Here is a 461373-nt window from a genome sequence, read left to right as displayed (position 1 = left end):
ACGACATGGGCGTCGGGTGACCGCCACGGTGGGCGTCCACCACCAGGAGGTGGACAGTGTTGCTGCCCACGTCCAGAACTCCTAAGCGCACGGGTCAACGTTAGTGCACGAGGCCGGCGCCCCACGTGCGGACCGCGCTCTTCGTCGAGGCGGCACCTGCTCGGCGTCCCGCCCCGGCGCACTGGGGTTACCGTTGTATCCGTGACCGCCGTTTCGCCGTCCGCGCCCCGAATCACCCCCGCTCCCGAGGTCGAACTCGACTTCCCGCGCGAGTGGTACGAATTCGTCGACCCGATGGACCCCGAACACCTCATCCGCGCCGACCTCACCTGGTTGCTGTCGCATTGGACGTGTGTGTTCGGCACCCCGGCCTGCCAGGGCATCCTGCCCGGACGCGAGACCGACGGCTGTTGCAGCCACGGCGCCTACCTGTCCGACAAGGACGACCGCAAGCGTCTCGCCAAGGCCGTGAAGATGCTGACCCCCGAGGACTGGCAGTTCTACGAGAAGGGGTCCGGCAAGAACCCCCTCGGCCCGAAGGGCTACCTGGAAGAGGGCGACCTCGACGACGAGCCGGCGCTCAAGACCCGGATCCACAAGGGCGCCTGCATCTTCCTCAATCGCCCCGGTTTCGCCGGCGGTGTCGGCTGCGCCCTGCACTCGATGGCGCTGCGGAAGGGACTCGAGCCGCTGACGGTCAAGCCCGACGTCTGCTGGCAGCTCCCGGTCCGCCGCGAGCAGGAGTGGGTGGAACGACCGGACGGAACCGAGGTGCTCGTCACCACGATCACCGAGTTCGACCGGCGCGGCTGGGGCGAGGGCGGGCACGACCTCAAGTGGTACTGCTCGGGCTCGCCCGACGCCCACATCGGCGCCAAGCAGGTGTGGGAGTCGTACGCGCCGGAGCTCACCGAGCTGATCGGCGCGGAGGCCTACGAGGAACTCGCGGCCGTCTGCCGACGCCGGAAGGGCTTGGGACTCATCGCCGTCCACCCGGCGACGCAGGCCGCGACCGAACGTCGCGAGACCGACGTCAAGTACGAGCTGCAGCCGCCGGAGTAGCGGCGCCCGCACTCACTCCTCGAACTTGTACCCGAGCCCGCGCACCGTGACGAGGAACCGCGGGCTGCCCGGGTCGGGTTCGATCTTCGATCGCAGGCGCTTGACGTGGACGTCGAGCGTCTTGGTGTCGCCGACGTAGTCCGCACCCCACACCCGGTCGATGAGCTGCCCACGGGTGAGCACGCGCCCGGCGTTGCGCAGCAGGTACTCGAGGAGATCGAACTCCTTGAGCGGCAACGTGATCGACTCGCCGTCGACCGTCACCGTGTGCCGGTCGACGTCCATCCGGACCGGTCCCGCCTCCAGCACGTGGCCGTCGCGATCGTCGTCGGCCGGGTCGCCACCGCGGCGCAGCACCGCACGGATACGGGCGATCAGCTCACGCGCCGAATACGGCTTGGTCACGTAGTCGTCGGCGCCGAGCTCGAGGCCGACGACCTTGTCGATCTCGGTGTCGCGGGCGGTCACCATGATCACCGGGACGTTCGACCTCGCGCGCAGCGACTTGCAGATCTCCGTCCCCGACATGCCCGGGAGCATCAGGTCGAGCAGGACGATGTCGGGGCCGATCCGCTCGAACGCCGACAACGCCTGTGCGCCGTCGGCGATGATGCTCGCCTCGAATCCCTCCTTGCGCAGGAGGAAGGCCAACGGGTCGGCCAGCGATTCCTCGTCCTCGACGATCAGCACGTGCGTCAACTGTTCATGTCCTCCGGTGTGCGTGTCCGGCGCGGTGTCCGGTCTTTCGATCTGATGATGGTCTTCGGGTCACAGGGCATCCGGTGCCGCCGTTGCTCGGGCCGCAGCCGTTCGGGACGGGCTGACGTGGGCGGGGTCCTCCGGGATGTAGAGCGTGAAGGTCGACCCCGTGCCGGGTTCGCTCCACAGCTTGACGGTGCCGTCGTGGTTGGCGACCACGTGTTTGACGATCGCGAGACCCAGACCGGTGCCGCCGGTCATCCGCGACCGCGCCTTGTCGATGCGGAAGAACCGCTCGAAGACCCGCTCCTGATCGGCCTTCGCGATCCCGACACCGCGGTCGGTGACCGCGATCGCCACCATCGGGCGGCCGTTCTCGATCGCCAGGCGCCGGGTGACCGAGACGACGGTGTGGGCGGGCGAGTAGGCGATGGCGTTGGAGACCAGGTTGTTCAGGGCGGTGAGCAGCAGCGCCCGGTCGCCGCGGACGGCCTTGCGGATCGGTTTGTCGGATTTCAACTCGATCGCGGCGGCCTCGGCTGCCAGGCCGGCGGCGTCGAGCGCGTCGTCGATGAGCGCGTCGACGTCGACGCGGGTGAACTCGGGGGTGTCCCCGCCCTGCAGTCGCGAGAGTTCGAGCAATTCGGTGACCAGTTTGCCCATGCGCTGGGTCTCGGTCACCACCCGCGAGCCGAAGTGCCGGACCGATTCGACGTCGTCGGCGGACTCGAGGAGCGCCTCGGCGAGCAGGCCGATCGCCCCGACCGGGGTCTTGAGTTCGTGGGACACGTTCGCCACGAAGTCGCGCCTGGTCTCCTCGAGCCGCTTGTGCTGGGTGTCGTCGAGCCCGTAGACCACCGCGTAGCGCTCGCCGTCCTGCGCGACGATCTTCGCCTGGCATCGCACGTGCTCGACGGTGGGCCGCGGCGTGCGGCCGGTCGAGACGAAGCCGAGGGTCGAGGTCGGCGGGGTGAACTCGAAGTCGAGGTCGGCATCGGTGTCGAGGACGTCCTTGACCGCCTCCCACACGGTGTCGGCGAGCAGCATCTCGCGGACCAGTCCGAGTTCGACGGCACGGTGGTTGAACAGGACGACGTCGCGGAACTCGTCGACGACGGCGACCGCGGTGGCCGAGTTGCGGACGATCAGGCTCAGTAGGCCCGCCTTGGTCATGCGACCGTCCGGTGTCGTGGCGACGACGTCGGAATCGCGGAGTTCGGCTCCCTCGAGGACGGCGCGCGGCGCCGGGGCCGGATCGGCCGCGCGGGGTGGGAGTCCGGCGTCGCCGGAACCGGAGGAACCGTCCGCACGACGGCCCCGGGACAGGATCGAATCCAGCCGGCGGGGCCACCGATGGCCGTCGAGGCGCCGTCCGATCATCACACCCAGCAGGAGGGCGGTGACGAAGGCGATCGTCGCGGCCGAGATTGCGGCGGTCACGAACCCCAGCTTACGGCGCGGTGAGAACTGCGAACACTTTCCGCACAGCTGTTCGCCGGCTGTTCACGAACCGTTCGCCGACGGTCACCCGCGGTTCACCGCGGTGCCGACGCGTAGGTGTGGACCCGGCTCACTGCGGCACCGGAACCGCCATGTCGGCGTACTCCGGATGCTTGTCGATGAACCTCTGGACATACGAGCACACCGGGACGACCTGCTTGCCGCTGGCGCGGATGTCGTCGAGAACCGCCTTCACCAGTTGCGCCGCGTAGCCGTGCCCGCTGAAGCGCTCGTGGACGACGGTGTGCGTCAGGACCACCTGATAGGGCTCGGAGACATAGTCGACGTAGCCGACCACCTCCTCGTCGCCCGACGGATCGGTGATGAGGACCGCCTCATACCTCTCCTGAGCAGGTGAATGATCGATCCGAAGAGTGCCCACATCCGCCATGCGTCCAATGTAGCGCGCATCACACCTGGTACGCCATGGTCGGGACAGGACTCGTACCCGCAGCCGACGATCGACTGCGGGTACGGGTGCGAGGTGTCTACTTCTTGAGGCCCTGCGCGGCGACGGCGGCGGCACCGGCCGCGGCGGCCTCGGGATCGAGGTAGGTGCCGCCCGGGTTGAGCGGCTTGAGGTTCTCGTCGAGGTCGTAGCGCAGCGGGTTCCCGGTCGGGATGTTCAGGCCGGCGATGTCCTCGTCGGAGATTCCGTCGAGGTGCTTGACCAGAGCGCGCAGCGAGTTGCCATGCGCGGCGACCAGCACGGTCTTGCCGGCCTCGAGGTCGGCGGCGATGACCTCGGTGAAGTACGGGACCAGGCGCGCGACGACGTCCTTGAGGCACTCGGTCAGCGGCACCTGGTCGAGGTCTGCGTAACGAGGGTCGCCGACCTGACTGTACTCGGCGTCGGCCTCGATGGGCGGCGGCGGGGTGTCGTAGCTACGACGCCACAGCATGAACTGCTCCTGGCCGTACTTCTCGAGGGTGTCGGCCTTGTTGAGACCCTGCAGGGCGCCGTAGTGGCGCTCGTTGAGGCGCCAGTCCCGCTTCACCGGAATCCAGTGCCGGTCCGCGGTGTCGAGCGCGATCTGCGCGGTCGAGATCGCGCGACGCAGCAGCGAGGTGTAGAGGATGTCGGGCAGCAGGTCGTGCTCGACGAGCAGCTCGCCGGCCCGGACCGCCTCGGCCTTGCCCTTGTCGGTGAGCGCCACGTCCACCCAACCGGTGAACTGGTTGGACGCATTCCATTCGCTCTCGCCGTGACGCATCAGGATGAGGGTGCCGTTGCTCATGGGCGATAGTTTCGCACAAACCCGAAATGCACCACCGCCCGTGGTCCCACCGGCGCCGCCGCCCGCCCTTGCCGACCGGCCCGGGGACACCGTGTGCGGGGCCGGGCTAGCTTTGTCGCATGGCCAGCACGAACGCCGGGGAGACCGGCGCGGACACCGAGCGGCAACCGGAACTCAAGCGGGTACTCGGCTGGAAGCTCCTGCTGCTCTTCATCGTCGGCGACATCCTGGGCACGGGCATCTACGCGCTGACCGGCCAGGTGGCCGGAGAGGTCGGGGGCGCCGCCTGGGTCCCGTTCCTGGTGGCCTTCGCCGTCGCCACGCTGACCGCCTTCTCCTACCTCGAGCTGGTGACCAAGTATCCGCAGGCCGCCGGGGCAGCGCTGTACGTGCACAAGGCCTTCGGCGTCCACTTCGTCACGTTCATGGTGCTGTTCACGGTGATGAGTTCGGGCATCACGTCCTCGACCACCGCGTCGCGCGCCTTCGCGGTGAACATGCTCACCGCGTTCGGCGGCGGGGACTCCCCCGATCCGACGAGCCCGGTCCTGTTCGCGGTGGCCGCCGCGTTCCTGCTCGTGGTCATGCTCATCAACTTCCGCGGCGTCGCCGAGGGCGTCGGCACCAACGTGGTGCTGACCCTCGTCGAGCTGTCCGGACTGTTGCTGGTGCTGTTCATCGGCTACTGGTTCATCATCGGCGGCAACGCCGCCCACTGGGACGCGGTCGTCATCTTCGAGAGCCCGGACGACAAGAACGCCTTCATCGCCGTCACCGCGGCGACGTCGCTGGCGTTCTTCGCGCTCGTGGGATTCGAGGACTCGGTCAACATGGCCGAGGAGTGCAAGGACCCCGTGCGCATCTTCCCCAAGGTGATGCTGAGCGGCCTCGCGATCACCGCCGCCATCTACGTGCTCATCGCGATCTGCGCGGTCGCGATCGTGCCGGTCGGCATGCTCGCCGAGAGCGAGACCCCGCTCGTCGACGTCGTGCAGACCGCGGCCCCGGATTTCCCGATGTCGGATCTGCTGCCGTGGATCTCGATGTTCGCGGTCGCCAACACCGCGCTGATCAACATGATGATGGCCAGCCGGCTGATCTACGGGATGGCCAAACGCGGTGTGCTGCCGCGATTCCTCGCCTATGTGCACCCGAAGCGGCGCACCCCGGTGGTGGCGATCGTCTTCACCACCGCCGTCGCCCTGCTGCTCCTGACCTATGTCAGCCACGACCCGGACAGCTCGATCGTCGGACTGCTCGGCGGCACCACCGCGCTCTTGCTCCTCGTGGTGTTCACCGTCGTCAACGTGGCGGTGCTCGTCCTCCGCAAGGACCGGGTCGAGCACGATCACTTCCGGACCTCGACCCCGGTGGCCGTGCTCGGAGCGATCACCTGCGGTTACCTGACGCTGCCGTTCACCGGCCGGGACCCCGACCAGTACGAGGTCGCCGGCGGGCTCCTGCTCGTCGGCGTCGTCCTGTGGGCCCTCACCCACTGGTGGCGCAGGCGATCCGGCGAGCACGCGATCAGCTACGACGAGGTCCCGCCGCACCAGATCTGACCGCACCGGGTCCGGCCCGAACACCACAGCGCCCCCCAACACAGCAGCGGCCCCCAACACCACAGCGGCGCCGGAGATCTCCGGCGCCGCTGTCGTTTCCGCTTCGCTTGCGTCAGGCCCTACTTGCGGAGGTCCTTGCGGAGGATCTTTCCCGATGCCGACTTCGGGATGGCGTCGATGAACTCGACCGCGCGGACCTTCTTGTACGGGGCGACCTTCGACGCCACGAACTCGATCACCTCATCAGCGGTCAGCTCCGCATCGGGCTGGCGCACCACGAACGCCTTCGGGATCTCCTCCCCCTCCTCGTCGACAGCTCCCACCACCGCCGCGTCGGCGATCTTGTCGTGCGTGAGCAGCAACGCCTCGAGCTCGGCCGGCGGCACCTGATAGCCCTTGTACTTGATCAGCTCCTTGAGCCGATCCACGATGTACACGCACCCGGTCGGATCGACCTGCGCCAGGTCACCGGTGTGCAGGAACCCGTCGGCGTCGATGGTGTCGGCGGTGGCCTGCTCGTTGTTCAGATACCCCAACATCACGTTCGGGCCCTTCACCCACAGCTCACCCGGCTCCGACAACCCCTCCTGCGGCAACGGCATGTCCTCACCCGTGGCCGGGTCGACGATCTTGTTCACCGTGTTCGGCACCGGCCACCCGGTCGACGACAACGGCGGGTCCTCGCGCCCCAGCATCGCCTGGGTGTCGAACGGGATGATGTGGGACACCGGCGACAACTCGCTCATGCCGTAGCCCTGCAGCATGTGCAGATTCAGTCGCTTGGCCACCGCCTGACCCAACTCGTCATCCAACGGGGCCGCGCCCGACATCATCGTGTGCAGCGACGAGAGGTCGTAGTTGTCGACGATCGGATGCTTGGCCAACGCCACCGCCACCGGTGGGGCGATGTAGGCCATCGTGACCTTGTAATTCTGGATGTTCTCCAGGAACTCCACCAGATCGAACCGCGGCATCACCACCAGCGACCCGCGATTGAGCAGGGCCGCGTTCAGCAGCACCGTCATGCCGTAGATGTGGAAGAACGGCAACACCGCGATCACCACGTCGTCGGGTGTCATGCCCTGCAGCGGGCGGATCTGGGCGACATTGGCGACCAGGTTGCGGTGCGAGAGCGCCACACCCTTCGGGTTGCCGGTGGTGCCCGAGCTGTAGGGCAGCACCGCCACATGCGTGGCCGGGTCGAACGACACCTCCGGCGCCGGAAGATTCGGCGCCAGCAAGTCGATCGCGTTGGGGTGCCCGGACTTCTCGAGGCCCTCGCCGTCGAGGATCACCAACGCGTCGGCGGCCAGGCCGACCTCGTCGGCGGCGGCCTTGGCCTGCTCGGCCAGCGGCGAGACCGTCACCAGCATCTTCGCGCCCGAATCCCGCAACTGCTTGGCGATCTCGTTCGCGGTGAACAACGCGTTGATCGTCGTCGCCGTCGCCCCGGCCCGCAAGATGCCGTGGAACACCGTCGCGAACGCCGGAACGTTCGGCGACAGGATGCCCACCACGTCACCGACCCCGATCCCGCGTGCCGCCAACGCACCCGCCGCCGCGTCGATCTGCCCCACCAACTGCCCATACGTCGTGATCGCACCCGACTTCGGATCGACCAGCGCCGTCCGCTCGCGATCGGCATCGGTCAGCGACGAGAACAGGAACTCGTAGACGCTCACGTCAGGGATCTCGACGTCGGGGAACGGACTCGTGAAGCTCATTGCACCTCCAGTGGTGTGATTACGCCGCACATCGTATCAACAGACATTGACACAATGTGACCTGGACCTCTTGTGCGTCCCATCCTTCACGAATCCGGCGTCCGGCGGTGGCCATTTGGCAGCCCGGCCGTCCCGAACGACGGCACGCGGCATCGGAGGCCGTCGATGCCGAACAGGCCCGACGGCGATCGGCTCGGCCGACGCCGGACCGGCCGGCGGCGTCTCGGTCGCGACCCCCTCAGAACTCCGAGCCGCCCTCATCACTCGCGGCCTGCGCCCCGTCCACCACGGATTCGCCTGGGACATAACGCCCTTCGAGCGGCTCGCCGGGTTCCGGGAGCGACTCCTTGTCGATGAGGTGCTCGAAGGCCAGCAGGTTGCGCAACGACTCGCCACGCGCGACGCGCCAGGCCCACTCGCGCTGGATCGAGGTGAGGAAGCCGAGTTCGAGCAGGGTGTTGAAATCGCCGTCGGCCGCCTCGAGCACCTGGCCGAGGATGCGGTCGATCTCGGCGCGCGTCAGGGCGTCGGGCGAGATCCGCCCGACCAGATAGATGTCTCCGGTGTTGTCGATCGTGTACGCCACCCCGTACAGACGGCGGTTGCGCTTGAGCAGGTACTTGTAGACCGCCTCGAAGTTCTCGTCGGGACGGCGGCACACGAAGGCCTCGATCCGGACGCCCTGGTCACTGGCCGTCAGGAGCACGGTCGTCTTGAGCTTGTACTCGCCGGGGAGCTCGAGGACGATGTGGTCGACCTCGGCACCGCCTCCGCTCTTGCGGGAGAACTCGATCCCACTGTCGGTCAGTGCCTTCTCGAGCAGTTCGACGACCTCGTTGCGACTCACGGCATCCTCTCTCGATGTTCGATCCCCGGGTCGGCACCGATGTGCCGGCCCGATCAGACGGTCACCCGGTTACGACGCCGACGCCAGCGTCGGCGCACGCGCGCCCCGCCCTGCGTCGGCTCCCGACCGGCGGACTCGTTCTGCGCGGCGAAGGACCGCATGGCGTGGCGGTAGCTCTCGATCAACCCGTCGACGGTGTGCTCCCAGGAGAACCTCTCGGCGTGGGCGCGGGCGTTGCGGCCGAGTTCGGCCAGCCGATCCGGTTGCCCGAGAAGCTTTTCCAGGGCATTCGTCCAGTCCCCGACATCGTGGCCGTCGACCAGCACACCGGTGCGCCCGTCGTCGACCGCGACGGCGAGCCCTCCGACGTTTGCGGCGATGACCGGCGTCCCGCACGCCTGCGCCTCGATCGCCACCAGCCCGAAGCTCTCCGAATGGCTCGGCACCGCGACGACATCCGACGCCCGGTAGACCTGCGCCAGCCGATCCGAGGGCTGCGGCGGAAGGAAGGTGACCGAGTCGGCGATCCCGAGTTCGGCCACCTGGTCCATCAGGGCGGTCGGCCGCTCCAGCCCCGACCCCGACGGGCCTCCGACGATGAGCAGGCGCAGGCGGTGACCATCCCGGATGAGCGGGGCGGCGGCGGCGACCAGCAGGTCCGGCGCCTTCAGCGGCTGGATGCGTCCGACGAAGGTCACGATCGTCTCGTCGGGGTCGATACCCAGTGCGGCGCGCGCCTGTTCCACCGATCCCGGGGTGTAGCAGTCGAGATCGGCCCCGGGCGTCACGACGTCGATGCGGGCGGGGTCGGCGTCGTACATCGAGATCAGTTCCGCCGCCTCGGTCTCGGTGTTGGCGACCAGGCGGTCGGCCTCCCCGACGACCTGCTGCTCGCCGATCACTCGGAGCTGGGGTTCGGCGGTGTCACCGGCGGCGAGCGCGGCGTTCTTGACCGCGGCGAGGGTGTGGGCGGTGTGCACCAGCGGCACGCCCCACCGGTCGCGGGCAAGCCAGCCGACCTGGCCCGACAGCCAGTAGTGCGAGTGGATGATGTCGTAGTACCCCGGGGCCTGCGCGGCCTCGGCGCGGAGCACCCCGGCGGTGAAGGCGCACAACTGCGCGGGCAGGTCGCGCTTGTCGAGCCCCTCGAACGGCCCGGCGACCACGTGACGGACGGTCACCCCCGGCGCCGCCGCAACAGCCGGGGCATCGGCCGAGGATGTCGCCCGGGTGAAGATCTCGACCTCGATCCCGCGACGCGCGAGCCGCACCGCGGTCTGCCACACGTAGACGTTCAATCCGCCCGCGTCGCCGGTGCCCGGCTGCGCCAACGGCGAGGTGTGCACGGAGATCAACGCGACACGCCGCGGCATCGGGCTGGAGGTCATGCCCTCCACCTTAGAGAAGCTGCGACACCTGCGGCGCACAGCACCGGCGCGGACCGCCCGCGCACCGCTCATCGCGAAGACGAGACAGAGATCACCGATGCGCTTCGCACCGGCCCGGACGATCCCCTACACTGTTTTCGGTAACGATTGTCATTTGCGTAAAGGGTGTCCATGAGGAGAACGCTGCTGGCGGCCGCCGGTGCACTGTCCACAGCCGCACTGGCCCTGGCCGGATGCTCCGGAGAGTCGGGAACCGGTGACGGCACGCCGACCGTGGTCACCTCCACCAACGTGTGGGGCGCGGTGGCATCCGCGGTCGCCGGGGACAAGGCCCGGGTCACCGCGATCTACACCAGCACCGAGGGCGACCCCCACGAGTTCGAGCCGTCGGCCGCCGACACCGCGCAGATCGCCGACGCCGACGTGCTGGTCGTCAACGGCGGGCACTACGACGCCTACATGGAGCAGGCCGCGCGCAACTCCGACGCCACCGTCATCGACGCCTACGCGCTGCTCACCGGCGACGAGCACGGCACGCACGAGGACGGATCGCACGACCACGACCACGACCACTCGGCCCACGAGCACCCGGCCGACGGACAGAACGAGCACGTCTTCTACGACCTCCCCGTCGTCGCGGAGGTCGCCGACGAGATCGCCGACGCACTCGCCGAGCAGGACCCGGCCAACGCCGAGACCTACCGGGAGAACGCGAAGACATTCACCACCGGCATCGACGGCCTGCGCGCCGAACTGGCCGCCATCCGCAAGGCGCACGACGGCACGAAGGTCGCCCAGACCGAGCCGCTCGCGGGGTACCTGCTGACCGAGGCCGGGCTCGTCGACGCCGCGCCGGCCGGGTTCACCCAGGCCGTGGAGGAGGGCCAGTCGCCGTCGGCGGCCGACCGCGCCGCGATGCAGGACCTGCTCGCCGACCGCGGGGTGAAGGCGCTGATCTACAACGTCCAGGCCATCGACCCGGTGACCGAGGCGATGCTCGGCGTCGCGAAGAAGGCCGGCGTGCCCGTCGTCGACTTCACCGAGACCCTGCCCGACGGCGTCACCGATTACCTCACCTGGCAACGCGACCAGATCGGCGAACTGTCGGCCGCACTCGCCTCCGGCGGAGCCCGGTGACCCCCGGTCCCGTGTCGGCGCAACGCGGCGGCCGGCCGGTCGTCACGTTCTCCGGGGCCCGCCTGGCGTTCGGGGATCGCGTGCTCTGGGACGGCCTCGACCTCGCCATCGAACCCGGCGAGTTCGTCGCGGTGCTCGGCCCCAACGGATCGGGCAAGACGTCGTTCCTGCGCGTCCTGCTCGGCCAGTACGCGCTGCGCAGCGGCACGGTCGAGACCACCGAGGCCGTCGGCTACATCCCTCAGCAGCACGCCGACGACGCCGATCCGATGGCCATCCGCGGGCGCGACCTCGTCGGCTTCGGCGTGGACGGCAACCGCTGGGGTCTGGGTCTGCGTGGCCGCGCCCGGCGCCGGGAGCTGGTCGATCGCGCGCTCGACGCGGTGGACGCGCGGCACTACGCCGACGCACCTCTGGGCGTGCTCTCCGGCGGAGAACAGCAACGGCTGCGGGTGGCGCAGGCCGTGGTGAGCGAGCCCGACCTCCTGCTGTGCGACGAGCCGCTCGCGAGCCTCGACCCCACCAATCAGCACGTCGTCGTCGACCTCATCGACCGCCGGCGGCGCGAGGCCGGCACCGCCGTCGTGTTCGTCACCCACGAGATCAACCCGATCCTCCCCTACGTGGACCGGGTGCTCTACCTCGTGGGGGGCCGGTTCCGCATCGGCACCCCCGAGCAGGTCATGACCACCGAGACCCTCAGCGAGCTCTACGGCAGCGACGTCGAGGTGCTGCGGGTGAACGGCCGGCTGGTGGTGATCGGCGGCGAGGACGCCCACCACTGCGTCGCGCCCGAGACGCCGGGGAGCCGCCCCGCATGAGCGCCACGACGACCCTGGCCGCCGAACGCAGCTTCAGCGACCTGTGGGACTTCTCCACGACCGCCGACCTGCTCGGCTACGACTTCGTGCAGCACGCCCTGCTGGCGATGGCCCTCCTCGGCCTGGTGGGCGGGCTGCTCGGCCCGCTCATCGTCGCCCGGCAGATGTCGTTCGCCGTGCACGGCGCGAGCGAGCTCTCGGTGACCGGTGCGGCCGCGGCGCTGCTCGCCGGGTTCAGCGTGAACCTCGGCGGCGTCATCGGCGCGGTCGTCGCGGCGGCCGTCTTCGGCTGGATGGGCAACAAGGCGCGCGAACGCGATTCGGTCATCGGCGTGGTGATGGCCTTCGGGCTCGGCATCGGTGTGCTGTTCCTCGCGCTCTACGGGCGGATCGGCACGGGCTTCGCCCTGCTCACCGGCCAAGTCGTCAGCGTGGGCGTGCAGGGACTGGTGGCTATCGCGATCACCGCGGCGATCGTCGTGGCGGTCCTCGCCGTCATCTACCGGCCGCTGCTGTTCGCCTCCACCGACCCGCGGGTCGCACAGGCGCGCGGCGTGCCCGTGCGCACCCTGTCGGTGGTCTTCGCGATCGTCATGGGCCTCGCCTGCGCCCAGGGGGTGCAGATCATCGGCGCCCTGCTGGTGATGTCGCTGTTGATCACCCCCGGCGCGGCCGCGGCGCGGATCACCGCCAACCCGGTGCGTGCGCTGGTGCTGTCGGTGGTGTTCGCCGAGGTCGCCGCGATCGGCGGGCTGCTCCTGTCGCTGGCCCCCAAGCTGCCGGTATCGGTGTTCGTCACGATCATCTCGTTCGTGATCTACGTGGCGTGCCGGATCGTCGGCTCGCGCCGCGTGTACCGCACCCGCTGAGCCGGTCTCCCGACGCGCTCGGCGACGCTCAGTACTCCTCGGCGAAGCCGGGGTTGCACCGCGCGGAGATCATCTCCTGCTCGGTGACCACCGGACGCCCGGGCTCGAGGTTCCAGCTCGCCTTCTCTGGATCGACGATCCGCGCGAACCGCCAGTGGCAGTCGAACTGCGCCTGCATCCCCGGCGTGTCCGCGCCCGGCTCGAGAGCCAGTACCTCCTGCCAGGCCGTGGCCATCCCGGCCGGGTCGTCGGTGTGGCGCCCGGACGTGGTCGGGAACACCGACAGGCTCGGGCCCACCGCGGTGTCGGTCCACTCCACGTGATCGATATAGGGCGGGCGATAGACGACCGTCGGACTCGGTGACCCGTCGCGCGTTGCCCGTCGGGTCGTCGACGCGTCGACCGACCCCGCCCGGGACGACGTCGCGGGGGCGGTGGTCTCGACGGCTGTCGACGAGTGGGCCCCCGTCGCCTCCGGTCCCCCGCCGGGCGTCGAACCGCACCCACCGGCCACGACGACCGTCAGGCCGATGCCGACGAGCACGGCACCGGTTCTCGCCATCGGACTCCGCCTGGGTCTTCCCGCCATGCCCGCCACCCTAGGCAATCCGGGTCGAAGGTCCAGACATGGCCACGAATCCGCGCCGAGTCCGTGGACGGAGGGGCTTTCGTCGAGCCCCGTGTCTGACCCGCGAGTGATCTCCCATCCCGTGATCCACCGCAACCCGGGGCCGACGACGGACCCGGCAGCCGACCGGGCGAGGTCCCGAGCGGTTGCCGTCCTCGTGACCACCGTCGCCCTGGCCGTCGTCGTGCTGCTCGGAATGACGAGTTGCTCGCCGGAGATACCGGCCGCCGAATCCGAGACGCCCGGTCCCCGGGTCCAGGCGACCCCGACCGGTCTCATGCTCGACGACAGCCCGTGGTGGCCGATCGGGCTCAACGCGTACCAACCGGGAACCGACTGGTCGGTCAACGAGGGATGCGGCGCCGAGGTCGATCTCGACGCCTACTTCGCTGCGCTGCCGCCCCGTTCGCTCACCCGTTTCAACCTCTACTCGTCGTTCGTGGTCGACAAGAACACGGGGATGCTCGACTTCGGGCCGCTCGGCCGTGTCTTCCAGGCGGCGGCGCGCCACGAGCAACTGGTCCTCCCCGTGTTGACCGGCGTGTCGGGAGTCTGTGAGGACGACGAGTTCAAGGACTACGACTTCTACGCCGGAGAGTGGGAGACCCGCGCCCTGACGCACGGCCTGACCTTCGCCGACCGGGTCGAGACGGCGGTCACCCGCTGGCGCGAGGAGCGGACAGTCGCGGGTTGGGAGCTCGTCGGCGAGCCGGAGGCCAGCAAGTGCGGCGCCTCGTGCGAGTGGGTGGACCGCACGTGCCCGCACGACGCCACCCCCGTGCTCCGCAGGTTCTTCGATCGCGCCGGCGCGCACCTGCGACAGTTCGACCCCGAACGGCCGATCTTCGCCGGCCTGGTCGGCGGCGACCAGTGCGGCCTGGCGGGCGACGGATACGCACAGGTGAGCCGCTCCACCGGGATCGACGTCCTCGACTACCACGCCTACGAGAGCGTGGGCGATCCCGACGGCGGACCCCGGGGCAGCAACCTGCGCGCCCGCATCGAGCAGGCACGAGAACTCGGCAAACCCCTGGTGGTCAACGAGATCGGCATCGAGGCGGGCTCATGCCTGTCGGTGACGGAGCGGGCACGCCGGTTCGACGCCGCCATCACCCGGCAGCGCGAGGCCGGGACAGCGGGCGCCCTGCTGTGGTCGTATGTGCCCGACCCGCGGCACCAGGACTGCACCTACGACATCGGCCCGTCGGATCCGGCGTGGAAGATGCTGCACGAGAGCGCTTCCCGGTTCAGCGGGTGACCCCGACCGGTATCGCCGCCTACCGCACGATCTCGTACACCCGCCAGTCCGGCTGGTCGACGCCCTGGTTCCGGGCCTCGAGGACCAGCGCGCCTATCTGGGCGCCGTTGTCGTACATCGTCGGATAACGCTGGTTGATCGCGTCCGACGCGCCGCGCCCCTCGTTCGGGACGGTCAGGAAGTACTTCACCCCGCCGCCGGCCGGGTTCTCGAGCAGCGCGGTGAAGTCCCGGTCCGACGGGATGACGAACTGCTTCGGCCGCGCGGACTGGACCACCACGGCGAATCCGTAGACCGTGTCGGTCAGCACCGAACCGTCGGGAGGTCGAGCGAGTCCAGGTACTCGGCGAGCGCCCGCTCGGTGGAGAAGGTGCGCACGACGCGTTGCTCGTCCAGGTACTTCGGATCGACGGAGTCCGGCTGCGGGTCTACGACCGACGCGAGCGCGAACTCCTGCGGCGCGTACTTGGGCGATGTCATCCCCTCGGCGGTCACCGGCAGCGCCACGAGACTCGCGATCACCGCCAGGGTCGCGGCGAGCCGGTAGCGGAGGGCCGATGGGTGCGGGAGGGTCCCGGGGATGTCCGCGTGGGCGCCCAGGCGCCGCACCGGTATGGGCGCCCGCCGCGGCACCGACAACAGGGCGAGGATCGCGGCGAGGACGGTCACCGTCATGTAGAAGCGCAGGAAGCCGAACGCCGATCCGCGGGCGTAGGTGAGCACCTGGAACGCCAGCACGGCCACGATCATCAGGCACGGCGCCAGCGGGGCCAGCCGGTGCCTGCGTGCCCGGTACGCGATGACGACGAGCGCGAGCAGCGGCAACAGCGGAGCCAGGATCAGCATCTCCATCGCGGAGAACCCCAACGCCTCGGAGGTCGCCGACGAGCCCGACCCGCCCGACTGCGCGATGATGGCCGCGTTGCCGTACTCGGACGTGAACTGCGCGAACGCGTCTCCGGTGATCAGCCAGCCCGTCGCCGCCCAGACGACGAACGCGAGCGCGGCCGGCGCGACGACGATGGTGACGTCGACGAGGGCCCGCGGAATCCGCTTGCGGGGGTCACGCCGCCGGTACGTGATCCATCCGACGACGGCCCCGGCGGCCAACGCCGCCGCGCCGCCGTCGTAGCGGGTGAGGTATGACAGCGCCAGCGCGATGCCCGCGACGACGAGCTCGTGCACGTCGTCGGTGGACACCCACCGGATCAGACGACGCGCTGCCCAGGCGAGGAAGAACAGGTACCGCCGCGACCCGTGTCCGTCCGAACCACCGATTCCCCGTCACGTCGCCGCGCCACCCGTCCGTCACTCAGACGATTCAGAACCCTGACTTGCCATCGTCAAACCTAGACCATCCCGAGATGTCCCCTGACCGATGGACACGGTGCTGATGTTCCCGGTCACGAAATTGCGGGGCGTCCGTCCGACAGATTTCGATTCTCCAACGATCCCTCCGGCCGGCAGGCGACTCTGCGACCATTGCGGCGACACACATCTGCACATCTGCGTCGAGGGAGCGTCATGCGACCGGTACTCGTGGGCGAGGAGGTCGACGGCGGCGTCTACGTGAAGGTCGCCGGGTCGACGATCTGGCATTTCTGCGGCGGCGACCCACAGGGCGTCCCGACCGTGCTGCTGCACGGCCTGTTCGCCTCGGCCGCGACATGGGGCGCGCAGGTGACCGACTTCGTCGACGCGGGGTTGCGCGTCTACCTGCCCGAACGCCCCGGGCACGGGCACAGCCCGGACGTGCCCGGCGAGTACACGTTCGCGACGATCCTCGAGCGGACCGTCGACTACCTGGAGACCGTGGTCGGGACCCGCGCCAACCTGGTCGGCTGGGCCGACGGCGCTGTCGTCGCGCTGCTCGTCGCACGGGAGCGACCCGACCTGGTCAACCGCGTGGTGTACGTCAACGGCTACCTGAACAGCAGCGGCCGGCACACCGACGAGTTCGTCGAGCTCGTGCTGCGCCGAAACCCCGAGACCATCGACTACCTGCGCCAGCACCACGACGCGACCTCGCCCGACGGGCCCGAGCACTTCGGCGTCGTCTTCGACAAGACACTGCGCATGATCACCACCGAGCCCGAGTACCCGGTCCGCGATTTCGCCGGCGTCGAAGCGCCGACCCTGGTGGTCATGGCCGATCGCGGCATCGTGCGGGTGGAACACGCCCTGGAGATCGTCCGGGCCCTGCCGAAGGCGCGGTTCGCGGTGCTGCCCGGGACGCATATCATGCCGGTGGAGTCGCCGGAGCTGTTCAATCCGCTGGTGCTGAACTTCCTCGCGGCGGACCCGCCGACCGAGTGGCTGCCCGGCTGAGGCCCGCCTGCTGCGGGCCGGTCACGAGCCGGCGGGAGCGTGCACCCGGTACCAGGCCTGGCGTCGCAGGGTGTCCGGGTCGGCGACGACGTGGTCGGGATCGTCGATGACCAGCACCTTGCGGTCGGCGGTCGTGTAGACCGGCCATCCGAGACCCGGGTCGCCGTTGCGGGCGACGTTGCCCCAGCGGGCCTGGACGTTTTCGGTGACGCGCCGCGTCCCGGGCCAGTCCGCGACGGCCAGGCCGGCACCCAGCGGGGCCCGGTAGGCGCCGAACACGGTGAACAGCTCGGTGGCGTGCGTGGCCCCGAACCCGGTGGCCTCCAACACCTTCGTGCGGTAGTCGTAGCGGTACACGTACGTCGGCGCGACCCTGCTGTGGCCGTCGGCGAAGGCGGTCATCGGGGCCCAGAAGATGGAGTCGCCGGCCAGTCGGATGCGGTCGCGGTCGCCGTTGTCGTAGTGCGCCGCGATCTCCCTGCGGACCTCCTCGTCCTCGACGCGCATCAGGGTTCGCTCGGCGTCGGGCAGCACCTTCCAGAGCTTGGCGAAGAGGTTCGCCTCGTCCTTGTTGCTGCCGATGACGAGCGGCACCGGGATCGTCAGTCCCCCGGTCGCCGCGTCGAGGGGCGACCGCGGCAGCACCTCGCCGTCGACGACGGGTGCGAACGGGATCGCCCCGCCGGAGGCGTGCATGGCGAACCGCATCAGCTTGTTTCCGGCGTCGAGCAGCCGGGCGGGGTTCGGGTCGGTGAGCAGACGCTGCGCCTCGGCCGGGTCGACGGGTTCCTCGTCGCGCTCCATCCGGGTGTGCCGGCGCTGCGGGTCGCGCAGGATGCGCACGAACTCGTCGGCGTAGACGGTCGCGTCGGACTGCTCGACGATCAGTTCCGGCGCCGGGCTCTGGGCGATCGCCTGATGGAACAGGCCGGTGGCCGCGGGTGCGGACAGCAGGGCGAGGACCGACGTCCCGCCGGCGCTCTCCCCGAACACGGTCACGTTGTCGGGGTCGCCGCCGAACGCGGCGATGTTCTCCTTGACCCACTGCAGCGCGGCGATCTGGTCGAGCAGGCCGACGTTGGCGTCGAACGGCCGGTCCTCGGTGGCGAACTGCGAGAGGTCGAGGAAGCCGAACGGGCCGAACCGGTACTGGACGGTGACCACGACGACGTCCTGCGCGCGGGCGAGGAACGCGCCGTCGTAGAGCGGGGTCGCGGCGGTGCCGAGGATGAAGGCGCCGCCGTGGATGAACACCATCACCGGGCGAGGCCGGCTCGAGGCCACCTCCGGGGAGAACACGTTGAGGGTCAGGCAGTCCTCGCTCATGGGCGCGAACTTGCCCGGGGCCACCGCGGTGAAGCGCTTCTCCTGGATCGCGGCCTTCGCGATCCTCGTGCAGTCGCGGACGCCCGGCCAGTCGTGGGCGGGTTGCGGGGCCCGGAAGCGACGGTGTGCGACCGGCGGTGCGGCGAACGGTATCCCCCGCCAGCTGATCGTCCCGCGACGCAGCCGCTTCCCCCGGGCGCCACCGACGACGCCGTTGACCGTGGTGACCTTGGTGTCGAGCAGTGCCATACCCACACCGTAGACGAATCGGGCGAATCGTCCGGCCGCTCGCGACATCCACGGATCGCGCGTACCGCCGCCACTGCAGGGGCCGTCGCGGCCGGACCTAGAATGTGAGCCATGACCGCCGACCGGGCGCACGCCGTCATCGACCTCAACGCCGACCTCGGCGAGGGCGTCGGCGACGACGAGTCGATGCTGACGATCGTGACCTCCGCCAACGTGGCCTGCGGCTTCCACGCCGGGACGCCGGCCGAGTTGCTGGCGACCTGCCGGGCCGCGGTCGAGAAGGGCGTGCGCATCGGGGCGCAGGTGTCCTATCCGGACCGCGCGGGCTTCGGCCGCCGGTTCATGGAGATGACCTCGCACGACCTGATCGCCGACCTCGTCTACCAGATCGGCGCGCTCGAGGCGATCGCGAAGTCGGTCGGCGGCACCGTGTCCTACGTGAAACCGCATGGGGCACTGTACAACACGGTGGTCCACCACGAGCAGCAGGCGACCGCGGTGATCACCGCGATCCGCGACGTGGACCCCGGGCTGGCGGTGATGGGGCTGCCGAACTCGGAGGTCCTCGCCCGGGCCGAACGCGCCGGCCTGCCGATCATCGTCGAGGCCTTCGCCGACCGCGCCTACACCCCGGAGGGCATTCTCGTCCCGCGCACCCAACCCGGTGCGGTCCTGTCCGACAGCGACGAGATCGCCCGTCGCGTGGTCGATCTCGCGACGTCGGGCAGGCTGCGCGCGATCGACGGCTCGGTCATCGACGTCTCCGCCGACTCCATCTGCCTGCACGGCGACACCCCGGGCGCCGTCGAACACGCCCGGGCCGTCCGCGAGGCGCTCGCCGCGGCCGGTGTCGTGCTGGAGCCCTCGGCGCCCGGAAAGCGCTGAGCCGCAGCGCCTCCGCGTGACCTACCGCTGCCGACGCTGGCGGGCGAACTCGGCGAGCACCACACCCGCGGCCACCGATGCGTTGAGGCTCTCGACCTCGCCGGCCATCGGGATCGACAGGATCGAGTCGCAGTTCTCGCGGACCAGGCGGGAGAGGCCCTTGCCCTCCGAGCCGACGACGATCACGGTCGGGCCGGTGCCGTCGTAGTCGTCGAGGGACACGTCCCCGTCGGCGTCGAGGCCGACGAGCTGGGCGCCCGTCTCGGCCCACTCCTTGAGCGTGCGGTTGAGGTTGGTGGCCCGCGCGACCGGAAGACGTGCCGCCGCCCCGGCGCTCGTGCGCCACGCGACCGCGGTCACGCTCGCGCTGCGCCGCGCGGGGATCACCACGCCGTGCCCGCCGAAGGCCGCCACCGAGCGGATCACCGCGCCGAGATTGCGCGGGTCGGTGATGTTGTCGAGCGCCACCAGGAGCGGCGGCGTGCCGCTGGCCTGGGCGTCGGCCATCAGGTCGTCGGGGTGGGCGTACTCGTACTCCGGGACCTGCAGTGCGATGCCCTGGTGCATGCCGTTGGTCGAGATGCGGTCGAGTTCGGGCTTGGCGACCTCGAGGATCGAGATCCCCTGGTCGGCGGCGAGCTTGACGGCCTCGGCGATCCGCTCGTCGGGCTCGGTGCTGGCCACCAGATAGAGCGCCGTCGCGGGCACCTCGGCGCGCAGGCATTCGACGACGGGATTGCGTCCGAGGACGTACTCGGGGCCGTCCTCTTTGGCCCGCGGACGGGTGGTCTTCGCCTTGGATGCGGCCTTGGCCCGCTTGTGCGCGGGATGGTACGGACGGTCGACCGCCTTGGGGGTCGCCCCGCGCCCCTCGAGGCCGCGCCGGCGCTGGCCGCCGGAGCCGACGACCTGACCCTTCTTGGTCCCGGACTTGCGTACCGCGCCGCGGCGCTTGGAATTACCTGCCATCAGGCCTCACCCTTCAATGCCCACTGTGCACCGTCCGGGGTGTCGGTCACCTCGATACCGGCCTCGGCCAGGCGGTCGCGCACCGCGTCGGCGGTGGCCCAGTCCTTGGCCGCGCGCGCCTCGGCGCGCCGTTGCAGTTCCGCGCGCACCAGCACGTCGAGCGCCGCGGTCGCGGCCGACTCGTCGCCGGCGGTCGCCCACTGCGCGTCGAGCGGGTCGACGCCGAGGATGCCCATCATCGCGCGCACGCTCGACGCCGCGGCCAGCGCGGCCGCGCCGTCACCGCCCTCGAGCGCGGTGTTGCCCTCGCGGACGACGTTGTGCACGACGGCCAGCGCGGCCGGCACACCGAGGTCGTCGTCGAGCGCCTCGCCGAAGGCCGGGTCGATCTCGCCGACAGCCACCTCGCCCACCCGCGAGGAGACGCGCTGCAGGAACGACTCGACGCGCCGGTAGCCGGCGGCGGCCTCGGTGAGCGCGCCCGGGGAGTACTCGAGCATCGAACGGTAGTGGGCGCTGCCGAGGTAGTAGCGCAGTTCCACGGCACGGACGCGTTCGAGCATCGCGGGGATCGACACCACGTTGCCGAGCGACTTGCTCATCTTCTCGCCACCCATGGTGACCCAGCCGTTGTGCAGCCAGTAGCGCGCGAACGCGTCGCCCGCGCCGTGCGCCTGCGCGATCTCGTTCTCGTGGTGCGGGAAGACCAGATCCATGCCGCCGCAATGGATGTCGAACTCGGCGCCGAGGAGGCTGGTCGCCATCGCCGAGCACTCGAGGTGCCAGCCGGGCCGTCCGCGGCCCCACGGGGTGGGCCAGGATGGCTCGCCGGGCTTGGCGGCCTTCCACAGCGTGAAGTCGCGGTGGTCGCGCTTGCCGGTGCCGGCGCTCTCGCCCTGGTGCACGTCCTCGAGCTTGTGCCCGGAGAGCGCGCCGTAGTCGGGCAGGCTGCGCACGTCGAAGTAGACGTTCCCGTCGGCGGTGTAGGCGTGGCCCCGCTCGATCAGGCGCTCCATGTACTCGACCATCTGCGTGACGAAGCCGGTGGCCCGCGGCTCGCCGGACGGCGGCAGCACGCCGAGCGCGCGATAGGCGTCGTCGAAGGCCCGCTCGTGGGTCGCGGCCCACTCCCACCAGGGACGGCCGGCCTCGGCGGCCTTGCGGAGGATCTTGTCGTCGATGTCGGTCACGTTGCGGACGAACAAGACGTCGAGGCCCTTGTGGGCCAGCCAGCGACGGAGGATGTCGAAGGCGATGCCGCTGCGGACGTGTCCGATGTGGGGAACCCCCTGCACCGTGGCGCCACAGAGGTACACCGTCGCCTGGCCTGGGCGCAGCGGCACGAAGTCGCGCACCTCTCGGGAGCTGGTGTCATACAGGCGCAGGGTCACGACCGGCCATCCTACCGGACCGGGATCCGACGACCGCCCACACGAGGCACGCCCTCGGCGGCTCCGTCCGGCCCAGGCGACCTCACGGGCCGCCGGCGGAACCGCCCGCGCGCAGAACCGACCCGACCAGGGCGGTCATCTCGTCGAGGGTCCCGGCGAGCACCTGCACGGCACGCTCGGTGTCCGGGTAGCGGACGCGGACGTGGATGCCGTCCTCGTCGCGCCAGAACCACCACTGCGCGGTGTCGGTCGGCTTCTGGCACGACACCTGCCGGACCGTCACCTCGCCCGCGGGCGCCGGCACCCGCGTGTAGTCGACGTAGGACATCATGAAGACGTCGTTGCGGCTCGGCCGCAGGCGGTCTCCGTAGGCCGCGAAGACCGGCGTCAGCCCGATCCCGGCCAGCGGCAGGGCGTTCGCGAGGCGGTCGGTGTTGCGGGTCATGGCGGGCGCGAGGTCGCCGTCCGACCAGATCAGCAGCGGAGCATTGCCCACCGACCAGCAGACACACCCCGGTCCCGCCCCGGTGCCGGCCGGGACCACCGTCGCCACCTCCCGCGGGCCGCCGACGGCCCGGATCGCCTTGCCCGCGCAGCTGAGCAGCGCCGGGTAGGTGCGGGCGCCGACCCCGCGGACCGTCGCGGAGAACCGCGTCGCGTCCTCCGCCGACAGCAGGGTCCGGACCATCGTGCCCACCGGGAGCGCGGCACCGGTGGCCACGCCGAGGTCGAGCGGGAACTCCGGCACACGCCAGCCGGCGGCCGCCAGGAACCTCCCCCAGTCGGCGACGCGGGGATCGTCGGGCGGTACCGAAGCCTCCACCTCCGCCATCCGGCGTAGGGCATCGAGTCCCGACTCGGCGGGCGGCAGTCCGCGTCCGGCCGTCAGCTCGCAGATCTCCCACGTCAGCAGAGACAACGAGCGTGCGTCGACGTAGCAGTGGTCGAAGGCGCAGATCAGGGTCGTGCTGTCGGGCCGGATGACAGCGGCCAGGAAGTGCGGCAGCGGCCCGAACGGGTCGCAAGTCTCGCTGATCTCGCGCGCGAGCCGGGCCCCGAGGTCCCGTGCGTCGCGGTCTGGGCACGCCTCGTGCACGCCGGCCTCGACGGCGGCCGCGGGGTGGAGCAGGCGGGCGAAACCGGAGTCGGGCGTGCGCACGTAGTGGCCGCGCAGCACGTCATGACGGCCGACGACCTCGCCGACGACCGCTCCGAGCCGGTCCGGGTCGAGCGACTCCGGAAAGTCCAGCGTCAGCGCCATCCAGCCGGGCTGGCCGGCGGCCACCGCGGCGAGGTGGAATCGTTCGCTCTCCGAGATCGGGGTGCTCGTCCCCTCCGCCTCACCGACCGGAACCGGACGCCACCGAACGAGGTCGCCGGGCTCGACCTCCCACGATTCCGAACTCGAGAGCTTCATCGCCGCGCGTCGGGTCCCGCCGCCGACGCGCGGGCAACGTCGGTGGTGAGCACAGCGGCGGGTGAAATCCTCACGCGACGCTCACAGGTCGTCAAGGAGTGCGGTGGCGACGGCGGCGATGCCCTCGCCGCGGCCGGTCATGCCGAGGCCGTCGGTCGTGGTCGCCGACACCGAGACGGGACCGCCGAGCGCCGCCGACAGGACGTCCTGGGCCTCGGCGCGACGCGGACCGATCTTGGGACGGTTGCCGATGACCTGGACCGCGGCGTTCACCACACGGAGGTTCTCGGCAGCGATCAGCTCGGCGACGTGCCGGAGCATGGCGACGCCGGAGACGCCCTCCCATTCCGGCCGGCCGGTCCCGAAGACCGAGCCGACGTCGCCGAGACCGGCGGCCGAGAGGACGGCGTCACACAGGGCGTGGGCGCCGACGTCACCGTCGGAATGGCCTTCGCATCCGGCCTCGCCCGGGAAGTGCAGACCGACCATCCAGCACTCCGCGGACTCGTCGACCCGGTGGGCGTCGGTTCCGATGCCGACCCTCATCGCCGCTCCCCTGCCTCGGCGCTCTCCGACACGACGTCGCGGATGATCTTCAGGTCCCACGGGGTGGTGATCTTCATGGCGAGGGGGTCTCCAGGGACGACATGGACGTCGATGCCGCAGCGCTCGGCCAGGCCGGCGTCGTCGGTGGCGAGACCGGAGTCGTCGGCGTGGGCGCGCAGCAGCGCCTCCCGGGTGAATCCCTGAGGCGTCTGGACGGCGCGCAGCGGTTCTCGATCGACGGTGCGCTCGACGCGTTCGAGGCCCTCGTCGGAGGCGACGACCTGCTTGAGCGTGTCGGCCACGGGGAGGCCGGGGACGACCGCGGGGTGTCCGGAGGCGACCGCCTCGACGACCCGGGTGAAGACGTGCGCAGGCGTGAGTGGCCGCGCCGCGTCGTGGACGAGGAGGATGTCGGCGGCGTCGGCCGCGGCGATCCCGGCACGCACCGATTCCGACCGATGAGCGCCACCGGGCACGATCGTGACGTCCGGCAACAGCTCACGCGCACGGTCGACGAGGTCGGCCGGCACCACGACGACGATCGACGCATCCAGGGATTCCGGGATGTTGTCGACGCATCGTTCGATGATCGTCCGGCCGCACACGTCGACGAACGCCTTCGGCACCGGCTCGCCGAGTCGGGTGCCCGACCCGGCGGCCGGGATGATGACGCAGACTCCTGCGCCGGAACTCTCCGGCGTGGTGGTCACTGTGTGTTCTTTCCTGATCCAGGCGGACCCGATCAGGAGGCGGCGGCGAGAACCTCGTCGAGAATGCTGGCAGCCTTCTCGTCGTCGGTGTTCTGCGCGAGCGACAGCTCGTCGACGAGGACGCGACGGGCGCGGGTCAGCATGCGCTTCTCACCGGCCGAGAGTCCGCGGTCCTGCTCACGGCGCCAGAGATCGCGGACGATCTCCGCAACCTTGATGATGTCGCCGGAGATCAGCTTCTCCTGGTTCGCCTTGAACCGCCGCGCCCAGTTGGTCGGCTCTTCGGTGTGCGGGGCCCGCAGCACCTGGAACACCTGATCGAGACCCTCTTGCCCGACCACGTCGCGGACGCCCACATATTCCAACTTCGAGGAGGGAATCTGAACGGTCATGTCACCGTCGGCAACCTTGAGAACAAGGTATTCGATCTGCTCACCCTTGATGGTCCGGGTCACGATGTCCTCGACCCGAGCAGCACCGTGATGGGGGTAAACGACGGTGTCGCCAACTTTGAAATTCAATGTTCCTTGCCCCTTTCGAGTGATCCCAGTCTAGCACGGGCGTTCCGAGTGCCCCACCCAACGGTGCAGGTCACGGCGGTGAACCGGTTGCAGCACACGCTCTTCCGAGGTGGGCGGGGGTTCCGTAGCAGCGTGTCGCGGGTCACGCAAACCGGGCCGCGGGACAGGGCCCGCGGCGGACTCCCGCGGCACCCCGCCGAGGCGCCACGCGGTGCCGAATCGGGACCCCGGCGGACTTTTCCGCTCCGCGCCCACTACGCTGCGTAGTGCAGGGTTTCGCGCGCTGCAATTCGACTTCGTATGACCTGGGAGGATCGGGTGTCAGTGCTTCCATCATCCGCACGGCGGTCGGCGGTCCGGCCATCGCGTCTGGCCACCGCCGTTGCCACGATCGGCATCGCCGTCGCCCTGGGCACCACCGGTTGCGGTGCGGGGCAAGTCTCGCAGACCGCAAACCAGCTGCCCGCGGTGAACGGCGCGAACGTGAACATCGACGCACTGCAGCTGCGTGACGTGCAGATCCTCTACCCCGAGAAGGACGCCCCGACCGTGTTCGGCAACGGCGGGCCCTTCGAGGTCGCGTTCGTCATCGCCAACAGCGACCAGGTCGACTCCTACCGCCTCAAGTCGATCAAGCCGGAGAAGGGCACGATCGAGTTCACCGAGGGCGCCGACGCCGAAGCCCGCGTGATCGCGCCGGGCCAGGCCCTGCGCGGCGGCACCCCGGTCGGCGCGGCCCCGGCCGAGCAGAAGATCACCGCCGAGCTCACCGACGCTGGCAAGACCGTCGCCGCGGGCCTCACCACCAAGCTGACCTTCGCCTTCGAGAAGAAGGAGAACGGCAAGTGGGTCGACGCCGGTGAGGTCACCGTCGTCACCCCGGTCGACGCCGGCGCCAAGCTCGCGCGTCAGGACGTCCCGCGCAACGCGGAGCCGACGTTCTACAACCAGGAGCACGGCGAGGGCGGCCACGGCTCGGAGGGCCACAGCCCCGACGACGGCCACGACCACAGCGGGGACGAGCACGGCGAGGGCGGCGGCCACTGACCGACACCCCACGAAGACCGAGGACGAGGTCCGGCATCTGCCGGGCCTCGTCCTCTTTTCGCCGGACGGTCCGCGCCGTACCCGCCCGTGTCGGCCCGGTTCGATCCTGTCGGTGCCGACGCCTACTCTGACCGGGTGGCCAGAGCCAGATCGACATACCGCTGCACGGGCTGCGGCCATCAGGTCGCCAAATGGGTCGGACGCTGCCCCGAATGCAGCGAGTGGGGCACGATCGACGAGGTCGCGGCCATCCCGGCGTCGGCATCGTCACGCGCGACGGCCGCCGTCGCCCCGTCGAGCCCCGCGCTGCGCATCACCGAGGTCGACGCCGAGTCCACCGCCGCCGTCCCGACGGGGATCGGCGAGCTCGACCGCGTGCTCGGCCGGGGCGTCGTCCCCGGATCGGTCATCCTCCTCGCGGGCGAACCCGGCGTCGGCAAGTCGACGCTGCTGCTCGAGACCGTCAAGCACTGGGCCGCGAAGGACCGCGTCGCGCTGTACATCACCGGCGAGGAGTCGGCCGGGCAGGTCCGCATGCGCGCCGAACGCACCGGCGCGGTGCACCCGAACGTCTATCTGGCCGCCGAGACCGACCTCGCGACGATCCTCGGCCATGTGGACTCGGTACGGCCGTCGCTGATGATCGTCGACTCGGTGCAGACCGTGGTCGCCACCGGAACCGACGGCGTGACCGGCGGCGTCACCCAGATCCGCGCGGTGACCACCGCGCTGGTGTCGCTGGCGAAGAACCGGGGCATCGCGGTCATCCTGGTCGGCCACGTCACCAAGGAGGGCTCGGTCGCCGGGCCCCGTTCCCTCGAGCACCTCGTGGACGTGGTGCTGGCGTTCGAGGGCGACAAGCACTCCACGCTGCGCATGGTGCGCGGGGTGAAGAACCGCTTCGGCGCCGCCGACGAGGTCGGCTGCTTCGAGCAACGCGACGACGGCATCCACCAGGTGCCCGATCCGTCGGGAATCTTTCTGCACCAGCGTGATTCGGATGTCAGCGGCAGCGTCACGCTGGTGACCATGGACGGCAAGCGCGCACTCGTCGGCGAGATCCAGGCACTGGCCAACTCCACCGAGATGAACATCCCGCGCCGCGCGGTGTCCGGTCTCGACATGAACCGGGTCTCGATGGTCCTCGCGGTGCTGCAGGCGCGCGCCGGACGCAGAGAGATCGCCAAGTCGGAGGTGTACCTGTCCACCGTGGGCGGCATGAAGGTCACCGAGCCGGCCGCCGACCTCGCGATCGCGCTCGCCGTCTACTCCACGCTCACCAACAAGCCCATCCCGCAGTCCACGGTGGTCGTCGGCGAGGTCGGCCTCGGCGGTGAGATCCGGCGGGTGTCGGGGGTCGCGCGGCGCCTGGCGGAGGCGAAGCGGCTCGGCTTCCGGGAGGCGATCATCCCGGCCGCGACCGACGAGGTCCTGCCGAAGGGCATCCGGGTCCTCCGGGTCGCCACCCTCGGCGACGCAGTGCATCTACGGGACTCGACGCCGATCGACGCCCCCTTCTGAGGGGCGCCGCGACCGGGGTCGGCCGAGCGGAGGGCACCCGGCCGCGAGTCGAGGATCGCTCAGAGCTGGGGCTTGCCCGCCTTGAACTCGTCGGCCCTGGCGCTGCGCTCGACGTGCTCGGCGAAATGCTTGCGCGCGTCGATGGTCACGAAGATGCCGTGGGCGCGGGCCACCGGCGTGGTCGGATCACCAAGGTGCGCAACGCCTTCGGTGTAGATCTTGCGCCCCTGCTTGCCGAGGATCTCCGCGCGCAGGTGTAGCGTCTCGCCGACCGGGATGGGTCGCATGAAGTCGACCTGGAGATGCACCGTGACCGCCGCCGGGCCGATCAGGCGCGGCGTCATCCCCATGACGTCGTCGAAGGCGCTGCAGAGGATGCCGCCGTGGATCACGCCGGGCCCGCCCTCCATCCAATGCTCGACGGGCATCTCTGCGACGACGCTGAAACCCTCACCCGCGAACATCTCGAGGTGCAGGCCCCGCGGCGACTGCTCGCCGCATCCGAAGCACACCATGTTGTGCGGGCGCATCGGCTCCCCGGGGCGGGACGTCTTCGGGTGGCGCACGAGCTCGTCGAGCTCCTCGGGCACCACGAAACTGCTGCTCTTCACACCCCGGTACCCTAGTCACCGTTGTGCCGACCGGCGCCGCGGGGCGTCGTCCTCCGGACACGCTCCGGTTGCCAGAAGGGAAGACATGGTCACCGAGGCGATGAAGTCCGACCTCATGCGCGAGACGCTGGCGCGCGTCGCGCCGGGCACGCCGCTGCGCGACGGGCTCGAGCGCATCCTGCGCGGCGGCACCGGCGCGCTCATCGTGCTCGGCCATGACTCCGACGTGGAGAAGATCTGCGACGGCGGCTTCCATCTCGACGTCGAGTTCGCCCCCACCCGACTGCGGGAGCTGGCGAAGATGGACGGAGCAGTCGTGCTGTCCACCGACGGCAAGCGGATCGTGCGCGCGAACGTCCAACTGGTCCCCGATCCGTCGATCCCGACCGAGGAGTCCGGCACCCGCCACCGCAACGCCGAGCGCACCGCCATCCAGACCGGGCACCCGGTCATCTCGGTGAGCGCGTCGATGTCCATCGTCAGCGTCTACGTGGACGGCGTCCGGCGCGTCGTCGAGAGCCCCGACCCGATCCTGTCACGCGCGAACGTCGCCCTGGCGACGCTCGAGCGCTACAAGGTCCGCCTCGACGAGGTGATCGCGGCGCTCTCGCGGGCCGAGATCGAGGACTACGTGCTGCTGCGCGATGCGATGACCGCCGCCCAGCGCATGGAGATGGTCCGTCGCGTGTCGGTCGAGATCGAGGAGTATGTCCTGGAGCTCGGCACCAACGGCCGCCAGGTCAGCCTCCAGCTCGAGGAGCTCATCAGCGACAACGACACGATGCGCGAGCTCCTCGTCCGCGATTACTACGCCAGCCCCGAGCCGGCGACCACCGAGGACGTGCGCCAGGCACTCGAGGCGATCGAGGAGCTCAGCGACGCCGACCTCCTCGACCTCACCCAGCTGGCCGGAGCCTTCGGATACCCGACGACGATCGAGGCGCAGGACACCGCGATGAGCCCGCGCGGCTACCGGCTGCTCGCCCGCATCTCGCGGCTGCAGTTCGCCCACGTGGACCGGCTCGTCCGCAGCTTCGGAACGCTCCAGGCGCTGCTGGCCAGCACGTCGGCGGACCTGCAGGCCGTCGAGGGCATCGGCAGCATCTGGGCGCGCCACATCCGCGAGGGGCTGTCACGGCTCGCCGAGACCAGCATCGAGCGGTACGACTAGAACCGTCCGTCCCGGACACCGCACCGCTTTTCTGCACCCGCAGGGCACGGCAGCACCGTCGGCAGGACGTCCCCGGGCCGAGGTGACCGACCCGGGAACACCGGGGATCAGGGCTGCTCGGCGGGCGCCACGAAGTTGAACGTGATCGGGAACGACTCGCGCTCGCCCATCTTGCCGATGGCCGAGTAGGAGCCGGGCGGCACCTGGGTGCGCGGACGCTCACAACCCGGGCTGCTGGTGGTGCCCGACCAGGTGATCGTGTCCTTCACCTGCTGAGCAGGCTTGAGGACCACGTTGTCGACCGTGTTGATCGGGGAACAGTCGCGCGCCGACCACAGGGTGCGCGCACCGTCGAGGGTCCGCACGATCACGTTCTGGGCGGCCTTGCCCACGTCGCGCGTGCACTCCGAGAGACCGGCGTTGGTGGTGACGATGGTGAAGACCGGCTGCTGGCCGACCGTGTAGGTCGGCTTGTCGGTGTAGAGCACCACCGAGATCGCCTGGTCCGGGCACAGGTTGGGCCCGGGCGGGCCGCCTGCGGCGCCGGCCGGGTCCGCCGACTGCGGCGGGACCGGGGTGGAGGCTGGTGCTCCGCCGGGCGCTCCCCCACCTGCGGGCGCACCTCCGCCGGACCCTCCTGCACCGGCGCCGCCGGCGGGCGGTTCGGACTCGGGCGCGGGTTCCGACGACGGGGCGGCGCTGGTCGACGCCGACGCGGTGGACGCGGTGTTCTGCGGTTCCTCACCGCCGTTGCCGGTGAGCCAGACGATCAGCGCGACGACCAGCCCCACGATGACCACGGCGCCACCCGCGGCGACGATGCGGCGTCGCCAGTAGATCTCGGGTGGCAGTGGGCCCTGGGGTTCGATCACGAACACAACGCTAACGGCCGGATCTTGACTTCCGGTTGATCACGACACGGCGTGTCGCGCCGGAAAACCACCTCCGAGCAGGCAAAGTCTAGAGTTCGCCTTCAGGTTTGGCCGCCCGGCCCAGGCTCAGGCGCTCTGCACCCGGACGCTCGCCGACGGCTTCTCGCCGATGTCGCCGTAGACCGACTCGAGATTGACCCGGCCGTCGCTGAGCTTGTAGGTCAGCCCCACGATGGCGAGCTTGCCGGTGGCGATGCGGTCGGCGACGATCCGGCTGCGCTGCATGAGCAGGCGGCCGGTCTCGACCACGTGGCGCGCCTCGAACTCGTCCACCCGCGACAGGCCCTCGCTGCGGCCGGCGAGGATCGACGGCGCCACGCGCTCGACGACGTCGCGGATGTACCCGCCCGGGATCTGCAGCTCGTCGAGGGCGTCGAGGGTGGCCTTCACCGCGCCGCAGCTGTCGTGGCCGAGCAGCACGATGAGCGGGACCTCGAGCACCTCGACGGCGTACTCGAGCGAACCGAGCACGGCGGAGTCGATCACGTGTCCCGCGGTCCGGACGACGAACATGTCGCCGAGACCCTGGTCGAAGATGATCTCGGCGGCCAGGCGGGAGTCCGCGCAGCCGAACAACACCACATGGGGGTGCTGCCCCCGACGAGGCGCTCGCGGTCCTCGATACCCTGGCTGGGATGTTGGGACTCGCCCGTGACGAATCGCTCGTTGCCGTCACGCAGAACGCGCCAGGCCTGGCGGGGTGTCATACCGATCATGCTCAATAGTGTGCCACCAGCCACTTTGCTCGGTTGGTTCGATACCCATGAACGCGATCTGCCGTGGCGTGATCCGTCGTGCACCGCGTGGCACATCCTCATCAGCGAGATCATGCTGCAGCAGACCCCGGTGTCCCGGGTCCTGGAGCCGTGGCGCGCCTGGGTGGAGCGCTGGCCGGTCCCCTCGGCGATGGCCGCCTCGACTCCGGGCGAGGTCGTGCGCGCCTGGGGCAAGCTCGGATACCCGCGCCGCGCGCTGCGCCTGCACGAATGTGCCAAGGTCCTCGCGAGCGAACACGCCGACCGGGTGCCCGACGACGTCGAGACGATGCTGACGCTGCCCGGGATCGGGGACTACACCGCCCGCGCGGTGGCGTGCTTCGCCTACGGCCGAGCGGTTCCCGTCGTCGACACCAATGTCCGACGAGTGATCGCGCGGGCCGTGCACGGCCGCGAGCATCCGGGCAATCCCTCCCGGCGCGATCTCGCCGACGCCGAGGCTCTGCTGCCGAGACGCCCCGACGGCGGGTACGCCGAGACCGCGCCCCGGTTCTCCGCGGCCCTGATGGAGCTGGGCGCACTGGTCTGCACGGCACGAAACCCCAAGTGCGACAACTGCCCGCTGACCGAGTGCACGTGGGTCCGCCTGGGCCGGCCCGCTCATCTGGGGCCGCCGCGACGCACCCAGAAGTTCGCCGGCACCGACCGCCAGGTCCGCGGGTTGCTGCTCGACGTCCTGCGCGGCTCGACCGGCGCGGTCGAGCGAGAGAAGCTCGACGTCGTGTGGACGAAGGACACCGCGCAGCGCGATCGCGCCCTCGATTCGCTGCTCGTCGACGGCCTCGTCGAGCTCACCTCCGACGGCCGATACTGTCTCGCCGGCGAGGCCTGAGACCTCGCGTCCCGGCGCACCGGCGACGCCGGTGAGTCATTCGATCATTCGGGTATGGGCTCCCGCCGGTCGACGATCGTTGCTAATGTCCCCGTCCATGAGCCAGCCGCCGTATCCTCCTGTCCCTCCGTCGGACCCGGACCAGCCGGGCGACCAATCCGGCCAGCAGCCGCCCCAGTACGGGCAGCAGCCAGATCTCAACAAGCCGTCGACCCCGCCGCCCTACGGCCAGCAGCCTCCCCAGTACGGTCAGCAGCCGCCGCAGTACGGTCAGCAGCCCGGATATGGTCAGCCGCAATACGGTCAGGCACCGCCCCCGCCGCCTCCCGGCAACCCGCAGTACGGCGCCCCGCAGTACGGTGGATACCCCGGCGGAGCCGTTCCGCCCGGCGCCGCCGGCACCAAGGTCGACGTGGGCGAGGCGTTCTCCTGGGCGTTCAACAAGTTCAAGAACAACGTCGGCGCGATGATCCTGCCCGGCCTGGTGGTCTTCGTCCTCGCGCTCGTCGTGGGCGCGCTGGCCATCTGGGGCGTCGCGCTCTTCGGCAGCACCGAAACCGTGTATCTCAGCAATGGCGTCACTGTGGAGGAGACCACCCTCGGCGCCGGCGGGCTGTTCCTGATGATCGTGCTGTACATCGTGCTGATCCTCGGCCTCCTGTACGTGCAGGCGTCGATCACCTCCGGCGCGGTCCGCGTCGCCAACGGCGAACCCGTCACCGCGGCGTCGTTTCTGACCCCGATCCGCTTCGGTGCCGTCGTGGGCACCGCGATCCTCGTCGCCCTGGCCACCGGCATCGGCTACGTGCTCTGCATCATCCCGGGCCTCCTCGCCCTGTTCTTCCTGATGTTCTCGGTGGTCGCGACCATCGACAAGGGACTCTCGCCAATCGACGCGATGAAGGCGTCCTTCGAGCTCACCAAGTCGAAGGTCGGCGATTCGATCATCACGCTGCTGGTGACCTACGTGATCAATCTCGTCGGCGCTCTCGTCTGCTACGTCGGACTGATCGTGTCGGCCCCGGTCGCCCAGCTGTTCCTGGTGCACTGCTGGCGCCGCCTCAACGGAGCACCCATCGCTCCGGCCGACCCGAACTGACACCACCGGCAAATCCACTCGGGGCGCACACGATCCGTCGTGTGCGCCCCGAATCATGTTGGCCGGTGGCCCGGTCCGTTCAGATCTCCAGACCAGAGAGGAACGCCTCCACCGCGCCGCGGTAGACGTGCGGCGCATCGTCGTGGACGAGGTGCCCGGCACCGGCGACGTGCAGGTACTGGGCATTCTCGTTGAGCGCGCACATCTTTCGCATCTGCCCGGGCGGGGCGACGGTGTACTCGGCCTCGATGACCAGCGTCGGCACCGAGACCGCCTCCCACTGCTCCCAGAAATGGCGGGTGCCCCACTCCTCGGCGATCGCCGACCACACCGGGATTCGCCCGTGGAGCCGCCCGTCGTCGAAGGCCTCGTAGAAGTACCGGCCGGCGACCGGACCGAACATCTCGACCGCCTCATCCACGGAATCGAATCGCTCAGGCCAGGATTCGAACCACGGCGTCCAGTTCGCGGTTGTGCGCCCGCGGAAATCGGGGGCCATGTCCTCGACCACGAGCGCCGCGACGAGTTCGGGATATGCGGCGGCCGTGCACCATCCGTGCAGCGCCCCCATCGAGTGCCCGATGAGGATCGCCGGCCCCTGGTCGATCCAGGTGAGGATCTCGGCGAGATCGGCGACGAACCGCTCGGTGCACAGCTCGGCCGGATCGTCGGGCTCCGGGAAGTCCGCGCCCATGTGGAACGCCGCGTCGTAGGTGAAGACCCGCCCGTAGCGTCGCAGCCACGGGACCTGGCGTCGCCAGGTGCGCCCGCGGCCCATCAGACCGTGCAGCAGCACGATCGGTCGGACAGGCAGCCCGCTCGGCGGCGCTCCTCGGTTGTCGTCGGTGATCACCGGGCCGCCGTGGTCACGCAGCCCGATCTCGCCGATCGCCTGGGTCTCGACCATGGGGTGTCACTGTAGCGGCCGGCAACGACCGGGCCCCGCAATGCCGTGCCGACTCCCGGCCCGACCGCCCTCCCAGCGCATAAGGTGGACTCATGGCTGTCGTGAAGATCAACGCAATCACCGTCCCCGAGGGCGCCGGCCCCGAGCTGGAGAAGCGGTTCGCCAACCGCGCCGGCTCGGTCGACGGCTCCAAGGGATTCCTCGGCTTCCAGCTGCTGCGCCCGGTCAAGGGCGACGACCGGTACTTCGTCGTGACCCAGTGGGAGACCGAAGAGGACTTCCAGGCATGGGCGGGCGGGCCGGCCCGGGAGGCACACGCCGGCGAGCGCGCGAAGCCGGTTGCGACGGGCGCCGATCTGCTGGAGTTCGAGGTCGTGCTCGACGCACGCCCCAAGGCCTGACGGACAAGCCCTGAACCCGTCCGTCCCGGCCGGCGAGCAGTTCGTCTCGCCGATGTTCCCGCTCGGCACCGCCGTGCTACCGGGTGGCGAGGTGCCGCTGCGCGTCTTCGAGCCCCGGTACCGGCAGATGGTGGGCGACCTCATGGCGGAGTCCGACGGGCGACCGGTGGTGCGGTTCGGGGTGGTGCTGATCGCCCGCGGTCCCGAGGTCGGCGGCGGAGAGGTGCGATGCGACGCGGGCACCCTGGTGCTCGCCGACGTCACCGATCGGCTGCCCGACGGCAGGGCGCTGCTGGCCGGCACCGGCACCTCCCGTTTCCGGGTCGTCGAATGGCTTCCGGACGACCCCTATCCCCGGGCCCGGATCGAGGTGCTCGCGGAGCCTGCACTGTCCGACGCCCACCTCGAGCGGCTGCACGAGATCGACCGGCGCCTGCGCGTCGTCCTGCGCGGGATCCTCGAGGCGGCGGGCAAGGACGCCGACGCCGTCTTCGCCGCGCTCGACATCGTCGACGCCGATCCCCTGGTGGCCGACGTCTCGCCGATCTACCGCTGGGCCAATCGACTCCGGATCGAGCCCCACGATCAGCAACGCCTTCTCGAGGCCGCCGACCCAGCCGCACAACTGGACGTCCTCGACGACGTCGTGGAGGGCCTGGAAGCACGGGCGGCCTTCGGCGGGAGCTGATCGGCGGCACCCACCCCTGGCGGTGGAGTTAGAACGTGTTCTAGTATTGCGTGTGCCGTAGTTCACACTTGCCTGCCGGCGGCCGAGAATCCGCTGCGTGACCGGGCAAGATCCCGTCCTCCTGAGGAGCACACGCGCAATGACCGAGACCGTGGAGTCCAGCACCGCCACCATCGTCGGCGGTGGCGACCGATCCCAGTTGCTCATCGGCGGCCAGTGGGTCGACCCGCATTCCACCGAGACCCTCGAGGTGTTCTCCCCCGCCACCGGCGAGCGCGTGGGTTCCGTCCCGCATGCCGACGCCGCCGACGTCGACGCCGCGGTCCGCGCCGCCCGTGCCGCCTTCGACTCCGGGGTGTGGAGTTCGACGCCCCCGGCGCAGCGCGCGGACATCATCGCGAAGGTCGCCGACCTGATCGACGAGCGCGGCGACGAGATCACCGCCCTCGTCTCGGCCGAGATGGGCGCACCGCCGAGCGCCATCAGCACCCTGCAGCAGTTGCCCGGAACCGGCGTGCTGCGGGCCTACGCCAACGCCGCCCGCGACTACCAGTGGGAGGAGTACCGGACCGGCCTGTTCGGCACCACCCGCATCACCCGTGAGCCGGTGGGCGTCGTCGGCGCCATCTGCGCCTGGAACGTCCCGCTGTTCATCACCTGCAACAAGATGGGCGCCGCCCTCGCGGCGGGCTGTTCGGTGGTGCTCAAGCCCGCGCCCGAGACCCCGCTGACCGGCAACTACGTCGCCCAGCTGTTCATCGAGGCCGGCGTGCCGCCGGAGGCGATCTCGGTGGTGACCGGCGGCACCGAGACCGGCCAGGCCCTCGTCGCCCACCCGGACGTCGACAAGATCACCTTCACCGGGTCCACCGCCGCGGGCAAGGCGATCGGCGCCGCCTGCGCCGAATCGCTCAAGCGGTGTTCGCTGGAACTCGGCGGCAAGTCCGCGGCGATCGTGCTCGACGACGTCGACATCGCGTCGAACGCCTTCATGCTGACCTTCCTCGGCCTGTTCAACACCGGCCAGGCGTGTGTGGCCCAGACGCGAATCCTGGTGCCGCGCAGCCGTCACGACGAGATCGTCGCGGCCATGGTCGAGGCGGCCAAGACGATGAAGGTCGGACTCCCGTCCGATCCCGAGGCGCAACTCGGCCCGCTGATCTCCGAGAAGCAGCGCCAGCGCGTGGAGGGCTACATCGAGCAGGGTAAGAAGGCCGGTGCCACACCGGTTCTCGAGAGCGAGCGCCCGGCCGACCTCGAGCCCGGCTACTTCCTCACCCCGACGATCTTCACCGGCGTCACCAACGACATGACCATCGCGCAGGAGGAGATCTTCGGCCCGGTCCTGTCGGTGATCGCCTACGACGACGTCGACGAGGCGATCGCCATCGCCAACGACTCCAGCTACGGCCTGGCCGGCAGCGTCTGGACCAGCAACGTCGAGCGCGGTATCGAGATCTCCACCAAGATCCGCACGGGTACCTTCGGGATCAACTGGTACGCAATCGATCCCGAGTCACCGTTCGGCGGCTACAAGAACTCCGGCATCGGCCGCGAGAACGGTCGCGAGGGCCTCGAGTCCTTCCTCGAGCACAAGTCCACCATGCTGCCGATGGGCTACGAGGTGAAGACCGACTGATCTCCCATCTCTCACAGGGGGTACCGGGGCCGGACGCGCTGCGTCCGGCCCCGGTTCTTGTCTGCGTCCCCGGATGGTGTGGCGAGATGGCCTCCGCGGCGGACGGTCTGCGGCGACGCCTCAGCGCGCGGCGGCACCCGCCGGCTCGACGACCTTCGCGTGACCGATCTCGGCCGGCAACTGGTGCGTCACGACGACGACGATCCGGTCCGGGCCGAACAGGTCGTCCTCGGCTCCGAGCAGGCGGCGCAGCAGATGATCGGCGTCGTCGGCCGAGAGGTGCTCGGTCGGCTCGTCGAGCAGGACCACCGGCGCCCGGTGCAGAAGCGCGCGTGCCAGCAGCAGGCGCCTGCGCTCACCGCCGCTGACCGCCTCGGCGCCGCCGGACAGCGTGGTGTCCAGGCCCTCGGGCAGGCGAGCGAGCCAGCCGTCGAGGCCGACGGTCCGCAACGCCTCGCCGATCTCCTCGTCGGTCACGTCCCCGCGCGCGACGCGCAGGTTCTCGCGCACCGACGTGGAGAATATGTGCGCCTCCTCCGCGAAGTAGCAGGCGGCCGCGCGCAACCCGACCTCGGCGCGGGTCGAGACGTCGACGCACCTCACCTCGCCCGCAACCGGTGGGAGCAGTCCCGCCAGGGTCAGCAGCAGGGTCGACTTGCCGACGCCGCTGGGCCCGACGACCGCGAGCCGAGAGCCCGGTCGCAGATCCAGGTCGAGCCCGTCGGCGGGGCCGGCGAGCGCGCGATCCGCACGCCCCCAGCGCAATCCGCTCGTCGTGACCTCGACCGCACCGGGATGCACCGGCACGTCGGCGGTGTCGGCGTCGTCCGCACCCTCCCGGGCGCCGTCGACCAGGGCCATGACCCGCGCCGCGCTCTGCCTGCTCTTCTCCAGCTGCAGGCCCGCCTCGGTGAGCGGCGCGGTCGACTCGAACGCCGACAACGGCAGCAGGATCAGCACGCCCAGGATCATCGGGGTGAGACCTTCACCCGACGCGATGCCGGCCAGCGATCCGGAGACCTGCGACGCGAGGATGATCGCGATGACGCACGCCGCGAGCAGCGACACACCCATCGACAGCGGGGTCGCCGCCGCGGCCGCCGCCTCCATGCGGCGCCCGCGATCGGTGGCCTCCAGATGGCGACGGTCCGCATCGGCCGCCGCCGCCAGGATCTGCGCGCGGCGCCGGGCGACGGTCAGTTCGGCGGCGTGCCACAGGGCGGCGGTCGTGGCCTCCGCGGACTCCGCGCCGGCCTGCGCCCCGTCGTGGATCGTGCGTGCGGCACCGCGCGCGGCCAGCCACGGTGCGACACCGCCGCTGACGATCAGCGCGACCGCCAGCACCGACGCCGCCGGGATCGACACCACCGCCATCACGACGACCGCGGCGAGCGCCGTGGTGGCGCCCACGCCGATCGGGATGAGCCCGCGGATCAGCGCGTTGCCGATCTCGTCGATGTCATCCCCGGTGCGCGTCAACAGCTCTCCGCGACGCAGCGTCACCGAGTAGGCGGGGTTGCCGGTGGCGAGCGCCCGGTAGAGCCGCTCCCGTGCGGTCGACATCGCGCGCAGCGCCAGGTCGTGGGTGGCGAGCCGTTCGAGGTAGCGCAGCAGACCGCGCGAGATGCCCAGGGCGCGGACGGCGGTGATCGCCACCGACAGGTACAGCACCGGGGGCTGCTGCCAGGCGCGGGTGATCAGCCAGGCCGACAGCGCGGCGAGGCCGAGCGCCGACAGGGCACCGCCCACGCCGAGCAGCAGGGCCTTGGCGACGGCGCCCCTGCGGAGCCCCAGCAGGCCCAACGCGCGGATCAACGGGTCGTCACGCACGGCACACCTCCCCCGAAGTCGACGATCTGGTCGGCGAACTCACGCGCGACGTCGCGGTGGGCGACGAGGATGACGGTGTCGCCCGCGCGCGCCCGTTCGCGCAGGACCTCGAGCACCGCCCGCTCCGAGGCCGCGTCGAGGTGGGCGGTCGGCTCGTCGAGCAGCAACAGCGGCGCAGGCGAGGCGAGCACCCGGGTCAGGGCGAGACGCTGACGCTGTCCTGCCGACAGACCCACGCCGCCGGCGCCGAGCCGGGTGTCGAGTCGCGCGGGCAACTCCAGCACCACGCTGTTGAAGCCGCTCGCCACGGCCGCACGCTCGGCGGCCTCGGTGTCGAGCGCACCGAAGAGTTCGAGGTTCTCGCCGACGGTCCCCGGCACGATCACCGGCTGCTGCGGCAGCCAGGCGATCTGCTCGTGGAGGGACTCCGAGTCGGCGTGCAGCACCGGCGTCGAGCCGATCAGGACCGACCCGTCGTCGGGGGTGAGCAGCCCCATGATCGCGGCGAGGGTCGTCGACTTCCCGGAGCCGTTGGGTCCGGTGAACAGCGTGACCGTGCCCGGCTCGATCGTCGCCTGCAAGCACTCCGGAGCCCAGCCGTCGCGGCCGTGCACCCCGAGATCGAGGATGGTGACCGGCGCGCCCGCGACGGTCACGCCTCGTCCGCCTCCGGCGGGCGCCTCCTCCTCGCCTGCGGTGTCGATCAAATCGAACACCTGTTCCGCGGCGGTCAGCCCGTCGGTCGAGTTGTGGAACTGCGCACCCACCCGGCGCAGCGGCAGGTACGCCTCGGGAGCCAGGATGAGCGCGAACACACCCGCATACAGCGACATCTCGCCGAAGACCAGGCGCAGGCCGATGCCGACGGCGACGAGGGCGACGCACAGGGTCGCGAGCAGCTCGAGCACCGCCCCGGACAAGAACGCCACCCGCAACGACGACATGGTGCTGCGCCGGTGCGCCTCGCCGAGTTCGGCGACCTGCGCGGCGGGCGCCTGCGCCCGGTTCAGCGCGCGCAGGGTGGGCAGCCCCGCGATCAGGTCGAGCAGTTGGGCGGTGAGCCGGCTCATCGTCGCCAGCTTGCGAGTGGTCCGGTCCTTGGTCATCAGGCCGACCAGGATCATGAACAGCGGGATGAGCGGCAGCGTGATCAGGATGATCATCGCCGACGGCCAGTCCGCCAGGGCGATCACCACGACCACGGTGGGGGTGATCGCGACCGCCGCCACCATGGCGGGCAGGAATCCCGACAGGTACGGCCCCAGTGCGTCCAACCCGCGGAGCAGCACCGTCGCCGCGTGCTCACGGACCCCGAGGAGCGTCCGTCCGGACGTCCGGCGCGGGTCCGTGAGCACGTCGAGGGCCTCGGCGCGCAGTTCGGCGATCGCCCGCTCCGCCGCGCGGTGGGAGTAGCGGTCGTGGCCGTAGGCCATCACCGCCCGTGCCCCCATCGCGACGGCCAGCTCCACCAGATGCACCCACTGCGAGCCGAACGAGCGCAGCTCCGGTGCGACGATCAGCTCCGAGAGGATGGATGCGGCCATCCACGCGGCGACGATGATCGCGATGACCTCCGCCACCGCGAACACCGCCGTGACCGCCACGTACCGACGCGTGGTCGGCGAGTACCGGAGCAGCCTCGGATCGACCGGGGGCCGGGATCTCACTTGCTCGTCACACGCAGCGACGACAGCCCGTGGGAATCCGGGATCTGCGTGACCGACAGGCGCTTGCGGAACACCCAGTAGCTCCACGCCTGGTAGGCGATCACCACCGGCGTGATGAACACCGCCGCCCACGTCATCACCGTGAGCGTGTAGCTGCTCGACGACGTGTTGTCGATGGTCAGGTTCCACGCCTCGTTCAGCGTCGAGGGCAGCGCGTTCGGGTACAGGACCGCGAACAACGTGGCCACCGTGCCGGCGATGGCGATCGAGGTGAACAAGAAGGCCCAGCCCTCCCGACCGACCTGCGTCGTGGCGACCATGCCGAGGGCGGCGACCGCCGCGATCAGCACCGGGATCCAGGTCCAGCCGTTGCCGTAGGCGAACTGGGTCCACAGCAGGAAGGCCGCCGCGACGACGAGCGTCGGCCACGCCAGGCGCGAGGCGTACCGGGCGGCGTCCTCCTGGAGCACGCCGCTGGTCTTCAGCGCGATGAAGACGGCGCCGTGGGTGAGGAAGGCCAGCAGCGTGGTCGCGCCGCCGAGCAGGGCGTACGGGTTGAGCAGGTTGAAGAACCCGCCGGTGTACTGGGCGTCGGCGTCGATCGGCAGGCCGCGCACGACGTTGGCGAAGGCGACGCCCCACAGGATCGCGGGAATCCACGAGCCGAGGCCGATGCCGACGTCACACCACATCCGCCAGCGCGGGTTGTCGATCTTGCCGCGCCACTCGATCGCGCACACGCGGGTGATCAGGCCGATCAGGATGAGGAACAGCGGCAGGTAGAACGCGGTGAACATCGTGGCGTACCAGCCGCCGAACGCCGCGAACAGCGCACCGCCGGCGGTGAGCAGCCACACCTCGTTGCCGTCCCACACCGGGCCGATGGTGTTGAGCAGCACCCGGCGGCGCTTGTCCGGGTCGGCCTCGGGGTCGTCCGGCGACACCTTGTCGTCGCCGCCGGTGTGGCTGGAGCCGAGGAACGGCATCAGCATGCCGACGCCGAAGTCGAATCCCTCGAGGACGAAGTACCCGACGAACAGAACCGCGATGACCAAGAACCAGAATTCTGGGAGTCCCATGTCAGTCTCCTCCTAGTACGCGAACGAGAGCTGCTTGGGCTCGTCGGATTCGGAATCGGAATCGCCGTCGTCATCGCCCGGCGGCCGCGAGTCGTAGCTCGCCGGCCCCTCGATGACGTACCGCCGCTGCAGCATGAACCAGATGACGCCCAGCGCTCCGTAGATCAGGGTGAAGCCGATGAGTGTGGCCCACAGGACCGGCGGCGTGTGGTTGGACACGCCGTTCTGCACCAGCATGCTGATGCGCAGCGGGTCCAGGTCGTCCTCCCAGTTCGGTGCGACGACCCACGGCTGACGGCCCATCTCGGTGAAGATCCAGCCGGAGCTGTTGGCCAGGAACGGCGTCGGGATCATCAGCAGGGCGATGAAGCCGAACCTGCGGGACTCGACCACCCGCTTGCGCCGGGTCAGCCACAGGCCGCCGAGCGCGACCACGACCGAGCCGAGCGCCCAGGTGATCATGGCGCGGAAGCCCCAGTAGGTGACGAAGAGGTTCGGCGCGAAGTTCTGGTTCGCCGGCACGTTCGGGTTGTCGGCGAAGGCCTCCCGGTACTGCTCCTGCAGGTTCTCCACGCCCTGCAGGGTCGCGTCGAACCGGTGCGTCGCGAGGAACGACAGCATCTTGGGGATCTCGATGACGTGGTCGATGTCGTCGCAGTTGTTCTGCCGGCTGGTCGACAGCACCGAGAAGCCGGGGCCGGTCTGGGTCTCGCAGAGGGACTCCGCCGACGCCATCTTCATCGGCTGCTGCTTGAACATGATCTGGCCCTGGATGTCGCCGGTGACGAACAGCGCGAGGCCCGACACCAGGGTCACCCACAGCGCGAACCGGGTGACCGGGCGCCACAGGTCGCGTGCGTCCTTCTCGAGTGTCTCGGGAGTGGCGTCGATGTGGCTGGGCGAGGTGCTCTCCGGGACGACGCTCGCATCGCCGGTCTCGGTCGCCTCGCGCAGCTTCTTGGCGCGCCACATGTTCCGCGCCATCCACCAGATGCCGATGGCGGCGACGAAGGTGCCCGCGGTCAGGAACGCGCCCGCGATCACGTGCGGGAAGGCCGCCAGCGTCGTGTTGTTGGTGATGACCGCCCAGAAGTCGTCCATCGCCGGCCGGTTACGGGCCTCGTCCCACTTGACGCCGACGGGATGCTGCATCCACGAGTTCGCGGCGATGATGAAGTACGCCGAGGCGTTCACGCCGATGGCCGCCAGCCAGATGGTGGCGAGGTGGACCTTCTTGGGCAGGCGGTCCCAGCCGAAGATCCAGAGCCCCAGGAAGGTCGACTCCAGGAAGAACGCGACGAGCCCCTCCAGCGCCAGCGGCGCGCCGAAGACGTCGGCGACGAACCGGCTGTACTCGCTCCAGTTCATGCCGAACTGGAACTCCTGCACGATGCCGGTCGCGACACCGAGCGCGAAGTTGATGAGGAAGAGTTTGCCGAAGAATCGGGTCGCGCGGAGCCACTGCTCGTTGCCGGTGACGTGCCACACCGTCTGCATCACCGCGACCATCGGCGCGAGGCCGATCGTCAGCGGGACGAAGATGAAGTGATAGACCGTCGTGATCCCGAATTGCCACCTGGAGATGTCCAGAGCATTCATATCTTTTTGCCTCGAATCAGGTCACCGGTTGTCACCGGCAGGTTCCCAATGCACGCGACCTACTACGTCCGGTAGTAAGTCCCAGCGCGACGCTACGCCTGGTCACCTGACCTACTCAAGCGGCAAAGGTCCCGACAATCCCCTGTTCAGGGTGTATTCCCTCTCACCTCGAGCAGTGTGTGACCCAGCCCCGGGAGCAGGCCCGTGTGACCGGGATCAATTCTGTTCGTCGGAGATGGCGCGATTGACCAGTTCGGGAATCATGTCCAGATCTTGCGGTACCGGCATCACATATCTGTTCAGGTGCGTGACCCGGGCGGCGAGGGTGACGCTCGACATCAGCCAGACCGAGTCGGCGGCGACGAGGTCTGCCGGCCGCAACAGGTCGGCCTTGGTCTTCCAGCCCTCGGAGGAGGCGAGATCGAAGACCGCGCGCACGGTGGTCGACTCGAGGATCCCGATCTCCGGCGGCGGGGTCACCAGGGTGTCGCCGTAGACCGCGACCACCGACGAGCGCGGCCCCTCGAGGACCACGCCCTCGCTGCTGACGAAGATGACGTCGTCGTAGCCCTCCGACGCGGCATGCCGCAGCGCGGCCATGTTGGTCGCGTAGCTGAGGGTCTTGGCGCCCAGGAGCTGCCAGGGCGCCCGCGCGGCGAGATCGATCGAGAAGCCGCGGTCGAGTGTGACCACCGAGACCCCGTCGGCCCGTGCGGACGCCACACGCTCGGGGACCGCCTCGACGGTGAGGTATGACGTCGGCGCATAGCCGTCCTCGCGCCCGCGGGTATAGACCAGGCGCAACAGCGCCTCCCCGGCCGTGCCGTGCTCCTGCGTCCACATCGACACCGCGGCGTCGACGGCACGGCGCCACTCGCCCTCGTCGGGTGCCGGGAGTCCCATCGCCGTGGCGCTGCGTCCGAGCCGCTCGAGATGCAGGCGCACGCAGCGGGCGCGTCCGCCGCGCACGAGAAGGGTCTCGAAGATGCCGTCCCCGCGTACCGCCGCGAGGTCGTCGGCGTGGAGGAAGGGGGCATCGGCGTCGTGGCGGGCGCCGTCGAGCGTGACGAGGATCGAATCCGACATGGATACGAGGCTGCCATGGTCGCCGCACCCGCGCTGCGCGCCCCCGCGGACACCCGGACCCGTAGAATCGACCCGTGAGCCGTTCACCCATCCTGACCAGGTATTCCGAGTCCGGGGCGGTGCCCGGCCCCGGAGGTTTCTCCTCCGCCGAGACCCCGTGGCACTTCGGTGATCCCCTCGGCGAGCAGCGTGCGGCGGCGCGCGGGGTGATCGTCGTGGACCGCTCCGACCGCGCGGTCATCGAACTCTCCGGGGACGAGCGGCTGAGCTGGCTGCACACGATCTCCAGCCAGCATGTCGCCGATCTGCCCGACCGCCGCAGCGCGGAGAACCTGTCGCTCGACGCGAACGGACGCGTCGAGGAGCACTTCGTCCTCACCGACGTCGACGGCGTCACCTGGATCGACACGGAGGGCTCCCGCGGCGAGCCGCTGGCCGGCTTCCTGAAGAAGATGGTGTTCTGGGCCAAGGCCGACCCGGTCCTGCGCCCCGACATGCGAGTCCTGACGCTCGTCGGCCCCGCCGCGGTCACCGGGCCGGTCGCCGACCTGCTCGAGATACCGGCCGACGCCGACGTGTACCGCGCCGGCGACCTCCCCGAGACCCATCACGAGGACGAGCCGCTGGGCTTCTGGCGGCGGATGCCGCCGCTGGGCGAGGACCGCGACCTGCCGGTCGTCGACGTCGTCGTGCCCGAGTTCGTCCTGCTCCGGTGGTGGGAGGCGCTGGCCGAGGCGGGTGCGCGCATGGCCGGCAGCTGGGCTCACGAGGCCCTGCGCGTCGCCGCCCGGCGCCCCCGGCTCGGCGTCGACACCGACGAGCGGACCATCCCCCACGAGGTCGACTGGATCGGCGGCCCCGGCGAGGAGGGCGCGGTCCACCTCGACAAGGGCTGCTACCGCGGTCAGGAGACCGTCGCCCGCGTCCACAATCTCGGCAAGGCACCCCGACGCCTGGTGCTGCTCCACCTCGACGGCAGCACCGACCGGCGGCCCGCCACCGGCGACCCGGTCACCGCCGGCGGACGCGCCGTCGGCCGGTTGGGCACGGTCGTCGACCACTACGAGTGGGGTCCCGTGGCGCTCGCACTCGTCAAGCGCAACGTCGGTGCCGACGTCGACCTCGCGGCGGGAGCGGAGGAACCGGTCAGCGCCCGCATCGATCCCGACTCGGTTCGCGAGGACGAACACGTCCAGGCCGGGCGCGCGGCCATCGAGCGCCTGCGGTCCGGCGCCGCGCCCCGGGACGCGTGACCCGGTGGGCACCGGAACCGTGCTGGCCGTCTGCGCGGCCGGCCGGGATGTCGTCCTGAAGGGCATCGGCCCCTCCGCCATCGACAAGCGCGCGCTCTCCGGGCGCGCGGAGGTCGGCGAGCTGGGTCTCGTGGCCGACCATCAGCGCAACCGCAGGCATCACGGCGGTGTCGATCAGGCGGTGTACGCCTACTCCGAGCCGGAGGCGCGCCGCTGGTCGGAAGAGCTCGGGCGTGAGCTTCCTTACGGATGGTTCGGGGAGAACCTCCGGATCGACGGGATCGGCGTCTCCGACGCGCACGTCGGGGAACAGTGGCGGGTCGGCGACGACGGGCTCGTGCTCGAGGTCACGATCCCGCGCGTGCCCTGCCGCACGTTCGCCGAGTGGGCCGGCGAGCCCCGATGGGTCAAACGGTTCATGAACCGCGCCGATTTCGGCGCCTACCTGCGGGTTCTCCGGTCGGGCACGGTCGCCGCCGGCGACACGGTCGAGGTGATCCATCGCCCCGGACACGGCGTGACGGCCCGCCATCTGCTCATCGGGACCGATCCCGACGCCCTTCGCACGCTGCTGGCGGCCGACGATCTCCCGGCCAAGGTGCGGCGCGAGGCCACCCGCATTCTCGCCAGGTCCGCCCCGCTCGACGACGCGGCAGGGCAGGGCGCGGCACACAATCTGTAGAGGCGCGCTAGACTGGCAGCACGACAGAATTACTTCAAGAGAACGGGGCCGCCAAAATGTTTGGCCGCCCCGTCATTGTGCGAGGGGGTCCCGTATGGGCCGCGGCCGGGCAAAGGCAAAGCAGACGAAGGTTGCACGTCAGCTGAAGTACTCCACACCGAACACCGATCTGGAACGTCTGCAGCGAGAGCTGTCCGGGCAGAGCAGCCCGGTTGATCGTCCGGATCCGGTGGACGAGTGGGCAGACGAGGACGAGTGGCGCCGCGCCTGACGCGCACCACTCCGGGCGCCCGTCTCACCACAGGCGCCCGACCTCTTCCCACGACCTCTCCGCTCAAGCGGACCTGCGGCGACGCGGGTTGATCTTCCCGTACGCTCCGGGCGCTCGCGACACCGCGAACGCCCGGAGCGCGTCGGATCACAGCCTGTTCCGACGACGACCGTGACGGCCGTGGGTGGAGGAGTCCTCGGCGGACCTGCCGAGTCGTCTGCACAGAACGAATCCGATCGACGCACTTCGCGATCGACAACACGAAGAGCGGCGGAACCGAACCGGTTCCGCCGCTCTTCGTGTTGTCCTGTGTCGCTGTCCGCTCTGGTCTCTTCGGCGCGTCTGCGGATCAGAACCGCGGGTGCTCGCCGACGAGGGACACGCGGTGTCGGGCCTCGGTACTCTTGGGGTCCGCGGCGCGCTTGATCGTGCCCAGCACCCAGTTGTCGACGTGGCGGGCGGTGAGCACGGCCTGCGCACGATCGGTGTCCTCGGGCGCGACGACCGCGACCATGCCGACACCCATGTTGAAGGTGCGCTCCATCTCGAGCTGCTCGACGCGGCCGCGCTGGGCGATCAGCGCGAAGATCGGCGCCGGGGTCCAGGTGTTGCGCTCCAGCTCGGCAACGAGCCCCTGCGGGATCACGCGCGCCAGGTTCTCCGCCAGACCGCCGCCGGTGATGTGGGCGAAGGTCCGGACGTCGGCCTCGGCGATGAGCGCCAGGCAGTCGCGGGCGTAGATGCGGGTCGGCTCGAGGAGCTCCTCGCCCAGGGTGCGGCCGAACTCCTCCACGTGTCCGCGCAGGTCCATGTGGCCCCACTCGAGCAGGACCTTACGGGCGAGCGAGTAGCCGTTGGAGTGCAGGCCGGACGAGCCCATGGCGATGACGACGTCGCCGGCCCGGACGCGGTCCGGGGTGAGCACGTCGTCGGCCTCGACGACGCCGACAGCGGTCGCCGACAGGTCGTAGTGGTTGTCCTGCATCAGGCCGGGATGCTCGGCGGTCTCACCGCCCAGCAGCGCACATCCGGCGTCGACGCAGCCGTCGGCGATGCCGGCCACGATCTCGGCGACGGTCTCGGGGACCACCTTGCCGACCGCGATGTAGTCCTGCAGGAACAGCGGCTCGGCACCGCAGACGACGAGGTCGTCGACGCACATGGCGACGAGGTCTCGGCCGACGGTGTCGTGCTTGTCGATGGCCTGCGCGATCGCGAGCTTGGTGCCGACGCCGTCGCTCGCCGCGGCGAGCACCGGCTCCCGGTAGTTGCCCTTCAGCGCGAACAGGCCGGAGAAACCACCGAGCCCGCCGAGCACCTCGGGGCGTGACGCCCGCTTGGCGTGCGGGGAGATGAGTTCCACCGCACGCTCACCGGCGTCGATGTCGACCCCGGCCGCCGCATAGGACGCCGGCGGCGTGGAGCCAGTCGTCTCGTCGGCAGCCGCATCCCGCTCGGTCATCTCCGCAAGCACCCCTTGTCGAAAAGTCGTTCTCGGCGTGTTCGCCGACGGATCACACGGTACCGGAGTGCACTTCCCCCGGATTCAGGGACGCATGACTGCGCTGACGTTGTCGTTGGGCTTCGTCAGCGGGTCGACCCCGTCCCCGGCGGCGGCGAGCATCTGCTCGAGCACCGCCTTGCCCAGGGAGCTCTCCTTGGGCAGTTCGATCGGATAGTTGCCGTCGAAGCACGCGGCGCACAGCGACGAGGCGGGCTGCTCGGTCGCCGCGATCATCTCGTCGATGCTGATGTAGCCGAGCGAGTCGGCGCCGATCGCCTGGCGCACCCCTTCGACCATGCCCTCCTCGGACTCCATGCCGTTGGCGATGAGCTCGGCCGGGGAGGCGAAGTCGATGCCGTAGAAGCAGGGCCAGCGCACGGGGCTCGACGCGATGCGGACGTGCACCTCGGCGGCGCCGGCCTCGCGCAGCATCCGGATGAGCGCGCGTTGGGTGTTGCCGCGGACGATCGAGTCGTCGACGACGACGAGGCTCTTGCCGCGGATGACCTCCCGCAACGGGTTGAGCTTGAGCCGGATGCCGAGCTGACGGATGGTCTGCGACGGCTGGATGAAGGTGCGCCCCACGTAGGCGTTCTTCATCAGGCCCTGGCCGTAGGGGATGCCGGATTCCTGGGCGAAGCCCACCGCCGCCGGGACGCCGGACTCGGGCACCGGGATGACCAGGTCGCCCTCGGCGGGATGCTCGCGGGCGAGGCGGCGTCCGATGTCGACGCGGGCCGAATGCACCGACCGTCCGTGGATCACCGAGTCGGGCCGGGCGAGGTAGACGTACTCGAAGACGCAGCCCGCCGGGGTCGGCTCGGCGAAACGCTGCGACCGCACGCCGTCGGCGTCGATGGCGAGCAGCTCGCCGGGCTCGATGTCGCGGACGAAGGACGCGCCGACGATGTCGAGGGCCGCGGTCTCGGAGGCGACGACCCAGCCGCGGTCGAGGCGGCCGAGCGACAGCGGGCGCACCCCGTGCGGGTCGCGCGCCGCATAGAGCGTGTGCTCGTCCATGAAGGTCAGGCAGAAGGCGCCCTTGAGGGTCGGCAGCAGCTCGAGAGCGGCCTGCTCGATCGAACTGTCGGCGGCGCCGTGGGCGAGGAGTGCTCCGACGACGTCGGAGTCCGAGGTGGCCGCGGAGCTCTTGATGCCGATCTCCCGGGCGCGGGCGGCCAGTTCGGCGGTGTTGACGAGGTTTCCGTTGTGTCCGAGGGCCACACCCGTGCCGGCGTCGGTGGTGCGGAAGATCGGCTGGGAGTTCTCCCAGGTGGTCGAGCCGGTGGTGGAGTACCGGCAGTGGCCGACGGCCACGTGTCCGCTCATGGCGCCCAGGGTCTGCTCGTCGAACACCTGGCTGACGAGGCCCAGATCCTTGAACACCACGACCTGGCTGCCGTCGCCGACCGCGATGCCCGCGGCTTCCTGGCCGCGGTGCTGCAGCGCGTAGAGGCCGTAGTAGGTGAGCTTCGCGACGTCCTCGCCCGGCGCCCACACGCCGAATACGCCGCACTCCTCGCGGGGTTCGTTCTCGGATTCGTCCAGCGGGGCCGGCTTCGGCGCACACCCACCGGCGGCGCATCCGCGCGCCTGTGCCGTGGGAGCGAGCAGGTTCACGTTGGTGATCGGACGATCAGTCATCGACTAGCTCCCCTGGGCTGCGAATCGGGTAACACGTAGAAGTGCCGGGAGACAAACGGGAGTTTACGTGGCCGTCGCCTCGCATTGCGAATCTTGCAGCGGCTCGCGGAGGCGAGTAATTCCACGTCACCCCCCATCAGTGACCGATCACACTCATCTCAGGGGCACGAGCGGCAGCAACTCGGCCACCAGCGCGGCCCGATGCCCCGACGCGTCGACCGTGCCGTCGGCGACCGCGTCGTCGAACGACAACCGGCCGGTCACCAGCTCCAGCCAGGCGCGCGGGGTGGTCTCGACGACGTTCGGCGGGGTGCCGCGCGTGTGGCGCGGCCCCTCGATGCACTGCACCGCCACGAACGGCGGGATGCGCACCTCCACCGAGTTGCCGGGGGCGAGTTGTTCGAGTGTCCGCGCGGTCCCGCGGACGGCCGCAGCGAGCTCGGCACGCGACGGCGTGGGCGCCGACGGATCGACGAGCCAGTCGGCGACGGCGAGGACCGCCGCCCGGACCTCCGCGGGATCGACTTTCTTGCGCACAACCACGTCAGACATCTTCGCAACGGGGTTCACGACGCCTGATCTGGGGCAGTATGTGTCCATGGGTGCGGAGGTGGACAAGCAGGAGTTCACGGGCGAGGACCGCGTGCGATTCCGACGACAGGTCAAGCGCGGCACGGACGCCATCGCCCGGATGCTCGCCGACGGCCTCTTCACCGACCACGGCCGGCCGCCGAAGCCGCTGCTCGGCATGGAGGTCGAGCTGAACCTGGTCGACGACATGTTGCGCCCGGCGATGGCCAACGCCACCGTGCTCGACGCGATCGCCGACCCCGACTACCAGACCGAGCTCGGCCAGTTCAACATCGAGATCAACGTCTCGCCGAGGCCGTTCACCACCGACGACACGATCTCCCTCGAGCAGGCCCTGCGTACGTCGCTGAACCGGGCCGAGGAGCGCGCCGCGCGGACCGACAACCATCTCGTGATGATCGGGATGCTCCCCACCCTGAAGTCCGAACACTTCGCCCATCAATGGATCTCGGCCAACCCCCGTTACGACCTGCTGAACCAGCAGATCTTCGCCGCGCGTGGCGAGGACCTCGAGATCGACATCAGCGGCGTCCCGCTCGACGACGACCATCAGAGCGAGCGCCTGCACACCTCGACGGACTCGATCCTGCCCGAGGCGGCCTGCACCTCGCTGCAGCTGCATCTGCGGGTGGCCCCGGAAGACTTTGCGGCCCACTGGAATGCCGCGCAGGCCATCGCGGGCATCCAGGTCGCGCTGGCCGGCAACTCGCCCTTCCTCGCCGAGACCGCGCTCTGGCACGAGAGCCGCATCCCGGTCTTCGAGCAGGCCACCGACACCCGGCCCCTGGAGCTGAAGAACCAGGGGGTGCGTCCCCGGGTGTGGTTCGGCGAGCGCTGGATCAACACCATCTTCGACCTGTTCGAGGAGAACACCCGCTACTTCCCCGCCCTGCTGCCCGTCTCCACCGACGTCGACCCGCTCGCCGAGCTCGACGCCGGCCGCATCCCGACGCTCGACGAGTTGCGGCTGCACAACGGCACCGTCTACCGCTGGAACCGGCCCGTCTACGACATCCACGAGGGGCAGGCGCACCTCCGCGTCGAGAACCGGGTGCTGCCCGCCGGGCCGACGGTGGTCGACACGATGGCCAACGCGGCGTTCTACTACGGCGTGGTCCGCGGCCTCGTCGAAGAGGACCGACCGCTGTGGTCGCAGATGTCGTTCAACGCCGCCGCCGAGAACCTGCAGTCCGGCGCGCATTTCGGCATGGAGTCGCAGCTGTACTGGCCCGACGTCGGCTGGGTGCGTCCGGACGAGCTCGTGCTGCGCCGGTTGTTGACGCTCGCCGAGAAGGGCCTGCAGGGGTACGGCGTCTCCGCCAAGGCCCGCAAGCGGTACCTGTCGGTCATCGAGGGGCGATGCATCACACGGCGCACCGGCTCGGTGTGGCAACGCGAAGCGGTGGCGGCCCGGGAGCGGGCCGGCGAGACGCGGTCGGAGGCGTTGCGCGGCATGCTCGGCGACTACATCACCCTCATGCACGAGGGCGAGCCGGTGCACACGTGGGACGTCTAGGCCGCCGCCACGTCCCCGCCTGACGTGTAGGCCGGGCAGCCGATCCCCGGAGGCCCGGAGACCCGGAGACCCGGAGACCCGGAGACCCGGAGACCCGGAGACCCGGAGGCCAGGAGGCCAGGAGGCCAGGAGGCACCAAACCCATTCCCGGACAACGGCATTCATCGTCCGCCGCCTCGTTCCAGAACCGCGACACCGGCCGGAGTCGCCGATCCGGCGATCCGCCGTCGCGACGCCGGCGACCTCGGTAGACGTCGCGCTCTCGCCGGAGGAGGTGGAACGCCTCGGCTCGATCGCCGGCCGGGTCGCCGGTGTACGGTCTATCCGCCCGGAGCACCTCGGCATCGAGGCGCCCGAACCCGCCTCGGCGAACTGACGTCCACCCGGATCAGGAGCAGCACATGACCGTCCACGAACGCTACGCGGATCCCGCGGCCCGACTCGGCGTCGCCAACGACACCATCGCGCTGCAACTCGCCCATCGCTCGGTGCGGCGGTTCACCGACCGCCCGGTGAGCGATGACGAGCTGTACGCGATCGTGGCCGCCGCGCAGTCCGCGGCCACGTCGTCGAATCTGCAGGCGTGGAGCGTCGTCGCGGTGCGCGACCGCGCCCGCAAGGCGCGGCTCGCCGAACTCGCCGGCGGTCAGGCGTTCATCGACCAGGCGCCGCTGTTCCTGGTCTGGGTGGCCGACCTGTCGCGGGCCCGGCGCCTCGCCGCCCGGGCCGGGGCACGGCTCGACGGAGCCGACTACCTCGAGTCCACGATCCTCGGTTTCGTCGATACCGCGCTGGCCGCACAGAACGCGGTCGTCGCGGCCGAATCACTCGGTCTGGGAACGGTGTTCGTCGGCGCGATCCGCAACCGCCCGCGCGAGGTCGCGGCCGAGCTCGGACTCCCCGATCACGCCGTCGCCACGTTCGGCCTCGCGGTCGGGACGCCCGACCCCACCGAGGACGCCGGCATCAAGCCGCGCCTGCCGCAGGATGTGGTGCTGCACCACGAGCAGTACTCCGACCCCGCCGAGACGGACCGCCTCATCGAGGGTTACGACGCCGCACTGGAGCCTACAACACGCGTCATGGGCTGACGGGCGGCTGGAGCGACCGTGTCGTCGGGCGACTGGCCGGACCGGAATCGCTCAGCGGCCGGGACAAGCTGCGCGACGAGCTCGCCCATCTGGGCTGGCCCTCACGCTGAGCCGGGCGCGAAGCTCAGCCCCGCGCCACGAGCCCCCGCCCGGTGATGAGCGGGAGGTCGAGCGCGGTCACCAGACCCGCATGGGCCTCGACCACGGCCGGAACGGAGTTCACCAGGCGCATCGCGGTCACGATCATGCCCGAGACGTTGTGGTCGCCGTTCTCGCCGTGATGCCCGAACTCGACGGCCATCTCCGGCTCTCCGGAGATCAGGATGCGGTAGCAGCCGTCGCCTGAGTTCGGGCGCGGCCACTGAGGGCACTGGTCGGGATGCGTGCGTGTGTAGTGTTCCAGCACAACCCGATCCACGCCGTTCACCTGGCCGACCACCTCGAAACGCAACGCGGCCATGGTGCCCTCGGGGATCTCCACCGACACGGTCGAGTAATCCCGGTCGGCCGCGACGCGTTCGACCCGCTCGACGAGCGGCTCGTCGAGCGTGACGCCGAGTCCGGCGGCGATCTGCCGCACCACCGATCCCCATCCCATCGACAGGATCCCCGGCGACAGCAACAGCGGAGTGGTGTCCATGGGCTGCCCGAAGCCGAACAGGTCGCGCATCACGACCGGTTGGTAATACGTCGAGTAGTCCGCGATCTCCTGGCAGCGCACCTCGTCGATCCGCTGCGACAGGCTTGTCATCGACAGCGGCAGAACGTCATTGGCGAACCCGGGATCGATGCCGTTGACGTGCAGGCTGGCCCCGCTCGCCGCTCCCGCCTTCTCGATCCGCTCGAGCAGGGAGTCGGGCAGGATGCCGAACGGGAACTGCAGCACCACCGGCCCGCTGGAGACGACGTTGACCCCGTTCTCCACGAACCAGATCAGGTCCTCGATCGACTCCATGACGCGGTCGTCGGTCATCGCGGTGTGCACGATGCAGTCGGGTTTCAGGGCGATCAGCGCATCCCGGTCCGACGTCGCGCGGACACCCAGTTCGCGACCGAGACCGGCGAGCTCTCCGGCGTCTTTTCCGACCTTGTCCGGGTTGGACACCCAGACCCCCACGAGTTCGAGGTCGGGATGGGCGTCGATGCCCGCGATTGCATGCCTGCCGACCGTTCCGGTCGACCACTCGACCACACGTAGCGCCATGCCCCCAAACTAGAACACGTTTCAGGAGCGGACGGCGGGTTCCGCCAGATCGACAGCCGGCGTTCGTGGCAGACTCCGGTGGGTGACCACTGACAAGACCGGTGCACCGACGGCGGTCGCAGACGTCCCGGCCGCACGTCGCTACGAGATCACCGTGTCCGAGCCCGGCACGACGGCCGACGGCGCCGCCACCCTTGCGGGCTTCGCCGAATACCGCGACCGGGACCGGGACGGGGCGCCGACCGAGCGGGTCTTCTTCCACACCGAGGTCGACGAGGCCTTCGGCGGGCGCGGTCTCGCCACGATCCTCGTCCGCGAGGCCCTCGACGACGCCCGCGCCCGCGGCTTGGCGATCATCGGGGTGTGCCCGCTGGTCAAGGCCTTCCTCGGCAAGCATCCCGAATACGCCGACAGCTCCCGGCCCGTCACGCCCGACGTGCTGGCCTGGCTCCGCACGCAGCGAGACTGAATCCCCACCGCCATGTCCGACCCCGCGCCGCCTCCCGCCGACCGCGCCTCCGGCCGACCCTCGAAAGATTCCTCGGCACCGCTTTCCATCGACTTCCGCGGACACCGGACGATGCTCAAGTGGCACCGTGGCCGCCGACGTGCCGACGATCCGCCGTTCACCGCGTCTCGCATCGTCGAGGGCATGCGACTCGGCGCGTCCGTCGAGGTCGACCTGGTCATCCACGCCGACCGCGGGTTCGCGGTGCTGCACGACCGCCGCATCGACCGGGCCACCACCGGCAGCGGCGCCATCGCAGCCCTACCCGCCTCCTACCTCCGCGGGCAGACGCTGCTCGACAACCGGGGACGGCCGACCGGCGAGCGCGTGCTGCTCCTCGAGGACCTCACCGATCTCCTCACCGGCATCGAGATCGCACCCGACGCCCTGCTCCAACTGGATTTCAAGGAGGACGCCGCGGCGCTCGACGACCGCGCCGTCGAGATCTTCGCCGCCGGCGTCGCCCCCTTCGCCTCGCATTACATCCTGTCGTGCGGAGACGCGGCGGCGGTGGAGCGACTGACGTCCGCGACACCGGGAATCCGCGTCGGTTACGACCCATGCCATCGCGGTGCGGCCGATGCGGCCATCCGCTCCGGCGACTACGCGGGATTCGTCGACCGGGCGGTGTCCGCGTCGCCCGATGCGGAGATGATCTATCTGGAGAACCGCCTGATCCTGGCGGCCGACCGCAACGGGGTCGATCTGGTCGGCGCATTCCATGCCCGCGACCGGCGCGTCGACGGCTACACGGTGACCAGGGTGGTGCCCGACACCGTCCGGGAGGTCCGGCGGCTTCTCGAACTCCGCGTCGACCAGATCACGACCGACGACCCGGAGTCCCTCGCCGCACTCGACTTCGAACGGCTCGACGCCGATATCCTGACGGGGAGAACCGATTCGGGATCACGGCTCGTCCGCTGGGTGCGGCGCACGACCGGCCTCGGACCCGGACCGACGACGACCCGTGCCTGAGACGATCCCGACCTGAGACGACCCGGGTCTGAGAAGAGACAGACCGGTGTCGTCTCAGACGTGTAGGGACCAGAACGGCTGCACCGGGATGTTCCGGACGACGAACCACGCGATCACCACGAGGAGCACGGCGACCGCCGACCACCGCAGGTTGTGCCAGCCGCAGATCCGCCGACCGGTCCACAGGCGCAGGCAATAGGTCCCGAAACTCACGAGCAACAGGGCGAGTGCGATGACGCCGACCGCGTTGTAGTGCAACGCAGCCGCCAGATCACCGTGCAGGAGCGAGTAGATCGCCCGCTGCATACCGCACCCCGGGCAGGTGATCCCGAGGAAGAACTTGGTGGGGCACACCGGCAACACCCCGCCCGGCGTGGTCGGGTCGCCGAACCAGATTGCGGCGCAACACATCCCGACACCGGAAAGGACGGCCGCCGGGCCGAGTACCGGATGTGCCGGGAGCGTCGACAGTCGACGGCCGACAGAGGCGATCCGCCCCGGGGGCCCGACACCGGTGCTCACCGCACCCGCGTCGTCTGCTCCGGCTCTCACCGTCCCGACCTCGGCCTCGGTTCGCCCGCCAACCTCAGTACGCCGAGGACGACGCCGCGGCGCCGAACAGGATGACGAAGAAGAGGACATAGACGATGACGAACAGAACCCAGCAGACGACCGAGGCGATCGCACCCCACAGTGCCCACTTCTTGGCATCGTCGGCCGCCTTCTGGGCGCCCGCGAAATCGCCCATCGCCCAGAGCTTGCTGACCGAGGTCGACTTCACGATCGCGACGATGCCCGTCGGCAGGCAGCACAGCACCGTGGACAGGATCGCCCAGACGAGGTTGTTGTTGTTGAGAATCCTGTGTCCTAGACGACGTCGCCGAACAGGCGCGGGAGCGTCGACTCGTGGACCTCGCGCAGTTCGGTCAGCGGCACGGAGAAGTAGTCCTGCACCTCGACCGAATCGCTGCCCTGGTCCACCACGCCGATCCGGGTCCACGGCATGCCGCGGGCGTCGAGCATCGCGACGAAGCGGGATTCCTCGGTGCGCGGCACCGCGACCAGGACGCGGCCGGCCGACTCGGAGAACAGCCAGACGAACGGGTCGGCATCCTCCGGCAGCAGGACCCGGCACCCGGTCTCACCGGCGAGCGCCGACTCGACGACGGCCTGGATGAGACCGCCCTCGCTGAGATCGTGTGCGGCCGAGACCAATCCGTCGCGCGAGGCGGCGGTCAGGATCTCCGCGAGCAGGCGCTCGCGCTCGAGGTCGACCTCCGGCGGGACGCCGCCGAGATGGTCATGGGCCACCTGCGCCCAGATCGAGCCGTCGAACTCGTCGCGGGTCTCGCCGAGCAGGATCAGGGTCTCACCGGGCTCGGTGCCGAAGCCGGTGGGGATCCGTCGGTGCACGTCGTCGATGACGCCGAGCACGCCGACCACCGGCGTCGGCAGGATCGGGGTCGAACCGGTCTGGTTGTAGAAGCTGACGTTGCCGCCGGTGACCGGGATGCCGAGCTGTGCGCAGCCGTCGGCGAGGCCGCGGACCGCCTGCTGGAACTGCCACATGACGGCCGGATCCTCGGGCGAGCCGAAGTTGAGACAGTTGGTGACCGCGCGCGGGGTGGCACCCGACACCGCGACGTTCCGGTAGGCCTCGGCCAGCGCGAGCTGCGCGCCCCGGTACGGGTCGAGGAACGTGTAGCGGCCCGAGGCGTCGGTCGCCAGGGCGATGCCGCGGCCGGTCCGCTCGTCGATGCGGATCATGCCGGAGTCGGCATGCTCGGCGAGGACGGTGTTGCCGCGGACGTAGCGGTCGTACTGCTCGGTGATGAACTTGCGGCTGCACAGGGCCGGGCTGGCGAGCATCTGCAGCAGCGTCTCGCGCAGTTTCTCGGGCGTGCTCGGACGCTGCAGCGGCTCGGTCGTCGACGCGATGACGGTGTCCTGCCACTCGGGCCGCGCCACCGGACGCTCGTACACCGGGCCGTCGTGGGCGACGGTGCGCGGCGGCACGTCGACGACGGTCTCGCCGTGCCAGTCGATGACCAGGCGGTCGCCGTCGGTGACCTCGCCGATGACGGTGGCCAGGACCTCCCATTTACGGCAGACCTCGAGGAAGGCGTCGACGTTCTCGGGTTTGACGACCGCGCACATGCGCTCCTGCGACTCGCTGGAGAGCACCTCGGCCGGAGTCATTCCCTCGGCGCGGGTCGGCACCTTCTCCAGGTCGATGTGCATGCCGCCGTCGCCGGCCGCGGCGAGCTCGCTGGTGGCGCAGGACAGACCCGCGCCGCCGAGGTCCTGGATGCCGACGACGAGGCCCGCCTTGTACAGCTCGAGGCAGCACTCGATGAGCACCTTCTCGGTGAACGGATCGCCGACCTGCACGCTCGGCAGCTTCTTGCGGTTCGGCCCGGAATTGTCGCCGTCGTCGTCGAAGGTCTCCGAGGCGAGCACCGACACGCCGCCGATGCCGTCGAGGCCGGTGCGCGCGCCGAACAGGATGATCTTGTTGCCGGCGCCGGAGGCGAAGGCCAGGTGCAGGTCCTCGACTCGCAGGACGCCCGCACACAACGCGTTGACGAGCGGGTTGCCGGCGTAGCTGGCGTCGAAGACGGTCTCGCCGCCGATGTTGGGCAGGCCCAGGGAGTTGCCGTAGCCGCCGATGCCGCGGACCACGCCGTCGACGACGCGGCGGGTGTCGGGGGCGTCGGCGGCGCCGAAGCGCAGCTGGTCCATGACCGCGACCGGACGCGCGCCCATCGCCATGATGTCGCGGACGATGCCGCCCACGCCCGTCGCCGCGCCCTGGTAGGGCTCGACGTAGCTCGGGTGGTTGTGCGACTCGACCTTGAAGGTGACCGCCCAGCCGTCGCCGATGTCGACGACGCCGGCGTTCTCGCCGATGCCGGCCAGCATCCCGGCGCGCATCTCCTCGGTGGTGGTCTCACCGAAGTAGCGCAGGTGGACCTTGGAGGACTTGTAACTGCAGTGCTCGGACCACATCACCGAGTACATGGCGAGTTCGGCGTCGGTGGGCCGACGGCCGAGGATCTCGCGGATGCGCGTGTACTCGTCGTCCTTGAGACCGAGTTCGCGGAACGGTTGCGGATGGTCCGGGGTCTGGGCAGCGGCTGAGACGGTATCCACCTGGGCACTCACCTTGACCAGTCTAGGCGTGGCCGGGGCGTCGCGACCGACGGGGCGCGGCAGACGGTCTCGGCTGGGGAGATCTGCACCGGGAGACACCGCGGTCTGGCGATAGTCTGTCACCCGAGCTGCACGGGTGCGTCCGGGCGGGCGCTGGGGCCGGGGTGCCGCCCGCGACGAGGCACCGGTGCCGACTTCACACGATCGACGGGGGGACGCGATGGCCGATGTGCGCAAGGCGAGGGCGCTTTTCGAACTGGGCGTGCTGAGCCTCGACATCCCCATCGACGGCCAGGAACCGATCAACAATCCCGCCCAGGCGGCCAAGGCCTTCACCCGGGCCACCGAATGGGATTCCTCCCTGGGCGACGCCTGGATCGGGCGGATGGCATGCGGCGACCGCTCCGACGAGGTGATCCTCGGCCTGTACCGCGCCCGGGGGTCGATCGGAGCCGAGCAGCGCCGTCTGGGCCTGCCGCCGGGCACGCTCGCCGGCCGGTGGGACACCGGCTACTACATCGAATACCCGGCGATGACCGCCGTGGACGCGACCGCCGCCTACGCCGCGAGCCTGATCCGCGGCGCGGACTTCGCCGGCGCCGAGGAGGTGCTCGACGAGATCCCGCCCGCACATCGCCTGCCGATCACCGACTACGTCCGCGCCCTGCTGCATCTCCGCACGCAGCGGTGGCCCGACGTGCTGACGGCCCTCACCCGCTCGGACCGGTGGGGCGACCCCGTCATGCAGGCGGTGGGCGACCTGATGGCCGGCATCGCCTGCGTCCATCTCGGGATGCTCGGAGAGGGGATACGCCGACTGCAGAACGCCGTCGACGGTCCGCTGCCGACCTGCTCGACCGAGGCCATGTACGTCTACGGCATGGCGCTGCGCGCGCAGGGGCACGAGGAGAAGGCCAAGGCGATGTTCGAGCAGGCCTACGCCCGCAACCCCGCGATGACCGCGGCCGTGCAGGCGCTGCAGTCGCCGGGCCTGCAACTCGTCCCGACGACGGCCGAGGAGATCGCCGCCCGCACCGACAGGTGGGACCCGAGGTCGGTGCCCGAACGCGGGACGACCCTCGTGTCCTCCGGCGAGGACACCGGCGACGGCGCCGACGAACTGGTGGGCGAGGCGCAGCGCGAGCTCGCCGAACAGATCGGGCTCGAGTCGGTGAAGCAGCAGGTCGCCAAGCTGCAGTCCGCGGCGATGCTGGCGCGGGTGCGCGCGGATCGGGGCCTGTCCACCACGGCCCGCAGCCTCCATCTGGCGTTCACCGGGCCGCCCGGCACCGGCAAGACGACGGTGGCCCGGATCGTCGCCAAGATCTACTGCGGCCTGGGGTTCATCAAGACCGACAAGGTCGTCGAGGCCTCGCGCCGCGACATGGTCGGCGAACACCTGGGCAGCACGGCGATCAAGACCTCCGCGCTCATCGACTCCGCGATGGACGGCGTGCTGTTCATCGACGAGGCCTACACCCTGATCCAGCAGGGACTCTCCGGCGGCGACGCGTTCGGCCGAGAGGCCGTCGACACGCTGCTGGCGCGCATGGAGGACGACCGCGACCGCCTGGTGGTGATCATCGCCGGGTACGACGGCGAGATCGACCGGTTCCTGGCCTCCAACGACGGCCTGGCGTCGCGGTTCGCCCGCCGGGTGCGGTTCGAGTCCTATACACCCCGGGAGTTGGCGCAGATCGGCGAGTTCATCGCGCGCAGGCGCGATTCCGTGCTCACCCCGGAGGCGGTGGCCGAACTCGAACAGGCCTGCGCCCCGCTCTACCACGACGTTCGCGGCGAGGGCCCGGGCGCCCGGCGCGCCACCGACCTCGCCGGCAACGGCCGCTTCATCCGCAACATCATCGAATCGGCGGAGGAGGAGCGCGAGTACCGGCTGAGCACGACCGGCGATCTCGAATCGCTGACGGCCGACGACCTCATGCGCATCGAGGTCGACGACATCCGCTCGGCGATCTCCGGCGTGCTGTCAGGATTACGACGGTAGACCCGCGTCCCGATCCGCTTCCGTCAGCACAGAACAGAGAGGTTCCGCGCATGCCCACGTCTTCGGCCCGCACCCGTGTCCGTCCCGGCCTGCTCACCTGCTCCGTCGCCGCCGCGCTGTCGGTGACGCTCGCCGGATGCTCGTCCGACGAGACCACCCCCGAGCCGACGACCTCCGCTCCCGCATCGTCGATCTCCTCGCCCGCCCCGGCGTCCTCGGCAGCGTCGACGTCTCGGGCCACGTCCACGAGCGCGGAGCGGTCCGCCGCGACCCCGGAGCCCTCGGCTCCGGGTGCCGGACCCGCCACGAAGACCTCCGCGCCCCGGTCGGCGACGACATCTGCCGGCGCACCGGCGGCCGGCCAGGCCGCGAAGATGAGTTGCCGCGCCTTCCGCGAACTCGACGACGCCGCGCGTGCCGCGGCGGTCACCTCGCTCGGGGTGAAGGACAACGCCGAGCAGGTCGCGATGGTGGTGGCCGTGACCTGCCTGAGCCGACCCGACGACAAGGTCTCCGACGTCGTCGATGAACTGGTGGCCGGACGCTGATACGTTCTCCAGCATGATGAATCGCCCGTGGACGGTGCTGCACGGCCCACTGTTCTCGCGGAGCCGCCCCCTGGACCGCGAACACGCCGCGCCCCGGATCAGCGCCTACATCTACGGCAACATCCTGATCCTGGCCGCGCTCATCCCGCTGCACCTCACCGATGACTTCGTCGGCATCCTCATCGTGCTCGGCACCGCGGCCTCGACCTTCGTCGCCCACGTCTTCGCCGAGGCGGTCGGCCGCCGGGTGCACCAGGGCGCGATCCACCCGACGAAGTCGGAGATCCTGCACCACCTGCGGGATTCGGTGCCGATCCTGTCCTCGGCGTCGGTCCCGTGCCTCATCCTGGCCATGGCCTGGCTCGGCTGGATCGAGCCGCGCACCGCGCAACTGGCCGCGGAGATCGTGATCCTGCTGCGCATCGGCGGAACGGTCTTCGTCATCGACCGCCTCAACAACGAGAGGTCCAGCCGCGCAACGGTGATCGCCTCGGCAGTCGTGACGCTGGTCGCCACCGCGATCGTCGTGATCAAGGTCGTGATGACGCACTGAGTCGTCCTGCCGGCCGTCTTCCTGTGAACCGTCCACGTGGACGGTCCTCGTCCTCGTGGGCGATCCGGACGGCGGATACCGGTGCTCGCGACCGTCGTCGAGCAGCACCACGACGCTCTACGACCTGCTCCGCACCGCGCCCCGGTGACAGCCCGGCCGGGTGACCGACCCCCCCCAGGGCTCGCCGAACCGGTGGACGGGCGGGTCAGCCGCCGGCGCCCCCGCTGGTGACCGTGAGGATCGCCTCGGTCAGCTCCGGACGGCAGATGACCAGGTCGGGCAGGTAGGTGTCGTCGTTGTTGTAGACCAGTTCGGAGCCGTCGATGCGCCCGCACCACAGCCCCTTGGCCCGCGCGACGGCGACCGGCGCGGCCGAGTCCCATTCGTACTGGCCGCCGGCATGCACATAGGCGTCGGCCTCGCCGCGGACCACCGCCATGGCCTTGGCGCCCGCCGAACCCATCGGCAGCACCTCCCCGCCGATGGCGGCGGCGACCTCGTCGGCGAACGCCGGCGGCCGCGAGCCGCTGACCACCACGCGCGGAAGGCCGGTCCGCGGCCGCGATGCGAGCCCCTCGGTGGGCTCGACGGCGGTGTCGTCGTCGACGTAGGTCACCCCGAGCGCGGGCAGCGCGACGGCACCGGCGACGAGCCCGCCCGACGCGGACCAGAGCGCGACGTGCACGGCCCAGTCGGCTCGGCCCCCGCCGTTCTCGTAGGTCCCGTACTCGCGGGTGCCGTCGACCGGATCGACGATCCAGACGCGTTCGGCGGACAGCCGTGTCTTGTCGTCGGCCGACTCCTCCGACAGCACGGCGTCGCCGGGACGCTCCTCTGCCAGTCGCCGCAGCAGGAACTCGTTGGACCGGAGGTCGCCGGCCTTGCCCAGTTCCTTGCCGACCAGACCGCTGGTCTTGCGGATGTCCAGCAGGAGTTCGCCTGCCGCGGTGGCGAGTTCGCCCGCCAGTGCTCGATCGTCGGTCACGCCTGATCCTCTCTGGCCCGGCAGGTGCCGGGGTCGGCCGGGTCCGTGCTCCTACAGCCCCAGGTTACGGATCACCATGTCAGCGACCTCTGCCGGCGCGCCGTCGGCGGGGGTTATGACCAGCTCGGGGTCCTCCGGCCGCTCGTAGGGCGAGTCGATGCCGGTGAACTGGCCGATCTCCCCGCGCCGCGCCCGGCGGTACAGGCCCTTGGGGTCGCGGCGTTCGCATTCCTCGAGCGGGGTGTCGATGAAGATCTCGTAGAACGGCAGGCCGCGCTCGGCGTGGATCTCGCGGGCGCGTCGCCGTTCCTCGGCGAACGGGCTGATCAGCGAGACGATCGCGACCGCGCCCGAGTCGGCGAACAGCGCGGCGACCTCGCTGGTGCGACGGATGTTCTCGCGCCGGTCGTCGTCGGAGAAGCCGAGGTCGGAGTTGAGGCCGTGCCGCAGGTTGTCGCCGTCCATCAGGTAGGCCGGCCGCCCCTCGGCGACGAATCGCCGCTCCAGTTCCACGGCCAGCGACGACTTGCCCGACCCGGACAGGCCGGTCAGCCAGATTGTGGCGCCGCGGTGCGGGCGGTGTTCCCGCGAGACCTTGGAGGCCTGCCAGACGACGTGGCTGTCGTGACTCACCGGGGCCGTGATCATGCCGGCCGCGACCGTCCGGTTGGTCGCCTCGTCGATGAGGATGAAGCTGCCGGTGTCCCGGTTGCGCCGGTAGGAGTCGAACATCACCGGCTCCTGCGTGTGCAGGGTGATCCGACCGATCTCGTTGAGGGACAATCCGTCCGCCTGCTCGTCGCGATGCAGGGTGTTGACGTCGAGTCGGTAGTTCAGCCCGCTGATCTGCGCACGCGTCAACCGGGTGCCGCACAGCATCTGATAGCGGTTGTGCGGACGCAGTTCGGCGTCCTCGGCGAACCAGCACACCATCGCGTCGATGTCGCGGCCGACGTAGGGACGGTTGTTGGGCCGGGCGAGCATGTCTCCGCGCACGATGTCGATCTCGTCGGCGAGCTCGACCGAGACGGCCATCGAGGCGAACGCCTCATCGACCGTTTGGCCCCCGGGGCCCCAGATCGCCGTGATCGTGGTGCTGAATCCGCTTGGCAGGACCACGATCTCATCACCCTTGGTGAACACGCCGCCGGCGACGGTGCCCGCGTACGCGCGATGGTCGAGGCCGTCGCTGCGCTGCGGGCGGATCACGTACTGCACGGGCAGACGCGCGTCGATCAGGTTGCGGTCGGAGGCGATGTAGACGTTCTCCAGATGGCTGAGCAGCGGTCGGCCCTCGTACCACGGCATGGCAGAGGAGGATTCGACGACGTTGTCGCCGCGCAGGGCCGAGATCGGGATGAACGTCACGTCGGCGACGTTGAGTTTCGCCGCGAATTCGACGAATTCGGCACAGATCTCGTCGAAGCGCTCCTGCGACCAGTCCACCAGGTCCATCTTGTTGACGCACACCGTCAGGTGCGGGATGCCGAGCAACGACGACAGGAAGGCGTGCCGACGGGTCTGTTCGAGGACCCCCTTGCGGGCGTCGATGAGGATGATCGCGAGATCCGCGGTCGACGCCCCGGTCACCATGTTGCGGGTGTACTGGGTGTGGCCCGGGGTGTCGGCGATGATGAACTTCCGCTTGGGCGTGGCGAAGTAGCGGTACGCGACGTCGATGGTGATGCCCTGCTCGCGCTCGGCGCGCAGGCCGTCGGTCAACAGGGCGAGGTCAGCGTACTCGTCGCCGCGGGCCGCGCTGGTGCGTTCGATCGCCTCGAGTTGATCGGCGAAGATTGCCTTCGAGTCGTAGAGCAGCCGCCCGATCAGCGTCGACTTGCCGTCGTCGACCGATCCCGCCGTGGCGAGCCGCAACAGTTCGGTGGCACCCCGGTGATCTCCGCCCATCAGAAGTACCCCTCCTTCTTGCGATCCTCCATGCCGGACTCCGAGATCCGGTCGTCGGCGCGCGTCGCGCCGCGCTCGGTCAGCCGGGTGACCTCGATCTCGGCGATCACCTTCGCCACGTCATCGGCGTCCGACACCACGCACCCGGTGCAGGTCGCGTCGCCGACGGTGCGGAACCGCACGGTCTCCACGCGCACCTCCTCCCCCGGAAGCGGCTGCAGGAAACGCGTTTTCGCCAGCAGCATGCCGTCGCGTGGGATGACCTCGCGTTCATGCGCGTAGTAGATCGAGGGCAGCTCGATGTCCTCCTGCGCGATGTACTGCCAGATGTCGAGTTCGGTCCAGTTCGACAGCGGGAAGACGCGGATGTGCTCGCCCTTGTGGTGGCGCCCGTTGTAGAGCCGCCACAGCTCGGGACGCTGGTCACGCGGGTTCCACGCGCCGAATTCGTCGCGGAAGCTGAACACGCGCTCCTTGGCGCGCGCCTTCTCCTCGTCTCGGCGGGCGCCGCCGAACACCGCGTCGAACCGGTTCTCGGCGATCCCGCGCAGAAGCGCGGTGGTCTGCAGGCGGTTGCGGCTCGCCCCGGGACCGGTGGGCTCGACGACCCGCCCGGCGTCGATGTCGTCCTGGACCGAGCTCACGATCAGCCGGACGCCCGTCTTCTCGACGATCCGGTCGCGATAGTCGATGACCTCGTCGAAGTTGTGGCCGGTGTCGACGTGCATCAGCGGGAACGGGATCGGCGCCGGCCAGAACGCCTTGCGCGCGATGTGGAACATCACCACCGAGTCCTTGCCCCCGGAGAAGAGCAGGACCGGACGTTCGAATGTCGCCGCGACCTCGCGGAAGATGTGCACCGACTCGGCCTCGAGCTCCGCGAGGTGCGACAGCTCGTAGCCGTGATGTGTCGGCGGGCGCGCAGGACTTCCGCCCTGGTTCCCGGTGTCGGTCGTGCTGGTCACCGCGCGCAACCCCCTTGACATGTCGAATATTCGACACTAAGTGTTGACAATGTGACACCGACGGTAGGTGACCCCTCGCAGACGCGTCAACCGGCGCGCCCCGCGTCGCCCCCGACCGCCCGCGTGGTCCACATCGTCGAACTCCTGGCCGAGTCGGACCGGCAATCGCTCACCCTTGCCGAGATCGTCCGCCACACCTCGCTCTCGCGCGCCACGGCGCACGCGATCGTCTCGGAACTGACCGCACGCGGATGGCTCAGCCGCGATCCGGGGAGCGGGCGCTACGGCATCGGGCCGGACTTCCTCGCACTGGCCCGCAAGGCGGGTGGCGCCGACCACCTGCAGCGATGGGCCGCAACCGAGACCCGGGCGCTCTGCGATCGCTTCGGCATCCCGTTCTTCGTGGCACGACGCTCCTCGTCGGATGTCCTGACCCTCGCCGCGCACGCCTTCCCGCCGCACCTCACCCCCGGGTCCGAACCCCACCCGTGGCTCCGGGACGGGAGCCGCATCCGGATCCGTCCGCCGATCTGCCGCGAGTTCGTCGCGTTCGATCCCCCCGCCGACCGTGAGGCCTGGGTCGCCCGGGCCTCGGAGTCCTCCCGCACCCGGCTCCGCGTCGTGCTCGACGTGGTCGCCGAGCGCGGCTACTCGATCGAGCGCATGACCGACGACCACGTGGCCGTCATCGAGGCCCTCGGATCGCTCGACACCATGCCCGAGACCCTGCGGAACCGCGTGGGCGACCTGCTCACCGAGCTCTCCGTCGTCGACTACCTTCCCGAGGAGCTCGAATCGGCTGCGGCAGATGGAATCCCGGTTGTCACGATCGGTGCGCCGGTCTTCGGCGAGAACCGGCGGGTGGTCGCGGCCATGGTCGCCTGCCCGAACACGACACTACCCCTGCCCGAGCTGCGCACCCTCGCCGAGGCCACCCGGGCCAGCGCCGCCGCGATCTCGACGCATCTGCCCTGAACCCCTCCTGCGCGTCGGCCGATCGTCCGGGTGCCCGTGTCGGATCCGCCCAACCCGCCACATCGCGGCAGCACAAGCACGACAATGCCGGAGAGTGCCCGATCCGATGTGAGGAGCTCTGCATGACCCGAAACACGACGTTCGCCAGGCTCGCCGCGGTCGCGCTCTCGGTCGCCGCCGCCGCAGGCCTCGGTCTCGCGGGAGCCGGGCACGCCGGCGCCGCCCCCTCCCGGGAATACCCCTTGTCGACGTGCGTCGGGCTGTCCCCCAACGTCGCCGACATCCCGTTCCTGGCCCGACGCGCCATCGTCAGCACCTATGGCGGCAACGCCTACATCGCCACCGACTTCCCGAGCCTCTTTCCCGGCGGCTACCAGTCGACGGCCCGGCTCGACTGGCACAACACCGCCACCAAGAAGCGCGGCAGCAAGGTCAGCAGCACCCGGGTGAACCCGCCCTATCAGGGCGTCCACTACTTCGTGATCCCGCTGAACCAGATCGGCCGGGGCACGGTGAACGTCACCTTCAGCGCGGTCAACCGCAACGCGCTGTGGGCGATCCCGTCCACGAGCTGCACCGGGACCATCCACATCCCCTGAGGCTACCAACCAAGCACTTGCTAGGTTAGGCTCGTGGCATGAGTGATGCCGTGATCCCGCCCGCACTCGGGCCCGACGACCTCGGCCCGGACACCACGCCGGTCGCCTATGAGGTCGGCGGACCCGACTCCGCGGTCGCGTACGTGACGCTGAACCGACCCGAGTACCGCAACGCCCAGAACTCGGTGATGACCTATTCGCTCGACGCCGCCTTCCGCAAGGCCGTCGACGATCCGTCGGTCAAGGTGATCGTGCTGCGCGCCAACGGCAAGCACTTCTCGGCCGGCCACGACATCGGCACCCCCGAACGCGACTTCGACACCTACTACGACAACGTCGCCGTCCTGCACTGGGACCACACCGACAAGACCGGCGCCGACCAGCGTCTCGCCCGCGAGATGGAGGTCTACATGGGGATGTGCCGCCGCTGGCGCGACATCCCCAAGCCGCTGATCGCCCAGGTCCACGGCGCCTGCATCGCCGGCGGCCTGATGCTCGCCTGGATCTGCGACTTCATCGTCGCCTCCGACGACGCTTTCTTCTCCGACCCGGTCGCCCGCATGGGCATCCCCGGTGTCGAGTACTTCGCGCACGCCTACGTGCTCGGCCCGCGCCGAGCCAAGGAGATCCTGTTCACCGGCGAGCGTTTCACCGCCACCCAGGCCGCCGACTGGGGCATGGTCAACCACGTCGTCCCGCGCGACCAGCTGGAGACGAAGGTGAACGAGATCGCCGAGAAGGCCGTGGCGATGCCGATGCAGGGCCTGTTCCTCAGCAAGAAGGCCGTGAACATCTGCGAGGACCAGATGGGCATGCGCAATGCCATGGACTCGGTGTTCGGGTGGCACCACTTCGCGCACTCGGCCAACGCCGAGGCCGGCGGCGACTCGCTCGGCGGCATGGACGCCAAGTCGATGAAGGCCGCCGGTTCGTCCGCCTCGTCGAGCCCCCGGGCAGGTGGCTGACATGGACCTTCTCTTCGACTCCGCAGCAGAGGAGTTCCGCGCCGAGGTCCGCGCCTGGCTCGCCGAACACGTGCCGCGCGAACCGCTCCCGTCCATGGACACCGCGGAGGGCTTCGAGGCCCACCGCGAGTGGGAACGCGAGATGGCCGCAGACCGCATGTCCGTCGTCAGCTGGCCGGAGGAGTTCGGCGGGCGCGACGCGCCCCTGCTCCACTGGGTCATCTTCGAGGAGGAGTACTACCGGTCCGGCGCGCCGGGCCGGGTCAGCCAGAACGGCATCTTCCTGCTCGCGCCCACGCTGTTCGAACACGCCCATCCGGCACAACTCGAGCGCATCATGCCGAGAATGGCGCGCGCCGACGACATCTGGGGACAGGCGTGGAGTGAGCCGGAGGCCGGCAGCGACCTGGCCTCGCTGCGCTCGACCGCCACGCGCACCGACGGCGGCTGGCTGCTCAACGGTCAGAAGACCTGGAGCTCCCGGTCGAGTTTCGCCGACCGCGCCTTCGGCCTGTTCCGCACCGACAAGGAGGCCCAGCGCCACAAGGGGCTGACCTACTTCATGTTCGACCTGCGCGCCGAGGGCGTCACGGTCCGACCGATCGCCCAGCTCGACGGCGAACCCGGCTTCGCGGAGCTGTTCCTGGAGAACGTCTTCGTGCCCGACGACCCGGACAATCCCGGTGAGTCCGGGGTGATCGGCAAGGTCAACGACGGCTGGCGGGTGGCGATGAGCACCGCCGCCAACGAACGCGGCCTCTCGCTGCGTGCCCCCGGCCGCTTCCTGGCCACCACCGACCGGCTGGTCGAACTGTGGCGCGCGCGTCGCGACGAGGTGCCGCCGACCGCCAACGTCGACGCACGCGTGGCCGATGCGTGGATCGGTTCACGCGCCTACGAGCTGTCGACCTGGCAGACCGTGAGCCGCCTGGCCTCCGGCGGACAGCTGGGCATGGAGTCGTCGATCAACAAGGTGTTCTGGTCCCAGTGGGACATCGCGGCCCACGAGACCGCGCTCGACCTGCAAGGACCCGACGCCGAGCTCGACGATTCGTGGATGGACGGCTACCTGTTCTCCCTCTCGGGCCCGATCTATGCGGGCACCAACGAGATCCAACGCAATGTCATCGCCGAGCGCCTGCTCGGCCTTCCCCGCGGAGACCGCTGACCTCATGGACTTCCAACTCTCCGACATCCACACCGACCTGGCCGCGACCGTCGACGCCATGCTCGGCAAGGCCGACATGCCGACCGCGGCGCGCGCCTGGGCGGCCGGTGACCGCACGGCCGTCGCCAAGGTGTACTCGCAGCTCGCCGACGCGGGGATCTGCGGCCTGCTCATCGACGAGTCCCACGGCGGCAGCAGCGCCGGCGCCGTGGAGATGGTGGTCGCCGTCGAACAACTCGGTCGCCACTGCGCACCCGGGCCGATCGTCGAAAGCGTTGCGGTGCTGCCGGTCCTCCTCCGCGACGCGGACGTCAACGGACCGCTCAACGACCTCGCCGAGGGGCGGCTGGCGACGGTGGCGATCGGGCCGCTGCAGCCGCTGGCCGCCGATGTCGAGTCCGCCGACGTCTACGTCGTCGTCGACGGGGTCCTCTCCACCGGCCGGGTCATCAGCACCGAGAAGACCGTCGACCCCACCCGCACGCTGTCGCGGGTCGAGCCGGACCGGGAGCTCGCCACCGGGATCGACACATCCGATGCCGCCGACGCCGGCGCGCTCGCCACTGCCGCGGAACTCCTCGGACTGGGTCAGACGATGATGGACATCGCGAGCGAGTACGCCCGGTCCCGCAAGCAGTTCGGTCGCCCGATCGGGTCCTTCCAGGCGGTCAAGCACCACCTGGCCGATGTCGCCATCGCCCTCGAGATGGCGCGTCCGCTCGTCCATGCGGCCGCCCTCGGGATCGACGGGCAGGTGCCCGAGGGGACCAACGTCTCCCGGGATGTCTCCGCCGCGAAGGTCGCCGCCGCCGACGCCGCGCACCTCTCGGCCCGTCGCGCGCTGCAGGTGCTCGGTGCCATCGGATACACCGCCGAGCACGACCTCTCCCTGTACATCACCAAGACGCGCGCGCTCCTGACCGCCTGGGGTTCGCCCGCCGTCCACCGTCAACGCATCCTGGAGACGCTGTGACCACCGATACCCTCCCGATCTCCGCCGAGGAACGCGAGGCGCTCGCCGAGGCCGTGCGAGACCTGCTGCGCCGTCGTGGCGACACCGCAGCGGTCCGCAAGGAGATGGCCTCCGACGGACGCATCGACCGGGGCCTGTGGCAGACGTTGTGCACCGAGATCGGCGTCGCCGCACTGCCCATTCCCGAGGACGCCGGTGGCGCCGGCGCGTCGTGGGCCGAGTCGGCCGCGGTGCTGGAGGAGCTCGGCGCCGCGCTGAGCCCGGTCCCGTCATTCGGGTCCGCGGTGCTGGCGACCGGCGCCCTGCTGCTCGCCCCCGACTCGGAGCCGTCCGCACGACTGCTCCCCGAACTCGCCACCGGCGAGCGCACGGCCGCGCTCTGCTGGGCCGGGGAACGGGGCTGGGACACACCGGGTGTGCAGGCCGACGCCGGACTGCTCTCGGGGACCGCAGGATTCGTGGTCGACGCGGAGACCGCCGACACCCTGGTGGTGCTGGCGTCGGGCCCCGGCGAGCACATCACGGTGCACGAGGTCGCCGCCGATGCCGACGGGGTGACGATCTCGCCGTTGCCGCTGTTGGACCCGACGCGCAGCCTGTCAACGGTGCGGTTCGACGAGGTGGCCTCGAACGTCATCCCGACGCCGGCGGACCTGGTGTCGCGACTGCGCACGCTGGGCTGGGCCCTGTTGTCGGCCGAGCAGGTCGGCGGCGCACAGCGCGCGCTCGACCTCACCGTCGAGTACACGAAGTCGCGCAAGCAGTTCGGCCGCACGATCGGATCGTTCCAGGCGCTCAAGCACCGGATGGCGGACATGTACGTGCTCGTCGAGACGGCCCGGTCGATCTCGCGTGCCGCGGTGGCCGCGGTCGCCGTGGATGCGCCGGACGCCGCGGACCTGGCGCTCGCGGCACACGTATACTGCTCGGACGCCTACCGGACGATCACCGGTGAGGCCATCCAGCTGCACGGCGGCATCGGCATCACCTGGGAACACGACATCCAGCTCTACTTCAAACGCGCCCAGGCGTCGTCGCAGATGTTCGGCGCGCCCCACCGCGCGGTCGCCGAGGTCGCAGCGCGTCTCCGGTAGCCGGCTCAGGCGTCCGTCCCGCGCGCGCGGGCGATCAGCCGTTCGATGGGATCGGTGAGGAAGAGCAGCAACAGCGGCCAGTTGCCGCTTCTCGGGTCGACCAGCGCGACGATCAACGCGACCGCCAGCGCGATGACGGTCCCCCATCCCCCGGACGTCTTGACCCAGACATCGGTCATCTCGTCGTCGACGAGCAGATCACGATGGTGTTTGCCCCACTGCCCGATACCCACCAGTGCGGCCACCGCGGCCGCGAGGACGCCGATGTAGAGCACGCTGCCCCACTCGACCCGGCTGTCGTCGACGATCGCCGTGGCGAACGGCAGCACCACGATGGTGAGCAGCCAGACGAAGTGGAGGTTGATCAGGACCGAGTCGTAGCTGCGGAAGTACTCCATCGTCCGGTGGTGCTGCCGCCACAGGACCCAGATCACCACGAAGCTCACGAAGAAGCTGGTGATCTCCAGCGAGTGGTCGCTCACCACCTCGGCGACCGAGGTCTCGTCGTCCTCGCGTAGGTCGTTGGCGATGTCCACCAACGGGAGGACCAGGAGGGTGAGCGCGATCGCCACGACGGCGTCCGCGAAGGCGATCAGTCGGCCCAGGCCCTCGGACGAGCGCAGGTTCTCCGGTTCTGCCATGGAGAGAATGTAGATCCGCCACAGGCGGTCCGCGCGGCGATCGAGCCTCCGGGCACCGGATTCTCGAGATCGGGGTCTCCTCGCGCAGTCTCCATTCCCGCAATGTCGCCTACTCCCCGCTCATCGGATCCGATCGGCGGGAAGGAAACCGATCCAGCGTGAAGGGAATCGCCGGACGAGGGAGCTCAGTCTCCGAACGCCTCGGCGACCGTCTTCTCGTCGAGCCCGTAGTCGGACAGCTGGTAGCGGTGCTGCGGCTTGCGGGGTCCGGACCTGCTCTCCTCATCGAGCGCGACCACCGCGGCGCGGGCGGCGTCGGTCATCGGCGTGCCGAGGGCGTCGTAAACGCGCTCGACGGTGCCGAGTGGGTCCGTGCGCAGGTCGTCGAACTCGATGTCGAGGAACTGTGCGGGGTCGTACTTCTGCCGGGCCTGCGAGAACTCGCGCAACCCGCGCGACCACAGCTCGAGCTGGTCGCGTCCGATCTGCTCGCCCACGAACGTCGTCGAGTGGCCGCGGGTCGCGTGGTCGGCGAGGCTGCACATCGACGCGATGATCGTCGACGGGGCGCGGTGGGTCTGGATCACCAGCGCGTCCGGGTAGGCCTCCATCAGCGCGTCGAGCGCGAACAGGTGACTCGGGTTCTTCAGCACCCAGCGCTTGCCGGGGTCGTTGAGCCCGATCAGCTGCAGGTTCTTGCGGTGCCGACGGTATGCCGGCGTCCAGTCCTGCTCCGACAGCCACCGCGAGTAGGTCGGGATGTGTGCCAGCGACTCGTAGGAGATCGACATGACCGACTGCCGCAGCAGCTGCCAGCACTCCTCGACCTCGGCGGCGTCCATGTAGTGCAACCCCATGAACTCGGGGTTCTCGACGTGGTGCTGGGCGAAACCGGCCTGGATCTGCGCGAAGACCGGGTTGTCCTCCCAGGTGTCGCGCGGCGGGCGCGGCTGCGGGAACTCCGCGAGCCACATCTCGACGCCCTGATGGTCCGGGTCGGCCGCCAGGAGACGATGCAGGGCGGTGGTGCCGGTGCGCGGCAGGCCGGTCACGAAGATCGGCCGGGTGATCTCCACGTCGGCGTGCTCCGGGTGCGCCTTCCACGATGCCTCGCTCAGCAGCCGCGCGACGAGCGCACCCTTGAGGAAGTACCGGAACATCTTGCTGCCCAGCTCGGTCAGCCCGGCCTCGTTGCGATACGAGTCGAGCAGGATGCCCAGGGGCTCGAGGTAGTCGGTGTCGCCGAAGTCCTCGAGGCCGGTGGCACGGGTGGCCGAGGCGTGCAGGTCCTCGATGGTCCCGACGTCGGTGCGAGCAGCATTAGTCATGGTATTCACCGCAATTCACGTCCAGGGTGTGGCCGGTGATCGCCCGCGCCATCGGCGAGGCGAGGAACACGACCGCATCGGCGATCTCGTCCGGTTCGGGGAGTCGTTTCAGATCGGACTTCGACGCGGTCTGCTCGTAGACCTGTTCCGACGTGATGCCGTACTTCTTGGCGATCTCGCCGAAGTACCACTTGAGCTGGTCGTCCCAGATGTAGCCGGGTGCAACGGAGTTGACGCGGATGCCCTTGTCTCCCAGTTCGGTGGCGAGGGTCTGCGACATCGCGAGCAGCGCCGACTTGGCGATCTTGTAGCTGCCGTAGCGGGGCTCGGAGTGGCGGATCACCATCGAGTTGATGTTGACGATCGAGCCCTTCGACGCGGCCAGCGCGTCGGTGAACGCCTTGATGACCCTCAGCGTCCCGACGACGGTGACCTCCAGGCTCTGGGTGATCTGATCGAAGTCGGTGCGCCCCAACGGCTTCATGGACGGCAGCGCGAAGGCGTTGTTGACCAGGACGTCGACCCGGCCGAACTCCGCGATCGTGGCCGAGACCAGATTCTCCACCGCGGCCTCGTCGGTGATGTCGGTCGGCACGACGAGACTCGTCCCGCCGGCCGCGCCGACCTCGGCGGCGACCTCCTTCAGCCGCGATTCGGTCCGTGCCGCCAGCACGACCCGCGCGCCCTCGGCGGCCGACCGCAGGCAGATCGACCTGCCCAGACCGGGCCCCACCCCGGACACGACCACGACCTGATCCTCGAGCAGGCCGCTGCCGGGCATCGCGCTCATCCGAGCATCCTCTCCGCGAACGCCCGCTGCCGCGCGGCGATCCGCTGCCGCCAACCGGCCTCGTCGATCTTGTTCTGTTCGTAATAGGGCAGGTGTGCGGCCACCTCGTCGACGGGCACGACGACCGCGGTCGGGCCGAGCTCCGGCCCGATCGGCGAATCCACCCGCTGCCAGCGGAACTGCAGGATGCCCTTGCGCCTGCCGGTCGTCTCGATCCAGTTGGCGACGCCCGGGTCGCGGTGGGAGACCACCATCCGGATGACGCCGTCCGGGTCGACCTGCGCCTGTGCCGAATTGAGGCTCGTCTGGTGATTGACGTAGTCGAGCGAGATGTACCACATGCTCCCGAGCTGGAAACCCTGGTACGGCGCATCCGATTTCGGGATGGAGATGACCATCGCGTCATCGGGACCGAGGTCGTAATGACCGACCGAGGAGAACTGGGTGCTCAGACCGCCCGGGGTCTGCCGCGGCGGGGTGAAGGTGTTCACCGGTTCGTCGAGGTAGAACCACCTGGGGAAGTTGAACCACGTGTTGATGCGGGCGAGCAGCATCTTGCCGGCGGTCGAGTACCGGCGGGCCACCCGCGCGAGGTCGGGCTCGTCCGGCGCGGTGCCGACGGTGTCGACACGCTCGATGGTGATCGACCCCTTGCGTTCGGTCCAGTCCGAGTAGACCTCCCGGACCGCGAGCATCGACGCACCCTCGCCGAGGACGAAGTAGTCGTCCCCGGCGTCGGGGATTGCCGGACCGAAGGTCAGCTCGAACGATCCGTCCTCGGCGATCTGCAACCGCCGGTCGTCGAAGGCGTCCTCGCCGCCGGGAACGGTCGACGGAGTGTAGTCACCGCGCAACACCTGGAAGCTGAGATCGGTTGTGGTGCCACGACGCCCGCGGACGACATAGGTACCGGTCGGCTCGACGTCGGCGTGGTAGTAGAGCGTGTCCGGGTTGTCGAGCCCCATCTTCGTCATCGGCCCGGTCGAGGTGACGAAGTTCGGGTGCGACAAGGACCGCGCCCGCACCAACTGGACGATCGCCGCGATGCTGCCCGCGAGGTAGTCGTACCCCTCCGCGAGATCCTGGTCGGTCTCCGCGAATTCCGCCGAGGCCACGAGCTTCTCGGCCTCCGCGATCGCGTCGGTGAGCGGCGCCGTGATGTCATGCGGTACAGCGGATTCGCGCGGACTCATAGCCAGGTGTCTCCTCCGGTCCAGGTCAGGAAGTGTTCGAGCTCGGCTTGTGCCGGCGTCACCCGCGGATGTTCGGTGGACAGATAGCCACCACGGTAGAACAACAGGGGCCGGTCCTGGAGCACCTCGCCGAGAACCTGCACCCGCCCGATGACGATGTGGTGGTCGCCGCCGTCGGTGACGCGCTCGATGTCGCACTCGACCCAGGTGAGCCCGTGCCGGATCACCGGCAACCCGGCCGGCGACGGGTCCCAGGTGATGTTGCGGAACTTGTCGTCGCCTGGTGCGCCGAACGCGGCGCTGACGTCCTGCTGCCGGTTGGACAGCACGTTGACGACGAATTTCCCCTTGCGCTCGATGGCCTTCCAGCTGCGGGAGGTCTTCATCGGGCAGAAGAGCACCAGTGGCGGGTCGAGCGAGAGCGCGACGAACGACTGGCAGGCGAACCCGACCGGCCGGTCATCGTCGTCGACGGTGGTGATCACCGTGACGCCGGTGCAGAACTGCCCCATCGCGGTACGGAACTGACGAGAATCGAAGTCCTCGGTTCCGTAGGGTGTCTGCGCCATCTCAGTTCTTGAATCCGACGCTGAAGTCGTGCCCCCAGAGACTGACGGCCGTGCTCTCGCGGGCGACCCACTCGTCGTCGTTGACGGTCCGTCCCTCGCAACCGAATTCGACGTCGAACCCACCGGGTGTCTTCATGTAGAACGACAGCATCAGGTCGTTGACGTGCCGGCCGAGCGTGGCCGACATCGGCACCTTCCGGCGCAGGGCGCGGTCGAGACACAGCCCGACGTCGTCGGAGTTCTCCACCTCGACCATGAGGTGGACGATCCCGGTGCTGTTGGGGATCGGCAGGAACGCCAACGAGTGGTGACGCGGGTTGCAGCCGAGGAAGCGCAGCCACGGGACCTCGTCGCCCTCCTCGCGGCCGACGACCTGCGGGGGCAGCCGCATCGAGTCACGCAGCTTGAAGCCGAGGACGTCGCGGTAGAACTCGAGTGCGGCCTTGTCGTCGGTGCAGGTCAGCACCACGTGGCCGAGACCCTGTTCCTCGGTGACGAACCGGTGACCGTACGGGCTGACCACCCGGCGGTGCTCGAGCGCGGCACCGTGGAAGACCTCGAGGGTGTTGCCGGCCGGGTCGGTGAAGGAGATGAGTTCGGCGACGCGGCGGTCGGCGATCTCCTCGTCCTTGCCCTCCCGGTAGACCACGCCCGCACGGGACAGCCGGTCCCGGACCTCCTGCAGGCCCGCGGCGTTCGCGACCTCCCAGCCGGAGCAGGCCAGCCGGTCGTGCTCGGACGGCACGATCACCAGCCGCGCCGGGAAGTCGTCCATCCGGAGGTACAGCGCTCCCTCGGTGAGCCCCTTGCCCTCGACCATGCCGAGGACCTTCAGTCCGAACTCACGCCATGCGGGGACGTCCGTCGCCTCGATCCTCATGTATCCCAATGATCGGATCGGACAGTCACTCATCTCCACGACTCTCCTCGTGTGGTTGTGGTCAGGGGTCTGCGCATCACACCATCGTGTCGCCGATGGGAATCCCGAACTCGCCGTTGCCGAATGCGACGTAGGCGCGCTCGGGGTCATTGGCGGCGTGGACCCGGCCCGCGTGGGCGTCGCGCCAGAAGCGCTGGATCGGGGTGCCGTTCTCGAGCGCGTGGGCGCCCGAGTTCTCGAAGAGCCGGTCGATGGCCGAGATCGCCCGCCCGGTGGCGCGCACCTGGTCGCGTCGTGCGGCGAGGCGCAGCTCCATCGGGATCTCCTCGCCGGCGAGGATCAGGTCGTACTCGGCCTGCAGGTTGCCCGACAGCTGGCGCCATGCGGCGTCGATGTCGCTGGCGGCCTCGGCGATGCGGACCTTGGCGAACGGGTCGTCCTTGGCCTTCTCGCCGGCGTAGGCGGCGCGGACGCGCTTGCCCTGGTGTTCAACGTGGGCCCGGTAGGCGCCGTAGGCCATGCCGACGATCGGGGTCGAGATGGTGCTGGGATGGATGGTGCCCCAGGGCATCTTGTAGACCGGCGCGGTGTTGACCTCCAGGCCGGGGCTCTGGCCCATCGACATCGTGCGCATGCTCAGCGTGCGGTGACGCGGGACGAAGACGTCCTTGACCTCGAGGGTGTTGGACCCGGTGCCGCGCAGGCCGACCACGTTCCACACGTCCTTGATGGTGTAGTCCTCGCGCGGGATCAGGTAGCTCACGAAGTCGACCGGCCGGCCGTCCTTGATGACCGGACCGCCGACGAACGTCCAGTCCGCGATCTCGCAGCCGGACGACCACGCCCAGGACCCGTTGACCTTGTAGCCGCCGTCGACGACCTCGCCCATGCCCATCGGCGCGTAGGACGACGAGATCCGGACGTTGGGGTCCTTGCCCCACACGTCCACCTGCGCCTGCTGGTCGAAGAGGGCGAGGTGCCAGTTGTGGATACCGATGATGCCCGCAACCCAGCCGGTCGAGCCGCATGCGGACGCGATCCTGCGGACCGCCTCGTAGAAGGTCACCGGATCGACCTGGTGGCCGCCCCACTGTTCGGGCTGCATCAGCTTGAAGAAGCCCGCCGTCTCGAGGCTGGACACGGTCTCGTCGGGGATCCGACGCAGATCCTCGGTGGCCTGGGCACGCTGCTCGATCTCCGGGAGCAGCGCGTTGATCTTCTCCAGGACCTGCTCGGCGGCTTCGCTCCGTTGTGCTGGCATCTCGCCTGCTCCTACCTGTCTCTCCTCGGTCGGACCGGCCGACCGCTTACCCATCGGGTTCGAGATTAGAACACGTTCTCATTTCTGTCGAGCACTGGGACTTTGTGCCCATGTACAGGCCCGATCGTCGATCCGGCACACGATCGCCCCGGAAAATTTGAAACGTGTTCTAGTATCGAGGCAGTGGTTCTTTCGCGACACCAGTCACAGACAGGAGAGGGCATATGTCATCTGCACCCGACACGATGAGCCCGAGCACCCCCGGTTCGCGCGGCGACGAGGCGGGCATCCGGGAGATCGACACCGGCGCGCCGCCCACCCGGTTCGCCCGCGGGTGGCACTGCCTCGGCCTGCTGCGGGAGTTCGACGACGGCAAGCCGCACTCGGTGCAGGTCTTCGGCACCAAGTTGGTCGTCTGGATCGACACCAAGGGCGAGCTCAACATCCTCGACGCCTACTGCCGCCACATGGGCGCGGACCTGTCGCAGGGCAAGCTCGACGGCGACAACGTCGCCTGCCCGTTCCACGGTTGGAAGTGGAAGGGCAACGGCCGCTGCGCCGACGTCCCCTATGCCAAGCGCAACCCGAAGCTGGCCAAGACCCGCTCGTGGCCGTCGATGGTCCGCAACGGCCAGGTCTTCGTCTACAACGACCCGGAGGGCGACCCGCCGCCGGAGGAGATCATCATCCCGGCGCTCGACGAGTACGGCTCCGACGAGTGGACCGACTGGACGTGGAACCGCATCGTCATCGAGGGCTCCAACTGCCGCGAGATCATCGACAACGTCGTCGACATGGCGCATTTCTTCTATGTGCACTTCGCGCTGCCGGACTACTTCAAGAACGTCTTCGAGGGCGAGATCGCCGCGCAGTACATGAATTCGCACGGCCGCCCCGACGTCAGTCTCGGCACCAATTACGGCGACAGCCGGCTGGAATCGATCGCGGCGTACTACGGCCCGTCCTACATGCTCAACCCGATGGTCCAGTACTATGGCGGCTACGCGGTCGAGACAATCCTCACCAATTGCCATTACCCGATCGACGAGAACAGCTTCGTCCTCATGTACGGCGTGATGGCGAAGGTGCCCGAGGGACTCACCGCCGAACAGGCATCGAAGATGGCGTACAAGATCAGCAAGGGCGTCGAGGTCGGCTTCCTGCAGGACGTCGAGATCTGGAAGCACAAGACCCGTATCGAGAACCCGCTCCTCGTCGAGGAGGACGGACCGGTCTACCAGCTCCGTCGTTGGTACCAGCAGTTCTACGTCGACAAGGCCGATGTCACCGAGGAGATGACCGGCCGGTTCGAGTACGAGATCGACACCTCCAAGGCCCTCGAGAGCTGGAACGTCGAGATCCAGGAGAACCTGCGCCGCCAGCAGGAGGAGAAGGAGGCCGCCGAGAAGGCCGGCGTCGATTCGACGGAAACAGCGGAGGTCTGACGATGACCCGGGCCGCACCACGGACACGCGGATGGGCCAAGGCGCCGGATTTCAGCAACGATCCGGAGCGTGCGGCCCGGGTACACGCCGCGACGGAACGCGACCGCGAGCACTATCTCCGCGGCGGGATGCGCGAGATCGAGTGCCGCGCCTGTCACGCGTGCGTCCTGGTGAAGAAGACCAGCCCGTCCCACACGACGGTGCAGTGGAACGCCGATGCGCGCCGACGCTGCCACGGCCTCGACCAGATGCGCGCCGCCGGCGACGACGGCAACGGCCCGCTCCTGCCGGGCGCGATGATGCCGACGTGCGTTCGCCTGTCGGCGAGCATCGATCACGCGGTGGCAGAGGGGATCATTCCGGCGGAATCCCCCGAACACGACCCAGACGGCTATTGGTGAACGAGACGAATCGGCGATGATCGTCTGTAGCGATCGTTAATCGCATTAAGAGACATTTGTCCCAAACATCACATCGGTCACGCCTTCATCACACGTCGAAAACCACCGGCGACAGCCGGATGTGAATCCGCCAGTGTTTTCGGCATGTCCGTTTTGCGAACCCGCACAAGGCGGGTCACCTGCGCTGTCGCCCTGTCCGCCGCCTTGTCCGTGGGAGTTCCGTTCATCGGCACGCCGTTCACCGATACCGGGCAGGCCGCTGCTGCCGGCTCGAGCTCCGGTTCGAGCTCGGGCTCCAGTGACACGACCGGATCGGTGCCGATCCACCTCCCCATTCCGACTCCCGAAGGGATCACCGCACTCGGTGCGGCGATGACCCAGATCGGCAAGCCGTACCGCTGGGGCGGAACCGGCCCGCATTCGTGGGACTGCTCCGGTCTGGTCCAATGGGCGTTCTCGGTGGCCGGGGTGAAGCTCCCCCGTACCAGCCAGCAGCAGGCGAAGGTCGGTCACGCGATCCCGTTCTACGCGCTGGCGCCGGGCGACATCATCATCTTCCGGCGCGACGCCGGACACGTCGGGATCTACGCCGGGGCCGGGCGGGTGTTCAACGCCTACGGCACCGGCGTCCCGGTCGGCTTCACCAAGCTCAAGGACTTCGGCTACATCAAGACGATCCGTCGCCTGGGGTGAGTCGCCGCTCCGGCGCTCGCGGCCTGATCATCGACGCGATCGCCGACACGGCGACGACGATCAACCCGGCCGCGACGGCCACGGTCCCGATCAGCCCGTACCCCGGGTCCATCCGCGGCAGCTCGGAATCGAGCGCTCGGGCCACGCGATCGGTGAAGAGGTGGGCCGCCGGATCGGCCAGCACCATGGCCCCGGCCACCAGCGCCACCGCCGACGCCACCCCGATCACACCGATCGCCGCGGGACGGAGGCGCTCCCGCCACCATCCCAGCGCGGCGGCCACCGCGACGACGATGCCGGCGACCAGCACGGTGAGACCGGGACGATCGGTGTTGTCGGCGAAGAAGTAGGCCACGTCCTCGTCGCTCGCCCCCGGCACGGTGACGCGCCCGAGGCCGGTGATGGACGGCTGCACGCCCTCGTCGGTGCTTCCCCACTCCACCTGTGCGAACAGCACCAGGAGGAGTCCACCGGCGAGGGCGGCAGGCCACACCCACCTCCGCAGTCCCTCCGCGAACTCCCGTTGCGTCGTCATGGCATCAAGGTTGCCATCCCGGCCCCTCGGCGATGAGTTTGCGAGACGCTCGATGTCTGCACTGTGACAGCACGTCGACATGACCACCGCACATCGAGAGGGACATGACATGGCCGACTACGCAGCACCATCCGGGGCCCCGATCTGGTTCGACCTGATGAGCAGCGACACCGCGAGGGCAGAACGGTTCTACGGCGAGATCTTCGGCTGGGAGGCCGAGGCGCCCGACGAGGAGATGGGCGGATATCGGAACTTCACCAGGAACGGCCGCCGCGTCGCGGGCCTGAGCCCGGTGATGGAGGGCGCGGGCGCACCGTCGGATGTCTGGTCGGTCTACCTGCACACCGAGGACGCCGAGGCCACCGCGCGGGCCGTCGAGGCGGCCGGTGGCAATGTCGTGTTCCCGCCGATGAAGATCGGCGAGGAGGGCACCATGCTGCTCGTCGCCGACGCCGCAGGAGCGGTCGTCGGCTTCTGGCAACCGGATCGGCACACCGGCTACTCCGAGTACGGCGTCCACGGCACGCCCTACTGGTTCGAGACCCATTCCAAGGACTACGCGAAATCGGTCGACTTCTACCGCGCGGTGCTCGGCGCGCGCATCGAGGAGGTGGGCACCGGCGGCGACCCGGACGCGGTGGGTCCCGACCGTTACGGTCAGATCTTCTTCGGCGAGATGTCCTACGCCGGGATCATGGACGCGGCCTCGATGTACCCGGCCGAGGTGCCGTCCTTCTGGCACGTGTACATCACCGTCGACGACGTCGCGGCGACGGTGCGCCAGGTGGAATCACTGGGCGGGGAGGTCGTCATGCCCGGCGAGCAGACGCCCTACGGCACCCTCGCCACCGTCAAGGACCCGATGGGCGCGCTGATCTGTCTGGGGCATCCGCCGGCCGGTATGTGACAAGCGGCGATCGGTAGAAATCGTTGGCGCACAGCGCCATCGATTTCTACCGAATGCCGCGAATGGGCTACTCGTCTACCGGCGGATAGTCGTCCGAGTCGTCGGAGCCGACCGGGATGGACTGTTCGACGAGGTCGGCGGGGTTCACCTCGAGGCCGGGTGTGGGGACCTCCTCGACGACGGGCGCCTCGGGGTCCAGATCGGACGGTTCGACCGGGATCGTCTGCTCGGCGATGTCCGCATCGTTGGCGGCATCGATGGTCCAGGGTTCCTCGGCTGCCATCACGACTCCTTCGGTGTGACTCCCTCGGTGCCGGGGGTCGGCACCATCGACGGCGAACCCGCCGTCCGGTGTGCCATCGATGGTAGGAGGCACACGGCGGGCGTCAACCGCCTTCCTCTCACCTGCGGGGATCGTCCTCCAGATCGACGCCGTGGGCGCCGGCGGCGAGGAGCCGGTGCGCCTCGGGGTTCCCGTCCAGCGCTCGGCTCGTGCGTCGCGCGACCTTCCAGCCGTCGTCCGTCCGGACGAACCGCCAGTGGTGTGCGGTGGCGCGCAGGACTCGGAAGCCCTTGCCCTCGGCGGCGAGCACGAGCAGCGAGTGGCTGGCGGCGAGGGCCTCGTCACCGTGCAGGTTGACGTGGACCGCGCCCTGCAGGTGGGTGCACCCGCGTCGGATCAACCCCTGATGGGCCTCCGAGCGGACCATCGCGACGATGTCGTCGCGGCCCTGCATGCACAGGCCGTCGACGTCGTAGACGCCGTCGGGCGTCCAGAGGCCGGCGACCGCGTCGGCGTCACCGCTGTCGACGAGGGGGCCGTAGGCGGTGACGAGCCGGGTGATCTCCCGCTCGTCGGCGAGTGTCCGCACGGTCGCCTCGAGCGCGGCGAGTCTCTGCTCGACGGTGTCCACCTCTCACCTCTCCCCGGTCGGTTTCAACCCGGCCAGGTCGGCGAGCCGTCGCAGCTTGTCGACGTGGTCACCGGCCGAGTCCGCGCGGATCGTCACGCCGATGATCGTGGCACCCGCCCGTCGCGTCTTCTCGAGCACGGCGGCGGTGGCCTGTTCGTCGGTGGGATCAAGCGGCCCGGCCGGCAACACCACCTCGAAATCGTCGGGCGGCGACACCGAGTCGAGCATCTCGGCCAACTGCCCGCGCCCCAGGCCGAACGGCACCCATCCGTCGCCGAGTTCGACGGCACGTCTCAGCGACCGCCTGGTTCGCCCGCCCACCCAGATCGGCACGTGCGGCTGCACCGCGTGCGGTTCGACGAGCATCCCGCCGTACCGGTACGCGGAACCCTCATATACGGGCTCGGGCACCGACAACGACGCGCGCAACGCCCGGAGGGCGTCGTCGGCCAGGGCACCGCGACCGGCGAACTCGGCGCCGAGCAACTCGAATTCCTCACGGAGGGAACCGACCCCGACGCCCAGCGTGAGCCGTCCGCCGCTGATGGTGTCGAGGGTGCCGTAGCGCTTGGCGATCTCCAGCGGATGGTGGTAGCCGAGCACCAGAACCTGCGTGACGAACCGGATTCGCCGGGTGCGCGCGGCCAGGAAACCGAAGGTCGACAGCGGGTCCCAGTAGGTGCCGCCGCGTTGTGCGGCGACCCCGGTGGGCACGGCGACGTGTTCGCTGCAGGTCAGGTACTCGAAGCCGAGTTCCTCTGCGGCAACCGCGATGTCGGCCAGTTCGGCGATTCCCGCGCTCGCCTCCCAACCGCCGGCGACGCCGGGCAGCCGGGTGACGATCGGGCTGGTGAGGCCGAGGCGCAGAGAACTCAACGAGCAGCGTCCTCCTTCTGCGGGAACAGCTTCGCCATCGCCTCGTGCTGGGCGAGGATCAGGCCCCGGCGGTCGGGGCCGTTGATCTTCTCGGCGCGCCGCGCGTTGCCGCCGGCGATCCAGACCGGACCGTCGGCGAGGTGCGCGAGCCCCTCCCGTGCGACGTCGTCGGGTTCGTCGGCCTTGAACGCTCCGCCGAAGTTCAGCCCGGCACGTTCCATCGCCGGGGTGCGCGTGACGCCGAGGACGAGTTCGAGGACGTCGACCCCGTGCTCCCTCAGTTCCAGCCACAGCGACTCGGCGAAGACCCGCCCGAAGGCCTTGACCCCGCCGTAGACCGACAGGTGACGACCACCGAGGTAGCCGCTCATCGAGCCGACCAGCAGCAGCCCGCCCCGTCCCCGATCCTTCAACCGGCGGCCGAAGTGCTGGACGAGCGCGAGTTGCGCGGTGATGTTGAGGTCGATGACCTTCTGGAATCCCGCGAGGTCGCCGTCGACGAAGTCGGCGCCGTAGGTGTTGGCCCCGGCGTTGTAGATCAGGAGGCCGACGTCGAGATCCTCGGTCGCCGAGACGATCTCGTCGATCGCCGCCGGCTCGGTCAGGTCGAGCGAGAGGGTCATCGCCTGCACTCCCCTGGCCCGTACCGCCTCCGCGGTCTCCTGCAGGGGTCCCGGCTTGCGGGCGATGAGCACGACGTTGATGCCGGCGTCGGCGAGCTGGTGGGCGAACGACGCACCCACCCCTTCCGAACCGCCGGCGATCACCGCCCACGGGCCGTACCTGCCCGGATCGAACCCCGCCGACTCCCCCGACGTGAGCTCAGACCCCGGCATTCGCGTCTTGCTTCTTCTTCAGCTCGAGCGCGATGTCGATGAGCTGGTCCTCCTGGCCGCCGACCAGCTTGCGGTTGCCGGCCTCGATGAGGATGTCCGCCGCGGAGACGCCGTACCGCTCCGCGTGGCTCTCGGCGTGCTTGAGGAACGAGCTGTAGCAGCCCGCGTAGCCCATCATCATCGACGGACGGTCGACCAGGCACTCGGTCGGCATCGCCGGACGGACGACGTCCTGCGCCGCGTCGGCGATCTTCATGAAGTCGATGCCGGTCTTGATGCCGAGCTTGTCGCACACGCCGACGAGGGCCTCGGTCGGGGTGTTGCCCGCACCGGCGCCGAAGCGGCGGACCGAACCGTCGATCTGCTGGGCGCCCGCGCGGATCGCGTGGATGGAGTTGGCGATCGCGATGTCGAGGTTCTCGTGGCCGTGGAAGCCGATCTGCGCGTCGTCGCCGAGCTCGGCACGCAGCGCCTCCACCCGCAGTGTCACGTCCTCGAGGACGAGGGCGCCCGCGGAGTCGACCACGTAGACGCACTGGCAGCCGGCGTCGGCCATGATGCGGCCCTGCTTGGCGATGACCTCCGGCGGCTGGCTGTGGCTCATCATCAGGAAGCCGACGGTCTCGAGGCCGAGGTCGCGGGCGAGGCCGAAGTGCTGGATCGACACGTCCGCCTCGGTGCAGTGGGTGGCGATGCGGCAGATCTGGCCGCCGTTGTCCTGCGCGGCGCGGATGTCGTCCTTGGTGCCGAGGCCCGGGAGCATGAGGAAGGCGATCTTGGCGCGCTTGGCGGTGTCCGCCGCGGCCGCGATGAGCTGCTGCTCCGGGGTCTTGGAGAAGCCGTAGTTGAACGACGAGCCGCCGAGTCCGTCACCGTGGGTCACCTCGATGACCGGCACGCCGGCCTCGTCGAGGGCGCCGACGATCGCGCGCACCTCTTCCTCGGTGAACTGGTGCCGCTTGTGGTGGCTGCCGTCGCGCAGCGACGAGTCGGTGACGCGGATGTCGAGTTCGTCGGAGAACTTGCGCGCGTTCGCCATCAGCTTCGGGTCGTGCTGCCTGGGGGCGACGTTGGTGCTCATGCGGGGACTCCCAACTTCTTCTTGGCGAGTTCTTCGCCGACCTTGGTGGCGGCGGCGGTCATGATGTCGAGGTTTCCGGCGTAGGGCGGCAGGAAGTCTCCCGCGCCCTCGACCTCCACGAAGATGGACACGCGGGCGAAACCGCCGTTGATGACGCTCGGCGGGTCGAACTGCGGCTCCTGCAGCAGCCGGTAACCCGGCACGTACTCCTGGATCTCCTTCTCCCGCTTGTGGATCGACTCGGCGATCGCGTCGGTGTCGGCATCCTCGGGGATCGCGCAGAAGATGGTGTCGCGCATGATCATCGGCGGGTCGGCCGGGTTCAGGATGATGATGGCCTTGCCGCGGTCGGCACCGCCGATCGTCTCGATGCCCTTCGACGTGGTGCGGGTGAACTCGTCGATGTTCGCGCGGGTGCCCGGACCCGCCGACACGGATGCGACCGATGCGACGATCTCCGCGTACGGAACCGGGACGACCGAACTGACCGCGTGCACCATCGGGATGGTGGCCTGGCCGCCGCACGTGATCATGTTGGTGTTGGGTGCGTCGAGGTGCTCGCGCAGGTTCGCCGGCGGGACCACTGCGGGTCCGACCGCGGCCGGGGTGAGGTCGATGGCGGTGATCCCCGCCGCCTCGTACTTGGGCGCGTACTCGCGGTGTACGTAAGCCGAGGTCGCCTCGAAGATGAGGTCGGGCTTCTCCTGCGAGGCGAGGAGTTCGTCCGCGCCGCCGCTCATGGTGATGAGGCCGTGGTCGGCGGCGCGCTTCATCCCCTCGGAGTCGGGATCGATGCCGACCATCCATCGCGGATCGATGACCTCCGAACGCTCCAGCTTGTACATCAGATCGGTGCCGATGTTGCCCGACCCGATGATCGCCGCGGTCAGCTTTGCCGCCACGTGAACCCTCCTTGTGCTCGTGAAAAGTCTGGTGAATCAGGTGAAATCCAGAGTGACCGAGCCGAGTCCGGCGAACTCGGCCACGAAGTGGTCCCCGGAGGCGATGTCGATGGCCCGCGTCGCGGTGCCCGGGAGGATGACGTCGCCCTTGCGCAGCCGCACCCCGAAGCCGTCGACCTTCCGCGCCAGCCACGACACCGCGTTGAGCGGATGACCCAGCACCGCCGAGGAGTTGCCCTTCGCGACGATCTCGCCGTTGCGGTGCAGCACCGCGTCGATGTCGCCGGTGTCGATCTCGCTGATCGGCACACGCTCCTTGCCGAGGATCCAGCCGCACGACGACGCGTTGTCGGCGATCGTGTCGCACAGCGTGATCTTCCAGTCCTTGATGCGCGAGTCGATGAGCTCGATCGCCGGGACCACCCACTCGACCGCCGCGATGACGTCCTCGTTGGTGCACCCCTCGCCCGGCAGGTCCTCGCCGAGGATGAACCCGACCTCGACCTCGACGCGCGGGAAGCACAGCTTCTTCGCGTCGATCGGGGTGTCCTCGAAGTACTGCATCTCGTCGAGGAGGTGCCCGTAGTCGGGCTCGTCGACCCCCATCATCTTCTGCATCGCCTCGGAGGCGAGGCCGACCTTGTGCCCGGCCACCTTCGCGCCGGCGTCGAGCCGCTTGCGGATGTTGATCAGCTGGATCTCGTAGGCGTCGACCACGTCGAGGTCGGGATGGGAGTCGGTGGGACGGTCGATCGCCGTCGCCGTCTGCTCCGCGTTCCACAGATCTGCGGCGATCTGCTCTCGAACCTGCTGGTCAACCGCCATGGATTCCTCGCCTTCCGAAAGTGAACGTGTTCTAGTTTAGAACAGGTTCCAGTATTGCGACACCGGCTGTCCGCCGACCGGGTCGTCGATCCCCCGTGATTGCACTACGAAGACCCCGCACGCCGGGACGCGCCGTCCGTTCAGCGGGAGCGTCGGTCACACCGCGGCGTCGACGTCGGCCCCCAGGTAGGCGGCCTCGATTCGCGACGGGTCGGCCCGCAGCGCCTCGGCGGAGTCGTCGATGACGACCGAGCCGTGCACCAGCACGCTCGCCCGGTCGGCCACACCGAGCGCGAGATGGACGTGCTGTTCCACCAGCACGACGCTCATCTCGGTCTCACGGCTCAGCCGACGCAGCACCGCGAGGATCTCGTCGACGATCACGGGGGCGAGCCCCATGCTCAGCTCGTCGATGAGGAGGACCTTCGGGCGCTGGACGATCGCGCGCCCGATCGCGAGCATCTGCTGCTCGCCGCCGGAGAGCCGGCCCGCGTCGACGTGCAGGCGCTTCTCCAGTGACGGGAAGTACTCGATCACCTCGTCGACCGCGGCGGCCCGCCGCGACCGCTGCCGGACCGCCAGGCGGAGGTTCTGCACGGTCGGCAACTGGCGGAACAGCGCACGGTCGTCGGGGACCAGCACCATTCCCGCGGTGATGGCCGCGCGCGGGTTGCCGCCGGGAACGGCCACCCAGCCGACCTCGACCTCACCGGCGAACCGGGGCAGCATGCCCGCGAGTGCGAGCAGGAGCGTCGTCTTGCCCGCGCCGTTCGGGCCGAGCAGACACCGGATCTCGCCCGGTTCGACCGACAGGTCGACGTCCCGGACACACGGGCGCTGCTTGACGTAGCCGGTCGTCAGCCCGTCGACCTTCAGCACGCTCACGACATGACCTCCTGTGCTCTCGCGGTGTCGGCATCGGATTCGGCTGCGGCCTCGACCGGCATGCCCAGGTACGCGCGGATCACCGCGTCGTCGTTGCGGATCTCGTCCGGGGTTCCGGTCGCGATGACCTTGCCGAGGTCGAGGACCACGACCCGGTCGCAGATGGTGAGGACCAGATCCATGTCGTGGTCGACCATCAGGATCGAGATGCCCGAGTCGCGCGCCTGCCGCAGGCGTTCGCCGAGCCACTGGCTCTCGCCCGAGTCGAGGCCCGCCGCGGGCTCGTCGAGGAGCGCGATCGCCGGCGAGGCCGCCATCACGCGTGCCACCGACACGAGCTGCCGCCGGCCCTGCGACAGGGTCGCGACCTCGGCGTCGGCCATGTCGTCGAGTCCCACCATGTGCAGGACCTGTTCCACGCGACGGCTCACCGGCACGTCAGACCGCGACCGGCTGGCGCCGACGGTGACGTTCTCCGCCACCGAGAGATCGTCGTAGAGTTCGACGTCCTGGAAGCTTCGGCCCAGGCCGGCCCGGCTGCGCAGGTGGGGTCCGAGCGTGCTGATCGCCTTGCCCTCCAGGGACACCGTGCCCGTCGACGGTGCGAAGCCCGTGATCGCGTCGATCACCGTGGTCTTCCCGGCGCCGTTCGGGCCGATCAGGCCGACGATCTCGCCGGGATACACCTCGAAGGTGACACCCTCGGCCGCGACGACGGCGCCGTAACGGACGCCCACGTTCTCGACGGCCAGCACGGGTGTGCTGCGGTCCCCGGCAGCAACCGGAGCGACCGCCTGCGGGGTCTCCTCCGTCCCGGCGGCCGCCGAACGACGACCGAAGGGCAGTGCAGGCCAAGGGATGTGGGGCAACCGGCTCGCGATGCCGTCCGGGTTGACCATCACCGAGACGATCAACAGCACCCCGCTGAGCAGCGTGTAGTACTCGCCGATGTTCGCGAACCGGTCGAGGACGATGTAGAGCAGGCCGCCGGGTGCCATGATGCCGGCCAGGATGCCGCCGGTGATCGAGGTGATGCCCGCGATGTACATGATCGCGAACAGGCTGATCCCGAGGAAGACGGTGAACGACTCGGCCGTGGCCAGCGATTGCTGGTACCCGAGGAGCGAGCCGCTCAGTCCGGCGATGAAGGCACCGATGGCGAACGCGGCCAGCTTGGTCCGCGAGACGTCGATACCGGTTGCGGCTGCGGAGCGTTCGTTGGCGCGCACGGCGAGCATGTCGGTGCCCAGGGTGCTCCGGCGCAGCCAGGCGACGCCGAGTCCGACCACGACGAGCACGATCAGGCTGAGTATGCCGAAGGCGATGCGGGGATAGTCCTCGCCCGCGCCGATGCCGAGTTCGATCCCGAAGATGCGCGGGGAGTCGATCGGGGAGCCGGAGAAGCCGCCGTTGAAGGACGGGTTGCGGAACCAGAAGGCCTCGCAGAAGACGGCCAGCGCCAGGGTCACGACGGTGAGCGGCAGACCGCGCACGCGCAGCGCCGGCAGGCCCACGACGATGCCCAGCACGGTGGCGCACACCGCCGCGAGGATCGGCGCGAACGGGAACGGTATGCCGAGATGGGTGTTGAGCGACGACAGCGAGTAGGCGCCCACGCCGGCGAGGGTCAGCTGCGCCAGCGACACCTGTCCCGCATAGCCGGTGACGACGACCTGCGACAGCGCCACGACGCCGAAGATGATGCTGGTGATGACCGCGGCCCGGTAGCTGCCGCTGGTGGTCAGGAGGGCGATCACCGCGACCGCCACCGACAGCAGTACCGGCACGGCGATCCGTTCGGGGCGTGGCGCGCGGCCGAGGGCCTGTCGCGTCACGGCCCCGCGGTCGGGCAGCGGCCGCCCCTTGAGGACGAGGAAGCCGAGGATCAGGATCAGCGGAACCGCCTCCGAGAGACCGGTCTGCGGCAGCCAGTCGATGGTGTTCTGCAGATTCGTGGCCTCCGATTGCAGCGCGCCGATGGCGATGCCCGCGATCACGGTCAGCCAGATGGACGAGAAGTTGCCGACCAGGGTGGCGGCGAGCGCCGGGACGATGAACATGGTGTAGGCCACCGGGTTCAGCGAGACCATCGGCGAGATCAGGATGCCGCCCAGGCCGGCCAGCACCGACGACAGCGCCCAGTTGGCGAGCGCGATCCGGTCCGGGGACAGGCCGGTCAGGTAGGCGCCCTTCTCGGACTCCGCGGCGGCCTCGGTGGCGACGCCGAAGCGGGTGTGGCGGAAGGCGATCGTGGTCACGACCGCGAGTCCGATGATGCAGCCCGCCAGCCACAGGCGGTCGGTGGGCGCGACGGTGTCGCCGATCGAGATCGACTTCACCGGGAAGATGGGCTCCACCAAGGGGATCTGCGTGCCGACCCGCTGCGCGATCAGGGCCTGCAGCACGATCATCAGGCCGATCGACGCGACCGCCTTCGCGACCACCGAGGCGTTGCGCATCGGGCGGAAGATCAGCACGTAGCAGAGCATGCCGAGCACCGCCGCCATCGCGAGCGCGATGCCCATGGCCGGGAACACCCCAAGAGGCCCACCGAGGTCGACCGTCTTGGGGAGTCCCGGAATCGGGACCATCAACTCCCCCGTCCTGAGCAGGACATAGGTGTACGCGGTGTAGAGCGCGATGGCGCCGGTCGCGAAGTTCACGACGCCCGAACTCTTGAACGTCATCACGAGCGCGAGCCCGATCGCCGCGTACACCGCCCCGTTGCCGAGTCCGAGTACGAGATAGGAGAGATGATCTGTCATGTCAAATCCTCTGTGCCGCCGGCTTTCTTATGCGGACGGCTTCTGGCCGGCGAGCTTCAGGTCGACCGGGACGCCGTCATCGTTGAGCGGGCCGTAGAGCATCTGCGACGAGCACAGCGACGGCATCTGCGGGAACGCGGTGCCGTTGCAGGTGAACGTGATCCCGCCGCCGGCCGGCATCTCGACGTCCTTGGACGTCTTGAGCGCCTCGGCGATCGAGGCCGCGTTGACCTCGCCCTGGATGTTGTCGGCAGCGCGGACCAGACCCAGCAGGACCTGGTAACCCGACGATCCGGCGCCGGTCACCGACAGCTCGGGAGCGTATTCGGTGATGACGGTGCGGTAGAGAACCGAATCAGGCTGATCCGACAGGTAATCGGTCGCGGTGATGCCGATGTTGCCCTTGATCGCGTCCATGCCGACGACCTTGGTGACGTTCGGGTCCAGGCAGGTCGGGATGAGCAGCTTCTTGACGTCGGGAGCCTGGGTCTGGACCGACTTGAGCACGGAGGCACAGGTCGCCGCGTCGGCGATGACGCTGATGCCGTCCGGCTTCTTCGACAGACCGGCGGTCACCATCGGGCTCGGGTCCGGCACGCCGAGCGGGATCGGCGTGACCTCGAGCTCGACGCCGAGCGCCTGGAAGATCGGCGCGCCCATCTGCGTGACGATCGAGCCCATGCCGCCGCCGTCACTGGCGAAGATGGTGACCTTGCCGAGTCCGGCGTCCTTCGCCGCGGTGGCGGTGGTGGTCAGCGAGCCCGGCAGGCCGGCCGAGAGAGCGGCCACCGCAGGATTGGTGAGCTCGGCCGCCGACACCGCGTTCAGGGTGACGTAGGGGATCTTGGCCCCGGTGACAACCGGTGCGACGACCTCGCCCATCGAGGTGCCGGGCGTGACGACCGCCGCGACCTTCTTCTCGACGAGTTCGTTCGCGCACTTGGTCGCCGAGGTCGGCTCCTCCTGTTGCTTGCACACCACCAGCTCGACCGGACGGCCGGCCAGGCCGCCGGCGTTCTCGTTCACATACTTGACCGCGGCCTCAGCACCCTCGCGGTACTCCGGGATCGACACCGCCGCACCGCCTTCGGGCGAGAGGAAGCCGATCTTGACGGGTTCGCCCTGCGCAGCGTCGCCGGGCAGAGACGTCGTCGACGCCGTCGACCCGCTGCTGTCCGAGGAATCGTCACTGCCACACGCAGTGAGGCCCAGCGTGCCGAACATGGCCACGGCGCTCAGGCCGGCAATGGCTCGTCGATGACGAGTCAGACCACCGAGTTTCATTTCAGGTACTCCTTCACAAGAACCGCGAGGCCAGGTGCCCGGACATCCATCCGACGCATCGAGCCGCCCGCGTGATTCGCATCACCCTTTGGTGCGAGCAGTGAATTATGAGCGGACGCCGAGCGGCCTTGGAGACGACAGTTCCCGGTGACCGGGACATCGGCGCGGGAAGCCGGGTCCGGTGTCCCACGATCCGCGAGTGGAACCCGCCGGCCGACCGGCGGCGGTCCATGCCGCCCCCCTCACCCAGCCCTCGAGGAGATCCCGATGAGCGATGCCACCCCGACCCCGGCCACCCCTACCGCCGCGACCCCACCCGTGACCCCCGTTCCCGATCCGCTCGCGCCGGCACGCCTCGGTCCGATCGAGATGCGGAACCGCATCATCAAGTCCGCGACGTTCGAGGGGGCCACCCCGAACGCCCTCGTCAGCGACCGGCTCGTCGACTTCCACGTCGCGGTCGGCCGCGGCGGCGTCGGCATGACCACGGTCGCCTATCTGGCCGTCGCCCCGGAGGGCCGCACGGAGCGCGACCAGATCTACTGGCGCCCTGAGGCTCTCGCCGGTCTGCAGCATCTGACCGACGCCGTCCACGCCACCGGCGCCAAGGTCTCGGCGCAGATCGGACACGCGGGGCCGGTGGCCAACTCGCGCTCGACCGGGCTGCCGTCGATCGCGCCGTCCGCCCGCCCCAACCCCCTCGCGATGGGCCTCGACCGGGCCGCCACCGACGACGACATCGCCCGGGTGATCGCGGCACACGCCGACGCCGCGCGGTATGCGATCGAGGTCGGCTTCGACGCGGTGGAGATCCACCTGGGCCACAACTACCTGGCCAGCTCGTTCCTCAGTCCGAACATCAACCGGCGCAAGGATTCCTGGGGCGGCTCGCTGGCCAACCGCGCCGAGTTCGCCCGACGGGTCGTCGCCGCCGTCGGCGAGGCGGTCGACGGCCGCATCGCGGTGATCGCGAAGATGAACATGGCCGACGGCGTGCCCGGCGGGCTCTGGCTCGACGAGTCCCTGCAGTTCGCGCAGATGCTCGAGGCAGACGGACATCTCGATGCGCTCGAGCTCACCGGCGGATCGTCGTTGCTGAACCCCATGTACCTGTTCCGCGGCGACGTCCCGGTCCGCGCGATGGCCGAGACCCAGACCGGCATCGTCAAGGTCGGCATGAAGATGTTCGGAAACCTCGTGTTCAAGCACTACCCCTACGAGCGGCTCTACTTCCGCGATCACGCCCGGCAGTTCCGCGACGCCCTCGACATGCCGCTGATACTCCTCGGCGGCATCACCGACCACGACGCGATGACGACCGCCATGCGCGACGGCTTCGAGTACGTCGCGATGGCACGGGCGCTTCTCCGCGAGCCGGACCTGATCAACCGCATCCGGCAGGACCTGGAGACGACCTCGCTGTGCATCCACTGCAATCTCTGCGCAGCGAGCATCTTCACCGGCACCCGCTGCCCACTGGTGGTCGAGCCGCCGAACGCCAAGACCGGGACACGCTGATCACGATTTGGTGATCCGGTTCACATCTCGGCCGGAGTGTGGCATATTCCTAATCGAAATAGCCACGTTCCTAATCGAAATAGGCACGTCAGGCCGTTGCATGAGAACAGGAGTCATCGGCATGTCGATCACCCAGGAGTACGCGGACACCGGCACCTCCAGCACCCCGAGCGCAATCCTCGACCGGTTGACGCTGATCCTGGACGCCTTCGAGGGGCGGGACCGGCTCAGCCTCTCCGAGATCGTCTTGCGGACCGGGCTCCCGCGCTCCTCGGCGCACCGCATGCTGGAGCGGCTCGTCTCCCTGAGGTGGCTCAGCCGCGAGGGGCGCAGCTACAGCCTCGGCATCCGGCTGGTCGAGCTCGGCTCCCTCGCCGTCCATCAGGACCGCGTCCACGCGGCGGCGAGGGACCACCTGCATCACCTGTACCGGACCACGGGCATGGTGGTGCACCTCGCCGTCCTCGACGGCGACGACGTGGTGTACCTGGAGAAGATCGGCGGGCGCCTGTCCGCCCTCGTGCCGACGCGGATCGGAGGACGGCGGGACGCCCGGACCTCGGCGCTCGGCCGCGCGCTGCTCGCCTACAACGGCGTCCGGATCCCCGGCCACGAATCGATCCTGGAGCGCGGGGTCGCCTTCGAGCGCAACGAGTCCGTGAACGGATTCGGTTGTGTCGCCGCGCCGATCGGCCCGGTGGGCGAGTCGACGACCGCGGTCTCGGTGTGCGGCCCGCTGCGCGAGATGCGGTTCGACTCGACCATGATCACCCCGGTCCGCCTCACCGCCGGCGCGATCTGGCGGAGCATGTGCGACGGCACCCGGGTCACGCCCACCCTCCAGCGCCGCAATCTGATGAGGTCGCTGCCCACCGCGACACGCGTGCTCGCCGAAGGATGACGACGGCGGGCCGAGGGTCCGCCGAGGTTCCGTACCGACAGGGGTCCGCCCGACATCCGGGCGGACTCCTGTCCGTTCACACGATTCCGGTCAGCCCTGCTCGGAGTCCTCGGGGACCGAACGCCAGGCCCCCGGGTCACGCGGCACGGGGAGGCCGAGCGGGTCGCGCTCGGCTGACTCCGCGAATCGCGCTGCGGCCGCATCGATCTCGTCAAGCAATTCCTCGGCCAGCCTGATCTCGGCCTCGTAGTAGCGCTTCGCCCACCGCAGGCTCATCTGTGAGAAGGCCCACCCCGGTTCCCCTTCGGAGTGTTCGGCGTGCTGGGCGGCGCGTTCGGCGGCATCCCGGAGGTTGTCGACATGCGCCCGGACGATCCGCTTCAGCTCCTCCGGATCGTGCAGGTGCCCCATGTACAGGCGGAGCATCACACCGTGTTTCAGAACGGGCATGTCGACCTCGTCACGACTCGACCACGACCGCAGCGCCTCGACACCTCGCTCGGTGATCGCGTAGACGCGACGCCCCCGGACCCCGCCGTCGGCAACCTTTCGCGAGGTCACCAGCGAATGTTCCTCGAGCTTCTTCAGCTCGGCGTAGACCTGGCTGACCGAGGGGCTCCAGTAGAAGAACCCGATGCTCCAGTCCGCCCACTTCTTGAGGTCGTTGCCGGTGAGTTCCTCACCGAACGACAGCATGCCGAGTACCGCCCAGCTCGTGGCCGGCAGATTCGGGATCGATTCGGCGCTCACGCGGCGAGACTATCAACGCCCGCGGGTCACCGGCCGGGGGTGGCGATCTCCCGACCACCGGGAATGTCGGAGACCGTTTCCGCCGGTCGGGCGATAGCGTCGTCGACATGACCGACCGAACCATCTTCGTCGTCGATCAGGTCGTCCTCAAGCCCGGTGCCGCACGTGAATTCGTCGCCGCGTACCTGAGCGAATACGCACCTGCGGCCACCCAACGGGGCCTCACCCTCGATCGCATACTCGTGACGCCACCCGTCTGGCTCGACGACGACACCAACACCGTGACCGCGACCTGGTCGGTACCGGGCACCCGGGCCTGGTGGCAGGCCGCGGTCGCCGCCCGCCACGACCCGGCGCCGTCGAAATGGTGGGCGCAGATGGCACCGATGATCGCCGAGCGGACCAGGACGATGGCCGCCGACGCCGCCGACGTGGAAGGGCTGTGCGATGTATGAGGTGACCAGGCTGATCGACGTGTCACCGCTCGACGAGCCGACACTGGACGCCGTCGCCGCGCGCATCGCCGCCGCGGCCGACGCCACGGGCGCGGAGATCGCCCTGGTGTCGCCCACGCTTCCCGGCGTCCGCAACGGGGGTCACCTCGTGGCCCACCTGCAGTTCGACTCGGAGGATCGGTGGATCGGGTCGCGGGCCGCGTTCGACCGCGCGACATCGCAGGAGCCGGTCGTCCGGGTCAACTCCGTCGAGTACCACGGCAGCCCCCACCGGCCCGGTGCCGTGGGCCGGCGCGCGACGGGCAACCCCGGCGCGGTGTACCGCACCCTCCTCCTGCGCGTGGACGATTCGGCCACGACCGACGAGGTGGACCGGTTCGAGCGGGCCCTGCTGCGGATGCCGCGATATGTCGACGCGATCCAGGCATGGCGCCTGAGCCGGGTGGCCGTCGCCGGCGGGGATTCGCGGTGGACGCACGTGTGGGAGCAGGAGTACGCCGACCTCGACGGCCTCCTCGGGCCGTACATGAATCACCCGGTCCACTGGGCGTCGGTCGACCCGTTCTTCGATCCCGAGAACCCGGTGTGCCTGGTGACCGAGCGCGTCTGCCACAGCTTCTGCACCACCGACCGGCCCCTCATCGAGCCGGCCTCCCTCCCGACGGAGTCGGCCCAGGTATGACCCCACCGACGGGGTCGGCCCGGGGTGACCGGTGGGCCGGGCGCGGCCCGGCCCACCGGGGGGGTGCGGGTCAGCGCTGCAGGAACGCGAGAACCACCGATTCCCAGGCCTTCTGCTGCTCGATCATCACCCAGTGCCCGCAGTTGGGGAAGATGTGGATCTCCCCGGAGACCAGCGTCCGCATCGGGATGATCGACATGTCCACGGGACTGACCCGGTCGTCGCGTCCCCAGGTGATGAGTGTCGGGACCGTGAGCTTGCGCAGGTTCGCCCACCCCGGCGCGACGTCCGGGTTGCGCATCGCCGCGCTCATCCGCTCGAGCGCCGCCGAGCCGTACATGGCGCGCGAACTCGCCAGGGTCTCGGGATCGGTGGCCTGTGTCCACCGCTCCTCGATCAGCTCCTCGGTGATCAGCGAGCGGTCGTAGACCATCGAGTGCAGCCACGCGACCAAGGACTCCCGGGTCGGGTTCTCGACGAACTCGGACAGGCGCACGATCCCCTCCGAGGGCGCCGGACCGAACAGGTTGGTCCCGGCACCGCCCACCGTGACGAGCCGGTCGACCCGTTCCGGTTGTGCGAGGGCGAAATCGGTCGCGATGAATCCGCCCATCGAGTTGCCGATGATCCGGACCCGGTCGATGCCGAGACCGTCCAGGAACGCCCGCACGGCGGTCTGCGCCGACATCATCGGGTGAGCGGCCCCGAAGCCGTCGCTCACACCGAACCCGGGCAGTTCCAGGACGAGGGTCCGGAAGTGTTCCGCCAGGGCGGGAACGTTCCCGCGGAAGTTGCGCCAGCCGGTGACCCCCGGCCCGGAACCGTGGAGCAGCAGCAGCGGTTCTCCCTCACCGGCCTCGCGGTAGCGGAGAACTCCGTTCTCCGTGGGCAATTCGAGGAGTGGCGGGATGTTCTGGGTGTTCGTCTCGGTCGTCATCCCTCGAGCGTGCCACCGTCGGCGTGCGACGGCTCCCGGCGTTCCCGTTCACCGGACGCGCGGGTCCCCGCGGCCGCCGACCGGCAGTCAGTGCAGGCGCGGAAGCTGTTCTCCCCGGGGGAGTTCCAGCTTGGTGACGACGAGCTCTCCGTCGCGGACCGCATCGTCGATGGTGGCGCGCAACTGCGCGCATCCGCCCGAGTACGAGCCGAAGCCCTGCTCGTCGCGGGCGGCGGCGATGAAGGGGCATTCGCGGGCGTCGAAGGTCCATTCGATCGAGGTGTGGGCCTCGCTGAACTTCTCCACGCGGACCCCGCGGCCGCATCCCTTGCAGGTGAGCGACGTCATCGTCATCGGCGCACCTCCGCCCGATCGGTGGCGATCCTGCCGTACCCGCCGCGGAAGAACAGGAGCGGATCGCGGTCGAAGGCCTCGAGGTGCCGGACCCGCGCCACGACGATCGTGTGGTCGCCCGCTTCGTGCTCGTCGGCGAGCTCGGCCTCGATCCAGGCGAGGCCGCCGGCCAGGATGGGCGCACCCCCGGGAGAGTGGTCCCAGCTCAGTCCGCGGAACTTGTCCGCCCCCTTGGTCGCGAGCCGGCGACACACGTCTTCCTGGTCCTCGGCGAGGATGTTGATGGAGAAGCGGGGGATCTGCCGGACGAGCGGCCAGGACGTGCTGGCCTTCCCCACGCAGAAGGCGACGAGCGGCGGGTCCAGCGACACCGAGGTGAACGAGTTGGCGGCGAGGCCGACCGGTGCACCGGTGTCGGCATGGATGCCCGTCACGGCGACGACGCCCGTCGCGAAATGTCCGAGCACCCGCCGCATGTGCTGTCCGTCGATGGCGTCGGCCGCCGTCACGCCGATCTCCTCTCCGTCCGGTCGAGCCTGCCCGCGGCGTCGAGTGCCGCGATGTAGCCGTAGACCAGCCCCTGGCCGATGGTCGCCCCGGCGCCGGGATAGGTGGACCCGAACGCGTTGGCGGCGGTGTTGCCGATCGCGTACAGCCCGTCGATGGTGGACCCGTCTTCGCGGAGGACCCGCCCGCGCTCGTCGGCGTTCAGGCCGCCGCACGTCCCGAGGTCACTGAGGACCATGCGAACCGCGTAGAGCGAATCACCCCGCAGGGCGCGAAGGTTGGGATTGGGAGCCACGGTCGGGTCGCCGTAGTAGCGGTCGTAGGCGCTCGCCCCGCGGCCGAAGTCGTGGTCGATGCCCAGGACCGCACCGGCGTTGAAGGACTCGAACGTGGCGGCGAAGGCCTGCTCGTCGACGCCCATCCGACGCGCGAGCTCGCGCGGGTCGCTCGCCTTGACCGCGATGCCGTTGTCGTACCACTCCTGCGGCAGCGGCTGCCGCGGGAACAGGGAGCCGGCGAGCACATAGCTGTTGCGGTACTTCTGGTCGAAGACCAGCCACATGTCGCCGACGGGATCGCCGTTGCGCTCGCGCTCGAGAACCCGCTGGCCGAAGCTCATGTAGTCCATCGCCTCGTTGACGAACCGGCGGCCGGACGAGTCGACGATGAACGACCCCGGCAGCGACCGGTCGGCGAGGAGCACCGCCGGGGCGCCCCCGGGCACCGCGGCCACCGCGGGGAACCACCAGGCCTGGTCCATGGAGGAGACCCCGGCACCCACCTCCTGGCCGATCCGGATGGCATCGCCGGTGTTCGCCGCGCAGCCCAGGCTCGCGTCGTCGAGCAGGGACTCGGACTGGAACTTCCGGCGCATCGCCATGTCGTGGTCGAAGCCGCCGGCCGCGAGCACCACGCCCCGTCGCGCGTTGACCCGGGTCGACACCCCGTCACGCTCCACGACCGCGCCCGTCACCCGACCGCCGTCGGTGACGAGGCCGACGAGCGGCGCGCTCGTCCACACCGGGATGCCGGCGCGGAGCACGCCTGCGAACAACCCGGCGGCCAGCGCCTGCCCGCCGGCGGCGTACTCGCGCTTGACGGCCATCCCGCCGAGACCGATCCCCAGGGCCTTCATCACCCGCCATCCGGACTTGCGGGGAGCCCGTGTCAGCAGGTTGAGCCACTTGTAGTCCGCGCCGGTGATGGGCACCGGCAACGGCGCCTCCATCAGTCCGGGACGCAGGCGGGCACGTTCGGCACCGAGCTGCGCGACGTCGAACGGGACGCACTCGCAGGTCCGGCCCATCGCCGAACCGCCCGGCTTCTCCGGGTGGTAATCGGAGTAGCCGCGCGCCCACATGAACTTCATCGGCGTCGTCCGGGACAGCATCGCGATGGCCGCCGGACCGTGCTCGAGGAACGATGTCCCCCGCTCCTGCGGCGCGCTGCCGTCGACGACCGAACGGATGTACGTCGCGGCGTCGGCCACGGTGTCCCCCGGCTGCAACCGGGCGAGCACCGGGTTGCCCGGCACCCAGAAGGCGCCGCCGGACCGTGCCAGGGAGCCTCCGACGTACTCCGACTTCTCCACGACAAGGGTCGACAGCCCCGCCTCGTGCGCGGCCAGCGCCGCCGCCAGCCCGGTTCCCGACCCGACGACGAGCAGGTCGACGTCGACGTCGGCGCTCGTCGCTGCGCCGGTGAGGTCGTCGTTGCCGGATGCCGTCACGCCTTCTCCCCTGACTTGTTCGCCGGCACGAAGACCATGTCGGCGGGGTCCGGCTCGCGCATCATGGTCCAGTAGTCGACCAGCCGCCACGGGCACGGCACGATGGGCCGGCCCTGGCTGTTGCGGTAGTAGCTGTTCACCTGGCCGCCCGGGTGTGCCCAGACCGTCTCGTCCAGCGCCTCGTCGACCTTCGCGTTGTACTCGTCGAGCGCGTCCTGGCGCACATCCATGGAGGCGTGGTCGTTCTCCAGCAGGTACTGCAGGCACTCGACGATGTAGTGGACCTGCTCCTCGCTGGTGATGTTGTGTCCGGCACCGTGATTCGGCGCCGAGTTCGGGCCGGAGGTCACGAAGAGGTTCGGGAACCCGGACACCTGGACGCCCTTGTACGCACGCGGGTCCTCGCCACCGGACCACACGTCGGCGAGCTTGCGGCCGTCGCGTCCGACGATGTCGATGCGGGTGGTGAACTCGAGCTTGAACCCGGTCGCGAGGATGATGACGTCCGCGGGGACGAACTCACCCGTGGTCAGGTACACGCCCTCCGGCGTGACCCGCTCGAAGGACGCGCGGTGCAGGGCCACGTGTTCGCGCTTGAGCGCCGCGTAGAAGCCCGGGTCCTTGACGATCCGCTTGGCGTAGGGGCGGAAGTCCGGGGTCAGCTTCTCGATGAGATCGGGGCGGTCGCCGAAGCTGTCGTGCAGGTACTTCTGCGCGTTCTTCAGGACCATGTCGTTCTCGCGCGACGCGGAGAAGTGCTCCGCGGCCCACTCCGGGTCGACCCTGGGGAGCCGGTAGAGGTTGTCCGAGGCGAACCAGTACGAACGCAGCCGGAACCACTCGTTGTAGAACGGGAGGTGCTCGAGCGCCCAGCGCTGCCCCTCGGGGACGTCGTGGACCACGGTCCGCTCCGGCACGATCCAGTGCGGGGTCCGCACGACCACGTCGAGGGCCTTCACCTTGTCGACGATGCTGGCGACCACCTGCACCGAGGTGCACCCGGTGCCCAGCACGATGACCCGCTTGCCGGTGAGGTCCAGGTCGGTGTCCCACTCGGCGGTGTGGATCACCCGTCCCGCGAATTCGTCGAGGCCGGGGACGTCGGGGATGTTGGCGGAGTTCAGCATCCCCAGCGCCGAGACGACCGCCTTGGCACGGTGGTGCTCGACCACGCCGGCGGCGTCGCGGGTGACCACGTCCCAGACCTGGTCCTCCTCGGACCAGGACATCTCCAGCACCGAGGTCTGCAGCCGGATGTGCTCACGCAGCCCGTACTTCTCCACGACGTCGAGGAGGTACTGCTGGTACTCCTCGCCCGTCGGGTAGTACCGCGACCAGTGCGGGTTCAGCTCGAACGAGTAAGAGTAATAGTGGCTCGGGGTGTCGACCGCAGCGCCCGGGTAGGTGTTGCGGGTCCAGGTCCCGCCGATCTCGTCGCGGGCCTCGAAGACGGTGTAGTTGAAGCCCGCCTCGCCGAGCTTGATGGCTGCGTTGATGCCGGTCATGCCGGCGCCGATGACGATGACCTCGAAGTCCGTGGGCGGCGTGACGGTGACCGGGACGTGCCGCTCGTCGGTGACGAACCCGGCCTGCTCGAGCAGCAGCGGGATGAACTCCTCGTCCACCTCCTGGGAGGTGGCGACCCGCGCCATCCGCGCGAACAGCTCGGGTGCGGGCACACCGAGCCCCGGCTGCGCGTCGGGGTCCGCGTCGGCGAGCAGTTCGGCCGCGCAGGCGCGGATGTCGGCGATCACGTCCTCCGGGTACTGCCCGGGCGGCAGCGCGCCCGGCACCGGGGCCGCGTAATGCGTGCCGGGACGGGAGTATTCGAGACGGTCCGCGAACTCGTCGAGCAATGTGGTGTCGCCGGTCAGGTGGACCAGCGACATCAGCAGCGGCGCCGGGTCGCACTCGGCGAGGATCTGTCGCAGGCCTTCTGCGGTGAGGACGTCGCCGGCCCCGGCGCTCACGCCCGGTCCACCGGTCATCGTGTCGGTCATCGTCTGCCTTCCGGAAGTGGCACACCCATCCGGGTGAGCATCTCTCGTGGGTCTGAGGGGGGACGCAACTCGGCCAACTGCGCTCCGCGGCGCCGCGCCGCGGCCGAGCAGATCTCGTCGTCGGACTGAATCCAGAAGTGTCCCTGGGCGATCTGTTCGATCATGTGCTCTGCGGCGACGAGCGGGTCCATCCCCTTGGTGACGTTGTCCCGCTGCATCGCGTCGAAGACCGCGTTCGCGGTGGGGTTGGTCGAGGGGGCCTCGCGCTGCGCCGCGAGGAAGATCTCGCTGCGCACCGAGTGCGGGATCACCGCGCTCACCTGGATCGGGGCGTCTGTCAGCGAGAGGTCCTGGTACAGGCATTCGGTCATGGCGAGCACCGCGTGCTTGCTGACGATGTACGGGCTCTGCACGGCGACGCAGTTGAGGCCGCCCACCGAGGAGAGGTTTGCGATGCACGCCGGGGTGCCGGCGTCGATCATCCGCGGCACGAAGGCCTTGAGGCAGTAGAACACCCCGTCGACGTTCACCTGCATCACGCGGTGCCAGCGCGCCTCGTCGATCTCCCACAGCAACCCGGCGGACTCGATGCCGGCGTTGTTGACGAGCAGCTCGACGCTGCCGTGCCGGTCGAACACGGCCGCGGCCAGTGCCTCGACGTCCTCCGACCGACTCACGTCCAGGCCGAACGCCTCGGCGCGGCCGCCGGCCGCCTCGATGTCGCCGGCTACCGACTCGGCCCGCCCGGCGTCGATGTCGGCCACCACGACCGTCATCCCGAGTGACCCCAGATGACGGACCAGGCCCTCGCCGATCCCCGCGGCCGCCCCGGTGACGACCGCGGTGCCCTCCGAAAAGCGCTCTTGCGCAGCACTACCCATGAGATCCGACCTCGCCTTTCGTCTAGAGCCCGGTGGGCCGGATGTTCGGATTGGCCCACGCCGGCGGCTCGAGCGGCGGCAACTCGTCCCGGCCGTCGAGCGTGCGCACGGCCGTCTTCGTCGCCCACGGGTAGTGGAGGCTGAACGCCACCAACCCCGTGCGCTCGGCGGCGGGCTCGGTGCACATCTCCAGGACGGTCTGCGCGAGGTACTCGACCGGCTCGGTCTCGTAGCCCTCCGGCAACAGGGACGCCGCCCCCGGGGTCATGATCGCCGTCGACGGGCCGACCGCGTTCACCGCGATGTTGTCGTCGAGCACCTCGGCGGCGAGCCCCTGCGTGAACCGGTGCTGGGCCGCCTTCGCGGACGCGTAGATCACGTCGCCGGAGGTCTTGTTGTACTCGCGGAACGGCCGGATGGGACTCAGCCCGGTGGACGACCCGATGTTGACGATCCAGCCCGCGCCATTGCGGCGCATGTGCGGTATGGCCTTCTGCGACAGAAAGACCGGAACCTTCAGGTAGTGCTCCAACGTCCGGTCGAAGGTCTCCTCGCTCATCTTCTCGATGCTGCTGTAGTCGGCGAACCCTGCGTTGTTCACGAGGATGTCGATGGTGCCCGCGGCCTCCACGACGGCGTCGACGAGCCCGTCCCGTTCCGCCGGGTTCTCGAGGTCCGCGGGGATGGCGATGGCGCGGCCCCCGGCCTCCTCGATGAGTGCGACGGTCTCGGCGAGCGTTCCGGACAGCTGGTGTGTCTCACCGTCGCGGACGGAGACCGCCGGCGCGCTCGCCGACCGCGCGCTGACCGCGACCGTCGCGCCCTCTGCGGCCAGCCTGCGGGCGATCGCCCGGCCGATGCCCCGGCTGCTGCCGGTGACCAGGGCGACCTTGCCCTCGAGTCGTTGTGTCATGACCACCTCGGTGTCGTCGTTCGGGTTGTCGTCGCTTCGGATGTCGCTCTCACGCGAGGATCTCGGAGGCCATCTGCCAGACCTTCTGCCGGGCAGGAGGCGTCAGCGACAACTGGGGAAAGGTCAAGAAGCCGTGGAACAGACCGTCGAACCGGTGCGCGATGACCCGCACGCCGGCGTCGGACAGTGCGCGCGCGTAGTCCTCGCCGGACGAACACGGCGGATCGAGCTCGGCGGTGGCCACCACGGCCGGGGGAAGGCCGGCCAGCGAGTCCGCGCGCGTCGGGACGACGAGCGGATCGTCCCGGCCGCTCGGCGCGTACTGATCCCAGTACCACCTCATCGCCTTGGCCGAGTTGTAGTAGCCGACGCCGTAGCGGCGATACGACTCGGTGTCGAAATCGTCGTCGATCACCGGGTAGAGCAGGATCTGGGCGCAGAGCGCGGGCCCTCCGCGGTCCCGCGCGGCGATGCTGACCGTCGCGGCGAGGTTGCCCCCGGCGCTGTCGCCGGCGACCGCGATCCGCGCCGGGTCCCCGCCGAGGTCGGCGATGTTGTCCGCCGCCCAGCAGACCGCCCGGTACACGTCCTCCATCGCCGCCGGCGCGGGGTGCTCCGGCGCCAGCCGATAGTCGACCGCGACCACGATCGCGTCGACGGCGTCGGCCATGCTGCGACAGAACTCGTCGTGACTGTCGAGATCGCAGAAGACGAATCCGCCGCCGTGGGCGAACACGATCACCGGCCGGGGTCCGGCGTCGCCCGTGCCGTGCGGCACGTAGACCCGCAGGCCCAGGTCCCCGCCCGGACCGTCGATGGTCAGGTCACGAGCGGTCTTCATGTCCGGCAGGCGTGTCAGGGGCGCCCGCCGGGACACGATGATCTCGCGCAGTTCGGCGGGGTCGTGCGCGGTCACATCCGGGAATCCGGATTCGAGGACCGACAGCATCGCCTCGACATCGGGGTGCAGATCCGTCCGCCGGACGCTCTGCCCGGTTGCATTCTGCTCGGCTGTATTCTGCCCGGCTGCATTCTCTTGGGACAAAACAGAATCCGGTTCACTCATCGCACCAGTCACCCCTCACGAGACCGTGAAGCCCTTGTAGCCGGAGTCGGCGACCTCGTCGATGATCCTGCCGTAGTTGGCGAAACCGCCGATGTAGGGCATGAACACGCGCGGCTTGCCCTCGATGTTGGCGCCCATGTACCACGAGTTGGCCTGCGGGAAGAGCGTCGCAGAGGCCTTCGCGTTGCACTCGGCGACCCACTCGTCGACCGCCTCGGCGTCGGCCTCGATCGACTTCGCGTCGTGCTCACCGAGATAGGAGATGCAGTCGGAGATCCAGTCGACATGCTGCTCGGCGCCGAGGACCATGTTGGCGAGCACGCTCGGACTGCCCGCCCCGGTCACGATGAACATGTTGGGGAAGCCGTGCACCGCGAGGCCGATGTAGGTCCGGGGACCCGCCGACCACTCGTCGACGAGCTTGCGGCCGCCGCGGCCGCGGATGTCGATACGCGACAGCGAACCGGTCATCGCATCGAAACCCGTTGCGTAGACGATCATGTCGAGCTCGTACAGGTGATCGCTGGTGCGCACGCCGGTGTCGGTGATCTCCTCGATCGGCGTCTTACGCAGGTTGACGAGCTTCACGTTGTCGCGGTTGAACGTCTCGAAGTAGCCGCTGTCGGTGACGATCCGCTTGGTCCCGATCGGGTGGTCGGTCGGGATCAGGTCGTCGGCGACCGCCGGGTCCTTGACGATCTCGCGGATCTTGGCCTCGACGTACTCGCGTGCGGTGTCGTTCGCCTCGAGGCTGGTGGTCTGGTCGGGGAACGCCTTGGCGAAGAGGTAGCCGCCGCGCTGCCACCACTCGTCGTAGATGCGCTTGCGCTCGGCCTCGTCGACCTCCAGAGCGCCCTTCGGGTACGGGAAGTTCGGGGTGCCGCCGCCGCTCTCGCGCGAGAGGCGCCGGCGTTCGGCGTAATTGGCCTTGACCTCGGCGATGTATTCCTCGGTCAGCGGCCGGTTCCCGGCGGGGATGGAGTAGTTCGGGGAGCGCTGGAACACCACGAGTTGCTCCGCGGTCTCGGCGATCACCGGGATCGACTGGATGCCCGACGATCCGGTGCCGATCACGCCGACCCGCTTGCCGGCGAAGCTCACCTCGTGGTGCGGCCACTCGCCGGTGTGGTAGCTCTCCCCCTCGAACCGGTCGCGGCCGGGGATGTCGGGCCGGTTGGTCGCCGACAGGACGCCGGTCGCCATGATGAGGAAGCGGGCCGTGGTGGTCACCCCCGTGTCGGTGGTGATCGTCCACGCCGCCGCGTCCTCGTCGTAGACCGTCGAGGTGACCCGGATCAGGAAGTCGAAGTGCTTGCGCAGGTCGAAGCGGTCGGCGACGTGTTCGAGATAGGCCAGGATCTCGCTCTGGGTGGCGAAGCGCTCCGACCAGGTCCACTCCTGCTGCAGGTCGTCGTCGAACGAGTACGAGTAGTCGATGCTCTCCACGTCGCACCGCGCCCCCGGGTACCGGTTGTGGTACCAGGTGCCGCCCACGCCCTCCGCGGACTCGAAGCCTCGGACGTCGAGGCCGTCGGCGCGCAGCCGGTACACCGCGTAGAGCCCGGACAGGCCGGCGCCTATGACGACGGCGTCGTGATCGATATCCCTGGTCGTCACAATGTCACTTCCTCGTTGTCTGCTGCCGCCGAGGCGGCCTCGTTCGTCTGGGCCGCCTCGGCGGCCTCCTTGGCCTGGCGCGCCCACATCCACTCGTGTCCCCAGTAGCTGTCGGCGCTGATCTCCTCGGCGGTGTAGTAGGTCTCGTCGACGGGTTGACCGCCGGTGCCGTACTCGATGTCCCAGCCGCCGGGCACCCGGACGTAGAAGGAGATCATCTTGTCGTTGGTGTGGCGGCCCAGCGTCGACGACACCGGGAAGTCACGCGCCATCACCTGGTCGTATGCCCGGCCGACCGCGTCGAGCTCGTCGACCTCCACCATCACGTGGATCAGGCCGGGATCGCGGCCTTCGAGGCTGGGCATGATCGCCAGGCTGTGATGGCGCCGGTTCACCCCGAGGAAGCGGATTCGCACCGGCGGCGACCCCGGAGGGGAGGGCATCCGGAACGCGCCGCGCGGAATGAATCCCAGTGTCTCGGTGTAGAACCGGTAGGACTCGTCGAAGTTGGTGGTCGGCATCACGACGTGTCCGAGCCCCTGCTGCCCGGTGACGAACCGCTGTCCGTACTTGGTCAGGACCGGACTGTGGTCGAGCACGGGCCCGAAGAAGATCTCCAGCGGCGTGCCGCCCGGGTCCTTCAGCGTGATGCCTCCCTCGACGCGGCGTGCCTCGCACAGCTCGAGCGGCATCGGGGCGTACTCGACGCCGGCGGAGTCGAGTACCGCCGTCAGCCGACGGAGGGCGAGGTGGTCGCGGACCTCCCACCCGACTGCGCTCACCCGGTTGCGGTCGGCGTGCTCGACGGTGATCCGCGACGGCCGCTCGTCCATGCGGAAGTGCAGCGCGTCGGGCTCGGGTCCGGTCCCCGGGGCGAAGCCGAGCACCTCGTATCCGAGCTCGCGCCAGCGATCCATGTCGGTGGCCAGGACGCGTACGTAGCCAAGGCCTTTGATCTCGGTCATGTGGTTGGTGATCCTCTGTTGGTCTCGGGGCCTCGTGGTCGATCGGGCTCAGATCATCACGCGCAGCGGGCCGGCCGGGACCTCGACGCCCAGCGACGCGAGTGCTGCCGCGTGGTAGGTGGTGCTGGTGACGTGGATGGCGTGGTGGATGCCGGCATGGGCGTCACGCCAGAAGCGCTGCAGCGGGTTGTCCATCCGCAGGGCGTTGCCGCCCGAATGGTCGAAGATCTCGTCGGCGGCGCGCACGGCCCGCCACGCCGAGCGGATCTGGTTGCGTCGTGCCGTGGCCCGCGTCTCGAAGTCGATCTCCTTGCCGGCGTCGACGAGGTCGAAGATGCGATCGACGTTGCTCAGCAGCTGTTGGCGGGCCGCGTCGATCTCCGCGGCAGCCTCACCCAGGGAGTGGAGGACATAGGGGTCGTCCTTGATCTTCGTCCCGGCGGCCCCCACCCGCTCCCGCTGGTAGTCGACGCCGGCGGCCAGGACGCCTTCGCAGATGCCGATCGTCGCCGCGGTGATGCCGAGCGGGAACATCGTCGACCAGGGCATCTTGTACAAGGTCTCGGTGACGCCGTATTCCTTGGCGGCGGTGCCGTCGATGACCTCCGCCGACCGCATCACGCGGTACTCCGGGATGAACGAGTCGGTGACCACGATGTCCTTGCTACCGGTGCCCCGGAGGCCGACCACGTCCCAGGAGTCCTCGACGATCTCGTAATCCGCCCGCGGCAGGATCACGTGGAGGCCGGTCGGCGGCATGAGCGGCTTGCCCTCGCTGTCACCGACCATCGCGCCGAGGAAGATCCAGTCGCAGTGGTCGGTGCCCGAGGAGAACTGCCACCGACCGGTCAGGCGGAAGCCGCCCTCGACCGGGATCGCCACGCCGCCCGGCATGTACGGCGAGGCCTGCCAGGTGTCGGTGTCGCCGCCGAGCACCTCGTCCTGGACCTTGGGGTCGGCGAAGGCCAGCTGCCAGGGATGCACGCCGACGATGCCGCCGATCCAGCCCGCCGAGCCGTAGATGCTCGCGGCCTTCATCACCGTCTCGGCGAACTCGCGCGGATGCGCTTCGTAACCGTCGTACTTCTTGCGCTGCAGCAGCCGGATGATCCCGGACCGCCGGAGCTGTTTCGCCACACCGTCGCTCAGGCGCCCGAGCCGCTCGGATTCGTCGGCGCCGGCACGCAATTCGTCCGCACTGTCGATGATGCGGTCGAGGACTTCGTAGGCCATTGGTCTTCTCCTGGGGATAGGTCGTGTTCGATGCCGACGCGTGCGTCGTCGGGCCGGGGCCGAGGTGTCAGGAAGCGGGCTGGTGGGTGTCGAAGGCGGTGCGGCCGGCGGCGAGGTTCGCATCGACCTCGGCCTGCCACGACTTGAGCGCGCGTTCGGTGTCGATCTCGTACTCGAAGCGGTTCACCATGTCCGGGGTCACGTCCTCGACGTCGACGTAGAACTGCTCGTACCAGCGACGGAGCTGGTAGACCGGCCCGTCCTCCTCGCACAGCAGCGGATTGTCGATGCGGGTCTTGTTCTTCCAGATCGCCACATCCTGCTCGAATCCGATCGCGACGCCCTTGGCCACCGTCTGCGCGATCTGCTCGGCCTGTTCGTCCGGCACCCCGGAGGGCTTCTCCACCATGACGCCGTACTGCAGGCGGAACGAGGTGGCCGTGATCGGGTAGTGGCAGTTGATGAGGTAGATGTTCGGGTCGGCGCTGTGGTCGCGACCGCCGCTCCACAGCTTGTCGATCATGTAGGACGGCCCGTAATAGGTGGCGTCCGACTGACTTTCGTAGCTGTAGTTGGTGCTCTGGCTCACGCCGACGGCGTCGGCGCGGGGGCGGGTCCGCATCGCCTGCGAGGCGGTGTGCCCTTCGAAGACGTTCCGGAAGTAGGTGGGCATCCCGTAGTGCACGTAGAAGAAGTGCGCCATGTCGACGACGTTGTCCACGAGCTCGCGGCAGTGCGCGCCGTTGACCTCGATGGAGTTCCACACCCAGTCCGTCCATCCCGGGTCCCCATAGACGGGGATCTCGGGGATGGCCAGCTCGGCCGGGGGCTTGCGGTTCTGCGGATCGTGCCAGACGAAGAGCTGGCCGCTGACGACGGCGGTGTGCCATGCCCGCGTGCGAGCGATCGGCGGGACGCGCTTGGCGTACGGGATGCCGGTGCACTTGCCGTCGCCGCGCCACCGCCAGTCGTGGAAGGGGCACGCGATCGAGTCGCCCTTGATCGTCCCCTGCGCGAGGTTGCCGCCCATGTGGCGGCAATACGCGTCGAGGACGTTCAGCTTGCCGTCCTCGCCTGCGAAGACGACGAGATCGGTGCCGAAGGCGGACACCTGATGCGGCCGGCCGTCGGCAAGGTCTCGGACCAGCCCGAGGCAGTGCCAGCCGCGGGCGAAACGCTCCGGCGGCGTCCCCGCGTCGATGACCCGGACCTCGGCGTTGCTGTCGGTTGTGGAACTCACTGGGCCTCCTGATCGGACATCGGCGACCCGGAGGGGCCGCACCATCGCATGTGATCAGCTTGACAACCATCCGGCCCGGTGTGACGTGCGTCTCCCACCGAATGGGAGGGTCAGTACTCGATCTCCACCCGATCGCTGACCGGCTCGGCCTGACAGGCCAGGATGTAGCCCTCCGCGACGTCCTCGTCGGCAAGGATCTCGTTGTGCGCCATGGTGATCTCGCCCGATCTCAGGACGCAGACGCATGCGCTGCAGGCCCCCTCGCGGCATGAATACGGCGCGTCGAGGCCGGCGCCGAGGAGGGCATCGAGCAGCTTCTGCCCCGACCTCCACCCGACGGTGTGCTGCTCGCCGTCGAGTTCGACGGTGACCTCGCACGCCGCGGTCGCGGCCGCCGAGTCCGGCTCCGGCTGCGACGCCACCGGCTCGAACGGGTTACCGTGCAACGACAGGAACCTCTCCGTGTGCACGCGCTCCGGGCTGAACCCCAGTTCTGCGCACACCCCGACGACCAGGTCCATCAGGGGCGTCGGTCCGCAGACGTAGACCTCCCGGTCGGCCATCGGGCGGAGGATCGCCGCCAACCCCGACCCCGTCGGCAACCCCTGGACCGCTTCCAAAATGTGGACGACCACCAGACGCTCCGCGAATCGTTCTGTGAGAGCGCGAAGTTCGGAGGCGAAGATGACCGATTCCGGGTCCCGGTTCGCGTAGACGAGGAACACCGTCCCGGTTCCCCCGAACAGGATCGACTTCGCGATCGACATCACCGGGGTGATGCCGCTCCCGCCGGCGACCAGGACCACGTCCCCGTCCAGCGATCGAGGCCCGAAGGTTCCACCCGGCGGCAACACCTCGATCAGGTCCCCGGCTGCGACGTTGTCACAGATCCAGTTCGAGCCGTGACCGCCGGACACCCGCTTCACGGTGAACTTCAGGTCGTCGTCCACGTGCGGCGAGCTCGCCAGCGAATAGCACCGGGCACAACCGGTTCCGACGTCCGGGACGCGCACGGTGAGGAACTGCCCGGGAAGGTAGGCGAACTCGGCCACGTCCTGCGGATCGGGCCGCACGACGATCGATCGGGCATCGGCGGTCTCGTCGATGACCTCGACCACCCGGACCCGCCGTGCCCGGGTTCGCTCCCTCGCCGCGGCCGGCGTCGTGACGACGTCGTCCCCGATGATCGTCTCGCTGGTCATGCACGCTCCTCGTCGCCTCGTCGGATGCCGGCGGCCATCCCCCCGCACACGCGCGGGCCCGGCCGACATGTGCGCGAAGGTTAGGGCAGTGAGGCGCCCGCCGAACGACGTCGTTCCGTTGGCCGGGACGAACACCGGGACCCCGGATACGTGGATGCCATCATTCGGGACGAGTCGCGTCGGCGGCTTTGGACGTGACCCCCGGTCACGGGTACGGTGACCCCTGTCACATCGAGGAGGACAGGTGCGGACAACTCACAAGGGCGACACCCCCATTTCCGTGGTGGATCGGGTGTCCACGGTGCTGGAGGCATTCAACGGCTCGGGGCCGATGACGCTGGCCCAGGTGACCGCGCGGACCAGTCTGCCTCGATCATCGGTTCACCGGCTGCTGGAGCAGCTCACCGCGGCGGGGTGGCTCGCGCGCTCACCCGAACAGACCTATGAGCTCGGGGTCAAGGCCTACGAACTCGGCCAGGCCGCGCTCAACCAGAATCGCCTGCTGCGCGGCGCCCGGCCCGTGATGCACGCGTTCGCCCACCGGACCGGGTACACGGTGCAGCTCGGCGTCGTCGATCGGGGTGACTGCGTCTACCTCGCCAAGGTGAACGGTCGCCTGTCGGGCCCCACCCCGACCGCCGTGGGACAGCGCGTGCCCGCCCACCTCACCGCCCTGGGCAAGGCGACGCTCGCCCACGCCGAACCGGGCTCCACGAACGCCGCGCTGCACGTGGCCGACGACGGCTCGCTGGTGCGCCGGACCGCCATGAGCCTCACCGACCCGCAGCTGTTCGCCGACGAGCTCGCGATGATCCGCGATCGCGGCGGCGCGTTCGACCGCGGGGAGGCGTTCGCCGGGATCGGATGCGTCGGGGTGTCGATCGGCCCGCCGGATCACATCTACGGCAACCTGGCGGCGCTGTCCATCTGCGCACCGCTGGGCACCCTCGACCATCGCAAGCTCCTCGGCCCGGTCCGGATCGCCGCGCGCGAGATCTGGGACCGGTGTGTCCAGGCGGATCTCGCGGCGAACTGATCACCCGCACCTTTTCACGGCCGGCGACCCACCGAGTGGGACAAACCGATGCGCACGCTGCTCTCCGCGGAGAAACATCACCTCTGATCCGACCTGTGCGTACGCGGTCGGTGAACGACATCGGCCAATGGAGGAGAGACGGATGAATCGATTCAGCGACCGGCGGGTCGTGGTCACCGGTGCGGCCTCGGGGATCGGCCGGGCGACCGCGCTCCGACTGCTCGCGGAGGGCGCCGACGTGGTCGCGGCCGACATCTCGGCGGAGCAGCTGGGCACCCTGGCGGCGACGGCGGCCGAGAGAGGCCACGGCGAGCAGATCGCCACCCGCGTCGTCGACATCGCGGACGAGGAGTCGGTGAGGTCGGGCGTGGCCTTCGCGACCGATCACCTCGGCGGGCTCGACGTCCTGGTGAACGCGGCGGGCATCCTCCGCAGCGCGCACACCGAGCAGCTCAGCCTGCAGGACTGGGAGCAGGTCATCCGCGTCAACCTGACCGGCACGTTCCTGATGATCCGCGAGAGCCTGCCGGCGCTCATCGCGTCGGGTCGCGGCGTGGTGGTGAACTTCAGTTCCACCTCGGCGAGCTTCGCCCACCCGTACATGGCCGCCTACGCGGCCAGCAAGGGAGGCGTGCAGGCGATGACCCACACCATCGCCCTGGAGTACGCCAAGCACGGCCTGCGCGCGGTGTCGGTCGCGCCGGGCAGCATCTCCTCGGGAATGACGGCTGCGCCCGGACTCCCAGAGGACGCCGACCCGTCCCTGTTCATGAAGATGCAGCCGGTCGTGCGCGTCGAGCACTCCGCGTCCGACGCCGTGCGCATCCCGGGCATGGCGAGTCCCGATCACGTCGCAGGCGTGGTCGCGATGCTGGCCTCGGACGACGGGGCGTTCATCAGCGGCACCGAGGTGCGCGTCGATGGCGGCAGCCACATGTGAACACCGACGGCGGCAGCCACATGTGAATGCCGATGGCGGCAGCCACATGTGAACACCGACGGCGGCAGCCACATGTGAATACCGTTGGCGGCAGCCACATGTGAACACCGACGGCGGCAGCCACGAGTGAATGCCGTTGGCACAGAACAAAAGGCGGCCGGTGGTGGGACGCCCACACCACCGGCCGCCTCGTCTGTTCACCTGTCAGGACGTGGCCGCGGCCCCGGCCTCGACAACCCGGCCGGCCATGTCGGCGACGGCGCGGTACGCCATGACCATTCCCGATCCGAGCGGCGTGCCCGGACCCGGGTAGACCTCGCCGGAAATGGACGCCGTCGAGTTCCCGGCGGCGTACAGGCCGGGAATGGGCTCGCCGTCGTCGGCGCGCACGACCGCCCCGTCGCGGTTGATGACGGCGCCACCCTTGGTCCCGAGGTCGCCGAGCACGAGGCGCACGGCGTGGAAGCGGGTTCCGTCGAGCGGCGCCAGGCACTGCGCGGCAAACTGTGCGCCGAGGAAGAACCGGCCGTACGGGTCCTCGCCGCGGTGGAAGTCCGCGTCGGCGCCCTGTTCGGCGAACCCGTTGAAGCGCTCGACCGTGGCGCCCAGCGCCTGCGGGTCCAGCCCGATGAGCCCGGCCAGTCCGGCCAGGGAGTCTGCGGTGAACCACAGCCCGGCCTCGGTCATCGCCTGACGGTCGGGGGCGGGGGCGCAGATCGCCGGGAGGTCGTCGCCGAAGCGGTTGTCGAAGATGTACCAGAAGCGCTCACCGGTGCCCGCGAGCATCCGCTCGCGCATCGCCCGGCCCATCTGGTCGTACGGGAGCATCTCGTTGGCGAACCGCTCCGCGGTGTCGTCGACGATGATGCCCGCGCGCAGCCCGAGCGTGAACACGGCGTGCCCGTTGGGGAAGAGGGTCGCCGGACACCACCACGACTGGTCGAGCAGGTCGAGCTTCGCCCCGACGCCGCTCAGCATCGTCAACGCGTCCCCCGAGCCGGTCGCCGGGTGCGAAGAGGTCCACTCCCCGGTGGGCATGTGCTGGTACTCGCGACGGAGGTCGTCGTTGCGTTCGAAACCGCCGGCCGCGAGGAGGACGCCGCCGCGGGCCTGCAGGCGCTGCTCGCCGTCCGGACCCGAGACCACCAGACCGGTGACCCGGCCCGACTCGTCGGTGACCAGCGACCGCGCGGCGGTGTTCAGCCGGAGGTCGGCGCGGCCGGACTCGTCGAGTGCCAACACCATTCGCGCGATCCATGCCTGCCCGCCGTCGAGGACCGAGCGGTCCATCTCGATGCCGAACTGGTCGGTCGGGACCATCGGCCGGACGTCGTCGACGCGCGCGCCCAGCTCCTCGGCGGTGATGGCCTTGGCGAAGATGGAGCGTCCGAAGTCCTTTCGCCCGGGTGCGGCGAAGTAGTCGGGGAACGGCCGGTGCTCGAGCGGGATCCCCGCCTCGTTCTCGAGGAACTCGACCACCTCGGGGCCGGTCTCGATGAAGGTCTGCTGCACGTCGGCATCCGTCCGGTCCCCGACCGTGGCCCGGAAGTAGGTCAGCCCCTCCTCCACCGAGTCGTCGACACCGTCGCGGCGCAGGACGTGGTTGCCCGGAAGCCACACGCTCCCTCCGGAATAGGCGGACGTGCCGCCGAAGCGGTCGGTCTTCTCCACCACGCAGACCGTCAGCCCGCGGTGGGTCGCCGCGAGAGCGCCGGCCAGCGCCGCACCACCCGAACCGACGACGACGACGTCGTAGCTGTCATCCCATGTCATAGCCCTGACACTCCGTATCCTTCTGTCGCGTCGCAACGCTGTCGACGCGTGTGTTCTCGCCCGTGTCGCACGGGCCGGTCGTTTCAGCGGGGGTCGGCCGGATCGTCGGTGCGGCCCACCAGTTCCAGCAGGTAGCCGTCGGGGTCGGCGAGCACCCCGATCGTCATCCCGTAGGCGGGATAGTCGGTGGCCGGGGAGACCTCCGATCCGCCGAACTCGCACGCACGACGCATGACCGCCGCCGGGTCCGGGGTGTTCAGCACGAACTTCTGCAGCATGTTCCCATGATCGGAGCGTTCCGTCGCAGATTCCCCGTGCGGCACGATGAGTTCGACGCCGGCGACGCCCGCCCGTACGATCGCCGCCTCGAACGCAGGCGTGGTGAACCTCTTCTCCAGGACGAAACCGCAGCCGCCGGTGTAGAAGTCCAGCGACCTGTCCAGGTCCCCCACCCGGATCGCGCCGAGCGAGAAGGTGACCTCGCCGGCCGTCATCGGGTCTGCGATCCGCCGTTGAAGTCGAGTGTCTGCCCGGTCATCCCGGCCGCCTCGTTCGACGCCAGGTAGGCGCAGAAGGCGCCCACCTCGATCGGGTCTCCCAACCGGCCGATCGGGATCGTCTCGAGGATGGCCTCGATCATCTCGGGAGACATCTTCTCCTCGAGGTTCTTCTGGTGACCGAGCGCCACGATGTTCGCGGTGACGCCGTACCGGCCCGTCTCGGCGGCGAGATGGCGGATGAAGCCCTCGATGCCGCTCTTGCCGGTCGCGTACATCGTCTGGTTGATGTTCTGCCCCGTGCGCGCCGAGCCCGAGGAGATCTGGATGACCCGGCCGAACCCCGTGTCGCACATCGCGTCGATGACCACCTTGATGCAGTTGAGCGCACCGAAGATGTTGAGGTCGATGGGGGCTCGCCAGTCCTCCGGCTCGAGCTCGCGGAACGGGCGGATGACCCGGCCTTCGGCCACGCCCGCGTTGTTCACCAGGATGTCGACGTGGCCGCCGAGTTCGGCCTCCGCCGCGCGGATGCCGTCGCGCGTGGCGTCGAAGTCGGTGACGTCGAAGGGCGCCGCGACCGCACGGTTGCCCTCCTCGACGATCCCGGCCGCCACCTTCTCTGCGCGCTCGGCGTGCAGGTCGTTGACGATGACCGATGCGCCTTGCCGGGCAAGCACTTTCGCGATCCCCTCGCCGACGCTCTGGCCGGCTCCGCTGACGAATGCGATCCGCCCTGTCAGTTCGAACAACTGGTCCTCCTTCTGCCGGCGCCCGCCGCACGGTCGCGTGCCGATCGCCGTCCGCCGCACAGTAGCGCCGAAGCGATCCCCGGCGAGCGGACCCTTCCCACTCAGCGGGTGACCGATCCCCTCCGCGCGGACGTCCCACCCAGCGGTCGAATCGGATACGGCCGCGCATCCGCTCTTGTACGTTCGGCGCATGACCACCGAAGGAACACCCACCCCCTCCGCCGAGGCCGGCGGTCCGGCCATTCTCACCTCGTTCACCGACGGCGTGGCGCGACTGACCCTGAACAACCCCCGGCGCAAGAACGCGATCAACCTCGAGATGGCCGCGGCCATCGAGGAGTTCTGCGATCGGGTCGCCGACGACACGAGCGTCGGCGTGGTCGTCGTCGACGCCGCGGGGCAGTACTTCTGCAGTGGGGCCGACACCCGCGACCTGGCCAGCTCGTCGGCCGACCCGGCCTCGCCGGAGGCGGTCGCGCGGACGTCGGCGGTGTACGGCGCATTCGTCCGTGTCGGAAGCCTGCCCGTACCGACCATCTCCGTCGTGATCGGCGGCGCGGTGGGTGCCGGACTGAACCTGGCCATGGCGACCGACATCATGGTGACCACCCCCGACGCCGTGCTCGACAGCGGCTTCCTGGCACGCAGCATCCACCCCGGCGGAGGCCATCTCTCCCTGCTCGGACGAGCGGTCGGCTGGTCCACCACGATCGCGCTGGCGGCGTGCGGGCAGAGCCTGACCGGCGAGCAGGCCGTGGCGCGCGGGCTCGCCTACGCCGCGGCACCGGCTGAGGAGCTGCCGGCACTCGTCGACGGGCTGACCGGACCGGCCGCCCGCGACCCCGAGCTGACCCGGCGGGTCATGAACAGCGCCCGCCTCGAGCTCGGCCCGCCGGCGGTCAGCTGGGCCTCGGCGCTCGAGATCGAGCGCGGCGTGCAGATGTGGTCGATGTCGCGGAAGGGCAAGCAGGCCTGGTCTTCCCGGGGGCCGGAGCGCAGATGACGGGCACCATCACCGAGACCCGGGCCGTCACCCGCGACGACCTGGAGGCATTGCGCGCCGACGTCCGAGCCTTCCTGCGCGACGAGATCGATCGCGGCGCCTTCGAGCCCGATGTCGACAGCTGGATGACCGGTTTCGACCCGGAGTTCAGCCGGAGGCTCGGCGAGCGCGGTTGGCTCGGGATGACCATCCCGCAGGCCTACGGCGGCCGGGGGCGCACCGCGACGGAGCGGTTCGTGATCACCGAGGAGCTGCTCGCCCACGGGGCCCCGGTGGCCGCGCACTGGATCGCCGACCGGCAGATGGCGCCGGGCATCCTCGCCAACGGCACCGAGGAGCAGAAGCAGCGCTACCTGCCCGGGATCGCGGCCGGGACGTCGTTCTTCGCGATCGGCATGAGCGAGCCGGACGCCGGCTCCGACCTCGCCGCGGTCCGGACCCGCGCCGTCGCGGGCGGCGACTCCTGGACGATCAGCGGCACCAAGGTGTGGACGACGGGTGCGCATCTCGCCCACGCGATGGTGCTGCTCGCGCGCACCGACGGTCGCCCGGAGGACCGGCACGAGGGTCTGTCCCAGCTCGTCATCGACCTCCCCCACCCCGACATCGAGATCCGTCCGCTGGAGAGCATCGACGGGCAGGCCCACTTCAACGAGGTCATCTTCCACGACGCGGTCGTCGACTCGTCGGCTCTGCTGGGCGAGCGCGGAAAGGGATGGTCGCAGGTGATGCGCGAGCTGGCCTTCGAGCGTTCCGGACCCGAGCGCTACCTCAGCACGATGCCGTTGCTGCGCGCCTGGGCCGACGAACTGCGCACGCACGGCGCGACGGAGGAACAGCGCGTGACGCTGGGCACGCTCACCGCGCGCGCCTGGGCGCTGCGGTCGATGTCGCTGCAGGTGGCCGACGAGCTGTCGGCCGGGCGGCGCCCCGATGTCCTGGCCGCCATGGTGAAGGACCTGGGCTCGACGTTCGAGGGCGACCTGGTCGACGCGATCCGCAGCTCCTCGGGAGTCGCGGCACGGCGCTCCGGCGGTTCGCGCATGGAGCGTCTGCTGGCCCAGAGCGTCCTGCACACACCGGCTTTCACGCTGCGCGGCGGCACCAACGAGATCTTGCGCGGGATCGTGGCGCGCGGATTGGGGATTCGATGAGCGAGATGTCGGCGGACCTGGTGTCCGCAGTGCGTTCGATGATCGAGCGGATCGAGATCGACACCCGGACACCGGCCGAGCACACCGACGACGCGCTGTGGGAGGCGCTGCGTGAGTCGGGTTTCACCTCGATCGACGTCCCGGAAGCGGCCGGAGGGCACGGCGGCGACACCGCGGACGCGACGTCCGTGCTCACGACGATCACCGAGAGCGGGGCGCTGGTCCCCTACGCCGAACACGCGATGCTGGCCGCGTGGCTGGCCGGCTCCGCCGGCCACGAACTCCCGGACGCGACCGCGACGATCGCGGTCGCCGACGCGGACCTCGCCCTCGATGCCGACGGCGAGCAGGCGTACGTCACCGGCGTCCTGCGCGACGTCGTCCACGTCTCGGCGGCGTCGGTGGTCGTGGCCCTGGTACCCGGCGACGGCGATCGCCCCGCACAGGTGGCGACGCTCCCGCTCGATCACCCCGGTGTGTCGGTGAGCGCCGGGGCCGACCTCCTCGGGGCGTCGATCGGCGACGTGACGCTCGACCGGGTCCCGGCGATCGGGGTCGCCGAGACCCCCGTCGACGCCGAGCGACTGCGCGAGCGGGGCGCCCTCGTCTACGCGGCGGCGCTCGCCGCCGCGGCGCGCGCAGTGTGCGACCGGACGGTGCAGTACGCATCGGAGCGTGTGCAGTTCGGCCGTCCGCTCACCAAGTTCCAGGCCGTGCAGCAGAGACTCGCGACGCTGGCCGCGCTGGCGACCATGATGGAGGTCGCCTCGTCGCGGGCCGTCGCCGCCGGCGACGGCGACCCGGTCCTCGCGGAGGTCTCGACCGCCGCCGCCAAGGTGGTGACCTCGCTCTACGGCCACGCCGTCGCCGCGGCCGGCCACCAGATCCACGGCGCGATCGGGTTCACCTCCGAGCATTCGCTGGGCCGGTTCACCACCGCGCTGTGGACGTGGCGCGACCGCCACGGCACCGAGCGCGAGTGGGCCTCCGGCCTTGCCGGACGCATCCTGGACGACGGACTCGACCCGTGGGACCTGATCACCGGCACCGTCGACGACGCGACACGACTCCCGGCATCAGCGGAAGGACAGGCACAGTGACCACGACACTCCCCGTGGACGACTCGGCATCGGACGGGCAGCGACGGGTGACGCCCCGGGCGGCGTGGCGCGCCGCCGACGCCGCGGAGGGCAAGGGCGTCCTCACCGGCGTGCGCGTACTCGATCTCAGCCGGGTCCTCGCCGGCCCCTACTGCGCGCAGAGCCTCGCCGACCACGGTGCCGAGGTGATCAAGGTCGAGGCCCCGGCCGGAGACGAAACCCGGGGCTGGGGACCGCCTTTCACCGACGACGGTGCGAGCAGCGCCTACTACCAGAGCCTGAACCACAGCAAGGAGAACATCTGTCTCGACCTGCGATCGGAGGCAGGCCTGGAGATCCTCGCCGATCTCGTCGCCGGCGCCGACGTGGTGATCGAGAACTTCAAGGCGGGCACGATGGCGCGTTGGGGCCTGGACTACGAGACGGTCCTGGCCGAGCGCCATCCGGAGCTCGTCTACTGCCGGATCACCGGTTTCGGCGTCGACGGCCCCATGGGCGGGCTCCCCGGCTACGACGCGGTGTTGCAGTCCTTCGGCGGCCTGATGAGCATCAACGGCTATCCGGACGGGAACCCGCTCCGCGTCGGCGTGCCCATCGTCGATCTCGTCGCCGCCAACCTGGCGGTCAGCGGCATCCTGCTCGCGCTCCTCGAGCGTGAGCGCAGCGGCCGCGGCCAGCTCGTCGACGTGACGCTCCTCGACTCGGTCATCTCGATCCTCCACCCGCACGCGGCCAACTGGATCGCCGACGGGCGGGTCCCCCGGCGGACCGGGGACTTCCACCCCACCGTGGCGCCCTATCAGGTCTTCTCGGCCCGCGACGGCGACTTCTTCGTCAGCGCGGCCAACGACCGCCAGTTCCGCTCACTGGTCGAGACCCTCGGCATGCCCGAACTCGCCGACGACCCGCGCTTCGCCGCCAACAGGGATCGCCACGCGCACCGGGAACTGCTCGCCGAACTCCTCGGCGAACGCATCGCCGAGTACGACCGCGCCGATCTCGCGGCCCGCCTCGAGGCCGTCGGCGTGCCCGCCAGCTCGGTGAACACCGTCGACGAGGCGCTGACCTCCCCGCAGGTCCGTCACCGCGGGCTGTTCATCGAGTCGGAGGACTACCGAGGGGTCGGCGTACCGATCTCGTTGAGCCGATCCGGGCACCGGGAGCCCCGTCCCGCGGTCGCCAAGGGCGCCCACACGCGGGAGGTGCTCGAGGCCATGGGTTACGAGCCGGCCCGGCTGGACGAACTCCGCGACGCCGGGGTCTTCGGCACGGGCTGAACGGAGGTCACCGCATGACACAGCAGGACATCACCACCCCCGACGCGTCACGTGACGGGTCGGCCTGGGATCCCGACGTCGAGGTGATGATCGACCGGATGAGGTCGCTCGACGTGAAGCCGTCGTGGCAGCGCGGCGTCGAGGCCGTGCGGGAGTCGCTCGAGTCGATCGTGCGCCCGCCGGGACCGGAGATGGCCGAGGTCGTCGACGCCGCGGCGGACGGTCCGCACGGACCGATCCCCGTTCGCATCTACCGTCCCGTGCAGGCTCCGGCCACCGGCGCACCGGCGCTGGTCTGGTACCACGGCGGCGGGATGATCATGGGGTCGCTGAACTCGTTCGACCGGCTCGCCCGAGACGTCGCGGCGGCCACCGGCGCCGTCATCGTCAACGTCGACTACCGGCTGGCGCCCGAACACCGCTATCCGGCGGGCAACGACGACGCCTTCGCGGCGCTGGAGTGGACCCACCGCAACGCCGACGACCTCGGGGTCGACCTTCACCGGATCGGGGTGGGGGGCGACAGCGCCGGCGGCGGACTCGCCGCCTCCACCGCGCTGCGCAGCCGGAACACCGACGGCCCTGCGATCGCCCAGCAGGTCATGTTCTATCCGGGCGTCGCCCGGCGTGCCGACACGCCCTCCATGCGCGAGTTCGGCGACAGCGTGTTCCTCACCGCCGAGGACATCGACTGGATGAAGAACATGTACCTCGGTGACGATCCCTCGCGCGACGACGAATACGGCACGCCCGCGATCGCCGAGTCGCTCGCCGGCCTTCCGCCGGCGATCATCGCGATCGGCGCCAACGACCCGCTCCGGGACTCCGTCGAGGCCTACGGGGATCGACTGAGGCAGAGCGGGGTCCAGGTCGCCCAGCTCAGGTATCCGGGTGTGGGGCACGGCTTCGCGATGCAGACCGCCTCGGTCGCGCGAGCACGCCTGGCGATGGCCGAGGTCGGCGCGCTGGTGGCGGCCCGGTTCGCCAACCCGGTCGGCTGACGGCCGCGCATCGGAAGACGATCCACCGAGCGGACCGGCTTCTCCATACGAAAAGACCGGCGCCACACCATGTGTGCGGCGCCGGTCTTGTCGTCGGAGGATCGGTTTCGGCGCCTCAGGCGCGGACCGGGGCGAGCAACTTCTTCAGGGGTACGGAGGTGTCCGCCAGTTCGCCGGGCGACGGGCGCAGACCACGGCCCAACGCCGACCGCAGGACCATGAAGTCGGCCGGCGAGTTGAGGCACTCCGCGGCGATCAGCTCGTCGTCGCGGAAATAGAGCGCGACCCTGCGCCGCGGCCGGTCGGGGTCCTGTCGCACCAGCACCGAGGTGTGGCCGCCCACCAGGCCGACGATCTGCAGCTTCTGATCACCCTGGTCCGACCAGAACCACGGCGGTTGACGCCGCGGTGCCTCGGTGCCGGCGATCACGCTCGCGGCGACCGCGGCCTGCTCGGTGGCGTTGTCCACCGATTCCAGGCGGTACCTGCGACCCGTGGAGGACACGTGCACGGCACAGTCGCCGATGGCGAGGGTCCGCCCGTCCGACGCCAGGCAGCGATCGTCCACCACCACGCCGCCGTCGCACTCGAGCCCGAGTTGCTCGGCCAGCTCGATCCGCGGGTTCGCCCCCACGCCGACGAGAACCGTTGTCGCCGGGATCATCCGGCCGTCGTCGAGGCGGACACCGACGATGCGGTCGTCCGAACCGACCACCGCCTCGGGCACCGCGCCGAGTTCGACCGCGGTGCCCATCGCCCGGTGGGCGGCGAGGAGGGTCTCGGCGGTCGCCGGGCCGACGGCCCGCCCCAACAGCCGGTCGGCGGCCTCGATCACCGTCACGTCGAGCCCGAGCGCGCGGGCGGTCGCCGCCACCTCGAGGCCGATGAACCCGCCGCCGATGACCGCCACGGGTCCCGCCCCGAGCCGGGACAGGAGACCGTGCGCGTCGTCGAGGTCGCGGAGGACCACGACGTCGGGGTGGTCGGCCCCCGACAGATCGAGGGTGCGAGCCCGTGCCCCGGTGGCCAGCACCAACCGGTCGAAGGTCCGCTCGCTCGTGCGGCCGTCGCTCGACAGTTCCAGGGTGTACCCGTCGCCGATGCGTCGCGCAGCGGTCACCTCGGTGTCGAGGACGAGCTCGATCCCGTTGTCCTCGTAGTGCTTGGCGTCCCGCAGCCGAAGCGAGTCCACCGTCGCCTCGCCCTTGAGCAGGGCCTTGGACAGCGGCGGCCGCTGATACGGCAGGTGGGATTCATGCGTGATCAGCGTGATCGCGCCGGTGTACCCCGCGCTGCGCAGGCCGTCGGCCAGCGCCACCGCGGCGTGCGACGCGCCCACCACCCCGACACCGTTGGATGCCGGAGCCTCCGGGATGGAGGCGCCGGGACATTCACCCGCCACGTCAGACCTGTTCGTCCGGGATGACGACGTGGACGTCGACACCCTCGGCGAGGATCAGCTGACAGGACAGTCGCGAGTTGGGTTCACGATCGGATGCCGTGCACTCGAGCATGTCCTCCTCGTCCTCCACCGGCTCCGGGAAATTGCCCATCTCGGCCGGGTCCAGATAGACGTGGCAGGTCGCGCACGACAGCGAACCGCCGCACTGTCCGACGATCCCGGTGACGCCGTTGCGGACGGCCGTCGCCATCACCGAGTCCCCGACCGCGCCGTCGATGATCTTCTCGACGCCGTCGGGCTGGGTGTAGAACACCTTCGGCACGGTTCCTCCTACCAGGTGACGGGGACTTCGACGATCGGCAGCGTCAGGTTGGTCGTGTCGACGACCGCCTCGCCCGCCAGCTTCAGGCCGGGGAGCCGCTTGAACAGCTCCGCCAGGCCGACCTGCATCTCCATGCGCGCCAACGGCGCACCCAGGCAGTGATGCAGGCCGTAGCTCAGCGTCAGGTGCGGGTTGTTCTCACGACGCACGTCGAAGACCTCGCCGTGCTCGAACGCCACGCCGTCGTGATTGACCGCCGCCGGGTCGACCAGGATGGCCTCGCCGGCCGCCACGACCTGTCCGTCGAGTTCGACGTCCTCGGTGGCGACGAACGGCACCAGGCCGCCACCGCCGGCGACGGTGTCGCCGAGGGCGAATCGCCCGTGCCGCAACACCTCTTCGACCGCGGTCGGGGCCACGCCGTCCGGGTCCTGTAGGAAGATCTCGAGCTGGTCGGGATTGCGCAGGAGCGAGAGGACGCCCGAGCAGATGAAGTTGGCGGTGTTGTCGAATCCGGCGATCACCAGGAGCATGGCGATCGGCAGGATCTCGGCGTCGGTGAGGCTGTCGTCCTTGTCACGGGCGTTGGCCAGGTCGCTGATGAGATCCTCGCGGGGCTCCTGGCGGCGGCGCTCGATGAGTTCGAAGATGTAGCCGAAGAGTTCGGTCATGTTGGTCATGACCTCTTCCTCGCTCATGTTCGACGTCGACAGCGTCGCCGAGCTCCACTTCTGGAACTTGTCGCGGTCCTCCGACGGCACGCCGAGGAGATTGCTGATCATCTGGATCGGCAGGGCGACAGCGTATTCGGGCACGAGGTTGATCGGCTCGTCGCCCTTGTCGGCGATCATCGTGTCGATCAACTCGTTGGCGTAGGCCACCGCCGAGTCCCGCATCGCCTTCACGCGCTTGGGAGAGATGGAGCGCTGCAGCAGCTTTCGCAGCTTGGTGTGGTGCGGCGGATCCTCGAACTGCAGGGTCGAGCGGAGGAAGTCCGGGAACTCGACGAAGTACGGCACCACACGCTCGCCCGTGCGGAAGGGCTCTCGGACGAAGCGCGGGTCACCGAGCATCTCCCGCGCGGTCGCGTTGCGATGGATCACCCAGACATCCCCGCCGAACGGCATCGTCATCTTCGACATCGGGCGATCTGCGGCGATCGCCGCGAACCGGGCGGCGGCTTCTCCCGGCGGCACCGCCTCGAACGGGTATTCGGTGCTGACCGTCGTCGGGTCGGCTTCGGTTGTGCTCATGTGTGTACTCCAGTGTCGGGGGCTGTGCAGCGCTACATCGGATGCCGGTCAGGACACCGGCATCTGCGCGGGGGCGACCACCTGCGGGATCGCGTCGCCGGTGATGGCCATGATCTGGTCCCACTTCTCGGCGACCGTCTCGACGGTGAGCGCCGGATCGTGGATCCCCACGGTGTTGACCAGCGCCAGGCGGTTCACGATGCCGCCGGCGACGTTGAACACCTCGCCGGTGGTCTCGCACGAGGGGTGCACGAGGTAGGCGGCGACGGGGGCCACGTGCTCCGGCAGCAGCTGCGTGCGCATGTACTCCATGATCTCCGGCGAGAGCGTGTCGGCGGCCGCCTCGGCCATCCGCGTACCCGCGCCCGGCGCAATGGCATTCACCTTGACGCCCGACTCGAGGCCCTCGAGCGCGAGGTTGCGGGTGAGTCCGAACAACGCGCCCTTGGAGCCGCCGTAGTGCGCCATGCCGGGGTTGCCCAGCATCGCCTGCGAGATGGTGTTGACGACGCGCGGGGCCGGCGACTCGACGAGGTGCGGCCAGGCGGCACGCAGGAGGCGCATCGGGCCGAGGTAGTGCACGTCGAGGTGACGCTGGTATTCCTCGTCGGGAACCTCGCGGAACGGCGCGGTACGCACGATGCCCGCGTTGTTGATCACCGCGTCGAGCTGTCCGAAATCGGAGATCGCGGCGTCCACAAGGGCATTCGCGCCCTCTTCGGTGGTGACGTCGGCGTTCACCGCGACGGCGCGGCCGCCGGCGGAGGTGATCTCCGCGACGACGTCGGCGGCCGGGTCGCCGGACTCGACGCCGGAACCGTCCGTCGTCGCGCCCAGGTCGCCCACCACCACCGATGCGCCGCGCGAGGCGAGCAGCAGTGCGTGCGCGCGGCCGATGCCGCGGCCGGCACCGGTCACGATCACCACGCGGCCGGTGAAGTCGAGTTCTGTGGTCATGTTGTCGTCCTCGGGTCTGGGGTCGGGGTCAGGAGATGTCGTCGGCCGGTGAGCCGCGTCAGGGACGGGTCGTTCCGCCGTGGTGCTTGACGTCGGCGGTCCAGATCGAGCCGAGCGCCTCCCGGGCGGACTTCTCGAAGTCGAAGACCTCGAAGCCCACGGTCATGTAGAGGGTGTTGCGGTCGGGTCCGCCGAGCAGGCAGGCCGAGGCGATGCCCTGCTCCAGCGGCATCGGGACCGCGTCGGTGAGACCGTCCTCGGTGAAGCGGGCGACGTAGCCGCCGCCGGGCAGCGCGGCCCACACGCCGCCCTCGTCGTCGAGTCCGATGCCGTCCGGCATGAACGGGCAGCTCGCGAAGTCGCGCGCGTTCGACAGCGTGCCGTCGGCGGCGCGGTCCATCACGGTGATCTTCTGCGCCATCACCTCGGCCACGAACAGCTTCGACCCGTCGGCGCTGATCGCGATCCCGTTGCCGCACATGAGTTCCGGGACGTCCGCCGGCTTGGTGACCGTCCCGTCCGGCTCCACCACGATCAACGGCGAGGTGATCGGGGTCTCGCCCTGGAAGAGGTCGAAGCCGAGCTGGGTGATGTAGGCGCGCCCGTCGGCGTCGACGACCATGTCGTTGACCGCCTTGATCGCGAATTCCGAGAGGTCGGCGTAGACGCTCAGGTCCTCGGGGCCTCCCCCGCCGTGGACGAGGAGCTTCTGCTCGTGCATCGAGTTCACGATCAGCCGGCCGTCCGGCAGCCAGCCGAAGCCGCCGAGCACGATGGGCACGTCGGTGTCGGCCGCACGGGCATTGGCGTCGACCACGACGGTCGCGTTGCCTTCCGCGTCCAGGGTCTTGAGGGTCCCCGTGTACATGTCGGAGAACCAGAAGACCCCGTCGTGCCAGCGCGGGCACTCCGGCCAGGAGTACCCGGTGGAGATGCTCCGGGCCTCGAAAGTGGGTGCGCCAGCTGCCGAGACGGCGGCCGCCACGGCGTCGACGGGACTGCTCATCGGTGAACCTCCGGAAGGTCGATTGGTGACATGTGTTGTGCGCCAATGCGTCAGCAGCAGGCGCGAGGCTTGAGTGAACTGGGTCACACGGCGTGCACGAGACGTACAGTAGGACGGCCTCCGACGGGGTGGTCGAACCCTTCCCATTCAGTGGACCGCCCTCGGATCAGGCGGGGACGGTCTCCGGGTAGACCTGGGCGAACCATGCGCGCTGGGCCTCGTCGAGGGTGCCGAGTTCCATCGCGCGCCGGCCCCAGGACTTGATCAGCTCGAGGAACGAGGTGACGTCGTAGACGTCCTCCTCGCGGGAGAACTTCCCGTTCCCGGCGTAGGTGAGGACGGTGATGTGGGGCGCCGCGAAGCGGGAGCCGTCACCCGGATCCTTCATGACGTCCTCGAGCGCGGTCACGATGACGCCGTTGACCTCGTCGATGACGTGCCAGCGCTCCGGGAAGGCCACGGTGTGGTCGCCGGGGAACTGCGCCAGCGACGGCTCGGCCCACGCCCAGACCGCGTCCTTGCCCTTGAGCTCGCCGGCCATCTGCTCGACGTAGACGACGTCGTCGGTGAAGAGATCGATGAAGTCCTTCCAGCTTCCCTCGCCGGAACCGGCACGGTTGATCGCGGTGAACCACGACTGGTAGGCGTTCTCGAGTTCTTCACGGGTCCATGTGTTCGTCATGGGCGCCGACGCTATGTGCCGGCACCACCGGTTCGCGGCCCCGAGTTCCGCTGACCGGGAAGAACGCCGCCCCCGCGTCATCGCGAGCGACGCGATCTCCCATTCAGCGGGCGGGGCGCACCCGCGGGACGCGGCCCCGGATGGAGCATGCACGTGCCGCACCGACCTCGCGCACACCAGACCCGCGCCGCTCTCGCTCACCGCACGGCGCGCACGAAGGAGACGACGAATGACGACGACCGCATCCGGAACCGACATCCAGGCCCTGGTGACCGGCTATCTGACGGCCATCTCGACCGGCCGGTCCGCCGACATCGCCGCCCGGTACGCGCCGGACGCCCGGCTCGAGGACCCGGTGGGGTCGGAGCCCAGGGTCGGTCGCGAGCAGATCGAGGAGTTCTACCGCGGACTCGACGGCGTGGACACCTCCGCCGAGCTCATCACCCTCCGCGCGGCGGGGAGCGAGGCGGCCTTCCACTTCCGGGTCACCACGTCACTGCCCGACCGCACGATCGTCATCGAACCGATCGACGTCATGACCTTCGACGAGGACGGGCTCATCACCTCGATGCGGGCGTTCTGGTCTCCGGCCGACGTCGCGGTGACCCAGGGCGACCGGTGAGGGGCCGCCGCTCGCCGGAACCCATGACCTCCCACCCTGGCGGTCCATTTCTGTAACGTGTTCTAATTCAGGGAGTAGAACACGTTACAGCTGCGTCGCACGAAGGGGACCCCATGGCCGGCTCGACCGATCCACAGCAGACCAGCCCAGAGCAGACCGGCACCGCACCGGAGACCTACGACGTCGTCGTCGTGGGCGCGGGCGGCGCCGGCATGAGCGCCGCGATCACCGCGGCCCGCAAGGGCCTGAAGACCGTCCTGATCGAGAAGTCGCCCTACTGGGGCGGCTCGACCTCGCGCTCGGGCGGCGGTGTGTGGATCCCGAACAACTCGGTGCTGCGCCGCGACGGCGTCGTCGACTCGCCGGAGAAGGCCCGCGAGTACGTGCACGCGATCATCGGCGAGCACGCGCCCGCCGACCGCATCGACGCCTACATCGACCGCGGACCCGAGGCGCTCGATTTCCTGATGAAGTACGCGCCCCTCGACCTCGAGTGGGTCAAGGGCTACTCCGACTACTACCCGGAGGCGCCCGGCGGCCGGCTCGAGGGCCGTTCGGTGGAGCCGCGTCCGTTCGACGCGCGCCGCCTCGGCGACGACCTGAAGACCCTGCACCCGCAGTACACCAAGGCGCCGCTGAACATGGTCGTGCTGCAGTCGGACTACCGCTGGCTCAACACCGGCCTGCGCCACTGGCGCGGCCCGCTGCGCATGGCCAAGGTCGGCGGCAGGTTCTTCTGGGCCCGCAGCCGGGGCAAGAAGCTCATCGCGATGGGCGCCGCGCTCGCCGCCGAACTCCTCATCGGGGTCCGCGAGGCCGGCGTGCCGCTGCGCCTGAACACCGGTCTGGTCGACCTGATCACCGAGGACGACCGGGTGGTCGGCGTGATCGCCGAGTCCGACGGCCGCCAGTTCGAGATCCGCGCCCGCCACGGCGTGATCCTGGCCTGCGGCGGCTTCGAGCACAACGCGGAGATGCGCAAGAAATACCAGCGCGAGCCCATCGGCTCCGAGTGGACCACCGGCGCGCCGAGCAACACCGGCGACGGCATCAACGCCGGCCTCAAGGTCGGCGCCGCGGTCTCGCTCATGGACGACGCCTGGTGGGGTCCGACGATCCCGCTGCCGCGCGGCCCCTGGTTCGCGTTGTCGGAGCGTTCGGTTCCGGGCACGTTCATCGTCAACCTGCGCGGCAAGCGCTACATGAACGAGTCGCTGCCCTACGTGGAGGCGGTGCACCACATGTACGGCGGCGAGTTCGGACACGGCGAGGGCCCCGGCGAGAACGTGCCGTCGTGGCTGATCTTCGACCAGCGGTGCCGCAACCGGTATCTGTTCGCCGGGATCAACGCCCGTCAGCCGTTGCCCAAGAAGTGGTTCGACTCGGGTGTGGTCGTCAAGGCCGGCAGCATCCGCGAGCTCGCGGAGAAGATCGGCGTGCCCGCCGACGAACTCGAGGCGACCACCGAGCGCTTCAACGGCTTCGCCCGCTCGGGCGTCGACGAGGACTTCCACCGCGGCGAGAGCGGCTACGACCACTACTACGGCGACATCACCAACAAGCCGAACCCCAGCCTGGGCGAGGTCTCCAAGCCGCCGTTCTACGCGGTGAAGATGGTGCCGGGCGACCTCGGCACCAAGGGCGGCATCAACGCCGACGCCGCCGGCCGCGCACTGCGCGCCGACGGCTCGGTCATCGAGGGCCTCTACGCCGCAGGCAACACCAGCGCCCCGGTGATGGGCCACACCTACGCCGGCCCGGGCGCGACCATCGGACCCGCGATGGTCTTCGGGTACCTCGCCGCCTCCGACATCGCCGAGAAGGCCACCGCCGGCGACGAGAACCGCACGCCGGCCACGACACCGCAGACAGGAGCCTGAGAATGCCGATCGATCCCGCCGTCGCCGTCGGAGCCGAGCTGCCCGAGGTCTCGTTCGAGTGGTCGGCGTCGGATGTCGCGCTCTACCACCTCGCGGTGGGCGCGGCCGCCGACCCGATGGACGCCAGTGGCCTTGCCTACGTGCACGATTCCGACCCCAAGGTGCTGCCGTCGTTCGCGACGGTGGCCGCGTCGTTCCACGCGACCGAGCCGCCCAAGGTCTCCTTCCCGGGCATCGACATCGACCTGGCGAAGGTCGTCCACGGCAGCCAGCGAATCACCGCTCACCGGCCGCTGCCGCCGAGCGGCAAGGCCACCACGCGGACCCGCATCGCCGAGGTCCAGGACAAGGGCTCGGCGGCGGTGATCATCCAGGAGTCGGTGACCACCGACGACTCCGGACAGACCCTGTGGACCGCGCGATCGTCGATCTTCGCCAAGGGCGAGGGCGGATTCGGCGGCGAGCGAGGGCAGTCGGAGAAGGTCGCCTACCCAGAGCGCGAACCCGACCACCGCCTGACGGTGCCGACCCTGCCGAACCAGGCGCTGCTGTACCGCCTCTGCGGCGACCGCAACCCCCTGCACTCGGATCCCGAGTTCGCGAAGCGGGCCGGGTTCCCGCGACCGATCCTGCACGGCCTGTGCACGTACGGATCGGTCTGCCGCGCGATCGTCGACGAGCTGCTCGACGGCGACGTCACCGCGGTGGCCGACTTCTCGGCGAGCTTCGCCGGGGTCGTCTTCCCGGGCGAGACCCTGCAGGTCGACGTGTGGGAGGACGGATCGCGCCTGCTGGCCACCGCGAGCGTCGTGGAACGGGAGGGCGCGAAGGCCCTCGCCAATGTGGTGTGCGCGCGTAGCTGACGCGCCCGCGGCGGCCGCGTTGCGCGGTCACCGGGGGCCAGTACTCTGTCCACGCGGTCCGGCAATCGGGCCGCGTGGACCACTACGTCGCATATCCCCAAGGAGACCGCATGAGCGATTCGCTGACGCCCCTTCTCGCCGACAACCGCAGCGCCCTGGTGACCGACCTGGTCGGTGTCATCGACGCGGAGGTTGCCGACCAGTCGGGACTGAGCGGCGCCGCTGTGAAGACCGCGTACGCCGCGGTCCAGAAGGTGAAGCCGAACGTGGTGCACAGCGCCACGGATGTGCTGGCCGAGGACTTCCTGACGGCCCTGGCGCCGTTCTGGGACTCGAAGCCGGCGGGGGTCTCCTTCGCCGATCACCTCTCGGCCAACGGCGACGCCGCGGCCGAGGCGCTGCTGGCGGTCACCGACGCCCAGGCCGACACCGCACGTCCGGCACTGGCGAAGGCCTACAACTCGCTGCGCGGCAAGGCCAAGAACTATGTGGTCGCCGCCCTGCCGCGAGTGGGCGCAACCATCGAGAAGCACGCCCTCTGACGTGCGCCGGTCGCGTCGTCGGCGATCAGACCGCCGACGACGCGATCACCACGAGTGCCACGACCACGCCGATGAGCGCCGCGAGCATCGACAGCACTCGCCAGACGTGCACGCGGGCCGGTGACATCTCGACACGGTCCGATGTGGTCGGGGTCGCGCCGGTGCCCGACGCAACCGGACTCGACACCGCAGTGGTGGACGCGACGGAATTCGACGCGATGTGGGGTGAGGCCATGACCTGTCACCACTTTCGATTGTCCGGGGCCGACTTCGACCGTTGCGGTCTGCAGTCCAAGGATCGGTTCGATCTGCGATCTCGCACTGGCAGGCGGGATCTGGGCTTCGCCCGGAATTGGTACTGCAGTGACAAATGTGTCACAAGTTACCCCGGATACGAAGTCTCCCGCCGGGCGTGTCGCGACAACGCAACCACGACGAGACGGCCGGCAGGACTGCCTCCCCACGTACTCCTCCCCGAGACCAGGAGCGGATCATGAAACTGCCGAACGGCGTCCGGATGGATTGGCGCTCCGCCTGGTTGGTCCTCATCGCCTGCCTGTCGGTGAGCATGGTGGTCGCCGCGATGGCGGCCCTCAACACGGCGCTGCCGGACATCGCGATCGACACCGGCGCCGACGCCGGCCAGATGACCTGGATCGTGGACGGTTACACCCTCGCGCTCGCCGCGCTGCTGCTCCCCGCGGGCGCGATCGGCGACCGTCTGGGGCGCCGCGAGGTCCTGATCGTCGGGCTCGTGCTGTTCGGCGTCGCGTCGCTGGCCGCGATCTGGGTGAACGGGCCCGAACAACTGATCCTCACGCGCTGCCTGGCCGGTGCGGCCGCCGCGCTGATCATGCCGACGACGTTGTCGCTCATCACCTCCGGCATGCCCGACGGGCAGCGCGCACTCGGCATCAGCATCTGGTCGGCCATCGCCGGCGGCGGCGCGATCGCCGGCTTCCTCGTCACCGGCCTGCTCCTGGAGTTCTTCTCCTGGCACTCGATCTTCATCACCTTCGCCGCCTCGTCGGCGGTGTCGGCGGTTCTCTGCTTCACCATCGGCACGAGCAAGGACAGCGATCCCGGCCGCTTCGACATCCCGGGCAGCCTGTGCTCGGTCCTCGCCGTCACCGGCATCGTCTTCGGCCTGCTCGAGGCCCCCCACCGCGGATGGGACGACGCCCTCGTGCTGATCTGCCTGATCGGCGGAATCCTGCTGGGCGTGTTGTTCGTCGTGGTCGAGCTGCGTTCGGCCTCGCCGCTTTTCGACATCCGCCTGATGCGCAACCGCGCGTTCGGCTCGGGGTCGCTGTCGGTGGCGGTGCAGTTCCTCGCCTCGTTCGGCATGTTCTACCTCGTGCTCCAGCTGCTGCAGCTGGTCTTCGGGTACTCGCCGCTGCAGTCCGCCCTCGCGCTCATGCCGTTCGTCGTCGGGGTCGGCGTCTTCGCGATGCTGTCCAACTGGCTGGCCGTGCGGCTCGACTCGCTGAAGTTCGTGATCGCCGGCGGCGCGCTGTTGTGCGGCATCGGCCTGACCCTTCTCGGCCTCATCCAGGTGGACGGCTACTGGACGCTGGCGGGGATCCTGTCGGTCATCGCCATTGGCATCGGGTTCTCGTCCGCCCCGGCGACCACCGCGATCATGTCCAACACCCCGCTCGACAACCAGGGCGTCGGCTCGGCGGTCAACGACACCGCGCGCGAGATCGGCGCGGCCATCGGCATTGCGATCGCCGGCTCGATGGTGGCCGCCGGGTACAAGGCCCGGATCGGCCCGACCGCCGACCTCGCGCGCGAACAGCTCACCGCCTACGGCCAACAGCAGATCGCGGCCGGCGACGTCGCCGGCGGCGAGGCCACCATCGCGCAGGCACAGCAGGCCGCCACGCACATCGAACGCTCCCTCGCCGAGGCGCGTGTCGTGGTCGACAACCTCTCCGGCCGGTCGCAGGAACTCGCCGACCGGATCGCCGACGGCAGCCAGTCCGCCTTCGACGTCCCGTTCGAGCACGCCTCGCTGATCCTCGGCGGCATCATGCTCGCCAGTGCCGCCGTCCTGTTGTGGCTCACTCCCCGCCGCGTCGTCGAGGGGCCGGTGTACATCGAGCGGTCCTACGTCGAGTCCGACGAGCACGAGTCCGAGGAGTACGAGTCCGACGACGACGGGACCGGTGACGACGGGCACAGCGGCCGCGAGCACGATCTCGACGACACCTCGAGTCGAGGACTGTCCACCCGAGACTGACCTCCCCTGACCGGGCAACCCGCGCACTCGCGCGTAATCTGTCTGCGGTGCTCACCACGGACAGCGTCGCAGGATGCCTCGTCGGCGTCGTCGCGCTCCTCGTGGTCATCGCCGCAACTCTTGCCGCGCAGCGGGTCCCGGCCGTCGCGGTGGCCGCACCGGTCGCCGCGCTCCTCGTCGCCCTCGGCCTGACCGACCTCGATTCCGCGGTCGACGAGGTCCTCGCCATGGCACCGACGATCGGCTTCCTGGCCGCGATGCTGGTGATCGCCGAGGTGTGCGCCCGGGAGGGGGTCTTCCGCTGGGTCGGGTCGGTCCTGGCCGGTTGGAGCCGGTCCTCACCACGCCGCCTGCTCCGCATCGTGTTCGTCGTGGCCGCGGTGACCACCGCGATCCTAAGTCTCGACACGACGATCGTGCTGCTGACCCCGGTCGCGGTGGCCACGGCCCGTCACATCGGCGCCCGGGTCACGCCGATCGCGTTCTCGAGTGCGCACCTGGCCAACACCGCGTCGACGCTGATGCCGGTGTCGAACCTGACCAATCTGCTGGCGTTCTCGGCCACCGGCCTGAGTTTTCTCGGCTTCACCGGGCTGATGCTGGCGCCGTGGGTCGTCGGGATCGCCGTCGAATACCTGATCTTCCGGTGGTTCTTCGCCGACGCGCTGCGGGAGGCGGCACCGTCCGACGTCCCGGCGTCCGGGACGCCTGAAGCCGAACCCGCACCGGTCCATCGACCCGGTCTCCTGCTCGTTGCGCTGGGCCTGCTGCTCGTCGCCTTCGTGATCGCCGAGCCGTTCGGCGTGCCGCTCGCGGCGGTCGCCGGCGTCGGCGCGGTGGTGTTCGCGCTGCCCGGGCTGATCCGTTCGCCGCTGCCGGCGCTCCGCGACGCGGCGGTCGCGGTGAACATCCCGTTCCTCGGCTTCGTCGCGGCGTTGAGCGTCGTGATCCTGCCGGTGCGCAACGGCCCGCTCGGCGACTGGATCGGCCGACTGATCCCGTCGTCGTCCACGCTGCTCGGCATCCTCGTCGTCGCCCTGGTGGCCGCGGCGCTGGCCAACCTGGTCAACAATCTCCCGGCGACGCTGTTGCTGATCCCGCTCGTCGCCCACGACCCGGGCCTCGTCCTGGCGATGCTTCTCGGGGTGAACATCGGGCCGAACCTGGCCTACTTCGGCTCGCTGGCGAACCTGCTGTGGCGCGAGATCATGCACAAGAACACCGCCGCCCCCACGTCACGGGAGTACCTGCGCCTGGGGGCGCTGACGGTTCCCGTGACGCTGGGGGCGGCGGTGTTCGCGTTGTGGGCGGGGTTGTCGGTCGCTCGCTGAGGAGCGGGCCGGTCAGACCGCCGTGCTCTCCTTCGCCGCCTCGGCCTTCGCCCAGCGGTAGTCGGCCTTTCCGGCCGGGGTGCGCTTGACCTCGTCGACGAAGACCACGGTGCGCGGGACCTTGTAGCGGGCCAGGTCGGCCCGGCAGTGTTCCTGGATGTCCTCCAGCGACGGCTCCTCGGCGCCCTCGGCGAGCGCGATCACCGCGGCGACCCGCTGGCCGTACTTCTCGTCGGGCACCGGGACCACCAGGGCGTCGGCGATGGCCGGGTGGGCGTGCAGGACGGCCTCGACCTCCTCGGCGTAGACCTTCTCGCCGCCGGTGTTGATGCACTGGGAACCGCGGCCCAGGAAGACGATCGAGCCGTCGGCCTCGACGGTGCCCATGTCGCCCAGGATCGAGATGCGGGTCCCGTCGGGCAGGGTCGGGAAGGTCTTGGCGGTCTTCTCCGGGTCCTTGTAGTAGCCGAGCGGCACGTTGCCGATGCGGGCGATGTAGCCGACCTCGCCCGAGCCGGGCGCGATCTTGTTGAGCTTCTCGTCGACGACCATCATCTTGTCGGTCGGCGGCACCTTCAGGTGGCCGTTCTCGTCCATCATGATCTCGCCGTCGTTGCCCGACTCCGAGGCGCCGAAGTTGTCGCGCAGCACCAGATCCGGCTTCACCGCGAGCATGCGGTCGCGCACGTGCTGCGACCAGATCGCACCGCCGGAGGTGATGGAGAACATCGACGACAGATCAACCTCGTCCTTGCGCTTCTCCATCTCCTCGACGAGCGGCAGGCCCATGGCGTCGCCGACGATGAGGACGATGTTGACCTTCTCCTTCTCGACCTCGGTGACGATGGCGGCCGGGTCGAAGTCGCGCTGGATCACCAGGCGCCCGCCCAGGGTGAAGAAGGTGAACAGCGAGTATGACGCCGCGCCGTGCATGAGCGGGGCCGCGAGCAGGAAGGCGATCGACGGGAAGTCCTTGACCGCCGTGCCGATCTCCTCGAGGTCCTTGCGCGCCTCGCCGTACGGGTTGCCGCCGGACAGCGGCTTGCGGAAGAAGTCGTCGTGCTGCCACATGACGCCCTTGGGATAACCCGTGGTGCCGCCGGTGTAGAGCAGGTACAGCTCCTCGCCGTTGCGCGGCTCGAAGTCGCGGTGGTCCGGCTTGGCCTCGTAGTCGGAGAACGACACGACCTCGACGAGCCGGCCGCCGGGCAGGTCGGCGACCGCCTGATGCAGCTCGTCGACGATCTCGCCGATCACGAACACCGTCCGGACCGTCGGGACGTCCGCGAGTATCGCGGCGACGCTGCGCTGGTGCTCGGGGAGCTCGACGATGATCGCGCGCGAATCGGAGTTGTCGAAGATGTACTGCAGCTCGGCGTTGGTGTAGCGGTAGTTGACGTTGACCGGCACCGCGCGGATCTTGAGCAGGCCGAGAAGGCTGGTCACGTGCTCGACGCTGTTCTTCAGGAACAGCGCCACGTTGTCGAAGGCGCCGATCCCGTTGTCGGAGAGGAGGTGCGCGACCTGGTTCGAGAGCTTGTCGAGCTCGGCGTAGCTGATCTGGCGACCCTGGTAGCTGAGCGCGATCCGCTCGGGCACCGAATCGGCGACGGTTTCGAAGACGTCGGCGAGGTTGAACTTCATCGTGCGCGCTCCTCGTTTTCAAGAGTGTTCATGGACAGATGTGGCTGGATGGATTCGATGGGGACCGGACGGGCGGACGTGCTCATGCGGTGAGCACCAATCCGCTTGTCGGGACGCCGGTTCCGGCGGTGACGACGACCTTCTCGGCGTCGTCGACCTGGTTGACCGAGTCGCCGCGGATCTGGCGGACCGCCTCGGCGATGCCGTTCATCCCGTGGATGTAGGCCTCGCCGAGCTGTCCGCCGTGGGTGTTCAGCGGGAGCCGTCCGCCCACCTCCAGGGCTCCGGGCTCGCGCACGAAGTCCTTGGCCTCCCCGCGGGCGCAGAAGCCGAGCTCCTCGAGCTGGATGAGGGTGTACGGGGTGAAGTGGTCGTAGAGGATCGCCATGTCCATGTCGTCGGGCCCGAGGCCGGACTGCGACCACAGCTGACGACCGACGAGACCCATCTCGGGCAGCGCCGCCAGCTCCTCCCGGTAGTAGCTGGTCATGATGTACTGGTCGGCCGCCGAACCCGCTGCCGCCGCGGCGATCACCGCGGGCTTGTGCGGCAGGTCCTTGGCCCGCTCGGCCGACGCGATCACCAATGCGACACCGCCGTCGGATTCCTGGCAGCAGTCGAGGAGGTGGAGCGGCTCGGCGATGTAGCGCGAGTTCTGGTGATCCTCCAGCGTGATCGGCTTGCCGTAGAAGAAGGCATCGGGATTGTTGGCCGCATGCTTGCGGTCGACGACGGCGATACGGCCGAAGTCCTCGCTGGTGGCGCCGTAGTCGTGCATGTACCGCTGCGCGATCATCGCGACGAACGCCGCCGGCGTCGACAGTCCGTGCGGATAGCTGAAGGCGTTCTCCGTTCCCGAGGAGTTCTCCTGGTTGGCGACGGCCGAATTCACCTGCCCGAACCGGAGTCCCGACCGCTCGTTGAACGCACGGTAGGCGACCACCACGTCGGCGACCCCGGTCGCGACGGCCATCGCCGCCTGCTGGACGGTGGCGCACGCCGCGCCGCCGCCGTAGTGGATGCGCGAGAAATAGGTCAGCTCCGGGATGCCGACGGCACGCGCGACCGAGATCTCGCTGTTGGTGTCCATCGTGAAGGTGACCAGCCCGTCGACGTCGGCCGGCGTGAGGCCCGCGTCGGCGATGGCCGCCTGCACCGCCTCTGCGGCCAGTCGCAGTTCGCTGCGTCCGGAGTCCTTGGAGAACTCGGTGGCGCCGATGCCGACGATCGCCGCCTGCCCCGAGAGCGTGCCCATCAGCGGCCCTCCCCTTCTGCCGAATCCTGCTCCGTCGAATCGTGCGCGCCGTCGCCGACGGTGAGAGTGACGGTCGAGATCACGTGCTTGCCCAGCGAATTGGTGCCGGTGACCGCGACGGTGACGAGCCCGTCGTCGGCGACCTCGGTGACCTCGCCGGCGAACGTGACCGTGTCGTAGGCGTACCAGGGCACGCCGAGCTTGAGCGCGATCGAGCGGATTCGGGCGTTCGGTCCGGCCCAGTCGGTGACGAACCGTTCGACCAGCCCGGTGTCGGTCAGGATGTTGACGAAGATGTCCTTGGACCCCTTCGCCTGGGCGAGATCGCGATCGTGGTGGACGTCCTGGAAGTCGCGGGTGGCCAGCGCGGTGGCCACGACGAAGGTCGGCGTGGCCTCGATCGTCAACGGCGGCAACGTGGTCCCGACCGCGATCGGTGTTGCGGCGATACCGGTCATCGGTCCGTCCCCTCGCTCGATCCGGCCGGCTCCCACGCGTAGAGCGTCCATGCATCCGTGCCCGCGTCCTCGTCCGCGGGGAAATCGAGGAACGTGACCCGCACCGGCATGCCGATCGACACCTCCTCCGGTTCGACGCCGCGCAGCTCGCCGAGCATCCGCACGCCCTCGTCGAGTTCGACGAGGGCCACGACGAACGGCAGCTGCCGCCCGGGCACCTTGGGTGCCCGGTGGACGACGTAGCTGTAGACCGTCCCGGTTCCGGCCGCGACGACGTAATCGGTCTCGGGGACCGTGCCGTCGGGCTGCCGCGGCTTCCAGGTCGCCGGGACCGGCGGGTGGCGCAGGGCTCCCTCGCCGTCGCGCTGGATGCGCAGCTCGTGGGCCTTGACGCCCTCCCAGAAGAAGGCGGTGTCCCGCGAGACACTCGGCTTGAGCATCCGCGACGGGTCCAGGTCGTCGGGAACCTGCGCACCCTGTTGTGCGACGGCTGTATTCGACTCGCCGCTCTTGGCCGGGGGCCGGAACTTGAGGATGCGGAACCGCATCTCGGCGACCACCTCGTCTGCGCCGTCTTCTCCGACCACGGACCAGACGTTTCGGGTGGTGAAGAACCAACCCTCACCGAGTGCGGTGTTCTTGGGACCGACGACCTCGACGAGCTCGGCCGACAGCGAGACCTCCTCGCCCGGGCGGGTGTAGCGGTGGTAGACGGTGTCGCAGTTGGTCGCGACGACCGAGGTGAACCCGGCCTCGTCGAACAGCTGCGACGCGCGGCCGAGCGGGTCGTCGGCGGTGCGGACGCCGTGGAGCCCGCGCATGGTCCATACCTGCGCCATCGCCGGCGGTGCGACGATCCCGGGGTGCCCGGCCGCGCGTGCGGCCTCCTCGTCGACGTAGATGGGATTGGTGTCCCCCATCGCCTCGACCCAGTTGTTGATCATCGGCTGGTTGATCGGGTCGCGGCCGCGCACGGGCGCGCTGGGACCTGCGTCCATGATCGCCTGTGCCGCAGCGCGGATCGCGTCGTCGTCGGACAGGCCGGTCGTGTCGGGCGCGGTCACCTCGCCCCTCTCCTGCGTGGTGCTCATCGCTTGGCCCTCGGCAGTCCCAGGCCGGCGGTGGCGATCATGTCGCGCATGACCTCGTTGACGCCGCCGCCGAAGGTGATGACGACGTGGCGCTTCTGCTGGACGTCGAGCCAGTCGACGAGGGCAGCGGTCTCGGGATCGGTGAAATCGCCGTAGCGCCCGACGATCTCGTTGGCCATGCGGCACACCGCCTGGATCCGTTCGGTGGCGAACACCTTCGTCGCCGCGGCGTCGGCCATCGAGATCGCCTCCCCGGTGGACGCGACCTGCCAGTTGAGCAGCTCGTTGATGCGGCCGTAGGCGTCGATGGTGGCCAGCGCGCGACGCACGTCGGGCTGCTTGGCGATGACCGTGCCGTCGGGACCCGGGCGCTGTGCCCACGCACGCAGCCGCGCGGCGAGCCCCTCGATGCGGCCGGCCGGTCCGAGCATCACGCGCTCGTGGTTGAGCTGGGTGGTGATCAGCTTCCAGCCGTCGCCTTCCTCGCCCACGCGCATCGACACCGGGACCTTGACGTCGTTGTAGTAGGTGGCATTGACGTGGTGCGCACCGTCGGCGGTGATGATCGGGGTCCAGCTGAACCCGGGATCGGTGGTGTCGACGATGAGGATCGAGATGCCCTTGTGCTTGGGCGCGTCCTTGTCGGTCCGCACGGCCAGCCAGATGTAGTCGGCGTCGTGGCCGCCGGTGGTGAAGATCTTCTGTCCGTTGACGACGTAGTGGTCGCCCTCGCGGACGGCGGTCGTGGTCAGCGACGCGAGATCGGTGCCCGCCGACGGCTCGGTGTAGCCGATCGCGAAGTGGACGTCTCCGGCGAGGATCGCGGGCAGGAACTTCCGCTTCTGCTCCTCGGTGCCGTGAACCTGCAGGGTCGGGCCGACGGTCTGCAGCGTCACCGACGGCAGGGGCACGTCGGCGCGGACCGCCTCGTTGGTGAAGATCTGCTGTTCGATCTCACCGAATCCCTTGCCGCCGAACTCCTTCGGCCAGCCGACGCCGAGCCAGCCGTCGTCGCCCATGCGCTTGATGATCTTGCGGTAGGTGGGGCCATGCCGCTCGGTGAGCATGACCTTCGCCTCCTCGGGACTGACGAGGTCGGCGAAGTACTCGCGGAGTTCGGCGCGCAGCGCCCGCTGTTCTGGTGTCAGGTCGATGAACATCTCTCACCCCTGTCCGGCCGCCGAGGCAGCGGCCTCGGTGATGTCGGCGAGTTCGTCGAGTCGCACGGCCGATCCGCCCACCAGGCGGGCGAGGTCCTTGGCGACGGAGAAGTAGCGGTGCAGCGGGTAGGTGATGTCGACACCGATCCCGCCGTGCAGGTGGGTCATCGTGCGCAGGGTCGGCGGCACCTCCTCCGCCAACCAGTAGGCGGCGATGCCGAGATCCGTTGCGGCGTCGAGCCCCTCGGAAAGCCGCCAGGCCGCGGCGGTGGTGGACAGCTCGATCGAGCGGCCGACGACGTAGATGTCGGCGAGCTGCTGGCCGACCGCCTGGAACAGCGCGATGGGCTTGCCGAACTGCTCGCGGGTGGAGACATGGTCGGCGGTCAGGCGGGTCGCCCCGGCCACCAGGCCGTCGCCGTAGGCGCAGAGGGCCAGTCGGAAGCGGTCCCGCAGCGGTGCGAGGTCGCGGCCGACGACGTCGGCGTCGTCGATCGCGACGTCGTCGAACGTCACCGTGTACTCGCCCCATCCGCTCGAGGTGGGCGTCCGCGTGAGGGTGACGCCCTCGGCGGCCGGATCGACCGCGACGACGCCCGCGTCGGTCGTGACCAGCAGGACCGACGCCCCGTCGGCGTGCAGGACGCCGACCTTGGTGCCGTTGAGGCGTCCGTCGTGGATGCCGGCCTTCGGCGTCGCGGTCAGGGCGTCGCCGTGCTCGCCGATGGCCACCGCAGCCCAGCGGCCGCCGGTGATCTTCTCACCCCACCGCTGCCAGACCTCGGGCTCGGCCTTCGCCAGGACCAGCGCGGCGGCCAGGGTGCCGAGTGCCGGGGTGACGGCCGCGGACCGGCCCATCCGGCGCAACAGCGGCAGCAGTCCGGCCTCGTCGACCTCGTCGCCGTCGGCCGAGGGCGGAAGCGGGAGCACCAGCAGGCCCGATTCGACGAGCGCCTGCCAGGTCTCGGCGTCGAAGCCGCCCGCCTGATCACTCCCCGGCCGGTCGTCGGACCCTCGTTTGCCGAAGGTCGACTCCCAGTCGGGTTGCCGGCGTGCGAACACCTCGTCGGCGACGTCGCGAACCGCGATCGCCGTAGCGTCCAGGGCAAAGTCCACCCTGCGTCTCCTCCATGTGCGGGCAACAGAACTAGAACTTGTTCTAGTTGTATCAGAGTCCAACCGCCAGGGGGTAGAGATTGCGGTTCATCTGCGCTTTTCGCCCAGAACGGACGTTCATCGGCGCGGCAAACCGAGAATGCGTTCAGCCGCGGCGGTCTTGAGGATCTGGGTGGTGCCGCCGGCGATGGACAGGCACCTGTTCTGCAGCACGGCGTCCGAGGCGTCGTTGAGCGTGAGGCCCTGCGCGCCGAGGAGCCGGAACGCCAGATCCGGCACCGCCTGGCGGTGTCGGACACCGATGAGCTTGCGGACGCTCGACAGGGCGCCGGGATCGAGTCCGGCGAGCTGCTGCGTGGCGGTGCGGGCGTCGATGACCCGGCCCACGTGCGCATCCGCGAACTGGCGGCCGAGCGCGGCGCGCTCGTCGTCGGTCAGATCCCGAGTCATCGCCTCCACCTGACGCAGCAACCCCTCCATCTCCTTGCCGAGACCGGACCCGCCCATCGCCACGCGCTCGTTCGCGAGGGTCGTGCGGGCCAGGCGCCAGCCGTTGTCGACCTCGCCGACCACACAGTCGTCGGGAACGAAGACCCCGTCGAGGAACACCTCGTTGAAGTTGGCACGCCCGGTGAGTTCGCGCAGGGGCCGGATGTCGATGCCGGGCGAGGCCATGTCGACCAGGAAGTAGGTGATGCCCTTGTTCTTCGGCGCCTCGGGATTGGTGCGGGCCAGGCAGATCGCCCACTGCGCGTTGTGCGCCTGGGAGGTCCAGATCTTCTGGCCGGACAGCTTCCAGCCGCCGTCCACGCGTACGGCCTTGGTGCGCAGGGCGGCCAGGTCCGAACCCGCCTCGGGTTCGCTGAACAGCTGACACCAGACGATCTCGCCGGCCAGGGTCGGGGCGACGAACCGCTCACGCTGCGCATCGGTGCCGTGGGCCAGGATCGTCGGGATCGCCCACGCGCCGATGACCAGGTCGGGGCGGACGATTCCGGCGCGGTCGAGTTCGACGTCGATGAGCAGCTGCAGCGCGGGGTCGGCGCCGAGACCATAGGGCTTCGGCCAGTGCGGGGTCAGGTAGCCGGTCTCGGCGAGGAGACGGCGGCGGTCCGCCTCGTCGGCCTCGGCGATGCGGCCGACCGTGGCGCGGACCTCGTCGCGCCGGCCCTCCACCTGCGACAGGTCGAGGGAGAACCGGCGGCGGACGCCGCGGAGTCCGAGGGCGGCGAGCGCGGACGCCGCGCTCCGCCCGCCCTCGAGGACCGCCTGCGCGGCGAGCGCGGAGCGCAGGTAGAGGTGGGCGTCGTGCTCGAAGGTGAAGCCGATGCCGCCGAGCACCTGCACGCAGTCCTTGGCCGTGGCCGCCGGCGCCTCGGCGACGACCACGTCCGCGGCGAGCGCGCTGATCGCCAGTTGCTCACGCGCGGAGTCGAGTTCATCGGCAGACGCCTGCAGCACCTCGTCGACGGCGCGCGCCGCGTCCCATGCCACCGCAGTGACCTCCTCGCAGCGGCAGAGCATCTCGGCAGCGATGTGCTTGATCGCCTGGAAGGAACCGATCGGGACCCCGAACTGCGTGCGGACCTTGGCATACTCGACGGCGGTGTCGAGCGCCCAGCGCGTGACGCCGCTCTGATAGGCGGCCAGCGTCGCCGAGAGCAGTCCCTCGACGAGCACGGCGTCGGCAAGCGCGATCAGGTCGTCGGCCCTCACGCCCGAGACCCGCACCCGGGAGACCGACATGGTGCCGTCCAGCGGCGCCTGCGGCACCGCGTCGACCGCACCGGCCCCCGACGGGAGGAGCCACCAGCGCGTGTCGGAGCCGGGGACGTCGAGCGCCAGGAGGATGGCGGCACCGTCGACATGACCGGCGACGATGCCGAGGTCGAGGGTGTCCGACAACTCGGCCGCCGCGGCTCGCGCATGCCCCGCCGCCGGCGTGACCACCGGCACCGCCCCCGCGGCGACCTGCTCCAGGAGCTCTCCCGCCCGCGGGTCGTCGCTGCCGGCGAGCGCGATCGCGGCCGTGACGGTCGGGACGATCGGACCGGGCACCAACTCGGCGCCGCACTGCTCGACCATGGCCGCCACGTCCACGAAGCCCGCGCCGAGCCCACCCGCCGATTCCGGCAGGGCCGCCGCGAAGACCCCGAAGTCCGCCAACTGCCCGAACACCTGGGTCCACTGGTCGCGCGGCTTGTCGATGTCGGAACGGACGAGTTCGGTCACCTTCGCCGCGCGCGCCCAGGACTCGATACTGTGGCATACGGCGATTTGCTCGGAAGACGTGGCGATTGTCACGGGTGATCCTCTGTATGTCGGGTTGTGAGGAATAATTAGAACCTGTTCTAATATGCCATGGGTGGAGGTGATCGGGTAGCCACCCGTGATTCCCCGCCTACCCGGTCGCCGATCACGTGAGGATGTTCGTAAACACATGGCCCGCTCTGCACCAGGCAATGCCGCGGTTGACACGCCCGGTGGTTCCCCGACCCCCGCAGCGTCTCCCGAATCCGGTTCGTCCGCGCAGCGCGAGCGTCGTCGCCGCATCCTCGACGCGACCCTAGCCCTCGCCTCGAAAGGCGGTTACGACGCCGTCCAGATGCGCACCGTCGCCGACAAGGCCGACGTCGCGGTGGGCACGCTCTACCGTTACTTCCCGTCCAAGGTCCACCTGCTGGTGACCGCGCTCGCGCGCGAGTTCGAGCGCGTCGAGTCGAAGGTCGACCGCTCGCAGTTGCGCGGCGACAACGCGATCGACCGACTCCGCCACGTCCTCGACATGATCACGTTCGCGATGCAGCGCGACCCGTTGCTCACCGAGGCGATGACGCGCGCGTTCATGTTCGCCGACGCCTCGGCGACCGCTGAGGTCGACCAGGTCGCGAACATCATCGACCGACTGCTGGCCAACGCCATCGTCGACGAGGGCGAACCGACCGAGGAGGATCTCGCCATCGCGCGCGTGCTCTCGGACGTGTGGATGTCGAACCTCGTCCAGTGGCTCACCCGCCGGGCGTCGGCCACCGACGTCACCAACCGGCTCGAACTGACCGTGCGCCTGCTGCTGAAAGACCGGGTCAAGCAGGACTGAGACTCACGGGCCCGGGATCACCGGCCCGGGGGATCACGCCGACACGTCCCGGACGCGCATGTACGCCTCGACGACCGTCCGGAACACCGGCTTGCCGTCGTCGTTGACGAGCTCACCGGTCGAGGTGACCAGGGCCCGGCCGCGGTCGTCGAACTCGACCGCGTCGACGGTCATCGTCCCGGTGAGGGTGTCCCCGGGACGGACCGGACGCAGGAAGACGGTCTCGGCGAGGCGCTTCCCGGCGATCACCGGCAGCCGGCGCAGCACGCCGTCGACGCAGAGACGCTGATAGACGGCCATGGTGTGGATACCGCTGGCGATGAGCCCGCCATAGGCACGCGCCGCCGCGAGTTCCTTGTCGACGTGGAAGTCCTGGGGGTCCCACGCCCGCGCGAACTCCACGATCTCGGCTTCGGTCACCGTGTGTGAACCCAGCGCGATCACCTGCCCGGGTCGGAGGTCCTCGACCCGGATCCCGTCCTGCCCGGTCACTTCAGATCTGCGGCGATCATCGGCCAGGTGGTCTTGAGGTCGCGTTCCCAGTAACCCCACGAGTGGGTGCCGTCCGGACGGAACAGCACCTTGTGCGGGATCTTCAACGCACGCAGGCGCTGTGCCATCTGCTTGGTGCACTCGTTGACCGCGGCCTCGATGACGCCGCCGAGGACGACCTGGTTGGCCAGCGTCATCGGGTCACCCGCGATGAGCGGCGCCTCGAGCCGGTCGTACCAGCCGGGCAGGCCGGTGCCGCTGGTCATGTAGACCTTGGTGCCGCGCAGCTTCGCGGCGTTGAGGTACGGATCGTTCGCGCGCCAGCCCGCCGAGTTGACCGGGCCCCACATGTTGTCGAGGTCGGCACCACCTCTGTCGGCGACGACCATCCGGATGTACGTCTGCCCCAACGGATCACTCGTCCGGGCACACCCGCTGTAGGCGGCGACGGACTTGTACAGCCGGGGCGCGGCGATCGCGAGATTGAGCACCGACGTGCCGGCCATCGAGATGCCCGCGACGGAGTTCTTGCCGGTGGTGGCGAATTCCTTGTCCACCAGCGGCGGCAACTCCTTGGTGAGGAACGTCTGCCACTTGTTGCGACCGAGCACGGCGTCGTCGCGCTGCCAGTCGGTGTAGTAGGAGAACGCGCCGCCGATCGGGGTCACCACGTTGACGTGCTTGTCGGAGAAGAACTTCGCGTACTGCGTCTTCGCACCCCAGGTGGCGGTGTCCTCGCCGCCGCCCGCGCCGTTCAGCAGATACAGCGTCGGGGCCGGCTTCTTGGTGTTCCGCGGACGCAGGACGTTGACCGGGATCAGCTTGCGCATCGCCCCCGACCAGACGATCAGCGTCGTCTGCTGGGCGGAACCGTGGATGACGGTGTCGATCCGGGCACGATTCGGGTCAGGTGCCGGTGCCGCGAGCGCCGCCGGCGCCCATCCGGTTGTGGCCACGGCGACAGCACACGCGGCGACGATCAGTCGCTTCTTCCACGAACGCACCAACAGCCCCTTTTGTTAACTATTTCCTCAGAGGTAACAAAGGTTACCGAGGACCACGGGCCACCCCAAGCCGAGGCGGACCGTCGTTAGGCGTTCGTGACCAATCGTCTTGCCCGACTCAGCGCGGCTGGAACCGTTGCGCGCCGTCGAGCCGGACGATCTCGCCGTTGATGTAGGTGTTCTCCAAGAGGTGCTGAGCGAGCGCCGCGTACTCGTCGGGCGACCCGAGACGCTTGGGATACGGGACGCCCTGCGCGAACTTCGCGAGCGCATCCTCGCCCATCGACTCCATGATCGGGGTGCGCATGGTGCCGGGTGCGATGGTGTTGAGGCGGACCGCGATCGAACCGAGGTCGCGGGCGCCCGACAGGGTGAGGCCCATGACACCCGCCTTCGCGGCCGCGTATGCGGTCTGCCCGATCTGGCCCTCGTAACCGGCGATCGAGCTGGTCATGACGATCGCACCGCGCTCGCCGTTCTCCTTCGGCTCGCCCGTCGCGAGCTTCGCGGCGGTCAGGCGCAGGACGTTGTAGGTGCCCGTCAGGTACAGGGCGATGGTGTCGACGAAGCCCTTCATCGGATGCGGCGATCCGTCCCGGTTGACCAGTCGCGACGCCACGCCGAACCCGCCGTGGGCGATCACGGCATACCGCAGGGCGCCGAGCCGGCCCGCCTGCGCGAGCGCATCGTTCACCGATTCGTCGTCGAGGACGTCGGTTCGCACGTAGACGACCCGTTCGCCGAGTTCGTCGGCGAGCATCTCGGCCGGATCGTCGGCGACGTCGGCGATGACCACCGACGCACCCGCGGCGTGGAGGCGACGCACGGTCGCCGCACCGAGGCCACCGGCCCCGCCGGTGACGATGGCGACCTCACCCTCAAGCGACATGTGTTCTCCTCAGGTCGATCTCACGTGGACGAGCCGGGCTCAGGCCCCGGTCCACCGCGGCTTGCGCTTCTCCGCGAACGCCTTCGCGCCCTCGAGGGCGTCCTTCGAGGTGAAGACCGGGGCGAGCAGCTCGGCCTGCCGGTCCCACTTCTCGTCGTCGCCCCACGACTCCGACTCGGCGATGATCCGCTTGGTGATGGCGACGGCCAGCGGGCCGTTCCCGGTGATCTTCTCCGCGAGATGGATTGCTCCGCCCAGAGCTCCCCCGTCCTCGGTGAGGATGTTCACCAATCCCCAGCCGGCGGCCTGCTCGGCGGTGAAGTCGTCGCCGGTCAGCGCGAGTTCGAGCGCCTTCTGGTACGGGATCTTCCTCGGCAGCCGCAGCAGCCCGCCGGCACCGGCGACGAGTCCGCGCCTGACCTCGGGAATGCCGAATCTCGCCGACCGAGACGCCACGACGAGATCGGTCGCCAGCACGAGTTCGGTGCCGCCGGCCAGTGCGAATCCCTCGACGGCCGCGATGACGGGTTTACGCGGGGGCTTCTGGGTGAACCCGAGGCCCCGACCCTCGACGGCGACCCGCTCGCCGGCGGCGAAGGCCTTGAGATCCATTCCCGCGCAGAAGTTCCCGCCCGCGCCGGTCAGGATCGCCACCGACAGGTCCGGACTGTCGTCGAGTTCGTCCATCGCGTCGGCAAGCGCCTGACTGACCTCGAGGTTGATCGCGTTGCGCGCCTGCGGACGGTTGATCGTGATGACCAGGATGCGCCCGCGGCGCTCCACCAGAACTGCATCCGACATGTGTCGTCGACCCCTCACCGATGTCGTTCGATCGCGGCGAACAGGAGCACCGATGTATCGGGCGCCGGCCGCTGCTCACGGGTGATGGTAAGCAGAGAGCGCTTCCCGAATGGGGGAAATGAACCAACTGAGTTAAACAAGTGCCGGGCGCCGTTCCGCAGGACCGCCCTCGTGCGCAATCCCTTCCCCACATCGCCCGGAGGGTTCACGGAACACGGGTGGGTGTCCCGGTCAGGCGATCTCGTCGACCAGCCCCCACCGCAATGCCTGCCCCGCGTCGAGCTCGGCCCCGGTGACGAAGAGGTACAGCGCGCGCCAGCGGCCGATACGCCGCGGGACGCTCGCCGTGCCGCCGGCCCCGGGGATGAGACCCATCGAGACCTCGGGCAGGCGGATGCGGGTGTCGGGTGCGGCCACGACGCGCCGCGCGAAGGCGGGGATCTCGATGCCCGCGCCCACGCAGTGGCCGTGCAGCCGGACCTCGACCCGATCGGCGAGCTCGGCCACGAGTCGGCCGGCGCCGCCGCGCGTCCGGATCAGGTGGGCGGTCGTCGCGTCGGGCATGTGGCCGAACTCGTCGAGATCCCCTCCGGCACAGAACGAGCTGCCGGCACCGTCGATGACGACGTGCTCGACGGAGTCGTCGAGCACCGCGATGCGCAGCGCCTCGACGAGTGCGTCGCGCAGCGCCGTCCCGTAGGCGTTGCGACGCTCGGGCCGGTTCAGGGTGATCCGCAGGACCTCTCCCTCACGGGCGAGCAGCACCGGCTCGGTGGCCGGGGGCGGCGGCAGCGGACGCCCCAGGGCACGACGCTCTTCCAGCCAGCTCCCGTACTCGGCCCCGCCCTGCAGCGTCGAGTAGCCGAGGGACTCGACGTCGATGGCGGCCACCGGCCCGAGCGGCTCCGCCACCCGGACGACCTGTGCGGCGACCAGGGAGGCCTGCGGGCATCGGGCGAGAGCGTCGACGAACGCCGTGACGAGCGACTCGACGTCGCCGGCGAGGTCGTCGGCGCCGACGACCGAGCGGTGATCGGCCGTGGGCGCGACGGTCAGGTCGAGTGCCTCGGTCAGTGGACGCAACTCCGCCGCGACCGGCCCGGACGAGATCCCGACCAGGACGGTGTCCGCCGACTGCGCGCGGGCGACCGCGCGGTCGAGGACGTCGACCGGCACCCGCGCGTCGAGATCCACCAGCGTCACCGGGATCGACACCGCGGCCCCGGTCCCGAACAGGTCCCCGCCGCCCCCGATGACCGGGTCGGCGGCGAGGTCGGCGATGGAGATACGTCGAACGTGCATGGCGGTGAACCTCCTGAGCATTGTCGTGCGGACGGTAGCATTTCGACCGTGACCAGCAACGCGTCGTACGACCCGGTACGCGCCTGGGCCGAGAGCGGGGTCCCGCACCTCACCGGACGACCCGACGGCCCTCCTCTCGTCCCGCCCGGTCACGCCGCAGCCCGAGCCCGGGAACTCACCGACTGGATCCGCACGGCGACCTCCGGCTCGGTCGACGTCGACGGCGCGACGATCCTCGCCGAACGCGCGGCGTTCACCGGCCACCGTCGACGGGGGCCGCTGACCCCCGGGGGCGCCGGACGACTCCTACCGGCGGCCGACGGCTGGGTCGCCGTGAGCTGCGCACGTCCCGACGACCCGCTCCTGCTGGGCGCACTGATCGAGCGCGAGGTCGACCACACCACGGTCTGGCCTGCGCTGGCCGATTGGCTACACGAACACACCCGTGCCGAATTCGACGAGCGCGCAACACTGTTGGGCGTGGCCGGGGGCGGCATTCCGGAGAACCGCGCCACGGACGAGATCGAATCCGTCGACGCGCCCCACGCCGACCTGACTCCCCACGGGGACCCCCGGTCGGTGGACGGCCTGCTCGTCGTCGACTTCTCCGCCCTGTGGGCGGGACCGCTGTGCGCCCATCTGCTCGGGCTCGCCGGCGCGCGCGTGGTGAAGGTCGAGACGCCGGCGCGCCCCGACGGTGCCCGCCGAGGCGACGCCGATTTCTACCGCCTCCTGCACGGCGGGCACGAGTCGGTCGTCCTCGACCCCGCGGTGGACCCCGACCGGACCGCTCTGCATCGGCTCGTCGACGCCGCGGACGTCGTCATCGAGGCGTCGCGACCACGCGCGCTGCGTGGATTCGGGCTGAGCAGCGAGGATTTCGTCGCGTCAGGAGGCACCTGGATCTCGATCACCGCCGCCGGACGCGACTTCGACCGGATCGGTTTCGGCGACGACGTCGCCGCCTCGGCCGGACTCGTGGCCCGAGACGACCTCGGCCCGGTGTTCGTCGGGGACGCGATCGCCGACCCGCTCGCCGGACTGACCGCGGCGGCACTGGCCATGTCGAGGCCCGCACACGGTCCCGGCGCACTCTGGGACGTCTCGATGCGGGCGACCGTCGCGGCCACCCTCGACGGGACCGCGACCCGCACGCCGCGTCACGACGGCCGGCGGTGGCTGGTCGACACCGATTCCGCCGCTGTCGAACTCGCACCGCCGCGGCCCCGCGCCGTGACGGGGGATGCACCCGCCCCGGGCCGCGACACCGACGCCGTTCTCGCCGACCTCGGGATCACCCGATGACGGTCGTGTTCCGGCAGGTCGCACTACCCGAGGGCCACCGTGATGTCCTGATCGACGACGGTGTGATCGCCGGGATCGGCGCCGACCTGCCGATCCCGCGTGACGCCGAGGTCATCGATGCCCGGCACGGCGCGCTCATCCCCGGCCTCCACGACCACCACATCCACCTGCACGCGCTGGCCGCGGCCAGGGCCTCGGTGCACTGCGGCCCGCCCCGAGTCACCGATCCCGACGGACTCCGCGCCGCACTCGCGGCCGCCGACGCCGACAGTGCCGGCTGGGTCCGCGGCATCGGGTACGTGGAAACCGTTGCCGGACTCCTCGATTCGTCAGATCTCGACCGCCTCCACGCCCGGCGCCCCGTTCGCGTCCAGCATCGCAGCGGTGCGGTGTGGTTCCTCAACACGATGGCCTCCGAGGCCGCCGGACTTGCGACGGCCGAGCACCCGGGCGTGGAACGGGACCCCTCGGGAACACCCACCGGACGCGTGTGGCGTGCCGACGACTGGCTGCGCTCACGACTCCCCGACACCGGTCCGCCGGATCTGTCGGAGGTCGGCGCCGAACTCGCACGGTACGGCGTCACCGGCGTCACCGACGCCACCCCGGACCTGTCCCCGGCGACGGTCGACGCCCTCGTCGGGGCACACACGCACGACGCGGTGCCGCAGCGGCTCCATCTCCTGGGCGCGCCGACGGGGACGACCGGGCTCCCCGACACGGTGACCGTGGGTCCGCAGAAGATCGTCCTCGCCGACTCCGACCTCCCCGATCTCGCGTGGCTGTGCGATCGGATTCGCCTCGCGCACAACGTCGGTCGCGGCGTCGCCGTGCACAGCGTGACCCGGGAGTCACTGATCCTGTTGCTCGCGGCCCTCGACGAGGCCGGCCCGCATCCCGACGACCGGATCGAACACGGAGCGATCATCGCGCCCGATACCGTCGACGACCTCCGGCAGCGGAACCTGCCGGTCGTCACCCAACCGGGCTTCATCGCCGACCGCGGGAACGACTTCGTCGATCGACTCGACGCCACCGACGTCGGCGACCTCTACCGCTGCCGCTCGCTCGTCGACCACGGGGTGCCCGTCGGACTGTCCAGCGACGCGCCGTACGGCCCGGTGGACCCGTGGGAGGTCGTCGACGCGGCCGCGACGCGGCTCGCGCCGGACGGGCGGACCGTCGGGGCCGACGAGAGGATCGGCCGCACCACGGCTCTCGGGCGATTCCTGACGTCGGCGCAGCAGCCCGGCGGTCCACCGCGCTCGATCCGCGTCGGCGCACCCGCCGACGTCGTCCTCCTCGATCGCGTACTCGACGAAGCCCTCGCCGCGGGATCGGAAGCCGTGCGCTGCACGATGATCCGCGGGCGGGTCGTCTACCGCCGGGTCGGCTGACGGCCGCCGTCAGCCGACCCCGGGCACCGGCACCTGAGCCCCGGTGACCGCGGCGGAGGCGTCGGAGACCAGGAACGCGATCGTCTCGGCGATCGACTCGGGTGACACCCACCCCTTTCGGGACGAGTCCGGCTGGCTCTCGCGGTTGCCCGGGGTGTCGATCACCGAGGGCAGGATGGCGTTGGCCCGGATGCCGTCGTCCTTGTACTCGGCGGCGAGCGCCGAGATGAACGCCCAGACCGCGGCCTTCGACGTGATGTAGCCGGCCGCACCGGAGAACGGCGCGAACGCCGCCTTGGCCGAGACACCGACCACCGAACCGCCGCCCGCCTCGATCAGCTTCGGGATCGCCGCCGCGGACAGGAGATACAGCGGGCGCAGGTTGAGCTGCAGCAGGCGCTCGAACTCACCGATCGGCGTCGCGTGCACCCGCTCCCCCATCGCGAATCCGCCGACGAGGTTGACCGCGGCCCTCACCGGTGCCGACGTGTCGGCCGCGGCGACCGACACGACCTCGGCGACCGACGACTCGTCGAAGAGGTCGGCCTCGAGCGTCACGAGAGCATCCGATTCGGGCAGCCGTGACAGTTCGGACTCGACGACCCACGGCACCACCACGCGCCAGCCGTCGTCGAGCAGCCTCCTCGTCACCGCCGAGCCGAGTCCGCCCGTACCGCCGGACACGATCACCGTCTGCGCCATCGTCTCGACCTTCCCTCACCCGGTGTAGTGGTCGTCGAAATGTCTATATTGATCTCACCGTATGTACCTCAGCAGCCGATGATCCGCCAGGACCCGTCGGCAGCATGAAGGAGATGCCCATGGGCACGGACGTCGCCGAGGACGCTCCCGACTGGTTCCGGACCGCTGTCGCGATCACTCCCGAGCACTCGTCGACCACGGTCGACGGCGCGCGGATCACCTTTCGCAGCTGGGGCGAGCGTGATGCGCCGGGCCTGATCCTCGTCCACGGCGGCGCCGCGCACGCGGGCTGGTGGGATCACATCGCACCGAGATACGCGGGGAGCCGGCGCGTCGTCGCCCTCGACCTCTCCGGTCACGGTGACAGCGACTGGCGTGACACCTACCGGATCGCCACCTGGGCCGACGAGGTGGCCGCGGTCGCCGACGTCGCGGGGGCCGCCGACGACGCCGTCCTCGTCGGGCACAGCCTCGGCGGGCTGGTCGGGATCCGGGCATCGATCGCCCACCCCGACCTGGTCCGGGACCTCGTGCTCGTCGACTCCCGCATCCTCGACGCGGCGGCGCTCGCGGAGATCCAGCGCAACCAGCCGCACGAGGGCATCCCACGCGGAAACAAGACCTACCCGACCCTCGAGGCCGCCCTCGATCGGTTCCGCCTCGTCCCCGACCACGCGAGCCTCGACTACGCACGCGCGTACGTCGCGAGACAGTCGGCGGTCCGCGACGGCGACGGGTGGCGCTGGAAGTTCGACCGTGGCTTCGCCGACGAACTGCGCGATCTCCCGCCCCGGCCGCCGAAGAGCGTCCGGCTCAGCGTCGTCCACGGGGAGCACGGCGTGATGACCCCGGCGATGGTCGAGCAGGTGACGGGCCACCTCGACGAGCCAGCCCGCGTCGTCGAACTCCCCGGTGCCGGTCATCACGTCATGCTCGAGGAGCCGCTCGCCCTGATGGACGTCATCGACGAGGTCCTCGCGGAGCGATCGGCGAGATCGCAGAGCCCGGTCGGTTGAATCGGGCAACTAGTATGGACCGCGATGTCCGACGACCGCGCACCCGAGACGAGCGGGGTCGCCGCATCGCCACCCGCGCCTGACGCCCCTGTCCGGCAGGGCGTGTTCGCCTCCCTCCGCATCCGCAACTACCGCATCTTCTACGTCGGCATGGCCGTGTCGATGACCGGATCGTGGATGCAGGCCACCGCGCAGGCATGGCTGGTGCTGACGCTGAGCGGTTCGGCGTCGGTCCTCGGGCTCATCGTGGCCCTGCAGGCGCTACCCGTCCTGCTGATCGGCCCCTATGCGGGTGTCATCGCCGACCGGGTCGACCGGCGCCGGTTGCTGACGGTCCTGCAGGCGCTGATGGGCGCGCTCGCCGCGACGCTCGCGGTCCTCACGGTCACCGGCGTGGTCGAGGTGTGGCACGTCGCGATCCTTGCGTTGATGCTCGGACTCGGGCACGCCTTCGAACAACCTGCGCGACAGGCGTTCATCCATCAGATCGTCGGCATGTCGCTGATCCGCAACGCGGTGACGCTGAACTCGGTGATGGTCAACGCCGCTCGCGCCGTCGGTCCCGCGGTGGCCGGCGTCGTGCTCACAATCGTCGGGGCCGGTTGGTGTTTCGCCATCAACGCCGTGAGCTTCGTCGCCGTCGTGGTCTCCCTGATCGCACTGGACGGATCGAGGATCGCGCAGGAGACCCCGGTTCCGCGCGCGAAGGGGCAACTCCGGGAGGGCCTGCGCTACGTGCGCGGCAATCCGTCGCTGTGGATTCCGCTGGCCACCATGGCACTCGTGGGCACCCTCGCCTACAACTTTCCCGTCACCCTCACGGCTGCGGCCGACTTCGTCTTCGACGGCGGACCGCAGGCACTCGGGTTCATGACGTCGGCGATGGGCGTGGGCGCGGTCGTCGGCGGCCTCGTCGTCGCCGCCCGCGGAACCATCGGGCTGCGGCCCCTCACGCTCGCCGCCCTGGGCTTCGGCATCACGATCGGCGCCGCGGCCCTCGCCCCCGATCTCCTCACCGCCATCTGCGCGCTCTTCCTCGTCGGCTGGCTCAGCGTGACGTTCATGTCGACCGGGAACGCCACCTTGCAACTCAACTCCGAGCCGCACATGCGCGGTCGGGTGATGGCCCTCTGGTCGGTGGCGTTCATGGGGTCGACGCCCATCGGCGGGCCGCTCATCGGCGCGGTCATCGAGGCCACCAATCCGCGCGTCGGACTCGGCGTCGGGGCGATCGCATGCCTGGTCGCGGCACTGCTGGCGTTTCTCGCGCACCGGCGCAGTCGCGAACGCGCGGCCGCCGGCCTCTGACCGATCCCTCGGGCGACACCGGCGTGGCGACCGGGAGCGACCGCGCCACCGACGACGCTCGAAACGGCCCGGTGACCGGCGATTTTCGACGAATCGACCCCACCGTCTCAGCAGCCCCGCTAGCGTGATCGACGTCACGATCGGAGGGGCGATGACGCCAGAACGATTGGAATCGTCGGGGAAGACGCGGACTCCGCGCAAGACCCGCGCCACAGCACTACGACGCCGGATGCACGCGGCCACCTGTCTCCTCGCCGGCGCGACGCTCGCGTCGACGATGCTGGTCGCTGCCCCCGCGAATGCCGGAAACCACTGGTTCACCGACATCTCGGAGACCGCGGTGCCCAAGGCCGAGTGCGGTCCCGGATCGTTGCCCGAACCGGGACTGCAGGGTGACGTCAGCGCCGAGGACCGCCTGTCGGGTCGCAGCAAGCGCGGCTACCACTGCAACCTGACGAAGCTCGGCAACGTCACCGGCGGCGGCGGTGGCATCGTGTCGGCCTCCTTCGAACACTGCAGCTACACCGGCAGCCTCTTCCCCGGCAACAACTTCATGCCGCAACCCGGCGTCGGGATCGTCTCGGCCAAGGACCCGCGCAAGCCGCGGATCGTCGGCTCGCTCACCGACACCGCGATGCGCGCCGGCACCTGGGAGACGCTGAAGGTCAACAAGAAGCGCAAGCTGCTCGCCGCCACCGGTGTGCCCTTCGTCTGGGGCGCAGGCTTTTTCGCGGTGTACGACATCTCCGACTGCGAGCGCCCCAAGCTCCTCAACGCCCGCGGCGGCGGACTCGCCCACCCGATCCCGTTCACCTCGCACGAGGGCGGGTGGTCGCCCGACGGACGAACGTACTGGGCCTCGGGGATCGCGCCGGGCCATCTCAGCGCCATCGACGTCTCCGACCCCCGCAACCCGCGGGTGATCTGGCAGGGCCTGCACAGCTTCCTCGGCCACGGCTTCGGGATCTCCCCCGACGGCAACCGCATGTACCTGTCGAACATGATGGGGATCACGATCCTCGACATCAGCGCGGTGCAGCGCCGGGACCCCTATCCCCAGGTCCGCCACGTCGCCGCCTACCACTGGCCCGACGGGCAGCTCAATCAGCATTCGATCCCGATCACCCACGGCGGCAAGCCGTATGTGATCACCGCCGACGAGGGCGGCTCGGGCGGCGTGAAGATCTTCGACGTCACCCGCGTCGACAAACCGCGCTACGCAGCCCAACTCAAGCTCGAGATCAACCTGCCCGAGCACCTCGACACCCAGTTCCGCTCCTCCATGGGCGGTTCGCTGTTCGGCAGCAACCCGCACTACTGCGCGGTCGACCGGCCGACCGACCCGACGGCCCTGGCCTGTTCGTGGGAGTCCTCGGGGATCCGGGTCTTCGACATCCGCGATCTCGACCGCATCCGCGAGATCGCCTATTACAACCCTCCGGCGCAGAAGGGCGCCACGGTCCTCACCCGCCCGAACTCGCCCCACGTCGTCGCGTCGATCATCGGCGTGCCGGCCATCGAGTTCCTCAGCCTGGGAATGTCTCTCGCGAACGGGCGCGCGAAGCTGAACGAGATGGTCGGCCCCCGCGCGGGAATGGTGGTCGGCGGTGACGTCTCGACCGACTGGTGCTTCTCACCGCCGGAGTTCCGCGGCAACAAGATCTTCGTGACATGTGGCGACGGCGGCTTCTACGCACTCGAACTCAGCAGCCGCGTGTACACGCCGCCCCCGGATCAGGACTCCTACCTGGGATGACCGATTCGCACCGCCCCGCCTGGCTTCCGCTCGCCGGCCTGGCCTCGCTTGCGGTACTCCTGCTGGCGATCGGCATCGTCGTGGGCTCGGTGTGGCGACCGTTCGCGTCGGATGATGCGGGAGCGACATCGCCGAAGTCGCTGAGCGTCACCGACATCGGTTTCGCGCAGGACATGTCGATGCATCACGATCAGGCGATCCTGATGGCGCGCACCGTCCTCGCCGCACCCGACGTCGACCCGGCCATCCGCGGACTGGCCAACCAGATCCTCGTCGCCCAGTCCGCGGAGAACGGCACCATGCGGGGCTGGCTGCAGCTCTTCGGGATCCCGCAGACCTCCGAGACCCCCATGGCCTGGATGTCGCAGGGTGGGGCCCACGCGCATGACGGCGCGACGCCGGGTTCGCCCCGGGACGCGCCGATGCCGGGCCTCGCGAGCGCCGACGAGATGGGCCGGCTGTCGACCCTCCGGGGAGACGAGGCGGAGACACTGTTCCTGCGGCTGATGATCCGCCACCACCGGGCCGGCATCGAGATGGCCCGGGCCGCCTACAACGACCCGCGTTCGGGCCAGGCGACGAAGCAGTTGGCGCTGAGCATGATCGGCGACCAGGGCAACGAGCTCGGCCAGATGACCATGGCCCTCCGGGAACGCGGCACGGAACCGCTGCCGGAGTAATTCTGAGACCAACCTTTGTGATCCGCCTCATTCGATTTGCCAGCGTCAATATCTGTTGCGTTATCGTTACCCGCCAGTAAGGCCTGGGGGGTTTGAATGAGGAGTTTCTTGGGAAGTCGGCGCGCACTCGTGCGTCTGTCCAGCTGTGTGGCGGTCGCCTCGACCGTGCTGGCCGGCGGGATGTTCGCGGCCACCGCGTCGGCGGCGCCATACGAGGAAACGCCATCCGAGCGAAGGACATTGGCGAAGTTGGATCGGGTGGCGGCGCAGCCGACGCCCAGCGTCGCGAAGCTGAAGGCCGCCAACTCGGACCCGGATGCGCACCTGGTCACCACTCCGCGACCGGATTCGATCCTCAACGAGTCCGTGCTGGAGATGATCAAGACCAGCAGCGTCACCAGCCCGTGGGAGCAGTTCACCGGCCTCCTCGGGTACCGGGACTTCTACAAGGAACCCAAGCTGACCGGCAACGAAGCACCCGGCACGCTGCTCAAGGTCCAGAAGTTCCCGATGCAGTTCGCGACGACGTTCGTCGCCGGGACCAAGCCTGGCGCGATCGACGCGTACATGACCATGTACGTGACCGAGCGTCTCGACGGCTCCAAGAACGTCAGCACCGGCGTCATCATGATCCCGCGGGACGGGATCAAGAACAGCGAACGGAAGCTGATCGCGTATCAGGAGGCCAATGACAGCCTCGGCGCCCGGTGCCACCCATCCACCCAGTGGAGCGGCGGCGTCTTCTCCGAGGCGTCGGCCTGGTCGGCCCTCGGCCCCCTGGCCCAGATGTTCGGCAAGGGCTATGGCGTCGTCATCACCGACATCGGCAACAGCGGGAACCCCGGCCCGAACGGGGTGTCCGAGGTCTTCGCCGGCCGCGTCGCGGGGATGGCGCTGCTCAACGGCCTGCGCGCCGCTTACCAGGTCAAGTCGCTCGGCCTGAACCCGAAGCAACCGGTCGGCTTCTTCGGCATCGCCGGCGGCGGCAACGGCGCCGGCTACGCCGCCGAGTACCAGCCCTGGTACTACCCCGAGCTCAACGTCGGCGCCGTGGTCCTGCAGAACTTCAACGCCGACCAGAAGCAGTTCGTGAACTTCTCCAACGGCTCGATGGCGTCGGCGTTCGGATTCGCCACCATCGTGGGACTCAACGAGTCCTACTCGTCGATGAATCTCGACAAGCACCTCAACGAGCTCGGCCGAGCACAGGCCGCGGCGTGGAAGACGATGTGCCAGACCTACGGCTACTTCGTCTTCGGTTTCGAGCGGTTCGAGCCACTGTTCAAGGGCAACCAGAACCCCGCCGAGATCAAGGACTTCCAGTACGCGTACGCCGACAACATCATGGGCACCGACAAGTACGGTCCGCAGGCGCCGACCCTGATCACCTCCTGCGGCGAGGACGGTTCGTTCATGTCCGTGACACCGGCCGCCGACATGCGCAAGCTGGTCCAGCGCTACCGGGACCTGGGCACCAAGGTCACCTACGTCCCCGCGAAATGCGATGACACCGAACTGATCACGAACACCTACCGGTGGACGACCGACCTCTTCGGCATGCAGACCATCGACTGGATCGACGCGAAGCTGAAAAAAGCCTCGTCCTGACCCGACAGATCTGACGATTCGCGGCCTCCCGACCGGGCAGGCCTGGCCGAACACGCTCTTTTCCCGACGGTATTCACCCGAGAGAGAACCCAGATGATCAATCACACCAACGTTTCCCGACGTCGATTCCTCGCCGGTGCGGCCGCCGCCGGTGTCGCCGCCTCGCTCGCCGCGACCGGCAGCTCCCTGGCCACCGCCACCCCCCGCAACGCCGCCCCGGGGGCGGGCGCTCTCGAGGAATTCCTGGATCTCCCGCTGACCGGTGTCGCCGAGGGCGTCACCCGCGGCGGCGTTCACCCGCGACTCCCGTACGACCTCGGACGCCTCGAGGCACTGGTCTCCCAGGCCCGCGCACGGGGCCTCGCGCCCAAGCGCTACGCGGCGCTGCTCTACCAGTTGCGTCTCGTCCAGTGCACCAAGGAATCCGGGATCGACCTGGCCACCTGGGACCCCGGCACGACACTGGCGCGGTGCAAGCCCAACATGATCAAGTCGTACAACTACTACCGGAACTTCCAGCTGCGTCACGACGAGCTGCAGTGGGCCGGCATGGGCGGCCTGGTCGGCGCCGACTTCGGCTCGGGCATCGAGGATCTGGAGCTCGGCAAGTTCATCTACGAGCTTCCCGGCATCGCGCAGCTCTCCCGCACCATCATCTCCAACGTCGGACTGCGCTACGGAATCGCCGCGCAGAAGGCCCTGCCGTCCGGCCTGCGCGCAGTGGCGACCCACGCCGACAAGATCACCCCGAACGACCTCGGCTGGTTCGTGCGCAAGGTCCTCGTGATGCAGAAGGCCATCTACCAGGACATGATGACCCAGCACCTCACCTACGTGCGCACCGGACTGACGGGCATCCGCGAGATGCACGCCGCGGAGATCATCGACGACCGGACCATGACCGCGTGGGAGGACGTGGCCTCCGGCGACTCGTCTCGCATCGCGCGCGGCAACGCCGACCTGCTCCGCCGCGAACAGGAATACTGCGTCGGCACCCTGTGGGACCAGTGCCGCGGTTACAAGAACGGCGTCGGCGAGGCGCTGACCTACATGACGACGCTCGCGGGCTCCCCGTCCGTCGCCGGCGTCCCGGCTCTTCGTGAGTTCCGGCCGGTCAAGTTCACGACCGACGTCGCGGGCGCCGGCAAGACCGAGGTCCAGCTCGGCATCCCCTCGTGGGACTGGTCGATCTTCAGCGAGCGCTGGACCTTCGTCACCAGCGAGCTGCTGCCGCGGTACACCTACCAGGCCAAGCACGACCGCGCGGCCCTCAACCGCCAGCTCGCCACTCCGTACGAGCAGCTGTGGAACCAGAGCCGACCGCTCTACAACATCCCTCGCATCCTCGCCTCCACGGTGAACGCCACGAAGGTGAAGCCCGCAGGCTGAACAACTGACGCCGGGGCGGCGGATCAGGCGGTCTTGGGGTGCAGCATGAACATCTCCCAAACCTCTTTCTGGTCCGCCGCCCACGGGTCGTAGACGAACGGGGCATGCCGCAACGCCATGCCCGCCTGCCGCGGGGTCCGGTTCGCCTTGAACCCGTTGCAGGACTTGCATGCCGCCACCTGGTTGCCGAACGTGCTGGGCCCGCCCTGGGACACCGGGACGATGTGGTCGACGGTGTCCGCGGGGCCGTCGCAGTAGGCGCAGATCCACTGATCCCGGCGCAGGATCGTCGCATTGGACGCGTAGGAATCCATGGTCTTGCCGGAGAACGGGCGGTAGGCGTTGTGCTTGATCGCCACCACCTTGTGGATCGGCAGCGACACCGTGGGCGAGTGGACGACACGCACCAGGGGTGTGCCCTCGACGTTGCGCGCGACCTCGGTGGTCAGCAGCACCGCGGCGCGGCGCCAGGTGACGCGGGCGAGGATCTGTAAGCCCGCATTCGTGACGAAGATGGTCATGGATGCTCCTCGATGCGTGGGCGGGTGACTGCGCCGACCATCGAGGCTCATGACCTCAGGAACCGGTGGCGCTCGATGTGACCGGCTCGGGTCGGGTCGGATTCAGGAGCCCGCCCCGGCAACCGGGGTCGGCCATCGGCCACTCGCGGACGACCATCGCCATACCCGTCGACATCTGCGCCACCTCCCTTCGAAACTCGTTCTCCTGGCCTGCTGAGGCACACGATAACCGCGGTCGGGGGACCCTGCCACCGTTTATCGTCCGTGTTCGCCGATGTTCACGTGTTCCATACGCGCTGTTCGCGTCGGCTGTCACCGGCGGTCGATCGGACGCCATGAGACGACGACGCCCCCGTCCGCGACTCGCGGACGGGGGCGGGTGAGCACAAGCGGCATGCTCAGAAGATGTCGGGCAGATCCTTCGACACGGTGTTGGGGTAGGTGGCCGGCCGCTTCTCGAGGAACGACATGACGCCCTCGTAGACGTCGCCGGACTGTCCGCGGTAGAAGATGGCCTTCGAGTCGGCGTGGTGGGCATCGAGCGGGCTGGGGGCGCCGGCCATCCGCCACAGGAGCTGGCGGGTCAGTGCCGCCGAGACCGGCGCGCTGTTGGCGGTCATCTCGCGGGCCACCGCGATCGCGGTCTCGAGGACCTTGTCCTTGGGCACCACCTGCTGGACCAGGCCGCGTTCGAGGGCCTCGTCGACCTGGACCATCTTGGCGCCGATGGTCCACTGCAACGCTGTGGGCAGGCCGACGAGGCGCGGCAGGAACCAGCTCGACGCAGCCTCCGGGACGAGGCCGCGGGCGGCGAAGACGAAGCCGAACTTCGCATCCTCCGAAGCGATCCGAACGTCGGCGGGCAACGTCATCGTCACCCCGACCCCGGCCGACGGGCCGTTGATCGCGGCGACGATCGGCTTCAGCGAGGCGAACATGCGCAGGGTCAGCAGGCCCCCCTCGTCCGGTGGAACCTCGTCGCCGGCGACCTCTGACGACGCATCGAAGGTCGACCCGCCGGCCTCGAGGTCTGCGCCGGCGCAGAACGCGCGGCCCTCTCCGGTCAGCACCACGGCACGCACCGAGTCGTCGGCGTCGGTCTCGTCGAGGACCGCGCGGATCTCCGCACCCATCTGAAGGGTGAATGCGTTGAGGCGGTCGGGCCGGTTCAGACGGATGATGACGATCTCGCCGTCCCGCTCGACGGAGATGGTGGGCTGCTCCTGCGCGGCCTTGCGGCCTACCGCTGATGTATCGCTCGTCACAAGTAGCGATGCTATCGAGTCGGGTCATGCAGGTTTCGCGCAGGAGCCGGTTTTCCCGAGCGAGCGTTCCGTCGCTCTAGACGAACCGGAGCCTCCCGTGCGCCGACACGACAGCGGCGGCGCCACCCTCTCGGGTGACGCCGCCGCTCATGTGTCAGACGGACTCCGGTCAGCTCGCGTCCGCGCTGCCGTCGCCGGCCTTGGACAGCTCGACCGGGGCGTCGGGAACCTCACGCGGCTTCTCCGACCCGGTGAAGGTGAACTTGGCGTCCTCGCCGTCGCCTTCGCCGTCCCAGCCCTCGACGTCGACCAGAACGATCTGGCCCGGGGTCAGCTCGCCGAAGAGGATCTTCTCCGACAGCTGGTCCTCGATCTCGCGCTGGATCGTGCGACGCAGCGGACGGGCGCCGAGCACCGGATCGAACCCGCGCTTGGCGAGCAGGCTCTTCGCCTTGTCGGTGAGCTCGATGGCCATGTCCTTGTTCTTCAACTGGGTCTCGACCCGGCCGATCATCAGGTCGACCATCTGGATGATCTCGTCCTGCGTCAGCTGGTGGAAGACGATGACGTCGTCGATGCGGTTGAGGAACTCGGGGCGGAAGTGCTTCTTCAGCTCGTCGTTGACCTTCTGCTTCATCCGCTCGTAGCCGGACTTGGTGTCGTCCTTGGACGAGAAGCCCATGCCCACGGCCTTGGAGATGTCGCCCGTACCGAGGTTCGAGGTGAAGATCAGCACGGTGTTCTTGAAGTCGACCGTGCGACCCTGACCGTCGGTGAGACGGCCGTCCTCGAGGACCTGCAGCAGCGTGTTGTAGATCTCCGAGTGCGCCTTCTCGATCTCGTCGAACAGCACCACCGAGAACGGCTTGCGGCGCACCTTCTCGGTGAGCTGGCCGCCCTCTTCGTAGCCGACGTAGCCGGGAGGCGCACCGAACAGGCGCGACGCGGTGAACCGGTCGTGGAACTCGCCCATGTCGATCTGGATGAGCGCGTCGTCCTCGCCGAACAGGAAGTTCGCCAGCGCCTTGGACAGCTCGGTCTTACCGACGCCGGACGGGCCGGCGAAGATGAACGAGCCCGACGGACGCTTCGGGTCCTTCAGGCCGGCACGGGTGCGGCGGATCGCCTTCGAGACGGCCTTGACCGCGTCCTCCTGGCCGATGATCCGCTTGTGCAGCTCCTCCTCCATGCGGAGCAGACGGGTGGTCTCCTCCTCGGTGAGTTTGAACACCGGGATGCCGGTCCAGTTGCCCAGGACCTCGGCGATCTGCTCGTCGTCGACCTCGGCCACGACGTCCATGTCACCGTTGCGCCACTGCTTCTCGCGCTCGGCGCGCTCGGCAACCAGCTGCTTCTCCTTGTCGCGGAGCGCAGCGGCCTTCTCGAAGTCCTGCGCGTCGATCGCGGACTCCTTCTCCTTGCGCGCCTCGGCGATGCGCTCGTCGAACTCGCGCAGGTCCGGCGGAGCGGTCATCCGGCGGATGCGCATGCGCGCGCCCGCCTCGTCGATGAGGTCGATCGCCTTGTCCGGCAGGAACCGGTCGTTGATGTAGCGATCGGCCAGCGTCGCGGCGGCCACCAGCGCGCCGTCGGTAATCGAGACGCGGTGGTGCGACTCGTAGCGGTCTCGCAGACCCTTGAGGATCTCGATGGTGTGCTCGACCGACGGCTCGCCGACCTGGACCGGCTGGAAGCGGCGCTCGAGCGCGGCGTCCTTCTCGATGTACTTGCGGTACTCGTCGAGGGTCGTCGCACCGATGGTCTGCAGCTCGCCGCGCGCCAGCTTCGGCTTCAGGATGCTCGCGGCGTCGATCGCGCCCTCGGCGGCACCCGCACCGACCAGCGTGTGCAGCTCGTCGATGAACAGGATGATGTCGCCGCGGGTGTTGATCTCCTTGAGCACCTTCTTCAGGCGTTCCTCGAAGTCACCGCGGTAGCGGCTGCCCGCGACCAGCGAACCGAGGTCGAGGGTGTAGAGCTGCTTGTCCTTGAGGGTCTCGGGCACCTTGCCGTTGACGATGGCCTGTGCGAGGCCCTCGACGACGGCGGTCTTGCCGACGCCGGGCTCGCCGATCAGAACGGGGTTGTTCTTGGTGCGGCGGCTCAGCACCTGCATGACCCGCTCGATCTCCTTCTCGCGCCCGATGACCGGGTCGAGCTTGCCCTCGGCGGCGGCGGCGGTGAGGTTGCGACCGAACTGGTCGAGGACCAGCGAGGTCGACGGGGTGCCGGACTCGCTGCTGCGACCGCCGGTGCCCGCTTCCTGCGGCTCCTTGCCCTGGTAGCCGCTCAGCAGCTGGATGACCTGCTGGCGGACACGGTTGAGATCGGCGCCCAGCTTGACGAGAACCTGCGCGGCGACACCCTCACCCTCGCGGATGAGGCCGAGCAGGATGTGCTCGGTGCCGATGTAGTTGTGGCCGAGCTGCAGGGCCTCGCGCAGCGAGAGCTCCAGCACCTTCTTGGCGCGCGGGGTGAACGGGATGTGCCCCGAGGGCGCCTGCTGGCCCTGGCCGATGATCTCCTCGACCTGACTGCGGACACCTTCCAGGGAGATCCCGAGCGACTCGAGAGCCTTGGCGGCCACACCCTCGCCCTCGTGGATGAGGCCGAGGAGGATGTGCTCGGTTCCGATGTAATTGTGGTTGAGCATCCGCGCTTCTTCTTGGGCCAGAACCACAACCCGTCGCGCGCGGTCGGTGAACCGTTCGAACATTGTTCTCCCTCACATTGCTAGCGCCCCGGCCGCCGCGAGAACACCTGTCGTGTCCGGCTCGGACACCCGGTGCGGGTAGGCGACGACCAGCCTGTCTCCACTCTAGAGGTCGCCGTGCGTGCACCTGCAGGTAAACCCTGCTCCGGATGCACGAATCCGCCGCTGCGGCGGGGATGTGCACAGTACAACTGCGCAGGCCGGGGCGGTGTTCCCGGATCAATACGCCGAGAGCGAACGGGCCGGGCGGAAAGGCCGGACGCGGCGAACCGTTCGTCGAACGCCGGATGCGGCCACCGACGCGTTGTCTGCGTCACCATCCGTTTGACTCGGTGCGAAGTGGGGCAAAACGCCCGCGTGGCCCGAAATGCCCCGCTACCGTCGGAATCCATGAGTGACGACGCGAGTCCACTTGACCGCTCCACTCCACACCACCCCGACACCGGTCCCCCGCAGCGCCGGACCGGGTCGGTCAACGTCGCGGTGTTCACCGCGTCGGCCGTCATCGTGCTCGCGTTCGCGATCTGGGCGCTCGCGGCGCCCGGCACCGCCGAGAACGTCATCGGCGAGGTCCGCGACTTCATCACCCGCTGGTTCGGCTGGTGGTACTTCATCCTCGCGACCGCGATCGTGGGCCTCGTCGTGTTCCTCGGCCTGTCCAAGTACGGGCGCTACCGGCTGGGCCCGGAGGAGTCGAGGCCGGAGTACAGCCTCTTCACCTGGACGTCGATGCTCTTCGCCGCCGGCATCGGCATCGACCTCATGTTCTTCTCCGTCGCCGAGCCGGTCACCCACTTCCTGATGCCGCCCACGGGCGACCCGGAGACCAACTCCGCCGCCCGGGAGGCCGTCACGTGGACCGTCTTCCACTACGGCGTCACCGGATGGGCGATGTATGCGCTCATGGGCGGCGCGCTGGCCTACTTCGCCTTCCGCCACAACCTCCCGCTCACGATCCGCGCCGCGCTCTACCCGATCTTCGGCAAGCGCATCGAGGGCCGGTGGGGCGATGCCATCGACGTCGCCGCGGTGCTCGGCACGATCTTCGGCATCGCGACCTCGCTCGGCATCGGCGTGGTGCAGCTCAACTTCGGCCTGAGCGAGATCTTCGGCATCTCCCAGGGCAAGGCGGCCCAGATCGGCCTCATCGTGCTGTCGGTCGTGATCGCGACCGCGTCGGCGATCTCGGGCGTCGACAAGGGCATCCGTCGGCTGTCGGAGATCAACGTCATCCTCGCGATCTTCCTGCTGATCTACATCACGGTGGCCCGAGACGCCGACTTCCTGCTCAACGGTCTGGTCCAGAACGCCGGCGACTACGTGGCCACGTTCGCCGACCGCACCCTGAACACGTTCGCGTGGGATCAGGTCGATCCCTCCCCCGGCAACGACGCGCGCGCCTTCGTCGACGGCTGGACCCTGTTCTTCTGGGCCTGGTGGGTGGCGTGGGCGCCGTTCGTCGGCCTGTTCCTCGCCCGCATCTCCCGCGGGCGGACGCTGCGACAGTTCGTCTTCGGCGTGCTCGTGGTGCCGTTCAGCTTCATCCTGTTGTGGATCTCGATCTTCGGCAACAGCGCCCTCGCGGTGGCCCGGGGCGACAAGGACTTCGCCGAGACCACCGCGTCGGCACCCGAGGCCGGCTTCTACTCGCTTCTTGACCAGTACCCGGGCGCGACGCTGCTCATCGGCGTCGCGACCATCACGGGCCTGCTGTTCTACGTGACGAGCGCCGACTCGGGCTCGCTGGTGATGGGCAACTTCACCAGCAAGCTCGACGGACCGATGACCGACTGCGCCCGGCCGGTGCGCATCTTCTGGTCGGTCGCCATCGGCCTGCTGACCCTGTCGATGCTCTTCGCCGGCGGCGGGGACGGGTCGATCCTGACCTTGCAGGCCGCCACCGTGATCATGGGCCTGCCGTTCTCGTTCGTGCTCGGCATGATCGGGTACTCGCTGCTGAAGGCGGTGCGTACCGAGTCGATGAAACTCGACAGCTTCCGCACGACCCTGCCCAAGGTCATCGCGGTGGGGCGCGGACCCACCGAGCAGAGCAGCTGGCGACAACGCCTCATCGGAACCCTGCGCTTCCCCGGACGCGTGGCCACCCGCAGGTTCCTGACGGCGACGGTGATCCCCGCGATGCACGAGGTGGCCGAGCAGTTCAGCGGCGAGGGGATACCCGCGTCGGTCGACGAGAGCGAGCAGAACGAGGGACTCCCGTCGCCGAGACTCATCGTCGAACTGGCCGATGCCCCGCGGTTCGAGTACTGCGTGTGGCCCGTGTCGGCGCCCACGCCCTCCTTCGCGGTCCGCTCCCAGCGCTCCGACGACCGCTACTTCCGCTGCGAGGTGTACCTCACCGAGGGATCGCAGGGCTATTCGCTGTCGGGGTACACGCGCGAGCAGATCATCGGCGACATCCTCGACCAGTACGAACGTCATCTCGGATACCTGCACCTCCGTGACGCCGCGGCGGACACGCACGACCACTCGCCCGACCCGGTCCCGGCGGACGACGCGGACACCGGATCATCCGCCGCCCCCTCCACCGAGACCGCCGACACCGACCCGGAAGGGGCGCCTGCTCCATGAGTGACACCCTCTACATCGACGGGCAGTGGCGCCCGGCCGCCTCCCGCGAGACACGCGAGATCCGTTGTCCCGCCGACAACTCCGTGGTGGGCGTGGTCGCCGAGGCGTCCGCCGCCGACACCGAGGCGGCGATCGCCGCCGCACGCCGGGCGTTCGACGACGGCAAGTGGAGCTCGACGCCCGCCGCCGAGCGCGGCGATCTGCTCCTCCGGATCGCCGACCGCATCGACGCCCGCCGCGACCAGTTCGTCAACGCCGAGACCCTCGACACCGGCAAACGGCCGTACGAGTCGGACATCGACATGACCGACATCGCCAACTGCTTCCGGTACTTCGGCAAGCTCGCCGCCCAGGACGCGGGACGGGTCGTCGACGCCGGTTCCGCCGACGTGGACTCGCGGATCGTCTACGAGCCGGTCGGCGTCTGCGGACTCATCACCCCGTGGAACTATCCGCTGCTGCAGGCGGCGTGGAAGGTCGCCCCGGCGCTGGCGGCCGGCAACACCTTCGTCCTCAAGCCTGCAGAGCTGACGCCGCACACCTCGATCCTGCTCTTCGAGGTGCTCCACGAACTCGGCCTGCCGGCGGGCGTGGCCAATCTCGTCCTCGGGCCCGGCGCGGACGCCGGCGCGCCGCTGTCCTCGCATCCCGACGTCGACCTCGTGTCGTTCACCGGCGGCCTCGTCACCGGCCGCGTCATCGCCCGCGAGGCGGCCGCGACGGTGAAGAAGGTCGCGCTCGAACTCGGCGGCAAGAACCCCGACGTCGTGTTCGCCGACGTGGGCGTCACCGACGAGTTCTTCGACGCCGCGGTCGACAACGCGCTCAACGCCGCGTTCCTGCACTCCGGGCAGGTCTGCTCCGCCGGCGCGCGGCTCATCGTCGAGGAGTCCCTGCACGACCGGTTCGTCGACGAACTGGTCCGCCGCGCCGAGCAGATCCGGCTCGGGCTGCCATTCGCCGACGGCACCGAAACCGGCCCGCTCATCTCGCAGGCGCACCGCGACAAGGTGCACGCCTACGTCGAGCAGGCGCGCGCCGACGGCGCCGAGATCCGTTGCGGCGGCGCGTTCGCCACCGGCGACCAGGGCTCCGGGAAGCTCGACGACGGGTGGTTCTACCTGCCGACGGTCATCGACCGCGCCGACCGCTCGATGGCGTGCGTGCACGACGAGGCGTTCGGGCCGACCGTCACCGTGGAGACGTTCACGACCGAGGACGAGGCCGTGCGCCTGGCCAACGACACCGTCTACGGGCTCGCCGGGGCGGTGTGGTCGTCCGACGCGGCCCGCGCGCGCCGGATCGCGGGCAGGATTCGCGCGGGCACGGTGTGGGTCAACGACTTCGGGCCCTATCTCCCCCAGGCGGAATGGGGTGGCTTCGGACAGTCCGGCTTCGGCCGCGAGCTCGGCCCGTCCGGCCTCGCGGAGTACCGCGAGGCCAAGCATGTCTACGAGAACCTCCGGCCGGGTGTGACCGGCTGGTTCGAGAACCGGAAGGGGTAGCGGTGACCGAGACCTACGACTACGTGGTCGTCGGCGGCGGTTCGGCGGGCGCGGCGGTGGCGGCGCGGCTGTCGGAGAACCCGTCGGTGACGGTCTGCCTGCTCGAGGCCGGCCCGTCGGATGTCGGCGACGAGGCCATCCTGCGTCTCGACCGGTGGATGGAGCTCCTTGAATCCGGTTACGACTGGGACTATCCCGTCGAACCGCAGGAGAACGGCAACAGCTTCATGCGGCACGCGCGCGCCAAGGTGCTGGGCGGCTGCAGTTCCCACAACAGCTGCATCGCCTTCTGGGCGCCGCGCGAGGACCTCGATTCCTGGGAACGCGATTTCGGCTGCGCGGGCTGGGGTTCGGAGGAGGTGTACCGGCTCTTCACGAAGATCGAGACCAACGACGCCCCGGGCGACCACCACGGTCGCAACGGCCCGGTCCACATCATGACGATCCCGCCCCGCGACCCCTGCGGCGTGGCCGTGCTCGACGCCTGCGAGGCCGTGGGCATCCCGCGCGCCGAGTTCAACAGCGGCACGACGGTGGTCAACGGCGCCAACTTCTTCCAGATCAACCGCCGGCCGGACGGCGTGCGCGCGTCGTCGTCGGTGAGCTACCTGCACCCGAACCTCGACCGGCCCAACCTCACGGTCCGGACCGGGTCGTGGGCCAAGAAGATCGCGGTGGAGAAGGTCGACGGCGACCTACGCGCGGTCGGCGTCGACATCACCGACAACGCCTTCGGCCGGACGACCCGGATCGAGGCACGGCGCGAGGTGATCGTGTCCGCGGGCGCGATCGACTCCCCGAAGCTGCTGATGCTCTCCGGGATCGGCCCGGCCGACCACCTCGTCGAGCACGGCATCGACGTCCTCGTCGACTCCCCCGGCGTCGGCGAGCACCTCCAGGACCATCCCGAGGGCGTGATCGGCTTCGAGACCAAGAAGCCGATGGTGCGGGAGTCGACCCAGTGGTGGGAGGCGGGCATCTTCACCACCGTCGACGACGACCTCGACCGGCCGGACCTGATGATGCACTACGGCAGCGTGCCGTTCGACATGCACACGCTCCGGCAGGGATACCCGACCAGCGATAACACCTTCTGCCTCACGCCGAACGTCACCCACGCCCGCTCCCGCGGCACGGTGCGGCTCCGCTCGTGCGACTTCCGCGACAAGCCCCGCGTCGACCCGAGGTATTTCACCGACTCCGAGGGCTACGACATGCGCATCATGATCGCGGGCCTGCGCAAGGCGCGCGAGATCGCCGCCGCCGCACCGCTGGCCGATTGGGTTGCGCGCGAACTGTATCCGGGTCCGGGGGCGACCACCGACGAGGAACTCGCCGACTACATCCGGCGCACCCACAACACCGTCTACCACCCGGTCGGCACGGTGCGGATGGGACCGCCGGACGACGACATGTCGCCCCTCGACCCCGAGTTGCGCGTCAAGGGCGTCGCGGGTCTCCGGGTCGCCGACGCGTCGGTGTTCCCCGAACACACGACGGTGAATCCGAACATCACCGTGATGCTCGTCGGGGAACGGTGCGCGGAGCTGGTCCGGAGCACCTAGATCCTCGCCCCGGGTCAGGTGGTCGATGCACTGATCAGCGTCGCCGCCGCGATGCTCGCCGCGGAGTCGGCCGGGGCGGGCTGAGGGGTCTCGCTGAAGGGGAATCGGGTCTGGTCATTGATCGCGAATCGTTCGAGTCGCGCCGCGAGATCGTCGAGCCAGCCGTCGGTGTCGATGCCGAGCGTGGTCGCCGCGGTGTACGCCCAGGCCGCCGCGGTGAGCGACTCCCCCTCCAATCCCTCCCTGAAGGATCTCTGCGGATCGGACAACGGCCTCAGCGCGTCCACCAGTGCTTCCATTCCCGCAGCCGAGGCTGCGGTGATCAGCTCGTCGACGAGACCAGGGATCTGTTCGAGATCGCTCGAATACGCGGCCGTGAATGCGGCAGCATCGGCGGCCGACGGTTGCGATCTCGGCGTGATGTCGAGTACCCGTGCGAGTTTCAGCGCTTCGGTCCAGGTGTAGAGGTTGACGTCGAGATCGGCGAAATCGGCGTCGGCGACCCATCGACGCCCCGACTCGAGGACCCGGTCGGGACACCGGAGCCGGCTGTCGACAGCGCACAGACCCGCGAACAGCGCGTCACGGGACGCATCCTCGGGGGCGTCAGCGGTATTGATCTGGTCCTGCACCGCCGCGGTGAGCGCCCGCGGAATCTCGGCCCCGCCATCGTGTAGTGCTGCGGCGTAGGAGAATGTCGACCGAAGTCCACCCGGAGGCGGCGGGATCAACATTCCGTCGGCGTCGATCGCCTGCTCCAGCGGGTCGAGCACCGGCGTCGAGAGTTTCTGCAAATGGCCGGGTTTTCGATCGGCGACCACCACCGCCGCGAGTGCGGACTGAGCGTTGAGCTGTCCGGCCACCTCGACGGCGCAGTCCACCAAGCGATCCGGGTGATAGAACTCCGGATCCGCCATGCGACGAAGCTGGTGGATCGCCATCCAGTGCGAAGCGGCCGTCGGGTCGCTGCAGGTCACCTCATCAGGCAGGGACGGCAATGTTCGGCTGTCGACGTGCACCTCGATTCCCGCGGCACCGAGGGCACGCGCCGCGAGATACCGCTGATAAGGCGTGACGTCGGCGTCGGCGACGATCCCCTGGACATCCGCACGATGCGGTTCCAACACCTGCGTCCCGGAACATCCCAGAACCTGGGCGCTGTACCCGGCCTCACCATCCCGCGTGCGGATCGACTCGACGGCTCTCGCCCTCACGTCGACCGCCATCCTCTGCTGAGCCCGGTCCAGCAGGTCGCCGCTCTCGTCACCGACCGCCATGCAGAGCTGGAAGGCAGACCAGATCGGTTCGATCCTCGCTGTCTGATCAAGCGTCTCCAATAACCGGTCCGACGACACCGTCGGCAACTTCCGTCCGCCGAACCGGAGCGCTGCCCTGCCGTATGCGGTCTGGTAAAGGGTGCCGGCCGGTGAGGTGTCGGGTTTCATCGACGGCACGACCAGCCCGTCTGAGCCCGCCAGGCTCGGATACGCCGCCGCTAGCTGATTCCACGGGTTCGGCCCCTGCGGCGCCGGCGCACCTCCACCACATCCGGCAACGACCATGGTCAGCGCGACAGCACCGGCTGCCACCGCCGCCAGACGTGTACGCGCACTAGTTCCGGACGCCGGCACTCGCATACCCCTTCGCTCCGTTGTGCTCGAACCAGCCTTCCGAGGTGACACTGAAGTACGTCGAGAACATGCCGCAATCGGCGGTTCCGGCCACATCTGAGATGTAGCTATTGGTGTTCGTCCACGTCAGGGACTTGGCGTTCTTGTCGGTTCCTTCGGCCGCGATCGACACCGACCCACCGTTCCCCTTGCCGCCACTGACCTCGACCGACGCCTTGATGCCGTGGGTCTTGGCTGTCGCGACGTTCCGGATCATTCCGACGGGGAGCCGCTGACCATCGCGGTACGTTTTCGCGGAGGTCGCGAAACTGCAGTGCTTGAAGTACAGAGCGCATGCCCATGCATTCGCGTAGATCCTGATGCCGGACAACTTGTCTGCGTAGGAACTCGAATCGGACGTGAAGCCACCGTTCCCGTCGTTGCCGTCAGCGGAGGCCGGGGTCGACAACGAGTGGTCGTTGCGCTGCTTCGGGGCAATCACCACGCTGGACGGTGTGGTGCCCCAGATACGAGGTTGATTCCGGTCGACCCCGTTTACATTGTCTCTGCGGCTCGTCGGTGCAGTCGACCTCGGCCCGCCCGCGACCGTCGGCGCACTCGATGTCGGCCCACCTGACCCTTTCGAGTCAGATGTCGAGGGCTCAGCATCCTTCTCGGGCGTCTTCGTCTCTGGCGTGTCGGCGCCGGGCGACAGCGTCGGCGGCACACCTCCGTCCTGTCCGCCGCCGCACTTGTATGGCACCGGCGGCTTCGGCGCGTCACTCGGCTTCTTGCCGGGATTGGCTGCGGCCCAAGTGTTCTTCCAGGCGTCGTTGTATGCGGCAGTCTCCCGCTTACAGCGCTCGGCCGGGGTCTCGGCGTCCGCAACGCCGATGCCGGCGACCAGCCCGATGCTGGCACCGATCGTCACCACGGCCAATGCCGCTCTCTTGGCGATGTTCACTGTCTGTCTCCCCGTCGATCAGATGCGGCTGGTGGGGCCGTGGTCGTAGTACACGTACACGCCGGTGTCGGTGGTGACCGAGATCTTGGCGAACGGGCGCACCGAGATCGGCCCGAGCGCGTTGGTCACGTTCAGTTCGATACCGGACAGCACGATGTCTGCGGTCGGCTTGGTCAGTGCGATCTCCGCGAGCGTGACGGTGGTGATCTTGCCTGCGCCGACCTCGAACTCAAGGTCCGCGGCCGGGATCACGGTCGCCTCGGCACCGAGTTCACCGCCGATCTCGCCAAGCTTGCCGCCGCCACCGGAACCGGACACGGTGACCTCCGGGGCCACCTTCGCGTTCAGCCCGCCGGAGAGCTTCAACTCGGGCGTGTGCGCGGTGACCTTGACACCGTTGGGCGCAACCGAGACCGGGTAGCCGATCTTGTAGCCGACCTCGACGGTGGCACGCACGGTCTTGCCCTCGATACCGGTCAACGCGGTGTGCACGTTCGACGACAGCAGCGCCTCACCGGAGAACGGCGACGAGTCCAACGCCGGAATCTTCTTCGCCTTGAGCTGGCTGGCGGTCAGCGTGATCGCCAGACCCTCACGGGGTGTTGTAGGTCTTGGCGTCGGCGGCGCCGACGAGTGAGCCGGCGAACGTGGCGAGTGCAAGTACTGCCGCGGCGAGCAGCAGGACGATACGTCGTGTCATGTGGTTTTCCCCCGAGGGTTGTGACTGCGGCAGCGTGGTGCTGCCTCGACCAGTATTTATCCATGATTCAGTATCAGCAACTCGGTGGATGTAGTGTGCCCGGGCCAGACGGTTGACCTCCACACCGGCGGTACGTAGTTTCCAAGGAGAGTGTTCCCAGATACTCAGGCCTACAAGAATCGGATGCCGCCATGGCAACTTCACACCGTGCACTCCCCACCGTCGAACTGCCGTCCGGAACGCCCGATTACGCCACATACGGCCCCGGCGATTCGCAGTACCCGCCGATCCTGTTCGTGCACGGCGCCGTCGTCGACCACCGGATCTGGGAACCGGTCGCGCAACTGCTCGCCGAACACGGATATCGCTCGGTCGTCCCGCTTGGCGCCCACCGAATCCCGTTGGGCCCCAAGGCCGACCTGTCACCGCGCGGGGTGAGCAGGTTGCTGCGGGAGTTCGTCGGGCACTTCGACTTGTCGTCGGCGACGCTCGTGGCCAACGACAGCGGGGGCGCGATCACCCAGTTCGCACTCGATGTGGATCCGGGGTTCGTCAGCGCGCTCGTGTTCACCAACTGCGATGCCTTCGATCTGTTTCCGCCGCAACCGTTTCGGCTGTACTTCGCACTCATGCGCCGACGGCTGCTGCTCAAACCGCTGACCGATGCGATGCGCCTGAAGGTTCTGCGACATTCGCCGCTGGGCGTCGGCCTCCTTCTCCGCGACCCGGATCCCGACCTGAGTGGCGTCGGCCTTCGTGCCACTGCAGACCGACGTCCGGATTCGCGACGACTTCCGGGCGTTCCTGCGGGGAATCCGGCCGGCAGAGCTCGCCGAGGTGACCCCACGGATGTCCGGCGTCGGCATTCCGGTGCGCTTCGTGTGGGGTCGCGACGACCGCTGCTTCACACTGACGCACGGTCGGCGATTCGCCCTGGTCTTCGGCGGGGAGACCACGCCGTTCCTCGAGGTGCCCGACGCCCGGACCTTCGTCTCGCTGGACCAGCCGCAGGTGGTCGCCGACGAGATCGTCGCGGCAACCAGCAGGTCGACACCGTAACCGGGCGCCAGGAAGATCCGTCGTGAAAAAGAATCTGGGAACTGCGTCGGATTCCGGTCATCCCACACGACGATGAGGGTGTGAGCAGCGACGATTCGCGGCCGACCGGGGACTCTACGGGGCCTCCGGCAACTGGAACAGAGGGTTTGCTGGCGGTGTACGACGAGGCACTGCCCGCCGTGTACGGCTATGTCATCCACCGCTGCACGGATCGGCGGATTGCCGAAGACGTCACCTCGGAGACCTTCTTGGCCGCGATGGACTCGGTCCGAAAGCGCAGGGACACCGAACCAACGACGCCCTGGCTGATCGGGATCGCCCGGCACAAACTCGCCGACCACTGGCGACGCGCCCAACGGACACCGGAGCCCATGGAGGAACTCCCGGAGCCCCCGGACGATCCATGGGATGCCGAGGTCGACCGCATGGTCGCCCACCATGTCCTCGGACAACTGTCGCCGGTTCACCGTGCGGTCCTGACCCTGCGCTACGTCGACGATCTCCCCGTCGGCGACTGCGCCGAGATCCTCGGCCGGACGGTCGGCGCCACCGAGGCGCTGCTCACCCGCGCGAAGCGAGCCTTCCGCGCGGCCTATCCACAGACCCACCCCCAGCAAAGCACGAGAGGAGGTCACGCATGAGTACCCGGAACGGCACGCGCTCCAGCGACGCCCGGGACCCGCTGCACGTCCTGCGCGCGGCCGACGCCCCCGGCTTCGACGAGCCGGTGATGCCCGACGCGGCGTTCGCCGCCTCCCTGCGTGACCGTCTCGAACGCGGGGCGACACTACCGCAAGGAGTCATCATGTCCGGCACGGCCACCGACACCGCACCGCGATCCGACGAGACGGTCGTTGAGAGCGACACAACCACGAGCCCGCCCGTCGAACGCCCCGGCGCACTCCCCTACCTCGTGGTCGCCGATCCACGGCGGGCGATCGACTGGTACACCTCCACCCTCGGCGCCGTGTTGCGCGGCGAACCGATCGTCATGGACGACGGCCGCATCGGCCACGCCGAGCTCGAGATGGGCGGCGGGGTCATCTACCTCGCCGCCGAATTCCCGGACCTGGGCCTGCGGGCCCCCGAACCCGGCAAGGTCTCGGTGAGCCTGATGCTCCCCGTGGCCGACACCGACGCCGTCGTCGCAGCCGCCGCCCGCGCCGGAGCCGCGGTCACCCGCGAGCCGTACGAGGCGCACGGAACCCGCACCGGCGTCGTCGTCGACCCGTTCGGCCATCGCTGGATGCTGACCGGTCCGTCCGGGAACAAGGTCGTCGACGCCATCCATCAGGGCGACATCGGCTACATGGCGCTGAGCACGCCGGACGCCGCGCGTGCCCGCAGGTTCTACGCGACGGTGCTCGGCTGGGAATTCGACGCCGACGGCCGCCGGGTCACCAACGCGGGGCACCGGCTCGGCATCCACGAGACCGACGGTCCGCCGACCCTCTTCTGCGCGTACGCCGTTCACGATCTCGAGGCCGCCCATGCGCGGATCGTCGCGGCCGGCGGCCACGGCGAGTTCGGATCGAGTCAGGACGGTCGCCGCGTCGTCGACGCCGTCGACGATCAGGGAGTGCGATTCGCCGTCTATCAGATCGAACCCGGTGACACCCGCCCCGAGCAGCACCCGCGCACCCGGGGTGCGATGACGTACCTGACCGTGCACACACCCGACAGCGCACGTCTCCGCGACTTCTACGGGTCGGTGCTCGACTGGACCTTGCACGCCGGACGCATCGAGGACGGCTGGGAGGTCGACGACGTGCGGCCCCAGGTCGGGATCGCCGGCGGCGCAGACCGGTCCGTGGCGGTGCCCATGTGGGTCACCGACGACGTCGAGGCAGCCGTCGGGCGTGTGCGCGCCGCCGGCGGCACCGTGCTCGACGAGCCGCGCACCGCCCCGTACGGGGTGTCCGCGCGGTGCGCCGACGACCAGGGCGCGGAGTTCTACCTGGGGCAGCTGTTCTGAGGAGCCGCCGTCCTCAGGTCACCAGCAATCCCACGACCAGCACCGCAACCCGTGGTCACGACGGTGAGCATCACCAGCCCATCACGCAGTACGTCCATGAGGCCACTGTGCACCGGCCTCCGGCCGTGAGGGGCCGGATTCGTCATGGTTCACTCTTAGCCATGTCCTCACGCTCCCGCGCCCGGGCCCTCTCCGCGCGTCTGCCGTTCGGCATCGGGACGGTCGTACTCATCTGCTGCGCAGCCATGCTCGCGACCGCCGGTGTGGTGCTGTTCGGAGGCGACCCGAGGGTCGATGACACCGACTACGCATACGGCGAGCTGCGAGACTACGAGCGGCAACCGGAACCGGCCTGGACGATCGTCGGCCACCGGGATCTGCCCGACCACCGCGACGGCGTCCCCATCGAGGTCGCCGACGCCGCCGGGGACAAGTGGCTGATCTCCTACCCGTCCGGCCTCGGCCGCTCCTTCACGCTGATCGAGCGCCGCAACGGCCGTATCCTCTGGGACACCCCGATCAACGCCGGTCAGGGCGATTGCGCGTTCAACGCGGCCGGACAGGTCGGCTGCGCCGTCGAACTCGGCAGCCCGCTCCCCGACGGCTTCTACCTCATCGACGAGACGGGCACCCCGACCCGCACGGCCCGCTACCTCGACACCCGCAAGGTCGTGGGACTGGGCACCAATTTCCTGCGCGTCAACAAGTTCGGACACCAGCTCTCGCTCAACACGCCCGCGGGCCGGACGATCTGGGCCCGCACCTTCGCGGCGCCGGTTGTCGATCTCGAGGTCGCCGGCGACATCGTGATCGTCAAGACCGCCGACGCCAGTCAGTACGTGATCAACCCGGCCACCGGCGACAACCGCCTCGCCTGCGACCAGTGCACCATCGACCTCTACCCCACGGGCATCACCGTCGAGCACCAGCAGTACGGCGAGGAGAAGGTGGACACCCATGCGATCGTCAACGGGCGGGTGAACCCCGAGCCGGTCGCCGAGGCGCCCGGCCTCCAGGTCGAATCCGGCCCGTCGATCCTGCCGGTGCTGACCGCGTCCAACCGGATCTTCGCCGACGGCGGGCAGTACGAGATCCGCGACCCGGCCCGGCGCTCGGCGGTCTGGCGGATCGCCGACCGCGAGCTGTCCAAGTCGGGCGTCATCGCCTGTGGCGCGCTGGTCAACTTCGGCCTGCTCGACGGCTCGCGGACGACCTATGCCCTGTCCGACGGGCGGCACATCGGCAGCGGTCCGCCGCCGGGCCCGACCACGCCGACCCTTGCCAACCCTGCGTGCGTGGGGTCCACGGGCGACACCATGATCCTGCTCAACCAGGGCCAGCTCACCGCATTGCGCCCCGACAACACCGTCGCCTGGGAGCAGCCCATGGGGTCGGGCAGGGTCGATGTCGTGGACGGATATCTCGTTCTCGGCGAGGGTGACACGCTGTCCGTTTTGCGCCCGAACTGACCCCCACTGTGGCGGGACTCACACCCGAGCCCGGTCGGCAGGGCTACCTGCTAGGACAGATGTTGCTACATTTGTCCAGCCCAGCGATGGTCACAGAAAAATAACGCTTTGCTCACGACCGCGTGTACGGTCGGCCCGGTTCCAGAAGCACGAACCACAAGCAGTACACGCGAGGTCGATTTAGTTTTGGGTAAACACTCCAAGCCACGGAAGAACACACGCACCAAGCTGTGGGCCACGGCCCTGCTCCCGGTGGGAGTCCTGGCGGGCGCGGCGACCGCAGGCGCAGAGCTCTCCCAGCCGAGCGCGGCGCCGCAGACCGCCCACTTCGACGAGGGCGCAGTCGACGCCACCGCGGCGCCCCCGGCGCTGACGCCCGCGGCCAACGCACATCCGGTCGCTCCCGAGCCGGCGCCGGCCCCCGCTCCGGTCATCCGCCCGGCCAGCGTGACCTCCGGCGAGGTCCCCGAGACGAACTTCGACGCCTACCAGAACGCGGCCACCAAGATCGCCGAGACCAAGCCTCGCTGCGGCATCGACTGGAAGGTCATCGCCGGCATCGGCAAGGTCGAGTCCCACCATGCCGACCGGGGCAACGTGAACCCCGACGGCGTGCTGCGCAGCGCGATCTTCGGCCCGCTCCTCGACGGATCGCTCGGCGGCAACGAGGTCATCGGCGACACCGACGGCGGCGAGCTCGACGGCGACGCGACCTACGACCGCGCGGTCGGTCCGATGCAGTTCCTGCCGTCGACGTGGAAGGCATACGCCAAGGACGGCAACGGCGACGGCAAGTCCGACCCGCAGAACATCTTCGACGCCGCGCTGACCACCGCGAACTACCTGTGCGACGAAGACCTGGACCTGCGCGATCCCTCGTCGCTGGTCACCGCGATCCTGCGGTACAACAACTCGATGGAGTACGTGAACAACGTCCTCGGGTTCGCCCGCAGCTACTGACCGGACACCGATCCGGCGTCGGGTCCCCGACTACTCCTGCGACAGGAACGCCTGCAGCGCAGCGGAATACATCGGCACATCGGCAGCGCCCATGAGTTCGCGTGCGGAATGCATCGCGAGCTGCGGAGCACCGACGTCGATGGTCGTGAGCCCGGTGCGGGTGGCGGTGATCGGACCGATCGTCGATCCGCAGGGCAGATCCGCGCGATGGACGTAGCGCTGCATCGGAACCCCCGCGGTGTCACATGCGAGCGCGAAGATGGCCTCCCCCACGGCATCTGACGCATACCGCAGGTTCTGGTTCACCTTGAGCACCGGCCCGCCGCCGATCGAGATGTGGTGGCCGGGCTCGTGCCGCTCGGGGTGGTTCGGGTGCGTCGCGTGCGCCATGTCGCCGGACAGGCACACGCTCGCCGCCATCGCCTGGAGGTAGTCGGCGCGAGAACCGCCGCGCGTCAACACGATCCGTTCGCAGACCGACGCCAGGAAGTCCGATGCGGCGCCGCGCTCGGAGCCGCTGCCGACCTCTTCGTGGTCGAAGAGCGCGAGAACGCGGGTGTGCGCCGACGACGCCCCGTCGAGAAGCGCTCGCAACCCGGCGTAGCAGGTGCCCTGATTGTCCAGGCGCGGTGCCGACAGCAGGTTCTCGTCGGCGCCGATCACCGCGGACGGCGCGACGTCGTGGGTCATCAGCTCCCAGCCGAGGAGCGAATCGGGATCGATGCCGGCATATTCGGCGACCCAGGCGAGGACTCCGGGCGCGGAGTCGTTGAGCCCCCATATCCCGTTGACGTGCCGTTGCGGATCGGGCGAGACGCCCTTGCGGTCCTCGGACAGGTGGATCGCCAGCTGCGGCACCCGCAGAACCGGCTCGGTGACGTGGACGAGCGTGCGCGCCACGCCGTCCCCCGACCGGTAGGCCAGGCGCCCGGACAGCCCCAGGTCGCGGTCGAGCCAGGAGTTCAGCCACGCGCCGCCATACGGTTCGAGCGCCACCATCGCCACCCCCGCCGAGATCCGGTCGGGGTGCTGCTTCACGCGGAGATTCGGGCTGTCGGTGTGTCCGCCGACGATGCGGAAGGCCGGTCCGTCACCCGACTCCCAGGCGATGATCGATCCGCCGCGGATGACGTAGAACTTCGACGACGGCGTGCTCACCGCGGCCGGCCACGCCTCGTCCTCGAACAGTCTCGTGTACCCGGCGCTCTCGAGCTCGCGCGCGACCGTCGCGCACACGTGGAACGGCGACGGCGACGCGTCGACGAAGGCGCCGAGGCCGGACGCGGTGGCGCTGGTCGGGATCTTCGGACCGGTCATCGGAGGGTCACACCGAGGCGAGGACCGAGTCGATCACCGAGTAGAAGAGGCCGAGCCCGTCGTCGCTGGGACCGGTGAGGGCCTCCGTGGCGTGCTCGGGATGCGGCATCAGGCCGACGACCCTGCCGTTCTCGCTGCAGATGCCGGCGATGTCGAGAGCCGAGCCGTTGGGGTTGCGCTCCGGGTAGGTGAAGACGATGCGTCCCTCGCCCTCGAGGACCTCGAGCACCTCCTGCGACGCCACGTAGCGTCCCTCGCCCGACTTCAGCGGGATGAGGATCTCGGCGCCGCGCTCGAAGCGGGTCGTCCACGCCGTGGTGTTGTTCTCCACACGCAGCCACTCGTCGCGGCAGATGAAGTGCAGGCCCTCGTTGCGCGTCAGCGCGCCCGGCAACAGCCCGGCCTCGCACAGCACCTGGAAACCGTTGCAGATGCCCAGGACCGGCATGCCCTTGAACGCGGCGTCGACCACCGAGCCCATGACCGGCGCGAAGCGCGCGATGGCGCCTGCGCGGAGGTAGTCACCGTAGGAGAAGCCGCCCGGGACGATGACCGCGTCGACGCCCTTCAGGTCCGCGTCGCCGTGCCACAGGGACACGGGCTCGGCGCCGGCCAGGCGCACCGCGCGCGCGGCGTCGACGTCGTCGAGGGTTCCGGGGAAGGTGATGACACCGATTCGTGCGGTCATGCCCGATTACTCCGCGACCCGGGAGACGTTGTAGTTCTCGATCACGGTGTTGGTCAGCAACTCCTCGGCGATCCGCTCCAGGGTTGCGTCATCGACCGAGTCGTCGACCTCGAGCTCGAAGCGCTTGCCCTGACGGACGTCGACGATCCCGGTGAACCCGAGACGGCCGAGCGCGCCGACGATGGCCTGCCCCTGCGGATCGAGAATCTCGGCCTTGGGCATCACGTCGACCACCACTCGCGCCATGGCACCGCTCCTCAATATCGGATGATCAGTTCTCGCCTGGTCAGCTTACCGGGTGCCCCAAATCGTCACCGCGTACCCCGAACCGGGCGCACAGCGGTCGAAGTCCGGCGTCAGAGCAGGGATTCGATCGCGGAGACGACCGCAGGGTCGGTGGGCTCGGTGCGCGGGCGGAACCGGTTGACGACGCGGCCGTCGGCGTCGACGAGGAACTTCTCGAAGTTCCACTGGATGTCGCCGGCCTCGCCGTCGGCGTCGGGATGCTGCGTCAGCTCGGCGTACAGCGGATGCCGCGCGTCGCCGTTGACGTCGGTCTTCTCCAGGAGGGGGAAGGTCACGCCGTAGGTGGTCGAGCAGAAGGTCGCGATCTCCTCCGGGGTGCCGGGCTCCTGCCCCATGAACTGGTTGCACGGCACGCCGACGACGGTCAGGCCCTTCTCCCCGTAGGTCTTCGCGAGTTGTTCGAGACCCTCGTACTGCGGGGTGAGGCCGCACTTGCTGGCGACATTGACCACCAGCAGCGGACCGGAGAAGTCCTTCAGCGAGAGCTCGGAACCGTCGAGAGCCTTGACCGGGATGTCCTTGATGTTGCCCATGTCACGACACTAGACGCCAAGTCGCCCGAACAGGACACGCGACCTGAGACCGTCGTCACACGGGCGCACGGGGTATGCGCGATCTCACCGGATATTGCGTTCTCGCAATAGTTGCATCGGCCTTAGTATTTTCGTCGTGTCCGAGGAAAACCAGCGCCCGAGCGGCGCCGACCAGTCGATCGAGTCCGCATCCGCGGCACTCGTCGCGTTCCTCGACCGACTCCTCGACCTCGGCCGTCCCGAGACCATGGAGAACCTTGCCGCCACCGACATCACCTTCTCCCAGCTGCGGGTGCTCTGCACGCTCGGCAGCCACGGGGGCCCGATGCCGGTGAACGCCATCGCCGAGCAGGTGCAACTGTCGCTCGCCGCCGCCGGCCGCACGGTCGACAAGCTGGTGTGCGCCGGATTCGTCGACCGGCGCGAGGACCCGGACGACCGTCGCATCAAACGGGTCTCGCTGACCGACGACGGCACTCGCTACCTGGAGACACACCTGGCGCTGCAACACGACACCGTCCGACGGTTCGTGGCCGGACTGCCCGCGGAGATGCGCGACAACCTCTGCGCAGCCCTGCAGCCCATCGTCTACGACTCCGTCGATCACTTCCTCCTCGAGCCCGAACCCGGGCGCAAGGTGTCGTGGCCGCATCGGGCGCCGACGGCCAATCTCCGCGGCCGGTGCCCACGAACACCTTCGGACACCGACGTCCATCCGCATGAAGTAGATCGGGACCGCGCCACCTCTGCGATCTCGAGAGACCGATAGGAAGAACACCGCATGACATCCTCCACCGGAGGCCACCTCCACGAAGGTCCGCCAGACACCAAGCTGGACAAGAACGTCCTGCTGGTCGCCGGTGTGGTCGTGCTCGGCGCGATCATGTCGATCCTCGACGTCACCGTCGTCGGCGTCGCGCAGAACACCTTCCAGCAGGAGTTCAGCACCGACGCCGCGGGCGCCGCCTGGACCGCGACCGGCTACACCCTGGCCCTCGCCGCGGTCATCCCGCTCGCGAGCTGGGCCGCCTCGCGCTTCGGCACCAAGAAGGTCTACCTGTTCTCGCTGGTGCTGTTCACCCTCGGTTCAGCGCTGTGCGCGCTCGCCACCAGCATCGGGATGCTCGTGGCGTTCCGCGTGATCCAGGGTCTCGGCGGCGGCCTGCTCATGCCCATCGGCATGATGATGCTGACCAAGGCGGCCGGCCCCGAGCGCGTGGGCTCGGTCATGGCCGTCCTCGGTATCCCCATGCTGCTCGGCCCCATCTCCGGCCCGATCCTGGGCGGCGTGCTCATCGAGAACCTGAGCTGGCACTGGATCTTCCTGATCAACGTGCCGGTCGGCGTGGTCGCGTTCGTCTACGCCGCCATCGTCCTGCGCGACGACGCCGAGCCCTCGCCGGCGTCGATCGACTGGATCGGCCTGCTGCTGCTGTCCCCGGGTCTCGCGCTGTTCCTGTACGGCATCTCCACCAGCGCCGAGCACCGCACCTTCATGGCGAAGGGCGTGCTGATCCCCGCGATCATCGGCCTGCTGCTGATCGTCGGGTTCGTCGCCCACGCGCTGCGCGCCAAGAAGCCGCTTCTCGACCTGCGCCTGTTCAAGAACAAGACGCTGTCGATCGCGGTCACCACGATGGTGTTGTTCATGGTCGCCTTCTTCGGCGCGGCCCTGCTGTTCCCGCAGTACTTCATCGGCGTGCGCGGCGAGTCGACCCTGACCGCCGGCCTGCTGCTCGCCCCGCAGGGCCTCGGCGCCATGCTGACGATGCCGATCGCCGGCCGCCTCACCGACAAGATGGGCCCGGGCAAGTTCGTGCTGGGCGGCATCGTGCTGATCCTCATCGGCATGTCCACCTTCACCATGCTGGGCGCGAACACCTCGTACTGGCTGATCTGCGGTTCGCTGTTCGTCCAGGGTCTGGGCATGGGCATGACGATGATGCCGATCATGTCGGCGGCGCTGGCCACCCTGTCCAACACCCAGGTGCCCGACGGCTCGACGCTGATGAACGTCATCCAGCAGTCGGCGACCTCGGTCGGCACCGCGGTGATCTCGGTGGTCCTGGCCAGCAGCCTGGCCGCGAAGCCGGAGGCGGGCCTGGCGATCTTCGCCAACACCTCCGACAAGCCGCTGCCCCCGGGCGTCCCGGACCCGCTGCCGGAGTCGTTCTTCGACACCGCCGCCGACGTGTTCTCCAACACCTTCCTGATCTCGGTCGTGCTGATCGCCTGCACCCTGATCCCCGCGTTCTTCCTGCCGCGCAAGAAGATCGCCTCGCCGCTGGTCGAGGAGGACCTCGAACGCGGCCCGATCGTGATGCACTGATCCGGTCCGGCGGAGTCCGTCGATACGAGAAGAGCCCCACCGACCTTCGGGTCGGTGGGGCTCTTCGCTGTGCGGATCAGTTCTCGAGCGCGCCGGACTGCTGCAGGATCCAGGCGATCTCGAAGGCGACCTCTTCCCACTGCTTGTAGCGGCCGCTGACGCCGCCGTGACCGGCCGACATCTCCGTCTTCAGCAGGATCGGATTGCCCGAGGTCGACTTCTCCTGAAGCCGGGCAACCCATTTCGCCGCCTCGACGTAGAGCACGCGGGTGTCGTTGAGCGAGGTGAGCGCCAGGATCGGCGGGTACGGCTTCGCCTCCACGTTCTCGTACGGCGTGTAGGTCTTCATGTACTCGTAGACCTTCGGATCGTGCAGAGGGTCGCCCCACTCGTCCCACTCGATGACCGTCAGCGGCAGCGACGGGTCGAGGATCGAGTTCAGCGCGTCCACGAAGGGCACCGCGGCCAGGATGCCGTTGAACAGCTCCGGCGCGAGGTTGGCGACCGCACCCATGAGCAAGCCGCCCGCCGAACCGCCCTCGGCGACCATCTGCCGCGGGGTGGTCCAGCCGGTCTCCACGAGATACCGTCCGGCCGCGACGAAGTCGGTGAAGGTGTTCTTCTTGTTGAGTTCCTTGCCGTCCTCGTACCAGTACCGCCCCATCTCGCCGCCGCCCCGGACGTGGGCGAGGACGAACACCATGCCGCGGTCGAGCATGGACAGGCGGGCCACCGAGAAGTACGGGTCCGTGCTCGCCTCGTAGGAGCCGTAGCCGTATAGCAGCAACGGCGCCGGCCGGTTCGCGTCGGTCTCCTTGCGCCGCACGATGGACAGCGGGATCCGGGTGCCGTCCTCGGCGGTCGCCCACTCGCGGGACTGGACGTAATCGGCCGGGTCGTACCCGCCGAGCACCGGCTGCCGCTTGAGCAGCGTGCGTTCGCCGGTCGCGACGTCGAGTTCGAACAGCTCGGCCGGTTCGATGAAGCTGCCGTAGCCGATCCGCAGGTTGGGCGCGTTCCACTCCGGGTTGGCCCCGAGACCGGCGGAGACGAGTTCCTGGGTGAACTCCACCTCGCGGAAATCCGATTCGGCGGGGATGCCGTCGATCTGGCGGAGATCGGCGATGGCCAGGCGCGGCAGGGCATCCCGCCGGTACGACAGCACCAGGTAGTCGGCGAAGGCGTCGAGGTCCTCGACGCGACGGGCCGGATCGTGCGCGATCAGCGGGCGACGGTCCGACGGATCACCGACCGGGGCGATGTCGACGGCGAAGTTCTCCGCCTTCTGCCCGTCGACGACCCCGTTGTGCACGATGACGAAGTAGTCCTCGCCGCCGATGACGGCGTGCTCGAGGCTGTACTCGACGCCGTCCACGCGCGGCGCGACACTGCGGAACTCGCCGGTCGGGTTGTCGGCCTCCAGGACGTAGCTCTCCGAAGTGATCTTGGAACCGACGCCGATGACGAGGTACTTGTCGCTGCGGGTGGTCCCCATCCCGACCCAGAAGCGCTCGTCGGGCTCGTGGAATACCTTCACGTCCTCGGTCCCCGCACCCACGTCGTGACGCCACACCGTGTCCGGCCGCCACGCGGCGTCGACGGTCGTGTAGAAGATGTGCTTGGCATCGGCCGACCACACCGCCCCGCCGGAGGTGTCGGTGACCACGTCGTCGAGGAGCTCGCCGGTGCGAAGATCCTTGATGCGCAACGTGTATCGCTCGTCGCCGACGACGTCGGTGCTGTAGGCGAGCCAGTTGCCGTCGTCGCTCACCGTCAGCGCCCCGAGGCTGAAGAAGTCATGGCCCTCCGCCTCGGCATTGCTGTCGAGCAGGATCTCCTCGCCCGGGAGCTCGACGCCGTCGTCGACCTTCGGCGGGGTCCAGTCGTCCTCCGAGCGGATCGGGCAGCGGCACGAGATCGAGTACTGCTTGCCCTCCTGGGTCCGGGCGAAATACCAGAACCGGCCGCGCCGGATGGGCACCGACATGTCGGTTTCCTTGGTGCGGCTCTTGATCTCGTCGAAGATCTGCTTGCGCAGGTCGGCCAGGTGCGCCGTGTGCGCCTCGGTGTAGGCGTTCTGCGCCTCGAGCCAGGCGCGCACCTCCGGATCGTCCTTGTCGCGCAACCATTCGTAGTCGTCGACGAAGGTGTCACCGTGGTGGGTGCGTTCGGTGGGGACCTTCTTGGCGACCGGCGGCTTCATGTCCTGACGCTCGGAGGTCACGCGCCCACCTCCGCATCCGGCCACTCGTCGAAGGACTTCTGCGTGATCCATTCGTAGGCCTCGATGTAACGCGCCCGGGTGCGCTCGACGACGTCGTCGGGCAGAGGCGGCGGCGGGGTGTCGGAGGCCTTGTCCCACCCGGATTCGGGACCGGTGAGCCAATTCCGCACGATCTGCTTGTCGAAGCTCGGCTGCACCTTGCCCGGCTCGTAGGTGGCGGCCTCCCAGTAGCGCGACGAGTCCGGCGTCAGCACCTCGTCGGCGAGCACGAGTTCGCCGTTGTCGCCGAGTCCGAACTCGAACTTGGTGTCGGCGAGGATGATCCCGCGCTCGGCGGCCAGCGCCGCACCGCGGCTGTAGATGTCGAGGGTCGCGGCGCGCAGGGCCTCGGCCCGCTCGGCACCCTCCTGCTCGACGACGCGCTCGAAGCTGATGTTCTCGTCGTGGTCGCCCTGCGCCGCCTTGGTGGCCGGGGTGAAGATCGGCTCGGGCAGCTTGGACGCCTCGGTGAGCCCCGGCGGCAGCGCCACCCCGCACACCGAACCGGTGGCCTGGTAGTCGGCGAGGCCGGAGCCGGTCAGGTAGCCGCGGGCGACGCACTCGACCTGCACCATCGGCAGTCGGCGCACCACCATGGAGCGGCCGACGACCTCGGCGGGGATGCGCTCGTCGGTCGGGCCGCCCGCCAGGTGGTTGGGCACGCCGAGGACGTCGAACCAGAAGAAGCTCATCGCCGTGAGGATCCGGCCCTTGTCGCCGATGGCCGGGCTCAGGATGTGGTCGTAGGCGGAGATCCGGTCGGTGGCGACCAGCAGTAGGGTGTCGGCGTCGATCTCGTAGATCTCGCGGACCTTCCCCGACGCCAGATGCCGGTAGGACTGCAGTTCAGGACGCATGCACACGACCCTAGAGGTTCTGGTCGCGCCGTGGGACGGCAGGGAGGCGTGGCTCGCCCGAGCGTCGTCGCCGGATCTGCGATCCTTGGACCCATGTCGCAGTCCCCCGAGCAACCCGACCACGGCCCGCACATCACGATCACCTACTGCACCCAGTGCAACTGGCTGCTGCGGGCGTCGTGGATGGCCTCGGAACTGCTCAACACCTTCGGCACCGAACTCGGCTCGGTGACGCTGGTCCCGGGCACCGGCGGCGTGTTCCACATCGACGTCGACGGGACCCTGATCTGGGAGCGCAAGCGCGACGGCGGCTTCCCCGACGCGCCCGAGCTCAAGCGGCGGGTGCGCGACATCGCGCTGCCGGACTGGCGGCTCGGGCACGCGGACCGAGGGTCGGAGTAGGCGCCTACAGGATCGGGGCGGGCGTGTAGGCCGCGGCCTCCGGGTACTCGTCGACGATCTGCTGTGCGGCGGCGATGACGTCGGCGACCTGCTGCTCGGCGGCGCCGATGAACACCGACTTGTCGGCGAGCAGCGCGTCGAGCGCGGCACGGTCGAGCGGGATGCGGTCGTCGGCGGCGAGGCGATCGAGCAGGTCGGGTTCGCGACCCTCCTCCCGCATGGCGAGCGCCACGGTGACCGCGTTCTCCTTGATCGCCTCGTGCGCGGTCTCGCGGCCGACACCGGCCTGCACGGCGGCCATCAGGACCTTGGTGGTCGCCAGGAACGGCAGGTAGCGGTCGAGCTCGTTGGCGATGACCGCGGGGTAGGCGCCGAACTCGGCGAGGACCGTCAGGAAGGTCTCCATCAGGCCGTCGATGGCGAAGAAGGCGTCGGGCAGGGCCACGCGGCGAACCACCGAGCAGAAGACGTCGCCCTCGTTCCACTGGGCGCCGGCGAGCTCGGCGGCCATCGAGGCGTAGCCGCGCAGGACGACGGCGAGACCGTTGACGCGCTCGCAGCTGCGGGTGTTCATCTTGTGCGGCATCGCCGAGCTGCCGACCTGGCCGGGCTGGAAGCCCTCGGTGACCAGCTCGTGGCCGGCCATCAGGCGGATGGTGGTGGCCAGGGACGACGGCGCCGCGGCCACCTGGACGAGTGCCGTGAGGACGTCGTGGTCGAGCGAGCGCGGGTAGATCTGTCCGACCGAGGTGAACGTCCGCGCGAAGCCGAGGTGCTCGGCGACACGCGACTCGAGTTCGGCGAGCTTGGTGGCATCGCCGCCGAGGAGGTCCAGCATGTCCTGCGAGGTGCCCATCGGGCCCTTGATGCCGCGCAGCGGGTAGCGGTCGATCAGCTCGCGCAGGCGGGTGAGCGCGATCATCAGCTCGTCGGCCGCCGAGGCGAAGCGCTTGCCCAGGGTCGTGGCCTGCGCGGCGACGTTGTGGCTGCGGCCGGCCATCACCAGCGTCGAGTACTGGGCGGCGCGTTCGACGATGCGTGCCAGGAGTGCGACGCCGTGCGCGTGCACGTGCTCCAGCGAGCGGAGGACCTGCAGCTGCTCCACGTTCTCGGTGAGGTCGCGGCTGGTCATGCCCTTGTGGATCTGCTCGTGGCCGGCGAGGGCGTTGAACTCCTCGATGCGGGCCTTCACGTCGTGCCGGGTCACCCGCTCCCGCTCGGCGATCGACTCCAGGTCGACCTGGTCGACGACGCGTTCGTAGTCGGCAATGGCCTCTTCCGGGACGTCGATGCCCAGGTCGCGCTGCGCCTTCAGCACGGCGATCCACAGTCGCCGCTCGAGCTCGATCTTGGTGGTGGGCGACCACAGCCGAGCGAGGTCGGCAGAGGCGTAGCGGCTGGCCAGGACGTTGGAGATGGCGGGCTTCGACACCCGATCAGTGTAGGTCGCCGACCCTTGTGTTCCCGAATCCCGCCGCTGGTGAGACGCTGGCGAGGATCAGAACGCGATGCACGCGCCGCCTGAGCCGTGGCCCTGGCGCACGCGCACCGGCGTCGGCTTGGACGGCTGGCCGTTCTGCACCGCGACGAGGTATTTGTCCCCGATCCGCCGCGGCACCCACGTCACCGAGGCCAGTGCGCCGGAGGGCAGGTCGCGACCGATGAAGCGGGGCGGCAGGCCGGGCTTGATCTCCCAGAACGTCACCCAGCCCGACGAGTTCACCGGGACGGTCAGCGGATACGTGCAGTTGGTGCCGTAGACGGCCGACGACAGCGGGACGCCCGCGTCGACGGGACCGGAGGGCGCCGCCTGCGCGGCCGGCGCGGCGAGCAGCGTCGCCGTGGTGCCGCCTGCCGCAAGGGCGGCGACGATCCCGGCACACCGCCTGCCCAACCTGCGCACCCCGACCGCACCCCCGGACATCGTCTCCCCTTCCCGTTCTCCTGGACTGACGGCCATCGTGGCATCAACCGCCGGTCCGCGTGGCCGTTTTCACTCTCTGGGCGCGAGGACGTCGACGACGTCGAGCAGGGCGTCGTGCACCGCGTCGACGGGTCGGATCGCGGTCTGCCCGAGAGCCCCCACGATCGCGCCGTCCTCGATGCCGATCAGTTGCGCGACGTGAGCCGGGTCGGCGATGCGACCGGACTTGGACAACACGTCCATGTGGCACGTCGACAGCGATCGCCACCGCCTGGTCACGACCTCCCGCAACTGCGGGTAGCGCGCCGACAGCGCGATCATCTCGTAGCGCGCGGACAGCTGCTTGATCGTGGTGTCCGCGCCGACGAAGACCTCGGCGAGCGCCGTCGCGGTGGCGTTGGTCCCGCGCCGCCGTCGCGGAAGGGCCTTGGCGCGCTCGGTGATTGCGGCCTCGTCGTGTTCGCACACACTCGCCGCGGCCTCGGCCATCAGGTCGTCGAGGGATTCGAAGTAGTACGTCGTCGACGCGAGCGGGAGCTGCGCCCGTTCGGCGACGGCGCGATGACGTACGGCGTCGAATCCGCCCTCGAGCAGCAACTCGCCGGCTGCCTCGATGAGTCGAGACCGCCGTCGCGTCCCCTTGGGGGTCGCCGCTGACGTCATCATGTGGTTCATGCTGCCAAAGGCGTCCGTGGGGCCGTACTGCTTTTGGCCAAAGCCATACACCCGCTGCCGATTTCATACGCGAACAGGTGACACGGCACTCGAGACGCAGAGCCACCTTCTCGAGCGCTCGTGATCCGGACGTCGCGATGTTGTGCACCACGTGCCGAAACCCGGCTTCCCCGGATACCCCTAGGGGTATGATGGGCGCGTATCCGGCCGTCGCGGCCGGCCACGTGCCGACACGAGAGGACGCCATGGAACTCGGATACCGCACCACCCTGCAAACCACCTTCGACGATGCGGTCGCACGGACCAGGGAAGCCCTGGGCGAGGTCGGCTTCGGCGTGCTCACCGAGATCGATGTCACGGCGACCCTGAAGAAGAAGCTCGACGAGGACATGGAGAACTACCTCATCCTCGGAGCCTGCAACCCGCAGTTCGCCCATCGCGCGCTCGGCGTCGATCGGCAGATCGGCCTGCTGTTGCCCTGCAACGTGGTCGTGCGCGACGACCCCGAGCACGAGGGCTCGGTCATCGTCGAGGCGATGAATCCGGACGTGATGGTGGCCGTGACCGACGCACCCGGCCTGCCCGAGGTCGCGGCGGGCGCCGGCGAACTGCTGCGCAACGCGATCGGCTCGCTGACAGTCAAGTAAGAGACAGATTTCTCACAAGTCGGCGCGTCGGCGCATTCGGCATTGCACCCGGGCCCGGGTTCCCCATTACCCTGTTGACTCGATGACCCGCGTCCGTCCCCACCTCCTCGTCTCCGCCGACCGCGATCTCCCGCGTGTGGGTCGACGAGCCGTGCTCGCCGCCGGACTCGGAGCCGCGGCGCTGGGTGTCGCCGCATGCTCGGACTCCTCCTCCGCGACCTCGGTGCAGCCCCGCAACCTCGAGGGCCGGGTCGCCGACGACGAGCTGCCCGTCGATCCGTCACCGCCCCCGGTCACCGGCGGACCGCCGCTCATCACCGGCAGCTTCGAGTCGGCCAGGATGGGCGGCCGCGAGACCCGCTGGGCAGTGGCCCGGCCGAACGGCGTGACCGGCAAGCTGCCCGTGGTGTTGGTCCTGCACGCGCTCAACACCAACGAGAAGACGATCTTCGGGCCGAAGCTCGAGATGCAGACGGTCCTGCAGCAGTACGTCGACGCCGGAAACCCGCCGTTCGCGCTGGCCGCCGCCGACGTGGGCCGCAACTACTACCACCGCCGTCTCGACGGTGCCGACGGCGGCGCGATGATCCTCGACGAGTTCCTGCCGATGCTCGCGAGCAACCCGGAGCTGAACCTGTCCACGGAGCGGTTCGGCCTGTTCGGCTGGTCGATGGGCGGCTACGGAGCACTGCGGCTGGCCTCGCTCGTGGGTGCCCCGCGCGTCGCGGCGGTCGCCGTCAGCTCGCCCGCCCTGTGGGCCGATCCCCGCAACTTCCCGCCGCGCGCGTTCGACGGCCTCGAGGACTATCGGGCCAACTCGCTGTTCGGGGCGCAGCCCTCCTTCGCGAAGATCCCGGTCCTGATCAACATCGGATCGAGCGATCAGTTCTACACCTACACCCGGCAGTGGGCGGCCGGTCTACGGCCGCCCGCCGCATTCGGCACCGCCGCCGGTGGTCACACCAACCGCTACTGGCGCAGCGTGCTGCCGGAGCAGGTCGAGTTCCTCGGGCGGAACCTGGCGGTCTGAGCGAGCGTCTCAGAGGACCGGATACCTGCGACGCCAGTCGGCCAGTTCCAGGAACAGTTCGCGTTCGGCGGCGGCCCTGAGGTCGTCGACCACCTCACGAGGAACTCCGGTCATCCGCGCCCGACTGTTGACCGGGTCGTCGATCCAGTCATCGACCATCGCGTTAGTCCGTGCCTCGACCTCCCGCGCCCGGGCCCCCGGGTCGGTGCACAACCGATGCATCGCGGCGTCCCTCGGGTTCGGATGGCGCGCTGCCTGCCGGACCGCCCACTGCTGTTCGACGAGCGAACCCGTCTCCGGCGGCAACGCCTTCGCGATCTCGGGGTCGGCGACGAGCTCCCGAAGGACCTGGAGGTACTCGCGTGGCAGGGCCGCGATCTCGTCACGCACGACTTATCCACCCCTGCTTGGTGATCACCCCGCCGGAGCGAAGCCTCTCCACCGCACGCTGGTCGGCCAGCTCGTCACGGTGCTCGGGATGCCGGAGATAGTAGTCGAGCAGCCAGTACGTCGCATAGGCCCCGACGTCGCTCTCGTCCGCCTTCACCAGACGCGGGTCCTGACCCACGACCCGGAGCATCAGATGGGCACCGGAATCCTCGCGCGGCTGATCCAGCGTCGCAACGGCTTCCACGGACGACCACGGAACCGACCACCCTCGCCACCGCCCGCGGTACACGATCTCCTGCGGAGGGAGTTGCAGCATCCCCCGCACGGTCGCCCATCCCGCGATCGTCGAAGCGGCGCCGGCGACCGCCAGGGCGACGAACGACACCGGGAGAAACAGATCCTGTCCGTGGCCCATCGGCAACTCGCCCCAGCCCAGCAGGACGCCCGCACCCGCGACGACCAACGTCGCCGACAGGACCGACCACGCCCCGAGCTCGGCGCGGAGAAGCCCACACGACCGGTCGAGATCAAGCGCACCCGCGCCAGAGCGGATGTCCGAGAGCAGCGGTGTCGTCCGGATCTGATTGGTCAGCTTGCGCCCCGTGGCGATCGCGAGCAACACGGCACCGACCGCCAGTCCCACACCCACGAACACACGCAACCAGTCGTCGCGGAGAAGTCCTGAGATCGCCATCCCGATGAAGAAGACCTCGAACAGGGCGACGATCCCGAGTCCGACGACGATCGGGACGAGCCCGGATCGGGGCTGCGCGCCGGGAGGTGGAGGAAAGACCGCATCGGCCGTGTCACCCACAGACCATCTCCCCGACCTTCTTGCCGAGGTATCCGAAGACCCACGAGCCTCCTACACCGGCTGCGGCCGCCGTCAGCGGTCCGCCCGAAGCTCCGGCGAGACCGAGGCCATACCCGCCGACGGCACTGGAGATGCCCGAGAACGCAGCCACGCACTTGTCCTCCGGGGCGGCACTGATGACGTCGTAGGCCGCCATGCCGATGGCCCTCCCGGGACCGGCGAACCTCGCACCGACGTGGACCTTCTGGAGTGCCTTGTCGCTGACCGCCGGGAGCTTGGTGCCTTCTTCCAGTGCCGTGATGGCTCCCCCCCAGAACAGTCGCTTTGGGATGCGAGAAGAGCTCCTCGGCGAGACCGGGCGGAGGGTCCACCTCCACGCCATCCTTCATCACCAGGATCTCGCCCCTGCTGCCCTGGTCGACGGTCGGGGATCACTCGGGCCCGACCTCGATCTTCGACAGGTCGGCGGCGAGCTCGTCGTCCGTGGCCTCGTACACACCGGCTGCCGTCCGTGTCGCGGCGGCGGCCGTTGCGTAGCACGAGGCGAGCGCTCGGATCGGCTCGCGCACCGCATCCGCGGCGGTGCTCGCGTAGAACGCCGTCTCCGAACCGGGTAGGCACGCGGCGACTCGCGCGAAAGCCTCCGACAGCCCGCAGCTGCCGACGGCGGCGCCCGAGCCTTCGGCGATGCCTGCGAATCCACGCAACAGGTCTGGATCGACCTTGACCCCCGACACCCACATCCCCCTTGTTGAAGCGCTCGGTTTCGCCGCACACGCTAACACCGCCGGGGCCGGACGAGACCCACCAGTCCACAGGGGAGAGACGGAACAGAGATGGGCTCAGATCGGCCCGCATCCCTCCCGCCGGCTAGATGCTGATCTGCCCCTCGAGCGCCTTGCGACCGATGTCGGAACGGTAGTGCGAGCCGGGGAGCTTGACCTTCTCGATGCGGGAGTACGCCTGGGCGCGGGCCTCGGCGAGATCAGCGCCGGTCCCGACGACCGCGAGGACGCGGCCGCCCGCGGAGACGATCTGGCCGTCGGCGTTGCGGGCGGTGCCGGCGTGCAGGACGCCCTCGGCCTCGGCCCCGGTGATGACGTCGCCGGTGCGCGGCTTGCCCGGGTAGTTCTCGGCGGCGACGACCACCGTGACCGCGGCGCCGTCCTGCCATTCGAGCGGCGGGAGTTCGGCGAGCTTGCCGGTCGCGGTCGCGTAGAGCGCCTCACCGAGCGGGGACTTCAGCAGGGCGAGCACCGCCTGGGTCTCGGGATCGCCGAACCGGCAGTTGAACTCGACGACGGCCGGGCCGTCCTTGCCGATCGCGAGACCCGCGTACAGCAGGCCCGAGAACGGGATGCCGCGCTTGACCATCTCGGCGGCGACGGGCTTGACGACCTCGTCGACGATGCGCTCGGTCATGCCCTCCGGCAGCCACGGCAGCGGGGTGTAGGCACCCATGCCGCCGGTGTTGGGGCCGGCATCGTTGTCGCCGACGCGCTTGTGATCCTGCGCGGGCAGCAGGGGCACCACCGTCTCGCCGTCGACGAGGCAGAACAGCGAGACCTCGGGGCCGTCGAGGAAGGATTCGAGCAGCACCGGGTGGCCGGATTCGAGGCATTCTGCGGCGTGATCGCGCGCGACGTCGCGGTCGGTGGTGACGACGACGCCCTTGCCCGCGGCGAGACCGTCGTCCTTGACCACCCAGGTCGGGCCGAAACGGTCGAGGGCGGCGTCGAGATGAGCCGGGTTGTCGACGACCTCGGCGTGGGCGGTGCGCACCCCGGCGGCGGCCATGACGTCCTTGGCGAAGGCCTTCGAGCCCTCGATCTGGGCGGCCCTGGCGCTCGGGCCGAAGGTGGCGATCCCGGCCTCGCGCAGGGCGTCGGCGACTCCGGCGACGAGCGGGACCTCGGGACCGATCACGACCAGGTCGGCCCCGATCTTGCGGGCGAGGGCGACCACCGCCTCACCGGAGACGATGTCGACTGCGTGATTCGTGGCGATGGCCGACGTGCCCGCGTTCCCCGGGGCCACATGCAGGTCGGTGACCGACGGATCGTTCTTGAGGCCGATGAGGAGGGCATGTTCGCGGCCGCCCGAGCCGATCACGAGTACGCGCACGCACAAGACTCTAATCGACCGACGGGTGCGCGGCGTGAGGCGGTGAGAGCGACGAACAAGCCGCGCGGCCGCACACCGATGGAGCAGCCGTGTCGGCGCCCGCCACTACATTGGGGCGCATGGCCACCCTCACCCCGGACCAGCTGTCCGCCGCGAACCGCGTGATCACCAGCCTGGCGGGTGAGGGCGCCCGGCTGCGGGAGGATCAACTGCGGGCGGTCACCGCACTCGCCGGCGGCGAGCCCGGCGCACCCGGGGCCCGCGTGCTGGTGGTCCAGGCGACCGGCTGGGGCAAGTCCGCGGTCTACTGGTCGGCGACCGCGATCATCCGGGCGGGCGGGGGCGGTCCGACGCTGATCGTGTCCCCGCTGCTGTCGCTGATGCGCGATCAGGTGGCCGCCGCCGAACGCGGCGGCCTGTCCGCGGCCACCCTGAACTCGTCGAACGTCGAGGAGTGGTCGGCGATCGAGGCACGCCTGGCGTCGGGCGATCTCGACGTGCTGCTGGTGTCCCCGGAGCGGCTGGCCAACCCGGGCTTCGGCCGGCGTGTGCTCGACGCCCTGGCCGGGAATCTCGGACTGCTGGTGATCGACGAGGCGCACGCCGTCTCCGACTGGGGGCACGACTTCCGGCCCGACTACCGGCGCGTCGCCGACGTGCTGCGGTCGGTCAACCCGACCACCCCGGTTCTCGCCACCACGGCAACCGCGAACGCGCGCGTCACCGAGGACGTCGCCGCCCAGCTCGACTCCGGCTCTGACGCGCCCACGCTGGTTCTCCGCGGGCCGCTGGCCCGAAAGTCGCTGCACCTCAACGTCCTCGACGGCCTGTCGCCGGTGCAGCGTTACGGCTGGGTGGCGCAGGCGCTCCCCCACCTGCCCGGTTCGGGCATCGTGTACGTGCTCACCGTCGCCGACGCCGATCGTCTCGTCGAGGCCATCCGCGCCGTCCACGGCGACGAGGTGCCCGTCGCGGCCTACACCGGACAGCTCGACGCCGGCCGGCGCCACGAACTCGAAGACGCACTGCTGCGCAACCAGGTCAAGGCGCTGGTCGCGACATCGGCCCTCGGGATGGGTTATGACAAGCCCGATCTGGGCTTCGTCGTGCACGTCGGCTCGCCGCCGTCACCGGTCTCCTACTACCAGCAGGTCGGACGTGCCGGCCGCGCTCTCGACGACGCGGTGGTGATGCTGTTGGCGTCGCAGACCGACGACCGGATCTGGGAGCACTTCGCGACGGCGACCATCCCCGACCCCGACAAGATGCGCGACCTGCTGGCCGCCTTGGAATCCGCGGGCGAACCGCAGTCGGTGATCCAGCTCGAGGCCGCGACCCGTTTTCGGCGCAGCCGGATCGAGTTGATGCTCAAGCAGCTCGCCGTCGACGGCGTCACCGACCGCACCCCCGACGGCTGGGTCGCCACCGGCGAGCCGTGGACCTACGACGCCGCGCACTACGAGGGTGTCCTCGCCGTCCGCCGGCGCGAGGCCGACATCATGCGCGACTACATCGCCGGGCGCACGTGCCTGATGCGGCTGCTGACCGAGTCGCTCGACGACCCCGAGGCGGCCGATTGCGGCCGTTGCTCGGTGTGTCGCGGCCGCCTCAGCGAGGGCCTTCCCGACGCCGCCGACCCGGAGGTGGTGCGGACGATCACCGCGACCCTGCGTCGCAAGGCGACGACCCTCGACCCCCGGAAGATGTGGCCGGGAGGCGAATTCGGTCGCCACGGCAGGATTCCGGCCGACCTCCTGGCCGAACCCGGCCGGGTCCTCGCCCACGCCGATGCCCCGGAATGGGTCGAGGTGCTCGCCGAGGCCCGCAGGGGTGACGAACACGCCCTCGCCGAGCTCGGCGACGCGGCCGTCGCGACGCTGGCCGCGTGGGTCCGCGAGACCGGGATCCGCGCCGACGTCATCGTGTCCCTGCGGCTGGCCGGCACGAACCTCGCCGAGACCCTCGCCGAGCACCTTCGCACCGTCGGAAAGCGCGGCGGCGGAGCATATCCGGTCCGCCCGGGCGATCCGCCGGCCGATGCGACTGGCGCGGTCGAGGCCGCCTACTGGCGCGACCACCTCGGCGATCCACCCGACGTCGCCGGGCAGAACGTCCTACTGGTGGTCGACGCCAATTCGTCGGGCTGGCCGATCACGCTCGCCGCGGCCGCACTGCGCGAGGCGGGCGCGAATGCGGTTCTGCCGCTGCTGATCCACCGGACGGTCTGAAACACGCGCAAACTCACCCTTTTTGGACAGACCCACCACTCGGGATGGGGGTGGATCTGTCCGAAAGGGGTGGGTTTGCGGAAGGTCAGGCCAGCGCCAGCACCTCGTCGAACCCGTCGACCAGGCACGCGTGGAAGACGTCGACGTCGGCGATGGCGCCCGTGTCCACATCGATCCCGAGTTCACACACGTCGACGTAACCGAGCAGGGTGACGTTGACCGCCGCCCCGATGGTGGGGCCGAACGCGTACTGCGCCAGTATCCGCGCGCCGCCGACGTACACCGGCACCGGGATGCCGGGGACGTCGCTGCACAGGAAGTCCACGTGCCGGAGCACCGCCCCGACATACCAGCGCGGCACGAGGTTCATCGCCGCCGCGATGAGCTGGGTGTGCGGCAGCGATCGCTCGTCCCGGACCCGCGTGGTACGCCGGTGGATCTCCGCGATCCGTTGCGCGGGATCGCTTTCGCCGACCGGCACGTCGAACCTCATCAGGGTGATCCGGTTGCCGCCCGGGTCGTCGTCGGCGGTCCGCAGGTTGATCGGCATGCACAGGTGCAGGTCGCCGACGTCCGCCCCGTGCTTCTCGTGATACCGACGCAGGCCCCCGGCGACGCCGGCGACGAAGGCGTCGTTGAGCGAGCCGCCACCGGCGTGACCGGCCTGCCGCAGCTTCTCCAACGGGACCTCGTGCACGTCGAGGTGCCGGACCGACGAGCGCTCGGTCATCAGCGCGGATCCGGTCTCGTTGACGGGCCGAACGGTCCGATAGACCGAGGCCGCGGTCTCCACGGCGCCCGTCGCGGTGGAGACCGGATGGCGCAGGGCGTCGAAGGCGAGACCGGGAACCGACCTCACCACGTCGGTGACGGTGGCCGTCGCCTGCCGGGCCCCGAACCCGATCGGATCCAGGTACTCACGCCACCACGCACCGCGGGTCTCCGGGTCGACGCCGACCGTGGCGGCCGGCCGGGCCTCCGGCTCCGGGGTGAGATCGAACAGACGCCCCGCGATCTCGACCGCGCCGACCCCGTCGGTGAGTGCGTGGTGGAACCTGCACACCACCGCGGCGCCCCCGTCGGCGAGACCCTCCACCAGCGTCGCCTCCCACAGCGGGCGGGCCCGGTCGAAGTCGTCCATCGCGGCGACCCGCGCCATCTCGAGCACCGTGTCCACGGTGCCCGGGGCGGCGGCGCCGACGCGGCGCATGTGGAAGTCCGGGTCGAAATCGGGGCAGGGTTCCCAGCGCGGCGGCGCCCCGAGCGGCGACTCCACGACGCACTGGCGGAACATCGGCAACTCCGCGCTGATGGCCTCGAACCGGGCTCGCATCGCCTCCCAGTCCGGTGACCGGTCCAGGAGCAGCACCGTGACGACCGTCGACCTCAGACGAGGATCGGACTCCATCGACCAGGTGAATGCGTCGCTGCTGCGCATGTATTCGGTCATGACTGCCTCCCGCCCTGACCGTACCCAGCGCCGCACCGGCCCCCTAGGGCCCAAGTGCCCTCGGTCACATGGTCGAGGGCGGCCCGTGCCGGTCAGTCCGCGACGTGCTCGCCGAAGCCGAGCTCGCGCAGCGCGCTGCGGATCTTCTCGGCGGCCGCGTCGAGATCCTCGGGCTTGGCGTTCTTGTTCGCGTTGGCGAGGTCGAAGGTCTCCAGCGACAGGCCCTGGAAGACGTGGATGTGCACGTGCGGCACCTCGAGGCCGGCGATCAGCAGACCGATGCGCGGCGCGTCGAACGCCTTCTTGACGGCCTTGCCGACCTTCTGCGCCACGCCGCTGAGGTGCGCGAAGAGCTCCGGATCGAGCTGCTCCCAGTGATCGACCTCCTCGCGCGGCACCACCAGCACGTGGCCGGGGGTGACCGGCTCGATGGTGAGGAACGCGACGGCCTGCTCGTCCTTCCAGACGAACCGTCCCGGGAGATCGCCGTTGATGATCATGCTGAAGACCGATGCCATGGCGCCGAGTCTAGTGTTCGCCCCGCGCGCTCCCGTGTTGAGCGCCGGGTTGTCGGGGGTCCATGACATTCTTTTCGGTGTGAGTGGGCAGGAATCATCCCGAGGGGGACGCGCGATCGGATCCGGTGACGTCCTCGCCCGCGCACAGCGCTTTCCCCGTCTGCGGTACATGGGGTCCAAGTACCGGCTGCTGCCCCACCTCGAGCGCGTCTTCGCCGAGATCGGCGGCACGACGGCCGTCGACGCCTTCTCCGGGTCGGGGGTGGTGTCGTATCTGCTGAAGGCACAGGGATTCGAGGTCCTCAGCAACGACTTCCTGCATTTCCCGCACATCATCACCCGCGCCTCGGTGTCGAATTCCAGCGTCCGCCTCGAGCCCGAGCTGATCGAGCAGATCTGCGGGCCGGCGGCCGACGACCGCGACTACATCTCCCGGACCTTCGACGGCCTCTACTTCACCGCCGAGGACCGGGCCTTCCTGGACTCGGCGTGGTCCCACATCGACACCCTCCGCGGCTACCGGCGCGACCTCGCCATCGCGGCACTGGTCCTGTCGGCCGCGCGCAAGCAGCCGCGCGGGGTGTTCACCTTCACCGATTCGACGCGCTATGCCGACGGCCGGCGCGACCTCACCATGTCGCTGCGCGACCACTTCCGGTTACGCGCCGCCGCCGACTACAACGCCACGGTGTTCAGCAACGGCTGCAGCAACCGCAGCGTGCAGGGCGACGTCTTCGACCTCGAACTGCCCTGGTCGGCGCCGCCGGACCTGGTGTATCTCGACCCGCCGTACGCCCCTCCGGCCGACGACAACGACTACATCAAGCGCTATCACTTCCTCGAGGGCCTGTCGGCGTACTGGCGCGGCATGACCATCATGGAGAACACCAAGACCAAGAAGCTGCCGAAGCGCTTCACGCCGTTCGCCTACAAGCGGACCATCGAGGACGCGCTGCTGCGCACCTTCGAGCACTTCGAGGACGCCGGGGCGATCGTGCTGTCCTACTCATCGAACGCCCTGCCCGGCAAGGAGCGGATCGTCGACCTGCTGGGCAAGGTCAAGCCGTCGGTGGAGGTCATCGCCATCGACCACAAGTACAGTTTCGGTACGCACGCCGCGGCCACCCGCCGCGACGTCAGCGAGTACCTATTCATCGGCCGGGACTGACACCACACGCATGAGTGACGCACCAGACTTCGACGACTACGTGAAGTCGTTGGGGCGCTTGACCTCTCACGTCGACCCCACCGCCTCGACACCGGAGGCCGAACGGATAGTCGAGGCCACCGCGCGCCTGGGCGAACTGCTCGACACCGACGTCCCAGGCCTGGCCGCCTGGGTCCGCGACAACCCCAACGACGTCCCGGTCCTCGGACTCGCGGTGGGGCTGTCGCAGGAGAAACTGAAGAACGCGCTCCGCGACCGCTTCGACACCAGCGGCTGGCACGGCCTCGCCCGCACCCAGCCGGTCGACCTGATCACCTGGCTCGACTCCGAGTTCGACCTCGTCCGCATGCTGCGGACCCAGATGGAACGCACCTACACCTTCGCCGACATCCTCGTCGCGCGTGCCGGGACCCGGGCGACGGCCACCCGCGCCGGGGCGTCGGGGCGGCGGATCGAGGACGAGATCGAGGACATCGCACGCGATCTCGGTCTCGAGTACACGACGCGGTCCCGGTTCGCCGGGCGCAACGGCCGCACCGCTCCCGCCGATCTCATCGTCGGTGATCCCGCTTCCGCCGACATAGTCGTCGCGGCAAAGGGGTTCGACTCCACCGGGTCGAAGCTCACCGACGCGGTGCGCGAGATCGAGGAGATGGCCGAGGTCCGCCTGCCGACCCAGCTGGTGCTCGCGGTGATCGACGGGATCGGTTGGAAGTCGCGGCAATCCGACCTCCGCCGCATCCACCAGCTGTGGGTGAACCGTCAGATCGACGGCATGTACACCCTGGTGACGCTCGACCAATTCCGCGCCGACGTCGCCGATTTCGCCCGGCTGCGACGGCTCATCCCCTCCTGAGGGTCACTCGCCCAGCAGGGGCAATCGCACCCAGAACGTCGCCCCCTCGCCGGGCGCGGTGTCGACGCCGACCCGCCCGCCGTGGGCCTCGACCAGCGCGGCGACGATCGACAACCCCAGGCCGCTGCCCCCGCCCGAGCCCCGGTGCCGCGACTCGTCGCCGCGGTAGAACCGCTCGAAGACGTGCGCGGCCTCCTCCGCGGTCAGGCCGTTCCCGGTGTCGGCAACGGTGAGAACCGCCTCCGGACCCTCGGCAGCGCCGTCGTCGACCGCCACGCCGACGGTCACGGACGCCTGCGGCGGGGTGTGGTTGATCGCGTTCGAGATGAGGTTGCGCAAGACCTGCAGGAGTCGCGGCGCGTCACCGGCCACCACCGGTGGGTGGTCGCTCGCGCTCACCTCCAGCCGGATGTCGCGGTCGGGAGCGGCGATGCGCGCGGAGGACACCGCGTCGGTCGCGAGCCCCAGCAGATCCACGGGTGCGGTGTCGAGGGGACGCTGCGCACCGAGCCGGGCGAGCATCAGCAGGTCCTCGACGAGGACGTTCATACGGTTCGCCTCGTCGTTGATACGCCGCATCGCATCCGGGACGTCGGGGACGCCGCCCTGCGAGTAGAGCTCGGCGAAACCCTTGATCGAGGTCAGCGGGGTGCGCAGCTCGTGGCTGGCGTCGGCGATGAAGCGGCGCATCTCCTCCTCGGACGCGCGGGCCTGCCGCTCGGAGGCCGCGGTGGTCGCGAAGGCCTGTTGGATCTGCCCCAGCATGGTGTTCAGGGACTTCGACAGGCTTCCGACCTCGGTGCCCGGCGCGGCCAGCGGCACGCGGCGGTCGAGGTCGCCGGCGGCGATGGCATGCGCGGTCTCCTCGACACGGCGCAACGGCCGCAGACTCGTGCGGACCAGCAGATAACTGAGGACGGCGAGGAGGACGACGACCACGGCGCCGATCGCGAACTGCAGCCAGACCAGGCGGCTGATGGTCGCGTCGATGTCCGACATCGGGGTGGCGACGATCGACGAGCCGAAGCGATTGGATCGCTTGATCGCCCGCCACTGCGGACCGTCCCCGCCCACCGATCCGACGGTGACCGGGCCGACGTCGTCGCCGGTCAGCCCCGACACGTCCGGGGCGTGGTCGAACTGGTTGTAGACGTTGACCGACGCGGCCCCGCCGCCGATCTCCACGATCGACTCCACGTAGTAGGGCGACGGCGGACGGCGTGGTCCGGGCGGATCGGGCCGCGGCTCGGTCATCCGGCCCCGTGGATCGGCCCAGGTGCGGGAGGCGTTCACCAGTCCCTCGTCGGCGCGGGAGATGAGGTCCTGGCGCATCGACGAGGTGACCGCGACCCCGGAGGCCAGCAGCCCGACCACGACGAGCGCGACCGTCAGCGCGACCAGGGAGATCCGGAGCGGAATCCCGCGCCGGCGCACCGGCTCCCGGCCGGGCGCGGCCCCGGGTGGCGTCCGGGCGTCTGGTTTCCCGGCGTCTGGTTCCCGGGCGGGTGTCGTCGTCATCTACTCGCGCGGCTCACGCATCACGTACCCGACGCCCCGGAGGGTGTGGATGAGGGGCTTCTCGCCGTAGTCGAGCTTGCGCCGCAGGTACGAGACGTAGGACTCGACGACGTTCACGTCGCCGCCGAAGTCGTAGTTCCAGACGTGGTCGAGGATGCGGGGCTTGGACAGCACGGTGCCCGCGTTGACCATGAAGTAGCGCAGCAGGGTGAACTCGGTCGGCGACAGCTGGACCGGTCTGCCGGCCTTGAAGACCTCGTGGGTCTCGTCGTCGAGTTCGATGTCGGCGAAGGTGATCTTCGACGACGTCTTCGTCTCCTCGCCGAAGCCGCTGCGGCGCAGGAGCACCTGCAACCGAGCGACGACCTCCTCGAGGCTGAACGGTTTCGTGACGTAGTCGTCGCCGCCGATCGTGAGGCCGTTGACCTTGTCGGCGACCGAGTCGCGCGCCGAGAGAAAGAGCGCCGGGGCCTCGACTCCGTCGGCGCGCAGTCGTCGTAGCAGGCCGAAGCCGTCCATGCCGGGCATCATCACGTCGAGGATCAGGACGTCGGGCTTGCGGGTGCGGCACTTGTCGATGGCGCTCGGGCCGTCGGCCGCGGTGTCCACCTGGTATCCCTGGAATTTCAGCGACACCGACAGCAGTTCGCGGATGTTCTCCTCGTCGTCGACGACGAGGACCTTCGCCCCGCGCGGGGCGTCGTCACGGTCGGGTCCACTCACGCCCACCCACTCTTCCAGACGGCCCCGCGGCCTTCCTGGAAAGTGCCTGGGAGATCCCTGTGAACTCTGACCTGCTGTTATCGCGGGTGAGGCTACGCGTCCGGATCCCCGTACGCCGCGGCAATCGCGTCCGAGTCACGCCAGCGCCCGTAGGTCGGCCCCTGGGGCCAGCCCGCGGGCGAGTCCTGCCACTCCTCCTGCCGCCCCCACGGCAGCACGTCGATCAGCGCGAACGTGTGGGCGAGCTGTTCGACGCCGCGACCCGAGGTGTGCCAGGTCCGGTACACGGTGTCGCCGTCGCGGAGGAAGACGTTGACCGCGAACCCCTCGCCGGGACCGGCACCGACGTCGGCGGAGAAGCCGGTGCCGGCCGAGGAGTACCAGTCCATCCGGTTGCCGACCCGCTTCTTGTAGGCGAGTGCCTCGTCGATCGGTCCGTGCGTGATGATCACGAACCGGGCGTCATAATCGTCGAGGAATTCGAGCCGGTCGAACTGCGCGGTGAAGCCGGTGCAGCCCGAGCACTGCCACTTCTTGCCCGGGAACCACATGTGGTTGTAGACGATGAGCTGCGACCTGCCGTCGAAGACGTCGACGAGCCGAACCGGACCGTCGGGTCCGGTGAGGACGTGGTCGGGCATCTCGACCATCGGCAGCCGGCGTCGCTGCGCGGCGATCGCGTCGAGTTCTCGGGTGGCGGCCTTCTCCCGGCCGCGCAGTTCGGCGAGTGCCGCAGCCCAGCTGTCGTGGTCGACGACGGGTGGGAGTGGAGTGCTCATCACGGGGTCCTCTCGTCGGGTGGTCCACTTCTCTGCAGGGACAGACCGCGAAGGCACCGCCGACTCATCGGCGTTCGCCGACCTCCTTCATGTACGGCGCGGAGTACTGGGTCTTGAATCCGACACCGCCGAGCCACTCCGCGAGCTCGTCGGCCCGGGCGTCGAGGGCCCGGCGCGCAGCCCGCGAGAGCGTCTCGAGGGGATGTACGGCGATCGAGCCGTCATCTCGCCGGTACCAACCGCCCACGATCCGCCCGTCCCACCACGCGGTCTGCCCGGCGTTGCCCACGGTGTCGAAGACGCGGGGTGCGTGGTCGCCGAGGTAGAAGGCGCGTTCCTTGTAGCCCATGATCGTCGGGTCGAGTTCGGGTAGCAGGACCGCGTGCGGTTCGACCGGAGCGTCGTCGTCGGAGTCGCCGGGAAGGTCGTCGGGCAGCACGTGCCCGACGCCGCCGCTCTGCAGCTCGACCTCGACGGTCCCCAGATCGGCCAGTGCGGCGCGAACGGCGGTCTTGGTGGAGCCGAGCCACCAGACCAGGTCGGTCTCTGTACCGGGACCGAAGGTTCGCAGCCAGCGTTCGATCAGCGCCCGGTGCCCGGCGTGCACGTCCGGGACCTCGAGGGTCTCGCCGAGCCAGATGTTCATCGACGTCCACGCGGGCCTCGACAGATGCCAGTCCATGCGGTTGGGCCCGCGCACGATCTCGCCCGAGGCGTCGAGCATGTTGAGCACGCGGGGCCCGAAGTGGCTCGTCCCGCCCCACGACCTGCCCTCGCCGAAGGTGATGGAACCGCTCAGCGCCGGCAGCCTCTCACGCAGTTCGGTCGAGGTGAGGGACTCCCCACCGGCGAGTTCGGCCAGCACCGCCTCGCGGGCGGTGTCGATCCACGCCTCGGGGTCGTCGACGTCGGGGCTGCGACGCAGATCCCGCAGCATGTTCCGCCGCTCCGACGCCGAGACCCGCGGGCCGAGGGCGCCGATGGCCTCGGCCAGGACGTCGCGCGGGAACGCGAACAGGGTCCGGCGCATCGCGAGGTGCTTGACGAGCGTCCGGTCGACGTAGAGGGCGGCGTCGAGATCGTCCCGGGTGAATCCGTCGACGCGCGCCCAGGCGGACAGATAGACGGTCGACGGCGTGGTGGAGTGCAATCCGACCATCGACCGCGCGACCTCGACGACACCCGTCGCTCGCGAGTCCGGCGCCAGACGCGTGCGTCGGGCGAGTCTGGAACGACGCTGCGCGTCGGTGATCCGGGGACGTGGGGCCACCATGAACCGATCGTAGTGAGCAGATCGCGAAGACACGGGAAGTCGGATGCCGGAAACCGGCCGCCCCCCATCGACCCGATTCCCGGCACCCGCCCGGATGCGTGGACGCCGACGACACACAGCCCCCGACGGGCAGTGCCTGAGAACACCTCCGCGTGTCCGGCGACCGACGCATCCGCACGCTCCCGACCCCCGTCAGGAAACGCATCCACAGGACACCGCATCGTCTGTCCGGAATCCAACAGGATCCGGATACGTGCGCGAAATTCCCAGGTAAACGGGGAAATGAACTCTCCGGTCCGGAATCCGGCCGTGCCGTACCCGGGCGACTTCCGGTCGGATGACCTGATCGTCTTTCCGGGTCCGGAGTGTCCATCGCCACCTTTTGCCGCAGGTGCTGGCCACCCCGGGCGGGCGCGAGCATGATGATGCGGTCGATCGAGAAGGTGCGGGGGGACACGATCGGCCGGGTCGCCTCGACGGGCGCCCGGCGGCGAACCCTCCTCGAGGCGTGGAGTCGGGTGGAGTGGATTTCGGTGAAGCGCTCGCGCGCCTGTTCGTCCAAGCCGGTCGCCCCACCCTCCGGGCCGCGTCCGCCCGCGCGAAGGTGTCCGCACAGCGCATCAGCGACTGGCGCAACGGTCGCCACCTGCCGCGCGACTTCGCGACCGTCGAGCCCTTGCTCGTCTGGCTGACCTCCCGCGCGGTCGCAGCCGGCGGCCCCGACGTCCTCACGGTCCCGCAGTGGCGCGAGCTGTGGGAGCAACATCTCTCCCGGGAGACGCCGGAGACGCCGGTGGCGGTACGTCCCACCCGCCCGTATGCGGGCCTGGCCACCCTCACCGCCGACGACAGCGAGCTCTTCTTCGGCCGCGACGACCTCGTCTCCACCCTGGTCGACACGATCCTCGCCACCCGGGACGCACCCGTCCCCGAGTCCCGGCTCATCGTGGTCACCGGGGTCTCCGGCTCCGGCAAGTCGTCGCTGCTGCGCGCCGGTCTCGCCCGCGACCGCCGGCTCACCCCGCCCCGGTACGGCGAGATCACCGCCGACGGGCTCCGAATCGACGCCTCGGTCTGCCGATGCACCGCATCCGGCGCCGACGCCGGGCCACGCGCGTCCACCTGCGACTGCGGTTCCGATCCCGCCGCGGTGATCGTGATCGACCAGTTCGAGAACGTCTTCTCCCACGGCGACGACATGCGGCAGACGACGCTGCGCGCGGTCGAGGATCTCGCCGCCGACACCGTCGTCGTGGTCGGGGTGCGCGCCGACTTCTTCAGCAGGTGCGTCGAGTACCCGTTCCTCGCCCACGCCTGGCAACACCGCTGCGTGATCGTCTCCGAGATGACCCGCACCCAGCTCCGGGAGGTCATCACCGCCCCGGTGAAGCCGGCCGGCGGACGCATCGAGAGCGGTCTGGCCGACGTGATGATCACCGACCTCTACGAGGCGTCGACCGATGGCGATCGTGCCGGGCGGCTCCCGCTGCTCGCTCACGTCCTACAGGCGACGTGGGCGCGACGATCCGGGAACCGGATGACACTGTCCGGCTACCGCGCCACCGGAGGGATAGCCCGCGCCGTCGCCGACACCGCGGAGTCGGCCTGGGAGGCCGTCGCCCCCGAGCACCACGATCTCGCCCGCGCACTCCTGGTCTCGCTCGTCCACGTGGGCCCGGCCGGCATCGCCCTGCGCGTGCCGATGTCGACCGCCACCATCGCCAACCGCTTCCCGCCCGAGGCCTCGACCGTCATCGACGCCTTCGCCCAGGCCCGGCTCCTGACCGTGTCCGCGGACTCGGTCATGTTGATCCACGATGTCGTGCTCACGGCGTGGCCGCGCCTGGCCGAGTGGATCGCCGACGACTCCGACACCCACGTGTGGTGGCAGCAGCTCGACGCGGACACGCAGGCCTGGCTGGACAACGGACGCAGCCGTTCGTTCCTCTACACCGGCCCGCGCCTGGACGACGCGAAGCGGCGCCGGCGGGCGCTCCGCGGCCAGTACGTGCACCTGTTGAGCGCGGAGAACGACGTGTTCCTCGACTCCGCGGTCGCGATGGAACGACGCCGGCGGCTGCTGCAACTCGGCGCCGTCTCCGTGATCGTCGTCCTGGCCATCGCGGCGACGATCACGGCCGCCATCGGCTTCCGACAGGCCCATGACCTGCGCGAGCAGCGCAACTCCGCCGAGCGCCAGGCCCTCCTGTCGACCATCGACACCATGAAACGGTCGAACCCGTCGCTGGCCGCGCGCCTCCTGCTGGTCGCCCATCAGCTCTATCCCGAGGACGCGACGGTGGCCGCGGCCCTGCGCGGGGCTGCGACGAGCCCCCTCGCGACGCAGGTCACGGGCCACACCGGACCGGTCTACGACCTCGCGTTCGACCGGGCCGGCGACCTGCTGGCCTCGGCGAGCGGCGATCGGACCGTCCGCCTCTGGGAGCGCACCGGCGACGTCCCCGGCTACCGGCCCCTGGCGACGCTGACCGGGTTCGGCAACTACGTCACCTCCGCCGGTTTCCACCCCACGCTCCCGCTGCTGGCCGCGAGCAGCGGGGACGGATCGGTGCGTGTCTGGGACGTCTCCGAGCGGACGCGTCCACAGCTGCGGACGACGGTCACCCCTGGTCGCGGGACCGTCTACATGGCGAGATTCTCCGCCGACGGGCGGACGCTCGCCGCGTCGTCGGACGACGGTTCCATCACGGTCTTCGCGGTCGGGCCGGACGGAACCCTGCGACAGACCGCCGAGCTCCGCGGTCACGGCGCCGCCGCGCGCACCCTCTCGTTCAGCCCCGACGGCCGACTGCTCGCGAGCGGGGGCGACGACCGCACGGTACGACTGTGGACGACCGGCGAACAGCCCGTGCCCGTGGGCGAACCGCTGACGGGGTTCCCCAGCATCACCCACGCGGTGTCTTTCGGCCCGGACAGCCGGTCGCTGGCCGTCACCGGGGACAGCCCCAACGCACAGCTGTGGGATGTCTCCGACCCCCGCGCGCCGCGCCCGCTGAGCACGTCGCTGCCCAACGCGACCGCCGGTTCCTGGTCCATCGGCTTCGATGCCACCGGATCGCAGATCGCCTCGGCACGCGCCGACGGCATGGTCCGGGTGTGGAACACCGCCAACCGCGCCGCGCCTACGATGCAGTGGGCCCTGCAGACCTCCGAACAGGGCTCGGTGCGCACCTTCTCCGCCGCCTTCGCGCCGGCCGGCGACCGCGTGGTGTCCGGCCGCTCCGACGGCGCCATCGACGTCTGGTCGCTGCCCGACCGCACGGTTCCCGACCGCGGCGGCACCATCAGCGGCATCGCCACCGACCCGGCGCGGCGCATCCTCACGACGGTCGGCTCCGACACCACCCTCAACGTGTGGACGCTCGACGGCCCGGAGATGACGTTGCGGTCGCGGACCCCGATCCAGCATCGGGTCAACGACCACCCCCGGGTCGCGGTGAACGAGCCCGGAACACTCGCCGCGACGGCCAACAACAACGGCGGGCTCGTCGAACTGTGGGACATCGCCGACCCGGCCGCCCCGCGCGCCGCATCCCGGCTCCCGATCGGCACCCGCTACGCGTTCCCCCTGGCGTTCGCGCCGACCGGGCACGTCCTCGCGACCGGCGACACCGACACCTCCGTCGCGCTGTGGGACACCTCGGACCCGGCGGCACCGCGGCGTATCGGCGGGCCGCTGCGCGGACCGACCGACCTCGTCCGCAGCGCCGCCTTCAGCCCCGACGCCACGCGACTCGCGGTGTCCTCCGACGACAAGCGCGTCTACCTGTACGACCTCGCCGCCGGCGACACCGAGCCGCACGCGGTCATCACCGACGACGCCCCGGTCGCGCAGGTGGCCTTCGCCGACGACGGCGAGGTCCTCGTCCTCGCCGCACGGGCGTTGTCGACGTGGCGGCTGCCCGCATCAGGCGCGGTTGCCGAACCCGAACAGATCACCCGCCACGACGACGTCTTCGCCACCACCCTGGCGATGTCGCCGAGCCGGGTGGCCGTGGGGACCGCCACCCACGAGCTGATCAGCTTCGCGCTCGGCGACGACGGCTCCCTCACCGACCGGGAGCAGGTGGACACGTTGCTCGACGCAACGGACTCGACCACCACCTGGCAACTGCCCGAGCGAATCCCGTCCGACGACGAACTCGTCGCCGGCGGCGACACCACCGGGAACGTGTACGTGCACAGCCTGGACCTACAGGATGCGCGCGAATGGGTGTGCGCGAGCACGTCCCCGATGACCGATGCCCAGCGGGAGGCCTATCTGCCGCATGCCGATCTGCACGGCGACTGCGACGCCGACGTCACCGGAAGCTGAGCGGTTCCTCGCCCCAGGCCTCCCAGAGATCGCCGTCGAGATTCGCCACGACCCGGTCCTGGGCATCGATGCGCAGCACCGGCCGGTGGCCGCTGTCGTAGGTCGGCCAGTCGTCGTCGGCGTCGGGCTCCCTGCCGTGAGCGAAGTCCGTCCACCGGCGGATCATCCGCTGCGACACGGCTTCTCCGTGCTTGCGCCCGCCGAAGAGGAAGGTGATGTCGCGCGGCGTCGCACCGAGATTTCCCCAGACATAGGGCACCTCGGTCGCGTGGGCGGCCCCCAGACCCAGGAGGCGGAACATCCTCGGACACCAGTCGTATCGGTAGACGTAGGTGGGCGCACGATGCGCGTGGGCGTCGGCCAGCCACAGCGTCGGCATCCGGAATGCGACGTCGCGGGCGACACCGAGCCCGGTGACCTTCGGTTTGAGCCCCGAATAGGCCGAGAGGACTTGTGCGCGTTCGGGTAACACGACGTCGGGATACTCCGCGGCCATCGAGGCGAACATCCGCTCGATCTCCTCGGTGGTGATCGGCATGAGCGGGGACTTCATGTACTTGAACAGGTTGGCCTCGTCCCGGTTGGTCCCGATGATCAGCGGAACGGGCAGCGCACGCCCCGCCCGGTAGACGTCGAGGGGGTACTCGGGCAGCAGGTCGCCGTCGACGACCGGCGCGAAGGCGATGGTGCCGGGCCAGTCCGTGGGGACCCGGGCGAACAGGTCGGAGGTGAGCGCGGAACACCGTGCGCCGTCGAGTTTCTCGATGGCCTCGACCGCACGGGCGGGGTCGCCTGCATCGACGCCGAGCGATTCGAGCAGCAGACCCGCGACACGAGCGGCGCGTTCGGTGCCGTACATCGAGGTGACCGGTGAACTCTGGGCGATCGCGCGCCCGAACAGGCCTTCCGCGGCGGGCATCGCCAGCAGGGCGGTCACCAGTCCGGCGCCGGCCGATTCCCCGAAGACGGTGACGCGCCGGGGGTCTCCGCCGAAGCCCGCGATGTGGTCGCGCACCCATCCGAGTGCGGCGAGCACGTCACTGAGTCCGACATTGGACTCGAAGCGCGGGTCGATGGACGACAGGTCGGCGAAACCGTGTAGTCCGAGACGGTAGTTCAGCGTCACGACCACCACGTCGCCGGCGGACGCGAGGTTGGAGCCCTCGTAGAACGGCTGGCTGCCCGATCCCAGGACATAGGCCCCGCCGTGCAACCACACCATCACCGGCAGACCGTCGCCGGAGCCGGACCGCGCCGACGCGCCCGGCGGCGTCCACACGTTGAGGAACAGGCAGTCCTCGTCCATCACGACGTCCGGCCCGAGCCGGACCGCGGGGTTGGGTTCCTGCGGGTTGACCGCCCCGAACGTCCGCGCGTCGACGGTCGCGTCGGGAGATCCGTTGGGCGTGAGCGGGACTGCCCGCCGCCAGCGCAGATCGCCCACCGGCGCCTCGGCGTAGCGGATGCCGCGCCAGATGTCGGCGCGTTCGCCGGCGACACCGCGATAGGTGCCCAGGGCGGTCCGCGCGAGCGGCGCGTCGCGGCGCGTGGCGGAGGCCGGGTTCTTCTCCCCGTCGACGGTCGTGGTGGCGGGTTCGTCGTGCTCCATGCGTCCATCGTGCCGCGCGGCGTCGATCGATGGTGGGCGATCGGTGGTGGGCCACCGGTGGGGGCGTTCGACGAGGAGCCGTCCGTCGGCCTGCGATGGGTACAGTGCAGGCATGGAAATACTACGCAGCGTCGTAATCTTCGTGCACCTCATCGGCTTCGCCGTCACCTTCGGTGCGCTGGTATCGCAGGCGGTCAGCCGCGAGTTCCGATTCACCCGCGTGATGGAGTGGGGCGTGGTGATCTCGTTCGTCACCGGCCTGGCGCTCGCGGCGCCCTGGCCGGAGGGCATCGAGCTCAACTACCCGAAGATCATCATCAAGCTCGTGATCCTGCTCGTGCTGGGCGGCGTCCTGGGCATGGGCAATGCGCGTCAGCGTCGCACCGGCGAACCCGTGCCGCGCGGGTTGTTCTGGGTGGCGTGCGCACTGCCCCTGATCGCGGCGGGCCTCGCGGTCATCTGGTGACCTTCACCGTGCGACCTCGAACCGCTGGACGCACATCCGCGGTTCGGGGCGCACGGTCACCCGGTCGTGGTCGGTGCGCTCGGCGCGGACGCCGAACGCCCCTTTCACCACGACCACCCGGATCGACACCACCAGATCACCGTCCGGTGTCCGTGCGACGACCCGGCCGACCGAGGAATCCCGGACCTCCGAGGTGGCGGCCGACCGCCGGAGCTGCTCGACCAGACCCCGGGCGGACCCGGCCTCGGGCGAGTCCGGACACAACCGGGCCAGCGCGGACTCGACGCGACGGGTGTCGTCGGGCGTGTAGCTGAGCAGGTCGACCAGCGTCGTCCGCGCGAACTCGACGACCTCCGCCTCGTCGACGGGTCGGCCGCCCTCGGTCTGCGCGGCCCGGAGTGCGAGCACGAGCGAGCCGACCACCACACAGTTGAGGGCGACGACACCGGCGACCGCGCCGAGAACTGCGAGCCTGGAGGGAGTGCGGGCGGCTCCTCCGAGCCTCGTCGGGCGTCGGAGTCGTCGAAGTGTCGTCTGCCCGTGCCCCATCTCCGCTTCCCTGAGGACCCAGAGGTCTTCGTCGAGTCCGTCGAGTCCTCGTCGAAAACCGGCCGACGAGCACTCACCGACTGATCGCGAGTGTAGGCGCGCCGACGGGCCGTCGGCGCCGTTCCGGCCGGACAGGCAACCCGTTCTGGCCGACCCGGCAGACAGAGAGGCCAGGTGGAGTACTCATCCCACCCGGCCTTCGTGGAGCCCCCTGTCAGGATTGAACTGACGACCGCTCGCTTACAAGGCGAGTGCTCTACCACTGAGCTAAGGAGGCGTGCGTGCGCGAGTATATCGACCCCGCGCCCGGGTTCTCCAAACGACCATGAACCACCGGTCCGCGGCCCCGCTCGGGCGGTCACGCCGGGACGGCGGCCACCGCCTCGATCTCCACCAACTGCTCGTCGTAGGCGAGGACCGTGACGCCCATCAGGCTGCCGGCCGGCTTGTGCTCGCCGAAGTAGTCGGTCACCACCTCCCACGCGACCACCAGGTCGGCCTGCAGACGCTCGGCGACGAAGACGGTGATCTTGGCGACGTCGGTCAGCGCGGCCCCGGCCTCGGCGAGCGCCGCCTCGAGGTTCACCAGGCACTGCCGCGTCTGTTCGGCGACGTTGCCGGGTGCGACCGTGGCCCCGTCGGAGTCGATCGGCGCCGCACCCGCGGTGAACACCAGGCCGCCGGGCGCGACCGTGGCGCTACGGGTGTGACCGTCTCGGGGACCGTTGATCCGCACTGCTGACATGTGGCGATCGTAGACCGGGCCCGGTCACACGCCGCGAGGCGTGAGGTGCCGGCCATCTGGGTAGCCCCCTGCGAGGATCGAACCCACGGCCGCCCATCGCGAGGCGATCGCCCACCGCCGGCCGGACACCCAGGAAGGGAGACCTGAGTGCGCGAGTTCCTCCGCACCGCGTTGCGGCGGCTCACCGGCACCCGGCAGGCGACGATCGACACGATCGAGCCCGGCAGCATCATGGTGTCGCCGCGCAAACCGATCGAACCGTTCGACGTCGCGGCCATCACCGAGGTCCTCGACCTCGCCACCAAGATCGGTGCGGTGCTGCTCGACTCGGGCACCGGGGCCATCGACACCCAGACCCAGATCAAGTTCGTCGCGGGTGTCTACGGTCTCGAGGACGTCGACGTCGACGTCACCTACAACACCATCGTGGTCAGCGCACGGCGCGGCGCTACCCTGCCGCCGATCACCACCATGGAGCAGGTCTACTACCGCTCGATGGACTTCACCCGGCTCGCGCAGGTGGACCGGCTCGTCCGGCGTATCCGCGACTCCGGCATCAGCCCGTCGACCGCGCACCGCATGGTCGACGAGATCATCACCGCCCCACATCCGTATCCGCACTGGGTCGCGACGGTGGCGTGGGGCGCCATGGCGTCGGCCATCTCGGTCCTCCTCGGCGGCCAGTACCTGGTCGCCGCGCTCGCCTTCCTGACCACCGGGGCCACCGTGACACTCAACCGGAGGCTCAACCGGATCGGCACGCCCGTCTTCTTCCAGCAGTTCGCGGGCGGGTTCATCGCGGTGGTCCCGGCGACCCTGGTCTTCGGCGCGTCCGAACGGCTGGGCGTGGAGATCGCACCGTCGCAGGTCATCGCGGCCGGGATCGTCGTGCTGTTGTCCGGGCTGTCGCTGGTGGGGTCGGTGCAGGACGCCATCACCGGCGCCCCGATCACCGGCGTCGCGAGGTTCTTCGAGCTGCTCCTCATGACGGGCGGGATCATCGCCGGGGTCGGTGTCGCGATCCGGCTGCTCGAGGCCGCCGGCATCTTCCTGCCGACCATCACCACCTCGACGAGTTTCGAGGCCGTCGAACTCCCCGTCCGGGTGGTGGCGGGCGCGGCCGCGGCCTGCGCCTATGCCCTGGCCTCCTATGCGGAGAAACGCGCGCTCGGGGTCGCCTTCCTCGGCGGCCTGATCGGCACGGCGGTCGCGGCGTCGGCGACGTTCACCAGCGTCGGCGACGTCGTCGCGAACGGGCTGGCAGCAGCCTTCGTCGGCCTCGTCGGCGGCCTGCTCGCCCGGCGCGCTCTCACACCGCCGCTGGTCGTCGCGGTCGCCGGCATCACCCCGCTGCTCCCGGGTCTCGCGGTCTACCGCGGCCTGTACGGCATCCTCAGCGAGCAGACGCTCAGCGGTTTCACCTGGATGGCCAACGCCCTGGCGATCGGCTGCGCCCTCGCCGCCGGTGTCACCCTCGGCGAGTTCGTCGCCCGTTCTCTACGCCGGCCGCAGCTCCCGCCGAGGCCGGACTGGATCATCCGACGCCGCATGGCGATGCGGGAACGTCCCCTCCGCGAAAGCCGGAGATGGCCGCCCCCGTCCAACCGGAGGTGGCCGCCGCCACCGCGGCGACAGCCGCAGGACCAACCACCGCGGCGACAGCCGCAGGACCAGTCACCGCGACAACAGCCGCACGACCAGACACCGCGACAACCGCAGGACCCTGCGACCCGGCCGCAGGCGGGAGGACAGTCACCGTGGCGGCAGGACCGGACGCCGCGACCGCGGCCGCAGGACCCGCCGGGCCGGGGGCGGTGGCGGCAGCCGCCGGAGCCACCGGCAGATAGGCGCCCGGACGAGTTCTGACCACTGCCGGAGCACGGGTAGAATGAGAGGTCGGATGTGCCGTCTCGGCCACCCGAGCACGTAACACGACGGCCCCAGGCCGCACGCGACAGACCGCCCGTACGACGAGGGGATCACATGCCCGCGAAGACCACCGACATCGCCGACGAAGAACTGGAACCGGTAGCCGACGAGACCGCCAATTCCGCGCGCCGCGTCGTCGCCGCCTACGCCACCGACGCCGACGAATGCCGGATGCTGCTCGCCATGCTGGGGATCGCTCCGGGCGAGAACGCCTGATCAGGTGGCGCCGCGACCGGTTGAATCCGGGCCCGACCCCGTGACCGACACCGCGAGCGGGGAAAGGCCGCACAGGACTGCTCCGCACGACGGCGCAGAGTTCGTCGTCGTGGCCAACCGGCTGCCCGTCGACAAGGAGGTCCTCCCCGACGGCACGGTCAACTGGAAGCGCAGTCCCGGCGGTCTGGTGACCGCGCTCGAACCGATCCTGCGCGCCAACACCGGCGCCTGGGTCGGCTGGTCGGGTATCCCGGATTCGGATGACAATCCCGACATCGAGGGCATCGACATCCATGCGGTGCCGTTGTCCGCGCAGGAGATAGCCGAGTACTACGAGGGCTTCTCCAACGCCACGTTGTGGCCGCTGTACCACGACGTGATCGTCAAACCCGAGTACCACCGCGAATGGTGGAACACCTACGTCGAGGTGAACCGCAGGTTCGCCGAGGCCGCGTCGAAGGCGGCCGGCGAGGGCGCCATCGTCTGGGTGCAGGACTATCAGCTGCAGCTGGTCCCGAAGATGCTGCGGATGCTGCGGCCCGACGTCAAGATCGGGTTCTTCCTGCACATCCCGTTCCCACCGGTGGAACTGTTCATGCAGATGCCGTGGCGCACCGAGATCGTCGAGGGCCTGCTCGGCGCCGACCTGATCGGATTCCATCTGCCCGGCGGCGCCCAGAACTTCCTCTACCTCGCCCGACGCCTCGCCGGACAGGCCACGAGCAAGGGCACCGTGGGCGTGCGCTCACGGTTCGGCGTGGTGCAGGTCGGTTTCCGCACGGTCCGGGTGGGCGCGTTCCCGATCTCCATCGACTCCGGGGCGCTCGCCGCACTCGCGAAGACCAAGCGGATCCGCGACCGCGCCGCCGAGATCCGGCGCGAGCTCGGCAACCCGAAGACGATCATGCTCGGCGTCGACCGCCTCGACTACACCAAGGGCATCGACGTCCGGCTCAAGGCGATCTCGGAGCTGCTGGCCGAGGGTCGCCTCGACGCCTCCGAGACCGTGATGCTGCAGCTGGCCACCCCCAGCCGCGAACGCGTCGAGAGCTACAAGCAGATGCGGGCCGGCATCGAGCAGCTGGTGGGCAACATCAACGGCAACTACGCCACCGTCGGCCACCCGGTCGTGCAGTACCTGCACCGCCCGGTGCCACGCGAGGAGCTGATCGCCTTCTTCGTCGCCGCCGACGTCATGCTGGTGACCCCGCTGCGCGACGGCATGAACCTCGTGGCCAAGGAGTACGTGGCCTGCCGGACCGACCTCGGCGGAGCCCTGGTGCTCAGTGAGTTCACCGGCGCCGCAGCCGAACTGCGCTCGGCCTACCAGGCCAACCCGTACGACCTCGACGGCGTCAAGGACGCGATCGAGGCCGCGGTGAAGCAGAGCGAACACGAGGGCAGACGCCGGATGCGCGCGTTGCGTCGCCAGGTGCTCGCCCACGACGTCGACAAGTGGGCCCGCAGCTTCCTCGGCACGCTCACCGCGGAGTCGGAGACGGAACTGTCGGCGAATCGCGGTGTCGAGCTGGTGGAGTCGGCCGCACCGGTGACCGAACTGCCCGAGCTCCGGCCGGCAACCGAGAGCGCGGTCCCCGCCGAGTCGCACGACACCGCCGAAAACGAATGAGCGCCACCGGGATCACTCCGGCACTGCGGGAGGCCCTGGCTGCGGCGTCGCGTGCCCGTCGTCTCCTCCTGGCGTCCGATTACGACGGGTGTGTGTCACCGATCGTCTCGCGCCCGGAGGATGCGGTGCCGAACCCGGCGTCGATCGTCGCGCTGGAGAAGGCCGCCGCACTCCCGGACACCGAGGTCGCGGTAGTGTCGGGACGTGAGCTCGCCGTCCTCGCCGACCTGTCCGGACTCACCGCGCCGGTGACGCTCGTCGGCAGCCACGGCAGCGAGTTCGACACCGGTTTCGTGGTCGAGGTGACCGACGCCAAGCGGGCGCTGCTGGCCCGGATCGTCGACGAATTGCGTTCGATCGCAGCCCGTTTCCCGGGTTCGACGGTGGAGACGAAGCCTGCCGCCGCGGTGCTGCACGTCCGCAATGCGGAACCCGCCGACGCCGGAGCCGCTCTCGACGCCGCCCGGTTCGGTCCGGGGTCGTGGGAGGGTGTGCACAGCACCGAGGGCAAGGCCGTTCTCGAACTGGCGGTCATCGAGACCAGCAAGGGCCACGCGCTCGACATCCTGCGGGAGCGGCTCGACTGCGACGTCGTCATCTACCTCGGCGACGACGTGACCGACGAGAAGGCCTTCGCCCATCTGCGTCCCGATGCCGGAGATGTCGGGATCAAGGTCGGCGAGGGCGAGACCGCCGCCGCCCATCGCGTCGCCGACACCGATGACGTGGCCTCGGTGCTCGACTTCGTCGCGACCCGGCGCGCCGACGCCCTCGGCGCCGAAAGCCCTCAGGGTTGAGCGTCTCTCAGCGGATGGCGATACGCGCCGCGCGGTCGTCGTAGGGCAGCTCGCCCCGGACGGTGGCGGTCACCTCGTAGGACCTCAGGGCGATCGATCCGCGGTGGTTGTCGAGGAATGCGGTGTCGGCCGCGTCGCGACCGGTTGCGATCCGGACGAACGACTGTCGCGGCGCGAGACGTGTCGCGTCGACGACCACCCATTCGTCGTCGATGATCGCCTCGGCCACCGCGTGGAAGTCCATGGGCGAACAGCCGGGCGCATAGACCGCGACGAGCCGCGCGGGGATGTTCAGTGCGCGCAGGAGCGCGACCACCAGGTGCGCGTAGTCGCGGCACACGCCGGCACCGGCCAGCAGGGTGTCGGCCGCCCCGTCGATCGGGTCGCTCGCCCCCGGGATGTAGTTGAGCCGGTCCTCGACGAACGCCGCGACCTGGTTGAGCAGTTCGCCTTCGGGCAGCGACGTGTCGAACTGGCCGGCGGCGAACCCGAAGAACTTGTCGCACTCGGCATATCGGCTCGGCCGCAGGTATGTCGACCGATCGGTCGGGCCGACCGGGGCGGGATCGGCCGGGGTGAGCACCTCGGCGGTGTACTCGACCGTCAGAAGGCCGCGGTCGAGCTGCATGCGGTGGATGCGTGACCCGTGTTCGGCGAGGATCTCCTCGGGGGCCACGGTGCGGCCGTCGAGTTCGATCTTCAGCTCTTCCTCCACCTGCAGCCCGGGCAGCTTGGCCACGGTGATCTGCATCTCCAGCTCGGTGGGGTCGTCGATGCTCACCTCGAGTCGAGCGGACACATCGCGGGGCATCGTCATTCCCCCACCGTAGGGGAAGAACGACGGCAGAGCACATCGCCGCCGAGGCCACCGGCCGCCGCCGGATCACCACCTCGACGGTCAGAGCGTCGCGACGGCCGCGATCGGATCGGCGAAGATGACGCTCAGCGCCACCACCACCGCAGCGCTTTCCTGCACGTGCACACCGAATCTCGACGGCGCGATCTCCAGCGGCCGGTCGAGCGTGGTCGACTCGTCGAAGGCCGCCTGCACCGGCGCGAGACCGTGTGGGTGGGCGGCGAAGGCGTCGCCGGCCACAACGATGGTGTCCGGGTTGATGACGTCACGGATGAGCGCGACGGCCTCGCCGAGCACCCGCGCGCGCTCGTCGACGATCTGGGCGGAGTCCGGATCGATGCCGAGACGCTCGGCGGCGGCGAGCGCCGCGTCGTCGCCGATGACGTTCTGCAGCCGGACGCGTGCGTGCCCGGGTGCGAGGACCGGCGCCGACACCGGCAGGTGGGCGATGGTGCCGGCACCGCGCTCGGGCACGTGCACCCGCCCCTCGAGAGTCATTGCCATACCGGCGGTCTCACGTGCGTAGAAGAACAGGCCGGTCCCGCTGGTGTCCCGGGCCCCGGTGAGCAGCAGTTCCGCGGCGGCCATCGCCTCGACGTGCTCGCACACCGACACCGGTGTGGCGAGGTGCTCGGCGAGCGTCGCACCGACCGGGAGCTGGCGCCAGCGGAGGACCTTGTGATCGACCACGCCGGTGTCGGCGTCGACCGCTCCGCCCACCGCGACCCCGCCCCACAGCAGCCGGCGGCCGCTGAAACGCCCGGCGAGCTCGGCGAGCTGCGCGGACAGATCATCGACCGCCTGCTGCTGGTCTCCGGTCGGGGTGAGCACCGTGTGGCTGTAGAGGGTCCGCCCGCCGAGGTCGGCGATGACGAGCACGGTACGGCGGGCCCCGATGTGCATTCCGGCCACGCACAGGGAATCCCGGTCGATGGTCAGCGGGTGCTTGGGCCTGCCAATCGTTTTCGGCGCGGCGAGGTCGGGCCGCTCGACGATCAGGCCGTGCGCGGCCAGGGCGTGGACCTGCCGGTTGATCGTCGCCGCCGACAGCCCTGTCGTCTCGGCGAGCTGGTCCCGGGTCACCGGCCCGCCGACCCGGATCGCATGCAGCACCGCGGCTGCCGGCGTCGACGTCAGTTGCAGCGCCGCCGGGATCACACCCCCTCGCATGCGAAGAATGTAGCAGCGCGACGTTGCCGGACACGGGTCGTCGGGTGGTCGGGCGGTGCGTCGTAAGGTGGGCGCATGAGCCCAGACACCAGCAACGACGCCACCGCACAGAGTCCTGACCAGCGTCCGATCGCCGTCGTCACCGGCGCGAGTTCCGGTATCGGCGCGGCCACCGCCCGGAAGCTGGCCGAGCAGGGGTATCACGTCGTCCTCGGCGCACGACGCCTCGACCGCGTGCAGGAGATCGCCGAGGAGATCGGCGGCACCGGCAGGCAGCTCGACGTCACCGACGACGACTCGGTCGCCGCATTCGTCGACGGACTCGACACGGTGAGCGTCCTGGTGAACAACGCCGGCGGCGCCAAGGGACTCGACCCGGTCGCGAACGCGGATCTCGACGACTGGCGGTGGATGTGGGAGACCAACGTCCTCGGCAGCCTGCGGATGACCAAGGCACTCATCCCGGCGCTCATCGCCTCCGGCGACGGTCTCATCGTGGCCATCACCTCGGTCGCCGCGCTCGAGGCCTACGACAACGGCGCCGGCTACACCTCTGCCAAGCACGCCCAGGCGATCACGCACCGCACGCTCCGCTACGAGCTGCTCGGGAAGCCGGTGCGGCTCACCGAGATCTGCCCCGGCATGGTGGAGACCGAGTTCTCGCTGGTGCGTTTCGACGGCGACGAGAAGCGCGCCGACGCCGTCTACGAGGGTCTGACCCCGCTGACCGCCGAGGATGTCGCCGAGGTGATCGGATTCGTCGCGTCGCGTCCGCCGCACGTGAATCTGGACCAGATCGTGCTCAAGCCCCGCGACCAGGCGTCGGCACGGCGCAACATCAAGACCGGCTAGCCCTAGCGCGGTGCCGGCGCGTCGGAGGTGGGTGCATCGCTGGGCGTCGCCGGCACCGACGAGTCGACGGCCTCCCCCTTGACGGCCGACATGCTCTGCCAGGTCTCCCAGTCGAAGATCCAGTCGAAGATGTCGCCGTCGGCCTCCGACAGCGGGATCCGCGTGCCGGTCACCTCGACCGGGTCGCCGTAGATCGCGGTCCGGAAGTAGCGCTCGGCGTCGGCCTCGGACAGGTTGATGCACCCGTTGGTGACGTTGGCCGCGCCCTGGACGTTGACGGTCTCCGGGTTGGCGTGGATGAACTCGCCGTTGTTGGAGATGCGCACCGCCCAGCGTTCCCGGATGTTGAAGTAGCCCGCCGCCGGGTTGCTCATGAAGAACTCGTCGTACTTCTCGGTGACGACGTGTATGCCCGAGCGGGTGACGTTACGGTCGAGGTCTCCCTCTCCGTAGCTGCACGGCAACGCCATGAGCTCCGCACCGTCACGGATCACGACGATGCGGTGCGACGGCGCGTCGGCCTTCACCACCTGGGCGCGTCCGATCGTGAAATCGCTGGTGACGTCTGCGGCACCGAACGCCCCGCCGCCGTGGTCGAGTCCGTACAGCTTGGCGTCCATGCGCACCTTGGTGCCGGGCGCCCAGTATTCGCGCGGGCGCCAGTGGACCCGGGAGCCGTTGTCCTCGCCGAGCCAGGCCCACGACCCCTCGGTGGGCGGCGTGGTGGTGACGCTCAGCGCCCGCTCGACCGCCTCCTTGTCCTCGACGGTCCCGTTGAACTTGAGGATGATCGGGGCGGCGATGCCGACCTCCTGGCCGTCGCCGATGTTGACCACGACGTTCAGCTGGCTCGCCGGCTCGAGGGTGGTGAAGCGCCCCTCCACCGGAACCACCTTGCCGTCGGTACCGACAGCGGTTCCGCTCCAGGTGTATTCGGTGCCGTAGCCGAGGGGTTCGGCGACCGTGAAGATCGTGCGGTCCTCGGACATGCGGCCGTTGACCACCCGCCCGCGGGGGTTGGTGAGTTTCACGTCCGGATTGAGAGTGCCGTTCTCTGCCTGTACCGACACCTCCGCAACCGGGTTCGGCGGCTCACCGTCGAGCGGCGGGGTGAAGACGAGCCGGACGTTCGGCTCGTCCGGCTTGCCGGCGTCCGAGCCGGAACGGGAGCCGGTACACGCCGCGACGGCGACCCCGAGCACGCCGACCCCGGCGGCGGCGAGCACGGCACGCCGGTTCACCGGTGTCCTGGGAGTCATCACCCGGTCAAGCCTACCGATGAATCGCTCGTCGTTTGCCGGGTGAAGGACCGCGGCGAGTTCCTCCGCGCGGGGCTCGACGGAGGCCCCGCGCCGGTCATCCCCGCCGCTCCCGGAGATACCGTCGATCCATGGCCACCTCCCACCGGCACGACGATCATCCCGAGCACCCACCGCACGAGCACCACCAGCACGAACACCCGACGCACTCCGACCTCGCGGCTGCGCTCGACCTCGACGCCGAACTGGTCGGCGACCATCTCGACGACGCCGCGACGCTCATCGTCGAGGCGCTCGGGGGCCCGCCTGCCCGGATCGTCGACCTGGGGGCGGGCACCGGTAGCGGGACCGAGGCCCTGGCACGCCGCTTCCCGGACGCGACGCTGCTCGCCGTCGACAGCTCACCGGCGATGACGGAGACCATCGACCGACGAGCGCGGGCGGCCGGCCTCACCGACCGGGTGACCACGGTTGTCGCCGATCTCGACCGAGGGCTCCCGCAGATGCGGCGACCCGACGTCATCTGGGCGGCGATGTCACTACACCACATCGCCGATGCCGGTGCACTGCTCCGCTCCGCGGCCACGGCACTGGGTTCCGAGGGCGTGCTCGTGATCGTCGAGATGGCCGGTCTGCCGCGATTCGCTCCGGACGACGACGCCGGATTGCGGGCGCTGGAGGATCGGTGCCACGCCGCCGCGGCGCGTGCCGGATGGGAGGCGCTCGCCGATTGGACCACGACGATCGGCGACGCCGGCCTGGAGATCGCGCGCGACTGCACGATCCGCGTCGAGCGTGCTGACCCCGCCGCACAGGTGTCTCGATACGCCGTGCACTGGTTCTCGCAGTTCCGTCACCGGCTCGACGAGCCCGCAGGGATGCTCTCGCGCGCCGATGTCGAGCTGCTCGATACGCTCATCGACCCGGCGCAGGCCTCGTCGCTGCATCGTCGAACCGACCTGCGACTCGTCGCGGGACGCCGGGTCTGGATCGTGCGGCCGATCAGGGCCGACGGAGGTGTCGAGTAGCCCGCGGCACACCCATCGGCAGGAGCGTCGCCCTGCAGCCCGCCGCCGGGTGCTCTCCCCTACTCCGGAAAGCCCTCCAGCACGGCGGCGGTCGACGAGAGACCCAGTCGTGTGGCGCCGGCCTCGATGAGTTCGGCGGCGGCCTCCGCAGTTCGGATGCCGCCGCTCGCCTTGACGCCGATGTGCGGGCTGACGGCCCCGCGCATGACGCGCACGGCGTCGACGCTCGCGCCGCCGGCGGGGTGGAAGCCGGTGGAGGTCTTCACCATGCCCGCGCCCGCCTGCTCGGCTCGGCGACACACCTCGGCGACCATGTCCGGCCCGCCGCGCTCGAGCAGCACCGCGGACTCGATGATGACCTTGAGCAGGGCCGAATCGCCGATCGCCTCGCGCACCGTGAGGATGTCGGAGAACACCTCGTCGTAGCGCCCGTCGACCGCGGCGCCGACGTCGATGACCATGTCGATCTCCTGAGCGCCGGAGTCCACGGCGAGTCGCGCCTCGGCTGCCTTGACCAGGGAATGGTGCTTGCCCGACGGGAATCCGACGACCACGCAGGTGCGCTGGTCGCCGGTGTCGATCGGCAGCATCGACGGCGACAGGCACACCGCGTACACACCCAGCCGGGCGGCCTCGGCGACGGTGGCCTCCGCATCGGCGCGGGTGGCCTCGGGCTTGAGGAGCGTGTGGTCGATGAGGGCGGCGACGTCTGCACGCCGTAGGTCGGTGTTCGTCACGATGACGAGCTTGGCACACTGACTGTCGTGACCGGCACGCAGACGACCCCCATCACCGACCAGCCCGAGCACCGTTACGTCCTGACGCTCGGATGCCCCGACCGACTGGGCATCGTGGCCCGCATCTCGAGCTTCCTCACCGAGGTCGGCGGCTGGATCACCGAGGCGGCCTACCACTCCGATGCGGACACCGGCTGGTTCTTCACCCGCCAGGCCATCCGCACCGACTCCGTCCCCTACACGGCGGACGAACTACGGGAGCGCTTCGCCACCGAGGTCGCCGATTGGCTCGGCCCGGAGACGGAGTGGAAGCTGACCGATTCGCGCGACACCAAGTCGATCGTGTTGTTGGTCAGCAAGGAGACCCACTGCCTCATCGACCTGTTGGGGCGTGCGCATCGCGGTGAGTTGCCGGCCACCATCAGCGCCGTCATCGGCAACCACGCCGAACTCGAAGATCTCGCGACCCGCTTCGGCATCCCGTTCCATCACGTGCCGTTTGCGCGGGACCGCAGGTCCGAGGCCTTTGCCGAGCTCGCCCGGGTCGTCGACGGCTTCGATCCCGACGCGGTCGTCCTGGCCCGGTTCATGCAGATCCTGCCGCCGAAGCTGTGCGAGGCGTGGGCCGGCCGCGCGATCAACATCCACCACAGCTTCCTGCCGAGCTTCGTCGGCGCCCGCCCGTATCACCAGGCATTCGCGCGCGGTGTGAAGCTGATCGGCGCCACCTGCCACTACGTCACCGCAGACCTCGACGCCGGCCCGATCATCGAACAGGACGTCATCCGCGTCGACCACAGCGATTCCGTTGCCGACATGGTGCGCCAGGGACGCGACATCGAGACCCTGGTCCTGGCCCGGGGACTCCGCTGGCACCTGGAGGACCGGATTCTGGTGCATGGACGTCGAACGGTGATCTTCAACTAGCAAACACCGGCGGGGCCCGGTCACCGAGAATGGTGACCGGGCCCCGCCCGTTTCGACGTGCTCGCCGGATCTCACCGGCGACCGACCGGATGAGTCAGCTCAGGGCCTTCTCGTAGAACGACCACGAACGATGCAACTGGTCCTGCCAGTAACCCCAGGAATGCGTACCCGTCGGCGGCAGGTCGACAGTGGCCGGGATGTTCAACTCCCGCAACCGGTTCACGAGCTGCAGGGTGCACACCATCGTGCTGCCCTCGATGATCCCACCCACTGCGATCTGATCGACCAACTTGTCCTGCTTCTTCACGTAGGCCGGGTTGTCGTACTGTCCGGGCAGGCCCGTCGCATTCGAGATGTACAACTTGGTCCCGCGCAGCTTGTGCGCATTGATCACCGGATCATGCTTACGCCAGCCCGGACCGTTGTACGGCCCCCACATGTTCCGGGCATCACCCTTGCCGCGGACCTCGACCACCAACCGGATGTTGTTCTGGCCGAACGGATCGGCGACGGTCGGGCAGCCGCTGTAGGCACCGACCGCCTTGTACAGACCCGGATGCTCGATGGCCAGATTCAGCACGGAGGTTCCCGACGACGAGATTCCGCCGACCGCATTCTTGCCCGAGGTGTTGTACTTCGCATCGATGACCGGCGGCAACTCCTTGCCCAGGAACGTCGACCACTTGTGGACGCCGAGCACAGGATCGGGCTTCTCCCAATCGGTGTAGTAGCTGAACTGCCCCTGATTCGGGATCACCACATACAGGTTCTTGTTCTTCGTGAAGCGCACGATGTCGGTCTTGTCGAGCCAGTTGGCGCCGTCCTCACCGCCACCGGCACCGTTGAGCAGATACAGCACACCGCGCGGTTTCGACTCATCGGCCGGTTTGATGACCGTCAGCGGGATGTCCTTGTTCATCGCATCCGAGTGCACCACGATGTTGGTCACCCGCGCGGTCGACGACCCCGCATCCACAATATGCGGCTTCGCCGACGCCACACCCGTCGAGCCCATAACCGACGCGACGAGCCCGACACCCAACGCGACGGCGAGCCCGCACCTACGCCAACGGTTCATAACACAATCTCCTTGCAGCTTCACGCACCACCGACTCGTCGGACGAATCGTTACCGCGTGCACGTTACCGCGCTCACACTCACATGCAGACACAGACCGACGAAATCAGACACAGACCAACCACTCCGAGACGCAGAACCGCCTCACGACCAAGTCGCGAGGCGGTTCGGAGGGGATGCTCAGAACAGACTTCACTCGTCGCCGCTCGAGCCCGTGCCCGCGTAGGGGCCACCCTCGAACGAGCCGGTCGTGATCGTATCGAGGAAGGTGTCAAGAAAGCCGTCGTTCGAGCCGTTGCCGCCCTCGGGGGGTGTGAAAGGAAAGCCGCCCATATTCTTCTCCAATGCAGAGGGGATGATGCGAATGGAATCCGCCCGCCGGGTCGATCTGGCGGGTCGATACCGAGAGTATGCTACTTCACCCGCCCTCGGACACCTCAACCTTTGAGCTCGGCACGACTTTTCCGATTACCACCACGAGCTGGGCAGTCGCTTGTCCGGGCCGCAGAGAACCGTCGGCCGGGCAATACCTGAGCATGTGAGTCTTCACTGCATTCGGGCACGCATCCGTGCCGACGACCGGGGCGAGCGTGATATCTGTTGATGATGCAGACGATCCTCGAGAGCGTTGCGGGATCGCGCCACCTGACCGTGGACGACAAAGATTCCACCCTCGACCTCCTCGAAACCTGTTTGCAGGAGGTTCCGGTGTATCGCTGGTTCCTGGGCGAGGGAGCTTCGCCCGAAGCCTATCGGTGGCTGGCACAGGCAATGTTCGAGATGAACATCCATGGACTCCATGGCGTGTTCGATTCGGACGAGCTCATCGCGCTGGTGGCGGTGACCGAGCCGGACGCACCCCCGGTGACGGTCTCGGAGGAACTGAAGGCACTCAACCGTCACTACATGACGTCACTCCACGGCTTCGTCGACAGGTTTCGCGAGTTCGGTCAAGTCTGCGTTGATGCCGCCGTACCCGGCGCCATCGACATCCCCATCAACGCCGTCCACCCCGACCACCGGCGCCGCGGCCTCTCCGTCCGACTCATCGAACCCGTACTCGAATACGCTCGCCGCAGAGGGGTACCGGTCACCGGCAGCACGACACATCCACATATGTCGGCGTTCTACTCCGAGCGGGGCGGATCGATGTACTCGGAGTACAAACTCACCGGAGGTCCCACTCTGTGGATGCATCGATGGGACCCGCCACTCGCCGGCACATCGGACTGATTACGGTTCGCCATATCTGAGCAGACCAGGTTATCGAAAGCAGCCACCAATCGGTGATCTCAGCTCGAAGATGTCCGCGACCGATGCTCACCGGCCCGTTCGCCCGTGGCGCGAAAGCCCCAGCCAAGAAACAGAACCGCCTCACGACCTGGTCGTGAGGCGGTTCGGAGGGGATCAAACGGACAAACGTCAGTCCGCGCCGTTGGAGCCGTCGCCGTCGGCGGAACCCGTCGCCGTGCCGAGAAGAAGCTCGAAGAGCTTGTCGGCGAGCGAGTCCTCGATCGAATCTCCGATATCCGTCTTTGCCATGCTGGTCCTCCGCGGGGTGGGTGAAATTTCAAACAATGAACGTCCGACCCAAACGGTTCGAACGATTCCGCCGGTACGTTACCCCACTTATGGCTTACCCGCCATCAAACCCGGTTCTTGTCATGAGTTTGCAGATCAAACCTCACGATCCGGGCATTCGATACCTAAATCGCGACATTGCATCGCAGGAAAGTTGGACAATCGTCCATATATCATTGCCTATTGTTACATTCCGGCCCGATTTGCGAGGTGCGTTCCACCCGTGTCCGTTGGCGACACTCACCTCGAAACCGACTCCTCACACCACGCCACACCTACGCGCATAGGTACCGCCGGCGGCCAACAGTTCGGTATGGGTACCGCACTCGACGACTCTGCCGTCCTCGAGCACCACGATCTGATCGGCGAGGGCCGCAGTCGCCATTCGGTGGGTGATCACCAGAGTCGTCGTCGACCTGCGCAGCCGATTCAACGCTCGTTGGATCAGCAGTTCCGTCCGGGGATCGGCGGCGCTGGTGGCCTCGTCGAGGATGAGAATCCGCGGAGACGCGGCGATCGCCCGCGCCACCGCCACGAGCTGCTTCTCCCCGGTGCTCAAGTTCTCCGATTCCTGACCGACCACGGTATCGATGCCCTGAGGTAGCGCGGCCACGATCTGTTCCAGGTGGCCGTCTCTCAGTGCTCTCCGGATCGCCTCCTCATCGGCGTTTCCGTACGCGATGTTGTCTCGTACGGCCCCGGTGAAGAGCCACGGATCCTGGGTGACCACAGCCATTCCGGTGCGAACCTCACGGGCACCCAGTGCGGCGATGTCCTCGCCGTCGATCGCGATCGAGCCGGACGTCGGCCGATAGAAGGCCTGAAGCAAGTTTGTCAGCGTCGTCTTCCCCGCCCCTGTCGAACCGACGACCGCGGTCGTCGTACCGGACGGAATCGTGAAACTGACCGAATGCAACACTTCGGCGTCCTGATAGGCGAAGGACACATCGGTGAACACGATCTCCGGCGGCCTTCGGTGGCGCCCACCGGATTCGACACCGCTCGCCGCGAACTCCCTGCCCGAGTCCTCTTCGTCGGCCTCCTCGAGGACCTCTCGAACCTTTCCCGCCGAGACCATCCCCGACTGGATCTTCTGCACGAATCCGGCGAGCGAGCGGACAGCGGAGATCAACTGCTGCGAGAACAGCACCGCCACCTGCGCCGCGCCCAGACTCAGACGCCCGTCGACGACCATCATCCCGCCGAAGACCGCGAGAATGACGAAAACGACCGCGTTGATCGCGGTGAGCAACGGCCCGAGGGTCCCCGCGACCCACTGCGACGAACGCGTCGAGTCGAAAAGCCGGTCGTTGAGCACGTCGAAGCGTTGAAGTGCCACCTGCTCGGCACCGTTCGCCTGCAGCATGCGCCGCGTACTGAGCTCCTCCTCGACATGCCCGGCCAGTGCAGCTGTGGTGGTCCACCGGTCCTCGAGAAGCGGACGTGCACGACGTGCGACCATCGTGGACACGAAGGCCGACACCGGTGCCGCGGCGAGCGCGACCATCGCGAGGAGAGGAGAGATGAGGAAGAGAACCGCGGTCACCACGACCAGCGTGAGCAGGTTGGTGGGAACCGTGATCAAGACGGGCGCGATGACCGTCGCCGCGTTGTCGGTGTGCGCGGTCAGTTTGCTGACGAGAGCGCCCCGCTGCGTCGTCTCGAAGTAGCGCAACGGGAGGCGGTGAACCTTGTCCTCGATGCGTTCACGCAGGTGCGCGATCGACCGTTGCACCCCGACGGTCAAGAGCTGGCCTTGTAGCCCTGTGAAGCCGGCGACGGCGACATAGATCGCCGCCTGGATGACGAGGAGTTGACCGAGCCGACTCCAGTCCAGACCTGACGTCCCGGTCGTGCCTTCGACGATCACGTTGGTGATGGCACCGAAGAGAAGCGGCCCGACCACGCTCCCCACCGCGGCTGCGATCGCCAGGGCAGAGACGGCGAGCGCCCGGCGGCGACTGAACCGAAGCTGCCCCAACATCCAACGAAGCGGTCCCTGCGGGCTCGTACCGTCAGCCACCGGTCACCGCCTGGGCATAGGCGATCTCGCGGTAGATCTCGTTCTCTGCGCGGAGCGTCTGATCGGTGCCCAAAGCCACCAGCCGGCCGGCTTCCAGCACTGCGATCACATCTGCATGACGCACCGATGAAACCCGCTGCGCGGCGATCACGATGGTCGCCTCCGGAGCAGCCCGACGAAGGTTGGTGATGACCTTCTGCTCGGTCTCGACGTCGAGCGCGCTGAACGGGTCGTCGAGCACGTACAACACCGGCCGTCGCAGTACCGCCCGGGCGAGCGCCAGACGCTGGCGCTGTCCGCCGGAGAAATTGCGACCTTCCTGCGCCACCCGCGCCGCAAGCCCGTCGGCCCTTTCCTCCACGAACACTCTGGCCTCGGCCACCTCGAGTGCAGCCCACAGTTCCTCGTCGGTGGCGTCGGGCCGCCCGATCCTGAGATTTTCGGCGATCGTTCCGGTTACCAGAGAAGCACCTTGTCCCACAAAGGCCGACCGGGCACGCAACCATGCCGGATCCAGTGCTGTCACATCGAGATCGTCCCAGCGCACGACACCGTCCACCGGATCGACAAATCGCAACGGCAGTGACAACAGGGTCGACTTGCCGCTCCCGGTGCCGCCCAGCACGCCGGTCACCTTCCCCGGTGCACACATCAACGAGACACTCTCCAGGGCAAGGCCTTCGGCACCAGGAAAGCCGACCGACACGGCGTCGAAGTGCAGGGCCGGTGCCGGCCGCTGCTCCTGGGGTCGCGGATCACCGGGTTCGATCACGTCGGTGTCCAGCACCTCGGTGATCCGGCTCGCACTCGTCACAGCTCGCGGTAGGACACCGGCGACCACCGTGAGAAGCGAGATCGCGAGTAGCAGTTGGGACAGATAACCCACCGACGCCGCGATCTGTCCGATCTGCATCTGCCCACGGTCGACGAGCAGCGCACCCAACGCCGATACGGCGACCGTGGCGAGGTTGGCGACGATGGTGACGACGGGCAGCATCAGCACCTGGATTCGCCCCACATGCAAGGCCGTCCGGGTCAGTTCGTCGTTGTGGACCGCGAATCGAGACATCTCGTGGTCCTCACGACGAAACGTCCTGATGACCACGATGCCGCGGAGTTGTTCTCGCAAGACACGGTTGACGGAGTCGAGCTTCTTCTGAAGGCTTGTCGCCCACGGAATGAGCTTTCGCACGATCGAACCGACCAGCACTGCCAGCAGCAGCCCCGCCACGAGGATCACCGGCGCCAACTGCCACGCCTGGGACAGGGACAGGGCCAGCGCCCCGAGGAGCGTGAGGGGAGCGATCGCCACGACGGTCAGAACGATGAACACGAAGGACTGGATCTGTCCGACGTCGCCAGTCGCGCGGGTGAGGAGGCTGGACAGGCCCACGTCGGCCACCTGGAGGTCGCGCATTCGCCCGATTCTCCGGACCACCCGACGCCGTAGGTCCCGCGCGGCTTTCGCGGAGATGTGCGACGCGGTGTACGTGGCACCGATCGAGAGAAAGAGATTCGCCGAGGCCACGGCGAGCATGACCCATCCCAAGGACTTGATCGTCCTCACGTCACCACTGAGAATTCCGTCATCGATGATTGCAGCATTGAGCGCGGGTTGCAGCAGTGCAGTGAGCACACTGGCCACTTGGAGGAGCACCAACACCGCCACCAATCCGGCGGAATCGGCGAGCGCGAAACGCACCAGTCGCCACAGAGCCCGTGTGCTGCCGCGGATCGACGAACGAGTGGCCGATATCAAGGATGAAACACTCCGAACTGATTCTGAACCGTAAGGACTGGCGGCCCAACCATCCGAGGTCGCGAAGTGGGTGATCTCGAAGGCCATCAGGCGGTCTGGAGTCTACATCCCACCGCCACGGCGACAGCGTGACGAGCCGATTGCCGATCGGGATTCCTTTCCGTCCGTTTCGGATTTTCCTGCGTGATATTTGTTGACCATGCAGACGATCCTCGACGGCGTACCGGGCTGCCGCCACCTCACCGAAGACGACAGAGAGGTCGCACTCGATGTCCTCGAGCGTGGCCTACGGGAGGTGCCGATCTATAGCTGGCTGTTGGGAGCCGATTCCCCGCCCGAGGTCTACCGCTGGTACGGCCGGGTCATTTTCGAGGAGAATCTCCGGTATCTCTATGGCGTGTTCGAGTCCGACGCGCTCATCGCGCTCGCGCTGGTCACCGATCCCGAAAAGCCATCGGCCGCCGAGCCGGTGTCGGACGAGTTGATGATGCTCAACCGGCGGTACGCCACGAGCGTCGACGGCTTCCCCAAACGATTCCATGAGCTCCGCGAGGTGGGCGCCGACGCGGAAGTGCCCGGCGCGATCGACGTCACCCTCGAACTCGTGCTTCCCGAGTATCGACGCCGGGGGATCAGCGCCCGCTTCCTCGACGCGGCGCGGGAGGCGGGGCGGCGCATGGGGGTACCGGTCACCGGTAGCACCACCCACCTCCACATGTCGAAGTTCTACTCCGAGCGGTACGCACCGATCCACGCAGAATTCACCCTCACCGACGGACCGACGGTGTGGGTGCATCGCTGGGACCCGCCCGGCCCTTCCACCGTGGGCTGATCTCGACCGGATGGTCGGGCAGAGGGCCCCGTTCGAACAACAAACCGCCCCGCATCCGACGGATGTGGGGCGGTTTGTAGGGGATCTACGCAGTCCTCAGGACTGCGAGGTGGCCGCGTCGAGCGAGCCGGCAGCGAGCCCGAGGATCACGTCGGTCACGACTTCGGTGAGATCGATTTCGATGCTGCTCATGGGGTCTCCTTCATAGGATCGGTGAGAATTTCGGGGGGATACAGCCGCCTTGTTCTCACCTCGGCGGCTCGGAGCAGAGATTACATATCCATCTCGACGATGTCCCGCGTTCATCAACCCGCCACGTCACGAATATTGATCACCGACAGCGCATTCCAATTCAAATGCGCAGCTCAGGACGCCTCGCGACGTCAGAAAACAAATTTGTCTGGACATTCGTCCAGCTTTCTTTCTTCACTATCGGCGTTGTGGCAACTCGCAATTCACCATCTTGAACAACCTTCGGGCGCCAAGCCTGGTTGCGCGCGCCGCCGGAAGCCCCCTGTGACCACTCACCAGAAAATGAACACCTGTCCCAGTCAAGAGTCCGGAAATATCGGGTTCTTCACGCAAAGTGTTGCGCGCCAGACAATTCGACTCCGATCGATCACACTACGCCGCACCGGCGCGCGTAAACCCCTCCGGCAGCGAGCAGTTCGTCATGTGATCCCACCTCGACGATCTCGCCGGCCTCGAGGACGACGATCTGGTCAGCGAGCGCGGCGGTGGCCATGCGATGGGTGACGACCAGGGTCGTCGTCCCGGTGCGCAACCGATTCAATGCCCGCTGGACGAGCAATTCCGTTCGCGGATCGGCGGAACTGGTGGCCTCGTCGAGAATCAGGATGCGCGGCGACGCCGCGATCGCGCGCGCGACGGTGACGAGCTGCTTCTCGCCGGCACTCAGGTTCTCCGATTCCTGGCCGATCACGGTGTCGAGGCCGTCCGGCAGGGCGGCCACGATCTGATCGAGGTGTCCGTCGTGCACGGCCCGCGCCACCGCGGTCTCGTCTCCGGCGACCCCGTATGCGATGTTCTCCCGGACCGTCCCCGTGAACAGCCAGGGCTCCTGGGTGACGACCGCCATTCCGGTCCGTGCCCGATACGCTCCGAGGTCGGCGACGTCCTCGCCGTCGATCGTGATGGACCCGGTGGTGGGTCGATAGAACGCCTGCAGCAGGTTGGTCAGCGTCGTCTTGCCCGCCCCGGTGGAGCCCACGATGGCGGTGGTGGTCCCGGGCCGCAGTCGCAGGTTCACGCCTTTCAGTACCGGCGCGTCAGCCGAGTAGGCGAAGGACACATCGCGGAAGACAATCTCCGGTGGATTCCGATGCCGGCCCATGTACTCGAATCCCCCGCCTTCCGGACGACTCTGGACCGCGTCGTCGTCGGGCGCCTCCAACACCTCCCGGACCTTCGACGCCGACACCGTTCCCGACTGGATCTTGGTCACGAACCCGGCCAGTTGCCGGACCGCGTTCGTGAGCTGCTCGGCGAAGATGATCGCGACCTGTGCGGCGCCGAGGCTCAGGGTTCCGTCGACCACCATGAGTCCACCGAGCACCGCCAGGATGAGGAACACCACGGCGTTGATCGCGGCGAGCACGGGGGCGAGGGTCCCTGCGGTCCACTGGGCGGAGCGCTCTGATCGGAACAGGCGCTCGTTGAGCGCGTCGAACCTGCGTGCCGCGACCGCCTCCGCGTTGTACCCCTGCAGCATTCGTCTGGCACTCAGGGTCTCCTCGATGTGTCCGGCCAGCGCTGCCGTGGTGGTCCATCGGGTCTCCTGGTGCGGGCGGGACCGACGTGAGATGTAGGACGCGAGTGCCGCCGACACCGGCCCCGCCACGAGCGCGACCAGGGCGAGCACCGGCGACAGGACGAACAGGACCGCCGTCACCACGACCAGCGTCAACGCATTCGTCGGGACGGTGACCAGCACCGGCGCGATCACCGTCGACGCATTGTCGGTGTGGGCGGTCAGCCTGCTGACCAGCGCGCCTCGACTGGTCTGCTCGAAGTAGCGCAGGGGCAGTCGGTGGATCTTGTCCTCGATGCGCGTCCGCAACATCGCCACCGACCGCTGCACGGCCCGGGTCAGGAGTTGCCCCTGCGTGTAGGTGAGCGAGGCGGCCAGCAGATAGACGGCCAACTGGATGCCGAGCAGCGTCCACAACCGCTTCCAGTCCATCACGGCGCCGTCGCCGACGGTCCCGTCGACGATGACGTTGGTGACGGCACCGAACAGCATCGTCGCGAGCACGCCTCCTCCGGTGGCGCCGATCGCGCACAGCGAGATCGTGGCCGCCCGAGCACGCCCGATCCGGAGCTGGGCCATCAACCACCGCAGCGATCCGGCCGCGGTGTCGACACCGGGGGCCGAGGTCGCCGTCGAGTGCCCGGCGTCAGACATCGATCACCGCCTGGGCGTACGCGATCTCGCGGTAGATGGCGTTGTCGGCACGCAGGGTCCGGTCGTCCCCTGTCGCCACGAGGCGGCCGTCCTCGAGGACACCGATCACGTCGGCGTGGCGCACCGACGACACCCGTTGAGCCGCTATCAGTATGGTCGCCTTCGGCTGAAGGTCTCGGAGCCGCCGGATGATCAGCGCCTCGGTGTCGACGTCGAGTGCACTGAACGGGTCGTCGAGGACGTACAGCGACGGCTTGCGCAGGACGGCGCGTGCCAGCGCCAGACGCTGGCGCTGCCCGCCGGAGAAGTTGCGGCCCTCCTGCGCGACGGCCGCCCCGAGTCCGCCGGACCGTTCCCGCACGAAGTCCGCGGCGGCCGCGACCTCGAGCGCCGCCCACAACTCGTCCTCACTCGCGCCGGGACGGCCGATACGCAAGTTGTCCGCGACGGTGCCGGTGATCAGCGCCGTGCCCTGTCCGACGAATGCCGAACGTTCTCGGACCCAGGCCGGCGCCAGGAGACGGATGTCGCGACCGTCCCACGACACGATGCCCGATGACGGATCGGCGAATCGCAACACCGTCGAGAGCAGAGTCGACTTCCCGCTGCCCGTACCACCGATGAGACCCGTCACCGTCCCCGGTTCGCAGATCAACGAGACCGCGTCGACTGCCGGGGCCTCGGCACCGGGAAAGGCGACGGTCACACCATCGAAAACGATCGCGGGCGGTCGCGAGTCGTTCTCGGTACCCGGGTCTCCCGGCGCGAGCGTCTCGGTGTCGAGAACGTCGGTGATGCGTCCGGCACAGGTCACCGCGCGCGGGAGGACGGCGGCGATCGCGGTCAGCATCGAGACGGCCAGCAGGATCTGCGCGAGGTAGCCGATGGTCGCGGTGATCTCCCCGATCTGCATGTGGCCGGCGTCGGCGAACAACGCACCCAGGGCCGACACCGTCACCGAGGTCAGGTTGGACACGATCGTGATCACCGGGAGCATCAGGACATGGATGCGCCCCAGATGCAGCGCGGTCCGGGTCAGCTCGTCGTTCTCGACCGCGAACCGGGCGCGTTCCCGATCTTCCTGCCGGAAGGTCCGGATGACCGGGATACCCCGCAGTTGTTCACGAAGCAGACGGTTGACCCGGTCGAGGCGGCCCTGAAGTCCCGCCGCCCACGGCATCAACCGCCGGATGAACACCGCCACGACGACTGCCAGCAGGCCCCCGGAGACCACTATGACCGGCGCCATCCGCCAGCCCTGTGCGAGGGACAGCGCGAGTGCGCCCACCAGCATCAGGGGAGCCGTCACCACCATGGTGAGCGAGATGAACAGGAAGCCCTGGATCTGCCCCACGTCGTTGGTGGAGCGGGTGAGCAGGCTCGACAGGCCCACCCGCGCCACCTGCGGGTCGGTGAAGGCGGCGACCCTCTCGTCGAGCCGCTTTCTCAGATCCCGCGCGGCAGCCGAGGAGATGTGGGAGGCGAGATAGGTTGCGCCGACGGCCACCCCGAGATTGACCACCGCCACCGCAAGCATCGCCAGGCCGACGAGCTTGATGGTCTCGGTGTCGCCGCGCAACATGCCGTCGTCGATGATCGCGGCGTTCAGCGCCGGTTGCGCCAACGAGGTCAGCACCGCGGCGACCTGGCACACGGCGAAGCCCAGCACGGCTCCTCGACGCGTGCGCAGCGCGCCACCGATCAGCGCGAGCAGTGCCCGCACCTCGCCTCTGCTCAACGAACGACGCTCAGGCACCTCGCTCGTCGAGCGGCTAGTGGTCATTGCGCGAGATCACTCCGAACCATGCGGCGAAACGGACCTGACGACGATCGGCCGCACGGTGAGAACCGCGCAGCCGAATCGACAGATCTGTTTATCACGTCGCCCCGGGCCCCGGAATCGGAAACCGCGTCGAGACGAGCCGGCAAGACGCGGAGCGGGTCTCGCGCGCGGGCGTCGCGCCCCGCTCGATCAGACGCAGCTGCTCTGCTGGTTCTCCCCGGTCATCTCACTCGTCAGCTGCACATCCGACCCGCTGATCGCGAAGTCGAGTCCGGTGTCGGTCACCTTCAGCCGATCGACCTTGACCTCGTCGAAGAACGAGCTGAGTGACGATTCGGTGATCTGATCGACGATCTGCTGGGCGAAGTCCGGCGGGATGCCGAACACCAGCGCGCTGGCCTTCACGACCTCGAAGTCGACCCGGCCCTCAGGGGTGGTGACCGGCTTGATCGTCGCCGACACCGGGACCGCGAAGAACATCACCGGGAATGCGGCCTGCACCTCGAACGTGCCGTTCGTGGCATCGCCGGTGATCTCCTCGACCGTCGCCGCCTGCGGCGCGCCGTTCCCGGTCCCCTGGCCGGCGGCCTGGGCATTCTCCTTGCTGAGTTCGACAATCCGCTCGAAGGGGATGAAGCCATGCCCTTCCAGGCTGCGGATGTCGGTGGTGGTGCCCTCCCCCTTGATTCCGTCGGCGCGCATGTGGAGCCGCATGGCATCGGGCGAGTTGTCGTCCTTGGTGTCGACCTGGACGAACGGCACTCCGCCGGTGCCCTGCAGGATGATCGGCTTTCGGCTCAACGACACCGACGTAGGGACGCCGGTGAGGCCGCTGAACGACTGCTCGAGGCAGTTCGTCACCTTGTTGCGGAGGTAGAGCTCGCTGCCGACCGCGGCGATGACGCCGACGAGGAGCACCGCGACCAGGCTGAAGGCAACGATCTTGCCGGTGCTGCGACGTTTGCGGGGCGAGGTCAGCGCCGGGCCCGTGCCGGTCGGTGCGGGGTCGACCGGGCCGCTCGACGTGTCGGCGAAGGGCTCGTCGCCGGGGCCGAATTCCGTCGTCGGCGTCGGCCCCGGGGCACCGGAGAAGTCGGTGGTGTCGGCCTCCGATGGCGGAACCTTCGAATACGCCTGCGGCGTCGGGGGAATCGGGCCGGTCGGGAACTTCTCGGTCGGGAACGGCTCGGCGTCACCGCCTGCCACCGGGCGCCACTCGTCCCCCTCGGCGGGAGTCCGCGGCGATTCGGGGCTGCTCTGCGGCTCGTCGGGCGCCGCGCCCTCCTCGGGGATCTTGTCGTCGCTCATTGGTTCCGTCCTCGGTCATCGGCCTGATGGAGCGGTTCGCCTGCGGCTGCGGGGTCGTGCTCCCCGCCGCCTGCGGGCAGTTCCCGCTCGTTGGCGAGTACCGCCAGCAGCGTCCGGGCCTTGTCCACCACTCCCAGATCGAGTTCGTGGACGTCGACGCGGACCGCCTCGTCGTATGCGGCGACCACGGTACCGAAGGGGTCTGTGATTTGGCTGTGTCCTATGCCGGTGGGAGCGCCCGAGGAGGCGACGGCCTCGTCGGTGGGCCGGGCCTGGCCGACCGCCGCGACGAAGGTCGTGGAATCCAGGGCCCGGGCCGTCGCCAGGATCTGCCACTGGTGCAGCTTCCCGGGACCCGCGCCCCATGAGGTGGGAACCACGATCAGCTGGGCGCCGCGCCGCGCGAGATGGGTGAACAGCCGTGGGAAGCGGATGTCGTAGCAGGTCGCGACGCCGACGCCCACCCCGTCGACGTCGAACACCAGCGGGCTCGAGCCGGGCGCGACCGTCTTGGACTCGGTGAATCCGAACGCGTCGTAGAGGTGCAGCTTGTCGTAACGCAGGCGGGTTCCATCCGGGCCGGCCACCAGCACGGTGTTGAAGACCCTCCCGTCGTCGGACGGGGTGAACATCCCAGCGACGACGGTCACGCCGGCCGACTCGGCCGCCTCGGAGACCCCGCGTGCCCAGGGGCCGTCGAGGTCCTCGGCCACGGGTTCGAGCGGGACGCCGAACCGGCACATGGCGGCCTCGGGGAACACGACGAGCCGGGCGCCGCGGGATGCGGCATCGGCGGTCGCCGCCCGCACGGTCTCGAGGTTCGCGTCCGGATCGCCGGACGAGCTGATCTGGGCCATTGCCACACGCATGAGGGCAACAGTAGTGGCCGAGCCGGTACGACTCACCTGTGTCGAGGTCAGGGGGCCACCACGTCCCACGGAACGGTCAGCACGTTGTCGCTCAACCGGCGCCGCGGGACCACGCACGCGACTCCGCGATCACGCAGCAGCTCGAGCGCATGGCGCCACCGCACGCGGGGTCCGTAGGGTGCGAGCGGGGCGGCGGTGTCCCAGCACTGGTCTGCCAGTTGCAGCAGGTCGTGGATCCGCTCCCCCGCCACGTTGCGGTGGATGAGCGCCTTGGGCAGGCGCGGAGCCACGTCCGACGGCCGCTCGGAATGGGCCGGCGCCCAGCTGAGGGTCAGGCTGACCGGCCCGTTCGCGTCGAGCAGCACCCACGTACAACGACGGCCGATCTCGTCGCAGGTGCCCTCGACGATCACGCCGTCGGGATCGATGCCGGCCCGCAGCTGCGCCCAGCAGCCGGCGACCTCGGCCTCGTCGTACTGGCGGAGCACGTTGAAGGCGCGGACGACGCGGGGGCGCAGGCCCGCCAGTTCGAATCCGCCGAGGGCGAAGCGCACGCCGTCGCGCGGTTCGACGACCCGGGCGGGGTCGATCTCGAGCCCGACCATCTCGAGGTCGGGTGCGACGCGGCGGAGGCGTCCGGCCATCTCGACGGTGGTGTCGGGGCGGGCGCCGTAGCCGAGGTCTACGACGAGTGGGCGTGCGGCGTCGAGCGCGGTTTTCACGGCGGGTTCGTGCGTCATCCACCGATCCACGCGGCGCAGCCTGTTGATGTTGGTGGTTCCGCGGGTCACGCGGCCGACCGGCCCTCGCCCGGGACCTCGCCCGGCGAGGGCGGCGTTCACAGGTTCTTGTTGATCCAGTCCTTGGCATATTCGGCCTCGGCCCGGAACAGGTCGACCAGGTTGATGAGGATCATCTGCTCGAGCTTGCCGTTGACGAACGGCACGAAGACCTTGGCCTCACTGGTCCGGCGGATCGTGGCGCCCTCCTCGGTCGCGAACAGCTCCTGCCACCCGTTGAGGCTGCCCGGCCCCGCGGGGATCGACGCGCTGTAGGTCCCCTTGGTGTTGTCGGGGTCGAACGGGCCGAGCGTCTCCTCACGGGTGATGACCATGTCCTTCTTCATCACCGTCTGCGCGAGCGGGGGCAGCTGGTCGCGCCCGATCGTCTGCTTGAGGACCACCCGGATGCCGGTCTCGTCGGAGCTGAAGGAGGCGACCTCGCAGTGCGGCGAGATCATCTGGAATCCCGCCATCATGTCTTCCCAGTACTGCCGGATGCTCTGCGCTTCGTAGAGCTTCTCCGCGGGCTGAGGATAGCGAGCGGAGTAGCTGAGACGTCGTGCCATGCGAACCAGGCTACGTCAGCGGATTTTCCGTCTCCCAATCGACGGTGTGACCCCGCTCATGGTCGAGCAGGCCGGAGAGCTCGTCGATCACCGCTTTCTCGATCTTCTTGCCGAACAGCGGGAGGTTCACCGACACCTCCGCGGAGCAGTCGCTGGAGGCGGGGTCACCGCTGGTCACGATGCGTCCCGTGACGTTCACCGGCACCGGCGCGCCCTCGACGGTCGCGTGGATGTCACCCTCGATCCTGCCCTCGACCAGGCGATACGTGTTCTTTCGCGGAATCCGGAGATCGCCGGGCATCACCTTGGTGACGGCGGAGGGGAGATGATCGGCCGGGATGCCCTGGTTCATCTCGACCGAGACCGTGTCACCCTCGATGCTCACCTTCTCGACGTGACCGTGCCCGGAGTTCATCCGCTCGACCAAGTCGTGCCAGTACTGCTCCGTGGTGTAGATCTCCCACAGCCGCTGGGTCGAGAACGGGTAGGACACCGAGTGGGAAAGCTTGCTCGCCATGAGAAGAACGCTACCGCGCGCCGGTTAACGTTTAGAGCGTGACCGACACGCAGGCGCCCCGAAGCGCTCCCCTCGCCGAGCTGACCACCCTGCGGCTGGGCGGACCGGCCCGCGAGATCGTCCGTTGCGCCGACACCCGCGCCATCGTGGACGCCATCTCCGAGCTCGACGCCCGGTCCGAGCCGGTGCTCGTGATCGGCGGCGGCTCCAACCTGGTGATCGGCGACGCCGGGTTCGACGGGACCGCCGTCGTCCTGGCCAGTGACCGCATCGAGTTCGGCACGGACCGGGAGTCCGGTCGCGCCCATGTCGTCGCCGACGCCGGGGTCAACTGGGACACCCTGGTCGCCGCGACGGTCGACGCGGGCTACGGCGGACTCGAGTGCCTCTCCGGCATCCCCGGGGCCGCCGGTGCGACGCCGGTGCAGAATGTCGGCGCCTACGGCGTCGAGGTCGCCGACATCCTTCGCTCGGTCCAGGTTCTCGACCGTCGATCGGGGACGTTGCGCTGGGTCGCTCCCGCCGAGCTCGGGCTCGGCTATCGGACCAGCAACCTCAAGAACCGCGACGATTTCGTCGTCGTGGCCGTGTCCTTCTGGCTCAACGACGACCGCCGGAGCCAACCGATCCGATACCGCGAGCTGGCGTCCACCGTGGGCGTGGAGCCCGGAGAGCGGGTCGACGCGGTGACCGCGCGTGAGGCGGTGCTCGGTCTTCGGCGCAACAAGGGCATGGTCCTGGACCCCGACGACTTCGACACGTGGAGCGCCGGCTCGTTCTTCACCAACCCCATCGTCCACGGCGACGACGCGCCGGCGATCCTCGATCGCATCGCGGCGCGGGTCGGCGAGGACGTCAGCATCCCGACCTACCCGGCGGGACCGCAACCGGGCGAACCGGCAGGGGCACACGCGATCAAGCTGTCGGCGGGCTGGCTCATCGAACGCGCGGGCTTCTCCCGCGGTCACCCGGGACCCGACTCACCGGTGCGCCTGTCGACGAAACACACACTCGCACTGACCAATCGGGGATCGGCGACGACCGAGCAGTTGCTCACGCTGGCCCGACAGGTGCGCGACGGCGTGTTCGACGCCTTCGGCGTGACGTTGAAGCCCGAGCCGGTCTTCGTGAACTGCTCGCTGTAGGGCGGCGAGACCGTCTCGTGCGGCCGACCACTCGCGCCGGAGCGCGGGGTCGGCCGCGAGGAGTCACGGTCAGCCGGCCGGCCGCACGGCCTTCTCGTTGTCCGAGACCTGCTCGACGAGTTCGTCGAGCATCTCGTTGAAGCGCTCGGCGGCCTCGATGCTCGACATGTGACCGACGCCCTCGTAGACGACCATCTCACGCAGAGATCCGTTGCGGCGCAACACTTCCGCCATCTGCTCGGCATGCTTGACCGGAGTGAGCCGGTCCTCGGTGCCGACGACCACCACGGTGGGGACGGTCAGCGCCCGGAGCCCGGCGGTCACGTCGAGCTTGCCCATCGCCGCGCCCCATCCCGCGCGGGCGCGCGGCGGACAGCTGCTGACCATCTCGTCGACGAAGTCGACGTGTGATCGACGGGCGTTCGGGCCGAGGGCCATGTACTGCGCGAAGCGCACCCCGGCGGAGGTCCGGGGGATCGGCATCGGAACCGCGGTGATCGCCTTGGTCGCGAACGGTGCGAACGGCCGGGCGTAGGCGGGCAGATCGACCGGCACCAGCCCGTGGTTCTCCATGACGGCCTTCGCCGCGGTCGACACGAGCACGACCGCCGACACCCGGGTGCCGACCTTCTCCGGGTACTGCGCGGCCCACGACATAAGGGTCATGCCGCCCATGCTGTGGCCCACCAGGATCGCGCGACGGCCCGCCGGGACCGTGGCCTCGAGCACCGCGTCGAGATCCTGTCCCAGCATCGCGACCGTCGGCCGGGCGCGTCCCCGCTCGCTGCGGCCGTGTCCGCGCTGGTCGTAGACGACGACCCGGCGGTCTCCGGCCTCGGCCGTGATCAGGTGGTTGATCTGCGGATACCAGTACGCGGTGTTGCAGGTCCAGCCGTGGACCATGATGAAGATGTCGCCGGTGGGGTCGTCATCGTCGGCGCCGTAGACCTCGACGTTCAGCCCGGTTCCGTCCGGCGTGCGGACCACCCGGCGACGCGGCTCGACCGCCGGCTTCGACAGCAGCTCGTCGGGCCCGTCGTCGACGGCGATGTCGGTCCGCAACGCCTCGCGGACGATCCCGCCGAGGACGGTCCCGATGCCCACAGCGACCGCCCCGACACCGACCGCTGCCGCGATCCCGCCCGCCTTCGCCAACGACTTCGTGTTCACCGGCACTCCTCGCGCTCGGGCGGGACACACGACCCGCCCCTCGGGGGACGCGTCGAGTCAGCGTCCCGTGTCGGTGTTCAATGTACCAACGTCTGTTGTCTCATTATCGGGGTCGGTCTGTCCCGCGGGCCGGCCCCCGCTCTCGACGGGGATCGTCTCGTCGTCGCGGGCGGCGTCGAAGTACGTCGCGGCCTCGCCGATCGCCTTGGAGATCTGCTCGTCGAGAGCCTTCCGGAACGTCGTCTCGACGATGTCGTGCGCCATCGGCCGGACCGTCTGGATGAGGTCGGCCATCTTGCTGACCCCCTTCTCACCGAGGTCGGGCAGGTTCTCGTCGAAGTATTTGTCGGTGATGATCCCGACGAAGCTCTTGGCGACGTCCTCGAGGTCCTCCTGGACGCGCACCCAGCGGTCGAGCAGCAGTTCGAGGTCGACCCCGGCCTTGACCAGAACCTCGGCGCCCTCGAGGAGTTCCGGGTTCTTGATCGCGTAGTGGGTTCCGTCCTTGACCAGCAGGCCCAGCTTCTGGCTGAGCGCGATGGACCGGTCGGTGGCGTTGAGCGTCTTCTTCAGCTCGGCGATGGTGATGGTCGCCGCGCGCTTGAAATTGCGGAACCGGCCGCCCTTGGGCGAGCCGCGCAGGACCTGCTCGACGCGCATGCCGTGGTGGGCGGCGTGCAGGAGCTCGCTGATCGTCGCGAAGGTGTACCCGCGCTCGAGCATGCGGGAGATGAGGTTCAACCGGACCAGGTGCTGGTCGGAGTACCAGCCGGCGCGGCCGCGGATGGTCGGCGGCGGGAGCAACCCGCGGTCCTGGTAGACGCGGATGTTGCGAACGCTGACGCCCGACGCCTCGGCCAGGTCGTTGATCCGATACTCCGCCACCGGGGATCAGGCCCTCTTGCTGAACCAGGACTTGCCCTGGATGTCGTCGACGCGCTTGCGGACATCGACCAGGTACACGAGCATCGCGACCACCCCGACGATGTACAGCAACGACGGGGCCTGGAAGAACCAGATGAACAGCGTCGCAGCGGCCAGGATGGAAACCCAGATCACCTTGCTCTGACGGTCGACCGCAGGGAAGGCGTCCGACCGCTGGATGGCCGCGTGGATCAGACACACGACCGCCGCCACGCCCGCGACCACCGTCAGCGCCCACAGGATGAGATTCTGACCGGCCGCCATCACCGTGAAGAAGTCCACGCCCACACTGTAGTCGCGTGCGTCACGCTTGTATCAAAGCCCCGCGCCGAAGCGCCCCGGACGAGGCGCGGGCGGCGGGCCACCCGAACCACCTCCCGGCCGGCAGACGCGGTGGTCAGTCGGTCTTGGGTGCCGACTTCTTGGCAGGCGACTTCTTCGCCGGGGCCTTCTTCGCGGGCGACTTCTTGGCCGCCGTGCCCGTGGTTCCGGCCGCCTTTGCCGCCATCGTCGTGGCAGTGGTGCGCTTGGCCGGGGCGCTCTTGGCCGGCGACTTCTTGGCGGTGGCCTTCTTCCCGGCGGCCTTCTTCGCGGCCGTCTTCTTTGCAGCGGCCTTGCGTGCCGTCGCGTCGGACGCCGCGGCCTTCGACTCGCTCGCCCTCTTGACCGGGGCCTTCTTCGCCGGGGCCTTCTTGGCGGCCTCCGCGGTGGACTTGGCCGCCGCCTTCCGCGCCGGGGTCCGCTTGGCGGCCGCACGATCGGCGGCAGCCTTCACCGCGGCCGCCTTCTTGGCAGGGGCCTTCTTGGCGGGGGCCTTGGTCGCGGTCTTCTTCGCAGGCGCCGGGGAGGTCGCCGTCTTGGCGGGCGTCTTCGTCCCGGTCGTCGCCGGAGCCTCCTGCGCAGCCGTCTTCTGCGCAGTCGGCCGCTCGGCCGGGGTCTTCTGCGCAGTCGGCCGCTCGGCCGGGGCCTTCCGCGCCGGAGCATTCGGGGCCGGGGCCTTCTGCGCGGTCGACGTCGACTCCGCCGGTACCGCCTTCTTCTCTGCCGGCGCCTCCACGAGCTTCGCGGCGGCGGGCGGCTCGGGTTGGCTGCTGTCAGCGAGACCCGCGAGCCGCAGTGCGCGTTCCCCGACTGCCCGGGTCTGCTCGGAGATGGTCCCGAGCGCCTCTTCGGTCAACCCGACCGCGTCGTTGTAGACCTTCTCCAGCTTGGGCAGGTTCGCCTCGACGACGGGCTGGGACACCAGCTTCCCGACCGCCTCGTCCCGGCGCTCCGACAACGCGGTCAGCAGGCCCGCCGCGACCGCCAGATACGCCTCGGCGACCTTCCGCAGCTCCTCGGCGGAGAACCGGGCACGCAATTCCTCGATCTCCACCGGCAACTCCACCGGAAGGGTCGACAGTTTCGACTTGGCCTCTTCGAAGAGCGCGAGCGCAGTCACGAGGGCCTCGTCGATCTTCGCCTGGGCGTCGTCACGAGAACCCTGGATTCGCGCCTGGGTCTGTTCGACGGTCTCGGCGAGCTTCGCCTGCGTCTGCCCGACGGTCTCGGCAAGCCTCGACTGTGTACTCCCGACAGCCTCGGCAAGCCTCGACTGGGTGCTTTCCACAGTCTCGGCAAGCCTCGACTGGGTGCTTTCCACAGTCTCGGCAAGCCTCGACTGGGCCTGCTCGGTCGCGGCCTCACCACGTTCGCGGACCTCGGCCAGCAACGCGGCCACCTGTCCCACTGCCGCTGTCAACGGGTTATCGCTCATCCAGGTTCTCCTCGGTCGGCTCTCGACTCTGTGTGACGGATCCGGACTCATCAGCGGCTGGGGCTCAGCTACTCATGGCCGTTCGACTCGGTGGCGTTCTCCTTGCGGAAGGACTCGTAGATCTCCAGCAGCATCTGCTTCTGGCGCTCGTTGATCGAGTCATCTGCGATCAGAGCATCCCGGACCGGACTCGCGGGGCGTTCTTCGAGAATTCCGGCGCGCACATACAGCACCTCAGCGGAAACCCGTAGGCCCTTGGCGATCTGGGCGAGGACGTCCGCTGACGGCTTGCGCAGCCCGCGTTCGATCTGGCTGAGGTAGGGATTGCTCACCCCGGCACGCTCGGCGAGCTGCCGGAGGGACACCTTCGCCGCCACCCGCTGCGAGCGGATGAAGGCCCCGATGTCCTGCGCGGCGTTGGTCACCGCGTCCTGAGCCGCGTTGGCCACGGCCTCGACCGCCTCGACGGCTCCCGCGGCGGCATTCGTGTCCCCGGTGGAGGCCTCCGGCCCGGACTCGCCGGACCCGGACCCGCCGTCGACATCTGCGTCGAGGGGGGCCTCGTCCTGCTCGCGCTTCATCACGCTCCGTTCACCAGGGTCATACGCCCGCGGGCCGCCACCGGCGGGTCACCGGCCGAGCCGGTGCCGCCACCTGCGTGTCACCCACGTACTCCCAGTATCGGCGTCGGTGCTAGCACGTGCAAGCACACTGCAAATCCGCGTGCGCCACATCGGCGCTCACCTCGTGCGGGGCGTCTCAGTGGAAGATCAGCACCGAGATCGTGTGGATCGCCAGACCGGCCAGCGCGCCGACCACGGTGCCGTTGATCCGGATGAACTGCAGGTCCTGACCCACCTGGAGCTCGATCTTGCGGCTGGTGTCGTCGGCGTCCCATCCGCGCACGGTGTCGGTGATGACCGAGATGATCTCCTGCGAGTAGTTCACGGCGACATGGTGCGCAACGCGGGCCACCCAGCCGTTCATCTTCTCCTGCAGCGGACGGTCGTCCCGGATCCTGGTGGCCAGCTGGATGATCGAGTCGGCGAGGGTGTTGCGCAAGGTGCTGTTCGGGTCGTCGAGCATCTGCTCGATGACGGCCTTGCCGGTCTTCCACGCGGTCGATGCCGCGCCGGTCACCTCGTCGCGACCGATCAGCTCGGTCTTGATGTTCTCGAACCGGGCGATCATCTCAGGATCGTGCTGCAGGTCGGTGGCGAACTTCTCCACGAATTCGTGCATGGCACGGCGTAGTTCGTGGTCGGGGTTGTTCTGCACCTTGTGGGTGAACTCGACGAGTTCGCGGTGGATCTTGTCGCCGACCAGGACGTTGACGAAGCGCGGTGTCCACTGCGGACCGTCGCGGTCGACGACGCGATCGATGAGGTCCTGGCTGCCGAGGGCCCATTCGTGGGCGCGGTCGCACAGCATCTGGAAGACCGGCTCGAGCCGGTCCTCGGCGATGAGCTGCTCCAGAATCCGGCCGGTCGGTGGCGCCCACTCGGGTTCGGCGGCCCACTTGAGCGCGGCCTGGATCAGCTGCTCGACGTCCTCGTCGCGCAGCATCTCCGAGGCCAGCTGGATCGCGCGGGCCGCCTCGGCGGAGATCCGGGGAGCGTTCTTCGGGTCGGCGACCCATGTCGAGAGCCGGCGGGGCAGGTCGATCTGCTCCGCGCGTCGCACCACGACGTCGGGGGTCATGAAGTTCTCCTCGATGAACCCGCCGAGCTGATCGCCGATGTCGTCCTTCTTCTTGCGGATCAGCGCGGTGTGCGGGATCGGGATGCCCAGCGGATGCCGGAAGAGTGCGGTCACCGCGAACCAGTCGGCGAGCGCGCCGACCATCCCGGCCTCCGACGCCGCCTGCACGAACCCGACCCAGGCGGCCACGTCGTCGCCGTCACGGTGCTCGATGAAGCGGGTGAGCAGGTACACGAGGGCCGCGAAGACGAGGAAGCCGGTCGCGACCGCCTTCATCTTGCGGAGGTCCCGGCGCCGGCGGGCGTCACCGGCGGAGTCCACCCCGAATCCCGGAGAGGACGGCTGCTCTCGGGCGCCGTCCGGATGCTCGGCGACTCCCGGGGTCACTGTCGATGCCATGGCACCAGTGTCACCCATGGACCGACTACTCTGGCTGCGTGATGGTCAACCGCCCGAAACCCGCTGCCGCTGCGCGCGCCGCGATGGCGGCTGCGGCCAACGTGACGCGCGGACTCGAACAGGTGCTGACCACGGTCACCGAACCCGGGAGCAAGCCCGACGGCCGTAAGCAGCGCTGGGAGAAGCACAAGCTCGCACGTCGCACCGAACTCACCGACGGCGTGATCGCCGCGGTCCGCAATCTCGGCGCCGACGTCGGCATGGACGAGATCGCCGCGCACATCGGCGTGTCCAAGACCGTCCTCTACCGGTACTTCACCGACAAGAGCGACCTCGGTGTCGCGACCACCGTGAGGTTCTTCGAGACGACGATCTGGCCGCGACTGACCGAGGCGATCTCCGACGACCTCGACGAGTTCACGCTCACCCGCACGGTCATCGGCGTGTACGTCCACGCCGTCGACAACGAACCGAATCTCTACCGGTTCGCGCTCGCCAGCTCCCCCACGTCCTCCCCTGCCCCGGCCGAGTCGGTACGCCTGGTGTCGCAGCTGGTCATGAGCAGCATGGTGTTGCGCATGGCCGAGCGGGGCTCGGACACCACGGGCGCCGAGCTCTGGGCGAACGCCCTCGTCGGAGGCATCCAGCACGTCGTCGACTGGTGGATGACGACCCGGACGCTCGACGCCGACCAGGTCGTCGACTATCTGACGATGATGGTCTGGAGCGCGGTGGTCGGCGTCACCGCGGTCGAGGGCTCCCGCGAGGCGTTCATGGCCGCGCCGCCCCCACTGCCGGAGCCGGCCTCGGCCGACCCCGGGTCCACCGACGCCCCGTCCGCCGAGGCCCCGTCCACCCAGGCCCCGACCACCGAGAACGCCGGGTCATGACGCGCGTCGCGCTCGTGACCGGCGGCAGCCGGGGTGTCGGTTTCGGCATCGCCCGTGCGCTCGTCGACGACGGTTGGACCACGTATGTGACCTCTCGGCACGGGACCGGCCCCGACGGGGCGCTCCCCCTCGAGTGCGACCACACCGACGATGCCGCGGTGGCAGGCGTCTTCGAGCAGATCACCTCCGCGCAGGGGCGTCTCGACCTGTTGGTCAACAACGCCTGGGCGTCGCCCAAGGGTTTCGGCGGATTCTCGGATCCGTTCTGGAAGCGGCCCGTCGACGACTGGGACACCCTGATCGAGGTCGGACTGCGCGCCCACTACGTCGCCTCGGTGCATGCCGCGCGCGCGATGACCGCACAGGGCAACGGACTGATCGCCAACATCTCGTCATTCGGCTCCCGCGGGCACCTGCACTCGGTGCTCTACGGCATGAGCAAGACGGCCCTCGACAAGATGGCCGCGGACATGGCCGTCGAGCTGAACGGCACCGGCGTCACCGCTGTGTCGTTGTGGCTCGGCCTGATCCGCACCGAACTGCTGCTCTCGCTCGGCGTCGACGAGTTCGCCGGGTTCTCGCTGAAGCGCGCCGAGGACCCGGAGTTCGTAGGCCGCGTGATCTCCCGGCTCGCCGCCGACCCCGCACTGCCCGACCACAACGGACACACGCTCATCACCGCCGAACTCGGAGCGCGGTACGGGATCGTGAACAACGATGGGACGCCGCCGGATTCGCATCGCGCAGCCTTCGGCGGCGGACCGCTCTTCCCTCCCGCAGCCGAGTGACCGCAGTCAGGAGACGACACCCATGAGCCACAGCTGGACCGTTCCCGCATCGTCGGCCCTGCGCGCACGCGCCCTCGGCCCCATCGCGTCCTTCGATCCCGAATCGACCCCGGGCTTCGACGGCGACAAGGATTCCGGCACCGAGCTCCTCGCCGAGCGCGGCCGGGCCCTGGCCGATCTCCAGGAACTGCTGTATGCCAACGGCCGTTCGGGCGATCACCGCTCTGTGTTGCTGGTGTTGCAGGGCATGGACACCGCGGGCAAGGGCGGCATCGTCCGGCACGTCGGCGGTCTCGTCGATCCACAGGGCCTGTCCATCAAGGGATTCGGGAAGCCGACCCCGGAGGAGCTGCAGCACGACTTCCTGTGGCGCATCCACAAGGCCCTACCCGCTGCCGGACGGATCGGCATCTTCGACCGCTCGCACTACGAGGACGTGCTGCCCGTGCGGGTCCACGACCTGGTTCCGCGATCGGAGTGGGAGAAGCGTTACGACATCATCAACCAGTTCGAGTCCGAACTCGTCGCGAGCGGCACCACCGTCATCAAGTGCTGCCTCGTGGTGTCGAAGGACGAACAGAAGAAGCGCCTTGCCGAGCGTCTCGATCGCCCGGACAAGTACTGGAAGTACAACCCCGGCGACATCGACGAGCGCGCCCACTGGGATGACTATCTCGAGGCGTACCAGGCGATCTTCGACCTCACCGACCACGACGCCGCTCCCTGGTACGTCATCCCGGCCAACCGGAAGTGGTTCTCGCGCCTGGCAGTGTGCGAGCTGTTGATCGACGCACTCTCGGGCCTCGAACTCGACTGGCCGAAGGCCGATTTCGACGTGGAGTCGGAGAAGAAGCGGCTGGCGGCCGCGGACTGACTATCGCTTCCGCAGCAACCCGAACGCCAGCAGTCCCACCACCAGTGCCCAGAAGGCGCCGCCGATGCCGGCGAAGGTGACCCCGGCCGCGGCCGTGACGAAGGTCAGTCCGGCGGGTATCCCGAACCCCTCCTGCTCGAAGGCCCCGAGGACGGCCGAGACGAACGTGGCGAGGAGCGCCAGCCCCGCAACGGCTTCGAGCAGTCCGTCGGGGGCGATCGAGGCGACCGCCACGAGCACACCGGACAACGCGGCGAGCACGAGGTAGGTGACACCCGCCGACACACCGGCGATCCAGCGTCTCGACGTGTCGGCGCCGGCCTCCGGCCCCGCGGCGAGTGCCGCCGACAACGCCGCGAGATTGATCGCGTGGCCACCGAACGGGGCGCCGACGACCGTTCCCACACCGGTCACGAACATCGCAGGGCGCCAGGGTGTCTCGTATCCGAACGATTTCAGGACCGCGACGCCGGGCACGTTCTGCGACGCCATCGTCACGACGTAGAGCGGGATCGCGATACCGACGATCGCGGCGGCGTCGACGGTCGGGGTGGTCCACGCCGGCTCGGGCCACCACGCCTGCCCCGCCCAGCCGGCTCCCCCGTCGAGCACCACGTTCACCCCGATCACGACGAACGCGGTGACGAGCGCCGACGGCAGCGCCCATCGGGCGTTCCAGCGCATCGCGATCACCCACACGACGAGGATCGGCACAGTCGAGAACGGCTGGGCCGCAAGTGAGGTCATCGGTGCCAGACACAACGTCAGCAGAACCCCGGCCAGCATCGCCTGTGCGATCGGGGTGGGGATGCGCCCGATGAGCTCACCGAGCGCGGGAACGAGACCCGTGGCCACGATGAGCAGGCCGACGACGAGGAACGCCCCGACGGCCGCGGACCAGCTGCCCTCGTAGGAGTTCGCCATCGAGGCGAGCAGCGCGGCGCCCGGCGTCGACCACGCGAGTGTGATGGGACGCCGCGTCCGCATCGACAGGGCTATCATGCCGATCCCGAACGTGACCGTCAGTGCGAGCAGGCCCGACGCGGCCTGCACGGGCGTCGCTCCCACCGCCCTCAGCCCGGCGATCACCACGACGAACGACGACGTGAACCCGACCAGGGCCGTCACGATCCCGGCAACGATCGGCTCGCTGCGCGTCGACGGCGCGGTGCTGGTCATGCGGAGAGCATAACGGTATCGTTCCGTAAACAGAACACCATCTTCCGCGGACCACCAACCGACTCGCGAGGTGCAATGGCGACAGCCGACGAACGCCGACGCACGGTCGGCGCACGCATCACGGCGTTGCGTGAGCGACGCGGCCTGAGCCTGTCCGGACTCGCCCGCGAGGCAGGCATAGGAAAGGGCTCGTTGTCCGAACTGGAGGCCGGGCAACGCAATCCGACCCTCGACACCCTGTACGCGCTGGCCGGCCCGCTCGGCGTCCCCCTGACGGCCCTGCTCGGCGAGGACACCGGCACCGAGGGCACCAGCCCCCACCTGGCGGCGCGCCTCCTCCACGTCGAGCACCTTCCCGACGGCAGCACCACCGAGGTGTTCTGGCTCCACGTCACCCCCGGCGGCATCCGCGAGTCGCCGCCACACGGCGCCGGCGTCGTCGAACACATCCTCGTCGTCAGCGGCCATCTCGAGGGGGGCCGCGCCGGCGCGGAACTAACCGCCGGCCCCGGCGAGGCACTGCAATGGGTCTCTGACGTGCCGCATACCTACCGCAGCGACGACGGAGCGCTCGGCGTCCTCACGATCCGCTCACCGCGCGATCCCGCGATGGACCCGGGCGAACCCGGAGGCAGTAGCGGTCGCGGATGACGGGCGGTCGCGCGGCGGCCAAACGCGGACACGGGCCACGACTACGACAGCGCCCCCACCGGCAGGTGGGGGCGCTGTACGTTGTCTTCGCTGAGTTCGCTTGCGCGAACGATCAGTTGGTGGTCGCCTTCTTGGCCGGAGCCTTCTTGGCGGGCGACTTCTTGGCCGGGGCCTTCTTCACGGCCGGGACCGACTCCTCCTTGGCCGCGGCGACCTTCTTGGCCGGCGAGGCCTTGGCGGTGCGGGCCTTGGCCTCGACCTCGCCTGCGGCACCGTCGATCTCCTTGGCGACCTCGTCGGCCTGCTCCTTGAGATCCGAGCCCGCTTCGTCGATGGCGATCGCGGCGTCCTCGACCTCTTCGCTCACGCGACCGGCCAGCTTGCCGGCCTTCTCGGTGAGCTCGGCGCCGGCACCCTCGATGGCGACGGCGGCGTCGGCGACCTCATCGCTCACGCGACCGGCCAGCTTGGCGGCGCGCTCGCCCACGAGGCGGGTCTGCGACGAGACGACGCCAAGGGCGTCCTCGGTGAGGTCGACGGCCTCGTTGTAGACCTTCTCGACGCGCGAGAGGTTCTCCTGGACGACCGGCTTCTTGCGCAGGCGCTCGAGGGTGGCCTCGCCGCGCTCGGCCAGGGAGTTGTAGAGCTCGGTGGCCTTCTCCACGTAGGGATCGGCGAGCTTCTTGAGCTCCTCGGCGCTCAGCTTGCCCTTGATCTCCTCGATGTCGGTCGGGACCTCGTCCTGCAGCGACTCGATCTTGCCCTTGACCTCACCCAGACGGCTCTGAGCGGTCTCGGGCAGCTCGGTGATCAGGGTCTTGGCCTCGGCGTAGCGGGCCTGGGCGGCCTCGGCGGCGGTCTCGGTGCGATCGCGCAGTTCGGACAGCTTCTCGGTGACCTGTGCGACGGCGTAGTCACCGGCACCGACCGCGGCGTAGAGGGGTGCGTAGTTACGGGTGGTGGTCACGGGGACTCCTTCTGTTGGTCACCAATCGCGCTGCAGCACATGCGGTCTCGCTATCTCGGCATCATTGCCGGGCGCATGTCGGTCATCCGTCGGTGTTCGTGCCTCAGCGAGGCGGACCATGTCGGCGTTCCGGCTCGCCACCGCGCGAGATTGGGGAACCGCGGCGCCATCGGTATTGGTGTTTCCGTAGTCCAGTATCCACGCCGTGCTAACAAATGCAAGCATTCTGCTAACACTGTGGTTCACGTCACCGCTCGCGCCCGAGGGCGTCCACCTCAGACGTGCGCGGGCACGGCCTTTCCGGCGCCGTTGCGCTCGTATTCGTAGAAGCCCCGTCCGGCCTTCTTGCCGAGACGCCCGGATTCGACCATCTGCGCGAGCAGGGCCGGCGGCGCATAGAGGGACTCGCCGAACTCCTCGTTCATCCGCTCGGCGATCACCTTGATCGTGTCGAGACCCACCATGTCGGCGAGCTTGAGAGGACCCATCGGATGGGCACAGCCCAGGACCATCGCCTTGTCGACGTCCTCGACCGTGGCGAAGCCGCTCTCGACCATCCGGATCGCGGACAGGAGGTAGGGCACGAGGAGGGCGTTGACGACGAACCCGGACCGATCGGCCGAGTAGATCACCTGCTTGCCGAGGACGTCGTGCGCAAAGGACTCGGCACGGGCGGCCACCCCGGGAGCGGTCTCCGGAATGGTGACCAGCTCGACCAGGGGCAGCACGGGCACCGGGTTGAAGAAGTGCAGCCCGATCACGCGGGCCGGGTCGCGGGTCGCGGCGCCCAGCGTGCGAATGGGGATGGAGGAGGTGTTCGACGCGAGGATCGCGGCCGGATCGGCGACGACCTCGTCCAGACGGGTGAAGATCTCGACCTTGACGGCCTCGTCCTCGACGACGGACTCGACGACGAGATCACGGTCGGCGAAATCGCCCAGATCACAGGTGAATCGGAGACGGGCAGCGGCCTGGTCGCGCTCCCTCTCGGTCAGCTTTCCGCTCGAGACGCCGCGATCGAGCGACCCCAGGATCCGCGAGCGGCCGGCGGCGAGGCGGTCTCGCGTGGCCTCGTGGACGAGGACGTCCACCTGCGCACGCGCGCACACCTCGGCGATCCCTGCGCCCATCTGACCGGCACCGACGACGCCCACTCGGGAGATCTTCTGACTGGTCATTGTCGACTCCTGGGGAAGACGCGCGGCACCGGGAAAAGGGTGTGGAGATGAAGAGCCCGGGGTGAGCGGGTCGCGAAGACCCTGCTCACCCCGGGACATCTGTCAGCCACGAATCGAAGTCACACCAAGGTGCGACCGATGTGAGTTCCTAGTGGAACTGGCCCTCCTCGGTCGAGCCCTTGAGGGCTGCGGTCGAGGTGTTCGGGTCGACGGTGGTGGCGATGGTGTCGAAGTAGCCGGCACCGACCTCACGCTGGTGCTTGACGGCGGTGAAGCCACGCTCCTCGGCGGCCTTGAACTCGCGGTTCTGCAGGTCGACGAAGGCGGTCATCTGGTTGCGGGCGTAGCCGTAGGCCAGATCGAACATGCCGTAGTTGAGCGAGTGGAAGCCGGCCAGGGTGATGAACTGGAAGGCGAAGCCCATGGCGCCGAGCTCGTTCTGGAACTTGGCGATGGTGGCGTCGTCGAGGTGCTTGCTCCAGTTGAACGACGGGCTGCAGTTGTAGGCGAGCAGCTGGTCGGGGAACTCGGCCTTGACGGCCTCGGCGAACTTGCGGGCCAGCTCGAGATCCGGGGTGCCGGTCTCCATCCAGATCAGGTCGGCGTACGGAGCGTAGGACTTCGCACGCGCGATGCACGGCTCGATGCCGTTCTTCACGTGGTAGTAGCCCTCGGAGGTGCGCTCACCGGTGATGAACTCGCGGTCGCGCTCGTCCACATCGGAGGTGATGAGGGTCGCGGCCTCGGCGTCGGTGCGCGCGATGACGACGGTGGGGACACCGGCGACGTCGGCGGCCAGGCGAGCCGAGTTCAGGGTGCGGATGTGCTGCTGGGTCGGGATGAGCACCTTGCCACCGAGGTGACCGCACTTCTTCTCCGACGCGAGCTGATCCTCCCAGTGGGTACCGGCGGCACCCGCGGCGATCATGGCCTTCTGCAGCTCGTAGACGTTGAGGGCGCCACCGAATCCGGCCTCGCCGTCGGCGACGATCGGAACGAGCCAGTTGTCGACCGAGGTGTCACCCTCGACGCGGGCGATCTCGTCGGCGCGGAGCAGCGCGTTGTTGATGCGGCGAACGACGTTCGGAACCGAGTTCGCCGGGTACAGCGACTGGTCGGGGTAGGTGTGACCGGCGAGGTTCGCGTCACCGGCGACCTGCCAACCCGAGAGGTACACGGCCTTCAGACCGGCGCGGACCTGCTGCACGGCCTGGTTGCCGGTGAGTGCACCGAGGGCGTTGATGTAGCTGCCGTCACCCTTGGTGACGCCCTCCCACAGGATCTCGGCGCCGCGGCGGGCGAGGGTGTGCTCCTCGACGACCGAGCCCTGGAGCTCGGCGACCTGCTCGGCGGTGTAATCGCGCTTGACGTTCTTCCAGCGGGGGTTGGTGTCCCAGTCCTGCTGGATCTCCGCAGCGGTGCGGGGCTTTCCGACGTTGCTCATTGGCTACTTCGCTTTCGTTGTCCTGCTCGTCCCGCCCGATTCGGATCGGGACGACCGGCCCGGCACGACGCCAAGGCCTGGAGTGCTGACAGACATCCGACCCACCCCGGGAGCAGTTACTCGCGAGTACCGGCAACGGTGTCGGCCGGCTTTGCGAACTCTCGGGGTTGAGTCCGTGGTGCCTGAAGCAAGGGTGCCACACAACAAACCTGCAGGTCCAACACTTGTCAGATGCGAATCCAGGCCATTTTTCGACGCCTGCTTGCAAAGTTTGCAAATCTTGACGTGTGAAAACGCGACCCGCTCCATCAAAAAAGTACGCACGTACTGGGATTTTGCTACCCGACAGTACGTTCGCTCGGTCGAACCGATCTGGCCGGGTCCGGCGGGCACGGTCGACGCGCCGACGGCCGGTAGTGATGACTTTCACACCCCGGACGGGGCGCACGGAGCGGTCGCGAGGCGCCGATCAGGGTTCGACGACGCGCTCGACCGCCGTCGCGAACAGGTCGGTGAAGGCCGCGGAGGTGAGGGGCTCGACGGGGTCCGTGGGCGGCGTGGTCGCCGGCGTCGTCGCGCCCGACACCGTCAGCTGGAGCGTCACCGCTCCCGACGACGGACGGTCGAGCGCCGCGTATCCGGCGTATCCGATCTGGCGACGCACCCCGCCGTCGGGCAGCGTCGTGGTGACCTCCGAGCGGGTCAGGAGCATCTGCTCGGCGGCGCGCAGGCCTCCGGGCAGCTCGGGCGGCGACAGCTCCGTGTACTGCGTGACGACGCTGCTTCCGGCGAGGTTCCCCGTGGTGATCTCGGTGGTGGTGCGGGCGCAGCGGCCGGTCGTGCTCAGACGATCGGCGTCGATGTCCCGGGCCGCGGTGGTGACGAGTTCGACGAGGACCCCGGCGGCCCCGCGCGCGCCGAGGACCGCGGCGTTGTCGGCCGACAGTTCTCGGTTGAGGGCCTCGTCGGCGGTCGGCCGACAGAACTCCGGCGTCACCCGTGTGGTGCGGGCCGCGTCGATGCCCGCCTGGTTCCCCGCGACGAGGTCGTCGACCGACAGCGACTCTGGCGCGAACCCGGGCGGGAGATCCGAGACCGGGAGCACCAGATCGGCGGGCGAACTCGGCGGCGCGACGCCCGCGGGCTCCGAACAGGACGTGATGGCCACGGCCAGCGTCGCGGCCATCACCGCGATCGAACGGCAGCGACGGCCCGTCGATCGGCCCCCGAGTGAACGCACGCGGTCACCGTACCCTGAAGGAAGTCGACATCCCGAAGAAGATCGCCGATCTGACTTCGCCTGTTCTGGAGGTGGCAAGTGAGCAGGAGCTACGTCGGATCCCGCCTGCGGCAGCTGCGGTCCGAGCGCGGACTCTCGCAGGTGGCACTCGCCCAGACACTGGGGATCTCGGCGTCGTATCTCAACCAGATCGAGCACGACGCGCGACCACTCACCGCCTCTGTGCTGCGCCGGATCACCGAGGCGTTCGGCGTCGACGCCGGTTTCTTCGATTCCCAGGACGACATCCGCCTCGTCGCCGAGCTCCGCGAGGTGCTGCTCGACGACGACGTGGAAGCGGGGCCGGGAGCCCAGGACGCCCAGCAGATCAGTGCGATGGTCGCGTCGCATCCGGAGATCGCCCAGGCGATGGTGAACCTGCACCGCCGCTACCGGATCGCCACCGATCAGCTCGCGGCCGCCACCGACGAACGCGGCGACCGCTCGATGCGCGGCACGATCAGCGCGCCGCACGAGGAGGTGCGCGACTACTTCTACCAGCGCCGCAACTACATCCATGAACTCGATGTCGCCGCCGAGGAGATGACCAACCGGATGCGCATGCACTCGGCGGACATCCGGCGCGAGATCATGAACCGCATCGAGAACGTGCACGGCATCTCCATCGTGCGACGCGTCGACCTCGGCGACTACGTGCTGCACCGCTTCAACGCCGAGGAGCGCCGGCTCGAGTTCTCCGCCGCCCTCTCGGCGGGGCAGCGCACCTTCAAGCTCGCCAGCGAGCTCTGCTATCTCGAGTACCACGATCTCCTCGACGAACTCGTCGACCAGGGAAACTTCACCAGCGAGGACGCCCGCTCACTGGCGCTGCTGGGCCTGGCCAACTACTTCGCCGCAGCCGTGGTGCTCCCCTACAGTCAGTTCCACGGCGCCGCAGAGGATTTCCGCTACGACATCGAGCGCCTGTCGGCGTTCTACCAGGTGTCGTTCGAGACGGTCTGCCACCGCCTCTCGACACTGCAGCGCCCCAACCTCCGCGGCATCCCGTGGTCGTTCGTCCGCGTCGACCGCGCCGGGAACATGTCGAAACGACAGTCCGCCACGGGTTTCCACTTCTCGTCCAGCGGCGGCACCTGCCCGCTGTGGAACGTCTACGAGACCTTCGCCTCCCCGGGCAAGATCCTGACGCAGATCGCCGAGATGCCCGACGGCCGCAACTACTTCTGGGTGGCCCGGACCGTCGAGCGCCGCGCGGCACGGTATGGACAGCCGGGCAAGACCTTCGCGATCGGGATGGGGTGCGAACTGCGCCATGCCGGCCGGGTGATCTACTCCGACGGTCTCGAGATCGGACCGCAGGCGCACGTCACCCCGATCGGCGCCGGCTGCCGGGTCTGCGAGCGGACGAACTGCCCGCAGCGCGCCTTCCCCGCCCTCGGCGCCACCCTCCGCGTCAACGAGCACCAGTCGACGGTGTCGCCCTACATGGCGATCACCGAGACAAGGTGAGGCTCAGCGGCAGCCGTTCGGCGCGGGCACGCCGCGCAACCGGGCGTCGAGCCAGTTGACGACCTCCGGGAAGGCGACGAACACGCCGGCCATGTGCTCGGCGGGCACCTCCCGGTAGGTGGCGTTCGCACCGAGCGCGCACTGCTCGCGGTACAGCGCTCGCGCCTGCGTCGCGGGAATCCACCACTCGTAGGTACCGTGGTAGATGAACAGCGGCATCGAGGCCTTGAGTCCGGGCATCGACGTCTCCTCGAAGACGCGCTCGGCGACCGGCGAGTGGAAGGGATCGGGATCGCTCGAGAGCAGCTGCGCGGGCAGGTGCGACAGTCCGAGGACGCCCATGGTGCTGGTGCAGATGTCCTTGAGCCCCGAGGTCGCGAGCCACTTGGCGAGGTTGTTCGAGACACCGAGGATCTCCGGCCTCTCCCGGGCGACCCCGAGGACGGCCGAGAGGAACACGCCCGTCCCGAGGTTCGCGTTCATCGCCCCGGCCAACGACCGGAAATCGGCGGGCACCCCGCCGATCGCGGCACCGACGAGGCGATCGGTCAGGTCGGGAGCGTACGAGGACGCGAGTTTCGCCGCGCCGTTGGTGGCGATGGCACCACCGGAGTAGCCGTGCATGGCGACCGGGCCCTTGCCGAACTCCTTCGGGTCGAGTGCCGCCGCCGCGCGGATCGAGTCGAGGACCACGTGTCCTCCGACGTACGGCTCGGCGTAGGCCAGCCGCGCCCCGGTGTGATCGGGGACGATCACCGCGTAACCGCGCGAGAGTGCCAGCTGGATGTTCGGCGGGAAGATGTCGGTGGAGTTGGTGTCCTTGTTGTACCCGTGCGAGAAGGTGTAGCCCGGTGTGCACGTGTAGCCCAGCGTGACGATCGGGGTGTTGTTCACCAGGATCGGCCGGGACCCGGGACCCTTCCAGGGGGTCTTCGGGACGAACACCGTCGCCGTCCCGTACAGGGGTCCGCCGGTGGCGTCGGTGGTGCGGAACTTGACCTGCTTGGCATAACGCAGCGGAACCGTGACCAGGAAACCCGCCGTCCGGGTCACGTCCCGACTCGCGATGATCTCGCCGGGCCGCTTCTTCGCGAGGTCGGCCGGCCAGCGGTCGAAGAACGGGTCGCCGCTCGGCGACGGCATGATGGCCTCGCGCAGTTCCTGGAGTTCACGGGAGGCACCCGGGATGCGTGACCGCTCCGGGATGCGGGGGAGCTTGCGAACCTGAGGTTCGGGCACGAGCGCGTCGAGGTCACGCGGGAGCTCCGGCGGAACCGCGGTGAGATTCGGCGGCTCGGCGCGGGCCGACCCGGCGTCGACGAGAACCGAACCCGCGACGAGCGACACCGTCAGGAGACACGCGGTGACCGCCGCGCGCATCGCACGAGACATCTGCGTCGTTCTCGACGCCAACCAAACCCTGATGTCGCACACTCCCATGTGACACAGGCGCTCCCCCGACCCGACCATCCCCGTGTGGTCGAACCGATGAGCTTCCTGACGATACGGACCCGCTCATGCTAAGCGGACGTGCGGCGTTCGGCAGAACTCACCGGCCGATTGACGCCGAAGCCCGGTGCGCCCGTCGCCCACCCGTCACATTTTTGTCTCGAACACGTGACCGTTCCCCGCATCCGGATCGGTGAGCACGCACGCGAACCTAAGGTCGGCCCCAGCGGAGCGATGATGCTCGGGCGAGCTGCGGGAGGCGCCGATGGCGAGGATCCGGTCTCGGGAAACCGGAGTGTCCGAACCGCGGGCGCGGACTGCGCGCCTGCTCCGTGCGGCCGGCGCCTGCGTGGTGGCGGCGGTGACGCTGTGCAGTACCGCCGCCGGCGAAGCGCCAGCAGAACCGCCCAACATGATGCCGGTGCCCCCGCCGGTCGCCGAGGCGATCGACTCCGCGGTGGGACCTCCGCCGATCCCGCGCCTCACGACGATCCCGCCGCGGGCGCGGGCCGCGGGCTTCGACCGCCGGACCCAGGAGCTCCGCGAGGCCCTGTTGCCGTCCCCGACGGGCGACCCCTTCTTCGACCGCTGGCCGGCGGACCTCGGCCGGCACCGCCCGGGACACGTGATCGCCGTCCGCGACGTGACCGCGTCCGCGGGGCCGGTGGTCACCCTGCCGCTCCGGTCGGCGACGCTGATCAAGTTCGCCACCACCGACGCGGTCGGCGAACCGATCTACGGCACGGCGACGCTGCTGGTTCCCGACCGGCGCGTCCGCGGGCCGCGCCCGCTGCTCGTCAACAACCTGCCGATCGATTCGCTGGGTGCCGCGTGCACGCCGGGATACACGCTGGCGCACGGTTTCTCCATCGCGACCGGCCCCACGGATCTGATCCCGCCCACGACGCAGATCGCCCTGGACCGGGGACACGCCGTGCTCGTCCCCGACCACCAGGGCCCCCGGATGGCCTACGCCGAACCGATCCTGGCCGGACATGTGGTCCTCGACGCCATCCGCGCGGCCCTGCGCCTTCGTCCGGACCTGTTGCAGCACAGTCGGATCGCCATGACCGGGTACTCCGGCGGCGCGATCGCGACCCACGGCGCGACGAAACTGCTCGGCGAGCACGCACCAGAACTCCGAGAACGCGTCGTCGGCGCCGCCCTCGGCGGGGTGCCCGCCGACTTCCGGATGCTGGTCGGTTCCATGAATGCCAACCTGGCGACCGGCATGTTCCACGCCGCCACGTTCGGGATCGCCCGCGAGCGAACCGAATTGCTGCCCATGCTGAATCGCCCGGCACGGTGGCTGGCGACGTCGCCGCTGAAGAACGTGTGCGTGATCCCCGAGGCGCTCGCGGGCGCGACGTTCCTGCCGATGCAGCTGCTGTCGGTGGATCCGGACCCGTTCCACTCCCCGACCGCCGAGCGGATCTACCGGATCACCGCGATGGCCGATCGCACATCGGTTGTGCCGCTGCTGATCTACCAGGGAACCCATGAGTTCTGGATTCCCGCGGCCGGGGCCCGCGCACTCTATCGCCAGCAGTGCGCGCGAGGCGCCACGGCCGCCTATCGGGAGATCTTCGGCGAACACGTCTCCGGGATGATCCTCGGATTCGGCGTGGCGATGGACTGGCTGGACCGTCGCCTCGCCGGCGTGTCCGCACCGAACGAGTGCAGGCGGTGAGGCCCCAAAACACGATGAGGCCCGGCGCTTTGCGGTTCAGAACACCAGGACGCGCAGGTTTTCCGCGACGCAGGCCGGCTTGGCCTCGCCCTCGATCTCGACGGTGTTGGTGACGACCATGTTCACACCCTTGGGGGTCTCCTCGATCGAGGTGATGACCGCGTTCGAGCGGATACGCGCCCCCACCTTGACCGGGTTCGGGAACCGCACCTTGTTCATGCCGTAGTTGAGCACGAGCCTGGGGCCCTCGATGGTGAAGATGTTGCCCGCCAGCATCGGAAGCAGCGACAGCGTGAGGTAACCGTGGGCGATGGTGGTGCCGAACGGACCCGACTTCGCCCGCTCGGGATCGGTGTGGATCCACTGGTGGTCGCCGGTGGCGTCGGCGAAGGCGTCGATGCGGTCCTGCGTGATCTCCAGCCACTCGCCCGAGCCGAGATCCTCGCCGATCGCCGCCTTGAGTTCCTCGACACTTGTGAACGTCCGTGTGCTGTTCGTCATAGTCGCCGTAGTCTACCGTGGCCCCATGAGCACACCGCGAGTCGCACCCGGGGGTCTGAGGGAGCTCGGTCCGTTCAATTTCGTCTTCGCGCGCGGGGCCGCCCGAGTGATCGGCGTCGAGGATGCGCACATCTTCTCGACACTCGGTCGGGCGAAGGGGCTCTTCCGCGGGTGGCTGCATTTCAGCGGCCGGATGATGCCCTTCGGGTCGCTGCCCCGCAAGGACACCGAGATGGTGATCATCCGGGTCGCCCACCTCCGCGGGTGCGAGTACGAACTCGATCACCACCGGCGCCTGGGCCGTCGCGCCGGGATCACCGACGCCGAGTTCGACCGAATCCTCGAGGGACCGGATGGGGGGTGGGGCGATCGCGAACGCGCCATCCTCCGTGCGGTCGACGAACTCGTCACCGGCAAGGACGTCTCCGACATCGCCTGGGCCGCGCTGTCGAGGCACCTCGACGCGCGGCGGCTCATCGAGTTCACCCTTCTGGTGGGCCAGTACGACAGCCTGGCGACGACGATCCACACCCTGCGCATCCAGCGCGATCGCCACGTCTGACACGACGCCCGGAGAGGATCGCCAATGGAGCCGATCAGCAGGTTGCTGATGCGAAACCCGGTCTTCGCCGGTGTCTACGAACGCATCTGGCGGCCGACGTTCACCCGGTTGTTCAGCCTCGGCGGAAGCGCCACCGAGGATTACGACCGCGCGTTGCGCGCCTGGCTGGCCCGCCCCGGAGAGCGGCTCGTCCTCGACGTGGCCTGCGGGCCGGGCAATTACACCCGTCTGATCGCCGACGGGCTGACCGGGGACGGCCGATGCGTGGGAATCGACTTCTCGCCGGCGATGCTCCGGCAGGCCGTCCGCACCAACGCGACCGGACGGGCAACCTATCTCCGAGCCGATGCCCACGCGATCCCGTTCGCGGACAACACCTTCGACGTGGTCACCTGTCTCGCCGCGCTCTACCTCATCCCCGATCCGCTGTCGGTGATCGACGAGATGGTGCGCGTCGCCCGCCCCGGCGGCGACATCGTGATCTTCACCTCGGTGGCGACCGAGCTGACCTCCCTGCCCGGTGTCCGCTTCGCCGTCGAGGCCGCCACCGGATTCCACATCTTCGACGAGCACGCGGTCGTCGACCGCCTCCGGGCGGCCGGCGCGGTCGACGTCGAGCAGACGATCACCGGCCAAGGCCAGTACGTGTTGGGCGTCGCGCCCGACTCCCGACCGACCCCTTGACGGTTTGCAGTATCGTCTTCCTCGAAATAGGGAGGTTAGGTATGTCTAAGGAAACTTCGGCGGCGGATCAGTTGCCGTTCCACCAGCGCAAGACCGAGGACATGCCCGGTCATTGGCTGCTGGCCCGACTCGGCAAGCGCGTGCTCCGACCGGGTGGACTCGAGCTCACCGAGAGCCTGCTCGACGACGCCGGGATCGACGGGGCCGACGTCCTCGAGATCGCCCCCGGCCTGGGGAAGACCGCGACGGCGATTCTCGAGCGCTCACCGCGCAGTTACGTCGGCGTCGACGACGACCCGAACGCGGTCGAGCTGACCAAGGGCGCCATCGGCGGCCGCGGCCGCGTCTTGCCCGGGGATGCGTCGTCGACCGGACTCGACGACGAGAGCGCCGACGTCGCCATCGGCGAGGCCATGCTGACCATGCAGTCCGACCGCAACAAGGCCAAGATCGTGCAGGAGGCCTTCCGCGTGCTGCGTCCGGGCGGCCGCTACGCCATCCACGAGCTCGCGATCAACCCCGACACCCTCCCCGACGAGGAGAAGACCGAGATCCGCAAGTCGCTCGCCCGGTCGATCAAGGTCAACGCCCGTCCGCTCACCGAGGCCGAGTGGCGCAAGCTCCTCACCGACGCCGGCTTCGAGGTCACCAAGGTCCGCTTCGCCAAGATGGCGCTGCTCGAGCCGCGTCGCGTCATCGCCGACGAGGGACTCGGCGGCGCGCTGAAGTTCGTGGCCAACGTGCTCCGCGACGGCGACGCACGCAAGCGCGTGCTGGCGATGCGTTCGACCTTCACCAAGTACAAGTCGCACATGGCCGCCATCGAGGTCATCGCGACCAAGCCGGGGAAGTCCGCATGAGCGGCGCCACGGTGGTCACCGGCCTGACCGAGGGCACACCCAAGGACGGGGACCGTCCCGACATCTCGGTTCTCTCGCGTAACGACGGCGCGAACGTCATCCGCCTGTCGTTCCGGGCCGGACAGGCCATGCCCGATCATTGCGCCGGGCGTCCGATTCTCGTCATCGGCCAGACCGGCGAGATCGACTTCACCGTCGAGGGCGAGACCACCCGCCTCGAGCACGGGGTCGCAATCCACGTGAACGCCAACGTCCCGCATGCGCTGGAAGCCCGGTCCGATGCGGTGGTGACCCTCGTCGTGTTGGAGAATCCGAACACGAACTGACCACCACGGGTGTGGGCGCGTCGAGAGCGGAGGATCACACATGGCGACCAGGCAGCGCGACAAGATCATCGCCCTGCTCGGCGAGTCCGACGAGCCGATGGTCGCCGCGGACATCTCGACGCGCCTGCACCTGCACGTCACCACGGCCCGGTTCCACCTGGCCAAGCTCGTCGAGGCGGGGCGGGTCGAGACGACGACGGTGCCGACGCCCGGCGTCGGACGGCCTCGTGTCGGTTACCGTCTCGTGCGCCGGCCACCCACCGACGCCCTCCTGGGACATCTGCTGAGCCGCCTCGGGAGCACTCAGGCCGCCCGCGAGAACGCCGGCGCCGAGGCCGGACGCCTGTGGGCCGAGCAACACGCCCGCCCCGTCAGCGCGGACGGCCTGCCCGATCCGGTGACGGTTGCCGCCGAGACGCTTTCCGAGCTCGGTTTCCAGGTGTCGAACATCGTGAGCGCCTTCGGGTCTCATGAGCTGCGCCTGTGCGCGTGCCCACTCCAGGACATCGCGCGGTCGCACCCCGAGGTGGCCCGCGGCGTCGCCCGCGGCGTCATCGAACAGGCGCTGGCGACGAGTTCTCCCGCGCTCATCTCGCAGTACGGCGTCGCCGTGTCGCCGGACCCGGCCGGCGGCGACTGCGAGATCGTCCTGCGGCTGGCCCCACTGCGCCGCGATGCGGGAACCGTCGCGACGCCTCCAAGATGAGGCTTCCTTGAGCACTTTCAGGTGAGGCTTGCCTAAAACAATTTCGAGGATTAGGTTTCTCTCAAAGTCGACGGCGGACCACCACCGCCGAAAACAGGAGGGACCCAACGTCATGCATTCCGTCCGCAGGATGACCATCGCCGTGCTCGCGGCTCTCGTCGCCGTCATCGGGCTCGTCGCGACCACCGGCGGAGCCTCGGCCGCCAAGACCTTCCCGCCGAACTTCAAGGTCACCACCGACCGGCCCACCCTGGCGGACCTCAACGACATCGTCGAGTTCCTGGTGGAGACCCCGGCATCGGATCAGGCGAAGGCCGCCAACGTCGAGGGCGGCATGAACGCGGTGATCGTCCCGAAGACCGTGTACCAGCTGGGCCTCTTCCGCGCCCCGCGCGGCTGGAACGAGGTGACCGGGCCCCTGGTACAGAAGGGCAACAGCGTCACCGCGACCCTGAACAGCGGCTCGGCCGGTCGTCCGACCATCCGGATGACCATCGAGTTCAAGAAGCTCGACGGCAACTGGAAGCTCGCGGCGAACTCGCTGTGCCAGGGCGTCAAGACCGTCGGACTCAACATCTACTGCAACCGCTGACCCGGTGCTCGACATCGACGGCCTGTCTGTCCACATGGGCGGGCAGGCCGTTCTCGACGGGGTGAGCACCCGCGTCGAGAACGGCCAACTCGTCTACCTCCTCGGCCGCAACGGCACCGGCAAGACGACGCTTTTGAAGACCATCTGCGGAATCATGCCGGCCACCTCCGGCCGAATCCTGATCGACGGCAGGCGTTTCCCCGAACTGCCCGCACCTCCACAGGTGATCGGCATGCACCTCGGCACCGACGCCGCCCACCCGGGTCACACCGCACGACGCCACCTGAGCTGGCTGGCGCGCGCCGGCGGCATCCCGGTGTCGCGCGTGGACGAGGTCCTTGAGCTCGTCGATCTCACCGATGTCGCCCGACGCCGGGTCGTCGACTTCTCGCTGGGCATGCGGCAACGCCTCGGCATCGCCGCCGCCCTGCTCGGCGATGCACGCACACTCGTCCTCGACGAGCCGGTGAACGGTCTCGACATCGACGGAATCCGCTGGCTGCGAACGCTTCTCCGCTCGCTCGCGGACGAGGGCCGTAGTCTGCTGATCGCCTCGCATCATCTCGACGAGGTCGCCCGCACCGCAGACCGCGTGGTCGTCCTCGATTCCGGCCGCGTCGCCGCCGACGCGCGGGTCGACGAATTCGTCGGCGCCCACGCCGATCTCGAGGAGGCCTACCTGTCCGCCGTGTCCCGGCCCCGGTCCGCGGGAGTGCCCCGGTGACGACGACGTTGTCCGCCGTCGCCGGTCAGATCGGCCGCGGCACCCGCGCCGAACTCACCCGCGTGGGCGGGGCCCGCAGCATCCTTCTCTACGGACTCGTGCCGGGTGCGGTGTTGCTGCCGCTGGCGATCACGCTCGGCGTCGCCACCGTCGCCGAGCGGTTCGCCTCCATCTCGAGCAGCATCCAGGTCACCTCGGTGACCACCACCAACTCGGTCTACTGGGTCATCACCTTCACCGTGATGATCTGGGCGGTCGTCGCGGCGTATGCGCAGGCGACGGCCGAACGCGGTCCGCTCGGCGAGCTGGCCCGGTATCTGTATCCCCGTCGATGGACGGGCCTGGTGTCGCGCTGGATCGCCTACGGCGTGGGCGCCGCGGTCTGCAGCGCCGCGCTGGTCGCCCTCGTGATGGCGATCCTGCCGTCGTTCTTCCCGAAGGTCTACGCCGGGGTGGACATCGGCTCGGCCGCGGGTGTCCGGTTCCTCGTCGCGGTGCCGGTCTTCGCCGTCTGCGCCGTCGGCATCGGTGTCGGGCTCGCCGCGATCGTCGGCCATCCCGCGGGAACCGTTGTGGGTCTTCTCGGTTGGGCCTACGTCATCGAGAACGCGATCAGTCTCGTCCCGAACGGCTACACGTTGCAGAACTACATGCCGTTCCTCAACGGCACCTATGGCACCGGCCAGGAGCTCGCCTTCATGCCGCCGTGGGGCCCCACCGGAGGCCTGGTGTACTGCGCCGCGATCGCGGTGGTGTTGTTCGCACTCGGTTGCGCCGCGGTGGCGCTGCGGGCGAAGCAGGTTGGTGGCCGGCGACGCTCCGGCGGGCGGCACCGTCAGATCGACCGGTAGTCGCGCACCGACATGCGCGCACCGCGACGTTCGCGCCGGACACCGTACAACTCGATCATCCGTACCACTCGGTTGCGGTGTCCCGCATAGGGTTCGAGGAGCTCGAGCATTCCGTCGTCGTCGACCGCCTGTCCGATGAGGGTGGTGCCGACGAGCGTCGGGATGTGATAGTCGCCGACCGACACGGCATCGGCGTCGCCGATCGCCCGCGACCTGGTCTCCGCCTCGGTCCAGACGCCCACTCCGCGTAGCACCGTCAGTTTGTCGGGGTGGCGTTCGACGTCGAGGGCGGTCGCGCCGCGAATGGTGCGCATGCGCACCGGTTCGATGCCGCTGCGATGCCACTCCCACGACGGGATGTCGGCCCACGCCCGGCGCGGCATCGGGACCCGCATCGTGTCGGGAACCGGGCCCGGGGCGGGTTCCCCGTAGCGGCGCAACAGATACCGCCAGGCACGCCAGGCCTCTGCGCCGACCACCTTCTGCTCCAGGATCGCCGGGACGAGTGCCTCCCAGACCCGTCCGCTGCGGCCGATGCGCAGGCCCTCCGCACGGCGGACCAGACCGGCGACGACCGCATCGCGCACGGGCATCGACTCCGGGGAGTCGGAGGCACCGAGCATGTCGGGCATCATCTCCAGCAGCCAGTCGGCCCCCGGACCCCATGCCCGGCCGAGCACCCGGTCCCCGCTCCGCCGGATCGAGAGTGTGCCGGGACCGTCGGGGGTGTGCACGACGCGCCAGACGGATCCGTCCGTGCCGTAGGCGAACGCGGGGTCGCCACCGCCCCGCCGGTGATGCCCGAGTGTGGCGCGCAGATCCAGGGGCCATGGCAGCGGCCATTCCCGGACCCGTTCGGCAGCGCTCATCTCACCGAGCGTAGCCCCACGACCGCGTGCGGCGGCCGTGCCGATCGGCCCGCGAACGACCGCGAGCCGGTGACCTGATCGGCCACCGGCTCGCGGTGAGTCTCTCCGGCGTCACGCCGGGACCGGCGTCAGAGCGCGTATGCGCCGCGGTTGCTCGCGGCCTTGCCCTCCTTGAGGACCAGCAGGATGTTGGACTGGTCGGCCAGCGAGTCGATGTCGGCGAGCGGATCGCCCTTCACGACCACGACGTCGGCGAGCTTTCCCGCCTCCAGGGTGCCCAGCTTGTCGTCGACGCCACACAGCTCCGCCGAGGTCTTGGTGCCGGCGACGATCGCCTGCAGCGGGGTCATGCCGCCGAACTTCACCAGGCAGCCGAGCTCGCCGAGGGTGGCGCCGTGGTCGGGGACCAGACCGGCGTCGGTGCCCACCGCGACCTTGACGCCCGCCTCGATCGACGCGGCGATCGACTCGTGGGCGAGCTTGTGCCACTTCTCGGACTTCGCGACGGCCTGCGGGGTCGCGGTGTCGGGCTTGAGGGTCTCGATGAGGGTGGGGACCAGGAACTGGCCGCGCTCCACCATCTCCTGACGGAGTTCGTCGGTGAGTGCGTAGCCGTGCTCGATGGAGTGCGCGCCGCCCTGGACCGCGGCCTGGATGCCGAGGAAGCCGATGGCGTGTGCGGCGACCTTGCGACCGCCGTAGTTGTTCGCCTCCTCGACGAGGGCCGCGACGATCTCGGTGCGGGCACCGAGCCAGTCCGGGTCGTCGCTGGGCGAGGAGACGCCGCCACTGGATGCGACCTTGATGACGTCGACGCCGCTGCGCAGCAGCTCGCGGACGGCCTTGCGGGCCTCGTCGACGGTGTCGACCAGCTCACCGCCGATGATGCCGGTGCCGCTGAGCCCGGACGGGATGTGGAAGTCGGCGTGACCGCCGGTCTGGCTGAGCATCTTGTCGGCGACCAGCAGGCGCGGTCCGGCGACGAGGCCGTGGGCCACCGCGTCGCGAACGCCCACGTCGATGCCCATGAGGTCGCGGACGGTGGTGACACCGGCGTCGATGGTGGCCTTGAGCCGGTCGATCAGCTCGAAGTAGCGGTACGACGGCGGGACCATCGCCGCCATGATCGGCGACCCCTTGGTGCCGGGAAGCGACAGATGCACGTGGCAGTCGAAGAATCCGGGCGTGACGGTGTTGCCGCCGACATCGATCTTGACCGGCTTCTTCGATTCGTCGACCTGCGGAGCACCCGAAGCCGCGCCCGCGTAGGCGATCTTGTTGTCTTCGATGACGACGACCGCGTCGGCAATCGCGTCGGCTCCGGTCCCGTCGATCAGACGGGCGTTGTGCAGGATCGTTGTGGTCATAACCTCTGGTTATACCGTGTGCGCATTGTCGACTCGGAACCCTCCCGCGGCATTTCGCCGGTTGATCTGGCTTTTGTCACGAACGACCTGCCGCAAACGGCACGAAATTGATCTGCGGTCCGTTTCGGGCCTCCGCCTAAGTGGAAGTGAGGGATTCGTGCCGATTTTCCTCATGAATCCCGCCCTCCGCGGCGTGGTCACTAGCCTCGATCTTTCGTGAGGTGGCGGTCGTCTGTTGGGTGGCCCGGGTGGGTGGTCTGAGGACCGGATCTCCGGGCGTAGGCCGTGAGAGGTGCCCGACGCGTCGGTGGGCGTCGGGGTTCACGGCCCCGAGGTGGAACGTCCTTTCTGGATCAGAGGTCAGGTTGGCTTGATGTCAGGCAGGTGCGGGAAGTGCTGCGAGTCTTGAGATCCCGTCGAGCAGCAGTCCAACATGTGGTGCGTGGGCGGCAAGCTTCAACCGGGTTCGGCGGGCGTGGCGGCTGATCTTGGCGGCGATCGAGAACACGCGGTGGCGCAGTCGTTTGGGTTCCCACCGGCGAGCGGGATGATCAGCGAAGGCCAGCAGCTGGGTCCAGGCGATCAGCTCGCAAGCGAGCATCACGATGGCACACCAGATGCGGTTCTGATCGAATCCGTGCAACGGAAGATTGGTCAGGCCACAGTCTTTCGCCGTGCGGACCCGGTCCTCGCAGCGTGCGCGTCGCCGGTGACGCAGTTCCAGATCGGCGAGTTGGCCACGAACGGTGTTGGTGGCGAACGCGGTCACCCGCAACCCATCACGATCGGTGAAGCGTAGCTGCGCACCTGGATGCGGGCGCTCCTTGCGCACGATCACTCGCATGCCTTCGGGCCAGCCCGATAGGTCGATCAGCCCGGTCAACTCGGCCACCCACGCCCCGTCGCGCTCGATGCCCTCGGCGTCGTAGGCCGGGGTCCAGGCCTCGGGACTGATCCGGTCGATCGCGGTTGCGGTCGCTTCGGTGAGCCCGAACCCGACCGAGTACGCCAGGCGTCGTCGGGTGAGGTAGTCGACGAACTCGTGGGTGCCGCCGGCCGAGTCGGTGCGCACCAGCACCGACTTGCCAACCCGATAGCCCGCCACGTGCGGTAGCTGCTCGAGTGCGGCGGCGGTGACCGCGATGTGATCGGCAGCGGTATTGGCACCAGCATTACCCGGGCGCAACTCGATCGCTAGGGGTTCGCCGGTGCCGTCGCTGCCGTGATCGACGAACGCACACAGCGGGTGAAAACCGAACCCCCGCTTGTAGGTTGGTGCCGCATCCTGTTTCTCCGAGTGCGCGGTCACCAAAGTGGCGTCGAGGTCGACGATCACCGGGTCAGCGACGTCGGCGTCATGGTCGGGAGCAGTGGCACCGGCTGCTGACCAGCACGCTGCCCGCGCGGCAGCACGCGCGGTCGCAATCGCCGACAGCGCCGCCGGCGCATCATCGGCCAACGTCGAGATCAGGCGCGACACCGTCGGATCAGAGGCGACCTGACCGAACACCGCCGGGTCGGCGCGTAACTGGTTGATGTCGGCCAAACAGTCGCCACCGATCGCGACCGCCACGGCCAGGTCCGAGATGATCTTGCCCGGATCATGAGTCGCCAAAGGTTTGCGCCACGGCGCCAACGCCTCGGATAATCGGCTGGTCAGACCCGTTTTCTCCGCAGCCCGGAGTAACACCGCGGCGCCGGCGTGCGACACGACCCCGGTTCCGGTGCCATCTGCAGACAGCGTGGGGTACGGCGACGTAGACTTGCTCACCTGAATGGTGCTCCTCGATCTGGTCCGATTGATACCTTCGCAAGTTCAATCATCCCAGTTCAGGGCACCATTCTTTATTCACGACACGAATTCAGCGTGAAAGCGCGAGGCTAGGCTCGCCGACGGTGCGCCGATCAGCGCACCGTCGATGAACACGATGAGTGAGGCAGTGACCAAACCATGTGCACACGAGTGATCTGGCCCGACGCCAACGGTTCGGTGCTGGTCGGCAGGAACATGGACTTCCACAAAGACCTGATGACCAACCTGTGGACGCAGCCACGAGGGGTGAGGCGTGACGACGGCGTCAGGGGTGATCTGACCTGGACGTCGAGATTCGGCAGCGTGATCGCGACCGCCTTCGACATCATCTCCGTGGACGGCCTCAACGAAGCGGGGCTCGCCGGTCACGTCCTCTGGCTGGCGGAGTCCGACTACGGCACCTACGACGACTCTCGACCGGCGCTGAGCCAGGCCATCTGGCTGCAGTACTTCCTCGACAACTTCGCCACCGTCGACGAGGCGGTCGCGTGGATCGAGGAGACCGACGTCCAGGTCGTGCAGATGGACGACCCCACAGGCGGCGTGCGACCGACCATCCACCTCGCACTCGACGACGCCACCGGCGACTCGGCGATCATCGAGTACATCGACGGCCGCCCGAGGGTCTACCACGACCGGTCGTACGTCGTGATGACCAATTCGCCGACCTACGACAAGCAGCTCGAGTTGGTCAAGCGGTACCAGGGGCTCGGCGGTGACCAGCCGCTTCCGGGTTCCACCCTCGCGGCCGACCGGTTCGCGCGGGCGTCGTACTACGTGAAGCGGCTCGCCCGGCCCAGCACCCAGGTGGAGGGCATCGCCGCGATGTTCAGCGTCATCCGCAACGCCGCGCAGCCGTTCCGAATCCCGGATCCCGGCAAGCCCGATGCGTCCCAGACCATCTGGCAGACGGTGACGGACCTGACGAACAAGCGCTACGTCTTCGAGTCCACGACCCGGCCCAACATCGTCTGGGTCGATCTCGACAATCTCGACCTCGGTGAGGGCGCTCGCCAACTCAAGCTCGACTTGTGTGGTCGCCTCGCACTCGAGGGCGGGCTCGCGGGCAACGTCGGCGCCTGCTTCGAGGACGCCGGGCCGATGACCTTCCTGTCCTTGCAGATTCTCGAAGAACTGGAGATGGCCGCTGCGGACCAGGGTGGCGGCGACAAGCCCCAGGCGTGACACGCCCCCGGACCGCGCAGACGATTGCGGCCGGTCCGCTCCCGAAGAGGGAACGGACCGGCCGCAGCCGTATGTGTCCTACCGGTCGATCATGTGTCCCGACGCGCGGCTCACAGGTTGATCATGTGCCCGATCGCGCCGTGGCATGCCACCCCGACGCGCGGCTCACAGGTTGATCATGTGCCCGATCGCGCCATGGAACGTCTCCTGGAGCGCTTCCGACATGGTCGGGTGGGTGTGCACGTTGCGCGCCAGTTCCTTGGCGGTCAGGTCCCACTTGTGGGCCAGGGTCATCTCCGGGAGCATCTCGGAGACGTTGTCGCCCACCAGGTGTCCGCCGAGCAGTTCGTCGGTGTCGGCGTTGGTGATGAGCTTGGCGAAGCCGGCGGTCTCGCCGAGTCCCTGGGCCTTGCCGTTCGCGGTGAACGGGAACGTGGTGGCCTTGACGTTGTAACCCTCGTCCTTGGCCTGCTGCTCGGTGAGGCCGAACGACGCGACCTGCGGCTGACAGAAGGTCGCACGCGGCATGAACCGGTAGTCGCCGAGCGTCATGGTCTCCACGCCGGCGATGGTCTCGGCGGCGACGACGCCCTGGGCTTCGGCGACATGGGCGAGCTGCAGCTTGGCGGTGACGTCGCCGATCGCGTAGATGCCGTCGACGTTGGTGCGCATGTAGTCGTCGATGGCGATGGCGCCGCGTTCGGTGAGCTCGACGCCGGTGTTCTCGAGTCCGTAGCCCTCGACGCGCGGCGCGAATCCGACGGACATGAGGACCTTGTCGACGGTGAGCTCGCCGGCCTTGCCCTTGGCGTCCTCGTAGGTGACGGTGACGTTGTCGCCGTTGTCGGTGACGCTCTGGACCTTGGTGGAGGTCAGCAGCTTCACGCCGAGCTTCTTGTACTCCTTGGCGACGGCCTTCGACGAGTCGGCGTCCTCGTTGGGCAGGACGCGGTCGAGGAACTCGATGATGGTGACGTCGACGCCGTAGTTGGCGAGGACGTAGCCGAACTCCATGCCGATGGCGCCGGCGCCGACGATGACGATCGACTCGGGGAGTTCGCGGGTCAGGATCTGGGTCTCGTAGGTGACCACGTTGTCCGAGAGCTCGACGCCCGGCAGCAGCTTGACCGTCGAGCCGGTGTCGATGATGACGTTGTCGAACGTGATCTCACGATCGCCGACCATGATGGTCTTGGCGTCCTTGAAGACGCCGTAACCGTCGATCTCGGTGATCTTGTTCTTCTTCATCAGGAAGTGGACACCCTTGACGATGCCCTCCGAGACCTTGCGGCTGCGGTCGAATGCCGCGCCGAAGTCGAAGGACACATCGCCGCTGATGCCGAAGGTCTTCGCCTGATGGTTGAAGATGTGCGCGAGTTCGGCATTTCGGAGCAACGCCTTGGACGGGATACATCCGACGTTGAGACACACACCGCCCCAGTACTTCTCCTCGATGACGGCGGTTTTCATGCCCAGCTGAGCCGACCGGATCGCGGCTACGTACCCACCTGGACCTGCACCCAATACAACTGTTTCGAAGTGTTCAGCCACGCCATTCACCCTACGTCTCGGCCGTGGGCCGCCGCAGTCCGTCCCACTACTCGGGGGTAACCGGCGCCAGGATTCAATCACTGATTGAATCGTTGTTTGATCTGTGGTTTCATCCACGTGTGACCCAGACCACCGGCGAGCTCCCATCGGGGACCGGTCCGTCGGCGACCCGCGAGGTCCTCCTCGACGTCGCCGAGCGGCTGTTCCTGACCGAGGGCTACGACCGGGTGTCGATACGCGCTATCTGCGCGGCGGCCGACGCCAACCCCGCCGCGGTGCACTATCACTTCGGGACCAAGGACGATCTGACGATCGCGCTCCTGGAATCCCGACTGGCCCCGCGGTGGTCCGATCCGCTGTCGGAGATCGACCCGGGGCGGCATTCGGTGCGGCAGATCGTCGACGTGCTGCTCGCGCCCTTCGTCGAACTCCAGGGCGACCCGACCGGGCACCTGCACCTGCAGCTGCTCTCTCGCTTCGTCCTGACCCGCCCGAAGATCAACTGGACCGCCCGCTGGTTCGGCCTCGACCCGTTCGCCGACATCCTGCTCGACGCGGTCCCCGGCCTGCCGGCGCGAGCCGCCCGACGCCGCTGGGCGCTCGCCTTCCAGCTGATCCTCCTGCGATTCGGGGACAGCGAGCGCCTCGATCCCGCGGCGGTCGAGGCTCTCGCCGGTTTCGTGACCGCCGGACTCTCGGCGCCGCCGGAGCCGTCGTGACGGCCTCCCCGCGTCCCGCGCCTCGGGCAACCGCCCGCCGCCGGTGACAGCGACCGGACCGACCAGACAACCCAGTTCAGCCCAGCCCCAACCGAAAGGAACCCTCGTGGCCAGCCCGACCACCGGACCGTTCAGCCCCGCCCAGATCGGACCGCTCACCCTGCGCAACCGCCTCATCAAGTGCGCGACCTTCGAGGGCATGACGCCCGACGCCCTTGTGACCGACGATCTCATCGAGTTCCATCGCGAGGTCGCCGCCGGCGGCGTCGCGATGTCGACCGTCGCCTACTGCGCCGTCTCCCCCGAGGGACGCACCGACCGCCACCAGATCTGGATGCGCCCCGAGGCCGTGCCCGGCCTGAAGAAGCTCACCGACGCCATCCACGCCGAGGGTGCGCTCGCCGCGGCCCAGCTCGGACACGCCGGTCCCGTCGCCAACGCGGCGTCCAACCGCGCCAAGGCCTGGGCCCCCGGCCGCCTGCCCTCCCCGCTGGGCATGTCGATGTGCCACAAGCCGTCGATGGACGAACTCGCCGAGCTGCGGCAGAAGTTCCGCCGGGCCGCGCGGCTGGCCGTCGACTCCGGCTTCGACGGACTCGAGATCCACTGCGGCCACAACTACCTCATCTCCAGCTTCCTGTCCCCGCTGCTCAACCACCGGCGCGACGAGTACGGCGGCAGCCTGGTCAATCGCGCCCGCCTCGCCCGCGAGGTCCTCGAGACCGTCCGCGACGAGGTCGGCGACGAGGCCGCGATCTGGGTGAAGCTCAACACCTACGACGGCGTCGGCCGCCCCGACATCGAGCGTTCCCCGCAGGCGCGCGCCAAGGGCCCGGCGAAGTTCAGCAGCTTCAACGTCGACGAGGCCTGCCAGGTGGCGCAGCTGTTGGAGTCCGACGGATACATCGACGCCATCGAGCCCACGGCCGGCAGCTCGCTCCTCAACCCGATGTACCTGTTCCACGGCGAGGCGCCGCGCAAGGAGTTCGCCGCCGCCTTCTCCGGCCCGATGAAGTACGGGCTCAAGGCCTTTGCGCCGTTCTTCCTCAAGCGCTACCAGTACCATGACGGCTACCTGCTGCCGTTGGCCCGGGAACTGCGCAAGTCGGTGAAGCTCCCGATGATCCTGCTCGGCGGCATCACCGACCGCGCGTCGATGGACATGGCGCTGGACGAGGGGTTCGAGTTCATGGCGATGGGGCGTGCGATCCTGCGCGAGCCCGATCTGCCGCTCCGCATCGCCGAGGACCCCTCGACGCGATCGCGCTGCGTGCACTGCAACCTGTGCATGCCGACGATCTACTCGTCCACCCGGTGCCCCATCCGGACCGGCGAGGTCCCCGATCCCCTGCCGGCGGCGTCGTCGACCGGCGCGCAGTGATCTGAGCCCGGACACCGCCCGGACGGAGAGGATCGATCCCGTCCGGGCGGTGTCGATTCCGGACCCGATCCGACGCGCCGTGGAGCCGGGTGTCGTGCGATCGGCCCGGATCGGCCCCGACCGCCCTATGGTCGACGGACGAACACGCCGTCGCTGACCTCGTCGTCGTAGTACTCGATGATCATCCTCGGCCCGTCGAAGGTGACCTTGGAGATCGAGCCGAGTTCCGCGTTCTCGTCGTGCAGGTCGAAGGTGAAGGTGTTGCCGTCCCAATGGGTGAGTTCGTGCTTGCGCACTCCCCCGGGCCCCATCTCGAGAATGAGCTTCCCGTCGCGCTCGACGATCGTCGCCGGGCCGTAGACCGCGTTGGCGTAGGTGCCGACGAACGTCGGCAACGGCTGCGGCGGTGCCGGATTCGCGGGCGGCCTCTTGCCGACGAGTTCGCCGGAGGGTTTGCTCATCGCCGCATACGCCCGGGCGTACAGCTCGCGCCAGTCGCTGCGGATCTCCCCGAACTGGACCAGATCCATGTACTCCATGGCCAGGGCGTCGGCGGCCCCGACGGGCGCGGCGTTGGTCAGCACCACGATCGCCGTGTCCGCCGAGGGCAGGATGGAGATCATCGTGCCCGCACCCGATGCGAACGCCCCGGCGTGGCTGAACTGCGTGCGGGCGTCGGAGGTGACGCCGACGTTGAACCCGAAACCGTAGGAGCCGGTCCGGGCGTCGGGGTTCACGGGCGGATTCGAGACCACCTGCGGGGTCATCGCGGGTAGCAGGGCCTCCGGTTCGACGACCTGGTTGCCGTCGTGTCTGCCCTGCGCGAGAAGCATTTTCAGCCAGGTGGCCATGTCGTCCACGTTCGAGCTGACCCCACCGGCCGGCGCCTGCGGGTCGGGCTGACGGGGGATGCCGGACCTGACCCACTCGTCGTCGACCCGGATGTGCCCGACCGCGCGATCGGGGCGCGCGACGAAGTCGGCGTGACGGGAACTCGTGGACGCCATCCCGAGGGGACCGTAGATCAGGTCCCGGGAGAACGTCGGCCAGTCCTTGCCGGCCTTGGCCGCGACCGCCTCCGCCCCGGCGGTCAGCCCGAAGTTGGTGTAGGCGTAGCTGATCCGAAACGGGTCGAGCGGCATGAACCGCATCCGCTGCAGGACCTCGGTCTGCGAGTACCCCATGTCCTCGAGCTTGTCCCCGGCGTGGTCGGGCAGACCCGAACGGTGCGAATACATGTCCCCGACCGTGACGGTGCGGGTGACGTACGGCTCCGACAGCGCGAACCACGGCAGCCCCTCGATGACGGGCATGTCCCACGAGGTGATGTCGTCGCCCACCGCCGCGGCCACCACCGTGGCGCCGACCGGCTTCGACACCGAGGCGAGCTGGAACACCGTTGCGGTGTCGACCTTCTCCCCGGTGGTCACGTCGCGGACACCGAATCCCTTCGCGTACTTGGTCTCCCCGCCCGAGACCACGGCCACCGCCATGCCCGGGATGCCGGTGGACCCCATCAGCGAGGCCACCAGGCCGTCGAGCTGGGCGACGGCCTTGTCCACCGCGTCGGAGGGCAGCGGGGTCGCGTCGACCTCGTTCGGGTTCACCAGCGCCGACGCGCCGGACGGTTCCGAGGCGACCGGGCCCTGCGACGATCCGCTGTCGCAGGCCGCGACCAGGACGACGGCCGTCAGTGCCGCGCATGTCGCGAGCGACAGGCGCCCCCGGTTCGGCGACCTCCGCATCGTGCGGGTGGGGACTGGTTCTCGCCGTGCCGGGGCGGAGGTGGACATGGTTCTCCTGTCGTCGCTGCCGCGACGATACCGCCCGAACACACTGTCCGACCGGGGTTCACGCAGTTCAGCACCGTGACACGGGCCGATCGGGGCACGTCGACCGCCACCCGGCGGCGAGGCCCGGTCTCCTCGGCCCCCTCCGCCGGATCCGCCCGCGTAAGTTGGAGCCATGACCGAGCATGCCGATCCGACCCCTGGCACCGACGATCCCTACATCTGGCTCGAGGACGTCACCGGCGACGAGGCACTGTCCTGGGTCCGTTCCCACAACGAGCCGACGGTCGAGGCGCTCACGTCCTCGGACCGCTTCCGGGAGATGGAGTCGTCGACGCTGGCGATCCTCGACACCGACGACCGCATCCCGTTCGTGCGGCGCCGCGGTGAGTTCCTCTACAACTTCTGGCGGGACGCGAACAACCCGCGCGGACTGTGGCGGCGCACCACCCTGGAGTCCTACACGACGGACTCACCCGAGTGGGAGATCCTCATCGACGTCGACGACCTCGCGCGCGCCGAGGACGAGAACTGGGTGTGGGCCGGGGCGACCGTGCTGCGTCCTGGTTACGACCGCGCGCTGATCTCACTGTCCCGCGGCGGTGCCGACGCAAGCGTCGTCCGCGAGTTCGACATCCCGTCCAGGCAGTGGGTCACCGACGGTTTCGTCCTGCCCGAGAACAAGTCGAGCGTCGGCTGGATCGACCGCGACACGGTCTTCGTCGGGACGGACTTCGGCGAGCAGCCGGACGGGTTCGGCTCGCTGACCGACTCCGGATACCCGCGGGTGGTCAAGCGCTGGTCGCGCGGCACCCCGCTCGAGGACGCGGTGACCGTCTTCGCCGGCGAGAAGGGCGACGTCGCCGTGCACGCCCAGCACGACGACACCCCGGGATACGAGCGCGATTTCGTCAGCAGGTCGACCGACTTCTTCAACTCGCTGCTCTACGAACTGCGCAACGGCGAGCCCGAACTCGTCGACGTGCCCACGGATTCCCACGCCGGGGTGCGGATGTCCTGGCTGACGGTGATGACGAGGTCCGAATGGGAGCTCGAGGGAACCACCTACGCCCCGGGCACGCTCCTGGTGTTCGACTACGACGCCTACCGCGCCGGCGAGCGCGACGCGACGGTGCTCTTCACCCCCGATGCCCACACGAGCATCGTCGACTACGCCTTCACCCGTTCGCATCTCATCATCACGACCCTGCACGACGTCCACACCCGGGTGCAGGTGCGCGAACTCGGCAGCTGGGAGGTCGTCGAGCAGCCGGGCCTGCCCGAACTGGCGACCGTGTCGGTCCTCGACACCGATCCGGACGAGAGCGACGAGGTCTTCTGGATGGCCTCGTCGTTCACCGATCCGCCCAGTCTGCTGCACGGCGACAGCGGCCGCGCTCCCCGCGTCATCAAGCAGAGCCCGGCGTTCTTCGACCCCGAATCGCTGATCGCCGAACAGTTCTTCGCGACCTCCGACGACGGCACGAAGGTCCCCTACTTCGTGATCCGGCGGCGCGACGTGACCAGCGGCCCCACCCTGCTGTACGGCTACGGGGGCTTCGAGAACTCGCTGACGCCGAGCTACCTGTCGGTCTCCGGCGTCAACTGGATCGAGCGCGGCGGCATCTACGTGATCGCCAACATCCGGGGTGGTGGCGAGTACGGTCCGTCGTGGCACACGCAGGCGCAGAAGGCGGGCCGCCACAAGGTGTACGAGGACTTCGCCGCGGTCGCGCGGGCACTCGTCGAACAGGGACTCACCACGCCGGAACAGCTCGGCGCACAGGGTGGGTCCAACGGCGGCCTGCTCATGGGCGTGATGCTCACCCGGTACCCGGAGTTGTTCGGCGCCCTGGTCTGCCAGGTTCCGCTCATCGACATGAAGCGCTACCACCTGCTGCTCGCCGGCGCATCGTGGATGGCCGAGTACGGCGACCCCGACGACCCGGAGGAGTGGGAGTTCATGAAGCCGTTCTCCCCCTACCAGAACATCGACGCCGAGAGGACGTACCCGCCGATCCTGGTCACCACGTCCACCCGCGACGACCGCGTGCATCCCGGTCACGCCCGCAAATTCGTTGCACGCCTGGAGGAAACTGGTCACGAGGTGATGTACTACGAGAACATCGAGGGCGGTCACGGCGGTGCCGCGGACAACAGGCAGGCGGCGTTCAAGTCGGCACTCGCGTTCGAGTTCCTCTGGCGCACACTGACTCCGGGCGAGTAGACGCGCAGCGCCCGCGGCCGGAGGCCGGCCGACAACCGACGACCCGCACGACGAGAACGAGGAAACGATGGGCATCGACTACACCAAACGTCCGAAGAACCAACCGCCGCCGCAGCCTCCCGCGACGACGCCGACCCCCGGCCAGCAACCGCCGGCACAGCCGGTGTCGCTGTCCAAGATCACGCTGACCAAGTCGGCGCCGAGCGTGTCCCTGACCAAGCAGGGCTCGGCCACCGGACAGATCCGGGTCAACCTGAACTGGACGTCGAATTCCAAGGGCGGCGGCCTGTTCCGCAAGGCCCGCGGCATCGACCTCGACCTCGCCTGCCTGTGGGAGTTCACCGACGGCAGCAAGGGCATCGTGCAGGCGCTGGGCAATTCGTTCCGGGCCCCGGTGCAGGGCACCCCGATCATCTACCTCGACGGCGACGACCGCTCGGGGTCCGGCGGCGAGAACATGTACATCGACCTCTCGGCCACCGACCGGATCCGTCGCATCCTGATCTTCGCCTACATCTACGAGGGCACTCCGAACTGGGCGAGCGCCAACGGTGTCGTCACCCTGTATCCGGCGAGCGGACCGCAGATCGAGGTGCGCCTCGACGAGGCCGACCAGTCGGCCATCTCGTGCGCCATCGCGCTGCTGGAGAACCGCGGCGGCGAACTCGTCGTCAACCGCGAGGTCCGCTACATCCGCGGCGCCCAGGACAAGGTCGACCAGGCCTACGGCTGGGGCATGAACTGGCGGGCCGGGCGGAAGTAGGAGCCTGCGACACCGGCCCCCACCTGCGCCGCAGTCGGGGGCCGGTGTCGTGAGATCATCACCTCACGCCCGCGACCGGGACGAACGCGAAAGGAACCCTCACCATGACCGCCTCCGCACTGTCCGGTTTCCTCGCCGGGATCGCCGACGGCTCCCTCGAGGTCATAGACCTCACCACCCCGCTCTCGGCCGAGACCCCCGCCCTGCGGCTGCCCGCCCCCTTCGCGAACCTGATCGACTTCAGCCTCGAAGAGGTCAGCGCCTACAACGAACCCGGACCGTTCTGGCGGCACAACAACATCCACACCGGTGAGCACATCGGCACCCACCTCGACGCCCCGATCCACTGGATCAGCGGCCGCGACGGCGACGACGTGTCGCAGATCCCGGTCGAGCGGCTCATCGGCAAGGCCGCGGTGCTGGATCTGACCGCCAAGGTCGCCGACAACCCCGACTACCTGCTCACCGTCGCCGACGTCGAGGAGTGGGAGTCCGAACACGGCGAGCTGGGTGCCGGCACCTGGCTGCTGCTGCGCACCGGCTGGGAGTCGCGCGGCGGATCGGAGGCCGAGTTCCTCAACGCCGACGAGACCGGGTCGCACACGCCCGGCGTCTCCGTCGAGTGCGCGGAATGGCTGGCCACGAAGCGCGACATCACCGGACTCGGCGTGGAGACGGTCGGCGTCGACGCCGGCCTGGCCGGCGGATTCGATCCCGCCTTCCCGGTGCACTACTTCTTCCTCGGCAACGACAAGTACGGCCTGACGTCTCTGAAGAACCTCGGCCGTCTGCCCGCGACGGGCGCCGCGATCGTGGTCAGCCCGCTGCCGATCGTCGGCGGCACCGGCAGCCCGTCACGGGTGCTGGCCGTCGTCGAACGCTGAGCGCCGTGAGCTCGAACGTCTACGGGCCCACCGTCGCCGACGTCGTCGGCCGGGTCCTCGCCGACCTCGGTGTGGGTCACGCCTTCGGCGTCGTCGGCAGCGGCAACTTCGTGATGACCAACGCCCTGCGCGCCGGTGGCGTCGCCTTCACGGCGGCACGGCACGAGGGCGGCGCGGCGTCGATGGCCGACGCGTACTCCCGGATGTCGGGGCGCGTCGGCCTCCTCACCGTGCATCAGGGATGCGGTCTCACCAACGCGGTCACCGGGATCGGCGAGGCGGCCAAGAGTCGCACCCCGATGATCGTGCTGACCGCCGACGCCCCGGCGGCCGCGCTGCAGTCGAACTTCCGGATCGACCAGGAGGCGCTCGCGCGCAGCGTCGGCGCGGTCGCCGACCGCGTCTACGGGCCCGCCACCGTCGTCGCCGACGTGACGCGGGCCTACCGCACCGCGGTCACGCAGCGCCGCACCGTCGTCCTCAACGTCGCCATCGACGTCGCCGCGATGCCCGCCGAGGTGGTCGGGCCCGTCACCGCGACCTTCGCCCAGCCCCGTCCCCGCCCCGACGCCGCGGCCGTCGAATCGCTCGCCGCGGCTATCCGGTCGGCGCGACGCCCCGTCTTCGTCGCCGGTCGCGGCGCCCGCGAGGCCGGGCCGCAGATCGCGGCACTGGCCGAGGCGAGCGGGGCACTGCCGGCCACGTCGGCCGTCGCCAACGGCCTGTTCGCCGGAGATCCGTTCTCCCTGGGCATTTCGGGTGGCTTCTCCTCACCCACGGTCGCCGAACTCATCTCCGCGGCCGACCTCGTCGTCGGCTGGGGTTGCGCGCTGAACATGTGGACGATGCGGCACGGTCGCCTCATCGGCGAGGACGCCGTCGTGGCGCAGGTCGACGTCGAGGTCGAGGCCATCGGCGCCCATCGCCCCGTCGACGTGGGCGTGGTCGGCGACTGCGCGGCGACCGCCCGCGAGGTGCTCGCCGCTCTCGAACGCGAGCCCCGCGCCCACGAGGGGTATCGCACGCCGGAGGTCGCCCGCCGGATCGCAGAGTCGGCGCGCTGGCAGGACGTGCCGGTCACCGCCGAACCCGCCGACGGTCGCGTCGATCCGCGCGCCCTGACCATCGCGCTGGACGAGATCCTGCCCGCCGACCGCATCCTGTCCATCGATTCGGGCAACTTCATGGGCTACCCGTCGACGCACCTCTCGGTTCCCGACGAGTTCGGCTTCTGCTTCACCCAGGCGTTCCAGTCGATCGGGCTCGGCCTGGGCACCGCGATCGGCGCCGCGATCGCGCGGCCGGACCGGCTCCCCGTTCTCGGCACCGGCGACGGCGGCTTCCTCATGGCCATCGCCGAACTCGAAACGGCGGTGCGCCTGGGCCTCCCACTCGCCGTCATCGTCTACAACGACTCCGCCTACGGCGCCGAGGTGCACCACTTCGGCGACGCCGACATGTCCACGGTGACCTTCCCCGACGTCGACATCGCGGCCATCGCCCGCGGTCACGGCGCTACCGGCGTCACGGTCGCCGGCCTCGACGACCTCGACGAGGTGCAGCGCTGGGTCGATTCGCCACGGGCCACGCGGGGTCCGCTGGTCATCGACGCCAAGATCACCGACGACGGCGGATCCTGGTGGCTCGCGGAGGCCTTCGCCGGCCACTGACCGATCCGACGCCTACCGGCGTCCCGCGGTGAGCAACCGGGCGAGCACGCCGACGACGAACATCGCCACACCGGCACCGCCGACGACCACCGCGACCCGGGTGAGGTCGTCGTACATTCCGTCGATGATCAGACCGGCGACCTTGCGGCCCGACGATTCGGCATCGGCCACCTCCTGCTTGGCGCGGTCGGCGAAGAACAGGCCGATCAGCCACGTCGACGCGCCGGCGATGACGACGCCGAGACCGAGCCAGGCGAACACGGTGCTTTGCCGGCGCGCAAACACCAGTGCCGCGAGGCCCGCGATCACCGCGACCGCCGCCGACACACGGGCCAGCAGGCTGATCTGCTCGCCCGCCCGGGCATAGCTCCCGGCCTCGAGACCCGAAGCGCCGGTGGTCAGGTCGACGACGACCGGTTCGGTGATCGCATTCGGCGTGCCGGCGAGACCGAGAGCCCGGTTGATCATCCCGCTGATATCGAGCTGCATGACCGAAGGGTCGGTACCGGGGGCGGGTTCGGTGAACAGGAAGGCGTGCTGCTGGCCGGCCACGTCGGCGAAGTCGAGACGGAACTGCTCGCTCTCGGTGTACTTCTCCGCCAGCGGACGCACGAGCGGCGCCGCGATCGGGATGTCGGTGCGGGCGGTGGCCTGCGCGGCGATCTCGTCGGCCAGATACTCCTGCACCTCGGGGTTCTCGGCCATCGGTGCGACCATCGACACGAATCCCTGCTGGTCCACGATGCGCAGATCCAGCCAGAGGGACGGCACCGCGAGCACCGCAGCCGCCATCGCGACGAGGGTCAGCAGGGCACTGAGAAAGCTACGCACAGCCACGAGGCTACCGACGCCCCGAGCGGTCCCCTCCTACTCCCCGATGATGTCCCGGGCACGCCCGACGATGAGCGGATCGGGAGTGCCCACGAACTCGTGGTTCTTGCCCTCGTACTCGAACAGGCTCAGCACGTGCCGCATCGCGTTGAGCCGGGCGCGCTTCTTGTCGTTGGACTTCACCACCGTCCACGGGGCGTGATCGGTGTCGGTGGCCGCGAACATCGCCTCCTTCGCCTCGGTGTAGGCGTCCCACTTGTCCAGCGACGCAAGGTCCATCGGCGAGAGCTTCCACTGACGCACGGGGTCGATCTGCCGGATCGCGAAGCGGGTCCGCTGTTCGAGCGGGGTGACGGAGAACCAGAACTTGACGAGGCTGATGCCGTCGTCGACGAGCGTCTTCTCGAACGCCGGCGTCTGCTCCAGGAACAGTCGGTACTGCTCCTCGGTGCAGAATCCCATCACCCGCTCGACGCCCGCCCGGTTGTACCAGGAGCGGTCGAAGAAGACCATCTCGCCGCCGGCCGGGAGGTGCTGCACGTAGCGCTGGTAGTACCACTCGGTGGCCTCGCGCTCACTCGGCTTCTCCAGCGCGACGACGCGCGCACCGCGCGGATTGAGGTGCTCGTTGAACCGCTTGATGGTGCCGCCCTTGCCGGCCGCGTCTCGTCCCTCGAACACCAGCAGATGGCGCTGGCCGGTCTTCTTCGACCACTTCTGCAGCTTGAGGAGTTCGATCTGCAGGCGGCGCTTGGTCACCTCGTACTCGCGGCGGCTCATCCGCTCGTCGTACGGGTAGTCCTCGCGCCACGTGTCGACCACGTTCCGCTGCGGCAGCGTGAGCAGAACCGGGTCGTCGTCATCGTCGTCGTTCACGACGAACTGCGTCGTGTCGCGGAGGTCGACGAGCTTCTGCAACGCCTCGCGTCCGTTCAGCAGGCTGAAGTCCGGGCCGATTTGCGGGTCTACTTCGTGGAGATCGGTCACGCGACCACGATAGAACGGCAGATGTCCGAAACCGGACGCTCCGGTCGACGGCCCCGGCGCGTCCGGCGTGTCGGTCTCAAATCAGAGGGTCGCAGTCCCTGCCGCCCTCGTGTGGCGGCTCAGTTCCGGAAGTCGATGGACCCCGAGTGCAGGCAGGCCTTTCCGGTGGTGGTGTCGACGGCGGCGGCAAAACCGCCGCTGCACTGGGCACCGTCCGGACCGGCGTAGGCCTGACCGCCCCAGCCGCCGATCGACACCGCGGTACCGCCGCGGCGTGCCTGGGCGATGGACAGCGCCTTGGGACCGGTCGTGAACGAGTACGCCGTCCCGCGGCTGTTCGCGCCCGCGAGCGCCGAGGATCCGGGCTGCAGGTTGTACGAGTGCGCGGTACCGCCGTTGTCGGAGACCGCGATCGCGGTGCCGCCGTTGCTCAGGTCCTCGGCGGTGGCGCGGCTGCCCGGCCCGGCCTTGGCGCCGCAGCCGCTCGCGCCCACGATCCGCTCGACCTGATGACCGCCGGACACCGAGCACTGCACGGCCGCCGACGCCGCACCCTCACCGGAGAATCCGGCAAAAGCGACACATCCGATCGCACCGGCGAGAAGAGCCAGTGCACGCACCGCAAATTTATTGATTTTCAAGTGAATTGGCCTCCATTGTGCGATGCCCGGGCAGATGACGATCCCAGCGTACCCGCCGGAACAGGCGGTCACCGGCGGGATCGAGACGAACCCCTACCACCGGATGACATCGCACCCGGGCACCGCGCAGTGGTCAGCCCGCGGCGCGCTTCTCCGCCTCTGCGGTGAGGCCCTTGCGCGCGGTGTCGACGGCGACCTTCTGCGCGCGCTTGACGATGAGACCGGGCAGCTTGATCTTCAGGTCGACGGTGAGCTCGAACTGGACGTGTGCGCCCTTGTCGGTCTCGGTCACGACGTACTTGCCGTGCTGCCGGCTGAGCTGATTGGAGTGCAGCAGATGCCATTCACACGTGGTCTCGGTCCACTCGTACTCGCACTTCTGCTCGTCGGAGATCCCGGCCGCGGTGACGATCATCCGCACTGTCTTCGGGGTGCCGTCCTCGTACTCGTCGAGGATCTCGGCCTCCTTGTGGGGACCGGACCAGTCCGGCAGGGACTCGATGTCCATGAGCACCTCCATGACCACGGAGGCAGGAGCAGCGATGTCGAATTCGGTGTTCGCAGTGACAGCAGCCATGGGGTGAACCTACCGTCCGGCCGCCCCGGGCACACAACCAACCGTCGGCTTCTCCCGAATGCCCTGGCTCCCGGCAGAAACCCCCTTGCCACGCAAGGAAACCGCGCCCGCCGCTCAGCTCTCCCGCTCGACGAGATTCACCGGCCACGCCTCGTCGGGCACGTCCTGCAGGGTGCACGCCTGGTCGACGGCGGTGAACCAGCCGCGGAAGTGCATGATCTCGCCGATCACCGGATTGCGGACGGTCATGTCGCACCGGAAGCGCTCCCGCCGCTCGTCCCAGCCCTCGATGTACTTCATCTGGGCGGTGAACAGCCCCTTCATCCCGATCTGGGGCCCCTTGCCGAGCCAACGCATCGGACCGCTCTCCAGGAGCAGCTCGCCGGTCGGGGTCACCGACGGCTCGATCGGATAGAGGAACTCCGGGCCGTCGCCGAAGTAGTCGACGAGACCGGTCCGTCCCGCCACGAGCAGGGAGTTGAGCTTGCGCGGGCCGGACGTGTACTGGAACGTCCGCAGCACGGCCAGCGACTCCCGCCCCAGCTCGTCGGAATAGCAGTAGTAGCCCTGCGTGAAGGGCACCATCCGACTCGACTTCGAGGGCAGGGCGTTGCGCTTGGCGTAGTGCCACAGCGCCGGCGGCGGGAGCGCCGACGAGACGTAGACCGACTCGTAGATGCCCTGACAGACCTGGGCGACCCCGGAGGTGGAGTCGATGCCGTAACGCCAGGCGACATTCGGGTGGAGGCGGTCGAAGTCGGAGCCCAGCACCTGCCGGAATACCGGCGTCATCCGTCTCACCCCTCCCCGGGATCTCGGCTTCGGTTCTCCTCGGCGCGTCATGCGGCCCGCACCGCCACCGTGAACCTAACGACGCGGGCGTCCGGTGTCCAATGCTTCCGGTGCAGGAGGAGCGGCCACCGCCGCGCGACAGTGCCGATCAGCGCACGGCTACCGCCGCGCGACAGTGCCGATCAGCGCACGGCTACCGCCGCGCGACAGCGGCGTCGCAGAGTGTCGCGAGCTCGTCGATGACCCGGTCGAGGGGTTCGACGCTGCGCTGCGTCTGACAGATCGCGACCGCGCCCTCGATCGCGGCGATCACGAGGTTGGCCAGGGAATCGGCCCGCTCGCTGTCGACGCCGTCGACCACGAGCCGTGCCGTCACGAGATCGGTCCAGCGGCGGAGGATCTCCGCGGCGGCGTCGGCCACCTCGGGTTCCTCCCGCCGCGCGAGTCCGCCGGCCATCACGGGGCAGCCGAACTGATAGTCGGTGTTCACCAGCATCTTCCGCCAGACGCCGCCGATCTCGCGCACCGTCTCGGCCGGGGTCAGCGTGGCCCGGCGGGACAGGCGTTCGGAGATGAAGTCGCCCGCGTAGCGGACGGCCTCGGTCATGAGCTGGGTCTTCCCGCCCGGGAAGTGGTGATAGATCGACCCGCGCGGGGCGGAACTCGCGGCGATCACGTCGCCGATCGACGTCGCGGCGACGCCGTCGCGGCCGATCAGGTCCGCCGCATGCACGATCATCCGCTCGCGCGGACCCCGTTCGCCCGATCCGGAGATGACGGACTCGGCGCCATGCGGAGCCATGCGTCCCCCTTCACGTCTCGACCACGTGTTCTATGCGACTATACATATCCGGCCACGCCCAGGGCCGCGTCGCGGGGATCGGCGACGCGGGACGGCGGACCTCACGGTTCGACACCTCACGGTTCGGCGAGGAAGCGCTCCCTCAGTTTCTCCTGGTCGAGCGGACCGATCCCGAGCGCGGCCTCGAAGTAGTGCTCGATCCCGTCGAACTGCGACCGCATCTCGTCGAACGCGGCGTCGAGATACACCCGGTCCACGCCGAGCACCGGCACGAGCAGTTCGGGGTCGCCTCCCGCGGCGGCGAACCCGTCGAAGATCGGCTTCAGCGCCGGGATCAGTCGTTCGTTGGTGAGCAGGTAGTCGCGGTAGACGTCCTCCTCGTCCACCCCGACCAGGGTGAGGAACGATGCGGCAGCCCAGCCCGTGCGGTCCTTGCCGGTGGTGCAGTGGAACAGCGCCGGCGTGGGCTCGTCGCCGAGGAGGCCCCGGAAGAGCGCGGAGTAGGCGGCGACGCTGCTGGGCAGGGTGATCATCTCGCGGTAGGTGCCTGCGATGAGCTCGCGCGCCTTGCCGCCGGAGAGCGCCTCACCGGCCAGGGCGACCGTCTTCGGGTCGGAGAGCACCGCGCCGATGTTCGCCGGGATCGACATCTGCGCGTCGGCGAGGACGTCGAGGCCGATGTGCGTGGCGCCGGGCAGCTCGGGATCGGGGATCGCCTCGCGCTCGTGCGCCGACCGCAGGTCGTAGAGGGTGCGCAGGCCGAGCCTTTCGAGGGTGGGGACGTCATCGGCCGCCAGCGACGAGAAATCCGTCGACCGGAACAGCTGCCCGGACCGGACGAGCCGGCCGTCGGCCGTCGGCCAGCCTCCGAGGTCGCGCATGTTGGGCAGGCTCGCGATGGGACTAGGCCCGCCGGGACTCACGATCACGCGACCATCGTCGCAGATGGCCCGGTCGGCCACACACCTCACCCGCCGCTCACCGGGACCCGGCGACCACCGGGAAGAGCACCCGCAGGTCCTTGCCCGGCCGCCTCCCCCGAGCGCGCTCGCGAAGCAGCTCGCGCAGGCCGTCGACATCGCCGGCGGCCGCATCCACGTCGATCCCCGACTCGGTCCCGACGCCGACGATCCGGCGGCGGTGGAACTCGTCGTGCTGCTCCGCCGAGGTCGCACGAATGACCCAGAGGTCGGTGTCGTCGAGCAGAACCGGCCGCGGCGCAGGAGACTCCGGCCAGTGGTACGGCAGGTCGTCGGGGGTGGCCGTCGTGTCGAACACCGCCCGGTAGAAGTCCGGGTCCTTGCGGAGCAGGGCGGAGCGGTGGCTGAGATGGAGTCTCTCGTCGCCGAGCCACGGCGGCATCAGGCCGGCGGACGCCAACTCCGACTGGCCACGCCCGACGACCTGTGGCGCGAACTCCGCGATGAGAGGCCCGGTCGCGTCGGCCCGGCCCTCCCGTGTCCACTCCCCGACGCACGCGAGTCCGTAGGAGACGAGCGCGGGCGTGTGTCCACGCCACATGCCGACCGCGGGGTGGTTGGACCATCCGTAGTCGAACAGCTCCAGCGCGCGCAGGATCTGCAGGGTCTCCACGCGCTGCTTGCCGAGACGCGCGGGATCGAGGACCGCCGCGGAACGGGCGAAGTCCGGATACGGCAGGAAGGTCTGCATGCCGTGCGGTTACCCCGAGACGCGCCGGCCCACCCCTGTCGGCCGGCGGGGTCAGCCGCGGACCTTTTCGAGCACCTCCAGGAAGGTCTCCGGCTCCTGCGCGCCCGACACGCCGTACCTGCCGTCGAAGACGTAGAACGGGACTCCGCTGATCCCGTACTCACGGGCCTGCGCGATGTCGGCGGCCACGGCATCGGCGTACGTGCCGGATTCGAGCGCCTCGAGGGTCTCGGCCCGATCCAGCCCGACCTCGGCGGCGAGGTCGGCCAGCTCGGCCGGACGACCCACGTGCCGCCCTTCCTCGAAGTACGCCCGGAACAGCCGCTCGGCCAGTTCGAGCTGCCTGCCTCGGGCCTTGGCATGGTGCAGCGCCTCATGCGCCTTGAGGGTCTTGGTGTGCTGCAGGCTCCCGAAGTCGTAGTCGAGTCCGACCTCGGCGGCGATGCCGCGGACCTGCTCGAGCATGGCCTCCACCCGGTCCGGCGCAAGCCCCTTGTGGCGCACCAGGAAGTCGATCTCGGAACCGGAGAAATCGACCGGGGTGTCCGGGGCGAGTTCGAAGCTGCGGTAGGTCGCCTGCACGTCGTCGCGGCCGTCGAACCGCTCGAGCGCGGCCTCGAAGCGGCGCTTGCCGATGTAGCACCAGGGGCAGGCGATGTCGGACCACACGTCGACCGTGATGGGAGAAGGCATGACCTCATTCAACCGCGTCCCCCGCGGCCGCGTTCCGGACGGCGGTGCCATACCGGCGGACAGCATGCAGAACGACGAAACCGGCCCACTCCCGAAGGAGTGGGCCGGTCCGCTGAGAAAGTCAGAGCCTCGAGGCTCCGAGAGGAGGGGTCGGGCTCAGAAGCCCATGCCGCCCATCTCGTCGCCACCCGGCAGGGCCGGGCCGGCGTTCTTCTCGGGCTTGTCGGCGACGACGGCCTCGGTGGTGAGGAACAGGGCCGCGATCGACGCGGCGTTCTGCAGCGCCGAGCGGGTGACCTTCACCGGGTCGTTGATGCCGGCGGCCAGCAGGTCCTCGTACTCACCGGTGGCGGCGTTGAGGCCGGTGCCGGTGGGCGAGTTCTTGACCTTGTCGGCGACGACGCCGGGCTCGAGGCCGGCGTTGACGGCGATCTGCTTGGCCGGGGCCGAGAGAGCGACGCGGACGATGTTGGCGCCGGTGGCCTCGTCACCCTCGAGGTTCAGGGCGTCGATGGCCGACTCCGACTGCAGCAGGGCGACGCCGCCACCGGCGACGATGCCCTCCTCGACGGCAGCCTTGGCGTTGCGCACGGCGTCCTCGATGCGGTGCTTGCGCTCCTTGAGCTCGACCTCGGTGGCCGCGCCCGCCTTGATGACCGCAACACCGCCGGCCAGCTTGGCCAGGCGCTCCTGCAGCTTCTCGCGGTCGTAGTCGGAGTCGCTGTTCTCGATCTCGGCGCGGATCTGCGCGACGCGACCGGCGATAGCGTCCGGATCACCGGCGCCCTCGACGATGGTGGTCTCGTCCTTGGTGACGACGACCTTGCGAGCGGTACCGAGCAGCTCGAGTCCGGCGCCCTCGAGGGTCAGGCCGACCTCTTCGCTGATGACCTCGCCACCGGTGAGGATGGCGATGTCGGCCAGCATGGCCTTGCGGCGGTCACCGAAGCCCGGGGCCTTGACGGCGACGGACTTGAAGGTGCCCTTGAGCTTGTTGACGACCAGGGTCGACAGGGCCTCGCCCTCGACGTCCTCGGCGATGATCAGCAGCGGCTTGCCGGCCTGGATGACCTTCTCCAGCAGCGGCAGCAGGTCCTTGATGGTCGAGACCTTGCCCGAGACGAGCAGGATGTACGGATCGTCGAGGACGGCTTCCTGACGCTCGGCGTCGGTCACGAAGTAGCCCGAGATGTAGCCCTTGTCGAAGCGCATGCCCTCGGTGAGCTCGAGCTGCAGGCCGAAGGTGTTGGACTCCTCGACCGTGATGACGCCTTCCTTGCCGACCTTGTCCATCGCCTCGGCGATGAGCTCGCCGATCGAGGAGTCGCCGGCCGAGATACCGGCGGTGGCAGCGATCTGCTCCTTGGTCTCGACCTCCTTGGCGCTCTTCAGGAGGGACTCGGTGACGGCCTCGACGGCCTTCTCGATGCCGCGCTTCAGACCCAGCGGGTTGGCGCCGGCAGCGACGTTGCGCAGACCTTCACGGACGAGAGCCTGAGCCAGGACGGTGGCGGTGGTGGTGCCGTCGCCTGCGACGTCGTCGGTCTTCTTGGCGACTTCCTTGACCAGCTCGGCGCCGATCTTCTCGTAGGGATCCTCCAGCTCGATCTCCTTGGCGATGGACACACCATCGTTGGTGATCGTGGGGGCGCCCCACTTCTTCTCCAGAACGACGTTGCGACCCTTGGGCCCCAACGTCACCTTGACAGCGTCGGCGAGGCTGTTGAGGCCCCGCTCGAGACCGCGGCGGGCCTCTTCGTCGAACGCGATTTGCTTGGCCATGGGTAAGTGATCCTCCGAAGGGGGGTGACACTAGGTTCGTATGGCCGGACTCGGTGCCCGCGACGGACGACCGGTGTGTCATCAGGAACCGATCTCACCGTCCCGACCTAGCACTCACAGCTCGCGAGTGCCAACGTCCGTTTTAGCACTCGCCCCTGGAGAGTGCAAGGGCGCGTCGGCCTCCCGGAGGGTCCGCGGAGGCCCCTCGGACAGTGACCCACGTCTGTGACCGGCGCTACTTTGGAAGGCATGTCTCTCGCCTCCAGGGCATTCCGGTTCGGGGTCAACATGCTCGCGGTCGGCGACATCACGTCGTGGCGGGATCGCGTCCGACGAGCCGGGGAACTGGGGTACGACGTCCTGCTGGTTCCCGACCATCTGGGGATTCCGAGTCCGTGGCCTGCGCTGGCCGTCGCCGCGCAGGCGAGCGGACGCCTTCGCGTGGGCACCTTCGTCCTCAACGCGGCCTTCACCAACCCGGCGCTCCTCGCCCGAGACGCCGCGACCGTCGACCAGCTCTCCGACGGCCGCGTCGAGATCGGCATCGGTACCGGTTACGCCCGCGAGGAGTTCGAATCGGCCGGGATCGACTACCTCGCGCCGGGGCGGCGCGTCGACCACCTGGCCGCCACCGTGCAGAAGGCGAGGTCGTTGCTGTCCGATCCGGAGTTCACGCCGAGACCCGTCCAGGCACGCATTCCCCTCCTTCTCGGCGGCAACGGCGACCGCGTGTTGCGGCTGGCGGCCGAGCACGCCGACGTCGTCGGCTACACGGCCGCCCGGACGAGCCGCGACGGCGCGCTCTCCCCGCTGGCCGCCGCCGAGTTCGCCGAGCGGGTCGCCTTCGCACGCGACGCGGCAGGCGAGCGTGCCGACGCCATCGAGTGGAACCTCCTGATGCAGATCGTGGCCGTCACCGACGACCCGGTCGCGGTCGCCGAGGAGCACATCGCCAGGTGGGAGCTGACGATGAGTCCGCAGGAGTTCCTCGACCTCCCGTCGGTCCTCATCGGCCCGGCACCCGACCTCGCCGGTCGGCTCGTCGAGCTCCGCGCGACCACCGGGATCAGTTACATCACGGTTCTCGAACCGGTCTGCGAGCAGTTCGCTCCGGTCATCACGAGGTTGCGGGAGATCGACGGGACGCGGTGAGCCCGGCCCCCGGACACGCCCGCGTCACCCATCAGGGGCCGATCGCCTCGCGGCGACTCGTCTCGCGGGTCATTCATCTCGCCGAACCCGGCTGACTGCTCCCGCCGACACGGATAACGTCGGTCCCGTGGAGTTCCTGCTGATCATCGTCGTGGCGCTGCTCGCCATCATCGCGGTGGTCGTCATCTTCGATCACCTGGGCAAGAGGAAGGCACGGGAAGCCGAGGCGGAGGCCCTGCGCAACCGCACGTACCGGTCGGGCGACCCGTTCTCGTCGGCCGACGACGACTCGGTCTACGGCGACCCGCGTCAACTCAAGCCCGGCGACCTGGTGGAGCTGCGCGGCCAGACCTACGCGGTGCGCGGCACCCTGCGGCTGACCCAGGACGGCTACACCTGGACCGAGAACTTCCTCGACACCGGACTGGGCAGCCGTGCGTGGATCTCGGTGGAGGACGATCCCGATCTCGAGGTCGTGCTCTGGCATGAGCTCCCGAACGTCACCGCGCAACCGGGTCCGGACTCCGTCGAGGTCGACGGCCGCCGGTATCGCTCCGACGAGGCGGGCAACGCCCGGTTCACCTCCGCCGGCACCACCGGCCTCGCGACATCGGGGGTGATGGCCTACCACGACTACGAGTCCGGCGCCGACCGCCTGTCCTTCGAGGACTTCGGCAGCGGCTGGGAGTGCGCACGGGGCGAGCTCCTCTCGCGCGCCGACTACCGCATCTTCCCGTCCGATCCGTCACCCGAGACCCACTAGTCCACGAGGACCGGACCAAGACATGTCGAGACGACCCGGGGGACCCGAGATCTCCGACGACCCCGTCGCCGTCGGCCCCATCGCCACGTTGTCCGTGGCGTACGCCGACACCAGCGCCGCACGTCTGGGATTCTCCCTCGACGCCCCACTGCAGGACCCGCTCGCGGTCCGCGACGCCGAGATCGACGGCATCACCGTGTCGGTGAGGCTGCTCGGCACGAGCCACCAGGTGGTCCTCGACGACGGCGTCCACCGGATCTGCGAGACCGTCGCCTGCCTGCCGGAGGTCGCTTCCGCGGTGCCGGAGTCCTTCCAGCAGACCGGCTACCACTTCACGTCCCGGGTCGAGCAGGCCACGCCGGATCGGTTCGCGACCCTCGTCGAACAGCTCACCGCACTCGTGACCGAACGGTCCGCCGCGGGATTCCCCTGCGTGCTCGGGGTTTTCCCGGGCCATCCGCACGCGGTGACCGCCATCGTCACCGACACATCGCCGGAGGAGATCTCCTGGCGGACGTGGCACGCCTACCCGAACGCGGGCGAGGTCGTGGTCACCGCAAGCCATCTCACGCGCGACCGGGTGGCGGACTCATGAGTCGCCCGTCCTCGACACCCGGCGATGACGCGCGGCGTCGTCTCAACCGGGTCCGCAACATCATCATCGGCGCCATCGTGGTCATCGCGATCCTCGCGCTGATCGGAGCGTGTGGCGCCCGCATCGTCCGGGAGGGCGGGCTCGGGGGCTCGGCGCGGGACTTCATCTCGCAGAACTACCAGCGCAACGCCGCCCTCGACGACGGGGACGTCGACGCCTACCTCGCCGAGGGCACGCCGGCCGAGGTGGCCGAGGACATCCGCGACGCCGAGCGGCCGACCGATCAGCGGACCGGCGCGTCGGCGACCGGTAACATCGCCGGCGCCCAATTCCTGCAATACCCCGACTACCTCGTCGCGTTGTTCCCGTACGCCGCCCACCAGACCCGAGTGATGCTCAGCAAGGACTACCGCTCGGGCTACAACCGCTATCACAGCTACGTCGGCGGTTTCTGGGTTCCCACCCCCGGCTACTCCGGCAGCGGCAGCAGCAACCGGGGCGGCGGCAGCGGCGGAGGCGGCAAATGACCGCCACCGCCTTCACGACGTCCACGTCCACCCGCAACCAACCGAACCCAGGGAGATGACGATGCTCGCTGACCTCACCGAGAACGCCTACGCCGCAGGCGCTTACGCCGGTGTCGGCGTGATCCTGATGATCGTGGCGTTCGCGATCCTCGACCTGCTCACCCCCGGGAAGCTGCGCCACCAGCTGTGGGCGGACCGCAACCGCAACGCGGGAATCCTGGTGTCCTCCAACCTCTTCGCGGTCGCGATCATCGTCACCGCGTCGATCGTCGCGAGCGAGGGCCGGCTGCTGGAAGGACTCACCTACACCGCCGTCTACTCGGCCATCGGCCTCGCGGTGATGGCGGTGACCTTCCTCGTCATCGACGCGCTGACCCCGGGCAGGCTCGGCGAGCTCGTCGTCCACGAGGAGACCCACCCGGCCGTGTGGGTGCAGGCGGTCGCGCACCTCGGGGTCGCGATCATCATCGCCGCCTCGATCCTGTGACACGCCCCTCCCCCACCCCTTCGACACGTCCTGCGATGACCTCCCCGTCATGAGCACCACCGACACCGTCGACGACGCGCCGCCGGGCGATCCGGCGGCCGCCTGGCCCCGCCTGGCCCGATCGGCGCTGCTCGCCGTGGTGTTCGTCTGCGCCGCCTGCGGCCTCGTGTACGAGCTGGCGCTGGTCTCGCTCGGCTCGTTCCTGATCGGCAACACCGCCACGCAGGCGTCGATCGTCCTGTCGCTGATGGTGTTCGCGATGGGAGTCGGGTCCCTCGCCGCGAAACCGCTGCAACCGCGGTCGGTCACGGCCTTCGCCGTCGTCGAGCTGGCCCTGGCCCTCCTCGGCGGCCTGTCGGTGATGGCGCTCTATGCCGCGTTCGCCCATCTGGAGCTCTACACACCCGCCCTGATCGCGGTGGCCTTCGTCCTCGGCCTGCTGATCGGCGCGGAGATCCCGTTGCTCATGGTGTTGCTGCAGCGGATTCGACGCCAAGAGGCCGGGGCCGCGGTGGCGGACATGTTCGCGGTGGACTACATCGGCGCCCTCGTCGGCGGCCTGTGCTTCCCGTTCCTGTTACTGCCGTTGTTCGGTCAGCTCCGCGGCGCCCTGGTCGTCGGCCTGGTCAACGCCGCCGCCGGCTGCTTCCTGGTCTTCGTGATCTTCCGGAAGGCGTTGCGGCGCAGCCACCTCGTGGCGCTGTCGGTGGCGTCGCTCGTGGTGGTGGCGACCCTGATCGCCGCGCTCGTGCTGTCGACCCGGTTCGAGGTCACCGCCCGGCAGGCCCTCTACCGCGACCCGATCGTCGCATCCGCCCGCAGCGCGTACCAGGACATCGTGATCACCGAACGCGGCACCGGCGCCGGTCCCGACACCCGCCTGTACCTCAACGGCGACCTGCAGTTCTCCTCGATCGACGAGCACCGCTACCACGAGGCACTGGTGCATCCGGCCATGGCCGGCGCCCACGCGTCGGTCCTCATCCTCGGCGGCGGGGACGGGCTGGCGTTGCGGGAGGTGCTGCGCTACCCCGGTATCCGTGAGGTCACCCTCGTCGAACTCGATCCGGAGATGATCCGGCTGGCCCGCACCGACGAGCGCCTACGACGCCTCAACAAGGGATCGATGAGCGATCCGCGCGCCGAGATCGTCACCGCCGACGCCTTCGGCTGGCTCCGCCACACCGACCGCCGGTTCGACGTGATCGTCGTCGACATGCCCGATCCCGACGACACGGCCACCGCGAAGCTGTACTCGACCGAGTTCTACGCCATGGTCCGCGCCCACCTCGCCGACGGCGGCCGGGTGGTGGTGCAGGCCGGATCGCCGTACTTCGCCCCGAAGTCGTTCTGGTGCATCGCCTCCACCATGCGCGCCGCCGGCCTCCCGGCCACGCCGTACCACGTCGACGTCCCGGCGTTCGGGGACTGGGGTTTTCACCTGGCGAGCACGCGCGGGCCGGTCAGCCCGGCCGTCGAACCGCCGGAACCGCTGCGCTTCCTGAGCGCCGAGCAGCTCACCGCGGCCACGGTGTTCCCCCTCGATCGCCAACCGCTCGACCTGCCTCCGTCGACTCTGATGGACCCGCGCATCCTCCGCTACGCACAGGGCGAGTGGGCCACGTACTGACGCCGCGAACCGGCCGCGGCTCCCCGTAAGGTCGGATCATGACCGGCCAAGTCGCCATCGTCGGTGCCGTCCTCGCGCTGATCGTCGTCGTCGGCCTGATCGCCCTGATCCGGACCCGGCGGGTGGTCACCACGCCGACCGAGCGTGCGGTGCACTCGACCCTGCACACCGCGTCACTCGCGGCGCGTTCGCTGCGGACCGGACTGTCCGAGGAGTCTGCCCGGGAGGCACTGCCCCACCTCCGCACGCTCACGGCCGCGGAAGCCGTCGCCCTCTTCGACGACGAACCCAGAGAACTCGCGCACGAGCCCGCCGGCGACGACCTCTGGGACCCCGCGCTGCTGAACGCCGCGGCGAATGCGGCGTCGTCGGCCCGCGGCGACCAGCGTCGGGTGCTGGTCACCGATCCGTGCGGGGCGGACTCGCCCGTGCGCGCCCTCATCGCCCAACCTCTCGTCGCCGGCGAGGTCGACGTCGGCGTCCTCGTCGTCGCGACGACCCGACGCCCCGGGCCGGGCATGCTCGGGGCCGTCGCCGAGGTCGCGCGGTACGTGTCGAGCCAGATCGAACTCGCCGAGCTCGACGCCTCCCGGGCCCGTCTCGACCGGGCCGAGGTCCTGGCGTTGCGCGCCCAGATCAGCCCGCACTTCATCTACAACGCGCTCAACACCATCGCCTCGTTCGTGCGCACCGACCCCGACCGCGCCCGCGAGCTCGTCCTCGACTTCGCCGACTTCACCCGTTATTCGTTCCGGGCCAGCGGCGAGTACACAGTGCTCGCCGACGAGTTGCGCAACATCGACCGCTACCTGACCCTCGAGCGCGCGCGGTTCGGCAACTCGCTCGACGTGCGGCTGCACGTGGCGCCGGAGGTCCTCAACGTCGTCGTGCCGTTCCTCGCCCTGCAACCGCTCGTGGAGAACGCCGTCCGGCACGGCCTGGCGCCGAAGGGCGGCGGAACGATCACGATCACCGCGGCCGACGAGGGCACCGACTGCGTCATCACCGTCGAGGACGACGGCGTCGGCATGGACCCGGAATTGCTGCGTTCCGGCGCGATCGACGCGCTGGACCCCGGCGAGGGCGCACACGTCGGGCTCACCAACGTCGACCACCGGCTGCGCGCGGCCTTCGGCAACGACTACGGCCTGGTGGTCGAGACCGCCGTCGGAGCCGGCACGAAGGTCGGCATGCGGGTCCCCAAGTTCCGGGCCGGCATCCACGCGTGACGGCCGGTCCGAGCGGGCCGGCCCCATCGGACGGGCGGCCGGACTAGGTGAAGATCCTCGCCACCGCGAACGTGAGCGCGGCGAACGCCGCGGCCGCGGGGAACGTGGTGATCCAGGCGGCGGCCATGTTCCCGGCCATGCCCCAGCGGACCGCGCTGGTGCGCTTGGTGGAACCGACGCCCATGATCGCCGACGAGATGACGTGCGTCGTCGAGATCGGGGCGCCCATGCCGGCCGACGCGACGTAGAGCACCGACGCCGCGGTCGCCTCGGCGGCGAATCCCTGCGGCGGGTCGAGTTCGATGATCTTGCGGCCGAGGGTGCGCATGATCCGCATGCCGCCGGTGGCGGTGCCGATGGCCAGGACGACCGCGGTGAGCAGGAAGCACCACAGCGGGATGTGGTAGTCGTCCTGGTAGCCCGCGACGACGAGCGCGAGGACGACGATGCCCATGGTCTTCGCCGCGTCCTGCATACCGTGGCCGAAGGCCATCATCGCCGCCGACACCGTCTGCGCGTGGCGGAAGCGGCGGCCCGTGACCGCAGGAGAGGCGTTGCGGAACAGCCACATGATGGCGAGCATCGCCGCGGCGCCGAGCACGAAGCCGGCGAGGGGCGAGACGACCATCGGGATCAGGATCTTCTCGACCACGCCGCTCCAGAGAACGGTCACACCGCCGACGAGCGCTGCGCCGACCATGCCGCCGATCAGCGCGTGCGACGAGGAGGACGGCAGGCCGAACCACCAGGTGATGAGGTTCCAGCCGATTGCTCCCACCAGGGCGCAGCCGACGAGGAGCAACGCGTCGGGACCGACCTTGAGGTCGATGATCCCCGAGCCGACCGTGCTCGCCACCTTGGCGCCGAAGAACGATCCGATCAGGTTCCCGACCGCGGCCATCGCGAGGGCCGCCCGCAGGGTGAGGGCCCGGGTCGACACCGAGGTCGCGATCGCGTTGGCAGAGTCGTGGAAGCCGTTGGTGAACGTGAAGGCCATCGCGAGGCCGATCACCACGAGAAGTCCGAACACAGGAGTGTCACGACTCCTTGAGGACGATGGTCTCGACGATGTTGGCGACCTTCTCGAACGAGTCCGCGGCGTCCTCGAACTCGTCGGCGACGTCCTTGAGCTTCATCACCGTGAGCGCGTCGAGATGGCCGTCGAAGAGGTAGGCGAGGAAGGTCCGGTAGACGTGGTCGGCCCGGTTCTCGAGATCGTTGATCTCGATCCAGTAGCGCTCGAGGTCCTTCATCCCGGCCAGGCGAGGCATCGCGTCGGCGGTCACGCTCGCGCAGGTGTCGAGGATCTCGACCATCTCGCGCAGCTGCCCCGGGAGCTCGGAGACGTTGTAGAGGGCCATGAGGTGGGTCGCGGCCTCGATGTGGTCCATCACGTCGTCGAGGCTGGACCCGAGGACGTAGATGTCGGACCGGTCGAACGGGGTGATGAAGCTCGAGTTGACCGTCCGGAACATCTCATGGGTGATGCGGTCGCAGTCGTGTTCGAGCTCGAGCATGCGTCGTGCCGTCGCCTCGATGTCCGGCTCTGGCTCGAGCAGACCGGTGAGAGCCTTGGTCCCATCCGCCAGGCAGCGCGCCGAGGACGTGAACAACCCGTAGAAGAGATCGTTCCTGGGTTTGAACCGGGAGAACACCGTGTCTTTCTTCCTAACTTCCGTCCAACGCGGCGAGGCGACGCTGTGCACACATCGTCGTGTGCGGCGTCTGCCGTCGGGATGGCCGTGCACAGCGTATCGAGAACCCGGAGGGACGCAGCCATGCGACCGGACTTTTTCTCGAATTCATCCTCCCCTGGCCCCGACATCCACTTCCCGGAGACGGCTCCGGAGCACCTCGCGCAGGGTACGATCCCCCTGTTCACCTGGGTCGCGCAGGGACGCACAGGGAGGTGATGGATGTCCGCGCTGGCAGTGCTCGCGGTAGACGACGAACCGCCTGCCCTCGACGAACTCACCTACCTGCTGTCCCGCCAGGACGATGTCGACGAGGTTCTCGCGGCGAGCGATGCCACCGACGCCCTGCGCGAACTCAACTCCCACCGGGTCGACGCGATCTTCCTCGACATCAACATGCCCGGGTTGTCCGGGCTGGAGCTCGCCGGCGTCCTCGCCAAGTACGCGGACCCGCCGATGATCGTGTTCGTCACCGCCCACGAGGACAAGGCCGTCGACGCCTTCGATGTCGGGGCCGTCGACTATCTGCTCAAGCCGCTCCGCGAGGAACGCCTTGCCCAGGCCCTCTCGCGGGTCCGCGCCGCCCTCGAGGCTCGCACCCGGGCGTCGGCGCCGGCCCCCGCGCCGGAGCCGGCCGATCGCACCGCCCGCGCCGCCGCGTCCGACGACGTCATCCCGGTCGAGATGAGCGGGGTCACCTCGCTGGTGCGCCGGGACACCATCTCCTGGGTGGAGGCGGTCGGCGACTATGCGCGGCTACATGCCGAATCCGGCTCGCACCTCGTGCGGATCCCGCTGTCGACCCTCGAATCACGGTGGCAGGACAAGGGTTTCGCCCGCGTCCACCGCTCGTACCTGGTGTCGCTGCCCATGGTCACCGGGCTGCGGACCTCGGGCGGCCAGACGCTGGTCGCCGTGCGACCACCCGCGACCACGCCTGACGGACGGCCGCCCAGACGATGTCGCAGAACCCGCCACAACGCGAACGGGTGGTGCTCGCCCAGCGCCGCGGGGCGCGGATGGTCCGCACCCGCGTCGAGGTCCAGGAGCAGACCGAGATCGGCGACGCCCTCGTCCGGGGCCTGATGCGCGCCCAACTCGGACTCGGGTTGCGCCTCGGCCTGGGCCTGGTGGTCGTGGTCGTGGCGATCCCGCTGCTGGTCTTCGCGTTCCCGGAGGTCGCGGCCGCGACCGTCTTCGGCATCCGGGTCACGTGGATCGCGCTCGGACTCCTGGCGTACCCGGTCATCTACCTGACGGGCCTGCTGTACGTGCGCCTGGCCGAGAACGCCGAACGCGACTTCATGAGCCTCGTCGACGACGAGGAGTCCGAGGTGGGCGGCGGCCCGTGAACGGCGTCGACGTCCTCACCGCCGTCGCCCTGTTCGCCGCCGCGTTCGCCACGATCGCCGTCGGTGCCTGGGGCGGCCGGTTCTCGCGCACCACCTCCGACTTCCTGGTGGCCTCGCGCGCCGTCGGCCCGCGCTGGAACGCCGCCGCGGTGTCCGGCGAATACCTCTCGGCCGCATCATTTCTCGGCGTCGCCGGCCTGATCGCGAAGTACGGCGCCGATGCGCTGTGGTATCCGGTGGGATTCACCGCCGGATACCTGGGCCTGCTGCTGTTCGTCGCGGCGCCACTGCGCCGGTCCGGGGCCTACACCGTGCCCGACTTCGCGGAGTTCCGGCTCTCGTCGACGGCCGTCCGCAAGACGGCGATGGTCGTGGTGGTCGTGGTCTGCGTGCTCTATCTGATCCCGCAGTTCCAGGGCGCCGGCCTGACGCTCAACATCCTGCTGGGTGTTCCGGTGTGGGTCGGCGGCGTCGCCGTCGGCACCATCGTCATCGTCAACGTGGTCGGCGGCGGGATGCGGTCGATCACCTTCGTCCAGGCGTTCCAGTACTGGCTCAAGCTGACGGCCATCGCGATCCCGACGCTCGTGCTGATCGGGGTGTTCGCCGGCGACCCCCAGCCGGTCGGCGACCCCGCGCCGCCGCGCGTGAGCGCGCCGACCACCGTCGACGTCACCACCGACGTCGTCGTCACCGTGACCGAGCCGAAGGGGGTGCGGATCACCGGAACCCTCGACGGAACCGAGGTCCACGCCCGGGTGCCGACGCCCGGACGGCACGTCATCGAGGCGGACTCGGTCATCGCCCTCGACGCCGGCGCCGCGACCCCCGTCGTGGACGGGGCGCCCGTCGACGGCTCGGACTGGGTCGCGTCGGGCGACGGTTTCGGCGATCGCCATCCGCTGTTCCAGGTGCTGTCCCTGGTGATCGCCACCTTCCTGGGCGTCATGGGGCTGCCACATGTCCTGGTGCGCTTCTACACCAATCCCGACGGCCGCACCGCGCGGCGGACGGCCCTCGCCGCGATCGCTCTGCTGTCCCTGTTCTATCTCTTCCCCGTGCTCCTGGGCGTCTTCTCGCGGCTCTACGTGCCCGAGCTCTTGATCACCGGCGCCTCCGACGCCGCGGTGCTGCTGTTGCCGAGCGCGACCATCGGCGGACCGGCCGGACAGGCCCTGGCGGCCCTCGTCGCCGCGGGCGCGATCGCGGCCTTCCTCGCCACCTCGTCGGGCCTTCTGGTGTCCGTCGCCGGCGCATTGTCCACCGACGTCCTGCGCGGACGGGTCCGCGACTTCCGTGTCGCGGCGGTCGCCGGCGGCGGCATCGCCGTCGCATTGTCGCTCGCGGCCGGGTCGCTCGAGTTGTCCCGGACGGTGGGCCTCGTCTTCGCGGTCGCAGCCTCGACGCTCTGCCCGCTGCTGGTCCTCGGGATCTGGTGGCGCGGACTCACCGCGCCAGGCGCGATCGCCGGGCTGGTCGTCGGCGGCCTCTCGTCCGGCATCGCGACGAGTCTCGCGATCGCCGGCGTCGTCGACGACTCCGTCCTCGACGGATGGCTGTCGGTGGTGGTCGGCTACCCCGCGGCCGTGACCGTGCCGCTCGCCTTCGGGACGATGATCCTCGTGAGCCTCTCGACGCGCAGCCGGCTACCCGGCGACCTCTCACGCACCTTCGCCCGGATGCACGTTCCCGAACGCGTCGGCATGGGCATAGACCGTCTGCCGGGCCGCGCCGACGACGAACCGGGGCGCGACCGGACCGCGGACGGCCCGTCGACGGAGGGCCGGGACCGGCATCCGAGGGGCTGACCGCTCACCGTTCGTCGCGGCGCAGCGACCGTCCGTCGCAGAGACCGCGGGATTCGGCGTGTGACACACGACACCTGATTGTGTGTGACCTGCGCCTCACCCACTCTGTTCTCCGTAGTGCCGTCACATGCGACGCGGCGGCAAACGAATCCCGATGGAGGACACCGTGTCAACCAATCCCACAGTGGCTACACCCGTGCCGACGGGCGAGCAGTTCGTCGAGATGCAGCACAGCCCCCAATTCCAGGAACTCAAGTCCAGGCTGCGCAGGTTCGTGTTCCCGATGACCGCGTTCTTCCTCGTCTGGTACGCGGTCTACGTCCTGCTCGGCGCGTTCGCCGACGGTTTCATGGCGATCAAGGTCTGGGGCGACATCAACGTCGGACTCATCCTCGGCCTGCTGCAGTTCATCACCACCTTCGTGATCACCGGCCTCTACGTGCGCTTCGCGAACCGTCAGCTCGACCCGCGCGCCGAGGCGCTCCGCAACGAGATGGAAGGCGCGACCCTGTGAAGACCCTCGACCTCGCCGCCACCGTCGGCAGTCCCGTAGTCAACATCTCGATCTTCGTCGCCTTCGTCGCGGTGACGATGTACATCGTCATCCGGGCCAGCAAGAACAACAACTCGGCCGCGGACTTCTTCACCGGCGGCCGCGGATTCTCCGGCCCGCAGAACGGCATCGCGATCGCCGGCGACTACCTGTCGGCGGCCAGCTTCCTCGGCATCGCCGGCGCCATCGCGGTCTACGGCTACGACGGATTCCTGTATTCGATCGGCTTCCTCGTCGCCTGGCTCGTGGCCCTGCTGCTCGTCGCCGAACTCCTGCGCAACACAGGCAAGTTCACGATGGCCGACGTGCTCAGCTTCCGGCTCAAGCAGCGCCCCGTCCGGCTGGCCGCCGCCATCTCGACGCTCGCGGTGTCGCTGTTCTACCTGCTCGCCCAGATGGCCGGCGCCGGCGGGCTCGTCGCCCTGCTGCTCGACATCGACAGCCGTCTCGGCCAGTCGATCGTGATCGCCGTCGTCGGCGCCCTGATGATCGTCTACGTCCTCGTCGGCGGCATGAAGGGCACCACCTGGGTGCAGATCATCAAGGCGGTCCTGCTCATCAGCGGCGCGGCCATCATGACCTTCATCGTGCTCGCCAAGTTCGGCATGAACCTCTCCTCGATCCTCGGCTCGGCCCAGGACGCGATCGCCGGTTCCGCAGACGAACAGGTCGCGGCGCGTGACGTTCTCGCCCCCGGCGCCCAGTACGGCGGTTCCCTGGAGTCCAAGATCAACTTCCTGTCGCTGGCCATCGCGCTGGTCCTTGGCACCGCCGGCCTGCCCCACGTCCTGATGCGCTTCTACACGGTCCCGACCGCGAAAGAGGCCCGCAAGTCGGTGGTCTGGGCGATCGCGCTCATCGGCGCCTTCTACCTGTTCACCCTGATCCTCGGCTACGGCGCGGCCGCCCTGGTCGGACCCGACAAGATCCTCGCCGCGGCCGGCGGCCAGAACGCGGCGGCCCCGCTGCTTGCTTTCGAACTCGGCGGTGTGGTGCTCCTCGGGGTCATCTCGGCGGTGGCGTTCGCGACGATCCTCGCGGTGGTCGCCGGTCTCGCCATCACCGCGTCGGCGTCCTTCGCCCACGACATCTACGCGTCGGTCATCAAGCGCAACAAGGTGAGTGAGGACGACCAGGTCCGCGTCTCGCGCTACACCGTTGTCGTGCTGGGCGTCCTCGGCATCGTGCTCGGCATCCTCGCCAACGGGCAGAACATCGCCTTCCTGGTGGCGCTCGCCTTCGCGATCGCCGCGGCGGCCAACCTGCCGACCATCGTGTACTCCCTCTACTGGAAGCGGTTCAACACCCGCGGCGCCCTGTGGAGCATGTACGGCGGCCTGATCTCCACGATCGTCCTGATCGTCTTCTCCCCCGCCGTCTCCGGCTCGGCGTCGTCGATGATCCCGGGCGCCGACTTCGCGTGGTTCCCGCTGGCCAACCCGGGCATCGTCTCGATCCCGCTGGCCTTCGTCCTCGGCATCATCGGCACCCTGACCTCGCCGTCGGACACCGGCGACGTCGAGCGCAGCGCGGAGATGGAGGTCCGTTCCCTCACGGGCATCGGCGCGGAGAAGGCCGTGCAGCACTAGAGGTTTCGACAGATCCACCGCTGTTCGGCAGACCCGCCGCCCGATCGGGTGGCGGGTCTGCCGATGTCTGGTGGGGCGTCCCCGTGAACGGCGAGCACCGACGTCGACGAACTGGCGCTTCCGGACGTGTCTGGGCAGATCCGAGATCCCGGGTCACTGTTCGATCCGCGACGTGCGGTCCAGGCAGACGTCGGAGTGTGACGTCCTCGTCGTCGACTGCGAGAAAACCGTTGGCGTCGAACGTCGTTCAGGCATCCTGGATCCGCGCGAACGGCCGCGCCGCCTCGAGCTCGAACGCCAGCTCCAGCAGCGTCTTCTCGTCGCCCAGGTCGGCGGCGAACTGGATGCCGATCGGGATGCCGTTCGTCGACTGCGCGAGCGGCAGGCTGATGGCCGGGGTGCCTGCGGTGTTGTTGGCGGGAGTGAACGCGACGTAGCGGGTGAGGCGGTCCATCGCCTCGTCGAAATCGACGCCCGGATCGAGGTAGCCGATCTCCGGGGGCGTGTGCCCGAGCGTCGGCGAGAGGATGACGTCGAACTGGTCGTGGAGGCTCCGGAACGCAGCGGTGGCCCGGCGAAGGCCGCGGATCGACGACGGCATCCGGTAGAGATGGCGAAGGCAATGGCGGGACAGGCCGCGGGTCAGTCCGTCGAGCTGCTTGCGGTCGAATCCCTTGTCGAACAACCTCTTTCCGGTGCGGTCCAACGCGAAGGCGAGTAGGGCCCAGTAGTCGATGAACTGCCGGACGTAGGCGCGGTCGACCGGCAGCGGCACCATCTCGGTGCGGTGGCCCAGCGTCTCGACCAGTTCGGCGATGTCGGTCACGGCCTTGTGGGTCTCGCGGTCGAGCAGCTGCCCGGTGAGCGGTTCGGTGACCAGCGCGATCTTCAGGCGCCTGGCCCCCGGTCCCTCCACCAGCCCCACCGGCGGCAGGTCGCCGACCGGCCGGATGCGCTCGGCGTCGGCGATGAATCGCGCGGTGTCGCGCACGGTCCGGCTCACGATCCCGTTGCTCACGAGGTCGATCGGGGCGTCCTTGGTCTCCTTCGCCGGCGCGGTCCGCCCGCGGGTCGGCTTCAGGCCCACGAGTCCGCACGCGGCCGCCGGGATGCGGATGGAGCCGCCGCCGTCGTTGGCGTGCGCGATCGGCAGTGCGCCGGCGGCGACCAGCGCCGCCGAACCGCCCGACGACCCGCCGGCCGAGTAGTCGGTGTCCCATGGGTTGCGCGTGGGCTCGCGGTCGACGAACTCGGTCGTGGCGGTGAGCCCGAACGCGGGCAGCGTCGTCGCGCCGACGATGTTGACACCGGTGGCCAGGAACTGGTCGGTGAACGCCTCGTTCGCCGTCGCCGGGCGGTCCGACACGGCTGCCGATCCGTGCCGGGTCGGCAGACCCGCGTACTCGGTGTTGTTCTTGATGGCCGACGGCACCCCGGCGAACGCACCATGCGGAAAGTCGTTGTCGACGGCGCGCTTTCGCGCACGTTCCCGGTCGTCGAACGCGATCGCGTTCAGTACCGGGTTGACCTTGTCGATCCGCGCCAGTGCCGCCTCGACGGCCTCGTCGGACGAGATCTCGCCCGCCGCGATCCGCTCCGCGATGCCGACGCCGTCCAACTCCCCGAGCGCGTCGTCTGTGAACGCATGAACCCTCTTCATGCCCGGACCATATCGTTACTCGGGCCTACTCGGGGCTGCTGACGGAAAACGCCAGGACGTCGTCCACGAGCTCGGTCGCATACGACTCGTCGACCGGCAACCCGAACACCGCGTGGTGATAGAGCGGGGCGATCACGTGGTCGAGGAGCTGACGCACCGACGGCGTCGACTCGCCGCGGCCCCGCGCCCGGGCGATCATCTCCTCGGCCTGCTCCCGGCGGATCTCCCAGCACGGGCACACCTCGACGACGTCGTCCCGGGCGGACACCATCGCACGCAGATACGCGCGTCGCTTCGGCCGTCCGATGTCGGCGGCGATGATGCGGGCCCACTCGGCGACGTCCCCGCGGAGACCCCCGGTGTCCGGCAGCGGCTCCCCCTGGGTGAGGGCGGCCACCGCCACCTCCCCGAGCAGGGCGTCGATCGACCCCCAGCGACGATAGATGCTGGTGGGGTTCACGCCGGCGAGGTCGGCGACCTGCGGGATCGTCATCGTCTCGCGCTGTCCCGCGCCCACGAGTTGCCCGACCGCGGTGAACACGGCCGATTGCACCCGCGCGCTGCGGCCACCGGGTCGCCTGGAGGCCCCGGGTCGCTTCGGCTCCCCGGAAGCGGGAGTGTCCGCCCGGGCGTTCGCATCACCGGTAGCCATGCGACCATTATTGCAAATCCAATTGCTTTTAGAGTCGGGGCGCACGTATCGTCAGGCTTAATGCAAAGCATTTTGCGTTAAGGAGACGAGATGGCACCGCTGCACCCGCATCGCGCGTTCTGGCTGATCGCCGCGACCTACGTGATGGTGCTGTTCGCCTCGGCTGCACCGTCGCCGCTCTACCCCGTCTACCAGGAACTCTGGGGTTTCTCCGCCCTGACGCTGACCCTGGTGTTCGCCGTCTACGTCGTGACGATGCTGTTGAGCCTGTTGACCGTCGGATCGTTGTCCGACCACATCGGACGTCGCCCGGTCCTCGCCGTCGCGCTGGCCCTCCTGATCGGCAGCATGATCCTGTTCGTGGTCGCCGGCGACGTCGGCACCCTGCTCGCGGCCCGGGCACTTCAGGGCCTGGCGACCGGTGCGGCGATGGGCACGCTGACCGCCACCACCGTCGACCTCCAGCCCACCGCACGACTGGGTTCGATGATCATCGGCGCCGCCCCGGCATTCGGCCTCGCCACCGGCGTCGGCGTCGCCGGGTTGCTCGTCGAATACGCGCCGGCGCCCCGCGTCCTCGTCTACGAGATCATCCTGGGCCTGTTCGCGGCGCTCCTGATCGCCCTGCTCGTCGTCCCCGAGACCCGGGACGCCGCCGGGTTCCGCTCCCGGCGTCACCTGGCAGCGACCATCGCGCCCCGGGCGCGCGTCCCCCGCGAGGTCCGGGGCGTCTTCCTCGCCGCGGTGCCCACGCTCATCGCGACCTGGTCGCTGGGCGGCCTCTACCTCTCGCTCGGATCGTCGGTCGTCGCCAAGGTCTTCGGGGTCGCCAACCACGGCTGGGCCGGCCTCATCCTGTTCTCCTTCTTCGCCAGCGCGACGGTCACGTCCCTGTTCGTGACCGTCCGCACGGCGGCGGCCAAGCAGGCCTACGGCTATCCGACCCTCGCGCTGGGCGTGCTGCTCTCGCTGTCCGGGGTGCTCGCCGAGTCGCTCCCGCTCTACATCCTCGGCTCGATCGTCGCCGGATCCGGCTGGGCGGCGACCTTCCTCAGCGCGATGGACACGATCACCGCGGCGACCCCGCAGGCCCAGCGCGGCCAGGTCTTCTCGTCGGTGTTCGTCGCGAGCTACCTGGCGTTCAGCGTGCCGGCCGTGATCGCGGGGGTCGTGGTGCCGCACATCGGACTCCGCGCCACGGTCATCGGCTACGTCGGCTACGTCCTGGTGGTCGCGGTGATCGGCGCCGTGCTCGCGGTCGCCACGCGTCGCGCGGCGGCCCGTGCGGCGACCTCGCCCTCGGTGCGCGTCGAGGACCGGGAGGCGGCACCCGCCGACCGGTGACCGGCCGGGACCGTCACCGGTCCCGCACGCCCACCATGCGCGTCGCGAGGTCCGCGTAGAACCGTCCCATCTCCTCCGGGGACAGCCCCTTCTCCGGCCGGTACCAGCGCGCGACGTCGATGCCCATCGACAGCATCGCGTTTGTGGTGGCCTGCGCGTCGGCGACATCGAAGTCGCCGGCGGCAATGCCCGCGTCGACGATCGCGCGCACCCGGCGGGTGATCTCTCGACGCAGTTCCATGACCGTGTCGAGGTGCTCGGGCGCCAGCGCGGCCAGTTCGTAGTTCACCACCCGCCCGCCGACGTGCTCGCGCGCGTGATGTCCGGTGAACGCCGAGATCACCGCCCGGAGCCTCTCTGCGGGCGGGGCCGAGGCGTCGTCGACGTCGTCGATCACGTCCAGGATGCGCCGGTGCCCCGCCTCGGAGAGCTCGAACAGCAGCTCCTCCTTGGAGCGGAAGTGCACGTAGACCGCGGCCGAGCTCATCTTCGCGCCGTTGGCGATGTCGCGCGTCGTGGTGGCGTTGAACCCCTTGGCGGCGAAGGCCTCGAGCGCGGCCGCGAGAAGTCGCTGACGTGCCGCCGCCGATTTCGACGACGTCCCGGTCGACGAGACCACACCTCACCCCTGTCCGCTGCGATGGTTGTCGCCCGCCGTGAGCCGATTGACACAGCACATCGGGCGGGGCATAGTGCAACATATCACTAAGCAAGCGCTTAGTCAGCGGGCGGTCGACCGGGAAATCCCACGTCACATCGCCTGCGACCGGTGTCGCCGAACACCCGGCAACCCTCGACAGGAGTAGAAGAACCCATGCAGCTGAAGTTCAGTCCGGAGGAAGAGGCGTTCCGCGAGGAACTGCGCAGCATCTTCGCGAAGGTCCCCGAGGACCTGCGCAAGCGCAACGAAGAGGGGAAGCTCAACTACCCCGACGACATCATCACCTCGGCGCGCATCCTCAACGAGCACGGCGTGCATGTTCCGAACTGGCCGGTCGAGTGGGGCGGCAAGGACTGGACCCCGATCCAGTTCCACATCTACCGCGAGGAGATGAACCTGGCGTTCGTGCCCGAGCCGCTGCCGTTCAACGCCGGCATGATCGGCCCCGTGATCGCCCAGTTCGGCTCGCAGGAGATGAAGGAACGCTTCCTGCCGAAGACCGCCAACCTCGACATCTGGTGGTGCCAGGGATTCTCCGAGCCCGAGGCCGGCTCCGACCTCGCCTCCCTCAAGACCCGCGCGGTCCGCGACGGCGACCACTACGTCATCAACGGCCAGAAGACCTGGACCACGCTCGGCCAGTTCGCCGACTGGATCTTCCTGCTCGCCCGCACCAACCCGGACGTCAAGAAGCAGGCCGGCATCAGCATGTTCCTGATCCCGATGGACACCCCGGGCATCGAGCTGCGTCCGATCCAGCTGATCGACGGCAGCTACGAGGTCAACGAGGTCTTCTTCAACGACGTCAAGGTGCCCGCCGAGAACATGGTCGGCGAGGAGAACAGCGGCTGGACCCAGGCCAAGTTCCTGCTGGGCAACGAGCGCAGCGGCATCGCCCGCGTCGGCTACACCAAGACCAACCTCGCCCGCGCAAAGCGTCTCGCCGCGCAGACCAAGACCGCTCACGGCACCCTGCTCGACGACCCGCTGTTCGCCGCCCGGCTCGCCGAGGTGGAGAACGAGCTGCTGGCCCTCGAGGTCACCCAGCTGCGCGTGGCCGCGTCGTCGGCCGACGGCAAGCCGAACCCGGCGTCGTCGCTGCTGAAGCTCAAGGGCAGCCAGCTGCAGCAGGCCGCCAAGGAGCTCCTCGCCGACATCGCCGGCCCGGATTCGCTCCCGGTCGCCGAGGTCGCCGCCGACGCCCCGAACGGCAGCGCCCGGGTGTCGGCACCCGAGTGGGCCCAGCTGGCCGCGCCGGAATACCTCAACTACCGCAAGGTCTCGATCTACGGCGGCTCCTCGGAGGTCCAGCGCCAGATCATCGACAAGGCCGTCCTCGGCCTCTGATCCCCTGATCTGTCGAGCCCGCTGACCACCCGAAACATCACAGAGCAAGGACAACAATGGATTTCGAGCTTTCCGAAGAGCAGGGGATGCTGCGCGACACCGTGCGCGAGGTCCTCACCAAGAACTACGACGTCGAGACCCTGCGCAAGGTGACCGACACCGATCTCGGCTGGAGCGAAAAGGTGTGGAACTCGCTGGCCGAGATCGGCATCCTCGGCCTCACCTTCCCCGAGTCCGAGGGCGGCATGGACGCCGGCCCGGTGGAGTTCACCAGCGTCATGACCGAGCTCGGCCGCGCCCTGGCGCCGGAGCCGTACCTCGACTCGGTCCTCGTGCCGGGTTCGCTCCTCGGCATCGCCGACGACGCCACCCGCGCCGAGCTGCGCCAGGGCCTCGCCTCCGGCGAACTGCTGATGGCGTTTGCGCACAACGAGCCCGGTGACCGCTGGCCGGTCGCCGCGGTGGCCACCACCGCGACCGCCGACGGCGTGCTCAACGGCACCAAGACGCTTGTCGGACACGGCGACTGCGCGCACAAGCTGATCGTGTCGGCCCGCGTCGGCGACGAGATCGGGCTGTTCCTGATCGACGCCGACGCCGCCGGAGTCAACCGCACCGCGTACCGCACGCACGACCGTCGTCGCGGCGCCGAGATCACCTTCACCGACGCCAAGGCCACCCGCCTGGGCTCCGGCGACGCCTCGCAGGTCATCGCCGACACCGAGGTCGGCATCCAGACCGCCCTGTGCGCCGAGGCGCTCGGCATCATGGAGCGCAGCCTCGAGCTGACCGTCGAATACCTGAAGTCGCGCAAGCAGTTCGGCGTTCCGCTGGCCACCTTCCAGGCGCTCACCCACCGCGCTGCCGACATGTACGTGCAGCTCGAGCTCGCCCGCAGCCTCGACCTGTACGCGATCTCGGCGCTCGCCGACGGCATCGCCGACCCGACCATCGCGTCGCGGGCCAAGCTGCAGACCTGCCGCTCGGCACGTCACATCGGCCAGGAGGCCATCCAGATGCACGGCGGCATCGGCATGACCGCCGAGTACCCGATCGCCCACTACGTGAGCCGGCTGACCGCCATCAGCCACACCCTTGGCGACGCGGACGCCCACGTCGCCAAGCTGGCGAAGGATCTCGGCTCCTACGACATGATCAAGGTCGGCTGACACCTCGACCCCCGGGGACCACGGGCCGCGAGGTCCGGGCGAGCGCTTCTCGCCCGGACCTTCGCGGCCCGCCCCTTTTTTTCTCAGGAGCACGGGCGCCGAATCCCGGCTCCTCCCACCCCTGTGCCCCGCCCACCGATACTGTTTTCTCCGACACCGTCGGCGAGCGAGAGGGATTCGGATGGAACTGTTGCGTGACAACCTGGCCGCGGGGGCGTCGTTCAGCCTGGTCGGCATCGCCCTTCTCGTGCTCGGATTCGTCGCCCTCGATCTGGTGACCCCGGGGAAGCTGCGTCAGCTCGTCTGGATCGAGCACAACCGCAACGCGGTCATCCTGACCACGTCCATGGTCATCGGCCTGTCGATCGTGCTGGTCTGCTCGGTCATCGACACCGAGCTCCTCGTCCTGTGGCGCGCGCTCCTGCACACCGTCGCCTACGTCGTCCTGGCCATCGCGGTGATGATGTGGTCGTTCGTGCTCATCGACTGGCTCACCCCCGGCAAGCTGGGCACGCTGCTGCTGGAGGAGAACGACGAGCACCCCGCCGGCTGGATCACCGCCGCGGTCTTCGTCGGCGTCGGCGCGGTCATCGGCATCACCCTGCTGGTCTGAGCTCGCCCCAAGCCGCATCCCGCGGACGGCAGACACTTATTGACGGTCCGCCAACAACCTATTGACGGTGCGCCAACAAGCCCATACTGTTGGCGACCATGACCGCAGCACTCATCGAAGAGTCCATCGAGATCGACGCCACCCCGGAGCAGGTCTGGTCGGTGATCTCCGATCTCGAGCGCATGGGCGAGTGGAGCCCGCAGTGCAAGAAGATGATCATCCGCGGCGGCACCGTCGGGTTGGGGACCAGGACCATCAACATCAACCGCCGGGGCCCGCTGGTGTGGCCCACGACCTCGAAGGTCGTGCGGTTCGAACCGAACAGGGAGATCGCGTTCCGCGTCGCCGAGAACCACACCGTGTGGAGCTACACCATCACGCCGGGCGACTCGGGTGTCACCCTCACCGAACGTCGCGAGGTCAACGGATCGACCACCAAGATCTCGTCGATCCTCGTCGACAAGCTCTTCGGCGGCGTCGAGTCCTTCGAGACCGAGCTCAAGCTCGGGATGGCCGAGACCCTCGGCAAGATCAAGCGCGCCGCCGAGAAGCGTCTCGACCGCATCTGATCCGACGCGAACCGCCGACCCTCCCCGGTCAGTTCCCGCTGAGTTTCTCCATCAGCTCGGGGAGGTCGGCGACCGAGTCGATGACGTGGTCCGGGTAGGGCCCGAACTCGTCTCGCTGCAACGCCTCCAGCGCCTCCTCGCGGAACTTCCCGGTTCGCACCAGCACACCGATGAGCGCCGACGCCTGGGCGCCCAGGACGTCGTTGTGCATGTCGTCGCCGACCATCACCACCTGGTTGGGCTCGAGACCCAGCAGGTCGGTGGCGGCGCGGAACCCCAGGGGCGACGGCTTTCCGATCGCCTTGATCTTGCGGCCCGACGCCTTCTCCAGACCCTCGAGATAGACCCCGGTGTCGATCGAGAGCCCCTCTGCCGTCGACCAGGTCATCGACCGGTGCATGGCGATCACCGGGATGCCGTCGAGGAGCAACTCGAGCACCTTCGACAGCGCGGCGTGGGTGAACACCGGGCCGGCGCCGCCGAGCACGACCACCTCGGCCTCCGACGGCTCGTCGGTGAGCTCGACGCCGGTCATGTCCTCGGCGATCCTGCCCTGGTTGAGAACCCACACCCGCTTGCCCGGGAACTGCGCCGCGACGTACTCGGCGGTGAGCGCGGCCGCGGTCAGGATCTCGTCCGGGTCGACCTCGAAACCGCAGCCGCGGAGCAACTCGGCGATCTCGTTGCGCGAGCGGGAGGTGGTGTTGGTCAAGAACATCCGCGGATACCCGCGGTCGGCGAGTCGGGAGACGGCCTCCACCGCACCGGGCAGAGCCTTCCACGAGGTGACCAGCACCCCGTCGATGTCCAGCAACAGACCCAATCCCATGGCATGAATGTAGTCCGCGGGTCGGGGCGACGCAGGACGGGCACGCTCACCCGTCGCACGCCCGCGGCGGGTCGCCGCCGGGGAGGCGAACCGCGTCGCCGACCCCACCTGGCATGCTGAGCGCATGCGTACCGTTGCAGAGCACCAGGCCGTCGTCGCGGCGCTGTTCGACGCTCCTCAGCCCGTCCGCCTGTCGACGCCCGAGGCGCTCGGGTGCGCCACCCTCGCCGACGTCGACGCCCCGCTGTCGCTGCCCGGCTTCGACAACTCCGCGATGGACGGATTCGCCGTCCTCGCGGCCGATCTCGCCTCCGCGAGCCCCGAGCGACCGGTGACCCTCCCGGTCGCCGAGGACATCCCGGCCGGCCGCACCGACCCGCTCGCCCTGGCCCCCGGCACGGCGCACCGGATCATGACCGGCGCCCCCCTTCCCGCAGGCGCCGACGCGGTGGTTCCCGTCGAGCTGACCGACGCCGTGGTCGGTCCGGGCGAGGCCGCACCGCAGGTCACGTTCACCGCGCCGATCGACGCCGGCAAGCACATCCGCCGCGCCGGCTCCGACATCTCCGCCGGATCGCGCGCCCTGCCGGCCGGCACCGTGATCGGCGCACCCCAGATCGGCCTGCTCGCCGCTCTCGGCGTCACCGAGGTGACCGTCGGCAGTCGGCTTCGCGTGGTGGTGCTGTCCACCGGGTCGGAGCTCGTCGAACCCGGGAAGCCGTTGCGGCACGGGCAGATCTACGAATCCAACGGCGCCATGCTCACCGCCGCGGTGACCGAGGCCGGGGCACTCGGGCGCCACGTGCACTTCGTGCCCGACGACATCGCGGGCTTCCTGTCCCGGCTCGACGAGGTCGCCGACGACGCCGACCTCATCATCACCTCCGGCGGGGTCAGCGCCGGCGCGTTCGAGGTCGTGAAGGAAGGCCTCTCCTCGACCGGGACGGTCGAGTTCGTGAAGGTCGCGATGCAGCCGGGCATGCCGCAGGGCTGCGGGCACTACCGGGGCGTCCCGATCATCACGCTGCCCGGCAACCCGGTCAGCGCACTGGTCTCCTTCGAGGTGTTCATCCGACCCGCGCTGCGCGCCGCGATGGGGCTCGACCCGAACCGGCGCTCGGTCACCGCGCGACTCGGCGGCGACATCCGCTCGCCGCGGGGCAAGCGACAGTTCCTCCGCGGAGTCCTGCGGTCCGAGTCCGCCGGCGACACCGTCGTCGACCCGATCGGGCCGCCGGCGTCGCACCATCTGCGGTACCTCGCCGAGGCGGAGGTCCTCATCGACGTGCCGGCCGACGTCGACGAACTGCCCGCCGGATCGTCGGTGGACGTACACGTGCTGCGCTGAGCTCTAAGCTGGACGCGTGCCGCATCCGCCCTGGATGCGCCAGACCCGCCCAACGGCCCGGACCGGGCCCCACAGGAGGTAGATCGTGGCCAGACGTCCGCGTCCGGACGACCCCGCCGACACCGGTCGTGTCGCACATTTCCTCGACCTGGCCCGCGAGACCATCCCGCCGATCCACCCGGCCGGCATCCCGTTCGTCGCCGCCCCGGCGGCCGTCGCCCTGCTCGGTCGGCGGCATCGCTGGATCGCCCGCCCCGCGGCCCTGACGGCCGGTGCATGCGCGGCCTTCTTCCGGCATCCGTCACGGGTCCCGCCGACCGAGCCCGGCGTCGTGGTCGCCCCCGCCGACGGCACGATCGCACTGGTCGACAAGGCCGTCCCGCCCGCCGAGTCCGGGCTGGGGACCGACCCGCTCCCCCGCGTCTCGACCTTCCTGTCGATCTTCGACGTCCACGTGCAACGGGTACCCATCGCCGGCACGGTCACCGCGGTGACCCACACGCCGGGGGCGTTCCTGTCCGCGGACCTGCCCGAGGCGAGCCGCGACAACGAGCGGACCACCATGACGATCCGCACCACGGCCTCCGGCGGCGGTCCCGGACCCGAGCTCGCCGTCGTGCAGATCGCGGGGCTGATCGCCCGGCGCATCGTGTGCAAACCACAGGTGGGCGACGCTCTGCGCCTCGGTGACACCTACGGCCTCATCCGCTTCGGGTCCCGCGTCGACGTGTACCTCCCCGCCGGCACCCGGCCACGCGTGTCGGTCGGACAGCGCGCCGTCGGCGGCGAGACCCCGTTCGCATACCTGGACCTCTAGCCCCGGGCACCCCGTGAATCCCTCAGCAGCGAACTCCTCCGACAGTCCGCGCCGGACGGGTGCCGGTCTCCCGCGCACCTCGCCCTCGCAGAAGACGGCCGCGCACAAGCCGACCCGGACCCCCACCGCCCGGTCGGCCCGTCGCCAGGCCCAGCACGCCCACGCCGTCCCGGCGAAGGAGCCCGAACGCCGACGACTACGCCGCCAGGCCCAGGCCGGCCGCATCATCATCCCGTCGTCGCTGACGATCCTCGCGATCTGCGCCGGCCTGACCGCGATGCGCGCGGCCACCACCGGCGACATCGACGCCGCGATGGCACTGCTCGTCGCGGCCGCACTCCTCGACGGCATCGACGGCCGGGTCGCGCGGCTCATGGGCGCGACCAGTAAGATCGGCGCCGAGATCGACTCCCTCGCCGACGCCATCAACTTCGGCGTCGTCCCGGCGATGATCGTCTACTTCCATCTGCTCTCGGGCCACAACCTCGGGTGGGCGCTGTCGCTGGTCTACTGCTGCGCGATCGTGCTGCGCCTCGCCCGGTTCAACACCCTCCTCGACGACGAGGAGGCGCCCGGCTACACCCGGGACTTCTTCGTGGGTGTGCCCGCACCCGCGGCGGCGATCGCCGCGCTGTTGCCCATCGGGCTGGCCCAGCAGTTCGGCGACGGCTGGTGGACCTCGATGCCGGCCGTCGGCGGTTGGCTCGTGCTCGTCGCGTTCCTCGCGGTCAGCCGCATCCCGACCGCGTCGCTGAAGACCGCGTCCATCCCGCCGCGCGCCATTGCCGGACTCCTCATCCTCGTCGCGATCGGCGCCGCGCTGCTCCTGACCTACCCGTACATCCTGATGATCATCGCGATCCTGGGGTACGCGGCCCACATCCCGTTCGCGTGGCGGTCCAAGCGCTGGGTGGCCTCCCGGCCGGAGTACTGGGAGGACAAGCCCGCCGAACGTCGCGCCCAGCGTCGGGCGATGGCGCGGACGACCCCCGGCGGCCGCCGCCGACGCCCCGTCCTCAAGTCCCAGCGCCGGCTCGGCCTGAACCGGCCCACCGGCAATCCCGCACCGGCGGAGGGCCCTGACGCCGGGGACCGGCCCACGGCCCCGACGGCAGCCGCCGGCGACACGGCCGGAGACCCCACGACCGAAAGCGAGGCCCGATGAGCAGCCCGGTGTCGTTGACCCTGACCGCTCGGCTCAACACCTCCGCGGCCGAGGCACGGCGCGGGATCATCCGCGTGCACCCGGAGGTACTCACCGCCTTGTCGTTGCGCGAATGGGACGCGGTCTCGATCACCGGCGCGCGGGTCACGGCCGCGGTGGTCGCGGCGACCGACCCGTCCGCGCCCACCGGCGTCGCACTGCTCGACGAGATCCTGTTCTCCAACGCCGGTGTCAAGGAGAACGCCTCCGTCGTGCTCGCCCCGGTGACGGTGCACGGCGCGACCCGCGTCGTGGTCAGCGGTTCGGTGCTGGCGTCGCAGTCCATCACCGAGTCCACCCTGCGGCGCGCGCTGCTCGGCAAGGTGGTCTCGGTCGGCGACGCCGTGTCGCTACTCCCCCGCGACCTCGGCCCCGAACTCGCGGCGACGGACGCGACGCGCGCACTGGCGCGCTCGGTGGGCATCACCTGGACCACCGAGCTGCTCACGGTCACCGCCACGGACCCGGTGTCGCCGGTGAGCGTGCAGACCAACACCGCGGTCCTGTGGTCGACGACCGCCGGGGTCGTGCCCCCGATCGGCGATCGCGTCAGCGCGCACTCGCCCACCATGCCGGGTGCGGCCGGCTTCGTGCCCGCGTCGCCGACGCTCACCACCCCGTCCGACCGGTCCGCCACCGCCGGGGCGGCGAGCGCCGTCATCCCGCCCGACGACGTTCCGGTCCGGCCCGTGTCCGAGCTGGTGGGCGTCGACTCGCAGATCACCAAACTGACCGAATGGCTGTCGATCACCCTCGACGAGCCCGACGTCCTCCGCGCACTCGGCGCCGCGCCGCGACTCGGCGTGCTCGTGACCGGCCCCGCGGGCGGGGGCAAGGCCACGCTGGTCCGATCCGTCTGCGCCAAGCGCACTCTCGTCACCGTCGACGGACCCACGACCGGCGCGACCGAGGCGTCCACCCGGCTGCGCACCATCTCCGACGCCGTCGCCCGGGCGCGGGCCACCGGCGGCGTGCTGCTCGTCACCGACATCGACGCCCTCCTGCCGGCCGAACCGGAGCCGGTGGCGACGCTCATCCTCGACGAGCTGCGCACGGGCATCTCCGACGGCCGCATCGCCCTGATCGCCACCACCGCCGAACCCGCCCTGCTCGACTCGCGCCTGCGCGACCCGTCGCTGTGCGACCGCGAGCTGGTCCTCGGCCTGCCCGACGCCGCGACCCGGGCCCGGCTGCTCTCGGCCATCCTGTCCACGGTCCCCACCGAGGGCGACCTCGACCTCGATTCCGTGGCCGCCCGCACCCCCGGCTTCGTCGCCGGCGACCTCGCCGCGCTCGCCCGGGAAGCCGCGTTGCGGGCCGCCACCCGGGCCAGCGCGAACAATGAGGACCCGAAGCTGCGCACCGAGGACCTGGTGGGCGCCCTCGAGGTCATCCGGCCCGTCTCCCGATCGGACTCGCCCGAGGTGGCACTGGGTTCGATCACGCTCGCCGACGTCGGCGACATGGTCGAGACCAAGCAGGCCCTCACCGAGGCGGTCCTGTGGCCGCTGCAGCATCCCGACACCTTCGCCCGACTCGGCGTCGACCCGCCCCGCGGCGTCCTGTTGTTCGGTCCGCCGGGCTGCGGCAAGACCTTCGTCGTGCGTGCGCTCGCGGCCTCCGGCCGGCTGTCGGTGCACACCGTGAAGGGCGCCGAACTCATGGACAAGTGGGTCGGCGCGTCGGAGAAGGCGGTCCGCGACCTGTTCGCCCGCGCCCGGGAGTCGGCGCCGTCGCTGATCTTCCTCGACGAGGTCGACGCCCTCGCGCCCCGACGCGGGCAGTCGACCGACTCCGGCGTCACCGACCGCGTGGTCGCGTCGCTGCTCACCGAACTCGACGGCGTCGAGCCCCTGCAGGACGTGGTCGTGCTCGGCGCCACCAACCGGCCCGACCTCATCGACCCGGCACTCCTGCGTCCCGGCCGGCTCGAGCGACTCGTGTTCGTGCCGCCGCCGGATGCGGCCGCGCGGGCCGACATCCTGCGCACCAGCGGTCGCGACGTCCCGCTCGACGGGGTCGACCTCGACGAGCTCGCCGCCGATCTCAAGGGGTACTCCGCGGCGGACTGTTCGGCGCTGCTGCGCGAGGCCGCGCTGTCGGCGATGCGTCGTGACATCGACGCGGCCGTCGTGACCGCCGGCGACGTCGCCGAGGCCCGCTCCCGGGTCCGGCCGTCGCTCGATCCCGCCCAGGTCGAGAACCTGCGGGCCTACGCCGAGCGACGCGTCGACTGACCTCGGGCGATCACGCCCGGGAAGACCGGTGCCGCCGGGCTATTCGACGTTGACCAGATAGAACACCGACGACCCGCCGCCGGCCGCCTGGGGCGAGGCGCCGACCTGCACCCAGTAGGTGGTGCCCTCCTTGGTCCCCGACAGCACGGCCACCGACTGGCCGCCCTCGCTCGAGCGGTGCGACTCGGTGAACCCCGCCTCGGTCAGCTTCTTCGTCGCGGCGTCGAGCTGGTTACCGGCGTTCGCCGGGCCCTGCACGGTCACCTCCCAGCCGTCGGATCGGTTGCCGCTCGCCGAGAGGACGTGGCCGTCGATCAGCGGCACCTGCGAGACCGGGAAATCGGACGGCAGGGGAACTCCGTCCGGACCTGCCTGTTCCTCGTCGCCGCAACCCGTCAGCACCCATCCGGCGAGCGCGATCGCCGCGAAGAGCACGAGGAGCCGCCTGAGCCAGTCGAACCGGAACATACCGGCAACGGTAAAGTAGGCGACGCGGGTGATCGCCCGTGACACCCCGCCGGGAGAAAGACGGAGTGCCCTTTTGACTTCTGTGTTGGCTGCGTTGGCAGTGTGTGCGCTTGTCGCGCCCGCAGTCATCCACTGGATCGGCACCCGGGGTTTCTACCTTCTGGCCCTCGCGCCCCTCGGCGCACTCGTCTGGGTCGTCCTCAACTGGCCGGAGCACGAGCCCGACGCCGCCGTCGTGGAGACGGTGAGCTGGGTGCCGTCCCTCCAGATGGACATCGTCATCAGGTTCGACACCCTGGCGGCGATCCTCTCGGTGCTGATCCTGGGCGTCGGCGCTCTCGTCCTCTGCTACTGCGCCCACTACTTCGACGACAACCGGCCGCGCGTGGCGATGTTCGGCGGCGAGATGATCGCCTTCGCCGCCGCCATGCTCGGCCTGGTCACCAGCGACAACATGCTGGTGCTCTACGTGTTCTGGGAGCTGACGACCGTCCTGTCGTTCATGCTCGTCGGGTTCTACGGGGTGCGTGCGACGGCCCGGCGATCGGCGACGCAGGCGCTGCTGGTGACCACGTTCGGCGGCCTGGCGATGCTCGTCGGCATCATCATGCTCGGCGAACGCGCCGGCACCTACCTGCTCTCGGAGATCATCGCGTCCCCGCCGTCGGGCGTGTACGTCGAGATCGCGATCGTGCTCCTCCTGATCGGCGCACTGAGCAAGTCGGCCATCGTCCCGTTCCACTTCTGGCTGCCGGGCGCCATGGCGGCGCCCACCCCGGTCAGCGCCTATCTGCACGCCGCGGCGATGGTGAAGGCCGGCATCTACCTGATCGCGCGCCTGTCCCCGGCGTTCTCGATGACCGCCAGCTGGAAGATCGCGGTGATCGGCCTGGGCGCCTTCACGATGGTGCTCGGCGGCTGGCGGTCGCTGCGCGAACTCGACCTCAAGCTCATCCTGGCCTTCGGCACGGTCTCGCAGCTCGGCTTCATGGCGGTGCTCGTCGGCATGGGCGATGCCAACGTGGCGATGGCCGGTCTCGCGATGCTGGTCGCGCACGCCATGTTCAAGGCGTCGCTGTTCATGGTCGTCGGAATCATCGACCACGCGACCGGAACCCGCGACATCCGCAAGCTCGCCCGACTCGGGCACCGGCTACCGGTGCTGGCGCTCACCGCCGCGGTGGCCGGCGCCAGCATGGCCGGGCTCCCGTTCACGTTCGGGTTCATCGGCAAGGAGACCGCGTTCGCCTCGGTCTGGGACACCGGCGCCCTCACGCCGCTCGAGGCCCACACCGTCGACATCGTCCTGCTGCTCGGCTCGGTCATCACCTGCGCCTACACGCTCCGCTTCCTCTGGGGCGCCTTCGGCCGCAAGGTCCGGCACACCCCGTCCCCGGCCGTCGCGAAGATGCACCCGCCGACCTGGGCGTTCTACCTCTCGCCGGTCGTGCTCGCGATCGCCGGCGTGGCGTCGGGCCTGGTCCCCGGCCCCATCGGCGACCTCTTCGAGCCCTACGCCGAGACCCTCGACGCCTACGGGCACGAGATCGAGCACCTCGCGCTGTGGCACGGCTTCGGGCTGCCGGTGGTGTTCTCGATCATCGTGGTCGTCGGCGGCGCGATCCTGTTCATCGTCATCCGCCGACTGCGCGACCTGATCTTCCGCTACCGCCCGCTGCTCAACGCGGACCGGATCTACGACGCGGCACTGCGCTCGGCCGACACGATGTCGCTGCTGCTGACCCGCAACACCCAGCGCGGATCGCTGCCGGTCACCCAGGGCGTCATCCTCTGCACGGCGATCCTGTTCCCGACGATCGTGCTGTTCGTCGGGGCACGCGACCGCCTGCAGATCGACAACTCCGCGACGGCGCCGCAGATCGTCATCGGCGGCATCATGATCGCCGCGTCGCTGGCCGCGGTCATCCTGCGCAACCGCCTGGCCGCGACCCTGGTCGTCGGCGTCACCGGCTACGGGTGCGCGATGATGTTCGCCCTCTACGGGGCACCCGACCTCGCGCTCACCCAGTTCCTGGTGGAGACGCTCACCCTCGTGATCTTCGTGCTGGTGCTGCGCAAGCTGCCCGCCGAACCGGAGAAGCGCCACGCGACCGGCTTCAAGCCGTTGCGCGCGCTCATCGGCATCGCCTTCGGCGCCGCCCTGGTGCTCATCGGCCTGTTCGCCGCATCCGCCCGCTCGACCGAGCCGCTCCAGGTCGACCTGCCGGCGGCCGCCTACGAGTACGGCCACGGCAAGAACGCGGTGAACGTCCTGCTGGTCGACATCCGCGCCTGGGACACGATCGGCGAGGTGTCCGTGCTGATCGCCGCCGCGACGGGCGTCGCCTCGATGGTGTTCCGCAACCGGCGCTTCGGCGCGGCTCCCCGCGTCGCCGACGCGATCCGCCTGCAGGCCGGCGACGGAGACGACGATGACGACGATCCGATCCCACCGGACCGCACCACCTGGCTGCTCGGTTCCGGCCTACGCGATCCGCGCCACCGGTCGATGGTCCTCGAGGCGACGACCCGCCTGCTGTTCCCGACCATGGTCGTGCTGTCGGTCTACTTCTTCTACGCCGGCCACAACGCGCCGGGCGGCGGCTTCGCCGGCGGTCTCGTCATGGGCCTGGCACTCGTCCTGCGCTACCTCGCCGGTGGCCGTTACGAGCTGGGCGAGGCCCTGCCGATCGAGCCCGGCCGCATCCTGGGTGCGGGCCTGGCGATCTCGGCGACGACGGCGGTCACCTCCCTGTTCCTGGGTGCGCCCGCGCTGTCGTCGGCGGTCTTCGAGATCACCGTCCCGGTTCTCGGGGACATCAAGTTCGTCACCGCGCTCTTCTTCGACCTGGGCATCTACCTGATCGTCATCGGCCTGGTCCTCGACGTGCTGCGCAGCCTCGGCGCCCGCCTCGACACCGAGACGACCCCGGCGGCCGGCGCCCTGCGTTCGGTCGCCGCCCAGATCGGTTCCGGCGGGGCGTCCGCCGTCGGCGGGAAGGACCGGGTGGCCCGATGAGCACCAATCTCCCGCTCCTGCTCGTCGTCGGAGGCATGGCCGCCTGCGGCGTCTACCTGCTGATGGAACGCAGCCTGGTCCGGATGCTGTTCGGCCTGCTGCTGTGCGGCAACGCGCTGAACCTGATGATCGTGGTGCTCTCCGGCGGAATGGGCAATCCGCCGATCCTCGGCCAGACCTCGGAGAGCCGGCCCGGCGACGCCGACCCGCTCGCACAGGCGATGGTCCTCACCGCGATCGTCATCACGATGGGTGTCGCGGCCTTCGTCCTGTCCCTCGTCTACCGCCTGTTCGTGATCAACCGCGACGACGACGACGTCGAGGACGACGTCGAGGACGTCAAGATCAAGACCGGTTCACTGGACACCGCGCCCGACCGTGACCGCAGCGACGACCCGGTGACCCTGTCGGACACGCCGATCGGCGACTTCTTCGACGACGAGGGCAATCCCCTCACCCCCGAGGAGGCGGCCGAACGCCACCGCCGGCTGCACGAGACGGACATCATGCCCGACTCGATCAGCGACGTCATCGACGAGATCGGCTCCGACGAGGACGACGATCCCGACGACCCGACCACGGGTACCGGGCTGGTGGACGATCCCGATCTCGTCGGCGAGAAGATCCCCGAGGACGAATCCGACGAGGCGAAGGTCATCGGCGCCGACGGCGAGCCGATCCCGGACGACGCGGCGGCCGACGACCAGGCCACCGACGGCTCCGACGAAACCGGTCCCGAAGAAGCCGGTGACGACCGCACTGACGACGACCACGACACCCAGGGAGGCGGCCGATGATCCCGCAGCCCTCCTGGATCCCGGTCCTCATCGCGCTGCCGACCCTGGTGCCGATGCTCGGCGCCGCGTTCTCGCTGCTGATGGGCCGCAGCCCGCAGGTCCAGCGGGTGGTCACGATCGGCGCCATCTCGGTGGCGCTCATCGCGTCCTGCATGCTGCTGTACCTCACCGACCAGCACGGCACCTTCGCCGTGGCGATCGGTGGCTGGGGCGACAAGGGATACCCGAACGGGCCGCTGGGCATCACGCTCGTCGTCGACCAGCTCGCCGCGCTGATGCTGGTGGTGTCCACGATCGTCCTGCTCTGCGTCGTCGTGTACGCGATCGGCCAGGGTATCCGCGACGGCACGGCGCAGCAGCCGACGTCGATCTTCCTGCCGACGTATCTGATCCTGACCGCCGGCGTGTGCAACGCCTTCCTCGCCGGCGACCTGTTCAACCTGTACGTCTCGTTCGAGGTCCTGCTGACCGCGAGCTTCGTGCTGCTGACGCTGGGCGCCAGCGCCGAGCGCGTGCGCGCCGGTGCGTCGTACGTGATGGTGTCGATGGTGTCGTCGCTGATCTTCCTGGCCGGCATCGCCTTCGCCTACGCCACCACCGGCACCCTCAACCTCGCCGAGATGGCGGTGCGCCTCGACGACGTGTCCGACGGCACCCGCAACGCGCTCTATGCCGTGCTCCTGGTCGCGTTCGGCATCAAGGCGGCGGTGTTCCCGCTGTCGACGTGGCTGCCCGACTCGTACCCGACCGCGCCCGCGCCGGTCACCGCGGTGTTCGCCGGCCTGCTGACCAAGGTCGGCGTGTACGCGATCGTCCGGGCGCACACCCTGCTGTTCCCCGGCGGCTCGATGGACGCGGTGCTGATGATCGCCGGCCTGTTGACGATGCTGGTGGGCATCTTCGGCGCGATCGCCCAGTCCGACATCAAGCGCCTGCTTTCGTTCACGCTGGTCAGCCACATCGGCTACATGATCTTCGGCATCGCCCTCTCCTCCGAGTTGGGCATGTCCGCGGCGATCTACTACGTGGCCCACCACATCCTCGTGCAGACCACGTTGTTCCTGGTGGTCGGCCTCATCGAACGCCAGGCCGGGTCGGCGTCGCTGCGACGCCTCGGCGGTCTGATCGCGAGCCCGGTGCTGGCCGTGCTGTTCCTCATCCCCGCCCTCAACCTGGGCGGCATCCCGCCGTTCTCCGGCTTCATCGGCAAGGTCGCCCTGCTCGAGGCCGGTGCCCAGAACGGCTCGGTGCTCGCATGGATCCTGGTCGCCGGCTCGGTCGTCACCAGCCTGCTGACCCTGTACGTGGTGGCCCGCATCTGGACCAAGGGCTTCTGGCGTCCGCGCGCCGACGCGCCGGAGGGCGAGATGGCCGACCAGGGTCCGTCGGCGCTCATCGACGAGCGCGACGACGGCGCCTACTCCGATCGTGAGGACGTCGGCCGCATGCCGATCGCGATGGTGCTGCCCACCTTCGCGATGGTGATCGCGGGTCTGGTGCTGACGCTGTGGGCGGGACCGATCTTCGACTTCACCGACAGCGCCGCGACCGACGTCGTGCACCGCGGCGTCTACGTCGACGCCGTCCTGGGTGGAGGTGAGTCGCGATGACGCTCGGACCGACGCCGCCGGGCACCGACCGGCCGGATCAACCCCGGCGTCGCGCACCCGTCGTGTCCACCAAAGGGCCGGTGCTGTCGCTGATCATCAACACCTGGCGCGTGTCCTTCCTCTTCGTCGTGTGGCATCTGACCAGCGCCCTGGTGTGGTTGCGCAATCACGTCCGGCTCCCGAAGTGGCTGGGCGGCGACGGCCGTGAGATCGCGGTCCGCCTGTGGACGATCGCGTGGCTGGCCTTCGTCTGGGTCCTGCTGTGGGGTTCGTTGTCGTGGGCCAACGTCATCGGCGGTGTGGTCCTGGCGGTCGCGATCCTCACCCTGCTGCCGCTTCCGCGCGTGCCGGTCGAGGGACGTATCCACCCGTTGTCGGTCGCGCAGTTGGCCATTCGGCTGATCACCGACTTCTTCATCTCGAGCGTGCAGATCGCCTGGGCCGCGATCCGGCCCGGCCGCCCGCCGCTGGGCGCGGTGATCCGGGTGCGCGTCGCGATCAAGTCCGACATGGTGCTCACCCTGGCCGTCGACTACCTCAACCTGGTGCCGGGCACGATGGTCCTCGAGATCGACCACCGTCGGCGGATGCTCTACATCCACGTCTTCGACGTGCGGACGGAGAAGAAGGTGCGGGCCTTCTACGATCAGATCGCCTACGTCGAGCGCATGTTCATCAAGGCGTTCGAGCGCGACAGCGAATGGCATCCGAGCCCGTACCACGGCATCGACGAGGATTTCCACCACGTCCGCCCCATCCAGCCGGTGCCCGGTGCCGAACCCACGCCGGAGTCGACCGGGGCTGCGCGGGCGGACGATTCGGGACAGTCGGAGACGGCGGAACGGAAGGAATCATGAGCATCGTGTTCTCGATCGCGGCGGCGATGCTGATGATCGCCGCGGTCCTGACGATGGCCACGGCACTCCGCGGGCCGTCGACGCTGGACCGTCTGGTCGCGCTCGACGTCCTGATCGCGCTGTGCATGTGCGGGCTCGGGGTGTGGACGGCCTTCAGCCTCGACTCCACGGTGGTCCCGTCGATCGTGGCGCTCGCCCTGCTCAGCTTCGTCGGGTCGGTGTCCATCGCCCGCTTCCGCGTCCGGGACGATCAGAAGTGACGGGTATCCGATGATCGGCGACATCATCAGCGCGACGCTGATCCTCGTGGGGTGCACGCTGGCGCTCACCGCGGCCATCGGCCTGCTCCGCTTCCCCGACACCCTCAGCCGGATGCACGCGGCGACCAAGCCGCAGACGTTCGGACTGCTGATGATCCTCCTCGGCGCCGTGGTGCGCCTCGGTCGCAACCTCGACAGCGGGATGCTCATCCTCGCCGGACTGTTCGCGCTGATCACCGCGCCCGTGGTGGCGCACCGGATCGGCCGGCTCGCCTATCAGGAGCAGCGCGCCCGCGACGGCCTCATAGACAGGCGCGACATGGACGCTCCCGACCGGGACTGAGCCCGAGAGGCCCCGGAGCCCGGGCGGAGACACCCCCGGGCGGATGTCACGGCGGTGTGCGGGTCAGGAGTTCGCCGGCACGTCGAGTTCCGCGACGACCGACGCGACGACGTCGCGCATCGAGTGCGTCTCGCGGTAGACCTTGCGCTGGCGCTGGTAGCTCGCACCGCCGGTGATGATGTTCTCGATGCCGGCCAGTTCGTCGACGCAGTCGAGGTCACGCGCGACCGGCTGCAGCTGCTCGAGCAGGCGGTGCAGATCGTCGGTGACGAGTTCCTCGCGGCAGTTGCCGTCGAGGATGACGATGGCGTCGAGCCCGTACCGTGCCGCCCGCCACTTGTTCTCCTGGACCAGCCAGGGCGCCATGGTCGGGAGGGACTCGCCCGCGGTGAACCGGCGGTCGAGGTCGACGACGAGGCAGTGGATGAGGGCGACGATCGACTGCAGCTCGGCGACGTTGGTCATGCCGTCGCAGACCCGGACCTCGATGGTGCCCAGGTGGGGCGACGGCCGGATGTCCCAACGGATCTCGTTGAGGTGGTCGATGATCCCGGTGGTCTTCTGGTCGGCGACGAACCCCTCGAACTCCTCCCAGGTCCGGAACTGGAAGGGCAGGCCCGCCGTGGGGAGCTGCTGGAACATCATCGCCCGGTTGCTGGCGTAGCCGGTGTCCTGGCCCGCCCACATGGGCGACGACGCCGACAACGCCAGCAGGTGCGGGTAGTAGTTCAGCAGCGAGTCGAGGATCGGCAGCACCTTGTCGCGGTGGCTGATGCCGACGTGGACGTGGACGCCCCAGATGAGCATCTGGCGTCCCCACCACTGGGTGCGCTCGATGAGTTCGGCGTACCGGTGCCCCTCGGTGAGGAGCTGGGTCGAGTACTCGGCGAACGGATGGGTCCCGGCGCCGTAGAGGTCGACGCCGAGTTCCTCGGTGAGCACGCGGACGACCCCGAGGGTGTCGGTCAGGTCCGCGACGGCCTCACCCGTGGTCCGGCAGACGCCGGTCACGAGCTCGACCGTGTTGCGCAGCAGTTCCTTGTGGATCTTCCCGGCGCGTTCGGGATGCCTCTCGGCGACGGCGGCGAAGAGTGCCGCCGCGGAGTTCGACAGATCGTCGGTGACCTTGTCGGTCAGCGCGAATTCCCATTCGACCCCCAGCGTCGGGGCCGGCGATCCGTCGAACTCGATCGGAGTCATGAGCGGCTGCGATCGGTGTCCGACCGCGTCTCCTAGTCCTGCTCTTCGATAACACCGCAGGCGATGCGCGCACCGGCGTCACCGGTCTTGAGGGTCTCTTCCTTCGGGCCGCCCGGGTACTTGTCGGCCGGGATGTTGCCGAAGTTGTCCGGCTTCTCGTGGATGATGATCGACTTGCCGAAGATCTGCTCCAGGGTCACCGAGTCGGTGGTGGTGACGGTGCGGCCGGTGTGGTCCTCGAGGATGTTGATCGAGACCAGGTCGCCGCTGGAGGGATGGCCGGTGTTGCCGCCGACCTGCAGGTGTCCGCCGGCCGAGGTGAAGGCCTGGGATCCGCCGGAGCCCGCGTCGCAGGTGCCGTTCTCGTGGATGTGCATGCCGTGGAAGCCGGCCGGCAGGTCACCCTCGGTGATGCGGACGCTGACGGTGACGGGCTCGTCGCTCTCGGTCGGTGCCGTGAAGGTGGCCTCGCCGACGACGTTGCCCGAGGTGTCCTTGATCTCGGCGGTGGCGATCTGACCGGTGGGCTCGCTGTCGACGTCGTCGACAGCGCCCGGGGGCAGCGGCTTGTCTGAGACCACCGGCGGGGTCGTGCCCGGCACATCCGTCGGGTTCTCGTCGGGGCTGCAACCGGCCAGGGCCAGCCCGATGAGTCCCGCGGAAGCCAGCGCGGCGAGACCGCGCGACGCAGCGAGTTTCGAACGTCCGGACATGTCACTCCTTGTTCACTGTTGCTTGTCACCGGGCTGGGCCGGCGTCTGCGCGGACGGGGCGCACCGCGCGGGTTCGATTGTGGGATCGCCTAGAACATTAGACCTGTCACGTTGTTCAGGATCCGCTGACCGCGGTCACCATGATCACGGGCACGCCGTTCCTGCACTGACCGAAGGACGACGGCCGTTCCTCGATCGAGACCGAACCGCCCAGATCCTGCGCGATCTTCTCGGCCTGGGCCTTGTCGGCGTCGGTCTCGTAGAAGATGGTGTTCTCGCTGAAGCCGCCGCCGGTGTAGTTGGCGGGCCGGGCCATCGTGTAGCCCTTGTCCCGCAGCAGGTCCGTGACGTCGCCGGCCAGGCCGGTCACCTGGCCCGCGTTGATCACGCACACCCGCTTGGTCCCGGCCGCGACGCTGGTCGACGTCGGGGTCGACGACTCGGTGGTGGTGGTGGGGGCCGTCACGGTGGTCTCGGCGGCCTTCGAGCCGTCGCCCGAGGTGGCCGCGGAATGCCAGCCGAGTCCGATGAAGACGACGGCCACGGCGAAGAGCAGCATCGCACCGGCGCGCAACGGCAGGCGATTGGGCTCACGGTCTGCGTTCATCACCGACGACCTTAACTCACCTGCACCGACCGACCCGGGTCGCGTCTAGGTGATCTCGAAGCCGAGACGACGAGCGGCGCGGGCCTTCTGGCGCGAGGCGCGCAGACGACGGAGCCGCTTGACGAGCATCGGATCGGCGGCGAGGGCCTCCGGCCGGTCGACGAGGGCGTTGAGCACCTGGTAGTACCGGGTGGCCGACAGCCCGAACAGCTCCTTGATGGCTTCTTCCTTGGCGCCGGCGTACTTCCACCACTGACGCTCGAAGGCCAGGATGTCCCGCTCCCGGCGCGTCAGGCCGTCGTCCCCGACCTCGTGGGGGTCCAGTTGCACTTCGGGTGTGGGTTGATCGTCCTGACTCTGGCTACGCGCAGCTGCGCCGTCCATCTCACTCCCTCGCCGATAAAACTCGTAGACCCACACGCCTCGCCGATCTGCACCTTCTCCTGCCGACCGCCCCCGACGGAAACGACTCCGGCGCGGAAGAAAGCGCGCCGACGACGAATCACAGCGGTGTGGTTCGCTGACAATCTAACCACGCACACACGCCCGGAACGCGGTGTGACGCGCGACGTGCCGACACCACTGCCGACCCACCCCTGTTAGCCTCAGCTCACTTGTTCTGGATGGCGAATCGGACCGGGGGGTCACCGATGCTCTCAGCACTCTCTCGAATTGTCCTGTCTCGACGCGTCCTGTCTCGACGCGTCCTGTCTCGCGGTGTCGTGTCGCGCGCTGTTCTCGCCGCTGTCGCCGGCGCGGGTGCCGCCGCGCTCTGCCTGTCGGCCGCACCGGGCGCGACCGCTGCGCCCGCCGCGGCGAAGGGGGTGGTCGTGATCGTCCCCGGCCAGCAGCTCTACGCCGACGCCGCGGCGAACGAACAGACCTTCCGCCCACTCGCCGACGGCATCCGCGCGGCCGGCTACCGGGTGGTGTTCGCGCACGCGGGCGGTCGTGACGTCGCCGCCGACGCGCAGCTGGTGAAGAAGGTCGTCGACGCCGAGGCCGCGGGTGCCGACCGGGTCGGCATCGTCGCCCACAGCGCAGGCGGCCTGGGCACCCGGCACTACCTGAAGTTCCTCGGCGGGTCGGAGTGGGTCGACGAGTACGTCGCGATCGGCACCGCCCAGTACGGATCGGCCGGCGGCTGCTCCCAGCCCCGCGACGGCGGATACGACACCTGCATGTACGCCGACGCGATCAAGAAGCTCAACGCAGGCCCGGACGCGCCCGGCCCGACCCGCTACTCGGTGGTGCAGAGTGACGGCGAGTGGTCCGACGGCCGGCTCGACGGCATTCCGCAGTGCCGCGCGTACTCGCCGGTGCCCCTGGCCAACACCGGCTTCGACCACGTCATCGAGATGCGCGACCCGACGATCATCCGCAATGTGGTCACCTCGCTGCGCGGCGGATGCGCGGGCCGGGTCGTGACCGAGCCGGTGGACAGCATCGACTGGAAGTCCACCCTGTTCCCCGGCATCGTCGGCGCCGCCGGTGACGCGCTCCGCGACGCGATACCCGCCGTCGTTCCGGAGCGCTGAGCAGCAGTAGGGTGATCGGCATGGCGATTCTCCCGATCTGCATCGTGGGCGAGCCGGTGCTCCACCAGCCCACCTCCCCGATCCCGCTCGACGCGGACGGACGTCCGTCCGAGGAGATCATCCAGCTCCTCGACGACATGTACGAGACCATGGACGCCGCGCACGGCGTCGGACTCGCCGCGAACCAGGTGGGCAAGGGCCTGCGCATGTTCGTCTACGACTGCCCGGAGGGCGACCGGTCGGGCAGGCGGCGGCGCGGCGAGGTCATCAACCCCGTCCTCGAGACGTCGGAGATCCCCGAGACCATGCCCGACCCGGAGAACGACGACGAGGGCTGCCTCTCGGTGCCCGGGATGCAGTTCCCGACCGGCCGCGCCGACTGGGCGCGGGTCACCGGCGTGGACCGCACCGGCGCCGAGGTCGTCATCGAGGGCCACGGGTTCTTCGCCCGCATGCTGCAGCACGAGGTCGGCCACCTCGACGGCTTGCTGTACGTCGACGTGCTGATCGGGCGCAATGCGCGCGCCGCCAAGAAGGCGATCAAGCGCGCCAAGTGGGGCGTGCCCGGTCTTACCTGGCTCCCGGGTTCGGTCACCGATCCCTTCGGCCACGACGACGAAGACGAGGACTGACCCGGACACCGGTCGAGGGGCGCCGTGTTGAGAGTCGCTGGGTGAAGGACACCGGGATGGGTGTGTCGCCGTCGGGCGCCGTCGTGGGCGACCGTGTCGTGGTGCGTTATCTGCTGGGCGAGTCGACCCCGGCGGACTGGCGTGGCAATCCCGATGCGGCACAGTCCGATGTCACCGGAATCCTGGTCGACGACGCCGGCCCGCTGCGTCTCGAGCGCGACGGGGAGGTCGTCTCGATCCCCGTCGACGCGGTCACGTCGGTGCGTCTGCTGTCGGCACGTCCGGTGCGCAACAGCGAGATCCGCGCACTCGAGCACGTCGCGGCGCGGGCCTGGCCGGGAGTCGAGCACACCTGGATCGACGGGTGGTTCTGCCGGGCCGGGCACGGGTTCTCGCGACGGGCGAATTCGGCGGCGCCCCTGGAGATGTCGGCCCGCGCCGACCTGCCGACGCTGCTGCGGATCGCGCGCTGGTACGCCGAGCGCGGGTTGCCCCCGCTGCTCGCCCTGCCCGACCGGCTGATGAAGGCGTCGACGGTCGGCGGGGTGGAGGACATCGAGGTCCAGGCGCTCACCTGCGACCTGTCGCAGCTGTCCGACCGGTTGGCCGGAACCGTCTCCGCCCCCGCGGTTCTCACCGACACACCCGACGAGAGCTGGCTTGCCGCCTACTCCGCCCGCGGGACGGTCGACGATCTCGGGTCGGTGCGCGCGGTGGTGGCCGCCGGCCAGGGTCCCCCGGTGTTCGCGCGGATCGACGAGAACGGTGCGGTGGCGTCCATCGGTCGGGCCGTGGTCACCCAGGCCGCCGACGGTCGCAAGTGGCTGGGTCTCAGCGCTCTCTGGACCGATCCGGAGCGGCGCGGCGCGGGCCTGTCCACGCAGGTGCTGGCGGCGCTGGTGGCCTGGGGCCGTGAGAACGGCGCCGAGTCCGCCCACCTCCAGGTCGAGACGACGAATCGCCTCGCGGGGTCGTGGTACCGGCGACTCGGCTTCGGGTTGCACCACACCTACCGCTACCTCACCCCTGACGTCCACGCCGACCCGACCGGGGGCCGCTGATGGCGCCCAACCCGAAACAGCCAGGCCCGAAGCAGTCCGTCGCACAGCGCAAGCGGCAGGCCCTCATCACCGCCACCGCGTTCGTGCTGATCGCCGTGGTCTTCGGCGTCACGTGGCTGATCAACAACAGCGGTGGGAAGAGCGACGAGACGCACACGGTCGCGGTATCGACCTCGACGTCGACAACGAAGGCCGCGTCATCGAAGATCGCGTCATCGAAGATCGCGTCGAAGACGTCGAAGGTCCCGTCGTCGAAGGTACCGTCCTCGAAGAAGGCGGCCACGCACACGACGACGCCGAAACCCGCCACATCGAAACCGACCACTCCGAAGACCTCGACGGCGCGCTCCTCCGCGGCGAATGCTGCGATCCCGCCGCACGTCCTGCGCACCCTCGCGTACATCGACGCGGGCGAATGGCCGGAGGCCGCCAACGCACCGGGAACCAAGGGCGGCGTGACCTTCCGCAACAACGAGGGCCTCCTGCCGCGGACGGATTCCGGCGGCCGCCGCATCACCTACCGGGAATGGGACGTGAACCCCAAGGCGCCCAACCGCGGTCGCGACGCCGAGCGCATCGTCACCGGCAGCGACGGTTCCGCCTGGTACACCGCCGACCACTACCGCACGTTCGTCAAGATCCGGGGACCGTCATGACCGAATCGCATCCACACGAGCCGAGTTCACACGCGTCGAGTTCACCCGAGTCGGATCACGCCGGGCCGGACGCCGCGCTCCCGGCGCCGGACCTGCAGGGCTTCCTCGACGCGGCCTCCTCCGGCGGGACGGCCGTCGCGGTCACCACCGCCACCGAACTGCCCGACCTCGGCCCGAGCGTGCGCGTCCGCACGGTCAGCGGCACCACCGCGACCACGCTCGGCGGCCTGTACTCGTCGTTCGCACGGGTCTGGGGCTTCCCGGATCACTTCGGCCGCAACAAGGACGCCTTCGACGACTGCATGCGCGACCTCGACACTCCCGACACGCAGGGGCGCGCACCCGGCATCGTCGTCGTCCACATCACCCAGGCCCATCGGCTGCTCGACGACGATCGGCCGGGATTCGACTGGTTCGCCGATTCCGTCGGCTTCTACCGTGACCACTACCGCGACGCCGGACACGGTTTCGCCGTGATCCTGTCGACCTCCGCGTCCCGCCTCGCCGAGGTCCGGTCCCGGTGGCAGCGCGCGGGTGTGGCGATCACCGACCTCGTGACCGAGACGTCCACCGGGGATGACGACTGAATGCGTGTCGCCACCTGGAACGTCAACTCGATCCGTGCCCGTTCGGAATCGGTTGTCGCGTGGATGGAACAGGCCGAGATCGACGTCCTGGCCATGCAGGAGACCAAATGTCACGATGACGCGTTCCCGCTGATGAGCTTCCTGGCCGCCGGCTACGACGTGGCCCATGTCGGGCAGGGCGCCTACAATGGCGTCGCGATCGCATCGCGTGTCGGACTCGACGACATCGAGATCGCCTTCGACGGCGTGCCCACCTATCCGGTCGACGACCAGCCGATCCGGGAGGCGCGAGCGATCTCTGCGATATGCGCCGGGGTACGGGTGTGGAGTCTCTACGTCCCCAACGGCCGCACCCCCGACGACCCGCACTACGACTACAAGCTGCGCTGGCTCGACGCCCTCGCCGACCACATCGTGCTGCGCCTGGCGCATGATCCGGCGGCGGAGATGATGCTCGCCGGCGACTGGAACGTCGCGCAGCGCGACGAGGATGTCTGGGACACCGAGTACTTCGCGGACCGCACCCACGTCACCGAACCGGAACGCGCCGGGGTGCAGCGCTTCCTGGATGCGGGATTGGTCGACTCGGCACTCCCTTACGCACCCGGATACACGTTCTGGGACTACGCACAGTCACGATTCTCGCGCAACGAGGGCATTCGCATCGACTACGCGTTCTGCTCCCCTGCGCTCGACACCCGGATCATGGGCGCGCACGTCGACCGCGACGCCCGAAAGACCAAGGGCGCCAGCGATCATGCGCCGGTGCTGTTCGAGATCAGCTGAACGGCTTGCCCGCAATCCAGTAGGCCTGCGCCTTGATCGAGTTCTTGGGCAGCCGGTACTCGTTCTTGAACGACGCGAGAACCGCGCGGGTGCTCACCGAATCCAGGGCGACCCAACCGAAGTGATCGGAGGCGTCGAACGCCGCGGCGCGCACCGCGTCGACGAGTGCCGCGCCGTCGCGCTCACGCGCGACCCACTCGACGGTGTCCTGGGGTCGTGACCGCACCGGGATGGTCTTGTCGCTCTCGTGCTGGTACTCCAACCAGATCCGCGCCGGCGTGTCCGGATGCGCCGACGCCGAGATAGCGTCGAGCAGCGAGTTGATCGCGGGCAGCGATGCGGGGTCTCCGGCGACAATCCAGCCCCGGACGCCTTCGGGCATAGCGAACTTCGAGCCCATGAAGGTGGCGTTGATCATGTCGCCGGGCTGCGCCTTCTGCGCCCACCGCGCGGCGACGCCCTCGTGGATGGCGAACTCGATGCCGAAGGTGTCGGTGGCGGGATCGGCGTCGACCAGCGTGTAACCACGCTGGTGCAGCTTGCCCGCGTCGTCGAACCACATCCGGATCCACATGGTCGGGTGCAGCGGGCGCTTCTTCAGCAGCCCACCGCCGGTGAAGTTCACGCGCACGTAGTGATCGGTGATCACCTGGGTGCCGGTGACGGTGAGCTCGAAGTCGTCTCCGCCGAGCAGCTTGAGGACCGCGCCCTGCCAGCCGCGGCCCCTGGTCGGTGCGGCGCTCACTTCTGCTCACCCTCCTGGCCCAGCGGGGCGAGGCGGCCGTCCTCCACCATCTTGCGGGTCTCGAGCCGGCGGATCTTTCCGGAGGTGGTCCGCGGCACCGAATCCGGCGCCACGAAGATCACCTCGGCGGGCACGATGGCGCAGGCCGAGGCAACCTCGCTCATCACCTCGGAGCGGGCCTTGTCGAAGTCGCTGCCCTTGTACTCGGCGATGATGACCAGGCCCGGACGGGACGATCCCTCGCCGCGCGCCATCGCGACGACGCCGCCGCGGCGTACGCCCGCGACCTCTGCTGCGGCGCGCTCGATCTCGATCGGGAACAGGTTGCGGCCGGCGACGATGATGACCTCTTTGGCCCGTCCACAGATGACCAGGCGGTCGTCGATGAGATAACCGAGGTCACCTGTGGAGAACCATTCCCCCTCACCGAGATCGGCGTCGCCGAGGTAGCCGCGCATCATCGAGGTACCACGGATCTCCACGTGGCCCACGGAGCGGCCGTCGATGCGGGGAACGTCTGTGTTGGGTTCGACGATGCGAACCTGCATGCCGCCCAGCGGCTTTCCGAGGATGGCGTAGCGGCGGCGGATCGGCTCGCCACCGTCGGGCGGGGTCACCGTGACCTCGTCGTAGTGCGCGCCCTCACCGACCGCGGGCATGGTGACCGCGCAGGCCGATTCGGCCATGCCGTAGGCGGGGGCGGCCGCGTTACGCCGGAAACCGAACGGCTCGACGGCGTCGAGGAACTTGTCGAACGCGTCGGCGTCGATCGGCTCGCCGCCGCTGATCGCGACGCGCAGGTGCGACAGGTCGATGTCGCGCAGCAGCTTGCCGTAACGACCGAGGATGTCGTAGGCGAAGTTCGGCGCCGCGGTGACGGTCGCCTTGGTCTCGGTGAGCCACTGCATCCACTTGAACGGCGCGGCCGCGAATGCGGTGTTGGGCACGATGTAGGTCGAGATACCGGTGGTCATTCCGGCGAGCAGGAACATCAGGCCCATGTCGTGGTACAGCGGCAGCCAGCTGAAGCCGGTGTCGCGGGTGCGGTGCAGACCGAGGCGGCTGACGAGTTCGATGGCGTTGGAGTAGACGGCCGACGCGGACAGGACCGCGGTCTTCGGGTCGCCGGTCGACCCCGCTGTGCCCTGCAGCACCGCGACGGTGTTGGCGCTGCAGTTGCGCGCGGTGAAGCTCGCGGTATCCACCCCGAGGCCGTATTCACCGACGCGGGCGATCGTCAGCTGCCCCTCGACCTTGGAGAGCAGGTCGAGCTGGTGCCCGCTGCCCAAGACGGTGCCGACGCCGATCGAGATGAACCGGTTGTAGGTGTTCTGCGCCCAGCGCTCCTCGTCGGCGCCACGGATGGGGCCGGGCAGGATGCTGATCGGCACGCCGGCGAGCCAGGCGCCCTGGATGGCAGCGATCAGGTCGACCGTCGGGTCGCCGATCAGGCCGAGCGCGAGGGGCTCGTGGCGGTCGCTGTCCGCGAGGAGTTGGACGGCGATCTGCTCGGCGCGGGCGTGGACATCGCGCCAGGGCAGGGTGACCCACTCACCGGAGTCGGAATCCAACACGGACAGGGTGGTGTCTCCCGCCGTCATCGCCTCACGGACGGTGGCGGCGAGGGTGTTCGTCGAACCGGACTCCTTCAACACCACAATGCTCTGCGACATTCTCGTACCCCGTTCTCGCCGACCGCGTCGGCTATCTCGTCGTTTCTCCGGAAGGCCCGTCGCATCATTCGCACGGCCCGGGCGACGAGGCCGGCGCGCACGGACCGGCCTCCGAATCGCCAGAAGGATAGGTTAGCCTAATCTTCGTCGAAAACAAGAGGCCGGTTCCACACGGAAGGGGTGACTAAGGTCATCTGGTGAGATGGCGGAATATAACTTAGGCTTACCTAATCCATAGTGGTGCCCGGTTCGACGGAAATCGACGCAGACCTGCGAATTTTCGGCGCGGACCCCGTTGGGCCTGGCCTGCTACTTAGTATACCCTATCCTAAGTTGGGGGTGTACCCAGCGTGAAGACCGAGTTTCCTATAACCTTTGGAGAGGCATCCGGCTGATGGCCACGAACTCCCAGACGACCACCACCACTATCGCGGACCCCGTCACCCCAGCCGACATCCGTTCGGACGTGGCCGCGATCCTGGGGCTGGCGCCGGATGCCCTCGACGCCGACACCGATCTCATCGCCCAGGGCCTCGACTCGCTGCGCATGATGCGCCTGGCGGGCGGCTGGCGAAAACGCGGCATCGACATCGACTTCGCCCGCCTCGCCGCCGCCCCGACCCTCGACGCGTGGACGACGCTGATCTGCTCGTCGCAGACCGCTGCGCCGGCCTCCCTATCCGGCGCCGTATCAGCTGACGGCCCCGACATCCGGGCCGAGGTGGCCGCCGCCCTCGGCGTCGCACCGGAATCCCTCGACGCCGACACCGATCTCATCGCCCAGGGCCTCGACTCGCTGCGCATGATGCGCCTGGCGGGCGGCTGGCGAAAACGCGGCATCGACATCGACTTCGCCCGCCTCGCCGCCGCCCCAACGCTCAGCGCGTGGTCGGAGATGCTCGGCAGTGGCGCGCCGGCAGCCGCGGCGCGATCCGTCGACCCCACAGCCGTCGACCCCACAGCGCCGTTCCCGCTCGCCCCGATGCAGCACGCCTACTGGATCGGGCGGTCGGACAGCCACGCGTTCGGCAACGTCGCCGCTCACCTCTACATCGAGTTCGACGGCCGCGACATCGATCCCGACCGCTTCCGCACCGCGATGGGGCAGCTCATCGAGCGGCATCCGATGTTGCGTGTGCGTGTGCTGCCCGACGGCACCCAGGTCGTCGGCCCGGCGCATCCCGAGGCGATCGCGGTCCACGACCTGCGCACCCAGTCGCCGGAGATGATCGACGCGATCCTCGCCGAGAAGCGCAGCCACGGCACGCATCGCGTCCTGCCGGTGGAGGAGGGCGCGGTCATCCGCGCCGAACTGAGCCTGCTGCCCGACGGGGCGACCCGTGTCCACCTCGACGTCGACATGATCGCCGCGGACGCCATGAGCTACCGCGTGCTCGTCGACGACTTCGCCCGTCTCTACCGCGGCGAGACCCTGCCGGCACTCGGCATCACCTTCCCGACCATCACCGCCGACCGCACCAGCCGCGCGGTCCGCGACGACGACCGCGCCTGGTGGCGGGAGCGCATCCCGACCATGCCCGGCGCCCCCGAGCTCCCGCTCGACGAACACGCGCTGCGCGGCGAGGTCGAGCCGCGCAGTGTCCGCCTGCACCACTCCGTGTCGGCGTCGGACTGGAAGCGTCTCGAGGAGCATGCGCACCGTCGCGGCGTCACCCCGGCGGCCGCGGTCGCCGCGGCCTTCGCCGAGGCGGTGGGCACCCATTCGGCGAGCCCGCGCTTCTTGCTCACGGTCCCGCTGTTCGACCGTCCGCAGATCCACCCCGACGTCGAGCGCGTGGTCGGCGACTTCACGTCGTCGATCCTCGTCGACGTCGACCTGAGCGAGCGCGCGACGCTCGCCGAACGCGCCCGGCAGATGCGCACCTCGATGCACGAGGCCGCGGCGCACGGATCCATGAGCGGCCTAGACGTCCTGCGCGAACTCGGCCGCGCCCGAGGCGAATCCATCGTCTCGCCGGTGGTGTTCACGAGTGCGCTCGGGCTCGGCGACCTGTTCTCCGCGCAGGCCTCCGACGTCCTCGGCGCCCCAGCGTGGATCGTGTCGCAGGGTCCGCAGGTCCTGCTCGACGCCCAGGTGACCGAGATCGCCGGCGGCCTGCTCCTCAACTGGGACGTCCGCGTCTCCGATCTCGACGAGGCGACGGCGCGCGCGATGTTCGACTACTACGTCAAGATTCTCGACCACCTCGTCGACGGCGAATGGGACGTGCCCGCGCCCGATCCAGTGGCCGAAGAGGTTCGCGCGCAGCGGCTCTCGGTCGAACAGCCGCTCCCGGCGAGCGACGTCTTCGACGGCACGCTGCATCGCACCTTCTTCGCGCGCGCCGCGAACCGCCCGGACGATCCGGCAGTCCTCACCGACGCCCGCACCTGGACCCACGGCGAGCTCGCCGACGAGGCGTTGCGCGTGGCCGGGGCGCTCACCACGGCCGGTGTCGGACCGGGTGACACGGTCATCGTGAACCTGCCGAAGAGCGGCGACCAGGTGGTGGCCGCGCTCGCCATCCTCGCCGCTGGCGCCGCCTATGTGCCCATCGCGCCCACCCAGCCGGCCGCCCGTCGCGACCGCATCGTGTCGATCGCTACCCCGCGCGCGGTCCTCACAAATGACGTCGAGGCCTGGGCGGGCAGCGATACCGGCGCCGCGGTCCTCGATCTCGCCACCACGCGCACGGCCGACCCGATCCGGCCGGTCGCGGTCTCCGGTGACGACCTCGCCTACATCCTGTTCACCTCGGGATCGACGGGTCTGCCCAAGGGCGTGCAGGTCCCGCACCGCGCCGCGGTGGCCACCATCACCGATCTGGTGGACCGCTACGACCTCGGCGCGGGCGACCGCGTGCTGCAGGTCAGCTCGCTCGAGTTCGACCTCTCGGTCTTCGACATCTTCGGTCTGCTCGCCGTCGGCGGCGCCGTGGTGGTACCCGGCGACGACGAGCGGACCAAGGTCGACGACTGGGTGCGCCTGCTCGGCGAGCACCGGGTGTCGGTCCTCAACTGCGTCCCGTCGATCCTGGGCATGATCCTCGACATCGGCACGCTGCCAGCGTCGATGCGGATGATCATCATGGGCGGCGACAAGATCGACGTCTCGCTGCTCGACCGCGTCGCAGCGCAGCTTCCCGACTGCCGCGTCGCCGGCCTCGGGGGCACCACCGAGACCGCGATCCACTCGACGATCTGCGAGGCCCCCGACGTCCCGGCGGGCATGGCATTCGTGCCCTACGGCGTCCCGCTGCGCGGGGTCCGGTGCCGTGTCGTCGACGAGATCGGCCGCGACCGGCCCGATCTGGTGCCCGGTGAGCTGTGGATCGGCGGCGCCGGGGTCGCCGACGGCTACCGCGGCGACCCGGACCGCACCGCCGACCGTTTCGTCACGGTCGACGGCGAACGCTGGTACCGCACCGGCGATCTCGCGCGGTATCTGCCGGGCGGATTCCTCGACTTCCTGGGCCGCGCCGACCACATGGTCAAGATCCGCGGCTACCGCGTCGAACTCGGCGAGGTCGAGGCCGGGCTGCTCGGCCTGCACGGGGTCGGCTCGGCCGTCGCCTGGTCGGATGGTCGCGACCTGCGCGCCGCGGTGGTCCCCGCCGTCGACCGCCGCGAGCAGGTCACCGAGGAATCCCTGCTCGCCGGTCTGACCGAAGCCCTTCCGCCACACATGATCCCTCGTTCGGTCACGATCCTCGACGCGCTGCCGCTCACCCCGAACGGCAAGTACGACCGCAAGGCCGTCGCCGCGATCGTCGACACCTCCGACGAAGCCGATGCGGTGGTGCCGCCGCGCACCCCGCTCGAGAAGGCCCTCGTGGTGATCTTCGAGGACGTCCTGCCGGCCCGCCCGATCGGGGTGACCGAGGACTTCATCTCGCTCGGCGGCGACTCAGTGCAGGCCACCCGCCTCGTCGCGCTGACCCGGACCTGGCTCGACGCACCGGGACTCACCGTCGCCGACATCTTCGCCCACCGCACCATCGCGGGTCTCGCCGAACGGCTCATCGCCCTCGAGGGGTCACGCGCCGACGACGTCGCGGAGGTCCTGCTCGAGGTCGTCGCGCTCACCGACGACGAGGTGGAGGCCGAACTCTCCGCCACCTGAGCCGAACCGCCCCTCCGCGCGTCCATCCACACCACAGCAAAGGCATCATGACCAGTTCTCCCGCTTCCACCTACGAGTTGCACTCGGTCGAACTCGTCGACGTGGCACACGCCCCCACACTCCACGGGTGGCTCACCCATCCCAAGGCCAAGTTCTGGGACATGCTCGACAACTCGCTCTCCGACGTGGAGAAGATGATCCGCGACACCGCCGAGGCGACGGCGGGCACGCCGTACGGCCTGCGCCTGGGCTACCACGACGACACGCCGCAGTTCATGTTCGAGCTGTACAACCCGCTCACCAGCGAGCTCGCCGACCCCGCAAGCGGTTACGTGCACTCCGAAGGCGACATCGGCATGCACCTGCTGGTCGCGCACGCTGAGCAGGCCCTGCCCGGGTTCACCGGCGCGGTCATGCTGCACATCATGCGCACGGCGATCCTCGAGGTCGGGGCGCAGCGCGTGGTCGTCGAGCCCGACGTGCGCAACAAGGCCGTGCATCGACTCAACGCGAGCGTCGGTTTCCGCGTGGCCGGCGACTACCCCGTCGGCAACAAGATCGCCCACCTCAGCTATTGCACACGCGACGACTTCCTCCGGGTCACCGACGGCGGCACCACCGTCGGCGCCGTCGAGGTGACGGATCTGGGTGCGTGATCGCTTGACCATCTCCGACCTGAGCACGACGAGGATCGCACCCGAGGCGAACCGCGGCGCCGCGGCGCGTCCCACGTTCTCGTACCGGCAGACCTACCACGACCGAATCGCGCGCAAGATCCTCGCGGAGTTCTCCCATGAACGGGCGCTGTCCCCGGTCGAGACCTCGCCCGGGGCCTACGTCGTGACCTCCGCCGACGGCCGCACCGAGTACCGGTTCCGCGCCGAGGTGCTGTCCCTGGAGAACTGGGCCATCGACCAATCCTCGCTGCGCAGGGTCCGCGACGGCGAAGAACTCCCGATCGACGCGGTCGCGCTCGTCATCGATCTCGCGCCGATGCTCGGCATCGGCCCCCATGCGCTTCCGGAGTATCTCGAGGAGTTCGTCAACACCCTCGCCCTGTCCACGGACCGCCCCGACGAACGACGCATCGCCGCAAGCGATCTCGCGCACGCTGACTTCCAGACCATCGAGAAGACGATGACCGAGGGCCACCCGTGCATCGTCGCCAACGCCGGGCGGCTCGGTTTCAGTGCCTCCGACGTCGAGCGGTATGCCCCGGAGACGGGTAACCCGTTCCGGCTCATCTGGGTCGCCGCACGCCGCGAGGACTGCGATGTCGCGACCGTCGGCGGCCTCGACTACCAGTCCATGCTCGTCGACGAGCTCGGTGCCGACACGCTCGCCGGTTTCGACGCTGTGCTTCGCGAATCCGGCTGCGACCCGGAGGATTACCACTACCTGCCGGCGCATCCGTGGCAGTGGGACGAGAAGATCCGAAAGCTGTACTCGGCGGACATCGCCGCCGGCCGCATCATCCGCGTCGGGTCGAGCCCGGACCTCTACCAGGCCCAGCAGTCGATCCGCACCATGTTCAACGCAACGACACCGGCGCGGCACTACGTGAAGACCGCGCTGTCGATCGTCAACATGGGCTTCACGCGCGGCATGTCGGCCGACTACATGCGTACGACCCCGCTGATCAACGACTGGGTGCGCACCCTCGTGGCCGACGACCCGTACCTCGCGGCGATCGGGTTCGAGATGATCTACGAGGTTGCGGCGATCGGTTACCGCAGCCCGACGTTCAACGCGATCACCCAGCCGGGGTCGGAGTTCCGCAAGATCCTCTCCGCGCTGTGGCGTCAGAGTCCGGTTCCCCTGCTGTCCGGCGACGAGCACCTGGCGACCATGGCGTCGCTGCTGCACGTCGACCACCGCGGCGACCCGCTGGTCGGGGCGTTCATCGAGCGTTCCGGTATCCCTGCGGCCGAGTGGATTCGGCGGTATCTGCGCACCTACCTGCATCCGGTCGCCTATCTGCTCTACCGCTACCAGCTGAAGTTCTCCCCGCACGGCGAGAACCTGATCCTCATCCTCGACGACGGGCTGCCGGTCCGCGCGATCCTCAAGGACATCGGTGAGGAGGTGTCGGTCTTCGGCAACCCGGAGGGCTTCCCGGAGAACTGTTCCCGGGTCCTCACCACCGAACCCGACGAGATCCGCAACCTCGGGGTGCTGTCGGACATCTTCGACGACTTCTTGCGGCCACTCGCCGCGGTCCTGCACACCCACGGCTTGGTCTCCGACGGCCGGTTCTGGGATCTGGTCGCCGAGAGCCTGCACGAGTTCGTCGACACCCACCCCGATCTCGCGGATGCCTTCGCCCGCTGGGATCTATTCGCACCCGAGTTCGCGGCCGTGCACATGAACGGCCTGCAATTGCGGAACAACAAGCGGATGGTCGACATCGAGGACTCCTACGCGTCGCTGATCGACGCCGAGCACATGCTGACCAATCCCGTCGCCGGCCGGACGGGACGGTGATCGCATGAGCATCACCGGGTCCCCCGTCATCGAAGCGACCGTTGAGATCCTCCGTGACGCCCACGGCATTCCGCACGTGCTGGCGTCCACCCCGGAAGGGGCCGTCTACGGGCAGGGACGTGCCTGCGCGCTGGACCGACGCTGGCAGATCGAATGGATGCGCCTGCGCGCCGAGGGCCGTACCGCCGAGGTGTTCGGGGCGTCGTGCGTCGAATGGGACGTCTTCGCGCGCCGCGCGGAACTCGACGTCGCCGCCAGGCGGATTCACGACGCGTCGTCCGAACGCACCCGGCGGCTGCTGCAGGCCTACGCCGACGGGGTGAACAGCACCCTCTCGGAGTTCGGGAACGCCGACGGTGCAACGCATCCCGAGGCACTCGAGTTCGAGGCGCTCGACCACACGCCGCGACCGTGGCAGCCGTGGACCCCGATCTCGGTGTTCATCATGCACCACGTGCTGTTCGGCCGGTTCACCACGAAGCTCTTCCGCCTGCACGCCTGCCGCTTCCTCGGTCTGGATGCGCTGGCGTTCTGGGACTTCGAGAAGCGCGAGGCCGATCCGACCGTCCCGGCGATGCCCAACCAGGCGTTCCTCGACGAGATCCTCGCACTGACCGATCCGACCGGAACGCCGGCGACCGGCGAGACCCTCGACCTCGGTGATCCGATGTCGGGCAGCAACGCCTGGGGCGTGTCGGCCGGCCGCAGCAGCACCGGCTCACCCATCGTCGCTGGCGATCCGCACCGGTTCCTCGAACTGCCCGGCATCTACCAGCAGTTCCACCTGGCATCGACCGATCCGTCGGCGTCGTTCGACATGCTCGGCTTCGCCTTCGCCGGTGTCCCCGGCGTACCGCACTTCGCTCAGGGTCCCGAAATCGCCTGGGGCATCACCAATGCCATGGCCGACTACCAGGATCTCTACATCGAGCAGCTGACCCGCGACGACTCGGGCGCGCTGCTCGTCGAGGCGCCCGGCGGCGAGCGTGTCCCGGCGCGGACCCGCAGCGAGCAGATCGATGTCCGAGACGCCGAACCCGTTGCGGTGCAGGTGATCACCACGCCCAACGGCACCGTGGTGTTCGGCGGACCCGACGAGACGTTCGCAATGAGCCTGCGGTCGCCGCTGCTGTCCGAGGAGGTCACCTTCGACGCCCCGCTCGATCTTCTGTTCGCGCGCACCGTCGCCGACGTCGAGGCAGCGCTGTCGGCCTGGGTGGAACCGGTCAACCGGGCGGTGATCGCACACGCCGACGGCACCGTCGCCACCCACTTGGCCGGCCGGGTGCCGGCGCGCGCCCCGGAGAACCACTGGCTGCCCGTGCCGGGCTGGGACGAGCGCTACCAGTGGCGCGGATACGAACCCGGCACACTGCACGAGCCCGGCTTCGATGCCACGCTCCCCGACGGCGGGGTCACGGTGACCGCCAACCAGCGCATCTCCGGCGTCCCGCCGCTGCAACCGACGTCCACCGAGTGCGTTGAGCACTTCCGGGCCTCGCGGATCACCGCACGGCTCGACGAACTGACCTCGGTCAGCCCCGAGGACTGCGCCGACATCCATCGCGACGTTCGGCTCGACCAGGCCGTGGTGGTCCAGGGGCTCCTGGCCCGCGTCGTCGGCAACACCCCGGCCGCGGAGGAGATCCGGCAGCGGATCCTGGACTGGGATCGCACCATGACGGCCGACAGCACGGACGCCTACCTGTTCGCCGAGTTCCGCAGCCAGCTGGTGCGCGCCGTCGCCGCCACCGACGCGCTCGCGCCGCTACGCGGCCCGCACGGTTTCCCGACAGTGCTCCAGCCGTGGTTCGTTCCCGAACCGCGTCTCGCCACGGCGATCACGTCCGTCGTCGAGAAGTCCGCTCTCATCGGCATCGACATCGAAGCGGCCGCCCTGTCGGCGCTCGACGCCGTCGTCACGCGGGTGGAGGCACTCGGCGGGGCACCTGAGTGGGGAACCGTCCACGTCTTGGCCCCGATCCACGGTTTCGACCTGGTCGGCGCCTCACCCCATCATCCCGAGCTGTTCGCCCGGCTGCGGCCGACGCCGCTGCCGCTCGCCGGTGACACCGAATGTGTTTTCGCCAACGCCTCGGCGGTGGGCACCCACGTGTGCATCACCGGTTCGGCGGCGCGGTACGTGTGGGACCTGTCCGATCCGTCCGCCAGCCGGTGGATCGTGCCGCTGGGCGCCTCCGGCGATCCGCGCTCCGGGCACTTCCAGGACCAGGCCGCCGACTGGGCGGCCGGACGGCTGCTCCCGGTGGAACGCGACTGGGATGTCCTGCGCGGCCCCGCCACCGACCCGCACACCGCACCGGCCACCACATCGACCCCGACTTCCCTTTCGACTCAGGAGGATTCGTGTCAGCCCTGACCGATGCGCGACTCACGCTGCTGCGCCGGCGGCTCGAGCGGACCGAGACCGTCCCGCTCGCGACCGCCGGCGCAGTCGCCGATACCGCGCCCGCCGCGACAGTTCCCCCGGCTGCGTTCGGCGACCTCGGTGTCGCGGAGCGTCGCATGTGGAAGATCTACGAACTCGACCCGAAGTCGGTGTCCCACAACATCGGGCTTGTCCTCGAGTTCGGCGGCGCCCGCACCGTCGAGTCCGTGGTCGCGGCCGCCGAGCTGCTGGTCGAGAAGTTCGAGGTGCTGCGCTCGATCGTCGAGGTCGACGCCGACGGTATCCCGCATCGCACGAAGGTGACCCGCGAAGGGCGCTGGAACCCCGAGCATACGGTGTGGACCTGGGGCTTCGAGCCGACCGAGGCACAGTCCGGCGGCGCCGCCGACGTCGACTCCGTCGCCACGGAGCTCACTCGCCGTCCGTTCGACCTGTTCACCGAAACCCCGCTGCGGCTTCGGGTCTCCGGCTGCGACGGGAGGGTCACGATGATCCTCGTCGTACACCACCTCGCGGTCGACGACACGTCGTGGCCGCCGTTGCTCGGCACCCTGATCTCGGGCGACTGGCCCGGCGACGCCGGTCTGGACTCACGGCCAGCCGATCCGGGCGAGACCACCGCCTCCTCGGCCGCCGAGGCCGCCGTACGCCACGCGCTGGACACCTGGGGCGCCGAGGGCATCCGCTACCCAATCTCCGGTGAGCTGCCCGCCGAGAGTCCAGCCGACAGCTGGCTGTCCCCGATGGACGACCGCGAGGGCGTGAAGGTCTCCGCCCCGGTCGCCAACGACTCGCTCACCGCGCTGCAGCGCACCGCCGCGGCCGTGGGCACCACTGGGAACGCACTGCTCATCGCCATCTGCTCGCTCGCGACCCACGCGCTCACCGGCTCGGAGGACCACGTGCTCGTCGTCCCCGCCGACAACCGCAACCGGTCCCAGTCCCCGGAGCGGATCGGCTACTGCGGCAACATCATCCCGATGCGATTCCGTGTCGATCCGAACGCCTCCGTCGCGCAGGCGCTGCGCGACGCCGGCTCGGTCATCTACCAGGCGATGGAGCACTCCGGCACCGACTTCGGGCCGATCCTCACCGCGATCCGCCAGGCCGGCGGACGGTTCCCGGTCATGGAGATCATGGCCTCGGTCCGCCCTGCGCCCCTGCGCGGCATCCCGCAACCAGCCGACGCCCCGGTCACATGCCGCTCGGTGTTCAACGGCATCGCCAACTACCCGCTGTCCATAGCCTTCGAGGCCGACGAACATGCCACCCATATCGAGGTCGATCACCAGCCCGGCGTCGTTCCCGACGCCATCGCGGAGCGCGCCACGGCGGTCCTGACCGGACTCGTCGACCTCGTCCCGCAGTCTCTCCACTCCACCGTGTCCGAACTCGTCGCAGGACTCGAGAGACGAGGCCGCGGATGAGCGGCCGACCATCCTACGGAGCGGACTCCCGCTCCACTGCAACCGAATCCGTAGCTCTTGTCCACGCAGGGAGAGACTCAGTGATCGACGACCGCACGTCCGCATCCCAGACCTCACGTTTCGCCCGGCCGGGCACCGGCTGGACGGAGGTGGGGCGCGGGCTGGCCGAGGCTGCCAAAGCGGTCGCCGCGCACCATCACGGCGCTCCGCTCCCCAGCGGCGACCCGGTGTCGGTGCTCTCCGCGGTCACCGAGGCCGTCGGCGCCGAGGGCATCCCGGAGACCGGGATCGGCGAGTCCGAGGCGCTGCGGCGCATGGCGCGTCTCGTCGCGGAGTACGGGCTGGATCTCACCCACCCGCTGACCGCCGCGCACCTGCAACCGGCCCCGCTCTCGGTGGCGGTCGCCGCCGATGCGCTCGCCAGCGCGACCAATGCCTCGCTGGACACCTACGACTCGGGTCCGGCCACCCTGGCGCTGGAGACCTGGACCGTCCAGTCCCTGGCCCGGATGGCCGGTTTCGGACCTCAGTCGGGCGGTGTCTTCTCCCCCGGTGGCTCGATCTCGAATCTGTTGGCCCTGATGATCGCCCGCGATCACACCGCTTCCCGACTCGGTGTCGACGTCCGTCACGACGGTGTGGCGGCACTGCGCCGCCCGGTGGTGTTCTGCTCCCGCGTCGCTCACTTCTCGGTTCATCGCGCTTGTGCCGCACTGGGTCTCGGCGAATCGGCGGTCGTCGGAGTGGAGGTCGACTCACACCACCGGATGATCCCGGAGGCCCTCGAGTCCGCGATCCGCAAGGCTGGCGACGTGACGCCGCTGGCCATCGTCGCCACCGCGGGCACCACCGACTTCGGCACCATCGACCCGCTGACCGAGATCGCCGACATCGCCGAGCGCCACGAGATCTGGTTGCATGTCGACGCCGCCTACGGTTTCGGTTCGCTGTTCTCCGACCGGCTCTGTGGTCTGCTCACCGGTATCGACCGCGCCGACTCGGTGACCCTCGACCTGCACAAGGTCGGCTGGCAGCCGGCTGCCGCGAGCCTGATGCTGCTCGCCGACGCCGGCCGCTTCGCCTCGCTGAACCGTTCGGTCGCCTACCTCAACCCCGACGACGACGTCGAGGCCGGTTTCAGCGGTCTACTCGGCCAGACCCTGCAGACCACACGGCGCCCCGACGTGCTGAAGGTCGCCACGACGCTGATGGCCTACGGACGGCGCACTCTCGGCGAGATGCTCGAGAAGTGCAACGACCTCGCGCTCTACGCCGAACAGCGTATCGCCACCGAACTGCAGCTCGAACTCGTCGCCCCGGTCACGCTGACCACCGTCGTGTTCCGGTACCGCTGCGCCGATCTCGACGTCGTGAACGGTGAGCTCCGCCGTCGCCTCATCTCCGAGGGCACGGCGCTGATCGGCCGCACGCAGGTACGCATCCCCGGCGAGGACGAACCCCAGACCTGCCTGAAGCTGACGCTTCTGAATCCCGACGCCACCCAGAGCGACATCGACGCGCTCTTCGACGAACTCCTGCGCGTCGCATTGGAAGTGGAATCCGAGGGCACCGACACCCAGAGTGAGAAGATGGTGAGGGTATCCGAATGACCCGTCAAGAGAAGGTAGACGTACTCGCGATCGGTTGCGGTCCGTTCAACATGGGGCTCGCCGCCCTGGCATCGACGGTCGACGACTGCGATGTGCTCGTCGTCGACCGTCGATACGAGTTCCGGTGGCACCCGGGGCTGATGTTCCCCGACGCGAGCCTGCAGGTGTGGTTCCTGTCGGACCTGGTCACCCTCGTCGACCCGACGCATCCGCTGTCGTTCCTGAACTACCTCGCCGATACCAACCGTCTATACCGGTTCATGGTCCGGGAGAACTTCTTCCCGAGCCGCCTCGAGTACGAGGACTACCTACTGTGGTGTGTCCGCCGCCTCGACTCGCTGCGCTGGGGCACCACCGTGACCGAGGTGGACTGGGACTCCTCGGCCGACGCCTTCCGGGTCACGATGGTGACCAATGGTGCGGAGTCCACCGTGATCGCCCGCCACGTCGTCGTCGGGGTGGGCACCGAGCCGTTCGTGCCGGAGTCGCTGCAGACCGACTCTCCCAACGTCATCCACAGCTCGGAGTACCTGTACCACCAGGAGCGGGCGCACGCCGCCGACTCGGTGACCGTGATCGGTTCGGGCCAGTCCGGCGCCGAGATCGTCGCCGACCTGCTAGAGGCGAACTACCACGGCGGCCCCGCCGTCCGCTGGTGGACCCGCACCCCGTGGTTCGCGCCGCTGGACTTCACCAAACTGTCGCTGGAGATGACCACCCCGGCGTACATGGACTACTTCGCGAGCCTCCCGGAGGAGGCCCGCGACCGGATCCGGCCACAGCACTGGCAGTTCCACAAGGGCGTCTCGGCCGATACGCTCGCCCAAGTGCACGAGTTGCTGTACCGCCGCCAGTTCGCCGAGAAGCTGAACCCTGTGCAGCTGCGTATCTCGACCGCCGTCGAGGGCATCGACACCCTGCCCGACGGCAAGCTACGGGTCCGCGCCCGGCACCTCGACACCGGCAACGCCCTGGCGCACACCACCGACCTGGTCGTCGCCTGCACCGGCTACCGTCGTCGTGAGACACCGTTCCTCACCCCGATCGAGCCACTGCTGCACCGTGATTCGAAGGGCCGTTACGTCTTCGGCCCTCAGCACCAGGTGGAGACCGAGCCGGCGCTGACCAACCGGCTGTTCATGGTCAACGCCGAGGAGCACGCGATCGGTGTCTCCGCACCGAACCTCGACATCGGCGCGATCCGCAACGCCCGCATCCTCAACACCGCCATGGGCCGCGAGGTGTACCGCCTTCCGACAGACACCGCGTTCACCCAGTTCGGCATCGACAACGCTGACGACGTGGTCGCCGAATAGACGCGCACAGTCAGAACACAGCCCGGTCCGCGACGTGCGGGCCGGGCTGTTGCGGTTCATCCGCCGCCTGAGACTCGAGGAGCGATAAGCGACGAGCCACGAAGACCCCCTCGAGATACCTACCCCCGCAACCACTTCCCGCGAAATCATCCCTTACATGCGGGACCATCCCATTCCCGCCCGGACCGAACCCGGCGATCCCACTGACCGGCCGACGGAAAGGAAGCACTGCTGCGAATCAGTCTACTACCGAAAGTAGCGGCACCGCAGCATCATCCGTCTGTGGATAGAGTTCCTGGGCTGCCCCTCGCCAAACTCGCTGACGATCCCGGCATGTGGGGTTGACCCCTGATGGTGGACACCTGACTGGCGGGACAGCGGGTCCTGCGGGAAGGATGTCCGTATGTCGGGCAAACGCAAGCAGTAAACCCCGGAGCATCGGGAGCAGTCCTCCTGCTTGGTGATCGAGGCGGGACGCCTGATCGCGCATGTCGCGAAGGAGATCGGGGTCGGCGAGCAGCTGCTCGGCAGATGGGTGGCTTAGGCGAAGGCTCGTTCCGGCGGCGGTGATGACCGCACTCTGGATGTGGACGAGCGTGCTGAGCTCGGGCGGCTCCGCCGCGAGAACTCCGAATTACGTGTGGACCGCGAGTTCCTGAAGAAAAGCCGCGGCCTTTTTCGCATCCGAGCAGAACCGGGGTAGACGCCTACCGGCTGATCGGCTCGGAGAAGGCCCACTACTCGGTCGTTCGAATGACCCGACTGCTCGAGGTGTCTCGGTCCGGCTACTACAAGTGGCGCAGCGCCAAGGCTGCCGGTCCGAGCTAGGCCCAGCGGTGTCGTGAACAGCTCGATGCGGAGGTCAAAGAGTTCCACGCGGGCTCTGACGGCGTCTACGGTGTGCCGAGGCTCCTCGCCGACCGGTGGGGCGACGACGAAACCGTTTCACGCAAGACGGTCGCTGCCTCGATGCGTCGGCAGGGTCTCGCCGGTATCAGCCCTCGCATCTTCACGCCGGTCACGACGGTGGTCGACTCGATGCGCACCGGCCGAAGGACCTGATCGATCGACGGTTTGACCAGGGTGAACTCGATAGGGTGTGGACGTCCGACATCACGTACCTGCGGACCGGTGAGGGATGGCTCTACTTCTGTGCGGTCCGTGACGGCCGCTCACGGCGAGTGATCGGCTGGGCGATCGCCGAGCACATGCACACCGACCTCGTCGAGGCCGCACTGGCGATGGCGGTGGCCATGCGCGGTCAGCGCCCCGAACGGGTGATCTTTCATGCCGATCACGGTAGCCAGTACACCTCGGGTCAGCTGGCGAGATTCGCCCGCGCACACGATCTGGCACAGTCGGTCGGCCGCACCGGTGTGTGCTGGGACAATGCACAAGCCGAATCATTCTGGGCGGCTTTGAAAGTAGAATTCAACCATCAATTCTTGTGGCCGACGAAACGGCACGCTAAGGTCGCTGCCGGTGACTGGACCGAACGGGTCTACAACCGGCGTCGGCGTCACTCCCCGATCGGAATGATCAGCCCAGTCGAGTTCGAGGAGCAGTTCACTCAGGCGACAGAAGCCGCTTGACCCAGTGTCCACTGGACGGGGTCAACCCCAGTGGCTGTTCCCGGTGTGAACGGTTCGGGCGAACGCCGCCCGCAGAACGGCGAGTGGGGTGCGGAGTGCCCCTCTCAACATGCCTCGTCGCAAGCTCCGAGCTACTCAGGGAACGAGGGGTTCGGCTCGTCGCCGACGCATCCCGGGGAGCCGGCGACCCGGGTCGACGAGCGGGGACGAGCGCGCGAAGTCAGGCCGTCGCCGACCCGAACGCCGGCTTCAACAGGTCCAGCACATACGGGATCGAATTCGGCGACGGCGCATTCAGACCCGTGATCTGCGACTGGGTCAGGAACGCGACGGCGCCGTCCTTGACGGCCTTCAGGTTCTTGTAACCGGGCAGGTTACGCAGGGTCTCGGCCTGCTGCGGGGTGGCGGTCGCGACGACCAGCACGTCGGCGTCGAGCATCGGGATGTTCTCGGTGCTCAGCCCGAAGCGCGGGTTGCCGCTGCGCTGGTACTCGGCGACGAGCTTCGGCGCCATCGTCATCTTCAACTCCGAGAACAGCTTGGCGGCACCGTCGTTGGGGTCACCGAGCACCGACAGCTGATCGTTGCCGTACATGAACGCCAGCGCATAGGTCTTGCCCGCGAGACTCGGGAACTCCTCGGCGATGGCCTTGATGTCGCCGTTGGTCTTCTCGATGATCTCGGTGGCCTTCTCCGGCTGGTGCAGGACCGTGCCCATGACGGTGACCATGTCCTGCCAGGGGTCGATCTCCTGCCCGCTGATCGAGTTGACCGTCGGCGCCAGCTTGGCGATCTGCTCGAACTCCGGGCTGTTCGAGGCGAATCCGGGCGCGAAGATCAGATCCGGATCGAGCTTCGCGATGGTCGTCGCGTCGTCACCCTTGGTCGGATCGACGAAGGTCGAGTCCTTGAGCTTCTGGCCGTACCACGGCTGCAGTTCACCGGTAGCCGACTTCGAGTAGTCGTAGTAGCCCACCGGGGTAACGCCGAAGGACAGCGCCACGTCGGTCCACTGGTCGCCCAGCGTCACGATGCGCTTGGGTGTCTCCGGGATGGTCACCGACCGGCCGTCGGGCAGGTTCAGCTGCACCGAACCGCCGGACGAATCATCCGAACCCGAGCATCCGGCCAGGAGGCCGGTGAACATGAGCACAGCCGCGAGGAACGCGCCGAGGCGAAGTCGTGAGGTCACGTCAGATCTCCAAAAGGTCGGTGGACGTCAGAGCGAGCAGGGCAGCAGGACGAAGCTGGCGATAAGGCACACGCTCTTGTTCGACAGCTTCCACTTGTCACCCGTCCACACCCACGTCAGGGTGCGGTTCTGGCTGCCGCGTCCGACGACGCTGATCTGCAGCGGAGCCGACATGGTGTTGCCGCTGACCTGGACCGGGCCCACCATCTGGTAGCTGAACCCGACGTTGCCGTACTGGGTCAGCGCGGCCGACACGGCGTCGAGCTGGCGCAGCGCACGCTCGCCGCCCTCGAGCTCGGCGGCCCGCGCGGCACGGTTGCCGCGCGAGTTCATGATCGTCTTGACCTTGGTGTTCAGCTGTCCCGGGGTCAGCGCGGTCGGCGCAGCGGCAGCGGTCTGCTGCTGCGGGGTCGCTCCGGTCGCCGGTGCGACCGGAGCCGCCGGTGCGGGAGCCGCGGCGACACCCGGGGCACCGCCGGCCGCGCCACCGCTCTCCAGCACGACCTCACCGGCCGGTGCCGGGGCCGCCGCTGCCGGGGCACCGGCGGCCGGTGCCGGGGCAGCCGCCGGCTGCTGGCCGGCCGCAGCACCGGCGAGCGCCTGCTGCTGCGGGGTCTGCGCGGAACCGAGGTTCACGACGGTCGGCTGGGCCGACGAGTTGTTGTCGTTGTCGAGGGCCACCAGGCCGATCACACCGATGGTGACGACGATCGCCGAGATCACCGCCGCCACGCCTGCCGATGCCAGCACGGTGGGGATGCTGATCCCGCGCGAGCGCTTCACCGAGGCGGCGTCGGGTTCGTGGGGCTCGGCCACGTACCCCTCCGGGGCCTGGTAGTCGACATCGTTCTGCATGTGTTTCTCCGTGTGTTCTCTTGTATCGCGTATCCGGCCAGAGACCGGGACCGCCTTGTGTCGGCGCGAGCGTCCACATTCTTCATCGTCCCCGTTACCCGACCAGGTTCCTAGGCAAGCCTAAGCTCGCCCCGGTGTCAGGACGAAGGGAGGGCCTCGCTGAGCACCTCGCCGAACCTCGCCACGAACCGCTCCGCGTAGCCGGGCAGCGCCTCGGCATCGGTGACGACGCCGAAGGTCGTGGTGGTGCCGAGGATCAGCACGGTCACCGAGAACGAGTACCCCGCCAGCGGTGACAGCGGCGTCAGCGTCGAAATCGGTGTGCCCAACACCGAGCGCACCCGCGAGAAACCGGGGTTGATCCCGATGTGGACGTCGGGGTGCATGTGTGCCATCGAGGCGTTGACGATGGCCCGCTGCAGACCCCACAGCGGTGCGCGCGGCAGGTCATCGGCCGCGGCCAGATAGAGCTCTGGCCGCCGCTCGGCGATGGTCTTCAATTCACCGCGTGCCCGGTCGATCTGCCTGCCGAGATCGGTCTCGTAGCCCGGCAGGTTGAGCAGTGCGACCGACACCGCGTTGCCGGTGTGCCGGAACTCCTCGTCGAGCGTGACCGGGAGGGTGACGCGCAGGACGTCGGCCTGCGGCGAGGCCGGCGGGTCGATGCTGAGCGTGCGGCCGATCGCGCCGAGCACGAACTCGTGCACGCTGGCGTCGTTGGCCTTCGCCGCCTTGCGCAGCGTGCGCGTCGACGTACTGAACAGCGCATGCTCCCGGCGCCCCGACTTGGTCAGGCTCGGCCAGGCGCGTTTCTTGCCGCCGCCGGCCGCGTGCTGGTCGTTGAACGCGGCCTTGGCCTCCTTCAGCTTCTCCGGGTCGATGCCGCTGATCCGGAACCGCGGGCTCGTGGCGAATCGCTCGAACTCGGCGAGGTCCTCAGGTTCGCCGTCGGCGAGCAACGCCGCGAACGCCGCGCCGGCGATGCCGTCGGAGATGCTGTGATGCACCCGCAACAGCACCCACTGCCCGACGGCTTCCGCACCGGGCGTCGGCGTGAACAGCGTGATGTCCCAGAACGGGCGCGGCCGCGGCAGCGGGGACTCCAGCAGCGCCGACACACGTCGCTGCAGGTCAGCACGGTCGGAGACGGCGAACTCGGAGACATGCTCGCCCGGATCCCAGGACCCGTCGGCAAGCACGACCTCCGGCTTGCGCCACCGGCCGTTGCGGACGCCCATGCGGAAGATGTCGAACAGCCGCCCGCGATCGCGGACGCGGGCCCGCACCTCGTCGAGGCCGAGCAGACCGCCGGTCGTGTCGAGCTCCAGGATCATCGACCAGTGCATGGGGGCGCCGTCGGTGTCCATGTGCAGGTAGGTGTGATCCGGTGGTGCGAGCTCGGTCACGCGCGGGTCCGCCGGGGTGGTGACTGGGCTGTTCATGGTGTGAGACCGCCTGGGTTCTCGGCCGACGCTCAGTGCGTCGGGTTGCCGGTTACGGTGAAGAGCGCTTGGTAGCGCTCGTTGTCGGGCTTCATCGCCGCGGCGACGAGCTCCCACAGCACCTCGTCGGTGCCGCCGCCGACTCGTGCGAGTTTCATGTCGCGCCACCAGCGGCCGATCGGGGTGTGGGTCTCCAGGTAGCCGATGCCGCCGAAGATGTGCAAGCACTCCGCTGCGACCTCCTCACCGAGGTTCGCCGCGGACGCCTTGAGCGCGGCGGCCGTGCGCAGGTTGATCTTGCCCTCGGCGGCCACGCCGTCGAGCGCGTAGCGCAGGACGTCGACGCGCGACTGCAGGTCCGCGATGCGCAGACGGAGCGCCTGATGGTCGATGAGCTTCTTGCCGAACTGGGAACGGTCCATCATGCGGGCGACGGTGACCCCGAGCATGACGTCGCAGGCCGCGACGATCTGCGCAGGCACCGACAGGCGCTCATGGGCGAGTCCCCAGCTGATGACGGCCAGACCCGTTCCCGGGCGGGCGATGAGTGCCTCTTCCGGGATCCGGGCGTCGATGGTGATCGGCGCGGTGTCGAGCGGCCCGGCGCCCAGCTTCTGGTACGGCTCGCCGACCTCGACCTGTTCGATCGGGACCGCGGCCAGCGCGACGTTGCCGCCGGTCTCGAGGTCGTCGCCGACGCCGCGGCAGACGACGAACACGTAGTCGGCGATCGGCGAGAGCGAGACGAACTTCTTGGCGCCGACGACCCGGTAGCCGCCGTTCTCCGGGAAGATGCGGGTCTCGGAGTTCTGCAGGTCCGAACCGCCCTGCTCCTCCGATGCGGCGATGCACAGCACGGCGTCGGTGGCGATGGCCCGCTCCGCGAGGTCGGTGAGGAAGTCGTTGCGTCCGAAGCGGCGCAGGATGGCGATCGCCGAATCGTGCAGGCTGACACCGACGCCGATGGCCGCCGACCCCAGCGAGCCGAGGTGGCGGCCGAGGGCGAAGTGATCATGCAGATCCGTCTGCTTGCGACGCTCCCACTTGCGGGCGAAAACCCCTGCGGTACCGAGATGTTCGAGCAGCGGCCGGGGGAAGCGCTGGGTTTGTTCGGCCTGCTCGGTCCATGCGGTGACCTTCTCGTCGAAGGCCGCGTCGAGCAGTTCGGCGTATGTCTGAACTCCGTTGTCCACACTCATCGTTTCTCGCAGATCCCTTTCGCGCTGGTGAGAAGTACCGATCAGGCCGGGGTGCCGGCCTTCGCGCGGATCAGGTCCTCGAGGTCACCGACCGTCTTCGACTCGAAGAGCTCCTTCTCGGACAGCTTGACCCCGAGACGCTCCTCGATGGCCACCACACCGATGGCGAACGCCACCGAGTCCAGTCCGAGGTCGTCGATCAGCCTCGACTCGCGGGTGACGTCGCCCAGCGCGAGATCGAGATCCTCTTCGAGGATGCCGCGCAGGGCTTCGGTGATGTTGTCGGACATGTGGTGACTCCTGAATCTCTCTGTTTCGGTGGGGGCCTGTTCTCGCCGGTACGGCCTGGTCAGCGCGGGATCACATACGGCGCCACGCTGCCGAGCTTCTCGCACGTCTCCTCGAACTCGCGCTCGGGAGTCGACTGGGCGACGATGCCCGCTCCGGCGCGCAGCCAGGCGCGGCCGCCGGAGGAGAAGATGGTCCGCAGGGCGAGGGTCGCCTCGAGCTCACCGGTCGAAGACGCGGCGAGCACGGCACCCGAGTAGGGACCACGACGGGAGGATTCCAGCCGATCGATCGCCTCCACCGCCGGCGTCTTGGGGATCCCCGACGCGGTGATCGAGGGAAACACGACCTCGAGTGCGCGCCAGGGGTTCTCGTGATCGGCGAGCACACCCTTGACGGTCGAGGCGAGGTGCTGGACGCTGCCGCGTTCACGCACCTCCATGAACGGGCCGACCGCGGCGGTGCCGACAGCGGCAATGGTCGCGATCTCGTCGTAGCAGGCGCGCACCGACATTGCGTGCTCGGCGACTTCCTTGGCGTCACCGAGAAGTTCGGCACGGGCCGCCGCGTCCTTTTCCGGCGAGATGCCGAAAGCCCTTGTGCCCGCCAGCGGTTCGGCGACCACGGTGCGGTCGGCGTGCACGGCGACGACCAGTTCGGGGCTGAACCCGGCCGCGGAGAGATCGCCCAGTGAGTACAGGAACGAGCGCGCGGGGGTGTTGTCGGCGCGGCCGCGGGCATAGGTCGCGGGGATGTCGACGTCGAACGGGATGTCGACGGCACGGGAGAGGATAACCTTCTGGTAGCGGCCGTCGGCGATCTCGGCGATGGCGGTAGCGACGCGGCTGCGATAGTCGTCGGCGTCGTTGCGCACATGGACGGGCCTGGACTCGCCGGGACACTTTGCGGTGGAAGCGATTTCGAAAAGCCTACGAGCAGCCTCAGCGCCGGCGGTGCCGGTGTCGACGCCGCCCGCGTCGACGAAGGCCTCAAACTCGGGGACAATCAGGTGTGCCAGCACCGTGCCCTCCGGGACCCGGTCGAAGATGCCGTGATAGGGAGCACAGAAGTCGAATCCGACCCATCCGTAGATGTTCCAGTCATCCATCGACAGCGACGACGTCGCGGCGGCCAGCGCGTCGGCGGGATCGCCCGCCCAGGCCGTGACCGTGCGATCGCCCTGATCGTCGACGATCACCTCGTCGCGGGTGATCACGACTCGCGCCCGTACCCCGGCGGCGAAGATCCAGCGCCGGCCGCGTTCATACACGACGTGCTCCCCGAACTCTCCGGACGCGGCCCACGCCGCCGCGATACGCGCGGCGTCGGCGTCCGTGACCGTGGCCGTGGCCGCCGGTGCGGCCAGGGCGTCGAAACCGTCGACGCGCAGATCCGCCGCGCGCGTTTCGGTTGTCAGCGACATGTCCTCATCCTCCGGTCGTGGTGCGGGGCACCCGTGATCCCAGCGCAGTCCGCGCAATGTTAGGACAGCCTAAACAAACACCCGCTTGCCCGTCGATGGCGGGGCTCACATCACCCCCGATTAACCAGTAAGGTTACCCTATCCTGCCTGTGTTTGAATGGAACGCATGCCGACGCATCTCGATGACGTGACCGACCTGCTCGACGGGTTCACCCCGTATGCGGGCGCCCAGGCGAAGCGCTACCGCGAGGCCTCGCTGTTCCGGGACCTGCCGCTGTATGCGGGCCTCGACCTCACCGCCGAGCGAACCCCTGACGCCCCGGCCATCACCGACGCCTCGATCGACGGGCCGCGCACCCTCACCTACGCCGAGTTCCGCGACGCCACGCTGCGCCGCGCCGCCGGGTTCGTCGAGGCCGGACTCCGGCCGGGCCAGCGCGTCGTCCTGCAGCAGAACAACTCCCTCCAGTTCGCCCTCAACCTCGTCGGCCTGCTGCGCGCGGGCGTGGTTCCGGTGATGACCCTGCCCGCCCACCGGATCACCGAGATCGCCCATCTCGCAGTGGGTTCCGGGGCGATCGCGTACATCACCGAAGACGGCCGCCGCAGTTATGACTTCCGCGAGCTCGCCGCCGAACTGCAGTCCCGCGTGCCCACCGTCGAGCGGGTGTTCGTCTCCGGCGACCCCGGCCCGTACACGCCCGTCCCGGACGCCGACCCGGCCTCGGTGACACTGCCCCCGGCCCCCGATCCGGAACTCCCCGCGCTGTTCCTCATCTCTGGCGGCACCACCGGCCTGCCGAAGCTGATCGCGCGCACCCACAACGACTACGACCTCAACGCCCGTCTGTCGGCACAGGTGGCGAAACTGACCGCCGGCGACACCTACCTGGTGTCGCTGCCCGCGGCACACAACTTCCCGCTGTGCTGCCCGGGCATCCTGGGCACCTTCAGCGTGGGCGGGCACGTGGTCTTCACCGACAACCCGAGCCCCGACAACACGTTCGGCCTCATCGAGCGTCACCACGTCACGGTGACCGCGCTGGTCCCCGCGCTCGCGCAGCTGTGGTGCGCGGCGACCGAGTGGGAACCCGCCGATGTGAGCTCGCTTCGCCTGCTGCAGGTCGGCGGCGCCAAGCTCGCCCAGCCCGACGCGGTCGCCCTCGACGAGGCGCTCGGCGACGTCGTCCAGCAGGTGTTCGGCATGGCCGAAGGGCTCGTCTGCTACACGCGCCCCGACGAGCCCCGCGACCTGATCCACGAGGTGCAGGGCTCACCGATGTCGGAGTTCGACGAAGTGCGCGTCGTCGACGAGGACGGCAACGACGTGCCCGACGGCACGGAAGGCGAGCTCCTCGTCCGCGGGCCGTACACGATCCGTGGCTACTACCGCGCCGACGCCCACAACGAGAAGTCCTTCACCCCCGACGGGTTCTACCGCTCCGGCGACAAGGTCACCCGGCTGCCGTCCGGGCACCTCGCGGTGACCGGGCGCATCAAGGACACCATCGTCCGTGCCGGCGAGAACGTGGCCGCCGACGACGTCGAGGAGAACCTCCTGGCGCACGCGTCGATCCGGCAGGTCGCCGTCGTCGGGCTCCCCGACGAGGCACTCGGCGAGAAGATCTGCGCCGCAGTGGTTCTCTCACACGAACATCCGCCGGCAACGCCTCTCGAACTGGCCGAGCTGCGGACCTTCCTGCGCGACCGCGGTCTCGCGGCGTTCAAGCTGCCCGACGACGTGCGCGTCGTGTCGACGCTTCCGGTCACCGCGGTGGGCAAGATCGACAAGAAGGTGCTGCGCGAGCAGCTGGTCTAGAACCGGGTGGGCAGGGCGTGTGAGGCGGTACGCCCTGCCCACCGAAGTGCATCGCACGTGTCTGCACCGGCATCCGATTCGAACGCCGTCTCAGACAGCTCGCGCACCGTCGGCGCTCTACACACTGATGGCCATGTCGACGCCGACGATCCCGGCCACGTCAGTCACCGTCGAACAGCCCGGAGAGCAACCGGGCCTCGAGTCAGCGGTGGTCCGCCTCGTCGAGGCGCACCACACCGACCCGTCGACCGCGCACATCTCGTTCACTTCCGCGACCCCGGACACCGCGGTCACGGCGGCCGTCCTCTGGCCGGGTGAGGCGCCGTTGCTCGCCGAGGTCGCGGCACTCTTCGAACGCTTCGGCCTGCGCGTCGCCGACCGCGAGACACTTCCGAACCCGCCGGGTGTCACAGCCGGATCAGCGCTGCACCGCTTCGTCTTCGCCGTTCCGGACTCGACACACGCACATCCGTTGCCGCTGGTGGCGGATGCATTCGAGGCGAACACGCGCCACGGCTTCGAGATCGACGACTTCGCGAGCCTGATCCTGCGGGCCGGCCTTACCTGGCGCGAGGTCACGCTGGTGCGCGCGGCGAGCCGCTTCCGCACGTCAGGCCGGGCTCGGACTTTCCGAGACCTACGTGATCGACGCGCTGCGCCGGCACCCCGCCTTCCTGCGCGCGCTGGCCGCCCACTTCAACGCCCGGTTCGATCCTGGCGTCTCCGACCGCGGAGTCGCGGAGACCACGGCGCGCACACGGTTGGCCGAGGAGGTCGACGCCGCGCAGACGCTGGACGAAGGCCGCATCCTGCGCGCACTCGCCTCGTTCGTGGCGGCGTGCGTCCGCACCAACTGCTTCCAGCGCGCAGACGACGGTTCGTACAAGCGACACGCATCGTTCAAGCTCGACTCCGCGAGGCTGACCCTGCGCGGCCCGGTCGGTCCCCGTCGCGAGATCTACGTGCACTCCGCCGACGTCGAGGGCATCCACGCCCGGAGCGGTGACGTGGCACGTGGCAGGCTTCGGTTCTCCAGCCGGCCCGAGGACTACCGTACCGAGGTGCTGGGCCTGATGAAGACCCAGATGGTGAAGAACTCACCCATCGTGCCCCGGGGGTGCGGAAGATGCCTTCGTGCGCAAGAATCCACGCATCTCCGTCGACAACGCTTACGCGACCTTCGTGTCCGGGATGCTGGATCTCGTCGACAACCTTGTCGACGGTCACGTGGTCGAACCCGCCGACACCGTTCGCCACGACGAGCATGACACCTACCTCGTCGTCGCCGCGGACAAGGGCACCGCGTCCCTCTCCGATCTCTCCAATTCGATTGCATTACGACGCGGATTGGCTGGGCGACGCGTTCGCCTCGGGCGGCTCATTGGGCTATGACCACAAGGCGATGGGCATCACGGCCCGGGGCGTGTGGGTGTCGGTCCACCGGCACCTGGAGACGGTCGGGATCGACGCAGAGTCAGACCCCTGCACCGCAGTCGGCATCGGCGACATGTCCGGGGACGTGTTCGGCAACGGGCTGCTCCTGTTGCTGCGGTCGGCGGAGTCGTCGCCCGCCCGACCTGCGGTCACACGGGCGCGAGTTCGACGATGCCGGGGTGCCGGTCCAGGTAGTGCTTGGTGAACGAGCACACCGGGCGCAACCGGGCGTTCTGCTCGCGGGCGTACTGGATGATCGTGCGCGTCAGGCGCGTGCCGAGCCCGTGCCCGCTGTACTCGTCGTAGAGCACGGTGTGCAGGACGGTGATGGTCTTGTGGCCGTCGACGATGTCGGTCGAGTACCCGAGCACGCCGACCAGGTCACCGGCGACCCACAGTTCGAAGCGTTCCCGGGCCGGGTTGTGTACCACCTGCGCGATCTGCTGCAGGATCGATTGTGCAGACTGCGGCGGCCGTTGCCGGAACTTGCGTCGCACCTGCGCCTCCTTCTGGTCACGTTCGCGCGGGTCACACCCCCGCGGGCCGGGAGATTCCGCCGCTGCTCGACGACCGGCCCGTGTGACTCCGGTCACACCCTACCTTACGGAACCGTAACTGCCGAGGGGCGAAATGTCCGGGAGGCGGCTGACGTACGTCCCGGGCCGGATGTAAGGTTGCGGGCGCACCACAACCACATAACGCGGGGGCTCTCACGATCACCGAGGGCTGAGATGGCGACAGGCGGTCGCCGACCGCTCGAACCTGTCCGGGTAATGCCGGCGTAGGGAGACCATCATGGGAACACGTGTATCCACCGCACCCACGAATTCGAGGCTGACGACAGGCCCGATCGAGGGGAGCTCCAAGCAGTACCTCGACGTGGGCCATCTGCGCGTCCCGGTGCGGCGCATCCACCTGACCAACGGCGAGCACCTCGACGTCTACGACACGTCGGGGCCGTACACCGACCCCGCCGCCGATATCGACGTGGAACGCGGTCTGCCGCGGGTGCGGGACTCGTGGACCCGGCCCGAACCGGTGGCCGGGGCGAGCACCCAGTTGGCCTGGGCTCGTGCGGGAATCGTCACCGACGAGATGCGTTTCATCGCCGCCAGGGAGGGCGTCGACGAGGAACTGGTGCGGTCCGAGGTGGCTGCCGGCCGGGCGGTGATCCCGGCCAATCACCGTCACCCCGAGTCCGAACCGATGATCATCGGCAAGCGGTTCGCGGTGAAGATCAACGCGAACATCGGCAATTCGGCGGTCCGCAGCTCGATCGCCGACGAGGTCGAGAAGATGGTGTGGGCCACCCGCTGGGGCGCCGACACCATCATGGACCTGTCCACCGGCGCCGACATCCACACCACACGCGAGTGGATTCTCCGCAACTCGCCGGTGCCCGTCGGCACCGTGCCGATCTATCAGGCCCTGGAGAAGGTCGACGGCGATCCGACGGCGCTGACCTGGGAGATCTACCGGGACACCGTGATCGAGCAGGCCGAGCAGGGCGTCGACTACATGACCGTGCACGCCGGGGTCCTGTTGCGTTACATCCCGCTGACCGCGCGACGGGTGACCGGGATCGTGTCCCGCGGCGGGTCGATCATGGCCGCCTGGTGCCTCGCACACCACCGGGAGTCGTTCCTGTACACGCACTTCGAGGAACTGTGCGAGATCTTCCGCCGCTACGACATCACCTTCTCACTGGGCGACGGCCTCCGGCCGGGGTCGATCGCCGACGCGAACGACGAGGCCCAGTTCGCCGAGCTGCGCACCCTCGGCGAGTTGACCCGGATCGCGAGATCCCGGGACGTGCAGGTGATGATCGAGGGGCCGGGCCATGTCCCGATGCACAAGATCGCCGAGAACGTGCGCCTCGAGGAGGAGCTCTGCGACGGGGCGCCGTTCTACACCCTCGGCCCGCTCGCCACCGACATCGCGCCCGCCTACGACCACATCACCTCCGCCATCGGTGCGGCGATGATCGCGCAGGCCGGGACCGCGATGCTCTGCTACGTGACGCCGAAAGAGCATCTCGGCCTGCCGAACCGCGACGACGTCAAGGTCGGTGTCATCACCTACAAGATCGCCGCGCACGCGGCCGATCTCGCCAAAGGCCACCCGCGCGCACAGGAACGCGACGACGCGCTGAGCAGGGCGCGCTTCGAGTTCCGCTGGGTCGACCAGTTCAACCTTTCGCTCGACCCGGACACCGCCCGTGAATACCACGACGAGACGCTGCCGGCGGAACCGGCGAAGACCGCCCACTTCTGTTCGATGTGCGGGCCGAAATTCTGCTCGATGCGGATCTCGGCGGACGTCCGCGCCTACGCCGAGGAGAACGGCCTGGCCACCGCCGAGGACATCGAACGGACGATGGCCGAGGGCATGGCGTCGAAATCCGCCGAGTTCGCCCGCGCGGGGAAGCGGGTGTACGTTCCGCTCGAGCCCGTCACCGGCGCGGGGGACCCGGCATGACCGGTGCGCGCGTCGAACTCCTCCCCGTCGCCCCCGAGGGGACGACGCCGGTCGGGGTGATGACCGTCGCCGGCTCGGATTCCGGCGGCGGTGCGGGCATCCAGGCCGACCTGCGCACCTTTGCCCTGCTCGGGCTGCACGGGTGTGTCGCCGTCACCGCGGTGACGGTGCAGAACTCGCTCGGGGTCAGTGGTTTCCAGGAGATCGAGCCCGACACCGTGGCGGCCCAGATCCGCTGCGTCGCCGACGACATCGGCATCGGGGCGGTCAAGACCGGCATGCTGGCGTCGGCACCCATCATCGACGCGGTCGCCGCCCAGTGTCGCGCGAGCGGGATCGGGCGAGACGCTGCCGTCCCGCTGGTGGTCGATCCGGTGTGCGCGTCGATGCACGGCAACCAGCTCCTCGCCGACTCCGCCCTGGACACGTTGCGCGACAATCTCTTCCCGCTCGCCACGGTGGTGACCCCCAACCTCGACGAGGTGCGTCTGATCACCGGGATCGACGTGGTCGACGCCGCCACGCAGCGCGACGCGGCGAAAGCGCTTCACGACCTCGGCCCGTCGTGGGCTCTGGTGAAGGGCGGTCATCTCCGGTCCAGCGACGAGTCGCCGGACCTGCTCTACGACGGTTCGGAGTTCGTCGAGCTCACCCACGAGCGCATCGACACCCCGCACGACCACGGTGCCGGCGACACACTCGCCGCGGCGATCACCTGTGCGCTGGCGCACGGGTACACGGTGCCGGATGCGGTGGCCTTCGCCAAGGCGTGGGTCACCCGCGGCCTCGCCGCGGCGTACCCGCTCGGTGCCGGGCACGGCCCGGTGAATCCGCTGTGGCGGGTGGGCGACTGCGGTTGAGGCACACCGCCGGCCGGGCCCGGGCACGCGTGGAACCGCCCCCTACTTCTCCCACCCGATGTCCTCGATCGGACCGACGTAGAACTGTCCGGCGCCGTAGTTCGCGAGGCCCTGCTTCACCGCGACCATCGACGGCCCGTTGAAGAGCGGCAGGTTCGAGTACTGCGCGAACGCCTCGCGTTCGAGCCGGTTGCCGACCTCGATCTGCTCGGCCGGGTCGCCGATCCTCGCCATCGCGGCGATCTTCGCGTCGAGCTCGGGTGATCCCGCCCCGGCGGGATTGAGCTGCGAGCCGCTGCACCACACCTGGCAGAAGTAGGCCATGCCGAAGGGGTCGCTCGAGGAGAACCCCATCATGAAGACGTCGAACTCCTTGTTGATGACGATCTGGGAGAAGTCGGCAGAGGGGCGTTGCCGCACGACGAGCTCGATCCCGACCTGCTCGAGGATCGCCTGGAGTGCCCGCGAGAGGTTCTGCCCGGTGACGTCGTCTCCGGTGTTCGGCATCTCCAGGGACAGGCGCGTGCCGCCCTTGCGCCGGATGCCGTCGTCTCCCCGAGCCCACCCGGCCCTCTCGAGCAGTGCCTCCGCCCTGGCCCGGTCGTGGGTCAGCACGGCGGCCAGGTTGTCGGAGTAGCCGGGCTGGAACGGGTACAGCGACAACGATCCCGGCAGTTCCTCGGTGTAGTTCAGGCCGGTGAAGCGGATGCGGGCGAGAGTCTCGCGGTCGATGGCCGACAGCACCGCCTCCCGCACCGTCCGGTCGGCGAGGATCGGCGAGTCGAGATTGAGCACCAGCAGCGCCATCTGCGGCGACGCCGCGGTGCGGATGTCGATGTCGTTCATCGTGAGCACCCGCGCGCGGGCGTCCTTGGCGGCCACGCCGGTCGCGTCGAGCTCGCCGTTCTGGAAGGCGTTGAGCGCCGCCTGGGTCTCCATCTGCCGGAACACCCGACGGTCGAGCTTGCCGGGCTTGCCCCACCATTTCGGGTTGCGCTCAAAGACCACGGTCCCGTTCCCCGGGTCGTACGACGCGATCGTGTACGGCCCGGCACCCCACTCCGGGTGCGGCGTGCGGATGTATCCCTCGTTGAAGACGTCGGGATCGGCCGCCTTCGGATGGAGCACGACGTTGAACAGCCCCTCCGGCCAGGCGTAGACGCCGTCGAACCGGACGATCACCTCGCGGTCGTCGGCGCCGCGCGTCACCGAGGCGATCTGCCGGTAGCCGTCGGTGGAGCTCACGATGTAGCGGTCGTCGAGTCCGCGGTTGATGCGCCAGGTCTCGACAAACGCGCGGTGGTCGATGGGCGTGCCGTCGTTGAAATGGGCCTTCGGATTCAGCCGGTAGGTGACGACGGTGTCGCCGTCGACGGTGTCCTTGCGCACGTCGGTGACGTAGTCCGGGTTCGGCGAGTACTCGCCATCCGGCGAGAAGTACGCGAGCACCGGGTTATACCAGCGCCACAGCGCGAGTGTGTAGGCCGAGCCGTCGGCGTGGAAGGTGTTCCACTGCGCGGAGACCTCGGCGATCGCGGTGGTGAGACTGCCGCCGTCCCTCAGGTTCTCGCGGGGCTGGAGATTGAGGGACGCCCCCTCGGTCGACACCGCACCGGTGTCCACTGCCGCGCCGCATCCGGTCGCCGCCGCCATCGACACCAGGACCGCGACGATCAGACACCACCAGCGCCTCACCGCTCCACCTCCAGGAAGTGGCACGCCGCACGGTGATCGGGCGACGGTGCCGTCCCGGCGGCGTCGGACCCGATCGCCGGGCGCAACAGGGGGCCGCTCGTCCGGCAGCGTTCGCGGCGCGCCTCGTCGAGACGGGCGTGGAGCGGGCAACGGCCGGCGAAGGCGCATCCGACGATCTCCCTGGTGGCACTCGGCTGTTCGCCGTGCAGGATGATCGGTCGCCGCTCGCGTTCGACCCGTGGATCGGGCACGGGCACCGCCGACAGCAACGCCCGCGTGTAGGGATGTGCCGGAGCGGCGAACACGGCGTCGGCGGCGCCGATCTCCACGATCGATCCCAGGTACATCACCGCGACCCGGTCGGCCATGTGCCGCACCACCGAGAGATCGTGCGCCACGACGAGATACGCGACGTCGAAGTCGGTCTGGAGCCGACGGATCAGGTTGACGATCTCGGCCTGCACCGAGACGTCGAGTGCCGACAACGGCTCGTCGAGGACGATCAGGTCGGGCTCGGTGGCCAGCGCACGAGCGATGGCCAGTCGCTGGCGCTGGCCTCCGGAGAAGGCGGAGGGGAACCGGTCGGCGTGGACGGGATCGAGTCCGACGCGGCGCATCAGCGCGTCGACCCTGATCTCGGTGTCCGGCTTCGGAACCCCCAGTGCGCGCAACGGTTCGGCGATGAGATCGAACGCGGTGAATCTCGGGTCGAGCGCATCGGCCGGGTCCTGGAAGACGATGGACACCTTGCGGCGCAGCGCCTTCGCCTCCCGCCGCGGCACCGCCGCCGGATCGACGCCGCCGATGCGCACCACGCCCGGAGGCTGGGCGAAATCCATGATCTCCAACAGCGTCGTCGACTTGCCGCTGCCGGACTCGCCGACGAGCGCGAGGGTTTCGCCGAGCCGGATGTCGAAGTCGATGCCGTTGACCGCGCGGACCTCGCCGACCCGGCGTCGGAGGAGACCGCTCGTGAGCGGGAAGACCTTGGTCAGGCCGGCCACCTCGAGCACCGGGGGTCGACTGTCCCGGTCCGGCGCCGGCGACCGTGGGAGGGTCTCGGCGGCACCGAAGACCGGTTCGTCCCCGATCCGCCCGTCGGCGCCGATCTCCCCCGCCCGGATGCAGGCTGCCCGGTGCGCCGGCGAGCCGGCACCGGGCGCACCGACCTCGATGAGCCGCGGCTCGGTCCGCCGGCAATCGTCGACGGCCACGGGACACCGTGGCGCGAACTGGCATTCGTCGCCGATGCCGAGGAGGGCCGGCGGCGAACCCGGGATCGGGATCAGGGCATCGGTGCGCCGGTCCACCCGCGGAACCGCGCCGAGCAGGCCGATCGTGTACGGCATGCGCGGACGCTCGAACAGGGTGTCCACGTCGGAGGTCTCGACGGCGCGGCCGGCGTACATCACGACGACGTCGTCGGCGTGGCCGGCCACCACCCCGAGATCGTGGGTGATCAGCAGCATCGCCGCGCCGGTCTCGCGCCGGGCGGCGTCGAGCAGGTCGAGGATCTGCGCCTGGATGGTCACGTCGAGAGCCGTCGTCGGTTCGTCGGCGACGATGACCGCCGGATCGTTCGCGATGGCCATCGCGATCATCACGCGCTGCCGCATGCCGCCGGACAACTCGTGCGGGAACGCTCTGGCACGACGCTGCGGGTCGCCGATGCCGACGAGATCGAGGAGCTCGACCGCCCGCGTCCACGCCTGCCGCGCCGACATCGACCGGTGCGCGCGCAACGCCTCGGTGATCTGGGCCCCGACGGTGAACACCGGGGTCAGCGAGGACAGCGGATCCTGGAAGACCATCGCGATCTCCGCACCCCGGATCGCCGACATCTCCTTGTCGGAGAGGCCGGTCAGTTCCCGGCCACGTAGCGCGACCGAACCCTCGACCCGGGCCCGGTCCGGGAGCAGGCCCAGGACGGCCAGGGCGGAAACCGACTTGCCCGAACCCGACTCGCCGACGAGCGCGGTGGTCCGGCCCGGCGTCAGATCGAGGTCGAGGCCGCGGACCGCGTGGATCGTGCCCGCCTCGCTGGGGAAATCCACGCGCAGGTGGCGGACCTGCAGCACCTGCGCGGCGGTCGCGGCGTCGGCCGCCCGGGTCGCGGTCATCGGTCCGCCCCGCCCGAGGTCGGGTCGAAGGCGTCGCGCAGCCCGTCCGCGACGAGCGCCAACGAGACCGTGAGGAGAGACAACGCCGCGGCCGGGAACCAGAACAACCACGGCGACGCCGCGAGGGTGCCCGCACCCGCCTGCAGGAGCGAGCCCAGGGTGACGTCGGGGATCGTGACGCCGAACCCCAGGAACGACAGGCCCGTCTCGGTCAGGACCGTGGCGACGATCCCCAGCGCGAAGTTGATCACCAGCAGGGAGGCGATGTTGGGCAGGATGTGCCGGACGATGATCACCGGCGCCGAGACCCCCATGTACCGCGCGGCGGTCACGTACGACCGTTCCCGGACCGTCAGCGCCAGCGAGTGGATCACACGGGCGAGCATCATCCAGCCGAAGGCGATCAGCACGACGATCAGCCAGCGCCAGTCACCGCCGGTGCTGGTGGAGACCAGGGCGAGGATGAGGAACGTCGGCACGACGAGGAGCAGATAGACCACGCCGAGCACGATGCGCTGCACCCACCCGCCGAAGTAGGCCGCGAACCCGCCGAGGAGCGCGGCGATCAGGGTGGTGCCCACCGACACGGCGACCGCGATCGTCAGCGACCGCCGGAGCCCGTGCACCACCTGGGCGTACAGGTCGTTGCCGGCGTCGTCGGTGCCGAACCAGTGGGTGCCGTCGGAGCCCGCCGATCCGGGCGGGAAGCCGATCGCCAGGAAGTCGACGTCGGTGTAGGAGTAGGCGGTGAACAGGCCGCCGAACACCGCGAAGGCCACGAGCAGGCCGAAGATGCCGAGGCCGAACAGCGCAGGGCGGTTGCGCGCGTAGCGTTTCGCGAGGATCGCCGTGCGTCCCCGTCGGCGCCGGGTGAGCGGGGCCGCGGTGGCGTCGGTCTCCCGGAGGAGACCTCCGGTCTCGCCCATCAGCGGGGCGGTCGCGTCGCGGTGCCCCGACTCCGGGCCGCGGGGTTCCGGCGGGATCATCGTCATCTCATCTCACCCGCACTCTCGGGTCGAGCCAGACCACCGCGAGATCGGCGAGGATCGCGCCGACGGCCGTCGCGAGGGCGCCGAAGGCGGCGACCGCCACCACGCCGTGGATGTCGTTGGTGGTGATCGACGTGACGAAGTACCGGCCCATGCCCTCCCACCCGAAGATCGTCTCGGTGAGGACCGCGCCGGTGAACACGGCCGGGATGGCGAAGGCGATGCCCACCGCGACCGGGATGATGGCCGTGCGCAGGGCGTGCCGCCGGACCGCGACGCCACGGGTCAGCCCCTTGGCGCGGGCGGTGCGGACGTAGTCGGCGTTGATCGTGTCGAGGACCAGCGAGCGCTGGAGCAGGTGCAGGCCCGCGTACTGGATCACCACGAGGGTGATCGTGGGCAGGATGAGGTGCTGGATGCGGTCGGCGACGACCGGCCAGAATCCCTCGACCCCGACGCTCGACGCGCCGGACACGTAGACCACGGTGTGGCCGAGGGTCTGGTTGAGCGAGATGGCCGCCAGAACGATGCCGAGGCCGACGACCGGCACCGGCAGGTTGATCATCGCGATCGAGATGAACTGCCACGTGCGGTCGGCGAGCCGGTACTGGCGGAGGGCGGTGTAGACGCCCAGGGCGATGCCGAGGACCGTGGAGATGATCGTCGCGGCGGCGAGGAGCTGCACCGAGGAGATCAGGCGGAAGCCGATCTCGGCGTTGACGCTCTCACCGACCGGTGTCGACCCCCAATCCCAGTGCAACAGCACCCCGGTCAGCCAGTTCCACCAACGCTCGACCAGCGGGGTCTTGTCGTTGAGGTTGTACTTGCCCAGGGTGGCGTCGACGACGCTCTCCGGCAACGGGGGCCGGCGGATCGCGTAGTTGGATCGGGGGTCGAGGAACCAACTGGCCAGGAAATACGTCAGATTCGTCGCGATGACGACGAGGACGGCCCACGCAGCGATGCGCTTGCACAGGTATCCGATCACCGCGGCTCCAGGTCAGTGGGTCGGTCCGGTCTGCTCGGTCCTCTCGGAACCGGCCGCGTTGCGACTCACGCGGTCTTGAGGGCCTCGGCCTTGAGTCGTTCGAACTCCTCCGGGGTGATGGCGCCGGAGTCGAGAAGCGCCTTCGCCTCGGCGATCTGCTGCGTGGGCGAGGTCCCCGCGACCGACTTGATGTACTCGTCGGAGGCGGCCTTGGCCTGCGCGTAGGCCTCACGCTGACGCTCGGCCATCCCCTTGCCCTTGACGAGCAGGTACACGATGGCGGTGAGGTACGGGAAGATGATCAGGAAGATCACCCAGACGGCCTTCTGCCAGCCCGACGCGGCCTTGTCACGGAACAGGTCGGTGATGATGTGCCACAGGACGATCAGGTACGCGACGAAGGCGAAGATGACGACGGTGTACCAGATGAAATCCCAGAACGAATCCCACATCTGGAGTCTCCTTCACTTGGGTAAAGGGACCACGCCAGATGGCCCCCGGACGGATAAGAGCATGTCACAGCCGTACACACGGGGCGCGCGATCAGGCGGAAACAACCGGGAAGACTCTTAACACGTCCGACGCCCCGTACCGTCGAGCCACGTCGGCCCGTCTCCCCGAATGACACAGATCGTCCGTTCATGACACGATTCGCACCGTGCCGGCCGGACCGCGGACGGCACGACAGACGAGAGAGACGAGATGGAATCGCAGACCGCCGCAGCCGAACTCGGAACTGCCGAGCTCGAACTCGGCCTCGACACGTTCGGTGACGTCACCGCCGAGGCCGACGGCACCCTCATCTCCGGGGCCCAGACCCTGAGAAACCTGCTCGAGCAGGCCGTTCTCGCCGACGAGGTGGGCGTCGACTTCCTCGGTGTGGGCGAGCACCACCGCCCCGACTACGCGGTCTCGGCGCCGGAGGTGGTGCTCGGCGCCGTGGCCGCGCGGACGAGCCGGATGCGTCTCGGGTCGGCGGTGACCGTGTTGAGCTCCGACGACCCGATCCGCGTCTTCCAGCGGTTCTCCACGGTCGACGCGTTGTCGTCGGGACGTGCGGAGGTGATCCTGGGCCGCGGCTCCTTCACCGAGTCGTTCCCGCTGTTCGGCTTCGACCTCGCCGACTACGAGGAACTCTTCGACGACAAGCTCTCGCTGTTCGCGCAGCTGCGCACGGGCCGTCCGGTCACCTGGTCGGGCTCGACACGCGGCCCGCTGCGGGATCAGCGCGTGTTCCCGGAGCTGGAGAACCCGCCGCTGCCCACCTGGATCGCGGTCGGCGGCAGCCCCGAATCCGTGGTCCGGGCCGCGTCTTACGGACTCCCTCTCATGCTGGCCATCATCGGCGGCGATCCGGTCCGCTTCCGCCCCTTCGTCGACCTGTATCACCGCGCGCTGTCGGAGATCGGCAGGGACGCACTCCCCGTGGGCGTCCACTGTCCGGGCCATGTCGCCGACACCGACGAGCAGGCCCGTGAGGAGTTGTGGCCGCACTACCGGGAGTACGTCGGCCGGATCGGCGGCGAACGCGGCTGGCCGCCGCCGAGCAGGTTCGACTTCGAGCGGTCGACCGGTCCCGGCGGAGCGCTGTTCGTCGGCTCGCCGGAGACGGTCGCCCGCAAGATCGCGTCGACGTCGAAGGCGTTGGGGCTGAGCCGTTTCGACATGAAGTACTCGCACGGCACGCTCGGCCACGCTCAGCTGATGCGGAGCATCGAGTTGTACGGCACGCAGGTCATCCCGCGCGTCCGGGAGCTGCTCGCGGACGGCTGAATCGAGCTCGTCAGCGTCGCCCGAGCGTCAGTGCGAAGTCCCCGAAGTCGTCCGTCCAGGTGGACACGACGCCGAACCCGGACTCCTCCAACTCCTTTCGAAGGGAGTCGGGATCGAACTTGGTGCTGATCTCGGTGTGGATCTCGGCCCCGGCCGGCAGCCGCCAGGACCGGCCCAGCACCGCGAAGTAGGCCTCGATGTCCCGCCGTGCGCGCAACCACATCTCGATCCGGTGCTCGCGCGGATTCCACCGGGCGATGTGCTCGAAGTCGTCGGCGTAGAGTCCGCGGGCATCGAGTCCGGTGCGCAGCACCTCGATCATGTTGCGGTTGAAATCCGCGGTGACCCCGGCGGCGTCGTCGTAGGCGGCGACGAGCCGGCCCGTGTCCTTGACGAGGTCGGTGCCGAGCAGGAACCAGTCGCCCGGCGACAGCGAGCCGGCGAGCCGCCGGTAGAACTCTGCGCGGGCGTCGGCGTCGAAGTTCCCGATGGTGCCGCCGAGGAACACCGCCAGGCGCGGGCCGTCCGCGTCGGGAAGGGTCAGGTCGGGTTCGGTGAAGTCGGCGACCACCGGCACCACCTCGATGCCCGGATAGTCCTGCGACAGCGCCTCCGCGCTGGCCGTGAGGACCTCGGTGCTGACGTCGACGGGTACGTAGGTGAACCGTCGTCCCGGTGCGGCCGGGTCGGTGAACGCGTCGAGCAGGAGCCTGGTCTTGGTCGAGGTGCCCGAGCCGAGTTCCACCATCACCTGCGCCTCGGTGACCTCGGCGATCTCGGCGGCCCGCGCGCGCAGGATCGCGGTCTCGCGGCGGGTCGGGTAGTACTCGGGCAGGCGGGTGATCTCGTCGAAGAGCCTGCTGCCGCGCTCGTCGTACAGCCACTTGGTCGGGAGGCGGGGCGGGTCCTGCCACAACCCTGAGAGGGCGTCTGCGGCAAGGCCGTTCACCTCGCGCGTGTCCGCCCGCCCTGGGCCGGTCGTGGTCATCGGGCGAGTCGCAGTCCGGCGAAGACCCACCGCGACGCGGCCGGGAAGAAGTTGCGATAGGTGATGCGTTCGTGCCCGGCCGGGGTGATCGCGCTCGCGCCACGCAGGACGTGCTGGTCGCTCATGAACTTCCCGTTGTACTCGCCGACCGCGCCGTTGGCGGGGACGAAGCCCGGATACGGCAGGTAGGCGCTCGCGGTCCATTCCCACACGTCCCCCACCATCCCGGAGGTCACGCGGCCGGGATGACATCGGTCGGGGTCGAGCAACTGGCCGCGCGCGTCACCGAGGGTGCCGGCCGCGACCTCCCACTCGAACTCGGTGGGCAGGCGGGCGCCTGCCCACTTCGCATACGCGTCCGCCTCGTAGAAGGACACGTGCACCACCGGTTCGTCGGGAACGACGGGACGGCGGCCGGACAGGGTGAACGTGGTCCAGGTGCCGTCGTCCTCCTTATGCCAGTAACCCGGCGCCTCCCAACCGGTTTCCTTGATCTTCGCCCAGCCGTCGGACAGCCAGAACTCGTGGCGGCGGTAGCCGCCGTCGGCCATGAACTCCAGCCAGTCGGCATTCGTGACCAGCCGGTCGGAGATCTCGAAGTCCTCGAGGAACACCCGATGACGCGGTCCCTCGTTGTCGTAGGAGAAACCGCTGCCGACCGCACCGATCTCGTGGACGCCGCCGGAGAAGCCGCGCCACCCCATCGGCCGCGGCCGGCCCGGGACGTCGGGCTCTCGATCGACGTAGACCGGACCGAAGGCGTGGATCGAGAACAGGTGCTTGATGTCCATGAGCAGCAATTCCTGGTGCTGCTGCTCGTGATTGCACCCCAGTTCCACCAGAGCGAGGGCGGCGTCGTCGAGCCGACCGGCCTGCAGCGCCTCGACCATCGCGGCGTCGACGTGTTCCCGATACCGGGTGATGTCGCGGACGCCGGGACGGGTCACCAGCCCGCGGTCGGGGCGCGGATGCCGTTCTCCCACTGCCTCGTAGTAGCTGTTGAACAGGTAGCGGAAGGTCTCGTCGTAGACGACGTAGTCGGGGTCGGCGCGGAGGACGAACTCCTCGAAGAACCAGGTCACGTGCGCCCGATGCCATTTCGCGGGACTCGCCTCGGTCATCGACTGCGGCGTCTGGTCCTCGGGTGAGAGGCGTTCGGCGAGATGATCGGTCAGCGCACGCACCTCGAGGTACCGCCGGACGGGATCGGCGCCTGACTGCTTCTCGGGGCGGACGGCGGACTCGGTGATGCTCACTGGATTACCTCCCGTGGCAAGGTGCGGAGGGTGCGGCGGCGTGACTCCGCATCCATCGTCACGGGGGCATCCCGTCCTGTCAACGATGATCCCCCGCGCAACCGACCGTCGGCGTCCCCGGACGGCCGGGTGGGAGCGCTACTCCTCGTCGTCGATGTAGTGCACGGCCGCCTCCTCCGCGGAGGCGCCGGCGCCGTCGATGCCCGCGTCGTCGGCGATCGCCTCGGACTCGGTGTCGATGCCCGAGCCGAGATCGGGCGCGATGAGCCGGCCGGCACGCCGGACGCCGACCTCGTCGTCGGTGGCGAACTCCTCGTCGTAGTCGGAATCGTGCGCGCGCCAATCTGTTCGGGCACGCTCCTCGGCGGTGATCTCGTCCAGCGGATCGGCCGCGCCGACGTCGGGTTCCTCCTCGGAGAGACGTTCGTCGAGCGTCTCCCCCTCACGCTGTTCGCGGGCGGTCAGCCCGCGGGTCGCGCCCTTGGGCGGGTAGTCCGGCGGCGAGTACCCCTCGTCGAGCACGTCGTCTATGCCGCGATCGATCAGCGTGTCCTCGGGTTGGAGCTGATCGTCCTCGTCGAGGCTGTACTCGCCGTCGGTGCCTTCCGGGGTGCTGCCGATGTCGTCTTTCATGCATGTCACGATGCCAGCCTCCACCGGCGTGTGCCAGAGGCCCGACGACCCGATCCGGCGCAAGGATGCGACATGACCACCGGGTTGTCCCAGTTCGGTCAAATCGCACGTGAGGGCCGGTCCGGTGGACGACAATGCGAAAGATGATCGAGGAACTACAGGCCGAGGCCGACGCCCTCTACGCGGCGGGCGAATACGATCACGCGCTCGCGTCGTACTCCGTGCTCCGCGAGGTCCGGGCACGGCGCGAGGGCCCCTACTCGATCAGGTACCTCTCCAACCTCCACGACTGCGTCCGCTGCATGTCACACCTGAACCTGTGGCTCGACGCCAACTACCTGTGCAGCGAGCTGCACAGCAAGTACGTGCGCACCCACGGTCGCGGCGAGGCCGACACCGTCGACGTGGCCAAGCACTGGGCGTGGGCGCTCGTGCACCTCGAGGACTATCCGCCCGCGGTCCGGCTGTACCTGCTGACCGCCGACGCCGTCTGGGACGACGACCCCGCACAGGCGCACCGACTCCTCGGCGCGGCCGTCGCGCACCGCCACGGCCTCGACCCGGTGGAGATCATCTCGCCGGGACTGATCGACGGCGTGGGACTGCGCCACGCCGACGAGGAGCGCGAGCTGATCACGCGGCTCGTCGACGAACTCGGCGACACCGAGGAGGCGAGCGCCGCCGCGACCATCGACGGCCTCGCCCTGGTCTGACGACACACCCACCCTTAGTGGACAGAACCACCCGCTGTTCGGCCGGTGATCCTGTCCACAAAGGGTGGGTCTGCGTGGGGGATCAGACCACGTCGGTGCGTCGGCGTCGGCGGACCAGGTAGCTGTCCGCCGCGACACGACCGTTGGAGGTGAACCCGACCGCGAGCAGGCCGGCGATCAGTGCGAGCGGCCACTCGTACCCGCCGTCGAGGTTCCAGAACCCCGCGTCGGCGTGCACGAACACGATCGCGCCGATCATGTCCGCGATGAGGAGGACCGCGACGAGCGGCAGCAGGAGGCCGATGATCAGCATGATGCCGCCGATCAGCTCGACCCAGGTGGCGTAGTAGGCGGCGAACTCCGGGAACGGCACGTCCATCCCCGCCGGGCCGAATGCCGCCTTGGTCGCGTCCATGCCGTTGGTGACGAGCTTCTGCCAACCGTGCGCGATGAAGATGATGCCCAGTATCAGTCGCGCGAGAAATTGCGCCAGACTTCCGATCATGCCGTTCTCCTCGCATCGTCGGGCAGGCGGCGGATCCCCGCCGCCGGGTACTCTCTCAGTGTCTGCGACGACACCTTCTCGCCGCGGGTGATACGCCGAAATCGAGACATCGCCGCCCAACCGACACCGCCTCGTGACCCTTCACGATCCAGGTGGGGCCGATGCCATCTGGCAGAACGGAGTGGAGTCGAGAGTGCCGCGCAAATCTGGCCCGGGGTCACGCGGCAACGCCCGTGGGCCAGTGCTGGGAGCACCGTCCGACGTGCTGGACCCCTACCTCCCCGACAACGGCAACCTGGGTTACCGGATCTCGCGCTACGACCTCGAACTCGAGTACAAGGTGTCCAGCAACCGCCTCGACGGCACGGCGGTGCTGACCGCGACCTCGCTGGGTGAGCTGACGCGCTTCGGCCTCGATCTCGCGAGTTCCCTGTCGGTGCAGCGCGTGTCGGTCAACGACAAGCGCGCCCGCTACTCCCATCGCCGCAACAAGCTGACCGTCACGCCCGAGACGCCGATCCCGCCCGGGGGCGCGATGACGATCACCGTGCGCTACCACGGCAGCCCCCGGCCGATCCGCGGCCCCTGGGGAGAGGTCGGCTGGGAGGAGCTGACCGACGGTTCGCTGTGCGCCAACCAGCCGAACGGCGCGGCGTCGTGGTTCCCGTGCGACGACCACCCGATCGCCAAAGCGCCCTACCGCATCTCGATCACCACCGACAGCCCGTACCACGCCCTCGCCAACGGGGTCCTGGAGTCGCGGCGGGTCCGGGCCGCGCGGACCACCTGGGTGTACGAGCAGGTCGAGCCGATGCCGACCTATCTGGCGTCGATCCAGATCGGCCAGTACAAGCAGGTCCCACTGGCCTCCGAGCCCTTTCCCGTGACCGGTCTCATCCCGCCGCGGCTCGAGGAGAACTTCGGCGTCGACTTCGGCCGGCAGACGGAGATGATCTCGGCGTTCGTCGACATGTTCGGGCCGTATCCGTTCCCGCAGTACACCGTGGTGGTGACCGACGACGATCTCGAGATCCCCATCGAGGCGCAGTCCTTCTCCACCTTCGGCGCCAATCACTGCGACGGCAGCCGCGACGCCGAGCGGCTCATCGCCCATGAGCTCGCCCACCAGTGGTTCGGCAACTCGGTGACCGCGTCGCGCTGGCGCGACATCTGGCTGCACGAGGGATTCGCGTGCTACGCGGAATGGCTGTGGAGCGAGCGGTCCGGCGACCGCAGCGCCGACGAGTGGGGACGCCACTACTACGAGAAGCTCGCCGCCCACCCGGTGCGCGTGCCGCTCGCCGACCCCACGCCGCGCAAGATGTTCGACGACTGGGTGTACAAGCGCGGCGCGCTCACCCTGCACACGCTGCGACTGACCGTCGGGGACGACGGCTTCTTCGCGCTCCTGCGCCGCTGGACCGAGAAGTACCGGTACGGCTCGGTGACCACCGAGGACTTCATGGCGCTGGCGGCGAACTTCTCGTCGCAACCGCTCAAGGACCTGTGGGACGCCTGGCTCTTCACCCCGGAACTGCCCCCGTTCCCGGTTGGCCGCGCCGACCGATGACGAGCGATCCGACGGCGTCGACGCCCGAGCGGCGCGGTTCCGCGCCGACCCGGCGGGACGCCGGCGCGCGCTCGCTGGGCCGGGTGACGATCGCGACCCTGATCGCGGCGGCGTCGGGCTATCTCGTGCTGCTGCTCGCCGCCCGGCATCTCGGGGCGGTCGGTTACGGCGTGTTCGCCGTGTTCTGGGCGGCCTACGGCCTGGTCACCGGCGCCCAGAACGGCCAGTTGCAGGAGACCACCCGTGCGGTTCGCGCGGCCGCCGACGCGCCGAGCCGTTCGCGTCCGGTGCTGGTGAACGCCGGGATCGGGGTCGGGTTGGCCGTGCTCGTGGCCGCCTCCTCGCCCCTGTGGGGCGGTCAGGTGTTCAGCTCCGAGCGCGGGCTGTCGGTCGTCCTGCTGGCCGTCGGCGTGGCGAGCTTCGCGGTCTACGCGCATCTGTGCGGCGCATTGTCGGGGATGGTGAGCTGGTCGTCCTTCGCCCTGCTGCTGTCGGTGGACGCGCTGATCCGTCTCGCCGGGGCGGTCGTCGCGGTGGCCGCCGGCTGGGGCACCACCGCGTTCCTGGTCATCACGGTCATCGGCTCGGTGTCGTGGTGCGTCCTGCTGCTGGTCTCACCGGCGGCGCGCGCCGCCCTCGGCGTCGGCGGCGACGTCCCGGCCGGCCGTCTCACCGCGAACACCCTGACCGCGATGGCCGCCGCGGCCGCCAGTGCCGTCCTCGTCATGGGTTTCCCGGTCCTGATCAACCTCACCGCCAACCTGCGCGGCGCACCCGATGCGGACGAGGCCCGGGTGATCGGTGCGCTCATCCTCGCCGTGACCCTGACCCGCGCACCGCTGCTGGTGCCGCTCAACAGCTTCCAGGGCGTGCTGATCTCCCGGTTCGTCGACCGGCGCCACCGGCCGTTCGCCGCCCTGGCCGCGCCGCTGGGCGTGGTCGGGATCATCGGCGGCCTCGGCATGGTGGCCGCCTGGATGGTGGGTCCGTGGCTGCTGCGGACCGTGTTCGGCGCCGACTTCGATCTCGACGGCCTCGTCGTCTCCCTGCTCACCGGCGGCGCCACCGGCCTGGCGCTGCTGACCGTCACCGGCGCGGCGGCCATCGCCGCAGGCGCCCACCGCTGGTATGCGGCGGGTTGGTGGGTGGCGACGATCGTCGCGGTCGCGATGCTGCTGCTCCCCGCCGGCGTGGAGGTGCGGACCTGCGTCGCCCTGATCCTCGGACCGGTCGCGGGACTCGGCGTGCACCTGCTCGGAGTGCTCCGGCGCGGCCCGGGTCCACGCGCGACACCCGTGTGACCACACGGCGGCCCGGGTATCCCTGCGCACCCGGACCTGCGAATCGCGGTCACCGACGACGCGCGAGGGCCCCGATCGACGCGCCCACCCGCGCCTGCAGGTGGTTCAGCCTCGACGTGGCGTGCAGGCGCGCCGCACGCGCGGCCCGCGGCCAGCCACGCTCGGCGAACCGCCTCGCCTCCTCTGCGAAGAAGCGGTTCTCCTCGTCGAAGCGCCGGCCGTCGACCGCCTGCACCGAACTCACCGACGCCGAGTGCCTGCGGTAGGAGAACACCACCTCGGGGTCGTAGACGAGCGACCCGCCGGCCGCGGCCAGGTCGACCAGCAGCGCGAGGTCCAGGACGATCTCCAGGCCGGGCCGGAACCCCACCTCGCGGACCGCAGCAGTCCGCCACAGCAACGACGGGAAGTAGGTCCAGTTGCCGTGGAAGAGCCCCGTCACGAGTCGCTCGCCGGACAGCTCGCTCGCGAAGGACGGCGCCAGGACGTTCTTGATCCGGTCGCCCAGCGGGCGCACCGGCCGGCCGTTCTCGTCGATGACGTCGACGCCCGGCTGGATCACCGATGCCTTCGGGTGATGCCGGGCCAGCGTGCGGACGGTCCGGAGGTAGTCGGGGTGCATCACGTCGTCGCAGCCCATCACCACGAACCAGTCGGCCGTGACCAGGTCGACGCAGCGTCGGAAGTTGCCGTTGACACCCAGGTTCGACTCGTTGCGCAGGTACTGCACGCGGGCGTCGCCGAGGCCCGTCAGCCACTCGCGCGGGGCCGGGTCCGGGTAGCAGTCGTCGACCACGACCAGCCGGAGGTCGGGATCGGTCTGGTCGAGGACGCTGCTCACGGCCAGCCGGAACTGCGCGACGTCGCCGTAGAAGGGCATCATCACGTCGATCGGCACCCGACAAGACTAGACCGTCGGCCACCGGCGGCTGACAGGCCCGCGACCGGCCACGTTAGGGTTGTTGACCATGGCCGACCCCAGCACCAACACCGACGTGTGGCTGGTGGTGCCCGTCTACAACGAGGGCCAGGTGATCCGCGAGGTCGTGACCTCCGCCCGCGAGACCTTCCCCAACATCGTCTGCGTGGACGACGGCTCGTCGGACAACTCCGCCGACGAGATCCGCGCCGCCGGGGTCCACCTGGTGCGCCACCCGGTCAACCTCGGTCAGGGTGCGGCGATCCAGACCGGCGTCGAATACGCGCGCCGGCAGCCCGGGGCCCGCTACTTCGTCACCTTCGACGCCGACGGCCAGCATCAGGTCGACGACGTCTCGGCGATGATCGCCCGCCTGCGCACCGAGCCGGTCGACATCATCGTGGGCACCCGCTTCGCCGAGGGCCGCAGCGAATCGGTGCCGTGGCTGCGCCGGATGGCGTTGCGCACCATCGTCTTCCTGAGCCCGCGGACGCGCCGGCTCGGGCTCTCCGACGCCCACAACGGCCTGCGGGCGTTCAACAAGAAGGTCGCCGACGATCTCGACCTGCTGATGAGCGGCATGAGCCACGCGTCGGAGTTCATCGCGCTCATCGACCACCACGGGTGGCGGGTCGCCGAGCAGCCGGTCACGATCCTCTACACCGACTACTCGCGGGCGAAAGGACAGTCGTTGATCAACGGGGTCAACATCGTCGCCGACGGCCTGTTCCACACCCGGATGAGGAAGTGAGGGCACGATGATCTGGTTCCAGATCCTCGCGATCATCGGGCTTCTCGCGCTCGTCGGGTTCTTCGTCGTCAACCGCGGCACCGCGAGGTCGTCTGCGGGCGTGAAGATCCTGTTCGTCGCGTTCATCTGCTTCGGCGTGTACGCGATGCTGCGCCAGGACGACGTCACCTGGGTCGCCAACAAGCTCGGCATCCAGCGCGGACTCGACCTCGTCCTGTTCCTCCTGGTGATCGCGTTCGCGTTCACCACGGTGTCGACGTATCTGCGCTTCCGCGACCTCGAGGTCAAGTACGCCCGCCTCGCCCGCGCCATCGCGCTGCAGAATGCCGAGAAGCCCGAGGACCACGAGTCCTGATCGGCCGGAACGCTATTCTTCGGCCAGGCCCCGCAGGAACGCGGCCACGTCGCCGTGCTGCGGCAGCAGTCCCGATTCCCGCGCCTCCGACAGGCCCGGCGCGGCGGTGTCCTTCGGCGACAGCTCGTAGGTGAGCGGGCGGCCGTCGCGGCCCTGCGTCGGCCACTCGATGCCGAGTTCCGGGTCGAGCGGATTGATGCCGTGCTCGCCGGACGGGTTGTAGCCGGTCGAGCAGAGGTAGGTGACGGTCGAGCCGTCGGCGAGGGAGCAGAACGCGTGACCGAGCCCCTCGGACAGGTACACCGCGCGGCGGTCGACGTCGTCGAGCAGGACCGTGTCGTACTGCCCGAAGGTCGGTGATCCGACGCGGATGTCGACGATGACGTCGAAGATCGCCCCCGACGGGCACGTCACGTACTTGGCCTGGCCGGGCGGCACGTCGGCGAAGTGCACGCCGCGCAACACCCCGGCCGCCGACACCGACAGGTTCGCCTGCGCGAGGTCGAGCCGATGGCCGATCACCTCCGACAGGAGGTCGCCCTTGAAGACCTCGGCGAACAGCCCGCGCGCGTCACCGTGCTGGACCGGGGTGAACTCCCACGCGCCGTCGATCGAGAGCGGTCGGACCTTCATGGATGTGCCTTTCGCGTCTGGGGAACTGTCGGGAGGGCCGTTGCCGGGATCGGTCAGAACTGCTTGCCGCGTTCGAGGAGCTCGAGCAGGTAGGCGCCGTACCCGGACTTGGTGAGTCCCTCTGCGCGGGAACGCAGTTCGTCGTCGGTGAGAAATCCACGGCGCCAGGCGATCTCCTCCGGGCACGCGATCTTGAGTCCCTGGCGCTGTTCGACGGTGCGCACGAAGTTGCCGGCGTCGAGCAGCGAGTCGAAGGTGCCGGTGTCGAGCCAGGCGGTGCCGCGCGGGAGCACGGTCACCGAGAGCTTCCCGCGTTCGAGGTAGTGGGCGTTGATGTCGGTGATCTCGTACTCGCCGCGCGCGCTGGGCCTCAGTCCGCGGGCGATCTCGACGACCTCGTTGTCGTAGAAGTACAGGCCGGGTACCGCGAAGTTCGACTTCGGTTGCGCCGGCTTCTCCTCCAGCGAGATCGCGGTGCCGTGCTCGTCGAACTCGACGACGCCGTAGGCCTCCGGGTTGGACACCCAGTAGGCGAACACCGCTCCGCCGTCGACGTTCTCGAATCCCTGCAGGCGGCTGCCGAGGCCCGGGCCGTAGAAGATGTTGTCGCCGAGGACCAGCGCCACCGAGTCGTCGCCGATGTGGTTTGCGCCGAGGGTGAACGCCTGGGCGAGGCCGTCGGGCGAGGGCTGGGTCTTGTAGGTGAGGCTGATGCCGAACTGCTCGCCGTTGCCGAGGAGCCCCTCGAAGGCCGGGGCGTCGTGCGGGGTGGTGATGACCAGGATGTCGCGGATGCCGGCGAGCATCAGCGTCGACAGCGGGTAGTAGATCATCGGCTTGTCGTAGACCGGCACCAGCTGCTTGCTCACGCCCTGGGTGATCGGATGCAGCCTGGACCCGGTGCCGCCGGCAAGAATGATCCCTCGCATGCCGCTCAGCCTAGTGCCCGGGCGCCGTCGCCCGTCGGACCTGCGTCGACCGGCGGCACAGGCGGCCCTCGGTAGAGTGACGACCACCGATCCCCGAGGCGGAAGGAACGTCGTGCGTGTTCTCGTGACCGGTGGTGCCGGGTTCATCGGGGCCAACTTCGTGCTGCGCACGCTGGCCACCCGACCCGAGGTGACGATCCGGGTGCTGGACAAACTCACCTACGCCGCCAACCCGGAGACCCTCGCCCCGGTCGCCGACCGGGTGGAGCTCGTCGAGGGCGACGTGGCCGACGCCGCGCTGGTCGACCGGCTCGTCGGCGACACCGACCTGGTGGTGCACTTCGCCGCCGAATCCCACAACGACAACTCGCTCGCGGACCCGTCGGTGTTCGTGCACACCAACCTGGTCGGCACCTACACCCTGCTCGAGGCCGTCCGGGCGCATCGCGTGCGCTACCACCACATCAGCACCGACGAGGTCTACGGCGACCTCGACCTCGACGACCCGGCCCGGTTCACCGAGACCACCGCCTACAACCCCTCGAGCCCCTACAGCTCGACCAAGGCGGGCAGCGACCTGCTCGTGCGCGCCTGGGTGCGTTCCTTCGGCGTGGCGGCGACGATCTCGAACTGCTCGAACAACTACGGCCCGTACCAGCACGTCGAGAAGTTCATCCCCCGCCAGATCACCAACGTGCTCTCCGGCGTGCGGCCCAGGCTGTACGGCGACGGCCGCAACGTGCGCGACTGGATCCACGTCGACGACCACAACGACGCGGTGTGGACCATCATCGACAAGGGCCGGATCGGCGAGACGTATCTGATCGGCGCCGACGGCGAGGTCGACAACCGCACCGTGGTCGAGACCATCCTCGAACTGCTGGGGCAGTCGAAGGACGCCTTCGACTTCGTGACCGACCGCCCCGGCCACGACCGCCGCTACGCCATCGACTCCACCCGCCTGCGCACCGAGCTCGGATGGCGACCCGAGTACGTCGACTTCCGCGCCGGCCTGGCCGCCACCATCGACTGGTACCGCGACAACGCCGACTGGTGGCGGCCCGCCAAGGACGCCGTCGAGGCGAGGTACGCCGCCACGGAGAAGATCACCCGCTGACCTCGTGGCGTTCTCCCCGCGACGCCGCCTACGGTGTTGTCATGCGCGTACTCGTCAGCGGTGGCGCGGGCTACATCGGCTCGCACACCGTGGTCCAACTGGTCTCGGCCGGGCATGACGTCGTCATCGTCGACGACTTCAGCAATGCGAAGCCCAGCGTCGTGGGGCGTCTGGAGGCCCTGACCGGGCGGTCCATCCCGGTGCATGCCTTCGACCTCGCCGATGTCGACAAGACCGAGCGGTTCTTCGCCACCGAGCAGGTCGACGCGGTCATCCACTTCGCCGGGTTCAAGGCGGTCGGCGAGTCGGTCGCCAAGCCGCTGGACTACTACCAGAACAACCTCGGCACCACCTTCTCGCTGCTGCGCGCCATGGAACGGCACGGCGTGTACACGCTGGTGTTCTCCTCCTCGGCGACCGTCTACGGCGCCGACCCGGAGCTCCCCATGACCGAGGACCTGCCGACCTCGGCGACCAACCCCTACGGGTGGACCAAGGTCATGATCGAACAGATCCTGCGCGACGTCGCGGCGAGTTCGGAGCGCTGGCGCATCGCGGCGCTGCGCTACTTCAACCCCGTCGGCGCGCATCCGAGCGGGCAGATCGGCGAGGACCCGTCCGGCATCCCCAACAACCTGATGCCGTTCGTCGCGCAGGTCGCGGTGGGCCGTCGCGAGAAGCTCTCGGTGTACGGCGACGACTACGACACCCCGGACGGCACCGGCGTGCGCGACTACATCCACGTCGACGACCTCGCCGCCGGCCACGTCGCCGCGCTCGACCGGATCAGCACCGGCGACACCGGCATGTCGACCTGGAATCTCGGTACGGGCAAAGGCGTTTCGGTCCTCGAGGTGGTACGCGCCTTCGAGCGGGCGAGCGGGCGGAAGATCCCCTACGAGATCGCCCCGCGCCGGCCCGGCGACATCGCCGCGTCCTACGCCGACCCGAGCCGCGCGAATGCCGACCTGGATTGGCACGCCACCAAGACCATCGACGACATGTGCGCCGACACGTGGCGCTGGCAGTCGCTGAACCCGAACGGATACCCGGACGAGGAGACCGCCGACTGAGATCCGCCGAACCTCCGGACGGGCCGGCTCACCACGCGTCCGGGTCGTCGGGATCGGTGATCTCGTCTGTCGCCCAGCCGATGTAGCGGCGCGCCGAGGTCTCGATGACCTGCTTGGCGTCCCTCTCGACCACCACCCCGAACGCGTCGTAGAGACGGTCGAAGCCGAGAGCGGAGACCCGGCCGACGATCTGGCGCACCAGTCGCGGGGACAGCGGGAGCATGTTCGGGTAGCTGCGCATGAAGGTGACCATCCCCGGCTGCAGCACGCCCTTGATGGTGTCGCCGGACAGGATCGCGCCCCGGCCGCCGGCGGCCCTCGGCAGATGCAGCACGGAACTGCCGGGAAAGTGGCCGCCGCACCGGACGACCCGTATCCCGTCGACGATCTCGGTCTCGCCGGACCAGAACTCGACGACCAGGTCGGGCCGGGTCAGCCAGCGCCGGTCGAGAGCGTTGTAGAAGACCGGCACCCGTCCGAACCTGTGACTGAGCGACACCCCGGCGCCGAGCAGGTGCGGGTGGCTCGCGGCGACGGCCACGATGCCGCCGCGCCGTTCGATCTCGTCGACCAGGGCGGGGCCGACGAATCCCGGCGGTTCCCACAGGATGTTGCCCGCGGGGGTCTCGACGAGGAAGCCCTGCTGGCCGATGCCGACGCGCGGTTCCAGCGACAGCCGGATCAGGCCCGGCTCGACCTCGGTCGCAGCGAGCGTGTTGTCCGCCCGGTCGTCGAGCCGGAACCAGGCAGGGCCGTCGGACGGAATCCACTGCCGGTCGTCGTCGCAGATCGGGCAGATCTCCGGCGGCGAGTCCGCCGGCGGGAACTCGTTGGCACAGAACGCACACATCCAGGGCCGCATGGCCTGATGTCTACCCCACGGCGTTCGACGACATGCCGCCTTTGGTGATCGGCGATGGCAGGTCCCATCCCGGCCGCCGGCCAGGGTCGGCGACGGGCGCGTCTCAGCTCGCCGCGCCGGTCAGCGGGGTCCGGTCGAATGTCCCGCTCGTCGCCGTGTACATCACGCGGTGGAGCTCGGCGTTGAAGTCGTCGACCGCCTCCACGTTCGACGCGTGCCCGGTGTCGAGCACGACCAGCTCCTCGAGGTAGCCGCGCACCGACAGGGCGTGGGCGATGCGCTGGGTCATCGCATGCGGCAGGAGCAGGTCGTGCCGGCCGCCGATGACCGTTGTCGGCACGGTGATGGACTCGACGCCGACCGGCCCGAGGGCCAGCTGGGTCAGCGCGACCGCGGTCTTCGCGCGGGCGGCCGGGTTGCACGAGCGCGACATCGCCAGGACGAACGCGGCGTGATCGGCCGTGGCCGCACGGCGGTTGAGGATGCGCGACCGGACCAGGTTCTCGGCGATGCGGCCGCCCGGCAGCGGGACCGGCACCGACAACGCCGCCTGGATCGGGCGCAGCGGGGCCTTGAGCGGCGCGTTGAGGAACGGCAGGACGCGGGTCTCCTCGGCGATGCCGCCCCACGTCGTGTTGGCCAGGACGAGCGCCGTGGCGCGCTCCTCGACCCGATCGCGGTGGCGGTGCGCCCAGGCCTGGACGGTGATGCCGCCCATGCTGTGGCCGACGAAGACGGCCGGGGTGCCGAAGGGAACGGCCTGCTCGACGACGGCCTGCAGGTCGTCGGCGAGGACGTCGGAGTCGAACTTGCGGGTGCCCCAGGTGCTGTCGCCGTGGCCGCGCTGGTCGTAGGCGATCACGTGGTAGTTCTCGGCGAACGCGTTGATCTGCGGGTTCCAGTACTCGATGCAGCACGACCACCCGTGGATGAGCAGCAGCACCGGCGCGTCCTGCGGGCCGTAGTGATGCACGCGCAGCCGGGCACCGTCGTCGGTGACGGCCCAGGACTCCCGCTCCGGCGGACGCGAGTTGTACAGCGGATTCTCCCACCGACGAGTGCGGAGCCGACGCCGGGCCTCGGCGGGCCGGACGATCCCCGGTAGCCGTGACCTGGTCACATTCAGCAGCGAAGCACCGCTCCCACCTGCACTCATCGCGTCCTCCTGGCGCCATTGCCTTGATGCCACATTCGCTGTCGCTGTGCTCCATGTCACATCGACCGTTTGATGATACAAACCGCGAATAAGCGTTCCTACGTTTTGTCGAAAGTCGGCGTGGTCGCCGCCCCCGATGCACCTGATACCCGTCGGGGGTCGACCCAAACCCCAGGTCGTGAATTTTTCACAGAACCCTCTTGTATTTCGTGCCGAGACGGACCTACCGTGACGGACATGGCACGAACGCCGTTGTCGATGACGCCCACCGGTTGGTTCCAGGTCGCGTGGTCGGCGGAGATACCCGTCGGCGCCGTCCACACGATGAAGTACTTCGGACGAGAGATGGTCGCGTGGCGGTCCCGATCGGGCCGCGTCTCGGTCTTCGACGCCTATTGCGAGCACCTCGGCGCCCATCTCGGCCACGGCGGCCACGTCGAGGGCGAGAACCTCGTGTGCCCCTTCCACGGCTGGGAGTGGAACGCAGAGGGGCGCAACGTGTGCATCCCGTACGAGAAGCACCCCAATCGCGGCCGGCGCATCCGCAGCTACCCGGTGATCGAGCGCAACGAGGCGGTGTGGATCTGGCACGACGTCGAGGGACGCCCACCCCACTTCGACGTCCCCGACATCTTCGCGGACTTCGGCGACGACGCGACCGCCGACGACTACTACCCGCCGGTCCCGGCCGCGACCCTGTACCGACCGGGGCTCGAGATCCATCCGCAGTACATCATGGAGAACGGCGTGGACTTCGCCCATTTCAAGTTCGTCCACAAGACCCCGTTCATGCCGGAGTTCACCCGCCACGACTTCTCCGGACCGGTGTCCCACGTCGACTTCACGATCGCCTTCGAGGAGGGCGCGACACTCGAAACCGCCTCCAGCGGAGTCGAATCCATCAACGCCGGCCTGGGGTGCTCGGTCACCAAGAGCTGGGGGATGGTCGACAACCGCACCATGCCCGCGGTCACCCCGGTCGACGACCACACCTCCGACGTCCGCTTCACGGTGTGGATCGGCCGCAAGCCCGGCGAGGAGACCGGCGAGATCACCGAGTACGGAAAGACCATGGCGGACTTCGTGATCGAGCAGTTCGCCGCCGACATCGAGATCTGGGCGCACCAGCGTTACTCCGACCCGCCGGCGTTGTCGCGCAAGGAGTACGCCGGGTTCACCGCCCTGCGCGAGTGGGCCCGCCAGTTCTACCCCGACGGCGGGGCCGCCGCCGACGACTACATCCGCATCCACAGGTCCGAACTCGAGGAACTCCGCCGCGCGGCGTCGCGAGACGGGTCGCCCACCGCAGCACGCTCCTGACGCCCACCTCCCGAAAGGAACCACGATGACCACACCCGAGAAGATCCGGGTCTTCCAGGTGGCCACCGGCAACCTCGGCACCGAGATGATCGGCCGCATCCGCAATCACCCCGACCTCGAACTGGTGGGGCTGCACTGCTATTCGCCCGACAAGATCGGCCGCGACGCCGGCGAGATCGTCGGCATCGGCCCGATCGGGGTGACGGCCACCGGCACCGTCGAGGAGATCATCGCCGCCGAACCGGACGTACTGACCTTCCACGGGGTCTTTCCCGACGAGGATCTCTACGTCCGGGTGCTCGAGGCTGGGATCGACATCGTCACGACGGCGGACTGGATCACCGGCTTCCACCGCGACAAGAACCATCCGCACCCGTCCGGGCGCAAGGTGAGCGAGCTGATCGCGGAAGCGTGCGAGAAGGGCGGCGCGACGTTCTACGGCACGGGCATGAATCCCGGCCTCGCGCAAATCCTCGGCATCGTGCACACCGCCGACGTCGCCGAGATCGAGAACGTGACCGTCACCGAGTCGGTCGACGTGTCCTGCCACCACTCGGTCGACACCTGGAAGGCGGTCGGTTACGGCCTGCCCGTCGACGACCCGTCCATCCCCGACTCGCTCTACAAGTTCACCGCGGTGTTCGCCGACTCGGTGTACCTCATGGCCGATGCCTTCGACCTCGAGCTCGACGAGGTGGCGTTCTCCTACGAATTGGGCGCCTGCACAAAGGATGTCGATCTCGGTTGGTACCAGCTCCCGGAAGGCTCCCTCGGCGGCAGCTACATCAGATACCAGGGCATGGTGGACGGGGTGGCCCGCGTCGAGACGCATCTCGAGTGGCAGATGACCCCGCACACCGATCCGTCGTGGAACATCCAGGGCTGCTACATCACCCAGGTGACCGGCGACCCGAACATCTACTCCAAGCACATGATCTTCCCGCGCAAGGGATTCGATCTGTCCAACCCGGAGAACTTCGCGTCGATCGGCATGACCGTCACCGGCCTGCCCGCGCTGAACTCCATCCGGTCGGTGGTCGCGGCTCCCCCGGGGATCATCACCAGTGCCGACCTCCCGCTGCGGAGTTTCGCGGGACGTTTCAAGCTGTAGGACCTGTTCGTCAGGCCCCGAGATCTCGTCAGGCCCCGAGGTCGATGCTCACCCCGGTGAGCTCCTCGGCGACGTCCCACAGCCTGTCGGCGACGACCATGTCCTTCGCCTTCGGCGACGGCTCCACCAGCACCGGCGGGCCGGCGAGCCCGAGGCTGCCGACCGGTCCGTAGTACTGTCCGCCGGCCGCCTTGGGGTCGGTCGCCGCACGCAGGACGGGCAGCGCCCCCTCGGGCGGGTCCATGATGAACCGGTCGGTCAGCCAGCGCAGCGACGGTGCGTGGTAGGCCCACTGCAGGAACTTGTTCTGCTCGCGCATCACGCCCGTGCGCGTGCCACCGGGATGGGCGGCGAGCGAGATCGCCTTCTCCCCAGCCGCTTTCAGCCGACGGTCGAGTTCGAAGGCGAAGACCATCTGCGCGAGCTTGGCCCGCGAGTACGCACCGGCGGTGCTGAACGTCCGGTCCATCCGGATATCGGAGAAGTCGATGGTGCCCGCACGGTGGGCGTGGCTGCCGACCGTGACGATCCGCGCGGCGTCGGCGGCCAGGAGCCGGTCCATGAGCAGCCCGGTGAGCGCGAAATGGCCGAGGAAGTTGGTGCCGAAGTCCATCTCGAAACCGTCCGGCGTCAGGTCGCGTCGGGCGCACATCACACCGGCGTTGTTGACGAGCATGTCGATGCGCGGGAAGCGCCGGTTGAGCTCGGCGGCCGCGGCCCGCACGGAGTCGAGGCTGGCGAGATCGAGGTCGATGACCTCCACCTCGGCGCCCGGAACCTCGGCGACGATGTCGTCGCGCGCGGCGGCCGAGGTCTCGGGATTTCGGCACGCCAGGACGACGGTGGCCCCGAGCGTGGCCAGGCCGCGGGCGGTCTCCTTGCCGATCCCCGCATTGGCCCCGGTGACCACGGCGGTCCGGGAGGTCTGCGGAGGTGCGTCGGCCAGCGTCCAACCCGTCTTCACAAGTTCCCCCTCTGAGATCCCGACGTCGTCGCAGATGTCGTTCGTATCACACCTCATGTGACACAACCGGCTGGGGTGTCACATGAAACGCACCCCGGCCGCGTCCGGGAACGCGTCCGGGGTGCGCACCGACCCGGAGTGGACCGGCCGGGCCCGTCAGACCGTCACGGGCGACGGCGCGGCCGAGAACTCGCCGGCCGGCGAGAACCGGGCGAGGACCTGATCGAACGGCTCTCCGGCCACGGCGGTGATGAAGTTCTCGACATCCTCACGGGTCCGCAGACCGAGGAGCGGGTTCGGGTCGGACAGCAGGCCGAGCAGTGCCTGCGCGACATCCGGATTGACAGCGGCAGCCGGAAACGACAGCTCCAGGTGGGTCGCGAAGTCGGGATCGCCGAGGAACAGGCGGGTGACCTCGGTGGCGGCGTGACCGCGGCGCTCCCAGTGCTTCTCGAACTCCTCCGCCAGCCACTCGGCGGTGAACTCACCCGAGTGCCCGCGAGCGGCCTTGACGAGCTCGGCGACCTGGATGAGCGCGTTCTGGGCGCCCTGGCCGGCGACCGGGTCGAACGAGATCGCGGTGTCGCCGATCGCGGCGACCGGGTGGCCGCTCTTCGTGGTGGCGACCGCCTTGCGCACCGTCGGGGTGACCGCGCCCTTGAGCCACGACACCGGGTCGGACTCGATGACCTCGAGCTGATCGATGACCGGAGCGTCCTCGGGGAAGAAGTCGTGGAAGATCCCGGCGATGGTCCGGCGTGCGCCCACCGCGTCGTGGACGTCGTCGATGCGCGGCGCCCAGGCGCCGGACGGCTTGGCGAACACGATGAACGACCAGGTGGGGCCCTCGTCCTTGTGCAGGAACGGGCCGAAGAACAGCTCGCCGTTCTCGCTGTCGAGGTTGTACAGCGAGTGCCCGGCCCCCGCGGACGACCGGTAGGAGAACACGTCCGCCCCGTGGTCCACGCCCTTCAGGGTGACCTGCAGCAGGCGACGCTGTGGCTCACGGTACTTCGTGCGCGACTCGTCGACCGGGAACAGCGTCGACAGTCCGCCCTTGCCGGTGGCGACGAGCGTCAGGTCGGCCTCGCCGGCGATCTGGTCGAGGCGGTCGAGGTCGACGGTGGCGACCTCGAACCGGCCGCCGCGATCCAGGAAGCGACCCAGCCGGTCGTCGGCACGCAGGCGCAGGTCGACGGCCGCGGCGACGTAGCCGTAGTCGGGGTCGTACTCGAGCACGGGGGCACGGTCCTCGCCGGCGCCGCCGTACAGTCGGACGCTCATGCCGGTGGTCTTGCCGACCTCGTAGAGGTCCTCGATGATCTCGGCGTCCCAGTCCTGGGACTTGCCGAACAGCACGCCGACGCCCGTCGGCGGCACCTTGTCGCGCAGCGACTCGCGGTCGCGGTCGCTGTAGATGGTGACGTCGAAACCGGCGTCAACGAGGCCGAGACCGGCGGTGGTCCCGGCGAGGCCGGCTCCGATGATCGCGACGGAACGTCGTGTGGTCATGAGTGTCTCCCCTGGTGGTCGTGGGCGTGCGATGCCCTGATCGGTCACCGGCATCGGTGATGCCCTGATGGCTGGGAGACAGGGTGCCGGGGCGATCGGCCCCGCTGAAGGTTTAGACGCACCGCGAACGAATGGCTGGCCGACCGGGACAGATCCGGTGCCGGGGACCACACTCCGAGCGACCGCGTCGCGAGGCGGACGTTGCCCTGCACAGGTGTCGAGGGTGCGGCGCACGCCCATCGACCAGATCACCCACGATGCATCTCCTCACACCCGGATTCGACGGTCGTTCTCCGAACGTACGACCGTCTTCCGAGGTGGGAGCGGCTTCCGGCGATCCACCTGACCTCCTGCGGGTCCCCCGACACCCCCCGTGGGGACGGCATCGGGCGTCCGGGGACAAGTACCATCGCCGACTGTGCGTGCGACCTCTCCCGAAGTGACCCCGGTCGTCGCGACGCCCGACGAGGACGCCGCGACCGGCAACACCTCGGGCTACCGGCTCGACCTCGACGGTCTGCGCGGCGTCGCGATCGCGCTGGTCGCGATCTTCCACGTCTGGTTCGGCCGGGTGTCCGGCGGCGTCGACGTCTTCCTGACCCTCTCGGGCTACTTCTTCGTCGCGTCCCTGCTCAAGCACGTGCTCGCCACCCAGCCGGCATCGGTGTCGTGGGGCCGGGCGATCAACCCGTGGCCCCGCTTCTGGCGGCTGGTCCGACGCCTGCTGCCGGCGCTGCTGCTCGTCCTCGCGTTCATCGCGCTGATGGTCGCGCTCGTCATGCCGACCACGCGCTGGGGGCCGCTCGGCGCCGAGCTGCAGGCCAGCGCGCTGTACTACCAGAACTGGTATCTCGCCTTCGAATCCCAGGACTACGCGGCCGCCGACTCGGCGAACAGCCCGATGCAGCACCTGTGGTCGATGTCGATGCAGGGCCAGTTCTTCCTGCTCACGCTGCTGTGCGCGCTGGCGCTCGGCGGCCTGCTGCGCGCGCTGTCACGGGTGTTCGCCGTCCTCGCCCGGCCGAGTGTGGTGCGCGGCATCGTCGGGTTCTCACTGCTGGCCGTGGCAGTCGTCTCGTTCGCGTGGGCCAACTACCGCCACGGCATCAACCAGCCCTTCACCTACTACGACACCGTCGCGCGCCTGTGGGAGCCGCTGGCCGGCGGCCTGCTGGCCGTGTGGCTGCCCCGGGTCCCGATGCAGGCGTGGCTGCGCAACCTGCTGGGCCTGGTGGCCCTCGGCCTGATCGTGACCTGCGGCTGGTGGATCACCGGCGTGCAGGAGTACCCCGCCGCGTGGGCGCTCGTGCCGGTCGGCGCCACGCTGCTGCTGATCTGGTCGGGCGCGCCGGCCACCGCGCCCGCCGCGACGGGACCGGCCGCGGTCTCCCGCGGGCTGGCGCTGCCGCAGCTGGTGTGGCTGGGTTCCATCGCGTACGCCCTCTACCTCTGGCACTGGCCCCTGCTGATCTTCTACATGGCCTGGCGCTACCAGGACGACGTGTCGTGGCTCGAGGGCACCGGCATCCTCGCCGTGTCCGTGCTGATCGCCTGGCTGACCACCAAGTACGTCGAGGCGCCGCTGCGCGCCGGCTCGGCGCGCCGTAAGCCCGGTTTCCAGAACTCGCGCGCCTGGCGGCTCTCCCTCGTCGCGGTGCTGCTGGTCACCACGGTCACCGCGGGCGCCGCCGCGGTGACCTGGCAGCGCGACGCCGCCAACGCGACCCTCGACACCGCGCACCTCGACCCCCGCCTCTACCCCGGCGCACGCGCCTTCCTCGACGGCGCGCCGGTCCCGAAGGTGACCCCGCAGCCCAGCCCCGACGTCGTCGACCAGGACTGGCCCATCACGTCCTACGACTCGATCATCAGCGGCTGGAAGGACCCGTCGATCAAGGTCGGGGTCTACGGCGACCCGAACGCGACCCGCACCATCGCGCTCGTCGGCGGGTCGCACGCCGAGCAGTGGATCACCGCGCTCGACGACATCGGCAAGCGCAACAACTTCCGCGTGACGACCTACCTGAAGGTGGGGTGCGCGCTCACCACCGAGCACGTCTTCACCTGGTTCGGCCAGAAGTACTACCAGTGCAACGACTGGTCGCGCCGGGTGATGGAACGCCTCGCCGAGGACAACCCGGACTACGTGTTCACCACGTCCACCCGCCCGCCGGAGGGCGGCCAGAAGGGCGACCGCGTGCCGAAGGACTACCGCGAGATCTTCGCGCAGTTCCGCGACCGCGACCAGAAGGTCATCGCCATCCGCGACAACCCGTGGTCGACGGGCAAGCTGAAGCCGCCGGAGTGCCTGGCCAGCGGCCGCAAGCCGGAGGTGTGCGGCGTCTCGCGCGAGCAGGCCCTCGCGCCGACCGATCCGGCGCAGGAGATCGCCGGCGAGTTCCCGAACATGTCGTTCCTCGACTACAGCGACGCCTTCTGCGACGACGAGTACTGCCCCGCGGTGGTCGGCAACATCCTCGTGTGGCACGACTACCACCACCTGTCGGCGACCTTCGTGCGGAGCCTGATCCCTGCGATGGAGGCGGACCTGAAGGAGATCACCGGCTGGTGGTGACGGTCAGCCGACCGCGCTGAGCAGCGCCTTCGGTCCCGCGAAGACCTTCTCGCGGATGTGGTTGCGCACCACCGTCCATGCCGGGCAATCACATTCGGCGACGACGCCGCGCGCATCGACCCCGGCGTCGCGGCACAGCGCGATGGCCCGCGGCAGATGGAAGTCCTGGGTCACGACGACGAGCGCATCGGCACCGAAGTCCTCGTGCGCCCGGCGACAACTGGCCGCGGTGTCGTATCCCTCCGGGTCGTCGACGATGGCCTCGGGCGGCACCCCGGCGGCCTCGAGATGCGCGCGCATGACGGCAGGCTCGTTCCCCGCATCCTCGGAACCGTTGCCGGAGTTGATGATCCGATCGACGCGCCCGGTGCGGTACAGCTGCGCGGCGGTGTCCAGCCGTCCGCGGACATAGTCACCGGGGGTGCCGTCGTCGTAGACCAGCGAGCCCAGCACCAGCAGCGTCGACCCCTCCGACACCCGCCCGGCGTCGACGATGCGGCCCGACGACTCGACATACATCCACGTGGCCGCGACGGTGATCCACAGTTCGACGACGATCAGCGCCACCGGCGCGATCAGACGGGCTGCGGACCTCACCCGTACACCTTGGCAGCGCCGCGCTTCTCGCCCAACTGCAGGACCGCGGAAGGGGCCCGACGCCGGTCCGTTTCCGGCGCGGACCCGACGGCGCGACTGTGACGGAGGTAACGCCATACTGTACGCACCCGCCGCGCTCACCCCGACGCGTGAGAAGACAACCGTGGAAGAGAGTGTGCATGCAGTACATGCCGGTGACCTCGTCGATTTTCCTGCTGGCCGAGACGCGGGAGCAGCCCATGCACGTCGGCGGGCTGCAACTGTTCGTCCCGCGTGAGGGGCAGACGTCGGCGGATCTCGCCGAGGAGATGATCGCGGCGTTCACCGCCTGCACCGAGGTCCATCCCCTGTTCCGCAAGCGTCCCGCCCCGCCGGTGACCATGCTGGGCAACTTCGCGTGGACCTACGACGACGAGATCGACTTCGACTACCACGTCCGCCGCACCGTGTTGCCCCGGCCGGGTCGCGTCCGCGAGCTCCTGCGCTACGTGTCGCTCAACCACGGCACCCTGCTCGACCGGTTCCGGCCCATGTGGGAGCTCCACGTGATCGAGGGCCTCGAGGACGGCCGGGTCGCCCTGTACAGCAAGATCCACCACTCCATCGTCGACGGCGTCTCCGCCCTGCGACTCCTGCAGCGGATGTTGTCGGCAGATCCCGACGACCGGTCCGGCACCGCGCCGTGGGACCCCGCCCTCGTCCGCAAGCGGGCCCTGAAACCGGCTCCGTCACTGAAGTCGCGGGTGTCCGGCCTGGTGGATGCCGGCCTCCAGGCCGCCGGCCTGGGGCCCGCGGCCGCGAAGGTCGCCCTCGCCGCCGTGCGCAAGCCCGACTTCGTGCCGCCGGTCCCGCGCGCCCCGCGCACCATTCTCGACGTCGCGATCGGCAGCGCCCGGCGCTTCGCCGCCCAGCAATGGGAGATCGAGCGGCTCCGGGCCGTGGGCGCGGCGATGGACATCACCCTCAACGACGTCGTCGTCGCCATGTGCGCGGGCGCACTCCGGTCATACCTGATCGACCAGGACGCGCTGCCCGAGTCCCCGCTGATCGCCGCGGTGCCGGTGTCGATGCACACCGAGGACGACGCCGAGGGCAATGCGATCACCGCCATCCTCGTCAACCTCGCCACCGACCAGCCCGACCCGGAGCGGCGCCTGATGACGATCGTCGAGTCCGCACGGAGCTCGAAGAACGTCGTGCGCGGCCTGCGGCCGATCCAGGCGATCGCGCTGGGGGCCGCCAACTTCGCCCCGCTCGCCTTCGCGACCGTCCCGGGCGTCGTCCAGTACGTGCCGCCCCAGTTCAACATCATCATCAGCAACGTTCCCGGGCCCACCGAGCAGCTCTACTGGAACGGCGCCCGGCTCGACGGCGTCTACCCGGTCTCGATCGCGATGGAGGGACTGGCGCTGAACATCACGGTCACCAGCAACGCCGGCAACATCGACTTCGGCCTGATCGGCGCGCGCGCCCAGCTCCCGAGCCTGCAGCGACTGCTCACCCACCTCGACACCGCGCTCGAGGAGCTCGAGAAGGTCGCCCACACACGGTGAGTCGGGCCGTCGGGGCATGCTCGGCGGGATCCCCACCCACCGTGACTCGACAGTAAGTTACTGGTGAGTATCATCCCTGAGAGACAGACCAGCAGGTATTAGGTCAACCTTGTGAGCGCTGCATAGGCGCAAGGATTTACGGTTACCTGTAGTACACCGCCCTGTGGGACAGCCCTGCGCACTCTGTGCGCTCCCTCCGGGCGGACGACCTAGACGAAAGGCCGGTACGCGCCCGTGACAGCCACGACGATTGCCATCGGCACCACAGCAGCGGTGATCAGCCTCTTCTGTTGGTACCTCTTCCTCCGCGGTGTGGTGACGATGTTCCGCACCATCCGCCTGGGCCAGAAGGTTCCCAGCACCAGATTCTGGCCGTTCTTCCCGCGTCTGTGGACGATGATCAAGGAGTTCATCGCCCACACGCGCATGGTCAAGTTCCGCTCCGTCGGCTGGGCGCACTGGCTGGTCATGATCGGCTTCCTGGGCGGCGCCCTGCTGTGGTTCGAGGCCTACGGGCAGTCGATCGACCCGGAGTTCCACTGGCCGTTCTTCGGTGACACGTTCGCGTGGCACCTGTGGGATGAGCTGCTGGGCATCGGCACCGTGGTCGGCATCCTGGTGCTGATCGCCATCCGCCAGCTGAACCACCCGCGCGTCCCCGAGCGCCTGTCGCGCTTCTCGGGTTCGCGCTTCGGCGCGGCCTACTTCGTCGAGGCCGTCGTCCTCCTCGAGGGCCTGGGCATGATCCTCGTGAAGTCGTCGAAGATCGCGACCTACGGACACTCCAACACCGCATCGGACTTCTTCACCGAGCAGGTCGCCAAGATCCTTCCCGCGTCGCCGACCCTGGTGTCGATCTTCGCGGTGATCAAGCTGATGAGCGGCATGGTGTGGCTGGCCGTGGTCGGCCTCAACACCGACTGGGGTGTGGCATGGCACCGCTTCTCGGCGTTCTTCAACATCTACTTCAAGCGTGAGGCCGACGGCGGCGTCGCCCTCGGCGCGGCCAAGCCGATGATGTCCAACGGCAAGGTCCTCGACATGGAGACCGCCGATCCCGACGTCGACGCCTTCGGCGCCGGCAAGATCGAGGACTTCTCCTGGAAGGCCTGGCTGGACTTCACCACGTGCACCGAGTGCGGTCGCTGCCAGTCGCAGTGCCCGGCCTGGAACACCGGCAAGCCGCTGTCGCCGAAGCTGCTCATCATGTCGCTGCGCGACCACGGCAACGCCAAGGCCCCGTACCTGCTGGCCGGCGGCCGCAAGGACATGGGCGGCGACGAGGTCGGCCTGGTCGACGCCGACGGCAACGTCCTGGAAGACAAGCTGAACGCGATCCCCGAGGCCGCTCGTGCCGAGGCCGCACGCAAGCTCGTCGGCGAGTCCAAGGGCAAGATCGGCGGAGGCGCCGGCATCGAGCAGACCGACGGCGAATTCGATCCGGAGGAGCTCGGCGCGGTCATCGACACCGAGACCCTGTGGAGCTGCACCACCTGTGGTGCCTGCGTCGAGCAGTGCCCGGTCGACATCGAGCACGTCGACCACATCCTCGACATGCGCCGCTACCAGGTCCTCATCGAGTCGGACTTCCCGACCGAGCTGGCCGGCATGTTCAAGAACCTCGAGAACAAGGGCAACCCGTGGGGCCAGAACGCCTCCGCGCGCACCGCCTGGATCGACGAGATGGACATCGAGATCCCGGTGTTCGGCAAGGACGTCGAGTCGTTCGAGGGCTTCGAGTACCTGTTCTGGGTCGGCTGCGCCGGCGCCTACGAGGACCGCGCGAAGAAGACCACCAAGGCCGTCGCCGAGCTCCTCGACATGGCCGCGGTGAACTTCCTGGTCCTCGGCGAGGGCGAGACCTGTACCGGTGACTCCGCTCGCCGCGCGGGCAACGAGTTCCTGTTCCAGATGCTGGCGCAGCAGAACATCGAGATGCTCGGCGAGGTCTTCTCGACCGCGCCCGAGCAGCGCAAGAAGATCGTCGTCACCTGTGCGCACTGCTTCAACGCGCTGGGCAACGAGTACCCGCAGTTGGGTGCCAAGTACGAGGTCGTCCACCACACCCAGCTGCTGAACCGCCTCGTGCGCGAGAAGCGACTGGTGCCGGTGGCTCCGATCGGCGGCGAGAGCGTCACCTACCACGACCCGTGCTACCTGGGCCGGCACAACAAGGTCTACGACGCGCCGCGTGAGCTCATGGGCGCCTCGGGGGCGACCCTGACCGAGATGCCGCGTCACGGCGAACGGTCCATGTGCTGTGGTGCCGGTGGCGCCCGCATGTGGATGGAAGAGCAGATCGGCAAGCGCATCAACGTCGACCGCGTCGACGAGGCGCTCGACACCCTCGGGGATACGAGCGGCGAGCAGGTCAAGAAGGTCGCCACGGGCTGCCCGTTCTGCCGCGTGATGCTCACCGACGGCGTGACCGCCCGGACCAGCGGCACCGAGTCCGAGGGCAAGGTCGAGGTCGTCGACGTCGCGCAGATGCTGCTCGAGTCGGTCAAGCGCGGCGAGCCCACCGAGGTCAAGCTGGGCGGCCGCTACCTCGGCCCGCGTCCGACCGCTCCGGAGCCCGAGCCGGAACCCGAGCCCGAGCCCGTCAAGGCGCCCGCCGCTGCTGCGGCCACGACGACCGAGGCGGCCCCGAAGCCGAAGGTCGGCCTGGGCATGAAGGGCGGCAAGAAGCCGGGTGCCGCGGCCAAGACCGCTGCGCCGGCCGCCGAGTCGGCCCCGGCCGAGACCCCCGAGAAGAAGCCCGCCGCCAAGGGCTTCGGCATGAAGGGCGGGATCAAGCGTCCTGGTGCGGCGAGCAAGCCGGCCGAGTCGGCCGCTCCCGCTTCCGCCGCGGCGGAGTCGTCGCAGGCGGTGAAGGCGGAGGCCACCACGGCCGAGGCGAAGCCGGCCGAGACGACAGCGGCCAAGCCGGCAAAGGCCAAGGGTTTCGGCATGGCCGCCGGCAAGAAGCGCCCGGGTGCGAAGTCTGCCCCGAATGCTGCCGCCGCCGACGCCGGGGTGACCGCACCGGCCGAGTCCAAGGTCGACGAGGCCGCCACGGCCCCGGAGGCCGCCCCGACCGCCGACACCGCCGGCTCCGCGACCGCGGCCGCGACCACCGAGGAGAAGCCCGCCAAGGCCAAGGGCTTCGGCATGGCCGCGGGCAAGAAGCGGCCCGGCGGCATCGGCAAGGCGGCCCCGAAGCCGGCCGCCGAGGCCCCCGCTGCGGCACCGGCTCCCGCCGAAACCCCGGCCGAAGCACCGGCCGAGGCCGCCGCACCTGCTGCGTCGGACGCTGGTTCGGCCGCCGCGGTGACCGAGGAGAAGCCGGCCAAGGCCAAGGGCTTCGGCATGGCCGCGGGCAAGAAGCGGCCCGGCGGCATCGGCAAGGCGACCCCGAAGGCCGCTGCGCCCGCGGCACCGGCAGAGGCTCCCGCGGCTCCCGCCGCGGAGCCCGCCCCGGAACCCGAGGCACCGCAGGTCGAGGAGGCCGAGACCGTCGCGGCACCGGCCGCCGAGGCACCGGCCGCGTCGTCGGAGAAGACCGCGGACGACTCGCGGACCATCACCGAGACCGGCGCGTCGAAGGCCAAGGGCTTCGGCATCGCCGCCGGCAAGAAGCGGCCCGGCCACAAGTAGTCACCAGCCGTGACCGAAAACGGGCCCCGACCACGCGGTCGGGGCCCGTTTTCGTGTCCGGATCAGGTGTGACCAGCGTCGCTGCACCGGCACCGCCGGAAACGCATTTGCGTCGTGCTGCGACAATTGACCCGTGAGTAGGCCCCATGTTTCGCATATCAACCTCGACCTCAAGCCGCTGGACCAGTCGCTGAAGCTGCAGAACGTCTGCTACGAGATCCGCGGTCCGGTGCACGAGCACGCGCAGCGGCTCGAGGCCGAGGGCCACCGGATCCTCAAGCTGAACATCGGCAACCCCGCTCTGTTCGGCTTCGAGGCACCCGACGTGATCATGCGCGACATGATCCATGCGCTCCCCTACTCACAGGGCTACTCCGAGTCCGCGGGCGTGCTGTCGGCCCGTCGCGCCGTGGTGACGCGATACGAGCTCATCCCCGACTTCCCGTACTTCGACGTCGACGACGTCATCCTGGGCAACGGCGTCTCCGAGCTCATCACGATGACGATGCAGGCGCTGCTGAACGACGGCGACGAGGTCCTGATCCCGGCTCCGGACTACCCGCTCTGGACGGCCATGACGTCGCTGGCGGGCGGGACCCCCGTCCACTACCGCTGCGACGAGGCCAACGACTGGAACCCCGACATCGCCGACATCGAGTCGAAGATCACCGATCGCACCAAGGCGATCGTGGTCATCAACCCGAACAACCCGACGGGCGCGGTCTACTCACGCGAGACCCTCGAGCAGATCGTCGAACTGGCGCGGCGTCATTCGCTGCTGATCCTGGCCGACGAGATCTACGACAAGATCCTCTACGACGATGCCGAGCACATCAACATCGCGTCGCTGGCACCCGATCTGCTGGTGCTGACGTTCAACGGCCTCTCCAAGGCCTACCGCGTGTGCGGGTATCGCGCCGGCTGGGTCGTGTTCACCGGTCCGAAGGATCACGCCAAGGGATTCCTCGAGGGCATGAGCATCCTCGCCTCGACGCGCCTGTGCGCGAACGTGCCGGGCCAGCACGCGATCCAGGTGGCGCTCGGCGGCTACCAGTCCATCGAGGCGCTCGTGTCCCCCGGAGGCCGGCTGTACGAACAGCGCAACGTCACCTGGGAGAAGCTCAACGAGATCCCCGGCGTGAGTTGCGTGAAGCCGATGGGCGCGCTCTATGCGTTCCCGCGTCTCGACCCCGAGGTCCACGAGATCCACAACGACGAGCTCTTCGTCCAGGACCTCCTGTTGCAGGAGAAGATCCTGGTGGTCCAGGGCAGCGGTTTCAACCTCGACGACACCAACCACTTCCGCATCGTGACGCTGCCGTGGTCGCGTGACCTGAACGAGGCGATCGAGCGGATCGGCAACTTCCTGGCGTCGTACCGCCAGTAGCGCTGCGACGCACCAGAAGCGGCACCGAGAGGCCCGGGTCCCCAGGTGGACCGGGCCTCTCGTTGTATCACGTCTCTTCGTCGCGCGTTTCGTCCGCCCGGCCGGAAGGAGACGGATCGCGTCATCCCAAGGGTCTGGACATTTGTGTAACCGTTGGTAACGTGTACCTCTATCGGGTCTACAGCGAGGTGACACTGATGGCCGAACAGGCATTGCAGGCGGGTCCGGACTGGCGACGGGGGTCGGTGACCAACGACGGGGTCCGCCTGGCGACATTCCATCTGGGCGACGAATCGAATCCCACCGTGCTGCTCGTCCACGGCTGGCCGGACACCCACCACCTGTGGACGCACATCGCGCCGCGACTGGCCGAGAAGTACCACGTCGTCGCATACGACTGCCGCGGCTTCGGGGAGAGCGACCGTCCGCGAGGCGTGAAACCCTACCGCCTGAGCGAACTCGCCGACGATCTGTTCGCGGTCGCCGAGGAGGTCAGTCCCGACGCCCCGGTTCACGTGGTGGGCCACGACTGGGGATCGGTCCAGGCATGGGAGGCGGTGAGCCGGCCGCGTGCCCGCACGCGGATCGCCTCGTTCGTCTCGGTCTCCGGACCGAACCTCGACCACCTGGGACAACTCCTCCACGACGGGGTCTCGCACCCGACGCCGCGTCACCTCCGAACCATTGCCGCGCAGTCGGTTTCGTCGTCGTACACCGGGCTGTTCCAGTTGCCGGTCCTGCCGAACCTGCTGCTCACCGCGATGGGCGCGCCTGCGGCCTGGAAGCGCTTCCTGCACGCGGTGGAGGGCACCCCGCCGGAGAACGTCGTGGTCGCCGACACCCTGCGGCGCGACATGATCTCCGGACTCGCCCTGTACCGGGCCAACATCCGGCAGAAGTTGCGCCGCCCGAATGCGCGCATCACCACGGTTCCCGTGCTGCAGGTGGTCAACGAGCGCGACATCGCACTGCGCCCGGCCATCTACGAGAACACCCCGACGTACGCGTCCAAGCTGTGGCGACGCGACACCCCCACCGGACACTGGCTTCCCTACACCCACCCGGACTACCTGACCGACACGATTCTCGACTTCCTTGCAGCACAGTCGGATACGTCCCCGACACCGGCGTCCGTCGAGCGTGCCCGCGTGTTCACCGAACCGCGCCCACTCGCCGGAAAGCTGGTCGTGATCACCGGCGCGGGAAGCGGGATCGGCCGCGAGACCGCGCTCGCCCTCGCCGAACGCGGGTGCGAGCTGATCCTGGCCGACCTTCGACCCGAGACCGCCGAGCAGACCGCGCAGGCCTGCAAGCTGGCCGGCGCCACCGCCCACCCCTACCAGCTCGACGTCGCCGACACCGAGGCCTTCGTCGCCTTCGCCGAGGAGGTGCGCGACCGGCACGGGGTTCCCGACATCGTCGTCAACAACGCCGGGATCGCCGTCGCGGGAGGGGCTCTCGACGCCACCGACGAACAGCTGGATCGCCTCTTCGGCGTCAACCTGCGCGGCGTCATCACCGGCAGCCGCGAGTTCGGTCGGCAGATGGTCGAGCGCGGAGTGGGCGGCCACATCGTCAACATCTCGTCGGCCGCGGCGTTCACCCCGTCGCGCAGCCTCGGCCTCTACTCGTCCTCGAAGGCCGGCGTCCTGCTGTTCTCCGAGTCGCTGCGTGCCGAACTCGCCGAGCACCGCATCGGCGTGACGGCCATCTGCCCGGGCATCGTCGACACCGCCATCGTGTCGTCGACGCCGATCGCCGGGCTCGACCCCGAGACCGAGAAGTCCCAGCGGGACAGGCTGAACAGCTTCTACCAGCGGCGCGGTTTCACCCCCGACCGGGTGGCCGCGGAGATCGTCTCCGCCATCGAGCACAACAAGGCCGTGGTCCCGGTGACGCCCGAGGCCAAGATCGGCTATCGCATCTATCGGTTCGCGCCGTGGCTCTCGCGCATCGGCGCACGACGGAAGGTCGCCGGATGAGTATCGCCGCATCCCTTGGCATCCCGATTGTTCCCGAGTCGGCCGACGAGGCCGATCCCGGGCCGGTCGAGCTCCACGCACGCAATGTGACCTTCGACTGGACCGACGTCCCGCTGCACTGGATTCCGGGCCATCCGGTCGCGTCGAACTTCATCAGCGTGCTCAACCTCCTTCTCCCCGAGGGGGAACGCTGGTTCGTGCAGACCTACAACGAGGCGCTGCCGCTCGTAGCCGACGAGGAACTCGCGGCCCGCATGCGCGGCTTCATCGGGCAGGAGGCGATGCACGCCGAGGCCCACGACCACGTGCTGTGGGAGTTCCTCGACCATCACGGCATCGACCCGCGGCCCTACCAACTGCAGATGGAGTGGATCTTCCGGAAGGTTCTCGGCCCGGCCACCAAGGGCAGCCCCGCGGCACGCCGGAAGCACCTCGTCGAGCGGCTCTGGTTCATCGCCGCGCTCGAGCACTACACCGCGGTTCTGGGCGATTTCGCGTTGAACAACAACTGGATCGAGGCCGGGGCGCACCCGATGATGGCTGATCTGTTCATGTGGCACGGCGCCGAGGAGGTCGAGCACCGGGCGGTCGCCCACGATGTCGCCGCCTACTTCGGCGACAGCTACCTGCGGCGCGGGCGGGCGATGCTGATGGTCCTGCCGGTCCTCTTGCTGCTCGTCCAGCGCGGCTACCGGTTCATCATGAAGCAGGACACGTCGGTGTCCTACAACTACTTGCAGAAGAAGTGGCAGTACCACCGCGGCGTCCGGGCGAACCTGCTGCCGCGGATCAGCACCGTGGTGTTCTCGACCTTCAGCTACTTCCGCCCGGGCTTCCGGCCGGAGCAGATCGGCAGCACGGCACAGGCCGTCGCCTACCTCGCGAAGTCCCCGGCCGCGCGCCGTGCCGCGTGAGGGCGCGATGAACCAACGCGCACATCCTCATTCGACGACCCTCACCGCGGTCCCGCCCCACCTGTACGGCCGGTGGCGTCGCGACCCGGTGCTGACGCTCGGCACCGCACTCATGCGGGCATGGTTTCCGGCGTGGCGGCCGTTGTCGCCGCTGCGTCCCACCCCCGCCGGCGACGGCATCACCCGGGTGCGGATCGTGGGACGCGAGGTCGTCGCACACGACGAGAACGTCATCGCGCTGACCCTCGCCGCCGCCGATGGCGAGGAACTGCCGTCCTGGCATGCGGGCGCTCACATCGACGTCCTCCTGCCGTCGGGGCGGATGCGGGAGTACTCGTTGTGCGGCGATCCGGCCGATCGCGACCGGTACCGGATCGCGGTGCGCCGCGTCCCCGACGGCGGGGGCGGCTCGGTCGAGGTCCACGACGCCCTGCGCGTGGGCGACATCCTCCCGATCAAGGGTCCGCGCAACGCCTTTCCGTTCGCGGTCCCCGGGTACGGGTCGCCCGCAGGGCGCATCCGGTTCGTCGCCGCGGGCATCGGGATCACCCCGATCCTGCCGATGCTCACGGTGGCCGAGAGATTCGGCCTCGACTGGTCGATGATCTACACCGGACGCACCGCCGACTCCATCCCGTTCCTGGACGAGGTCGAGCGGTTCGGCGACCGGATCACCATCCGCACCGACGACGCGCACGGTTTGCCGACGACGGCCGAGCTCCTCGGACCGGTCCCCGAGCGCAACGCCGACCTCGCGGTGTACTGCTGCGGTCCGGTGCCGATGCTGGAGAGCCTGCGCCGGCATCTGGCCGACCGCAGCGACATCGAGTTGCACTACGAGCGCTTCAGCCCGCCCCCGGTGGTGGACGGCTCACCGTTCACCGTCACCTTGGCATCGACCGGCGAACGGGTCGACGTGGCGGCCGACGAGTCCGCGCTGGCGGCGATCCGGCGGGTGCGCCCGTCGGTGCCCTACTCGTGTCAGCAGGGCTTCTGCGGAACGTGCAAGGTCAGGACGTTGTCCGGCGAGGTGGACCACCGGGACAACATCCTGACCGAGCCCGAACGCGAGGCCGGGATCATGCTGACCTGCGTGTCACGGAGTGCGGGCGGGGACCTCACCCTCGACCTCTGAAGCGGTCGCCGTCGCGGGTATGTCCGTGTCGACACCCGCAGGACCTGCTTCCCCCGCTGCCCCTCGCTGCCCGCCGACCGTGCCGCGGAGAAGCAACAGCGCGGCCACGCCGGCTGCCGCCGTGATCGCGACGGCCGCCCACACCGCGTCGTGCAGTCCGTCCATGAACACCTCCTGCACCGCGACCTGCACGGCATCGCCGAGCGTTCCGGGCAGCTGCCGGGCCACCTCGACCCCGGCCATCACCGACTGTTCCGCCACGTCGACCGCCTCACGCGGCAACCCCCTGCCGGACAGGCGATCCGCGATCCCGGCGACGTAGGCGGAGGTCAGGATGGAGCCGAGCACCGCGACGCCGAGGGTGCCGCCGATCTCGCGGGTGGTGTCGTTGACCGCGCTGCCCGCACCGGCCTGCTCGGGACGCAGCGCGTCCATGATGAGTTGCGTGCACGGACCCGAGATGAAGGCCAGACCGGCCGCCATCAGCGACATCGCCCAGATGATGAGCTCCCAGTAACCCGAGTCCCGCGAGGAGAGCTCGACGAGGGCGAAGCCTCCGGACATCAGGAACGCTCCCAGGACCGCGACGTAGCGCGCCCCGAAGCGATGGGAGAGCATCATCGCGACCGGCGACAGCACCGCCATCACGATCGCGAACGGCAGGGTCCGGACGCCCGCTGCCAGCGGGCCGTATCCCTTGACCGCCTGGAAGAACTGGGTGATCAGGAAGATGAAGCCGAACAACGCGAAGAACGCCAGGCTGATCATCGCGGCGGCGGTCGCGAAGTGGCGGTTCGCGAACAGCCGGACGTCGAGGATCGGGTGGGCGATCCGGAGCTGGATGGCGACGAACAGCGTCAGGAGCGCCAGTGCGCCGACGATTCCGGCGACGGTTCGCACCTCACCCCAGCCGACGTGGGGGGCCTCGATCAGGGTGTAGGTGAGCAACCCGAGTCCGGCCACCGACAGCGCCACGCCGGCGATGTCGAAACGCGGCACCTCGAGCGGTCGCGTGCCGGGGACGACGGCGAAGATCGCGGCCAACGCGATCATGCCGAACGGCACGTTCACCCAGAACACCGACGTCCACGAGAAGTGTTCGAGGAGCCAACCGCCCAGCACGGGTCCGATCGCGACCGCGACACCCGAGGTCGCCGCCCAGATCCCGACGGCCGTCGCGCGCTCCTTCGCGTCGACGAAGATCGAGGTGATGATCGCCAGCGTCGCCGGGAACACGAGCGCTGCGAACAGGCCCAATCCACCCCGGGCGGCGATCAGTTGCCCGAGGCTCTGCGCCGACGCTGCGAGCGCAGACACCGCCATGAACCCGACGATGCCCGTGACGAGCATCCGCCGGTGACCGAAGCGGTCACCCAGGTAGCCACCGGTCAGCAGCAGCCCCGCGAAGACCAGTGTGTATGCGTCGACGATCCACTGCAGCCCGGAGATCCCGGCATCGAGGTCGCGGGCCAGCGTCGGAAGCGCGACGTTGACGATCGTGTTGTCGATCATCACGAGCAGTTCGGCGAAGCTGAGGGCACCGAGCGCCCACCAGCGTGCAGCTGTTCTCTCTGTGCGCATCGGCAGTCTCCTGTTCTGTGAGTCGGGATATTCTGGTAGAACGACGTACCACTGTTGTAGAACAACGTTCTATTCAAGAAGAACACCGTTCTAGTAAGTTGTCAACCATGTCCCCCGCGAAGCCCCGCACCCGAACCTCCGCCGCCGAAGTCCGGTCCGCCCTCCTGCGCGCCGGGCGGACGATCCTGGAACGCGACGGCGAGGCCGGGCTGACGGTGCGCGCGGTGGCCGCGGAGGCGAAGGTCGCCCCGATGGGGGTCTACAACCACTTCGACGGCCGGGACGGCCTGCTCGACGCGCTGGTCACCGACGGCTACGCCGAACTCGCACGCGCGGTGGCCAGTACCGACACCGACGCCGCGATACGGCTGCGGAACTCGGGACGCGGCTATCGCCGCTTCGCGCTCGGCCGGCCGGTCACCTACGGGCTGATGTTCTCGGCGCAGTGCACCCCCGACATCGAGGTCGCCGCACATGCCTTCGACGTGCTGGTCGAGGTGATCCGGTACGGGCAGGCGGCCGGGGTCGTCATCGAGGGCGATCCGGTCCAGCAGGCGATGCAGACCTGGGCCGCGGTCCACGGCGCGGTCAGCCTCGAACTCAGCGGCGCACTCCAGCCCGACGTCGATCGGGAGCAGAACTACGAGAACGTCCTCGATTTCGTGGCCCGCGCACTACGTCCGTGAAGCGGTCGCAACCGGTGAGGTGATCGTCGTACGGATCAGGGCAGGACGATCGGAGGCAGTCCCGGAATCGGATTCGGGATGGTGATGCCCCGTTGCGGGCGAGGGGACCGTGGCCGGGGACGCGGCGCCGGCTGCTCGGTCGTCTCGGGCGGCGGGGGCGGAGTGTAGCGTTTGGCCGGCTGGCGGGCCTCGGCGTAGATCGCCGGATCGGCGTAGGCCGGCCCGGTGGACGACGAGGTCGTCGGGGGTGCCGGAGCCGCGGCCGGGTCGGCTGGATCACCGGTCGCGGAGAGGACGACGGCGACGCCGATGACGGCGAGTGCACAGATCAGCGCGAGGCCGATCAGGACCGGCCGGCGTGGGCGTCGCGTGCGTCGAGACGACGGCAGCTGCGGCGAGACATCTTCGGGCACAGCGGAGATCGGAGTCGCGGGCCGTTGCGGTGACACCTCCGGAGCAGGCACGGCACCCGGCGCCTCAATCGGGGCCGGCGGCGGACCCTCTGCCGGCGCGACAGCCGCCGGAACATGCTCTCCGGAAACCTGTTTCGCGGCACCTCCGTCCACGGCACACACCTCTGTCGGGGTTTCGACGGCCCGGGACTCGACCCCCTGGGACCTCGCCGCCACCTGTGACTCGGCATCCACCCGCGAGCCGGCATCTCGTCGCGGCTCCTCCGACGAGACCGAATCCGGCGGCGCCACCACATCCGCGACCACGGCATCCGAAACCATGGCATCCGCGTCCATGGCATCCGAGATGCCCATCGGTTCGAGCTCGATGATCGGCACCCCGACCGCCCCGGCGACGGCGTCGCGGAGCCCCGGCCATGCGGCCACCGAATCCGCCACGGCCAGTGCGGGCGCGTGCACACCGGCCACCGCAGCACAAGCGAGATCTTCTGTGCGGAACCTCAATGCGGAGTCTGCCTCGAAGACGTCATGTCTGGTCATGCGGAAGAGCCGGATGTGACGGTTGCCCATCATGAAGGTGCCCTCGGCATCCCGCAGGCGCTCCCGGCCGCGGGCGACGAGATCGAAAAGTTCTGCGCGCCACTCCGGCGTCTCGGGCTTCCCGACGCGTCCGATCCGGACCAGATGGTCGGCGACGGCCCGGTCCAACGAGTCCAGGGACAGCGCGGGGTCGGAGTGGACATCGTGGACGACGCCCCGGGCGAGATCGAGGCGTCCCACCGTCACATGCGAATGGTCGTCGAGCCAGAGGACCGCGATTTCGGGGTGTTCGGCCACGCCAGACTCGCGGAGCCTTGCCCGCACATTCTCGACGGCGCCCGCGCCGACCGGCGTCTCTGCCGGATCAGAGTTCGGTCCCGCCCCCGTATCGGTCATCAGATCGGATTCCTGCACTGTGTCGTGCACCTCGCCCAGCACGCCCCCACGGCGAGAAGGTGCCCCCGTCAATCGGCGTTCAACCTAGCACGGCGGCCGCTGTGGTCGCCTCCGATGCCAGACCGTTCACCTGCGCCGACGGGGTCCGCTGCGACACCCTCGTGTCGGTCACCACGCCGCCCAGCGCCCGGTGATCCCAGCCGGCGGCCCGCCACGTGCCGGGGTCCAGACAGCGCCGCAGGTCGACGATCCGCCGTTCGCGGACGACCGGGGTCAGCTCCTCTGGCGTCATGTGGACGAACTCGGCCCATTCGGTGGCGACGACGACCACGTCGGCTCGCTCGCACGCATGTCGGGCGGACCTGGCGTACCCGAGGCTCGGCTGGAGCCGACGCGAGTTCGCCATCGCCTGCGGGTCGAAGACGGTGACCAGCGCGCCGTCGAGAGCCAGTCGCCCGGCGACGGCAAGGGCCGGGGAATCCCTGACGTCGTCGCTCTCCGGCTTGAAAGCGGTGCCGAGGACGGCGATGTTCCGTCCCAACACCTCGCCGCCGAGGGCCTCGGTCACCAGCTGCACCGCGGCCGCGCGGCGACGCATGTTGATGGAGTCGACCTCGCGGAGGAATCCCACCGATCTGGGAGCGCCGATGTCCTCCGCCCGGGCGACGAGCGCGCGGATGTCCTTGGGCAGGCAGCCGCCTCCGAAACCCAGGCCGGCGTTGAGGAAACGACGCCCGATGCGGGGATCGTGACCGATGGCGTCGGCCAGGGCGTCGACGTCTGCGCCGGCGATCTCGCACAACTCGCTCATCGCGTTGATGAACGAGATCTTGGTGGCCAGAAACGCATTGGCCGAGACCTTGACGAGTTCAGCGGTCGCCCAGTCGGTTTCGATGAAGGGGACTCCGGCCTCCAGGATCTCGCGGTAGATCTCCCTGAGCACCGCCCCGGCGAGCGGTTCGTCCGCCCCCTCGGCGGGCGCCGGCCGCGGCCCGGTACCCAGGACCAGGCGGTCCGGTCTCAGGGTGTCCTCGACGGCGAACCCCTCGCGGAGGAACTCCGGACTCCACGACAGTTCGGCGTCGGCACCGGGGGTGCGTAGCACCGCGATTCGTTGCGCCAGTTCGGCACACGTCCCGACCGGGACGGTGGACTTGCCGATCAGCAGGTGCCGTCCCCGCAGGGTGGGCACCAGCGTGTCGATCGCCGCGTACACCGCGGACAGGTCGGCTCGGTGCCCGCGCGCCTCCTGCGGGGTTCCGACGCCGATGAAGTGGATCGAGGCGTGTTCGGCTGCGGCGTGGTGATCGGTGGTGAAACGCAGCCGCCCGGCGTCGAGGTTGCGACGGAGGATGTCGGACAGACCGGGCTCGAAGAACGGCACCTCACCGGCCTGCAGTCGGGCGACCTTCGCGGCATCGACATCCACTCCGAGGACGTCGTGCCCGAGTTCGGCCATGCAGGCCGCGTGTGTCGCACCGAGATAGCCGCAACCGATGACCGTGAGCTTCATGGTCGCCAGGGTTACCCATGGACCTGTCCACTCAACCCACGGCGACGTGAGCGGTGTCGGTCGAGCAGGTGAACTCTCAGTCCCGGATGAAGTTCAGGTAGGCCTTCGACGGGGTCGGTCCGCGCTGCCCCTGGTACTTGGAGCCGACCTTCTCGCTGCCGTAGGGATGTTCGGCGGGGCTGGTCAGGCGGAACAGGCACAGCTGCCCGATCTTCATGCCCGGCCAGAGGGTGATCGGGAGGTTGGCCACGTTCGACAGTTCGAGGGTGATGTGGCCGGAGAAGCCGGGATCGATGAAGCCCGCGGTGGAGTGCGTCAGGAGTCCGAGTCGACCGAGGGAGGACTTGCCCTCGAGGCGTCCGGCGAGGTCGTCGGGCAGGGTGCACACCTCGAGCGTGGAGCCCAGCACGAACTCGCCCGGGTGCAGCACGAACGGCTCGCCTTCGCCGGGTTCGACGAGGGTGGTCAGTTCGTCTTGACGTTGGGCCGGGTCGATATGGGTGTACCGGGTGTTGTTGAACACGCGGAACAGACTGTCGAGCCGGACGTCGACGCTCGAGGGCTGGACGAGGGCCGGATCGAACGGGTCAATCGCGAGGCGCCCGCCAGCGATCTCGGAGCGGATGTCGCGGTCGGAGAGCAGCACGTGTCGAGGTTATCGAATGATCAGGGCGGATCTGCGCCGGTGTCGTCGCGTTCGGTGGTGTCGGGACGTCCGAGCCGGTGCCGCAGCCGTCGACGGGCCTCGGCCCGCATCCGGTCGAGGATGGCGTCCGTGCGGTGCGCGTGGTTGATCCGCGGAGCCTGATCGGGATGCGATCGCGGCGGGTGCCACACCGCGCGACCTGCGTCGATGCCCTCAACCTCGATCGTCGTGGACCACTGGTCGTCACCGTGTCCGACCGACCGGTTGTGGGGCCCGCACGCCATCGTGAGCAGGTCGATGTCGGTGGGTCCGTTGTCGGCTTTCCACTCGACGACATGGTGCATCTCCGACTCGAAGGCCGACCGGGTGCAGGCCGGGCCGGTGCATCCGCCGTCACGACCCACCGCGGCGATCCGCTGGGCACGCGACGCGAGCCGCTTGGCGCGCCCGAGGTAGAGGACCTCGCTCGTGTGGTCGCGGAAGACCTCGAGGTACTCCTGCGCCTCGGCGGCCATCTCGACCGCATCCTTGATCGGGACGAGGGTGCCCGTCGCGGTTCGGGCCGGCGCCCCGGCCAGTTCACGCAGCGCGGATTCGCTGATGGTGATGATCAAGTGTGGCGGCAGGCCGTGATGCGACCTGCCGAGTGCGCCGCCGTCCAGTGCGTATCGGAGCAGCGCGGTGAAGGCGTCGTGGTTGCGCTTGGCCTGGGAGCGGTCGTCGCGATCGGCGGCGGCCGCGAGCGCCTCCGGGTCCGCGGCCGCGGGGTCACCGGCGGGCGATTCCGGGTCGTCGGGATTGTTCATGCCCTTCCCCGCCCACACGGCCAGCACGACGTCGAGCATGGCCCGGGTCTTGGGGTCGAGGGTGGCGGTCAGCCTGGACATCAGCTGGCTGTCCTGGGGTCCGAGCCGCATCCCGCGCATGCGAGCACGGTCGCGGTCATCGGTGAGCGTCCCGTCGGGATCGAGATGCGCGAGGATCTGCGCACCCAACCGGCGCAACGACGACGGATCGTAGTCGCGCGCGTAGTGCGCGAGGGTCGCCTCGGCGGCCTCTTTGTCGACGGTGTCGGCAGAGGACGGGATCTTCTGCATCGTCTCGATGATCACGTCGACGTGTCGGCCCGATATCGCGCCTTCCGCAACACCTTTGGCGGTCTCCGGGTAACGGGGCCCGTTCAGCTCGCCTTGGAGGTCGTGGAACCTGCCGAGCGCCCACACCCGGTTCGCGAGCCGATTCGCCTCGCCGTGTCGGCCGAGCTGATGGATGAGGAACTTGGTGATGTTCTGGCAACCGGCGTGCCGATACGCCGAACGTTCCTCGATCTCCACCATGGTGTCGGTGAAGATCGCAAGCATGCGCCGTTCGGCACGCTCGTGCTGGATCGCGGCCTCGAGCAGCTGCGTCTCGGAGCAGTCTCCGGACCGCGTGCGTGTGATCTCGTCCAGGAGCGCATGGAGACGCTCGTACTGGTCGAGAAGAAGTGGTGTAGGTGTTGCAGACGGCTCGACGAAAGCCATGATCTGTCCCCCATCATCATGGCCAACTCGAATGTACGTTCGATTCTACCGGCGTGTTGCCTGGTCCGCAACCGAAAGAGGCGGAATCGCGACACCCTCCGTGAAGGACGGGGAAGGGTTTGCTAGGCTTTCGCTCGCGAGGTGAAAACCTCGCACGCCGATGTAGTTCAATGGTAGAACATCAGCTTCCCAAGCTGAGAACGCGGGTTCGATTCCCGTCATCGGCTCCACTCGAAACCCGCTCTGAGACAGGGTTTCTGACGCACACCATCGAAGCCCGTCGACGGCCGCCGCCGATGCTGCGCGCGCACTTCACCCCTTCGCACGATTGCGCACCTTGTCGACCGCGTCGACCACCGCATCAGGGCGCTGGTTCTGGATGTGGTGGGTGGTCCCCGGCACCGTGGTCAGCTCCGCGTCGGGCAGGCTCGCGGCAAAGGCCGCCTGGGCCCGAGGCCAGGAGTCGGCCAGCGCCTGGTAGTCGTCCGCGTTCTCCGGCGGCGGGTCGGGCATCGGCTCCTCCCGGCCGCGGACGAGGACGGCGACCGGCACCGACGGCAGCGGTCCGGCCGCTTCCACCTCGTCGAGAAGCATGTCCATCGAGTAGCTTTCAGCGATGTACTCCTCCGGATAGGTGCCCGGCGCGAGCTTCGGGTGGGCGATGAGTTCCCACTGGTCCGGGGTCACGCTGTCACGGAGCTCCGGCATGGGCGCGTCGACGAGGACGAGTCCGGCCGTCTCGTCCGGATAGGTGGCGGCGAAGAGCGCCTGCAACGGGCCGCCCATCGAATGCCCGACCAGCACGTACGGTCCCGCCTCACCGGCAGCGTCCAACAACTCGTGCAGTTCGGCGACGACCTCGGCCGGGTCTCGCGGCATCGGAACCTGATCGCTGCGCGCCGGCTCGGTCCGACCGGAATCGCTGACCTTCCCGTCGTCGACGGTGGTGGTGACGAGCGAGCCCGGGCGGTCGTAGGCGCACACGCGAGTCGTCTCGGCGAGCGCGGGTTGCACAGCGGGAGAGTCTGTTTCGCTGAGCTCCCAGATGTCGCCCCGCGTTGCCGAAGCCGGACTGCAGGACGACGGTGGGACTCCCCTCGCCGCGACAGTCCAGGTACAGGTGCCGCCCCTCGCCGACCTCTACGCGGCCCGCCACGTCTGACGCGGAATCCGGGTCCGAGGCGTCGGTCCCGCAGGCGCACAGCATCGACCCGACGACGAGACCGGCGATCACCGCCCGGCCCAGACCGCTCATCACGACCTCAAGAGGACATCGACCCCCGAACGCCTGCGTCGACCCTAACCCCACGGCGACCCCGATTTCGGGACTTCTTGGCCGGACCAGGGACGTCCACCTTCGCGACGACCCGTGTGACGGGCCCGACAGTCCGCTACCGTCCCACCTGTGGCACAGGCGAACGACGACGGCTTCGGCGCTGTTCTGCGACGTCTGCGCAGGTCCCGCAATCTCACCCAGGAGGAGTTGGCCGAGCGGGCCCAGATCTCCGCCAAGGCCGTCAGCGCACTCGAGCGTGGGGAACGTCGCCGCCCCACCCGCACACCGTCCGAGCGCTGGCCGGCGCGCTCGAGCTCGACGCCGCCGAGCGCGCCCGACTCGGCGCATCGGTTCCCGACGCGCCGGCGTCCGCCCCGCCGAGCCCCGGGAGGTGGTCCGTCAGCACGCCGGCGACCGAACTCGTCGGTTGTGACACCGACATCTAATGCATCGCGGCGCTTCTATCCGACGGGAGGCGACTGGTCACCGTCACCGGACCTGGAGGCGTCGGCATGCCGGCCGCGCCGCGACCAAGGCCGACATCCGTCGCCTGGCAGAGGAACTCACGCGGCGCGCACTCGCCTGATGTAGCGGCGGTACTGCCACGAGCCGACGGTGCGCAGGAAGAGCGCGATCGGGATCGGGAACTGGCCCAGCATGCGTGCGCGCTCGTCGGGGTCGGCGTCCTCGAGGACGGCACCGAACATCAACGGGAGCTGCCTGGGAGTCATCGTGTCCTTCCCATGCTCGAACAGTTTCCGCCACTCGTCGACGGCGATGTGGCAGGTAACCAGCGGGAGGATCTCCCGCTCCTCGAGTTCTAGGTGCTCGAAGAGCGCCGACGCCAGGTCTTCCACGAGGTGCGCGAGCCGCTCGCCGCCGGCCGGCGTCGGGTCCTGCGTCCACGCCGCCTCGTGCTCGCGGATGGCCTCGGTCCGGCTGTCGACGACGCCGTGCTGGTGCTGCATCGTCTCGAACAGGGCGGTCGACGGTGCCGCACGCACCTGCAGAAGTGGCCACAGCACCTCGTCCTCCCCGGTGTGGTGCATGTGCAATCCGTCGAGGACGAGCGTCAGGTGCTCGGCGACCACCGCGGCGCGCGCGGTGTCCCCGGCGGCGACGGCACGGATGAGCGCCGGGAGAGCGGTGAACTCGCGACGGAAGACGCGATGCACGACGTACATCTCGTTGACGTCGGGAAGCTCTCGGGCGGCAGGGCTGATGGCGGTCATCGAAACCTCCGAAACTGGTTGTGATGGATACACATCCAGCCTCGTTCCCGGCTCCCCTCGCTCCCAGGCACAGCACTCCCACACCACTCCCACAGTCGGCGACCCCGCCTGTCGCAGGTTCGCCGGCGCATGCAGCGTCCCGTGCCGCCGCCCCTCACAAACGGGGAGCCGCCATGCTCACCACAACAACCGCACCGGCCGGCGACGGCACCAGGACGTGGCGCACACCTGCGCTCGGCGACCCGTCGTATCCTCGGCTCGACGCCTGCGACGTCGAGCCGATACGAAGAACCAGGGGGAACGATGCGACGAGATCGGGAGCGCCGGCGCGGAACCTGCGCCCGGTGAGGCCGGAATGAACGAGTCGCCCCAGCCCACCGGCTCTGCCGCGGGCAGACCGGGGACTCGGACAACTGCGGTCGCCACACGGGACATCACGAACCGGATGGGCCGGACGTATTACCTCGACCAGCCACTGGTGTGGCTGATGCTCATCCCGGCCATCGTCATCGTCCCGACCGCCTCACTCGTGTTCGACGCGATCGGGGAACCCCTCTCGAAGGTGCTCCTCACGCTCGCCCTCGGCGTCTTGGGCGGTCTCGCGCTTGCGGGCCTGTTCACCTGGGGATTCCTCTACCGGGCCGCCGCGCGCGAGTGGGCCCAGAAGATCCCTGAGGGCACGCCGATGACAGCCGAGTTCCGGCCCGACGAGATCTCCGCGGGCTGGGCCGGCAACGTCTCGACGGTCCCCGTCGACGGCATCCGATGGGTCCGGTATCGCGATAGGACTGCGACATTCACCGTCGCCGGCTTCGGGACGCGGCTGATCATCCCCGACGAGTTGATGCCGCCCGAGATCCGCGACGACCTGCTGAAGAGATACGAGGGGCGCCGCCCGTTCTCCCGCCGCCCCCTCAGCGCGACGGTGTCCGCCGAATCCGCCGGCCCCCCGCCCCCGATGACCCGGAGGGTCGATCACGTCGACGACGCCAGCCGCGTCGAGTACATCGCCGACGAAGGGCTGGCCGACCGGCTGCGACGCTCCATGCTCAGGCCCTTCACGCTCGGATTGTTCTACCTCGCGTGTCTCGTTCCCCTCGTCGCACTGCTCACCGTCGAGGCGTATGCGATGGCTGCGCTCCCCGGAGCGGCGATCGTGACGATGTCCCTGTTGTTCTTCACGCCGTTCTTCGGCCGCTGGTGGCTCCGGCGGACCGCGCCGCCCGGCACCCCGGTGAGCGCCGAGTACGGGCCCGATCGAATCCGGTTGCGACTCGGCACGTACGACCGCACGCTCGACCGTGCCTCGATCCGTCGGGTCAGACGGCTCGGCACCTCGCTTCGGGTGACCTCGCGGACCTCGACCGACGTGCTGCTCATCCCGGACGAGCTGCTGACGCCGGAGATCGCGACCGGACTTCTCGAGGAATTCGGGCGTCCTCCTTGGTGGCGGCGGCTGGTCGACGCCCTGCGCCGACGCCTGAGGGCCTCGGGCTGATCGGGTCTCTCGCGTCACACCCGCCTCTCCACACGGAATGGACCGTCCCACCGCGTCGTTGCGCCGAAGGTCAATCCATCGCCGAACAGAGGGTGCAACAGTGAAGATCGGGATCATCGGAGCAGGATTCATCGGCGGCACGCTGACCCGTCGTCTCACCGAGCTGGGACACGAGGTGCGGGTCGCCAATTCCCGTGCCCCTGAGACACTCGCCGACCTCGCGGCAGAAACCGGGGCGACCCCCGTCTGGGCGGCCGAGGCGGCTGAGGACGCCGACCTCGTCATCGTCTCCATCCCGCAGAAGAACGTGCCCGACCTGGCGCCCGGCATCGTCGACGCGCGCAAGCCCGGCGCACCGGTGATCGAGACCAACAACTACTACCCCCAGCAGCGCGACGGCCTCATCGAGGCGATCGAGAACGGCACACCGGAGAGTGTGTGGGTGTCCGAACACCTCGGTGTGCCGGTCTACAAGGTCTTCAACGGGATCTACTGGAAGCACCTGCTCGAGAAGGGTCTCCCGGCCGGCGCCGAGGGCCGCATCGCCCTGCCGGTCGCCGGTGACGACCCGGAGGGCAAGACGATCGTGTTCGGCATCGTCGACGAACTCGGCTTCGATCCCGTCGACGCCGGACCGCTCGCCGAGTCGTGGCGGCAACAGCCCGGAACACCCGTGTACGGCAAGGATTTCGGCGTCGACGACACGATCGCCGCGCTCGCCGAGGCGTCACCGGAGCGCACTGCGGAGTGGCGAGCCGCCTGAGCCCCGCGCCCGCGGGCAGGCGCGGCATGTCGCGCACTGTGACATCCGTTGCCCCGCAGAGGAAGCGCCGACGTCAGCGCCGCTTGGGGCGCCCGCCGGCTTTCTTGCGCGCGCTCTTGCCCGGGATCTTTCCGGCCGCCTCGCGGGCGGCGCGCCTGGCCGCGGCCTTCTCCTTGGCCGAGCGCTTCGGGGCCGGTTCGGCGGCGCGACCCCGCGAGGAGGTCGCCTTGCGGCCGCGCACGATTCCGATGAACTCGTCGGCGAACTCACCGGTCGGCTGCGGCCACAGCAATCCGACGGTGCTCGTCGGGGCATCCGTCACCGGCCGGTACGCGAGGTCCTTGCGGTGGTGCAGTCGCGCGAGCGACATCGGGACGAGGAGCAGGCCGATCCCCGCCGCGACGAGTTCGATGGCGTCCGCGACGGTTTCGGGCCGGTGCTCGATGGCGGCTCCGGGCTGCTCGTCGATGCGCAGTGGCTCGTCGAGCGGCCAGAGGAAGTGCTCGTCGGTGAGATCGTCGAGCGTCAGCTCGTCTCCGGCGGTGAGCACGTGATCCTTGGGAACCACGACGACGGTGGTCTCCTCGTACAGCTCGATGGTGTGGTGCGGTCCCGGATCACCATGGCGCAACGCGTCGGGCAGGCGCGTGATCGCCATCTGCACATCTCCCCGGCCGATCGCGGGCGCGCACTCGGCCACGGTGACACCGACGAGGTCGAGCGGCACGTCGGGCAGCCGCTCCTGCCAGATGCGGACCCATTTGCCCGGGGTCACGCCGGGGACGTACGCCAGGCGGAACGTCGGGGCGTCGGGTGTGGTCACGAGCAAAGGCTACCGCCCGATACCCTGGGGGAATGAGCTCGCAGTCGATGAAGCCGGCCACCGCCGCCAAGAAGCTGGACGTGTACCTGCCGGCGACCCCTGCCGAGTTCCGGGAGGGCACGATCACCCGCGAGGAGCTCGCCGCACTGCAGGCCGACCCGCCGGAGTGGCTCCGCACGTTGCGCGCCGAGGGCCCCCACCCCAAGAACCTGGTGGCCGCCAAGCTGGGCGTGTCCAACTCGGCGCTCGTTCGCAACGGGATCACCGAGGCGTTGACCACCGCGCAGATCAACGAACTGCTGGAAGAGATGCCCGAGTGGTTGTCGGTCGAACGCGCCAAGCAGATCGAGGTGCGCCGCGAGGAACGACGCCTGAAGTCGCTGCGCGAGGACAAGCGTCGCGAACGCGAGGAAGCCGAGAACGCCGACGACTGAGCGGGGCACGGCCGGTCGGGGCCGACCCGGGAGCGGTCAGGGGACGGTGAGCGCGTTGAGTCCCGGGATCGCGTCGATCACCTGTGGCGGCCGCTCGAGGTTGTCCCGCATGACCCGCACGGTCGCCACGACGGCGCCGGAACCGGTCTCGGCAACGGCCGACGTCGGCAGCGTCGACGCGTAGCCGTCCGAGGTCTGCGTTTTCTGCCAGTGCCGCAGACGCAGGACCCCCGACCTGCCCGTCGCCACGTTGCGCCAGGCGATCGACAGGAATCGGGACTCGTACTGATACTTGTGCGGGGCCGGATTCGCGACGTCGAACTCGACGCCGCCGGCCGGCGGTGGATACTGCAGCGTCCGCATCGCGGGCTTTCCGACGACCCGCACGGGCGAGAGCGTCCCACCTGCGACATCCGGCGGTATCTCCAACCCGTTGCGAACGGGGAGGTCGAAGGCGATCACCGGCAGCGCCGCCGGTCTCGGGGCGGGCCGGGCCCCGGCAGCCGAGACACCACCCACGGTGAGTGCCAGCGCGGCGAGGACGGTTGCGGACGTGCGGACGAGGAAGTGCATGAGCATCTTTCGGTCGCTGGTCGTGCCTCGTCACCCGACCGTCGCACACCGCGTCCGGCCGCCGCAAGAGCACCGGAGATCGACGGGGCGAGGACGTTCGGTGGACCGGGACGACACACGACTGGCAAACCGGAGGCCCTGATCACCCGGTGCGAGAGGCGGACAGACGCTAGGCTTCCGACAAATTCCACAGTGCGGACACCCCGGCCACCGGGAGGGACCGCTCGCCCCATCGAGGAGTACCCATGCGGTTCCGGCACATCCCGGCCACCCTCACCGCGATCATCGGCGTCGCCGCCACCATGGGCGTCGTCCCCTCCCCCGAAGCGGCCGCCACACCGGCCGACCCCGGCATCGCCGGGGTCGTGTCGACCGCCGGCCCGGACCGCTCCTGGGACGTGCGTGCCTGGATCACCGGAACCGGCACCGCCTCTGCCACCCCGGCCGGAACGGCCCGCACCGACCGGTCCGGACACTTCCGGCTCCGACCCACGCAGCAATCCGGACCCGATGAGGCGTTCTACGTGACGGCCACCCCGGCGGGTCAACCCGGCGCGTTCACCACACTGGCAGCCGTGTCGCCCGCGATTCCCGGGCGCCTCACGATCAACGAGAGGACAACCGTCGCAACGGGTTATGCGATGGCACAGTTCCTCGACGGCACCAGCATCGCCGGCCGGGCACCGGGCGTTCGCGGGGCGGCGATGATGGCCGCCAATCTCGCCGACCCGGTCAGCGGCCGACTCGGGACCACCCTCACCTCGCCGCCCAACGGCTCCGCGACGTCGACGCTCGGGGCGTTCATCTCGCTCACCAACGCGCTGGCGGCCTGCACCTCGGGCGCAGACGGTTGCGGCGCGTTGCGGTCCGCGACCACCACACCCCTGAGCGGTCGGCCCGCGAACCTGATCGAGTCGATGGCCCACATGGCCAAGAGTCCCGAACACGACCCGCCGGACTCTTCGGTGTCGCGCTGCGTCGACCGGTGAATCCCGGCGGCCTGCCGCTGCCGCCGGCCGCCTGGACGCTCGCCCTCAGGTTCGACGGCGGCGGCGGATTGCTCTCCGGCCCGGGCAATTTCGTCGTCGGCTCCGACGGCGACATCTGGGTGAACTCGAACTACGAGTTCAACGCCGACCCCCGAACCCCGGTGTGCGGCAGCAAGTACCTGTTCCGGTTCGCACCCGACGGCAAGCTCCGCGGCGGCCGACCGATCACCGGCGGCGGACTCAGCGGGGCCGGTTACGGCATCACCCGCGATCACGGCGGGAACATCTGGGTCGCGAATTTCGGCTTCGCGGCGCCCGCACCCGGCTGTCCCGCGAACCTCCAGCCGCCCCACAACTCGATGTCGAAGTTCAGCCCGCAGGGCCAGGCCCTCTCCCCGGCAAGCGGTTTCACCCGGGGCGCGATGGACTGGCCGCAGGGCATGACCACCGATCGCAACGGATCGATCTGGGCGGCCAACTGCGCGTCGAACTCTTTGACGGTCTACCCCGGCGGCGATCCGTCGCGGGCACGCAACATCAAGGTCGGCGTCGAGCAACCGTTCCACGTCGTCGACAACGGCCGGGCCCTGTTCGTCAGCGGCCTCGAGTCCAGTTCGATCGCCATGCTCGATCTCGACGGCCGCCCGCTGCGGGCGCCCATCACGGGACCGCACGTGGACAATCCCCTGGGCCTGGCCACCGACGCACGCGGCAACGTGTGGATCGCCAACTCCGGAGTGATCACCATGCCGTGTCCGGACCGGCCGACCGGTACCGGGTCGTTCGGCTCGGTGTCGGCCCTGGACCCGGCCGGCAAGCGACTCGTCGGACCGCTGCGCGGCGGGGGGATCACCATCCCGTGGGGCGTCACCACCGACGGTGACGGCAACGTCTGGGTGGGCAACTTCGCCAGCAAGCGCGTCTCCAAGTTCTGCGGTGCGAACGCCTCGACCTGCCCGCCCGGCAAGCGCACCGGGGACGCGATCTCGCCCGACGTCACCGGCTACTTCTTCGACGGCCTCACCCGGAGCACGGGACTCACCGTGGACACCTCGGGCAATGTGTGGGTCACCAACAATTGGAAAGAGATCCCGCTCCAGACCAACCCCGACGGCCTGCAGATCGTCGCCCTCGTCGGCGCGGCCGCACCCGTCGCACTGAGGTGAGTCCGCGCGCCAGAGGGGACTCGACCTGGGCAGGAGTGGTATCCGGTCACTAGTGTTAGTCGCTAACACATATGGCGACCGATGCCATGTGTCCGAACGGCGGGCCTGCCCCGGCCCGGTATCTCGAGAAACCGAAAGGGTTCCCCCACACCATGGCGTCGCTTCTGTTCTCACTCGGGAGGTTTTCCTTCCGACACAAATGGGTCGTCATCGCGACCTGGCTGATCGCGATGATCGCCGTCGTCTCGGCGGTCGGCGCCCTGCAGCCGAAGTTCGCCCAGGACTTCAGCCTGCCCGGCACCGACTCCGGCACCGCCACCGATCAGGTGCAGGAGTATTTCCCACAGGTGATGAAGGAACAGGAGCTCGCTTCGACGAGCATCCTGGTCGCCGCGGACGACGGCCTGCGCAACCACACCGAGCAGATCGACAAGCTCGCCGAGGACCTGCGCGGGCTGCCCGACGTCATCGCGCCGCAGACCGTGGTGAACCCGGTCGCAGCCGCCGCCGTCGACCCGGCCATCGCACCCCAGGTGCTCGGTGACGAGGGACGCGTCGGCCTGATCCAGGTCCGCCAGGACATCAAGGTCGCGGACCTCACGAAGGAGAACAAGGACCAGCTGGTCAAGATCCTCGACGAGAACCGGGGCAACGGCCTGCAGGTCGAGGCGACCGGCTCTCTGATGCAGGTCATGGACGCGGGCGGCTCGGCCGAGCTGATCGGCTTCGCGATCGCCTTCGTCGTCATGATCGTGGCCTTCGGCGCGCTGATCGCCGCGTTCATCCCGCTCGTGACCGCCATCGTCGGCGTCGCCATCACGATCATGCTGCTCACGCTCTCCGCGGAGATGCTCTCGATCAACCAGTCGGCAACCGCCATCGTGACGATGCTCGGCATCGCGGTCTCGATCGACTACGCGCTGTTCATCGTGTCCCGCTACCGGACGGAACTGGCCCGGGGCGGCGAGGCGGCCGATGCCGCCGGCCGGGCGGTGGGCACCGCGGGATCCGCGGTCGTGTTCGCCGGCCTCACCGTGATCATCGCGGTGGTCGCGCTCGTGGTCATCGGCATCCCGATCATCACGCAGATGGGCGCCGGAGCCGCCGTCGCCGTGCTCATCGCGGTGCTCGCCGCGCTCACGCTCATCCCGGCCCTCCTCGGCGCATTCGGGCGCTTCGCATTCCGCCCGAGGATCCCGTGGATCAAGCACGCCGAGCAGTCCGAGGACGGCGAGACCCTGGGCACCCGCCTCGGGCGCACCGTGGTCAAGGCGCCGATCCCGTTCATCGTCGTCGGCCTGGTCGTGCTGGTCGCGGCGGCCATTCCCGCCACCAAGATGGAGCTGGGCCTGTCGCTGGCCACCCAGGACGAGGCGGCCGCGCAACAATTGCTGAGCAAGGGCTTCGGCGAGGGCATCAACGGACCGCTGCTCGTCGTCGTCCACGATGACGACGCGCCGATCGCCCCCATCGCGAACGAGACCGTCAAGCACATCGCGACCCTGCCCGACGTCGTCAACCCCGAGGCGCTGACCTGGATCGGCAACGAGGGCGGGCAGAACGGCGACACCGCGCTGATCACGGTCACCCCGCAGTCGGCTCCGTCCTCGGAGACGACGCACCAACTGATGGAGAAGATCCGCGACTACTCGCCGACGGTGAAGGAGCAGGGCGCGGAGCTGCACGTCGGCGGACAGACCGCGATCATGTCCGACCTGTCTCAGAAGCTCGACGATGCGCTCATCCCCTACCTGATCGTGGTGGTCGGCCTCGCGTTCCTGATCATGATCGGCGTCTTCCGCTCGCTGTGGGTGCCGCTGATCGCGACCGTCGGCTTCATCTTCTCCGTGCTCGCGACCTTCGGCATCACCGTCGCGATCTTCCAGGAGGGCTGGCTGGGTCTCATCACCCACACCCAGCCGATCATCTCCTTCCTGCCGATCTTCCTGATCGGCGTCGTGTTCGGCCTGGCGATGGACTACCAGGTGTTCCTGGTGACGCGCATGCGCGAGGAGTACATCCACGGCATGACGGCCAAGGAGGCGATCGTGGCCGGCTACCGTCACGGCGCCCGCGTCGTGACCTCGGCGGCGATCATCATGATCAGCGTCTTCGCCGCGTTCATGCTCTCGCCGGAGACCACCGCGAAGATGATGGGCTTCGCGCTGGCCTCGGCGGTCCTGTTCGACGCCTTCGTCATCCGCATGCTCGTCGTCCCGGCCGTCATCGCACTGCTCGGCGACCGCGCCTGGGGTCTGCCGCGCTGGCTGGACAAGCTCGTCATCAACTTCGACATCGAAGGCGAGTCGGTCCGCCATCGCGGGCTCGCCGAGCCGGGCACCGGTGAGCCCGACGCCGACGAGAAGGCGACGGTCCCGGCCCGCTGACCATGCCGGCGCCGCGTCGGGCCACCGACGCCCCGGGAACCCCCCCCCCCGGGGCGTCGGCCTGGCCTGCGTGAGCAACACAAGCAACGCACTCGCACCGCGATTCGCGAGGCGGCACTGCGGCTCATCTCCGAACACGGCTACGCCAAGACCACGGTGGAGCAGATCGCCGAGGCCGCCGGCGTCTCACACACCACGTTCTTCCGGTACTTCCCCACCAAGGAACAAGTGATCGTCGGCGGGGCCCACCTGGAGGCACAGATGCGCGCGATCATGGCGACGATGCCCCCGGGACTCGGTCACTTCGACCTCATCCGGCGGTTCTTCACCGAACTCGATCGCGTCTCCGCCGACGACCCGTGGATCGGAAACCCGCTGCGCCGTCAGTTGATCCGATCAGAACCACTGCTGCAGAAGACTTTTCAGGCCGAGTCCGACCGCCTCATCTCCGGGATGCGGCAGTTGGTCGCCGACCACCTCGCCCGCGACGCCGACGACTTCGCGCTCGGCGTCTTCCTCGACGCGGTCGCCGGCGTCGCCTTCCGGATCGCCGCCGAGGCCGACGAGAACCGTTCGCAACCACAACTCGAGACCACTCTGCGAGCCATCGACCTGCTCGAACGCGGACTCCCATTGGACTGAGCGCGTTGTCGATTCGACGCCTCACCCGCGAATCTCCGCACGTCGACGACGCGCGACCTCCGGAGGACCCTGAGAAAAACCTGAGACCTCCGTGACCGATTCGCCCTACACAGGCCTTTTGCGCGCCTACCATGACCTGATCCGTGCGCAGGAGGTTGCCAGCATGCGAATCACCCGACTCGGCGGTCGTCTCACCGCCCGTGCCCTTTCCGCCGTCCTGCTGACCGTCGCACTGACGGCCACCGGACTGCTGGTCGCCTCGCCGCCGAAGGCCAGAGCGTTCGCCGAGGACGTCTGCTACACCCCCGGCGCACCGCCGCACAGTTGCGCACCACTGCCGTTCGCGTGTCCGCCCAGCGACGCCCACGACCCGATCTGCGGGGCCCGAGCGTTCTTCCGCTACGGCTACACGCTGCGGCAACCCCTCGGCGGACGCAGCCTGGTGCACACCGATTCGACGTACATCATGGCCCGCAAGATCGGCTTCTCGCTGCAGGACGCCTACTGGATCGCGGCGTACAGCGAGGCCACCGATCTCGGCACCTTCCGACCCCGCGACATGCGCGGCAACCCGGTCCCGAACGCGGCGGCGTTGACCACCAAGGACATCAGCGGTCTCGTCCGCACCCACTTCAAGACCGGCGGTTTCCTCTTCCACTTCCTGCCGACAATGCGCGGACCCCGCTCGCCCCTGCCGAACGGACTGCGCCCCGACGTCGACGACCCGCGGCACGAGGTGATGCTCACCCACATCCGACGCTGGGCGATGGAAGGCCCCGGCAGCAACGCGCCGCTGTGCACCGGCGGCTTCACCGACCGCACCGCTCGCGGTGACTATGCCACCGGCACAACGTGTTACGGCGGTCCGAACCCGGCTCCGATCAACGGCAAGTACAGCCTCGTCGACCCGATCCCCATCCCCTTCCAGAACGTCACCGGCCGCCAGGTCATCACCGACGGGGTGACCTCCGAGCGCTTCGACGCCCACGTCGGACCGCAGTCGGCCAACGCGCGGATCGGCATCTACGTCCACGCGCTCGGGGACCGGATCTCCCATCACGAGTGCACCGACGAGGGCACGATCGCCCCGCCCGCCCAAGGGCGCCGCAGCTTCGACATCGATCTGCTGCAACCCGATTGCGACCAGGGCCCGCACGCAGTGCGCCACGAATACGAGACCGGCGTCGACTTCCACAGCCTCGATCCGCACGACCGGACCACCGAGGCCGCGTTGTCGATGGTCTACGACGAGCTCGTGAACTTCGCTCGCGTGCGCGGAGTGCTGAACCCGGAGGCGACGACGCCGGCCGCGAAGAAGGCCGTGGTCACCGACGGCCTGCTGCCCGCGCTGGAACGCCGCAATCCGGAGGCCCGCATCCGTGCGGTCACCGCCGTCGGCTGCCGACTCGGCGTCCCGGCGTTCCCGGGAAGCCCGCGCTGCTGACGGCGTTGCCGCACATCAGGCGATCGACCCATTACGATCGTGAAGTGATCTCGGACAGCGTCGCCCGGCCCCGCACCGCTTTCGACCGTACTTCCAGACGGTCTCGCCTGGTCCGGTTGGCGACACCGGTGATCACCGCCGCGGCCGCCGTCGCCGCGACGATCGCGCTCGTCGCGCCCGCCCAGGCCGCACCGGGCAAACCGACGCCCGAGCCCTTCCCCGTCACCGATCTCGCCCGCCTCTATGCGTCGGACATCTCGTCCTACCCCGGCGGCACCTACCTGCAGATCGTGGACCCGTTCGCCGAGGTGCGCCGCGACCACCCCGCGATCATGCGGTCCAACCTCGCGAAGGTCATCGAGATCAACAACGGAGCGGCCGATGATCCCGCGCGGCAGCGACGCGCCCTCGCCGACGCGCACGACGACCCGCTGTGGACGATGTCGGACGCCTTCGGCGCGAAACTGGGCCGCGACTTCCGCGCCGCACTGGCCGCGGGCCGTCTGCCGAAGACCAAGGCCCTCTTCAGCGACTACCTCGCGCGCGCCGGCGGCCCGGCGAGCGCCACCCTCGTCGAGAAGTACGTCTTCGACAATCCCCGCCCGTTCGTCGTCGCACCCACGAAGATCCGCAGGTACATGCGCGGCGGCGTCGACGAATACGCCTCGCTCCGTACCAACCCCTCCTACCCGTCCGGGCACTCGGCTCTGTTCTTCTGGCGCGGAACGCTGTTCGCGACGATGTTCCCGGAACTCGGACCACAGTTCCTGGCGCGGGCCGCCGAGGGCGGCTACCACCGCATCGTGCTCGGCGTGCACTACCCGCTCGACGTGATCGGCGGCGCCATGGTCGGTCAGGCCGCGGCCGCGGACCGGCGTCACGACCCCGAGTTCCGGCGCCTGCTCGATCAGTCCGCCACCGAGATCCGGCGCGAGCTCGAATGGCGTTGCGGCGCGGCGCTCTCCGTGTGCATCTCGGCGGACACCCCGTACCTCGACGACGCCGACGCCGAACGCATCTACACCGACCACCTGACCTACGGGTTCCCGCAGATCGGCGCGAAGAACCACCGGATGATCGTCCCGCACCGGGCCGTCGACCTGATCAGGCCCGCGTTCCCGTCGTTGACCGATGCCCAGCTCCGCCGGATCCTCGTCGCGACCGCGTTGCCGGCCGGCCATCCGCTCGACGACCAGCGACCGGGTCACTCGTCGTGGCAGCGCATCGATCTCGTGCGCGCGTACAACGCGACCGTGAGCGTCGACGAACAGGGCCGCGTCACCGTTCGCTGACCGCACGGATCTTCTCCATCGCGAAACTCGTTGCGACAGAGTGAATCATCTGTCCCACTCGGGCGGCACCGTCATGCCGTGGCGCCAGTGCCGCTTCTGCGCGTCCAATTTGCCCGAACAGCTTGACACCGTCGTAAGGTTACGGCTAATTTTCGGGTGGTCCACGTCACACACGAGGTGGGCTCACCTCCGTTACCAGGTCGGATGGTGCCGACTCTCGCACCCAGACAGACGACTGGGTTAACGAACTCAATCACCTCCCACGCCCCGCCGGGGCCATGTCGTCGTGCCCTGACAGCACCGGGACCGCCGGCGGCGCGCCCGGACCTCATCGGGAAAGGCAGTCGAAACATGCGTTGGTCCAATACACGGAGAGCAGGACGCCTGGCGGCGGTCGCCGTCGCCGCGGCCTGCATCTTCTCGGTCGTGTCGTGTAGCAGCGACGACGGCGGATCGGACGGCTCCGCCGCAGACTCCAGCGGCACCAAGGCCTCCGGCGAGCCGATCAAGATCGGTCTGTTCAACCCGTCCAAGGGTCCGGGCATCCAGCCGGGCGTCACGACCGGCAAGCAGGCCGCGATCGACTACATCAACAACCAGATCGGCGGCATCAACGGACGCCCGATCGAGATCGTCGACTGTGGCATCGACCAGACCGCGCCCGAGTCGACCGTGTCGTGCGCCAACCAGTTCGTCGAGGCCGGCGTCGTGGCCGCGATCGACGCGTTCAACTCCGAATCGGCTGCCGCGGTCCCGATCCTGACCGCCGCGAAGATCCCGCTGGTCGGCGAGATCCCCTACAGCACCATCACCGGCGCCTCCGCGGACAACCGTGTGTACTTCGGTCCGCCTCCGGCCGCCTTCCTCGTCGGCTTCATGCAGCAGCTCAAGGCCGACGGCAAGGACTCGCTGACCCTTGCCAACGCCGATCTGCCGCAGGCACATCAGGTGTTCGACGGTCTCATGAAGCCGCTCGGCGCCGCACTCGGCATCGACGTCAAGGGCGTCTACTACCCGCCGGCCGGCCCGAACTTCACACAGCTGGCCAGCCAGCTGGCCGAGGGCAATCCGTCCGCCGCGGGCCTGATGACCTCCCCCAACGACAACACCTGCACCAAGCTCGCACAGTCGCTGCGTTCGGTGAACTACGAGGGCACCATCTTCCTGGCCGCCTGCACCGAGTTCATCGACACCCTCGGCTCGCAGGCCGTCGGCGCGCAGACGTACTCGCCGTTCTGGCAGACCCCGGCCCTCGACTCCACCCCGGCCGAGGTGAAGGGCAATCTGGAGACCGCACAGAAGTTCATCGACGAGCAGGACGGCACCAAGGGCTTCTACGCCTACGGCACCTTCTCGATCCTCGCCGATTTCACCCGCATCCTCACCGACGCGCAGCTGACCGAGTACACCGGGCCGAGCATCCTCGGTGCGCTCAAGGCGGTCAAGGACTACCAGTCCTTCATCGGCCCCAAGCTCAACTGCGGCAAGCCGACGACACCGAACTGCACCACCGAGATGCTGCTGTTCAATGTGGTCGACGACAAGAAGACCGAACCCGCCACCGGCGGATTCATCACGCCGAACCCGGCTGCGCTGCAGCGCATCCCGGGCGCATACTGACACGATGAGCCGACGCGGTGGGGTGGACCGGATCGGGTCCGCCCCACCGCGCGGCCTTTTCGCCCGAGCCCCGGCCGCTACCCTGCGGCGCCTCTCGGCCCCCGTCTCCCGCCCTCCCGTCTCCCGCCCTCCCGTCTCCCGTCCGTCCCGAACGAATGAGTGCGCCACATGGCCCAGTTCCTGAATTTCGCCTTCCTCGGGTTGTCCCTGGGTGCCATCTACTCGGTGCTCGCGTCGTCGCTGGTGGGCATCTACGCCGCCACCGGCATCATCAACTTCGCCCAGGGTGCCATCGGCCTCTACTCGGTCTATCTCGTCGCGACGCTGCGCACCGACGGCACCCTCGTCCTCCCCATCGGGTCGTTGAGCCTGGGCAGCGACGACAACCCGACCTCGATGGAACTCGCCATCGTCCTCGGTGTGGTGAGTGCGGTCGTCTGGGCCCTGCTGGCCCACGTACTCGTGTTCCGACCCCTGCGCCACGCGCCGGTGCTCGCCCAGGTCGTGGCGTCGGTGGGCCTGATGCTGTTCCTGCAGGCGCTCGTCCAGTTGCGCTTCGACACCGAGAACCTCTTCGCACAGTCGATCCTGCCCGACGACACCGTCGAGATCGGCGGCGCGGTGGTCAACGTCTCCGACCTGATCCTGGCCGGGGTCGCCATCGCCATCGCCCTGCTGATGTGGGCCTACTTCCGCCTCACCACCTTCGGCGTCGCGACCCGCGCCGGGTCCGAGGACGAGCTCGCGGCACGATTGACCGGCTACTCCCCCGACCGGCTCGCCGCGATCGTGTGGGCCATCACCGGCGCCGCCACCGGCCTCATCGTCGTCCTCGCCTCGTTCACCCTCGGACTGACGGTCACCAGTTACACCTTCTACGTCATCCCCGCGCTCGCGGTGGCCCTCGTCGGACGCCTCACCTCGTTCGGCATCGCCTGCACCGCAGGCCTCGTCCTCGGCGTGTTCCAGTCGGTCATCCAGTGGCTCGCCACCAAGAGCTGGTGGCCCGAGTGGGCTCAGTCCGGGCTCGGCGACGCCCTGCCCTTCGTCATCGTGGTGATCGCGCTCTTCCTCCTCGGCGGACGCATCCCCTCGCGCGGCTCTCTCGGCGAGGTGCGCATGCCCGCGGTCCGCATCCCGCGCATCCGCATCGTCCCGGCCGCCGCGATCATCGCGGTGGTGGTCGTGGCCATCGTGCTCACCGAGGGCACCTGGCGCTACGGCGTGGTCACCTCGGTGATCCTCTCGCTCATCGCCCTGTCGCTCGTGCTCCTCACCGGTTACCTGGGACAGATCTCGCTGGCCTCCATGGCCTTTGCCGGCGCAGCGGGTTTCGCGCTGTCGAAGCTGACGACCAATTGGAACGTGCCGTTCCCGTTCGACATGTTGTTCTCGGCGCTCATCGCGACGGGCCTGGGCATCCTGGTCGGCGTGCCTGCCCTCCGCATCCGCGGCGCACAACTCGCGGTGGTCACCCTGGCCGCGGCGCTGGCCATCCAGAACTTCGTCTTCAACAACCCCGCGATCACCAAGTTCGAGGGCAACCTGATCGAGGACCCGTCGATCTTCGGCATCGACCTCGGGGTGCGCGACGGCACCAACCTGGTCACCCTCCGCTTCGCGCTGATGGTCCTCGTCGTGGTGGCGATCGCGACCCTGGTCGTGCTGCGATTCATGGGCGGATCGACCGGACGCGCATTCCTCGCGGTCCGATCCAACGAACGTGCCGCGGCATCGGTCGGGATCAACGTCGCCGCAACCAAACTTCTCGGGTTCGCGCTGTCGGCGTTCCTGGCCGGCATCGGCGGTTGCCTCATCGGGTACAGCCGCGGCCAGCTGTCGGCCGGGTCGTTCACGGTGATGATCGGGCTGACGCTGCTCGCGATGACCTACGTCGGCGGCATCACGTCGTTCGCCGGTGCGGTCATCGCCGGGATCATCGGGCCACTCGGCATCGGCTACGTCTTCCTCAACCAGACCCTGTCGCTCGGTGAGTACTACGAACTCATCGCCGCGGGAAGCCTGCTGCTGATGGCGATCACCAATCCGGTGGGCGTCGCCGGGGCGATCTCCGAGATCTACGAGAAACTGCGCCCCGCACGGCGTAGGCCGCCGTCCGAACCCGAGGCGCCCGGCGCCGCCCAGACCACACAGGCAGGTGCGCATGTCTGAGACACCCCGTCCCGCGACGCCGGAGACAGCCTCGCGCACATCGGGTTCCGTACTGGACCGGACGCCGCTGCTTGAGACCCGCGGCCTGTCGGTGCGCTACGGCGGCGTGTCCGCGAACTCCGATATCGACATCGCGGTCGCGGCCGGCGAGATCGTCGGGCTGATCGGGCCGAACGGCGCCGGCAAGACCACGTTCGTCGACGCCGTCACCGGTTTCACCAGGGCGACCGGTTCGGTGACCCTGTGCGGGGAGCACCTCGAGAAGGCCCCACCCCACCGCCGGCGCCGGGCCGGGGTGGCCCGGACGTGGCAGGCGGGCGAGTTGTTCACCGACCTGACCGTCGCCCAGAACCTCGCCGTCGCAGTCCAACCCGTCGGGCTGCGGGCGATGCTGGCCGACGTGCTCAACGGTTCCCGGCCGCCGGCGGACACCATCGGCGAGGCACTCGATCTGGTCGGGCTCCGGGATGCCGCAGACGCCCTCCCCGGCGAACTCACCCTCGGACAACAGAAGCTGGTCGGTGTGGCCCGGGCTCTCGTCGGCGGCACCCGGCTGGTCCTGCTCGACGAGCCGGCAGCGGGCCTCGACACCCACGAGAGCCGCGGCTTCGGCGCCGAGCTGCGTCGGATCGCGGCCACCGGGATCGGCATCCTGCTCATCGACCACGACATGTCGCTGGTGCTCGACGTCTGCGATCGCCTGTACGTCCTCGACTTCGGCAAGGTCATCGCCAGCGGCACACCCGCCGAGATCTCCGACGATCCGGCCGTGGTCGCCGCCTACCTCGGTTCGCCCGAGGTCGATCCGGATGCGGTGGCCGAACTCGAGGCGACCGGCGCCCTGTCGCCCGACACAGACCTGGTCACCGGATCCGAATCCACCGGCGACGCACCCTCGCCCGGTGGCCCGCCCCACGACGAGCATGAGGAGAACCGATGAGCGACAAGGCAGATCCGGTGCTCGCGCTCGACGACATCACTGTCGGCTACGGCGGGGTGCCCGCGGTACGCGGCCTGTCCGCGGCGGTCCGGCCCGGCGAGATCCTGGCGCTGCTCGGCCCGAACGGCGCGGGGAAGACGACGACCCTGCTCGCGACCGTCGGCGCGTTGCCGCTGATGTCCGGCTCCGTCACGGCGCTCGGCGAGCCGATCGACCGCCGCATCGAGCGCAACGCGCGGCGCGGGGTCATCCTGGTCCCCGACTCGCGCGGACTGTTCCACAAGCTGTCAGTCTCGGACAATCTCCGGCTCGCCAAGCGGCGCAACGGAACCGGACTCGACACGGTCTACTCGTACTTCCCGAGGCTGAAGACGATGCGATCACGCCAGTGCGGCAATCTGTCCGGGGGCGAACAGCAGATGCTCGCCCTCGCGAAGGCATTGCTGGCGGGCCCCAAGGTGCTGCTCATCGACGAGATGAGCCTCGGTCTGTCCCCGGTCGCGGTGCAGGACCTGCTCCCCCGGCTACGGTCGATCGCCGACGAACACCAGATGGCCGTCGTCCTGGTGGAGCAGCACATCGATCTCGCGCTCGGGATCGCCGACTCGGCGATCGTGCTGCACCACGGCCGGGTCGCGCTGTCGGCGAGCGCCGCCGAACTCCGCAGCCACCGCGACCGGGTCGAGGCGGCGTACTTCGGCCGCACCGTCGACGATCTGGCCTCCTGAGCCCGGCCTCCTGAGCCGCGAGACGGGCAGGAACCACGACGAAACCGCCGGAGGATGGTCACCGTGGACGACGAGGCCCCCAAGGACCACGGCGGTTCCGTCCGTCCGCACGACCATGGAGGGGACGTCCCACCCGTATCCCCCGGCCGCAGCACACGCAACCGGCCGACCGATGACGAGCTGCTCGACGCCGCCTGCGAGGTGATCGCGGAGGTCGGGGCCGAACGCGCGACCATGACCGCCATCGCCGAGCGTGGCGGGACCACCCGGGTGACGCTGTACGCGCACTTCGGGTCCCGGGACGCCCTCGTGTCCCGGGTCATCACGCGTGAACTCGAGACCTTCACCTCGTTCATGTTCCGCATCTACGACGAAAGCGAGGACATGCCCTACGGCGCCCGGGCCCGCCACGCGGTCCAGGGCCTGTTCGACTACGCACGCCGCCACCCGGCCGGACTGCGGGTGCTGATGGGACACACCCAGGGCGGTGACAGCAACCGGCGGCTGTACGCCGCGCTGGAGCCGAGGATCGCGGCACGCCTGCGCGCCAACTACGCCGAACAGGGTGCCCACATCGGGGCCGGCGCCGACACGCTCGCCTCGCTGCTGCTCGGCATGAGCCTCGACGTCGCCCACCGGGCGCTCATCGTCGACGGCGCGGGCATCGACGAGGCCTGCGACATCGCGATCACCGCGACCCTGGCCGTGCTCCGCGACGTCCGGGTCGAGCAACTCCGAGCGCTCGACGCCTCACTCGACCAGCGCTGACCTGTGACGCCGCCCCCGGGATGCCGGGCGTGACGGCCGCGCGGTCCAAGGACCGGGCAAGCCGACCCCAAGCGGCCTGCAAGCGCCCGCCGCGATTCTTTCTCTCGTCACCACCCGCCGCTTCTGCCGAGAGGAAAACCGATGTCGCACCCACAGAGTGTCCGTCCGACCGAACTCCCCGAGCCGCCGACCGAGATCGGCCCCGACCCTGCTCCGCGTCGACCGCTGTGGCAGATCGGCCGGCGCGTCACCGTGAGCATGGCGTGCATGAGCTTCGGCGCCCTCGGCGCCTGCAGCTTCTCCCTCGGCGCCCAGACCGTCGAGGAGGCCTCCGACATCGAGGTGGGCGAGTGCCTGCAGATCGGGGCGGAGGCCGGCGAGGGCAAGGTGAAGGCCACCAAGCAGAAATGCGAGGGAACCGACGGACTGACCTTCTACGCCGCGAGCAAGGTCGACGCCTCGGCCGAGTGCACCGCCGACCACACCTCGAGCCTCACCTTCGCCGACGGCGACAAGAAGCTGTGCCTGACACCGAATTTCGCTTCCGGATCGTGCTATCAGATCCCGGTGAACGGCGGAAAGCTCGTCGACTACCGCGAAGTCGGTTGCGACGCGACGCCGGTGGAGAACACCGTCATCGCCAGGGCCGTCGACCGTGGCGACGACTCCATCACCTGCACGGCGGGCCAGATCACGTGGACGTTTGCCCAGCCGATCTCACTCGGCTACTGCCTCTCCGAGGACGTGAGCGCCGCGGATCGGTTCGGGGGCTGATGGTCACCGAACCGCCGCCGGCTGACCCGATCTCGCGGCATCCGGCGCGGCGTCGACCAGGTCGCCGGCGAGGCGGTACTCGGCTCGCATGCGCTCCAACTCCGCCTCGCGCGCCCGGTAGGCCCTCTCCACCCGGGCGCGGGCGCGGCGCTCGCCGCCCAGGCGCTGCGCCCGGCTCGCCAGCGACAGGGCCGGTCCGACACAGGCCAGCACATGCTTGATCTTCACGTCGGGAATGCCCAGCGCATCGGCGTCATGGTCCCCGATGAAGACCCGCTGCAGTCCGTGCATCGTGGTGGTCGCCATGCGGCGACGCCACTTCCACGGCCCCGGAAGGACATTCGCGAGTTCGGGCACCAGGTAGTCGTCGGTGAGCGCCACGACGAAGTCCCGGTCGTCCGGTCCGGGCCCCGGCGAGGTCAGGCGATACAGCTCCTCGATCCGGACGTGGTCGGCCTCGCACGTGGGGTTGAGTTCGGGACTCATGCCGATCACGTGACCCACGTAGCGCCACAGGTGATAGATGTCGTCGAGTTCCCGATCGGTGAACCGCACCCCCAGCGTCTGCATCGCCTCGATCGCGATGTGCCCGAACTCGGCCATCGTGAAAGCCATGTAGGGCTGCGGGATCGGCACCCCCCAGGCCTCCTCGTCCCAGTCGCCCCGCCTCCACAGCATCTGCCGGACGTGGGCGTGGATCATCCGGACCCGCACCGTATAGGCGAATCCCCCACCGCGGCGGCGCATCCCGCCCGGGGTGATCACCCGACTCAGCCATTCGCCGACCTCGACCGAACGAACTGCCGGTTGCGACACGTATCGCCCGGTGACGGCGAGCGGCTTGGCCGCGATCGTGTTACCCGCCCCGCGCACCAGGGACGCCGCGCCCAGCACGATCCCCAGCGGCGCGGTGTTGACGATCAGCGCGTCGGCGGCGCGGGCCATGCGGTCGTGATCGACCCACTCGGGTTCGTCGTCGAGGAAGGCGAACAGGTCCCGCATCGACTCGGTCGGGTCGTCGAGTGCGTCGATGCCGCGCTCGAGAGCCGTCCGCAGCAGCGAGGTGGATGTCCCGCCGGGGTGGGTGTCGCCGGCGACCGCGTCGGCCAGGGGGTCGCCCAGCCACATCTGCTCGAGCCACACCCGGCCCGCCTCTCCGTAGCGCGCGACCGCGAGGTCGGCGTTCACGAGATCGGTGGGGATCGGTTCCATGAAACCATCAGAACACGAGACGAACTCACTTACCATTCACTTTCTGTGAGCCCTTCACCTCCCACGAAACGACCTTCTCAACAGGCCAGAAGGTCCCCGCGACAGCAGCGCGCGCGGGAGATGAGGCAACGACTGCTCACTTCCACGCTGCAGCTGCTCGAGCGTCACCCGGAGCGCAGGCCGACGACGGCCGAACTCGCCCGCACCGCCCACGTCAGCATCGGAACCGTCTACCGCTACTTCGCCGACATGGACGCGATCGTCGAGGAACTGCGCCTGAACGCGGTCCGCGACATCACCGCGTCCCTCGCCGGCGGTATCGGTCGTGCGATGGACCGGGAACCGCTCGCCGCGATGATCACCGTCGTCGACACACTCGTGTCGGCCTTCGAATCCCACGCGGCGGTCCTGCGGGCCGCACTCGAACTGCAGAACATCGGATTCGGCGAGGCCTGGGCCGAGGTCGAGCGGCCGCTGCTGCCGCTGGCCCGCGTCCTGCCGTCACGGCTGCGACCCGACCTCGACGACGCGGCGATCGACGACCTCGTGTTCCTCACGATGGGCGCGACCGCGAGCCTGTGCCTGCGCATAGCGCTGCTGCGGCCGCCGGAGACCGACCGCGGGGAACTGATCGCGACGGCCGCGCGAATGCTGCTCGCGGCCTTCGACACTCCCGAAGCGAGCTGATCCGCCGGTTCGTGTCGGGTTCGGGCAACCGGCCGCGGGCGAGCACGTTCCGGCGACGGCCCGCCGCGGTGGCAGCCGTCATCGATCACCCGGTCAGGCCGCGACCGCGGACCTCTCCCGAAGCCGGCGCGCGTACACCTGTCGTCGCACCCGCGCGACGACGACGCCCCGCTCGTCGACGATCTCGGTCTCGAACCACGTGAGACTCTTGGAACCGTCTGCGGTGTCGGCCCGGATCTGTTCGACGACCGCCGGATCGATCGTCATCGTCGCGGTGACGCGGCCCCGGCCCGGGCTGACGTAGTCGATCTCGCCGGCGGCATCCCAGACGACGTACCCTTCGCCCAGTCGATGCATGAGCAGCAGCGCGAAGAACGGATCGGTCATGGCCGAGAGCGTCCCGCCGAACGCGGTGCCGAAGTAGTTCCGGTTGAACCTGGTGATGCGGTGGGCCACGGTTGCCGACGACCAGTCGTCCGCGATGTGGGTGACCCGGATCCCCGCACCGAGAAACGGCGGCCAGAGGTTCATCCCGATTCGCATCTTCCGCGCGGTCATCCGCATGTCCGACCTCCCGTCGACGCATCCTCGACGCCAGCCGACCCGCCTATGTAGGTCTGCATAGGAGAAAAGGAAACAGGGACCAGCGGTCACGGTCAAGAGGTGTCCGGCGGAAGTGACCGGCGCCACCCTCCGTCGCGCAGGCGTCAGAGATCGGGTTTGGCCGCGAACTCGGCCATCGCCCGCTTCTCGCCCTCGTGGTCGGGATAGAAGACCAGCACGATGAGTACGCCGAGGAGCACGATCCCGGCCGCAGCTCCGTACGCGACCTTGTCGCCGTGCACGAAGGCATCGCGTGCGGCGGAGATGATCTCGTCGGCGTACTGCGGATAGCGCTCGGCGAGGACCTCGGCGCTCGAGAACGACTTGGTCAACGCGTTCTCGGTCTGCTGCGTCACCTGCCCGGCCTGCGGCGAGTCCTCGATGCTCTGGTGGAGCTGCTTGGCGTAACCGGCGGTGAGGATCGCGCCCAGCGTGGAATGGAGGATCGCACCTCCGAGGTCGCGTTGCAGGTCGGACATGCTCGACGCCATGCCCGCCCGCTGGACCGGCACCGACCCGGTCAGCGACTGTGACGCCGGCGTGCCGGCCAGGCCGACACCGATGCCGACGAACACGTAGACGACGGCGACATGCCAGAAGTGGGCGTTCTCATCCCAGGCGAACATCGCGAACACCATCCCGGCCACGATGAAGGCGTACCCGGACAGCAGCGTGAACCGCGAGCCCATGCTCTGCACGAGTCTCGCCGACCGCGGGGCGACGACGACCATCGCGGCCGTCGCCGGCAGGATCGTCGCGCCGGCCGCCAGCGTGGAGTAGCCGAGCACGTTCTGCATGTACTGCTGGCCGATGAACATCGCGCCCATCAGCGTGCCGAAGACGATGAGTCCACCGACCGCCGCGACCCAGAACGTGCGTCGCGCCGCGATCCGGAGATCGAACAGCGGAACCCGCACGTGCAGCTGCCGCCACACGAACCCCGCACCGGCGACGACCGCGATCGCGCCCAGGATGTAGACCTGCAGGCGCTGATCGCCGTCGGGTGCGAAGTTGATCGCGAGGACCAGGGCGCCGACCATCACGATCGAGACGACGCCGCCGAGGTTGTCGACGACCGCCGCCTCGTCACCGGTGTCGGTGGGCACCAGCCTCCATGCGACGGCCAGCGCGAGGACGGCGAGCGGCAGCGTCACCAAGAACACCGAATGCCAGCTGAACACCTCCAGCAGGCCACCCGACATCACCGGCCCCAGCGCGGAGATCGCCCCGCCGAAGGCCGACCACGCCGCGATGGCCCGGGTCCGCTTGGGACCCGACCACAAAGCGGTGATCACCGCGAGCGTCGTAGGGAACGCCAGGCCCGCCGCGATGCCGCCGACCAGGCGAGCACCGAAGAGGACCGTGACATCGGGCGCGAAACCTGCCACCAGCGACGCCGGTATGGACAGCGCCATGCCGAAGACGAGCATGCGCTTGCGGCCGTGGCGGTCGCCGAGCGCGCCGAAATACAGCACGGAGGCCGCGAGCCCCAGGGAGTAGCCGACGGCGATCAGGTTGAGTTGCGTCGAACTGGCGTCGAGATCCTTGCCGATGTCCGGCAGCGCGACGTTCGCGACGGCGAGGTTGATGTTGGCCACGCCGGCCACGAGGATGAGCGCGGCCAGAATTGCACGGGAGCGCGGCGGAGCGGTCCCCTCATCGATCCGGTCGGTCGTCGACATCACCGGGAGATCGTACGCGCGGGCGGATTCACCGCGCTCGGGGTGGGCACCTCATCGACACGGAACAACAACGCGCCCGCCATGTCCGGCGACCGCACGGCCCCCGAGGTCGGACTCAGATGCAGATGCTCACCGACACCGGTCCGATCGGGACGCCGAAGCACAACGACACCGACCCGAATGCCGGTGTCGGCTCCACCGGTGCCGCCGAGGCCATGGGTGCGCCGACCAGTCCCAGCCCGCACACCGCTGCCACGGTCGCCACGCCAACGGTCAGCCGACGCCTGATGTTGGATGCCTTCATCACGACTCTCCTCGAGCTCGCTCCCCCGCACCACGGCCCGCTCGCGAGACCCGTCGCCGCGGGTGGTGCCGAGGATCCAGTTTACGCCCGGACCCTCGAGCGCCGCGTCCGGCAGAAGGGGGACAGTGCGGGCGCGCTCAGATGCTGATGCGCAGCCCGTCCCACTCGTGGTCGTGCATGAAGCCCTCGGCCAGGCCGACCCGATACTTCGCACAGCTGCGGAGGATGCTCGCGTAGGCGAGCGGCAGCATGATCGCGGGCTTCTGGTCGCCGGACCGGGTGATCACGTCGGCCGAGCGACGGAAGTCTCGGGCGAACTGCGCCATCGACCGTCCACGCCGGGACGGTGCCCGCCACCCGTACAGCAGCATGCCGATGCCGATCATCTTCTCGACGTCCGGCGACGGGGTGATGACCTCGACATCGGGGTCCGAGGTGCCCAGGAACGCGCGGTCGACGCCGTCGCCGGGCGAGAACATCATGATCCCGCTGGTGGCGCGCGGGTTGCATTCGATGCAGAACAGGTCCTTGTCGGGCCCGTCCTCGATGAAGTCGAAACCGATCTGTCCGGTGAAGCCGACGCGTTCGACGAGGTCGGCGACCCACGCCTGGATCCGCGGGTGCTCGACCGCACGGAAGTTGAGGCACGAACTGCCGTCGATGGCGTAGTCGACCGGATAGGTCGCGTGCGCGTAGATGCGCCCCTCGTGGCAGACCGAGTACGTGCAGTACTTGTCGCCCGACACCCACTCCTGGGCGACCCAGGGGTTGAGTTCGTCGTGCTCGAGCCAGGTCAGCGGGTCCCCGGGCTGCACCTTGTGGACCTTCTGCGACCCGCGCGAATAGCAGCGCTTGAGCGCGAACGGCTTGTCGAAGTCGAGCCCGGCCGCGTCCTCGGGACCGGCCACCCGCGCGAACTTGCGGGTGGGGATGCCCAATTCGACGAGCAGTTTCTGGAACTCGTATTTGTGATGCAGCCGGTTCTCGAGGTCGAAATCGGACAGGAACAGCCGGCATTCCGCCGGGAACAGCTCTGCGAGCATCGCGATGATGTCGGTTTCCTCGTGCACCGGGATCACCATGTCGATGTCGTTGTCGGCGACGATCTTCGCGAGGGCCTGACAGTATTCGAGCGGCTCGAACTTCGGCGGCGGGACGCGATGGAATTCGTCCACCGCATTGGAGTAGCGACTGACCGCGATGGGGATCGAATCGACCACGGTCACCCGGTGACCGCCGGCGGCCATGAGTCGCGCGAGTTCCAGCGAGAGGAACGATCGGGCGAAGGTGATCAGTACATGGGCTCTTCCGGCGCTGTCCACCCGAAGCAGTGTAGTGGCGAGGTATCGCGAGCCGGCATTCCCCGAGAACACCGACCCGATGTTGAACGATTTCCGACGCTGGGGGAATATTCGCTATCGAACCGTGGGTTCGTCCTGTTAGTTTGCGCTTGAACGGGCCTTTGCGCCCGTTCACGGTCGCGAATGCAGGAGGTTGGCAGGTGAACGGGCCGGAACCGTCCTCGGGATGACCCGCGGGCGGCCGACCGACCCGAATTGGAGGAGGCATGCAACTGTTCGTCGTCGGCGTGATCGCCGCATGCCTTGCCGCCGTCGCCTACGGGATGTCGACGGTGCTGCGTGCGCTCGGTGCCCGCCGCGTGGCCGCGGCCGCAGCCGAGCAGGGCAGGGACTTCAAGAACGACACCGGTGCCCCGACGGTCTCCTCCACGATGTCGACGTTCGTCGACCCGGCCTTCATCCTCGGCACGACGATGGTCGTCTTCGGCTTCGCCGGCGGCGCCCTCGCTGCGCGTTTCCTGCCGCTCTTCCTCTCCCAGACCATCGTCTCGGCCAACCTGGTGGTCACCGCGCTGCTCAGCGGGATCATCCTCAACATCGCCCTGCACACCCGCGAATGGGTCGCCATCTGGCTCGTCGTCCTGTCCCTGTGCTTCCTGGGCATGGCCTCGTCTCACGAGACCGGCGCCAACGAGTCGTACGCCTTCCACTGGGGTCTGTTCGTGGCGACCGTCGCCCTCTGCGCGCTCGCCCTCGTCGGCGTCTACAACCTGGGGTCGGCCGCCGGCGCGATCGTCGGCGGCGCGTCGGCCGGACTCCTCTTCGGCATCATCGCGATCGCGGTCCGCATCCTCGACGGCCTCGAGCCGTTCAACGTCGTCGACCTGCTGACCGACCCCGCCGCGTGGACGATCGCGATGGCCGGCGCCGTCGGGTTCTACGTCCAGACGGTCGCTCTCCAGCTCGGTGCGGTGAACGGCGTGACCGCCGTCCTGGTCGTCGGCGAGACCGCCGGCCCGAGTCTCGTCGGCGTGATGTTCCTCGGCGACACCGCCAAGCCCGGGCTCGGGTGGCTGGCCTTGCTCGGCTTCGTCGGTGCCGTGGTGGGCGCGGTCCTCGTCGCCTGGTACGGCTCGGTCGACCCCGACCACCTGGGCGAGGCCCCGCCGATGAAGGGCGGGTGGCGCCGCGGACGGCAAGAGCCGGGCGACGACGCCACCGGCGAGGGCGACGGGTCGGCGCCGCTCGGTGCCGATTTCTCCTCCGGCGAGATCGACGCGAAGTTCGGGCCCGACGGTCTCCGGCCCGAGCCCCCGCACACCGATACGACCGGCATCGCTCCGGATTCCCAGCGCGACACCGAATCCGGCGACCGTTCGGTCGGCAGCCGCGACTGCCGGCACAACTGACGCCGTCCCAGGCCGCCGAGCGGCAGTAGGTCGATCGCTCCACTCCGCCACGACACCGCGAAGTGGTTGACACACGTCACACCGCTGGCGAAGGTGGGGGGATGACGTCCCCCCGGTCGGAGTCACCCGGCACAGAATCCGTCGCCCGTCTCGCCTACGAGACGCTCGAGCCGTTCCACATCCTCGCCTACTTCAACCCGGGACTCGGTCCGGCGCAGAAGGACACGGGTCTCGACGGCCACGCCTTCTACGTGGGCGCCCGGGCCGCGCCGCTGGGCCCGTGCGCCCCCGAGGTCGTCACCTCGACCTTCTACAACTTCAACCCCGAACTCGTCGCCAGGTCCTGGGCCGCGGCGGTCGACGCCGGGCTGGAGAAGGTCCACGAGCGCCGCAACGCGATGCTCGACGACTCGCTGCGGGAGATCCTCGGCGACGCATTCGACGACGCGCTGCTCGACGGACTCGCATCCGGGTACACCGAACTGGCCGCCCGACTGCCCCTGACGGGCCGGACCCTCGCGGCGGCCTGGGCGGCGGTTCCGCCCCCGGACACCCCGCGCCTGCGACTGTGGCAGGCGATCGCGGTGCTCCGGGAATGGCGCGGCGACAACCACATCGCGGCGCTGGTCCTCAACGGTCTCAACGGCTTCGATGCCGCGGTGTTCCACGAGGCGCAGTTGCCCGACCCGACCGTGAGCCGTCGGGTCATGGGCAAGCGGGTCGTGCTGCTGACCCGCGGGTACTCCGAACAGGACTGGGAGGACAGCGTCGACCGACTGGTCGCGGCGGGGCTCGCCGAACGCGACGAGCAGGGCCACCGTCTCACCGCACACGGGGCGGCGGTCTACGACGACATCGAGGCCACCACCGACGCCGCGGGCGAATCGGTCTGGGCGGGTTCGGAGGACCTGATCGAGCGCACCCGCCCCATCGTGAAGGCGGTCATCGACGCGGGAGTGCTCCCGGGAACGAGGAACAAGTGAACCAGCCCATCGACACCACCACGGCCGGCGACCTCGCCGCGGACCTGCGCGAGATCGAGAACCTCAAGTACCGCTACCTGCGGGCCCTCGACACCAAGGACTGGGCGACGTTCGAGTCGACGCTCACCGAGGACGTGACGGGCAACTACGGCGAGAGCCTCACCTTCGCCAACCGCGAGGAACTCGTCGGGTACATGCGCGCCAACGTCGGCCCCGCCGTCATCACCGAGCACCGCGTGGACCACCCCGAGATCGAGATCTCCGGCGACACCGCCCGTGGCCGTTGGTATCTGCAGGACCGGGTCATCGTCGCGGAGTTCTCGTTCATGCTGATCGGTGCCGCGTTCTACGACGACACCTACCGGCGCACCGCCGACGGCTGGCGGATCTGCTCGACCGGGTACGACCGAACCTACGAGGCCACTGTGTCCCTCGCCGACCTGCCGAACTTCTCCCTCAAGGTCGGGCCCGCGGTCAACCTCTGAGGCCGGCGATGTCCTCGCGGGTGTTCCCCGATCGTCGGGCGGCCGGGCACAGGCTCGGCGGCCGGGTGGCCACCGTCCTGGCCCGGCGTCCCGACCTGGCACCCACGCGGCCGGTGGTGATCGGCCTGGCGCGCGGCGGCGTGCCCGTGGCGCGCGAGGTCGCCGACGCCATCGGCGGAGACCTCGAGACACTGGTCGTCCGCAAGATCGGTGCGCCGGGTCACGAGGAGTTCGCGATGGGCGCCGTCACCGCCGACCACCTGGTGGTCAACGACGACGTGCCCAACCGACTCGGGGTGTCGCGGGAGCAGTTCGACGCGATCGTCGCCCGCGAACGCCGGACGCTGCAGGAACGGGAGTCGCTGTACCGCGGCGGACGTGCGCGCATCGACGTCGCCGGGCGGCCGGTGATCCTGGTCGACGACGGTCTGGCCACGGGCTCCACGATGGCGGTCGCCGTGGACTCGGTGAGCGGGGCCGGCGCGTCGAAGGTCGTCGTCGCGGTGCCCACCGCCCCGTCGGACGCGATCGGCCCACTCCTCGACCGCGGCGTCGACGAGGTCGTCGTGCTCACCACACCGAAACCGTTCGAGGCGGTCGGCCGTTACTACCAGGACTTCGGACAGGTCGACGACGAGGACGTGATCGACTGTCTCAGCGGTGACACCCCACCGATTTCGTAGAACTCACCGGGTTCTGGCGTCCACGTTTTCTACATCCAGACGCCGGTCGAGGCCCGGCGACGACGCCTTGGCCCAGAAACGCTTGGGTATCCGCCCCGCCCCGGCGGCCAGGCGCCCGGCGATCACGGCGTGGCGCATCGCCGACGCCATCCGCTCGGGGTTGTCGGCCCGCGTCACCGCGGTCGCGAGAAGGACTGCATCACAACCCAGTTCCATCGCACGTGCGGCATCGCTCGCGGTGCCGACGCCTGCGTCGAGGATGACCGGCAGCGGCTCGTCGTACGCCGTCGAGCAGTGGTCGACGATCATCTCGATGTTGTGCGGGTTCAGGATTCCCAGCCCGGTGCCGATCGGGGCACCGAGCGGCATCACCGCGGCGACGCCCAGGTCGGCCAGCCGCGCGGCCAGCACCGGGTCGTCGTTGGTGTAGGCGAGCACCACGAAGCCGTCGGCGACCAGTGCGGCCGCGGCGTCGACGAGTTCGATCGCGTCCGGCATGAGGGTCCGCTCGTCGGCGACGACCTCGAGCTTCACCCAGTTCGTCTCGAACGCCTCGCGCGCCAACTGGGCGGTGAGCACGGCCTCGGCGGTGGTGTGGCACCCCGCGGTGTTGGGCAACACCGAGATCCCCAGTCGCTGAAGCAGATCGAAGACACCGGTGCCCGAGGCCGCATCGACCCGCCGCACGGCGACGGTGGTGAGCTCGGTGCCCGAGGCGATCAGGGCCCGTTCCAGGGTCGCGAGGTTCGTCGCGCCGCCGGTGCCGGTGATCAGCCGCGAGGTGAACTCCCGGCCGGCGATACGCAGCGGATCGTGTTCGAGCTCAGCCACCCTGCACCGCCGTCACGATCTCGACGACCGCCCCCGACGTCACGGTGTGGCCGCCCCAGAGCCCACGCGGGACCACCGCACCGTCGACGGCGACCGCGATTCCCCGATCGGGGAGGCCGAGTCGGGTGACGACGTCGGCCACCGACACCTCGCCCTCGATTCCGAGGGGTTCTCCGTTCACGGTGATGGTCATCGGTCTTCTCCTTCCAGGATCGCCACGACCCGGTGGGCGGTCAGCGGGGCGAGCACGATCCCGTTGCGGCCGTGCCCGGTCGCGACCACTGTGTTTGCGTCGACCCGTTCGATGATCGGCAGGCCGTCGGCGGTGCAGGGGCGCAGGCCGGCCGCGGCCTCGGTGAGTTCGTAGGTGCGCAGCCCCGGCATGACCTCGACCGCGTCCGCCAGGAGATCGGCCACCCCACCCGCCTGCGGGGTGCGGTCGGCGAGGTCGCCCGTCTCGTATTGCGTTGCGCCGACCACGATCCCGTCCGCACGCGGGACGAGATAGACCGCCCGGCCGTGGATGCGGGCACGCACGACGTGGGTCGGCGGCGGGACCGAGAGCCGAGTGCGGCGCAGGCGCAGGATCTCGCCTTTCGCCGCATGCATCCGGATGCCGGGGATCAGTGCGGGAGTGCCGAGTCCGGCTGCCACGAGCACCTGTTCGCCCGGCCGGAGGTCGGCACGGACGTCGGCCAGCGACCCGACGCGGGTGTCCACCACCTCCACCCCCGCGGACCCGACGGCCCTCCGCAGCGCGGACAGCAGCAGCCGGTTGTCCACCGACCACTCCCCCGCCGCGCGGTATCCGCCGACCAGCCGGGAGGACAGGGCCGGCTCCAGCGCACGGATCTCGCGGCCGGTCACCGCGTGCAGCGTCGCGTCGGTGCGGGGTTGCTGCGCCCACACGAAATCGGCCAGGTGGCGCAGGTATTCGGCGTCGGCGGCACCGGCCGCGACGAACAGCGAATCGGTGGCGGTGACGATGGCGGGTTCGTCGAGTCGCCGCACCAGGTCCGGCCACCGTCGCACCGATTCCACGGACAGGGCGAGCGCCTCCTGCTCACCGGGTTGGCCCTCTCCCAGCGACCCGAGCATCCCGCCGGCGACCCACGAGGCGCGCTCGGCGTGCCCGGCGTCGAGGACTCGCACCCGCCGGCCGGCGTCGGCTGCGGCGAGCGCGCACGTCAGACCGATGACGCCACCGCCGACGACGGTCAGCGAGCGACCGCCGTGCTCGACGGCACCGCCGTGGGAATGCTCGGGGTTCCGGCTCGCGCCGGGGTTGTCTCGTTGGCTCACGCCGAGTTTCACCTTCCTTCGCCGGAATGACCCGGATCAGGTTCGACGGTCAGCGGAATCGGTCCGCACTCTCAGCCCGGCCGCCCGGACTCCCGTGTGTTCTCGCCGACCACCATACGCCCGCTCCCTGCGCGCGTCGTTAACCTGGTCGCCGTGACCTCGCCCCTCGGACACGGCCCGACCCCATCCGGCCCCGCGCCCCGCCCATCCGGCTCCGCGCCGCGCACGGACCGGCTCCGCCGCCTCGACGCGGCCCGGCTCTACCTGTGCACGGATGCGCGGCGGGAGCGCGGCGACCTGCTCGACTTCGTCGACGCGGCGCTCGCCGGCGGGGTCGGCATCGTGCAGCTCCGGGACAAGGGCTCGACGGGGGAAGAGCGCTTCGGCGTCCTCGAGGCGCGTGAGGAACTCGCGATCCTGGCCGACCTCCGCCGGGTCGTCGACACCCACGGAGCGCTGCTGGCGGTGAACGATCGCGCCGACATCGCCGCGCTGTCCGGCGCCGACGTCCTGCACGTCGGCCAGGGCGACCTGAGCCCGGAGGCGGCGCGCCGCATCGTCGGACCGGACGTGATCATCGGCGCGTCGACGCACGATCCGGAGCAGGCGGCCGCGGCCGCCGCGGACCCGGACGTCGACTACTTCTGCACCGGCCCCTGCTGGACCACGCCCACCAAGCCGGGCCGCGCCGCAGCCGGACCGGACCTCGTCAACAGCACCGCGGCCGCCTCGCCGCCGAAGCCGTGGTTCGCCATCGGCGGCATCGACGCCGCACGCGTCCCCGAGGTGGTCGCCCGGGGAGCGCAGCGGATCGTCGTGGTCCGCGCGCTCACCTCCGCCGACGACCCGACGGGTGCGGCCCGCGAGCTCCTCGACCTGCTGTAGCCCGGCGGGGATGTCCCCGGAAAACCGTTTGCACGCCGGGCGCGGGCAGGTCTACCCTGGTCGGACCATGTGCATCAATCGAGTGCTCGTAGCCCGCCGCAGCGGGGTCTGATCTGACCGACCCCCCGCTGCGGGTCGGTTGCGCTCATCTGTCGGTCATCCGTTCTTCGACCGAAATCGGTTTTCACGATGCATCTGCTTCAACTACCTTCCGCATCCTCTTCTCGTGACGAACTCACGAGGGGCTTCGCGCACGGCGAGCGCGCGGCATCCGAGGACCCGTTCATGACCCGATTCGCCCGACCGCTGCCGACCGGTCTCCGCGACGAGGCCCGCGGCATGAGCTGGCAGCGCTTCACCGACGAGTACGCCGCACCCGGCACCGTCCGCCTGGGTTCGTGGTCGGTCGTCCCGACCCGCGGCGACCTGGTCGAGTGCCGGGCGACGATCGCCGTCGCCGACCGGATCATGTCGTGCGGCGCGACCGCGGCCGGGCCGCTGGGCGCCATGACCTCGATCCTCGGCGACCTCGGGGTCCCGATCCAGATCGATCGTCTGCATCAGCGCGAGCTCGACGGCACCTTCGCGACCTTCCTGCTGTGTGCGAACGACTGGCGCCGGGCATGGTCGTATGGCGAGGGCGCCACCGGCGACGAGGCCGGGATCGCGGCATTGATCGCCGGGGCGAACCGGCTGCTGGGGTGAGCGCGGACAGCTGATGCCGCCGCCGGCTTGGTCAGCCCTGCGGATCGAGCGCGGAGATCCGCTCGCGCAGCATCGGCCAGGCCGAACCGAACGCGGGGTGCAGCGGCAACGTGTGGACGTGCCGCTCGTCGACCCACCGCAGTTCCGTCGACTCGAAGTTAGCGACCGTCGCGACCGGCTCGTCGGTCTCGGCGATGACCGTGGTGTAGGTCCAGCCGCTGGGGGATTCGTGCGTGACGACCGCTGCGACGACGCGCAGGTCGTCGCGGTTGATGCCGGCCTCTTCCTCCGCCTCGCGGATCGCGGTGTCGATCGCGCCCTCGTGGGAGTCGCGCGCCCCGCCGGGCAGCGCCCATGTGCCGCCCTGATGGGACCACGCCGCACGATGCTGGAGCAGCACCCCGGTGCAGCCCTCGGGCAGCGGGGCGCGCAACAGCAGTCCTGCCGCACCGTGCACACCCCAATACCGTGACCCGTCGGGATCGATCACCCAGCCGTCGCCGTCTCCGCGCACCACGCCTCCTAGCGACCCGACCATCCGCTCGGTCGGGTTCATTCCACCGTAAGTGACGCTCGCCCGGCCTGCCAGGGTGATCGCGAACCCGTCACGGCCGACCACCCGCGACGAGAGCCGACCTGAGGAAAACCTCCGGCGAAATCTCGGGATCATCGGTTGGCCGACGTGCCGCGTGATGCCTCGGGGAACCATGCCGGATGGCATAGGCTGAAACACGCAGGACCCGGTGAGCGATGACACCGACAGCGTCGGAGCTCCGGATGTGGTCGCGGTGGAGGATCCGACACCTCCGGCTGACCCATCGACCCACCGGAGACGATCCACGGCGAGCTCAGAAGGGATCAAGAAGGTGACCGGCGACGCGTCCTCCGTGCGGACGGTGCTGACGCGTGGCGGTCGGACGATCAGACCGGCCCAGGCCTCGCCGCCCATCCGTCAGGTCCTCGCCGACCGGCGGGAACTCATCGCCGCGGCGCGGGAGCGCGCCCAGTCCCCGTTCCAGACCATCCGCACCTACGCGCTCACCACGCCGGGCAAGCTCATCATCATCTGCCTGCTCCTCGCGGCCGGGTCCATCATCACCGGCGTGTACGCGTCGACCGTGCTCGACGACCGCACGCGGACACTGCAGCGGCTCATCGATCACACCGAACCCCTCGCAGAGGCGGCGCAGGTCCTCTACAGCTCGTTGTCCATCGCCGACGCCTCGGCCAACGCCGCGTTCATCTCGGGCGGACTCGAGAGCCCGGAACTGCGCCAGCGCTACGCCGACGCGCTCGCCACGGCGTCGTCGTCGCTGATCCTGGCGACCGGGACGGCGAGCGAGCCCGGGTCGGAGTCCGCAGAGGACGCCACCGAACAGGCGATCTCCGCCGACCTCGAGACGCTGTCGACGTCCATCCCGGTCTACAGCGGCCTGGTCGAGACCGCCCGCACCAACAACAGGCTGGGCAACCCGATCGGCTCGGCCTACCTCGGCCAGGCGTCCGCGCTGATGCAGGACAAGATCCTGCCGGCCGCGCAACGCCTCTACGAGCTGCGGTCGATGGCGATCGCCGACCCGCAGCAGTCACTGACCCGGCCGCCGTGGACGGTGTACGTCCCGCTGCTGTTGCTGCTCACCGCGTTGGTGCTGACCTCGCGCTTCCTCGCCCGCAAGACCCGGCGCCGGTTCAACATCGGCCTCCTCGCCGCGATGGCGGCGCTGACCCTGGGCACGGTGTGGCTGCTCGTGTCCGGCCTGATGTCGGTGGCCGCGACGGCCGACGCCCGCAATCATGGCGCCGACCCGCTGCACGAGCTGACGGCCGCACGAATCCTGACCCAGCAGGCACGCTCGGCGGAGACGCTCTCGCTGATCCGGCGCGCCGACCAGGGCGGGCTCGAACGGACCTTCTCGGCCACCACGTCGAAGATCGACGACATCCTCGACGACGTCCGATCCACCGCCGAGGAAAGCTCCGACTCGGTGACCACCGAACAGCTCGACGCGGTGGGCCGGGCGCTGGTCGACTGGAAACGCACCGACGCCGCGATCCGTCGCTACATCCAGTCCGGCGACTTCGACCGCGCGCGACAGCTGACCGTCGGCGACGGACGCAACAGCTCCGCCCTGGCCTACGCCGCCGTCGACTCCGGACTGGTGGAGGCGATCACGACCGCCCGCACCGCCTTCCGCGACGACATCAACACCGCCCAACGACTCCTCGGCTTCACCGGGACCGGCATCCTGCTGTTGTCGATACTCGCGGCCATGGCCATCGTGGGCGGTCTTGTCCCCCGCATCCGGGAGTACCGATGACACGAGTACCGATGACACGAGCATCGAAGACACCACGCCTCCGCGCACCCGCCCCCGCGCCGACCCGGTCGGTGCGGACGTCAACGGCGCCACGCCGGCTCCCGCTCCTCGCCGCAGTCCTCGCACTCGTCGCCGTCGTCGCGACCGGCTGCGTCCGCTTCCCGGCCGAGGAGTCGCCGCCGCCGACCGCAACGGCCGACCCCCTGGTGCTGCCCGGCGTGCAGACCGACGTCCCGATCGAGCCGCCGCCGAGCTCGGAGGCGTGCAACGCGACTCAGACGCTGCGCCCGCCGGCCGAGATGCCCGAACCCGCCCGCATGCCTCCGGGTTCGACGATGGCCGAGATCTTCGAACGCGGCCGGCTCATCGTCGGTCTGGACATCGGTTCCAACCTGTTCAGCTTCCGCGACCCGATCTCCGGCGACATCGAGGGCTTCGACGTCGACATCGCGCACGCGATCGCCGAGGCGATCTTCGGCGACCCGCAGCGGGTCGAGTTCCAGGTCCTCAGCTCGGCGGAGCGGGTCGACGCATTGCGCGACCACACCGTCGACGTCGTCATCAAGACCATGAGCATCACGTGCGACCGGCTCGACGACATCAGCTTCTCGGCGCCGTACTACGTTGCCTCACAACGCATCCTGGCATTCCGCAACTCCGACATCCGGGGTCCCGCGCAGCTGGCCGGCAAACGGGTGTGCGCGGCACGCGGCGCCACGTCGATCGGCCGCATGCAGTCGATCCAGCCGAAGGTCGAGATGGTGACCACGTCGACCTGGGCGGACTGTCTCGTCCTGATGCAACAGGGTCAGGTGGACGCGGTCACCAGCGACGACGCCATCCTCGCGGGTCTGGCGGCCCAGGATCCCTGGGTGCAGGTCGTCGGCCCGAGCCTGGGCGAGGAGTTCTACGGGGTGGGCATCCCGAAGGGAGAGGACGACATGGTCAGGTTCGTCAACGGCGTCCTCGAGGACCTCCGCGCCACCGGCCGCTGGCAGGAGATCAGAAACCGGTGGCTGTCCATCCTCGACAGCGGATACGGCGCCCCGCAACCGTCGTACCGGGACTGATCGGCGATGGAACACACCCCCGACCCGACCGACCACGAACCCCTCGATCCCGCGGGGCGTCGGGACCCTGCGCAGACCGAGGAGGTCGGCACCCAGCGTGTCTCGCTCGCCGATCTCATGGGCGACGACGAGGCGGGCACCGAGCGCCACACCACCGACCGCAACCATCCGGACTCCTCGGGAGACGATGGCCGTCCCGAGGAGGGCACCACCGACGAGGTCGTCGAGGTGGGCACGCAGAAGGCCGACCTGTCGGCCCTGGTGGACGACGACGAACCCGGCGGCGACCAACCCGGCGGCGACCGACCCCATGACGACCAACCCCACGACGACGGTCGCGGGGAGGACGAGTTGACCACGCAACCGCGGACCACCGACCCCGCGGTCGGCACCCAGAGAGCCGCACCGGCCTTCACCGTAGGACCCCCCGGCCGGGAGCCCGCCGACGCCCGCACCGACAAGGTTCTCCGGCCTCCCCCGCCCGCGCCGCCCGTCGACTCGGGCCCCCTCGGCCGGCGTCTCGTCCCCCGGCGTCGCCCGCCGGTGCACGAACGCCGACTCGGCGGCGGCCTGGTCGAGATGCCGAAGATCCAGGACATCGAACCCGCGGACGCGGTCATCGACGATCCGGTCATCGCGGAGAGCAAGCGGTTCTGCTGGCGCTGCGGCAAACCCGTGGGCCGTTCCGAGGGCGAGGGTCAGGGGCCGCCGTCCGGCGACTGCCCGAACTGCGGCGCCCGTTACTCGTTCGTCCCCGGACTGGCCCCCGGCACGCTCGTCGCCGACCAGTACGAGATCGCGGGCGCGATCGCCCACGGCGGGCTCGGGTGGATCTACCTGGCCATCGACCGGAACGTCTCGGACCGCCCCGTCGTCCTCAAAGGCCTTCTGAACTCCTCGGATTCGGAGGCGCAGCGGGTGGCCGTGGCCGAGCGGCAGTTCCTGGCGTCGGTGAACCACCCCGGAATCGTCAAGATCTACAACTTCGTCGAACACGTCGCCGACAACGGCGATCGCTTCGGCTACATCGTGATGGAGTACATCGGCGGCCAGACCCTCAAGCAGATCACCTCCGGTGACGCCGGGAAATCGCTGCTGTCGGTGGAGCAGGCCCTCGCCTACATGCTCGAGGTGCTGCAGGCCGTCGGCTATCTACACTCGGTCGGTCTCGTCTACAACGACGTCAAGCCGGAGAACATCATGGTCAGCAGCGACGAGGTCAAGCTCATCGACCTCGGCGCGGTCTCCCCCATCAACGGTTACGGCCACCTGTACGGCACCCCCGGCTTCCAGGCTCCGGAGATCGTCAAGACCGGCCCCCAGGTCGCCACCGACATCTACAGCGTCGGACGCACTCTCGCGGTGCTCACGGTTCCCGTCGAGATGCGCGGAGGGCGCTACGTCGACGGCCTGCCGTCGCCCGAGGACACCCCGGTGTTCCGCGACAACCCGTCGTTCTACCTGCTGCTGCAGCGTGCCACCGCACCCGACCCGGCCGACCGGTTCGCCTCCGCCGAGGAGATGAGCACCCAGGTCCTCAACGTGCTGCGCGAGACGGTCGCGGTCCACACCGGCGTCCCGCGTCCGGCGTTGTCCACCGTGTTCACCCCGCAGCGCTCGACCTTCGGGACCGACCTCATGCTCGCCCCCGTCGACGGTTTCTTCGACCCCGACCAGGCGGCGTTCTACGACCCGGTCGACATCGCCAACGCGCTGCCGCTGCCGCTGGTCGACCCGCTCGACCCGGCCGCGGGCCTGCTCACATCGGCGGCGTTGTCGGACCCCCGACAGACCCTCGACACCATCAAGACCGCACGGGCGGAACGGTTCGCGTCGCTCTTCAACGGCCGGCCCAGCGACAACGAGCACCCATCGCTGGAGATCGACCTCGCCGAGGCCCGCGCCCACCTGCAGCTCGACGACGTCGACACCGCGTTGTCGCTGCTGCGGGAGGTCCGTGTGCACCACGGCGATTCGTGGCGCGTCGAGTGGTACATGGGCATCTGCGCACTGATGAACGACGAGCCGGAACTGGCCTACGAGCGGTTCGACGAGGTGTTGCAGGCGATGCCGGGCGAGGTCGCGCCGAAACTCGCGGTCGCCGGCACCGCCGAGCTGATCGGCCGCTGGCTCGCCGACGAGAAGGAGTCGAAGAACGCCGACGCCAAGATCGACCGTCTCTATGACGTCGCGCAGCACCACTACCACGACCTGTGGCTCACCGACCACAGCATCGTCACCGCGGCATTCGGGCTCGCACGCCTGGCCGTCGCGGCCGGCGACTACGAGGGAGCGGTCCGGCCTCTCGACGAGGTTCCGCCCACCAGCAGGCATTTCAACACCGCGCGGCTGACGGCCATCATGGCACTGGTGCACGGCCGTCCCACCTCGCAGGTCACCCGGGAGCAGATCGTGCAGGCGGCACGGCGCCTCGAGCAGATCCCCGACACCGAGCCGCGCAAGCCGCGAATGCTGCTCATCGTGTTGGGCACCGCGCTGGGCTGGATCGTCGACCATCCCGAGGAGGTCGATTCCGAGAAGGAACCCTCGACCATCCTCGGATTCCCGTTCACCGAGTACGGGATCCGCGTCGGGACCGAGAAGTCGCTGCGGCGATTGGCCCGCCAGACCCGCACCAACCGGGAGCACCGGTTCATGCTCGTCGATCTGGCGAACTACGTGCGTCCGAACACGCTGTTCTGAGGCACGCGACCACCCCGCCCCGAGACCTACAGGGCCGCAACCAGTTCTGCCGACTGCCGCGCGATCGCGAGCTCTTCGTTGGTGGGCACCACGAGCACCTCGACCGCGCTGTCGTCGGCGGAGATCCGCCGCGCCTCACGGCTCGTGGCGGCGTTCCGCTCCGGGTCGACGACGATCCCGAAGTGCTGCAGCCCGTCGAGGGCGTCGGCACGGACCCGGGGCGAGTTCTCGCCGACGCCTGCGGTGAAGGTGATGGCGTCGACCTTGCCCAGCTCGAACGCGTAGGCGCCGATGTAGTGCCGCAACCGGTGGATGTAGACGTCGTAGGCACGGCGGGCGTTGTCGTCGCCGGCGTCGATCAGCTCGCTGATGGACCGGAAGTCGTTCTCCCCGCACAGTCCCCGCAGCCCCGACCGGTGATTGAGGAGGTCGTCGATCTCGTCGACGCCCAGGGCGGCGACGCGGTGGAGGTGGAGCACCAGTCCGGGATCGATGTCGCCGCTGCGGGTTCCCATGACCAGGCCCTCGAGCGGCGTCATGCCCATGCTGGTGTCGATGGGCCGGCCGCCCGCGATCGCCGACGCCGACGCGCCGTTGCCGAGGTGCAGGACGATCTGGTCGAGGTCGGCGAGGTCGCGCCCGAGGAACCCGGCCGCCTGCGCCGACACGTACTCGTGGCTGGTCCCGTGGAACCCGTAGCGCCGGATCGCGTACTCGGCGGCGAGCTCGCGGTCGATGGCGTAGGTGGCGGCGGCCGGCGGGAGGCCGTGGAAGAAGGCGGTGTCGAACACCGCGACCGCCGGGACGTCGGGCAGCAACTCCCGGGCCGCCTCGATGCCCACCAGGTTCGCCGGATTGTGCAGCGGCGCAAGGGTGGCGATGCGCTTGATCTCCGACATCACCCAGTCGTCGACTAGGGTCGGCTCGTGGAATGAGCGTCCGCCGTGCACCACTCGGTGGCCGACGGCCGTCAGGCCCGCCCGGGTCAGGTCGATGCCGTTGTCGGCGAAGAACTGTTCGGCTCGGCGTACCGCGGCCAGGTGGTCCGGCAGCGGCAGCTCCTCGGTGACCGACTCGCCGTTCTGCTCATGGGTGATCGACGAACCCTTCTCCCCGATCCGCTCGGCGATCCCGTCGGCGATGACGTGGCCGGTGTCCGGCTTCACCAGTTGGTATTTCAGCGACGACGAGCCGGCGTTGAAGACGAGGACGGCGCCCTCGGTGTCCGCGGTCATCGGATCTCTCCCGTCGGCTCGGAGGTCGATCTCGCGGCGCCGTCCTGCTGGGCCTGGATGGCGGTGATGGCGACGGTGTTGACGATGTCGGACACGAGCGCACCTCGGCTCAGATCGTTGATCGGTTTGTTCAGGCCCTGCAGGACCGGGCCGATGGCGACCGCGCCCGCGCTGCGCTGCACCGCCTTGTAGGTGTTGTTGCCGGTGTTGAGATCGGGGAAGATCAGCACCGTCGCACCACCGGCGACCGGCGAGTCGGGCATCTTCGTCGCGGCCACCGACGGCTCGACCGCGGCGTCGTACTGGATGGGCCCTTCGACGAGCAGCTCCGGCGCGCGTTGGCGGACGAGTTCGGTTGCGGTCTTCACCTTCTCGACGTCGGCGCCGGAGCCGGAGGTCCCGGTCGAGTAGGACAGCATCGCCACCCGCGGCTCGATTCCGAAGGCCTCGGCGGTCTGCGCGGACGAGATGGCGATGTCGGCGAGTTGCTCGTCGGTGGGATCGGGCACGACCGCGCAGTCGCCGTAGGTGAGGACGCGGTCGGCCAGGCACATGAAGAACACGCTCGACACCGTGGACACGCCGGGCTTGGTCTTGATGATCTCGAACGCCGGCCGGATGGTGTGGGCCGTGGTGTGCGAGGCGCCCGAGACCATGCCGTCGGCACGCCCGGTGTGCACCATCATCGTCCCGAAGTAGGAGACGTCGCGCATCTTCTCCTGTGCCGTCTCCAGATCCACGCCCTTGTCCTTGCGCAGGTCGGCGTAGATCCGGGCGAACTCGTCGCGCCATTCGGAGGCGACGGGATCGATGACGGTGACGCCGGTGAGGTCGAGCCCGAGTTCGGCCGTGCGGCGCCGGACCGCGTCGGGGTCACCGAGCAGCGTGAGATCGGCGACCCCGCGTCGCATCAGGCGATCCGCAGCCCGCAGGATGCGGTCGTCGTCGCCTTCGGGGAGCACGATGTGTTTGCGTTCCGCACGCGCCCGGGTGATGAGCCGGTACTCGAACATCTGCGGCGTGACGACGGTCGGTGACGCGACGTTCAGGTTGCGCATGACCTGTTCGGGGTCGGCGTGGGTCTCGATGAGCGCCAGGGCCGCCTCGATCTTGCGCGCCGATCCGGCGTTGAGCCGTCCGCGCGTGTGGGCCGCGGTCCGCGCGGTGTCGTAGGTGCCCTGCGGGCAGGAGAGGATCGGCAAAGTGGGTTTCAGCCCGGTGACCAGCGCCTCGATCATCGGGTGCGGTTTGAGGCCGCCGTTGAGGATGATGCCCGACAACCGCGGGAATCCCTCCGCGGTGTTGGCGTTGACGAGTGCCAGCAGGACGTCGGACCGGTCGGCCGGCGTGATGACCACCGTGCCGTCGGTGAGGCGTTCGAGGATGTGCTCGACCGTCATGCCGCCGACCATGACCCGCATCGCCTCGTGGTCGAGGAGGTCCTCGTCGCCGCTGTACATCGTCGCCCCGAGCGCCTCCTTCAGCTCGGCCATGGTGGGGGCGAACAGGACGGGCTCCTCCGGCAGGCACAGAGCGGGGATACCCGTGCGCCCCAGCGCTTCCCGGATCTCGTCGAGACGCTCGGGGTCGCACCGGTTGGCCACCAGCGCGATCGGGGTGGCGTGCGCGCTGCGCACCTCGGCGACGAGCCCCTCGGCGAGTTCTGCCACCTCACCCGGGGTTCGCCCGAATGCCTTGAGCACCAACACCATCGGCGCCGACAGGTTGGCCGCGATCCGCGCGTTGTAGCCGAGTTCCGAGGGTGTGCCGACGTCGCTGAAGTCCGAGCCGACGATCACCACCCGATCGCACTGCGCGTCGAGCGCGTGGTAGCGGTTCACGATGTCGCCGACCGCTCCCTCGGGGTCGGAGTGGACCTGTTCGTAGGTGACCCCGAGGCAGTCCTCGTAGGGGGCGTCCACCGAGTCGTAGTCGATGAGCAAGTCGAGCATCGGATCCCGCCCTGCGGGGCCCGCCCTGGTGATCGGACGGAACACGCCGACCCGCCCGCCGGTGGCCGCGAGCAACGCCAGGAGCCCCAGCGCCACCACCGACTTCCCGGTCTCCCCTTCTGCGGAGGCGAGATAGATGCTGGTCGACGACCCCGCATCGGCTCCGTGATCGTCGGCTGAGGGGTCGGGGGCGGCAGCGTCGGTGGCCATGCGCCCCAGCATATCGGCGCCCGGCGATCCGGGGAGGGACGATCAGATCAGGATGCCGGGACTGCAGATGCCGGCCGGGTCCAGCGTGTTCTTCACCGCGCGGAGCGCGTCGAGGGCGAGCGCCCCGATCTCGTCGTGGTAGGCGTCGCGGTGGTCGCGGCCGATCGCGTGATGGTGCGTGATGGAGGCACCGGCGGCCCGGATCGCCTCGTTGGCCGCCTTCTTGGCCGCCGACCACTCGGCGAGCGGATCGGCGCCGAAGGGTGCGACCACGGTGAAGTACAGCGAGGCCCCCGCCGGGTAGACGTGGCTGATGTGACACATCACCAGCGGCGGCGCGCCCGACGCCGTCAGCGTGTCGGTGATCGCGGCGGTGACCGCCGCACGCAGGTCGTGCAGGCCCGACCAGTAGGTGACCGTCTCCAGGGTCTCCACCAGCACGCCCGCGTCGAGCAGCGGATCGCGCAGGTACGGGCCCGCGAAACGCCCGCTGCGCCAGGACTCCCCGGGCTCCTCGCCGAGCAGGGTTCCACCGGCGTCGGCGAGCACCTCCGATGCCGCCTCGCGCCGGCGGGGGACCTCGGGGGCCCGCCCCTCGTAGCCGGTGACGACGAGGCAGCCAGTCGCGTCGGCGCCCAACTGGCCCGGGTCGGCGAGGTTGACGGCTGTCTCCGCCTCGTCGGACAGTCGCAGCACGGTGGGCAGCGGACCGTCCTGGGCGAGGCGGCGCAGGGCGGTCGCCCCGTCGGTGAAGGTCGCGAAACGCCAGCCGTCGAACACGCGGGTCTCGGGCGCAGGGCGCACCCGCACCCGCACTGAGGTGATGACCCCGAACACGCCCTCCGAGCCCAGCACGAGCTGACGCAGGTCGGGCCCGGCCGCCGATCGGGGCGCGGTCCCGAGCTCGACGGTGCCGCGCGGTGTGGCGAGGACGAGTCCTTCGACCACCTCGTCGAAGCGGCCGTATCCCGCCGACGACTGGCCGGCCGACCGGGTGGCCGCGTAACCGCCGATGCCGGCCCCCTCGTAGGACTGCGGGAAGTGCCCCAGGGTCCAACCGCGTTCGCGCAGAAGCGCTTCGGCAGCGCTGCCACGCAGGCCCGCCTGCAGGGTGGCGACGCGGGAGATATCGTCGACCTCGACGAGCCGGTCGAGACGGCGGAGGTCGAGGCTGACGACGCCGGCGAAACCCGACCGGTCCGGGGCGAGCCCGCCGACCACCGACGTCCCGCCGGTGAAGGGCACCACCGCGACCCGGGCCGCCGAACAGATCCGCAGGATCTCCACGACCTCGTCGTGATCACCCGGGTACACCACGAGATCGGGTGCGTCGGAGGCGTCTCCGGACCGCAGACGCAGCAGGTCGGGCGTCGAGAAGCCGCGGGTGTGCTGGATGCGGGCGTCGGCGGAGTCGGCGACGTGGGCGTCGCCGACGAGCCGCTCGAGGTCGGCGCGGACGCTCGCGGGCACGGCGGGCGCCGGCGGCGTGATCGACGACGGGTCGACGCCCGGGTTCGGCGTCGCGTCCCCGGCGAGCGCGGCGGCGGCACCGGGGAGTTCGGTGACGCGTTCCGGATCGCCCCAGCGTGGCCGTCGCATCTGCACGACCGGGATCAGCGTCTCGTCGGTGTCGGGGCCGGGCCGGTCGTGAGAAGTCATCGTCGTGTCACTGTTCGTCGGGGCGCTTGACGATCGCCCGGACCACCAGGTCGGCGACCTGCTCGTCGGTCAGCGATCCGTCGGGGATGAGCATCAGCGAATAGATCGTCCGGACCAGGAACTCCGCCGCGCCGCGCGGGTTCGGCACCAGCTGGTCGGAGATCTCCGGCGCCAGATCCGGCAGCGTCTGCTCGACGATCTGGTGGATCAGCGTCGGACCCGTGGCGTCGTCTGTCGCCACGAGCGCGCGGATGATCTCCTCCGGCTCCTTGCGCAACACGTACTGCAGCGCCTCGTGCTGCCGGATGTAGGGCAGCACGCCCGCCACCTGCGCGCGGACCTTGCCCGCCGCGTCCGGCGCGGTCTCGGCCCACTCCCGCAATCTGACCCGCAGCAACGAGACCTCGCGGTCGACGATCGCCGCCACCAGCGCATTCCGCCCGCCGAACATGCGGTAGGCGGTGGCCCGGGCGACCCCGGCGTGACGCGCCACCGACGTCAGACTGAGCGCCTTGGCGCCGAAGCGGGAGACGAGGCCCACCCCGACGTCCACCATGCGGTCACGATCCATGCCAAAAACTTATCGAACAAGTGTGGTCGGGCTCTCGGCAACCGGCGCAGCGGGGCCTTCCTCTGTCGGCGCACCGAGATCCCGGCACCTTCCGGGTCAGGACCTCACGTGAGCGTCGGCGACGTCGAGAACGGTGTCGAGGATCGCCAGACCTTCGCGCGCCTCGTCGTCGGAGACCGTGCACGGGGGTGCCGCGTGGATGCGGTTGTAGTTGGCGAACGGCAGGAGACCGTTCGCCTTGCACGCCGCGAGCACCTCGTTCATCGCCGGGCTGCTGCCGCCGTAGGGCGCGAGGGGCTCCCTGGTGGTCGGGTTCGCGACCAGTTCGATGGCCCAGAAGACACCGAGACCGCGGACCTCACCCACTGACGGATGTTTCTCGGCGAGGGCGCGCAGGCCCGGCCCGAGCACGTCGTCGCCGATGCGTGCGGCGCTCTCGACGATCTTCTCCTCGGTCATCGCGTTGATGGTGGCGACCGCGGCGGCGGTGGCCAGCGGATGACCCGAGTAGGTGAGACCCCCCGGATAGGCTCGCTCGGCAAAGGTGGCGGCGATCTGGTCGCCGATCGCCACGCCGCCGAGCGGGACATACCCGGAGTTCACGCCCTTGGCGAAGGTGAGCAGGTCCGGCACCACGTCGAAGTGCTGGATGGCGAACCACTTGCCGGTACGGCCGAATCCGGCCATCACCTCGTCGGCGATGAACACGATCCCGTAGCGGTCGCAGATCTCGCGGACACCGGCCATGTAGCCGGGCGGCGGGACCATGATCCCGGCGGTGCCCGGGACCGACTCGAGCACGATCGCGGCGATCGAGTCCGGACCTTCGAAACGGATCAGCTGGTCGAGGTGGGCCAGGGCCCGTTCGGTCTCCTGTGCCTCGTTCTCGGCGTGGAACTGCGAGCGGTACAGGAACGGACCGTGGAAATGCACGACGCCGCTGTTGCCGTGGTCGTTGGGCCAGCGCCGCGGGTCGCCGGTCACGTTGATCGCGGTGTCGGTCCCGCCGTGGTAGGAGCGGTAACGCGAGAGCACCTTGTGGCGGCCGGTGTGCAGGCGCGCCATGCGGATCGCGTGCTCGACGGCGTCGGCGCCACCGTTGGTGAAGAACACCCGGTTCAGGTCGCCGGGGGTGCGCTCGGCGATGAGCCGGGCCGCTTCGGACCG

General features: G+C 69.3%; 415 protein-coding genes, 2 tRNA genes, 10 pseudogenes and 1 riboswitch (2 of these 428 cut by a window edge). Of the genes and pseudogenes, 204 read left to right on the top strand and 223 right to left on the bottom strand.

Annotated features, from left to right (window positions below):
• On the bottom strand, window positions 1-91 hold the 5' end (the start) of the coding sequence (locus E1P53_RS16405; RefSeq protein ID WP_174320690.1) for a Ppx/GppA family phosphatase. The gene continues 887 nt to the left of window position 1, outside the view; the window shows 91 of its 978 coding nt (coding positions 1-91); its start codon is at window positions 89-91; its stop codon lies off the left edge, out of view.
• Between the two features lie 110 nt (window positions 92-201).
• On the opposite strand from E1P53_RS16405, the gene E1P53_RS16400 reads away from it, so the two are divergent.
• Window positions 202-1062, top strand: a complete 861-nt coding sequence (locus tag E1P53_RS16400) for a DUF3109 family protein (RefSeq protein ID WP_006899055.1) — start codon at window positions 202-204, stop codon at window positions 1060-1062.
• Between the two features lie 12 nt (window positions 1063-1074).
• Here E1P53_RS16400 and E1P53_RS16395 read toward each other — a convergent pair whose 3' ends face one another.
• The 4 genes from E1P53_RS16395 to E1P53_RS16380 all read right to left on the bottom strand — a co-directional run bounded on the left by E1P53_RS16395 (window position 1075) and on the right by E1P53_RS16380 (window position 4499).
• Window positions 1075-1761, bottom strand: a complete 687-nt coding sequence (locus E1P53_RS16395; RefSeq protein ID WP_006899054.1) for a winged helix-turn-helix domain-containing protein — start codon at window positions 1759-1761, stop codon at window positions 1075-1077.
• A 69-nt stretch (window positions 1762-1830) separates the two neighbouring features.
• Window positions 1831-3201 (bottom strand): sensor histidine kinase, encoded by a 1371-nt coding sequence (locus E1P53_RS16390; protein WP_006899053.1) that lies wholly within the window; start codon window positions 3199-3201, stop codon window positions 1831-1833.
• A gap of 130 nt (window positions 3202-3331) precedes the next feature.
• On the bottom strand, window positions 3332-3652 hold the full coding sequence (locus tag E1P53_RS16385; protein WP_006899052.1) for a GNAT family N-acetyltransferase: 321 nt from the start codon (window positions 3650-3652) through the stop codon (window positions 3332-3334).
• Window positions 3653-3749: 97 nt separating this feature from the next.
• Complete coding sequence (locus E1P53_RS16380; protein WP_006899051.1) at window positions 3750-4499, bottom strand: phosphoglyceromutase; 750 nt, start codon at window positions 4497-4499, stop codon at window positions 3750-3752.
• Window positions 4500-4618: 119 nt separating this feature from the next.
• Between E1P53_RS16380 and E1P53_RS16375 the strand changes: the two genes are divergently transcribed.
• Entirely contained in the window at window positions 4619-6061 is a 1443-nt protein-coding gene (locus E1P53_RS16375; protein ID WP_131734932.1) for an APC family permease, read from the top strand.
• A 119-nt stretch (window positions 6062-6180) separates the two neighbouring features.
• Here E1P53_RS16375 and E1P53_RS16370 read toward each other — a convergent pair whose 3' ends face one another.
• The 3 genes from E1P53_RS16370 to mshA all read right to left on the bottom strand — a co-directional run bounded on the left by E1P53_RS16370 (window position 6181) and on the right by mshA (window position 10020).
• On the bottom strand, window positions 6181-7785 hold the full coding sequence (locus tag E1P53_RS16370) for a 4-coumarate--CoA ligase family protein (RefSeq protein WP_006899049.1): 1605 nt from the start codon (window positions 7783-7785) through the stop codon (window positions 6181-6183).
• 238 nt (window positions 7786-8023) lie between these two features.
• Window positions 8024-8632, bottom strand: coding sequence for a type III secretion system chaperone family protein (locus tag E1P53_RS16365; RefSeq protein ID WP_131734931.1), 609 nt, complete (start codon window positions 8630-8632; stop codon window positions 8024-8026).
• Between the two features lie 53 nt (window positions 8633-8685).
• Window positions 8686-10020, bottom strand: a complete 1335-nt coding sequence (mshA, locus tag E1P53_RS16360) for a D-inositol-3-phosphate glycosyltransferase (protein ID WP_131734930.1) — start codon at window positions 10018-10020, stop codon at window positions 8686-8688.
• 171 nt (window positions 10021-10191) lie between these two features.
• Between mshA and E1P53_RS16355 the strand changes: the two genes are divergently transcribed.
• Genes E1P53_RS16355 through E1P53_RS16345 form a run of 3 tightly spaced genes read left to right on the top strand, consistent with a single transcriptional unit; the run spans window position 10192 to window position 12847 of the window.
• Window positions 10192-11157 carry a metal ABC transporter solute-binding protein, Zn/Mn family gene (locus E1P53_RS16355; protein ID WP_131734929.1) on the top strand — a complete coding sequence of 322 codons (966 nt, stop codon included), beginning with the start codon at window positions 10192-10194 and terminating at the stop codon, window positions 11155-11157.
• Entirely contained in the window at window positions 11154-11978 is an 825-nt protein-coding gene (locus E1P53_RS16350) for a metal ABC transporter ATP-binding protein (RefSeq protein ID WP_006899045.1), read from the top strand. The genes E1P53_RS16355 and E1P53_RS16350 overlap by 4 nt, the downstream gene beginning before the upstream one ends.
• A complete protein-coding gene (locus tag E1P53_RS16345; protein ID WP_131734928.1) occupies window positions 11975-12847 on the top strand; it encodes a metal ABC transporter permease in 873 nt (290 codons plus the stop codon). The genes E1P53_RS16350 and E1P53_RS16345 overlap by 4 nt, the downstream gene beginning before the upstream one ends.
• A 28-nt stretch (window positions 12848-12875) precedes the next feature.
• Here E1P53_RS16345 and E1P53_RS16340 read toward each other — a convergent pair whose 3' ends face one another.
• A complete protein-coding gene (locus E1P53_RS16340) occupies window positions 12876-13409 on the bottom strand; it encodes a DUF2599 domain-containing protein (RefSeq protein WP_109238148.1) in 534 nt (177 codons plus the stop codon).
• 133 nt (window positions 13410-13542) lie between these two features.
• Here E1P53_RS16340 and E1P53_RS16335 point away from each other — a divergent pair, with 133 nt between their 5' ends.
• Window positions 13543-14733 (top strand): beta-mannosidase, encoded by a 1191-nt coding sequence (locus E1P53_RS16335; RefSeq protein ID WP_131735363.1) that lies wholly within the window; start codon window positions 13543-13545, stop codon window positions 14731-14733.
• Between the two features lie 19 nt (window positions 14734-14752).
• Here E1P53_RS16335 and E1P53_RS16330 read toward each other — a convergent pair.
• A pseudogene (locus E1P53_RS16330) lies at window positions 14753-15981 on the bottom strand (ABC transporter); the annotation flags it as partial.
• 276 nt (window positions 15982-16257) lie between these two features.
• On the opposite strand from E1P53_RS16330, the gene E1P53_RS16325 reads away from it, so the two are divergent.
• Window positions 16258-17061, top strand: coding sequence for an alpha/beta fold hydrolase (locus tag E1P53_RS16325; protein ID WP_131734927.1), 804 nt, complete (start codon window positions 16258-16260; stop codon window positions 17059-17061).
• 21 nt (window positions 17062-17082) lie between these two features.
• On the opposite strand, the gene E1P53_RS16320 is transcribed toward E1P53_RS16325, so the two are convergent.
• Entirely contained in the window at window positions 17083-18636 is a 1554-nt protein-coding gene (locus tag E1P53_RS16320) for a carboxylesterase/lipase family protein (protein ID WP_131734926.1), read from the bottom strand.
• A gap of 111 nt (window positions 18637-18747) precedes the next feature.
• On the opposite strand from E1P53_RS16320, the gene E1P53_RS16315 reads away from it, so the two are divergent.
• The gene (locus E1P53_RS16315) at window positions 18748-19521 is read left to right on the top strand and encodes a LamB/YcsF family protein (RefSeq protein ID WP_131734925.1); all 774 of its coding nucleotides are present in this window, start codon (window positions 18748-18750) and stop codon (window positions 19519-19521) included.
• Between the two features lie 21 nt (window positions 19522-19542).
• Here the strand turns inward: E1P53_RS16315 and rlmB are convergent, their stop codons facing one another.
• From rlmB to E1P53_RS16285, 6 genes are all read right to left on the bottom strand, one after another.
• Window positions 19543-20490, bottom strand: coding sequence for a 23S rRNA (guanosine(2251)-2'-O)-methyltransferase RlmB (gene rlmB / locus E1P53_RS16310; protein ID WP_006899037.1), 948 nt, complete (start codon window positions 20488-20490; stop codon window positions 19543-19545).
• Window positions 20490-21881, bottom strand: a complete 1392-nt coding sequence (gene cysS, locus E1P53_RS16305) for a cysteine--tRNA ligase (protein WP_109238152.1) — start codon at window positions 21879-21881, stop codon at window positions 20490-20492. The genes rlmB and cysS overlap by 1 nt, the downstream gene beginning before the upstream one ends.
• A gap of 82 nt (window positions 21882-21963) precedes the next feature.
• A complete protein-coding gene (locus E1P53_RS16300; protein ID WP_131734924.1) occupies window positions 21964-23298 on the bottom strand; it encodes a condensation domain-containing protein in 1335 nt (444 codons plus the stop codon).
• Between the two features lie 81 nt (window positions 23299-23379).
• Complete coding sequence (ispF, locus tag E1P53_RS16295; protein WP_109238154.1) at window positions 23380-23844, bottom strand: 2-C-methyl-D-erythritol 2,4-cyclodiphosphate synthase; 465 nt, start codon at window positions 23842-23844, stop codon at window positions 23380-23382.
• On the bottom strand, window positions 23841-24554 hold the full coding sequence (gene ispD, locus E1P53_RS16290; RefSeq protein ID WP_131734923.1) for a 2-C-methyl-D-erythritol 4-phosphate cytidylyltransferase: 714 nt from the start codon (window positions 24552-24554) through the stop codon (window positions 23841-23843). The genes ispF and ispD overlap by 4 nt, the downstream gene beginning before the upstream one ends.
• A 32-nt stretch (window positions 24555-24586) precedes the next feature.
• Window positions 24587-25075 carry a CarD family transcriptional regulator gene (locus E1P53_RS16285; RefSeq protein ID WP_006899032.1) on the bottom strand — a complete coding sequence of 163 codons (489 nt, stop codon included), beginning with the start codon at window positions 25073-25075 and terminating at the stop codon, window positions 24587-24589.
• Window positions 25076-25399: 324 nt separating this feature from the next.
• Between E1P53_RS16285 and E1P53_RS16280 the strand changes: the two genes are divergently transcribed.
• Window positions 25400-26122 (top strand): copper chaperone PCu(A)C domain-containing protein, encoded by a 723-nt coding sequence (locus E1P53_RS16280; RefSeq protein ID WP_109238298.1) that lies wholly within the window; start codon window positions 25400-25402, stop codon window positions 26120-26122.
• Between the two features lie 135 nt (window positions 26123-26257).
• A complete protein-coding gene (radA, locus tag E1P53_RS16275; protein ID WP_131734922.1) occupies window positions 26258-27643 on the top strand; it encodes a DNA repair protein RadA in 1386 nt (461 codons plus the stop codon).
• A 59-nt stretch (window positions 27644-27702) separates the two neighbouring features.
• Here radA and E1P53_RS16270 read toward each other — a convergent pair whose 3' ends face one another.
• On the bottom strand, window positions 27703-28233 hold the full coding sequence (locus tag E1P53_RS16270; RefSeq protein WP_131735362.1) for a PaaI family thioesterase: 531 nt from the start codon (window positions 28231-28233) through the stop codon (window positions 27703-27705).
• Between the two features lie 106 nt (window positions 28234-28339).
• On the opposite strand from E1P53_RS16270, the gene disA reads away from it, so the two are divergent.
• On the top strand, window positions 28340-29425 hold the full coding sequence (gene disA, locus E1P53_RS16265) for a DNA integrity scanning diadenylate cyclase DisA (protein WP_109238156.1): 1086 nt from the start codon (window positions 28340-28342) through the stop codon (window positions 29423-29425).
• 107 nt (window positions 29426-29532) lie between these two features.
• On the opposite strand, the gene E1P53_RS16260 is transcribed toward disA, so the two are convergent.
• A complete protein-coding gene (locus E1P53_RS16260) occupies window positions 29533-30297 on the bottom strand; it encodes a hypothetical protein (protein WP_131734921.1) in 765 nt (254 codons plus the stop codon).
• Between the two features lie 126 nt (window positions 30298-30423).
• Window positions 30424-31073 (bottom strand): annotated as a pseudogene (locus E1P53_RS16255) (carbonic anhydrase).
• Between E1P53_RS16255 and E1P53_RS16250 the strand changes: the two are divergent.
• The gene (locus E1P53_RS16250) at window positions 31072-31965 is read left to right on the top strand and encodes an iron-sulfur binding domain-containing protein (protein ID WP_131734920.1); all 894 of its coding nucleotides are present in this window, start codon (window positions 31072-31074) and stop codon (window positions 31963-31965) included. The pseudogene E1P53_RS16255 and the gene E1P53_RS16250 sit on opposite strands and share 2 nt — an antisense overlap.
• A gap of 97 nt (window positions 31966-32062) precedes the next feature.
• Entirely contained in the window at window positions 32063-33064 is a 1002-nt protein-coding gene (locus tag E1P53_RS16245) for a hypothetical protein (protein ID WP_131734919.1), read from the top strand.
• Window positions 33065-33143: 79 nt separating this feature from the next.
• Here the strand turns inward: E1P53_RS16245 and E1P53_RS16240 are convergent, their stop codons facing one another.
• Window positions 33144-33971 (bottom strand): alpha/beta fold hydrolase, encoded by an 828-nt coding sequence (locus E1P53_RS16240; RefSeq protein WP_131734918.1) that lies wholly within the window; start codon window positions 33969-33971, stop codon window positions 33144-33146.
• Window positions 33972-34063: 92 nt separating this feature from the next.
• Here E1P53_RS16240 and E1P53_RS16235 point away from each other — a divergent pair, with 92 nt between their 5' ends.
• The 3 genes from E1P53_RS16235 to E1P53_RS16225 all read left to right on the top strand — a co-directional run bounded on the left by E1P53_RS16235 (window position 34064) and on the right by E1P53_RS16225 (window position 36699).
• The gene (locus E1P53_RS16235) at window positions 34064-34372 is read left to right on the top strand and encodes an antibiotic biosynthesis monooxygenase family protein (protein WP_006899022.1); all 309 of its coding nucleotides are present in this window, start codon (window positions 34064-34066) and stop codon (window positions 34370-34372) included.
• Window positions 34373-34424: 52 nt separating this feature from the next.
• On the top strand, window positions 34425-35060 hold the full coding sequence (locus tag E1P53_RS16230; RefSeq protein WP_131734917.1) for an LON peptidase substrate-binding domain-containing protein: 636 nt from the start codon (window positions 34425-34427) through the stop codon (window positions 35058-35060).
• 139 nt (window positions 35061-35199) lie between these two features.
• Window positions 35200-36699 carry an aldehyde dehydrogenase gene (locus tag E1P53_RS16225; RefSeq protein WP_131734916.1) on the top strand — a complete coding sequence of 500 codons (1500 nt, stop codon included), beginning with the start codon at window positions 35200-35202 and terminating at the stop codon, window positions 36697-36699.
• A 120-nt stretch (window positions 36700-36819) separates the two neighbouring features.
• On the opposite strand, the gene cydC is transcribed toward E1P53_RS16225, so the two are convergent.
• From cydC to E1P53_RS16200, 5 genes are all read right to left on the bottom strand, one after another.
• Window positions 36820-38529: a thiol reductant ABC exporter subunit CydC gene (gene cydC, locus E1P53_RS16220; protein WP_131734915.1), complete on the bottom strand. Its 1710-nt coding sequence runs from the start codon at window positions 38527-38529 to the stop codon at window positions 36820-36822.
• Window positions 38511-40196, bottom strand: a complete 1686-nt coding sequence (gene cydD / locus E1P53_RS16215) for a thiol reductant ABC exporter subunit CydD (protein WP_131734914.1) — start codon at window positions 40194-40196, stop codon at window positions 38511-38513. The genes cydC and cydD overlap by 19 nt, the downstream gene beginning before the upstream one ends.
• Entirely contained in the window at window positions 40193-41275 is a 1083-nt protein-coding gene (gene cydB / locus E1P53_RS16210) for a cytochrome d ubiquinol oxidase subunit II (protein ID WP_131734913.1), read from the bottom strand. Before cydB ends, cydD begins: the two co-directional genes overlap by 4 nt.
• Window positions 41276-41287: 12 nt before the next feature.
• Window positions 41288-42874, bottom strand: a complete 1587-nt coding sequence (locus E1P53_RS16205; protein WP_131734912.1) for a cytochrome ubiquinol oxidase subunit I — start codon at window positions 42872-42874, stop codon at window positions 41288-41290.
• A gap of 216 nt (window positions 42875-43090) precedes the next feature.
• Window positions 43091-43960, bottom strand: coding sequence for an aminodeoxychorismate lyase (locus tag E1P53_RS16200; RefSeq protein WP_131734911.1), 870 nt, complete (start codon window positions 43958-43960; stop codon window positions 43091-43093).
• 74 nt (window positions 43961-44034) lie between these two features.
• Here E1P53_RS16200 and ygfZ point away from each other — a divergent pair, with 74 nt between their 5' ends.
• From ygfZ to E1P53_RS16185, 3 genes are all read left to right on the top strand, one after another.
• On the top strand, window positions 44035-45213 hold the full coding sequence (gene ygfZ, locus E1P53_RS16195; RefSeq protein WP_131734910.1) for a CAF17-like 4Fe-4S cluster assembly/insertion protein YgfZ: 1179 nt from the start codon (window positions 44035-44037) through the stop codon (window positions 45211-45213).
• A gap of 4 nt (window positions 45214-45217) precedes the next feature.
• On the top strand, window positions 45218-45895 hold the full coding sequence (locus tag E1P53_RS16190; RefSeq protein WP_131734909.1) for an MOSC domain-containing protein: 678 nt from the start codon (window positions 45218-45220) through the stop codon (window positions 45893-45895).
• Window positions 45896-45989: 94 nt separating this feature from the next.
• The gene (locus E1P53_RS16185) at window positions 45990-46166 is read left to right on the top strand and encodes a DUF3073 domain-containing protein (RefSeq protein ID WP_006899012.1); all 177 of its coding nucleotides are present in this window, start codon (window positions 45990-45992) and stop codon (window positions 46164-46166) included.
• Between the two features lie 349 nt (window positions 46167-46515).
• Here the strand turns inward: E1P53_RS16185 and purM are convergent, their stop codons facing one another.
• The 3 genes from purM to E1P53_RS16170 all read right to left on the bottom strand — a co-directional run bounded on the left by purM (window position 46516) and on the right by E1P53_RS16170 (window position 49866).
• On the bottom strand, window positions 46516-47628 hold the full coding sequence (gene purM / locus E1P53_RS16180; protein ID WP_006899011.1) for a phosphoribosylformylglycinamidine cyclo-ligase: 1113 nt from the start codon (window positions 47626-47628) through the stop codon (window positions 46516-46518).
• 84 nt (window positions 47629-47712) lie between these two features.
• Window positions 47713-49314, bottom strand: coding sequence for an amidophosphoribosyltransferase (purF, locus tag E1P53_RS16175; RefSeq protein WP_109238168.1), 1602 nt, complete (start codon window positions 49312-49314; stop codon window positions 47713-47715).
• A 153-nt stretch (window positions 49315-49467) separates the two neighbouring features.
• A complete protein-coding gene (locus E1P53_RS16170) occupies window positions 49468-49866 on the bottom strand; it encodes a sterol carrier family protein (RefSeq protein ID WP_040526319.1) in 399 nt (132 codons plus the stop codon).
• A gap of 46 nt (window positions 49867-49912) precedes the next feature.
• On the opposite strand from E1P53_RS16170, the gene E1P53_RS16165 reads away from it, so the two are divergent.
• The gene (locus E1P53_RS16165; RefSeq protein WP_109238169.1) at window positions 49913-51421 is read left to right on the top strand and encodes a glutamate-cysteine ligase family protein; all 1509 of its coding nucleotides are present in this window, start codon (window positions 49913-49915) and stop codon (window positions 51419-51421) included.
• A gap of 401 nt (window positions 51422-51822) precedes the next feature.
• Window positions 51823-52622, top strand: a pseudogene (locus tag E1P53_RS16160) (NADPH-dependent oxidoreductase).
• A 14-nt stretch (window positions 52623-52636) separates the two neighbouring features.
• On the opposite strand, the gene E1P53_RS16155 reads toward E1P53_RS16160, so the two are convergent.
• On the bottom strand, window positions 52637-53716 hold the full coding sequence (locus E1P53_RS16155; RefSeq protein WP_006899005.1) for an NAD(P)H-dependent amine dehydrogenase family protein: 1080 nt from the start codon (window positions 53714-53716) through the stop codon (window positions 52637-52639).
• A gap of 82 nt (window positions 53717-53798) precedes the next feature.
• On the opposite strand from E1P53_RS16155, the gene E1P53_RS16150 reads away from it, so the two are divergent.
• Together E1P53_RS16150 and E1P53_RS16145 are read left to right on the top strand one after the other, a co-directional pair.
• On the top strand, window positions 53799-54185 hold the full coding sequence (locus E1P53_RS16150; protein WP_131734908.1) for a GNAT family N-acetyltransferase: 387 nt from the start codon (window positions 53799-53801) through the stop codon (window positions 54183-54185).
• A 111-nt stretch (window positions 54186-54296) separates the two neighbouring features.
• Entirely contained in the window at window positions 54297-55199 is a 903-nt protein-coding gene (locus E1P53_RS16145) for a glycerophosphodiester phosphodiesterase (protein WP_131734907.1), read from the top strand.
• Window positions 55200-55253: 54 nt separating this feature from the next.
• On the opposite strand, the gene E1P53_RS16140 is transcribed toward E1P53_RS16145, so the two are convergent.
• From E1P53_RS16140 to purL, 3 genes and pseudogenes are all read right to left on the bottom strand, one after another.
• Window positions 55254-55610 (bottom strand): DUF2752 domain-containing protein, encoded by a 357-nt coding sequence (locus tag E1P53_RS16140; protein WP_131735361.1) that lies wholly within the window; start codon window positions 55608-55610, stop codon window positions 55254-55256.
• A 175-nt stretch (window positions 55611-55785) separates the two neighbouring features.
• Window positions 55786-56049 (bottom strand): annotated as a pseudogene (locus tag E1P53_RS16135) (CD225/dispanin family protein); the annotation flags it as partial.
• Between the two features lie 17 nt (window positions 56050-56066).
• Window positions 56067-58364 (bottom strand): phosphoribosylformylglycinamidine synthase subunit PurL, encoded by a 2298-nt coding sequence (gene purL / locus E1P53_RS16130; RefSeq protein WP_181954858.1) that lies wholly within the window; start codon window positions 58362-58364, stop codon window positions 56067-56069.
• Between the two features lie 208 nt (window positions 58365-58572).
• On the opposite strand from purL, the gene eccA reads away from it, so the two are divergent.
• The 3 genes from eccA to E1P53_RS16115 are packed head-to-tail and all read left to right on the top strand — an operon-like array spanning window position 58573 to window position 61458.
• Window positions 58573-60357 carry a type VII secretion AAA-ATPase EccA gene (gene eccA, locus E1P53_RS16125; RefSeq protein ID WP_006898999.1) on the top strand — a complete coding sequence of 595 codons (1785 nt, stop codon included), beginning with the start codon at window positions 58573-58575 and terminating at the stop codon, window positions 60355-60357.
• A 50-nt stretch (window positions 60358-60407) separates the two neighbouring features.
• Window positions 60408-60905 (top strand): hypothetical protein, encoded by a 498-nt coding sequence (locus E1P53_RS16120; RefSeq protein WP_006898998.1) that lies wholly within the window; start codon window positions 60408-60410, stop codon window positions 60903-60905.
• A 13-nt stretch (window positions 60906-60918) separates the two neighbouring features.
• Window positions 60919-61458, top strand: coding sequence for a hypothetical protein (locus E1P53_RS16115; RefSeq protein WP_006898997.1), 540 nt, complete (start codon window positions 60919-60921; stop codon window positions 61456-61458).
• A 205-nt stretch (window positions 61459-61663) separates the two neighbouring features.
• Here the strand turns inward: E1P53_RS16115 and E1P53_RS16110 are convergent, their stop codons facing one another.
• Genes E1P53_RS16110 through cysD form a run of 3 tightly spaced genes read right to left on the bottom strand, consistent with a single transcriptional unit; the run spans window position 61664 to window position 65337 of the window.
• Window positions 61664-62443 carry a 3'(2'),5'-bisphosphate nucleotidase CysQ gene (locus E1P53_RS16110; protein WP_131734906.1) on the bottom strand — a complete coding sequence of 260 codons (780 nt, stop codon included), beginning with the start codon at window positions 62441-62443 and terminating at the stop codon, window positions 61664-61666.
• 51 nt (window positions 62444-62494) lie between these two features.
• A complete protein-coding gene (cysC, locus tag E1P53_RS16105) occupies window positions 62495-64351 on the bottom strand; it encodes an adenylyl-sulfate kinase (protein WP_131734905.1) in 1857 nt (618 codons plus the stop codon).
• The gene (gene cysD, locus E1P53_RS16100; protein ID WP_371831004.1) at window positions 64351-65337 is read right to left on the bottom strand and encodes a sulfate adenylyltransferase subunit CysD; all 987 of its coding nucleotides are present in this window, start codon (window positions 65335-65337) and stop codon (window positions 64351-64353) included. Before cysD ends, cysC begins: the two co-directional genes overlap by 1 nt.
• Window positions 65338-65367: 30 nt before the next feature.
• Between cysD and E1P53_RS16095 the strand changes: the two genes are divergently transcribed.
• From E1P53_RS16095 to E1P53_RS16070, 6 genes are all read left to right on the top strand, one after another.
• Window positions 65368-66291, top strand: a complete 924-nt coding sequence (locus E1P53_RS16095; RefSeq protein WP_131734904.1) for an IclR family transcriptional regulator — start codon at window positions 65368-65370, stop codon at window positions 66289-66291.
• Window positions 66292-66413: 122 nt separating this feature from the next.
• A complete protein-coding gene (locus E1P53_RS16090) occupies window positions 66414-66890 on the top strand; it encodes a hypothetical protein (protein WP_131734903.1) in 477 nt (158 codons plus the stop codon).
• A 38-nt stretch (window positions 66891-66928) separates the two neighbouring features.
• Window positions 66929-67855 (top strand): enoyl-CoA hydratase, encoded by a 927-nt coding sequence (locus E1P53_RS16085; RefSeq protein WP_109238179.1) that lies wholly within the window; start codon window positions 66929-66931, stop codon window positions 67853-67855.
• Between the two features lies 1 nt (window position 67856).
• Complete coding sequence (locus tag E1P53_RS16080; protein ID WP_006898989.1) at window positions 67857-69023, top strand: acyl-CoA dehydrogenase family protein; 1167 nt, start codon at window positions 67857-67859, stop codon at window positions 69021-69023.
• Between the two features lie 4 nt (window positions 69024-69027).
• On the top strand, window positions 69028-69996 hold the full coding sequence (locus E1P53_RS16075) for an acyl-CoA dehydrogenase family protein (RefSeq protein ID WP_006898988.1): 969 nt from the start codon (window positions 69028-69030) through the stop codon (window positions 69994-69996).
• Complete coding sequence (locus E1P53_RS16070) at window positions 69993-71090, top strand: acyl-CoA dehydrogenase family protein (protein WP_006898987.1); 1098 nt, start codon at window positions 69993-69995, stop codon at window positions 71088-71090. Before E1P53_RS16075 ends, E1P53_RS16070 begins: the two co-directional genes overlap by 4 nt.
• Window positions 71091-71095: 5 nt before the next feature.
• On the opposite strand, the gene E1P53_RS16065 is transcribed toward E1P53_RS16070, so the two are convergent.
• The 7 genes from E1P53_RS16065 to hsaA form a co-directional block, all read right to left on the bottom strand.
• Complete coding sequence (locus tag E1P53_RS16065; RefSeq protein WP_006898986.1) at window positions 71096-71731, bottom strand: TMEM175 family protein; 636 nt, start codon at window positions 71729-71731, stop codon at window positions 71096-71098.
• A 185-nt stretch (window positions 71732-71916) separates the two neighbouring features.
• Window positions 71917-73059, bottom strand: coding sequence for a sulfotransferase family protein (locus E1P53_RS16060; RefSeq protein WP_131734902.1), 1143 nt, complete (start codon window positions 73057-73059; stop codon window positions 71917-71919).
• A complete protein-coding gene (locus E1P53_RS16055) occupies window positions 73052-73849 on the bottom strand; it encodes an SDR family oxidoreductase (RefSeq protein ID WP_131734901.1) in 798 nt (265 codons plus the stop codon). The genes E1P53_RS16060 and E1P53_RS16055 overlap by 8 nt, the downstream gene beginning before the upstream one ends.
• Window positions 73846-75042 (bottom strand): hypothetical protein, encoded by a 1197-nt coding sequence (locus tag E1P53_RS16050; protein WP_131734900.1) that lies wholly within the window; start codon window positions 75040-75042, stop codon window positions 73846-73848. Before E1P53_RS16050 ends, E1P53_RS16055 begins: the two co-directional genes overlap by 4 nt.
• Window positions 75039-75611 carry a 3-hydroxy-9,10-secoandrosta-1,3,5(10)-triene-9,17-dione monooxygenase reductase subunit gene (gene hsaB, locus E1P53_RS16045; RefSeq protein ID WP_006898982.1) on the bottom strand — a complete coding sequence of 191 codons (573 nt, stop codon included), beginning with the start codon at window positions 75609-75611 and terminating at the stop codon, window positions 75039-75041. The genes E1P53_RS16050 and hsaB overlap by 4 nt, the downstream gene beginning before the upstream one ends.
• A gap of 1 nt (window position 75612) precedes the next feature.
• Window positions 75613-76524, bottom strand: a complete 912-nt coding sequence (gene hsaC, locus E1P53_RS16040) for an iron-dependent extradiol dioxygenase HsaC (protein WP_006898981.1) — start codon at window positions 76522-76524, stop codon at window positions 75613-75615.
• Between the two features lie 43 nt (window positions 76525-76567).
• The gene (gene hsaA, locus E1P53_RS16035; protein ID WP_006898980.1) at window positions 76568-77752 is read right to left on the bottom strand and encodes a 3-hydroxy-9,10-secoandrosta-1,3,5(10)-triene-9,17-dione monooxygenase oxygenase subunit; all 1185 of its coding nucleotides are present in this window, start codon (window positions 77750-77752) and stop codon (window positions 76568-76570) included.
• 224 nt (window positions 77753-77976) lie between these two features.
• Here hsaA and E1P53_RS16030 point away from each other — a divergent pair, with 224 nt between their 5' ends.
• The 3 genes from E1P53_RS16030 (at window position 77977) to E1P53_RS16020 (ending at window position 80291) form a co-directional block, all read left to right on the top strand.
• On the top strand, window positions 77977-79197 hold the full coding sequence (locus E1P53_RS16030) for a 3-ketosteroid-9-alpha-monooxygenase, oxygenase component (RefSeq protein ID WP_109238188.1): 1221 nt from the start codon (window positions 77977-77979) through the stop codon (window positions 79195-79197).
• Window positions 79198-79199: 2 nt separating this feature from the next.
• Window positions 79200-79598: a hypothetical protein gene (locus E1P53_RS16025; RefSeq protein ID WP_109238189.1), complete on the top strand. Its 399-nt coding sequence runs from the start codon at window positions 79200-79202 to the stop codon at window positions 79596-79598.
• A 144-nt stretch (window positions 79599-79742) separates the two neighbouring features.
• A complete protein-coding gene (locus tag E1P53_RS16020) occupies window positions 79743-80291 on the top strand; it encodes a C40 family peptidase (protein ID WP_131734899.1) in 549 nt (182 codons plus the stop codon).
• On the opposite strand, the gene E1P53_RS16015 is transcribed toward E1P53_RS16020, so the two are convergent.
• Window positions 80266-80826 (bottom strand): hypothetical protein, encoded by a 561-nt coding sequence (locus E1P53_RS16015; RefSeq protein ID WP_131734898.1) that lies wholly within the window; start codon window positions 80824-80826, stop codon window positions 80266-80268. The two genes, E1P53_RS16020 and E1P53_RS16015, sit on opposite strands and share 26 nt — an antisense overlap.
• Window positions 80827-80935: 109 nt before the next feature.
• On the opposite strand from E1P53_RS16015, the gene E1P53_RS16010 reads away from it, so the two are divergent.
• Entirely contained in the window at window positions 80936-81733 is a 798-nt protein-coding gene (locus E1P53_RS16010; RefSeq protein ID WP_006898974.1) for a VOC family protein, read from the top strand.
• A 67-nt stretch (window positions 81734-81800) separates the two neighbouring features.
• Here the strand turns inward: E1P53_RS16010 and E1P53_RS16005 are convergent, their stop codons facing one another.
• The 10 genes from E1P53_RS16005 to E1P53_RS15960 form a co-directional block, all read right to left on the bottom strand.
• Window positions 81801-82016, bottom strand: coding sequence for an Rv3202a family protein (locus tag E1P53_RS16005; protein ID WP_131734897.1), 216 nt, complete (start codon window positions 82014-82016; stop codon window positions 81801-81803).
• Window positions 82017-82134: 118 nt separating this feature from the next.
• On the bottom strand, window positions 82135-82647 hold the full coding sequence (locus E1P53_RS16000) for a nuclear transport factor 2 family protein (RefSeq protein WP_131734896.1): 513 nt from the start codon (window positions 82645-82647) through the stop codon (window positions 82135-82137).
• A gap of 3 nt (window positions 82648-82650) precedes the next feature.
• On the bottom strand, window positions 82651-83514 hold the full coding sequence (locus E1P53_RS15995; RefSeq protein ID WP_131735358.1) for an LLM class F420-dependent oxidoreductase: 864 nt from the start codon (window positions 83512-83514) through the stop codon (window positions 82651-82653).
• A gap of 5 nt (window positions 83515-83519) precedes the next feature.
• On the bottom strand, window positions 83520-84359 hold the full coding sequence (locus E1P53_RS15990) for an SDR family NAD(P)-dependent oxidoreductase (protein WP_131734895.1): 840 nt from the start codon (window positions 84357-84359) through the stop codon (window positions 83520-83522).
• Complete coding sequence (gene dmpG, locus E1P53_RS15985; RefSeq protein ID WP_006898970.1) at window positions 84346-85440, bottom strand: 4-hydroxy-2-oxovalerate aldolase; 1095 nt, start codon at window positions 85438-85440, stop codon at window positions 84346-84348. The genes E1P53_RS15990 and dmpG overlap by 14 nt, the downstream gene beginning before the upstream one ends.
• Window positions 85437-86342 (bottom strand): acetaldehyde dehydrogenase (acetylating), encoded by a 906-nt coding sequence (locus tag E1P53_RS15980; RefSeq protein WP_006898969.1) that lies wholly within the window; start codon window positions 86340-86342, stop codon window positions 85437-85439. Before E1P53_RS15980 ends, dmpG begins: the two co-directional genes overlap by 4 nt.
• Window positions 86343-86378: 36 nt before the next feature.
• Window positions 86379-87167 carry a 2-keto-4-pentenoate hydratase gene (locus tag E1P53_RS15975; protein ID WP_109238196.1) on the bottom strand — a complete coding sequence of 263 codons (789 nt, stop codon included), beginning with the start codon at window positions 87165-87167 and terminating at the stop codon, window positions 86379-86381.
• Between the two features lie 156 nt (window positions 87168-87323).
• A complete protein-coding gene (locus E1P53_RS15970) occupies window positions 87324-88052 on the bottom strand; it encodes an ABC transporter ATP-binding protein (protein WP_131734894.1) in 729 nt (242 codons plus the stop codon).
• The gene (locus E1P53_RS15965; RefSeq protein WP_131734893.1) at window positions 88049-90817 is read right to left on the bottom strand and encodes a branched-chain amino acid ABC transporter permease/ATP-binding protein; all 2769 of its coding nucleotides are present in this window, start codon (window positions 90815-90817) and stop codon (window positions 88049-88051) included. The genes E1P53_RS15970 and E1P53_RS15965 overlap by 4 nt, the downstream gene beginning before the upstream one ends.
• Before the next feature lie 27 nt (window positions 90818-90844).
• Window positions 90845-92101: an ABC transporter substrate-binding protein gene (locus E1P53_RS15960; RefSeq protein WP_131734892.1), complete on the bottom strand. Its 1257-nt coding sequence runs from the start codon at window positions 92099-92101 to the stop codon at window positions 90845-90847.
• Window positions 92102-92419: 318 nt separating this feature from the next.
• Here E1P53_RS15960 and E1P53_RS15955 point away from each other — a divergent pair, with 318 nt between their 5' ends.
• Both E1P53_RS15955 and E1P53_RS15950 read left to right on the top strand, forming a co-directional pair.
• Window positions 92420-93619: an NADH:flavin oxidoreductase gene (locus E1P53_RS15955; protein WP_371831016.1), complete on the top strand. Its 1200-nt coding sequence runs from the start codon at window positions 92420-92422 to the stop codon at window positions 93617-93619.
• 121 nt (window positions 93620-93740) lie between these two features.
• The gene (locus E1P53_RS15950; RefSeq protein ID WP_165484443.1) at window positions 93741-94520 is read left to right on the top strand and encodes an IclR family transcriptional regulator; all 780 of its coding nucleotides are present in this window, start codon (window positions 93741-93743) and stop codon (window positions 94518-94520) included.
• A gap of 90 nt (window positions 94521-94610) precedes the next feature.
• Here E1P53_RS15950 and E1P53_RS15945 read toward each other — a convergent pair whose 3' ends face one another.
• Window positions 94611-95216: a PadR family transcriptional regulator gene (locus E1P53_RS15945; RefSeq protein WP_131735357.1), complete on the bottom strand. Its 606-nt coding sequence runs from the start codon at window positions 95214-95216 to the stop codon at window positions 94611-94613.
• Window positions 95217-95377: 161 nt separating this feature from the next.
• Between E1P53_RS15945 and E1P53_RS15940 the strand changes: the two genes are divergently transcribed.
• Together E1P53_RS15940 and E1P53_RS15935 are read left to right on the top strand one after the other, a co-directional pair.
• The gene (locus E1P53_RS15940) at window positions 95378-95725 is read left to right on the top strand and encodes a hypothetical protein (RefSeq protein ID WP_131734889.1); all 348 of its coding nucleotides are present in this window, start codon (window positions 95378-95380) and stop codon (window positions 95723-95725) included.
• Complete coding sequence (locus tag E1P53_RS15935) at window positions 95718-96407, top strand: Dabb family protein (protein ID WP_131734888.1); 690 nt, start codon at window positions 95718-95720, stop codon at window positions 96405-96407. Before E1P53_RS15940 ends, E1P53_RS15935 begins: the two co-directional genes overlap by 8 nt.
• Window positions 96408-96477: 70 nt before the next feature.
• On the opposite strand, the gene E1P53_RS15930 is transcribed toward E1P53_RS15935, so the two are convergent.
• The 13 genes from E1P53_RS15930 to E1P53_RS15870 form a co-directional block, all read right to left on the bottom strand.
• On the bottom strand, window positions 96478-97344 hold the full coding sequence (locus E1P53_RS15930) for an alpha/beta fold hydrolase (RefSeq protein ID WP_131734887.1): 867 nt from the start codon (window positions 97342-97344) through the stop codon (window positions 96478-96480).
• 87 nt (window positions 97345-97431) lie between these two features.
• Window positions 97432-97698, bottom strand: a complete 267-nt coding sequence (locus E1P53_RS15925; RefSeq protein WP_131734886.1) for a hypothetical protein — start codon at window positions 97696-97698, stop codon at window positions 97432-97434.
• Window positions 97695-98207 (bottom strand): flavin reductase family protein, encoded by a 513-nt coding sequence (locus E1P53_RS15920; RefSeq protein ID WP_308071206.1) that lies wholly within the window; start codon window positions 98205-98207, stop codon window positions 97695-97697. Before E1P53_RS15920 ends, E1P53_RS15925 begins: the two co-directional genes overlap by 4 nt.
• The gene (locus tag E1P53_RS15915; protein ID WP_131734885.1) at window positions 98204-99934 is read right to left on the bottom strand and encodes a 3-ketosteroid-delta-1-dehydrogenase; all 1731 of its coding nucleotides are present in this window, start codon (window positions 99932-99934) and stop codon (window positions 98204-98206) included. Before E1P53_RS15915 ends, E1P53_RS15920 begins: the two co-directional genes overlap by 4 nt.
• Entirely contained in the window at window positions 99931-101934 is a 2004-nt protein-coding gene (locus tag E1P53_RS15910; protein ID WP_131734884.1) for a flavin-containing monooxygenase, read from the bottom strand. The genes E1P53_RS15915 and E1P53_RS15910 overlap by 4 nt, the downstream gene beginning before the upstream one ends.
• Window positions 101931-102815, bottom strand: a complete 885-nt coding sequence (locus tag E1P53_RS15905; RefSeq protein ID WP_131734883.1) for an SDR family NAD(P)-dependent oxidoreductase — start codon at window positions 102813-102815, stop codon at window positions 101931-101933. The genes E1P53_RS15910 and E1P53_RS15905 overlap by 4 nt, the downstream gene beginning before the upstream one ends.
• A gap of 22 nt (window positions 102816-102837) precedes the next feature.
• Window positions 102838-103728 (bottom strand): SDR family NAD(P)-dependent oxidoreductase, encoded by an 891-nt coding sequence (locus E1P53_RS15900; RefSeq protein ID WP_131734882.1) that lies wholly within the window; start codon window positions 103726-103728, stop codon window positions 102838-102840.
• Between the two features lie 49 nt (window positions 103729-103777).
• Complete coding sequence (locus tag E1P53_RS15895) at window positions 103778-104677, bottom strand: alpha/beta hydrolase (RefSeq protein ID WP_230824282.1); 900 nt, start codon at window positions 104675-104677, stop codon at window positions 103778-103780.
• Between the two features lie 132 nt (window positions 104678-104809).
• On the bottom strand, window positions 104810-106411 hold the full coding sequence (locus E1P53_RS15890; protein WP_131734880.1) for a flavin-containing monooxygenase: 1602 nt from the start codon (window positions 106409-106411) through the stop codon (window positions 104810-104812).
• Window positions 106408-107376: a VOC family protein gene (locus tag E1P53_RS15885; RefSeq protein ID WP_131734879.1), complete on the bottom strand. Its 969-nt coding sequence runs from the start codon at window positions 107374-107376 to the stop codon at window positions 106408-106410. Before E1P53_RS15885 ends, E1P53_RS15890 begins: the two co-directional genes overlap by 4 nt.
• Window positions 107377-107424: 48 nt before the next feature.
• Complete coding sequence (locus E1P53_RS15880; protein WP_131734878.1) at window positions 107425-108609, bottom strand: acyl-CoA dehydrogenase family protein; 1185 nt, start codon at window positions 108607-108609, stop codon at window positions 107425-107427.
• Between the two features lie 67 nt (window positions 108610-108676).
• Window positions 108677-109894: a 3-ketosteroid-9-alpha-monooxygenase, oxygenase component gene (locus E1P53_RS15875; RefSeq protein WP_165484442.1), complete on the bottom strand. Its 1218-nt coding sequence runs from the start codon at window positions 109892-109894 to the stop codon at window positions 108677-108679.
• Between the two features lie 65 nt (window positions 109895-109959).
• Window positions 109960-111051, bottom strand: coding sequence for a ferredoxin--NADP reductase (locus E1P53_RS15870; RefSeq protein ID WP_131734876.1), 1092 nt, complete (start codon window positions 111049-111051; stop codon window positions 109960-109962).
• 244 nt (window positions 111052-111295) lie between these two features.
• Between E1P53_RS15870 and E1P53_RS15865 the strand changes: the two genes are divergently transcribed.
• On the top strand, window positions 111296-112087 hold the full coding sequence (locus E1P53_RS15865) for an IclR family transcriptional regulator (RefSeq protein WP_131734875.1): 792 nt from the start codon (window positions 111296-111298) through the stop codon (window positions 112085-112087).
• 142 nt (window positions 112088-112229) lie between these two features.
• Window positions 112230-113027 carry an SDR family NAD(P)-dependent oxidoreductase gene (locus tag E1P53_RS15860; RefSeq protein WP_131734874.1) on the top strand — a complete coding sequence of 266 codons (798 nt, stop codon included), beginning with the start codon at window positions 112230-112232 and terminating at the stop codon, window positions 113025-113027.
• Between the two features lie 204 nt (window positions 113028-113231).
• On the opposite strand, the gene E1P53_RS15855 is transcribed toward E1P53_RS15860, so the two are convergent.
• The 3 genes from E1P53_RS15855 to E1P53_RS15845 form a co-directional block, all read right to left on the bottom strand.
• Window positions 113232-114800, bottom strand: a complete 1569-nt coding sequence (locus E1P53_RS15855; RefSeq protein ID WP_131734873.1) for an FAD-dependent oxidoreductase — start codon at window positions 114798-114800, stop codon at window positions 113232-113234.
• 83 nt (window positions 114801-114883) lie between these two features.
• Complete coding sequence (locus E1P53_RS15850; RefSeq protein WP_131734872.1) at window positions 114884-115294, bottom strand: VOC family protein; 411 nt, start codon at window positions 115292-115294, stop codon at window positions 114884-114886.
• The gene (locus E1P53_RS15845; RefSeq protein WP_131734871.1) at window positions 115291-116049 is read right to left on the bottom strand and encodes an SDR family NAD(P)-dependent oxidoreductase; all 759 of its coding nucleotides are present in this window, start codon (window positions 116047-116049) and stop codon (window positions 115291-115293) included. Before E1P53_RS15845 ends, E1P53_RS15850 begins: the two co-directional genes overlap by 4 nt.
• 190 nt (window positions 116050-116239) lie before the next feature.
• On the opposite strand from E1P53_RS15845, the gene E1P53_RS15840 reads away from it, so the two are divergent.
• From E1P53_RS15840 to E1P53_RS15820, 5 genes are read left to right on the top strand one after another with little or no spacing between them, the layout of a single operon-like run.
• Entirely contained in the window at window positions 116240-117052 is an 813-nt protein-coding gene (locus E1P53_RS15840; protein ID WP_131734870.1) for an enoyl-CoA hydratase-related protein, read from the top strand.
• Window positions 117049-118206 (top strand): acyl-CoA dehydrogenase family protein, encoded by a 1158-nt coding sequence (locus E1P53_RS15835; protein WP_131734869.1) that lies wholly within the window; start codon window positions 117049-117051, stop codon window positions 118204-118206. The genes E1P53_RS15840 and E1P53_RS15835 overlap by 4 nt, the downstream gene beginning before the upstream one ends.
• The gene (locus E1P53_RS15830) at window positions 118203-119306 is read left to right on the top strand and encodes an acyl-CoA dehydrogenase family protein (protein ID WP_131734868.1); all 1104 of its coding nucleotides are present in this window, start codon (window positions 118203-118205) and stop codon (window positions 119304-119306) included. Before E1P53_RS15835 ends, E1P53_RS15830 begins: the two co-directional genes overlap by 4 nt.
• Window positions 119303-120583: a CaiB/BaiF CoA transferase family protein gene (locus E1P53_RS15825; protein WP_168698233.1), complete on the top strand. Its 1281-nt coding sequence runs from the start codon at window positions 119303-119305 to the stop codon at window positions 120581-120583. The genes E1P53_RS15830 and E1P53_RS15825 overlap by 4 nt, the downstream gene beginning before the upstream one ends.
• A gap of 14 nt (window positions 120584-120597) precedes the next feature.
• Window positions 120598-121584, top strand: a complete 987-nt coding sequence (locus E1P53_RS15820; protein ID WP_131734867.1) for an alpha/beta hydrolase — start codon at window positions 120598-120600, stop codon at window positions 121582-121584.
• A 115-nt stretch (window positions 121585-121699) separates the two neighbouring features.
• Here the strand turns inward: E1P53_RS15820 and E1P53_RS15815 are convergent, their stop codons facing one another.
• The 6 genes from E1P53_RS15815 to E1P53_RS15790 all read right to left on the bottom strand — a co-directional run bounded on the left by E1P53_RS15815 (window position 121700) and on the right by E1P53_RS15790 (window position 127206).
• Window positions 121700-122923 carry an NAD(P)/FAD-dependent oxidoreductase gene (locus E1P53_RS15815; RefSeq protein ID WP_230824245.1) on the bottom strand — a complete coding sequence of 408 codons (1224 nt, stop codon included), beginning with the start codon at window positions 122921-122923 and terminating at the stop codon, window positions 121700-121702.
• Window positions 122924-122987: 64 nt separating this feature from the next.
• Window positions 122988-123308: a 2Fe-2S iron-sulfur cluster-binding protein gene (locus E1P53_RS15810; RefSeq protein ID WP_131734866.1), complete on the bottom strand. Its 321-nt coding sequence runs from the start codon at window positions 123306-123308 to the stop codon at window positions 122988-122990.
• Between the two features lie 8 nt (window positions 123309-123316).
• Entirely contained in the window at window positions 123317-124561 is a 1245-nt protein-coding gene (locus E1P53_RS15805; RefSeq protein WP_131734865.1) for a cytochrome P450, read from the bottom strand.
• Window positions 124562-124609: 48 nt separating this feature from the next.
• Window positions 124610-125518: an SDR family NAD(P)-dependent oxidoreductase gene (locus E1P53_RS15800; RefSeq protein WP_131734864.1), complete on the bottom strand. Its 909-nt coding sequence runs from the start codon at window positions 125516-125518 to the stop codon at window positions 124610-124612.
• A 58-nt stretch (window positions 125519-125576) separates the two neighbouring features.
• Window positions 125577-126524, bottom strand: a complete 948-nt coding sequence (locus E1P53_RS15795; RefSeq protein ID WP_131734863.1) for an SMP-30/gluconolactonase/LRE family protein — start codon at window positions 126522-126524, stop codon at window positions 125577-125579.
• A gap of 166 nt (window positions 126525-126690) precedes the next feature.
• A complete protein-coding gene (locus tag E1P53_RS15790) occupies window positions 126691-127206 on the bottom strand; it encodes a nuclear transport factor 2 family protein (protein WP_131734862.1) in 516 nt (171 codons plus the stop codon).
• Window positions 127207-127435: 229 nt separating this feature from the next.
• Between E1P53_RS15790 and E1P53_RS15785 the strand changes: the two genes are divergently transcribed.
• The 4 genes from E1P53_RS15785 (at window position 127436) to E1P53_RS15770 (ending at window position 131113) form a co-directional block, all read left to right on the top strand.
• Window positions 127436-127828 (top strand): nuclear transport factor 2 family protein, encoded by a 393-nt coding sequence (locus E1P53_RS15785; protein WP_131734861.1) that lies wholly within the window; start codon window positions 127436-127438, stop codon window positions 127826-127828.
• 113 nt (window positions 127829-127941) lie between these two features.
• A complete protein-coding gene (kstD, locus tag E1P53_RS15780) occupies window positions 127942-129708 on the top strand; it encodes a 3-oxosteroid 1-dehydrogenase (RefSeq protein ID WP_006898964.1) in 1767 nt (588 codons plus the stop codon).
• A 2-nt stretch (window positions 129709-129710) separates the two neighbouring features.
• The gene (gene chsH3, locus E1P53_RS15775; protein ID WP_006898963.1) at window positions 129711-130571 is read left to right on the top strand and encodes an enoyl-CoA hydratase ChsH3; all 861 of its coding nucleotides are present in this window, start codon (window positions 129711-129713) and stop codon (window positions 130569-130571) included.
• A 110-nt stretch (window positions 130572-130681) separates the two neighbouring features.
• On the top strand, window positions 130682-131113 hold the full coding sequence (locus E1P53_RS15770) for a DUF6918 family protein (RefSeq protein WP_006898962.1): 432 nt from the start codon (window positions 130682-130684) through the stop codon (window positions 131111-131113).
• A 25-nt stretch (window positions 131114-131138) separates the two neighbouring features.
• On the opposite strand, the gene E1P53_RS15765 is transcribed toward E1P53_RS15770, so the two are convergent.
• Window positions 131139-131348, bottom strand: coding sequence for a hypothetical protein (locus E1P53_RS15765; protein ID WP_006898961.1), 210 nt, complete (start codon window positions 131346-131348; stop codon window positions 131139-131141).
• A 258-nt stretch (window positions 131349-131606) separates the two neighbouring features.
• On the opposite strand from E1P53_RS15765, the gene E1P53_RS15760 reads away from it, so the two are divergent.
• Both E1P53_RS15760 and E1P53_RS15755 read left to right on the top strand, forming a co-directional pair.
• Complete coding sequence (locus tag E1P53_RS15760) at window positions 131607-133358, top strand: MFS transporter (RefSeq protein ID WP_131734860.1); 1752 nt, start codon at window positions 131607-131609, stop codon at window positions 133356-133358.
• Between the two features lie 47 nt (window positions 133359-133405).
• On the top strand, window positions 133406-134689 hold the full coding sequence (locus E1P53_RS15755) for an SLC13 family permease (protein ID WP_131734859.1): 1284 nt from the start codon (window positions 133406-133408) through the stop codon (window positions 134687-134689).
• A gap of 12 nt (window positions 134690-134701) precedes the next feature.
• Here E1P53_RS15755 and E1P53_RS15750 read toward each other — a convergent pair whose 3' ends face one another.
• From E1P53_RS15750 to E1P53_RS15720, 7 genes are all read right to left on the bottom strand, one after another.
• Complete coding sequence (locus E1P53_RS15750) at window positions 134702-136333, bottom strand: acyl-CoA synthetase (RefSeq protein ID WP_006898958.1); 1632 nt, start codon at window positions 136331-136333, stop codon at window positions 134702-134704.
• Window positions 136334-136415: 82 nt separating this feature from the next.
• Entirely contained in the window at window positions 136416-137588 is a 1173-nt protein-coding gene (locus E1P53_RS15745; protein ID WP_109238205.1) for a lipid-transfer protein, read from the bottom strand.
• Window positions 137588-138046, bottom strand: a complete 459-nt coding sequence (locus E1P53_RS15740) for a MaoC family dehydratase (protein ID WP_131734858.1) — start codon at window positions 138044-138046, stop codon at window positions 137588-137590. Before E1P53_RS15740 ends, E1P53_RS15745 begins: the two co-directional genes overlap by 1 nt.
• Window positions 138043-139137: a bifunctional MaoC family dehydratase N-terminal/OB-fold nucleic acid binding domain-containing protein gene (locus E1P53_RS15735; RefSeq protein WP_181954857.1), complete on the bottom strand. Its 1095-nt coding sequence runs from the start codon at window positions 139135-139137 to the stop codon at window positions 138043-138045. Before E1P53_RS15735 ends, E1P53_RS15740 begins: the two co-directional genes overlap by 4 nt.
• Entirely contained in the window at window positions 139134-140297 is a 1164-nt protein-coding gene (locus E1P53_RS15730) for an acyl-CoA dehydrogenase family protein (protein ID WP_006898954.1), read from the bottom strand. The genes E1P53_RS15735 and E1P53_RS15730 overlap by 4 nt, the downstream gene beginning before the upstream one ends.
• 3 nt (window positions 140298-140300) lie before the next feature.
• Entirely contained in the window at window positions 140301-141413 is a 1113-nt protein-coding gene (locus tag E1P53_RS15725) for an acyl-CoA dehydrogenase family protein (RefSeq protein ID WP_006898953.1), read from the bottom strand.
• Between the two features lie 117 nt (window positions 141414-141530).
• Window positions 141531-143717, bottom strand: a complete 2187-nt coding sequence (locus tag E1P53_RS15720; RefSeq protein WP_131734857.1) for an acyl-CoA dehydrogenase family protein — start codon at window positions 143715-143717, stop codon at window positions 141531-141533.
• Between the two features lie 136 nt (window positions 143718-143853).
• Here E1P53_RS15720 and kstR point away from each other — a divergent pair, with 136 nt between their 5' ends.
• On the top strand, window positions 143854-144510 hold the full coding sequence (gene kstR / locus E1P53_RS15715; RefSeq protein WP_131734856.1) for a cholesterol catabolism transcriptional regulator KstR: 657 nt from the start codon (window positions 143854-143856) through the stop codon (window positions 144508-144510).
• 33 nt (window positions 144511-144543) lie between these two features.
• Here the strand turns inward: kstR and E1P53_RS15710 are convergent, their stop codons facing one another.
• The 5 genes from E1P53_RS15710 to E1P53_RS15690 form a co-directional block, all read right to left on the bottom strand.
• The gene (locus E1P53_RS15710) at window positions 144544-145002 is read right to left on the bottom strand and encodes a MaoC/PaaZ C-terminal domain-containing protein (RefSeq protein WP_131734855.1); all 459 of its coding nucleotides are present in this window, start codon (window positions 145000-145002) and stop codon (window positions 144544-144546) included.
• Complete coding sequence (locus E1P53_RS15705; protein ID WP_109238209.1) at window positions 144999-146009, bottom strand: alpha/beta hydrolase; 1011 nt, start codon at window positions 146007-146009, stop codon at window positions 144999-145001. The genes E1P53_RS15710 and E1P53_RS15705 overlap by 4 nt, the downstream gene beginning before the upstream one ends.
• Before the next feature lie 115 nt (window positions 146010-146124).
• The gene (locus E1P53_RS15700) at window positions 146125-146895 is read right to left on the bottom strand and encodes an SDR family NAD(P)-dependent oxidoreductase (RefSeq protein ID WP_006898948.1); all 771 of its coding nucleotides are present in this window, start codon (window positions 146893-146895) and stop codon (window positions 146125-146127) included.
• A gap of 39 nt (window positions 146896-146934) precedes the next feature.
• Entirely contained in the window at window positions 146935-147696 is a 762-nt protein-coding gene (locus E1P53_RS15695; RefSeq protein WP_131734854.1) for a crotonase/enoyl-CoA hydratase family protein, read from the bottom strand.
• 231 nt (window positions 147697-147927) lie between these two features.
• Entirely contained in the window at window positions 147928-148998 is a 1071-nt protein-coding gene (locus tag E1P53_RS15690) for an enoyl-CoA hydratase/isomerase family protein (RefSeq protein ID WP_131734853.1), read from the bottom strand.
• A gap of 48 nt (window positions 148999-149046) precedes the next feature.
• Between E1P53_RS15690 and E1P53_RS15685 the strand changes: the two genes are divergently transcribed.
• The gene (locus tag E1P53_RS15685; RefSeq protein WP_131734852.1) at window positions 149047-150303 is read left to right on the top strand and encodes a CoA transferase; all 1257 of its coding nucleotides are present in this window, start codon (window positions 149047-149049) and stop codon (window positions 150301-150303) included.
• Entirely contained in the window at window positions 150300-151700 is a 1401-nt protein-coding gene (locus E1P53_RS15680; protein WP_006898944.1) for an amidohydrolase family protein, read from the top strand. Before E1P53_RS15685 ends, E1P53_RS15680 begins: the two co-directional genes overlap by 4 nt.
• Window positions 151701-151709: 9 nt before the next feature.
• Here E1P53_RS15680 and E1P53_RS15675 read toward each other — a convergent pair whose 3' ends face one another.
• On the bottom strand, window positions 151710-152402 hold the full coding sequence (locus E1P53_RS15675; RefSeq protein WP_006898943.1) for an SDR family NAD(P)-dependent oxidoreductase: 693 nt from the start codon (window positions 152400-152402) through the stop codon (window positions 151710-151712).
• 119 nt (window positions 152403-152521) lie between these two features.
• On the opposite strand from E1P53_RS15675, the gene E1P53_RS15670 reads away from it, so the two are divergent.
• The 6 genes from E1P53_RS15670 to E1P53_RS15645 all read left to right on the top strand — a co-directional run bounded on the left by E1P53_RS15670 (window position 152522) and on the right by E1P53_RS15645 (window position 160159).
• Window positions 152522-153418 carry an alpha/beta fold hydrolase gene (locus tag E1P53_RS15670; protein WP_131734851.1) on the top strand — a complete coding sequence of 299 codons (897 nt, stop codon included), beginning with the start codon at window positions 152522-152524 and terminating at the stop codon, window positions 153416-153418.
• Between the two features lie 24 nt (window positions 153419-153442).
• The gene (locus tag E1P53_RS15665; protein WP_131734850.1) at window positions 153443-154726 is read left to right on the top strand and encodes an MFS transporter; all 1284 of its coding nucleotides are present in this window, start codon (window positions 153443-153445) and stop codon (window positions 154724-154726) included.
• Window positions 154727-155003: 277 nt separating this feature from the next.
• Window positions 155004-156482 (top strand): LVIVD repeat-containing protein, encoded by a 1479-nt coding sequence (locus E1P53_RS15660; RefSeq protein WP_131735352.1) that lies wholly within the window; start codon window positions 155004-155006, stop codon window positions 156480-156482.
• Window positions 156479-157162, top strand: coding sequence for a DUF305 domain-containing protein (locus tag E1P53_RS15655; protein ID WP_131734849.1), 684 nt, complete (start codon window positions 156479-156481; stop codon window positions 157160-157162). The genes E1P53_RS15660 and E1P53_RS15655 overlap by 4 nt, the downstream gene beginning before the upstream one ends.
• 240 nt (window positions 157163-157402) lie before the next feature.
• Complete coding sequence (locus tag E1P53_RS15650; RefSeq protein WP_165484441.1) at window positions 157403-158770, top strand: lipase family protein; 1368 nt, start codon at window positions 157403-157405, stop codon at window positions 158768-158770.
• A gap of 93 nt (window positions 158771-158863) precedes the next feature.
• Entirely contained in the window at window positions 158864-160159 is a 1296-nt protein-coding gene (locus E1P53_RS15645) for a hypothetical protein (protein ID WP_181954856.1), read from the top strand.
• Window positions 160160-160182: 23 nt separating this feature from the next.
• On the opposite strand, the gene E1P53_RS15640 is transcribed toward E1P53_RS15645, so the two are convergent.
• From E1P53_RS15640 to E1P53_RS15630, 3 genes are all read right to left on the bottom strand, one after another.
• Window positions 160183-160680, bottom strand: a complete 498-nt coding sequence (locus tag E1P53_RS15640) for an HNH endonuclease (protein ID WP_006898934.1) — start codon at window positions 160678-160680, stop codon at window positions 160183-160185.
• Window positions 160681-161078: 398 nt separating this feature from the next.
• On the bottom strand, window positions 161079-161945 hold the full coding sequence (locus E1P53_RS15635; RefSeq protein WP_006898933.1) for an enoyl-CoA hydratase-related protein: 867 nt from the start codon (window positions 161943-161945) through the stop codon (window positions 161079-161081).
• A gap of 169 nt (window positions 161946-162114) precedes the next feature.
• Complete coding sequence (locus tag E1P53_RS15630) at window positions 162115-164661, bottom strand: ATP-dependent Clp protease ATP-binding subunit (protein ID WP_040526284.1); 2547 nt, start codon at window positions 164659-164661, stop codon at window positions 162115-162117.
• A 387-nt stretch (window positions 164662-165048) separates the two neighbouring features.
• On the opposite strand from E1P53_RS15630, the gene betT reads away from it, so the two are divergent.
• From betT to E1P53_RS15615, 3 genes are read left to right on the top strand one after another with little or no spacing between them, the layout of a single operon-like run.
• On the top strand, window positions 165049-167250 hold the full coding sequence (gene betT, locus E1P53_RS15625; protein WP_131734847.1) for a choline BCCT transporter BetT: 2202 nt from the start codon (window positions 165049-165051) through the stop codon (window positions 167248-167250).
• Window positions 167247-168755, top strand: coding sequence for an aldehyde dehydrogenase family protein (locus E1P53_RS15620; RefSeq protein ID WP_131734846.1), 1509 nt, complete (start codon window positions 167247-167249; stop codon window positions 168753-168755). The genes betT and E1P53_RS15620 overlap by 4 nt, the downstream gene beginning before the upstream one ends.
• 2 nt (window positions 168756-168757) lie before the next feature.
• Window positions 168758-170320 carry a GMC family oxidoreductase gene (locus tag E1P53_RS15615; RefSeq protein WP_131734845.1) on the top strand — a complete coding sequence of 521 codons (1563 nt, stop codon included), beginning with the start codon at window positions 168758-168760 and terminating at the stop codon, window positions 170318-170320.
• A gap of 14 nt (window positions 170321-170334) precedes the next feature.
• Here the strand turns inward: E1P53_RS15615 and E1P53_RS15610 are convergent, their stop codons facing one another.
• The 3 genes from E1P53_RS15610 to E1P53_RS15600 are packed head-to-tail and all read right to left on the bottom strand — an operon-like array spanning window position 170335 to window position 173431.
• Entirely contained in the window at window positions 170335-172047 is a 1713-nt protein-coding gene (locus E1P53_RS15610) for a hypothetical protein (RefSeq protein WP_165484440.1), read from the bottom strand.
• Window positions 171932-172894, bottom strand: coding sequence for a hypothetical protein (locus tag E1P53_RS15605; RefSeq protein WP_131734843.1), 963 nt, complete (start codon window positions 172892-172894; stop codon window positions 171932-171934). The genes E1P53_RS15610 and E1P53_RS15605 overlap by 116 nt, the downstream gene beginning before the upstream one ends.
• A gap of 18 nt (window positions 172895-172912) precedes the next feature.
• Window positions 172913-173431, bottom strand: coding sequence for an MspA family porin (locus tag E1P53_RS15600; protein WP_244941210.1), 519 nt, complete (start codon window positions 173429-173431; stop codon window positions 172913-172915).
• 354 nt (window positions 173432-173785) lie between these two features.
• Here E1P53_RS15600 and E1P53_RS15595 point away from each other — a divergent pair.
• From E1P53_RS15595 to E1P53_RS15575, 5 genes and pseudogenes are all read left to right on the top strand, one after another.
• Window positions 173786-174653 (top strand): annotated as a pseudogene (locus tag E1P53_RS15595) (alpha/beta fold hydrolase).
• Window positions 174654-174799: 146 nt separating this feature from the next.
• Window positions 174800-175294 (top strand): RNA polymerase sigma factor, encoded by a 495-nt coding sequence (locus E1P53_RS15590; RefSeq protein ID WP_131734842.1) that lies wholly within the window; start codon window positions 174800-174802, stop codon window positions 175292-175294.
• Complete coding sequence (locus tag E1P53_RS15585; protein WP_131734841.1) at window positions 175291-176628, top strand: VOC family protein; 1338 nt, start codon at window positions 175291-175293, stop codon at window positions 176626-176628. The genes E1P53_RS15590 and E1P53_RS15585 overlap by 4 nt, the downstream gene beginning before the upstream one ends.
• A 161-nt stretch (window positions 176629-176789) precedes the next feature.
• A complete protein-coding gene (locus E1P53_RS15580; RefSeq protein WP_131734840.1) occupies window positions 176790-178097 on the top strand; it encodes a hypothetical protein in 1308 nt (435 codons plus the stop codon).
• Window positions 178098-178283: 186 nt separating this feature from the next.
• Window positions 178284-179057: a lytic transglycosylase domain-containing protein gene (locus E1P53_RS15575; RefSeq protein WP_131734839.1), complete on the top strand. Its 774-nt coding sequence runs from the start codon at window positions 178284-178286 to the stop codon at window positions 179055-179057.
• A gap of 30 nt (window positions 179058-179087) precedes the next feature.
• Here the strand turns inward: E1P53_RS15575 and E1P53_RS15570 are convergent, their stop codons facing one another.
• The 4 genes from E1P53_RS15570 to E1P53_RS15555 form a co-directional block, all read right to left on the bottom strand.
• Window positions 179088-180374, bottom strand: coding sequence for a M18 family aminopeptidase (locus E1P53_RS15570; RefSeq protein ID WP_006898923.1), 1287 nt, complete (start codon window positions 180372-180374; stop codon window positions 179088-179090).
• A 7-nt stretch (window positions 180375-180381) separates the two neighbouring features.
• Window positions 180382-181062: a phosphoribosylformylglycinamidine synthase subunit PurQ gene (gene purQ / locus E1P53_RS15565; protein ID WP_109238230.1), complete on the bottom strand. Its 681-nt coding sequence runs from the start codon at window positions 181060-181062 to the stop codon at window positions 180382-180384.
• Between the two features lie 6 nt (window positions 181063-181068).
• Window positions 181069-181308, bottom strand: a complete 240-nt coding sequence (gene purS / locus E1P53_RS15560) for a phosphoribosylformylglycinamidine synthase subunit PurS (RefSeq protein ID WP_006898921.1) — start codon at window positions 181306-181308, stop codon at window positions 181069-181071.
• A gap of 110 nt (window positions 181309-181418) precedes the next feature.
• Complete coding sequence (locus E1P53_RS15555) at window positions 181419-181901, bottom strand: glutathione peroxidase (protein ID WP_006898920.1); 483 nt, start codon at window positions 181899-181901, stop codon at window positions 181419-181421.
• 178 nt (window positions 181902-182079) lie between these two features.
• Between E1P53_RS15555 and E1P53_RS15550 the strand changes: the two are divergent.
• Both E1P53_RS15550 and E1P53_RS15545 read left to right on the top strand, forming a co-directional pair.
• A pseudogene (locus E1P53_RS15550) lies at window positions 182080-182511 on the top strand (MarR family transcriptional regulator); the annotation flags it as partial.
• Between the two features lie 171 nt (window positions 182512-182682).
• Window positions 182683-184230 carry a DHA2 family efflux MFS transporter permease subunit gene (locus E1P53_RS15545; RefSeq protein ID WP_131734838.1) on the top strand — a complete coding sequence of 516 codons (1548 nt, stop codon included), beginning with the start codon at window positions 182683-182685 and terminating at the stop codon, window positions 184228-184230.
• Window positions 184231-184306: 76 nt separating this feature from the next.
• On the opposite strand, the gene E1P53_RS15540 is transcribed toward E1P53_RS15545, so the two are convergent.
• Both E1P53_RS15540 and E1P53_RS15535 read right to left on the bottom strand, forming a co-directional pair.
• Window positions 184307-186433: a S9 family peptidase gene (locus E1P53_RS15540; protein ID WP_131735351.1), complete on the bottom strand. Its 2127-nt coding sequence runs from the start codon at window positions 186431-186433 to the stop codon at window positions 184307-184309.
• Window positions 186434-186450: 17 nt separating this feature from the next.
• Window positions 186451-187350, bottom strand: a complete 900-nt coding sequence (locus E1P53_RS15535; RefSeq protein WP_109238233.1) for a phosphoribosylaminoimidazolesuccinocarboxamide synthase — start codon at window positions 187348-187350, stop codon at window positions 186451-186453.
• A gap of 93 nt (window positions 187351-187443) precedes the next feature.
• Between E1P53_RS15535 and E1P53_RS15530 the strand changes: the two genes are divergently transcribed.
• Window positions 187444-187752, top strand: a complete 309-nt coding sequence (locus tag E1P53_RS15530) for an Rdx family protein (protein WP_131734837.1) — start codon at window positions 187444-187446, stop codon at window positions 187750-187752.
• Between the two features lie 4 nt (window positions 187753-187756).
• Here the strand turns inward: E1P53_RS15530 and purB are convergent, their stop codons facing one another.
• From purB to E1P53_RS15515, 3 genes are all read right to left on the bottom strand, one after another.
• Window positions 187757-189184, bottom strand: coding sequence for an adenylosuccinate lyase (purB, locus tag E1P53_RS15525; protein WP_131734836.1), 1428 nt, complete (start codon window positions 189182-189184; stop codon window positions 187757-187759).
• Window positions 189185-189250: 66 nt separating this feature from the next.
• Entirely contained in the window at window positions 189251-189676 is a 426-nt protein-coding gene (locus tag E1P53_RS15520) for a hypothetical protein (protein ID WP_131734835.1), read from the bottom strand.
• Between the two features lie 69 nt (window positions 189677-189745).
• A complete protein-coding gene (locus E1P53_RS15515; RefSeq protein WP_165484458.1) occupies window positions 189746-190339 on the bottom strand; it encodes a TetR/AcrR family transcriptional regulator in 594 nt (197 codons plus the stop codon).
• A 257-nt stretch (window positions 190340-190596) separates the two neighbouring features.
• Here E1P53_RS15515 and E1P53_RS15510 point away from each other — a divergent pair, with 257 nt between their 5' ends.
• Entirely contained in the window at window positions 190597-190998 is a 402-nt protein-coding gene (locus E1P53_RS15510) for a DUF302 domain-containing protein (protein WP_131735350.1), read from the top strand.
• A gap of 82 nt (window positions 190999-191080) precedes the next feature.
• On the top strand, window positions 191081-192028 hold the full coding sequence (locus E1P53_RS15505) for an alpha/beta hydrolase (protein ID WP_131734833.1): 948 nt from the start codon (window positions 191081-191083) through the stop codon (window positions 192026-192028).
• A gap of 9 nt (window positions 192029-192037) precedes the next feature.
• Here the strand turns inward: E1P53_RS15505 and E1P53_RS15500 are convergent, their stop codons facing one another.
• The 5 genes from E1P53_RS15500 to purD form a co-directional block, all read right to left on the bottom strand.
• Entirely contained in the window at window positions 192038-192418 is a 381-nt protein-coding gene (locus tag E1P53_RS15500) for a hypothetical protein (protein ID WP_131734832.1), read from the bottom strand.
• Window positions 192411-193232 carry a hypothetical protein gene (locus tag E1P53_RS15495; protein ID WP_131734831.1) on the bottom strand — a complete coding sequence of 274 codons (822 nt, stop codon included), beginning with the start codon at window positions 193230-193232 and terminating at the stop codon, window positions 192411-192413. Before E1P53_RS15495 ends, E1P53_RS15500 begins: the two co-directional genes overlap by 8 nt.
• Window positions 193225-193428, bottom strand: a complete 204-nt coding sequence (locus E1P53_RS15490) for a hypothetical protein (RefSeq protein WP_131734830.1) — start codon at window positions 193426-193428, stop codon at window positions 193225-193227. The genes E1P53_RS15495 and E1P53_RS15490 overlap by 8 nt, the downstream gene beginning before the upstream one ends.
• Before the next feature lie 235 nt (window positions 193429-193663).
• Complete coding sequence (locus E1P53_RS15485; protein WP_131734829.1) at window positions 193664-193969, bottom strand: hypothetical protein; 306 nt, start codon at window positions 193967-193969, stop codon at window positions 193664-193666.
• 133 nt (window positions 193970-194102) lie between these two features.
• Entirely contained in the window at window positions 194103-195356 is a 1254-nt protein-coding gene (gene purD / locus E1P53_RS15480) for a phosphoribosylamine--glycine ligase (RefSeq protein WP_181954855.1), read from the bottom strand.
• A 119-nt stretch (window positions 195357-195475) separates the two neighbouring features.
• Here purD and E1P53_RS15475 point away from each other — a divergent pair, with 119 nt between their 5' ends.
• Window positions 195476-197584, top strand: a complete 2109-nt coding sequence (locus tag E1P53_RS15475; RefSeq protein ID WP_131734827.1) for a RecQ family ATP-dependent DNA helicase — start codon at window positions 195476-195478, stop codon at window positions 197582-197584.
• An 85-nt stretch (window positions 197585-197669) separates the two neighbouring features.
• Here the strand turns inward: E1P53_RS15475 and E1P53_RS15470 are convergent, their stop codons facing one another.
• Both E1P53_RS15470 and E1P53_RS15465 read right to left on the bottom strand, forming a co-directional pair.
• The gene (locus tag E1P53_RS15470; RefSeq protein ID WP_131734826.1) at window positions 197670-199034 is read right to left on the bottom strand and encodes a wax ester/triacylglycerol synthase domain-containing protein; all 1365 of its coding nucleotides are present in this window, start codon (window positions 199032-199034) and stop codon (window positions 197670-197672) included.
• Between the two features lie 92 nt (window positions 199035-199126).
• Window positions 199127-199552: an HIT family protein gene (locus E1P53_RS15465; RefSeq protein WP_131734825.1), complete on the bottom strand. Its 426-nt coding sequence runs from the start codon at window positions 199550-199552 to the stop codon at window positions 199127-199129.
• Between E1P53_RS15465 and E1P53_RS15460 the strand changes: the two genes are divergently transcribed.
• Together E1P53_RS15460 and E1P53_RS15455 are read left to right on the top strand one after the other, a co-directional pair.
• Window positions 199527-200720, top strand: a complete 1194-nt coding sequence (locus E1P53_RS15460) for a DNA adenine methylase (protein ID WP_417398438.1) — start codon at window positions 199527-199529, stop codon at window positions 200718-200720. The genes E1P53_RS15465 and E1P53_RS15460 overlap by 26 nt on opposite strands.
• 10 nt (window positions 200721-200730) lie before the next feature.
• Window positions 200731-201576, top strand: coding sequence for a hypothetical protein (locus E1P53_RS15455; protein ID WP_006902333.1), 846 nt, complete (start codon window positions 200731-200733; stop codon window positions 201574-201576).
• Window positions 201577-201579: 3 nt separating this feature from the next.
• Here the strand turns inward: E1P53_RS15455 and E1P53_RS15450 are convergent, their stop codons facing one another.
• The 4 genes from E1P53_RS15450 to E1P53_RS15435 form a co-directional block, all read right to left on the bottom strand.
• Entirely contained in the window at window positions 201580-203094 is a 1515-nt protein-coding gene (locus E1P53_RS15450) for a sensor histidine kinase (protein ID WP_244941209.1), read from the bottom strand.
• Window positions 203095-203817: a response regulator transcription factor gene (locus E1P53_RS15445; protein ID WP_040527522.1), complete on the bottom strand. Its 723-nt coding sequence runs from the start codon at window positions 203815-203817 to the stop codon at window positions 203095-203097.
• A gap of 92 nt (window positions 203818-203909) precedes the next feature.
• Window positions 203910-204596 (bottom strand): DUF899 domain-containing protein, encoded by a 687-nt coding sequence (locus tag E1P53_RS15440; RefSeq protein ID WP_131734824.1) that lies wholly within the window; start codon window positions 204594-204596, stop codon window positions 203910-203912.
• A 64-nt stretch (window positions 204597-204660) separates the two neighbouring features.
• Entirely contained in the window at window positions 204661-205869 is a 1209-nt protein-coding gene (locus E1P53_RS15435; protein WP_131734823.1) for a winged helix DNA-binding domain-containing protein, read from the bottom strand.
• A gap of 523 nt (window positions 205870-206392) precedes the next feature.
• On the opposite strand from E1P53_RS15435, the gene E1P53_RS21020 reads away from it, so the two are divergent.
• A complete protein-coding gene (locus E1P53_RS21020; RefSeq protein WP_131734822.1) occupies window positions 206393-210205 on the top strand; it encodes an nSTAND1 domain-containing NTPase in 3813 nt (1270 codons plus the stop codon).
• On the opposite strand, the gene E1P53_RS15425 is transcribed toward E1P53_RS21020, so the two are convergent.
• Window positions 210192-211814: a carboxylesterase/lipase family protein gene (locus E1P53_RS15425; protein ID WP_131735348.1), complete on the bottom strand. Its 1623-nt coding sequence runs from the start codon at window positions 211812-211814 to the stop codon at window positions 210192-210194. The genes E1P53_RS21020 and E1P53_RS15425 overlap by 14 nt on opposite strands.
• Before the next feature lie 112 nt (window positions 211815-211926).
• Here E1P53_RS15425 and E1P53_RS15420 point away from each other — a divergent pair, with 112 nt between their 5' ends.
• Entirely contained in the window at window positions 211927-212280 is a 354-nt protein-coding gene (locus tag E1P53_RS15420) for a hypothetical protein (RefSeq protein WP_006902326.1), read from the top strand.
• 3 nt (window positions 212281-212283) lie between these two features.
• Here E1P53_RS15420 and E1P53_RS15415 read toward each other — a convergent pair whose 3' ends face one another.
• From E1P53_RS15415 to E1P53_RS15405, 3 genes are all read right to left on the bottom strand, one after another.
• A complete protein-coding gene (locus tag E1P53_RS15415; RefSeq protein ID WP_244941208.1) occupies window positions 212284-212829 on the bottom strand; it encodes a hypothetical protein in 546 nt (181 codons plus the stop codon).
• A 202-nt stretch (window positions 212830-213031) separates the two neighbouring features.
• Window positions 213032-213106 (bottom strand) — tRNA-Thr (locus E1P53_RS15410).
• An 81-nt stretch (window positions 213107-213187) separates the two neighbouring features.
• Window positions 213188-213574: a RidA family protein gene (locus E1P53_RS15405; RefSeq protein WP_131734821.1), complete on the bottom strand. Its 387-nt coding sequence runs from the start codon at window positions 213572-213574 to the stop codon at window positions 213188-213190.
• 147 nt (window positions 213575-213721) lie between these two features.
• Between E1P53_RS15405 and E1P53_RS15400 the strand changes: the two are divergent.
• The 4 genes and pseudogenes from E1P53_RS15400 to otsB form a co-directional block, all read left to right on the top strand.
• Window positions 213722-215206 (top strand): annotated as a pseudogene (locus E1P53_RS15400) (threonine/serine exporter family protein); the annotation flags it as partial.
• A 351-nt stretch (window positions 215207-215557) separates the two neighbouring features.
• Complete coding sequence (locus tag E1P53_RS20510) at window positions 215558-215719, top strand: hypothetical protein (protein ID WP_005200235.1); 162 nt, start codon at window positions 215558-215560, stop codon at window positions 215717-215719.
• A 4-nt stretch (window positions 215720-215723) separates the two neighbouring features.
• Window positions 215724-217349, top strand: coding sequence for an alpha,alpha-trehalose-phosphate synthase (UDP-forming) (locus tag E1P53_RS15395; RefSeq protein ID WP_131734819.1), 1626 nt, complete (start codon window positions 215724-215726; stop codon window positions 217347-217349).
• A complete protein-coding gene (gene otsB / locus E1P53_RS15390; RefSeq protein WP_131734818.1) occupies window positions 217346-218146 on the top strand; it encodes a trehalose-phosphatase in 801 nt (266 codons plus the stop codon). The genes E1P53_RS15395 and otsB overlap by 4 nt, the downstream gene beginning before the upstream one ends.
• A 7-nt stretch (window positions 218147-218153) precedes the next feature.
• On the opposite strand, the gene E1P53_RS15385 is transcribed toward otsB, so the two are convergent.
• Entirely contained in the window at window positions 218154-218963 is an 810-nt protein-coding gene (locus tag E1P53_RS15385; RefSeq protein ID WP_131734817.1) for a transglutaminase-like domain-containing protein, read from the bottom strand.
• Window positions 218964-219044: 81 nt separating this feature from the next.
• Entirely contained in the window at window positions 219045-220172 is a 1128-nt protein-coding gene (locus tag E1P53_RS15380) for an ROK family transcriptional regulator (protein WP_131734816.1), read from the bottom strand.
• A 75-nt stretch (window positions 220173-220247) separates the two neighbouring features.
• On the opposite strand from E1P53_RS15380, the gene E1P53_RS15375 reads away from it, so the two are divergent.
• Entirely contained in the window at window positions 220248-221024 is a 777-nt protein-coding gene (locus E1P53_RS15375) for an SDR family NAD(P)-dependent oxidoreductase (protein WP_006902318.1), read from the top strand.
• Between the two features lie 2 nt (window positions 221025-221026).
• Here E1P53_RS15375 and E1P53_RS15370 read toward each other — a convergent pair whose 3' ends face one another.
• Entirely contained in the window at window positions 221027-222283 is a 1257-nt protein-coding gene (locus tag E1P53_RS15370) for a L,D-transpeptidase (protein WP_181371728.1), read from the bottom strand.
• A gap of 131 nt (window positions 222284-222414) precedes the next feature.
• Between E1P53_RS15370 and E1P53_RS15365 the strand changes: the two genes are divergently transcribed.
• The gene (locus tag E1P53_RS15365; RefSeq protein ID WP_131734815.1) at window positions 222415-223311 is read left to right on the top strand and encodes a class I SAM-dependent methyltransferase; all 897 of its coding nucleotides are present in this window, start codon (window positions 222415-222417) and stop codon (window positions 223309-223311) included.
• Between the two features lie 59 nt (window positions 223312-223370).
• Here E1P53_RS15365 and deoC read toward each other — a convergent pair whose 3' ends face one another.
• Entirely contained in the window at window positions 223371-224048 is a 678-nt protein-coding gene (gene deoC, locus E1P53_RS15360) for a deoxyribose-phosphate aldolase (protein ID WP_131734814.1), read from the bottom strand.
• 27 nt (window positions 224049-224075) lie between these two features.
• Between deoC and purU the strand changes: the two genes are divergently transcribed.
• Window positions 224076-224975 carry a formyltetrahydrofolate deformylase gene (gene purU / locus E1P53_RS15355; RefSeq protein WP_131734813.1) on the top strand — a complete coding sequence of 300 codons (900 nt, stop codon included), beginning with the start codon at window positions 224076-224078 and terminating at the stop codon, window positions 224973-224975.
• 94 nt (window positions 224976-225069) lie between these two features.
• Here purU and E1P53_RS15350 read toward each other — a convergent pair whose 3' ends face one another.
• The gene (locus E1P53_RS15350) at window positions 225070-226053 is read right to left on the bottom strand and encodes an alpha/beta hydrolase (protein ID WP_131734812.1); all 984 of its coding nucleotides are present in this window, start codon (window positions 226051-226053) and stop codon (window positions 225070-225072) included.
• Window positions 226054-226655: 602 nt separating this feature from the next.
• Between E1P53_RS15350 and E1P53_RS15345 the strand changes: the two genes are divergently transcribed.
• A complete protein-coding gene (locus E1P53_RS15345; protein WP_244941207.1) occupies window positions 226656-227285 on the top strand; it encodes a GNAT family N-acetyltransferase in 630 nt (209 codons plus the stop codon).
• A gap of 607 nt (window positions 227286-227892) precedes the next feature.
• On the opposite strand, the gene E1P53_RS15340 is transcribed toward E1P53_RS15345, so the two are convergent.
• Both E1P53_RS15340 and E1P53_RS15335 read right to left on the bottom strand, forming a co-directional pair.
• Window positions 227893-229617 (bottom strand): ABC transporter ATP-binding protein, encoded by a 1725-nt coding sequence (locus E1P53_RS15340; RefSeq protein ID WP_244941206.1) that lies wholly within the window; start codon window positions 229615-229617, stop codon window positions 227893-227895.
• A gap of 31 nt (window positions 229618-229648) precedes the next feature.
• On the bottom strand, window positions 229649-231502 hold the full coding sequence (locus tag E1P53_RS15335; protein ID WP_244941205.1) for an ABC transporter ATP-binding protein: 1854 nt from the start codon (window positions 231500-231502) through the stop codon (window positions 229649-229651).
• Window positions 231503-231614: 112 nt separating this feature from the next.
• On the opposite strand from E1P53_RS15335, the gene E1P53_RS15330 reads away from it, so the two are divergent.
• The gene (locus E1P53_RS15330; RefSeq protein WP_006899883.1) at window positions 231615-232247 is read left to right on the top strand and encodes a GNAT family N-acetyltransferase; all 633 of its coding nucleotides are present in this window, start codon (window positions 231615-231617) and stop codon (window positions 232245-232247) included.
• Between the two features lie 619 nt (window positions 232248-232866).
• On the opposite strand, the gene E1P53_RS15325 is transcribed toward E1P53_RS15330, so the two are convergent.
• From E1P53_RS15325 to E1P53_RS15295, 7 genes are all read right to left on the bottom strand, one after another.
• On the bottom strand, window positions 232867-234672 hold the full coding sequence (locus tag E1P53_RS15325) for an ABC transporter ATP-binding protein (RefSeq protein WP_131734810.1): 1806 nt from the start codon (window positions 234670-234672) through the stop codon (window positions 232867-232869).
• A complete protein-coding gene (locus tag E1P53_RS15320; protein ID WP_244941204.1) occupies window positions 234665-236455 on the bottom strand; it encodes an ABC transporter ATP-binding protein in 1791 nt (596 codons plus the stop codon). The genes E1P53_RS15325 and E1P53_RS15320 overlap by 8 nt, the downstream gene beginning before the upstream one ends.
• A 189-nt stretch (window positions 236456-236644) precedes the next feature.
• Window positions 236645-237763, bottom strand: a complete 1119-nt coding sequence (locus E1P53_RS15315) for a hypothetical protein (protein WP_131734808.1) — start codon at window positions 237761-237763, stop codon at window positions 236645-236647.
• A complete protein-coding gene (locus E1P53_RS15310) occupies window positions 237760-238632 on the bottom strand; it encodes a carbon-nitrogen hydrolase family protein (RefSeq protein ID WP_006899887.1) in 873 nt (290 codons plus the stop codon). Before E1P53_RS15310 ends, E1P53_RS15315 begins: the two co-directional genes overlap by 4 nt.
• A gap of 47 nt (window positions 238633-238679) precedes the next feature.
• The gene (locus E1P53_RS15305) at window positions 238680-239372 is read right to left on the bottom strand and encodes a class I SAM-dependent methyltransferase (protein ID WP_244941203.1); all 693 of its coding nucleotides are present in this window, start codon (window positions 239370-239372) and stop codon (window positions 238680-238682) included.
• A gap of 98 nt (window positions 239373-239470) precedes the next feature.
• On the bottom strand, window positions 239471-239980 hold the full coding sequence (locus E1P53_RS15300) for a DUF2505 domain-containing protein (RefSeq protein WP_006899889.1): 510 nt from the start codon (window positions 239978-239980) through the stop codon (window positions 239471-239473).
• Between the two features lie 10 nt (window positions 239981-239990).
• Complete coding sequence (locus E1P53_RS15295; protein ID WP_109238265.1) at window positions 239991-240497, bottom strand: DUF2505 domain-containing protein; 507 nt, start codon at window positions 240495-240497, stop codon at window positions 239991-239993.
• Window positions 240498-240535: 38 nt separating this feature from the next.
• On the opposite strand from E1P53_RS15295, the gene E1P53_RS15290 reads away from it, so the two are divergent.
• The gene (locus E1P53_RS15290; protein ID WP_131734807.1) at window positions 240536-241642 is read left to right on the top strand and encodes a UDP-N-acetylmuramate dehydrogenase; all 1107 of its coding nucleotides are present in this window, start codon (window positions 240536-240538) and stop codon (window positions 241640-241642) included.
• 69 nt (window positions 241643-241711) lie between these two features.
• On the opposite strand, the gene E1P53_RS15285 is transcribed toward E1P53_RS15290, so the two are convergent.
• The 6 genes from E1P53_RS15285 to E1P53_RS15260 form a co-directional block, all read right to left on the bottom strand.
• Window positions 241712-242812, bottom strand: coding sequence for an alpha/beta fold hydrolase (locus E1P53_RS15285; RefSeq protein WP_131734806.1), 1101 nt, complete (start codon window positions 242810-242812; stop codon window positions 241712-241714).
• 57 nt (window positions 242813-242869) lie between these two features.
• Window positions 242870-243697, bottom strand: coding sequence for a MerR family transcriptional regulator (locus E1P53_RS15280; protein ID WP_006899893.1), 828 nt, complete (start codon window positions 243695-243697; stop codon window positions 242870-242872).
• Between the two features lie 6 nt (window positions 243698-243703).
• Window positions 243704-244000: a DUF2516 family protein gene (locus E1P53_RS15275; protein ID WP_040526618.1), complete on the bottom strand. Its 297-nt coding sequence runs from the start codon at window positions 243998-244000 to the stop codon at window positions 243704-243706.
• Between the two features lie 133 nt (window positions 244001-244133).
• The gene (locus tag E1P53_RS15270) at window positions 244134-245492 is read right to left on the bottom strand and encodes a histone H1-like repetitive region-containing protein (RefSeq protein WP_131734805.1); all 1359 of its coding nucleotides are present in this window, start codon (window positions 245490-245492) and stop codon (window positions 244134-244136) included.
• 68 nt (window positions 245493-245560) lie between these two features.
• The gene (locus E1P53_RS15265) at window positions 245561-246073 is read right to left on the bottom strand and encodes a helix-turn-helix domain-containing protein (protein WP_006899896.1); all 513 of its coding nucleotides are present in this window, start codon (window positions 246071-246073) and stop codon (window positions 245561-245563) included.
• Window positions 246074-246251: 178 nt separating this feature from the next.
• The gene (locus E1P53_RS15260; RefSeq protein ID WP_131734804.1) at window positions 246252-247592 is read right to left on the bottom strand and encodes a DUF445 domain-containing protein; all 1341 of its coding nucleotides are present in this window, start codon (window positions 247590-247592) and stop codon (window positions 246252-246254) included.
• A gap of 41 nt (window positions 247593-247633) precedes the next feature.
• Between E1P53_RS15260 and E1P53_RS15255 the strand changes: the two genes are divergently transcribed.
• Genes E1P53_RS15255 through E1P53_RS15245 form a run of 3 tightly spaced genes read left to right on the top strand, consistent with a single transcriptional unit; the run spans window position 247634 to window position 250144 of the window.
• Window positions 247634-248482: a TetR/AcrR family transcriptional regulator gene (locus tag E1P53_RS15255; protein WP_131735344.1), complete on the top strand. Its 849-nt coding sequence runs from the start codon at window positions 247634-247636 to the stop codon at window positions 248480-248482.
• A complete protein-coding gene (locus tag E1P53_RS15250; protein ID WP_131734803.1) occupies window positions 248479-249270 on the top strand; it encodes an SDR family NAD(P)-dependent oxidoreductase in 792 nt (263 codons plus the stop codon). The genes E1P53_RS15255 and E1P53_RS15250 overlap by 4 nt, the downstream gene beginning before the upstream one ends.
• Window positions 249271-249292: 22 nt before the next feature.
• Window positions 249293-250144, top strand: coding sequence for a polyphosphate kinase 2 family protein (locus E1P53_RS15245; protein ID WP_131734802.1), 852 nt, complete (start codon window positions 249293-249295; stop codon window positions 250142-250144).
• Here E1P53_RS15245 and E1P53_RS15240 read toward each other — a convergent pair whose 3' ends face one another.
• On the bottom strand, window positions 250145-251356 hold the full coding sequence (locus E1P53_RS15240; RefSeq protein WP_280526301.1) for a benzoate/H(+) symporter BenE family transporter: 1212 nt from the start codon (window positions 251354-251356) through the stop codon (window positions 250145-250147). It lies immediately after the preceding gene.
• 42 nt (window positions 251357-251398) lie between these two features.
• Here E1P53_RS15240 and E1P53_RS15235 point away from each other — a divergent pair, with 42 nt between their 5' ends.
• Complete coding sequence (locus tag E1P53_RS15235) at window positions 251399-251974, top strand: XRE family transcriptional regulator (RefSeq protein WP_131734800.1); 576 nt, start codon at window positions 251399-251401, stop codon at window positions 251972-251974.
• A 112-nt stretch (window positions 251975-252086) separates the two neighbouring features.
• Here E1P53_RS15235 and E1P53_RS15230 read toward each other — a convergent pair whose 3' ends face one another.
• The 4 genes from E1P53_RS15230 to E1P53_RS15215 all read right to left on the bottom strand — a co-directional run bounded on the left by E1P53_RS15230 (window position 252087) and on the right by E1P53_RS15215 (window position 256749).
• On the bottom strand, window positions 252087-252941 hold the full coding sequence (locus E1P53_RS15230) for a heparin-binding hemagglutinin (RefSeq protein ID WP_131734799.1): 855 nt from the start codon (window positions 252939-252941) through the stop codon (window positions 252087-252089).
• Between the two features lie 275 nt (window positions 252942-253216).
• Complete coding sequence (locus E1P53_RS15225) at window positions 253217-254119, bottom strand: 3-hydroxybutyryl-CoA dehydrogenase (protein ID WP_131734798.1); 903 nt, start codon at window positions 254117-254119, stop codon at window positions 253217-253219.
• Window positions 254120-254267: 148 nt separating this feature from the next.
• Window positions 254268-255563 (bottom strand): isocitrate lyase, encoded by a 1296-nt coding sequence (gene aceA / locus E1P53_RS15220; RefSeq protein WP_006899905.1) that lies wholly within the window; start codon window positions 255561-255563, stop codon window positions 254268-254270.
• A 469-nt stretch (window positions 255564-256032) separates the two neighbouring features.
• The gene (locus tag E1P53_RS15215) at window positions 256033-256749 is read right to left on the bottom strand and encodes a hypothetical protein (protein ID WP_006899906.1); all 717 of its coding nucleotides are present in this window, start codon (window positions 256747-256749) and stop codon (window positions 256033-256035) included.
• A gap of 132 nt (window positions 256750-256881) precedes the next feature.
• On the opposite strand from E1P53_RS15215, the gene ramB reads away from it, so the two are divergent.
• Window positions 256882-258312 carry an acetate metabolism transcriptional regulator RamB gene (gene ramB / locus E1P53_RS15210; RefSeq protein WP_006899907.1) on the top strand — a complete coding sequence of 477 codons (1431 nt, stop codon included), beginning with the start codon at window positions 256882-256884 and terminating at the stop codon, window positions 258310-258312.
• Between the two features lie 3 nt (window positions 258313-258315).
• On the opposite strand, the gene E1P53_RS15205 is transcribed toward ramB, so the two are convergent.
• Window positions 258316-259704: a lipase family protein gene (locus tag E1P53_RS15205; RefSeq protein ID WP_131734797.1), complete on the bottom strand. Its 1389-nt coding sequence runs from the start codon at window positions 259702-259704 to the stop codon at window positions 258316-258318.
• Between the two features lie 469 nt (window positions 259705-260173).
• Here E1P53_RS15205 and E1P53_RS15200 point away from each other — a divergent pair, with 469 nt between their 5' ends.
• Complete coding sequence (locus E1P53_RS15200; RefSeq protein ID WP_131735343.1) at window positions 260174-261451, top strand: lipase family protein; 1278 nt, start codon at window positions 260174-260176, stop codon at window positions 261449-261451.
• A gap of 36 nt (window positions 261452-261487) precedes the next feature.
• Here E1P53_RS15200 and E1P53_RS15195 read toward each other — a convergent pair whose 3' ends face one another.
• The gene (locus E1P53_RS15195; protein WP_006899910.1) at window positions 261488-261952 is read right to left on the bottom strand and encodes a MaoC family dehydratase; all 465 of its coding nucleotides are present in this window, start codon (window positions 261950-261952) and stop codon (window positions 261488-261490) included.
• Window positions 261953-261977: 25 nt separating this feature from the next.
• On the opposite strand from E1P53_RS15195, the gene E1P53_RS15190 reads away from it, so the two are divergent.
• From E1P53_RS15190 to E1P53_RS15155, 8 genes are all read left to right on the top strand, one after another.
• Window positions 261978-262514 carry a carboxymuconolactone decarboxylase family protein gene (locus tag E1P53_RS15190; protein WP_040526608.1) on the top strand — a complete coding sequence of 179 codons (537 nt, stop codon included), beginning with the start codon at window positions 261978-261980 and terminating at the stop codon, window positions 262512-262514.
• 24 nt (window positions 262515-262538) lie between these two features.
• Window positions 262539-263198, top strand: coding sequence for a class I SAM-dependent methyltransferase (locus E1P53_RS15185; protein ID WP_131734796.1), 660 nt, complete (start codon window positions 262539-262541; stop codon window positions 263196-263198).
• A 41-nt stretch (window positions 263199-263239) separates the two neighbouring features.
• A complete protein-coding gene (locus tag E1P53_RS15180; protein WP_131734795.1) occupies window positions 263240-264058 on the top strand; it encodes a class I SAM-dependent methyltransferase in 819 nt (272 codons plus the stop codon).
• Entirely contained in the window at window positions 264055-264384 is a 330-nt protein-coding gene (locus E1P53_RS15175) for a cupin domain-containing protein (RefSeq protein ID WP_006899914.1), read from the top strand. The genes E1P53_RS15180 and E1P53_RS15175 overlap by 4 nt, the downstream gene beginning before the upstream one ends.
• Before the next feature lie 40 nt (window positions 264385-264424).
• Window positions 264425-265090 (top strand): helix-turn-helix transcriptional regulator, encoded by a 666-nt coding sequence (locus E1P53_RS15170; RefSeq protein WP_131734794.1) that lies wholly within the window; start codon window positions 264425-264427, stop codon window positions 265088-265090.
• 112 nt (window positions 265091-265202) lie between these two features.
• The gene (locus tag E1P53_RS15165) at window positions 265203-265682 is read left to right on the top strand and encodes an MTB12 C-terminal domain-containing protein (protein ID WP_006899916.1); all 480 of its coding nucleotides are present in this window, start codon (window positions 265203-265205) and stop codon (window positions 265680-265682) included.
• Between the two features lie 4 nt (window positions 265683-265686).
• The gene (locus tag E1P53_RS15160; protein WP_006899917.1) at window positions 265687-266406 is read left to right on the top strand and encodes an ABC transporter ATP-binding protein; all 720 of its coding nucleotides are present in this window, start codon (window positions 265687-265689) and stop codon (window positions 266404-266406) included.
• The gene (locus E1P53_RS15155; RefSeq protein WP_131734793.1) at window positions 266403-267257 is read left to right on the top strand and encodes an ABC transporter permease; all 855 of its coding nucleotides are present in this window, start codon (window positions 266403-266405) and stop codon (window positions 267255-267257) included. Before E1P53_RS15160 ends, E1P53_RS15155 begins: the two co-directional genes overlap by 4 nt.
• Here E1P53_RS15155 and E1P53_RS15150 read toward each other — a convergent pair.
• The 3 genes from E1P53_RS15150 to E1P53_RS15140 form a co-directional block, all read right to left on the bottom strand.
• On the bottom strand, window positions 267242-268126 hold the full coding sequence (locus E1P53_RS15150) for a DNA-3-methyladenine glycosylase family protein (protein WP_109239632.1): 885 nt from the start codon (window positions 268124-268126) through the stop codon (window positions 267242-267244). The two genes, E1P53_RS15155 and E1P53_RS15150, sit on opposite strands and share 16 nt — an antisense overlap.
• Window positions 268127-268254: 128 nt before the next feature.
• Window positions 268255-269493 (bottom strand): metal-dependent hydrolase family protein, encoded by a 1239-nt coding sequence (locus tag E1P53_RS15145; RefSeq protein ID WP_006899920.1) that lies wholly within the window; start codon window positions 269491-269493, stop codon window positions 268255-268257.
• A gap of 376 nt (window positions 269494-269869) precedes the next feature.
• Window positions 269870-271264, bottom strand: coding sequence for an IS1380 family transposase (locus E1P53_RS15140; protein ID WP_131733946.1), 1395 nt, complete (start codon window positions 271262-271264; stop codon window positions 269870-269872).
• A 180-nt stretch (window positions 271265-271444) separates the two neighbouring features.
• Here E1P53_RS15140 and E1P53_RS15135 point away from each other — a divergent pair, with 180 nt between their 5' ends.
• Window positions 271445-272491, top strand: a complete 1047-nt coding sequence (locus tag E1P53_RS15135) for a linear amide C-N hydrolase (RefSeq protein WP_131734792.1) — start codon at window positions 271445-271447, stop codon at window positions 272489-272491.
• Window positions 272492-272656: 165 nt separating this feature from the next.
• Here the strand turns inward: E1P53_RS15135 and lpdA are convergent, their stop codons facing one another.
• Window positions 272657-274042: a dihydrolipoyl dehydrogenase gene (gene lpdA / locus E1P53_RS15130; RefSeq protein ID WP_040526609.1), complete on the bottom strand. Its 1386-nt coding sequence runs from the start codon at window positions 274040-274042 to the stop codon at window positions 272657-272659.
• Between the two features lie 119 nt (window positions 274043-274161).
• Here lpdA and E1P53_RS15125 point away from each other — a divergent pair, with 119 nt between their 5' ends.
• Together E1P53_RS15125 and E1P53_RS15120 are read left to right on the top strand one after the other, a co-directional pair.
• Window positions 274162-274761: a TetR/AcrR family transcriptional regulator gene (locus E1P53_RS15125; RefSeq protein WP_040526610.1), complete on the top strand. Its 600-nt coding sequence runs from the start codon at window positions 274162-274164 to the stop codon at window positions 274759-274761.
• A 106-nt stretch (window positions 274762-274867) separates the two neighbouring features.
• A complete protein-coding gene (locus E1P53_RS15120; RefSeq protein ID WP_131734791.1) occupies window positions 274868-276142 on the top strand; it encodes an NADH:flavin oxidoreductase in 1275 nt (424 codons plus the stop codon).
• Window positions 276143-276267: 125 nt separating this feature from the next.
• Here the strand turns inward: E1P53_RS15120 and E1P53_RS15115 are convergent, their stop codons facing one another.
• Window positions 276268-277887 carry a serine hydrolase gene (locus E1P53_RS15115; RefSeq protein WP_165484457.1) on the bottom strand — a complete coding sequence of 540 codons (1620 nt, stop codon included), beginning with the start codon at window positions 277885-277887 and terminating at the stop codon, window positions 276268-276270.
• Between the two features lie 220 nt (window positions 277888-278107).
• Here E1P53_RS15115 and E1P53_RS15110 point away from each other — a divergent pair, with 220 nt between their 5' ends.
• The 4 genes from E1P53_RS15110 to E1P53_RS15095 all read left to right on the top strand — a co-directional run bounded on the left by E1P53_RS15110 (window position 278108) and on the right by E1P53_RS15095 (window position 283476).
• On the top strand, window positions 278108-280159 hold the full coding sequence (locus tag E1P53_RS15110) for a prolyl oligopeptidase family serine peptidase (protein WP_131734790.1): 2052 nt from the start codon (window positions 278108-278110) through the stop codon (window positions 280157-280159).
• A 67-nt stretch (window positions 280160-280226) separates the two neighbouring features.
• On the top strand, window positions 280227-280922 hold the full coding sequence (locus E1P53_RS15105) for a TerD family protein (RefSeq protein WP_006899927.1): 696 nt from the start codon (window positions 280227-280229) through the stop codon (window positions 280920-280922).
• Window positions 280923-281026: 104 nt separating this feature from the next.
• Window positions 281027-281806, top strand: a complete 780-nt coding sequence (locus E1P53_RS15100; protein WP_109239595.1) for a cyclase family protein — start codon at window positions 281027-281029, stop codon at window positions 281804-281806.
• A gap of 5 nt (window positions 281807-281811) precedes the next feature.
• Window positions 281812-283476: a thiamine pyrophosphate-binding protein gene (locus E1P53_RS15095; RefSeq protein ID WP_131734789.1), complete on the top strand. Its 1665-nt coding sequence runs from the start codon at window positions 281812-281814 to the stop codon at window positions 283474-283476.
• 12 nt (window positions 283477-283488) lie between these two features.
• Here E1P53_RS15095 and E1P53_RS15090 read toward each other — a convergent pair whose 3' ends face one another.
• The 10 genes from E1P53_RS15090 to groL form a co-directional block, all read right to left on the bottom strand.
• Window positions 283489-284307, bottom strand: coding sequence for a hypothetical protein (locus E1P53_RS15090; protein WP_131734788.1), 819 nt, complete (start codon window positions 284305-284307; stop codon window positions 283489-283491).
• 36 nt (window positions 284308-284343) lie between these two features.
• Window positions 284344-285294, bottom strand: a complete 951-nt coding sequence (ppk2, locus tag E1P53_RS15085; protein WP_131734787.1) for a polyphosphate kinase 2 — start codon at window positions 285292-285294, stop codon at window positions 284344-284346.
• Window positions 285295-285413: 119 nt separating this feature from the next.
• Window positions 285414-285935 (bottom strand): DUF6764 family protein, encoded by a 522-nt coding sequence (locus E1P53_RS15080; protein ID WP_040526611.1) that lies wholly within the window; start codon window positions 285933-285935, stop codon window positions 285414-285416.
• A gap of 133 nt (window positions 285936-286068) precedes the next feature.
• Complete coding sequence (locus E1P53_RS15075; RefSeq protein ID WP_006899933.1) at window positions 286069-286512, bottom strand: SRPBCC family protein; 444 nt, start codon at window positions 286510-286512, stop codon at window positions 286069-286071.
• A gap of 114 nt (window positions 286513-286626) precedes the next feature.
• On the bottom strand, window positions 286627-287304 hold the full coding sequence (locus E1P53_RS15070) for a DUF4166 domain-containing protein (RefSeq protein WP_131734786.1): 678 nt from the start codon (window positions 287302-287304) through the stop codon (window positions 286627-286629).
• 193 nt (window positions 287305-287497) lie between these two features.
• A complete protein-coding gene (locus E1P53_RS15065) occupies window positions 287498-288106 on the bottom strand; it encodes a TetR/AcrR family transcriptional regulator (RefSeq protein ID WP_109239599.1) in 609 nt (202 codons plus the stop codon).
• Between the two features lie 116 nt (window positions 288107-288222).
• Window positions 288223-289035, bottom strand: a complete 813-nt coding sequence (locus E1P53_RS15060) for a tyrosine-protein phosphatase (protein ID WP_131734785.1) — start codon at window positions 289033-289035, stop codon at window positions 288223-288225.
• 49 nt (window positions 289036-289084) lie between these two features.
• Entirely contained in the window at window positions 289085-289777 is a 693-nt protein-coding gene (locus E1P53_RS21000) for an MSMEG_6728 family protein (RefSeq protein WP_181954854.1), read from the bottom strand.
• Window positions 289778-289828: 51 nt separating this feature from the next.
• On the bottom strand, window positions 289829-290470 hold the full coding sequence (locus E1P53_RS15050; RefSeq protein ID WP_131734784.1) for a DsbA family oxidoreductase: 642 nt from the start codon (window positions 290468-290470) through the stop codon (window positions 289829-289831).
• 156 nt (window positions 290471-290626) lie between these two features.
• Entirely contained in the window at window positions 290627-292252 is a 1626-nt protein-coding gene (groL, locus tag E1P53_RS15045; RefSeq protein WP_109239602.1) for a chaperonin GroEL, read from the bottom strand.
• Window positions 292253-292501: 249 nt separating this feature from the next.
• Between groL and E1P53_RS15040 the strand changes: the two genes are divergently transcribed.
• The 7 genes from E1P53_RS15040 (at window position 292502) to E1P53_RS15010 (ending at window position 298635) form a co-directional block, all read left to right on the top strand.
• Window positions 292502-293404, top strand: coding sequence for a TIGR03621 family F420-dependent LLM class oxidoreductase (locus tag E1P53_RS15040; RefSeq protein ID WP_131734783.1), 903 nt, complete (start codon window positions 292502-292504; stop codon window positions 293402-293404).
• 127 nt (window positions 293405-293531) lie between these two features.
• A complete protein-coding gene (locus tag E1P53_RS15035) occupies window positions 293532-294167 on the top strand; it encodes a DUF4178 domain-containing protein (RefSeq protein ID WP_131734782.1) in 636 nt (211 codons plus the stop codon).
• Window positions 294168-294189: 22 nt separating this feature from the next.
• Window positions 294190-294762 carry a DUF2617 family protein gene (locus E1P53_RS15030; protein WP_181954853.1) on the top strand — a complete coding sequence of 191 codons (573 nt, stop codon included), beginning with the start codon at window positions 294190-294192 and terminating at the stop codon, window positions 294760-294762.
• Window positions 294759-295289, top strand: coding sequence for a DUF4247 domain-containing protein (locus E1P53_RS15025; protein ID WP_131734781.1), 531 nt, complete (start codon window positions 294759-294761; stop codon window positions 295287-295289). The genes E1P53_RS15030 and E1P53_RS15025 overlap by 4 nt, the downstream gene beginning before the upstream one ends.
• Before the next feature lie 61 nt (window positions 295290-295350).
• Window positions 295351-295776, top strand: a complete 426-nt coding sequence (locus E1P53_RS15020) for a DUF350 domain-containing protein (RefSeq protein ID WP_131734780.1) — start codon at window positions 295351-295353, stop codon at window positions 295774-295776.
• Window positions 295777-295825: 49 nt separating this feature from the next.
• Window positions 295826-297406 carry a polyamine aminopropyltransferase gene (locus E1P53_RS15015; protein ID WP_131734779.1) on the top strand — a complete coding sequence of 527 codons (1581 nt, stop codon included), beginning with the start codon at window positions 295826-295828 and terminating at the stop codon, window positions 297404-297406.
• A 38-nt stretch (window positions 297407-297444) separates the two neighbouring features.
• Window positions 297445-298635, top strand: coding sequence for a sensor histidine kinase (locus E1P53_RS15010; RefSeq protein ID WP_006899946.1), 1191 nt, complete (start codon window positions 297445-297447; stop codon window positions 298633-298635).
• Window positions 298636-298678: 43 nt separating this feature from the next.
• On the opposite strand, the gene E1P53_RS15005 is transcribed toward E1P53_RS15010, so the two are convergent.
• Window positions 298679-299665: an inorganic phosphate transporter gene (locus E1P53_RS15005; RefSeq protein ID WP_006899947.1), complete on the bottom strand. Its 987-nt coding sequence runs from the start codon at window positions 299663-299665 to the stop codon at window positions 298679-298681.
• Window positions 299666-299672: 7 nt separating this feature from the next.
• Entirely contained in the window at window positions 299673-300290 is a 618-nt protein-coding gene (locus E1P53_RS15000; protein WP_006899948.1) for a DUF47 domain-containing protein, read from the bottom strand.
• A 261-nt stretch (window positions 300291-300551) separates the two neighbouring features.
• Here E1P53_RS15000 and E1P53_RS14995 point away from each other — a divergent pair, with 261 nt between their 5' ends.
• From E1P53_RS14995 to E1P53_RS14975, 5 genes are all read left to right on the top strand, one after another.
• Window positions 300552-301415, top strand: a complete 864-nt coding sequence (locus tag E1P53_RS14995; RefSeq protein WP_244941201.1) for a LytR/AlgR family response regulator transcription factor — start codon at window positions 300552-300554, stop codon at window positions 301413-301415.
• Window positions 301349-301681, top strand: a complete 333-nt coding sequence (locus E1P53_RS14990; protein ID WP_244941200.1) for a hypothetical protein — start codon at window positions 301349-301351, stop codon at window positions 301679-301681. The genes E1P53_RS14995 and E1P53_RS14990 overlap by 67 nt, the downstream gene beginning before the upstream one ends.
• Entirely contained in the window at window positions 301678-303489 is a 1812-nt protein-coding gene (locus E1P53_RS14985) for a sodium/solute symporter (protein WP_131734778.1), read from the top strand. Before E1P53_RS14990 ends, E1P53_RS14985 begins: the two co-directional genes overlap by 4 nt.
• Before the next feature lie 154 nt (window positions 303490-303643).
• Entirely contained in the window at window positions 303644-304003 is a 360-nt protein-coding gene (locus tag E1P53_RS14980) for a DUF485 domain-containing protein (protein ID WP_131734777.1), read from the top strand.
• Entirely contained in the window at window positions 304000-305631 is a 1632-nt protein-coding gene (locus E1P53_RS14975; protein ID WP_006899953.1) for a monocarboxylic acid transporter, read from the top strand. Before E1P53_RS14980 ends, E1P53_RS14975 begins: the two co-directional genes overlap by 4 nt.
• A 247-nt stretch (window positions 305632-305878) precedes the next feature.
• Here the strand turns inward: E1P53_RS14975 and E1P53_RS14970 are convergent, their stop codons facing one another.
• Window positions 305879-307291, bottom strand: a complete 1413-nt coding sequence (locus E1P53_RS14970) for an amidase (RefSeq protein WP_109239612.1) — start codon at window positions 307289-307291, stop codon at window positions 305879-305881.
• Between the two features lie 25 nt (window positions 307292-307316).
• Window positions 307317-307943 (bottom strand): TetR/AcrR family transcriptional regulator, encoded by a 627-nt coding sequence (locus E1P53_RS14965; protein ID WP_006899955.1) that lies wholly within the window; start codon window positions 307941-307943, stop codon window positions 307317-307319.
• Window positions 307944-308033: 90 nt separating this feature from the next.
• On the opposite strand from E1P53_RS14965, the gene E1P53_RS14960 reads away from it, so the two are divergent.
• Window positions 308034-309287, top strand: a complete 1254-nt coding sequence (locus tag E1P53_RS14960; RefSeq protein ID WP_131734776.1) for an MFS transporter — start codon at window positions 308034-308036, stop codon at window positions 309285-309287.
• Window positions 309288-309300: 13 nt separating this feature from the next.
• On the opposite strand, the gene E1P53_RS14955 is transcribed toward E1P53_RS14960, so the two are convergent.
• Window positions 309301-309906 carry a TetR/AcrR family transcriptional regulator gene (locus E1P53_RS14955; protein ID WP_109239615.1) on the bottom strand — a complete coding sequence of 202 codons (606 nt, stop codon included), beginning with the start codon at window positions 309904-309906 and terminating at the stop codon, window positions 309301-309303.
• Window positions 309907-310101: 195 nt separating this feature from the next.
• Here E1P53_RS14955 and E1P53_RS14950 point away from each other — a divergent pair, with 195 nt between their 5' ends.
• From E1P53_RS14950 to E1P53_RS14935, 4 genes are all read left to right on the top strand, one after another.
• On the top strand, window positions 310102-311295 hold the full coding sequence (locus E1P53_RS14950; RefSeq protein ID WP_006899958.1) for an acyl-CoA dehydrogenase family protein: 1194 nt from the start codon (window positions 310102-310104) through the stop codon (window positions 311293-311295).
• A 56-nt stretch (window positions 311296-311351) separates the two neighbouring features.
• Entirely contained in the window at window positions 311352-312464 is a 1113-nt protein-coding gene (locus E1P53_RS14945; RefSeq protein ID WP_131734775.1) for an acyl-CoA dehydrogenase family protein, read from the top strand.
• A gap of 181 nt (window positions 312465-312645) precedes the next feature.
• Window positions 312646-313077 carry a DUF350 domain-containing protein gene (locus E1P53_RS14940; RefSeq protein WP_006899960.1) on the top strand — a complete coding sequence of 144 codons (432 nt, stop codon included), beginning with the start codon at window positions 312646-312648 and terminating at the stop codon, window positions 313075-313077.
• A 98-nt stretch (window positions 313078-313175) separates the two neighbouring features.
• Window positions 313176-313646 carry an SRPBCC family protein gene (locus E1P53_RS14935; protein ID WP_131734774.1) on the top strand — a complete coding sequence of 157 codons (471 nt, stop codon included), beginning with the start codon at window positions 313176-313178 and terminating at the stop codon, window positions 313644-313646.
• Between the two features lie 28 nt (window positions 313647-313674).
• Here E1P53_RS14935 and E1P53_RS14930 read toward each other — a convergent pair whose 3' ends face one another.
• Complete coding sequence (locus E1P53_RS14930) at window positions 313675-314475, bottom strand: HAD-IIA family hydrolase (RefSeq protein WP_109239618.1); 801 nt, start codon at window positions 314473-314475, stop codon at window positions 313675-313677.
• A 124-nt stretch (window positions 314476-314599) separates the two neighbouring features.
• On the opposite strand from E1P53_RS14930, the gene moeA reads away from it, so the two are divergent.
• The 4 genes from moeA to E1P53_RS14910 all read left to right on the top strand — a co-directional run bounded on the left by moeA (window position 314600) and on the right by E1P53_RS14910 (window position 320081).
• Complete coding sequence (gene moeA / locus E1P53_RS14925; RefSeq protein ID WP_131734773.1) at window positions 314600-315823, top strand: molybdopterin molybdotransferase MoeA; 1224 nt, start codon at window positions 314600-314602, stop codon at window positions 315821-315823.
• Between the two features lie 85 nt (window positions 315824-315908).
• Window positions 315909-316640, top strand: coding sequence for a phosphatidylserine decarboxylase (locus E1P53_RS14920; RefSeq protein WP_131734772.1), 732 nt, complete (start codon window positions 315909-315911; stop codon window positions 316638-316640).
• A 13-nt stretch (window positions 316641-316653) separates the two neighbouring features.
• Window positions 316654-317805 carry a CDP-alcohol phosphatidyltransferase family protein gene (locus E1P53_RS14915; protein ID WP_131734771.1) on the top strand — a complete coding sequence of 384 codons (1152 nt, stop codon included), beginning with the start codon at window positions 316654-316656 and terminating at the stop codon, window positions 317803-317805.
• Window positions 317802-320081 (top strand): AAA family ATPase, encoded by a 2280-nt coding sequence (locus E1P53_RS14910; protein WP_131734770.1) that lies wholly within the window; start codon window positions 317802-317804, stop codon window positions 320079-320081. Before E1P53_RS14915 ends, E1P53_RS14910 begins: the two co-directional genes overlap by 4 nt.
• 39 nt (window positions 320082-320120) lie before the next feature.
• Here E1P53_RS14910 and E1P53_RS14905 read toward each other — a convergent pair whose 3' ends face one another.
• On the bottom strand, window positions 320121-320549 hold the full coding sequence (locus E1P53_RS14905) for a hypothetical protein (protein WP_131734769.1): 429 nt from the start codon (window positions 320547-320549) through the stop codon (window positions 320121-320123).
• A gap of 73 nt (window positions 320550-320622) precedes the next feature.
• Here E1P53_RS14905 and E1P53_RS14900 point away from each other — a divergent pair, with 73 nt between their 5' ends.
• Genes E1P53_RS14900 through mnhG form a run of 6 tightly spaced genes read left to right on the top strand, consistent with a single transcriptional unit; the run spans window position 320623 to window position 327435 of the window.
• On the top strand, window positions 320623-323568 hold the full coding sequence (locus tag E1P53_RS14900) for a Na+/H+ antiporter subunit A (RefSeq protein ID WP_131734768.1): 2946 nt from the start codon (window positions 320623-320625) through the stop codon (window positions 323566-323568).
• Entirely contained in the window at window positions 323565-324365 is an 801-nt protein-coding gene (locus E1P53_RS14895; RefSeq protein ID WP_131734767.1) for a Na(+)/H(+) antiporter subunit C, read from the top strand. Before E1P53_RS14900 ends, E1P53_RS14895 begins: the two co-directional genes overlap by 4 nt.
• Window positions 324362-325975: a Na+/H+ antiporter subunit D gene (locus E1P53_RS14890; protein WP_006899970.1), complete on the top strand. Its 1614-nt coding sequence runs from the start codon at window positions 324362-324364 to the stop codon at window positions 325973-325975. Before E1P53_RS14895 ends, E1P53_RS14890 begins: the two co-directional genes overlap by 4 nt.
• Window positions 325972-326832 (top strand): Na+/H+ antiporter subunit E, encoded by an 861-nt coding sequence (locus E1P53_RS14885; RefSeq protein ID WP_230824097.1) that lies wholly within the window; start codon window positions 325972-325974, stop codon window positions 326830-326832. Before E1P53_RS14890 ends, E1P53_RS14885 begins: the two co-directional genes overlap by 4 nt.
• Entirely contained in the window at window positions 326829-327092 is a 264-nt protein-coding gene (locus tag E1P53_RS14880) for a monovalent cation/H+ antiporter complex subunit F (RefSeq protein ID WP_006899972.1), read from the top strand. The genes E1P53_RS14885 and E1P53_RS14880 overlap by 4 nt, the downstream gene beginning before the upstream one ends.
• Window positions 327093-327102: 10 nt before the next feature.
• Window positions 327103-327435 (top strand): monovalent cation/H(+) antiporter subunit G, encoded by a 333-nt coding sequence (mnhG, locus tag E1P53_RS14875; protein WP_131734766.1) that lies wholly within the window; start codon window positions 327103-327105, stop codon window positions 327433-327435.
• A gap of 63 nt (window positions 327436-327498) precedes the next feature.
• Here the strand turns inward: mnhG and E1P53_RS14870 are convergent, their stop codons facing one another.
• The 4 genes from E1P53_RS14870 to napA form a co-directional block, all read right to left on the bottom strand.
• Entirely contained in the window at window positions 327499-328635 is a 1137-nt protein-coding gene (locus E1P53_RS14870) for a glutamate--cysteine ligase (RefSeq protein ID WP_131734765.1), read from the bottom strand.
• A gap of 32 nt (window positions 328636-328667) precedes the next feature.
• Window positions 328668-329348, bottom strand: coding sequence for a superoxide dismutase family protein (locus E1P53_RS14865; protein WP_131734764.1), 681 nt, complete (start codon window positions 329346-329348; stop codon window positions 328668-328670).
• A 115-nt stretch (window positions 329349-329463) separates the two neighbouring features.
• Complete coding sequence (locus tag E1P53_RS14860) at window positions 329464-329955, bottom strand: LytR C-terminal domain-containing protein (protein WP_131734763.1); 492 nt, start codon at window positions 329953-329955, stop codon at window positions 329464-329466.
• Between the two features lie 45 nt (window positions 329956-330000).
• Window positions 330001-330339: a nucleoid-associated protein NapA gene (napA, locus tag E1P53_RS14855; RefSeq protein WP_040526613.1), complete on the bottom strand. Its 339-nt coding sequence runs from the start codon at window positions 330337-330339 to the stop codon at window positions 330001-330003.
• Window positions 330340-330605: 266 nt separating this feature from the next.
• Between napA and E1P53_RS14850 the strand changes: the two genes are divergently transcribed.
• Genes E1P53_RS14850 through E1P53_RS14825 form a run of 6 tightly spaced genes read left to right on the top strand, consistent with a single transcriptional unit; the run spans window position 330606 to window position 335215 of the window.
• Window positions 330606-331493, top strand: a complete 888-nt coding sequence (locus tag E1P53_RS14850; RefSeq protein WP_244941199.1) for an esterase/lipase family protein — start codon at window positions 330606-330608, stop codon at window positions 331491-331493.
• Between the two features lie 20 nt (window positions 331494-331513).
• Window positions 331514-332125 (top strand): peptide deformylase, encoded by a 612-nt coding sequence (locus E1P53_RS14845; RefSeq protein WP_040526630.1) that lies wholly within the window; start codon window positions 331514-331516, stop codon window positions 332123-332125.
• Window positions 332126-332181: 56 nt separating this feature from the next.
• Window positions 332182-333186 carry an N-acetylglutamate synthase, CG3035 family gene (locus E1P53_RS14840; RefSeq protein WP_131735338.1) on the top strand — a complete coding sequence of 335 codons (1005 nt, stop codon included), beginning with the start codon at window positions 332182-332184 and terminating at the stop codon, window positions 333184-333186.
• On the top strand, window positions 333186-333842 hold the full coding sequence (locus E1P53_RS14835; protein WP_131734762.1) for a ribonuclease domain-containing protein: 657 nt from the start codon (window positions 333186-333188) through the stop codon (window positions 333840-333842). The genes E1P53_RS14840 and E1P53_RS14835 overlap by 1 nt, the downstream gene beginning before the upstream one ends.
• The gene (locus tag E1P53_RS14830; protein WP_131734761.1) at window positions 333839-334429 is read left to right on the top strand and encodes a barstar family protein; all 591 of its coding nucleotides are present in this window, start codon (window positions 333839-333841) and stop codon (window positions 334427-334429) included. Before E1P53_RS14835 ends, E1P53_RS14830 begins: the two co-directional genes overlap by 4 nt.
• On the top strand, window positions 334430-335215 hold the full coding sequence (locus tag E1P53_RS14825; RefSeq protein ID WP_006899983.1) for an exodeoxyribonuclease III: 786 nt from the start codon (window positions 334430-334432) through the stop codon (window positions 335213-335215).
• Here the strand turns inward: E1P53_RS14825 and E1P53_RS14820 are convergent.
• Together E1P53_RS14820 and mbtM are read right to left on the bottom strand one after the other, a co-directional pair.
• On the bottom strand, window positions 335208-335960 hold the full coding sequence (locus E1P53_RS14820) for a siderophore-interacting protein (protein ID WP_131734760.1): 753 nt from the start codon (window positions 335958-335960) through the stop codon (window positions 335208-335210). The genes E1P53_RS14825 and E1P53_RS14820 overlap by 8 nt on opposite strands.
• Window positions 335957-337633 carry a long-chain-fatty acid--ACP ligase MbtM gene (gene mbtM / locus E1P53_RS14815; protein WP_131734759.1) on the bottom strand — a complete coding sequence of 559 codons (1677 nt, stop codon included), beginning with the start codon at window positions 337631-337633 and terminating at the stop codon, window positions 335957-335959. Before mbtM ends, E1P53_RS14820 begins: the two co-directional genes overlap by 4 nt.
• 394 nt (window positions 337634-338027) lie before the next feature.
• Here mbtM and E1P53_RS14810 point away from each other — a divergent pair, with 394 nt between their 5' ends.
• The 8 genes and pseudogenes from E1P53_RS14810 to E1P53_RS14775 form a co-directional block, all read left to right on the top strand.
• On the top strand, window positions 338028-341756 hold the full coding sequence (locus E1P53_RS14810; protein WP_131734758.1) for a non-ribosomal peptide synthetase: 3729 nt from the start codon (window positions 338028-338030) through the stop codon (window positions 341754-341756).
• Window positions 341757-341803: 47 nt separating this feature from the next.
• Window positions 341804-342412, top strand: a complete 609-nt coding sequence (locus E1P53_RS14805; protein WP_006899987.1) for a GNAT family N-acetyltransferase — start codon at window positions 341804-341806, stop codon at window positions 342410-342412.
• Window positions 342413-342416: 4 nt separating this feature from the next.
• On the top strand, window positions 342417-344240 hold the full coding sequence (locus E1P53_RS14800; RefSeq protein ID WP_040526632.1) for an IucA/IucC family protein: 1824 nt from the start codon (window positions 342417-342419) through the stop codon (window positions 344238-344240).
• A 4-nt stretch (window positions 344241-344244) separates the two neighbouring features.
• Window positions 344245-346620: a penicillin acylase family protein gene (locus E1P53_RS14795; protein ID WP_131734757.1), complete on the top strand. Its 2376-nt coding sequence runs from the start codon at window positions 344245-344247 to the stop codon at window positions 346618-346620.
• Window positions 346608-348077, top strand: coding sequence for a condensation domain-containing protein (locus tag E1P53_RS14790; RefSeq protein WP_131734756.1), 1470 nt, complete (start codon window positions 346608-346610; stop codon window positions 348075-348077). The genes E1P53_RS14795 and E1P53_RS14790 overlap by 13 nt, the downstream gene beginning before the upstream one ends.
• A gap of 80 nt (window positions 348078-348157) precedes the next feature.
• A complete protein-coding gene (locus tag E1P53_RS14785) occupies window positions 348158-349687 on the top strand; it encodes a pyridoxal phosphate-dependent decarboxylase family protein (protein WP_006899991.1) in 1530 nt (509 codons plus the stop codon).
• The gene (locus tag E1P53_RS14780; protein ID WP_131734755.1) at window positions 349684-351003 is read left to right on the top strand and encodes a lysine N(6)-hydroxylase/L-ornithine N(5)-oxygenase family protein; all 1320 of its coding nucleotides are present in this window, start codon (window positions 349684-349686) and stop codon (window positions 351001-351003) included. The genes E1P53_RS14785 and E1P53_RS14780 overlap by 4 nt, the downstream gene beginning before the upstream one ends.
• Before the next feature lie 427 nt (window positions 351004-351430).
• A pseudogene (locus E1P53_RS14775) lies at window positions 351431-352595 on the top strand (IS3 family transposase); the annotation flags it as partial.
• 220 nt (window positions 352596-352815) lie between these two features.
• Here the strand turns inward: E1P53_RS14775 and E1P53_RS14770 are convergent.
• The 6 genes from E1P53_RS14770 to E1P53_RS14745 form a co-directional block, all read right to left on the bottom strand.
• Window positions 352816-353787 carry an ABC transporter substrate-binding protein gene (locus E1P53_RS14770; protein ID WP_006902108.1) on the bottom strand — a complete coding sequence of 324 codons (972 nt, stop codon included), beginning with the start codon at window positions 353785-353787 and terminating at the stop codon, window positions 352816-352818.
• 27 nt (window positions 353788-353814) lie between these two features.
• Complete coding sequence (locus E1P53_RS14765; RefSeq protein ID WP_006902110.1) at window positions 353815-354642, bottom strand: MTB12 C-terminal domain-containing protein; 828 nt, start codon at window positions 354640-354642, stop codon at window positions 353815-353817.
• A 137-nt stretch (window positions 354643-354779) separates the two neighbouring features.
• Window positions 354780-356084 carry a wax ester/triacylglycerol synthase domain-containing protein gene (locus tag E1P53_RS14760; RefSeq protein ID WP_006902112.1) on the bottom strand — a complete coding sequence of 435 codons (1305 nt, stop codon included), beginning with the start codon at window positions 356082-356084 and terminating at the stop codon, window positions 354780-354782.
• A gap of 32 nt (window positions 356085-356116) precedes the next feature.
• Complete coding sequence (locus E1P53_RS14755) at window positions 356117-357283, bottom strand: acyl-CoA dehydrogenase family protein (RefSeq protein ID WP_006902113.1); 1167 nt, start codon at window positions 357281-357283, stop codon at window positions 356117-356119.
• Between the two features lie 41 nt (window positions 357284-357324).
• Window positions 357325-357636: an acyl carrier protein gene (locus E1P53_RS14750; protein ID WP_371831015.1), complete on the bottom strand. Its 312-nt coding sequence runs from the start codon at window positions 357634-357636 to the stop codon at window positions 357325-357327.
• Window positions 357633-358994: a salicylate synthase gene (locus tag E1P53_RS14745; RefSeq protein ID WP_131734754.1), complete on the bottom strand. Its 1362-nt coding sequence runs from the start codon at window positions 358992-358994 to the stop codon at window positions 357633-357635. The genes E1P53_RS14750 and E1P53_RS14745 overlap by 4 nt, the downstream gene beginning before the upstream one ends.
• Before the next feature lie 166 nt (window positions 358995-359160).
• Between E1P53_RS14745 and E1P53_RS14740 the strand changes: the two genes are divergently transcribed.
• The 5 genes and pseudogenes from E1P53_RS14740 to E1P53_RS20950 all read left to right on the top strand — a co-directional run bounded on the left by E1P53_RS14740 (window position 359161) and on the right by E1P53_RS20950 (window position 362452).
• Complete coding sequence (locus E1P53_RS14740) at window positions 359161-360813, top strand: (2,3-dihydroxybenzoyl)adenylate synthase (protein ID WP_131734753.1); 1653 nt, start codon at window positions 359161-359163, stop codon at window positions 360811-360813.
• Window positions 360814-360940: 127 nt separating this feature from the next.
• Window positions 360941-361405, top strand: a pseudogene (locus E1P53_RS20960) (hypothetical protein); the annotation flags it as partial.
• Window positions 361406-361454: 49 nt separating this feature from the next.
• Window positions 361455-361880 (top strand): annotated as a pseudogene (locus E1P53_RS20955) (NAD-glutamate dehydrogenase domain-containing protein); the annotation flags it as partial.
• A gap of 67 nt (window positions 361881-361947) precedes the next feature.
• Complete coding sequence (locus E1P53_RS20835) at window positions 361948-362205, top strand: NAD-glutamate dehydrogenase domain-containing protein (protein ID WP_230824086.1); 258 nt, start codon at window positions 361948-361950, stop codon at window positions 362203-362205.
• Window positions 362206-362215: 10 nt separating this feature from the next.
• Complete coding sequence (locus E1P53_RS20950) at window positions 362216-362452, top strand: NAD-glutamate dehydrogenase domain-containing protein (RefSeq protein ID WP_255218666.1); 237 nt, start codon at window positions 362216-362218, stop codon at window positions 362450-362452.
• On the opposite strand, the gene E1P53_RS14730 is transcribed toward E1P53_RS20950, so the two are convergent.
• Complete coding sequence (locus E1P53_RS14730) at window positions 362397-362744, bottom strand: GNAT family N-acetyltransferase (protein ID WP_006902117.1); 348 nt, start codon at window positions 362742-362744, stop codon at window positions 362397-362399. The genes E1P53_RS20950 and E1P53_RS14730 overlap by 56 nt on opposite strands.
• Window positions 362745-362937: 193 nt before the next feature.
• Window positions 362938-363053: riboswitch (TPP riboswitch) on the top strand.
• Between E1P53_RS14730 and thiC the strand changes: the two genes are divergently transcribed.
• On the top strand, window positions 363043-364725 hold the full coding sequence (gene thiC, locus E1P53_RS14725) for a phosphomethylpyrimidine synthase ThiC (protein WP_131734752.1): 1683 nt from the start codon (window positions 363043-363045) through the stop codon (window positions 364723-364725). (Overlaps the previous riboswitch by 11 nt.)
• Window positions 364722-365585 carry a bifunctional hydroxymethylpyrimidine kinase/phosphomethylpyrimidine kinase gene (gene thiD, locus E1P53_RS14720; RefSeq protein ID WP_131734751.1) on the top strand — a complete coding sequence of 288 codons (864 nt, stop codon included), beginning with the start codon at window positions 364722-364724 and terminating at the stop codon, window positions 365583-365585. The genes thiC and thiD overlap by 4 nt, the downstream gene beginning before the upstream one ends.
• Window positions 365586-365627: 42 nt before the next feature.
• Here thiD and E1P53_RS14715 read toward each other — a convergent pair whose 3' ends face one another.
• From E1P53_RS14715 to E1P53_RS14695, 5 genes are all read right to left on the bottom strand, one after another.
• A complete protein-coding gene (locus tag E1P53_RS14715) occupies window positions 365628-367238 on the bottom strand; it encodes an ABC transporter family substrate-binding protein (protein WP_269076075.1) in 1611 nt (536 codons plus the stop codon).
• A 38-nt stretch (window positions 367239-367276) separates the two neighbouring features.
• On the bottom strand, window positions 367277-369400 hold the full coding sequence (locus E1P53_RS14710) for a dipeptide ABC transporter ATP-binding protein (protein WP_131734749.1): 2124 nt from the start codon (window positions 369398-369400) through the stop codon (window positions 367277-367279).
• A complete protein-coding gene (locus E1P53_RS14705; protein WP_131734748.1) occupies window positions 369397-370392 on the bottom strand; it encodes an ABC transporter permease in 996 nt (331 codons plus the stop codon). Before E1P53_RS14705 ends, E1P53_RS14710 begins: the two co-directional genes overlap by 4 nt.
• A gap of 1 nt (window position 370393) precedes the next feature.
• On the bottom strand, window positions 370394-371377 hold the full coding sequence (locus E1P53_RS14700; RefSeq protein WP_131734747.1) for an ABC transporter permease: 984 nt from the start codon (window positions 371375-371377) through the stop codon (window positions 370394-370396).
• Window positions 371378-371442: 65 nt separating this feature from the next.
• Window positions 371443-371829 (bottom strand): SHOCT domain-containing protein, encoded by a 387-nt coding sequence (locus E1P53_RS14695; RefSeq protein WP_109239162.1) that lies wholly within the window; start codon window positions 371827-371829, stop codon window positions 371443-371445.
• Window positions 371830-372079: 250 nt separating this feature from the next.
• On the opposite strand from E1P53_RS14695, the gene E1P53_RS14690 reads away from it, so the two are divergent.
• Window positions 372080-373150, top strand: coding sequence for an LLM class flavin-dependent oxidoreductase (locus E1P53_RS14690; RefSeq protein WP_109239163.1), 1071 nt, complete (start codon window positions 372080-372082; stop codon window positions 373148-373150).
• A 10-nt stretch (window positions 373151-373160) separates the two neighbouring features.
• Here the strand turns inward: E1P53_RS14690 and egtD are convergent, their stop codons facing one another.
• The 3 genes from egtD to E1P53_RS14675 form a co-directional block, all read right to left on the bottom strand.
• Window positions 373161-374138, bottom strand: a complete 978-nt coding sequence (egtD, locus tag E1P53_RS14685) for an L-histidine N(alpha)-methyltransferase (RefSeq protein WP_131734746.1) — start codon at window positions 374136-374138, stop codon at window positions 373161-373163.
• Window positions 374135-375394 carry an ergothioneine biosynthesis protein EgtB gene (gene egtB, locus E1P53_RS14680; protein ID WP_131734745.1) on the bottom strand — a complete coding sequence of 420 codons (1260 nt, stop codon included), beginning with the start codon at window positions 375392-375394 and terminating at the stop codon, window positions 374135-374137. Before egtB ends, egtD begins: the two co-directional genes overlap by 4 nt.
• 138 nt (window positions 375395-375532) lie before the next feature.
• Window positions 375533-376027: a DUF5709 domain-containing protein gene (locus tag E1P53_RS14675; protein ID WP_040527459.1), complete on the bottom strand. Its 495-nt coding sequence runs from the start codon at window positions 376025-376027 to the stop codon at window positions 375533-375535.
• Between the two features lie 143 nt (window positions 376028-376170).
• Here E1P53_RS14675 and E1P53_RS14670 point away from each other — a divergent pair, with 143 nt between their 5' ends.
• Window positions 376171-376740 (top strand): hypothetical protein, encoded by a 570-nt coding sequence (locus tag E1P53_RS14670; RefSeq protein ID WP_040527460.1) that lies wholly within the window; start codon window positions 376171-376173, stop codon window positions 376738-376740.
• A gap of 82 nt (window positions 376741-376822) precedes the next feature.
• On the opposite strand, the gene E1P53_RS14665 is transcribed toward E1P53_RS14670, so the two are convergent.
• The gene (locus E1P53_RS14665; RefSeq protein ID WP_006902130.1) at window positions 376823-377245 is read right to left on the bottom strand and encodes a DoxX family protein; all 423 of its coding nucleotides are present in this window, start codon (window positions 377243-377245) and stop codon (window positions 376823-376825) included.
• A 193-nt stretch (window positions 377246-377438) separates the two neighbouring features.
• Here E1P53_RS14665 and E1P53_RS14660 point away from each other — a divergent pair, with 193 nt between their 5' ends.
• Both E1P53_RS14660 and E1P53_RS14655 read left to right on the top strand, forming a co-directional pair.
• Window positions 377439-378815, top strand: a complete 1377-nt coding sequence (locus tag E1P53_RS14660; RefSeq protein WP_131734744.1) for a M1 family metallopeptidase — start codon at window positions 377439-377441, stop codon at window positions 378813-378815.
• Complete coding sequence (locus E1P53_RS14655) at window positions 378812-380116, top strand: polysaccharide biosynthesis protein (protein WP_131734743.1); 1305 nt, start codon at window positions 378812-378814, stop codon at window positions 380114-380116. The genes E1P53_RS14660 and E1P53_RS14655 overlap by 4 nt, the downstream gene beginning before the upstream one ends.
• A gap of 49 nt (window positions 380117-380165) precedes the next feature.
• Here the strand turns inward: E1P53_RS14655 and E1P53_RS14650 are convergent, their stop codons facing one another.
• Window positions 380166-381014 (bottom strand): glycosyltransferase family 2 protein, encoded by an 849-nt coding sequence (locus tag E1P53_RS14650; RefSeq protein ID WP_131734742.1) that lies wholly within the window; start codon window positions 381012-381014, stop codon window positions 380166-380168.
• 70 nt (window positions 381015-381084) lie between these two features.
• On the opposite strand from E1P53_RS14650, the gene ppgS reads away from it, so the two are divergent.
• Window positions 381085-381786, top strand: a complete 702-nt coding sequence (ppgS, locus tag E1P53_RS14645) for a polyprenyl-phospho-N-acetylgalactosaminyl synthase PpgS (protein WP_006902134.1) — start codon at window positions 381085-381087, stop codon at window positions 381784-381786.
• Window positions 381787-381793: 7 nt separating this feature from the next.
• On the top strand, window positions 381794-382141 hold the full coding sequence (locus E1P53_RS14640) for a DUF2304 domain-containing protein (RefSeq protein WP_109239167.1): 348 nt from the start codon (window positions 381794-381796) through the stop codon (window positions 382139-382141).
• A 12-nt stretch (window positions 382142-382153) separates the two neighbouring features.
• Here E1P53_RS14640 and E1P53_RS14635 read toward each other — a convergent pair whose 3' ends face one another.
• Window positions 382154-382774, bottom strand: coding sequence for a dTDP-4-dehydrorhamnose 3,5-epimerase family protein (locus E1P53_RS14635; protein ID WP_131734741.1), 621 nt, complete (start codon window positions 382772-382774; stop codon window positions 382154-382156).
• 53 nt (window positions 382775-382827) lie between these two features.
• Complete coding sequence (rfbA, locus tag E1P53_RS14630; RefSeq protein WP_131734740.1) at window positions 382828-383703, bottom strand: glucose-1-phosphate thymidylyltransferase RfbA; 876 nt, start codon at window positions 383701-383703, stop codon at window positions 382828-382830.
• A 112-nt stretch (window positions 383704-383815) separates the two neighbouring features.
• Between rfbA and rfbB the strand changes: the two genes are divergently transcribed.
• Complete coding sequence (gene rfbB / locus E1P53_RS14625) at window positions 383816-384820, top strand: dTDP-glucose 4,6-dehydratase (protein WP_131734739.1); 1005 nt, start codon at window positions 383816-383818, stop codon at window positions 384818-384820.
• Window positions 384821-384861: 41 nt separating this feature from the next.
• On the top strand, window positions 384862-385893 hold the full coding sequence (gene galE / locus E1P53_RS14620) for a UDP-glucose 4-epimerase GalE (RefSeq protein WP_109239171.1): 1032 nt from the start codon (window positions 384862-384864) through the stop codon (window positions 385891-385893).
• Window positions 385894-385921: 28 nt separating this feature from the next.
• Here galE and E1P53_RS14615 read toward each other — a convergent pair whose 3' ends face one another.
• Both E1P53_RS14615 and E1P53_RS14610 read right to left on the bottom strand, forming a co-directional pair.
• Window positions 385922-386755: an MBL fold metallo-hydrolase gene (locus E1P53_RS14615; protein WP_131734738.1), complete on the bottom strand. Its 834-nt coding sequence runs from the start codon at window positions 386753-386755 to the stop codon at window positions 385922-385924.
• A gap of 103 nt (window positions 386756-386858) precedes the next feature.
• Entirely contained in the window at window positions 386859-387911 is a 1053-nt protein-coding gene (locus E1P53_RS14610; protein ID WP_131734737.1) for an alpha/beta fold hydrolase, read from the bottom strand.
• Between the two features lie 237 nt (window positions 387912-388148).
• Between E1P53_RS14610 and E1P53_RS14605 the strand changes: the two genes are divergently transcribed.
• Both E1P53_RS14605 and E1P53_RS14600 read left to right on the top strand, forming a co-directional pair.
• On the top strand, window positions 388149-389231 hold the full coding sequence (locus tag E1P53_RS14605) for a Rieske 2Fe-2S domain-containing protein (RefSeq protein WP_131734736.1): 1083 nt from the start codon (window positions 388149-388151) through the stop codon (window positions 389229-389231).
• Between the two features lie 25 nt (window positions 389232-389256).
• Window positions 389257-390342, top strand: a complete 1086-nt coding sequence (locus E1P53_RS14600; protein WP_109239175.1) for an NAD(P)H-dependent amine dehydrogenase family protein — start codon at window positions 389257-389259, stop codon at window positions 390340-390342.
• A gap of 28 nt (window positions 390343-390370) precedes the next feature.
• Here E1P53_RS14600 and E1P53_RS14595 read toward each other — a convergent pair whose 3' ends face one another.
• Window positions 390371-391306, bottom strand: a complete 936-nt coding sequence (locus tag E1P53_RS14595) for an oxidoreductase (protein ID WP_131734735.1) — start codon at window positions 391304-391306, stop codon at window positions 390371-390373.
• Window positions 391307-391462: 156 nt separating this feature from the next.
• Window positions 391463-392818: a styrene monooxygenase/indole monooxygenase family protein gene (locus E1P53_RS14590; protein ID WP_131734734.1), complete on the bottom strand. Its 1356-nt coding sequence runs from the start codon at window positions 392816-392818 to the stop codon at window positions 391463-391465.
• A 418-nt stretch (window positions 392819-393236) separates the two neighbouring features.
• Here E1P53_RS14590 and E1P53_RS14585 point away from each other — a divergent pair, with 418 nt between their 5' ends.
• Window positions 393237-395393, top strand: a complete 2157-nt coding sequence (locus E1P53_RS14585; protein ID WP_131734733.1) for an acyltransferase family protein — start codon at window positions 393237-393239, stop codon at window positions 395391-395393.
• 3 nt (window positions 395394-395396) lie between these two features.
• Here E1P53_RS14585 and E1P53_RS14580 read toward each other — a convergent pair whose 3' ends face one another.
• Complete coding sequence (locus E1P53_RS14580) at window positions 395397-395912, bottom strand: SanA/YdcF family protein (RefSeq protein ID WP_230824160.1); 516 nt, start codon at window positions 395910-395912, stop codon at window positions 395397-395399.
• Between the two features lie 257 nt (window positions 395913-396169).
• Between E1P53_RS14580 and E1P53_RS14575 the strand changes: the two genes are divergently transcribed.
• The 6 genes from E1P53_RS14575 (at window position 396170) to E1P53_RS14550 (ending at window position 406597) form a co-directional block, all read left to right on the top strand.
• Entirely contained in the window at window positions 396170-397543 is a 1374-nt protein-coding gene (locus E1P53_RS14575; RefSeq protein ID WP_131734731.1) for a WS/DGAT/MGAT family O-acyltransferase, read from the top strand.
• Window positions 397544-397777: 234 nt separating this feature from the next.
• Entirely contained in the window at window positions 397778-401179 is a 3402-nt protein-coding gene (locus E1P53_RS14570; protein WP_131734730.1) for a (Fe-S)-binding protein, read from the top strand.
• A 133-nt stretch (window positions 401180-401312) separates the two neighbouring features.
• Window positions 401313-402566 carry a pyridoxal phosphate-dependent aminotransferase gene (locus E1P53_RS14565; protein ID WP_131734729.1) on the top strand — a complete coding sequence of 418 codons (1254 nt, stop codon included), beginning with the start codon at window positions 401313-401315 and terminating at the stop codon, window positions 402564-402566.
• Between the two features lie 197 nt (window positions 402567-402763).
• Window positions 402764-404548, top strand: coding sequence for an SDR family oxidoreductase (locus E1P53_RS14560; protein ID WP_131734728.1), 1785 nt, complete (start codon window positions 402764-402766; stop codon window positions 404546-404548).
• A complete protein-coding gene (locus E1P53_RS14555) occupies window positions 404545-405462 on the top strand; it encodes a metal-dependent hydrolase (protein ID WP_131734727.1) in 918 nt (305 codons plus the stop codon). Before E1P53_RS14560 ends, E1P53_RS14555 begins: the two co-directional genes overlap by 4 nt.
• 7 nt (window positions 405463-405469) lie before the next feature.
• Entirely contained in the window at window positions 405470-406597 is a 1128-nt protein-coding gene (locus E1P53_RS14550) for a PDR/VanB family oxidoreductase (protein WP_131734726.1), read from the top strand.
• Here E1P53_RS14550 and E1P53_RS14545 read toward each other — a convergent pair.
• On the bottom strand, window positions 406559-408178 hold the full coding sequence (locus tag E1P53_RS14545) for a DHA2 family efflux MFS transporter permease subunit (RefSeq protein WP_131734725.1): 1620 nt from the start codon (window positions 408176-408178) through the stop codon (window positions 406559-406561). The two genes, E1P53_RS14550 and E1P53_RS14545, sit on opposite strands and share 39 nt — an antisense overlap.
• Window positions 408179-408285: 107 nt before the next feature.
• On the opposite strand from E1P53_RS14545, the gene E1P53_RS14540 reads away from it, so the two are divergent.
• Window positions 408286-408864, top strand: coding sequence for a TetR/AcrR family transcriptional regulator (locus E1P53_RS14540; protein WP_131734724.1), 579 nt, complete (start codon window positions 408286-408288; stop codon window positions 408862-408864).
• A gap of 35 nt (window positions 408865-408899) precedes the next feature.
• Here E1P53_RS14540 and E1P53_RS14535 read toward each other — a convergent pair whose 3' ends face one another.
• From E1P53_RS14535 to E1P53_RS14520, 4 genes are all read right to left on the bottom strand, one after another.
• On the bottom strand, window positions 408900-410114 hold the full coding sequence (locus tag E1P53_RS14535) for a hypothetical protein (protein WP_244941197.1): 1215 nt from the start codon (window positions 410112-410114) through the stop codon (window positions 408900-408902).
• Between the two features lie 178 nt (window positions 410115-410292).
• Complete coding sequence (locus E1P53_RS14530; RefSeq protein WP_131734722.1) at window positions 410293-411726, bottom strand: UDP-glucose dehydrogenase family protein; 1434 nt, start codon at window positions 411724-411726, stop codon at window positions 410293-410295.
• Between the two features lie 76 nt (window positions 411727-411802).
• On the bottom strand, window positions 411803-412372 hold the full coding sequence (dcd, locus tag E1P53_RS14525; RefSeq protein WP_109239186.1) for a dCTP deaminase: 570 nt from the start codon (window positions 412370-412372) through the stop codon (window positions 411803-411805).
• A gap of 20 nt (window positions 412373-412392) precedes the next feature.
• Window positions 412393-413895: an HNH endonuclease signature motif containing protein gene (locus E1P53_RS14520; RefSeq protein ID WP_131734721.1), complete on the bottom strand. Its 1503-nt coding sequence runs from the start codon at window positions 413893-413895 to the stop codon at window positions 412393-412395.
• Between the two features lie 156 nt (window positions 413896-414051).
• Here E1P53_RS14520 and E1P53_RS14515 point away from each other — a divergent pair.
• A tRNA-Gly gene (locus E1P53_RS14515) sits at window positions 414052-414125 on the top strand.
• Window positions 414126-414207: 82 nt separating this feature from the next.
• Here E1P53_RS14515 and E1P53_RS14510 read toward each other — a convergent pair.
• Window positions 414208-414909 carry an alpha/beta fold hydrolase gene (locus E1P53_RS14510; protein WP_244941196.1) on the bottom strand — a complete coding sequence of 234 codons (702 nt, stop codon included), beginning with the start codon at window positions 414907-414909 and terminating at the stop codon, window positions 414208-414210.
• Between the two features lie 391 nt (window positions 414910-415300).
• On the opposite strand from E1P53_RS14510, the gene relB reads away from it, so the two are divergent.
• Window positions 415301-415762 (top strand): type II toxin-antitoxin system RelB family anti-toxin, encoded by a 462-nt coding sequence (gene relB / locus E1P53_RS21060; RefSeq protein ID WP_083900217.1) that lies wholly within the window; start codon window positions 415301-415303, stop codon window positions 415760-415762.
• Here the strand turns inward: relB and E1P53_RS14500 are convergent.
• A complete protein-coding gene (locus E1P53_RS14500; protein ID WP_131734720.1) occupies window positions 415735-416403 on the bottom strand; it encodes a hemerythrin domain-containing protein in 669 nt (222 codons plus the stop codon). The genes relB and E1P53_RS14500 overlap by 28 nt on opposite strands.
• Window positions 416404-416848: 445 nt before the next feature.
• Between E1P53_RS14500 and E1P53_RS14495 the strand changes: the two genes are divergently transcribed.
• Entirely contained in the window at window positions 416849-417901 is a 1053-nt protein-coding gene (locus tag E1P53_RS14495) for a hypothetical protein (RefSeq protein ID WP_131734719.1), read from the top strand.
• Between the two features lie 37 nt (window positions 417902-417938).
• A complete protein-coding gene (locus E1P53_RS14490; protein ID WP_247603471.1) occupies window positions 417939-418664 on the top strand; it encodes an NADPH-dependent F420 reductase in 726 nt (241 codons plus the stop codon).
• A gap of 73 nt (window positions 418665-418737) precedes the next feature.
• Here the strand turns inward: E1P53_RS14490 and E1P53_RS14485 are convergent, their stop codons facing one another.
• Window positions 418738-419493 carry a LysR substrate-binding domain-containing protein gene (locus tag E1P53_RS14485; protein WP_131734718.1) on the bottom strand — a complete coding sequence of 252 codons (756 nt, stop codon included), beginning with the start codon at window positions 419491-419493 and terminating at the stop codon, window positions 418738-418740.
• Window positions 419494-419534: 41 nt separating this feature from the next.
• On the opposite strand from E1P53_RS14485, the gene E1P53_RS14480 reads away from it, so the two are divergent.
• Window positions 419535-419921: a DUF5997 family protein gene (locus tag E1P53_RS14480; protein ID WP_006900118.1), complete on the top strand. Its 387-nt coding sequence runs from the start codon at window positions 419535-419537 to the stop codon at window positions 419919-419921.
• A 36-nt stretch (window positions 419922-419957) separates the two neighbouring features.
• Here E1P53_RS14480 and E1P53_RS20830 read toward each other — a convergent pair whose 3' ends face one another.
• Window positions 419958-420500 (bottom strand): hypothetical protein, encoded by a 543-nt coding sequence (locus E1P53_RS20830; RefSeq protein WP_244941195.1) that lies wholly within the window; start codon window positions 420498-420500, stop codon window positions 419958-419960.
• A 239-nt stretch (window positions 420501-420739) separates the two neighbouring features.
• Between E1P53_RS20830 and E1P53_RS20595 the strand changes: the two genes are divergently transcribed.
• From E1P53_RS20595 to E1P53_RS14420, 12 genes are all read left to right on the top strand, one after another.
• On the top strand, window positions 420740-421483 hold the full coding sequence (locus E1P53_RS20595) for a hypothetical protein (protein WP_220398984.1): 744 nt from the start codon (window positions 420740-420742) through the stop codon (window positions 421481-421483).
• Entirely contained in the window at window positions 421480-422649 is a 1170-nt protein-coding gene (locus E1P53_RS20825; protein ID WP_244941194.1) for a Vgb family protein, read from the top strand. The genes E1P53_RS20595 and E1P53_RS20825 overlap by 4 nt, the downstream gene beginning before the upstream one ends.
• Window positions 422650-422801: 152 nt before the next feature.
• Window positions 422802-425036: an MMPL family transporter gene (locus E1P53_RS14465; protein WP_131734717.1), complete on the top strand. Its 2235-nt coding sequence runs from the start codon at window positions 422802-422804 to the stop codon at window positions 425034-425036.
• 66 nt (window positions 425037-425102) lie between these two features.
• Window positions 425103-425678 carry a TetR family transcriptional regulator gene (locus E1P53_RS14460; RefSeq protein ID WP_131734716.1) on the top strand — a complete coding sequence of 192 codons (576 nt, stop codon included), beginning with the start codon at window positions 425103-425105 and terminating at the stop codon, window positions 425676-425678.
• A 163-nt stretch (window positions 425679-425841) separates the two neighbouring features.
• Window positions 425842-427122, top strand: coding sequence for a hypothetical protein (locus tag E1P53_RS14455; RefSeq protein ID WP_131734715.1), 1281 nt, complete (start codon window positions 425842-425844; stop codon window positions 427120-427122).
• Window positions 427123-427250: 128 nt separating this feature from the next.
• Window positions 427251-428414, top strand: a complete 1164-nt coding sequence (locus E1P53_RS14450; protein WP_131735335.1) for a phosphatase PAP2 family protein — start codon at window positions 427251-427253, stop codon at window positions 428412-428414.
• 351 nt (window positions 428415-428765) lie between these two features.
• Window positions 428766-430034, top strand: coding sequence for an ABC transporter substrate-binding protein (locus E1P53_RS14445; protein ID WP_006900127.1), 1269 nt, complete (start codon window positions 428766-428768; stop codon window positions 430032-430034).
• 168 nt (window positions 430035-430202) lie between these two features.
• Window positions 430203-432206, top strand: coding sequence for an ABC transporter permease (locus E1P53_RS14440; protein ID WP_006900128.1), 2004 nt, complete (start codon window positions 430203-430205; stop codon window positions 432204-432206).
• Window positions 432199-433146: an ABC transporter ATP-binding protein gene (locus E1P53_RS14435; RefSeq protein WP_131734714.1), complete on the top strand. Its 948-nt coding sequence runs from the start codon at window positions 432199-432201 to the stop codon at window positions 433144-433146. The genes E1P53_RS14440 and E1P53_RS14435 overlap by 8 nt, the downstream gene beginning before the upstream one ends.
• Entirely contained in the window at window positions 433143-433874 is a 732-nt protein-coding gene (locus E1P53_RS14430) for an ABC transporter ATP-binding protein (RefSeq protein WP_006900130.1), read from the top strand. The genes E1P53_RS14435 and E1P53_RS14430 overlap by 4 nt, the downstream gene beginning before the upstream one ends.
• Before the next feature lie 54 nt (window positions 433875-433928).
• Complete coding sequence (locus E1P53_RS14425) at window positions 433929-434642, top strand: TetR/AcrR family transcriptional regulator (protein ID WP_006900131.1); 714 nt, start codon at window positions 433929-433931, stop codon at window positions 434640-434642.
• Window positions 434643-434783: 141 nt separating this feature from the next.
• The gene (locus tag E1P53_RS14420; protein WP_131734713.1) at window positions 434784-435416 is read left to right on the top strand and encodes a pyridine nucleotide-disulfide oxidoreductase; all 633 of its coding nucleotides are present in this window, start codon (window positions 434784-434786) and stop codon (window positions 435414-435416) included.
• Between the two features lie 3 nt (window positions 435417-435419).
• Here the strand turns inward: E1P53_RS14420 and E1P53_RS14415 are convergent, their stop codons facing one another.
• Window positions 435420-436628, bottom strand: coding sequence for an oxygenase MpaB family protein (locus E1P53_RS14415; RefSeq protein ID WP_131734712.1), 1209 nt, complete (start codon window positions 436626-436628; stop codon window positions 435420-435422).
• A 120-nt stretch (window positions 436629-436748) separates the two neighbouring features.
• Between E1P53_RS14415 and E1P53_RS14410 the strand changes: the two genes are divergently transcribed.
• A complete protein-coding gene (locus tag E1P53_RS14410) occupies window positions 436749-437315 on the top strand; it encodes a TetR/AcrR family transcriptional regulator (protein WP_131734711.1) in 567 nt (188 codons plus the stop codon).
• Between the two features lie 93 nt (window positions 437316-437408).
• Here the strand turns inward: E1P53_RS14410 and E1P53_RS14405 are convergent, their stop codons facing one another.
• The 4 genes from E1P53_RS14405 to E1P53_RS14390 all read right to left on the bottom strand — a co-directional run bounded on the left by E1P53_RS14405 (window position 437409) and on the right by E1P53_RS14390 (window position 441226).
• A complete protein-coding gene (locus E1P53_RS14405; protein ID WP_109239241.1) occupies window positions 437409-437873 on the bottom strand; it encodes a DUF4442 domain-containing protein in 465 nt (154 codons plus the stop codon).
• A gap of 149 nt (window positions 437874-438022) precedes the next feature.
• Window positions 438023-439600, bottom strand: coding sequence for an MFS transporter (locus E1P53_RS14400; protein ID WP_371831002.1), 1578 nt, complete (start codon window positions 439598-439600; stop codon window positions 438023-438025).
• 115 nt (window positions 439601-439715) lie between these two features.
• Window positions 439716-439904, bottom strand: a complete 189-nt coding sequence (locus E1P53_RS14395) for a hypothetical protein (protein WP_083900218.1) — start codon at window positions 439902-439904, stop codon at window positions 439716-439718.
• A gap of 137 nt (window positions 439905-440041) precedes the next feature.
• Window positions 440042-441226, bottom strand: a complete 1185-nt coding sequence (locus E1P53_RS14390) for an ATP-grasp domain-containing protein (RefSeq protein ID WP_131734709.1) — start codon at window positions 441224-441226, stop codon at window positions 440042-440044.
• Between the two features lie 245 nt (window positions 441227-441471).
• On the opposite strand from E1P53_RS14390, the gene E1P53_RS14385 reads away from it, so the two are divergent.
• From E1P53_RS14385 to E1P53_RS14370, 4 genes are all read left to right on the top strand, one after another.
• The gene (locus E1P53_RS14385) at window positions 441472-442614 is read left to right on the top strand and encodes a DMT family transporter (protein ID WP_006900139.1); all 1143 of its coding nucleotides are present in this window, start codon (window positions 441472-441474) and stop codon (window positions 442612-442614) included.
• A 101-nt stretch (window positions 442615-442715) separates the two neighbouring features.
• Window positions 442716-443597, top strand: a complete 882-nt coding sequence (locus E1P53_RS14380) for an SCO6745 family protein (RefSeq protein ID WP_131734708.1) — start codon at window positions 442716-442718, stop codon at window positions 443595-443597.
• The gene (locus E1P53_RS14375; RefSeq protein WP_181954852.1) at window positions 443594-444082 is read left to right on the top strand and encodes a nuclear transport factor 2 family protein; all 489 of its coding nucleotides are present in this window, start codon (window positions 443594-443596) and stop codon (window positions 444080-444082) included. Before E1P53_RS14380 ends, E1P53_RS14375 begins: the two co-directional genes overlap by 4 nt.
• An 8-nt stretch (window positions 444083-444090) precedes the next feature.
• Window positions 444091-444765 carry a phosphoribosyltransferase gene (locus E1P53_RS14370; protein ID WP_131734707.1) on the top strand — a complete coding sequence of 225 codons (675 nt, stop codon included), beginning with the start codon at window positions 444091-444093 and terminating at the stop codon, window positions 444763-444765.
• Between the two features lie 3 nt (window positions 444766-444768).
• Here the strand turns inward: E1P53_RS14370 and E1P53_RS14365 are convergent, their stop codons facing one another.
• From E1P53_RS14365 to thiO, 3 genes are read right to left on the bottom strand one after another with little or no spacing between them, the layout of a single operon-like run.
• The gene (locus E1P53_RS14365; RefSeq protein ID WP_131734706.1) at window positions 444769-445596 is read right to left on the bottom strand and encodes a thiazole synthase; all 828 of its coding nucleotides are present in this window, start codon (window positions 445594-445596) and stop codon (window positions 444769-444771) included.
• The gene (gene thiS / locus E1P53_RS14360) at window positions 445589-445789 is read right to left on the bottom strand and encodes a sulfur carrier protein ThiS (RefSeq protein WP_131734705.1); all 201 of its coding nucleotides are present in this window, start codon (window positions 445787-445789) and stop codon (window positions 445589-445591) included. The genes E1P53_RS14365 and thiS overlap by 8 nt, the downstream gene beginning before the upstream one ends.
• On the bottom strand, window positions 445786-446817 hold the full coding sequence (gene thiO / locus E1P53_RS14355; protein WP_040526682.1) for a glycine oxidase ThiO: 1032 nt from the start codon (window positions 446815-446817) through the stop codon (window positions 445786-445788). Before thiO ends, thiS begins: the two co-directional genes overlap by 4 nt.
• Window positions 446818-447162: 345 nt before the next feature.
• Here thiO and thiE point away from each other — a divergent pair, with 345 nt between their 5' ends.
• Both thiE and E1P53_RS14345 read left to right on the top strand, forming a co-directional pair.
• Window positions 447163-447783 carry a thiamine phosphate synthase gene (thiE, locus tag E1P53_RS14350; RefSeq protein WP_371831014.1) on the top strand — a complete coding sequence of 207 codons (621 nt, stop codon included), beginning with the start codon at window positions 447163-447165 and terminating at the stop codon, window positions 447781-447783.
• Window positions 447784-448122: 339 nt separating this feature from the next.
• Complete coding sequence (locus tag E1P53_RS14345) at window positions 448123-448488, top strand: hypothetical protein (RefSeq protein ID WP_040526683.1); 366 nt, start codon at window positions 448123-448125, stop codon at window positions 448486-448488.
• Window positions 448489-448519: 31 nt separating this feature from the next.
• Here E1P53_RS14345 and E1P53_RS14340 read toward each other — a convergent pair whose 3' ends face one another.
• Window positions 448520-449002: an NUDIX hydrolase gene (locus tag E1P53_RS14340; protein WP_006900148.1), complete on the bottom strand. Its 483-nt coding sequence runs from the start codon at window positions 449000-449002 to the stop codon at window positions 448520-448522.
• A 352-nt stretch (window positions 449003-449354) separates the two neighbouring features.
• On the opposite strand from E1P53_RS14340, the gene E1P53_RS14335 reads away from it, so the two are divergent.
• The 3 genes from E1P53_RS14335 to E1P53_RS14325 are packed head-to-tail and all read left to right on the top strand — an operon-like array spanning window position 449355 to window position 454579.
• The gene (locus E1P53_RS14335) at window positions 449355-450806 is read left to right on the top strand and encodes a GlnX family signal transduction membrane protein (RefSeq protein ID WP_006900149.1); all 1452 of its coding nucleotides are present in this window, start codon (window positions 449355-449357) and stop codon (window positions 450804-450806) included.
• 11 nt (window positions 450807-450817) lie between these two features.
• Window positions 450818-451876, top strand: a complete 1059-nt coding sequence (locus E1P53_RS14330) for a glutamate ABC transporter substrate-binding protein (RefSeq protein WP_210753755.1) — start codon at window positions 450818-450820, stop codon at window positions 451874-451876.
• Between the two features lie 6 nt (window positions 451877-451882).
• Window positions 451883-454579, top strand: coding sequence for a serine/threonine-protein kinase (locus tag E1P53_RS14325; protein ID WP_131734703.1), 2697 nt, complete (start codon window positions 451883-451885; stop codon window positions 454577-454579).
• Between the two features lie 26 nt (window positions 454580-454605).
• Here E1P53_RS14325 and E1P53_RS14320 read toward each other — a convergent pair whose 3' ends face one another.
• The 5 genes from E1P53_RS14320 to E1P53_RS14300 all read right to left on the bottom strand — a co-directional run.
• A complete protein-coding gene (locus E1P53_RS14320) occupies window positions 454606-455814 on the bottom strand; it encodes an acetate kinase (protein WP_131734702.1) in 1209 nt (402 codons plus the stop codon).
• Window positions 455811-457988, bottom strand: coding sequence for a phosphate acetyltransferase (gene pta, locus E1P53_RS14315; protein ID WP_040526666.1), 2178 nt, complete (start codon window positions 457986-457988; stop codon window positions 455811-455813). Before pta ends, E1P53_RS14320 begins: the two co-directional genes overlap by 4 nt.
• 30 nt (window positions 457989-458018) lie before the next feature.
• Window positions 458019-459635 (bottom strand): FAD-binding oxidoreductase, encoded by a 1617-nt coding sequence (locus E1P53_RS14310; RefSeq protein WP_131734701.1) that lies wholly within the window; start codon window positions 459633-459635, stop codon window positions 458019-458021.
• Window positions 459636-459642: 7 nt separating this feature from the next.
• Window positions 459643-460206: a TetR/AcrR family transcriptional regulator gene (locus E1P53_RS14305; protein ID WP_006900155.1), complete on the bottom strand. Its 564-nt coding sequence runs from the start codon at window positions 460204-460206 to the stop codon at window positions 459643-459645.
• A gap of 96 nt (window positions 460207-460302) precedes the next feature.
• Window positions 460303-461373: the 3' portion of an aspartate aminotransferase family protein gene (locus E1P53_RS14300; RefSeq protein WP_131734700.1), read on the bottom strand. 315 nt of this gene lie beyond the right edge of the window; 1071 of the gene's 1386 nt are visible here — the last part of the coding sequence; its start codon lies beyond the right edge, outside the window; it ends in the stop codon at window positions 460303-460305.

Source organism: Gordonia paraffinivorans (assembly GCF_900683595.1).
Taxonomy (GTDB): domain Bacteria; phylum Actinomycetota; class Actinomycetes; order Mycobacteriales; family Mycobacteriaceae; genus Gordonia; species Gordonia paraffinivorans.
The sequence above is the reverse complement of the archived record's forward strand: the minus strand, read 5'-3'. Positions and strand labels throughout refer to the sequence as shown.

Bases quoted from the DNA above. Each gene is read 5' to 3' on its own strand.
- E1P53_RS16385 (WP_006899052.1), bottom strand. From the start codon at position 3,652: ATGGCGGATGTGGGCACTCTTCGGATCGATCATTCACCTGCTCAGGAG.
- E1P53_RS16380 (WP_006899051.1), bottom strand. From the start codon at position 4,499: ATGAGCAACGGCACCCTCATCCTGATGCGTCACGGCGAGAGCGAATGG.
- E1P53_RS16375 (WP_131734932.1), top strand. From the start codon at position 4,619: ATGGCCAGCACGAACGCCGGGGAGACCGGCGCGGACACCGAGCGGCAA.
- E1P53_RS16370 (WP_006899049.1), bottom strand. From the start codon at position 7,785: ATGAGCTTCACGAGTCCGTTCCCCGACGTCGAGATCCCTGACGTGAGC.
- mshA (WP_131734930.1), bottom strand. From the start codon at position 10,020: ATGACCTCCAGCCCGATGCCGCGGCGTGTCGCGTTGATCTCCGTGCAC.
- E1P53_RS16355 (WP_131734929.1), top strand. From the start codon at position 10,192: ATGAGGAGAACGCTGCTGGCGGCCGCCGGTGCACTGTCCACAGCCGCA.
- E1P53_RS16345 (WP_131734928.1), top strand. From the start codon at position 11,975: ATGAGCGCCACGACGACCCTGGCCGCCGAACGCAGCTTCAGCGACCTG.
- E1P53_RS16340 (WP_109238148.1), bottom strand. From the start codon at position 13,409: ATGGCGAGAACCGGTGCCGTGCTCGTCGGCATCGGCCTGACGGTCGTC.
- E1P53_RS16325 (WP_131734927.1), top strand. From the start codon at position 16,258: ATGCGACCGGTACTCGTGGGCGAGGAGGTCGACGGCGGCGTCTACGTG.
- E1P53_RS16320 (WP_131734926.1), bottom strand. From the start codon at position 18,636: ATGGCACTGCTCGACACCAAGGTCACCACGGTCAACGGCGTCGTCGGT.
- E1P53_RS16315 (WP_131734925.1), top strand. From the start codon at position 18,748: ATGACCGCCGACCGGGCGCACGCCGTCATCGACCTCAACGCCGACCTC.
- rlmB (WP_006899037.1), bottom strand. From the start codon at position 20,490: ATGGCAGGTAATTCCAAGCGCCGCGGCGCGGTACGCAAGTCCGGGACC.
- E1P53_RS16300 (WP_131734924.1), bottom strand. From the start codon at position 23,298: ATGAAGCTCTCGAGTTCGGAATCGTGGGAGGTCGAGCCCGGCGACCTC.
- ispF (WP_109238154.1), bottom strand. From the start codon at position 23,844: ATGAGGGTCGGCATCGGAACCGACGCCCACCGGGTCGACGAGTCCGCG.
- disA (WP_109238156.1), top strand. From the start codon at position 28,340: ATGGTCACCGAGGCGATGAAGTCCGACCTCATGCGCGAGACGCTGGCG.
- E1P53_RS16250 (WP_131734920.1), top strand. From the start codon at position 31,072: ATGCTCAATAGTGTGCCACCAGCCACTTTGCTCGGTTGGTTCGATACC.
- E1P53_RS16245 (WP_131734919.1), top strand. From the start codon at position 32,063: ATGAGCCAGCCGCCGTATCCTCCTGTCCCTCCGTCGGACCCGGACCAG.
- E1P53_RS16240 (WP_131734918.1), bottom strand. From the start codon at position 33,971: ATGGTCGAGACCCAGGCGATCGGCGAGATCGGGCTGCGTGACCACGGC.
- E1P53_RS16235 (WP_006899022.1), top strand. From the start codon at position 34,064: ATGGCTGTCGTGAAGATCAACGCAATCACCGTCCCCGAGGGCGCCGGC.
- E1P53_RS16230 (WP_131734917.1), top strand. From the start codon at position 34,425: ATGTTCCCGCTCGGCACCGCCGTGCTACCGGGTGGCGAGGTGCCGCTG.
- E1P53_RS16225 (WP_131734916.1), top strand. From the start codon at position 35,200: ATGACCGAGACCGTGGAGTCCAGCACCGCCACCATCGTCGGCGGTGGC.
- cydB (WP_131734913.1), bottom strand. From the start codon at position 41,275: ATGGGACTCCCAGAATTCTGGTTCTTGGTCATCGCGGTTCTGTTCGTC.
- E1P53_RS16205 (WP_131734912.1), bottom strand. From the start codon at position 42,874: ATGAATGCTCTGGACATCTCCAGGTGGCAATTCGGGATCACGACGGTC.
- E1P53_RS16200 (WP_131734911.1), bottom strand. From the start codon at position 43,960: ATGTCGGATTCGATCCTCGTCACGCTCGACGGCGCCCGCCACGACGCC.
- E1P53_RS16185 (WP_006899012.1), top strand. From the start codon at position 45,990: ATGGGCCGCGGCCGGGCAAAGGCAAAGCAGACGAAGGTTGCACGTCAG.
- purM (WP_006899011.1), bottom strand. From the start codon at position 47,628: ATGACCGAGCGGGATGCGGCTGCCGACGAGACGACTGGCTCCACGCCG.
- purF (WP_109238168.1), bottom strand. From the start codon at position 49,314: ATGACTGATCGTCCGATCACCAACGTGAACCTGCTCGCTCCCACGGCA.
- E1P53_RS16170 (WP_040526319.1), bottom strand. From the start codon at position 49,866: ATGTCTGACGTGGTTGTGCGCAAGAAAGTCGATCCCGCGGAGGTCCGG.
- E1P53_RS16165 (WP_109238169.1), top strand. From the start codon at position 49,913: ATGGGTGCGGAGGTGGACAAGCAGGAGTTCACGGGCGAGGACCGCGTG.
- E1P53_RS16155 (WP_006899005.1), bottom strand. From the start codon at position 53,716: ATGGCGCTACGTGTGGTCGAGTGGTCGACCGGAACGGTCGGCAGGCAT.
- E1P53_RS16145 (WP_131734907.1), top strand. From the start codon at position 54,297: ATGCTCAAGTGGCACCGTGGCCGCCGACGTGCCGACGATCCGCCGTTC.
- E1P53_RS16140 (WP_131735361.1), bottom strand. From the start codon at position 55,610: ATGTGTTGCGCCGCAATCTGGTTCGGCGACCCGACCACGCCGGGCGGG.
- eccA (WP_006898999.1), top strand. From the start codon at position 58,573: ATGGCCGATGTGCGCAAGGCGAGGGCGCTTTTCGAACTGGGCGTGCTG.
- E1P53_RS16120 (WP_006898998.1), top strand. From the start codon at position 60,408: ATGCCCACGTCTTCGGCCCGCACCCGTGTCCGTCCCGGCCTGCTCACC.
- E1P53_RS16115 (WP_006898997.1), top strand. From the start codon at position 60,919: ATGATGAATCGCCCGTGGACGGTGCTGCACGGCCCACTGTTCTCGCGG.
- cysC (WP_131734905.1), bottom strand. From the start codon at position 64,351: ATGGGCGGAGATCACCGGGGTGCCACCGAACTGTTGCGGCTCGCCACG.
- cysD (WP_371831004.1), bottom strand. From the start codon at position 65,337: ATGTCAAGGGGGTTGCGCGCGGTGACCAGCACGACCGACACCGGGAAC.
- E1P53_RS16090 (WP_131734903.1), top strand. From the start codon at position 66,414: ATGACCCGAAACACGACGTTCGCCAGGCTCGCCGCGGTCGCGCTCTCG.
- E1P53_RS16085 (WP_109238179.1), top strand. From the start codon at position 66,929: ATGAGTGATGCCGTGATCCCGCCCGCACTCGGGCCCGACGACCTCGGC.
- E1P53_RS16080 (WP_006898989.1), top strand. From the start codon at position 67,857: ATGGACCTTCTCTTCGACTCCGCAGCAGAGGAGTTCCGCGCCGAGGTC.
- E1P53_RS16075 (WP_006898988.1), top strand. From the start codon at position 69,028: ATGGACTTCCAACTCTCCGACATCCACACCGACCTGGCCGCGACCGTC.
- E1P53_RS16065 (WP_006898986.1), bottom strand. From the start codon at position 71,731: ATGGCAGAACCGGAGAACCTGCGCTCGTCCGAGGGCCTGGGCCGACTG.
- E1P53_RS16060 (WP_131734902.1), bottom strand. From the start codon at position 73,059: ATGACTAATGCTGCTCGCACCGACGTCGGGACCATCGAGGACCTGCAC.
- E1P53_RS16055 (WP_131734901.1), bottom strand. From the start codon at position 73,849: ATGAGCGCGATGCCCGGCAGCGGCCTGCTCGAGGATCAGGTCGTGGTC.
- E1P53_RS16050 (WP_131734900.1), bottom strand. From the start codon at position 75,042: ATGAGTCCGCGCGAATCCGCTGTACCGCATGACATCACGGCGCCGCTC.
- hsaB (WP_006898982.1), bottom strand. From the start codon at position 75,611: ATGGCGCAGACACCCTACGGAACCGAGGACTTCGATTCTCGTCAGTTC.
- hsaC (WP_006898981.1), bottom strand. From the start codon at position 76,524: ATGAGTGACTGTCCGATCCGATCATTGGGATACATGAGGATCGAGGCG.
- hsaA (WP_006898980.1), bottom strand. From the start codon at position 77,752: ATGCCAGCACAACGGAGCGAAGCCGCCGAGCAGGTCCTGGAGAAGATC.
- E1P53_RS16030 (WP_109238188.1), top strand. From the start codon at position 77,977: ATGTCATCTGCACCCGACACGATGAGCCCGAGCACCCCCGGTTCGCGC.
- E1P53_RS16025 (WP_109238189.1), top strand. From the start codon at position 79,200: ATGACCCGGGCCGCACCACGGACACGCGGATGGGCCAAGGCGCCGGAT.
- E1P53_RS16020 (WP_131734899.1), top strand. From the start codon at position 79,743: ATGTCCGTTTTGCGAACCCGCACAAGGCGGGTCACCTGCGCTGTCGCC.
- E1P53_RS16015 (WP_131734898.1), bottom strand. From the start codon at position 80,826: ATGACGACGCAACGGGAGTTCGCGGAGGGACTGCGGAGGTGGGTGTGG.
- E1P53_RS16010 (WP_006898974.1), top strand. From the start codon at position 80,936: ATGGCCGACTACGCAGCACCATCCGGGGCCCCGATCTGGTTCGACCTG.
- E1P53_RS16005 (WP_131734897.1), bottom strand. From the start codon at position 82,016: ATGGCAGCCGAGGAACCCTGGACCATCGATGCCGCCAACGATGCGGAC.
- E1P53_RS15990 (WP_131734895.1), bottom strand. From the start codon at position 84,359: ATGCCGGGGTCTGAGCTCACGTCGGGGGAGTCGGCGGGGTTCGATCCG.
- dmpG (WP_006898970.1), bottom strand. From the start codon at position 85,440: ATGAGCACCAACGTCGCCCCCAGGCAGCACGACCCGAAGCTGATGGCG.
- E1P53_RS15975 (WP_109238196.1), bottom strand. From the start codon at position 87,167: ATGGCGGTTGACCAGCAGGTTCGAGAGCAGATCGCCGCAGATCTGTGG.
- E1P53_RS15965 (WP_131734893.1), bottom strand. From the start codon at position 90,817: ATGACAGATCATCTCTCCTATCTCGTACTCGGACTCGGCAACGGGGCG.
- E1P53_RS15960 (WP_131734892.1), bottom strand. From the start codon at position 92,101: ATGAAACTCGGTGGTCTGACTCGTCATCGACGAGCCATTGCCGGCCTG.
- E1P53_RS15950 (WP_165484443.1), top strand. From the start codon at position 93,741: ATGTCGATCACCCAGGAGTACGCGGACACCGGCACCTCCAGCACCCCG.
- E1P53_RS15945 (WP_131735357.1), bottom strand. From the start codon at position 95,216: ATGCTGTCGTTCGGTGAGGAACTCACCGGCAACGACCTCAAGAAGTGG.
- E1P53_RS15940 (WP_131734889.1), top strand. From the start codon at position 95,378: ATGACCGACCGAACCATCTTCGTCGTCGATCAGGTCGTCCTCAAGCCC.
- E1P53_RS15935 (WP_131734888.1), top strand. From the start codon at position 95,718: ATGTATGAGGTGACCAGGCTGATCGACGTGTCACCGCTCGACGAGCCG.
- E1P53_RS15930 (WP_131734887.1), bottom strand. From the start codon at position 97,344: ATGACGACCGAGACGAACACCCAGAACATCCCGCCACTCCTCGAATTG.
- E1P53_RS15925 (WP_131734886.1), bottom strand. From the start codon at position 97,698: ATGACGATGACGTCGCTCACCTGCAAGGGATGCGGCCGCGGGGTCCGC.
- E1P53_RS15910 (WP_131734884.1), bottom strand. From the start codon at position 101,934: ATGACCGACACGATGACCGGTGGACCGGGCGTGAGCGCCGGGGCCGGC.
- E1P53_RS15905 (WP_131734883.1), bottom strand. From the start codon at position 102,815: ATGGGTAGTGCTGCGCAAGAGCGCTTTTCGGAGGGCACCGCGGTCGTC.
- E1P53_RS15900 (WP_131734882.1), bottom strand. From the start codon at position 103,728: ATGACACAACGACTCGAGGGCAAGGTCGCCCTGGTCACCGGCAGCAGC.
- E1P53_RS15895 (WP_230824282.1), bottom strand. From the start codon at position 104,677: ATGCTGTCGGTCCTCGAATCCGGATTCCCGGATGTGACCGCGCACGAC.
- E1P53_RS15885 (WP_131734879.1), bottom strand. From the start codon at position 107,376: ATGACCGAGATCAAAGGCCTTGGCTACGTACGCGTCCTGGCCACCGAC.
- E1P53_RS15880 (WP_131734878.1), bottom strand. From the start codon at position 108,609: ATGGCCTACGAAGTCCTCGACCGCATCATCGACAGTGCGGACGAATTG.
- E1P53_RS15875 (WP_165484442.1), bottom strand. From the start codon at position 109,894: ATGGTGCGGCCCCTCCGGGTCGCCGATGTCCGATCAGGAGGCCCAGTG.
- E1P53_RS15870 (WP_131734876.1), bottom strand. From the start codon at position 111,051: ATGACCAGCGAGACGATCATCGGGGACGACGTCGTCACGACGCCGGCC.
- E1P53_RS15860 (WP_131734874.1), top strand. From the start codon at position 112,230: ATGAATCGATTCAGCGACCGGCGGGTCGTGGTCACCGGTGCGGCCTCG.
- E1P53_RS15855 (WP_131734873.1), bottom strand. From the start codon at position 114,800: ATGACATGGGATGACAGCTACGACGTCGTCGTCGTCGGTTCGGGTGGT.
- E1P53_RS15850 (WP_131734872.1), bottom strand. From the start codon at position 115,294: ATGACGGCCGGCGAGGTCACCTTCTCGCTCGGCGCGATCCGGGTGGGG.
- E1P53_RS15840 (WP_131734870.1), top strand. From the start codon at position 116,240: ATGACCACCGAAGGAACACCCACCCCCTCCGCCGAGGCCGGCGGTCCG.
- E1P53_RS15835 (WP_131734869.1), top strand. From the start codon at position 117,049: ATGACGGGCACCATCACCGAGACCCGGGCCGTCACCCGCGACGACCTG.
- E1P53_RS15830 (WP_131734868.1), top strand. From the start codon at position 118,203: ATGAGCGAGATGTCGGCGGACCTGGTGTCCGCAGTGCGTTCGATGATC.
- E1P53_RS15820 (WP_131734867.1), top strand. From the start codon at position 120,598: ATGACACAGCAGGACATCACCACCCCCGACGCGTCACGTGACGGGTCG.
- E1P53_RS15805 (WP_131734865.1), bottom strand. From the start codon at position 124,561: ATGAGCACAACCGAAGCCGACCCGACGACGGTCAGCACCGAATACCCG.
- E1P53_RS15800 (WP_131734864.1), bottom strand. From the start codon at position 125,518: ATGACCACAGAACTCGACTTCACCGGCCGCGTGGTGATCGTGACCGGT.
- E1P53_RS15795 (WP_131734863.1), bottom strand. From the start codon at position 126,524: ATGAGCAGTCCCGTCGACGCCGTGGCGGCCGCCGTCTCGGCAGCTGGC.
- E1P53_RS15790 (WP_131734862.1), bottom strand. From the start codon at position 127,206: ATGACGAACACATGGACCCGTGAAGAACTCGAGAACGCCTACCAGTCG.
- E1P53_RS15785 (WP_131734861.1), top strand. From the start codon at position 127,436: ATGACGACGACCGCATCCGGAACCGACATCCAGGCCCTGGTGACCGGC.
- kstD (WP_006898964.1), top strand. From the start codon at position 127,942: ATGGCCGGCTCGACCGATCCACAGCAGACCAGCCCAGAGCAGACCGGC.
- chsH3 (WP_006898963.1), top strand. From the start codon at position 129,711: ATGCCGATCGATCCCGCCGTCGCCGTCGGAGCCGAGCTGCCCGAGGTC.
- E1P53_RS15770 (WP_006898962.1), top strand. From the start codon at position 130,682: ATGAGCGATTCGCTGACGCCCCTTCTCGCCGACAACCGCAGCGCCCTG.
- E1P53_RS15765 (WP_006898961.1), bottom strand. From the start codon at position 131,348: ATGGCCTCACCCCACATCGCGTCGAATTCCGTCGCGTCCACCACTGCG.
- E1P53_RS15760 (WP_131734860.1), top strand. From the start codon at position 131,607: ATGAAACTGCCGAACGGCGTCCGGATGGATTGGCGCTCCGCCTGGTTG.
- E1P53_RS15750 (WP_006898958.1), bottom strand. From the start codon at position 136,333: ATGAAGTTCAACCTCGCCGACGTCTTCGAAACCGTCGCCGATTCGGTG.
- E1P53_RS15745 (WP_109238205.1), bottom strand. From the start codon at position 137,588: ATGGGCACGCTCTCGGGGCAGGCGGCGATCGTCGGCATCGGCGCCACC.
- E1P53_RS15740 (WP_131734858.1), bottom strand. From the start codon at position 138,046: ATGACCGGTATCGCCGCAACACCGATCGCGGTCGGGACCACGTTGCCG.
- E1P53_RS15735 (WP_181954857.1), bottom strand. From the start codon at position 139,137: ATGAGCACCACGCAGGAGAGGGGCGAGGTGACCGCGCCCGACACGACC.
- E1P53_RS15730 (WP_006898954.1), bottom strand. From the start codon at position 140,297: ATGTTCATCGACCTGACACCAGAACAGCGGGCGCTGCGCGCCGAACTC.
- kstR (WP_131734856.1), top strand. From the start codon at position 143,854: ATGGCCCGCTCTGCACCAGGCAATGCCGCGGTTGACACGCCCGGTGGT.
- E1P53_RS15700 (WP_006898948.1), bottom strand. From the start codon at position 146,895: ATGTCGCTTGAGGGTGAGGTCGCCATCGTCACCGGCGGGGCCGGTGGC.
- E1P53_RS15695 (WP_131734854.1), bottom strand. From the start codon at position 147,696: ATGTCGGATGCAGTTCTGGTGGAGCGCCGCGGGCGCATCCTGGTCATC.
- E1P53_RS15690 (WP_131734853.1), bottom strand. From the start codon at position 148,998: ATGCACGTTCGACGTATCTCCATCGCCGACCTCGCCGCCGACCCGGTC.
- E1P53_RS15680 (WP_006898944.1), top strand. From the start codon at position 150,300: ATGACGGTCGTGTTCCGGCAGGTCGCACTACCCGAGGGCCACCGTGAT.
- E1P53_RS15675 (WP_006898943.1), bottom strand. From the start codon at position 152,402: ATGGCGCAGACGGTGATCGTGTCCGGCGGTACGGGCGGACTCGGCTCG.
- E1P53_RS15670 (WP_131734851.1), top strand. From the start codon at position 152,522: ATGGGCACGGACGTCGCCGAGGACGCTCCCGACTGGTTCCGGACCGCT.
- E1P53_RS15665 (WP_131734850.1), top strand. From the start codon at position 153,443: ATGTCCGACGACCGCGCACCCGAGACGAGCGGGGTCGCCGCATCGCCA.
- E1P53_RS15660 (WP_131735352.1), top strand. From the start codon at position 155,004: ATGCTGGTCGCTGCCCCCGCGAATGCCGGAAACCACTGGTTCACCGAC.
- E1P53_RS15655 (WP_131734849.1), top strand. From the start codon at position 156,479: ATGACCGATTCGCACCGCCCCGCCTGGCTTCCGCTCGCCGGCCTGGCC.
- E1P53_RS15645 (WP_181954856.1), top strand. From the start codon at position 158,864: ATGATCAATCACACCAACGTTTCCCGACGTCGATTCCTCGCCGGTGCG.
- E1P53_RS15640 (WP_006898934.1), bottom strand. From the start codon at position 160,680: ATGACCATCTTCGTCACGAATGCGGGCTTACAGATCCTCGCCCGCGTC.
- E1P53_RS15630 (WP_040526284.1), bottom strand. From the start codon at position 164,661: ATGTTCGAACGGTTCACCGACCGCGCGCGACGGGTTGTGGTTCTGGCC.
- betT (WP_131734847.1), top strand. From the start codon at position 165,049: ATGAGTGACGACGCGAGTCCACTTGACCGCTCCACTCCACACCACCCC.
- E1P53_RS15620 (WP_131734846.1), top strand. From the start codon at position 167,247: ATGAGTGACACCCTCTACATCGACGGGCAGTGGCGCCCGGCCGCCTCC.
- E1P53_RS15610 (WP_165484440.1), bottom strand. From the start codon at position 172,047: ATGTGGCCGGAACCGCCGATTGCGGCATGTTCTCGACGTACTTCAGTG.
- E1P53_RS15585 (WP_131734841.1), top strand. From the start codon at position 175,291: ATGAGTACCCGGAACGGCACGCGCTCCAGCGACGCCCGGGACCCGCTG.
- E1P53_RS15580 (WP_131734840.1), top strand. From the start codon at position 176,790: ATGTCCTCACGCTCCCGCGCCCGGGCCCTCTCCGCGCGTCTGCCGTTC.
- E1P53_RS15570 (WP_006898923.1), bottom strand. From the start codon at position 180,374: ATGACCGGTCCGAAGATCCCGACCAGCGCCACCGCGTCCGGCCTCGGC.
- purQ (WP_109238230.1), bottom strand. From the start codon at position 181,062: ATGACCGCACGAATCGGTGTCATCACCTTCCCCGGAACCCTCGACGAC.
- purS (WP_006898921.1), bottom strand. From the start codon at position 181,308: ATGGCGCGAGTGGTGGTCGACGTGATGCCCAAGGCCGAGATTCTCGAT.
- E1P53_RS15555 (WP_006898920.1), bottom strand. From the start codon at position 181,901: ATGGGCAACATCAAGGACATCCCGGTCAAGGCTCTCGACGGTTCCGAG.
- E1P53_RS15545 (WP_131734838.1), top strand. From the start codon at position 182,683: ATGACATCCTCCACCGGAGGCCACCTCCACGAAGGTCCGCCAGACACC.
- E1P53_RS15540 (WP_131735351.1), bottom strand. From the start codon at position 186,433: ATGAAGCCGCCGGTCGCCAAGAAGGTCCCCACCGAACGCACCCACCAC.
- E1P53_RS15535 (WP_109238233.1), bottom strand. From the start codon at position 187,350: ATGCGTCCTGAACTGCAGTCCTACCGGCATCTGGCGTCGGGGAAGGTC.
- E1P53_RS15530 (WP_131734837.1), top strand. From the start codon at position 187,444: ATGTCGCAGTCCCCCGAGCAACCCGACCACGGCCCGCACATCACGATC.
- E1P53_RS15520 (WP_131734835.1), bottom strand. From the start codon at position 189,676: ATGTCCGGGGGTGCGGTCGGGGTGCGCAGGTTGGGCAGGCGGTGTGCC.
- E1P53_RS15515 (WP_165484458.1), bottom strand. From the start codon at position 190,339: ATGACGTCAGCGGCGACCCCCAAGGGGACGCGACGGCGGTCTCGACTC.
- E1P53_RS15510 (WP_131735350.1), top strand. From the start codon at position 190,597: ATGGAACTCGGATACCGCACCACCCTGCAAACCACCTTCGACGATGCG.
- E1P53_RS15505 (WP_131734833.1), top strand. From the start codon at position 191,081: ATGACCCGCGTCCGTCCCCACCTCCTCGTCTCCGCCGACCGCGATCTC.
- E1P53_RS15490 (WP_131734830.1), bottom strand. From the start codon at position 193,428: ATGGCGGCCTACGACGTCATCAGTGCCGCCCCGGAGGACAAGTGCGTG.
- E1P53_RS15475 (WP_131734827.1), top strand. From the start codon at position 195,476: ATGGCCACCCTCACCCCGGACCAGCTGTCCGCCGCGAACCGCGTGATC.
- E1P53_RS15470 (WP_131734826.1), bottom strand. From the start codon at position 199,034: ATGACCGAATACATGCGCAGCAGCGACGCATTCACCTGGTCGATGGAG.
- E1P53_RS15460 (WP_417398438.1), top strand. From the start codon at position 199,527: ATGATCATGCTGAAGACCGATGCCATGGCGCCGAGTCTAGTGTTCGCC.
- E1P53_RS15465 (WP_131734825.1), bottom strand. From the start codon at position 199,552: ATGGCATCGGTCTTCAGCATGATCATCAACGGCGATCTCCCGGGACGG.
- E1P53_RS15455 (WP_006902333.1), top strand. From the start codon at position 200,731: ATGAGTGACGCACCAGACTTCGACGACTACGTGAAGTCGTTGGGGCGC.
- E1P53_RS15450 (WP_244941209.1), bottom strand. From the start codon at position 203,094: ATGACGACGACACCCGCCCGGGAACCAGACGCCGGGAAACCAGACGCC.
- E1P53_RS15440 (WP_131734824.1), bottom strand. From the start codon at position 204,596: ATGAGCACTCCACTCCCACCCGTCGTCGACCACGACAGCTGGGCTGCG.
- E1P53_RS15435 (WP_131734823.1), bottom strand. From the start codon at position 205,869: ATGGTGGCCCCACGTCCCCGGATCACCGACGCGCAGCGTCGTTCCAGA.
- E1P53_RS15425 (WP_131735348.1), bottom strand. From the start codon at position 211,814: ATGGAGCACGACGAACCCGCCACCACGACCGTCGACGGGGAGAAGAAC.
- E1P53_RS15420 (WP_006902326.1), top strand. From the start codon at position 211,927: ATGGAAATACTACGCAGCGTCGTAATCTTCGTGCACCTCATCGGCTTC.
- E1P53_RS15415 (WP_244941208.1), bottom strand. From the start codon at position 212,829: ATGGGGCACGGGCAGACGACACTTCGACGACTCCGACGCCCGACGAGG.
- E1P53_RS15405 (WP_131734821.1), bottom strand. From the start codon at position 213,574: ATGTCAGCAGTGCGGATCAACGGTCCCCGAGACGGTCACACCCGTAGC.
- E1P53_RS20510 (WP_005200235.1), top strand. From the start codon at position 215,558: ATGCCCGCGAAGACCACCGACATCGCCGACGAAGAACTGGAACCGGTA.
- otsB (WP_131734818.1), top strand. From the start codon at position 217,346: ATGAGCGCCACCGGGATCACTCCGGCACTGCGGGAGGCCCTGGCTGCG.
- E1P53_RS15385 (WP_131734817.1), bottom strand. From the start codon at position 218,963: ATGACGATGCCCCGCGATGTGTCCGCTCGACTCGAGGTGAGCATCGAC.
- E1P53_RS15380 (WP_131734816.1), bottom strand. From the start codon at position 220,172: ATGCGAGGGGGTGTGATCCCGGCGGCGCTGCAACTGACGTCGACGCCG.
- E1P53_RS15375 (WP_006902318.1), top strand. From the start codon at position 220,248: ATGAGCCCAGACACCAGCAACGACGCCACCGCACAGAGTCCTGACCAG.
- E1P53_RS15370 (WP_181371728.1), bottom strand. From the start codon at position 222,283: ATGACTCCCAGGACACCGGTGAACCGGCGTGCCGTGCTCGCCGCCGCC.
- E1P53_RS15365 (WP_131734815.1), top strand. From the start codon at position 222,415: ATGGCCACCTCCCACCGGCACGACGATCATCCCGAGCACCCACCGCAC.
- E1P53_RS15350 (WP_131734812.1), bottom strand. From the start codon at position 226,053: ATGAACCGTTGGCGTAGGTGCGGGCTCGCCGTCGCGTTGGGTGTCGGG.
- E1P53_RS15345 (WP_244941207.1), top strand. From the start codon at position 226,656: ATGATGCAGACGATCCTCGAGAGCGTTGCGGGATCGCGCCACCTGACC.
- E1P53_RS15340 (WP_244941206.1), bottom strand. From the start codon at position 229,617: ATGTTGGGGCAGCTTCGGTTCAGTCGCCGCCGGGCGCTCGCCGTCTCT.
- E1P53_RS15335 (WP_244941205.1), bottom strand. From the start codon at position 231,502: ATGGCCTTCGAGATCACCCACTTCGCGACCTCGGATGGTTGGGCCGCC.
- E1P53_RS15330 (WP_006899883.1), top strand. From the start codon at position 231,615: ATGCAGACGATCCTCGACGGCGTACCGGGCTGCCGCCACCTCACCGAA.
- E1P53_RS15325 (WP_131734810.1), bottom strand. From the start codon at position 234,672: ATGTCTGACGCCGGGCACTCGACGGCGACCTCGGCCCCCGGTGTCGAC.
- E1P53_RS15320 (WP_244941204.1), bottom strand. From the start codon at position 236,455: ATGACCACTAGCCGCTCGACGAGCGAGGTGCCTGAGCGTCGTTCGTTG.
- E1P53_RS15315 (WP_131734808.1), bottom strand. From the start codon at position 237,763: ATGAGCGACGACAAGATCCCCGAGGAGGGCGCGGCGCCCGACGAGCCG.
- E1P53_RS15310 (WP_006899887.1), bottom strand. From the start codon at position 238,632: ATGCGTGTGGCAATGGCCCAGATCAGCTCGTCCGGCGATCCGGACGCG.
- E1P53_RS15305 (WP_244941203.1), bottom strand. From the start codon at position 239,372: ATGACGCACGAACCCGCCGTGAAAACCGCGCTCGACGCCGCACGCCCA.
- E1P53_RS15300 (WP_006899889.1), bottom strand. From the start codon at position 239,980: ATGGCACGACGTCTCAGCTACTCCGCTCGCTATCCTCAGCCCGCGGAG.
- E1P53_RS15295 (WP_109238265.1), bottom strand. From the start codon at position 240,497: ATGGCGAGCAAGCTTTCCCACTCGGTGTCCTACCCGTTCTCGACCCAG.
- E1P53_RS15275 (WP_040526618.1), bottom strand. From the start codon at position 244,000: ATGGCGGCCGGTCAGAATCTCATCCTGTGGGCGCTGACGGTGGTCGCG.
- E1P53_RS15270 (WP_131734805.1), bottom strand. From the start codon at position 245,492: ATGAGCGATAACCCGTTGACAGCGGCAGTGGGACAGGTGGCCGCGTTG.
- E1P53_RS15265 (WP_006899896.1), bottom strand. From the start codon at position 246,073: ATGAAGCGCGAGCAGGACGAGGCCCCCCTCGACGCAGATGTCGACGGC.
- E1P53_RS15260 (WP_131734804.1), bottom strand. From the start codon at position 247,592: ATGGCATCGACAGTGACCCCGGGAGTCGCCGAGCATCCGGACGGCGCC.
- E1P53_RS15255 (WP_131735344.1), top strand. From the start codon at position 247,634: ATGGTCAACCGCCCGAAACCCGCTGCCGCTGCGCGCGCCGCGATGGCG.
- E1P53_RS15250 (WP_131734803.1), top strand. From the start codon at position 248,479: ATGACGCGCGTCGCGCTCGTGACCGGCGGCAGCCGGGGTGTCGGTTTC.
- E1P53_RS15245 (WP_131734802.1), top strand. From the start codon at position 249,293: ATGAGCCACAGCTGGACCGTTCCCGCATCGTCGGCCCTGCGCGCACGC.
- E1P53_RS15235 (WP_131734800.1), top strand. From the start codon at position 251,399: ATGGCGACAGCCGACGAACGCCGACGCACGGTCGGCGCACGCATCACG.
- E1P53_RS15225 (WP_131734798.1), bottom strand. From the start codon at position 254,119: ATGACCAGTCAGAAGATCTCCCGAGTGGGCGTCGTCGGTGCCGGTCAG.
- aceA (WP_006899905.1), bottom strand. From the start codon at position 255,563: ATGAGCAACGTCGGAAAGCCCCGCACCGCTGCGGAGATCCAGCAGGAC.
- E1P53_RS15215 (WP_006899906.1), bottom strand. From the start codon at position 256,749: ATGGCCGCGACGCTGGCCGTGGCCATCACGTCCTGTTCGGAGCCCGCG.
- E1P53_RS15205 (WP_131734797.1), bottom strand. From the start codon at position 259,704: ATGTCTCGTGCGATGCGCGCGGCGGTCACCGCGTGTCTCCTGACGGTG.
- E1P53_RS15200 (WP_131735343.1), top strand. From the start codon at position 260,174: ATGATGCCGGTGCCCCCGCCGGTCGCCGAGGCGATCGACTCCGCGGTG.
- E1P53_RS15195 (WP_006899910.1), bottom strand. From the start codon at position 261,952: ATGACGAACAGCACACGGACGTTCACAAGTGTCGAGGAACTCAAGGCG.
- E1P53_RS15190 (WP_040526608.1), top strand. From the start codon at position 261,978: ATGAGCACACCGCGAGTCGCACCCGGGGGTCTGAGGGAGCTCGGTCCG.
- E1P53_RS15185 (WP_131734796.1), top strand. From the start codon at position 262,539: ATGGAGCCGATCAGCAGGTTGCTGATGCGAAACCCGGTCTTCGCCGGT.
- E1P53_RS15180 (WP_131734795.1), top strand. From the start codon at position 263,240: ATGTCTAAGGAAACTTCGGCGGCGGATCAGTTGCCGTTCCACCAGCGC.
- E1P53_RS15175 (WP_006899914.1), top strand. From the start codon at position 264,055: ATGAGCGGCGCCACGGTGGTCACCGGCCTGACCGAGGGCACACCCAAG.
- E1P53_RS15170 (WP_131734794.1), top strand. From the start codon at position 264,425: ATGGCGACCAGGCAGCGCGACAAGATCATCGCCCTGCTCGGCGAGTCC.
- E1P53_RS15165 (WP_006899916.1), top strand. From the start codon at position 265,203: ATGCATTCCGTCCGCAGGATGACCATCGCCGTGCTCGCGGCTCTCGTC.
- E1P53_RS15150 (WP_109239632.1), bottom strand. From the start codon at position 268,126: ATGAGCGCTGCCGAACGGGTCCGGGAATGGCCGCTGCCATGGCCCCTG.
- E1P53_RS15145 (WP_006899920.1), bottom strand. From the start codon at position 269,493: ATGACCACAACGATCCTGCACAACGCCCGTCTGATCGACGGGACCGGA.
- E1P53_RS15135 (WP_131734792.1), top strand. From the start codon at position 271,445: ATGTGCACACGAGTGATCTGGCCCGACGCCAACGGTTCGGTGCTGGTC.
- E1P53_RS15115 (WP_165484457.1), bottom strand. From the start codon at position 277,887: ATGCGGAGGTCGCCGAACCGGGGGCGCCTGTCGCTCGCGACATGCGCG.
- E1P53_RS15110 (WP_131734790.1), top strand. From the start codon at position 278,108: ATGACCGAGCATGCCGATCCGACCCCTGGCACCGACGATCCCTACATC.
- E1P53_RS15105 (WP_006899927.1), top strand. From the start codon at position 280,227: ATGGGCATCGACTACACCAAACGTCCGAAGAACCAACCGCCGCCGCAG.
- E1P53_RS15100 (WP_109239595.1), top strand. From the start codon at position 281,027: ATGACCGCCTCCGCACTGTCCGGTTTCCTCGCCGGGATCGCCGACGGC.
- E1P53_RS15075 (WP_006899933.1), bottom strand. From the start codon at position 286,512: ATGGCTGCTGTCACTGCGAACACCGAATTCGACATCGCTGCTCCTGCC.
- E1P53_RS15070 (WP_131734786.1), bottom strand. From the start codon at position 287,304: ATGACGCCGGTATTCCGGCAGGTGCTGGGCTCCGACTTCGACCGCCTC.
- E1P53_RS15065 (WP_109239599.1), bottom strand. From the start codon at position 288,106: ATGGCTCCGCATGGCGCCGAGTCCGTCATCTCCGGATCGGGCGAACGG.
- E1P53_RS21000 (WP_181954854.1), bottom strand. From the start codon at position 289,777: ATGCAGACCTTCCTGCCGTATCCGGACTTCGCCCGTTCCGCGGCGGTC.
- E1P53_RS15050 (WP_131734784.1), bottom strand. From the start codon at position 290,470: ATGCCTTCTCCCATCACGGTCGACGTGTGGTCCGACATCGCCTGCCCC.
- groL (WP_109239602.1), bottom strand. From the start codon at position 292,252: ATGGCCAAGCAAATCGCGTTCGACGAAGAGGCCCGCCGCGGTCTCGAG.
- E1P53_RS15040 (WP_131734783.1), top strand. From the start codon at position 292,502: ATGTCTCTCGCCTCCAGGGCATTCCGGTTCGGGGTCAACATGCTCGCG.
- E1P53_RS15030 (WP_181954853.1), top strand. From the start codon at position 294,190: ATGTCGAGACGACCCGGGGGACCCGAGATCTCCGACGACCCCGTCGCC.
- E1P53_RS15025 (WP_131734781.1), top strand. From the start codon at position 294,759: ATGAGTCGCCCGTCCTCGACACCCGGCGATGACGCGCGGCGTCGTCTC.
- E1P53_RS15020 (WP_131734780.1), top strand. From the start codon at position 295,351: ATGCTCGCTGACCTCACCGAGAACGCCTACGCCGCAGGCGCTTACGCC.
- E1P53_RS15015 (WP_131734779.1), top strand. From the start codon at position 295,826: ATGAGCACCACCGACACCGTCGACGACGCGCCGCCGGGCGATCCGGCG.
- E1P53_RS15010 (WP_006899946.1), top strand. From the start codon at position 297,445: ATGACCGGCCAAGTCGCCATCGTCGGTGCCGTCCTCGCGCTGATCGTC.
- E1P53_RS14995 (WP_244941201.1), top strand. From the start codon at position 300,552: ATGTCCGCGCTGGCAGTGCTCGCGGTAGACGACGAACCGCCTGCCCTC.
- E1P53_RS14990 (WP_244941200.1), top strand. From the start codon at position 301,349: ATGGTCCGCACCCGCGTCGAGGTCCAGGAGCAGACCGAGATCGGCGAC.
- E1P53_RS14980 (WP_131734777.1), top strand. From the start codon at position 303,644: ATGGAGGACACCGTGTCAACCAATCCCACAGTGGCTACACCCGTGCCG.
- E1P53_RS14970 (WP_109239612.1), bottom strand. From the start codon at position 307,291: ATGAAGAGGGTTCATGCGTTCACAGACGACGCGCTCGGGGAGTTGGAC.
- E1P53_RS14965 (WP_006899955.1), bottom strand. From the start codon at position 307,943: ATGGCTACCGGTGATGCGAACGCCCGGGCGGACACTCCCGCTTCCGGG.
- E1P53_RS14960 (WP_131734776.1), top strand. From the start codon at position 308,034: ATGGCACCGCTGCACCCGCATCGCGCGTTCTGGCTGATCGCCGCGACC.
- E1P53_RS14950 (WP_006899958.1), top strand. From the start codon at position 310,102: ATGCAGCTGAAGTTCAGTCCGGAGGAAGAGGCGTTCCGCGAGGAACTG.
- E1P53_RS14945 (WP_131734775.1), top strand. From the start codon at position 311,352: ATGGATTTCGAGCTTTCCGAAGAGCAGGGGATGCTGCGCGACACCGTG.
- E1P53_RS14940 (WP_006899960.1), top strand. From the start codon at position 312,646: ATGGAACTGTTGCGTGACAACCTGGCCGCGGGGGCGTCGTTCAGCCTG.
- E1P53_RS14935 (WP_131734774.1), top strand. From the start codon at position 313,176: ATGACCGCAGCACTCATCGAAGAGTCCATCGAGATCGACGCCACCCCG.
- E1P53_RS14930 (WP_109239618.1), bottom strand. From the start codon at position 314,475: ATGGGATTGGGTCTGTTGCTGGACATCGACGGGGTGCTGGTCACCTCG.
- moeA (WP_131734773.1), top strand. From the start codon at position 314,600: ATGCGTACCGTTGCAGAGCACCAGGCCGTCGTCGCGGCGCTGTTCGAC.
- E1P53_RS14910 (WP_131734770.1), top strand. From the start codon at position 317,802: ATGAGCAGCCCGGTGTCGTTGACCCTGACCGCTCGGCTCAACACCTCC.
- E1P53_RS14905 (WP_131734769.1), bottom strand. From the start codon at position 320,549: ATGTTCCGGTTCGACTGGCTCAGGCGGCTCCTCGTGCTCTTCGCGGCG.
- E1P53_RS14895 (WP_131734767.1), top strand. From the start codon at position 323,565: ATGAGCACCAATCTCCCGCTCCTGCTCGTCGTCGGAGGCATGGCCGCC.
- E1P53_RS14890 (WP_006899970.1), top strand. From the start codon at position 324,362: ATGATCCCGCAGCCCTCCTGGATCCCGGTCCTCATCGCGCTGCCGACC.
- E1P53_RS14885 (WP_230824097.1), top strand. From the start codon at position 325,972: ATGACGCTCGGACCGACGCCGCCGGGCACCGACCGGCCGGATCAACCC.
- E1P53_RS14880 (WP_006899972.1), top strand. From the start codon at position 326,829: ATGAGCATCGTGTTCTCGATCGCGGCGGCGATGCTGATGATCGCCGCG.
- mnhG (WP_131734766.1), top strand. From the start codon at position 327,103: ATGATCGGCGACATCATCAGCGCGACGCTGATCCTCGTGGGGTGCACG.
- E1P53_RS14870 (WP_131734765.1), bottom strand. From the start codon at position 328,635: ATGACTCCGATCGAGTTCGACGGATCGCCGGCCCCGACGCTGGGGGTC.
- E1P53_RS14865 (WP_131734764.1), bottom strand. From the start codon at position 329,348: ATGTCCGGACGTTCGAAACTCGCTGCGTCGCGCGGTCTCGCCGCGCTG.
- E1P53_RS14860 (WP_131734763.1), bottom strand. From the start codon at position 329,955: ATGAACGCAGACCGTGAGCCCAATCGCCTGCCGTTGCGCGCCGGTGCG.
- napA (WP_040526613.1), bottom strand. From the start codon at position 330,339: ATGGACGGCGCAGCTGCGCGTAGCCAGAGTCAGGACGATCAACCCACA.
- E1P53_RS14850 (WP_244941199.1), top strand. From the start codon at position 330,606: ATGCTCTCAGCACTCTCTCGAATTGTCCTGTCTCGACGCGTCCTGTCT.
- E1P53_RS14845 (WP_040526630.1), top strand. From the start codon at position 331,514: ATGGCGATTCTCCCGATCTGCATCGTGGGCGAGCCGGTGCTCCACCAG.
- E1P53_RS14840 (WP_131735338.1), top strand. From the start codon at position 332,182: ATGGGTGTGTCGCCGTCGGGCGCCGTCGTGGGCGACCGTGTCGTGGTG.
- E1P53_RS14835 (WP_131734762.1), top strand. From the start codon at position 333,186: ATGGCGCCCAACCCGAAACAGCCAGGCCCGAAGCAGTCCGTCGCACAG.
- E1P53_RS14830 (WP_131734761.1), top strand. From the start codon at position 333,839: ATGACCGAATCGCATCCACACGAGCCGAGTTCACACGCGTCGAGTTCA.
- E1P53_RS14825 (WP_006899983.1), top strand. From the start codon at position 334,430: ATGCGTGTCGCCACCTGGAACGTCAACTCGATCCGTGCCCGTTCGGAA.
- mbtM (WP_131734759.1), bottom strand. From the start codon at position 337,633: ATGTCGCAGAGCATTGTGGTGTTGAAGGAGTCCGGTTCGACGAACACC.
- E1P53_RS14810 (WP_131734758.1), top strand. From the start codon at position 338,028: ATGGCCACGAACTCCCAGACGACCACCACCACTATCGCGGACCCCGTC.
- E1P53_RS14805 (WP_006899987.1), top strand. From the start codon at position 341,804: ATGACCAGTTCTCCCGCTTCCACCTACGAGTTGCACTCGGTCGAACTC.
- E1P53_RS14795 (WP_131734757.1), top strand. From the start codon at position 344,245: ATGAGCATCACCGGGTCCCCCGTCATCGAAGCGACCGTTGAGATCCTC.
- E1P53_RS14780 (WP_131734755.1), top strand. From the start codon at position 349,684: ATGACCCGTCAAGAGAAGGTAGACGTACTCGCGATCGGTTGCGGTCCG.
- E1P53_RS14765 (WP_006902110.1), bottom strand. From the start codon at position 354,642: ATGCAGAACGATGTCGACTACCAGGCCCCGGAGGGGTACGTGGCCGAG.
- E1P53_RS14760 (WP_006902112.1), bottom strand. From the start codon at position 356,084: ATGAACAGCCCAGTCACCACCCCGGCGGACCCGCGCGTGACCGAGCTC.
- E1P53_RS14755 (WP_006902113.1), bottom strand. From the start codon at position 357,283: ATGAGTGTGGACAACGGAGTTCAGACATACGCCGAACTGCTCGACGCG.
- E1P53_RS14745 (WP_131734754.1), bottom strand. From the start codon at position 358,994: ATGTCGCTGACAACCGAAACGCGCGCGGCGGATCTGCGCGTCGACGGT.
- E1P53_RS14740 (WP_131734753.1), top strand. From the start codon at position 359,161: ATGCCGACGCATCTCGATGACGTGACCGACCTGCTCGACGGGTTCACC.
- E1P53_RS20950 (WP_255218666.1), top strand. From the start codon at position 362,216: ATGGGCATCACGGCCCGGGGCGTGTGGGTGTCGGTCCACCGGCACCTG.
- thiC (WP_131734752.1), top strand. From the start codon at position 363,043: ATGGGAACACGTGTATCCACCGCACCCACGAATTCGAGGCTGACGACA.
- thiD (WP_131734751.1), top strand. From the start codon at position 364,722: ATGACCGGTGCGCGCGTCGAACTCCTCCCCGTCGCCCCCGAGGGGACG.
- E1P53_RS14715 (WP_269076075.1), bottom strand. From the start codon at position 367,238: ATGGCGGCGGCGACCGGATGCGGCGCGGCAGTGGACACCGGTGCGGTG.
- E1P53_RS14710 (WP_131734749.1), bottom strand. From the start codon at position 369,400: ATGACCGCGACCCGGGCGGCCGACGCCGCGACCGCCGCGCAGGTGCTG.
- E1P53_RS14705 (WP_131734748.1), bottom strand. From the start codon at position 370,392: ATGACGATGATCCCGCCGGAACCCCGCGGCCCGGAGTCGGGGCACCGC.
- E1P53_RS14695 (WP_109239162.1), bottom strand. From the start codon at position 371,829: ATGTGGGATTCGTTCTGGGATTTCATCTGGTACACCGTCGTCATCTTC.
- E1P53_RS14690 (WP_109239163.1), top strand. From the start codon at position 372,080: ATGGAATCGCAGACCGCCGCAGCCGAACTCGGAACTGCCGAGCTCGAA.
- egtD (WP_131734746.1), bottom strand. From the start codon at position 374,138: ATGACCACGACCGGCCCAGGGCGGGCGGACACGCGCGAGGTGAACGGC.
- E1P53_RS14675 (WP_040527459.1), bottom strand. From the start codon at position 376,027: ATGAAAGACGACATCGGCAGCACCCCGGAAGGCACCGACGGCGAGTAC.
- E1P53_RS14670 (WP_040527460.1), top strand. From the start codon at position 376,171: ATGATCGAGGAACTACAGGCCGAGGCCGACGCCCTCTACGCGGCGGGC.
- E1P53_RS14665 (WP_006902130.1), bottom strand. From the start codon at position 377,245: ATGATCGGAAGTCTGGCGCAATTTCTCGCGCGACTGATACTGGGCATC.
- E1P53_RS14655 (WP_131734743.1), top strand. From the start codon at position 378,812: ATGACGAGCGATCCGACGGCGTCGACGCCCGAGCGGCGCGGTTCCGCG.
- ppgS (WP_006902134.1), top strand. From the start codon at position 381,085: ATGGCCGACCCCAGCACCAACACCGACGTGTGGCTGGTGGTGCCCGTC.
- E1P53_RS14640 (WP_109239167.1), top strand. From the start codon at position 381,794: ATGATCTGGTTCCAGATCCTCGCGATCATCGGGCTTCTCGCGCTCGTC.
- E1P53_RS14635 (WP_131734741.1), bottom strand. From the start codon at position 382,774: ATGAAGGTCCGACCGCTCTCGATCGACGGCGCGTGGGAGTTCACCCCG.
- rfbA (WP_131734740.1), bottom strand. From the start codon at position 383,703: ATGCGAGGGATCATTCTTGCCGGCGGCACCGGGTCCAGGCTGCATCCG.
- galE (WP_109239171.1), top strand. From the start codon at position 384,862: ATGCGCGTACTCGTCAGCGGTGGCGCGGGCTACATCGGCTCGCACACC.
- E1P53_RS14615 (WP_131734738.1), bottom strand. From the start codon at position 386,755: ATGCGGCCCTGGATGTGTGCGTTCTGTGCCAACGAGTTCCCGCCGGCG.
- E1P53_RS14610 (WP_131734737.1), bottom strand. From the start codon at position 387,911: ATGAGTGCAGGTGGGAGCGGTGCTTCGCTGCTGAATGTGACCAGGTCA.
- E1P53_RS14605 (WP_131734736.1), top strand. From the start codon at position 388,149: ATGGCACGAACGCCGTTGTCGATGACGCCCACCGGTTGGTTCCAGGTC.
- E1P53_RS14600 (WP_109239175.1), top strand. From the start codon at position 389,257: ATGACCACACCCGAGAAGATCCGGGTCTTCCAGGTGGCCACCGGCAAC.
- E1P53_RS14590 (WP_131734734.1), bottom strand. From the start codon at position 392,818: ATGACCACACGACGTTCCGTCGCGATCATCGGAGCCGGCCTCGCCGGG.
- E1P53_RS14580 (WP_230824160.1), bottom strand. From the start codon at position 395,912: ATGTATGTCGAGTCGTCGGGCCGCATCGTCGACGCCGGGCGGGTGTCG.
- E1P53_RS14575 (WP_131734731.1), top strand. From the start codon at position 396,170: ATGCAGTACATGCCGGTGACCTCGTCGATTTTCCTGCTGGCCGAGACG.
- E1P53_RS14560 (WP_131734728.1), top strand. From the start codon at position 402,764: ATGGCCGAACAGGCATTGCAGGCGGGTCCGGACTGGCGACGGGGGTCG.
- E1P53_RS14555 (WP_131734727.1), top strand. From the start codon at position 404,545: ATGAGTATCGCCGCATCCCTTGGCATCCCGATTGTTCCCGAGTCGGCC.
- E1P53_RS14550 (WP_131734726.1), top strand. From the start codon at position 405,470: ATGAACCAACGCGCACATCCTCATTCGACGACCCTCACCGCGGTCCCG.
- E1P53_RS14545 (WP_131734725.1), bottom strand. From the start codon at position 408,178: ATGCGCACAGAGAGAACAGCTGCACGCTGGTGGGCGCTCGGTGCCCTC.
- E1P53_RS14540 (WP_131734724.1), top strand. From the start codon at position 408,286: ATGTCCCCCGCGAAGCCCCGCACCCGAACCTCCGCCGCCGAAGTCCGG.
- E1P53_RS14530 (WP_131734722.1), bottom strand. From the start codon at position 411,726: ATGAAGCTCACGGTCATCGGTTGCGGCTATCTCGGTGCGACACACGCG.
- E1P53_RS14520 (WP_131734721.1), bottom strand. From the start codon at position 413,895: ATGGCTTTCGTCGAGCCGTCTGCAACACCTACACCACTTCTTCTCGAC.
- E1P53_RS14500 (WP_131734720.1), bottom strand. From the start codon at position 416,403: ATGACCGCCATCAGCCCTGCCGCCCGAGAGCTTCCCGACGTCAACGAG.
- E1P53_RS14495 (WP_131734719.1), top strand. From the start codon at position 416,849: ATGGGCCGGACGTATTACCTCGACCAGCCACTGGTGTGGCTGATGCTC.
- E1P53_RS14490 (WP_247603471.1), top strand. From the start codon at position 417,939: ATGGACCGTCCCACCGCGTCGTTGCGCCGAAGGTCAATCCATCGCCGA.
- E1P53_RS14480 (WP_006900118.1), top strand. From the start codon at position 419,535: ATGAAGCCGGCCACCGCCGCCAAGAAGCTGGACGTGTACCTGCCGGCG.
- E1P53_RS20830 (WP_244941195.1), bottom strand. From the start codon at position 420,500: ATGCTCATGCACTTCCTCGTCCGCACGTCCGCAACCGTCCTCGCCGCG.
- E1P53_RS20595 (WP_220398984.1), top strand. From the start codon at position 420,740: ATGCGGTTCCGGCACATCCCGGCCACCCTCACCGCGATCATCGGCGTC.
- E1P53_RS14465 (WP_131734717.1), top strand. From the start codon at position 422,802: ATGGCGTCGCTTCTGTTCTCACTCGGGAGGTTTTCCTTCCGACACAAA.
- E1P53_RS14455 (WP_131734715.1), top strand. From the start codon at position 425,842: ATGCGAATCACCCGACTCGGCGGTCGTCTCACCGCCCGTGCCCTTTCC.
- E1P53_RS14445 (WP_006900127.1), top strand. From the start codon at position 428,766: ATGCGTTGGTCCAATACACGGAGAGCAGGACGCCTGGCGGCGGTCGCC.
- E1P53_RS14440 (WP_006900128.1), top strand. From the start codon at position 430,203: ATGGCCCAGTTCCTGAATTTCGCCTTCCTCGGGTTGTCCCTGGGTGCC.
- E1P53_RS14435 (WP_131734714.1), top strand. From the start codon at position 432,199: ATGTCTGAGACACCCCGTCCCGCGACGCCGGAGACAGCCTCGCGCACA.
- E1P53_RS14430 (WP_006900130.1), top strand. From the start codon at position 433,143: ATGAGCGACAAGGCAGATCCGGTGCTCGCGCTCGACGACATCACTGTC.
- E1P53_RS14425 (WP_006900131.1), top strand. From the start codon at position 433,929: ATGGTCACCGTGGACGACGAGGCCCCCAAGGACCACGGCGGTTCCGTC.
- E1P53_RS14420 (WP_131734713.1), top strand. From the start codon at position 434,784: ATGTCGCACCCACAGAGTGTCCGTCCGACCGAACTCCCCGAGCCGCCG.
- E1P53_RS14415 (WP_131734712.1), bottom strand. From the start codon at position 436,628: ATGGAACCGATCCCCACCGATCTCGTGAACGCCGACCTCGCGGTCGCG.
- E1P53_RS14410 (WP_131734711.1), top strand. From the start codon at position 436,749: ATGAGGCAACGACTGCTCACTTCCACGCTGCAGCTGCTCGAGCGTCAC.
- E1P53_RS14405 (WP_109239241.1), bottom strand. From the start codon at position 437,873: ATGACCGCGCGGAAGATGCGAATCGGGATGAACCTCTGGCCGCCGTTT.
- E1P53_RS14400 (WP_371831002.1), bottom strand. From the start codon at position 439,600: ATGTCGACGACCGACCGGATCGATGAGGGGACCGCTCCGCCGCGCTCC.
- E1P53_RS14395 (WP_083900218.1), bottom strand. From the start codon at position 439,904: ATGAAGGCATCCAACATCAGGCGTCGGCTGACCGTTGGCGTGGCGACC.
- E1P53_RS14385 (WP_006900139.1), top strand. From the start codon at position 441,472: ATGCAACTGTTCGTCGTCGGCGTGATCGCCGCATGCCTTGCCGCCGTC.
- E1P53_RS14380 (WP_131734708.1), top strand. From the start codon at position 442,716: ATGACGTCCCCCCGGTCGGAGTCACCCGGCACAGAATCCGTCGCCCGT.
- E1P53_RS14370 (WP_131734707.1), top strand. From the start codon at position 444,091: ATGTCCTCGCGGGTGTTCCCCGATCGTCGGGCGGCCGGGCACAGGCTC.
- thiS (WP_131734705.1), bottom strand. From the start codon at position 445,789: ATGACCATCACCGTGAACGGAGAACCCCTCGGAATCGAGGGCGAGGTG.
- E1P53_RS14345 (WP_040526683.1), top strand. From the start codon at position 448,123: ATGAGCTGGCAGCGCTTCACCGACGAGTACGCCGCACCCGGCACCGTC.
- E1P53_RS14330 (WP_210753755.1), top strand. From the start codon at position 450,818: ATGACACGAGCATCGAAGACACCACGCCTCCGCGCACCCGCCCCCGCG.
- E1P53_RS14325 (WP_131734703.1), top strand. From the start codon at position 451,883: ATGGAACACACCCCCGACCCGACCGACCACGAACCCCTCGATCCCGCG.
- E1P53_RS14320 (WP_131734702.1), bottom strand. From the start codon at position 455,814: ATGACCGCGGACACCGAGGGCGCCGTCCTCGTCTTCAACGCCGGCTCG.
- pta (WP_040526666.1), bottom strand. From the start codon at position 457,988: ATGCTGGGGCGCATGGCCACCGACGCTGCCGCCCCCGACCCCTCAGCC.
- E1P53_RS14310 (WP_131734701.1), bottom strand. From the start codon at position 459,635: ATGACTTCTCACGACCGGCCCGGCCCCGACACCGACGAGACGCTGATC.
- E1P53_RS14305 (WP_006900155.1), bottom strand. From the start codon at position 460,206: ATGGATCGTGACCGCATGGTGGACGTCGGGGTGGGCCTCGTCTCCCGC.